The organism is Streptomyces sp. JLYT201 (assembly GCF_059448825.1).
The window spans coordinates 9,436,724-9,892,990 of record NZ_CM182551.1; the positions used below are offsets into that span (position 1 = coordinate 9,436,724).

407 protein-coding genes and 9 pseudogenes (2 of these 416 only partly in view) are annotated in these 456,267 nt (G+C 72.2%); 191 read left to right on the forward strand and 225 right to left on the reverse strand.

Translation table 11 applies throughout. The annotated features are described in order from the left end of the window. The 3 genes from lanKC (AC5WAM_RS39570) to AC5WAM_RS39580 all read right to left on the reverse strand — a co-directional run. Positions 1-213 carry the 5' end (the start) of a class III lanthionine synthetase LanKC gene (gene lanKC / locus AC5WAM_RS39570; RefSeq protein WP_495520620.1) on the reverse strand. The gene continues 2,400 nt to the left of window position 1, outside the view, so the window shows 213 of its 2,613 coding nt (coding positions 1-213); the start codon lies at positions 211-213; its stop codon lies off the left edge, out of view. 361 nt (positions 214-574) lie between these two features. After that, on the reverse strand, positions 575-3,163 hold the full coding sequence (gene lanKC / locus AC5WAM_RS39575) for a class III lanthionine synthetase LanKC (RefSeq protein WP_495523752.1): 2,589 nt from the start codon (positions 3,161-3,163) through the stop codon (positions 575-577). 283 nt (positions 3,164-3,446) lie between these two features. Beyond that, positions 3,447-4,517 (reverse strand): radical SAM protein, encoded by a 1,071-nt coding sequence (locus tag AC5WAM_RS39580; RefSeq protein ID WP_495520621.1) that lies wholly within the window; start codon positions 4,515-4,517, stop codon positions 3,447-3,449. Between the two features lie 415 nt (positions 4,518-4,932). On the opposite strand from AC5WAM_RS39580, the gene AC5WAM_RS39585 reads away from it, so the two are divergent. The 4 genes from AC5WAM_RS39585 (at position 4,933) to AC5WAM_RS39600 (ending at position 10,018) form a co-directional block, all read left to right on the forward strand. Beyond that, a complete protein-coding gene (locus tag AC5WAM_RS39585; protein WP_366792909.1) occupies positions 4,933-6,804 on the forward strand; it encodes a sensor histidine kinase in 1,872 nt (623 codons plus the stop codon). Further along, the gene (locus AC5WAM_RS39590) at positions 6,797-7,495 is read left to right on the forward strand and encodes a LuxR C-terminal-related transcriptional regulator (protein ID WP_366792910.1); all 699 of its coding nucleotides are present in this window, start codon (positions 6,797-6,799) and stop codon (positions 7,493-7,495) included. The genes AC5WAM_RS39585 and AC5WAM_RS39590 overlap by 8 nt, the downstream gene beginning before the upstream one ends. 77 nt (positions 7,496-7,572) lie before the next feature. Next, on the forward strand, positions 7,573-8,964 hold the full coding sequence (locus AC5WAM_RS39595) for an NADP-dependent succinic semialdehyde dehydrogenase (RefSeq protein WP_495520622.1): 1,392 nt from the start codon (positions 7,573-7,575) through the stop codon (positions 8,962-8,964). A 28-nt stretch (positions 8,965-8,992) separates the two neighbouring features. Next, positions 8,993-10,018 carry a PHP domain-containing protein gene (locus AC5WAM_RS39600; protein ID WP_495520623.1) on the forward strand — a complete coding sequence of 342 codons (1,026 nt, stop codon included), beginning with the start codon at positions 8,993-8,995 and terminating at the stop codon, positions 10,016-10,018. A gap of 27 nt (positions 10,019-10,045) precedes the next feature. On the opposite strand, the gene AC5WAM_RS39605 is transcribed toward AC5WAM_RS39600, so the two are convergent. Next, on the reverse strand, positions 10,046-10,432 hold the full coding sequence (locus AC5WAM_RS39605; RefSeq protein ID WP_366792913.1) for a hypothetical protein: 387 nt from the start codon (positions 10,430-10,432) through the stop codon (positions 10,046-10,048). 166 nt (positions 10,433-10,598) lie between these two features. On the opposite strand from AC5WAM_RS39605, the gene AC5WAM_RS39610 reads away from it, so the two are divergent. After that, positions 10,599-11,417, forward strand: a complete 819-nt coding sequence (locus tag AC5WAM_RS39610) for an AraC family transcriptional regulator (protein ID WP_495520624.1) — start codon at positions 10,599-10,601, stop codon at positions 11,415-11,417. Positions 11,418-11,534: 117 nt separating this feature from the next. Further along, on the forward strand, positions 11,535-12,989 hold the full coding sequence (locus AC5WAM_RS39615; RefSeq protein WP_495520625.1) for an L-lactate permease: 1,455 nt from the start codon (positions 11,535-11,537) through the stop codon (positions 12,987-12,989). A gap of 65 nt (positions 12,990-13,054) precedes the next feature. Here AC5WAM_RS39615 and AC5WAM_RS39620 read toward each other — a convergent pair whose 3' ends face one another. Then, positions 13,055-13,684, reverse strand: coding sequence for a LysE family translocator (locus tag AC5WAM_RS39620; RefSeq protein ID WP_172386583.1), 630 nt, complete (start codon positions 13,682-13,684; stop codon positions 13,055-13,057). A gap of 114 nt (positions 13,685-13,798) precedes the next feature. Here AC5WAM_RS39620 and AC5WAM_RS39625 point away from each other — a divergent pair, with 114 nt between their 5' ends. Next, entirely contained in the window at positions 13,799-14,251 is a 453-nt protein-coding gene (locus tag AC5WAM_RS39625) for an Lrp/AsnC family transcriptional regulator (RefSeq protein ID WP_366792916.1), read from the forward strand. 281 nt (positions 14,252-14,532) lie between these two features. After that, positions 14,533-14,670 (forward strand): hypothetical protein, encoded by a 138-nt coding sequence (locus tag AC5WAM_RS39630; protein WP_495520626.1) that lies wholly within the window; start codon positions 14,533-14,535, stop codon positions 14,668-14,670. A gap of 24 nt (positions 14,671-14,694) precedes the next feature. On the opposite strand, the gene AC5WAM_RS39635 is transcribed toward AC5WAM_RS39630, so the two are convergent. The 5 genes from AC5WAM_RS39635 to AC5WAM_RS39655 all read right to left on the reverse strand — a co-directional run bounded on the left by AC5WAM_RS39635 (position 14,695) and on the right by AC5WAM_RS39655 (position 21,622). Further along, positions 14,695-16,275: a S41 family peptidase gene (locus tag AC5WAM_RS39635; RefSeq protein WP_495520627.1), complete on the reverse strand. Its 1,581-nt coding sequence runs from the start codon at positions 16,273-16,275 to the stop codon at positions 14,695-14,697. Continuing rightward, positions 16,272-17,825 (reverse strand): amidohydrolase family protein, encoded by a 1,554-nt coding sequence (locus tag AC5WAM_RS39640; RefSeq protein ID WP_495520628.1) that lies wholly within the window; start codon positions 17,823-17,825, stop codon positions 16,272-16,274. The genes AC5WAM_RS39635 and AC5WAM_RS39640 overlap by 4 nt, the downstream gene beginning before the upstream one ends. After that, positions 17,825-18,586: a uracil-DNA glycosylase family protein gene (locus tag AC5WAM_RS39645; protein ID WP_495520629.1), complete on the reverse strand. Its 762-nt coding sequence runs from the start codon at positions 18,584-18,586 to the stop codon at positions 17,825-17,827. Before AC5WAM_RS39645 ends, AC5WAM_RS39640 begins: the two co-directional genes overlap by 1 nt. A gap of 271 nt (positions 18,587-18,857) precedes the next feature. Further along, on the reverse strand, positions 18,858-20,096 hold the full coding sequence (locus tag AC5WAM_RS39650; RefSeq protein ID WP_495520630.1) for an NAD(P)/FAD-dependent oxidoreductase: 1,239 nt from the start codon (positions 20,094-20,096) through the stop codon (positions 18,858-18,860). A gap of 509 nt (positions 20,097-20,605) precedes the next feature. Then, the gene (locus tag AC5WAM_RS39655; RefSeq protein WP_495520631.1) at positions 20,606-21,622 is read right to left on the reverse strand and encodes a metallophosphoesterase family protein; all 1,017 of its coding nucleotides are present in this window, start codon (positions 21,620-21,622) and stop codon (positions 20,606-20,608) included. A 344-nt stretch (positions 21,623-21,966) separates the two neighbouring features. On the opposite strand from AC5WAM_RS39655, the gene AC5WAM_RS39660 reads away from it, so the two are divergent. Next, positions 21,967-23,106 (forward strand): glycoside hydrolase family 113 protein, encoded by a 1,140-nt coding sequence (locus AC5WAM_RS39660; protein ID WP_366792922.1) that lies wholly within the window; start codon positions 21,967-21,969, stop codon positions 23,104-23,106. A 101-nt stretch (positions 23,107-23,207) separates the two neighbouring features. After that, positions 23,208-23,462: an EF-hand domain-containing protein gene (locus AC5WAM_RS39665; protein ID WP_366792923.1), complete on the forward strand. Its 255-nt coding sequence runs from the start codon at positions 23,208-23,210 to the stop codon at positions 23,460-23,462. 28 nt (positions 23,463-23,490) lie between these two features. On the opposite strand, the gene AC5WAM_RS39670 is transcribed toward AC5WAM_RS39665, so the two are convergent. Beyond that, entirely contained in the window at positions 23,491-24,015 is a 525-nt protein-coding gene (locus AC5WAM_RS39670) for a GNAT family N-acetyltransferase (protein ID WP_495520632.1), read from the reverse strand. A gap of 173 nt (positions 24,016-24,188) precedes the next feature. On the opposite strand from AC5WAM_RS39670, the gene AC5WAM_RS39675 reads away from it, so the two are divergent. Beyond that, positions 24,189-24,602, forward strand: a complete 414-nt coding sequence (locus AC5WAM_RS39675; protein WP_366792925.1) for a rodlin — start codon at positions 24,189-24,191, stop codon at positions 24,600-24,602. A 70-nt stretch (positions 24,603-24,672) separates the two neighbouring features. On the opposite strand, the gene AC5WAM_RS39680 is transcribed toward AC5WAM_RS39675, so the two are convergent. The 5 genes from AC5WAM_RS39680 to AC5WAM_RS39700 form a co-directional block, all read right to left on the reverse strand. Then, positions 24,673-25,782, reverse strand: a complete 1,110-nt coding sequence (locus AC5WAM_RS39680; RefSeq protein WP_495520633.1) for a hypothetical protein — start codon at positions 25,780-25,782, stop codon at positions 24,673-24,675. A 2-nt stretch (positions 25,783-25,784) separates the two neighbouring features. Further along, entirely contained in the window at positions 25,785-26,858 is a 1,074-nt protein-coding gene (locus tag AC5WAM_RS39685; RefSeq protein ID WP_495520634.1) for a beta propeller repeat protein, read from the reverse strand. Between the two features lie 123 nt (positions 26,859-26,981). Continuing rightward, positions 26,982-27,602, reverse strand: a complete 621-nt coding sequence (locus tag AC5WAM_RS39690) for an L-threonylcarbamoyladenylate synthase (protein ID WP_138957715.1) — start codon at positions 27,600-27,602, stop codon at positions 26,982-26,984. A 19-nt stretch (positions 27,603-27,621) separates the two neighbouring features. Then, on the reverse strand, positions 27,622-28,287 hold the full coding sequence (locus AC5WAM_RS39695; protein ID WP_366792928.1) for a response regulator: 666 nt from the start codon (positions 28,285-28,287) through the stop codon (positions 27,622-27,624). Beyond that, entirely contained in the window at positions 28,284-29,525 is a 1,242-nt protein-coding gene (locus AC5WAM_RS39700; RefSeq protein ID WP_495520635.1) for a sensor histidine kinase, read from the reverse strand. Before AC5WAM_RS39700 ends, AC5WAM_RS39695 begins: the two co-directional genes overlap by 4 nt. 130 nt (positions 29,526-29,655) lie before the next feature. Between AC5WAM_RS39700 and AC5WAM_RS39705 the strand changes: the two genes are divergently transcribed. Further along, on the forward strand, positions 29,656-30,564 hold the full coding sequence (locus AC5WAM_RS39705; RefSeq protein WP_495520636.1) for an SDR family NAD(P)-dependent oxidoreductase: 909 nt from the start codon (positions 29,656-29,658) through the stop codon (positions 30,562-30,564). A gap of 38 nt (positions 30,565-30,602) precedes the next feature. Here the strand turns inward: AC5WAM_RS39705 and AC5WAM_RS39710 are convergent, their stop codons facing one another. Next, on the reverse strand, positions 30,603-30,815 hold the full coding sequence (locus tag AC5WAM_RS39710; RefSeq protein ID WP_242714503.1) for a hypothetical protein: 213 nt from the start codon (positions 30,813-30,815) through the stop codon (positions 30,603-30,605). A 215-nt stretch (positions 30,816-31,030) separates the two neighbouring features. On the opposite strand from AC5WAM_RS39710, the gene AC5WAM_RS39715 reads away from it, so the two are divergent. From AC5WAM_RS39715 to AC5WAM_RS39730, 4 genes are all read left to right on the forward strand, one after another. Further along, positions 31,031-31,438, forward strand: a complete 408-nt coding sequence (locus tag AC5WAM_RS39715; protein ID WP_366792931.1) for an XRE family transcriptional regulator — start codon at positions 31,031-31,033, stop codon at positions 31,436-31,438. A gap of 152 nt (positions 31,439-31,590) precedes the next feature. Continuing rightward, entirely contained in the window at positions 31,591-31,854 is a 264-nt protein-coding gene (locus AC5WAM_RS39720) for a hypothetical protein (RefSeq protein ID WP_495520637.1), read from the forward strand. Positions 31,855-32,208: 354 nt separating this feature from the next. Continuing rightward, positions 32,209-33,699 carry an alpha/beta fold hydrolase gene (locus AC5WAM_RS39725; RefSeq protein ID WP_495520638.1) on the forward strand — a complete coding sequence of 497 codons (1,491 nt, stop codon included), beginning with the start codon at positions 32,209-32,211 and terminating at the stop codon, positions 33,697-33,699. A 166-nt stretch (positions 33,700-33,865) separates the two neighbouring features. Continuing rightward, on the forward strand, positions 33,866-35,095 hold the full coding sequence (locus tag AC5WAM_RS39730; protein ID WP_495520639.1) for a cytochrome P450 family protein: 1,230 nt from the start codon (positions 33,866-33,868) through the stop codon (positions 35,093-35,095). Positions 35,096-35,106: 11 nt separating this feature from the next. On the opposite strand, the gene AC5WAM_RS39735 is transcribed toward AC5WAM_RS39730, so the two are convergent. Both AC5WAM_RS39735 and AC5WAM_RS39740 read right to left on the reverse strand, forming a co-directional pair. After that, positions 35,107-35,700, reverse strand: coding sequence for a TerD family protein (locus tag AC5WAM_RS39735; RefSeq protein ID WP_495520640.1), 594 nt, complete (start codon positions 35,698-35,700; stop codon positions 35,107-35,109). Positions 35,701-35,741: 41 nt separating this feature from the next. Then, on the reverse strand, positions 35,742-36,377 hold the full coding sequence (locus AC5WAM_RS39740; protein ID WP_366792936.1) for a hypothetical protein: 636 nt from the start codon (positions 36,375-36,377) through the stop codon (positions 35,742-35,744). 346 nt (positions 36,378-36,723) lie between these two features. Between AC5WAM_RS39740 and AC5WAM_RS39745 the strand changes: the two genes are divergently transcribed. Next, on the forward strand, positions 36,724-37,128 hold the full coding sequence (locus tag AC5WAM_RS39745; protein WP_366792937.1) for a BlaI/MecI/CopY family transcriptional regulator: 405 nt from the start codon (positions 36,724-36,726) through the stop codon (positions 37,126-37,128). 6 nt (positions 37,129-37,134) lie between these two features. Further along, positions 37,135-38,070 (forward strand): M56 family metallopeptidase, encoded by a 936-nt coding sequence (locus tag AC5WAM_RS39750; RefSeq protein WP_366792938.1) that lies wholly within the window; start codon positions 37,135-37,137, stop codon positions 38,068-38,070. Between the two features lie 71 nt (positions 38,071-38,141). On the opposite strand, the gene AC5WAM_RS39755 is transcribed toward AC5WAM_RS39750, so the two are convergent. Then, a complete protein-coding gene (locus AC5WAM_RS39755) occupies positions 38,142-39,143 on the reverse strand; it encodes a sporulation protein (RefSeq protein ID WP_495520641.1) in 1,002 nt (333 codons plus the stop codon). Between the two features lie 175 nt (positions 39,144-39,318). On the opposite strand from AC5WAM_RS39755, the gene AC5WAM_RS39760 reads away from it, so the two are divergent. Then, positions 39,319-39,546 carry a hypothetical protein gene (locus AC5WAM_RS39760; RefSeq protein ID WP_366792940.1) on the forward strand — a complete coding sequence of 76 codons (228 nt, stop codon included), beginning with the start codon at positions 39,319-39,321 and terminating at the stop codon, positions 39,544-39,546. Positions 39,547-39,594: 48 nt separating this feature from the next. On the opposite strand, the gene AC5WAM_RS39765 is transcribed toward AC5WAM_RS39760, so the two are convergent. From AC5WAM_RS39765 to AC5WAM_RS39785, 5 genes are all read right to left on the reverse strand, one after another. Then, positions 39,595-40,038 carry a GNAT family N-acetyltransferase gene (locus tag AC5WAM_RS39765; RefSeq protein ID WP_495520642.1) on the reverse strand — a complete coding sequence of 148 codons (444 nt, stop codon included), beginning with the start codon at positions 40,036-40,038 and terminating at the stop codon, positions 39,595-39,597. Positions 40,039-40,189: 151 nt separating this feature from the next. Beyond that, complete coding sequence (locus AC5WAM_RS39770) at positions 40,190-41,209, reverse strand: hemolysin family protein (RefSeq protein WP_366792942.1); 1,020 nt, start codon at positions 41,207-41,209, stop codon at positions 40,190-40,192. Beyond that, positions 41,206-42,564 carry a hemolysin family protein gene (locus AC5WAM_RS39775; protein WP_495520643.1) on the reverse strand — a complete coding sequence of 453 codons (1,359 nt, stop codon included), beginning with the start codon at positions 42,562-42,564 and terminating at the stop codon, positions 41,206-41,208. Before AC5WAM_RS39775 ends, AC5WAM_RS39770 begins: the two co-directional genes overlap by 4 nt. 284 nt (positions 42,565-42,848) lie before the next feature. Next, on the reverse strand, positions 42,849-43,424 hold the full coding sequence (locus AC5WAM_RS39780) for a TerD family protein (protein ID WP_495520644.1): 576 nt from the start codon (positions 43,422-43,424) through the stop codon (positions 42,849-42,851). A 112-nt stretch (positions 43,425-43,536) separates the two neighbouring features. After that, positions 43,537-44,160: a hypothetical protein gene (locus AC5WAM_RS39785; protein WP_495520645.1), complete on the reverse strand. Its 624-nt coding sequence runs from the start codon at positions 44,158-44,160 to the stop codon at positions 43,537-43,539. Between the two features lie 445 nt (positions 44,161-44,605). Here AC5WAM_RS39785 and AC5WAM_RS39790 point away from each other — a divergent pair, with 445 nt between their 5' ends. Beyond that, positions 44,606-45,394 (forward strand): chymotrypsin family serine protease, encoded by a 789-nt coding sequence (locus AC5WAM_RS39790; protein WP_495520646.1) that lies wholly within the window; start codon positions 44,606-44,608, stop codon positions 45,392-45,394. Positions 45,395-45,422: 28 nt separating this feature from the next. Here the strand turns inward: AC5WAM_RS39790 and AC5WAM_RS39795 are convergent, their stop codons facing one another. The 4 genes from AC5WAM_RS39795 to AC5WAM_RS39810 all read right to left on the reverse strand — a co-directional run bounded on the left by AC5WAM_RS39795 (position 45,423) and on the right by AC5WAM_RS39810 (position 51,590). Next, a complete protein-coding gene (locus AC5WAM_RS39795) occupies positions 45,423-45,656 on the reverse strand; it encodes a hypothetical protein (RefSeq protein WP_495520647.1) in 234 nt (77 codons plus the stop codon). Continuing rightward, entirely contained in the window at positions 45,653-46,228 is a 576-nt protein-coding gene (locus tag AC5WAM_RS39800; RefSeq protein ID WP_495520648.1) for an RNA polymerase sigma factor, read from the reverse strand. Before AC5WAM_RS39800 ends, AC5WAM_RS39795 begins: the two co-directional genes overlap by 4 nt. A gap of 443 nt (positions 46,229-46,671) precedes the next feature. After that, complete coding sequence (locus AC5WAM_RS39805) at positions 46,672-48,819, reverse strand: endo-beta-N-acetylglucosaminidase (protein WP_495520649.1); 2,148 nt, start codon at positions 48,817-48,819, stop codon at positions 46,672-46,674. Positions 48,820-48,899: 80 nt separating this feature from the next. Next, positions 48,900-51,590: a tetratricopeptide repeat protein gene (locus AC5WAM_RS39810; protein WP_495520650.1), complete on the reverse strand. Its 2,691-nt coding sequence runs from the start codon at positions 51,588-51,590 to the stop codon at positions 48,900-48,902. A gap of 220 nt (positions 51,591-51,810) precedes the next feature. Here AC5WAM_RS39810 and AC5WAM_RS39815 point away from each other — a divergent pair, with 220 nt between their 5' ends. Continuing rightward, positions 51,811-51,993: a hypothetical protein gene (locus AC5WAM_RS39815; protein ID WP_495520651.1), complete on the forward strand. Its 183-nt coding sequence runs from the start codon at positions 51,811-51,813 to the stop codon at positions 51,991-51,993. Between the two features lie 51 nt (positions 51,994-52,044). On the opposite strand, the gene AC5WAM_RS39820 is transcribed toward AC5WAM_RS39815, so the two are convergent. Beyond that, positions 52,045-52,500, reverse strand: a complete 456-nt coding sequence (locus AC5WAM_RS39820; protein ID WP_495520652.1) for a GNAT family N-acetyltransferase — start codon at positions 52,498-52,500, stop codon at positions 52,045-52,047. A 226-nt stretch (positions 52,501-52,726) separates the two neighbouring features. On the opposite strand from AC5WAM_RS39820, the gene AC5WAM_RS39825 reads away from it, so the two are divergent. After that, entirely contained in the window at positions 52,727-53,860 is a 1,134-nt protein-coding gene (locus AC5WAM_RS39825; RefSeq protein WP_495520653.1) for an AraC-like ligand-binding domain-containing protein, read from the forward strand. A gap of 85 nt (positions 53,861-53,945) precedes the next feature. Here the strand turns inward: AC5WAM_RS39825 and AC5WAM_RS39830 are convergent, their stop codons facing one another. Beyond that, a complete protein-coding gene (locus AC5WAM_RS39830; protein WP_495520654.1) occupies positions 53,946-54,809 on the reverse strand; it encodes a LysR family transcriptional regulator in 864 nt (287 codons plus the stop codon). A 201-nt stretch (positions 54,810-55,010) separates the two neighbouring features. Between AC5WAM_RS39830 and AC5WAM_RS39835 the strand changes: the two genes are divergently transcribed. The 5 genes from AC5WAM_RS39835 to AC5WAM_RS39855 all read left to right on the forward strand — a co-directional run bounded on the left by AC5WAM_RS39835 (position 55,011) and on the right by AC5WAM_RS39855 (position 60,584). Next, positions 55,011-55,625, forward strand: a complete 615-nt coding sequence (locus AC5WAM_RS39835) for a short chain dehydrogenase (RefSeq protein WP_495523753.1) — start codon at positions 55,011-55,013, stop codon at positions 55,623-55,625. 255 nt (positions 55,626-55,880) lie between these two features. Further along, on the forward strand, positions 55,881-56,975 hold the full coding sequence (locus tag AC5WAM_RS39840; protein WP_495520655.1) for a winged helix DNA-binding domain-containing protein: 1,095 nt from the start codon (positions 55,881-55,883) through the stop codon (positions 56,973-56,975). A gap of 335 nt (positions 56,976-57,310) precedes the next feature. Then, positions 57,311-57,721 carry a cysteine/serine endopeptidase inhibitor gene (locus AC5WAM_RS39845; protein ID WP_495520656.1) on the forward strand — a complete coding sequence of 137 codons (411 nt, stop codon included), beginning with the start codon at positions 57,311-57,313 and terminating at the stop codon, positions 57,719-57,721. Positions 57,722-57,899: 178 nt separating this feature from the next. After that, positions 57,900-59,165 carry a threonine--tRNA ligase gene (gene thrS, locus AC5WAM_RS39850; RefSeq protein ID WP_495523754.1) on the forward strand — a complete coding sequence of 422 codons (1,266 nt, stop codon included), beginning with the start codon at positions 57,900-57,902 and terminating at the stop codon, positions 59,163-59,165. A 108-nt stretch (positions 59,166-59,273) separates the two neighbouring features. Beyond that, positions 59,274-60,584: a cytochrome P450 gene (locus AC5WAM_RS39855; RefSeq protein WP_495520657.1), complete on the forward strand. Its 1,311-nt coding sequence runs from the start codon at positions 59,274-59,276 to the stop codon at positions 60,582-60,584. A gap of 23 nt (positions 60,585-60,607) precedes the next feature. On the opposite strand, the gene AC5WAM_RS39860 is transcribed toward AC5WAM_RS39855, so the two are convergent. The 8 genes from AC5WAM_RS39860 to AC5WAM_RS39895 form a co-directional block, all read right to left on the reverse strand. Beyond that, the gene (locus tag AC5WAM_RS39860; protein WP_495520658.1) at positions 60,608-61,585 is read right to left on the reverse strand and encodes an SMP-30/gluconolactonase/LRE family protein; all 978 of its coding nucleotides are present in this window, start codon (positions 61,583-61,585) and stop codon (positions 60,608-60,610) included. A gap of 52 nt (positions 61,586-61,637) precedes the next feature. Continuing rightward, on the reverse strand, positions 61,638-62,849 hold the full coding sequence (locus AC5WAM_RS39865) for a serine hydrolase domain-containing protein (RefSeq protein ID WP_495520659.1): 1,212 nt from the start codon (positions 62,847-62,849) through the stop codon (positions 61,638-61,640). A 151-nt stretch (positions 62,850-63,000) separates the two neighbouring features. Further along, positions 63,001-63,579: a bestrophin-like domain gene (locus tag AC5WAM_RS39870; protein WP_495523755.1), complete on the reverse strand. Its 579-nt coding sequence runs from the start codon at positions 63,577-63,579 to the stop codon at positions 63,001-63,003. Between the two features lie 47 nt (positions 63,580-63,626). Further along, the gene (locus AC5WAM_RS39875) at positions 63,627-63,806 is read right to left on the reverse strand and encodes a hypothetical protein (protein WP_495520660.1); all 180 of its coding nucleotides are present in this window, start codon (positions 63,804-63,806) and stop codon (positions 63,627-63,629) included. A gap of 150 nt (positions 63,807-63,956) precedes the next feature. Further along, positions 63,957-65,000 carry a hypothetical protein gene (locus AC5WAM_RS39880; protein ID WP_366795642.1) on the reverse strand — a complete coding sequence of 348 codons (1,044 nt, stop codon included), beginning with the start codon at positions 64,998-65,000 and terminating at the stop codon, positions 63,957-63,959. Positions 65,001-65,131: 131 nt separating this feature from the next. Then, positions 65,132-65,566: an NUDIX hydrolase gene (locus tag AC5WAM_RS39885; protein WP_495520661.1), complete on the reverse strand. Its 435-nt coding sequence runs from the start codon at positions 65,564-65,566 to the stop codon at positions 65,132-65,134. 63 nt (positions 65,567-65,629) lie between these two features. Further along, on the reverse strand, positions 65,630-66,106 hold the full coding sequence (locus AC5WAM_RS39890; RefSeq protein WP_366795644.1) for a DUF5994 family protein: 477 nt from the start codon (positions 66,104-66,106) through the stop codon (positions 65,630-65,632). A gap of 368 nt (positions 66,107-66,474) precedes the next feature. After that, the gene (locus AC5WAM_RS39895; protein WP_495520662.1) at positions 66,475-67,821 is read right to left on the reverse strand and encodes a pyridoxal phosphate-dependent decarboxylase family protein; all 1,347 of its coding nucleotides are present in this window, start codon (positions 67,819-67,821) and stop codon (positions 66,475-66,477) included. A gap of 296 nt (positions 67,822-68,117) precedes the next feature. Between AC5WAM_RS39895 and AC5WAM_RS39900 the strand changes: the two genes are divergently transcribed. After that, a complete protein-coding gene (locus AC5WAM_RS39900) occupies positions 68,118-68,597 on the forward strand; it encodes a recombinase family protein (protein WP_495520663.1) in 480 nt (159 codons plus the stop codon). A gap of 476 nt (positions 68,598-69,073) precedes the next feature. Here the strand turns inward: AC5WAM_RS39900 and AC5WAM_RS39905 are convergent, their stop codons facing one another. The 3 genes from AC5WAM_RS39905 to AC5WAM_RS39915 form a co-directional block, all read right to left on the reverse strand. Continuing rightward, positions 69,074-69,631, reverse strand: a complete 558-nt coding sequence (locus AC5WAM_RS39905) for a winged helix-turn-helix domain-containing protein (protein ID WP_495520664.1) — start codon at positions 69,629-69,631, stop codon at positions 69,074-69,076. A gap of 375 nt (positions 69,632-70,006) precedes the next feature. Then, positions 70,007-70,333 carry a nuclear transport factor 2 family protein gene (locus AC5WAM_RS39910; protein ID WP_495520665.1) on the reverse strand — a complete coding sequence of 109 codons (327 nt, stop codon included), beginning with the start codon at positions 70,331-70,333 and terminating at the stop codon, positions 70,007-70,009. Positions 70,334-70,353: 20 nt separating this feature from the next. Beyond that, positions 70,354-71,541, reverse strand: a complete 1,188-nt coding sequence (locus AC5WAM_RS39915; protein ID WP_495520666.1) for a M20 metallopeptidase family protein — start codon at positions 71,539-71,541, stop codon at positions 70,354-70,356. A 150-nt stretch (positions 71,542-71,691) separates the two neighbouring features. Here AC5WAM_RS39915 and AC5WAM_RS39920 point away from each other — a divergent pair, with 150 nt between their 5' ends. The 5 genes from AC5WAM_RS39920 to AC5WAM_RS39940 all read left to right on the forward strand — a co-directional run bounded on the left by AC5WAM_RS39920 (position 71,692) and on the right by AC5WAM_RS39940 (position 77,066). Continuing rightward, positions 71,692-72,726: an Lrp/AsnC family transcriptional regulator gene (locus tag AC5WAM_RS39920; RefSeq protein ID WP_495520667.1), complete on the forward strand. Its 1,035-nt coding sequence runs from the start codon at positions 71,692-71,694 to the stop codon at positions 72,724-72,726. Positions 72,727-73,471: 745 nt separating this feature from the next. Next, positions 73,472-73,993, forward strand: a complete 522-nt coding sequence (locus AC5WAM_RS39925) for a sigma-70 family RNA polymerase sigma factor (RefSeq protein ID WP_495520668.1) — start codon at positions 73,472-73,474, stop codon at positions 73,991-73,993. Continuing rightward, a complete protein-coding gene (locus AC5WAM_RS39930; RefSeq protein WP_495520669.1) occupies positions 73,978-74,625 on the forward strand; it encodes a hypothetical protein in 648 nt (215 codons plus the stop codon). Before AC5WAM_RS39925 ends, AC5WAM_RS39930 begins: the two co-directional genes overlap by 16 nt. Before the next feature lie 271 nt (positions 74,626-74,896). Beyond that, entirely contained in the window at positions 74,897-76,318 is a 1,422-nt protein-coding gene (locus tag AC5WAM_RS39935; protein ID WP_495520670.1) for a beta-propeller fold lactonase family protein, read from the forward strand. A gap of 16 nt (positions 76,319-76,334) precedes the next feature. Continuing rightward, the gene (locus AC5WAM_RS39940; RefSeq protein WP_495520671.1) at positions 76,335-77,066 is read left to right on the forward strand and encodes a DUF1775 domain-containing protein; all 732 of its coding nucleotides are present in this window, start codon (positions 76,335-76,337) and stop codon (positions 77,064-77,066) included. Positions 77,067-77,552: 486 nt separating this feature from the next. Here the strand turns inward: AC5WAM_RS39940 and AC5WAM_RS39945 are convergent, their stop codons facing one another. Next, a complete protein-coding gene (locus AC5WAM_RS39945) occupies positions 77,553-78,347 on the reverse strand; it encodes a DeoR/GlpR family DNA-binding transcription regulator (protein WP_495520672.1) in 795 nt (264 codons plus the stop codon). 327 nt (positions 78,348-78,674) lie between these two features. On the opposite strand from AC5WAM_RS39945, the gene AC5WAM_RS39950 reads away from it, so the two are divergent. Beyond that, on the forward strand, positions 78,675-81,557 hold the full coding sequence (locus AC5WAM_RS39950) for an AfsR/SARP family transcriptional regulator (protein ID WP_495520673.1): 2,883 nt from the start codon (positions 78,675-78,677) through the stop codon (positions 81,555-81,557). A gap of 31 nt (positions 81,558-81,588) precedes the next feature. Here the strand turns inward: AC5WAM_RS39950 and AC5WAM_RS39955 are convergent, their stop codons facing one another. From AC5WAM_RS39955 to AC5WAM_RS39965, 3 genes are all read right to left on the reverse strand, one after another. Continuing rightward, positions 81,589-82,143: a flavin reductase family protein gene (locus AC5WAM_RS39955; RefSeq protein ID WP_366795647.1), complete on the reverse strand. Its 555-nt coding sequence runs from the start codon at positions 82,141-82,143 to the stop codon at positions 81,589-81,591. A 22-nt stretch (positions 82,144-82,165) separates the two neighbouring features. After that, entirely contained in the window at positions 82,166-83,329 is a 1,164-nt protein-coding gene (argJ, locus tag AC5WAM_RS39960) for a bifunctional glutamate N-acetyltransferase/amino-acid acetyltransferase ArgJ (RefSeq protein WP_495520674.1), read from the reverse strand. Between the two features lie 249 nt (positions 83,330-83,578). After that, positions 83,579-85,651 carry an ATP-binding protein gene (locus AC5WAM_RS39965; protein WP_495520675.1) on the reverse strand — a complete coding sequence of 691 codons (2,073 nt, stop codon included), beginning with the start codon at positions 85,649-85,651 and terminating at the stop codon, positions 83,579-83,581. Positions 85,652-86,308: 657 nt separating this feature from the next. Between AC5WAM_RS39965 and AC5WAM_RS39970 the strand changes: the two genes are divergently transcribed. From AC5WAM_RS39970 to cs1, 4 genes are all read left to right on the forward strand, one after another. Next, the gene (locus AC5WAM_RS39970) at positions 86,309-88,024 is read left to right on the forward strand and encodes a thiamine pyrophosphate-binding protein (RefSeq protein ID WP_366795650.1); all 1,716 of its coding nucleotides are present in this window, start codon (positions 86,309-86,311) and stop codon (positions 88,022-88,024) included. A gap of 3 nt (positions 88,025-88,027) precedes the next feature. Further along, positions 88,028-89,575, forward strand: a complete 1,548-nt coding sequence (locus AC5WAM_RS39975) for an asparagine synthase-related protein (RefSeq protein ID WP_495520676.1) — start codon at positions 88,028-88,030, stop codon at positions 89,573-89,575. A gap of 133 nt (positions 89,576-89,708) precedes the next feature. Continuing rightward, positions 89,709-90,659 (forward strand): agmatinase, encoded by a 951-nt coding sequence (speB, locus tag AC5WAM_RS39980; RefSeq protein WP_495520677.1) that lies wholly within the window; start codon positions 89,709-89,711, stop codon positions 90,657-90,659. Further along, complete coding sequence (gene cs1 / locus AC5WAM_RS39985) at positions 90,656-91,630, forward strand: clavaminate synthase Cs1 (protein WP_495520678.1); 975 nt, start codon at positions 90,656-90,658, stop codon at positions 91,628-91,630. Before speB ends, cs1 begins: the two co-directional genes overlap by 4 nt. 90 nt (positions 91,631-91,720) lie before the next feature. Here cs1 and AC5WAM_RS39990 read toward each other — a convergent pair whose 3' ends face one another. The 5 genes from AC5WAM_RS39990 to AC5WAM_RS40010 all read right to left on the reverse strand — a co-directional run bounded on the left by AC5WAM_RS39990 (position 91,721) and on the right by AC5WAM_RS40010 (position 97,233). After that, positions 91,721-92,860, reverse strand: coding sequence for an acyl-CoA dehydrogenase family protein (locus AC5WAM_RS39990; protein ID WP_366796307.1), 1,140 nt, complete (start codon positions 92,858-92,860; stop codon positions 91,721-91,723). Between the two features lie 34 nt (positions 92,861-92,894). After that, positions 92,895-93,902 (reverse strand): aldo/keto reductase, encoded by a 1,008-nt coding sequence (locus AC5WAM_RS39995; RefSeq protein WP_495520679.1) that lies wholly within the window; start codon positions 93,900-93,902, stop codon positions 92,895-92,897. Between the two features lie 16 nt (positions 93,903-93,918). After that, the gene (locus AC5WAM_RS40000; RefSeq protein WP_495520680.1) at positions 93,919-94,563 is read right to left on the reverse strand and encodes a nitroreductase family protein; all 645 of its coding nucleotides are present in this window, start codon (positions 94,561-94,563) and stop codon (positions 93,919-93,921) included. A gap of 84 nt (positions 94,564-94,647) precedes the next feature. After that, entirely contained in the window at positions 94,648-96,021 is a 1,374-nt protein-coding gene (locus AC5WAM_RS40005; RefSeq protein WP_495520681.1) for an aminotransferase family protein, read from the reverse strand. A gap of 873 nt (positions 96,022-96,894) precedes the next feature. Further along, entirely contained in the window at positions 96,895-97,233 is a 339-nt protein-coding gene (locus AC5WAM_RS40010; RefSeq protein ID WP_495520682.1) for a MerR family transcriptional regulator, read from the reverse strand. Positions 97,234-97,955: 722 nt separating this feature from the next. Here AC5WAM_RS40010 and AC5WAM_RS40015 point away from each other — a divergent pair. The 3 genes and pseudogenes from AC5WAM_RS40015 to AC5WAM_RS40025 all read left to right on the forward strand — a co-directional run bounded on the left by AC5WAM_RS40015 (position 97,956) and on the right by AC5WAM_RS40025 (position 99,716). Beyond that, entirely contained in the window at positions 97,956-98,225 is a 270-nt protein-coding gene (locus AC5WAM_RS40015) for a hypothetical protein (RefSeq protein ID WP_495520683.1), read from the forward strand. 325 nt (positions 98,226-98,550) lie between these two features. After that, positions 98,551-98,790: a hypothetical protein gene (locus tag AC5WAM_RS40020; RefSeq protein ID WP_366793378.1), complete on the forward strand. Its 240-nt coding sequence runs from the start codon at positions 98,551-98,553 to the stop codon at positions 98,788-98,790. A 380-nt stretch (positions 98,791-99,170) separates the two neighbouring features. Beyond that, positions 99,171-99,716, forward strand: a pseudogene (locus AC5WAM_RS40025) (aldo/keto reductase). Positions 99,717-99,770: 54 nt separating this feature from the next. Here AC5WAM_RS40025 and AC5WAM_RS40030 read toward each other — a convergent pair. Next, positions 99,771-100,889 (reverse strand): hypothetical protein, encoded by a 1,119-nt coding sequence (locus AC5WAM_RS40030; RefSeq protein ID WP_495520684.1) that lies wholly within the window; start codon positions 100,887-100,889, stop codon positions 99,771-99,773. Positions 100,890-101,058: 169 nt separating this feature from the next. On the opposite strand from AC5WAM_RS40030, the gene AC5WAM_RS40035 reads away from it, so the two are divergent. After that, the gene (locus tag AC5WAM_RS40035; protein ID WP_495520685.1) at positions 101,059-101,547 is read left to right on the forward strand and encodes a hypothetical protein; all 489 of its coding nucleotides are present in this window, start codon (positions 101,059-101,061) and stop codon (positions 101,545-101,547) included. Positions 101,548-101,710: 163 nt separating this feature from the next. Here the strand turns inward: AC5WAM_RS40035 and AC5WAM_RS40040 are convergent, their stop codons facing one another. Genes AC5WAM_RS40040 through uppS form a run of 3 tightly spaced genes read right to left on the reverse strand, consistent with a single transcriptional unit; the run spans position 101,711 to position 103,804 of the window. Beyond that, the gene (locus tag AC5WAM_RS40040) at positions 101,711-102,031 is read right to left on the reverse strand and encodes a histidine kinase dimerization/phosphoacceptor domain-containing protein (RefSeq protein ID WP_495520686.1); all 321 of its coding nucleotides are present in this window, start codon (positions 102,029-102,031) and stop codon (positions 101,711-101,713) included. Beyond that, positions 102,028-103,032, reverse strand: coding sequence for a terpene synthase family protein (locus tag AC5WAM_RS40045; RefSeq protein WP_495520687.1), 1,005 nt, complete (start codon positions 103,030-103,032; stop codon positions 102,028-102,030). Before AC5WAM_RS40045 ends, AC5WAM_RS40040 begins: the two co-directional genes overlap by 4 nt. Positions 103,033-103,057: 25 nt before the next feature. Further along, positions 103,058-103,804 (reverse strand): polyprenyl diphosphate synthase, encoded by a 747-nt coding sequence (uppS, locus tag AC5WAM_RS40050; protein ID WP_495520688.1) that lies wholly within the window; start codon positions 103,802-103,804, stop codon positions 103,058-103,060. A gap of 1,158 nt (positions 103,805-104,962) precedes the next feature. Here uppS and AC5WAM_RS40055 point away from each other — a divergent pair. From AC5WAM_RS40055 to AC5WAM_RS40065, 3 genes are all read left to right on the forward strand, one after another. After that, on the forward strand, positions 104,963-105,478 hold the full coding sequence (locus tag AC5WAM_RS40055; protein WP_366793385.1) for an RICIN domain-containing protein: 516 nt from the start codon (positions 104,963-104,965) through the stop codon (positions 105,476-105,478). Positions 105,479-106,430: 952 nt separating this feature from the next. Then, positions 106,431-107,234 carry a DUF6042 family protein gene (locus AC5WAM_RS40060; protein WP_495520689.1) on the forward strand — a complete coding sequence of 268 codons (804 nt, stop codon included), beginning with the start codon at positions 106,431-106,433 and terminating at the stop codon, positions 107,232-107,234. Beyond that, the gene (locus AC5WAM_RS40065; protein ID WP_495520690.1) at positions 107,227-107,793 is read left to right on the forward strand and encodes a P-loop NTPase family protein; all 567 of its coding nucleotides are present in this window, start codon (positions 107,227-107,229) and stop codon (positions 107,791-107,793) included. Before AC5WAM_RS40060 ends, AC5WAM_RS40065 begins: the two co-directional genes overlap by 8 nt. Positions 107,794-107,850: 57 nt before the next feature. Here AC5WAM_RS40065 and AC5WAM_RS40070 read toward each other — a convergent pair whose 3' ends face one another. Then, on the reverse strand, positions 107,851-108,135 hold the full coding sequence (locus AC5WAM_RS40070; RefSeq protein WP_495520691.1) for a hypothetical protein: 285 nt from the start codon (positions 108,133-108,135) through the stop codon (positions 107,851-107,853). 749 nt (positions 108,136-108,884) lie between these two features. Here AC5WAM_RS40070 and AC5WAM_RS40075 point away from each other — a divergent pair. Beyond that, positions 108,885-109,262, forward strand: coding sequence for a hypothetical protein (locus AC5WAM_RS40075; protein WP_495520692.1), 378 nt, complete (start codon positions 108,885-108,887; stop codon positions 109,260-109,262). A 203-nt stretch (positions 109,263-109,465) separates the two neighbouring features. On the opposite strand, the gene AC5WAM_RS40080 is transcribed toward AC5WAM_RS40075, so the two are convergent. The 3 genes from AC5WAM_RS40080 to AC5WAM_RS40090 all read right to left on the reverse strand — a co-directional run bounded on the left by AC5WAM_RS40080 (position 109,466) and on the right by AC5WAM_RS40090 (position 111,442). Then, entirely contained in the window at positions 109,466-109,981 is a 516-nt protein-coding gene (locus tag AC5WAM_RS40080) for a GNAT family N-acetyltransferase (protein WP_495520693.1), read from the reverse strand. 119 nt (positions 109,982-110,100) lie between these two features. After that, the gene (locus AC5WAM_RS40085; protein ID WP_495520694.1) at positions 110,101-110,817 is read right to left on the reverse strand and encodes an alpha/beta hydrolase; all 717 of its coding nucleotides are present in this window, start codon (positions 110,815-110,817) and stop codon (positions 110,101-110,103) included. A 163-nt stretch (positions 110,818-110,980) separates the two neighbouring features. Further along, positions 110,981-111,442, reverse strand: coding sequence for a nitroreductase family deazaflavin-dependent oxidoreductase (locus AC5WAM_RS40090; protein ID WP_495520695.1), 462 nt, complete (start codon positions 111,440-111,442; stop codon positions 110,981-110,983). Positions 111,443-111,682: 240 nt separating this feature from the next. Here AC5WAM_RS40090 and AC5WAM_RS40095 point away from each other — a divergent pair, with 240 nt between their 5' ends. Beyond that, entirely contained in the window at positions 111,683-112,648 is a 966-nt protein-coding gene (locus tag AC5WAM_RS40095) for a helix-turn-helix domain-containing protein (protein ID WP_495520696.1), read from the forward strand. 584 nt (positions 112,649-113,232) lie between these two features. On the opposite strand, the gene AC5WAM_RS40100 is transcribed toward AC5WAM_RS40095, so the two are convergent. From AC5WAM_RS40100 to AC5WAM_RS40120, 5 genes and pseudogenes are all read right to left on the reverse strand, one after another. After that, positions 113,233-113,376 (reverse strand): hypothetical protein, encoded by a 144-nt coding sequence (locus AC5WAM_RS40100; RefSeq protein ID WP_495520697.1) that lies wholly within the window; start codon positions 113,374-113,376, stop codon positions 113,233-113,235. 21 nt (positions 113,377-113,397) lie between these two features. Next, positions 113,398-113,838: a hypothetical protein gene (locus AC5WAM_RS40105; RefSeq protein WP_366793393.1), complete on the reverse strand. Its 441-nt coding sequence runs from the start codon at positions 113,836-113,838 to the stop codon at positions 113,398-113,400. 848 nt (positions 113,839-114,686) lie between these two features. Continuing rightward, entirely contained in the window at positions 114,687-115,130 is a 444-nt protein-coding gene (locus tag AC5WAM_RS40110; protein WP_495520698.1) for a winged helix-turn-helix domain-containing protein, read from the reverse strand. A 137-nt stretch (positions 115,131-115,267) separates the two neighbouring features. Next, positions 115,268-115,648: pseudogene (locus AC5WAM_RS40115) on the reverse strand (transposase); the annotation flags it as partial. A 220-nt stretch (positions 115,649-115,868) separates the two neighbouring features. Further along, positions 115,869-117,014 (reverse strand): serine hydrolase domain-containing protein, encoded by a 1,146-nt coding sequence (locus AC5WAM_RS40120; protein WP_495520699.1) that lies wholly within the window; start codon positions 117,012-117,014, stop codon positions 115,869-115,871. Positions 117,015-117,061: 47 nt separating this feature from the next. Here AC5WAM_RS40120 and AC5WAM_RS40125 point away from each other — a divergent pair, with 47 nt between their 5' ends. Beyond that, the gene (locus AC5WAM_RS40125; RefSeq protein ID WP_495520700.1) at positions 117,062-117,238 is read left to right on the forward strand and encodes a hypothetical protein; all 177 of its coding nucleotides are present in this window, start codon (positions 117,062-117,064) and stop codon (positions 117,236-117,238) included. Positions 117,239-117,250: 12 nt separating this feature from the next. Next, on the forward strand, positions 117,251-117,532 hold the full coding sequence (locus tag AC5WAM_RS40130) for a hypothetical protein (RefSeq protein WP_495520701.1): 282 nt from the start codon (positions 117,251-117,253) through the stop codon (positions 117,530-117,532). A 62-nt stretch (positions 117,533-117,594) separates the two neighbouring features. On the opposite strand, the gene AC5WAM_RS40135 is transcribed toward AC5WAM_RS40130, so the two are convergent. The 10 genes from AC5WAM_RS40135 to AC5WAM_RS40180 all read right to left on the reverse strand — a co-directional run bounded on the left by AC5WAM_RS40135 (position 117,595) and on the right by AC5WAM_RS40180 (position 128,933). Then, positions 117,595-118,419, reverse strand: a complete 825-nt coding sequence (locus AC5WAM_RS40135) for a thioesterase II family protein (RefSeq protein WP_495520702.1) — start codon at positions 118,417-118,419, stop codon at positions 117,595-117,597. Then, positions 118,416-119,696 (reverse strand): APC family permease, encoded by a 1,281-nt coding sequence (locus tag AC5WAM_RS40140; RefSeq protein ID WP_495520703.1) that lies wholly within the window; start codon positions 119,694-119,696, stop codon positions 118,416-118,418. Before AC5WAM_RS40140 ends, AC5WAM_RS40135 begins: the two co-directional genes overlap by 4 nt. Further along, on the reverse strand, positions 119,693-120,412 hold the full coding sequence (locus AC5WAM_RS40145) for a thioesterase II family protein (protein WP_495520704.1): 720 nt from the start codon (positions 120,410-120,412) through the stop codon (positions 119,693-119,695). The genes AC5WAM_RS40140 and AC5WAM_RS40145 overlap by 4 nt, the downstream gene beginning before the upstream one ends. Next, a complete protein-coding gene (locus tag AC5WAM_RS40150) occupies positions 120,409-121,641 on the reverse strand; it encodes a cytochrome P450 (RefSeq protein ID WP_495520705.1) in 1,233 nt (410 codons plus the stop codon). The genes AC5WAM_RS40145 and AC5WAM_RS40150 overlap by 4 nt, the downstream gene beginning before the upstream one ends. After that, a complete protein-coding gene (locus AC5WAM_RS40155; protein ID WP_366793402.1) occupies positions 121,628-121,861 on the reverse strand; it encodes an acyl carrier protein in 234 nt (77 codons plus the stop codon). The genes AC5WAM_RS40150 and AC5WAM_RS40155 overlap by 14 nt, the downstream gene beginning before the upstream one ends. After that, complete coding sequence (locus AC5WAM_RS40160; protein ID WP_495520706.1) at positions 121,858-123,279, reverse strand: AMP-binding protein; 1,422 nt, start codon at positions 123,277-123,279, stop codon at positions 121,858-121,860. Before AC5WAM_RS40160 ends, AC5WAM_RS40155 begins: the two co-directional genes overlap by 4 nt. Then, complete coding sequence (gene asnB, locus AC5WAM_RS40165; RefSeq protein ID WP_495520707.1) at positions 123,276-125,051, reverse strand: asparagine synthase (glutamine-hydrolyzing); 1,776 nt, start codon at positions 125,049-125,051, stop codon at positions 123,276-123,278. The genes AC5WAM_RS40160 and asnB (AC5WAM_RS40165) overlap by 4 nt, the downstream gene beginning before the upstream one ends. A 3-nt stretch (positions 125,052-125,054) precedes the next feature. Next, the gene (locus AC5WAM_RS40170) at positions 125,055-126,803 is read right to left on the reverse strand and encodes a non-ribosomal peptide synthetase (protein ID WP_495520708.1); all 1,749 of its coding nucleotides are present in this window, start codon (positions 126,801-126,803) and stop codon (positions 125,055-125,057) included. 1 nt (position 126,804) lies between these two features. Beyond that, a complete protein-coding gene (locus AC5WAM_RS40175; RefSeq protein WP_495520709.1) occupies positions 126,805-127,707 on the reverse strand; it encodes a fumarylacetoacetate hydrolase family protein in 903 nt (300 codons plus the stop codon). 212 nt (positions 127,708-127,919) lie between these two features. Then, complete coding sequence (locus tag AC5WAM_RS40180) at positions 127,920-128,933, reverse strand: hydroxymethylglutaryl-CoA lyase-like TIM-barrel protein (protein WP_495520710.1); 1,014 nt, start codon at positions 128,931-128,933, stop codon at positions 127,920-127,922. A gap of 826 nt (positions 128,934-129,759) precedes the next feature. Here AC5WAM_RS40180 and AC5WAM_RS40185 point away from each other — a divergent pair. The 3 genes from AC5WAM_RS40185 (at position 129,760) to AC5WAM_RS40195 (ending at position 132,546) form a co-directional block, all read left to right on the forward strand. Next, the gene (locus AC5WAM_RS40185; protein WP_495520711.1) at positions 129,760-129,885 is read left to right on the forward strand and encodes a hypothetical protein; all 126 of its coding nucleotides are present in this window, start codon (positions 129,760-129,762) and stop codon (positions 129,883-129,885) included. A 343-nt stretch (positions 129,886-130,228) separates the two neighbouring features. After that, positions 130,229-131,311 (forward strand): ferredoxin reductase, encoded by a 1,083-nt coding sequence (locus tag AC5WAM_RS40190; protein WP_495523756.1) that lies wholly within the window; start codon positions 130,229-130,231, stop codon positions 131,309-131,311. A 74-nt stretch (positions 131,312-131,385) separates the two neighbouring features. Continuing rightward, the gene (locus AC5WAM_RS40195; RefSeq protein WP_495520712.1) at positions 131,386-132,546 is read left to right on the forward strand and encodes a fatty acid desaturase family protein; all 1,161 of its coding nucleotides are present in this window, start codon (positions 131,386-131,388) and stop codon (positions 132,544-132,546) included. Here the strand turns inward: AC5WAM_RS40195 and AC5WAM_RS40200 are convergent. From AC5WAM_RS40200 to AC5WAM_RS40220, 5 genes are all read right to left on the reverse strand, one after another. Further along, on the reverse strand, positions 132,463-133,212 hold the full coding sequence (locus tag AC5WAM_RS40200; protein WP_495520713.1) for a GAF domain-containing protein: 750 nt from the start codon (positions 133,210-133,212) through the stop codon (positions 132,463-132,465). The genes AC5WAM_RS40195 and AC5WAM_RS40200 overlap by 84 nt on opposite strands. Next, positions 133,209-133,961 (reverse strand): ANTAR domain-containing protein, encoded by a 753-nt coding sequence (locus tag AC5WAM_RS40205; protein WP_495520714.1) that lies wholly within the window; start codon positions 133,959-133,961, stop codon positions 133,209-133,211. The genes AC5WAM_RS40200 and AC5WAM_RS40205 overlap by 4 nt, the downstream gene beginning before the upstream one ends. Positions 133,962-134,025: 64 nt before the next feature. After that, positions 134,026-134,445, reverse strand: a complete 420-nt coding sequence (locus AC5WAM_RS40210) for an STAS domain-containing protein (RefSeq protein ID WP_495520715.1) — start codon at positions 134,443-134,445, stop codon at positions 134,026-134,028. 140 nt (positions 134,446-134,585) lie between these two features. Then, on the reverse strand, positions 134,586-134,972 hold the full coding sequence (locus AC5WAM_RS40215; protein ID WP_495520716.1) for a DUF5994 family protein: 387 nt from the start codon (positions 134,970-134,972) through the stop codon (positions 134,586-134,588). A 102-nt stretch (positions 134,973-135,074) separates the two neighbouring features. After that, positions 135,075-135,398, reverse strand: coding sequence for a hypothetical protein (locus AC5WAM_RS40220; protein ID WP_495520717.1), 324 nt, complete (start codon positions 135,396-135,398; stop codon positions 135,075-135,077). Positions 135,399-135,758: 360 nt separating this feature from the next. On the opposite strand from AC5WAM_RS40220, the gene AC5WAM_RS40225 reads away from it, so the two are divergent. Beyond that, positions 135,759-136,145, forward strand: coding sequence for a DUF5994 family protein (locus AC5WAM_RS40225; RefSeq protein WP_495520718.1), 387 nt, complete (start codon positions 135,759-135,761; stop codon positions 136,143-136,145). A 10-nt stretch (positions 136,146-136,155) separates the two neighbouring features. On the opposite strand, the gene AC5WAM_RS40230 is transcribed toward AC5WAM_RS40225, so the two are convergent. From AC5WAM_RS40230 to AC5WAM_RS40240, 3 genes are all read right to left on the reverse strand, one after another. Next, the gene (locus AC5WAM_RS40230) at positions 136,156-138,483 is read right to left on the reverse strand and encodes a beta-galactosidase (protein ID WP_495520719.1); all 2,328 of its coding nucleotides are present in this window, start codon (positions 138,481-138,483) and stop codon (positions 136,156-136,158) included. 256 nt (positions 138,484-138,739) lie between these two features. Further along, positions 138,740-139,111 carry an STAS domain-containing protein gene (locus AC5WAM_RS40235; RefSeq protein ID WP_366793415.1) on the reverse strand — a complete coding sequence of 124 codons (372 nt, stop codon included), beginning with the start codon at positions 139,109-139,111 and terminating at the stop codon, positions 138,740-138,742. Between the two features lie 262 nt (positions 139,112-139,373). Next, complete coding sequence (locus AC5WAM_RS40240) at positions 139,374-140,648, reverse strand: dienelactone hydrolase family protein (RefSeq protein WP_495520720.1); 1,275 nt, start codon at positions 140,646-140,648, stop codon at positions 139,374-139,376. 185 nt (positions 140,649-140,833) lie between these two features. On the opposite strand from AC5WAM_RS40240, the gene AC5WAM_RS40245 reads away from it, so the two are divergent. The 3 genes from AC5WAM_RS40245 (at position 140,834) to AC5WAM_RS40255 (ending at position 143,136) form a co-directional block, all read left to right on the forward strand. Next, positions 140,834-141,457 (forward strand): TetR/AcrR family transcriptional regulator, encoded by a 624-nt coding sequence (locus AC5WAM_RS40245; protein WP_495520721.1) that lies wholly within the window; start codon positions 140,834-140,836, stop codon positions 141,455-141,457. After that, positions 141,454-142,305, forward strand: coding sequence for an alpha/beta fold hydrolase (locus tag AC5WAM_RS40250; protein ID WP_495520722.1), 852 nt, complete (start codon positions 141,454-141,456; stop codon positions 142,303-142,305). Before AC5WAM_RS40245 ends, AC5WAM_RS40250 begins: the two co-directional genes overlap by 4 nt. Before the next feature lie 75 nt (positions 142,306-142,380). Further along, on the forward strand, positions 142,381-143,136 hold the full coding sequence (locus AC5WAM_RS40255; RefSeq protein ID WP_366793419.1) for a uracil-DNA glycosylase: 756 nt from the start codon (positions 142,381-142,383) through the stop codon (positions 143,134-143,136). Between the two features lie 6 nt (positions 143,137-143,142). Here AC5WAM_RS40255 and AC5WAM_RS40260 read toward each other — a convergent pair whose 3' ends face one another. The 3 genes from AC5WAM_RS40260 to AC5WAM_RS40270 all read right to left on the reverse strand — a co-directional run bounded on the left by AC5WAM_RS40260 (position 143,143) and on the right by AC5WAM_RS40270 (position 146,629). Beyond that, positions 143,143-145,536, reverse strand: a complete 2,394-nt coding sequence (locus AC5WAM_RS40260) for an ATP-binding cassette domain-containing protein (protein WP_495520723.1) — start codon at positions 145,534-145,536, stop codon at positions 143,143-143,145. 148 nt (positions 145,537-145,684) lie between these two features. Further along, positions 145,685-146,098 (reverse strand): VOC family protein, encoded by a 414-nt coding sequence (locus tag AC5WAM_RS40265; protein ID WP_366793421.1) that lies wholly within the window; start codon positions 146,096-146,098, stop codon positions 145,685-145,687. Between the two features lie 9 nt (positions 146,099-146,107). Beyond that, positions 146,108-146,629 (reverse strand): helix-turn-helix transcriptional regulator, encoded by a 522-nt coding sequence (locus tag AC5WAM_RS40270; RefSeq protein ID WP_366793422.1) that lies wholly within the window; start codon positions 146,627-146,629, stop codon positions 146,108-146,110. 194 nt (positions 146,630-146,823) lie between these two features. Between AC5WAM_RS40270 and AC5WAM_RS40275 the strand changes: the two genes are divergently transcribed. The 20 genes from AC5WAM_RS40275 to AC5WAM_RS40370 all read left to right on the forward strand — a co-directional run bounded on the left by AC5WAM_RS40275 (position 146,824) and on the right by AC5WAM_RS40370 (position 170,418). Further along, on the forward strand, positions 146,824-147,486 hold the full coding sequence (locus AC5WAM_RS40275; RefSeq protein ID WP_242714449.1) for a hydrolase: 663 nt from the start codon (positions 146,824-146,826) through the stop codon (positions 147,484-147,486). Positions 147,487-147,491: 5 nt separating this feature from the next. Next, positions 147,492-148,013: a DoxX family protein gene (locus AC5WAM_RS40280; RefSeq protein WP_495520724.1), complete on the forward strand. Its 522-nt coding sequence runs from the start codon at positions 147,492-147,494 to the stop codon at positions 148,011-148,013. 85 nt (positions 148,014-148,098) lie between these two features. Then, positions 148,099-148,683 carry a Dps family protein gene (locus AC5WAM_RS40285; RefSeq protein WP_495520725.1) on the forward strand — a complete coding sequence of 195 codons (585 nt, stop codon included), beginning with the start codon at positions 148,099-148,101 and terminating at the stop codon, positions 148,681-148,683. Further along, positions 148,683-150,110: a dihydrolipoyl dehydrogenase family protein gene (locus AC5WAM_RS40290; RefSeq protein WP_495520726.1), complete on the forward strand. Its 1,428-nt coding sequence runs from the start codon at positions 148,683-148,685 to the stop codon at positions 150,108-150,110. Before AC5WAM_RS40285 ends, AC5WAM_RS40290 begins: the two co-directional genes overlap by 1 nt. Positions 150,111-150,184: 74 nt before the next feature. Continuing rightward, the gene (locus tag AC5WAM_RS40295; RefSeq protein WP_495520727.1) at positions 150,185-152,056 is read left to right on the forward strand and encodes an amidohydrolase; all 1,872 of its coding nucleotides are present in this window, start codon (positions 150,185-150,187) and stop codon (positions 152,054-152,056) included. 16 nt (positions 152,057-152,072) lie between these two features. Further along, on the forward strand, positions 152,073-152,876 hold the full coding sequence (locus AC5WAM_RS40300) for an acetate uptake transporter family protein (protein ID WP_495520728.1): 804 nt from the start codon (positions 152,073-152,075) through the stop codon (positions 152,874-152,876). A 61-nt stretch (positions 152,877-152,937) separates the two neighbouring features. Next, positions 152,938-153,663, forward strand: a complete 726-nt coding sequence (locus tag AC5WAM_RS40305) for an alpha/beta fold hydrolase (RefSeq protein WP_495520729.1) — start codon at positions 152,938-152,940, stop codon at positions 153,661-153,663. A gap of 165 nt (positions 153,664-153,828) precedes the next feature. Then, positions 153,829-155,157, forward strand: coding sequence for an ABC transporter substrate-binding protein (locus AC5WAM_RS40310; protein ID WP_495520730.1), 1,329 nt, complete (start codon positions 153,829-153,831; stop codon positions 155,155-155,157). Further along, positions 155,157-156,122, forward strand: coding sequence for a carbohydrate ABC transporter permease (locus tag AC5WAM_RS40315; protein WP_366793431.1), 966 nt, complete (start codon positions 155,157-155,159; stop codon positions 156,120-156,122). Before AC5WAM_RS40310 ends, AC5WAM_RS40315 begins: the two co-directional genes overlap by 1 nt. Next, the gene (locus AC5WAM_RS40320) at positions 156,119-157,006 is read left to right on the forward strand and encodes a carbohydrate ABC transporter permease (protein ID WP_366793432.1); all 888 of its coding nucleotides are present in this window, start codon (positions 156,119-156,121) and stop codon (positions 157,004-157,006) included. The genes AC5WAM_RS40315 and AC5WAM_RS40320 overlap by 4 nt, the downstream gene beginning before the upstream one ends. After that, complete coding sequence (locus tag AC5WAM_RS40325; RefSeq protein WP_495520731.1) at positions 157,003-159,741, forward strand: ATP-binding protein; 2,739 nt, start codon at positions 157,003-157,005, stop codon at positions 159,739-159,741. The genes AC5WAM_RS40320 and AC5WAM_RS40325 overlap by 4 nt, the downstream gene beginning before the upstream one ends. 135 nt (positions 159,742-159,876) lie before the next feature. Continuing rightward, positions 159,877-160,713, forward strand: a complete 837-nt coding sequence (locus AC5WAM_RS40330) for an alpha/beta fold hydrolase (RefSeq protein WP_495520732.1) — start codon at positions 159,877-159,879, stop codon at positions 160,711-160,713. A 98-nt stretch (positions 160,714-160,811) separates the two neighbouring features. Continuing rightward, entirely contained in the window at positions 160,812-161,975 is a 1,164-nt protein-coding gene (locus AC5WAM_RS40335; protein ID WP_495520733.1) for an LLM class flavin-dependent oxidoreductase, read from the forward strand. Beyond that, on the forward strand, positions 161,972-162,586 hold the full coding sequence (locus tag AC5WAM_RS40340) for an FMN reductase (RefSeq protein ID WP_495520734.1): 615 nt from the start codon (positions 161,972-161,974) through the stop codon (positions 162,584-162,586). The genes AC5WAM_RS40335 and AC5WAM_RS40340 overlap by 4 nt, the downstream gene beginning before the upstream one ends. A gap of 94 nt (positions 162,587-162,680) precedes the next feature. After that, positions 162,681-165,524 (forward strand): helix-turn-helix transcriptional regulator, encoded by a 2,844-nt coding sequence (locus tag AC5WAM_RS40345; protein ID WP_495520735.1) that lies wholly within the window; start codon positions 162,681-162,683, stop codon positions 165,522-165,524. A gap of 141 nt (positions 165,525-165,665) precedes the next feature. Beyond that, a complete protein-coding gene (locus AC5WAM_RS40350; RefSeq protein WP_366793439.1) occupies positions 165,666-166,913 on the forward strand; it encodes a PucR family transcriptional regulator in 1,248 nt (415 codons plus the stop codon). Between the two features lie 171 nt (positions 166,914-167,084). After that, complete coding sequence (locus AC5WAM_RS40355; protein ID WP_495520736.1) at positions 167,085-167,936, forward strand: alpha/beta fold hydrolase; 852 nt, start codon at positions 167,085-167,087, stop codon at positions 167,934-167,936. Positions 167,937-168,011: 75 nt separating this feature from the next. Beyond that, positions 168,012-168,878 carry a helix-turn-helix domain-containing protein gene (locus tag AC5WAM_RS40360; RefSeq protein WP_366793442.1) on the forward strand — a complete coding sequence of 289 codons (867 nt, stop codon included), beginning with the start codon at positions 168,012-168,014 and terminating at the stop codon, positions 168,876-168,878. 154 nt (positions 168,879-169,032) lie between these two features. Beyond that, positions 169,033-169,752: an alpha/beta fold hydrolase gene (locus AC5WAM_RS40365; protein WP_495520737.1), complete on the forward strand. Its 720-nt coding sequence runs from the start codon at positions 169,033-169,035 to the stop codon at positions 169,750-169,752. 45 nt (positions 169,753-169,797) lie between these two features. Further along, positions 169,798-170,418, forward strand: coding sequence for a DJ-1/PfpI family protein (locus tag AC5WAM_RS40370; protein ID WP_495520738.1), 621 nt, complete (start codon positions 169,798-169,800; stop codon positions 170,416-170,418). A 35-nt stretch (positions 170,419-170,453) separates the two neighbouring features. Here AC5WAM_RS40370 and AC5WAM_RS40375 read toward each other — a convergent pair whose 3' ends face one another. The 4 genes from AC5WAM_RS40375 to AC5WAM_RS40390 all read right to left on the reverse strand — a co-directional run bounded on the left by AC5WAM_RS40375 (position 170,454) and on the right by AC5WAM_RS40390 (position 171,963). After that, positions 170,454-170,720 (reverse strand): DUF4235 domain-containing protein, encoded by a 267-nt coding sequence (locus AC5WAM_RS40375; RefSeq protein ID WP_495520739.1) that lies wholly within the window; start codon positions 170,718-170,720, stop codon positions 170,454-170,456. A gap of 4 nt (positions 170,721-170,724) precedes the next feature. After that, entirely contained in the window at positions 170,725-171,204 is a 480-nt protein-coding gene (locus AC5WAM_RS40380; RefSeq protein WP_495520740.1) for a DUF3618 domain-containing protein, read from the reverse strand. Next, positions 171,201-171,629 (reverse strand): phage holin family protein, encoded by a 429-nt coding sequence (locus AC5WAM_RS40385; protein WP_495520741.1) that lies wholly within the window; start codon positions 171,627-171,629, stop codon positions 171,201-171,203. The genes AC5WAM_RS40380 and AC5WAM_RS40385 overlap by 4 nt, the downstream gene beginning before the upstream one ends. Before the next feature lie 130 nt (positions 171,630-171,759). Continuing rightward, complete coding sequence (locus AC5WAM_RS40390; protein WP_366793448.1) at positions 171,760-171,963, reverse strand: hypothetical protein; 204 nt, start codon at positions 171,961-171,963, stop codon at positions 171,760-171,762. Positions 171,964-172,199: 236 nt separating this feature from the next. Here AC5WAM_RS40390 and AC5WAM_RS40395 point away from each other — a divergent pair, with 236 nt between their 5' ends. Together AC5WAM_RS40395 and AC5WAM_RS40400 are read left to right on the forward strand one after the other, a co-directional pair. Further along, the gene (locus AC5WAM_RS40395; RefSeq protein WP_495520742.1) at positions 172,200-172,838 is read left to right on the forward strand and encodes a hypothetical protein; all 639 of its coding nucleotides are present in this window, start codon (positions 172,200-172,202) and stop codon (positions 172,836-172,838) included. 32 nt (positions 172,839-172,870) lie between these two features. After that, positions 172,871-173,053 (forward strand): CsbD family protein, encoded by a 183-nt coding sequence (locus AC5WAM_RS40400; RefSeq protein ID WP_366793449.1) that lies wholly within the window; start codon positions 172,871-172,873, stop codon positions 173,051-173,053. A 70-nt stretch (positions 173,054-173,123) separates the two neighbouring features. Here AC5WAM_RS40400 and AC5WAM_RS40405 read toward each other — a convergent pair whose 3' ends face one another. Both AC5WAM_RS40405 and AC5WAM_RS40410 read right to left on the reverse strand, forming a co-directional pair. Beyond that, on the reverse strand, positions 173,124-174,011 hold the full coding sequence (locus AC5WAM_RS40405) for an SDR family oxidoreductase (protein ID WP_366793450.1): 888 nt from the start codon (positions 174,009-174,011) through the stop codon (positions 173,124-173,126). Between the two features lie 95 nt (positions 174,012-174,106). Continuing rightward, positions 174,107-175,033, reverse strand: a complete 927-nt coding sequence (locus AC5WAM_RS40410; RefSeq protein WP_495520743.1) for an SDR family oxidoreductase — start codon at positions 175,031-175,033, stop codon at positions 174,107-174,109. 198 nt (positions 175,034-175,231) lie between these two features. Here AC5WAM_RS40410 and AC5WAM_RS40415 point away from each other — a divergent pair, with 198 nt between their 5' ends. The 3 genes from AC5WAM_RS40415 to AC5WAM_RS40425 all read left to right on the forward strand — a co-directional run bounded on the left by AC5WAM_RS40415 (position 175,232) and on the right by AC5WAM_RS40425 (position 176,760). Beyond that, a complete protein-coding gene (locus AC5WAM_RS40415; protein ID WP_172385875.1) occupies positions 175,232-175,459 on the forward strand; it encodes a DUF5133 domain-containing protein in 228 nt (75 codons plus the stop codon). A 285-nt stretch (positions 175,460-175,744) separates the two neighbouring features. Continuing rightward, a complete protein-coding gene (locus AC5WAM_RS40420) occupies positions 175,745-176,236 on the forward strand; it encodes a response regulator (RefSeq protein WP_495520744.1) in 492 nt (163 codons plus the stop codon). 110 nt (positions 176,237-176,346) lie between these two features. After that, positions 176,347-176,760: an ANTAR domain-containing protein gene (locus tag AC5WAM_RS40425; protein WP_495520745.1), complete on the forward strand. Its 414-nt coding sequence runs from the start codon at positions 176,347-176,349 to the stop codon at positions 176,758-176,760. 76 nt (positions 176,761-176,836) lie between these two features. Here the strand turns inward: AC5WAM_RS40425 and AC5WAM_RS40430 are convergent, their stop codons facing one another. The 11 genes and pseudogenes from AC5WAM_RS40430 to AC5WAM_RS40480 all read right to left on the reverse strand — a co-directional run bounded on the left by AC5WAM_RS40430 (position 176,837) and on the right by AC5WAM_RS40480 (position 188,107). Beyond that, on the reverse strand, positions 176,837-177,376 hold the full coding sequence (locus tag AC5WAM_RS40430) for a 5' nucleotidase, NT5C type (RefSeq protein WP_495520746.1): 540 nt from the start codon (positions 177,374-177,376) through the stop codon (positions 176,837-176,839). Then, entirely contained in the window at positions 177,373-178,185 is an 813-nt protein-coding gene (locus tag AC5WAM_RS40435; RefSeq protein ID WP_495520747.1) for an acetoacetate decarboxylase family protein, read from the reverse strand. The genes AC5WAM_RS40430 and AC5WAM_RS40435 overlap by 4 nt, the downstream gene beginning before the upstream one ends. After that, the gene (locus AC5WAM_RS40440; protein WP_495520748.1) at positions 178,182-179,360 is read right to left on the reverse strand and encodes an MFS transporter; all 1,179 of its coding nucleotides are present in this window, start codon (positions 179,358-179,360) and stop codon (positions 178,182-178,184) included. Before AC5WAM_RS40440 ends, AC5WAM_RS40435 begins: the two co-directional genes overlap by 4 nt. A gap of 11 nt (positions 179,361-179,371) precedes the next feature. Continuing rightward, positions 179,372-180,742, reverse strand: a complete 1,371-nt coding sequence (locus AC5WAM_RS40445; RefSeq protein WP_495520749.1) for a glycosyltransferase — start codon at positions 180,740-180,742, stop codon at positions 179,372-179,374. A gap of 34 nt (positions 180,743-180,776) precedes the next feature. After that, entirely contained in the window at positions 180,777-181,553 is a 777-nt protein-coding gene (locus AC5WAM_RS40450) for an L-iditol 2-dehydrogenase (RefSeq protein ID WP_495520750.1), read from the reverse strand. Positions 181,554-181,571: 18 nt separating this feature from the next. Next, complete coding sequence (locus AC5WAM_RS40455) at positions 181,572-183,593, reverse strand: FAD/NAD(P)-binding protein (RefSeq protein ID WP_495520751.1); 2,022 nt, start codon at positions 183,591-183,593, stop codon at positions 181,572-181,574. 174 nt (positions 183,594-183,767) lie between these two features. Then, positions 183,768-184,532, reverse strand: coding sequence for an NADase-type glycan-binding domain-containing protein (locus AC5WAM_RS40460; protein ID WP_495520752.1), 765 nt, complete (start codon positions 184,530-184,532; stop codon positions 183,768-183,770). After that, positions 184,529-184,852, reverse strand: a pseudogene (locus AC5WAM_RS40465) (DUF4255 domain-containing protein); the annotation flags it as partial. The pseudogene AC5WAM_RS40465 and the gene AC5WAM_RS40460, both read right to left, overlap by 4 nt. 193 nt (positions 184,853-185,045) lie before the next feature. Further along, positions 185,046-185,702 (reverse strand): helix-turn-helix transcriptional regulator, encoded by a 657-nt coding sequence (locus AC5WAM_RS40470; protein WP_495520753.1) that lies wholly within the window; start codon positions 185,700-185,702, stop codon positions 185,046-185,048. Between the two features lie 291 nt (positions 185,703-185,993). Continuing rightward, positions 185,994-186,740 carry an FG-GAP repeat domain-containing protein gene (locus AC5WAM_RS40475; RefSeq protein WP_495520754.1) on the reverse strand — a complete coding sequence of 249 codons (747 nt, stop codon included), beginning with the start codon at positions 186,738-186,740 and terminating at the stop codon, positions 185,994-185,996. A 362-nt stretch (positions 186,741-187,102) separates the two neighbouring features. Beyond that, positions 187,103-188,107: a YdcF family protein gene (locus AC5WAM_RS40480; protein ID WP_366793464.1), complete on the reverse strand. Its 1,005-nt coding sequence runs from the start codon at positions 188,105-188,107 to the stop codon at positions 187,103-187,105. A 232-nt stretch (positions 188,108-188,339) separates the two neighbouring features. Here AC5WAM_RS40480 and AC5WAM_RS40485 point away from each other — a divergent pair, with 232 nt between their 5' ends. The 4 genes from AC5WAM_RS40485 (at position 188,340) to AC5WAM_RS40500 (ending at position 192,472) form a co-directional block, all read left to right on the forward strand. Continuing rightward, positions 188,340-189,818 carry an MFS transporter gene (locus AC5WAM_RS40485; protein WP_495520755.1) on the forward strand — a complete coding sequence of 493 codons (1,479 nt, stop codon included), beginning with the start codon at positions 188,340-188,342 and terminating at the stop codon, positions 189,816-189,818. 144 nt (positions 189,819-189,962) lie between these two features. Beyond that, entirely contained in the window at positions 189,963-190,997 is a 1,035-nt protein-coding gene (locus AC5WAM_RS40490) for a sulfotransferase family protein (protein ID WP_495520756.1), read from the forward strand. A 126-nt stretch (positions 190,998-191,123) separates the two neighbouring features. Further along, entirely contained in the window at positions 191,124-191,591 is a 468-nt protein-coding gene (locus tag AC5WAM_RS40495) for a hypothetical protein (RefSeq protein ID WP_366793467.1), read from the forward strand. 80 nt (positions 191,592-191,671) lie between these two features. Beyond that, the gene (locus AC5WAM_RS40500; RefSeq protein ID WP_495520757.1) at positions 191,672-192,472 is read left to right on the forward strand and encodes a GNAT family N-acetyltransferase; all 801 of its coding nucleotides are present in this window, start codon (positions 191,672-191,674) and stop codon (positions 192,470-192,472) included. A gap of 103 nt (positions 192,473-192,575) precedes the next feature. On the opposite strand, the gene AC5WAM_RS40505 is transcribed toward AC5WAM_RS40500, so the two are convergent. After that, a complete protein-coding gene (locus AC5WAM_RS40505; RefSeq protein ID WP_495520758.1) occupies positions 192,576-193,748 on the reverse strand; it encodes a serine hydrolase domain-containing protein in 1,173 nt (390 codons plus the stop codon). Positions 193,749-193,971: 223 nt separating this feature from the next. Here AC5WAM_RS40505 and AC5WAM_RS40510 point away from each other — a divergent pair, with 223 nt between their 5' ends. Continuing rightward, positions 193,972-194,664 (forward strand): HalD/BesD family halogenase, encoded by a 693-nt coding sequence (locus tag AC5WAM_RS40510; RefSeq protein WP_495520759.1) that lies wholly within the window; start codon positions 193,972-193,974, stop codon positions 194,662-194,664. A gap of 37 nt (positions 194,665-194,701) precedes the next feature. Here the strand turns inward: AC5WAM_RS40510 and AC5WAM_RS40515 are convergent, their stop codons facing one another. Beyond that, the gene (locus AC5WAM_RS40515; RefSeq protein WP_495520760.1) at positions 194,702-195,505 is read right to left on the reverse strand and encodes a hypothetical protein; all 804 of its coding nucleotides are present in this window, start codon (positions 195,503-195,505) and stop codon (positions 194,702-194,704) included. 191 nt (positions 195,506-195,696) lie between these two features. Between AC5WAM_RS40515 and AC5WAM_RS40520 the strand changes: the two genes are divergently transcribed. Together AC5WAM_RS40520 and AC5WAM_RS40525 are read left to right on the forward strand one after the other, a co-directional pair. Further along, complete coding sequence (locus AC5WAM_RS40520) at positions 195,697-195,999, forward strand: hypothetical protein (protein ID WP_495520761.1); 303 nt, start codon at positions 195,697-195,699, stop codon at positions 195,997-195,999. A 591-nt stretch (positions 196,000-196,590) separates the two neighbouring features. Continuing rightward, positions 196,591-197,250, forward strand: coding sequence for a DUF1707 SHOCT-like domain-containing protein (locus AC5WAM_RS40525; RefSeq protein ID WP_495520762.1), 660 nt, complete (start codon positions 196,591-196,593; stop codon positions 197,248-197,250). A gap of 122 nt (positions 197,251-197,372) precedes the next feature. On the opposite strand, the gene AC5WAM_RS40530 is transcribed toward AC5WAM_RS40525, so the two are convergent. Further along, entirely contained in the window at positions 197,373-198,032 is a 660-nt protein-coding gene (locus tag AC5WAM_RS40530) for a DUF4360 domain-containing protein (protein WP_495520763.1), read from the reverse strand. A 422-nt stretch (positions 198,033-198,454) separates the two neighbouring features. On the opposite strand from AC5WAM_RS40530, the gene AC5WAM_RS40535 reads away from it, so the two are divergent. The 4 genes from AC5WAM_RS40535 (at position 198,455) to AC5WAM_RS40550 (ending at position 202,064) form a co-directional block, all read left to right on the forward strand. Further along, positions 198,455-199,258: a tRNA-dependent cyclodipeptide synthase gene (locus tag AC5WAM_RS40535; RefSeq protein WP_495520764.1), complete on the forward strand. Its 804-nt coding sequence runs from the start codon at positions 198,455-198,457 to the stop codon at positions 199,256-199,258. Between the two features lie 11 nt (positions 199,259-199,269). Continuing rightward, positions 199,270-199,785, forward strand: coding sequence for a DinB family protein (locus AC5WAM_RS40540; RefSeq protein WP_366793477.1), 516 nt, complete (start codon positions 199,270-199,272; stop codon positions 199,783-199,785). Between the two features lie 370 nt (positions 199,786-200,155). Then, positions 200,156-200,449 (forward strand): hypothetical protein, encoded by a 294-nt coding sequence (locus tag AC5WAM_RS40545; RefSeq protein ID WP_366793478.1) that lies wholly within the window; start codon positions 200,156-200,158, stop codon positions 200,447-200,449. Between the two features lie 151 nt (positions 200,450-200,600). Then, on the forward strand, positions 200,601-202,064 hold the full coding sequence (locus AC5WAM_RS40550) for a WGR domain-containing protein (protein ID WP_495520765.1): 1,464 nt from the start codon (positions 200,601-200,603) through the stop codon (positions 202,062-202,064). Positions 202,065-202,134: 70 nt separating this feature from the next. Here the strand turns inward: AC5WAM_RS40550 and AC5WAM_RS40555 are convergent, their stop codons facing one another. After that, on the reverse strand, positions 202,135-203,313 hold the full coding sequence (locus AC5WAM_RS40555; RefSeq protein WP_366791837.1) for an agmatine deiminase family protein: 1,179 nt from the start codon (positions 203,311-203,313) through the stop codon (positions 202,135-202,137). 326 nt (positions 203,314-203,639) lie between these two features. Here AC5WAM_RS40555 and AC5WAM_RS40560 point away from each other — a divergent pair, with 326 nt between their 5' ends. Together AC5WAM_RS40560 and AC5WAM_RS40565 are read left to right on the forward strand one after the other, a co-directional pair. After that, positions 203,640-204,221 (forward strand): TetR/AcrR family transcriptional regulator, encoded by a 582-nt coding sequence (locus tag AC5WAM_RS40560; RefSeq protein ID WP_366791836.1) that lies wholly within the window; start codon positions 203,640-203,642, stop codon positions 204,219-204,221. Between the two features lie 168 nt (positions 204,222-204,389). Continuing rightward, positions 204,390-205,070, forward strand: a complete 681-nt coding sequence (locus tag AC5WAM_RS40565) for a pyridoxamine 5'-phosphate oxidase family protein (RefSeq protein ID WP_495520766.1) — start codon at positions 204,390-204,392, stop codon at positions 205,068-205,070. 88 nt (positions 205,071-205,158) lie between these two features. Here AC5WAM_RS40565 and AC5WAM_RS40570 read toward each other — a convergent pair whose 3' ends face one another. The 3 genes from AC5WAM_RS40570 to AC5WAM_RS40580 form a co-directional block, all read right to left on the reverse strand. Continuing rightward, on the reverse strand, positions 205,159-206,289 hold the full coding sequence (locus AC5WAM_RS40570) for an NAD(P)/FAD-dependent oxidoreductase (protein ID WP_495520767.1): 1,131 nt from the start codon (positions 206,287-206,289) through the stop codon (positions 205,159-205,161). A 69-nt stretch (positions 206,290-206,358) separates the two neighbouring features. Then, positions 206,359-206,499 carry a hypothetical protein gene (locus tag AC5WAM_RS40575; protein ID WP_495520768.1) on the reverse strand — a complete coding sequence of 47 codons (141 nt, stop codon included), beginning with the start codon at positions 206,497-206,499 and terminating at the stop codon, positions 206,359-206,361. Positions 206,500-206,815: 316 nt separating this feature from the next. Further along, positions 206,816-206,959: a hypothetical protein gene (locus AC5WAM_RS40580; protein ID WP_171075609.1), complete on the reverse strand. Its 144-nt coding sequence runs from the start codon at positions 206,957-206,959 to the stop codon at positions 206,816-206,818. A 197-nt stretch (positions 206,960-207,156) separates the two neighbouring features. Between AC5WAM_RS40580 and AC5WAM_RS40585 the strand changes: the two genes are divergently transcribed. After that, positions 207,157-210,456, forward strand: a complete 3,300-nt coding sequence (locus AC5WAM_RS40585) for a lantibiotic dehydratase (RefSeq protein ID WP_495520769.1) — start codon at positions 207,157-207,159, stop codon at positions 210,454-210,456. Further along, positions 210,453-211,760 (forward strand): lanthionine synthetase C family protein, encoded by a 1,308-nt coding sequence (locus AC5WAM_RS40590; protein ID WP_495520770.1) that lies wholly within the window; start codon positions 210,453-210,455, stop codon positions 211,758-211,760. Before AC5WAM_RS40585 ends, AC5WAM_RS40590 begins: the two co-directional genes overlap by 4 nt. Before the next feature lie 46 nt (positions 211,761-211,806). On the opposite strand, the gene AC5WAM_RS40595 is transcribed toward AC5WAM_RS40590, so the two are convergent. Together AC5WAM_RS40595 and cynR are read right to left on the reverse strand one after the other, a co-directional pair. Further along, entirely contained in the window at positions 211,807-212,751 is a 945-nt protein-coding gene (locus tag AC5WAM_RS40595; RefSeq protein ID WP_495520771.1) for a PhzF family phenazine biosynthesis protein, read from the reverse strand. 31 nt (positions 212,752-212,782) lie between these two features. Continuing rightward, positions 212,783-213,676, reverse strand: coding sequence for a transcriptional regulator CynR (cynR, locus tag AC5WAM_RS40600; protein ID WP_495520772.1), 894 nt, complete (start codon positions 213,674-213,676; stop codon positions 212,783-212,785). Positions 213,677-213,800: 124 nt separating this feature from the next. Between cynR and AC5WAM_RS40605 the strand changes: the two genes are divergently transcribed. From AC5WAM_RS40605 to AC5WAM_RS40615, 3 genes are all read left to right on the forward strand, one after another. After that, positions 213,801-214,400 (forward strand): carbonic anhydrase, encoded by a 600-nt coding sequence (locus AC5WAM_RS40605; protein WP_366791828.1) that lies wholly within the window; start codon positions 213,801-213,803, stop codon positions 214,398-214,400. 107 nt (positions 214,401-214,507) lie between these two features. Then, entirely contained in the window at positions 214,508-214,978 is a 471-nt protein-coding gene (cynS, locus tag AC5WAM_RS40610; RefSeq protein ID WP_366791827.1) for a cyanase, read from the forward strand. A gap of 116 nt (positions 214,979-215,094) precedes the next feature. Then, positions 215,095-215,592 (forward strand): nucleoside deaminase, encoded by a 498-nt coding sequence (locus AC5WAM_RS40615; RefSeq protein WP_495520773.1) that lies wholly within the window; start codon positions 215,095-215,097, stop codon positions 215,590-215,592. A 30-nt stretch (positions 215,593-215,622) separates the two neighbouring features. On the opposite strand, the gene asnB (AC5WAM_RS40620) is transcribed toward AC5WAM_RS40615, so the two are convergent. The 6 genes from asnB (AC5WAM_RS40620) to AC5WAM_RS40645 form a co-directional block, all read right to left on the reverse strand. After that, entirely contained in the window at positions 215,623-217,452 is a 1,830-nt protein-coding gene (gene asnB, locus AC5WAM_RS40620; protein ID WP_495520774.1) for an asparagine synthase (glutamine-hydrolyzing), read from the reverse strand. A gap of 83 nt (positions 217,453-217,535) precedes the next feature. Further along, positions 217,536-218,636, reverse strand: coding sequence for a hypothetical protein (locus AC5WAM_RS40625; RefSeq protein ID WP_495520775.1), 1,101 nt, complete (start codon positions 218,634-218,636; stop codon positions 217,536-217,538). Continuing rightward, positions 218,633-219,883: a GNAT family N-acetyltransferase gene (locus tag AC5WAM_RS40630; RefSeq protein ID WP_495520776.1), complete on the reverse strand. Its 1,251-nt coding sequence runs from the start codon at positions 219,881-219,883 to the stop codon at positions 218,633-218,635. Before AC5WAM_RS40630 ends, AC5WAM_RS40625 begins: the two co-directional genes overlap by 4 nt. 9 nt (positions 219,884-219,892) lie before the next feature. Continuing rightward, a complete protein-coding gene (locus AC5WAM_RS40635; protein WP_495520777.1) occupies positions 219,893-221,275 on the reverse strand; it encodes a DUF6002 family protein in 1,383 nt (460 codons plus the stop codon). Beyond that, positions 221,272-221,709, reverse strand: a complete 438-nt coding sequence (panD, locus tag AC5WAM_RS40640) for an aspartate 1-decarboxylase (RefSeq protein ID WP_495520778.1) — start codon at positions 221,707-221,709, stop codon at positions 221,272-221,274. The genes AC5WAM_RS40635 and panD (AC5WAM_RS40640) overlap by 4 nt, the downstream gene beginning before the upstream one ends. Before the next feature lie 112 nt (positions 221,710-221,821). Then, positions 221,822-222,562: a TauD/TfdA family dioxygenase gene (locus AC5WAM_RS40645; protein WP_366791820.1), complete on the reverse strand. Its 741-nt coding sequence runs from the start codon at positions 222,560-222,562 to the stop codon at positions 221,822-221,824. A gap of 646 nt (positions 222,563-223,208) precedes the next feature. Between AC5WAM_RS40645 and AC5WAM_RS40650 the strand changes: the two genes are divergently transcribed. Further along, positions 223,209-224,420, forward strand: coding sequence for an MFS transporter (locus AC5WAM_RS40650; RefSeq protein ID WP_495520779.1), 1,212 nt, complete (start codon positions 223,209-223,211; stop codon positions 224,418-224,420). 223 nt (positions 224,421-224,643) lie between these two features. After that, a complete protein-coding gene (locus tag AC5WAM_RS40655; protein WP_495520780.1) occupies positions 224,644-225,861 on the forward strand; it encodes a serine hydrolase domain-containing protein in 1,218 nt (405 codons plus the stop codon). Between the two features lie 107 nt (positions 225,862-225,968). On the opposite strand, the gene AC5WAM_RS40660 is transcribed toward AC5WAM_RS40655, so the two are convergent. After that, positions 225,969-226,397 (reverse strand): cupin domain-containing protein, encoded by a 429-nt coding sequence (locus AC5WAM_RS40660; RefSeq protein ID WP_495520781.1) that lies wholly within the window; start codon positions 226,395-226,397, stop codon positions 225,969-225,971. 184 nt (positions 226,398-226,581) lie between these two features. On the opposite strand from AC5WAM_RS40660, the gene AC5WAM_RS40665 reads away from it, so the two are divergent. Further along, on the forward strand, positions 226,582-229,509 hold the full coding sequence (locus tag AC5WAM_RS40665) for an AfsR/SARP family transcriptional regulator (RefSeq protein ID WP_495520782.1): 2,928 nt from the start codon (positions 226,582-226,584) through the stop codon (positions 229,507-229,509). A gap of 25 nt (positions 229,510-229,534) precedes the next feature. Here AC5WAM_RS40665 and AC5WAM_RS40670 read toward each other — a convergent pair whose 3' ends face one another. Both AC5WAM_RS40670 and AC5WAM_RS40675 read right to left on the reverse strand, forming a co-directional pair. After that, complete coding sequence (locus AC5WAM_RS40670; RefSeq protein WP_495520783.1) at positions 229,535-229,936, reverse strand: hypothetical protein; 402 nt, start codon at positions 229,934-229,936, stop codon at positions 229,535-229,537. A 253-nt stretch (positions 229,937-230,189) separates the two neighbouring features. Next, positions 230,190-230,456: a hypothetical protein gene (locus AC5WAM_RS40675; protein ID WP_495520784.1), complete on the reverse strand. Its 267-nt coding sequence runs from the start codon at positions 230,454-230,456 to the stop codon at positions 230,190-230,192. A 109-nt stretch (positions 230,457-230,565) separates the two neighbouring features. Here AC5WAM_RS40675 and AC5WAM_RS40680 point away from each other — a divergent pair, with 109 nt between their 5' ends. From AC5WAM_RS40680 to AC5WAM_RS40700, 5 genes are all read left to right on the forward strand, one after another. Then, positions 230,566-230,727: a hypothetical protein gene (locus AC5WAM_RS40680; RefSeq protein WP_366791811.1), complete on the forward strand. Its 162-nt coding sequence runs from the start codon at positions 230,566-230,568 to the stop codon at positions 230,725-230,727. Between the two features lie 117 nt (positions 230,728-230,844). Then, on the forward strand, positions 230,845-231,183 hold the full coding sequence (locus AC5WAM_RS40685; RefSeq protein ID WP_495520785.1) for a PadR family transcriptional regulator: 339 nt from the start codon (positions 230,845-230,847) through the stop codon (positions 231,181-231,183). Beyond that, on the forward strand, positions 231,180-232,055 hold the full coding sequence (locus AC5WAM_RS40690) for a hypothetical protein (protein ID WP_495520786.1): 876 nt from the start codon (positions 231,180-231,182) through the stop codon (positions 232,053-232,055). Before AC5WAM_RS40685 ends, AC5WAM_RS40690 begins: the two co-directional genes overlap by 4 nt. 258 nt (positions 232,056-232,313) lie before the next feature. Further along, positions 232,314-233,234, forward strand: a complete 921-nt coding sequence (locus AC5WAM_RS40695; RefSeq protein ID WP_495520787.1) for a DUF4184 family protein — start codon at positions 232,314-232,316, stop codon at positions 233,232-233,234. A 582-nt stretch (positions 233,235-233,816) separates the two neighbouring features. Further along, a complete protein-coding gene (locus tag AC5WAM_RS40700; protein WP_495520788.1) occupies positions 233,817-234,872 on the forward strand; it encodes an SGNH/GDSL hydrolase family protein in 1,056 nt (351 codons plus the stop codon). A gap of 158 nt (positions 234,873-235,030) precedes the next feature. On the opposite strand, the gene AC5WAM_RS40705 is transcribed toward AC5WAM_RS40700, so the two are convergent. Continuing rightward, positions 235,031-236,224: an FAD-dependent monooxygenase gene (locus AC5WAM_RS40705; protein WP_495520789.1), complete on the reverse strand. Its 1,194-nt coding sequence runs from the start codon at positions 236,222-236,224 to the stop codon at positions 235,031-235,033. A gap of 117 nt (positions 236,225-236,341) precedes the next feature. Here AC5WAM_RS40705 and AC5WAM_RS40710 point away from each other — a divergent pair, with 117 nt between their 5' ends. The 10 genes from AC5WAM_RS40710 to AC5WAM_RS40755 all read left to right on the forward strand — a co-directional run bounded on the left by AC5WAM_RS40710 (position 236,342) and on the right by AC5WAM_RS40755 (position 246,605). Beyond that, positions 236,342-237,058 (forward strand): TetR/AcrR family transcriptional regulator, encoded by a 717-nt coding sequence (locus AC5WAM_RS40710; protein ID WP_495520790.1) that lies wholly within the window; start codon positions 236,342-236,344, stop codon positions 237,056-237,058. Positions 237,059-237,138: 80 nt separating this feature from the next. Next, positions 237,139-237,333 (forward strand): hypothetical protein, encoded by a 195-nt coding sequence (locus AC5WAM_RS40715; protein WP_495520791.1) that lies wholly within the window; start codon positions 237,139-237,141, stop codon positions 237,331-237,333. Positions 237,334-238,102: 769 nt separating this feature from the next. Then, a complete protein-coding gene (locus AC5WAM_RS40720) occupies positions 238,103-239,137 on the forward strand; it encodes an NAD-dependent epimerase/dehydratase family protein (protein WP_495520792.1) in 1,035 nt (344 codons plus the stop codon). An 89-nt stretch (positions 239,138-239,226) separates the two neighbouring features. Beyond that, on the forward strand, positions 239,227-240,039 hold the full coding sequence (locus tag AC5WAM_RS40725) for an MFS transporter (protein WP_495520793.1): 813 nt from the start codon (positions 239,227-239,229) through the stop codon (positions 240,037-240,039). 108 nt (positions 240,040-240,147) lie between these two features. After that, a complete protein-coding gene (locus AC5WAM_RS40730) occupies positions 240,148-240,537 on the forward strand; it encodes a hypothetical protein (protein ID WP_495520794.1) in 390 nt (129 codons plus the stop codon). Between the two features lie 170 nt (positions 240,538-240,707). Further along, complete coding sequence (locus tag AC5WAM_RS40735; RefSeq protein WP_495520795.1) at positions 240,708-241,205, forward strand: hypothetical protein; 498 nt, start codon at positions 240,708-240,710, stop codon at positions 241,203-241,205. 78 nt (positions 241,206-241,283) lie between these two features. Continuing rightward, the gene (locus AC5WAM_RS40740; RefSeq protein WP_495520796.1) at positions 241,284-242,111 is read left to right on the forward strand and encodes a hypothetical protein; all 828 of its coding nucleotides are present in this window, start codon (positions 241,284-241,286) and stop codon (positions 242,109-242,111) included. Between the two features lie 248 nt (positions 242,112-242,359). Continuing rightward, positions 242,360-244,579 carry an MMPL family transporter gene (locus AC5WAM_RS40745; protein ID WP_495520797.1) on the forward strand — a complete coding sequence of 740 codons (2,220 nt, stop codon included), beginning with the start codon at positions 242,360-242,362 and terminating at the stop codon, positions 244,577-244,579. Positions 244,580-244,587: 8 nt separating this feature from the next. Further along, positions 244,588-245,919, forward strand: coding sequence for a sensor histidine kinase (locus AC5WAM_RS40750; RefSeq protein ID WP_495520798.1), 1,332 nt, complete (start codon positions 244,588-244,590; stop codon positions 245,917-245,919). Continuing rightward, complete coding sequence (locus tag AC5WAM_RS40755) at positions 245,916-246,605, forward strand: response regulator transcription factor (RefSeq protein ID WP_495520799.1); 690 nt, start codon at positions 245,916-245,918, stop codon at positions 246,603-246,605. Before AC5WAM_RS40750 ends, AC5WAM_RS40755 begins: the two co-directional genes overlap by 4 nt. A 38-nt stretch (positions 246,606-246,643) precedes the next feature. Here the strand turns inward: AC5WAM_RS40755 and AC5WAM_RS40760 are convergent, their stop codons facing one another. Then, the gene (locus AC5WAM_RS40760) at positions 246,644-247,876 is read right to left on the reverse strand and encodes an FAD-dependent monooxygenase (protein WP_495520800.1); all 1,233 of its coding nucleotides are present in this window, start codon (positions 247,874-247,876) and stop codon (positions 246,644-246,646) included. After that, positions 247,873-249,234: an MFS transporter gene (locus AC5WAM_RS40765; RefSeq protein ID WP_495520801.1), complete on the reverse strand. Its 1,362-nt coding sequence runs from the start codon at positions 249,232-249,234 to the stop codon at positions 247,873-247,875. Before AC5WAM_RS40765 ends, AC5WAM_RS40760 begins: the two co-directional genes overlap by 4 nt. A 619-nt stretch (positions 249,235-249,853) precedes the next feature. Here AC5WAM_RS40765 and AC5WAM_RS40770 point away from each other — a divergent pair. Both AC5WAM_RS40770 and AC5WAM_RS40775 read left to right on the forward strand, forming a co-directional pair. Further along, the gene (locus tag AC5WAM_RS40770; protein ID WP_495520802.1) at positions 249,854-250,765 is read left to right on the forward strand and encodes an alpha/beta fold hydrolase; all 912 of its coding nucleotides are present in this window, start codon (positions 249,854-249,856) and stop codon (positions 250,763-250,765) included. 294 nt (positions 250,766-251,059) lie between these two features. Continuing rightward, positions 251,060-251,539, forward strand: a complete 480-nt coding sequence (locus AC5WAM_RS40775) for a hypothetical protein (RefSeq protein WP_495520803.1) — start codon at positions 251,060-251,062, stop codon at positions 251,537-251,539. Between the two features lie 34 nt (positions 251,540-251,573). On the opposite strand, the gene AC5WAM_RS40780 is transcribed toward AC5WAM_RS40775, so the two are convergent. From AC5WAM_RS40780 to AC5WAM_RS40800, 5 genes are all read right to left on the reverse strand, one after another. Then, positions 251,574-252,770 carry a cation:proton antiporter gene (locus AC5WAM_RS40780; RefSeq protein ID WP_495520804.1) on the reverse strand — a complete coding sequence of 399 codons (1,197 nt, stop codon included), beginning with the start codon at positions 252,768-252,770 and terminating at the stop codon, positions 251,574-251,576. A 160-nt stretch (positions 252,771-252,930) separates the two neighbouring features. Then, positions 252,931-257,223, reverse strand: a complete 4,293-nt coding sequence (locus tag AC5WAM_RS40785; RefSeq protein WP_495520805.1) for a CHAT domain-containing protein — start codon at positions 257,221-257,223, stop codon at positions 252,931-252,933. Continuing rightward, positions 257,220-258,095: a S1 family peptidase gene (locus AC5WAM_RS40790; protein WP_366791789.1), complete on the reverse strand. Its 876-nt coding sequence runs from the start codon at positions 258,093-258,095 to the stop codon at positions 257,220-257,222. The genes AC5WAM_RS40785 and AC5WAM_RS40790 overlap by 4 nt, the downstream gene beginning before the upstream one ends. Continuing rightward, complete coding sequence (locus AC5WAM_RS40795; protein ID WP_495520806.1) at positions 258,092-258,403, reverse strand: CU044_2847 family protein; 312 nt, start codon at positions 258,401-258,403, stop codon at positions 258,092-258,094. Before AC5WAM_RS40795 ends, AC5WAM_RS40790 begins: the two co-directional genes overlap by 4 nt. 516 nt (positions 258,404-258,919) lie before the next feature. Continuing rightward, positions 258,920-260,431 carry an MDR family MFS transporter gene (locus tag AC5WAM_RS40800; protein ID WP_495520807.1) on the reverse strand — a complete coding sequence of 504 codons (1,512 nt, stop codon included), beginning with the start codon at positions 260,429-260,431 and terminating at the stop codon, positions 258,920-258,922. Between the two features lie 160 nt (positions 260,432-260,591). Between AC5WAM_RS40800 and AC5WAM_RS40805 the strand changes: the two genes are divergently transcribed. After that, positions 260,592-261,197 carry a TetR/AcrR family transcriptional regulator gene (locus AC5WAM_RS40805; RefSeq protein WP_495520808.1) on the forward strand — a complete coding sequence of 202 codons (606 nt, stop codon included), beginning with the start codon at positions 260,592-260,594 and terminating at the stop codon, positions 261,195-261,197. Positions 261,198-261,278: 81 nt separating this feature from the next. Here AC5WAM_RS40805 and AC5WAM_RS40810 read toward each other — a convergent pair whose 3' ends face one another. Further along, complete coding sequence (locus tag AC5WAM_RS40810) at positions 261,279-268,802, reverse strand: SDR family NAD(P)-dependent oxidoreductase (RefSeq protein WP_495520809.1); 7,524 nt, start codon at positions 268,800-268,802, stop codon at positions 261,279-261,281. 601 nt (positions 268,803-269,403) lie between these two features. Beyond that, entirely contained in the window at positions 269,404-269,868 is a 465-nt protein-coding gene (locus AC5WAM_RS40815; protein ID WP_495520810.1) for a hypothetical protein, read from the reverse strand. 539 nt (positions 269,869-270,407) lie between these two features. Here AC5WAM_RS40815 and AC5WAM_RS40820 point away from each other — a divergent pair. Beyond that, entirely contained in the window at positions 270,408-274,562 is a 4,155-nt protein-coding gene (locus tag AC5WAM_RS40820; protein WP_495520811.1) for an FG-GAP repeat domain-containing protein, read from the forward strand. Positions 274,563-274,692: 130 nt separating this feature from the next. Here the strand turns inward: AC5WAM_RS40820 and AC5WAM_RS40825 are convergent, their stop codons facing one another. The 4 genes from AC5WAM_RS40825 to AC5WAM_RS40840 all read right to left on the reverse strand — a co-directional run bounded on the left by AC5WAM_RS40825 (position 274,693) and on the right by AC5WAM_RS40840 (position 277,118). Further along, complete coding sequence (locus AC5WAM_RS40825; RefSeq protein WP_495520812.1) at positions 274,693-275,067, reverse strand: toxin Doc; 375 nt, start codon at positions 275,065-275,067, stop codon at positions 274,693-274,695. After that, positions 275,067-275,306, reverse strand: a complete 240-nt coding sequence (locus AC5WAM_RS40830; protein ID WP_366791781.1) for a hypothetical protein — start codon at positions 275,304-275,306, stop codon at positions 275,067-275,069. Before AC5WAM_RS40830 ends, AC5WAM_RS40825 begins: the two co-directional genes overlap by 1 nt. A gap of 77 nt (positions 275,307-275,383) precedes the next feature. Further along, complete coding sequence (locus tag AC5WAM_RS40835; RefSeq protein ID WP_495520813.1) at positions 275,384-275,830, reverse strand: squalene/phytoene synthase family protein; 447 nt, start codon at positions 275,828-275,830, stop codon at positions 275,384-275,386. 451 nt (positions 275,831-276,281) lie between these two features. Further along, complete coding sequence (locus AC5WAM_RS40840) at positions 276,282-277,118, reverse strand: esterase/lipase family protein (protein WP_495520814.1); 837 nt, start codon at positions 277,116-277,118, stop codon at positions 276,282-276,284. A gap of 688 nt (positions 277,119-277,806) precedes the next feature. Here AC5WAM_RS40840 and AC5WAM_RS40845 point away from each other — a divergent pair. Further along, entirely contained in the window at positions 277,807-280,674 is a 2,868-nt protein-coding gene (locus AC5WAM_RS40845) for an NACHT domain-containing protein (RefSeq protein ID WP_495520815.1), read from the forward strand. A 98-nt stretch (positions 280,675-280,772) separates the two neighbouring features. Here AC5WAM_RS40845 and AC5WAM_RS40850 read toward each other — a convergent pair whose 3' ends face one another. From AC5WAM_RS40850 to AC5WAM_RS40860, 3 genes are all read right to left on the reverse strand, one after another. Continuing rightward, positions 280,773-282,302: an amino acid permease gene (locus AC5WAM_RS40850; protein ID WP_495520816.1), complete on the reverse strand. Its 1,530-nt coding sequence runs from the start codon at positions 282,300-282,302 to the stop codon at positions 280,773-280,775. 72 nt (positions 282,303-282,374) lie between these two features. After that, positions 282,375-283,301 carry a hypothetical protein gene (locus tag AC5WAM_RS40855; RefSeq protein ID WP_495520817.1) on the reverse strand — a complete coding sequence of 309 codons (927 nt, stop codon included), beginning with the start codon at positions 283,299-283,301 and terminating at the stop codon, positions 282,375-282,377. Positions 283,302-284,271: 970 nt separating this feature from the next. Next, complete coding sequence (locus AC5WAM_RS40860; protein WP_495520818.1) at positions 284,272-285,123, reverse strand: alpha/beta fold hydrolase; 852 nt, start codon at positions 285,121-285,123, stop codon at positions 284,272-284,274. A 103-nt stretch (positions 285,124-285,226) separates the two neighbouring features. Between AC5WAM_RS40860 and AC5WAM_RS40865 the strand changes: the two genes are divergently transcribed. The 3 genes and pseudogenes from AC5WAM_RS40865 to AC5WAM_RS40875 all read left to right on the forward strand — a co-directional run bounded on the left by AC5WAM_RS40865 (position 285,227) and on the right by AC5WAM_RS40875 (position 286,515). Continuing rightward, positions 285,227-285,640 carry a winged helix-turn-helix transcriptional regulator gene (locus AC5WAM_RS40865; protein ID WP_495520819.1) on the forward strand — a complete coding sequence of 138 codons (414 nt, stop codon included), beginning with the start codon at positions 285,227-285,229 and terminating at the stop codon, positions 285,638-285,640. A 24-nt stretch (positions 285,641-285,664) separates the two neighbouring features. Continuing rightward, a pseudogene (locus AC5WAM_RS40870) lies at positions 285,665-285,973 on the forward strand (transposase); the annotation flags it as partial. Then, positions 285,970-286,515: a GNAT family N-acetyltransferase gene (locus AC5WAM_RS40875; RefSeq protein WP_495520820.1), complete on the forward strand. Its 546-nt coding sequence runs from the start codon at positions 285,970-285,972 to the stop codon at positions 286,513-286,515. The pseudogene AC5WAM_RS40870 and the gene AC5WAM_RS40875, both read left to right, overlap by 4 nt. 107 nt (positions 286,516-286,622) lie before the next feature. On the opposite strand, the gene AC5WAM_RS40880 is transcribed toward AC5WAM_RS40875, so the two are convergent. The 4 genes from AC5WAM_RS40880 to AC5WAM_RS40895 all read right to left on the reverse strand — a co-directional run bounded on the left by AC5WAM_RS40880 (position 286,623) and on the right by AC5WAM_RS40895 (position 289,972). Beyond that, positions 286,623-287,021: a hypothetical protein gene (locus AC5WAM_RS40880; RefSeq protein ID WP_495520821.1), complete on the reverse strand. Its 399-nt coding sequence runs from the start codon at positions 287,019-287,021 to the stop codon at positions 286,623-286,625. A gap of 291 nt (positions 287,022-287,312) precedes the next feature. Then, positions 287,313-288,368, reverse strand: coding sequence for a hypothetical protein (locus AC5WAM_RS40885; RefSeq protein ID WP_495520822.1), 1,056 nt, complete (start codon positions 288,366-288,368; stop codon positions 287,313-287,315). 53 nt (positions 288,369-288,421) lie between these two features. Then, positions 288,422-288,568, reverse strand: coding sequence for a hypothetical protein (locus tag AC5WAM_RS40890; protein WP_366791772.1), 147 nt, complete (start codon positions 288,566-288,568; stop codon positions 288,422-288,424). A gap of 345 nt (positions 288,569-288,913) precedes the next feature. Continuing rightward, complete coding sequence (locus AC5WAM_RS40895; protein ID WP_495520823.1) at positions 288,914-289,972, reverse strand: DUF6461 domain-containing protein; 1,059 nt, start codon at positions 289,970-289,972, stop codon at positions 288,914-288,916. A gap of 350 nt (positions 289,973-290,322) precedes the next feature. Between AC5WAM_RS40895 and AC5WAM_RS40900 the strand changes: the two genes are divergently transcribed. After that, positions 290,323-290,712 (forward strand): hypothetical protein, encoded by a 390-nt coding sequence (locus AC5WAM_RS40900; RefSeq protein WP_495520824.1) that lies wholly within the window; start codon positions 290,323-290,325, stop codon positions 290,710-290,712. Between the two features lie 347 nt (positions 290,713-291,059). Here the strand turns inward: AC5WAM_RS40900 and AC5WAM_RS40905 are convergent, their stop codons facing one another. Next, entirely contained in the window at positions 291,060-291,263 is a 204-nt protein-coding gene (locus AC5WAM_RS40905; RefSeq protein WP_495520825.1) for a hypothetical protein, read from the reverse strand. A 220-nt stretch (positions 291,264-291,483) separates the two neighbouring features. Between AC5WAM_RS40905 and AC5WAM_RS40910 the strand changes: the two are divergent. Further along, positions 291,484-292,168: pseudogene (locus AC5WAM_RS40910) on the forward strand (winged helix-turn-helix domain-containing protein); the annotation flags it as partial. Positions 292,169-292,243: 75 nt separating this feature from the next. On the opposite strand, the gene AC5WAM_RS40915 reads toward AC5WAM_RS40910, so the two are convergent. Both AC5WAM_RS40915 and AC5WAM_RS40920 read right to left on the reverse strand, forming a co-directional pair. Beyond that, positions 292,244-292,567, reverse strand: a complete 324-nt coding sequence (locus tag AC5WAM_RS40915; protein WP_366791768.1) for a TfoX/Sxy family protein — start codon at positions 292,565-292,567, stop codon at positions 292,244-292,246. Positions 292,568-292,580: 13 nt separating this feature from the next. After that, positions 292,581-292,922: a VOC family protein gene (locus AC5WAM_RS40920; RefSeq protein ID WP_495520826.1), complete on the reverse strand. Its 342-nt coding sequence runs from the start codon at positions 292,920-292,922 to the stop codon at positions 292,581-292,583. A gap of 206 nt (positions 292,923-293,128) precedes the next feature. On the opposite strand from AC5WAM_RS40920, the gene AC5WAM_RS40925 reads away from it, so the two are divergent. The 3 genes from AC5WAM_RS40925 (at position 293,129) to AC5WAM_RS40935 (ending at position 295,986) form a co-directional block, all read left to right on the forward strand. Beyond that, on the forward strand, positions 293,129-294,160 hold the full coding sequence (locus AC5WAM_RS40925) for a helix-turn-helix transcriptional regulator (protein WP_495520827.1): 1,032 nt from the start codon (positions 293,129-293,131) through the stop codon (positions 294,158-294,160). A gap of 420 nt (positions 294,161-294,580) precedes the next feature. Further along, on the forward strand, positions 294,581-295,429 hold the full coding sequence (locus AC5WAM_RS40930) for an oxidoreductase (protein WP_495520828.1): 849 nt from the start codon (positions 294,581-294,583) through the stop codon (positions 295,427-295,429). A 158-nt stretch (positions 295,430-295,587) separates the two neighbouring features. Next, positions 295,588-295,986: a hypothetical protein gene (locus AC5WAM_RS40935; protein WP_495520829.1), complete on the forward strand. Its 399-nt coding sequence runs from the start codon at positions 295,588-295,590 to the stop codon at positions 295,984-295,986. A 171-nt stretch (positions 295,987-296,157) separates the two neighbouring features. Here the strand turns inward: AC5WAM_RS40935 and AC5WAM_RS40940 are convergent, their stop codons facing one another. From AC5WAM_RS40940 to fdh, 5 genes are read right to left on the reverse strand one after another with little or no spacing between them, the layout of a single operon-like run. After that, positions 296,158-297,117: a TIGR03557 family F420-dependent LLM class oxidoreductase gene (locus AC5WAM_RS40940; protein WP_495520830.1), complete on the reverse strand. Its 960-nt coding sequence runs from the start codon at positions 297,115-297,117 to the stop codon at positions 296,158-296,160. A gap of 22 nt (positions 297,118-297,139) precedes the next feature. Next, positions 297,140-297,700 carry a cysteine hydrolase family protein gene (locus tag AC5WAM_RS40945; RefSeq protein WP_495523757.1) on the reverse strand — a complete coding sequence of 187 codons (561 nt, stop codon included), beginning with the start codon at positions 297,698-297,700 and terminating at the stop codon, positions 297,140-297,142. Positions 297,701-297,708: 8 nt separating this feature from the next. Then, a complete protein-coding gene (nrfD, locus tag AC5WAM_RS40950; protein ID WP_495523758.1) occupies positions 297,709-298,614 on the reverse strand; it encodes an NrfD/PsrC family molybdoenzyme membrane anchor subunit in 906 nt (301 codons plus the stop codon). A gap of 56 nt (positions 298,615-298,670) precedes the next feature. Then, positions 298,671-299,627: a 4Fe-4S dicluster domain-containing protein gene (locus tag AC5WAM_RS40955; protein ID WP_495520831.1), complete on the reverse strand. Its 957-nt coding sequence runs from the start codon at positions 299,625-299,627 to the stop codon at positions 298,671-298,673. Then, on the reverse strand, positions 299,624-302,869 hold the full coding sequence (fdh, locus tag AC5WAM_RS40960) for a formate dehydrogenase (RefSeq protein ID WP_495520832.1): 3,246 nt from the start codon (positions 302,867-302,869) through the stop codon (positions 299,624-299,626). The genes AC5WAM_RS40955 and fdh overlap by 4 nt, the downstream gene beginning before the upstream one ends. A gap of 616 nt (positions 302,870-303,485) precedes the next feature. On the opposite strand from fdh, the gene AC5WAM_RS40965 reads away from it, so the two are divergent. From AC5WAM_RS40965 to AC5WAM_RS40990, 6 genes are all read left to right on the forward strand, one after another. Further along, positions 303,486-305,714: a tetratricopeptide repeat protein gene (locus AC5WAM_RS40965; protein ID WP_495520833.1), complete on the forward strand. Its 2,229-nt coding sequence runs from the start codon at positions 303,486-303,488 to the stop codon at positions 305,712-305,714. Positions 305,715-305,984: 270 nt separating this feature from the next. Then, positions 305,985-307,265: a hypothetical protein gene (locus tag AC5WAM_RS40970; RefSeq protein WP_495520834.1), complete on the forward strand. Its 1,281-nt coding sequence runs from the start codon at positions 305,985-305,987 to the stop codon at positions 307,263-307,265. Positions 307,266-307,545: 280 nt separating this feature from the next. Then, entirely contained in the window at positions 307,546-310,191 is a 2,646-nt protein-coding gene (gene lanL, locus AC5WAM_RS40975; protein ID WP_495520835.1) for a class IV lanthionine synthetase LanL, read from the forward strand. A 406-nt stretch (positions 310,192-310,597) separates the two neighbouring features. Further along, the gene (locus AC5WAM_RS40980; protein WP_495520836.1) at positions 310,598-312,262 is read left to right on the forward strand and encodes an ABC transporter transmembrane domain-containing protein; all 1,665 of its coding nucleotides are present in this window, start codon (positions 310,598-310,600) and stop codon (positions 312,260-312,262) included. Further along, the gene (locus AC5WAM_RS40985) at positions 312,259-314,010 is read left to right on the forward strand and encodes an ABC transporter ATP-binding protein (RefSeq protein WP_495520837.1); all 1,752 of its coding nucleotides are present in this window, start codon (positions 312,259-312,261) and stop codon (positions 314,008-314,010) included. The genes AC5WAM_RS40980 and AC5WAM_RS40985 overlap by 4 nt, the downstream gene beginning before the upstream one ends. Before the next feature lie 79 nt (positions 314,011-314,089). After that, positions 314,090-314,803: a class I SAM-dependent DNA methyltransferase gene (locus AC5WAM_RS40990; RefSeq protein WP_495520838.1), complete on the forward strand. Its 714-nt coding sequence runs from the start codon at positions 314,090-314,092 to the stop codon at positions 314,801-314,803. An 88-nt stretch (positions 314,804-314,891) separates the two neighbouring features. Here AC5WAM_RS40990 and AC5WAM_RS40995 read toward each other — a convergent pair whose 3' ends face one another. Further along, a complete protein-coding gene (locus tag AC5WAM_RS40995) occupies positions 314,892-315,989 on the reverse strand; it encodes a MerR family transcriptional regulator (RefSeq protein ID WP_495523759.1) in 1,098 nt (365 codons plus the stop codon). A gap of 184 nt (positions 315,990-316,173) precedes the next feature. On the opposite strand from AC5WAM_RS40995, the gene AC5WAM_RS41000 reads away from it, so the two are divergent. Beyond that, on the forward strand, positions 316,174-316,659 hold the full coding sequence (locus AC5WAM_RS41000) for a hypothetical protein (RefSeq protein ID WP_366791753.1): 486 nt from the start codon (positions 316,174-316,176) through the stop codon (positions 316,657-316,659). A gap of 56 nt (positions 316,660-316,715) precedes the next feature. Here the strand turns inward: AC5WAM_RS41000 and AC5WAM_RS41005 are convergent, their stop codons facing one another. The 3 genes from AC5WAM_RS41005 to AC5WAM_RS41015 all read right to left on the reverse strand — a co-directional run bounded on the left by AC5WAM_RS41005 (position 316,716) and on the right by AC5WAM_RS41015 (position 320,288). Next, positions 316,716-317,516 carry a GNAT family N-acetyltransferase gene (locus AC5WAM_RS41005; RefSeq protein WP_495520839.1) on the reverse strand — a complete coding sequence of 267 codons (801 nt, stop codon included), beginning with the start codon at positions 317,514-317,516 and terminating at the stop codon, positions 316,716-316,718. 119 nt (positions 317,517-317,635) lie between these two features. Further along, a complete protein-coding gene (locus tag AC5WAM_RS41010; protein ID WP_495520840.1) occupies positions 317,636-319,162 on the reverse strand; it encodes an amino acid permease in 1,527 nt (508 codons plus the stop codon). 109 nt (positions 319,163-319,271) lie between these two features. After that, a complete protein-coding gene (locus AC5WAM_RS41015) occupies positions 319,272-320,288 on the reverse strand; it encodes a hypothetical protein (protein ID WP_495520841.1) in 1,017 nt (338 codons plus the stop codon). 1,300 nt (positions 320,289-321,588) lie between these two features. Here AC5WAM_RS41015 and AC5WAM_RS41020 point away from each other — a divergent pair. Further along, positions 321,589-322,317, forward strand: a complete 729-nt coding sequence (locus AC5WAM_RS41020) for a dienelactone hydrolase family protein (protein WP_495520842.1) — start codon at positions 321,589-321,591, stop codon at positions 322,315-322,317. A gap of 270 nt (positions 322,318-322,587) precedes the next feature. Here the strand turns inward: AC5WAM_RS41020 and AC5WAM_RS41025 are convergent, their stop codons facing one another. The 7 genes from AC5WAM_RS41025 to AC5WAM_RS41055 form a co-directional block, all read right to left on the reverse strand. Then, the gene (locus tag AC5WAM_RS41025) at positions 322,588-323,073 is read right to left on the reverse strand and encodes a hypothetical protein (protein WP_495520843.1); all 486 of its coding nucleotides are present in this window, start codon (positions 323,071-323,073) and stop codon (positions 322,588-322,590) included. Continuing rightward, positions 323,066-323,272 carry a hypothetical protein gene (locus AC5WAM_RS41030; protein ID WP_495520844.1) on the reverse strand — a complete coding sequence of 69 codons (207 nt, stop codon included), beginning with the start codon at positions 323,270-323,272 and terminating at the stop codon, positions 323,066-323,068. Before AC5WAM_RS41030 ends, AC5WAM_RS41025 begins: the two co-directional genes overlap by 8 nt. Then, positions 323,269-323,739 (reverse strand): hypothetical protein, encoded by a 471-nt coding sequence (locus AC5WAM_RS41035; RefSeq protein ID WP_495520845.1) that lies wholly within the window; start codon positions 323,737-323,739, stop codon positions 323,269-323,271. The genes AC5WAM_RS41030 and AC5WAM_RS41035 overlap by 4 nt, the downstream gene beginning before the upstream one ends. 155 nt (positions 323,740-323,894) lie before the next feature. Next, a complete protein-coding gene (locus AC5WAM_RS41040) occupies positions 323,895-325,145 on the reverse strand; it encodes a helix-turn-helix domain-containing protein (RefSeq protein ID WP_495520846.1) in 1,251 nt (416 codons plus the stop codon). 1,124 nt (positions 325,146-326,269) lie between these two features. After that, the gene (locus AC5WAM_RS41045; protein ID WP_495520847.1) at positions 326,270-326,644 is read right to left on the reverse strand and encodes a fic family toxin-antitoxin system, toxin component; all 375 of its coding nucleotides are present in this window, start codon (positions 326,642-326,644) and stop codon (positions 326,270-326,272) included. Next, the gene (locus AC5WAM_RS41050; RefSeq protein ID WP_366791736.1) at positions 326,644-326,883 is read right to left on the reverse strand and encodes a hypothetical protein; all 240 of its coding nucleotides are present in this window, start codon (positions 326,881-326,883) and stop codon (positions 326,644-326,646) included. Before AC5WAM_RS41050 ends, AC5WAM_RS41045 begins: the two co-directional genes overlap by 1 nt. 121 nt (positions 326,884-327,004) lie before the next feature. Further along, positions 327,005-327,574 carry a TetR/AcrR family transcriptional regulator gene (locus AC5WAM_RS41055; protein ID WP_495520848.1) on the reverse strand — a complete coding sequence of 190 codons (570 nt, stop codon included), beginning with the start codon at positions 327,572-327,574 and terminating at the stop codon, positions 327,005-327,007. Positions 327,575-327,645: 71 nt separating this feature from the next. Between AC5WAM_RS41055 and AC5WAM_RS41060 the strand changes: the two genes are divergently transcribed. From AC5WAM_RS41060 to AC5WAM_RS41070, 3 genes are all read left to right on the forward strand, one after another. Beyond that, positions 327,646-328,539, forward strand: coding sequence for an NADP-dependent oxidoreductase (locus AC5WAM_RS41060; protein WP_495520849.1), 894 nt, complete (start codon positions 327,646-327,648; stop codon positions 328,537-328,539). Between the two features lie 251 nt (positions 328,540-328,790). After that, a complete protein-coding gene (locus tag AC5WAM_RS41065) occupies positions 328,791-329,915 on the forward strand; it encodes an FAD-dependent oxidoreductase (RefSeq protein ID WP_495520850.1) in 1,125 nt (374 codons plus the stop codon). Between the two features lie 87 nt (positions 329,916-330,002). After that, on the forward strand, positions 330,003-330,929 hold the full coding sequence (locus AC5WAM_RS41070; protein ID WP_495520851.1) for an NADP-dependent oxidoreductase: 927 nt from the start codon (positions 330,003-330,005) through the stop codon (positions 330,927-330,929). A 5-nt stretch (positions 330,930-330,934) separates the two neighbouring features. Here AC5WAM_RS41070 and AC5WAM_RS41075 read toward each other — a convergent pair whose 3' ends face one another. Then, positions 330,935-332,404: an FG-GAP-like repeat-containing protein gene (locus AC5WAM_RS41075; protein ID WP_495520852.1), complete on the reverse strand. Its 1,470-nt coding sequence runs from the start codon at positions 332,402-332,404 to the stop codon at positions 330,935-330,937. 554 nt (positions 332,405-332,958) lie between these two features. On the opposite strand from AC5WAM_RS41075, the gene AC5WAM_RS41080 reads away from it, so the two are divergent. Then, complete coding sequence (locus AC5WAM_RS41080) at positions 332,959-333,513, forward strand: hypothetical protein (protein WP_495520853.1); 555 nt, start codon at positions 332,959-332,961, stop codon at positions 333,511-333,513. 199 nt (positions 333,514-333,712) lie between these two features. Further along, positions 333,713-334,837: a hypothetical protein gene (locus tag AC5WAM_RS41085; protein ID WP_495523760.1), complete on the forward strand. Its 1,125-nt coding sequence runs from the start codon at positions 333,713-333,715 to the stop codon at positions 334,835-334,837. A 79-nt stretch (positions 334,838-334,916) separates the two neighbouring features. Here AC5WAM_RS41085 and AC5WAM_RS41090 read toward each other — a convergent pair whose 3' ends face one another. The 3 genes from AC5WAM_RS41090 to AC5WAM_RS41100 form a co-directional block, all read right to left on the reverse strand. Beyond that, the gene (locus tag AC5WAM_RS41090; protein WP_495520854.1) at positions 334,917-335,897 is read right to left on the reverse strand and encodes a helix-turn-helix transcriptional regulator; all 981 of its coding nucleotides are present in this window, start codon (positions 335,895-335,897) and stop codon (positions 334,917-334,919) included. A 103-nt stretch (positions 335,898-336,000) separates the two neighbouring features. After that, a complete protein-coding gene (locus AC5WAM_RS41095; protein ID WP_495520855.1) occupies positions 336,001-337,128 on the reverse strand; it encodes an FAD-dependent monooxygenase in 1,128 nt (375 codons plus the stop codon). Positions 337,129-337,411: 283 nt separating this feature from the next. Beyond that, entirely contained in the window at positions 337,412-337,918 is a 507-nt protein-coding gene (locus AC5WAM_RS41100; RefSeq protein WP_366791727.1) for a carboxymuconolactone decarboxylase family protein, read from the reverse strand. Positions 337,919-338,455: 537 nt separating this feature from the next. Between AC5WAM_RS41100 and AC5WAM_RS41105 the strand changes: the two genes are divergently transcribed. Further along, positions 338,456-339,472: a MerR family transcriptional regulator gene (locus AC5WAM_RS41105; protein ID WP_495520856.1), complete on the forward strand. Its 1,017-nt coding sequence runs from the start codon at positions 338,456-338,458 to the stop codon at positions 339,470-339,472. Positions 339,473-339,652: 180 nt separating this feature from the next. Next, on the forward strand, positions 339,653-340,792 hold the full coding sequence (locus AC5WAM_RS41110) for a serine hydrolase domain-containing protein (protein WP_495520857.1): 1,140 nt from the start codon (positions 339,653-339,655) through the stop codon (positions 340,790-340,792). Between the two features lie 119 nt (positions 340,793-340,911). Here the strand turns inward: AC5WAM_RS41110 and AC5WAM_RS41115 are convergent, their stop codons facing one another. Next, on the reverse strand, positions 340,912-344,817 hold the full coding sequence (locus tag AC5WAM_RS41115; RefSeq protein WP_495520858.1) for a Tc toxin subunit A-related protein: 3,906 nt from the start codon (positions 344,815-344,817) through the stop codon (positions 340,912-340,914). Positions 344,818-345,879: 1,062 nt separating this feature from the next. After that, complete coding sequence (locus tag AC5WAM_RS41120) at positions 345,880-347,004, reverse strand: serine hydrolase domain-containing protein (RefSeq protein ID WP_495520859.1); 1,125 nt, start codon at positions 347,002-347,004, stop codon at positions 345,880-345,882. A gap of 314 nt (positions 347,005-347,318) precedes the next feature. Here AC5WAM_RS41120 and AC5WAM_RS41125 point away from each other — a divergent pair, with 314 nt between their 5' ends. Next, positions 347,319-347,540: a hypothetical protein gene (locus tag AC5WAM_RS41125; protein ID WP_495520860.1), complete on the forward strand. Its 222-nt coding sequence runs from the start codon at positions 347,319-347,321 to the stop codon at positions 347,538-347,540. Between the two features lie 184 nt (positions 347,541-347,724). Here AC5WAM_RS41125 and AC5WAM_RS41130 read toward each other — a convergent pair whose 3' ends face one another. Continuing rightward, positions 347,725-348,705 carry an NAD(P)-dependent alcohol dehydrogenase gene (locus tag AC5WAM_RS41130; protein WP_495520861.1) on the reverse strand — a complete coding sequence of 327 codons (981 nt, stop codon included), beginning with the start codon at positions 348,703-348,705 and terminating at the stop codon, positions 347,725-347,727. A gap of 267 nt (positions 348,706-348,972) precedes the next feature. Here AC5WAM_RS41130 and AC5WAM_RS41135 point away from each other — a divergent pair, with 267 nt between their 5' ends. Then, complete coding sequence (locus tag AC5WAM_RS41135; RefSeq protein WP_495520862.1) at positions 348,973-351,933, forward strand: M14 family metallopeptidase; 2,961 nt, start codon at positions 348,973-348,975, stop codon at positions 351,931-351,933. 299 nt (positions 351,934-352,232) lie between these two features. Beyond that, positions 352,233-353,132, forward strand: a complete 900-nt coding sequence (locus tag AC5WAM_RS41140) for a LysR family transcriptional regulator (protein ID WP_366791719.1) — start codon at positions 352,233-352,235, stop codon at positions 353,130-353,132. 63 nt (positions 353,133-353,195) lie between these two features. Here the strand turns inward: AC5WAM_RS41140 and AC5WAM_RS41145 are convergent, their stop codons facing one another. After that, positions 353,196-353,816 (reverse strand): TetR/AcrR family transcriptional regulator, encoded by a 621-nt coding sequence (locus AC5WAM_RS41145; protein WP_495520863.1) that lies wholly within the window; start codon positions 353,814-353,816, stop codon positions 353,196-353,198. 104 nt (positions 353,817-353,920) lie between these two features. Here AC5WAM_RS41145 and AC5WAM_RS41150 point away from each other — a divergent pair, with 104 nt between their 5' ends. The 7 genes from AC5WAM_RS41150 (at position 353,921) to AC5WAM_RS41180 (ending at position 359,479) form a co-directional block, all read left to right on the forward strand. Further along, the gene (locus AC5WAM_RS41150; RefSeq protein WP_495520864.1) at positions 353,921-354,325 is read left to right on the forward strand and encodes a DUF998 domain-containing protein; all 405 of its coding nucleotides are present in this window, start codon (positions 353,921-353,923) and stop codon (positions 354,323-354,325) included. Continuing rightward, positions 354,322-354,594: a DUF998 domain-containing protein gene (locus AC5WAM_RS41155; protein WP_495520865.1), complete on the forward strand. Its 273-nt coding sequence runs from the start codon at positions 354,322-354,324 to the stop codon at positions 354,592-354,594. The genes AC5WAM_RS41150 and AC5WAM_RS41155 overlap by 4 nt, the downstream gene beginning before the upstream one ends. A 51-nt stretch (positions 354,595-354,645) precedes the next feature. Continuing rightward, a complete protein-coding gene (locus tag AC5WAM_RS41160) occupies positions 354,646-354,858 on the forward strand; it encodes a DUF4287 domain-containing protein (protein WP_366791716.1) in 213 nt (70 codons plus the stop codon). A gap of 200 nt (positions 354,859-355,058) precedes the next feature. Further along, positions 355,059-356,636, forward strand: coding sequence for an alpha/beta hydrolase (locus AC5WAM_RS41165; protein WP_495520866.1), 1,578 nt, complete (start codon positions 355,059-355,061; stop codon positions 356,634-356,636). Positions 356,637-356,853: 217 nt separating this feature from the next. Further along, entirely contained in the window at positions 356,854-358,527 is a 1,674-nt protein-coding gene (locus tag AC5WAM_RS41170) for an FAD-dependent oxidoreductase (RefSeq protein ID WP_495520867.1), read from the forward strand. A gap of 44 nt (positions 358,528-358,571) precedes the next feature. Further along, complete coding sequence (locus tag AC5WAM_RS41175) at positions 358,572-359,141, forward strand: rhodanese-like domain-containing protein (protein WP_495520868.1); 570 nt, start codon at positions 358,572-358,574, stop codon at positions 359,139-359,141. Between the two features lie 68 nt (positions 359,142-359,209). Continuing rightward, positions 359,210-359,479 (forward strand): metal-sensitive transcriptional regulator, encoded by a 270-nt coding sequence (locus tag AC5WAM_RS41180; protein ID WP_030671004.1) that lies wholly within the window; start codon positions 359,210-359,212, stop codon positions 359,477-359,479. Between the two features lie 278 nt (positions 359,480-359,757). On the opposite strand, the pseudogene AC5WAM_RS41185 reads toward AC5WAM_RS41180, so the two are convergent. The 23 genes and pseudogenes from AC5WAM_RS41185 to AC5WAM_RS41295 all read right to left on the reverse strand — a co-directional run. After that, positions 359,758-360,054 (reverse strand): annotated as a pseudogene (locus AC5WAM_RS41185) (transposase); the annotation flags it as partial. A gap of 181 nt (positions 360,055-360,235) precedes the next feature. Further along, positions 360,236-360,421: pseudogene (locus tag AC5WAM_RS41190) on the reverse strand (methyltransferase domain-containing protein); the annotation flags it as partial. Beyond that, positions 360,367-361,326, reverse strand: a complete 960-nt coding sequence (locus AC5WAM_RS41195; RefSeq protein WP_495520869.1) for an AurF N-oxygenase family protein — start codon at positions 361,324-361,326, stop codon at positions 360,367-360,369. The gene AC5WAM_RS41195 and the pseudogene AC5WAM_RS41190, both read right to left, overlap by 55 nt. Before the next feature lie 61 nt (positions 361,327-361,387). After that, positions 361,388-361,879: a peroxiredoxin gene (locus AC5WAM_RS41200; RefSeq protein WP_495520870.1), complete on the reverse strand. Its 492-nt coding sequence runs from the start codon at positions 361,877-361,879 to the stop codon at positions 361,388-361,390. Between the two features lie 61 nt (positions 361,880-361,940). Beyond that, the gene (locus tag AC5WAM_RS41205; protein WP_495520871.1) at positions 361,941-362,516 is read right to left on the reverse strand and encodes a flavin reductase family protein; all 576 of its coding nucleotides are present in this window, start codon (positions 362,514-362,516) and stop codon (positions 361,941-361,943) included. Beyond that, a complete protein-coding gene (locus AC5WAM_RS41210) occupies positions 362,513-362,998 on the reverse strand; it encodes a hypothetical protein (RefSeq protein ID WP_495520872.1) in 486 nt (161 codons plus the stop codon). Before AC5WAM_RS41210 ends, AC5WAM_RS41205 begins: the two co-directional genes overlap by 4 nt. Then, on the reverse strand, positions 362,998-363,489 hold the full coding sequence (locus tag AC5WAM_RS41215) for a type II toxin-antitoxin system RatA family toxin (RefSeq protein ID WP_495520873.1): 492 nt from the start codon (positions 363,487-363,489) through the stop codon (positions 362,998-363,000). Before AC5WAM_RS41215 ends, AC5WAM_RS41210 begins: the two co-directional genes overlap by 1 nt. Continuing rightward, positions 363,482-364,822: an aspartate aminotransferase family protein gene (locus AC5WAM_RS41220; RefSeq protein ID WP_495520874.1), complete on the reverse strand. Its 1,341-nt coding sequence runs from the start codon at positions 364,820-364,822 to the stop codon at positions 363,482-363,484. The genes AC5WAM_RS41215 and AC5WAM_RS41220 overlap by 8 nt, the downstream gene beginning before the upstream one ends. 14 nt (positions 364,823-364,836) lie before the next feature. Beyond that, positions 364,837-365,967 carry an acyl-CoA dehydrogenase family protein gene (locus AC5WAM_RS41225; protein WP_495520875.1) on the reverse strand — a complete coding sequence of 377 codons (1,131 nt, stop codon included), beginning with the start codon at positions 365,965-365,967 and terminating at the stop codon, positions 364,837-364,839. 93 nt (positions 365,968-366,060) lie between these two features. Next, on the reverse strand, positions 366,061-367,707 hold the full coding sequence (locus tag AC5WAM_RS41230) for an aldehyde dehydrogenase family protein (protein WP_495520876.1): 1,647 nt from the start codon (positions 367,705-367,707) through the stop codon (positions 366,061-366,063). A 64-nt stretch (positions 367,708-367,771) separates the two neighbouring features. Next, positions 367,772-369,595, reverse strand: coding sequence for an acyl-CoA dehydrogenase (locus AC5WAM_RS41235; protein ID WP_495520877.1), 1,824 nt, complete (start codon positions 369,593-369,595; stop codon positions 367,772-367,774). Then, positions 369,592-370,431 (reverse strand): alpha/beta hydrolase family protein, encoded by an 840-nt coding sequence (locus AC5WAM_RS41240; protein WP_495520878.1) that lies wholly within the window; start codon positions 370,429-370,431, stop codon positions 369,592-369,594. Before AC5WAM_RS41240 ends, AC5WAM_RS41235 begins: the two co-directional genes overlap by 4 nt. A gap of 44 nt (positions 370,432-370,475) precedes the next feature. Further along, a complete protein-coding gene (locus tag AC5WAM_RS41245) occupies positions 370,476-371,435 on the reverse strand; it encodes a ferritin family protein (protein WP_172387074.1) in 960 nt (319 codons plus the stop codon). Positions 371,436-371,510: 75 nt separating this feature from the next. Beyond that, on the reverse strand, positions 371,511-372,500 hold the full coding sequence (locus tag AC5WAM_RS41250) for a bifunctional lysylphosphatidylglycerol flippase/synthetase MprF (protein ID WP_495520879.1): 990 nt from the start codon (positions 372,498-372,500) through the stop codon (positions 371,511-371,513). Positions 372,501-372,703: 203 nt separating this feature from the next. Further along, the gene (locus AC5WAM_RS41255) at positions 372,704-373,726 is read right to left on the reverse strand and encodes a beta-ketoacyl-ACP synthase III (protein WP_495520880.1); all 1,023 of its coding nucleotides are present in this window, start codon (positions 373,724-373,726) and stop codon (positions 372,704-372,706) included. Continuing rightward, the gene (locus AC5WAM_RS41260; RefSeq protein ID WP_495520881.1) at positions 373,723-374,790 is read right to left on the reverse strand and encodes a fatty acid desaturase family protein; all 1,068 of its coding nucleotides are present in this window, start codon (positions 374,788-374,790) and stop codon (positions 373,723-373,725) included. The genes AC5WAM_RS41255 and AC5WAM_RS41260 overlap by 4 nt, the downstream gene beginning before the upstream one ends. 792 nt (positions 374,791-375,582) lie before the next feature. Continuing rightward, positions 375,583-376,136 (reverse strand): annotated as a pseudogene (locus AC5WAM_RS41265) (transposase); the annotation flags it as partial. Beyond that, positions 376,048-377,235, reverse strand: a complete 1,188-nt coding sequence (locus AC5WAM_RS41270; protein WP_495520882.1) for a tetratricopeptide repeat protein — start codon at positions 377,233-377,235, stop codon at positions 376,048-376,050. The pseudogene AC5WAM_RS41265 and the gene AC5WAM_RS41270, both read right to left, overlap by 89 nt. Further along, a complete protein-coding gene (locus AC5WAM_RS41275) occupies positions 377,235-378,653 on the reverse strand; it encodes an NsdA family TPR-like regulatory protein (RefSeq protein WP_495520883.1) in 1,419 nt (472 codons plus the stop codon). Before AC5WAM_RS41275 ends, AC5WAM_RS41270 begins: the two co-directional genes overlap by 1 nt. 705 nt (positions 378,654-379,358) lie before the next feature. Continuing rightward, positions 379,359-379,553 (reverse strand): hypothetical protein, encoded by a 195-nt coding sequence (locus AC5WAM_RS41280; RefSeq protein WP_495520884.1) that lies wholly within the window; start codon positions 379,551-379,553, stop codon positions 379,359-379,361. A 592-nt stretch (positions 379,554-380,145) separates the two neighbouring features. Then, positions 380,146-380,283, reverse strand: coding sequence for a hypothetical protein (locus AC5WAM_RS41285; RefSeq protein ID WP_495520885.1), 138 nt, complete (start codon positions 380,281-380,283; stop codon positions 380,146-380,148). Further along, positions 380,280-380,981 carry an ATP-binding protein gene (locus AC5WAM_RS41290; protein ID WP_495520886.1) on the reverse strand — a complete coding sequence of 234 codons (702 nt, stop codon included), beginning with the start codon at positions 380,979-380,981 and terminating at the stop codon, positions 380,280-380,282. Before AC5WAM_RS41290 ends, AC5WAM_RS41285 begins: the two co-directional genes overlap by 4 nt. Then, a complete protein-coding gene (locus tag AC5WAM_RS41295) occupies positions 380,954-381,763 on the reverse strand; it encodes a hypothetical protein (protein ID WP_495520887.1) in 810 nt (269 codons plus the stop codon). Before AC5WAM_RS41295 ends, AC5WAM_RS41290 begins: the two co-directional genes overlap by 28 nt. A gap of 212 nt (positions 381,764-381,975) precedes the next feature. On the opposite strand from AC5WAM_RS41295, the gene AC5WAM_RS41300 reads away from it, so the two are divergent. Beyond that, positions 381,976-382,776 carry an IS5 family transposase gene (locus AC5WAM_RS41300; protein WP_495520888.1) on the forward strand — a complete coding sequence of 267 codons (801 nt, stop codon included), beginning with the start codon at positions 381,976-381,978 and terminating at the stop codon, positions 382,774-382,776. 258 nt (positions 382,777-383,034) lie between these two features. After that, complete coding sequence (locus AC5WAM_RS41305; RefSeq protein WP_495520889.1) at positions 383,035-384,348, forward strand: alpha/beta hydrolase family protein; 1,314 nt, start codon at positions 383,035-383,037, stop codon at positions 384,346-384,348. 49 nt (positions 384,349-384,397) lie between these two features. On the opposite strand, the gene AC5WAM_RS41310 is transcribed toward AC5WAM_RS41305, so the two are convergent. From AC5WAM_RS41310 to AC5WAM_RS41320, 3 genes are all read right to left on the reverse strand, one after another. After that, complete coding sequence (locus AC5WAM_RS41310) at positions 384,398-385,183, reverse strand: bestrophin-like domain (protein ID WP_495520890.1); 786 nt, start codon at positions 385,181-385,183, stop codon at positions 384,398-384,400. Positions 385,184-385,463: 280 nt separating this feature from the next. After that, positions 385,464-385,727, reverse strand: a complete 264-nt coding sequence (locus AC5WAM_RS41315) for a hypothetical protein (RefSeq protein WP_495520891.1) — start codon at positions 385,725-385,727, stop codon at positions 385,464-385,466. Next, entirely contained in the window at positions 385,676-386,011 is a 336-nt protein-coding gene (locus AC5WAM_RS41320) for a putative immunity protein (protein ID WP_495523761.1), read from the reverse strand. Before AC5WAM_RS41320 ends, AC5WAM_RS41315 begins: the two co-directional genes overlap by 52 nt. Positions 386,012-386,185: 174 nt before the next feature. On the opposite strand from AC5WAM_RS41320, the gene AC5WAM_RS41325 reads away from it, so the two are divergent. Both AC5WAM_RS41325 and AC5WAM_RS41330 read left to right on the forward strand, forming a co-directional pair. After that, on the forward strand, positions 386,186-386,908 hold the full coding sequence (locus AC5WAM_RS41325) for a helix-turn-helix domain-containing protein (protein WP_495520892.1): 723 nt from the start codon (positions 386,186-386,188) through the stop codon (positions 386,906-386,908). Next, positions 386,905-388,623 (forward strand): helix-turn-helix domain-containing protein, encoded by a 1,719-nt coding sequence (locus AC5WAM_RS41330; RefSeq protein ID WP_495520893.1) that lies wholly within the window; start codon positions 386,905-386,907, stop codon positions 388,621-388,623. The genes AC5WAM_RS41325 and AC5WAM_RS41330 overlap by 4 nt, the downstream gene beginning before the upstream one ends. Before the next feature lie 90 nt (positions 388,624-388,713). Here AC5WAM_RS41330 and AC5WAM_RS41335 read toward each other — a convergent pair whose 3' ends face one another. Both AC5WAM_RS41335 and AC5WAM_RS41340 read right to left on the reverse strand, forming a co-directional pair. Further along, complete coding sequence (locus AC5WAM_RS41335; RefSeq protein WP_366795231.1) at positions 388,714-388,878, reverse strand: hypothetical protein; 165 nt, start codon at positions 388,876-388,878, stop codon at positions 388,714-388,716. A 155-nt stretch (positions 388,879-389,033) separates the two neighbouring features. Next, positions 389,034-389,378 (reverse strand): hypothetical protein, encoded by a 345-nt coding sequence (locus AC5WAM_RS41340; RefSeq protein ID WP_495520894.1) that lies wholly within the window; start codon positions 389,376-389,378, stop codon positions 389,034-389,036. Between the two features lie 203 nt (positions 389,379-389,581). On the opposite strand from AC5WAM_RS41340, the gene AC5WAM_RS41345 reads away from it, so the two are divergent. From AC5WAM_RS41345 to AC5WAM_RS41385, 9 genes and pseudogenes are all read left to right on the forward strand, one after another. Further along, positions 389,582-390,322: a class I SAM-dependent methyltransferase gene (locus AC5WAM_RS41345; protein WP_495520895.1), complete on the forward strand. Its 741-nt coding sequence runs from the start codon at positions 389,582-389,584 to the stop codon at positions 390,320-390,322. A gap of 50 nt (positions 390,323-390,372) precedes the next feature. After that, positions 390,373-391,317: an NADP-dependent oxidoreductase gene (locus tag AC5WAM_RS41350; RefSeq protein WP_495520896.1), complete on the forward strand. Its 945-nt coding sequence runs from the start codon at positions 390,373-390,375 to the stop codon at positions 391,315-391,317. A gap of 210 nt (positions 391,318-391,527) precedes the next feature. Continuing rightward, the gene (locus AC5WAM_RS41355) at positions 391,528-392,274 is read left to right on the forward strand and encodes a methyltransferase (RefSeq protein ID WP_495523762.1); all 747 of its coding nucleotides are present in this window, start codon (positions 391,528-391,530) and stop codon (positions 392,272-392,274) included. Next, a pseudogene (locus tag AC5WAM_RS41360) lies at positions 392,258-392,428 on the forward strand (CDGSH iron-sulfur domain-containing protein); the annotation flags it as partial. The gene AC5WAM_RS41355 and the pseudogene AC5WAM_RS41360, both read left to right, overlap by 17 nt. An 84-nt stretch (positions 392,429-392,512) precedes the next feature. Further along, on the forward strand, positions 392,513-393,613 hold the full coding sequence (locus AC5WAM_RS41365) for an iron-containing redox enzyme family protein (RefSeq protein WP_495523763.1): 1,101 nt from the start codon (positions 392,513-392,515) through the stop codon (positions 393,611-393,613). Between the two features lie 810 nt (positions 393,614-394,423). After that, a complete protein-coding gene (locus AC5WAM_RS41370; RefSeq protein ID WP_495520897.1) occupies positions 394,424-394,759 on the forward strand; it encodes a histone-like nucleoid-structuring protein Lsr2 in 336 nt (111 codons plus the stop codon). 192 nt (positions 394,760-394,951) lie between these two features. Next, positions 394,952-396,001 (forward strand): aldo/keto reductase, encoded by a 1,050-nt coding sequence (locus AC5WAM_RS41375; RefSeq protein ID WP_366795235.1) that lies wholly within the window; start codon positions 394,952-394,954, stop codon positions 395,999-396,001. A 140-nt stretch (positions 396,002-396,141) separates the two neighbouring features. Then, positions 396,142-397,845 (forward strand): amidohydrolase, encoded by a 1,704-nt coding sequence (locus AC5WAM_RS41380; RefSeq protein WP_495520898.1) that lies wholly within the window; start codon positions 396,142-396,144, stop codon positions 397,843-397,845. 31 nt (positions 397,846-397,876) lie between these two features. Continuing rightward, entirely contained in the window at positions 397,877-398,635 is a 759-nt protein-coding gene (locus tag AC5WAM_RS41385; protein WP_495520899.1) for a helix-turn-helix transcriptional regulator, read from the forward strand. A 48-nt stretch (positions 398,636-398,683) separates the two neighbouring features. Here the strand turns inward: AC5WAM_RS41385 and AC5WAM_RS41390 are convergent, their stop codons facing one another. Further along, on the reverse strand, positions 398,684-399,130 hold the full coding sequence (locus tag AC5WAM_RS41390; RefSeq protein ID WP_495520900.1) for a PPOX class F420-dependent oxidoreductase: 447 nt from the start codon (positions 399,128-399,130) through the stop codon (positions 398,684-398,686). A gap of 9 nt (positions 399,131-399,139) precedes the next feature. Continuing rightward, a complete protein-coding gene (locus AC5WAM_RS41395) occupies positions 399,140-399,712 on the reverse strand; it encodes a GNAT family N-acetyltransferase (RefSeq protein WP_495520901.1) in 573 nt (190 codons plus the stop codon). Between the two features lie 163 nt (positions 399,713-399,875). Here AC5WAM_RS41395 and AC5WAM_RS41400 point away from each other — a divergent pair, with 163 nt between their 5' ends. The 5 genes from AC5WAM_RS41400 (at position 399,876) to AC5WAM_RS41420 (ending at position 408,106) form a co-directional block, all read left to right on the forward strand. Next, positions 399,876-400,394, forward strand: a complete 519-nt coding sequence (locus AC5WAM_RS41400) for a lytic polysaccharide monooxygenase auxiliary activity family 9 protein (protein WP_172384182.1) — start codon at positions 399,876-399,878, stop codon at positions 400,392-400,394. A gap of 313 nt (positions 400,395-400,707) precedes the next feature. Next, positions 400,708-402,051 carry a TolB family protein gene (locus AC5WAM_RS41405; protein WP_495520902.1) on the forward strand — a complete coding sequence of 448 codons (1,344 nt, stop codon included), beginning with the start codon at positions 400,708-400,710 and terminating at the stop codon, positions 402,049-402,051. Positions 402,052-402,267: 216 nt separating this feature from the next. Further along, positions 402,268-403,248, forward strand: a complete 981-nt coding sequence (locus tag AC5WAM_RS41410; protein WP_495520903.1) for an ABC transporter permease — start codon at positions 402,268-402,270, stop codon at positions 403,246-403,248. After that, a complete protein-coding gene (locus AC5WAM_RS41415; protein WP_495520904.1) occupies positions 403,245-406,334 on the forward strand; it encodes a dipeptide ABC transporter ATP-binding protein in 3,090 nt (1,029 codons plus the stop codon). Before AC5WAM_RS41410 ends, AC5WAM_RS41415 begins: the two co-directional genes overlap by 4 nt. 92 nt (positions 406,335-406,426) lie before the next feature. After that, a complete protein-coding gene (locus AC5WAM_RS41420; RefSeq protein WP_495520905.1) occupies positions 406,427-408,106 on the forward strand; it encodes an ABC transporter family substrate-binding protein in 1,680 nt (559 codons plus the stop codon). 11 nt (positions 408,107-408,117) lie between these two features. Here AC5WAM_RS41420 and AC5WAM_RS41425 read toward each other — a convergent pair whose 3' ends face one another. From AC5WAM_RS41425 to AC5WAM_RS41435, 3 genes are all read right to left on the reverse strand, one after another. Beyond that, the gene (locus tag AC5WAM_RS41425; RefSeq protein ID WP_495520906.1) at positions 408,118-410,007 is read right to left on the reverse strand and encodes an AMP-dependent synthetase/ligase; all 1,890 of its coding nucleotides are present in this window, start codon (positions 410,005-410,007) and stop codon (positions 408,118-408,120) included. Beyond that, positions 410,004-410,621: a winged helix-turn-helix domain-containing protein gene (locus tag AC5WAM_RS41430; RefSeq protein ID WP_366795245.1), complete on the reverse strand. Its 618-nt coding sequence runs from the start codon at positions 410,619-410,621 to the stop codon at positions 410,004-410,006. The genes AC5WAM_RS41425 and AC5WAM_RS41430 overlap by 4 nt, the downstream gene beginning before the upstream one ends. A 130-nt stretch (positions 410,622-410,751) precedes the next feature. Next, positions 410,752-411,369, reverse strand: a complete 618-nt coding sequence (locus tag AC5WAM_RS41435) for an ATP-binding protein (protein ID WP_495520907.1) — start codon at positions 411,367-411,369, stop codon at positions 410,752-410,754. Between the two features lie 353 nt (positions 411,370-411,722). Here AC5WAM_RS41435 and AC5WAM_RS41440 point away from each other — a divergent pair, with 353 nt between their 5' ends. Continuing rightward, on the forward strand, positions 411,723-414,608 hold the full coding sequence (locus AC5WAM_RS41440) for an ATP-binding protein (protein ID WP_495520908.1): 2,886 nt from the start codon (positions 411,723-411,725) through the stop codon (positions 414,606-414,608). A gap of 110 nt (positions 414,609-414,718) precedes the next feature. On the opposite strand, the gene AC5WAM_RS41445 is transcribed toward AC5WAM_RS41440, so the two are convergent. The 12 genes from AC5WAM_RS41445 to AC5WAM_RS41500 form a co-directional block, all read right to left on the reverse strand. After that, a complete protein-coding gene (locus AC5WAM_RS41445; RefSeq protein WP_495520909.1) occupies positions 414,719-415,069 on the reverse strand; it encodes a hypothetical protein in 351 nt (116 codons plus the stop codon). Between the two features lie 223 nt (positions 415,070-415,292). Beyond that, entirely contained in the window at positions 415,293-415,628 is a 336-nt protein-coding gene (locus AC5WAM_RS41450; protein ID WP_495520910.1) for a hypothetical protein, read from the reverse strand. A 102-nt stretch (positions 415,629-415,730) separates the two neighbouring features. Then, positions 415,731-417,338, reverse strand: coding sequence for a DHA2 family efflux MFS transporter permease subunit (locus AC5WAM_RS41455; RefSeq protein ID WP_495520911.1), 1,608 nt, complete (start codon positions 417,336-417,338; stop codon positions 415,731-415,733). Positions 417,339-417,430: 92 nt separating this feature from the next. Then, on the reverse strand, positions 417,431-418,180 hold the full coding sequence (locus AC5WAM_RS41460) for an SDR family NAD(P)-dependent oxidoreductase (protein ID WP_495520912.1): 750 nt from the start codon (positions 418,178-418,180) through the stop codon (positions 417,431-417,433). Beyond that, positions 418,177-418,554, reverse strand: coding sequence for a holo-ACP synthase (locus AC5WAM_RS41465; RefSeq protein WP_495520913.1), 378 nt, complete (start codon positions 418,552-418,554; stop codon positions 418,177-418,179). Before AC5WAM_RS41465 ends, AC5WAM_RS41460 begins: the two co-directional genes overlap by 4 nt. Beyond that, positions 418,554-421,019 (reverse strand): beta-ketoacyl-[acyl-carrier-protein] synthase family protein, encoded by a 2,466-nt coding sequence (locus AC5WAM_RS41470; protein WP_495520914.1) that lies wholly within the window; start codon positions 421,017-421,019, stop codon positions 418,554-418,556. The genes AC5WAM_RS41465 and AC5WAM_RS41470 overlap by 1 nt, the downstream gene beginning before the upstream one ends. A 60-nt stretch (positions 421,020-421,079) precedes the next feature. Beyond that, complete coding sequence (locus tag AC5WAM_RS41475; protein WP_495520915.1) at positions 421,080-422,102, reverse strand: glycine cleavage T C-terminal barrel domain-containing protein; 1,023 nt, start codon at positions 422,100-422,102, stop codon at positions 421,080-421,082. Positions 422,103-422,277: 175 nt separating this feature from the next. Further along, complete coding sequence (gene fabZ / locus AC5WAM_RS41480) at positions 422,278-422,772, reverse strand: 3-hydroxyacyl-ACP dehydratase FabZ (protein ID WP_138957480.1); 495 nt, start codon at positions 422,770-422,772, stop codon at positions 422,278-422,280. Further along, complete coding sequence (locus AC5WAM_RS41485) at positions 422,769-423,056, reverse strand: acyl carrier protein (protein WP_366795255.1); 288 nt, start codon at positions 423,054-423,056, stop codon at positions 422,769-422,771. Before AC5WAM_RS41485 ends, fabZ begins: the two co-directional genes overlap by 4 nt. Positions 423,057-423,154: 98 nt before the next feature. After that, a complete protein-coding gene (locus AC5WAM_RS41490) occupies positions 423,155-423,901 on the reverse strand; it encodes an SDR family oxidoreductase (RefSeq protein WP_495520916.1) in 747 nt (248 codons plus the stop codon). A gap of 1 nt (position 423,902) precedes the next feature. Beyond that, positions 423,903-424,880, reverse strand: coding sequence for an ACP S-malonyltransferase (locus AC5WAM_RS41495; protein WP_495520917.1), 978 nt, complete (start codon positions 424,878-424,880; stop codon positions 423,903-423,905). Beyond that, positions 424,877-425,326 carry a 4'-phosphopantetheinyl transferase superfamily protein gene (locus tag AC5WAM_RS41500; protein ID WP_495520918.1) on the reverse strand — a complete coding sequence of 150 codons (450 nt, stop codon included), beginning with the start codon at positions 425,324-425,326 and terminating at the stop codon, positions 424,877-424,879. The genes AC5WAM_RS41495 and AC5WAM_RS41500 overlap by 4 nt, the downstream gene beginning before the upstream one ends. 351 nt (positions 425,327-425,677) lie before the next feature. Between AC5WAM_RS41500 and AC5WAM_RS41505 the strand changes: the two genes are divergently transcribed. From AC5WAM_RS41505 to AC5WAM_RS41560, 12 genes are all read left to right on the forward strand, one after another. Continuing rightward, positions 425,678-426,217 (forward strand): acyl-CoA thioesterase, encoded by a 540-nt coding sequence (locus tag AC5WAM_RS41505; protein ID WP_495520919.1) that lies wholly within the window; start codon positions 425,678-425,680, stop codon positions 426,215-426,217. Beyond that, positions 426,214-427,614 carry an FAD-binding oxidoreductase gene (locus tag AC5WAM_RS41510; RefSeq protein ID WP_495520920.1) on the forward strand — a complete coding sequence of 467 codons (1,401 nt, stop codon included), beginning with the start codon at positions 426,214-426,216 and terminating at the stop codon, positions 427,612-427,614. The genes AC5WAM_RS41505 and AC5WAM_RS41510 overlap by 4 nt, the downstream gene beginning before the upstream one ends. Next, the gene (locus AC5WAM_RS41515; protein WP_495520921.1) at positions 427,611-429,119 is read left to right on the forward strand and encodes a flavin-containing monooxygenase; all 1,509 of its coding nucleotides are present in this window, start codon (positions 427,611-427,613) and stop codon (positions 429,117-429,119) included. Before AC5WAM_RS41510 ends, AC5WAM_RS41515 begins: the two co-directional genes overlap by 4 nt. 40 nt (positions 429,120-429,159) lie before the next feature. Next, positions 429,160-430,125: an alpha/beta hydrolase gene (locus AC5WAM_RS41520; protein WP_495520922.1), complete on the forward strand. Its 966-nt coding sequence runs from the start codon at positions 429,160-429,162 to the stop codon at positions 430,123-430,125. Positions 430,126-430,135: 10 nt separating this feature from the next. Continuing rightward, positions 430,136-431,554: an aldehyde dehydrogenase family protein gene (locus tag AC5WAM_RS41525; RefSeq protein ID WP_495520923.1), complete on the forward strand. Its 1,419-nt coding sequence runs from the start codon at positions 430,136-430,138 to the stop codon at positions 431,552-431,554. Between the two features lie 80 nt (positions 431,555-431,634). After that, on the forward strand, positions 431,635-432,057 hold the full coding sequence (gene panD, locus AC5WAM_RS41530; RefSeq protein ID WP_366795264.1) for an aspartate 1-decarboxylase: 423 nt from the start codon (positions 431,635-431,637) through the stop codon (positions 432,055-432,057). Between the two features lie 67 nt (positions 432,058-432,124). Continuing rightward, positions 432,125-433,969, forward strand: coding sequence for an asparagine synthase (glutamine-hydrolyzing) (gene asnB / locus AC5WAM_RS41535; protein ID WP_495520924.1), 1,845 nt, complete (start codon positions 432,125-432,127; stop codon positions 433,967-433,969). A 435-nt stretch (positions 433,970-434,404) separates the two neighbouring features. Beyond that, the gene (locus AC5WAM_RS41540; RefSeq protein WP_495520925.1) at positions 434,405-436,264 is read left to right on the forward strand and encodes a sensor histidine kinase; all 1,860 of its coding nucleotides are present in this window, start codon (positions 434,405-434,407) and stop codon (positions 436,262-436,264) included. A 124-nt stretch (positions 436,265-436,388) separates the two neighbouring features. Next, on the forward strand, positions 436,389-436,808 hold the full coding sequence (locus AC5WAM_RS41545; protein ID WP_138957469.1) for a roadblock/LC7 domain-containing protein: 420 nt from the start codon (positions 436,389-436,391) through the stop codon (positions 436,806-436,808). Further along, entirely contained in the window at positions 436,805-437,161 is a 357-nt protein-coding gene (locus tag AC5WAM_RS41550; RefSeq protein ID WP_366794426.1) for a DUF742 domain-containing protein, read from the forward strand. The genes AC5WAM_RS41545 and AC5WAM_RS41550 overlap by 4 nt, the downstream gene beginning before the upstream one ends. Then, on the forward strand, positions 437,142-437,762 hold the full coding sequence (locus AC5WAM_RS41555) for a GTP-binding protein (RefSeq protein WP_242714143.1): 621 nt from the start codon (positions 437,142-437,144) through the stop codon (positions 437,760-437,762). Before AC5WAM_RS41550 ends, AC5WAM_RS41555 begins: the two co-directional genes overlap by 20 nt. Further along, on the forward strand, positions 437,759-439,024 hold the full coding sequence (locus AC5WAM_RS41560; RefSeq protein WP_366794425.1) for a cytochrome P450: 1,266 nt from the start codon (positions 437,759-437,761) through the stop codon (positions 439,022-439,024). The genes AC5WAM_RS41555 and AC5WAM_RS41560 overlap by 4 nt, the downstream gene beginning before the upstream one ends. A gap of 46 nt (positions 439,025-439,070) precedes the next feature. On the opposite strand, the gene AC5WAM_RS41565 is transcribed toward AC5WAM_RS41560, so the two are convergent. Then, on the reverse strand, positions 439,071-440,297 hold the full coding sequence (locus AC5WAM_RS41565; protein ID WP_495520926.1) for a cytochrome P450: 1,227 nt from the start codon (positions 440,295-440,297) through the stop codon (positions 439,071-439,073). Positions 440,298-440,409: 112 nt separating this feature from the next. Further along, complete coding sequence (locus AC5WAM_RS41570) at positions 440,410-440,865, reverse strand: winged helix-turn-helix transcriptional regulator (protein WP_366794423.1); 456 nt, start codon at positions 440,863-440,865, stop codon at positions 440,410-440,412. 126 nt (positions 440,866-440,991) lie between these two features. Between AC5WAM_RS41570 and AC5WAM_RS41575 the strand changes: the two genes are divergently transcribed. From AC5WAM_RS41575 to AC5WAM_RS41590, 4 genes are all read left to right on the forward strand, one after another. Then, positions 440,992-442,302, forward strand: a complete 1,311-nt coding sequence (locus AC5WAM_RS41575; RefSeq protein WP_495520927.1) for an MFS transporter — start codon at positions 440,992-440,994, stop codon at positions 442,300-442,302. A 33-nt stretch (positions 442,303-442,335) separates the two neighbouring features. After that, positions 442,336-442,788, forward strand: a complete 453-nt coding sequence (locus tag AC5WAM_RS41580) for an NUDIX hydrolase (protein WP_495520928.1) — start codon at positions 442,336-442,338, stop codon at positions 442,786-442,788. 161 nt (positions 442,789-442,949) lie between these two features. Further along, the gene (locus AC5WAM_RS41585) at positions 442,950-443,222 is read left to right on the forward strand and encodes a hypothetical protein (RefSeq protein WP_495520929.1); all 273 of its coding nucleotides are present in this window, start codon (positions 442,950-442,952) and stop codon (positions 443,220-443,222) included. A 292-nt stretch (positions 443,223-443,514) separates the two neighbouring features. Beyond that, complete coding sequence (locus tag AC5WAM_RS41590; RefSeq protein ID WP_495520930.1) at positions 443,515-444,597, forward strand: ArsR/SmtB family transcription factor; 1,083 nt, start codon at positions 443,515-443,517, stop codon at positions 444,595-444,597. On the opposite strand, the gene AC5WAM_RS41595 is transcribed toward AC5WAM_RS41590, so the two are convergent. The 4 genes from AC5WAM_RS41595 to AC5WAM_RS41610 all read right to left on the reverse strand — a co-directional run bounded on the left by AC5WAM_RS41595 (position 444,536) and on the right by AC5WAM_RS41610 (position 450,693). Further along, positions 444,536-446,206 (reverse strand): methyltransferase, encoded by a 1,671-nt coding sequence (locus AC5WAM_RS41595; protein ID WP_495520931.1) that lies wholly within the window; start codon positions 446,204-446,206, stop codon positions 444,536-444,538. The two genes, AC5WAM_RS41590 and AC5WAM_RS41595, sit on opposite strands and share 62 nt — an antisense overlap. Positions 446,207-446,340: 134 nt before the next feature. After that, positions 446,341-447,507 (reverse strand): 4-hydroxybenzoate 3-monooxygenase, encoded by a 1,167-nt coding sequence (locus AC5WAM_RS41600; protein WP_495523764.1) that lies wholly within the window; start codon positions 447,505-447,507, stop codon positions 446,341-446,343. Between the two features lie 150 nt (positions 447,508-447,657). Next, positions 447,658-448,428, reverse strand: a complete 771-nt coding sequence (locus AC5WAM_RS41605) for an alpha/beta fold hydrolase (protein ID WP_495520932.1) — start codon at positions 448,426-448,428, stop codon at positions 447,658-447,660. Positions 448,429-448,599: 171 nt separating this feature from the next. Further along, a complete protein-coding gene (locus AC5WAM_RS41610; RefSeq protein ID WP_495520933.1) occupies positions 448,600-450,693 on the reverse strand; it encodes an ATP-binding protein in 2,094 nt (697 codons plus the stop codon). Positions 450,694-451,138: 445 nt separating this feature from the next. On the opposite strand from AC5WAM_RS41610, the gene AC5WAM_RS41615 reads away from it, so the two are divergent. Continuing rightward, the gene (locus tag AC5WAM_RS41615; RefSeq protein ID WP_366794415.1) at positions 451,139-451,444 is read left to right on the forward strand and encodes a metalloregulator ArsR/SmtB family transcription factor; all 306 of its coding nucleotides are present in this window, start codon (positions 451,139-451,141) and stop codon (positions 451,442-451,444) included. 324 nt (positions 451,445-451,768) lie between these two features. Here AC5WAM_RS41615 and AC5WAM_RS41620 read toward each other — a convergent pair whose 3' ends face one another. The 6 genes from AC5WAM_RS41620 to AC5WAM_RS41645 form a co-directional block, all read right to left on the reverse strand. Further along, positions 451,769-452,386, reverse strand: coding sequence for an HdeD family acid-resistance protein (locus AC5WAM_RS41620; protein ID WP_366794414.1), 618 nt, complete (start codon positions 452,384-452,386; stop codon positions 451,769-451,771). A 393-nt stretch (positions 452,387-452,779) separates the two neighbouring features. Further along, a complete protein-coding gene (locus tag AC5WAM_RS41625; protein WP_138957429.1) occupies positions 452,780-453,130 on the reverse strand; it encodes an ArsR/SmtB family transcription factor in 351 nt (116 codons plus the stop codon). 392 nt (positions 453,131-453,522) lie between these two features. After that, positions 453,523-453,963, reverse strand: a complete 441-nt coding sequence (locus AC5WAM_RS41630) for an STAS domain-containing protein (RefSeq protein ID WP_366794431.1) — start codon at positions 453,961-453,963, stop codon at positions 453,523-453,525. A gap of 101 nt (positions 453,964-454,064) precedes the next feature. Continuing rightward, a complete protein-coding gene (locus AC5WAM_RS41635) occupies positions 454,065-454,484 on the reverse strand; it encodes an ATP-binding protein (protein WP_495520934.1) in 420 nt (139 codons plus the stop codon). Further along, positions 454,484-454,897, reverse strand: coding sequence for a pyridoxamine 5'-phosphate oxidase family protein (locus AC5WAM_RS41640; RefSeq protein WP_495520935.1), 414 nt, complete (start codon positions 454,895-454,897; stop codon positions 454,484-454,486). Before AC5WAM_RS41640 ends, AC5WAM_RS41635 begins: the two co-directional genes overlap by 1 nt. After that, positions 454,894-456,267 carry the 3' portion of a SulP family inorganic anion transporter gene (locus AC5WAM_RS41645; protein ID WP_495523765.1) on the reverse strand. Its footprint extends 288 nt past the window's final position, so 1,374 of the gene's 1,662 nt are visible here — the last part of the coding sequence; the start codon falls outside the window, past its right edge; its stop codon occupies positions 454,894-454,896. Before AC5WAM_RS41645 ends, AC5WAM_RS41640 begins: the two co-directional genes overlap by 4 nt.

The window sequence follows — 456,267 nt, forward strand, 5'->3', positions numbered from 1 at the left end:
CCGGTCCTCCGTGGCCGAGACGTGGATCTTCCAGCCCTGGCGGGGCAGCGCGGCGTCACGGGGGCGCAGATTGACCCAGCCGCCGCGCTCGGCGCGCAGCCAGCCCGCGGGCGGCGGGCTCGTGGTGCGGGCGAAGCGGCTCCCGGCGTCGTCGACGCGGTCGAGCGCGTCCACGAAGCAGGGGTCCGCGACGAGATGGCCCTGAGCGAGCATGGTGTGAGGTCTCCTGGTGCCGGTCCCGGTCGGTGGTCACGGCCTCCCGGCCGTGGGTGGCCACGGCCGGGAGGCGCCACGGAAGCGGACGGTGCGTCAGACGACGCCACGCGTGCTTTCGTAGCTGTTGGCGCAGGGCCACAGGGAGGGGGTCTCCTCCTCCAGCTCCTGCAGTTCGAGGATCTCCGCCATGTGCGTCACCTCCCTTCGTGCGGTTCTCGGTGGCGGTGAAGGGGCCGGGACGGGCGCGACGGGGCGGGTCAGCCCATGCCGACGGTGCTGTGGTAGCTGTTGGCGCAGGGCCACAGAGCGGGCGCCTCCTCCTCCAGCTCCTGCAGGTCGAGGATCTCCGACATCCGAATCACCTCCCCTCGTGGGCTCGTAGGTACGACGACCGCGGATCGAGGTACGGCAGGACGGGCCCGCCACCCCCGAACGCGGAGTCCAGGGCGAGCAGGACGCCCGCGGCACCGGTGGCCAGGTCGGCGGAGAGCCGCAGCATCCGGAAGCCCGGGAACGCCAGGTGGCCGCGGTAGGAGTGCGCGTACCAGGCCATCCGGCGCACCTGGGTGTGCAGGGCCTCGCGGTCCCCGGGGCCGTCGAGCGCGGCGAGCACCGCGATCGCGCCCGCCCGGCCGCGCAGCAGCCCGGCGTTGCGCACGTACAGCGCGCCGCAGGTGTGCCGGACGGCGGCGAGCAGCCCGGCCCTGCCCTCGTCGGGCCGGTGCCGGAGCAACGCCCGCAGGGGGAAGGCGAGTCCACAGCTGCCGCCGTGCAGGTACGGCAGGTGGTGCGTGCCGTCGAAGAGGGTGAGGGAGCCGTCGGCGGCGGTGCCGCAGCGGGCGGTGTCGAAGCCGAGGGCGCGCTCGGCAAGCCCCAGATAGCGGGTGACCCCGGTCTCCTCGTACAGGTGCAGGAAGAGCAGGGCGATCCCGGCGCCGCCGTGCAGCAGGCCGTACGGCGGGGGAGTGCCGGGCCGTGGCGCGGGCGGCCCCTGCGTGACGAGTCCGGCGAGGTCGACGGCGGTGCGCAGGGCCGCGTCGTGCAGCGCGGTGTCCCCGGTGACGCGGGCGAACCGCAGCTGGTTCAGGGCGATTCCGGCGCTGCCGCCCGCCAGGTCGGGGCGAAGCACGCGGGCTTCGAGGGGACGGGCCCGGTCGAGGACGGCGAGGGCGCGTTCGCGGTGGCCGAGCAGATCGAGGGTGAGGGCCACCCCGTGCAGCCCGTCGTACAGGCCGGGGCGCGGGTCAAGGTCGCGTTCGGCGGCGTCCGCCAGCCAGGTGGCGTACTCGGCGGGGACGGCCGCGCCCACCCGGTGCAGGGCGTACAGGACCCCGGCGGCGCCGTGGCCGAACGACGGTCCGCCGAGGGCGGCGGGTCCGAAGGGGGTGCCGGGGAAGAGCCGGTCCGTGCGCTCGGGCGTGGCCATCGCGTGCAGGCCCGCCACCAGGGAGTCGCGCAGGGCGGGCCAGTCGGGGCGGTCCGCGGCGAGCCGCCCGGCGTGGTCGTCGGCCTGCGGGTCCGCCGTCCGGGACAGGCGGGACAGGAGGGTGGCGCCGAAGCCCGGCGGGACGGGGTAGTGCTGGTCGACCGCCCGGGTGAGGACGCGCAGGGTCGCCAGGTCGCGGTGCGGCACCGGAAGCAGGAGCCACAGCCGCAGCACGTCGAGCAGATGGGCGGTGGCGGCCCGGCCGCGCAGCCCCGCCGGTGCCGTGAAGCCCTCCTCGCCGGTGGCCGGTGGCCGGTCGTCCATGAGGTCCGTCGCCGTGTCCAGGCGGGTGAGCACGACCCGGTCGTCCGGGCACAGGAGCACGTGCTCCGGGCTGAGTTCGCCCAGGCGGAACCCGCGATGCCGCAGCGCGTCCAGGGCGGCGGCGACCCGCCCGACGACGCCGAGGGCCCACTCCGCGTAGCCCGCGGCCTCCTTCTCCGCGCGGTCCTCGGTGGTCAGCGGGAAGGCGGCGGCCGCCGCCTCGGCCAGGCTCCGGCCCTCGGGCAGCTCGACGGCCAGGAAGTGGTGGCCCGCCCGGACGTGGTGGCGTACGACGCGAGGCACGCAATCGAGGCCGGAGAGCCGCTCCAGGACGGCCCGTTCGTGGGTGAGGCGGGCCACGGCGTCCGTGCCGTACGCGTCGAAGCCGGTGTGGGGCCGCGCCTCGTGCAGCAGGACGGGCCTGCCCGTGGCGGTGTCCGTGGCCCGGTAGGTGCCGCCGCCGGTGGTCAGGCGCAGTGCCCGCACGTCGCGGAAGGGGAAGGGGGCGTCGGGCGGGGCGTGCAGGGCCTTGAGGTCGGCGTGCAGCACCTCGGGCAGCGTGACCCAGTCCGGGCAGCGGAAGACCGGGCGGCGGTCCTCGGGCACGAGGGTGCCGTCGGGCCGTTCCAGGGCGGGCACCATGGTGTGCTCGTCGCCCGGGGCGGCCAGGTGCCCGGCGGCGGGACATCGCTGGTCCTGTGCGGCGCCGTAGCGCACGTACAGCGGACCCGAGCGGTGGCGCAGACAGCCCGGCACGTACGGTCCCGGAAGCGGTGCGAGCAGCGCGGTGAGGTCGGCGAGCGCGGCGGTGAGCACGGCCTCGTCCGCCGGGTGGAGGACCATCAGGTCGGCGCTGGTGAGGCGGTCGGCGCGGAGGTCGCCGAGCGCCCGGGCGGCGGCCGTCCCGCGGACGAGGTCCACGGCGATGTTCTGCCGCACGCAGTACTCCACGACGGTCTCCGCCGCGGGCTCCAGCCGGGGCAGCGTCACGGAGACGTGGATCCGCCAGCCCTGACCCGGCCGTCGGGCGGTCGGTGGGCGCAGCCGCGTCCACCATCCGGAATCCGAGCGTTCCCAGCCCCGGGGCAGGGGCCGCAGGGCCGCCGTGAGCCTTTCCGGAGTGTCGGCGAGGCGCTCCGGGAATTCGAACAAGACCGGGTCCGCGCGGTAGAAGCGGTCGTAGTCCTGGATTTTCATCACGGTGCGGCCTCTCCGGTCAGAACCGGGCAGAAAGAGATTCCGGGGAATCGGCGGGAGTGACGAGGGAAACGCGTGCGAGATTCGAACGAACGCCCCTCGGGCGGAAGTCGGCACGGCGTGCAGGGCGCCGGAGGAACGGTGGACAGAAAGCGGGCGGGCGTCGGCGGAAGGAAGGCCTACGGAATGAGGCGCCACGGAAAGGGCCGGGGCGCGAGCCGCTGCGGGTGCGCGCCGCCCGGTGTCGTCAGGCGGAGGGGCGGAACCCCGGCGACCCCGGTGACTATGGCCGCGCGACGGTCGCCGTGACGAACTCCGGAGGGCGCGTCCGCACCGAGCGCCGGTCGATGCGCGCGATGTCGTCTGCGGAACCGAAGCGGCGGTCCATCCGCCGGACGGCCTGTGCCCACGTTCCCATCGAGTCCACGGTGGACAGCGTCTCCACGACGAAGGGGTCCCGCAGCCGGGCCAGGGTGCGCTCCCACAGCACCGTCGCGGGCTCCTCCAGGAGGCTGCCGACCGTCCCCTCGTACACGGGGATCCCCCGCACCATGCCGTCCGGCTCCACCTGCATGACCTTGGTGTCGATGCCCTCGGCGACCCGCTCCGGCTTCATCACCAGATTGAGGTTGTCGGTGGTGAAGACGGCCACCGACGACGGCGCCAGCTCGCGCAGGCGGGCGCGGAACGCGGTGCTCGTGAGCCGGGCGACCTGGTCGTCGTCGAGGAGTTCGTGGACGCCGAACTCGGGGCGGCTGGCGAGGCCCTCCGGCACGGCGGCGTTGAAGCCCAGCGTGGTCAGGCGCGGGAAGCGGTGGGCGATGTCGCCCGCGATGTCCTCCAGCTGGCCGAAGTTGCTGCGGATCACCACGCAGTCGACACCGAAGCACAGCCGCCCCCGGTCGGCCGTGCTCCGCTCGGCCGCCACCTCGTCGAGCAGGGTGAGGGCCGCGAGCACCCGCTCGAAGGAGCCCTCGCGCCCCCGGATGCGGTCGTGCACCTCGGACGTCGCTCCGTCCAGGCTCACGATCACCTCGTCGAAGTGGTCGGCGAGCCGCTCGGCGAGGGCCCGGTTCATCACCCATCCGCTGGTGTTGACCGACAGCTTCACCCCGGCGGCGCGCAGCCGCCGCGCGACCTCGAACACGCCCCGGACGACGAGCGGTTCGCCTCCGGACAGGGCCACGACCCGGGGGTCGAGCGACGCCAGCGCGTCGGCGACCCGCAGCATGGCCTCCGGACCGAGCTGGCGCGAAGGCCGCCTCCCCGATTCCGAATAGCAGTGCGAGCAGCGCAAGGGGCAGGCGTACGTGGTGTCCCAGACGATGACTTCCGGACCGGAACAACGACTCATGACGGCCACCCGTTCTCTCATCCCTGCGGAGTGTCCTCGCGCGGTGCCGGACCCTTGGAATCCGCCTTCACGGCCCTCGGAATCCGCCCCTGCGATTCCCTTCGAGTGTTCTCGTGCGGGCCATTGCGGGGCACCCGGGCACCCTCCAAAATCCCTGGAGGTTTTCCGCCAGGCGCGGTCGGTGGATTACTTCTCTGGACGTCCGTCGTGACGGGCCCCGATAATGTCGCCCGTGGCAGGCAGAAGCGGGGGGATGCACCTCGTCGCCGCGTGCGGCGGAGCGTGCTTGCTCTGGGCAACGCTTATCGGGACAACGCAGCTGGACAACCGCTACGTTCTGCCTTGGATCCTGGGGTCCGTACTCCCGTGCTATTTCGCCGGTCTCTTCACCTGGTGGCACGCCCCGTCCAGCCCCGTGGCCCGGCGCCTGCTGCTGCTCGGCAGCTGGCTGTGCGTCTCCGTGGCCGTCCGCCACACCACCACGCTGGTGAGCCTCGAACTCGGCTGGTACCTGCGCCCCGAGGCGGCCGGCGTGCTGCTGCCGCTCGACCTCGCCCTGCAGGCCGCCAGCCAGCTCTGCCACCTGGTGGTGAGCATCCTCGTCGTCCGCCTGCTGGCCCTGCTGCCCGACGGCGGCTACCGCTTCGGCTACGAACGCCGCGTCCTGAACAGCCTCTGGGGCCTGCTCGCGCTGCCGGTCCTGCTGCCCCTCACCGGCCTGTCGGACCACACCGTCTACTACATCGTCTTCTACCACCCCGAGGCTTTCCTGCCCGGCGTCGGCGCCACCCTGCTCGTGCTGCGCTGTCTGCGCGCCCGGGCCGCGGGCCTGCGCGAGGTGGCCGCGCTGCTGCCGTTCGCCGCCGTGGCCGCCGTCCTCTTCCTGGGCCGCGGCTCGTCCCGGCTCTTCCGCGCCTGGCAGGGCGAACAGGGCGCCCTCTACCTCATCGGCTCCCTCCTCGGCGCCCTGCCCTACGTGTCGATCTCCGTGACCCTCCTCTACGCCGCCTTCCGCCACCGGCTGCTCGGAGTCGACATCGCGCTGCGCCGCTCCGCCGTCTACGGGTCCCTGTGGCTCATCATCAACAGCTGGTACGTCGGCATGGCCCTGACCCTCGGGCTCACCGCGGGCCTGGTCTTCCCGCTCGGCCTGTCCCTGCTGGTCGCCGTCGTCGTCACCGCCCTCTTCCAGCCGCTGCGCGCCCAGCTCAACGCCGTGCTGGAGCGCCGCGTCTTCGGCAAGCGCCTCAGCAGGTTCGAGCTCCTCGTCCAGTTCGGCACCACCCTGGAGCACGCCTACGACCTCGACCGGCTCGCCCCGCAGCTCGCCACCGGGCTGCGCGAAGGCCTCGGCCTGCGCTGGGTCCGGGTCCGGCTCGGCGGGCCCGGACCGCCCCTGGCAACCGCCGAAGCGGGCGAACCGCCGCCCGGCGAGCGGCCCCTGGTCAGCTTTCCGCTCCTGTACGGGGACGACGTCCTCGGCGCCATCGAGTACGGCCCCAAGGCCGAGGGCCCCTGCGCCCCCGAGGACCACGACATCGGCCAGACCCTCGCCCGGTCCGCCGCCCTCGCCGTGCACAACGTCCGCCTCGCAGCCGAGCTCTCCGCGCACGCCCGGGAGACCCAGCGCCAGGCCACCGAACTCGCCGCGTCCCGCGCCCGCATCGTGCACGCCCAGGACACCGAGCGCCGCCGCATCGAGCGCCGCCTGCACGACGGCATCCAGCAGGAACTCGTCGTGCTCGTCGCCAAACTCGCCCTCGCCCGCAACCGCCTGCACCGCGGCGGCGACATCGACGCCGCCCTCACCGAGATGCAGGACGACGCCTACCGCGTGATCGACGACCTGCGGGAGCTCGCCCACGGCATCCACCCGCCCGTCCTCACCGACCAGGGCCTGGTCGCCGCCGTGACCTCCTGCGCCCGCCGCATGCCCATCCCCGTCACCGTCCACAGCGAGGAGCCGCTGACCGGCGTGCGCTTCGCCCTCGACATCGAGGAGTCCGCCTTCTACCTCGTATCCGAAGCACTGACCAACGTCCTCAAGCACGCGGGCGCCGGACACGTGACCGTCCGCCTCACCCGCGCCGACGGCCGCCTCCAGGTCGAGGTCGCCGACGACGGCACCGGGTTCCCCACCGACACCACCCGCGGCTCCGGCCTCACCGGCATGCGCGACCGCACCGAGGCCGTGGGCGGCGAGCTCACCGTCACCAGCGGCGTCGGCACCGGCACCGTCATCCGCGCCCGACTCCCCGAACGCGAACGGGAGGAGGCCCGTGCCTGAGCCCTCGGACACCGCCCCGCTGCGCGTCGTCATCGCCGAGGACCACTACCTGGTGCGCGAGGGCACCCGGCGACTCCTGGAGGACACCGGCGAGGTGGACGTCCTCGCCGCCGTCGGGACCGCCACCGAGCTCCTCGACGCGGTCGCGCGGCTGCTCCCGGACGTCGTCATCGCCGACATCCGCATGCCGCCCGGCCACCACACCGAGGGCATCACCGCCGCCCACGCCATCCGCGCCGCCCACCCCGGCATCGGCGTCGTCGTGTTGTCCCAGCACGCCAACGAGAACTACGCCTTCGACCTCTTCCGGCGCGGCACCGACGGCCTGGCCTACCTCCTCAAGGAGCGCATCGGCGAGGTCGACGAGCTGCTGCGCGCCCTGCGGGAGGTGACCGCCGGGCGCTCCGTCGTCGACCCCCGCATCGTGGAGGTCCTCATAGGGAGCCACGCGCGGGCCGCCGACGCCCCCCTGTCGCACCTCACCCGCAGGGAGCTCGACGTCCTGCGACAGATGGCGGAGGGCAAGACCAACCGGGCGATCGCCGACTCCCTGACGCTCTCCGAGTCGACCATCGAGAAGCACGTGAACTCCACCTTCGCCAAGCTCGGCCTCGCGGAAGTACCACAGCTGCACCGCCGGGTCAGCGCCGTCCTCGCGTATCTGCGCCACACCCCGGCGGGCCCCGGCTGACCGGCCCGGCACTCCCGCGTTGCGCCCCGGCGGGCGACGCGGGAAGGTCGAGGAAGGCGGACGAGGAGGCCACAGACATGCCCATCGCAACGGTCAACCCGGCGACCGGCTGGACCGAGCTGACCTTCGAGCCCCTGAGCGGCGAGGAGATCGAGGCGCGGCTGAGCCGTGCCTCGGAGGCCTTCGAGCGCTACCGCACCACCGGCTTCGCCGAGCGCGCGGGACTGCTGCACCGCGCCGCCGACCTGCTCGACGCGGACACCCCTGACATCGCGCTCACCCTCACCTCCGAGATGGGCAAGCCCGTGAAGGCGGCCCGCGCGGAGGCCGCCAAATGCGCCAGGACCATGCGCTGGTACGCCGACCGCGCCGAGGCCCTGCTCGCCGACGAGCGGCCCGACGACGGCGACGTGCGCGACTCCGGCGCGTCCCGGGCCTTCGTCCGCTATCGCCCCTTGGGCGTGGTCCTCGCCGTGATGCCGTGGAACTTCCCGCTGTGGCAGGTGGTGCGGTTCGCCGCGCCCGCCCTCATGGCGGGCAACGTGGGGCTGCTCAAACACGCGTCGAACGTGCCGCAGACCGCCCTCTACCTGGAGGACCTCTTCCTCCGCGCGGGCTTCGACGCGGGTTGCTTCCAGACGCTCCTCGTCGGCTCCGACGCCATCGAGGGCATCCTGCGCGACCCGAGGGTGGCCGCCGCCACCCTCACCGGCAGCGAGGGAGCGGGCCGCTCCGTCGCCGCGATCGCCGGCGACGAGATCAAGAAGACGGTCCTCGAACTGGGCGGCAGCGACCCCTACGTCGTCCTGCCGTCGGCCGACGTCGAAGCGGCCGCCACCACCGCCGTCACCGCGCGGACGCAGAACGCGGGCCAGTCCTGCATCGCCGCCAAACGCTTCATCGTGCACACGGACGTGTACGACGCCTTCCTCGAGCGCTTCACCGCGGGCATGCGGGAGCTGACCGTCGGCGACCCCACGGACGAGAGCACCGACGTGGGCCCCCTCGCCAGCGAGCAGGGCCGCGACGACCTGGAGGAACTCGTCGACGACGCCGTGCGCCGGGGCGCCACCGCCGTCTGCGGCGGCGGGCGGCCCAAGGGCCTCGACCGGGGCTTCTACTACGAGCCGACCGTCCTGGTCGGCATCACCCCCGAGATGCGCGTCCACCGCGAGGAGACCTTCGGCCCGGTGGCCACGGTCTACCGGGTCGCGGACCTGGAGGAGGCCATCGCCGTGGCCAACGACACCTCGTTCGGCCTGAGCTCCAACGCCTGGACCACCGACCCGGCCGAACAGGAGCGCCTCGTACGCGACCTGCGGGCGGGCGGGGTCTACTTCAACGGCATGACCGCCTCGCACCCGGCCTTCCCCTTCGGCGGGGTCAAGCGCTCCGGATACGGCCGTGAGCTGTCGGGCCACGGCATCAAGGAGTTCTGCAACGCCACCACCGTGTGGCACGGGGCATGAGCGCCCCGAAGACCGGCAGGGGGCGGCCATGGAGCCCGTCGAGGCACTGAACCGCATCGCCTTCCTGCTCGAACGCGTCCACGCGCCCACCTACCGGGTCCGCGCCTTCCGCACCGCCGCGGCCGCCGTCGCCGCCCTGACGGCCCAGGAGCTCGACGAGCGGGTCCGCACGCACACCCTGGAAGCCCTCAAGGGCATCGGGCCCAAGACGGGCGCGGTGGTGCGCGAGGCGCTCGACGGCCAGGTGCCCGGCTACCTCGCCCGTCTGGAGGAGGAGGCCGAGCAGCCCCTGGTGACCGGCGGCGCCGAGCTGCGGTCCCTGCTGCGCGGCGACTGCCATCTGCACTCCGACTGGTCCGACGGCGGCAGCCCCATCGAGGAGATGGGCCGGGCCGCCGCCGCGCTCGGCCACGAGTGGGCCGTCCTCACCGACCACTCGCCCCGCCTGACCATCGCCCGCGGCCTGTCGCCCGAGCGGCTGCGCGAACAGCTGCGGGTGGTGGCCGCGCTCAACGAGACATGGGCCCCGTTCCGCCTGCTCACCGGCATCGAGTGCGACATCCTGGAGGACGGCGGCCTCGACCAGGAGCCCGAACTCCTCGCCCGCCTCGACGTCGTGGTCGTCTCCGTCCACTCCAAGCTGCGCATGGACGCGGCGGCGATGACCCGCCGCATGGTCAAGGCCGTGCGCAATCCGCACGCGGACGTCCTCGGCCACTGCACCGGCCGCCTCGTCACCGGCCGCGGCCGCCCGGAGTCCGCCTTCGACGCCGACGCGGTCTTCGCCGCCTGCGCCGAGTCCGGCACGGCCGTGGAGATCAACAGCAGGCCCGAGCGGAAGGACCCGCCCCGGAGGCTGCTGCGCCGCGCGGTCGACGCCGGGGTCCTGTTCGCCATCGACACCGACGCGCACGCGCCCGGCCAGCTCGACTGGCAGATCATCGGCTGCGCCCGCGCCGAGGAGTGCGGGGTACCGGCCGAACGCGTCGTCACCACCTGGAACGCCGAGGACCTGCTCGCGTGGACGAGCAGGTCCGGGCGGGGCCCGGCCTGAGCCGGGGTCTTCCGGGGCGCGGCGCGGTCAGTTCGTGAGGGTCACACAGGGCAGGCCGACGCTCTCGCCGCCGCGGAAGCCCTCCGCGCACAGCCGCGTGCCCGCGGGGAAGTGCCGCTGGGGGTAGGCCTGGTCCCGGTAGGTGCGGAACGCCGCGACGTCCTCCACCTTGGTGTGGGCGCTCCAGCCGTTGGTGGTCCACACGCGCGCGCTGATGCGGTGCGGCTGGTTGGTGTTGGTGACCGACACCTCGACGCGGCCCAGATAGGTCCCGGTGTCGTACGTCTCGATGCAGACCGAGTGGTTGCACCACTTGCCGTCGGCCACCGCCGAGGGGCCGGTGGCGACGACGCAGCCGAGGGCGGCGGCCAGCGCCCCGATCCCCGCGGCGATCTTCCTGGTGATGTCCGGCATGGTGAGCCACCCTCATGTGTCACGACGCCCGTGACCAGCCGCCACGGACTCCCGGGCGGACCAACGCGGCGCAAGATCATTGGTTACGGGATCCGCGCGAACCACCCCGGCGTCGACTGTGACCAGGGCCCTAGGCCGACGCGCGGCCGTCTGCGAGCATGCGCCGATGACCGAGGAAGGCGAACACGCACGGCTCTGGGCCGCGCCCGGCAGCGCGCAAGTGGAGCTGCTGTCGGCGCGGTTCGAGCGCTTCGCCTTCGACCGGCACAGCCACGAGGAGCTGTCCGTCGGCGTCATCGAGGAAGGCGCCGAGGGGCTGCACCTGGCCGGGGGCAAGGTCGTGGTCCCCGCGGGGCAGCTGGTGATCCTCAACCCCGGGCAGGTGCACACCGGTTTCGCCGCCGAGGAGTCCGGCTGGCGGTACCGCATGTTCTACTTCGACACCGCCATGGTCGACGAACTGGCCGAGGAACACCTGGGCGCGCGGGACGTCTGGTTCGCGCGGACGGCCGTGCCCGACCCCGAGCTGTTCGCCGCACTGCGCCGCGTGCACCGCGAACAGGAGCACGCCCACGACCCCCTCACCGCCGAGTCACTGCTGCTCGGCGCGCTGACCACGGTGCTGCGCCGGCACGCGAGCACCGGCCGGGCGACGGCCGCCGGGCCCCGGCGGGATCAGCGCCGGGGCCCGGACCTGGCGCGGCAGCTGCTCCACGACCGCTGGGCCGAGCCCGTCACGGTCGCGGAGCTGAGCGCTGCCGCGGACATGCCGCGCGCCTCCCTCATCGCCGCCTTCCGGCAGGCGTACGGGCTGCCCCCGCACGCCTACCTGCTGCGTCTGCGCGCCAACCGCGCCCGCCGCCTCCTCCTGACCGGGCAGCGCCCCGCCGAGGTGGCCGCCGTCACCGGCTTTGCCGACCAGGCCCATCTGACCCGCGTCTGCAAGCGCTACTTCGGTGTCACGCCGGGGGCCATCCGGCCGTGACGGTCAGCCGGGTCGACACCGGCACGACTTTCGTTCAAGACCCCTGTCGCGCATCGCGCCAGGCTGGCCCCGTCGGCAAGGAGAGACGGAAGGCGGCTGAACGAAATGGTGTGGGCGATGGCGGTGTCCCCGCTGGTCGTGGTCCTGGGGATGATCACGGGACTGCGCCGGGCGGCGCACTGGGCGGCGGTCGTGGGGGCGGTCCTCGCGGCCCTGCTGATCTGGTGGCTGCCGGACTTCACCCTGGCGGGCGACGCGGCCGCAGGGACGGCGGGAGGCGCGGGGCTGCTGGTGCTCAACGCCGCGGCCGTGATGCTCCCGGGCGTCTATCTGAGCCAGGTGCTCACCCGCCGCGCGGTGCACGAGGCGTTGCAGGAGTGGGTGCGCGGCCTTCCGCTGCCGGGGCCCGCGACGATCGCCCTCGTGGTGGCGGGCATCGCGCCCACGGTGGAGGCCCTCACCGGCTTCGGCGTCTCGCTGCTCGTCACCGTGCCGGTGCTGCTCGCCCTCGCGCCGCCCGCGACCGCGCTGCGGCAGGCCATGCTCGGCATGAACATCATGCCGTGGGGCACCCTCGGCCTCGCCACCGTCATCGGCGCCGCCCTCATCGGCACCGGCACGGCCGACCTCGGCACCGCCACGGCGGTCACGAGCGCCCTGGTCTTCCCCCTGGTGACCGCGTGGGCCGCGCTGCTCGCACGGCCGCGGCGACGGTTCCGTACCGCCGTGGTGGCCGCCGGCGCCGGCGGGGTGCTCGCGCTCGGGCTGCTCGCCCTGAACCGCCTCGGCGCGGTCCAGCCCGCGGGCGTCCTGGCCGGGCTCGTGACGACCGCCGCCGGGCTCGCGCTGTGCGCCGCCCGCCGCGGGCGGACCGGCTCCGGCGCCGCCGGGCGGCTGCTGCCGCCGCGCACGGTCCTGTCCGCGTACGGCCTGGTCCTCGGCGGCATCGCCCTGACGCGCGTCGCCAAGGCCCTGGGCGCGCCTCCCCTCGCCCTGCACGCGGGCGACGTGAGCTTCGCGCTGCTGAGCTCGCCGGGCCTGTCGCTGCTCGCCGCGGCCCTGATCCTGGACCGGGGCCGTCCGCACCGCCGGGACGCGCGCACCGCGCTGACCCGCGTCGGCAGGCCGCTGCTCGCCCTGACCGGGTTCGTCGCCCTGGGGCGGCTGATGGCGGACAGCGGCATGATCGGCGAGCTGGGCGCCGCGGTCGCCGGGGCGCCCCCGCTGGTCATCGCCCTGGCAGCGCCCGCGCTCGGCATGCTCAGCGGCTTCCTGACCGGCTCGAACGTCGGCGGCAACGCGCTGATGATGCCGCTTCAGGAGCGCCTCGCCCCGGACGGCGCGGGCCTCGACACCTGGTTCGCCGCCCTGCAGAACAGCGCGGCGGGGCACACCGTCTTCACCTCGCTTCCCATGATCATGCTGATCCTGGCGGTGGCGGGTGACCGGGCCAAGTCCGCGGGCGTCACCGAACGCGGCCTGCTGCGCTTCGGCCTGCGGGTGGCCGCCGCGGTGTACGCCGCCCTGGCCGTGACGGCGGTCGCCGTGGTGGTCGTCGGCGGGGCCGCCTGACCGGCCACGGGACCGTCGAGCCGGGGCCGGTCGCGCGCGGGCGCGCCTCGCCCCGGCTCAGGACGTCACCCGACGAACTGCCCCCCGAGGCGCTCCACCAGGAGGAACCCGCCGATGCCGATCATCATCGCGCCGCTGACCCGGGTGACCACCCGGGCCGCCGCGGGCCGGGCCTTGAGCACGGCCCCCGCCAGGACGCCGACCCCGAGGTAGACCACCGCGCAACTGGCCATGTGCAGCGTGCCGAGCAGCCCGCTCTGGACCGCGACGGGCCAGCCCGCCCCCGGGTGGATGAACTGCGGGAACAGCGAGAAGTACAGCAGCAGCGCCTTGGGGTTGAGGCCGCTGGTGCCGACCCCCTTCCACGCGATCTGCCAGCGGGACTCCGCCAGGGCCTCGGTGGCCGCCTGCGGGCTCGCCGGGCGGGCCAGGACGCCCCAGCCGAGCCAGATCAGATACGCGGCGCCGAGGACGGTCAGCGCCGTGAGCAACGCCCCGGAGCTGGCGACGATCACGACGAGGCCCGCCACCGCGAGCAGTGTGTACCCGGCGTACCCGGCCACGAGACCGGCCACCGCCGGGACCACCGACCGCTCGCGCAGCCCCGCCGAGATCGCGTACGCCCAGTCCGCGCCGGGTGTGCAGACCAGCAGCAGGTCGACCGCCAGGAACGCCGCCAACGTGCCCGTTTCCATGAAGAATCGTTTCCTCTCCCCTGTGTCGTACGAGAGGGAAGGCTAGGAGCTTTTCGGCCAAAGGTGTTTCCGTAATTGCTCCGGCACCCGGCATGGCGGGGGAGAATCTTGCGCATGGATGCCCTGGACCGGAAGATTCTTACCGAGCTGCAGCAGGACGGCAGGCTGACGGTGACGGAGCTGGCCGCTCGCGTGCGGCTGAGCGTCTCGCCCTGCCACCGGCGCGTGCGTGACCTGGAGAAGTCCGGAGCGATCCGCGGCTATCGCGCCGTGGTCGACCCGCCCGCGCTCGGCCTGAACTTCGAGGCCCTCGTGTTCGTCACCCTGCGCTGGGAGGACAGCGACACGGTCACCGCGTTCGAGGAGGGCGTGGCCGACGTTCCCCATGTCATCCAGGCCCAGCGCCTGTTCGGGGAGCCCGACTATCTGCTGCGCGTCGCCACCGCCGATCTGGCCGCCTACCAACAGCTGTACGACCAGCGGCTCGCCACCTTGCCGGGCGTCCAGCGCCTGACCTCCACCCTCGTCATGAAGCACGTGGTCGACGACCGCCCGCTGCCGCAGTAGGACTGCCCCGTCATCGGTATTGCCCCGCGCGGCCGGTGCAGAAGGAGGGTCGTGGAGGGACTTCTCCCCATGCGATGGACATGACCACCCCGACTCAGGGGGCGGTCAGGGGAATGTGCAAGGGCTTGCCCGGCCACGTCATCTGCCGTCGGTCAGCGGGCGGCAGCCCTCGCCCTCACCGCGCCCGAAGCCACCGTGGGACTGCACAGCCCCCACACCGACCAGGCCACCCTGCACCGCGCCGAGGTCCACCAGGCCACCGGAGTCATCGCCGCCCGCCAGTGCCTGCCCCTACGGACGCCCTGCTGCGGCTGCGCGCCTACGCCTTCAGCCACGAGCGCGACCTGCTCGACGTCGCACGGGCCGTCCTCGACGGCACCCTGCGCCACCTCGACAACGGCACCCCCGCCCAGGAGTGACCCCGCTGAGCGGGTGACGCCAGGTCAGCCGAGCAGCGCCGCGGCCGCCGCGAGGAGGTCCTGGTTGTGCCCGGTGACGTCGCGCTCGGTCAGCCGGTGCAGTTCGTCCGCCTCGACGCCGAGGTCCTCCAGCGGTACGTCGACGTTGCCGAGCGCCCGCGTGGCGCGCCGCAGCGCGACCCGGAACCCGGCGCCGCGCGGCAGCTCGCCGAGGATCTCGGGCAGCCACACGCGCAGCAGCTCGTGCGTCCACACGTTGGCGCCGCCCGCACCGGTGCGGTGCGCGGTGCCGAGGACCGGCCCGAGGCCGTTGTCCTGGAAACCGGCGGCGAAGATGTCGGCGGCCGAGTACGACAGCGCGTCGGTGATCAGGACCTTGGGACCGAAGTAGCGGGGCAGCCCCGCGGTGACCGCTTCCGGATCGGTGAGCGGAAAGGCCTGCGAGTACACCTCGCCGGTCTCCACGGCGGCGCGGATCGAGGGGGTCCAGACGCGGAACCCCGGGTTGGACCGGGCGAGGGCGAGCGCGGCCCGCGTGGTGGACAGCGAGAAGCTCACCGGCGCCACGGGACGCGGGCTCAGCACCTGCAAGGCGGACTCCGCGGCCGGAACGTGCCCTCCCGGATTGCCGCGAATGTCCACGATCAGGCCGCTTTCCGGTGCGCGGGCCGCGATCCGTGCCACCTCCTCGGCGAACGGCCGCGCCCCCGCGACGTTGAACGAGTAGACGCGCACGTATCCGTAGGAGCGGCCCCGGACGCGCACCGTCCGGTGGCGGACGACGCTGCGCAGGGCCCGCGCTGCCGAGCGCCGCGCCTGCGGCGGCGCGAACAGCGCGCGCTTGACCTGCCGCGCGGCCTCGCTCCCGACGTCGATGCCGAGGCCGGTGGCCAGCGTCGGCACGGGGTCCTGGGCGCGCCCGGCGTGCTGCTCGACGGCCCGCACCCGCCACGGGACGCGCGTCTCGCGGCGGCGGCCCCCGACGGTGCGGTACGTCAGGAGCACGCGGTGCTCGTCGGGCGGGGGACCGGTGCGCAGCGGGCGCAGCGTCAGGGACTCCAGGCCGCGTGCCAGGCGCGCGTCGAGGTGGGAGCCCGCCTGCGCGGCGGCGTTGCGCTCGACGGCGCGCTCGATCGGCACCCCGTTCCAGGCCTCCAGTTCGGCGCCGACGTCGAAGCCGGCGTGCACGAGGGACGGATCGATCTTGGAGACGATGTGGTGGGGCGTGCCGTCGGGGTCGGCGTAGCGCTCGACGAGGAAGCCGAGCGTGGCCACGTGGCCCCGGTAGGGGTCCGGCAGTTGATAGACGGTGTGCAGATCGCGCAGTCCCCGGAAGACGTCCGTGAGTTCGGCGTGGAACTGCAGCTCGCTGAGCGGCGCGAGGCGGCGCTCCAGGAGGCGGAGCCGCTGCACGGGGTCGGTGGCGTGCATCGCCCGCTTCAGCGGAAGGTGCACGTACAGCTCCTCAAGGAGCACGCGCGCGGCGGCCACCAGCCGGTAGCGGTCCGCTAGCGGCAGCGGGTCGGCCTCCACCCGCCGCATGAACTCCTCAAGACCGACCGAGTCCGGCAGGGTCCTGTCCGGTTCGGCGAGCGTCCGTCTCATGGGTAGTAGTCCGCGAGGTGCTGGAGCTCGGGCACACCGCTGCGCGCCACGGCGGCGAAGTAGGCGGCGTCGTGGGCCAGCGGGTCGAGGCGCGGGACGACCAGGTCCAGCGGGACCTCGCCCGCGGCGGCGAAGGCGCCCGTGTCGCCCTCCGGCATGTCCCCGAACAGGGCGAGGGGCGCGTCGGGGTCGTCGAGCGGACCGCCCCAGTCGGCGAGCGCGTCCTGCGCGGCGCGCCAGGCGGCCACAGGGTCCTGCCGGACCTTCTCCAGGGCCCGCCGGACCCCGGGCCAGTCGAGCGTGGCGTCGGCCCGGTGCGGGTCCCGCACCGCCACCCGCCGGGAGAGCCCGGCCACCGTGAGCGCGCTGGTGTCGCTCGCCCCCGTGGCGGCCATCAGCGCACGCGTGCCGTAGAAGGGACGGCCGCGCACCAGGACCAGGCGCACGTGCCGCTCGGTGGCGTCGATCAGATTGCGGTACGGGTCCGTGGCCGGGTCGTGGCGTTCGAGGACGAGCAGGTCCGCGGCGCTGCCGCGTTCCAGGCGGCCCACCTGTGGACCCCAGGCGGTCGCGAGGGCGTCGCCGGGGTTCGCGGTCACCATGTCGCACAGCTCGCGGTCGGTGAAGCGGCCGCCGAGTTCGTGGCGGTTGACGGAGTCGGCGACCTTCAGCTCGCCGAGGACGTTCTTGGTGCCCGAGGGCGACCAGTCGGAGCCGAGCGCGATGCGCAGCCCCTTCTTGTCGGCCTCCACCACGTCCGTCGTGGTGTGGTAGAGCCAGTAGTTGGAGAACGGCGACCACACGACGGTGGCCTTCTCCGCGGGGTTGATCGCGGTCACCGCGCTCTGCCACTTCTTGAAGTCGGCCGCGGTCAGGGCGGTGCCGTGCACGCCGATCAGGCCCGGCTTCAGACACGGTTCGAGGTCGTCGAACTCGCGGTGCACGATCGAGCCGGGCTTCCCCTCGGCGACGTGGTAGATCAGCAGCCGCGTGCCGTCGAGCCTCGGCGCCCTCTCCTCGCGCAGCTCGTCGGCGTCGAGCTGGAGCGCGGCGGTCATCACCATGTCGGCGCCCGCGGGCAGCTTCTCGTTGTCGATGGTCCGCAGCAGCCAGCCGTCGACGGGGCGGGTCGACAGCGGGGCGCCCTGGATGGCCGTGACCCCGCTGACCAGGGCCTTCACCTCGACGTACTTGAGCAGTGCCTCGGGTGCCGCCTGGCCGAGCACCTTGGCGGGCCAGGTCACCGACGTCGCGTAGTCGGGCGGGTGCTTCTCGCCGACCCAGCGGTCGTGGTGCAGATAGGGCACGCCGACCGCCTCCCACAGCGGGAGCGTGTTGTAGAGGAGGTGGTTGTGCAGGTCGATCAGGCCCGGCAGGATCAGCGCGCCCGTGTCGACGACCGGCGCGGCGGAGAAGCCCGCGGGCGGCGCCTGCCCGGCCTCCCGCACCGCGGCCAGACGGCCGTCGTCGCCGACGTACACGGCGCCCGGGTCGAGGATCCGGTGGTCGCTGTCGCAGGTGACCACGGTGCCGCGCAGGACGAGGGCCATCAGCCCGGCGCCTTCCAGAGCAGCGTGTGCTTGTCGTCGGGCGAGGGGCGGCTGACGGAGTTCGCCCCGCCCTGGGCGCGCACCCAAGCGTCGTCGCCGAGGAAGTCGGGGGCGCCGAAGGGCAGGTCACGCTGGGGGATCGCGCCGTAGTCGGACTCCAGGAACTCGGTGCCGTAGTTCGGCCCGGTGTTGTCGCCGTCCGGGTCCGGCGTCACCACCGACCGCAGCTGTGTGATGGCGCCGCGCCAGCCGTCGAGCAGGGCCGCCGGGTCGTGGCTGGAGGGGTGGGGCACTTCGGCGAGCGGCACCGGGGGCCGCGTCGGCCACAGCCGCACCGCCTCCTGGGCCATGAAGCCCATGGCGACGACGGCCTCCAGGGTCGGGTCCGTCGCCCGGTCGAAGACGGCGTTGCGCCACTGCGTCTGCGGCGGGTCGGCGAGCCGCTCCTTCATCGCGAGGGCCCGGCTCGGCTGGACCGCGTACGCCCACGCGTTGAGGCACACGTAGGAGCGGGTCAGGCCGAGCTTCGTGAGGAAGCCCTGGACGCGCTGGCCGGCGTTGCCGACGAGGCTGCGCCCGGCGATCCGCTCGGTGGGCCCGGGGTCCGAGGCCACGATCAGGACGCGCGCGGAGCCGTCGAGCCGCCCGCGGTAGAAGATCGGCCCCCAGTCGAACCAGAACGCGTCCTTGACGGGCGGCTCGGGCACTTGGGCCAGCAACTCGGCGAACTGGGCCGTGGGCCCGCGGTCGAACTCCGCCATGGGGCACCGCCTCCTCACCGGCCGGATGGTGCGCGCCCGTGAGCACACGGGCCCCTCGGCGGCGGGCCGGGGGCCCGGCGGCCGAAACCGGTGTCGGAATCAGTGGATCACTCCACCCCGGATGGCGCAAACGGTGGCATTTCGACCAGCGCGGGCCCCGGTTTCGGCTGCGGCCTCGCCCTCCCCGGGCCTCGATGGAGCGAGAGGACGGCCCTCGGCACGGAGGGGCACCGGAAGGGTGGCTGCCGGTGAGGCGCGGCAGCCGCCCGGCTCACCGGGCGCCGGCGGCGGCGCCCCGCTCGTCGAGGTCGCGGATCTCCCGCATCTCCTCCATGAGGTCGAGGAGCTCCGGCGTGAGGAACTCGTTGACCGGGCAGGCGCCGGAGAGCGCCGAGAAGTAGCGGTCGGAGAGCTCGCCGCTCGTGGCGGCCGCGCGCAGCAGGTCCAGGTGGTGGCCGGGCGGGTTCAGCTCGGCCGTCTTCAGCGTGCTCTTGTAGTCCGGGATGAGGGTCTCGGTGCGCCGGGCGGCGAACTCGTCGAGCGACTTCCGCAGTCGTTCGGGGTCCTGGAGGGTGTCACCGATCCGGTCCACCAGGAGCTGGGCCTGGATGAAGGCGTCGGTGATGCCGCGTGCCGTGATGGAGTCCTTGTGGTGGCTCGCGTCGCCGACGAGGGCCCAGCCGGGACCGGCCGCCCTGCGGAAGAAGTTGAGCTGGTTGCCGGTGCCGAAGAGGCGCTCCACCTGGGTGCCCGCGTCCATCTCCGCGCGCACCTCGGGCGCGGTGTGCCGCACGGTGTCGAGCAGGGCGGCGAGGCCGTCGCCCTTGACCTCGGCGAAGCGCGCCTGCGGGAAGTACGCCGCGACCAGCGTCGCGCCGTCGTTGGTGGGCACCGTGCCCACCCAGCTGCCGCGGGACTGATAGAGCCGGAAGCGCGTGGGCAGGCCCTCCCAGTAGCTGTAGTAGCAGCAGGTGAGCGTCGGGTCCTCGATCTCGTACGGCGCCTTGACCTTCGCCGCCACCGTGGAGCGCATGCCGTCGGCGCCGATGACCAGACGGGCGCGCTCGACCACCTCGCTCCCGTCGCTCGGCTTGAGCCGGACGCCCACGACCCGGTCGTCCTCGAAGACGAGGTCCGTGACCGAGCAGGTGTCGCGGTACTCCACGCCCGCGTCGACCGCGGCCTTCGCGAGGATCGTGTCGATGAGGAAGCGGCGCGGCGCGTACGACGCCTGCTGGCCCTCGACCGGCCAGGAGGAACCTTCGATGCGGACGCCCGCGTACGTGTAGGCGGCCCTGTCCAGCGGCGGACAGCCGGTGGCCACCACGTCCGGCAGCACGCCCCACTTGCTGAGGAGCGCGATGCCCGGCTGGTGGATGTACAGGGTCGACAGCGTCTCCTTGGGGAAGGCGCTGCGCTCGACCATGAGCACCCGGTACCCGGCGCGGGCGAGCAGCATCGCTGTCGGAGAGCCGGCGACCCGCGCCCCGACCACGATCACGTCGTACACGAAATACCTCCTCGTCGGGCACCGACTCGTCCGGCCGGGCTGTCCTGCGGAATGGCGCAATGGCGGAATGGCGAATGGGCGGTGCGGCGGGGCGCGTACGGCTCCCCGCGGAGATTTAAGCGGACGTCGCGGGGAGGGCCGAAACGCAATGGGACGGTCACCGAAAGCACCGCGTACGGAAAGGAATGATGGCCAACCATAGCCCCGCCCTCACCCATTCTTCGTCCAGCGCCGCCTTTTCGGCTCCGCGATCGACGTGCCGTTGTCCTGGCGACGAGACGGCCGTCCGGGCGCACCGCCGTACCGGCCGCGCGTGAGGGCAACTGCCACAGGTGCACGTGGAGTTGGGCGTGGTGCGGTCCCGGGCGGGAAGTGGACTCCCGTGTCTGGGGGTTGATCAGGTGTCGTGCCCCGATTCGGAATCCCGAAGGGGGCCCGCCCGGCCATTCGGAGAACGGCGCGCCCGACCGGCCGTCCGGAAATCGGGCGCGCCCCTGTGGGCGAAGGACTCAGCGGCTCAGCGGCACAGTGAACTGCTTCAGCCAGGTGCGGCGGGCGAAGTCGCGGGCCTTGATGACGACGGAGTTGCGGTGCACCTCGACCTGGAGGCCCTGGTTGAAGGAGCCCTCGACGGCGACCTCGCCGCCCTTGCCGTCGTCGCGGTAACCGGTCTGGATGGCCCCGGTGTTGACCACCGTGAACCCGTTGAGGTTGGCGGTGCCCGGCACGACCCGGCGCACCACCCAGTCGGACAGGTCGAGGTCCCAGTGGGTGTGCCCGGAGAAGAGGAACACGTCGGGGTGGCGGCCGAGCACGTTCAGCAGCCGGTCGGCCTGGAGGTAGTCGCTCGCGTAGAGCTTGTTGCGGGTGCCGGAGACCGTGTTGGGCAGCGGGTGGTGGGTGATGACCATGACGGGCTTGAGGCGCCGCGACCAGTGCCACAGCCGGTCCTCCAGCCAGGCGAACTGCGCGTCGCTGAGCCACACCTCGTCCCAGAGCTTGGGGTCGTGGAAGTGCGCGTACCGCTCGGTGCCGAGCGCGAGCACCGGGATGCCGCCGAAGGAGGTCTCCGCGTGCACCGAACCGCGCTTGGCGAACCGGTAGAAGCTGCGGAAGAGCGAGTCCTCGGTGGTGCCGTTGGGCCAGGTGTCCTGGGCGAGGGTGTCGGGGTCGCGCCACTTCGGCACGTAGAACTCGTGGTTGCCGATCGCCCAGGACATGCTGCGCGGGTGGGAGTGCCGCCGGAGTTCGGCGGTGACCTGCGCGTACTCGAAGTCGTAGCCGCGCGGCGTGATGTCTCCCGCCACGGCGAGGCCCGCGCTGCGCGGGTTGACGGCCGCCATGTCGTCCAGGGCGCGGCCGAAGTCGCTCAGGTCGCCCTGGATGTCGCTGATGACGTTGAACCGCACGGGGTCCCGGCCGAACCACCGCTCGGTGTGCGCGGCGGGGGCGGCGTAGGCCTGCGGGGCGAAGGCGGTGGTCGCCAGGGCGCCGCCGCTCGCGGTGAGAAGGGTTCTGCGGTCCATGCGTGGCTCCGTAGGTGGGTGGTGGAACGGTGAGGGGAGTGACGTACGGGGTGCGTCGTCGGTGAACATCACGGGGGCCGATGCCGTCCCTGCCACGCGCGGGGGGCATGTATGTGTATCGAGCATGAACATCTGACGGGCCGCCCGGCGCCGACCCGGCCCGGAAGTATCGGCCGACCCTCGGCTTGCGGCGGTCCCCGGGTCCGGGCGATGCCGACTTTGGTTACGGCGGACAGGACCGAAGCCCGATGGGCGGCGCGCCACCGACGGCGGAAGCTGGGGGCGATCCGACCGGGCAACGGTCCGACCGCGACGAAGGGGAGCACGTGAAGCGGAACGAGGGCATGACCAGAGGAAGGTTCCTCGTCGGCGCGGCAGCGGCGGCGGGCGCCGCCGCACTCGCGGGCCCGGCCCTGGCGGCACCGGCCGCGGCCGAGCCCCGCCCCGGCAGCGAGGCGACGGCCACCGCCCGGCGCGGACTGACGTACCGGGGCGTCATGTACGAGTGCGCCGACGGCGATTCGCCCCACACCAGTTGGAACCCCCGGCGGATGCGCGCCGACCTGCGGAGCATCAGGCGCGCGCTGCACGCGAACTCGGTCGTGGTCTACGGCACCGGCGTGGAACGCATGGCCGCCACGGCCGCGGAGGCGGCCGAGCAGGGACTGCACGTGTGGCTCCAGCCGCGCCTGGGCGACGTGCCCGAGCGCCAGATCCTCGACCACCTCGCCGAGACCGGCAGGCAGGCCGAACGGCTGCGCCGCCAGGGCGCCCGCGTGTACCTCAGCGTGGGCTGCGAGTTCGTCCTGTTCGTCCCCGGCATCGTGCCCGGGGACGACGCCCTGGAGCGGGTCGAGAACATGCTCAAGGGCAACTGGGACCCGAAGGAGGCGCAGCGCAAGCTGGACCGGCTCATCCCGCTGGCCGCGCGCACCGCGCGGCGCGTCTTCCACGGCCCGGTGACGTACGGAGGCGCGCACGAAGACGTCGTCGACTGGAGCCTGTTCGACATCGTCAGCGTCAACTACTACTCCTACTTCGCCGACCCGCGCGGCTACTACAAGGAGCTCGCCCCCTACCGGAAGTGGGGCAGGCCCGTGGCCATCACCGAGTTCGGCACCTGCACGTTCCGGGGTGCCCCGGAGGCGGGCGGCATGGGCTGGAACAGCATCGACTACAGCAAGCCCGAGCCGGAGGTGCGCAAGGGCCTGCGACGCAGCGAACGCGTCCAGGCGCGGTACCTGACGCAGGTCCTCGACGTGTTCGAGCGGATGAACCTGCACGCGGCGATGGCGTACGAGTTCGTGTCCCCGGAGATGCCGCACCGCCGTCAGCGGCGCTACGACCTGGACATGGCCAGCTACAGCCTCACCAAGGCCATCTGGAAGACCGAGGACGACCCGACGGCGCGCTGGCACTGGGAGCCCAAGGAGTCCTTCCACGCGGTGGCCGAGCACTACGCCCGGGCGGGCCGCGGCGCCTGAGACCCCGCGCGGGCGGGCGCAGGAACCGGCGCCGGGCGGCATACGTTGTCGTTCACGAGCAAGGCGGGCCGGGCTCGCCCGCCGACGAGGGAGATGACGCGATGAGTGAGAAGGCCCGGAAGCTGTTCGAGGCGCTGGACCTCGACCACAACGGGACCCTGACCCGCGAGGAGGTGATCACCGCCTTGCGGACCAAGGGCCCGTCCCTGGCCGCGTCCGGGGACCTGCCGTTCTGGGGGCTCGGGGACGCCGAGGACTCCTCGGCACTGTTCGACGCCGCCGATCAGAACGGGGACGCGGTGCTGACCCTTGAGGAGTTCTCGGCGGAGGTCGACCGCCGCTTCGGCTGGCGCTGAGAGCGGGCCCCGACGGCCCGGTCCCCGGTCAGAGGCGCTTGCGGTACCAGCGCTCGGCGTAGCTGTCGTCGTTGTGCGGCGCGGTCCGTTCGTAGCCGTTGCGCTCGTACAGCGACCAGGCCTCCGTCAGGTCGTCGCGGGTGTCGAGCAGCACGGCCCGGGCCCCGAGCGCCCGGGCCGCGTCCTCGGCGGCCGCGAGGAGGAGCGGGCCGCCGCCGGTGCCGCGGGCCTCCTTGCGCACGAAGAGCCGCTTGAGCTCGGCCGCCGGGCCCTGCGCGGCGTCGCCGCCGGCGAAGAGGCGTATCCCGGCCGTGCCCGCGGGCTCGCCCGCGTACCGGCCGAGGAGGAGCAGCCCCGAGGGCGGGGCGAGCGTGGCGTGGTCGTTCGCCGCGACGACCTCGCGCTCCAGCTCCTCGGGCGGGGTGTCCCGCCCTTCGTGCACCTGGTACCAGCGGTCGCTCATCTCCGTGTAGTACGCGCGCCACAGGGCGAGCGCGGCGGGAGAGTCGGCGGGTTCGGGGGAGAGGGTCCAGCCAGTCGTCATGGTGGTCATTGTCGGACGACGTGAGTCCTGCGCCGCACACGGGTCCGCCCGCTCGGCCGCTGGCGCGAGCCGCCGCCGCTGAGCCGTCCGAGGGAAGTCGAGCAACCCCTGCCCAGCACGGCAGTTACCCATGGTGCTCCTGGACAGGGGCTGAGCCACGGCTTATGAGAAGGGAAACCCTCGTGCTGAAGAAGGTTATGGCGGCGACCGCGGTCACCGCTTCCGCGGTGGGCATGGTCGGCGCGGTGGCGCCCGCCGCGAGCGCCATCGGCGACGACCACGGCACCACCTCGAAGAGCGGCAACGGCGCCTCGCAGGCGTTCGGCAACTCCGCCACGCACGGCGACATGAGCCTGCAGGGTTCGATCGTCCAGGGCTCGCTCAACAAGCCCTGCCTCGGCGTGCCCGTCAAGGTGAACGCCGGGGCGATCGTGGGCCTCCTGGTCCCGGTCGCGGTCCAGGACATCCCGATCCTGTCGGCGCCGCAGAACCAGCAGTGCGCCGAGAACTCGACCCAGGCCAAGGGCGACGAGCCGCTCTCGCACCTCGCGGACGACATCTCGGCCCTGTCCGGCAACGGCGCGGGCAACGGCTGACCCCACCCGCCCCCTGCCCCAGCGGGCCGCCGACCTTCCTCCCGGCGGCCCGCTGCGCTGTGCCTGCCGCTCAGCCGAACCGCTGGATGCGCGGGGCGAAGGTGCCCTCGGGGCCGCCGGCACGGCCGACCGACCACACCGTCGTCGTGCCGGGCACCGCCGCCAGGCGCAGCACCGCGGAGTCGCTCTCCCCGGCCACCGCCGGTTCGTCGTACTCGGTGAACGACCGGCCGTTCCAGGCGAGGAAGTCGGGCCCGGGGACGAACGGCGGATTGCTGCCCGGCGGGGCCCACTTCAGCGAGCGGACCACCGCCACCCAGCCCAGCTCGCCGGACGCGGTGGGGGCCAGCGAGTTGACCGCGCCGAAGTTGGTGGGCAGGGCGACCCGGTTCCACTTCTCCCCGTCGAAGCGGACCAGGAGCGGTGGGATCGGCTTGCCCGGCGGGCCGCCGATGAACCCGGCCGTGCCGCCCGCCCACACCTCCGTGGGCGAGACGGCCAGCACACTGCCCACGGCCGACCGCGGGAAGCCGTCCACGATCGTCTGCTGCCACTCCTTGCCGTTCCAGTGCGACACGGCCGCGGCGGAGTTGGTCGAGCCCGCGGCCCAGACGTCGTCGGCCGCCTTGATGTGCAGGCCGTATACGGATCCCGGCGGCACCGGCAGGTCCTGCCAGCCGTGCCCGTCGTGGCGCAGCAGGGCCTGCGCGCCGTCGCGCGTACCGATCAGCCAGGTCTCACCGGCTCCGGCGACGACCTCGGTGAGGACGACACCGCGGGGCGGGCGGCTCTCGGACCAGGCGGTGCCGTTGAAGCGGAGCAGACGGGCGCCGCCCGCCGTGTCGCGGCCGACCGCCCAGGCGGAGGTGGGCGCGGTCGCGGCGACGGACAGCAGCTCTCCCTGCCAGCGTGTTCCGGGCAGACCCTGGCGCTTCCACGCGGTCCCGTCCCAGCGCAGCAGCAGCGGGAAGCCCGGCGCCGAGCGGCCGACGGCGTCGGCGCCCACCGCCCACGCCCGGTCGGGGCCCAGTGCCACGGCCTCGTTCAGCGCGGCCTGCGGGCGCACCTGCGCGGGGACCGGAACGTGCTGCCAGGACGCGGTGTCCGCGGCGGCCGGGCTCAGGGGGGTGAGGAGGGCGAGGGCGACCGCGAGGGCCGCGACGAGCAGTCTGCGTGCCATGGTCAGTCTCCCCGCCGCTCGCTCATCAGATTCGGTTTCGAGCCGTAGATCTCGACGGTCCCCAGGGACAGCAGCGAGGTCCCGGCCCGCACCAGGGCCCGCGGATTGACGTCGATCGCGTTCGTGCGCTTCGGGCCGTAGGAGAAGGCGGTGCGGGAGCCGTCCACCCGCGCGTACTTCGACTGGAACGCGCGGTCGCTGCGCACCGGCAGCCACAGCGCGCCGTCCGGGCCGCGCACCATGCCCTCGGTGTAGGTGTCGCCCAGCGGCGGGTAGGTGGTGCGCCAGGCGTGTCCGTTGAAGGTCATCAGGTAGGTGCGGCCCACGCCGTCGGTGTACTGGCTGCCGCCGATCGTGGCCCGGCCGGACGGTTCGAGCAGCATCGTGTGCACGTTGCCGTTCGCCGGCAGGGGCACCTTCGCGTCCCGCCATGCCATGCCGTCCCAGTGCAGGACGGCCATCCCGCCGGTCCGCTTGTCCGCCCAGGCCCAGACGTCGTCGGCCGTACGGGCGGTGATTCCCATCAGGAACAGCACGTCGTCCGGGGCGGGCTGCGTGGTCCAGCCGGCGCCGTCGTAGTGCAGGACCTTCAGCCCGGTGGAGTCCTCACCGACCACCCACGCTCCGCCCGGCACCGCGGCGAAGTCCTGATAGGTCCACAGGGTCTGCGGCAGCGGCACGGCGCTCCAGGCTCCCGCCGCCGACCTGCGCAGGATCTCGCCCGTCCCCGCGCGGTTGTGGAAGATCCACACCTCGTCGCCGACGAACTGCACCTTGCCGAGCCAACCCGCTTCGCCCGCGCCGGGGAAGGTGGTGTCGCGACTCCACGCCGTGCCGTCCCACCGGTACAGCAGCGGCCGCAGCCCGTCGGCGGCGTGTTCGTAGGCCGTCGCCCACGCGTCGCGCGGTCCGCGGGCGGCGAGGTCCTTCACGGTCACCGGCGGGGCCGCCGCGGGCACCGGCAGCGCCGACCAGCCGGGTCGGACCGTCGTGTCCGGTGCCGCGGTGGCGATCGGCGACACCACCGCGGCACACGCGAGCACCAGGCAGACAACGACCGCACGGAGACCGCTCACCAGACCCCCCGAGAACGCAGAAGGCCGCACACGGTATGGGCATGTACCCGCCTGTGAATAGATGACATCCGGCCGAACACGGCCCCGGTCGGACGCCTGCCGCGCTGGGGGAGCCGCCCGGTGCTACTCGAAGCGCGCGGTGTCGCCCGCCCCCCGGCGCACGATCGTCGCCTCGCCGTCGGAGAAGTCGATCACGGTCGTCGGTTCCGTACCGCAGTCGCCCGAGTCGACGACCACGTCCACCTGGTGGTCGAGCCGCTCCTTGATCTCCCAGCCCTGGGTCAGCGGTTCCTCCTCGTCGGGAAGGAGCAGGGTGCTGGAGAGCAGCGGCTCGCCCAGCTCGGCGAGGAGGGCCTGGGTGACGGAGTGGTCGGGGATCCGGACCCCGACGGTCTTCTTCTTGGGGTGCAGCAGCTGGCGCGGCACCTCCTTCGTGGCGGGCAGGATGAAGGTGTAACTGCCCGGAGTGGCCGCCTTGATGGTGCGGAACACGTCGTTGTCGAGCCGTACGAACTGCCCCAGCTGGGCGAAGCTCTGACAGACGAGGGTGAAGTGGTGCCGGTCGTCGAGATTGCGGATCGTCCGGATCCGCGCGATGCCGTCGCGGCTTCCCAGCTGGCAGCCGAGGGCGTAGCAGGAGTCCGTCGGGTACGCGATGAGCGCACCGGAGCGGACGCCGTCCACCACGCTCGTGATGCTGCGCCGCTGGGGATTGTCCGGATGCACGTCGAAGTACCTGGCCATGGGCGCCGAGTCTAGGCGATCAGGGCGAAGGCGGGGCGGTGAGACCCGACTGGACCGCGAGCACCGCGAGCTGGATGCGGTTGGCGCGGCACGTCTTGGCCATCAGGTTCGCCACGTGCGTCTTGACGGTGGTCACGCCCAGGTGCAGCCGCTCGGCGATCTCCTTGTTGGCCAGGCCCTGCCCGAGCAGACCCAGGACCTGCCGCTCCCGCGCGGTGAGCCCGGCGGGGGACGCGGTGGCGCTCCGCTCGGCCGGTGGGCCTGTGGCGTCCAGGGCGCGCGCGACGATGCGGTCCAGGGCGGCCTGGCTGAAGGGTGCCTCCCCGCGCGCGGCGCGGCGCACGCCGTCCAGGAGTTGCGGGGGAGGGGTGTCCTTCACCAGGAAGCCGCAGGCACCGGCGGTGAGGGCCGGGTACAGGTGATCGTCGTCGTCGAACGTCGTCAGGGCGAGCACCCGGGTGGCGGGGCGGGCCGCGAGGACGCGCCGGGTGGCCGTGATGCCGTCGACTCCCGGCATGCGCAGGTCCATCAGGATCACGTCGGGGGCGAGGCTCTCGGCCAGGCGCACGGCGGCCTGGCCGGTGTCGGCCTCGCCGACGAGGTCGATGTCGTCGGGCTGTTCGAAGAGCATGCGCAGGCCCATGCGGACGAGCGGCTGGTCGTCGGCGACGAGGAGGCGGATCACGGCTGGGTCTCCCTCTGCGGGGTCTTCTCGGTGCGCGGTGCGTGCGGCGGCGCGGCGGGCAGTTCGGCGCGCAGGCGCCAGCCCCGTGCGGCGGGGCCTGCGGCCAGGCTGCCGCCCAGCAGGTCCACGCGTTCGCGCAGGCCGACGAGGCCGTGGCCGTGCGGTCCCGCGGCCGGGAGCTCGGGCCGCTGTGCCGCGCCGCCGTCGTCGTCGACGGTGACCTCGACGCCACCGTCCCGGTCCACGCGTACGGTCAGCTCCGCGTGCGCGTCCGCCCCGGCGTGCCGGGCTGCGTTGGCCAGGCCCTCCTGCGCCAGGCGCAGCACGGCCAGGCCGCGGGCGGTGTCGACGCGCGCGAGGCCCTCCTCGTCCACGGCGGCGCTGATCGTCAAGCCGGAGCGGGCGCTCTGCGTGACGACCGCCGCCACCGCGGTGGCCAGCGCCCCGGGGGTGAGCAGCGGCGGCGCGTCGGGCCCGACGCTGTCGGGGTCGCGCAACACCGCCACCAGGCGCCGCAGGTCGGCCATTGCCGCGGTGCCGCTCGCGTGCAGGTCGTCGAGTACGGCACCGACCCGCGGGTCGGCCGGGCCGCCCGCGTCCGCGCCCGGCAGGACGTGCCGGGCGACGCCCACCCGTACCACCATGGACGAGACGTGGTGGGCCACCAGGTCGTGCAACTCGCGAGCGATCGCGGCCCGTTCGGCGGCCCGCGCGGTGTGCACGCGCTGCTCGGCGCGCGCCTCCTCCTGCGCGAGGTGCTCGCGGGCCCGGCGGGCGGCCTCCCGGGTGGCCCGCACGTACGCGCCGAGCAGCAGCGGCACCCCGGCCACGACCCCCGTCTTGTAGAGCACCGAGGCCAGTTCGCCCGGCAGGTCCGTGACGCGGTTCGCGACGACCGCGCAGGCCAGTACGGAGGCCGCGACGACGGGCCGCCGCCCCGGGCACCGCACCGACACCTCGAACACGGCGATCGCGGCGAGGACCTTCAGCGTCGCGACCAGGTCCGTGCCGCAGGCGTGCGCGGCCACCAGCAGCCCCGCCTGGGCGACGGCCGCGCCGAACGGCCGTCGGACGCCGACGAGACACAGGACGAGCGCGACGGCGGCGAACAGCCAGTCCCGCGCCCGCGACGGCTGTTGGACCAGGAGGAGGGCGCCGAGCAGCGCCGCGCCCACCGCAAGGCCGCGCGGTGCCGCGTGCTTCCCGTCGAAGACCGGCTCTACCCAAGATCGGTTCACTGGGCACACGATAAGGCGGCCCGGCCCCGCCGGGGTCCTGCCGTGGGAGGAGGCGGCCTCCTCCCGATGGCCGCGGCACCGGCCGGTTGCCGGAAGCGAGCGGCACGGCCCCGCTGCCAGCGTGGCCCGCATGAACGCACAGAACACCACCCGACGCTCCCTGCTCGGCGGCGCGGCCGCCCTCGGCCTCGCCCCGCTGACCCTCGACGGCACCGCCCGCGCGGCGGCGCGCCCCCGGGCCCGCCGCCGCTTCGACGGCGCATCGGTCCTCATCACCGGCGCCACATCGGGCATCGGCGAGGCGACCGCGAAGGCCTTCGCCGCCGAAGGCGCACGCGTCGGCTTCTGCGGCCGCCGGGTCTCCCTGGGGCGCCGCGTGGAGCACGAGATCCGCGAGGCGGGCGGCGACGCGACGTACATGCGGGCCGACGTCCGCGAACCCGAGCAGGTGCGCGCCTTCGTGGACCGGATGGCCGACCGCCACGGCGGCATCGACATCGCCTTCAACAACGCGGGGATCGGCAGCGGCAAACCGCTCCACGAACTGACCCCGGCCGAGTGGGACGACGTGCAGTCCACCAATGTGCGCGGGGTGTTCCTCGCCCTCAAACACGAGGTCGAGCACATGCTCAAGGCCGGACGCGGCGTGATCGTGTGCACGTCGTCGTCGGCGGCCGAACAGGCGAGGCCCAACGGCGGCGCGTACACGGCCAGCAAGCGGGCCGTCCAGGGCATCGTGAAGTCCGCGGCCCTCGCCTACGGCCCCCACGGCATCCGGGTCAACGCGATCCTGCCCGGCACCACCGACACCGCCTTCGTCCGCCCGCCCGGCATCCCCGACGCGGACTGGGCGGCCTACAAGAAGGCCTTCGGCCCCCTCAACGTCGACGGCCTGGAGCGCATGGCCGAACCCCAGGAGATCGCCCGCGCCGTGCTCGCCCTGGCCTCGGACGACTTCCCGTACATGACCGGCGCCTCCGTGGCCGTGGACGGCGGGAGCACGGCGGGGCGGAAGATGGTGCGGCCCGCGGGGGCGTGAGCACCGCCGCGCAGGCGCACCGACCCGTCGGGCAGGCCCTAGTCGTGGTAGTCGTGAATGCGCCAGCCGACGCCGGGGAGTTCCTCGAAGAGCTTGGCCGCGACGAGCTCCTCGGCCTGGCGGCGCGGCGCCCGGGTGTCGACCACCTGTCTCAGCTCGCCCGGGGTGATGACGCCGTCGGCGAGGTTCTCCGCCGACCAGCAGACCGCTGAGACGTACAGACGGAAGGCCCCGTCGGACAGGAACCGCACCCTCCAGTTCCATGGGAACCGCGCATCGAATTGAGCCCACGGCATCGGCACTTCTTTCGTCGGCGTTGACTGCCCCTCGGATGTGCTCCTCTCGTATACAGGATGTCTACGCGAACACACAGAGCTTTCCGGATTCGCCCCCTGGCGCGGGGATGGCGTTTCCGCGTCTCACGGCATAGGCATGGGCAGGCCGACGAGCAGGCAGGATGAGCGTCATGGGCGAGCAGGAACGGATGGACTTCAACGACCTGGTGCGCGAGCGCCGGGCCGAGCTGGGCATCAGCCTCCGGGAGCTGGAGGCCCGGTCCGTGGATCCGGAGGCCGGTGAGCGGGCCCGGTTCGGATGGATCTCCAAGGTGGAGAAGGGGCGGTCGATCGACGCCCCGCCCCCGGCTCTGCTCCGCGCCCTGGCGGTGGGCCTCGCGCTGCCGCTGCGCGTGCTCCAGGAGGCCGCGGCGGCGCAGTTCCTCGGCATGACCTCGTACGTGTGGAGCGAGGACCGTACGACACGGGTACTGGCCGCGCACATCGAGGAGATGACGGACGCCGAGCGCAGGCAACTGGCCGACATCGCAGAGACGTTCGCCCGCAGGCGCGCGCGGAGCGAAGGCGCGCCGGGGTAGCACGGGGCGCTCGTGCGCGGCGATTCGCTCTGGCCCGCCCCAGGCCCGGTGTGGCACAGTCGGTGATCCGCCACCTGGGGGGCGCAGTCGGATACCAACCGCTCACGGCTGCGGCCGTGCGGCGGTGACGAGTGTGGCCGTGAGGGGCTGGGATGGCAGACGAGCACGCGCAGCGATCCGGTGAGCCGGGCGAGTCGGGTGAGCCGGGTGAGCCGTTGGCGGAGTTCGACATGGAGTTCGTGGACCAGCTGCCGGGCGGCAGGGTCGTGATCCCGGTGGAGAGCCGGGGCCGGTTCACCTGGCTGGTCGCGCGCGGACACGTCTCGGAGCAGGCGCGCCGGGAGTTCGTGCAGGAGATCCAGCACATCGTGGGCCGCGGGCTCTGGCGGCAGAACTGGCCGGCCGAGACGGACTAGGCCCTGCCCGGAGGCTCGCGTGCTGCCGCGCGGTGGGGCGGGTGGTGCCGTGTCGCGGGCCGTGCGGCGCGGCCCGGCGCGCCGGGCGCCGGCGCCCCGCAACGCACGTACGACGCGGACGCGTCGCGCGCCTACATCCCACAACGCACGTATGACGCGGGCGCGTCGCGCTGTGACACCCCACAACGCGCCGACAAGGCTGACGCCTCGCACGGTGACGGCCCACAACGCGCGGACAAGGCTGACGCCTCGCACGGTGACAGCCCACAACGCGCGGACAAGGCCGACGCGTTGTTACGTTCTCATCATGCGCGCATAGACGCCCCATCATGCGCACCCGTCACAGTGACGCGCATGAACACCCACTCACCCGCGAGACGGCGTGGCCTCACCGCGCTCCTCGCCCTGAGCGTCACCGCCGCCGTGGCCGCCACTGCCTCCCTGGCCCCGCCCGGCGCCGCCCTCGCACGGGCCGCGTCGGGCACCACGGTCCCTCCCTCGTCGATCAGTTGGGGCCCCTGCCCCCAGGAAAGCAATCCGCCCGGTCATCCGCCGAGCCCCAAGGCCCGGTGCGCGACCGTCAAGGTGCCGCTGGACTGGTCGAAGCCGAAGGGGAAGAAGATCGGGCTCTTCGTCGCCCGCTACCCGGCATCGAACCCCGCGCAGCGGATCGGCGTCCTGATGTCGAACCCGGGCGGCCCCGGCGCACCCGGCGCCGACGACGCGCTCTACGCGGACGAGCCGTACGACGGCTACGACCCCGCCATCCGCGAACGCTTCGACATGGTCGGCTTCGACCCGCGCGGCACCGGCCGCAGCGGAGGCGCCCGCTGCGACGAGTCGATCCTCGACAAGATCCCGGCCCGCCCCCGCGACGCGGCCGGGTTCGAGCGCCTTCGTACCCTCAACGGCCGCCTGGCGCAGAGCTGTCTGCGGCGCACGGGACCGCTCGTCGCCCACATGGACGGGGAGAGCGTGGCCCGCGACATGGACGCGATCCGCGCCGCCCTCGGCGAACGCAGGATCAGCTTCATCGGCCACTCGTACGGCACGTTCCTGGGCGAGCGCTATGCCCGGCTCTTCCCCGACAGGCTGCGCGCCCTGGCCCTGGACAGCGCGATGGACCCGGACCGGCCCAGCGCCGAGCGCACCCTCATGGACGGCAGCGTCTCCCTGAACAACACCCTGGAGCGGGTCGCGGCCTGGTGCGTGCGGAACGCCTCCTGCGCCCTCAAGGGCAAGGACCTCGCGGCCGTGACGGACAAGCTGTTCGCCCGCGCCGACGCGGGCACCCTCCGCGACCCGGGCAGAACGGGGCCGACCCGCAAGAAGGTCAGTGCCGACCAGCTGTCCGACTTCCTCAGCGCGGCACTCAGCGGCTGGAGCCCGGCGGAGACCGCACGCCAACTCGACGCGCTGCGCACCGGAAAGGGCAAGGTCAACTGGACCAGCGGCGGGGGTGACCCCGTCGCACGGCTCGTCCTGTGCCGGGACGAGGACTACCGGATCCGGGACTACGCCCACTACCGGGCGATCCGCGACCGCGTGGCGAAGGCCGCACCGCACGTCCGCTACAACGCCCAGGCCCTGGACTTCGTCCTCGCCTGCCAGGGCTGGACCGTCCCGCCCAAGCCCCGGCCGGCCCGGGCCGAGGGCGACCTGCCGCCGGTCCTGGTCGTCAACGCCACGGACGACATGGCGACACCCCTCGCCGGGGCGCGCCGCATGGCGCGGTCCTTCCCGAACGCGTCGCTGCACACGGTGGACACCGTCGGCCACTGGCTCTACCGCCTCCCCGAGCCCCGGCGCAGGATCGACGCCTACCTGCTCGGCCGCACGGACTGACCGGCCGTCACGTCCGCGTCGGCGGGGGCGAGGGCCGTGGTCGGCGGGTCGGACGCCGGGCGCCGGGCGCTTCCTCGGCCATCCTGGCCGGGGGAGCGGCGCCCCTGGCCCCGGGCGGCATAGCCTGGCGGTTTGCGCCTCGTTTCCGCCGCCGAAGGAGACCGGTATGACCGCTCAGCCGATCGTGCTCGACCCGACCGGAAACCAGCGTCACACCGAGGACCGGCGCCTGCGCGCGCACGGGCCCGCGGTCCGCGTGGACGTCCTCGGCGTGACGGCCTGGGCCGTCACCGACCCCGACCTGCTCAAGACGCTGCTCACCAGCCCCGACGTGTCCAAGAACGCCCGCGCGCACTGGCCCGCGTACGAGAGGACCGTGGCGACCTGGCCGCTGGCGCTGTGGATCGCGGTGGAGAACATGTTCACCGCCTACGGAGCCGACCACCGGCGGCTGCGGCGCATGATCGCCCCGGCCTTCAGCGCCCGCCGCGTCGCCGCGCTCGCTCCGGTCGTCGAGGACGTCGTCACCCGTCTCGTCGACGACCTGGCCGCCCGGGCGAAGGCGCCCGGCGGCGAGGTCGTCGACCTGCGCGAGCACCTCGCCTATCCGCTGCCGATCAGTGTCATCGGCCATCTGATGGGCGTCCCCGAAGCGCGGCGCCCCGCCTTCCGGGCCCTGGTCGACGGCGTCTTCGACACCACCCTCACCACGGAGGAGGCCACCGCCAACACCGCCCGCCTGTACGAGACGGTGGACGAGCTGATCGCCGCCAAGCGGGCCGCTCCCGGTGACGACATGACGTCCCTGCTCATCGACGTGCGCGACGACGAGGGCGACGGCAGCCGCCTGTCCGACAGCGAACTGCGCGACACCCTGACGCTGATGATCAGCGCCGGGTACGAGACCACCGTCAACGTCATCGACCAGGCCGTGACCGCGCTCCTGACCCGCCCCGGGCAGCTCGACCACGTCCGCGCGGGCCGCGCCGGGTGGAACGACGTCGTCGAGGAGACGCTGCGGCACGAACCGGCGGTCGCCCACCTGCCCCTGCGCTACGCCCTGACCGACATCCCCCTGCCCGGCGGCGGCACCATCGCGGCGGGCGAGGCGATCCTCGCCTCCTACGCGGCGGCCAACCGCCACCCCGACTGGCACGGCCCGAGCGCCGACGCCTTCGACGTCACCCGCGGCCTGAAGGACCACCTGGCCTTCGGGCACGGCGCGCACTTCTGCCTGGGCGCGCCGCTCGCACGCCTGGAGGTCACCACGGCGCTGCGCGCGCTCTTCGACCGCTTCCCCGCCATCGAACTCGCCGTCCCCGCCGAGGAGCTGCGGCCCCTGGACTCCTTCATCTCCAACGGCCACAAGGAGCTCCCCGTACGGCTGCGCGCCTGAGCCCCCGGGGCTCACAGGTGCTGCGCGACCGCCGGGAGGAGGTCCTGGAAGGTGCGCCCCGACGCGGGCTCGCCGATGGCCTTCAGCTGCCAGCCGGAGGGGGTGCGGTGGACCTTCGCCATGATCTGGGCGGTGTGGCCGCCGCCGCCGGTGAGGGTGTAGCGGGCCAGTTCACGGCCGGTCGACTCGTCGATCAGACGGCAGAAGGCGTTCGCCACCTCGGCGAACGTCTGCCCGGTGAAGGAGTTGACGGTGAACACGATCTGGTCGACGTGGGCGGGGACGCGGGCGAGGTCGACCAGGATCGCCTCGTCGTCACCGCCCTGACCCGCGCCGCCGACCAGGTTGTCGCCCGTGTGGCGCACGGAGCCGTCGTCGCTCACGAGGTGCTGGAAGAAGACCACGTCGACGGGCTGTCCCGCCGCGCTGAACAGCACCGCGGAGGCGTCGAGGTCGATCTCGCGGCTGCCGGTGAGCTTCGCCAGGAAGCCCTTGCGGGGCGCGGCCTGCCAGCCGAGCCCCATGCGGACGGCCGTGAGCGCGCCCCCGTCGGCCTTGTTCAGGCTGATCTGCTGGCCCTTGCTGAGATTCACGGGAGTGGACATGGAAGTGCCGCCTTTCGTCGATGCGGTGAGGGGGTACGGGGTCAGTCCGCGGGAGGCGGGCTGACGGTGAGCTGTCCGCGCAGGTAGGGGAGCAGACCACGGTCCAGGAGCGCCTGGTGCCAGGCGGCACGGGCCCGTTCCGCTGCCGGGTTGCGCACGGGCAGGGGGTGGCCGGACGGCGGCCGCGTGCGGTCGCGCGCCGCCGTGACCAGCAGGGCGCAGAGCCCGACGCCGGTGCTGACCGCCGCCACGAGAGCGCACACCCAGCCCGCGGTGACGAGCGTCGTCGCCGCCTGACTCCGGGGCGTGGCGAGGCGGAGCCCGTACCCGCAGAGCAGGAACACGGCGGCCGCGACCGCCGAGATCAGCGGGGTGAGCACGCCGAGGGCGGGCAGAAGGGCACCGGCGCCCCGGTCGGCCGGCGACGCCCCGGCGGGCGGGGCACCGGGCTCGGGCGGCGGCATCACGTCCGCGCGTGCGCGCAGATATGTCCGGTACTCGTCGGCGGCCGCGGCCGCGATCCCGTCCGCCTCGGCCAGCGCCCCGGCCCGGAGCCGCGCCGTGTCGGGCGCGACCGGGGACCGGGCGAGGGCGGTGCGGATCTCGGTGACGTCCAGGGCGAGAGCGAGGACCCACGCGAAGTCGGCCCGGTCCTCCGGGCGCAGACGAAGGGTCACACCGGTCTCCGGCGGGCCCGGCGGCAACGGCGCTCCCGGCGCCTCTCGTCGTGAGGCATCGCTGTCAGCCACAGGCCCCGAAGACCGGCGCGGAACCGCCTCCACACAGCGAAACTCCCATGCTCAACTCCCCAGTTGAATGGCCCGAGGACCGATGGGTCGGCCCCGGGAACAAGAATCTACAGCAATGTAGAAGCGCGGGTCGCTGCGGCATGCGACCCCCCACGACGGAATCCGGCCGGGACGGCCCGTTCGCCCCTCCGGCCGGTCAGTACGATGTGCGCGCGCCTCGGGAAGCGACGGGTACGGGTACGCATACGGGGCCCGGGGCCGAAGGGAGCTCAGCATGGCGGACGGCGGACGCGGTCGACCCGCGGCGCGACACCGGCGGCGCGGGCAGGGCGAGCTGGAACTGCTCGTCCTGTCCTCGCTCCGCGAGGCCGGGGAGGCGGTCAGCGCGGCCTGGGTCAAGGACCGCCTCGGCGGCGACCTCGCGTACACCACCGTGATCACGATCCTCACCCGGCTGCTCGCCAAGGGGGCGGTGACCAGGGAGCGCGCGGGCCGGTCGTTCGTGTGGACCCCCGCATCGGACGAGGCCGGGCTCGCCGCGCACAAGATGCGCAAGGTGCTCGACGGGGAGCAGGACCGCGAAGCGGTCCTCGCCAGCTTCGTCACGACCCTGTCGGCCGCGGACGAACGGGTGTTGCGGGACCTGCTGCGCGACGCCGAGACGGGGCGGGAAGACTGACGCCTGATGGGGGTCTTCATTTTTCTGCCGCTGGTGCTTCCGCTGACGGCCTGGCCGGTGGCGCGCCTCGCCGAGCAGCGGCTGCACCCGCGTCTCGCCACCCGGCTGCTCACCGGCGTGGCCGTGGTGATGGCGACCTGCAGCACGGTCAGCCTGGGCCTGCTGATGGTGGTGGGCACGGCGCAGCTGCCCGGCAACCCGCTGCCCGACGGCTGGTCGGATCCCGAGGTGCGCGAGGCCGTCCCCGGTGAGGAGGTCGTCGGCAAGCTGGCCATCCCGGTCCTCCTCGTGGTGGCCACGGGATGCGGACGCACCCTGTGGCGGCACCGCCGGGTGCGCCGCCGCGCCCACCGCGCGCTGACCGGCGCCCCCGGTGCGACCGTCGTGGTCCTGGACGACCGCGTTCCGTACGCGTACGCGCTGCCCGGCGGCAGGGCGCGCGACCGGATCGTGGTGTCCCGAGGCCTGCTGTCCTGCCTCCAGGCGCCGCAGCGCCGGGCCCTGTTCGCCCATGAACGGGCCCACCTCGCCGCCCGGCACCACCGGCATCTGCTCGCGGTGCAGCTGGCCGCCCGCGCCAACCCCTTCCTGCGCCCGCTGCGGACGACCGTCTCGTACACCACCGAGCGGTGGGCCGACGAGGAAGCCGCCCAAGCGGTGGGCGACCGCAGGTCCGTGGCGCTCGCCATCGGCAAGGCCGCGCTGGTCTCCAAGGGCGCCCCGGCCCCGACCCTCGCCGGGCTCGCCGCCCCGGGGCCGGTCCCGCGCCGGGTCGCGGCCCTGCTGCGCCCGGCGCCCACGGCCCGCAGCTGGCCCTCGGTCTTCACCTCCGTCGGGCTCGCCGCGTGGACGGCGGCGGTGGGGACGGTGGCCTCGGCCATGTCCTCGGCGAACTCGACGGTGACGATGGTGCTGATCCTGCACGCGGCCACGCCCCTGTGACAGGCGGGGCTACGCCGCCGGGGGAGGACCCGGCGCGGCCCCGCGCCGGGTCCTCCCCCGGCGGGCGCTCGTCACCCTTCCCCGTCCTCGTCCCCCTCGAAGAAGTCCCCGACCTCGTCCACGACTTCGGCCGCGACCATGCCGCCGACGACACCGACCGCCAGCCCGGCGGCTCCCGCGGCGACGACGGTGCCCATGCCCGGACCCGAGCGGTGCTGCGCGCCGTGGCCGTGGCCGTGGCCGCTGTCGTGGAAGCCACGGGAGGCGTGGGCGTCGTGGAAGGAGTGGCTCCCGTACGAGGCCCGGTGCTCGACGAGTTGCCGCACCCAGCCGTCCACGACCGCGTTCCAGTCCTGGTGCTCGACGCCGTCGTGGCCGACGGTGAAGCGGGTGACCGCGTCGTGCCCGGAGGTGAGGAACCCGCCGCGCTTGTCGGCCTCGAGGACCACCTCCATGCCGCCGGGGTGGGCGAGGAAGGTCACCTCGATCTCGTTGACCGCCTGGGCGTACTGCGGGGCGGGGGTCAGTTCGAGCTCCTGGTAGAAGGGGAGCTGCTGGCCGGTGCCGCCGATGTGACCCAGCTCCAGATCGGCGGACCTGAAGCCGAAGCCGAGCTGCCCGAACGCTTCGAGGACCGCCTCCTGGACCGGCAGCGGGCCCACGGCGAGCGCGTCCAGGTCGCCCTTGTCCTTGCCGCCCGCCACGGCCAGCTCGGTCCGCACGCCGAGCACGATGCCCAGGTTCTGGCCGTACAGCTCCGTGACGGGTGTCTCCCACGGCAGGGCCAGGGAGAAGGGCACGCTGTGGTGCTGCCCCTCGCCGAGCCGGAAGCCGCCTCCGACCGTGCTCCGGTCGAACACCACGAAGCCTTCGTGCTCCCCGCCCTCGTGCTCGGCCTCCACCCGGGCCACCAGCTCCAGCGTGATGTGCTCGATGTCGAAGTCCGCCTTGCCGCCCTGGAGGTGGACCTGCCCGCGCACCGGTCCGCCGGGCCGTGCCGCACCGGGCTCCAGCACCGTGTCCACCGAGGGGCCGCCCACGCCGAGCGAGCCGAGCAGTCGTTTGAACACCATCGCGGCGTTCACTCCTTCACCTGAGTACCTGTGAGTATCCGTCAGAAGCCCTGCTCTACAGGGCTGTAGAGAGAATACGCGCAGGCGGGGGTTTCGGTGGCTCTCGGCGCGGTACCTCGTGCAGACGTCCACCGGGGCGTACGAAGGTGCCGAGCCGTCGGAAGAGGAGCGTGACGTGACCGAGCGCAGGAACGAAACTCCGGGTGAGAGCGAGCAGCCCATTCCGCGAGACCTTCCCGATCAGCAGGCCGGTGCCGGAGACGATCCGCTGGAGGACGACCGGGATCACGTGGACCGCGAGGACGTGCCGAGCCCGGACGAGTCCGGGGCCCGGCGGAGCGGAGAGGAACGCTCCGACACCGTGCATCCGGAGCATCCCGACCCCGAGGAGTCGACGGGCTGACCGACGGCTACGGCTACGGCTCCCGAGCCCGTCTCCGGGGAAGGGGGTTCACCGCCACGCGCGGCGGAGCAGGCGCCACAGCCGTCGGCAGCGGCCTGTGAGGTGGGCGCAGGGAGGGGGTCGGGAGCAGAGTTCCACGCCGGTCTCCTCGGTCATGGCGCGGAAGAAGGCGCGTCCCTGGCGGGACTGCGTCGTCGTGCTCCAGCGGTAGCCGGGCGCCTGGGCGAGGGCGGTGTGGAGGGCCTGTCTGCCGAGCCCTTGGCGTTGCCAGGTCTCGTTGATCCAGATCTGTTGGACGCGGCCCGTGCGGCAGGTGTGGCAGAGGCGGAAGTCGACCTGGCCGATGAGGAGGCCCCGCTCCAGGTGCAGGGCGATGGTGGAGGGCGCGTGCGGGTCCGGGGGCGCCAGGGCCGTCAGCCGCACCGCCTCGCTGTCCTGTGTGGGGGCGCCGTGGCCGAGGGTGAGCCACGCGCTCAGCGGGTTGGCACGCACGAACCATCCTTCCCAGGCTCCCCGTTGAGCTACTGAGTCCCGGCATCGTGGCACACCTGCCCGCGCGCGGGCACCGGAATCCCGGGTGCGGTACTCCGTACGGGGACGGGCCGGAGTCGCGGTGTGCGCTGTGGCGCGTCGTCGTCGCCGGTCAGGGCGGCTTCGGCTGGAGGTAGCGGGCCAGCAGGTCGTCCAGGGTGACGAGGCCGGTCAGGCGGCCGGAGTCGTCGCAGACCACGGCCAGGGAGGCGCGCCGCTGGCGGAGCTGTTCGACCGCGTGGGCGAGCGTGGTGTCCGCCGACAGCTCGGGCAGCGGGCGGGCCAGCTCCCGTGCGCTGGTGCCCCGTCCCCGGGCCTGGGCGACGAGGGCGTCGCGCGCGTGCACGGAGCCGAGGACCCGGGCGCCGTCGCGCACGAGCAGCCGGGTCCGGTCGTGCGCGGAGGCGACGCGCAGCACGTCCTCGGGGGTCGCCGTGGCGTCGACGGCGGTGATGGCGGCGGCCGGGGTCTGGAGGTCGCCCACCGGGGTCAGCGGCTCGGTCAGGGAGCGGGTGATCAGCTCGGAGTCGTCGCGGCTGATCAGGCCGAGGCGCTGGGACTCCGCGACGAGGTGGGTGAGCTGCTCGCGGTTGTGCACGGACGTCAGCTCGTCGCGCGGCTCGACCCGGCACAGGCGCACCAGGGCGTTGCTGACCTTGTTCAGGATCCAGATGAGCGGGCGCACGGCCTTGACCGTCGTACGGAAGGCGGGGGTGAGCAGCATCGCGGAGCGCTCGGGGTGGGCGATGGCCCAGGATTTGGGTGCCATCTCGCCGATCACCATGTGCAGGAACACCACGATGATCATCGCGAGGGCGAAGGAGACGCCGTAGCTGACGCCGCTGGGCAGGCCGATGCGGTGCAGCAGCGGGTCGAGCTCGTGGGAGATGGCGGGTTTGGAGACGGAGCCGAGACCCAGGGTGCAGACGGTGATGCCGAGCTGTGCGCCCGCCAGCATGAGGGACAGCTCGCGCATTCCGGCGAGCACGGCCTGGGCTCCGCGCCGGCCTTCGGCGGCGGCCTTCTCCACGCGGTGGCGGCGGGCGGCGACGAGGGCGAACTCGGCGGCGACGAAGAATCCGCTGCCGATCAGCAGCAGCACGGTGACGAACAGCGCCATGGGGAAGCTCATGGGCGGGTCTCCTCGGGGCGGGCCTGTTCGTCGGTGCCCGTGGCGGGTGCGGGCCGCAGTTCCAGGCGCACGCGCTCGGGGACGTGCCGGTCCAGGGTGCGGACGTCGACGGCCACGGTGGCGCCGTCGGGCAGGGGCAGGGTGAGGTGGTCTCCGATGGCGGGGAACCGTCCGAGGCGGTCGACGACGAGACCGGCCACGGTGTCGTAGTCGTCCTCCTCGGGCAAATGGATGCCGGTGGCGTCGGCGACCTCGTCGAGCCGTCGGCCCGCGTCCACGAGCCAGCCGTGGCCGTCGCGGACGGCCACGCGCACCACGTGGTCGGTCTCGTCGGCGATGTCCCCGACGAGTTCCTCGGCGATGTCCTCGTACGTGACGATGCCCGCGACGCCGCCGTGCTCGTCGAGGACGACGGCGAACTCGTCGCCGCGCTCGCGCATCTGCCGTACGGCGTCGGGCAGTTCGAGGGTCTCCGGGAGCAGCAGGGCGGGGCGGGCGAGGGTGTGGGCGGTGGCTTCCGGGAGGCGGCCGGCGGGGGTCCGCATCAGCTCGCGCACGCCCAGGACACCGGTGACGTCGTCGGGGTGGTCGCCGAGCACCGGGTAGTTGGAGTGGCCGTGCCGGGCGATGAGTCCGATGGCCTCGGTGGCACCGGCGTCTTTGCGGACGAAGACGGCGTCGACGCGCGGTACCAGGACTTCGCCGAGGGTGCGCTCGGAGAAGTCCAGGGCGCGGTCGAGGAGGGCGGCGGTGTCCTCGGGCAGCTCGCCCCGCTCGTGGGATTCGCCGATGAGGTGGCCGAGCTCTTCGAGTGTGGCGCCATGGTGCAGCTCTTCGACGGGCTCGATGCCCACGCGGCGCAGCAGTCGGTTCGCGGCGCCGTCGAAGATCCGCACGATGGGGCCGACGACCTTCAGATAGGCGAGGGTGGAGGCGGCGAGGGACTTGGCGAGGCGCTCGGGGACGGCGAGGGCGAGGTTCTTCGGCGCGAGCTCGCCGAGGACCATCTGGATGACGGTGGCGAGCACGAAGGCGAGGGTGACGGAGATGCCGGTGACGGCGCCGTCAGGGATGCCGATGCCGGTCAGGAGCGGCTTGAGCAGGGCGGACACGGACGGCTCGGCGAGGAAGCCGACGATCAGGCCGGTCACGGTGATGCCGAGCTGTGCGCCCGACAGCATGAAGGAGAGCCGCTCGAGCACCTCCAGGGCGCGGGCGGCGCGGCGGTCGCCCGCCGCGGCCTCCCGGGCGAGTGCGAGCCGGTCCGCGGAGACGTATGCGAATTCCTGGGCGACGAAATAGCCGGTGCCCGCCGTCAGGACGAGGACGGCGAGCAGGCCCAGCGCGGCACTCATCGAACACCATCCCGCGGGGTGCCGCGGTCGGCCGGGGCGACCGGCTGGTGGGCGGCGGCCGAGGTGGGGCGGGATGGTCCGGGACAGTGCCCCGGGGGGGCCGTCGGCCTTGCGGACAAGGGGTGGCTCCTCGTGCTGGGGTGTGTGCCAGTGCAACGATTGTCATCGTGCCCGAGTTCCCCCGCCAGCTGCCGGCCGCTGGGGCCGCTGGGGCCGCCCACACGTGGACCGGCCCGCGCGGGGTGCGCGTGGGCCGGTCCGGGGTGTTGTGCTACGGCCTGGGGTCAGACGTTGACGCCGAAGTCCGAGGCGATGCCGCGCAGGCCGGAGGCGTAGCCCTGGCCGACGGCGCGGAACTTCCATTCGGTGCCGTGGCGGTAGAGCTCGCCGAAGACCATGGCGGTCTCGGTGGAGGCGTCCTCGGAGAGGTCGTAGCGGGCGATCTCCTGGTTGTCGGCCTGGTTGACGACGCGGATGAAGGCGTTGCGGACCTGGCCGAAGCTCTGGCCGCGGTTCTCGGCGTCGTGAATGGAGACCGGGAAGACGATCTTGGTGATGTCGGCCGGGACGGCGGCCAGGTTGACCTTGACGGCCTCGTCGTCGCCCTCGCCCTCGCCGGTGAGGTTGTCACCGGTGTGCTCGACGGAGCCGTCGGGGCTCGTGAGGTTGTTGTAGAAGACGAAGTGCTGGTCGGAGATCACCTTGCCGGAGTCGTCGCACAGCAGAGCCGATGCGTCGAGGTCGTAGTCGGTACCCGTCGTGGTCCGCACGTCCCAGCCGAGGCCGACCAGTACGGCGGTCAGACCGGGCGCCTCCTTGCTCAGCGAAACGTTGCCACCCTTGGACAGGGAAACACCCACTGCTCATCCTCCATCGCTTGTCGCGGCGCGCTGGTGTGCGTCGTCCTTCGGCAAGGACGCCGGTCGGCCCGCCGGGGTTGCGTCCCACCAGCAGGTATCGCACTTCGTCCGATTAGCCCGTGTCCTCGGGCCGCACCTCGGTCAGGCAGCCGAGGAGGAACGGCATGACACCCCGCTCCAGGAGGGCCATGTGCCAGGCGGCACGGGCCTGTTCGATGGTGCCGTCGGGGGTGCGCCGACCGGTGGCCGCCGGTCCCGGGTGCCGATGCCGCGCGCGGGCGGACAGTCGGGCGAGGTCCGGCAGGGCCGACCCCACGGCCACGGTCGCGGCGATGAGGCCCACGGTCATGAAGGCCTCCGGGAGGTACTGCCGTTCGGTGAAGGCGGCCAGGGCTAATCCGGTGAGGAGCAGCACCTCGGCGGTGACGGCCGAGAGCACCGGTACGAGCGTGGAGAGGAGCGCGGCGCCGCCGCCGGTCCGGCACGCCGCGCCGCCACAGCGCCTGCGGGGCCGGTGGGGAGCGGCCGCGGCCCGCGCCCGCAGGTAGCGGGAGTACTCCTCGTCCGCTTTCGCCAGGATCGCGCGGCGGGCCCCGCGGGCGCGCGTACGGAGCTGTACGGCGTTCGGGACGTGGTCGCTTCGGCCTGCCGCGTCCCTGAACTCGCGGGACCGCAGGGCCTGTTCGAGGGTGCGCTCAAGGGCGGCGGAGCTCTCCGACATCTCGGCGTGAGGCAATGGCTTCTTCCTTCGACGTGCCCGCGTCCGGCCCTCGGCGAAGGCGTCGCGCCGAGGGCTCCTTCCGGAGGGAGATCGCGAAGGAATCTACATCAGTGTAGAAGTGGTGAAGGGTCGGATCGCCGCTAATTCACCGTGATGAAGGGTCTGTCGGGGCCGTACGGGAACGTGTCGCGCCGGAGCTCGGGCGTGCGGGGGCCCAGTCTCCGCCCGCCGCGGCGGGGAGCCGGTCCGGGCCGCCGCCCGCGCGGGTGGCGGCCGCTGCACGCACCCCAGCGGCACCCCGTGCCACACCGCCGCGCGGGAGCCGGTCGTTCCGTGTGCCGCATCCGGCCAGCCGTGTGCTCCTGCTGTTCCTGTGAATTCCGGTGCTGTTGGCGTCCGTTGCCGAGTTCGGCAGAGCCATTCCCCTGTGGGGGCACAGCAGTGACCCGTGGAGGGGGACATGCACGGTGGCTTACGGCGCAAGGACGCGTTCCCGGCCCAGGTGAAGCGGCACGCGCCGAAGGCCGACCTCGGGCTCGTCGAGGTCAAGAGCGCGCCGTCGAGCCGTACGGAACTCCTCCGGCACATCAACCGCCTCAAGAGCCTCCGAACCAGGATGCCCTTCGAGATCCAGGGCATCGGGCACTCGGTGGACGGCACCTCGCCGGAGTCGCACTGCACGTCCGGCATCCCCGCGGTCAGCATCTGGGACGGCCGGCAGTGGCTGGTGACCGCGGGCCACTGCTACGCCCAGGGTGCCGATGTCCGCACCAACGGCGGTCGCTACGTGGGCGACGTCTGGCGGGTGCTCCCGCAGGCGGACGCCGCCTTCATCGAAGTACCGACGTACCGCAACACCTGGGACGGCCTCCACGCGACCGGCTACACGCGCTACCTCAACGGCGTACGCAGCAACATCGTCAACGACGAAGTCTGCCAGCTGGGTTACAACCCCAAGGTGGTCTGCGGCATCCGCGTGACGAACGTGGAGTTCGACCACGGCGGGGTCATCACGACGGTCGGAGTCCAGAAGGACGGCGCCACGGCCGCACGCGGCGGCGCCAGCGGCGGCCCCGTGATCACCATCCCCCCGACTCCCGCGAGCTCAACGGAATCGTCCGCGGAGGATGGACGGGATACCCGACCTGGGTCGTCTGGGTCGACGTCTGGGACATCTTCGACGCCTTCGCCGTCAAGCCCGACCCGTCCTGACCCGGGCGGTGCGGTCGCGGCGCCCGCACGCGGGTGATGCGAGTCCCGCGTGCGGGCGCCGGGGGTCAGGGGCGCTGTGTTTCCTGGGCCTGCCCCGCGGGGGCCTGCCGTGCTGTGCGGCGTTGGGTGCGCCTTGAGGTGCGTCGCAGGGGGTGCCGGAGGAAGATGTCCGCCAATCCCGAGTCCGGGTCGACGCGGGAGGACAACGCGGCCAGTACGCCGTCCTCGGCACGGGTGAGGAGCTCATCGAGCAGGGCGTCGTCGCTGGCGTACTCGTTGCCAGGGGTGTGGTCGGTCATCGCCGCTCCTTGGAGGCCAGGCCGAGGGAGTGCTTCAGCGCCGCTCGGGCGCGGGCGTAGTTCTGGCGGACCGCCGCCGGCGTGATCTCCAGTGCGCTGGCGATCTCTCCATGGGTGAAGCCGTCGAGGTGCCAGGCCATGACGTGTCGTTGCCGCGGGGGCAGTGAGGCCAAGGCGGTGTAGACGCGCTGTTCTTCCTCTCTGAGGGTGACGGCCTCGAACGGGGAGGAGTCGCCGGGCAGATCCGGCAACAGAGCGGTGGGGCGTTCCCGCCGTGTCGTCTGACGAAGGTAGCTGCGCGCTGAGACGGTGCGCAGCCAGGCGTGCGGCGCGGTGATCTCCGCCCAGCGCGGAAAGGCCTCGGTGAAGGCGGTGTGGACGGCGTCGGCTGCTTCGTGGGGAGTGGCGCCCAGCCGCATCACGAACCGGATCAGGGCCGTCACGTGCCGGTAGTAGAACAGCGCGAACTCGGCCCGGTTCCCCAGGAGTCGCGCTCCCTCGGTGGGCCGCCGCGGGGCGTGTTTGGGAACCCTCTTGGCCACCGTGTTGTCGACGGTCGTTGGCTCATCCACGGCTGCCGCCGGAGTGGGGTGTGCCGATCTCGATGGTGGTTTCCCGCCCCGCCAGGCGCTCTGTCATGCGGCTTCCTGCGGGGAGGCGCCGGGCTCGCTCGCTCGTGCCCTGCTGGTGCAGCCGGGTCAGTCGTACGACAGTGCGGCATCTGATCCACTGATGCAGAAGACGCACGGCCGCGCCGACCAGCGCAGCGAGCACACCGCTCAAAGCAAGTTCCCTCACGGCAAGGTCTCCATCCGTGCAGCCGATCCACGGTGCGCAGCACCCGATACACCAAGTAGTGCATCCAGGAGTGCTGAGCGTGACATCACCGGCTCGACTCATCGCGAGCACATGCCGGCCAGGGCTGCGGCCCGGCCGCCACTGACCCGCGGCCGCACGCGTACGTGCCCGGCGCGAGGCCCCCGCCTGTCGAGGCCTCGCGCCGGGCGCGTCACTGCTAGCCCCACGTCACCCGCGCGGTGGCCGGTGCTGAGCGGGTGCCGTCCGGGGACACGGCCACCAAGGCCAAGGTGGTGGTCGTCTCGGTGCCCTCGCGGGTCAGGGACTTGACGTAGTGGACGTCGTCGTAGACGCGGCCGAGGGGCTCCGGCGTGCCGTCGGCGCGCAGCCGCCACACGTCGTAGTACCAGACGCCCGAGTCCGCGAAGTCCCAGGCGAGGAAGGCCTCGGCCGTGGTGCGTGCCGCGTCCGGGTGGGCCTTCTCGACCGTGAAGCCGGTGGGCCGAGCGGGGGGCTGGGAAGGGCCTGCGGGGAGCAGGGCCAGCTCTCCGAGGTTGAGGCGGCACGCGTCCCCGGCCGGAGGCGAGACGCGCAGGTGCAGCGCCGCGACGGTCCGGCCCCGGAAGGCGTCCAGCGGCAGCGTGACCGTGGTCCAGCCGGAGGCCGCCGCGCGACCGGCAGCGAGCCACGACGTGCGGTCCGGGGCGTCCTCGAAGACGAGCCCCAGTTCGAGACCGCTGTCCTGGCCCGGCCGGTCGGTGCGGAACACCAGGCGGGCGCTCTCGCCGCCCGTGACGCGCAGCCCCGTCTTGAAGAGCCGGACGGTGGTGGCGCGGGCGGAGCCGCGCGCGGCCGAGATCAGGAGGGAGGAGCCGCCGTCGTACGCCGTCGTCGGGTCGTAGTCGACGGTGGCGGGGGTGCCGTCGCCCTCGCCGCGCACCCACCACTGCCAGGTGGGCAGCAGGTCCTGGGCCCCCGCGTTGTTCCACTCGCGGTCGGAGCGGCGCACTCCGTCGAGGAAGAACGCCCGGCCGTGCCCGGTGTTGAAGCGGGTGACGAAGGGGAAGGCGCCGATCACCGACCGCTCGGCGATGTAGTGCGCGACACCGTCCCACTTGCGGTGGTTGTCGGGGTCGTTGGGGCGGCCGTTGTCGGGCCAGGGGACGTACTCGGTCCTGCCGGTGCGGGTGGGATCCTCGTTGGGGCCCGACCAGTAGCGCCGCTCGCGCACGAAGGTGTTCTGCTGCTTGTCCGGGTCGCCGCGATCGGGGTTGTTCGCCCAGGCCATGTGCGTGCCGAACAGGGCCCAACTCGTCTGCGCGCGGCCGCCTTCGGGGAACACGAGCCGGGTGTCGTAGGGCGGGTTGAAGCCGTACTTCTCGTTCTCGGTGCCGAGGTACACCACGTCGTGGACCTTCATGCCGAGCCGCTTCGCGGTGGCGACCGACGCGGCCACCCGCGATACGTTCCAGGCGTAGTTGATGAAGATGCTGTTGTTGACGGGGGTGCCCTGGTGCCGCACCCAGGGGGCGTTGGCGTCGTTGAACTGGTTCTGGTAGGCGAGCTGACCGCTCGTGGTGAGCGAGTCGTACCACTGGAGGTGGAACCCCGCCGGGGCCTTGGCCCGCAGATACTTCAGGAACGCCATCAACCGCGTCGCGTCCGCGCTGGATATGGACGCCTCTTGATTGATGAAGTAGCCGTCGAACCCGAAGTAGTCGGCCATCTCCAGGAGCTTGTCGGCGACGGGGAACGAACCGTCGGAGCGCTGCTCCAGATAGGCGGAGAAGGACCCGTTCCGCGGCCAGAACCACCCCGCGAGCGACTTGACGCCGTTGCGGTGTGCGGCGTCGGTGTACGCGGGGTTGGGGAGGTTGATGAGGCCGTGCTCGGGGTCGGTCGTGGACGAGCCCGCCACCGGCATGCCGTGCCAGGAGCTGTACAGGTCGCTGTACTGCCAGAACCTCAGCAGCCTGCGCGCGTACTGGTCGTTGTGGCGGTAGGCCGTGAAGAAGGCGTTGTCGTAGTCGTAGGACATGTTCATGACCTGGGCCTCGGAGGCCAGGGCGGGGCGCGCCTGCGTCGCGGCGAAGGGGGCGATGCGGGAGGCGAGCGGCACCCGCGAGCGGAAGTACCGCGCGAACGGATCCGACGCGGGGGTCCAGGACTTGAGCCCGGCCGCGTTGTACCCGTGCATGTACGGCTGGTGGGGCGCGCGGGCCCGGCCCTCCTCGGCGGCGTACGCGACCCCGGCCGCCCCGGCGAGCGACACCGTCCCTGCCAGGCCCACGGTCACCCCCGCGGCGCCGAGCATCTTCAGGAAAGCGCGTCGCTCAACGGTCGCCGCCGTCGGTCTCTGTTCCATGGCCGTCTCTCCTTGCACCGCAGTGATGACAACGCTGTCAATGGTGTGTCCGGAGTTCCTATCGCAGGCTGCGGCGGACGTCAATCACAGGGTGGGGCGGGGTGGTTGGCCACGGGCGCGCGGACGGAGGCGGCTGGGGCGGGCCCAGGCGTCAGCGGCCATTCCCACGGGTCGCTCGCGGAGCCGTCGGCCGCCAGGCCGAACCGCAGATACGTCTCCTCCTCCGCACCCCGCAGCCGAGCCAGCGCGAGCACGGCTGAGGCCACGCGGACGTCACCGCTGTCGGCCGCCATGAGGTACAGCCGTTCGGCACGTGCACGATCGCCTGCCGCTTCCTGGAGCCGGGCCAGGCACAGCATGGCCTCGCTGTCGGCCTCGGCGTCGACGGCCTGCCGGTAGAGGGCCTCGGCGCCGGTGACGTCCCCGGCCGCTTCCCGCATGCGGGCCAGCTGGAGGAGCGCGGCGAGGTCCCCCGACTCCACGGCCGCCCGGAAGGACGACTCGGCCTTCGCCCGGTCGCCGGCCTTCTTCCACATGAAGGCGCGCAGGTACCAGGCCTGGTCGTCGCCCGCCGAAGCGGCGCGGAGATACAGCTGTTCCGCGCGCTGCGGCCGACCCGACTCGCCCAGCATGTGGGCCACGCCGAGCAACGCCGAGGTGTCGCCCTCCTCGGCGAACCGGCGCAGCTGCCGGTCCGCTTGCTCCTGCTGTCCGGTCTCCTCCCACAGGCACACGAGTTGGTGGAGCGCGTCCGTGTGCCCGGCGTCGGCGGCGCGCCGGTAGAGCTCGGCCGCCTGCTCCGGCGCGCCTTCGCGCCACCGTGACTGCGCCATGAAGATGAGCACGTCGGTGTGGCCCGACCGAAGGGCCCGTTCGTACGCGGCCCACGCCTTGGCGGGCTCACCCGCCCCGTCCCACATCAGGCCCGCGTAGGCGAGGGCGTCCTCGACTCCCGCTGCCGAGGCCCGCAGATAGAGCCCTTCGGCTTCCTCCCAGCACCACGCGTCCTCCCACAGGGCCGCCAGATGGAGGAGGCCGTCGGGGTTCCCGGCGTCGACGGCCAGGCGGTAGAGCCTCTGGGCCTCCTCCATGTCCAGGTTGTCCTCCCGCATCTGCCCGATGCGGATCAGGGCGTACGACTCCCCGGCGTCGGCCGCGGCGCCGTACAGCCGCACGGCGTGGGCGTACCGGGCCCGCCACCGGGCCGCGTCACCGAGGCGGAGCAGTTCTTCGGGGTGGGTGAGGTGCTCGTGCGCCGCGCGCCAGAAGGAGTCCGGCGGGCAGCGGAACCGGCGGGCGTGGCGGCCGTGGTGCTGGAGGTAGTCCGCGAGGCGCGCCGTGCCGGGCAGCCGTCCCATGCCGGTCGGGTGGGGGACGTCCTGCAAGGGGCTGGTGGTGTGCTTGACCAGGGTGCGGGCACGGGCCAGGGCCTGGCCGAACCAGTCGGGGCGGGCGGCGGCGCGCTCGGCGTCGGTGAGGTAGCCGACGGCCGCCGCCTCGAGGAAGGCGAGCGGGAGGGGGCCGACCCCGCCGAGCCGGTGGGCGTCCATGGCCGCGCTGATCAGCGCGCTGCCGTACGGGCCGTGGGGGCCCGCGGCCCGCTCGTAGTGGCGCACGAGGTCCGGGCCCGCGGCGAGCACCTGGGTCAGCTCGGCGGCACCGGCCGCCACGGCTTCGGCGAGCGAGGCGTCTTCGGCCGCGGCGGCCCGGGCCGCGTCCAGGTCCGTCGCGAACGTCCGTGGCAGGTCCACCCAGTGGGCCTGGGAGAGCAGGGCCCGGGCGTGGCGGTGGGCGTCCCCGGAGTGCGACACCGGGCGGGTGAGCGCCTCCGCGTGCTCGGGCCACAGCGTGGCGATGACGACGAGCGGGCCCTCGCCGTCGAGCCTGCGGAGCAGCGCGGCCGCCGCGGCTTCGCCCTGGGGGTCGGTGAGGTAGTGCTGGGCCTCGTTGAGCCACAGCACGGTCCGTGGCGGCAGCGCGTCCGCCGCGAGGGTGGCCAGGAGGCTGTCGGTGTCGGCGGGGAAGAGCAGGTCGAAGCCTTCCGGGACGGCCTCATGGAGGGCTTCGTAGGCGGTGCGGGTCTTTCCCGTGCACGACGGTCCCTGCACCACCACGAAGATCGGGGGAGCCCCGTCGGCGACGGCCGGGGCGAGGAGGCGCCGCAGCCGTGCGTCGTGCGGGCGGGGCACGTAACGGGGCAGGACGAATCGGCTGTCGTCGGCGCCCGGGCTGTTGATGTTGCCGTGGGCGTGGGCGTGGGCGTGGGCGTGGTCGGCGGCGGGGGCCGCGCTGCGGCCGGGGACGGGGGCGCGGCCGGGGATGGCCGGGTGGACGCCCAGCCGTCCTGCGGGCCACTGACGTACCGGGCGGGGCCGGTCCGCGAGGGCCGCCTGGCGGGCCCGCAGCCCGTCACGCTCCAGTGCGGCGCGCGCCCGCTGGCGCTCCGCCTCGAGGCGGGAACGCTCGTTGCGGTGCTCGCGCTCGGCTTCGAAGGCGGCGCGCCACCGCTGCTCATCGAGCAACTCGCCGACGGTGTCCGCCCCGAGGGCGTCGGCCCGCGTCGCGAGGAGTCCTCTGCGGGCGGCCTCCGTCCGGATCTCGTCGAGGACGGCGAGGAGCGGATCGACGCGCTGCGGAAGCTGCCGCCCGTCGAGCCACGCACCCGGTGTCCCGTGCGACACCCCGGCGGCTCGGGCGAGCCGACGGTCCGAGGGCTCGCCGTGGAGTCGGCCGCGCTTGAGCGCGCCGACCCGGCGCAACCGTGCGAACACGTCCTCCAACCGGCCCGCCTCATCCCGCCGTTGCCGTCACCGACCGGCCGGGCCGTCGCGAACAGCCACCACCGGATGCCCGAAGCCTAGGCTCCCCACCAGCGGGAGCGCAGCCGGGACGGCTGATTCCGCGCGGAGGGCAGCCGGACACGCCGTCGGACGCGCAGCGTGCTGCCGACCGCGCCCCGTCAGACGGGGGCGCCGACGGAAGGACCACCCGATGACCGCCACCCAACTCCTCGCGCTCCTGCTGGCCTTCTCCGCGGCGCTCCACTTCGGCGGCGCGGCCGCCCTGGCCGCCTGGCGCGGCGGCACGCCGGTGGCGCACGCCCTCCTCATCGGCGGCGGAGCCACCGGAAGCGCCTGCGCGCTGTACGTCAGCGCGGTGGCGGCCTACCGCTGACGGGCCGTCGGCGCCACGGGGTCCGCGACGCCTGCCGCAGGGGGCCGCGCTTCACGGAGCGGCGACGGCGAACCGCAGCTCGGGCCGCTCCCAGGTGACCTTCGGCAGCAGCGGAGCGACGGTTCCCACGCGCTCCGCTCCCAGGCGGCGGTAGAACGTCTCCGCCGGGGGGTGGGAGACGACGCGCACGTGGCTCAACCCGGCCGCCGCGGCCCGTTCCTTCATGTGCGCGACCAGAAGGCGTCCGACGCCCGACCCCTGCGCGGTGTCCGCGACGAACATCAGGTCCAGCTCCGGCGGTTCGAGCACCAGGGCGTAGAAGCCCAGGAGGTGCCCGGCCGGGTCGACGGCCGTGAACACCTCGTGCCGAGCGAGGTAGTCGGCGGTGACCCGGTAGCCCGACACCATGGGGGCGTACTGCCCCTGGTAGGCGCTTGAGCCCTGGACCAGGGCGGTCAGCGGCTCGGCGTCCTGCCCGGCCGCACGTCTGACGGTCGTCGACTGCATGCCCGCAGTATAGGAGTGAACAAGTGGGTTGGGTATTACAGATTCACTTCGAGGTGGCGCGCGGCCGCCCGTCTCTCCGCGAAAGCGCCGAGAACGTCCCCGGAGGGACGTGCACCCTGGCGTCGTATCGGCCAACGCGCCGGAGCGCCGCTTTGCGTCGGCGGGGGCCTTGACGAGACTGGGTGTACGCACGCGCGGTGACTGGTGACTTTCTCGGGGAGGACCAGTGAGCTTCTCGGCGCTCCACAGCAGTTGCGTACCGCCAGAGCACCGCTTCGACTGGTGGTGCGAACTGATCAGCCAGGACGTGGCACCCACCCGGATCACCAGCGAGCACACCCGTGACTTCACCGCGGGAGCGGGAGCCATCGGCCTCGGCGTCGTCCAGGTGACCACGCTGTCCTTCCCCGCGATCAGATCCGAGCGGACCCCCGCGCTCATCAGGAGGTCCGATCCCGACGTGTACGAGCTGACGCTCAACGCGGGCGGCGACATGTGGATCGCCCAGGCCCGCAACGAAGCCCGGATGAGGGCCGGTGACCTGGGGCTGTGGAACACCTCGCGGCCCTTCGACGCGCGCGGGCTGCGCGGGGCGGACGACGGGACGTCCCGGGCCGTCATGGTGCATCTGCCCAGGGCCGAACTGCCCTTCCCCGACGCCAGGACGGACCGGCTGCTGGCGAGCGCCACCGCGACGGACCGGGGCACGGCCGCGGTCTTCGCGCGGTTCCTGCGGCACTTGGTCGACGAGGCTCCGGCCATGACCGACCAGGAGCGGACGCGGCTCGGACCGGCCGTGTGGGAACTGGCCGTGGCCTACCTCGCCGACCGCCTCAACGCGCACGACCGCACGCCCCCCGAGGCCCGCACCCGGATGCTGCTGGCCCGCGTCGACGCCTTCATCGACGACAACCTGGCCGACCCCGCCCTGACTCCGCCCGCCGTCGCGGCCCGGCACCACATCTCCGTACGCACGCTCCACACCCTCTTCCGGGCGCGGGAGCGGACCGTGGCCGCCACGATCCACCACCGCCGCCTGGAACGCTGCCGCGCGGAGCTGGAGGACCCCGCCCTGCGCGACACGCCGGTCCACGTGATCGGCGCCCGCTCGGGCTTCCCCAGCCCGTCCGCCTTCAGCCGCGCCTTCGCCGCCGCGTACGGGCCCCGCCCGGGGAGTGGCGCCGGGCGGTGCTGGGGGCGCCAGGGCCGAGGGGGCCTGTCGGGCAGCGCCCGGGGTGTACCTGACGGAGCGGTGGTGTGTCGGTCCGGCCCTCAGGCCGCCTCGCCGGGAGGGTGCGTGCTACGGGCAAGCCGTACAGCTCGCCCTTCGCCGTTCACTGCGTGGTCGAGGACGGGCTGATCACCGGCTTCCACGTCTACGAGGACAGCCTGGCCATCGCCGAAGCCTGTACGCCCTGAGGGGCCTCGAACCCCTCGGGCACGGCTCAGGCGCTGACCACCTCCCGTACCGCCGCCAGGAACTCCTCCGTGCGGGGGTGCGTGGGGTGGGACGGGTGGGCGAGGTAGACCGTGGCGGCGGGGGCGTCGTCGATCGGGACGAAGCGCACCCCGGGGTGGCTGTGGCTCTCCGCCGTGCCCGCGGCGCCGACGCCGAACGCGCCGCCCGTCGCGATGAGGTTGAGCCACTCGTCGACGTTGCGCACCTCGACCGTGCGGTGCGGGCGCTGTGCCGGGGGCCAGAGGTCCACCGACGCGGTGCCGGTGTCCGGCCACAGGGCCAGCGGGAGGGCCGGGCCGGAGGTGAGCTCCGCCAGGCGCACCCGGTCCCGGGCCGCGAGCGGGTGGTCGTCGGGCAGGGCGGCCACCCGGTCCTCCGTGTACAGGGCCTCGGTGCGGATGCGCGGGTCGGCGGGCACGGTGCGCAGCACCGCCACGTCGGTGTCGCCGGTGGCCAGGCCCGCGGTGCTGTTGTCCTGCCGGACGACTTCGAGCGGCGCGTGCGGCTGCCCCCGTCGCCAGGAGCGCAGCAGCGGGACGGTCTGCTGCCCGAGGACCGCGCACGTGTAACCGAGCCGCAGCGGCCGGTCGACGGCCCGGGTGTCGGCGAGGGCCGCGTCGAGGTGGGCGAGGATGGCGCGCCCGTGCCCGAGGAGGGTCGCCCCGGCCGGGGTGAGGTCCAGCTGCCGGGAGGAGCGGTCGACGAGCCGGACCCCCACGCGGGCCTCCAACTGGGCGAGCGTGCGGGACAGGGCGGGCTGCGTCATGTGCAGCCGGGCGGCCGCGGCGGTGACGGTGCCCGCCTCGGCGATGGCGGTCAGGGCCTTGAGGTGACGCAGCTCCACATCCATGCGTACGAAGCATAGTCCCTGCCCAGACGGCATTTCCGGACGCGGAGCGCGATCCGTAGCGTCGGGTCCGCCGGGTGGTTCACCGTTCACCCGGCTTTTCCTGGGGGTGTTCCCCGGGGTCTCCCCGGATCGCCGGACCCGCGGATCGCCGGATCCACGGATCTGCGGATCTTGGATCTCGGGGGGATTCGTCTTCGAGGCATTGGATGGTGGACTGTGAGGATTCTTCTGGTCGGCGCGGGCGGCACGTTGGGCTCCGCGGTACGCGAGGCGCTCACCGGGCGCGGCCACGAGGTGATCGGCGTCGGCCGCACGGGCGGCGACCTGATCTGCGACGTCACCGATCCGGCGGCCGTGTCCCGGATGTACGCGCAGGCCGGTCCGCTGGACGCGGTGGCCGTCGCGGCGGGCGACGCCGTGTTCAAGCCGCTGGCCGAGCTGACGGCGGACGACGTCACGGCGACGTTCCGCGGCAAGGCCGTCGCCCAGCTGGAACTGGTCCGCCAGGGCGCCGGGCACGTGGCGGCGACCGGCTCGTTCACGCTGGTCAGTGGTGTCCTCACGGAGGAGCCGATCGTGGCGGGCGCCGCCGCGTCCGCGGCCAACGGCGCCGTCGAGGCCTTCGTACGCGCCGCCGCGATCGAGCTCCCGCCGCGGCGGATCAACGCGGTCAGCCCCACCGTGGCCGAGGAGTCCCTGGCCGCGTACGGGCCGTTCTTCGCGGGCATGGAGCCGGTCCCCGCGGCGCGCGTCGCGACGGCGTACGTCCGCGCGGTCGAAGGGGCGCAGACGGGACAGGTGTACCGGGTGCGGTAGGCGATGCGGAGGGTCCCGGCCCGCGTCCGGGCCGGGGCGCGCCGCGCCGCCTGCGTCGGGCGCGCGGAACGGAAGGCGTCACGCATTGCGGACGCGAACTGACCGCGACTCCTGGCACTGTGATCACCGACCGAAGGACGCGTGATCCAGAAGCGAGGACGAGTCAGTGAGGAAGAACCGACGAACCGGTGAGGGCGGACCAGTGTCGTCGTACCCGCACGGCTTTACCGGAAACCGGCGCCCGGAGGTGGCCCGGTGACCGTGCTCGACAACCGCGCGCTGGGGCGCGCGACGCTCGCCCGGCAACTGCTCCTCGACCGCGCCGGCCTACCGGCCCTCGACGCCGTCGCGCACCTCGGCGGACTCCAGGCACAGGAGCCGCAGGAGCCGTTCGTCGGACTCTGGTCGCGTCTGCGCGCCTTCGCGCCCAGGGAGCTGTCGGACCTGCTCGTCGAGCGGCGCGTGGTGCGCACGCACCTGATGCGCCGCACCGTCCACCTCGTCACCGCCGACGACGCCCTGGCCTGGCGGTCGCGCCACGATGCGATGCTGCGCCAGCGGGTGCTCGGAGTCTACCGCGGCGAGCTCGAAGAGGTGGACCTCGACGAACTCGCCGCGGCGGGCCGGGCGTTGATGGCCGACGGCGAACCCCGCACCATGGCCGAAATCACTCGGGCGCTCGCCGACCGCTGGCCGGACACGGCACCCCGCGCCCTGGGGGAGATGGTGATCGCCGCGCTCGTGCCCATGGTCCAGGTGCCGCCGCGCGGGCTGTGGCGCACCAAGGCGGGCGTGCGCAACCTCCCGCTCTCCACCTGGCTGGGGCGTGCTGCCGCGCCGCCGGCGCCCGCGGGCTCCGATCCGGTCGGTGAGGCGCTGGTACGCCGCTACCTCGCCGCCTTCGGCCCGGCCGCCACGGCCGACCTGCGCGCCTGGAGCGGCCTCGCGGGGCTGCCGGCCGCGGTCGCCGCCGTCCGCGGGGAACTGGTCGCCTTCCGCGACGAGCGCCGCCGGGAGCTGCTCGACCTCCCCGACGCGCCCCGACCGGACCCCGACACGCCCGCCCCGGTGCGCTTCCTGCCCGCGTTCGACAACGCGATCCTCGGCTACCAGGACCGCGGCCGGATCATCGACGACGACCACCGCGGCCTGTCCGTCGCCGGTGCCCGCGTCGTCCTGCTCGACGGCAGGGTCGCGGCGACCTGGACCGTGCGGGACGACACCGTGACGGTCACCCCGCTGCGCCGCGTCTCGCGGGCCGAGCGCGCCGCCGTCGACGACGAGGGCAGGACGCTGTCGGCGTTCCTCTCGGACGGGGCCTCCGAGCGCGTACGCATCGCGACGGACTGAGCGCTTCCCCTCGGCGGCCCGCTGACGCACCGCGCCCGCCGACCCGGCAGACCGCCCACCGCCCTCTGCCCCGACGGCCGCCTGCCCGCCACATCGAGCCGTTCGCCGATGCCCGTCGCGCGCGGCCGTGCCGCTCGGCCGACTTCCGCGCCGCGTCCGGGGCGGCACGTGTCAGCCGTGAGGCGCGTGGGTGGCAAGTTCCCCCGGGTTACGACAGGTTGAGGCCACCCGCGCCGACGGTGTCTTGTCCGCCCGGGCGCGGCCTCCGCATGCTCGCTCCTCGTGAAAGCGCCCTCGACAGGTGGGCGTTCGCAAGGAGAGTGGGGTGTCACATCATGAGGCTCAGTCGATGCGGCGGTGTCCTGGCCACCGCGGTGGTCGGTGTCGCGCTCAGCACCGGTCCCGCACGCGCCGACATACCCACAGGCCAGCCGATGTCCGGCAAGGCCACGTACTACGGCAACAAGGGCTACGGAGCCTGCGGCACCCGCCTCGACCCGACCGCGCAGGACCTGGTCGCCGTGCCCGCCGCCTGGTGGACCGGCCCGAACCCGAACAACGACCCGCTGTGCAGGGGCGTCGAGGTGCGGGTGACGTACCGGGGCAGGACGATCACCGTGCCGGTGCGGGACAAGTGCCCGTCCTGCGCCTCGACGCATATCGACCTCAGCGAGGCCGCGTTCCGCCGCCTCGCACCCCTGGAGGCCGGCGTGATCAACGGCCTCACCTGGAAGTTCGTACGGTAGACGGCGGCGGGGGCGCGGGTCCGCCCGGCGGACGGAAAACGCGGTGCGGGCGCCGAGGCGGCTTGCTACCGTCCCCCGCATGAAGCGCGCCGAGAAGACGACGACGCCGGAGAGCATCCCGGCGCGCTGACAGACGTCCTGATCCGAAGCCCCGGGGTGAGTGCCCCGGGGCTTCGTCCTGTGGTCACCCGCCCCTTCCGTCCGCGAGGAGACCGCCATGCCCGACCACCGCAGACTCGGCCGCGAGCTCGGCCTGTTCGACACCGACCCGCTCATCGGCGCGGGACTTCCGTACTGGCTGCCCGACGGCGCGGTCCTCCGGCACACCCTGGAGGAGTACATCCGCGACGCCGAGCGCCGCGCGGGCTACCGGCACGTGTACTCACCCGTGCTCGGCAAGCGCGAGCTGTACGAGACCTCCGGGCACTGGGCGCACTACAGCGACGACATGTTCCCGCCGATGGACCTCGGCGGCGAGCAGGTCGTGCTGCGTCCGAGCCTGTGCCCGCACCACGCGGTGATCTACCGGTCCCGCTCCCACAGCTACCGCGAACTGCCCCTGCGCATGGCGGAACTCGGCGGCATGTACCGCTCGGAACTCTCCGGCGTGCTCGGCGGACTGACCCGGGTGCGCGCCATCCAGCTCAACGACGCGCACGTCTTCTGCACCCTCGACCAGGTCGAGGAGGAGGCGCACGCGGCCCTGGACATGATCCGCCGGGCGTACGAGGCGCTCGGCATCACCCCGGCCCGCTTCCGCCTCTCCCTGCCCGGCGCCGGAGGCAAGTACGTGGCCGCCCCCGAGAAGTGGGAGCGCGCCACCGCCCTCCTGACCGGCGTACTCGACCGCTCCGGGCTCCCCTACGAAGCGGCGGACAGGGAAGCCGCGTTCTACGGACCCAAGATCGACGTCCAGGTCACCGACAGCGCGGGACGCGAGTCCACCCTGTCCACCGTGCAGGTCGACTTCCACCAGCCCGAGCAGTTCGACCTGCACTACGTCGGCGCGGACGGCGCCAAGCACCGCCCGGTCATGGTCCACCGCAGCATCATCGGCAGCGTCGAGCGGGCCGTCGCCCACCTCGTCGAGCAGCACGGCGGCGCCTTCCCCGCCTGGCTCGCGCCCACCCAGCTGGCGATCCTGCCCCTCACCGACGGCGAGATGCCGCACGCCCGGGCGTTCGCCGGGCGCTGCGCCGAACGGGGCCTGCGCGCCGAGGTGGTGGGCCCGGAGCACGGCAGCCTCGGCGCGCGCGTCCGCCGGGCCCGCCTCGTGCCCTACCAGGCCGTCATCGGCCCCAAGGAGGCCGCCGACGACCACGTCGCCCTGCGCCTGCGCGACGGACGACGCCTCGGCCCACGGCCGGACGGCGACGTGCTCACCCGTGTCGAGGCTGTCGTCCGGGCCCGGAGCAGCGACCTGTGGGACGAGGGGACTTCATGATTCCGGGGCACGGGCCGGTGGGCTGTCGCCCACCGCTCGTGCTCCCCTACAGTGCGTGAAGCCCGCACCCGCCCGTGTCGGCGTAAGCCGCTGAACAGGAGCAGCCACGTGGCCACCCACGCCCGCCCCGGCCCGTCCCCGACCGGCCGCCGGATCCCCGAGCTCGATCCCACCGCCGTCCGGGAGTGGCGGGCCCGGGGAGGGGAACTCGTCGACCTCTTCGCCCGGGCGCGCGAAGAGCTCGGCGGCGTCGCCGCGATCGGGCTCGGCCCGCGCCCGACCGTCCTGGTCACCGAGCCCCAGGCCGTACAGCACGTACTCGCGCTCCACCCCGACCGGTACGTGAAGCGCTCGCACCGCGCCCGGCTCCTGATCGGCGACGGCCTCCTGGCCGCGACGGGCGAGGCGTGGCAGCGGCAACGGCGGCTGCTCCAGGCTCAGTTCACCGGCCGTGGCATGCGCCGCTACGAGCAGCGGATCACCGAGGCCGCCCGGACCGCCGCCGCCCGCTGGGCCGCGTACGCCCGTACCGGCGAGGTCTTCGACGTCGGCGACGAGATGCGCCGCTTCGCCCTGGACACCATCTGGCGCTCCCTGACCGGGCACCCCCTGGACCCCGGCACGGAGCGCGAACTGACCTCCGTGCCCGCCGTGGTGGCCGCGCTGCCCAGCCTGCCCGCCGACGGCGCCGACCCCCAGGGGGCCGTCGCCGCCGACCTCGCCCGCATCGACGCCGTGGCGAGCCGCGCCATCGCCGCCGCCCGGGACGACGCGCCCGGCCCCGACGGGCCGGGCCTGCTGCACGTCCTGGTCGAGGCGGCGGGCACGCGCCCGGAGTACACCGACCGGCTGATCCGCGACGAGCTGGTCACCCTCCTCGTCGCCGGTCACGAGACCACCGCCACCACCCTGACCTGGCTCCACCTCCTGCTGGACCGCAACCCGGACGCGCGGGAGCAGGCCCTCGCCGCGGGCGCGGAGGGCTCTCCCGCGCGCCGGGAGGCCGTCCAGGCGCTCGTCCACGAGACGCTGCGCTTCTACCCCTCCGCCTGGATCCTGCCGCGCCGTGCCGCGCAAGCCGACGTCCTCGCCGGGTACGAGGTCGAGGCGGACACCGACGTACTGGTCTGCCCCTACCTCACCCACCGGGACCCCGGTCTCTGGCAGGACCCCGGGCGCTTCGACCCCGGGCGCTTCACCACCCCCGGACGGCGCCCCACCCACCCCGGCAGCTACTACCCCTTCGGCCTGGGGGCCCGGGCCTGCCTGGGCCTGCAGTTCGCCCTCCGGGAGTCGACCGCGCTCCTGGAACACCTGCTGCCCGGCCCCGTCCCGCGCTTCCACTCCGTCCCGGACAAGTCCGCGTACAGCATCACGGTCCGCCCCGACGGCCCGACCCTGGCGTCGCTGGCCGGGTAGCGCGCGGGGCCGGGCTCTCCCGGCTAGTGGACCCGGCGCACCGCCACCGCGTTGTACTCGGTCGTCGGCGTGGGCTCTTCACCGAAGCGGGAGTTGGGCAGATACAGCCGGTCGCCGAACGCGGCGACGGTGGTGGGGACGCGGAAGCGGGGGTCGGTGATCCGGGCGATCGCCGTGCCGCGCAGGCCCGTGGCGTCCAGGTGGAACACGTCCACGGCGTTCTGGATCTGCTGGACGACGTAGAGCGTGCGGCCGAGGAGGAGCGCGCCGTCGCCGTCGGGGAGCTTGCTGCCGCCGAGGTCGACGCGGCGGGCGTCGCCGCTGCGCACGTCGACGCGGTAGAGACTGCCGCCGTGGGCGTGGACGTTGATGACGAGCAGCCCGCGCCCGTCCGGAGTGCGCGCGAGGCCGTTGGTGGTGAAGCCCTCGGCCGGGGCCTCGATCCACTCCCCGCCCAGCGGCAGCGTCACCATGTCACGGGCGGCGGGCAACTCGCCCTTGGGGCCCAGGGGCAGGCCGTACAGCTGCTGCTGGGTGGAGTCGGTGAACCAGGCCGCCCGGGGCGTGAGGACGACGTCGTTGATGAGGCTGGCGGGCCTGCCGACCTCGTACGTGGCGAGGACGCGGCCGCTGCGGCCCGCCACGACGCGCAGTTGGCGCGAGCCGCCGCCGGCGATGAAGAGGCGGCCGCGTCTGTCGCTCTTGAGGCCGACGCTCATCGCGTCCGTGCCCGTGGCGATGGTCTCGCCGCGCCCGGTGGCGAGGCTCGCGCGGTACAGGTCCCCGCCGCCGAGCGAGCCGAACCAGGCGTACGGGCCGGGGCCGATGGCGATGCCCTCGGGCCGGAAGCCGTCCGGCAGCGGGAATTCCGTGGGCCAGGCGGCCCCCGCGGGCGCGGCGTCGGCCGCCGCCGCGAGCGGCCCGAGCGCGGCGAGCGCACCCAGGGCGGCGCCCGCGCCCAGAACCCTGCGACGTGAAGTACCGGAGACGTGCTCTGCCATGGCGTACGTCCTTCCGCGAGGGGATCGACCGGCTGCGGCGCGGTCGACGGGCTTACGGAACCACAACCGACGCCGCAGCGGTCGAGGACGGCGGAACGGTCCCGCAGAATTCCGCCAGGAGCAGATACCCGGCCGCGTCGCCGTCGCCGGCCCAGTCGGTGTTGAAGTTGGCCACCAGACGGTGCCGGCCGTCCCGGGTGGTGTAGGCCATGCTCTGAGAGCCGGGCAGGAAGCCGGTGTGGCCCCAGACGACCTTGCCGCAAGGGAGTTCGGCGCGGAAGATCCCGAGGCCGTCGTCCTGGCCGTCGCCGAAGTCGGGGGAGGGGACCGTGGTCGTCATCTCCTCCAGCTGGGCTCGGGGGAGGAGCCTTCCCCGCATCAGGGCGGCGAGGAAGCGGTCGAGGTCGGCGGTGCTGGAGATGACCTCCCCGGCGGACCAGCCCCAGGACGGGTTGAACTCGGTGATGTCGTGGACCTCGTGCCGCGGGTCGTCGGCGAACGTGGTGTACATGCGCCCGCTCGGCGCCGGAAGGCGGGAGCGGGTGCCGGGCAGGGTGGTGGCGTGCAGCCCGAGCGGCCCGAAGATCCGCCGCTCGGCCTCCGCCGCGTAGTCGTGGCCCGTCGCCCGCTCGACGACCATCGCGGCGAGGACGTACTCGGTGGTGGTGTAGCCCCAGCTCGTCCCGGGCGCGAAGTTCGGCGCGTGCCGCATGGCGAGCGCCACGAGCTGCTCGGGGCGCCAGGTGTCGTAGCGGTGGGCCAGATACTGCTTGCCCTGGAGGTGCAGGCCCGGGTCCTCGGTGTAGTCGTAGACGCCGCTGGTGTGGTTGAGGAGCTGTCGGAGGCTGATCCGGCGGCCGTCGTGTCCGTGGCCGCGCACCACGCCCGGCAGCCACTTCTCCACGGTGTCCGAAAGGCTCAGCCTGCCCTCCGCCTCCAGCTGGAGGAGGACGGTCGCGATGAACGTCTTGGAGATGCTGCCCACCCGGAACCGGTCGCCCGGCAGGGGCGGGCGCCGCGTGCTGAGGTCGGCGACCCCGCCGTTGCCGTGCCAGGTCCCCCGCGCGTCGTGCGCCTGTGCCAGGACGCCCGGGACTCCGCCCGCGACGGCGGCGTCCACGGCGGCCCGGGTCGGTACGTGCCCCCGGTCCGGTACGTCGGGTGCCGCCGCCCCCGCGGAGGAGGCGGCGAGTCCGATGGCCGTGACCATCGAGGCCGCCGTCACCAGGGCGGCCAGTGAGATCCGTACCGTGCGCATCGCCATGGGAACCTCCCTCTCGCCAGGAAGACTCATGCTGCCCGGGCGGGGGTTGGCACACCGGTACGGTGCACGCGGAGCAACTCGTCCGGGTGGAGGCCGACCGGCGCACCGGGAGAGGGCGCGCACGCGGGCGCGCGTGGTCCCGGCGGCCGGGTCAGGTCGTGGCGCGGCGGCGGTCGCCGTCGGCGCCGCAGGGCAGTTCGGCCGCGGTGTGGTTGATGAGGAAGTCCCGGTCGGCCTGGCGCTCGGCCTCGCTGATCGCGGTGGGCTCCACGTCGATGATGCCGCCGAAGGGCCGGTCGACGTCCCGGATGATGCACAGCGTCGTCGTCAGGAGTGCCGTGATCAGGGCGAGGGTGATCAGCTGGCCCCGGTTGTTCCTGCGCGGCAGACAGATGCCGAGGGCCACGACGGTCAGGGTCAGGGTCGCCAGGAGGAACCAGACGATGGCGCTGGGGATGCTGGCCGTGGCCTGGGTGAGGCGTTCCTCGCGTTCCTCCGACCGCTTGTTGTCCGCGGCGACCAGCATGCCGAACACCGGCTTGCCCTGTACCTCGCCGAAGGCGCGCCGGAAGTCGGTCGACCACACGCTCGGCGCGGCCGACCCCTTCCCGTCCGCCATCGCGGGCCACTCCTGGTGGCGGACGGCGCGCGCGTAGCAGACGGCGTCGGCCTGGACCCGGGCCCGCTGCGCCGCGGGCGCGTACTCCGCGCTCTCGACGAGCTGGTCCAGGGCACGGTCTCACCACGGGCGGCGACCTCGGCCTTCCCGTACGAGCCCTATGCGGTGACCAGGACGAACGCGAGCAGCAGCACCGTCAGCGTCAGGAGAGGCCCGACCAGGTCCTTCACCGCCATGCCCTCGTTGTCGTCGGCGGTGATCAGCCTGGGCCGCAGACAGCGGTTCGCCAGGAGTCCGGCGAGCAGGGCGAGAGCGGCGACGACGATGACGAGAACCACGGACGCGTACCTCGGGGACGACGGGCCCGGATGCCGGGGACGTCATGATCATGCCCAGGGCCGGAGGGCACGCGAACCGCGGCAGCGGGTGTCCCCACGAACGGGGTGCGCCGCTTGGGCCGAAGGGATCGGTGCTGCAGGGCCCCGGTGTCAGGGCAGGAGCACCTCGCAGGCGTTGAGCGCTCCCGTGCCGTCGGTGCCGGTCCAGAAGACGACCAGGCGGCTGCGCCCGCTGTCGACGTCGATCTGCACTTCCACGGCGGGGGCGGCGAGGCTGTTCTCGGGGAGCGTGTACACCGTGCCGATGGGGTCGCTCCCGGCCCGGACCGCCTCCAGGTCGACGGGGGCGATGTTGAGGCGTCCGGCGCCGTCGATGCCGGTCCAGGCGATGTAGAGCGAGTTGCCGTACGGCAGGAGACGGGACGGCTCGCAGATGCTCGACTGCGCCGACCGGGCCACCGTCGGCGACTCCGTCGTCGGCACGGGGGACCGGGTGAGCGCGAAGCACAGGGCGCCGTCGGCCGCGGTCCATGCCCACAGGGCGCCGGGCTCGTTGAGACCCCGGTTGCGGACCGGGCCCCGGGGGCTGCCCAGGAAGGGCAGGGGCAGCGCTTCGTCGAACGTCATGTCCCTGGCCTGGGCGAAGGCGACGCGGCCGTTCTCGTCGAGCACGTTGACCCGGTGGCGCTGGAGCCACGACAGGTCGGGGCCGCTCGTCGCGTTGAGCTGCCCGCTGCCCATCAGGGTCTGCCCGGTCATCTCGCCGGTCAGCCGCAGGTCGTCGGTGAGGGCGAAGTCACCGACGCGCACCAGGCGCCGCTGTTCGAGCCCGGTCCAGGCGAGGCGGGCGGTGCGTTGGGGCGACAGCTGCGGCAGGAAGACCGGGGCGTAGTCGGACGCCGCGCCCAGGATCGTCTTCTGCAGGGTCGATCCGGCGAACTGAAGCCGCGGGCCGATCACGTTGGCCAGGGTGATGTTGCGGCTGTTGCGGTTGCCGCGCCAGGCGAGGAGCGGGACGTTGTTCGGCTGGTACACGGTCGGCGCGGCCGTGCTCGTGGCGTCCCACCACGTCATCTTGTCCCGTACGCCGGCCGCTACGAGCCGCGCCCGCCCGCGGCGCGACGGTCGGCGCGGTGCGGGGGAGGGCGCCGCGGTGGCGGGTGCGGCCAGGGCGATCGGGCCCGCGGTCAGCACGGCGGCCCCCGCTCCTCTCAGCAGCGAGCGGCGGGACGGTGAGCGAGGTGTCACGAGGTTCCCCCGTTGTCTGGGTGGCGTGTGCACCCAGCATCTGCGGGGGTGGCACGGGGGACAAGGGAGTGTTCCGCTCAGCGGACCGCCGCGTCCAGGAGCCGGAGCGCGTCCACGGCCGCCGGTGACAGCGCGGAGGGCCGTAGCTCCGCCAGGGGTATCCAGCGTGCGGCGTCGGTCGAGCCGTCGGTCTCCGCGACCGTGGCGGCCCCCGCCTTCAAGGTGACGGCGTAGAAGAGCCCCACGAGGTGCCAGTCGACGCCCTGGCGCCGCACCGCGTACGAGCGGGCGTCCAGCAGCCTGGCGTCGAGGAGTTCACGCCCGGTCTCCTCCCGCAGCTCCCGGGCGAGCCCCTGCGCGGGCTGCTCGCCCGGGTCGATCCCGCCGCCGGGCAGGTGCCAGAGCCCCGGGGCGAAGACCGGTGAGGAGTCCGACAGGCGGGCCAGCAGCATCCGCCCGTCCTCCACCACCACGGCGTAGGCCGACACCCGGGTCTGCGGGGGAGCGTCCATGATTCCCTTTCCGAGGCCTTGCCCTGCCCACTCCTGCTCCGGCGTGCTGGGCCGGCGAGAACTCTAACTCCGGCCAGGATCGGCCGCGGGCACGTCGCGAGGAGGCATCCGGCTCCGCTCGGCTGCCACGAGCGCGCTCGCCGCGAGGCGGTTCGCGGGGTCGGACGCGGCGGTCATGAGCCGCGCGGCGGGGGTGGCGGCGGTGTCGGGCGGGACGACGAGCAGGTCCCAGCGGCGGAAGTTGTGGGAGAAGAGCCGGATCGTGTGCGGGTCGCACCCGGAGACGAGCCAGGCGGCCCGCACGGCGCGGCCGGAGACGCGGAGCTCGCAGGGCGCGGCCGACCAGGTCTCGCGATGGGCGGCGATACGGGTCACCCGCCCCTTCTCCAGGGCGAACGCGTCGACCAGGCCGGGAAGTTCGACGGCCAGGTCATCGGACCGCGGCCACCACGCGCCGCACACGGGTCCGGGCGGGAAGCTCGGCGGGCACAGAGCGAGACGGATGGGCTGGGGGTGGTCGCGGGCGTTGGGCGCGTCCATGGCGCGGTCCCTGTCCCCGGGCGGCCGTGGGGCGGCCCGGCATCGGCGTACCGCGGAAGCGGTGCCGGCGGAGCGGCACACGGTGAACTCCCGGTCGCCCCACGGTACTCCGCGCGGTCGGCGTCCCCGACATTGGCCGCTTGCCCAGCAGTCGGGCAGGGGCGACTCGAGCGCGGTCTCGCGCTGCTCCGTGCATCTCAGGCGGCGCTTGAAGAGTGCCACCAGTTGATCAAGCCGAGTCGGGAGTGCACCGACGGGAGCCATCAGCAGATCAGGCAGAGCCGGCCCCTTCTCGCGCGCCACCGAGCTCACCGGCGTTGACGACCTGGAGCGTGTCCGATGGGTCGGCTGGCCTTGTACACGAGTGATCACTCGACGGTGCATCGGGCAGGCGCTGCGCACTCGGCGTCGGCAGCGTGGAGTACTTCGTGAAGGAGTAGGTCGAGGTCGCTCTCGCGGGTGCGGTAGTTGCAGAGACAGGCGCGCAGGACCGTGCGGTCGTGGACGGTGACGGTGGCGAGGTAGGCGCGTGCGGCGGTCTGGACGTGGTGAGCGACGCGTGTGTGGAGGGTGTCGGGGTCGGGTGCGCCGGTGTCGGTGAGCCTGAAGCAGGCGACTGGCCAAGGGCCGCCGGCCAGGAGTTCCAGGCGGGGGCTCGCGGTGATCTTCTCGCGCAGGCGGGCGGCGAGGGTCAGGTAGTGCTGGAGGAGGGTGGTGACGCCGTCGCGTCCGAGGTGGTGCAGCGTGGCCCACAGGGCGAGGGCGCGGGTTCCGGGGCGGGTGAGTTCGATGGTGGCGTGGGAGAGCCAGGGGAGGGTGTCGGGTTCGCCGGGGGTGAGGTAGGAGGCGTTGTGGGCGAAGGCTGTGTGCAGGTGCTCGGAGTCCCTGACAAGGAGTGCGCCGCAGCCGACCGGCACACTGAGGGTCTTGTGCGGGTCCACGGTCATCGAGTCCACGTCGGCGACGCCCTGGTAGAGGGGTGCCAGCGCGGGCACCATGGCGCCGAGTCCGCCCCAGGCTCCGTCGGCGTGGTGCCACATCCCGGTGCTCCGGCACAAGGCAGTGACCGGTTCGATGGGGTCGATGGCCCCGGTGGCGGTGGTGCCCAGCGTGGTGACGGTGCAGAACGGCAGGAGTCCGGCGGCTTGGTCCGCGGTCACGACTGCGCGTAGCGCGGCGGGGTCCAGGCGGTGCTGTGCGTCGCTGGGGATGGGGCGTAGCCGGTGGGCGGGGATGCCGATGCAGGCTGCGGCCTTGGCCACGGACATGTGGGCCTGGGTGTTGTAGTAGAGGGTCAGGCGGGCGTGGTCACGGTCGTAGGCGGGGCCGTCACCGGAGCCGCGGCGGGTGAGGAACCAGGTGCGGGCGGTGGCCAGGGCCAGCAGGTTGGCCATGGAGCCGCCGCTGGTCAGGACCCCTCCGGTGGTGGCGGGGAGTCCGGCCAGGTCCGCGAGGATGCGCACGGTGCCGCGTTCCAAGTCCATGAGGGCGTTCTCACCCATGCCGCAGGTCGCGTTGACGGTGGCAGCGAGGAGTTCGGCCATCAGGCCGGCAGGGGCGGGTGGGGAGTTGATCCAGGCGAAGAAGGCGGGGTGTCCGTTTCCGGTGGGGAAAGGTGCGATCTCCTCGCGCACGAAGTCCAGGATCTGGCCCAGCTCACCTCCCGTACGGCCGAGCGAGGCGCCGCGGAGCCGGGCGCGCTGGCGTGCGGTCATGGGACGGCTCACCGGGGCTTGCGGAAGATGGCTCAGGTACTGGGAGACCCACTCCACTACCGCGGTGAGTTCTTCCCGCAGCACCTTGGGATGCACTGCCGGTGGCACTTCGTCCAGCGACGGCGTCGCTTCTCCAAGACGGGCCAGGGTGTGGTCGTGCGAGCGTCGGGACATGGCGGCGCGTCGAGCCTTTCGTCGTCAAAAGGCCCAGGTCAGCGCCGGGGCCATGAGCGTAACGAGCGCGACCGCTCGTCGTCACGCCGTACCTGAGACTTGCCCGGTGGGGCCAGCACTCAATGAGCTCCGCTGCTGACAGGACGCCCCGGAATCGAATAGCGTGCCGCGGCCGTACTGCCGGTACTGGCGAACCGGTCTGCAAGCGGATCTTCTCCGAGAAGATTTCCACCCGGATCAAGACCCGGCCCGAGCTGGAGAAGGCTCTCAAGCCGGCATACGACCTCAAGGAGGCGGCCCCCGGCCAGGAGGTCATTCTCACCGTCCACGACCTCAAGCGTCTGGCCCGCAACGCCGCCGAGCCGATGACCCTCTCCGGTCGGCTCCAGGCCGGTCATCTACGGCGAGCCGAACCGGCAGCTGACCGAATGGATCAGGACCTGGAACGTCGTCGAAGGCCCGGCACTCATCGGCCCGAAATCCCAGCTCGGATACCAGCCGTTTTGAGACCGCCCTACGTGCGCGTACGCGCGAGCAGCCGCAGGGCCGGGCCTGGAAACCCGGCGCCCGGCCTCCTGCTCGCCCTGGGCGCCCGGACCTAGCGTCGGCTCCGTGTCGACGGGCAGTTCGAGGTGGTCGTCGTCGGTGAAGGCGACGTTGGCCAGCGGTCCTCTGCGCAGGAGTGACCACACTCCCTCAACCGGGTTCAACTCCGGTGCATGGGAAGGTGGACGATAGTGAGCCAGTCATGGGCGTCGGCGTACTTGTGTAGCGCGGCGGCTCTGTGCGTGCTCAAGTCGTCCCAGACGAGCACGACGGGGGACCGAGCTGGATGTGCGCGCGCACAGCCAGGTCGCGGTAGCCGCACCAGGCGAAGCTCCTGCGTCCGGGGTGGTTGGAGGACGGGTTTCGCCTTGGCCGGAAGATCAGCCTCGAGGTCTCGCCGGGCTTGTAGCAGCACATGGCGGCGATCGAGTAGCGGCGCCAGGACCGGCCCCGGACCTGCACCACGGGCGTGTGACCGCGTTGGGTCCAGGTGCGGGCGAGGGACGGCGTCATGGCAGACCCGGCCTCGTCCTCAAAAATCCGGCCTCGTCCTCGAACACGAGGCAGGCCCCGAGCGCCGTCGCTGTGGTTCCACCAGCGGCCATACCTCCTTCTTCCACAGCTCGATGGCGCGCTCGTCTCGTTCCAGGACGCGACGGGCCGGGCACTGCCAGGACCAGCCGTGCCGATGCATGAGCCGCCACACGGCCGCCGACGAGCACGCGGCACCAAGGGTGTGGGCGATCAGTTCCCCGACCCGCTGGAGCGTCCACCGCCGGTCCTCCCAGCCGTGCGCGGCCGGCCCCCGCGCCGGCTCGGTCTCCAGGGCGGCGAACCGGCCATCGGTCACCTTGGGCAGCTTCGCCGGCTCCGACGAGGCAAGACCTCCCGTGCCGCCGTGCCGCCAGGCGTGCCGCCAGCGTTCCACCGACCGCTCACTCCCCTGCAGATCCTTCGCGATCGCCGTGCTCTTCTCACTCCGCTCGAACTGCTGACCGGCCGCAAACCGGATCCCCTCACACAACCGCTGCCGCTCCGGAGTCAGCCCTCCACCCTGCGCCGCACAGTTCCGACCTACCGCAAGGATCAAGGAACGTCACCACCCGACAACACCCCGAAGAGATCAGCGGAAGTCGGAGCCCGGCAAGGCGAGGGGGTGCCGGTCGAGCCGAGCGATGCGGACCTTCTCGCGCAGCCAGTGTGCGACACCAGCTTCCTCTCGGCTCTCGGAGCTCTCCCCTCGTCGTCAGGGGTTTGGCCAAGCAGACGGGGCGGGTCGTAGGGGTGCGGCGGTGGAGTTTCGCAGCGTGGACGTCTACCGCCGTCCGGCGAGGCAGAGGGAGGCTCGGGCACGGCAGTTGCCGGGGGAGGCCTCGTGGTCGTCGGTCGGGAGGCCGAGCCGGGGGCGCGAACACGGTGCGGAACAGCATCTGTTCGAGCTGCTTGCGTTCGCGCCGGGATGCCCTCAGCCCAGGAAGTCGACGCGGTTGATCAGTCCGTCACACACGCGGTACGCCACCAGCACCCGCACCGGCTCCTTGCCCAGTCCGTGGGCGACTTCGTGGTCGACCACCCAGTCCCCTTCGGCGAGACGCGCGACGATCTCGGCCCGGCATCGACGCTCGGCGAAGATTCCGGCGTACGTGTCGCGCAGGGCTCCGCGGCCCCTCAGCTCGCTGCCGTCACGGCGGTGGACCACGACGTCCTCGGCGTAGGCGGCGATGAAGGCGTTGATGTCGTGGGCGTTGTAGGCGGCGAGCTGCCGATCGACCGCCGTACGGGGTTCGGTCATGGTCGTGATCACTCCGTGGTTCAGGCTGTCAGCAGGCGGCGGGCGGCGAGTTCGGCGTAGAGCGCGGCGCCGTCGGCCAGGACCGCGTCGTCGAACTCCGCGTACGGGGAGTGGTTGGACGGCAGGTCCGCTGGGCGTATCCCCTTGGGGGCGGCGCCGAGCCAGGCGAACGAGCCCGGGACGGCGTCGAGTACGCGGGAGAAGTCCTCCGATCCGGTCACCGGGTTCGGCAGCGACCTGAAGCGCTCTTCGCCGAAGACCTCGCGCACGGTGTCCGCCAGGAAGTCGGTCTCGGCTCCGTCGGTCTCGGTCACCGGGTACTGGGGAACGTATGCCGCCTCGGCCCGCAGGCCATGGGCGGCCGCGATGCCGTGGACCAGTTCGACCGCGGCGTCGGCGACCCGGGCCTGTGCCGCTCCGGAGAAGGTGCGTACGGTCGCCTCGAAGAAAGCCGTCTCGGGGATCACGTTGTGCTGGGTCCCGGCATGGAAGCGCCCGACGGTGAGCACCACGGGGTCGAACACGTCGAAGCGGCGGGTCACCATGGTCTGCAGGGCGGTGACCATCTCGCAGGCCGTCGGGACGGGGTCCTTGGCGTGGTGCGGTGTCGCGCCGTGGCCGCCCGCGCCGTGGACGGTGACGTGCAGCGTGCCGGAAGCGGCGAGGATCGGGCCGCGCCGGGAGGTGAACTCCCCGTGCGTGAGGGCGGATGCGACGTGCAAGGCGTAGGCGGCGACCGGGCGTTGGCCCGCCGCGTCCAGAACGCCCTCGGTCAGCATGGCCCCGGCGCCGTCCCAGCCCTCCTCGCCGGGCTGGAACATGAAGAGCACGTCGCCGTGGAGCTGCTCCCGCCGCGCTGCCAGCAGCTGGGCGGCGCCGGCGAGCATGGCGGTGTGCAGATCGTGACCGCAGGCGTGCATGGCGCCGTTCTGCGACGCGTACGGCAGCGAGGTCTTCTCCGCGATGGGCAGCGCGTCCATGTCGCCGCGCAGCAGCACCACGGGACCCGGCCGGGCTCCGCGCAGGACCGCGGTGACCGAGCTCAGGCCGGAGCCCTGGCTCACCTCCAGCGGCAGTCCGTCCAGGGCCCTCAGCACCCGTTCCTGGGTGCGGGGCAGGTCGAGTGCGACCTCGGGGGTGCGGTGGAGGTCGTGGCGGAGCCTGATCAGGTCCGGGGCCAGCGCGAGGGCGTCGTTGTGGAAGGTCATGGATACCTCTCGCCGACGTGGTTGCGTCGGGATCTTGTGCTGGGTGAAGTCGTTCGGCGATTCTGAAGCTCCGAGCAGGAACTTCCTGCAAAATCGCAGGATTGCGCCGTGAAGGGATCAGTTGATGAAGGAATCCACCGGAGGTCGAGGGTGAGCGGCTCCGAGGTACAGGTGGACGAGCTGGACCTCGCGCTGGTGAACGCGCTCCAGTTGCGGCCCCGGGCGCCCTGGTCGCTGCTCGGCCAGGCCCTGGGGATCAGCCCGGTCACCGCCTCCCGCCGCTGGCGCCGTCTCTCGCAGGCCGGGATCGCCTGGGTGACCGCCTACGGGCTGCCCTCCCCCCAGGACCGCGGGTGCGTCGCCTTCCTCGACATCGACTGCGCGGCCGCCCGGTTCCGGCAGATCGCGGACGTGTTGGCGAACGACCCGCACGTGCTGACCATCGAGCACCTCGCCCAGGGCTGTGACCTCTTCGTCACCGCCGCCTTCACCGACCTGGCCCTGGTCTCCCGCTACGTCACCGAGCGACTCGGGATGCTGCCCGGGGTCACCTCCGTCCGGGTCCGCCTGGCGACCGCCTTCTACGCCGAGGGGGTCCGCTGGCGCCTTGACTCCCTGGACCCCGGACAGCGGCAGGAACTGCACGGCAGACCCCCGGCCGGCTACGCGGAACCGTCGCAAGTCCGCGAAGAGGACCGGGAACTGCTCATCCGACTGGGCGTCGACGGCCGCCTCAACCAGGCCGAACTGGCCGCCGCCACGGGCCTCAGCCCCTCCACGGTCCGCCGCCGCCTGGACCGGATCGCCGCCTGCGACACCATCCGCTTCCGCTGCGAGATCGCCACCCGCGACGCCGGACACCCGGTCCTCGCGTCCTACTGGGCCACTCTGCCCTCGGACCGTCTCGACGAAGTCGGCCCCCAACTCGCCCGGCTTCCCGAAGCCCGGCTGTGTACCGCCGTCACCGGCCCGCACAACCTTCTCTTCGCCCTCTGGCTGCGCTCGCTGGCCGATGGGCAACGACTGGAAGCGTCACTCGCCCGCAAGTACCCCGACCTCCACATCGCCGAACGCCGCGTCTCGCTGCGGTCCGTAAAGCGCATGGGGCGGGTCCTGGACGCGGACGGCCGCGCGGTGCGCGCGGTCCCCATGGACATCTGGCAGGACTGCGTCACCACAGCCTGATGGGCATGGGGCGTGCGGTGTCGGCGGCGATGCGGCCAACAGGAAACAGGATGCCGTCGGCTGACCCGTCCGCCGAGAAGGGCCTGGCTCAAGCCGGTGGATTCGCGGTAGGTGCGAAAACGGAACCCAGTCCCGGTCGCCGACGGCGACAAGCCGCGGGCGCCAGGGGCCAGGCACTTGGGAAGTCGCCCAGGACGCTGCGAGGGAAGCCGGGGTCGTCCAGCGCCGAGGCTCGGAAAGACGTGAGTTTGACGGCAGTGGACGGGACGCCGTAACCACCGGTGCGGACAATGGCGGGGAGTCCTGGGATATGCGCGGTGGGACGACTGGATCCGGCCCCCGGCCCCCGGCCGCCGAGCTCGACGGTCCGTCTCCGCGTGCGCGGATGGACGTCAACGCGGCGGACTCAGCGAAGTACGATCCGCTTCCGCGTCGGCGGGAAGAACCTGGGTGGCTGCTGTGCCAGGCCGCCCTGGGCAGCTTGTCCGTAGCGGCTTTCCGGCCAGGTTGGTCACCTTCCGGCGCGGCTGCCGCCGGTCGCGCGGCGGCTCCCGGCGCCACGGTCACGCCGCGTGACGCAGGTCACGCTCGACAGCGTCAACGCTGCTGCCTGCGCCCGCGTATCCCCTCGCGCAATCACGCATGGGGAGATCGGAGGATGCCGGATGGGCGTGTGGCAGGCCGGGAACGGCAGGCGTTCATAGTGGGCGTTCGCATGTGGCGCACACGGTGGAAGGCGGAGGGAGTGGCCTTCGACAGTGAGAAGGGCGTGCGGGCCGCCTATGCCGAGTACGGTGGCGAGCTTTTGGGTTTCGCGCACAACGCGCTCGGTGACCACCAGTTGGCCGAGGAGGTGGTCCAGGAGGTGTTCCTGCGGGCCTGGCGTGCCTCGGACTCCTTCGACGACAGCCGCGGATCCCCGCGGACCTGGCTGTATGCCATCGCCCGCAATGTGATCGTGGACGCCCGGCGGCGCCGGGGGTCTCGCCCGCCCGCGGCCCCTGCGGAGGAGACGGGGCGGGAGAGCGCGGATGCGGACGCCGACCCGTACGACCAACTGCTGGCACGGATAGAGCTGCGCGAGGCCCTGGACCGGCTGCGCCCCGAGCACCGGGAAGCAGTCATCGAGGTGTACTTCCTGGGCCGGAGCTGCGCCGATGTCGCCGGCGAACTCGGTATCCCGGCTTCCAGCGCTCGCAGTCGCCTGTACCACGGCATCCGCGCGTTGCGCGGCATCCTCGACGAGAACGGATGGCTGGCACCATGAACGACTTCTGCACCGCGATCCGCGAGGAGGTCACAGAACTCCTGCTCCTGGGCAGGCCGTTGCCCGCTCCGCTCGCCCGCCACGTTGCATCGTGCGAGGGATGCGCGCAGGAGACGGAAGGGGTGCGCCGGGTGGTCCGCACCTTCGAGCGGGCCGACTCCCTCCGTGTCCCGGCTGCCCTTCCCGAGCTCAGCAGGACCACCGCCGTTGACGCGGCACGGACGCGCAGGACGGTACGCCGCCGGGCGGTGATCGCCGTCGCGTCCGTGGCGTTGGCAGCCTGCGCGGCCTTCGCTGCCGTCATGGCGGCCACCGGCAACGACACCCGCACATCCGTCGCCGCCGTCCATGTCGCACAGGACGGCGAGATGATCGCACATCCCTGGGGCACCGAGATCCCGGTGTCGTTGTCCGGACTGCGGGCCGGCAGCACCTACCGGCTGATGACGGGCAACGCCAGTGGCGAGCGGGTGCAGGCCGGCAGCGTGCGGGCGAGCGGGCAGAGCGGAGTGCCGCTGCGCGTGCGCATGACCACGGCCATGAGCAAGGACGCCGTCGCCACGCTGTACGTCCAGGACGCGGACGGGCGCTTCGTGGCCCAGGCCCCCGCGGGACCGCGTCGCAGGACCTGACACGGGGCGGCACCCCCGCCTCGTCCCCGACCACCCCCTCATCACGGCCGGTTGCCTGCCGGCTGTTCCTTCAACGCGCCCATGAGTGCGCCATGTGTGGAGGTTTGTCATGTTTTTGATCAGAAGGATCGCCGGTGCCACGGCAATGCTGACCGGCATCGGTGCAACGGCACTCGGGGCGGTGAGCGCCTCTCAAGCCCAACCGTCGCACCAGGCCTCCGACCGGCACAGCGACGTGCGGACCACCGCGGTTGACGGAGCGTCAGCCGACGTGCCCCCATCGGGCCGTGACCGCGTGTACACCGCCGACCAGACCTCCAACACGGTCACGGTCATCGACCCGTCCACCAACAGGACGCTCGGCACGATCGCCCTCGGAGCCCAGCGCCTGGGCGCCACGCTCAGCCCGCAGTACACCGGCAAGGTAGGCGTGCACGGTCTGGCGTTCTCCCGTGACCACGAACGTCTCGGCGTGGTGAGCGTCACAAGCAGTACCGTCAACATCATCGACACGGCCACCAACAAGGTCGTCAACGAGACCGACGTCGGCCGTGCCGCGCACGAGGGCACTTTCACCGCGGACGGCGAACAGTTCTGGGTGGCCAACCGCGGACGCGACAGCGTCACGGTCGTCGACGCGGTGCGCGGAGGTGTCGTCACCGACATCAAGGTCGGCCCCGGCCCGTCCAAAGTGCTGCTCAGCCCCGACGGCAGGACGGCCTACGTCAACCACATCAGCGCGCCCGAGATCACCGCGGTCGACGTGCGCACCCACAAGGTCCGCTACACCATCAAGGGCCTCGGGGACGCCTTCTCCTCGGACGCGGCGATCACGCCCGACGGCACGCAGCTGTGGGCGTCGCACAAGCGCGCGGGCCTGACCAGCGTCGTCGATCTCAAGAACCGAAGGGTCACGGCCGTGCTGAAGACCGGGCCGGACACCAACCACCCCAACTTCGCCCGCACGAAGAGCGGCTCGTTCGCCTATCTGACCGTGGGCGGGCTCGACCAGACCCTCGTCTACCGCCGCACCCCGGGCCGCACACCGACGTTGGTGACCCGCATCCAGCACACCAAGCACGCACCGCACGGGATGTCGCCCAGCGGAGACGGCACCCGCATGTACGTGGGCATGGAGAAGTCCGACGCGGTCGACGTCATCGACACCACGACCAACAAGGTGACCGGCACGATAGGCGTCGGCCAGGAGCCCCAGGCCCTGGTGTACGTGCCCGACGCGGCGCCCGCCGGATCCGCGGCCAACCTCGGCCGCCAGGGCCTCGGCGACGCACCCCGCAACGTGCCCACCAAGCTGCCCGACGGAACGGCGGGCGAGCCCATGCGCCCCGGCAACAAGGGACGCCGCCTGGAAGCCACGGTCCGGACCGTCAGCGGACTCGACATGATCCAACTTCAGGCCCGCGATCTGCGACCGACCACCACCTACCAGGCGTACGCGGTCCAGAAGAACGGCAGCAGGACACGGCTGCTGTCCTTCACCACGGACTCCTCGGGCAACGCCGCCCAGGTCCTGGCCTTCGCCGACTTCACCGGCGAGAGCGTCGCCCTCACGTCCCAAGGCAGGGCCACCGCGCAGACCCTGGCCCGGATGTCGGACATGGCCGCCTCCCTGCACCACGGCTCGGACAGCACTGTCGAGGCTGCCGACCTCCTGTACTGCGACTGCTGCTGAAGGGCCGCACGCCACCATGACACGCACACCTCACATACGCCCCGGCCGACTGGCACACCGGATGATCGCGGTCCTGGCGACGGCCGCGGGAGCACTCCTTCTGTGCACGGGCACCGCATCGGCACACGTCCGGGTGTTCTCCGAGGGCGCCAAGGAGGGAAGCCCGGCCACCCTGCGGTTCCGCGTCCCTTCCGAGAAAGCGGACACCACCACCGTACGTGTGGACGTCACCCTCTCGACCGGGGTCACGTCCACCGGTGCGCCACCCCCCTCGGGATGGAAGGTCAAGGAAATCCCCGCCTCCGAGGGCGGAGCGACCCACATCGTGTGGACCGCCACGTCAGGCCACGAGCTCAAGCCCGACCAACGCCGCTACTTCGACGTACGGGTGGGGCCGCTTCCGAAGAAGGCGAGCATCGCCTTCGAGGTGGCCCAGACGTACTCGGACGGTACCGTGGCGAACTGGAACCAACTGCCGACGGCTGACAAGGAACCGGACTTCCCGGCACCCGTACTGGTCCTCGACGCCACTGCCGCCAAGGCAGGGCAAGCCCGAGAGGACATGACGCGGTCGACGCCGACGCGTACGGCCGCTCCGGCTCCCGCCGCGGCCGCCGGGAAAGAAGGGGTGGGCACGGCGCCATGGCTTCCATGGACCGCAGCGGGCGCCGCTGTCCTGGCCGTAGGCGCCGTGGTCGTGATGCGCCGCAGGGCTGCTCATGACGGAACCGAGCCGCTACAGCCGTGAAGAAGTGACCGGGCCGCCTCGCCGCGGAATCGCAGGGAAGGTGTCGCTGTTCCCCGGAGCCGTGGTCGCGGCCCCGGGGAGCAGAGCGATGGAAGCTCGAACGAGCTAGCGAGTGCTGCCCCGGACGATGGCCGGCAGGTCAGGACGCGGGACATGGCAGTCAGCCGCAGCGCGGGTCAGGCCACCGCCGGGACGGCACTGCCACCCTCACAGTCGTAGCGGCCGGCCACCGCCCGGAACCGTTTGCCTTGCTGACGCAGCGCTCGACCGCGCTGCGGCGCCGGTACCGGTCTTGCCGCGCGGTCGGCACGGCTGGAGTAGGCCTCGTCCCCGCCCGCCCGCCCGGTCCGGGCGGCGGTGCGGACGGCCGGGCCACTGGCAACGAACGCGCAGCGCCGCAAGCGCCGGCAGCGGCATCCACGATCGCCACCCGGCGGGCGCCACCGCCAGGGCGCCCAGGCTACGACCGATCCCGGGCCGACGCCGTCACACCCGCAGCACCTCCGGTCCGAGCAGCGCGTAGCGGCGGGCCTCGCTCTGCGGGAGTCGGATGCCGGTGACGACCGTCTCGAGGGCGCGCGCCTCGGCGAACCGACAGAGGCTCACCGCGCCGAACTTGGTGTGCACCCCGCAGAACACCCGCCGACGTGAGACGCGCACGGCCTGCCGCTTGACCTCGCTGACGGTCGGGTCGGGGGTGGTGAGGCCGTGCTCGCGGGAGACGCCGGTGGCACCCAGATACGCCAGGTCGACGGCGAACTCCGACAGCATCCGGGCCGCCCAGTGGTCGACGGTGGCCATCGTGCCGCTCCGGACCCGGCCGCCGAGGAGCAGGACCCGGACCCGGGGCCGGGCCGCCAGGGCCTGGGCGGCGGCGAGGGATGCCGTGATCACGGTCAGCGGACGGTCGTCGGGCAGTGCCTCAGCGACGAGCTGGAGGGTGTAGCCCTCGTCGACGAAGACCGTCCCGGCATCGCGCAGGAGCCCGGCGGCGGCCGCCGCGATCCGTGTCTTCTCCTCGATGTGCGTGCACGTGCGGGACTCGAGCGTCGTCTCGAATCCCGTGCTCTGCAGCGGGTACGCGCCCCCGTGCGTACGCCGCAGCAGACCGCGCCGCGCCAACCGGCTCAGATCGCGCCGCACCGTCTCCTTGGACACACCGAGGTCCGCGGCGATCGCGGTGACGTCGACGGATCCCGCCCGGCGGGCAGTGACCACGATGTGGCGGCGGCGCTCCTCGCCCTCCGTCACGGTCACGCGGCCTGTGGCTGTGCCGGTCATGTGCAGCCTCCCCGTGTCAGCTCCAGCATCGGTCACGGCCGGACCCGAACCCGTCCTGGTGCGTCGGCCGCCCGCCGCCCCCAGGCCTCACACCGGTACGGGGCGCGGGGCCACCTGGTGCGCACGACTGCCACGCGCAGACGGCGTTCCGGCCGCCGTGGTACCGCGATCGTAGAGGAGGCAGGGTGTCGAAAATGTGTCGAAAAGCCCTTGGCGGCAGCCGGGGCGCCGTCCGCGGCCGGACAGTCCGCCCAGGCCCGACTAAAGTTCGTGCCTATGCGGTTCACGGTGCTCGGACCAGTCAGGGCATGGCACGGCAGGACCGAGGTGACGCCGAGTCCCCCCAAGCAACGAGCCCTCCTCGCCCTGCTGTTGGTGCGCGCAGGCTCACCCGTGGGCCTGAGCGACGTGATCGACGTGCTGTGGCCGCAGGGACCGCCACGGAGCGCTCCCAACGTGGTGCGCCACCACGTGAGTTCGTTGCGGTGCCTGCTGAGCGCGGAGGCGAACGGCGGCGGAACCGTCCCGCTGACGCGCGGCTCCGGCGGCTACCGCCTCGACGTCGACGCCGACTGCCTGGACCTCCTGGTCTTCCGGCAGCTCGCGGAGCGGGCTCGGCAGGCCACGCGCGACGGCTCGCCACCGACCGCGACCGGCCTCTACGCCGATGCCCTCGCGCTGTGGCAGGGCCCGGTGGCCTGCGGCATCGCCGCGGAGGTGCGTACGCACCCGGTGTTCACGGCCGTGGACGAGGAATGCGTGAGCACGGTGCGCGCCGCCGCCGCGGTGGCCCTGGCGGCGGGGGCGTCGGACCGCGTCCTGGCCCCCCTGCGGCAGGCCGCCGCCGCGCACCCGTTGGACGAGTCCGTGCAGGCGCATCTGGTACTTGCGCTCTCCGCCACCGGACGCCAGGCCGAGGCGCTCGCCGCATACCGGGCGGTGCGGGAGCGGCTGGCCGAGGAGTTGGGCGTCGGTCCGGGCCCGGAGCTGACCGACGCCCAGCAGCGGGTGCTCGACCAGCACCCGGCCGCCGCGCGACAAGCCCCCGCGCATCCCGAAGCCACCGCCCGCCCCGCCCCGGACGCCGGCGACCCGCCGCGCACCCCGTCAACCGCCGCGCCGCCCGCGCCCCGCACCCCGTCGGCCGTCACACCGCGCCCGCCCCGCACCCCACGCGTCCGCCCCGCGCACCTCCCGGCCGACCTCCCGGTGTTCGCCGGACGCGACGACGACCTCACCCGCGCCGAGGCGCTGTCGACGCGGCGCGGCCCGCACGGCGCCACCGCCTCCCCGGCCCCGACGATCACCGTGATCGAGGGGATGGCCGGGGTCGGCAAGACCTCCCTGGCGGTGCACTGGGCCCATGGCGTCGCCTCCCGCTTCCCCGACGGCCAGTTGTACGCGGACCTGCGGGGCTTCGACCCGGCCGGGGCCGCCCTGGAGAGCGGCGAGATCCTGCGCGCCTTCCTGTACGGCCTGGGCGTGCATCCGCAGGACATGCCTGTCGGACTGGGCGCCCGAGCCGCGCTCTACCGACATCTGCTGGCGGACCGGCGCGTCCTGGTCCTGCTGGACAACGCCCGGGACTCCGCCCAGGTGCGCCCCCTGCTGCCCGGCGCATCCGGCTGTCACGTCATGGTGACGAGCCGCAACCGGCTCCAGGGCCTGATCGCCGCCGAAGGCGCCCGCTCGCTCGTCCTTGGCCCGCTGAGCGAGGCGGAGGCGCGCGAGGTCCTGTCCCGTCGTCTCGGCCCCCGGCGGATCGCGGCCGAGGCGGCGGCAGCCGAAGCCATCATCGCTCTCTGCGGCCGACTGCCCCTGGCACTCGCGATCGTGGCGGCCCGCGCCGGTTCGGGCCCCGGCTTCCCGCTGGCGTCGATCGCCGCCGAGCTGCGCGAGGGCCACGGCGGCCTGGACGCCTTCTCCGGCGACGAGGCCGACGTCCGCGCCGTCTTCTCCTGGTCGCACCGGTACCTGACCCCTGCGACCGCCCGTCTGTTCCGCCTCCTGTCGATCCACCCCGGCCCCGAGGTGTCCCGGCACGCCGCGGCGAGCCTGGCCGGCCTGGAGCCGCGCGAGGCACGCGCGGCGCTCGCCGACCTGACCCGCTCCCACCTCCTGACCGAACCCGCGCCAGGCCGCTACGCCTGCCACGACCTGCTGCGCGCCTACGCGGGCGAACGCGTCCGCGCCGAGGAGACCGAGCAAGGGCGCCGCGACGCCCTCGGGCGCCTCCTCGACCACGCCCTGCACACCGCGCAGACCGCCGTCGACCTCCTCTATCCACACCGCACCGAGCGCGAGCCCCCGCCCTCCCGCCACACCGGCGCCACGCCCGCGCCCCTCTCCGGGCGGGAGTCCGCGGTCGCCTGGCTCACCGCGGAGCTCCCGGCCCTGCTCGCCCTGGTCGAGTCCGCGGACACCGGCGGCTTCCTCACCCACGCCTGGCAACTGGCGCTCACCCTGGAGCTCTTCGCGGACCGCCGGGGCCTCAGGGACGAGCAGATCTCCCTCCAGCGCGCGGGTCTCGCCGCCGCCGAACGGCTGGGCGACCCGCTCGGGCGCGCCCACCTCCACCGCACTCTGGGCTTCGCCCTGCACCGTACGGGCGCGGACGCCGAGGCCCGCTCGCACCTGGGCCACGCCCTGTGCCTGTTCACCGCCCTCGACCACCGCGACGGCCAGGCCCGCACCCTGCGCAGCCTCGCCTTCCTCGCCAACAGCCGCGCCCGCCACGAGGAGGCCCTGGAGCACTACGCCCAGGCCTTGGCCCACTACCGGACGACAGCCAACGTCAGGGGCCAGGCCAACGTCCTCAACGAGATCGGCTGGACCCACATCCTGCGCGGCGACCACCAGGAGGCCCTCGCGCGGTGCGCCACAGCCGTCGCCCTGCACCAGGACACCGGGGACGCGGGCGGTGAGGCCGCCGCCTGGGACAGCATCGGCTACGCGCACCATCACCTGGGGCAGTACACGCACGCCCTGTCCTGCTACCGGCGGGCCCTCGTCCTCTACCGCGAGATCGGCGAGCGCACCCTCGAAGCCGAGAGCATCGGCCACGTCGGCGACACCCTGCACGCCCAAGGGGATCACCGAGCCGCCCGGGCGAGCTGGGAGCACGCGGCGGCCATCCTCGCCGAGTGGGGCCACCCCGACGCCGACCGCCTGCTGGAGAAGCTGCACGACGCGACCACGGGTCCCGCCTGAGCCGTCGCGCACGGAGGACGGGGGCGGGCCCCTAGACGGGCCCCAGAGCCTGGTCCCGGTGGGGCGGTCGCGGCGCGTAGGAGCCGTAGCGGCCGCCCAGGAAGACCATCGGGGGTCCCTGGCCCCCGACGCCCATCGCACGCACCAGACCCGTGACGAACCAGTGGTCGCCCGCCTCGGTCTGCGCGTGCACCGCGCAGTCGATCCAGGCGACGGCGTCGGGCAGGACGGGGCAGCCGGAGGGCGACCCGCGGTGGGAGACCTCCCAGCGGTGCGGCGACCTGGTGGCGAACGCCTCACACAGGTCCCGCTGTCCGGCGCCCAGCACGTTGACGCAGAACCGGCCCGCCGCCCGGATGCCCGGCCAGGTCGTCGACGTCCGCGCGGGCAGGAACCCGACCAGGGGCGGATCCAGGGACACCGAGGTGAACGTGCCGACGACCATCCCGAGCGGATCCGCTCCCGGACCTCCCGCGGGCGCGGTGACCAGGGCGACCCCGGTGGGGTAACGCCCCAGTATCGTGCGGAAGTCCGTCTCCCGGGCCCCGCCTGCGGATCCCGCGAGGGGATCGGAGTCGTACGTCATGACGTCACCGGGCCGACGGCAGTCAGGTCGAGTAGTCGGCGTTGAGCCGCACGTACCCCTCGGTGAGGTCACAGCCGTAGGCCGTGAACTCGCCGGGGGAGTGCCCGTCCACCCCGAGATCGACCCTCAGGACGACCTCGTCGTCCTTGAGGCGCTCCGCGACGCGCGCGAGCTGCTCCGGGCCGGGCCTTGCCGGGTACACCTCCTGGTCCCCGAAAGCGATCGTGACGCGCTCGGGCACGATGTCCAGGTCGTCCTGGCACTTGCCCACCGCCATGGCGACCCGGCCCCAGTTGGGGTCGGCGCCGTGTACCGCCGTCTTCACCAGCGGTGAGTTGACCACGGCCTTGGCCACCCGCTTGGCCTGCCCGGTGTCCCTGGCCCCGGTGACCCGCACCTGGATGAGCTTCGTGGCGCCCTCACCGTCGCGAGCGATGTCCTTCACCAGGGCGAGGGCGACGGCGTCCAGGGCCTCTTCGAACGCCACCAGGTCCACGGGACCCGCGAGCCCGTTGGCGAGGACGGCCGCCGTGTCGCTGGTGGACGTGTCGGTGTCGATGCTCAGCGCGTTGAACGTACGGTCCATGACGCGGCGGAAGACGTCGTCGAGCACGACCGGACCTACTTGCGCGTCGGTGCAGAAGAACGTGAGCAGCGTCGCCATGTCCGGTTCCATCATGCCCACCCCCTTGGCGATGCCGACCAGCGTCGCGTCGCCGCACCGCGCGCGGTGGACCTTGGGCCGGGTGTCGGTGGTCATGATGGCCGTGGCCGCCGCGTCGAAGTCCGCGCCGGGGAACGGCCACCGCAGGGACGCGACGTGGGAGCGCACACGTGGCATGGGGTAGCGGTGGCCGATCAGTCCGGTCGAGGCGATCAGTACGTCGTTCTCGTCCGCCCCGATCGACGCGGCCACACCGCGGCGGACCTCTTCGGCGTCCTGGTGTCCCTCGGCTCCGGTGGCGACGTTGGCGTTGCCGGAGAGGACGACGACGCCGCGGGCCGACCGGTCCGCGACCGCTTCCCGGCTGATCAGGACGCTGGGCCCGGCGAAGCGTGAACGGGTGAACACCGCGCTCACGGTCGCGGGCACCTCCGAGGCGATCACGGCGAAGTCCGGACCCGCCTCCTTGATGCCGACTCGGCCGTGGTGGACGCGGAAACCTTGCGGAGAAGAGGCGTGCATCGGACTGGAGTTCCCTTCCCGAGGAGCGGATGCCGACCGTTCCGTGCGCCGACGGCGGTCGCGGCCCGTGTCCCACGGAGCCTGCGGCACGAGCCGGTGGCGGGGCGCGGCGTGCCGCGTGCGCCACGTCCGCCGCCCGCGGAGCCACCGTGACACACACGGCTTGCCGATCGCTGCGCCGTTCGCTTGAACTACCTTGAACGGGCGACAGCTTGATCGGCGCGTCGCGCGGTGCCCGTCAGCGTCCGTCTAGTCGGCGGACGGCGTCCGCGCACCGTCGGCGGGGGACGCGACCGCACGCGCGTTCTCCACGTCGTACCGGACCGCTTCGCGCACCAGCGGGTGGACGAAGCGCAGCCGGTCCGCTCCGGCGGAGGCGAACTCCAGCAGTCCGCCGTGCACGGCCATGAGGAGAACGTCCGTGGGGACGCCTTCGCGGCGCAGCGCGGCCTCGACGGCGCGTAGCGCGCAGCCCTCCTCGCTGACCGCGCAGAGTTCGAGGGCGCGGCGGACTCCGGGAGGAAGGCCCGACAGGCGTTGCAGCACGACCCCGGCCAGCTCATGGGGGATCGCGGCGTCCAGGCCCGCGGAGAGCCCCTGCCGCCGCGCGTGCAGCAGATAGCCGAGGAAGAAGGGGTTGCCCGCGGTGCGCCGGTGGAGCCTGTCCAGGAGGTGTGGTGCGGGGGTCTCGCCCAGCGTCGACTCCACGAGCGAGCGGGTGGCCGGGAGGTCCAGGGGCTTGAGCGGGATCCGGCGTGCGTCGGGCGACTGGAGCATCACCGCCGCGGCGCGCCGCAGCGCGCCGTCGTGGGCGAGTCGGAAGGTGCGGGAGGTGACCGCCAGGAGGACGGGGGCGGTCCGCACCTGCTCGACGAGCAGCCGCAGCACGGCGAGCGACGGGGCGTCGGCCCGGTCCACGTCCTCGACGACGATGATCGTCGGCTCGCGGACGGTGCAGAGCAGCGTCTGGCACACCGCGTCATGCAGGGTGAACCGGGCGTCCCTGGTCAGCGGCTCCGGGAGCGGTCGCGGGTGCGGCAGGTCGCATCCGTCCGACGCGAGTTCGGGCAGCAGGCGGGCGACGCTGTGGCGCACCCAGCCGGGCAGTCGTCGCACCCGTTCGGGCCAGAGCCGGTTCAACCGGCGCAAGAGCGTCGTCCACGGCCAGTAGTCGGGCTTGTCCTCACTCTCCGAGCAGGAACTCCACACCACGTGTACGCCGTGCGGGACGGTCCCCGCGAGTTCGGACACCAGCCGTGTCTTACCGCTGCCGGCCTCTCCGACGACGAACGCCACCCGGCCGGAGGAGTGGAAGGCGCCCGTGGCGGCCTCCGACAGGGCCCGCACCTCCTCGTCCCGCCCGACGAGCACCGGTCGCGTGCCGCCGCACCCGCCCGGCCGCGCTCCCGCGTCGCGGCCCCGCCCGGGGCGGAGGCGGGGCGGCGGGATCATGATCCGGCCCGGTTCGGCGGCGGCCGGGGACCGGGGCGCGACCGCCGCGGCGGAACTGTGGCCGCCCACCGCGGCGGCAGTGGCCCCGGATGCGGAGGCGGTGGCCCCGGAGGCGGTGGCCATGGCGCCGGGCGCGCGGTCGAGGCAGCCGTCCTGCCGCAGGATCGCCGCGTGCAGCGCCGCCAGCTCCTTGCCGGGGTCGGCACCGATCTCGTCCGCGAGGGCGCGGCGCGTCCGCTCGTACGTGCGCAGGGCGTCCGCCTGCCTGCCGAGCCGGTACTGGGCGTGCATATAGAGCCCGATCAGCCGTTCGCGCAGCGGGTTCCGCCGCGCCTCCTGAGCCAGGGTGTGCAGCACGTCCTCCTCCCCGCCGAGCCCCAGCGCACACTGGGCCCACGCCTCCAGGGCGCTGAGCCGCAGCTGTTCGAGCCGGGCGGCTTCGTGCACGGCGAAGTCGTACGCGTTCAGCTCGTCGTACGGCGCTCCGTGCCAGCCGTCCAGGAGGGTGCTGAGCAGCCCGTGCGCCTCCTCGACGCGCCCTTCCTGCGCCAGCCGGACGCCGGCGCGCGCTGAGCGCTCGAAGCTGTGGACGTCGACGTGCTCCGGGTCGATCGCCAGCGCGTACCCCGGTTGCCGGTAGTGGAGTCGTGGCCGCGAGCCGTCGGGGAGCACACAGTCGGCGAGGAGCTTCCGGAGGCGGGAGACGTACGACTGCAGGGTCGCGTGGGCGGCCGCCGGGGGTGTGTCACCCCAGATCTGGGTGATGATCGAGTCGACTGACACCACGCTGCCCGCGCTGATCAGGAGCAGGGCGAGGACGGCCCGCTGGCGTGGCGGTCCCAGCTCCAGGGGCCGACCGTGGACGTGCACGGACAGACAGCCCAACGTGCCGATCGGTGGTGCTCCGGTCAGATCGCGTAGCCCGCCGCGGGGCTCACAACTCGTCGGCTTCACTGCGTCACCGGTCCTCTCTGCCTGGCGCGGCGGCCCGCCCCGCTCCGCCGGAACGGTCCTGGGCGTACCGGCGGTGACCGGGCCTCGTCGCGCGGCTGCTTCCCGCGCCTGCCCCGCGGTCGCGTGGAGCGCCGGGCAGCGGGCTCGCCCGGCGCCGACGGCACGCGCGGCGAGACAGCCGCGTGGTGCACTCCACGGCGCCGTCACTCCGCCGTCGACCACCTTCCCCCGACCACGGCGCCCGCCACTCGCCCGGACCTGGGCGCCTTGTGCCTGACCCTGACCGACTACCGGGTTCCGGTTGTCTGACCCGGCGGTCCCGGCGTCCGCCACCGGGTCGCGCGGCGACGGGTGACGTGTGCGGCCCGCCCGCACCATGGCACGCCGGACACACCGGTTCCCGGGGCACTCCGGGCACGTGCGGGAGCGGTGCAAGGGAACCGTCCACCCCCCTGCAAGCCGCAGTCGACACAGTGGCCCAGTGGCCGCCGAAGAGCCCCTCGGCTCCCGCCACTCCCGTGCCGGGATCACGACCGGCGCAGCCGCCATCCGCATCGACGGAGAGGAACCGCCATGTCCCGTGTGTCCACCGGCCCCCGCACCGCCCGGACCACAGCTCACGCCCTGCTGCGACGGCTCCACGACCACGGCGTACGCACCGTGTTCGGGGTGGTCGGCCGCGAGGCCGCGTCGATCCTCTTCGACGAGGCGGACGGCATCGACTTCGTGCTGACCCGGCACGAGTTCACCGCCGGCGTCGCGGCCGACGTACTGGCCCGCATCACCGGCCGGCCCCAGGCGTGCTGGGCCACGCTGGGCCCCGGCATGACCAACCTGGCCACGGGGGTCGCCACTTCCGTCCTCGACCGGTCGCCGGTCCTCGCGCTCGCCGCCCAGTCCGAGTCCCACGACCTCTTCCCCAACGACACGCACCAGTGCCTCGACTCGGTCTCCGTCATGGGCCCGATGACCAAGTACTGCGTGGAGCTCCGACGCCCCGACGACATCACCGACCTGGTGGACTCGGCGGTGAGCGCGGCGATGACCGAACCGGTCGGGCCCAGCTTCATCTCCCTGCCCGTCGACCTGCTCGGCAGCGAGGTCGACACCGCACGGCCGCACCCCGGGGCCAGGGTCCTGGCCAAGCCGGTCGGCGCGGTCGAGGACGGCTGGCGGGCCAGCGCGCTGCGGGCGGCCGAACTGATCGGGTCGGCGCGCCACCCCGTCCTGGTCGTCGGCGCTGCCGCGATCCGGTCCGGGGCCGTGCCCGCCGTCCGCGCCCTCGCCGAGCGGCTGAGGACGCCGGTCATCACCACGTACACCGCCAAGGGCGTGCTGCCGCACGGGCACGAGCTGGACTATGGCGCGGTCACCGGCTACATGGACGGCATCCTGGACTTCCCCGCCCTGGACACCCTCTTCGGCCCCGCGGACCTCATCCTCACCCTGGGCTACGACTACGCCGAGGACCTGCGCCCCTCGATGTGGCAGCGCGGGACGGACAAGACCACGGTCAGGGTCTCGCCCACGGCCAACCCCGTGCCGCGGGTCTACCGCCCGGACCTCGACGTCGTCACCGACGTACGGGAGTTCGTGGAGCTCCTCGACCAGCGCACCGCCGGACTCGCCGCGAAGACCCCGCACGACGTCTCGCCGCTGCGGGAGCGCATTGCGGAGTTCCTCGCCGATCCCCGCCGGTACGACGACGGCCTGCGCGTGCACCAGGTGATGGACTCCATGAACACCGTCATGGCGGAGACCGCCGAGGCTGGGGAAGGCACCATCGTCTCCGACATCGGGTTCTTCCGCCACTACGGCGTGCTCTTCGCCCGCGCCGACCAGCCCTACGGCTTCCTCACCTCCGCGGGCTGTTCCAGCTTCGGCTACGGCATCCCGGCGGCGATCGGCGCGCAGCTCGCCCGGCCCGGACAGCCGACCTTCCTCATCGCCGGTGACGGCGGCTTCCACTCCAACAGCGCCGACCTGGAGACCATCGCCCGGCTCAACCTGCCCATCGTCACCGTCGTCGTCAACAACGACGCCAACGGCCTGATCGAGCTGTACCAGAACATCGGCCACCACCGTTCCCACGAGCCCGCGGTGAGGTTCACAGGAGTCGACTTCACCACGCTCGCGCGCGCCAACGGAGTGGAGGCGGTCCGGGCCACCACCCGTGAGGAGTTGCTCGCGGCGCTGCGCAAGGGCGCGGGCCTCGGCCGGCCGTTCCTGGTCGAGGTACCGGTGAGCTACGACTTCCAGGCGGGCGGCTTCGCCGCCCTGACCATCTGAGCCATGGAGGCGACGCTTCCCGCCGCGACCGGTTTCCAGGCGGAGGTCCGTCTCGACGGCGGCGGCCCCCTCGCACCGGACTTCGCCTCCCGCGGCTCCCGGGCCCGGTGGCACGAGCGGACGGCCGACCGCGCGCTGCACGCCGTCCTCCTGCACTCCGGGGCACCCGACCAGGCGTGCGCCCGCCACCAGGACAGGACCCTGGTGTTCGCGGGAGAGCTGTACCACCAGGCCGAACTGCTCGGCCTTCTGCCCGGCCGCGCGCTGCCGGACGGCGACGCCGCCCTGGTCCTGGCCCTCTTCGACGTCTACGACGCCCACGTCTTCCGGCTCCTCAACGGGCGGTTCGCCGCGCTGCTCACGGACTCCCGGCGCGCCGTGCTCGCCACGGACCACGCCGGGTCGGTGCCCCTGTACGTCTCCGTCGCCCCCGGCCGGGTCCTGGCGGCGACGGAGGCGAAGGCGCTGCGGACCGCCCCTCGGGGGCGGCCCGTCCCGGCCCGACCGGTGCGCGGGCGGCTCGGCATCCACCAGGTCCCGGCCGGCACGGCCCTGGACATCGAGGTGGCCACCGGGAAGTGCGTCACCCACCGCACCTGGGCGCCGCCGTCGGCCCGCCGGGTCCTGCCGGAGGACGAAGCGGCCGGCGCCGTCCGCCGCACGCTGGAGCGCGCGGTGGCGGCTCGCACGGGTGCGGGCACGCCCCTGGTGGTGCTCTCGGGCGGCATCGACTCCTCTTCGGTCGCGGCGCTGGCCGCCCGTCGGGCGCCGGGACCCATCGACACGGTCTCCATGGGCACCGACGAGGCCGACGAGTTCCCGCAGGCACGCGTCGTCGCCCGGCACATCGGCTCCGCGCACCAGGAGATCACCATCCCGACCCCGGAGCTGCTGCGGCAACTGCCGTACGCGGTCTGGGCGGCGGAGTGCCTCGACCCGGACGTCGTCGAGTACCTGCTGCCGCTGACCGCGCTGTACCTGCGACTCGGCGGCACGGGAGCCGACGGCGCCGCCGGTCGGCGCGTGCTCACCGGGTACGGGGCCGACATCCCGCTCGGCGGTATGCACCGGGAGGGTCGGCTCCCCCACCTGGAGGAGGCGCTCTGCCGCGACATGAACACCTTCGACGGTCTGAACGAGATGACACCGACCCTCTCCGCGGTGGCCGGCCACTGGTCGACCCACCCCTACTGGGACCGCGACGTCCTCGACCTCCTCGTGTCGGTGGAGGCCGGGCTCAAGCACCGCCACGGGCGGGACAAGTGGGTATTGCGCGCCGCCATGAGCGGCGTCCTGCCGCACGAGGTCCTCGTCCGCCCCAAGCTCGGCGTGCACGAGGGGTCGGGCACCACGTCGTCGTTCACCCGGCTCCTCCAGGACGCCGGTGTCCCGCGGGACCGTGTGCGCCAGGCCAAACGGCTGGTCGTCAGGGAGATCTTCGACCAGGTCGTCGTCGGCGGACGGCACCCGGACGAGGTGGCCGTCGACGCGATCGCCCGCCTCGTCGCCGACCGGGAGCCGCGCGGCGGCGCCCGCCCGGTCCCGCGGTGACCGCGCACGCGATCGCAGCACCACCTCCAGTCACAGCACCACCTTCGACCGCAGCACCGCTTTCGATCGCGGCACCACCACGAACCGCCCCGCGACCGACCAGCACGTCGCTCAGGAAGGAAGGGACCGCACCGTGGACCGCATCGACACCACCGTCTCGCCGCGCTACGCGCAGATCCCCACGTTCATGCGCCTGCCGCACGACCCGGCACCGTACGGCAAGGACGTCGTGGTGATCGGCGCCCCTTATGACGGCGGCACCAGCTACCGGCCGGGCGCGCGCTTCGGCCCGCGCGCCGTACGCGGCGAGTCCGGGCTCATCCACGGCGTCGGCATCGACCGGGGGCCAGGCACCTTCGACCTCATCGACTGCGTCGACGCCGGTGACATCGACCTGACCCCGTTCAACATGCACATCGCCATGGCCACCGCCCAGGAGAGGCTGAGCGGCCTGCTCGCCGGCAACGCCGCCTTCCTCATGCTCGGCGGCGACCACTCGCTGACGCTTGCCGCGCTGCGTGCCGTCGCGGCCCGGCACGGGCCGGTCGCCGTCCTGCACCTGGACGCCCACTCCGACACCAACCCGGCCGTCTACGGCGGCGAGTACCACCACGGCACGCCCTTCCGGCACGCCATCGAGGAGAAGCTCGTCGATCCGCTGCGCACGGTGCAGATCGGCATCAGGGGCCACAACCCGCGGCCCGACTCGCTCGACTACGCCCGCGGGCACGGCGTCCGGATCGTCACCTCCGACGAGTTCTGCGCCCTGGGACCCGAGGACGCCGGGCGGCTGGTCCGCTCCCTCCTCGACGACGCACCCGTCTACGTGTCGGTGGACGTCGACGTCGTGGATCCGGCGTTCGCCCCGGGCACCGGCACCCCGGCCCCGGGCGGCCCCACCTCGCGCGAGGTGCTCGCCCTCCTGCGCCACATCGGCGCGCTGCGGCCGGTGGGCTTCGACGTGATGGAGGTCTCGCCGCCCTACGACCACGGCGGCATCACCTCCCTCCTCGCCTCCGAGATCGGCGCCGAGCTGCTCTTCCAGTACGCCCGCGCACACACCCGAGAGAGGACCTCCCCATGACCGAACTCGACTGTTCCCCGTACTCCGCGCGCCTGCTGGAGCTGGCCGCGCGGCTGCCCCGGGTTCCCCGCAGGGACCTCCACGGGTTCCTCGCCGCGGCGCGCACGGCCGCCGACGCGCTCCCCGCACCGCTGGCGGGGACGCTCGACGACTTCCGAGCCGACGGAAACCGGAACGGATACCTCCTGCTGCGGGGTCTGCCGGTGGAGGAGGACGACGCCCTGCCGCGCACCCCCGACAGCACGCCCGCGCCCGTGGACCGGCCGCTCCTGAACCAGGAGGCCATGCTCGCGATCGTCGGACGCCGCCTCGGCCTGCACACCGGCTACCGGGAACTGCGCTCCGCCACCGTGTACCACGACGTCTACCCGTCACCGGGCGCGCACTACCTCTCCTCCGAGACCTCCGAGACCCTGCTCGAGTTCCACACCGAGATGGCCTACCACGTGCGCCAGCCGAACTACGTGCTGCTCGCGTGCTCCCGGGCGGACCACGAGCGCACGGCGGCCACTCTCGTCGGCTCGATCCGCAAGGCGCTTCCCTTGCTGCCGGACGCCGTGCGCGACCGCCTCTTCGACCGGCCGCTGCCCTGCTGTGTGGACGTCGCCTTCCGCGGGGGCGCCGACGATCCCGGCGCCCTGGCGAACGTCAAGCCGCTCTACGGCGACCCGCGGGACCCGTTCCTCGGGTACGACCGCGAGTTGCTCGCCCCCCGGGACGCCGCCGACATCGAGGCCGTCACCGTCCTCTCCAAGGCCCTCGACGAGGTCCGCGAGGCCGTGTACCTGGTCCCGGGCGACCTGCTCGTCGTGGACAACTTCCGTACGACACACGCCCGTACCCCCTTCGTGCCGCGCTGGGACGGCAAGGACCGGTGGCTGCACCGGGTCTACATCCGCACCGCGCGCAACGGGCAGCTGTCGGGCGGGGAACGAGCCGGTGACGTGGTGGACTTCGTGCCGCGCCGCTGATCCGACGCGCGAGTGTGGGGGCGCCGGTGCCAGCGCCCCCACACTCGCGCGTCGGGCCGGGCTACGGCCGTGACGGCGTTGTCGGACTCACTACGAGAACAGCAGCGGCTTGCCCGTGTAGTAGTCGACGACCGCCTCGCTCATGCTCATCCGCGACGGGGGGTGGAAGACGACGGCCTGCGCGGCGGAGGCCAGGCAAGCGATCCTCGGCGAGGTGATGAAGGCCATCCCGCCCAGCATCTCGACCGCCTGGGAGACAGCCCGGGTGATGATGTCCTGCACGGAGAAGCGGGTGAACAGGGAGGCGGCGGCACAGTCGTTGCCGAGGTCACCGTCCATGATCCGGCGGGCCACCCCCTCCACCAGGGACGCCGCGGATTCGATGAGCAGACACAGCCGGGCGCGCTCCCCGGCCGATCCGCGCCGGTCGCGCAGGACGAGATCGACGAGCGCGCTGGCCACGCCGGTGTACGAGGCGGCCACGATCATCTGGAACCAGATCACACCGGCCTCGTTGAGCTCGTCGAGCTTCTCGGCGGCGTTCGCCGGGGCCCGCAGGACGTGCTCCGCCCGGGCGAACACATCGGTGAGGCGTACCTCGTGGCTCTCCGCTCCGGCCAGCGGGAACGTCGACCAGAACTCGTGCACGGAGATGCCCGGCGTATCGGAGGGGAGTACCAGGAGACCCATCCCGGTGTCGCCGTCGGGCGCGGGCAGCGCGACGCTCGCCGTGAGGAGGTCCATCGAACGCGAGAGGCTGCACGGTTTCTTGGAGCCGCTGACGAGGTAGCCGCCGGCTGTCTCGCGGGCCTCGACGGTGGGGGTGAGGATGCCGTGCCCGGAGCGCCCCTCCGCGTAGCCCGACGCGATGAGCGACCGGTTCTTCGCGACCACGTCGAGCACGGACGTGTGGATGCTGGTGCCGCTCTCGTAGAGCGGGCCGACGGAGAACAGCATGCCGACCGAGAAGTGGTGCATCGCGGTGGCCACCGCCAGCGACGGGGCGAGCGACGCCAGTGCGCGGATCACCCTGACGGCGTCGAGCGCGGAGGCGCCGATCCCGCCGTAGTCGCGGGGGACCAGGAGGTTGGTGCCGCCGTACTCCTTGAACAACGCGATGGCCGGGCTCGCCGGGGACTCCAGCTCGTCGAACGGCACATCGGCGAGGCGGTCGGCGAGGCCGGGCAGGAGCTCTTCGCAGACCTCGTGGTCGAGTTGCAGGAATCTCACGTTCTCGTTCCTCCGCTCGTGCCGGGGAGACGGCTCAGTTGTCGACGAGCCGCATCAGGAAGGGCGGGTACCGCTCGCCGTGGACGCCTGCGGCCGACACCGCGGTCTCCACGGTCCGCAGCTCCTCGGCGGTCAGTTCGACGAAGACGGCGCCCAGGTTCTCCGCCAGGTGGTCGCGGCGACTGGTGCCCGGGATGGGCACGACGTCGTCGCCCTGGTGGTGGAGCCAGGCCAGGGCGAGCTGGGCGACGGACAGGTCACGGCTCGCGGCCAGGGGCCTCAGCGCGTCCACGGCCGCTTGGTTGCGTGCGAGGTTGAGAGGCTCGAAGCGGGGCAGCGCATGCCGGAAGTCCGCCGACGGGCCGAGGTCGGCGGCCGAGGCGATCCGTCCGGTCAGCAGCCCGCGCCCCAGCGGGCACGACGCGATGACGCCGATGCCCAGTTCCCGGCAGACGGGCAGCACCTGGTCCTCGATGCCCCGGCTCCCCAGCGACCACTCACTCTGGACGGCGGTGACGGGGTGCACCGCGTGGGCGCGGCGGATGGTGTCGGCGGAGACCTCGGAGAGGCACAGATGGCGCACCTTGCCCTCCGTGACGAGCTCCGCCAGGGCGCCGACCGCCTCCTCCACCCGCTCGCCGGGAGCCGCCCAGTGCTTGACGTAGAAGTCGAGGTGGTCGACGCCCAGGCGGCGCAGCGAGGCGTGGCAGCGCTCCCGGATGTACGCCCGGTCGCCCCGTACGCCGAGGAACCTCCCGTCACGGTCGCGTTCCAGGCCGACTTTGGTGGAGATCAGCACGCCGTCCCGGCGGCCCGCGACCGCCTTCCCGAGCAGCCGCTCGCCTTCGCCGAGTCCCTGGACGTCCGCCGTGTCCAGCAAGGTGACGCCCCGGTCGAGGGCGTGCCGCACGGTGGCGATCGCCTCGGCGGGTTCAGCCGACGCGTAGAAGGAGGTCATGCTCAGGCAGCCGAGGCCCTGCGCGGGCAGTGTGAGTCCACCGAGTGTGCGAGTCGGCAGGGGTGATCCGTCGTCGTGCCTCATGGGTGGGTTCCTCCGCCTACCAGGTGTCCACGTGGAGCACCCGTTCGAGAGGCTGCCGTGCGGCGGGCCTGAATCGTGTGCCGAGGGAGAACGCCGTCGGGATGAGCGCCGCCTGGACGATGCCGTCCGGCAGGCCGAGCAGCTCCGCGATCTCCTTCTCGTACATCAGGTGCAGGGTGGTCCAGGCGGTCCCGAGCCGACGCGCCCGCGCGGCGAGCATGTAGCTCCACGCGGCTTGGATGATCGAACCCCACTTGCCTGCCTCGTTGTACTCGGGAGCGTCGTTCGCGTCGAGACAGGGGATGACGTGGACGGGCACCTCGGCCATGTGCTCGCCCAGATGGGCGACGCTGTCGCCCACGCGCCGCTGCACGGCGTGGCGTGCCGGGTCCTCGGGGAACAGCGACGCGCAGGTCCCCTCCGACCGCAGGTACTCCCGCACCGCACGCCGGTAGTAGCCGCCGATCGAGGCCCGCTGCCGTGCGTCCGTCACGACCATCCAGTGCCAGCTCTGCCGGTTGCTGCCCGTCGGGGCCTGAAGGGCGACACGGACACAGTCCTCGACGAGTTCCAGCGGGACCGGCCGGGTCAGGTCGAGCCGTTTGCGTACGGAGCGGGTGGTCGTGAGCAGTTCGTCCGGGGTGAGGTCCAAGGGCGTCATGGGGTGTTCCTCCGATCCGGGGGCGATGGGCGGACGGCGGGTCGGCCGTCTGCGGGGTCCAAGGGCCTCTGGGGGCCGACGGCCTCAGGGCCGGACCTGGCCGTCGGGGGCGACGCGGGCGAGGACCGAGTGGAGTCCGTCGGCCAGTTCGTCGGCCTCGGCCCGATTCAGCACCAGGGGCGGGTTGATCAGGAGGGACCGCGGGTTGCCACGCAGGATGATGCCGGCGTCCTCGCGCAGCGCCTGCGCCACGGGGGCCGTGCCGGTGGGCAGTTGCGTCCGTGTCGTCTTGTCCGCGACCAGCTCGATGCCCAGCATCAGACCGATCTGGCGCACCTCGCCGACGACAGGCAGCTCGGACAACGCGGCGAGCCTGTCGGCCAGGTGGCTCCCCATCGTCGTCGCGTTGTCGAGGAGCTTCTCGCGTTCGATGAGGTCCAGGTTGGCGAGCGCGACCGCACAGGCGGTGGGATGTCCGGTGTACGTGAAACCGATCGGGAATCCGTTGGCCGCGGTCACCGCGGACGCCACCTCCTCGGTGACGAGCACCGCGCCGTGCGGGACATAGCCGGAGGTGAGGCCCTTCGCCGTCACCAGCAGGTCCGGCCGCACCCCGAAGTGCTCGGCGGCGAACCAGTGCCCGGTCCGCCCGTACGCCGTGACCACCTCGTCGAAGATCAGCAGGATGCCGTGCGCGTCCAGCAGCTCGGCGACCCGGGGCCAGTAGTCCGGTGGGGGGACGACCGCGCCGCCGACGCTCATGACCGGCTCGCCGATCATGGCCGCGATCCGGTCCGGCCCGATCCGTTCGATGGTTTCCCGCAGTTCACGCAGGCAGAACTCGGTGGTGTCCTCGCCCTCGTACCCGACGCCCTGGTACGGGTCGGGGGCCGTCAGGTGGTGCACGTGCGGCAGCGAGGGGCCGAAGCCCTCGTGGTACACGGGCAGCCCCGAGACGCTTCCGGCGCCGTAGGCGATGCCGTGGTAGGCCGTCTTGCGCGACAGGATCCACGTCCGCTCGGGCTCTCCCCTGCGGTGGTGGAAGAACCGCGCCATGCGCAAGGCGATCTCATTGCCCTCCGCCCCGCCGCTGGTGAAGAAAACGCGGTCCAGACCGGTGGGGGCGAGGTCACCCAGCCGTACGGCCAGCTCGATCGCCTTGTCGTTGCTCATGGACTCCCAGAGGTGGAAGCACTCCAGGGTGCCCAGCTGGGCGGCGGCGGCCTTGACGATCTCACTCCGCCCGTGCCCCACCTGCATCATGCCGAGCACCGCCGCGGCGTCCAGGTACCGCCTGCCCGAGCTGTCGCGTACGTAGCACCCCTGCCCCTCGACCATCACGGTGCGCTCCGTGAGACCGCTCGGGAGGTTGGGGTGGATGAGCCGGTCACGGTCGGCACGGACCCATCGCGCCGTCCGGTCCGAGCCGGGAATCGGTGCTGGCGAGGATGTGGACATGAGGCAAGCTCCTTCGCGGATGGCCATCGGCACACCGGCGTCTGCGCGTGTCGCCGCCCCTGGAGGTGCACGGGGAGGGACGCGGCCTCGACGAGTGGTTGCCGGATCTCACGGGGAGACTCGCAGCCGGGGGTTGTGTCCGACTGGCACGGAACGCGAGCGAAGCGTCAAGCGAGCCGCAAGCCCTCAGCGACCGGGCCTGCGACACCGCACCGCTCGGGTCATCCGGACGACGGGGCACGCGAGCGACGCCGACCGTGCTGCTCCTGACGGGTCTCGGCCTGCCCACTCACGACACCGCTGCGGCGCCCTCGAACACCGGACCGCCCGCGCGCATTGCCTCCGACGTCGACGTACCCGCCGCCTGGTTCACTCCGGCATCGGGGCTGCATGCTGGCCTCCACCGCTAGGTGCGACTCCCCGCGCCCTGTGATCCGCAAATTCCGGAGGGACCGTCACCAGGGTCAGGAGGCGATCAGCCGTGCAGGAACGGAAGTTCCGTCCGGCGCGTGTCGCCCCTTGCCGCCGCCGCGCTCTCCCAGCTGCTGCCGCCGGGAGCGTGGTCACTCACCGCCGACAGGTGACGGCCGGGTGCGCAGCAGCTCGGGGACACGGCTGGTCTGTCCGAGCCAGGTGGCGCAGGTGGATCAGAGGCCGAGGACGGCCCGCGCATGCCTGCGGTGCTGGCGGTGTCCTCGCAGTGTCGTCGACGCAGCAGTCGTCGACCAGGAGCGGGAGCTCGTCCCTGAGGTCTCGTGATCTGGCCCGGACGGGCCCGTGCCGTTCGCGACCATCAGGTTATGGCGGCTTGCGCCAGCCCGTGTGGGCGATGGACAGGCTGTTGTGCCGGCAGGTGAGACCGCGTGTCGTCAGTCAGGCGGGCTTCGCCGACGTGCGGCCCTGGGCGCGCAGTTGCTCGTTGATGCGCTGGGCTTCTTCGAGTTGGTCTTCGAGGATGATGATGCGGCAGGCGGCCTCGATGGGGGTGCCCTGGTCGACGAGCTCGCGGGCACGGGCAGCGATGCGCAGCTGGTAGCGGGAGTAGCGGCGGTGGCCGCCTTCGGAGCGCAGCGGGGTGATCAGGCGGTGTTCGCCGAGGGCGCGGAGGAAGGCGGGAGTGGTGCCGAGTATCGCGGCGGCCCGGCCCATGGTGTAGGCGGGGTAGTCGTCGTCGTCGAGATTGTCGACGGGGCGGGAGCTGTCAGGGGGCATAGACCTCTTCTTTCAGGGGACGCGTCGGGGGGCCCGGGTGCCGTACGGCACCCGGGCCCCGAGCTTTCAACACCATCTACCGGCGAGCTGCGCCGGTCTACTTTGTCCGCAGGTTCCGCCTGGGAGCGGGGGGCTGCGGGGATCGCGGATGCGTGACCGGGGACCACCTTCCAATCCGGGGCCTGCGGTACCCGGGCGGATGTCTTCCTCGCCCGGGCGATCCTGATGGCGTCCTGCTCCTTACTGTCGGTTACTCGGATGCACTGCTGGATACTGCGGGTACTGCTCGCAGCCCCTGAGGACTGCGTCCTGCTCGACGTGCATGCGCGGCAGTTCATGTCTGCCGCGCCCTCAACGACTTCCTGAGTACAGCAAAAACTGTAGCCCTGCAGCGGGCCAATGTCTACTGTGGCCGTGACAGTTTTTCTCCAAGGCTGAGGCGCGGACTTCTGTCGCAGGCGCAGGGGAACAGTGACCTCCGGTGAGCGCCCGCCCCGTCCCGCGAGTGCACCGCCTCGCCCCGCAAAACCCCGTTGAGGCGGCGTCGGCTGGGAGGTGAGGCGCGCCCTCAAGGGCCACTCCTGTGCGCGGTGCCCTCGGCGGGCGCGTCGGTCAGGGGGGCGGGCCTCGTAGGCGACGGTGGTGGCCGGGCAGCTGCGGGGCGATGGCGGCCGTCGTCACAGGAGCGCCCACACTCCCCGGCCTGCGCCACCCAGCTGCGCGTGGTCGGTACCCGCATCGTCGCCGCGGCCGATGAGAGGCTCGGCACCGACGTAGGGCGCGCCGCGCCGGTCCTGCCCGTCGGTGCCGCGCCTGCGTCCCGGACGGCGCCGGAGGTCCCGGCCGCGGCACCGGACGCTCCGCAGGTGCCGGTGAAGGCCCGCGAGATGGGGTCGCCGGGCTTCCACCGGGCGCTCGCCGCGCACCAGGCCGCCGTGCGTCCAGGCCGGGGAGACCCGGCGATCGCGGCAGCGGTCCAGCGGCAGACGTAGGCGATGTGGGCGCTGAGCCTGTGGGCGTTCCCTGGGCGGGGGCGGCGACCGTCGGCCAGTCGGCCCCGATGGAGCAGGCTCGCATTGAGCGCCGCCGTCAGGCCGACGCCTCGCATGCGGCGGCCCTGCGGCGGGCCGTACGGAGCGTGCGGCAGGGGAGGCTGTGACGGTAGCGGCACTGCCGCGGCCGTCGGAGGTGCGGTCCGCGGCTTGATGGCGGGTGTGGGCCGCTCTGGCGTCGGGCTGGGCACCGGTTGGTGAGTCCGGGCGAGGTTTCCGCGCGCGTGCGCAGTGGCGTGTTCAGGGCGGCTTAATATCGTCGTTCGTGGCAGATATCTCCGATGACCTGATCGTGCTGGAACGTTCCGCCGAAGAAGAGCGCGCCAAACTCGCGGGCCTCGACGGCGAGGAGCGCGCTGCGCAGTGGCGCCGCTGGTACGACGCCTCGGTCACGTTCCAGGCGGCCGTCACGGCGTACGCCAAGGAGACCGGACAGCCCCGGCATGAGGTGGAGCAGACCGTGAAGAAAGCCGTCCGGCACAGCGACGAGGACCCGGCCGAGTAGAGCGCCGCGTCGAGAACCCGCCGCCACCGCGGCACCACCTGCATCCCCGCCAGCGCCGGCGTCAGCGTCGGATCCGCCCGGCGCGCGGCCCGCGCCACCGCCTGGTGTAACCCCGCCGCTCGGCCACCGTACGGGCCTCCGACACCTGCCGCGCCAGCACCGAGCGGGCGGGCGTGTTCGGTGAGGGGCAGTCGGCGGTTGCCGCGGCCGACGTCGTCGAGCATGGGGGGCCAGCCGGGCGACCCGAGTGGCGTGGACCGCCACGAGCGCGAGGCCGAGCCGTGCCGCCGGGGTGGTGGCCGCCGCGACGGAGTGCTCGACCTGCCCGGGGGGACTGGTCGCGGCACGCCGTACTCATTCAGCCCTACTGTCTGGGCACCATGACGTTCGGTTCCGTCGGCAACGCCGATCACGACGACTGCGGACGGATCGTCCACTAGGCCCTCGACGAGGGGATCACCTTCGCCGACACCGCCCACATGTGCTCGGCGGGGGAGTCGGAGACGGTCCTCGGCAAGGCGCTGAAGGGGAGGGGCGACGTCGTCGTCCTCGCCACTGAGGTGCACGGGGCCTCGGGGGTTCCTGACCGGCCGCTACCGCTGGGGCCGGGCGGTCGACCTGAGCACCGGCCGCCCCGCCCTGCACCGGGGCCGCTTCGACCCGGCGGCCACGCTGGCCGCCACGAAGCCCGACGTCGTCGGAGAACTCGTCGCCGTGGCCGAGGACCTGGGGTGCGCCCTGCCGGAGCTCGCGACGGCCTTCCGCTGGCCCGCCCCGCCGTCACCTTGGTCATCATCGGCCCGCGCACCAGAGAGCAGCTGCCGCCCGGGACCGACGTTCACTCGCCGGAAGGTGCTTGGACCCCGCCCTCCCTCGTCACCCCGGAGCTGCGTAGGCGCGCGGTCGCTTCCCGGTCCGCGGCATGAGACGGGCCCGGGTACGTTCGCCGACGTGCCGGGGCCCACCTCATGCCGCGGGGATCAGCGCCAGACCACGGGCAGCCTTCCTCGGCCCCACGTATCGACGTATCCGAGGACCTGGCCGGAGCGGTTGATGGCCAGGCCGCGGGCGGACCGGGTGTCCGAGGGGACCGACAGCTTCGTGGGCTGGCCGGTGGCGTCCCAGGTCACGGCGTTGACGCTGGAGGAACCGACGACCGTACCGGCGTCGTTGAGGGCGCTCGCCTGGACGTCCACGGTGCCGGTCACGGGCTGAAGGCGGACCATCTCGCCGCCCTCCCAGCGGACGGCGGCGCCGTTGACGCCGCCGAGGGCCACGTCGGTGGCGTTGACGTCCGTCACCGTGCTCTTGTGCCGCGCGCCGGGCAGGGGCGCGAAGGTGCCGCCGGGCGGGGCCAGGGCGGCCACCCAGTCCTCGCCGGTGCCGTTCGCGCCGACGGCGGTGCCGCGGTCGTTGACGTCGCGGAGCTCGGCGTAGGTGTAGTAGGGGTCGTCGGGGGACTTGAGCTTGGTGATGTTCCCGGACCGGTCCCAGCGCACGACGGTGCCTGGGGTCGACGTGGAGTTCATCCAGCCGTACGCGTTGCCCTGCTTGTCGACGAACAGCGCCTTGCTGTACCGCATGTTCGGTTCCACCGGGAGCAGTTCGGGCTGCCCCTGGCGGTTCCAGCGGACGGCGCGGCTCACCCAGCTGTCGCTGACCGTGCCGACCGAGACGCCGTCGTCGTTGAGGTCCTCCGCGACACCGGTGGCGTATCCGGCGGGCTCCGGCAACCGGCGCACCGCGCCCGCCGTCCCCCAGACGACCGGGTGCCACTGGTTGTCGGCGGCTGCGGCCTGGCCCGCGATGGAGCCGTCCGCGACGATCACCTTGGGGTCGGCGAGCGTCCCGCCTTCCAGCAGACCGAGCCGTGTCGGCGTGAGGTCGGGCTCCCACCGCACCGGGCGGTAGTGCCCGTTCCCGTCGCTGCTTGAGCCGACGACCTGACCGGCGTCGTTCATCAGGCTGGCGTAGGCACTCGTGTCGTTCGGCAGCGGCGGCAGCACCTGTGCCACCGGCCCCGCCGCCCGCGGTGCCGCGGCCGCCGGTCCGGCCGTCGTCACCGACGGCACCACGACTGCGGCGAGCGCCCCCGCCACCAGCCATGTCCTATGTCTCTTCACAAAAGTCCCCCCGTTACTCCGTACTTCCTCCACTTACACTCATCGTGGCACCAACACCCGCTCTTGAAACAGGCGTTGCACGGCCAACGGCATGATCATGGCGTGTTCCCGACCGTGCGGGGCGACGCGGCGGAGGACCGTCGAAGTGAGCTACGGCCTGAGGCTCTACCGGTTCGAGCACGGTGAGCCGGTCACACCGGACCTGGACCAGGTGCGGGCGGCCCTCGCGCCGTACGCCGCCGCGCCCGAGCGGGCGACCGGGCACGACACGGAGTTCTGGCTCCGTGCCGCCGACGGCAGCGAGGCCGGGGTCGAGGTCGGCGACCGCGTCATCGGTGTCGAGCGTCCGGGGGCCGGAGACGTGTGGTACGTCATCATCGACCTCGTAGACCTCGTAGACCTCGTAGACCTCGTAGACCTCGTAGACCTCGTGGACCGCGTCGGCATGGAGACCGACTGCGTTCTTCGTCCCGCGGATCACCCTCGCGTCCTTCGAGCGCGCCGCGGGCCCGTTCATCGCCCCGTTGTGCCGACGCGGTCACTCGCCCGGCGTGACCAGCCCCGGCTCGTAGGCCGCGATGACCGCCTTGGCGCACGTCGGGGTCGGTGTCGGTGTCGAAGCTCCGGCCCGTAGTCGAGGCGCACGGTCGCCCGGGCGCGGCCCGCGTGCTTGCGGACGTTGGTCAGCGACTCCTGGACGAGCCGGAACACGCTGGGGCCGAGGGTCGGGGCGAGCTCCCAGCGCTCGCCCTCGACGCGCAGCTCGGCGGGCACGGCCGCCTGGCAGGAGTCGGCGATCACGCGCGGCAGGTTGTCGATGCCCGACTGCGGCGGCGCCGTAAGCCCATCGCCGTCGGTGGGCAGCACATGCAGGAGCTGGCGCATCTCGCTGAGGGTGAGGCGGCCGAAGTCCTCAAGGGCTCCAAGGCGTCCTGGGCAAGGCCCGCGTCGTGGTGGAGCACCTTGTGCGCGCCGCCCGCCTTGAGCTGCAGCGCGGTGATGCGGTGGGCGACGACGTCGTGCAGCTCGCGGGCGATGCGGCGGCGACCCACGTCGCGGCAGTCGGCGCGAGGGGGCCGAGTATGGCTCTGTCGACGCGCAGTCGGGCAGCGGGTCACCTCTGTTGCTGCTCGAACAGGTCGGCGAGGTAGCGGGGCTTCCAGGTTTCGCGCTGGTGCGGGTCCTCGCCGTATCGGGGTGCCTGTTGGGTGTAGTGGTAGAGGCAGCCGATGACGTTGTGCATCGCGTCGGTGTAGCGCATCACCATGTCGACCTGCCCGGGCTCCAGGTTCATCCGCGCCAGGCGGACGGGCACGTCGCGGTAGCCGGTCGCACGGAATCGGCGCAGGGAGGAGTCCCGCAGCTTTTCGACGTGCGCCACGGTGTCCGCACGCGACAGGCCCAGTTCGCGCTCCAGGATGAGCACGCAGTTGCCGGGCTCGCCGGACGCTTCCTCCCAGCCGAACCCGTACAAGTCGTTGCAGTACATCGCGGTGTCCACGAACTCGCGGTGCAGGTCACGGTAGAAGCCGCAGGCCCACACCTGGGCGGGCAGTTCGTAGCCCCGGACCCGCTCGTCCACGTCCGCGATGCTGGCGGTGGCGGTCGACTTGCGCCGATAGGACAGGTACTGCTCCATGGTCGGCTGGGTGCACGTCGCGCGCAGGTGGAGTTCTTCGGTGGTGGTCTGGATGAACTCCCGCCAGTGCAGACCGGCTCGCGCACACCAGGCCGGTGACATGCCCGCGCGTTCGCGCTCCCACACGTCCCGGAAGCTGGTCACCAGGGGCGCCACCGGCCCGAGGTCGGGCGAGGGCGTGGGCATGAAGGTCTCCAGCAGCGCGCAACAGATCTGCCCGGCCGTGCGGTGGTCGCCGTCGTAGGGCGAGCCCGTGCCCAGGACATCGTCCAGGATGAGCATCCACGCCGCGATGTCGGTGGCGAGCGCCAGGTCGTCGGCGGACGCGTCCGGATACAGGGCGGCAGCCGTTTCGGCTGACAGCAGGCCAAGGAAGTGATCGACGCAGTGCTGAGACCGCAGAACGCCGTGCTCGCGCAGCCAGGCCACGTTCTCGGCGCGGGCCTGCGGGAGGCGGCTGTTGAGTCGGTTTCCGGTCACGGGAAAGGCGTCGGGGATCAAGAGGTCAGGTCCCATAACGGCGCTCACGCCTCTGATAGGACTCGATCGCTTCACGCAGCGTCTGCCGGGAGAAGTCAGGCCACAGCACCGGGGTGAAGAACAGCTCGGAGCGTGCGGCCTGCCAGTTCATGAATCCCGACAGCCGGTACTCGCCCGAGGTGCGGATGATCAGATCCGGATCCGGCTGCCCGCGGGTGGACAGGTGAGCGTTGGTGTTCTCCTCGGAGAGCAAGTCCCCGAACGCCGCCAGCCGGAGGTGGTCCTCCATCGCCCGCGTGAGCAGGTCCTTGACCGCGGCCACGATGTCGGCCCGGCCGTCGTAACCGACCGCCAGGTTCAGCCGCATTCCGTCAGCGCGCCGGGTGGCCGCGACCGCCTCTCGCAGCGCCGCGGCCAGCGGCGGTGTGAGCAGCCTGGTGTCGCCGAGGTGGCGGATCGGCCACCGCCCGGCGTCCGCCAGTTCGCCGATGACCTGCCCGAGGTGGGCGAAGAGCGGCTCCAGCTCCTCACGCCGCCGACTGAGGTTGTCCGCGGACAGCAGCCACAGCGTGACTGTCTCCAGCCCCTCGGCCTCGCACCAGCACATCACCTCAGGCACCTTGCCCAGGCCGACCCGGTGCCCCTCGGCCGCGGGCAGCCCGCGAGCCCTGGCCCAGCGGCGGTTGCCGTCGAGGATGAACGCGACATGCCGCGGGACCGGCAACGCTTCACCGGCGGCGCCGGAACGCATCAAGGAAGTCGGCTGCATCATCGGCCCGCACCCCTTCACAAGCTCAGCCGGTAGAAGGCAACACAGACAGAGGCCACAATGGCCGGAAGCTACGTCGCCACTACCGGTACACCCGTGCTATCTGTACGACCGTCGATGCCTGTGTGCCCACCCCTGTTGCCTTCACTGCTTCCACGGCGCAGCGCGAAGTGCCATAGGCGTCAGCAAAAGGCTCACACCCCCTCCAGACCATGCGCCTCCACGGCCCGCCTCACGTCGCGTGCGCCGTGCAGGCCCCTGCAGTCAACAGCCCTCGCCCACACCCCTGCGCCCGAGCCCGCACAACCCCTGGACCGGCAGGGCTACTTCGCCTCTGCCGCGTGGCTGCGCACGCTGTTCCAGGGGACATCCAGCTCGACGACGGACGCACCCCGCCCACCGGACCCGCGGCGGCCGACTTCACCTCGCGTCACCTCGGGGGAGGTCGACCCTGTCGAGCGGTGAGCGGTGACCCGCGGGGGTGGCGCAGACGGCGGCCCAGTCGATGAACGGGGCGAACCCCCGGAGCTCGATCTTGTGTTGGCGGATAGCGGGCCGGGCGTGCCCGGGGAGTCCGGGACCCGCGAAGCGTCTGCGATTTCGGTGAGGGGGGAGGGCCCGGGCGCGTTCAGCCGCCGCCTGGGCTGAACAGCGCAGCCGGGCGGCAGCTGCTGCGCGCCTGCGGCATCACCCGGACCGACGACGCCTCCGCCGGGGGAGCAGGGGCCGCCAGAGCCCCCATACAGATGCGTTAAGGGTCTGCCCAGCGCCGGGGAGGATGTGGACGGGTTGCAGCTGCTGGGTGCCGGAGCGCTATTGCAGGGCGGACGGGGGTGTCCCCGGGCGCGAGGTGTGAGTCGACGAGTGTCTGCTCACGGGCAGGAGGTGATCTGCTCGATGGTCTCGTCTTGGTGGTTGCAATTCGGAGTAGCGCCTGCCCCCGTGGAATCTCAAGGAGCGAGTGCCCTGGTGGGCGGCAGATCTCGTTGAGGCAACGCTTGACCTCCCGCCGGTGGTGACCTGGAGGGTAAGGGCGTCCGGCGGGCCGGAATGAGCCGATGCCGGCATGAGGGTGTCCCGCTGAGCGGAACAAAGCTTGTCGTTCGCCGAAGGCGCCGAGCACGCTGCTGCCCGACATGTTCCTGCGGTGAGGAGAGAGACATGCGCAGACCGAACCGGCGTGCGGGGTTACTGGGCTCAGTGGGGCTGTTGATCGGCAGCCTTGCCTTCACGACCTCGGCGTCAGCCGATCCGGCCCCCGAGAGCGCGAAGGCCGACCTCGGAGTTCCGATCGTGGCGATGAAGAGCAACAAGTGCCTCGAAGTGCGGGACGGCAATCGTGGCAACGGAGCGTTGGTGACGACGTGGGACTGCCACGGTGGCGCCCAGCAGCGCTGGAAATGGGTCAACGACCAGCTCGTCAGTGACCTGTCGGACAGTGGCCCGGCGAGGTGTCTGGACATCGTCGCGGCCAACCGTGACCGGGGCGCCGCAGTGAACATGTTCGACTGCCACGGCGACTGGCCGGCCCAGCAGTGGCGCATCGCGGGGAACCGGATCGTGAGCAAGCTGAGCGGCCTGTGCCTGGACCTGTCCGGCGGCAATCCTCACACGGGTGCGGTGGTCCAGATGTATGAGTGCAACAACAGCAGCGCTCAGGACTGGCGCATCGGCTGACAGGCGGATTTGGTTGCGGTTCGGCGAGCACGGTCGCCGAACCGCAAGCAGATGCCATCAGCCGCGCGCCGCGGCGAGGCGGCCACCGAGGGCTTCCCAAGGGCTCGAGGACGGCGCGGAGATGACGATTCCGCAGCACACGCAGCGTGGGCCGGTAGGTGTCGGGACGCAGTGACTGCCTTCCCATGATCGGGCACGGAGTGCCAACGCGGATCAGGGGCGGGCCGCGCGGTCGTGCCGTCCTGCCGACGGGAACGGGGAGTGTGTGATGGTCGTTGTTCCCCTGCTGGCATAGCTGCGGCAGCGGTCGGCGTGTGCTTGGGCTGTACTACGGCGTCGGCAAGGCCCGGCAGAGCGCGGCGCACCGGAAGGGGCCCGGCCGTACGCCCGTCCGGAGACGAACCAGAACGGTGAGGGGGACCGGCCCGCGGGCGAGACCGGTATCCCCGTCGCCGCGGCTCTCGCCGACGAGCCCCCCCCCGCAAAGGCCCCCGCATGAGCCAGCAGCTGCCCACCACATCCGCCGCCGAACTCGCCATCGCGCTCGCGGCCCCTTCACCGCGTCCGGCCGGCTCACACCCCCTCGGCACGGGCCTTACACCGCCGTGCCACGCCACCACTTCCTCCCCGACGTGGCCTGGGTGGCCCCGACACCGCCACCCCGGGCCCGGCTATGCCAACGCCCGTGCCCAGGACGCGCGTGGGTTCGCAACACCCGGCCTCGCCCGCGACGGGGCCTGGGGGGCGCGGTCGACTTCTCCGCGAGGCTCGACGCGTACACGGTCACGTGGTGGGGCCCACGCAACCTGTGGCGGCAGGCGGCGCTGTGCCTGCGGTGACCCGCCGGAGCGCGGCCCCCGACCGCCAGGCCTCGGTTAGGGCGTTCGCGAGAGCGCGCCGTGCCTCGCTGCGTACGCTGCGGGCATCGAGGTGTTTCGAGGAAGAGGTGCGGATGACTGAGAACCCGTCTGTGCCCGGCCCGCGCCGGGACCTGGCGATGCACGACGACTGGTTCGCATCGGGCTGGGAGCACGTCCTGCCCCGCCAGGGCTTTCCGCTGACCATGCTGATCGGGACCGCGTGCCGGCCCGGCTTCACCGGCTCACTGGACGACCTGCTGCAAGAGGTCTTCGGGGGCTACTGGGACATGATCGGCGGTGACCTCGACGGCCCGCTCACCTTCTTCTGGCCCGATGAGGAGTGGGACTACGAGGCCGCGCCAGAGGGCCCCGAGGCGTGTGGGGCGGCACGCTGGGAGCACTTCAGCGCCATGCTGACGACGGCTGGGTTCTCGGTGCCCACCACGGTGCGGGACCTGTCCGAACTCTTCCTGACGTGGGGTCTGGCCAGCCGCGAAGAGACGCCCGACGGCACCCGGTGGTCCATGCCCACCGCGCTCCCGCTGCCCGGCGACCTGCTGCCCCTGGACGCCGAACTCACCGAGCGCCTCGACGGGATCCGCTGGACCATGCGCACCGGCCCACTCGTCGACACCCTCATCAACCACTTGGCCGACGACTTGGGTGAACCGGAAGAGACCCTCACCTCCCTGGACCGCCTGGCGACAGCCACCGGCCAGGACGTCGACGACGTCCGGCTCGCGCTCGCGGAGCTCGTGGAGTCCGGCGACGCCCGCGTCCAGCGCGGCGAGGAGCCGGCCGACGCGGAGCGCCTGGAGGCACACCGCCGCTTCCGCCTGGTCATGGACTGGGAGCACTTCCACGAGCACCGCATCCAGCTGAGCATCGGTGACTGAGGCCGCGCACGGCGCCGCGGTGGGGACGAAGGACACGCGGCTGATCGTGGTCCGTGGCAACAGCGCCTCGGGCAAGTCCTCCGTCACGGCCGGCCTGCGCGAGCGGTTCGGCCGCAACCTCGCCATCGTCGGCCAGGACAACCTCCGCCGGACCGTGCTGCGCGAACGCGACCGGCCCGGCGGCGCGAACATCGGCCTGATCGACCTCACCGCCCGCTACGCCCTCGACCATGGCTTCCACGTCGTCGTCGAAGGCATCCTGTACGCCGACCGCTACGGCGCCATGCTCCAGGACCTGGTGCACGCCCACCGTGGCGTCTCGCGCTGCTACTACCTCGACGTGCCGTACGAGCAGACGCTGCTGCGCCACACGACCAAGCCGGATGCCGAGTACCTCAAGCACGTCACTCCCGGCCGCCTCAGCGACTGGTACCGGGAGAAGGACCTGCTCCCCGACGCCCTGGAGACCGTCATCGACGCGGGCAGCACCCTGGACGACACGGTCGCGCGGATCTTGCGCGAGAGCGGCCTGGACCAGGTACTCCCGATCGACCGCTGACATACCGTGAGGCCCGGCGGAGCAGGGCACAGCTCCGCCGGGCGTCCTCTCACCGGCTCAGACGGACCGGCGGACCCTTTTCTTCACCGTCATGGTGATGTCGGCCTGGTGATGTCCGCAGTCGGTGATGACCCGCTGTGCCTGCCGGTGCTGGTCGAACTGGGCGGGGCGCTGCGCGGAGACGTGGCGTCGGCCCTGCGGAAGGTCATAGCGACCGGTGCCTGGCGACAGGACCTGAGGGTCCGCCGGGAAGCAGCTCACTGGCGGGACGAGCCGCGCTTCGACGCCTTCTTGGAACAGGGCCTCGAACGGCGCCGTGACCGGGGCCCCAAACGTGAGCACCAGGAAGCGGCATTGCTGATGTTCCCCGAGACGCGGGCCGCCTTGTGCCGGGTGCGTGCAGCCCAGTGCCCCAGCACTGCCGTACTGAGACCGGCGCCTTCTCGGAGGACCGGCACACTGATGACTACCGGCAAGGGCTGTTCGGCTGGTATGCCGCGATCCAGCACGCGCACGCCTGCGTGGTGCGGGCGGCACGGTGGTTCAAGGACGCGGATTCTTCCGACCCCGGCACCCGCGGGAGTTCACCCAGTGGCTGGCCCGCACCGGATCACGGCGCGGTCGACGTCCGGCGTACGAGACGGCACCTGCTGTCCGGGAGGAGGCCGTACGGGAGATCCTCCTGATGATGTACTACGCCTGGAGCCCCCATACGTTCGCAGCCATTGACGCGGCCTTCCGCAAGGTGGAGGGGGAGCAGGCCTTCCACGCCTGGGGCGGCGGCTTCGAGCCCGCCGGCCGTTCCGAGGCCCAGGCCGCCGCCGAAGCCCTCGCCGACGTGCTGTCCCCGCAGGAGCGCCAGCACGTCCGGGATGCCGTCGCGGGTATCGAGCTCGAGGACGTGTGGCACCGCGACGTGGCTCTGGCGAAGGACAGCACCCTGCTGTGCACCAGCGACCGGCACCGCGCCCATGGCACCGGCACTGGCACCGGCTCCCGTTCCGGCGGGCGCGAGGACTGCGCCAGGGCCCGGGGCCGCGTGTTCGAAGAGGCTTCCCGGCCCTGGAGTGAGGACGCCGACCGTGAGGCCGATGCCGCCCGTCTCGCCCGGTTCCTGCTCGGGGGCCCGTACCGACCGGGTGAAAGCCCTCCTCACCACAGCCCGCGCAGCCGTCGCACGCGGCAGTGTCGAGGCGGCGCCGCAGGTCTGGCACGACAGTGCCGACGTGCTGCGGGAGGCCCGCGCAGCCGCCGGACTCGACCTCCACGCTGCCACGGGCCATCCGGACATCAAGCCCGCTACGCTCCAGCGCTTCGAACAGGCGGCGGGCAAGCCACCCGGGCGCCCGGTCTCTCTCGGCTACCTCCAACTCCTCACGCTGGCCTGCTCCCAGGCGGGCCACCCCCTTCCCGCCTGCATCCCGCAGGCCGTCTCAGAGCCGGTGATCGCACTGCCGACCACCCTGTAGGCCGCCTCCGCGCCCGCAGCCTGTCCCCGTCTCGTCCTGTGTGAGGAGTCCCAAGGCGGAGGACCACTTGCGGGCGGTGTTCGAGCGTGAGCGTGGCGCCGGGCCGTGTGGGCCTGCCCATGGCCGGGCCCTCGGCAAGCCTGGCCGTTGAACGAAAGGCCGCGGTCGTCGAGCCGGTCAGCACGCACCCGGTGCCGCTGGACTCAGAGCACGCGCTGGTAGCGGAGCTCCGTGAGTGTCACCTCGTCGTAGATGTCGTCTTGAGTAGCACCGTCGGCTTGATAGGCGGACTGCTCGTAGAAGCGCCGGGCTCGTTGATTGTCAGCGAGAACCCACAAGGCCGACGATTGGAAGCCCTGCTCCTTCATCTGCCCGTGAGCCTCCTCCAGGAGCCTCCGGCCGATGCCCTGGCCGATCAGATCGGGTGAGACGTACAGGGCGTAGACCTCACCGAACCGTCCCGGACCAGGCGCCTCACCTCGAAGCGGCCCGAAGCAGATCCACCCCACCGGGCCGTGGCCATCGAGCGCTACAAGATCCCGTGACTGTCGTCCGGGCTGGGATAGCCACTCTCGCCGTTGACCGGCATCACCCTGTACCGTCATGGCATCCAAATACGTCTGCGGCACGATACCTGCGTACGCCGCCTGCCACCCCCGGACTCGGATCGCCGACACGGCCTCGACATCGGCCGCAACCATCTCCCGTACGTGCACCATCGCGCCACCGTAGTGGCACAAGGGCCTCAGGATGAACTTCCTTGTCCCGCTGACGGTGCCGCCCCTGACGAGAGGAACTCCTGGCGAACGGTCTCCTCAGGCCGACGGCCGCCCGCGTGTCAGACCTCGATGGCGGCGGAGGCGATCCCACCCAGGAGGGCGGCCAGTTCGGCGGGCGCCGACAAGAAGGGAGAGTGGTCCGAGCTGAGCCGCTCGACGTGTGTGGCACGCGCGGCCATCACCTCCTGGAGAGCGGGCGCGATCGCCTGATCGCGTTCGCACAGGACATAGGTGGAGGGCACGGTCCGCCACGCCGCACGGGTCACCCGCTGCTGACACGAGCGCACGCTCTGCTCGACGAGCTGGGACACCGCGTGCTCGGCCTGGTCGTCGGGCAGATCCCCGTACAACGCCGTACGCGGGTCGTCGAAGAGGACAGGAGCGCTGCCGTACAGGTCTTCCTCCTCAGGCGTGGAAACCCCTGCGCCGTAAATGTCGTTGAGACTCTCACCTTCCTCCGGCATGTACGCCGTGAGGTAGACGAGGCGGACGACATGGGGATGGCCGACGACCGCCTGGGTGACCGGGACGCCCCCGTAGGAATGGGCGACAACGACCACAGGCCCCTCCATCTGCCGCAGCTGCGCGGCTATTTCGTCGGCGTCGGCATACATGCCGGCGGTCGGCGAGGGCTGCGGCCCCACGCTCGGCAGGTCGACAGCGCGGCACTGCCAGCCCCCGGCGGCCAGCGCGCCCCGCAACGGGGTCCAGCACGCGGGCCGGTGCCAGGAGCCATGGACGAGAAGGAAGGACGGGCGGACGGCGGAGGTGGACATGCTGCTTCTCCTCAGGGTCGATCCGGTGGGTGTGCGGGGGCCGCGCCGGCAGGGCGGCGCAGGGCAGGGGCCGGGCCCGTCTCGACCCGGCCCCTGTCGGCTGCCGCGGGCACCGACGACCGAGCGACCCGTCGAAGGCGGCGAGGCCCGGTCATGCGCCCGTTCAGTGATCGGTAAGCGGCTCGGCCAAGGGTTCCAGCACGAAGACAGGGATCACACGGTCGGTCCTCTTCTGGTACTCGGTGTACGGCGGATAGGCGACGACCGCGCGTTCCCACCACTCGGCCTTCTCGTCCCCGGTGACCTCCCGGGCCGACATGCCTTGGCGCACGCCCCCGTCCTGGAGCTCCACGCGGGGGTCGGAGGTGAGGTTGAAGTACCAGACGGGATGACGCGGGAAACCGCCCTTCGACGCCACGGCCACGTACCGCCCCTCGTGCTCCACCCGCATCACCGGAACCTTGCGGATCTTGCCGCTCTTCGCCCCGCGCATCGTGAGGATGACAACCGGCAGACCCGTGTCCCGGAGCGTGGTCCCACGCGTGCCACCCGAACTCTCGTACAGCTCGACCTGCTCACGCACCCACTGCTCCGGACTCGGCCCGTACTCACCCGCGAGCGGCATCCCGATCACCTCGTGATCACGTACGAACTGTGTGGTGCAGTACCCCACCAGTCTCGCTGGGAGCAGCTCCCGCCGCCGCGGCCGGTGCCTCCTCGCTTGGCCCTGCGCCCCTTCACTCCCGACCGGGCACGATAAGCACCTCGTCCGGCCCCGCCCGTCGCCCTTGCGGCGACTTCCGCCCCCGCCGAAACTCGGGCTGGCAGCCATCGAGGGGGACCCGTGGAGATAACCAACGCGCACTTGCCCGCATCAGACCGGTTCGGGTTCTGGGCCGGCCTGGTGTCGGACCAGCTGGCACGGATGCGGCTCACCAGTCCGATCGCGTCGCGGGACTTCGTCGCACACGCGTCGCTGACGCAGGCCGGCCCGGTGCGGGTGGCCTGGTTCCGCAGCCCTCCGGCACATCTGTTGCGGACCTGGGCGCACGTACGGGCGGACGATCCGGGCATGTATCAGCTGATGCTGGTCACCGGCGCCCCCCTGTGGATCGAGCAGCGCAGACAGGACTCGGGTCTCGTGCACGGGGCGTTGACCATGTTCGACCTGTCGGAGCCGTTTCGCGGCGAGGTCCCGGACCGGGGCCACGACACCGAAGTGATCATCGCGCAGATACCGCACCGCGCGCTGCCGCTGCCGGTGGACCGGGCACGCCGGGCCCTGGCCGTCCCGATGGCGGCATCCGGGGTGGGCGGGGTCCTGGCGGACCTGATGACGTCGATACGGGCGCACGGCGCGGACTGCGACCCCCAGGGCCTGGAACGCCTGGGGTGGATGACGGCCGACCTGGCAGGGGCGGTCATCGCCCGGCAGCTGGACGCCTCCAGGCACCTGCCGACGCAGACCCGGCAGGACGTCATGCGGGCACGGATCCTCAGCTTCATCGACGCGAACCTTGCCGACCCACAGCTCGGTCCGGCCGCGGTCGCGGGGTTCCACCATCTGTCACTGCGCGCTGTGCACGCGTTGTTCCAACAGCATGACGGGGGAACGGTGGCGGCGGTGATCCGGCGCAGGCGGCTGGAGCGCTGCCGGGAGGACCTGACTGACCCGCGCCTGGACGCGCTGCCGGTGGCCGCGATCGGCGCGCGCTGGGGCATGGGGCAGCCTCAGGGGTTCAGCAGGGCGTTCCGGACGATGTTCGGCGTGGCGCCGGGTGCGTACCGGCGAGCGGCACGGGCCGGTATGCAATCGCGCACCGAGAGGTGATCGCGACCGAGACCCCGCGCTTACGGTGCGGGACACAGAGGTGTGCCCGCCAACGACCGGCCCGCAAGCCGCTGTCTTCCGGGGCTGAACGTCAGGCGGCTCCCCCCCCCGGAGATGAGGGCGCACACGGGACCCGCGGCTGCACGGGCAGCCCGGGTCAGCCCCTCCCACACGCTCGACCTGTCCTTCAGCTCTCGAGATTCCGTGCATGGGCCGTGTTGTGGCTCGTGTCGGGGCCGAAGCCGTCCCGGACGGGGAGCTGTACAGGCTCTGGACGGCCGTCACCGACCCCCGCCAACGGGCCGGAAGCGCGCGGGGGACTGGCTCGCGAGGACGGCGTGAACGGTGACGCGCTGCGCAGGCCGGTGAACCCGGCACGTCCGACCGGGACGCGGCCGCCGGTGCCGGGACCGACGAAGGGCTGACCACCGTTACGACCGGACACCGCCCCGATGAGGACGCGCTGTTCCTGGACCGGCGCCGCTCCACCGATGTCACCCTGCGACTCCTGGACCGGCCAGGCGGCCGAGACCGAGGACCTGCTCCGCCCCTTCCAGCCGGTCCCGGCGCCCTGCTTCAGCGCCTCATTGCACGTTCCGGCAGTCCGGGTTGTCGCAGACGAACTGCGGTGGTTCGCCGGTGGGGTCGCCGTTCTCGTCGACGTCGACCGTGCCCCACATGGTGCCCCCGCACTTGACGCAGCCTTGTGTCTGTATGCCCTGCGGCACTGCGCACCTTCCCTGTTCGGGTCAGTGTGCGCGTGCCGCGATGGCCTGGTCCAGAAGGGCGATGGCGCTCTTACGCTGCTGCTCGCGGTTGTCGATGGCGTCGGGTGTGTCGTTCGTGGCGGCCACCCGCTTGCACCGGAGGCAGCGCCAGCGGTCGGCGCAGCCCTTGGCGGGAGCCTTCATCGGCACACGGCACTCGGGGCACTCCACGTGGACCTCTTCCGTTGTGCCGCAGGAGGCGCAGACCCAGTACGGCCCGTCGCCGTCGCGCTGCTGCCACATCGTCGACCGGCACTTGGGGCAGCCTTTGGTCCGGATGCCCAGGGTGCCCATCATGAGCGGCGGGTCCGGGGTGCTCTCGGCGTAGTGCAGGATCTGCTCGCGCAGCTGCGGGTTGCGGGTGTTGGCCATGCGCAGCAGGCGCGCGGCGCGGCTGCGGGCTTCCTCGGCGAACTCGGTCATCGTGGGGGGCAGGCTACCGGGTGCCGGGCACGGTGGGCGGCGGTTCTGTGGGGCGGTGCCCTGATGGGGGCTGGGCTCGGGCTGCCGGTCCGGCGGTCGCGGTCAGTTCGCGCACGCCGGGCGTGCGGGGGTGCCGGGCGCGCGGCTGGCGGACGTCCTTGCGGACGAGGGCCGTTTACGTTCCCGGCGGCGGTCTGTCGGTGTGGGCAGGTGGGGGCGACGCACCAGGACAGGACGTTCTAGGACGCGGGCCTGGTGGAGGGCGAAGCGGGCAGGGCGTCTGGGACAGAAGGGTGGCGGCGTCGGCCGCCAGTCGAACAGGCTGCTGATCGCCCCGGTGATGTCCCTGGCCACATCCCGCAGGGGCCCCGGCGCAGTCGGTAAGGGACGGGCATGCGCCGGGGCTGAGTTGACCTTGGCAGATGTCCATGGCCAGGGGAAGGGCGTACGGAGGGTCTCAGTGAAAGTCGGGGCCTTGGTCCCTGCACTTGCGGATCGATAGGGTCAATAGTCCTTGTGCGTGCTGGCCAACTAGGCCCTTGTCCGCTGCGGTTGCGAAATAGCCCGCCCTCAGGCCTGCTCGGGCCTGAGCACCACCTCGGTGTGAGTGGGCCTGGTGGTCGCCGCGACGCGAGTGCAGGGCGGTGATGCGGCGGGCAGGGCCGTGAGGTTCACAGAGTCCGCCGCTGCCCGCCACCCGCCCACTCCCGGTGACAGGCCGATGCCTGACGTTGCGTCGGCCGTGCTGCTGTACGGGGTGCCCGGGGAGGACGACCTCGTCCCGCCCCAGCGCTCCGGCGCCGGGTGCCTCTGGTGCCGGCACCGGCTGCGTCCCGGCAAGGGCATCATCAGCCGGGACCGTTCGCCGGGTTGTAACAGGTCAGGGCGGCGATGGAGAAACGGCGCTGGAAGCGTCTCCTCACCCGGACCACTGGCGTGCATCCGCGTCGGGCCCAGGTGCGAGAGGTGGGCGGTGTCAGCGAGAAGCCGGCCTCGTCCTCAAAGAGCAAGCAGGCGCCGAGCGGCCGCCGCGGAGCTTCCGCCTGCGGCCATGTGTCCTTCACCCAGCCGGTGGCCGTCGCCTCGTCACGCTCCACAGCGCGCCGGGCTGGGACCTGCTGGCTGAACCCGTGGCTTCGGAGCATCTCCATGATGGTCGACAGCGCGAGGAACTTGTGGAACCGGCGTTCGATCAGCGCCTTGACCCTCGCCATGCTGCCCTGCGCAGCGGCGAGCAGCACGACCGCCTCCATGCGGACGCTCTCGCTGAATGCCCGCCGTCCGTCGGTCAAGCCACCGCCTTGCGGATACCCCATGGCTCGGGCGTGCCGCAACGATCACCACTCGTCACCGCTCAACGACGGCACGCCTGAAGCTCAGTAACGGGAGTTCTCCTGCGGCCGCACGAGCGTCTCGCCACTGATGATCCTCCCTTCTTTCGGGACCCGGCAGCGTGCTGATGCGCCCGCACGGCCGTGGAGTCGATGTACTCGCTCGACCAGTCGATCTCCCTCGATCGCGTCCGGACGCTGCTGACAAATGCCGGCAGACGGTCTCAGGTGCCATCCGCCGACCAGCGGCGAAAGCGTTCGTACACGGTCTTCCACGACCCATGGCGCTCAGAAAGGTCCCGCCAGGTCGCCCCGGTCGACAGCGTCCACAAGATCCCGTACACGATCTGCCACCGGTCCCGGACCGGACGCCCCATCCGGGACCGCGGCAGCAACAGCTCGATCACAGCCCATGCCCGATCGGACAACTCATGACGACGCACCACGAGCTGCCCAACGAACCACGACTTTACGGACACGCCCGAATCCTTCGAGTCGACAGCCGACGGCAGCGCCTCGACGACGAAAGACAGGAAGCAGGGCCTGGTCGAAAGGTCGCGGAAGCCGTCGGGGAACCGTTCACGTGCGGTTGGTTCGGGCTGGGGCTCACTGATGGCGGAAAGGCGAAAGCCCGCGACGGTCACCTGCCAGGTGAAGAGAGGCCCTGCCACTCATGATCCTCTCGCGCCGGTTCCGTCATCACTCCCAGCCGCCAGGCTGAGAGGGGTTCAGTGATTTATAGGCGGCTCGTAGGAGCTTTTGACCACGGGGGTCGGTGAGGCCGAGGTGGGTCATCTGGTTCATTACATAGGCGATGGTCATGCGCGCGTTGAGGTCGTTGACGACCAGCGATCCTCCCCTTCCGCCCCAGTAGCAGGTGTGGTGGTTGGCTGTGCGGACCGGGGCGTTGTCTGAGCTGAGGGCGTAGCCGATACCGAAGCGTAGGGGGATACCGAGCACAAGATCGATGCCGTGGTGCTGCTCGTCGAACACTGCGCGGCGAGTGGCTTCGGAGAGGATGGACGACTGGGGGGTATGGCCGGAGGTGAGTACTGATTGGGCGGCGGCCACAGATCGTGCGTTGCCGTATCCTGCGGCGGCCGGGATCTCGGCGCGATGCCACTGAGTGCTCCAGGTGTCCTGAGCCGTCACGTACGCCCCGACAGGGATGGTTACCCGTGGGTTGGGCGCAGGCGCAGGCGCGGGCCCGGGTGCGGGGATGACCTCGGAGACACGGTGATCGTCTTCAGCGGCGAGGCCGATGTGGAAATCGGCGTCCAACGGGGCAGCGAGGTACTCGGCGAAGAACGTGCCGATTGACTGCTGGCAGATACGGCGAATCACCTCGCCGAGCAGGAATCCATGAGTGAAGCGATGGTAGCCGGATGCTGAGCCTGGTTCCCATCGGGGCGATTGGCGTGCCAGCAAGGTGGTGGATTTCTCCCAATCACACAGGTCGTCAAGCGTCATCGGCTGATCCCAGTCGGGGAGTCCGGCAGTGTGACTGAGCAGGTGCCGAATCTCGATGCGGTTCTTTCCTGCGGCGCCGAACTCGGGCCAGTACTTCGTGACCGGTGCGCACAGATCGAGTTCGTTACGGTCGGCGAGAACGAGGGCGCACAGTGCGGTCATTGTCTTCGTGGTGGACCACACATTAGTGATGGTGTCGCGCTGCCATGGTTTGGTGCGTTCTTGGTCGGCGCACCCACCCCAGAGATCGACGACAGGTTCGCCGTCGAGGTAGATCGCCACGGAGGCGCCGACGTCAGATCCGCTGCGCAGAGAGTCCGCGAAGGTCTCCCGCACCGCGCTGAACTGGTCGCTGCAGATGCCGTGTACTTCCATGTCGGACGAGGTCTCCGGTCTCAGTGTTTCTCCATTGACTGGCTCAGGTGAGACGCGGCGGTCTGTCCTCCCTCAAGAGTGCCGAGGACCGGGCCACGTTCCTGAGCCTCGTCAAGAACAAGTTCCGCAGCGAGCGCGAGATCGCCCGCGTCACCGGCAAGCCCTACCACAAGACCTTCCTAGACCTGCAACAGGGGTACCAACTTGCCGAGGCGGGCGGGTAGTTCCGCAAGGACGTGGAGCGCCTTTCGCCCAGCGACATCGGAAAGCTGGAGCAGATCTGCATCGGTGAGGAACTCGTCAAAGTCCGGATCTCGGCGACCAAGGTGAAGCTCTTCGCGGTCGTCCCCGGCGACCTCCCCGTCGCCCAGGCCAAACTCATCCACGACGAGTTGAAGGCGGACCACTTCCAGTACGTCGAGATCATCGGCGCGGACACCACCCGCGCGGAGCTGAACCAGATGGCCGGGCAACTGAAGGGCCTGGCCCAGCGCCTGGCGGAGGAGGAGGCTCCCTGACGCAAGCTGCCCCTGCCGGCGCAGGATTGTTCGGATCGACTTCCCTGAGAGGGCCATGGGCGTCAGGCGCCCGCCGTCTCCTGGATCCGTCGGAGCCAGGAGACGCATTCGGGGGAGTGCAGCAGGTCGGAGTGGCCGCCCGGGAAGGTGTGCCGGGTGAAGGGGCCGGTCGTGGCGTGCTGCCACCCGGCGATCGTCTCGTCCGTGGTCAGCGGGTCCTCGATGCCGCGTGCCGCCAGGACGGAGCAGCGCAGGGCGGGGGCCTTCGCGGGGGTGAACTGCCGTAACAGGCACAGGTCCTGGGCCGTCGTCTCGGCGACGACGGCGCGCCACTCGTCGGAGGGAGCGTCGGCCAGGACGCCGGGGTCGGCCCGGTCGAGGTAGGCCGCCGCCTCCGCAGGGTCGGCGGAGGCCCCCTCCGGCACCCGCAGCAGGCCGGGCCCGGCGGCCCCCACCGCCACCAGGGCGGCGACCTCGACGCCGGCTTCGCCCAGGTGGGCAGCGGTGGCGTAGGCAACGTACGCGCCGTAGCTGTGCCCGAACAGCAGGGGGCGTACGGCGGACCGGCGGGTGATCTGGTCGGCGCAGGCCCGCACCACCGTGTCGAAGGAGGCGGCCGGGGTCCCGAAGCCCCGGCCGGGCCGCCCCGGATAGCGCACCGGAAAGGACGGTACGCCCAGCGCCTGGGTGAGCGGACGGAACTCCGTTCCGAAGGAACCGGCGCCCGGGAAGAACACAGTGGTGCACGAGGCGTGGTCCCGGGAGGCCTCCGTGGGCCCGTGTCCCTCGTCATCCGTCTCGGCGTTCATCGAGGTGTGTCCCTCGTTGTCCGTCTCGCCGTTCATCAGTGCCCGTCCGTCGTCGCCTGTCCCTGTTGCAGCGCTCACCGGTCCGCTCCCTCATACTCGGGTTCCTTCCTCGACGGGCGGCGGGCGAGGGCCGCGGTCACCAACCAGACCGCGGCGAACAGCGCCCAGCACGCCCACATGGGCGGCCCGGCGAGCACGGTCACGGCGACCACCGTGACGGCGCACAGTGCGGTGACCACCTTGGGGGTGCCGCCGGGTCCGGCCAGCTTCGCGTAGGAGGCGGCGCCCAGGCCGTAGAGGACGAAGTAGATGCCTCCGGACAGGACGAAGAGCAGTTCGAACGACATGGCGCCGGTGGAGCCGAGGAGTGCGATCACGATCAGGACGGCGCCGACCACCAGCACGGACGTCACCGGGTTGCTGTCCCGGTCGCGCACCCGGGCCAGCGGGCCGGGCAGATAGCCGCTGCGTGCCATGCCGAACACCAGCCGGGACAGGGCCAGCACGGAGGCGCACACGTTCGCGACGATGGCGGCGGTGACCAGGGCCAGCGTCACCGGGCGGCCCAAGCCACCGAGGGAACGCTCCGCCAGGCGCAGCAGCGGGGCGTCGTCCAGGGCATCGTCGCCGGGGGACACCGCGCTGAACAGGCCGAGGAGGACCAGCCCGTACAGGGCCACCACGATGAGGTAGGAGGTGGCGAAGATGCGCGGGATGGCGTCGGGGCGCTTGTGTTCCTCGAAGGTGAAGGCCACGGTCTCCCAGCCGGTGAAGGCGACGTAGACGGCGGTGAGGACGCTGCCCAGTTCCCCCAGCGGTGGCATCGCGGTGCTCGGCGCGTGGACGCCGTGCTTGCCGAGCGCGAGCAGTGCGGTGCAGGTGACCAGCACGAACAGGCCGAGTACGAGGGCGACCTGCACCTTTCCTGACACGTTCGCGCCGAGGCACCCGATCAGGGCGGCGACGGCCAGGACGGTGACCGGGAAGATCCAGGCCAGGCTCGGCACGTCGGAGAACTGGGCGACGTAACGCCCGCCGGTGATGGCGGTGGCCGGGATGCCGGCCACCAGCGCGAGGGTGGCGAGGAGTCCGGAGGAGCGCCCCACGGGGCGGCCGAAGGCCACTTCGGAGTAGTGGGCCACCCCGGAGGCCGACGGGTGGCGGCGGCCCAGCCACGCGTAGCAGTACAGCAGCGGGACGACCGACACCGCGGCGACGGCCCAGGGCAGCCATGCGGAGCGGCCCAGTTCGTGGTAGCTCGTGCCGGGCAGGATCATCATGCCACTGCCCAGGATGGTGGACAGGGCGAGGAAGGTGCCGACGGTGCCGCCCAGCGACTTCTGCAGTCCGCTCACGCCGCCGCCTCCTCGGGGAGGGCCGCGCCGAGGGCACGGCCGAGGGCACCGGCCCGGGGCGCGTCCAGGCTGTGTCCGCCGGGGACGACCGTCAGGTGGAACGCGCCCGATACCCGGTGGGCCCAGGCGGCGCAGCGTTCGGGCGGGATGAACCGGTCGTCCCGGCCGCAGAGCACGTGCAGGTCGGTGAGGCGGGCCGCGGGGCCGATCCGTGCGGCGAGGCGGTCGGCCACCACGGCGTCGGCGCGCAGGCCGTGCGCGATCTCCGCCAGCATGTCCGTGTCGTCGAGTAACTCCCGGGGGAAGCCATCGTGGGCGAGTACCTGGGCGATCTCGGGGTCGGAGAGCTGTGACATCGTCGGTATGCGTCCTGAGGAGTCGGGGCAGGGGGTGCTGATGACAAGTACCCCGGTCGGCCGGGCACCCCTCATGTCGAGGGCCGGGTGCAGGCGGACGGCGGACAGTCCGCCCATGGAGTGTCCGGCGAGGACGATCCGGCGGGCGCCGCAGCGGTCCGCGGCAAGCCGGATCTCCTCGGCGGTCCGTTCCTGCCAACGGCCCGAGTCGAGGTCGGCCACGGAGTCGGCGTTCGGCAGGGCCAGCGGGGTCAGGCCGTGGCGGGCGGCGGCGTCCTTCACGAGGGTGAGGGTGGTGCCGCCGCCCCCGGCGGCCGGGAAGCAGACGCACAGGTCCTGACCGGCGGTGGCCTCGCTCATGTGCCGAATTCCTTGGCGTCGACCACTTCCACGTGCAGTTCGGTCAGGCCGAGCATGAAGTTCGAGCGCAGTCGGCGGGGCGGCGCGTGCACCGCGAACGCCTTGTCCCAGGCGGCCAGTTCCTCGATGAAGGTCTGGATCTCCAGGGTGGCCGCGGGGGCGCCGACGCAGCGGTGCACACCGGCCCCGAAGGCGATTTGTTTGTTGTTGCTGCGGTCGATCAGAAATTCGTCAGGGCGTTCGAAGGCCTCGGGGTCCCGGTTGGCCGCCATGTTCCACAGGGTGACGAAGCTGCCCGCGGGAACGACGTGCTCGCCGACCTGGAAGTCCTCCACCGCGAGGCGCTGTACGTAGCTGTTGGTCGAGGTCCAGCGCAGGAACTCCTGGGTGGCCACGTCGCAGCCGACGTCGCCGTCGGCCACCTTGCGCCACTGCTCGCGCTCCCCGTCGATGGTGTGCACGGTCAGGCTGGCGGTGTGCGGGGTGGTTTCGTTGCCGCCGACAGCGACGTTCAGACCGTTGAGCACGGCGACGTCGCGGGGCATCGATCCGTCGGCCACGCACTGGGCCAGGAAGCCGATCATGTCGTCGGCCTGCCCGGAGCCGAGCCGGTGACCGATCAGCTCGTCGATGAACTCGAGCACCTCCAGCTGGGCGTCGACGAGCGCGTCCAGCGGGGAGCTGCCCGCGTACACCTCGTCGCGGTAGCCGATCATCGTGCGCGTGGCTTCCAGGAGTTGGTGGGCGTCTCCGGGGCCGATGCCGAAGAGCACCTCCAGGACGCCCTTGGGCAGTTCCGGCGCCACGACGCTGCTGAAGTCGAGGCGGTCGCCCACCGACAGCTTGCCGAGGGCGTCGCGGATGTTGCGGCGCACCGTGCGGCCGACCCTGGCGAGCATCTCGCGGCTGAACCCGCTCGTCTTGATCGGCTTGCGGATGGTGGTGTGCGTCGGCTGGTCGGTGACGATGAGCATGCGGCCGGAGGCCGAGTCCTTCTGCGGCAGGTAGGAGCCGTCGACCATCGTTCCGTACGACGAGCTGAGCCGCTGGTGGTCCACGTAGGCCGCGTAGACGTCGGCGTACCGGGTCAGCGCGTAGAACTGGTAGCCGTCGGCGCGGCGGTGCACGGAGACGGGGTGGTCGGCGCGCAGGCCCGCCAGATAGGCCCACGGGTCGTCGTCGGCGAAGAACTCCGGCGAGTACAGCGGGCTGTCCTCAACGACCAGCATGGGTGCCTCCGATCAGGTCGGCTATGCGTGTCGGGGTGCGGCCCTCGAAGAAGACGTGGCCCGGGACCTTGATCCCGGTCCGTTCCTTCAGCAGGGCGCGGCACCGCAGCACGGCCAGGGAGTCGACTCCGGCGGTGAAGATGTCCGTGTCGTTGGCCAGGTCGCGGTTGAGCACCGTACGCACGCAGTCGGTGATGGCAGCTGGCGAGATGTCGGTCATGTCTCCTCGGCCTTGTCTGTCGTTCGGTAGTGGTCCATGAGGGTGGGGACGTCGACCTTGCCGCCGGCCCGGACGGGGTAGCGGTCCACCAGGCTGATCCCGATCGCGGACGAGAAGCCCTGGACGACGGTCTCGATCCGGGTGCGGGTGGCGGGGTCCTCGAGGGTGGTCGGGTCGGTCCGCACGAAGGCCACGGTGTGCCGTTCGTGCTGGACGACGCGGCAGTCCCGCACGCGGGGCAGGGCGGTGACCCGCTGCTCCAGGGCGGCGGTGTCGACCCGCATCCCGTTCACCTTGACCTCGCCGTCCAGCCGCCCGGTGAACACGAGGTCGCCGTCGCCGTCGGGGCGCACCAGGTCTCCGGTGCGGTACGACGGCCGGCCCGTCTCGTCGAGGAAGCGGTGCGCGAGGACACCGTCGTCGAGGTAGCCCAGGCAGACGAACGGGCCGCTGACGACCAGCTCGCGGGCGCCGGGCGGGCCGTCGTCCGCCCCGCGCAGGAACTGGCGGCACCCCTCCAGCGGCCGACCGATGGGAACGGCCGGGGCGGTGAGGTCCTCGGGCAGCCGGTAGTGGTGCGTGGCGAAGGTGGCCTCGGTCGGCCCGTACAGGTTGACGAAGGTGCGGCGCAGACCCGCCCGCCGGGCCTGCCGGTACGTCGACGCCCGGAACTGCTCGCCGCCGCTGAACAGCCAGGGGATGTCCGCGACGGCCTCGGGCAGGACCTCGACGACCGTGGCGAGGACCGCGGCCGGAAGGAGCAGACGACCGATGCCGTACGTCCGCGCGAGCTCGGGCCAGGCGAAGACGTCGTCGTTGACGTGGGGCAGGCACACCACTCTCCCGCCCGCCGCCACGGTGCGCCAGGTGTCGAACCACCAGCCGTCGTAGGTGGGAGTGGCGAAGCTGCCCGCCGTGAGCGGGCCGGGCCCGGGTACGTCCAGGTCGCGGCAGGCGAAGAGCGCCAGCAGGTTGCCGCGGCTGACGGCGACGGCCTTGCGGCCGCCGGTGCTGCCGGAGGTGTAGTTGACCGCCACGGCCTCGTCGGGGAGCGGTTCCGGGCGCGGTCGGTGGGACGGCCGTCCGACGGGCTCGACGGATGGGCGCGGGCCGGGCGTCACGGTGAGCGTGAGGTCGGGCCGTATGCGGGCGAACTCCGGCTCGGTGAGCGTGTAGTCGTCGGCGACGGCCACGGATCCCGCCCGCCAGGCGCCCAGCTGCCCCGCGAAGCAGCCGAGTTTGTGCCGGGAGCGGACGACGACCACACGGGCCGGGCCGTGCGCGCGCACGGCCGCCTCGACCGCCGCGGCGAGCCGTCCGACGTCCGCCCAGCTGTACTCGGTGCCGTCCTCGACCCACACGGCGGCCGGTGAGGACCACCGCGGGCCGTGCAGCAGCTCGTGCCAGGTGTCCGTCATGACCGCAGTCCCAACTCGTCGATGATCGCGCTGATGCTGATGAGGCTCAGCCGGACGTCCCACTTGTCGGGTGTGGCCTCGGCGCCGAGGACGTCCAGCGCGTCGGGGCGGAAGACGCCACTGGCGGCGACGAGGTCCTGCCAGCGCGCCAGGGTCCCCTCGTCGGCCGTGTCGGCGAGTCCGTACGCCGTGAAGCCTTGTTTGGCGCGGTGCAGGATCCGTTCGGGCACGATGCCGGCGTACGCCTCCTTCAGGCAGGCCTTGCCCTCGAAGTCGGCCATCTTCCGCTCGTCGGGGACGCCGAGTGCCAGGGAGACGACGGGGTTGGCCAGGAACGGGTAACGGCCCTCCACGGAGTTCGCCATGAGCATCATGTCGTCGTGGTCGCCGAGCAGGTGTCCGCTCAGCTGCACGTACACGTCGGCGATCGACCGCAGCCGCATCGGGGTCAGGGCGGCCGTCTCCCGGTCGTCGAAGGGGATCAGCCGGTCTCGCCAGTACTCCTTGCCGGGCAGGGCGTCGAGCGCCCGCGGGGCGAGGCACAGCTCCCTTCGGCGGGCCGTTCTGGTGGGGTCGCTCTCCCAGGCGAAGTCGGTCCTGCCCCACGCTTGTTCGTTCTCGGCGTGCCGCTCGGGCGGTGTGCGGCGGGCGCCGTCGAACGCGTAGGAGTCGTAGCCGAAGAACAGCTCGTCGGCGCCTTCTCCGGAGATCACGCCCTTGAGGCCGGTGAGCCGGACCTGGCGGGCGAGCATCAGGGCCGCGACGTTGTACGTCTCGCGCTGCGGATAGCAGCAGTGGCGCACCATGTCCTCGAACTCGGCGGCGACGTGGGCCGGGGCGCAGCGGATCTGGTGGTGCTCGCTGCCCACGGCGTCGGCGATCTCGCGCTGGAACCGCCCCTCGTCGAGGGTGACGTCGTCGAAGAGCACGGAGAACGTCCGGGTGGGCTTCTCCCGGGCCCGGGCCGCTTCGAGGACGAGCGTGCTGGAGTCGAAGCCGCCGCTGAGGTAGGCGCCGATCTCGACGTCCGCGCGCAGCCGGTCGGTCACCGACCGTCCCACGACTTCGCGGATCTCCTCCCCGGTGACGGGGCGGTCCGTCTCCTGGAAGTCCCCGTACCGCCAGTACCGCACGGTCTCGGGGGGACCGTCGCCGAAGCGGACCACGCAGCCCGGCGGTACGGCGCACACGTCCTCGACGAGGGTTCTGGGCGCGACGATGTTGCCGAGCGCCAGGTACTGGTCGACGGCGCCGAGGTCGAGCCGCCAGGCCCGCGGCACGCTCCGCACGAGCGACTTCAGCTCGGAGCAGAAGTGCACGTGGCTGCCGAGCACGGCGTAGAACAGCGGGCAGATGCCGAAGCGGTCGCGGCCCAGGTGGAGGCTGCCGTCGGCCCGGTCGTGGATGACGGTGGCGAACTGCCCGTCGATCCGGCTCAGGCCAGCGGGCCCGTAGCGGGCGAACAGCTCGGGCAGGACGGCGACGTCGACGCGGTTGTCGGGCGGGCCGCCGCCCAGCAGGGCGCGCAGCTCGGCGGCGTTGTAGACCTCGCCGTTGGTCAGGGCCACGTACCGGCCGCTGGGGTCCTCGGCCGGCTGCCAGCCGTCCTTCAGCGCGGTCATCCCGAGCCGGCCGAGCTTCGCGGAGAGCGTGGGTGTGTTCAGGGAGTAGGTCTCGTCCGGTCCGCGGTGGACCAGCCGGGCGTGCATCGCGGCGGCGACGGCCCGGTCCAGGGTCTTGTCCGGGGCGTAGGTTCCGCACAGGCCGCACATCCGTCACACGCTCCGTTCCCGCAGCTGGTCGGCGAGGGACCGCAGGTTCTCCGCGCGCAGCACGTCGCGGACACCGGCGTCGGTCCAGCCGAGCTTCTTCATGCCGGTGACCAGGACGACGGCCGATGCGGAGTCGCCGCCCAGCTCGAAGAAGTTGTCGTCGAGCCGTGCGTCCCGGACCCCGGTGAGCGTCCGCACCAGGTTCAGTACCTGCTCGTCGGGGGAGTCCGCGGGGGTGCGGTCACGCCGCCGCCGGGTGCGCAGGGCGGCCCGGTCGATCTTCCCGTTCGGGGTGCTGGGGAAGACGTCCACGCGTTCCAGCACGGAGGGGATCTTGTACGGGTCCAGGATGCCGTCCAGGTGGTGCCGCAGGGCGCGCGGGTCGGCCGTGCCCTGGTAGTAGCAGACCAGGGTGTCGGGGGTCGCGGGGGCGTCGTCGGCGTGGGTCTCGGCCACGACGACCGCCTCCCGTACGTCCCGGTGACGGCACACCGCCGTCTCGATCTCGCCGGGGTCGAGCCGGTAGCCGCGGACCTTCACCTGGCGGTCGAGGCGTTCCACGTAGGTGAGCCGTCCGTCGCGCAGTTCCACGACGTCGCCGGTGGCGTAGCCGTTTGTGCCGTCGGGGCCCTGGAGCGGGTCGAGCCCGTGCTCGGTGAGGTACCCGGCCGCCACGGAGGCTCCGGTGACGACGAGTTCGCCGCGCCGGACGCCGGCCCCGGTGGTGCCGGTCTCGACGTCGCGCAGGACGTACGCGCACGCGCCCACCGGCTCGCCCAGGGGCACCGCGTCACGGCAGCCGTCCGGGTCGAGGGCGTCGCTGAGCAGATTGCACACCGTGGTCTCGGTGAGGCCGTAGGCGTTGTGGAAGCTCGCCGCCTTCGACCAGGTGCGGACCGCGGCCGGGCGGCACGGGCCGCCTCCGTTGACGACGTGTTCCAGGCGCATTCCGTCGGTGGGTTCGGTGACCGTCAGGGCGAACGGCGTCGTCTTGAGGTGGGTGATGCCGAACCGTTCGAGGGTGTCCTGCAGGACGGGGCCCGGCGCGAGACGGTCCTCGTCCACCACGACGAGGCAGCCGCCGGCGCTGAGCGTCCACAGGATCTCGGTGAGGCAGCCGTCGAAGGTGAGCCGGGCGAACTGCAGGGTCCGGCTGCCGGGTCCGACGGACAGACGGGTGACGTGGTCGCGGACGACAGGGGCGAGCGGGGCGGCCCGGACGAGGACGCACTTGGGGGTGCCGGTGGACCCCGAGGTGTGGATCGCGTAGCCGATCTCGCCGTCGGCGAAGGGCAGCGGGCGGGGTGCGGGCGGGCCGTCCGCAGGGCGCCGGTGGGCCGCGGGCCCGGTGAACGGCGCGCGGTCGTCGGCGGTGCGCCAGGCGGCGGGCAGCGCGATGAGTTCCACGTCTCCGTCGTCGCCCGCGTCGCGGGCCAGCAGCCTGACACCCAGCAGGCGGGTCTTGGCGGTGTTGGTCGCGTCGCTGTCCCGCTGGTCGACGACGACGAACGGCCGCCGGGCCTTCAGGGCGCCGATCATGGCGACGATCGCCGCCGCGCTACGGGTGCCGAGCAGGGCCACCCATTCGTCGGGACGGGTCAACCGCCGCAGCCGGTGCGCGAACTCGTCGGTGCGTTCACCGAATTCCCGGTAGGTCATGGCGGACCGCGCGGTGCGCAGTGCCTCGTTGTCCGGGACGTCCCGGACAGCGCGGTCCATGCCGTCGAGCACGGACTCCTCTTCTGTTCGCACGTCACCCTCCTTCACTGTGGGATGCGGGGTACCGCTTGTCGTGGCGGCCCGTCGCCCGCTGGCGGACGGGGTGGGTCAGCGCGCCGACGTCCTGGACGACCGCCTCCACCGTGTCACCGGCGTGGATGACCGCCGCTCCGGGAGTGCCGGTGCAGATGACGGTGCCGGCGTCGAGGGTGCGTCCGGCGCTGAAGTACTCCACGAGGCGGTCGAGGCCGAACTTCATGTCGGCGGGGGTGGCGGCGGCGACCGTCTCCCTGTTGCGGACGGTGGCGATGCGCAGGGAGGTGAGGTCGTCGTCGCCGAACTCGTCCAGGGTGACCAGGACCGGGCCGACGCTGCAGAAGGTGTCGAACCCCTTGGCCCACGGGATGTGGCGCGGGTTCTCGCGGATGACGTCCTCGGCCGTCATGTCGAGGACGGCGGTGACGCCTCCCACGACGGAGCGCCAGTCGGCCCGCTCGACGTTCTTGCAGCTGGTCTTGATGACCAGGCCCAGTTCCGCTTCCGCGGTGACCCGCTGGGACTGCGCGGGCAGGTCGATGTGGTCGCCGTTGCCGATGAGGCAGTTGGCCGGGCGCAGGTAGGAGCCGGGGCCGGAGCGGGGCTGTTCGGACTCCAGGTCCTGCGAGTGGCGCCGGTAGTTGAGCCCGGCGCCCCAGATGTCGGCTCCCGGGTCGACGACGCTGGGGGCGAGGTCGGGGTCGGGCCGGACGGGGGTGAGGGCGGGCGCGTGCCGCTCCAGGGCGCCGGTCAGCTCCCGTGACGGGGCCTCGCCGAGGAGGTCGCTGATCCGGCTCACGCCGGCGTACCCGGGCACGTCCGACAGATCGAACCACTGGTCGCGGTGGTGTACGGCGATGCCGTATCCGGTGGCGGGCGTGCCGGTCCTGCTGATTCTCATGGTGATCTCCGTAGGTGGGCGGGCCTGGCGGCGGTCCGCCGGTCGGCAGGGGACGTTCTTCCGGGCCGGTGCAGCCCGGAGCGCCCCGAGCGGGGTGTGGGCACGTCTCCGCCCGGAGCGGGCCGAGCGTGCGGAGCCCGGCGGCCGGTGACGAGGCCGCGGACGGCCTCCGGGACCTCCCGCTGCGGCGGGATCCGGACGGATCAACAGATTCAGGCGCCGATCCTGCTGGCGGCGGCGCGGAAGTCGTCCTTGCGCGGACTGTGATCGGCGATCTTCACGGCCGTCTCCATGAGCCGCGCCGGGTCGGTGTCGTGCTCCTCGGCCAACTTCTCCACCAGCGGGAAGTAGCCCGAGTGGATGCCGATCACCGCGCCGAGGACCTGCATGGTGCGGTCCTCGGCGATGGGCCGCATGTTCTCCCGGCAGTACTCGGCGAGCCGGGCGAGTTCCTGGTAGTCGAAGAGGTCGGTGTCGAGGAGCTTGATGACACCGGCCAGCGACTCGATGGCGGCGTTTCCGGAGCCGCGGCCGATGCCGTCGAGGGTGGCGTCGACGATGGTGGCTCCCGCTTGCAGGGCGGTGATGCTGTTGATGTTGGCCATGCCGAGGTTGTCGTGCCCGTGGAAGCCGACCACCGGGACGTTCTCACGCACCGCGCTCACGTACGTCTGTACGTCGGCGGGGAGCATCGCGCCGTAGGAGTCGACGACGTAGACGCCCGCGATGTCGGGGCTCACCCCGTCGAGCAGGCCGACGAGCTCGCGGACCGGAGTCGCGCTGGACTTCATGAGGTTGAGGTACACCTGGCCGCACAGTTCGGTGGCGCGCCGTAGGTAGTCGAGGTGCTCGGGGACCCGCTCGGGCTCCATGCCGATCCGGATGAAGGACATCCCGCGATCGCTCATCTGCGCGATGGTGTCGAGGCGGGTGAACTCCGGCTGGGCGAACATGCCCCAGGGCTTGCGGGTGAGGGCGGAGCGGGCGATCTCGGCCCAGCGGAAGTGGCCTATGTTGCACGCTTTGATGCCGCTGCGCTCGGCCTCCAGGCCGATTCCGTGGCCCACCTCCACCTTGGCCACCGGAATGGTGTCAAGGCGGGTGAGCAGTTGCGTCGCGAATTCCTCGTCGAGCTGGAAGTCGACGGCGTAAGAACCGTCGCGCAGCGTGCAGTCGAGCAATTCGATGGCGGGCAATTCGTCGGGCCGGTCGTCCGCTAAGGACATGGCGATACTCCTTGTTTTTGGCAGCACGGATGACGTCTTCCCGTACGGGTGAAGAAAAAGGGATTCCGGTAATGGCGGAAACATGTGGGGAAGCGGTAGCCCCTTGTGCTGTGCCGTACGGGGATACGCGTTCCCAACCCCAGGTGCCGTAGACACAAGTAGAATCTTTGACCGAATAACACGCCTGGGGCGCCTCGGAACCCGCCGATGTCGATCACCGGGCCCGCAGGGTGTGAGGTGGCGGGATATCTACCACCCTCACTGCTCGGGGCAGGATCGTGATGTCGACGTTCCGGATCGCCACGAAGGCCGATCGAATGGGCCAGGGCGGGAGTTGCGGCGGCGCGGGCGCAGAGTTCCAGTCGACATGGCACGAAGTGCGCCGCCCCCCTTGACGGACGCGCCGGGAGGCTACTGCGCTTGTCGGCGTCTCACGGAGGACTCCGGCCTGCGGGCCGAGGTGGCCGGTCGGCAGACGGCGGGGGTGCGGACCGCGGTGCGCCGCTCGGTGTTCGGCAGCGCGGTGTTCACCGAGGAAGTCCGGGACGGCGATCAGCATGGCCGCTGCGGCGGCGCTGCGTGACCTGGGTGCATCCAGCGACCCCGCAGAGGCGGACGCAGGGCTGGTCGTACGCCGAGTTCTCCGCGATCAGCAGAGAGAATCCGGGACGCCGCGTGTCGAGACGCAGGCGCCACAGGAAGGCTCGGTGCAGCTGGTCCCATCCCCAGGGGGTGGTCCCGGAGTTGGCGGCGTACAGGGCGCCGAGCTCGGGAAGGTGGTCCGTGACCTGGCACCGGGTCGACGGGCGGCGTCACCGGCATCACCGTGGCCTCCCGGTCCGGCCTGCGGACCCTGGACGCGCTGCGGTTCTGGGGCTGGCCGGACGTCGCGCCCGCCTCCTACGGCGGCCCCCTGTTCGACCCGTGCCGCATACTCCTTCCCGGCCCGTGAGGGGCCGCGGTCGCTCAGTGGGGGCGTGGTCGGTCTAGGGCAGCATCACCATCTGGCCATCCTCCGGCCGTCCCGCCACGCCGCACCCTGGGCGTCGCTGCATCCCCGCTGGCAGGGGCGGTGCGACGGATGGCGCAAAGCTTCCCGGCGGCGGTGTGGGCCGCCGCGGGGTGTGCTTCGCTCGGCTCCGGCGGCCCGGCGACGACGGCGGGTCGTCGAGGTGCGGGTCCGGTCGTCGAGGTGCGGGCCCGACCGGATCGCAGACCCCCAGGGGAGGGGTACCGCCGTGTCCGTGAACTCCCGCTCGTCGCCGTTGTCCCTGCCGCCCGCCGTCGCCTCCCGGCTGGCCGCGTGGGCCGACGGACGGTCCGGGCGTCGCGCCCTGTCGGCCGCGTCCTGGCTGACCAGCCCGCTCTCGCCGGACGACTACCTCGGTCTGCTCGACCCGCTGTGGTCGGCGCGGCACCCCGCGGGCCGGGTCACCGCCGTGCTCCCGGAAGGCCCCGGGGCGGCCACTCTGGTGATCCGGCCGGGCCGGGGGTGGCGCGGGCACCTGGCCGGGCAGTACCTGCCGGTCGGCGTCGAGATCGACGGCGTACGGCACTGGCGTACGTACTCGATCACCTCACCGCCCGCCGACGCGGTCGCCATCACCGTGAAGGCGCAGCGGGGCGGCCGGGTCTCCCCGTACCTGGTCCACCGGACCGGGCCGGGCACCGTGCTCCGACTCGGCCCGGCACAGGGCGAGTTCGTCCTGCCGCGGCCGCTGCCCGAGCGGCTGCTGTTCGTCACGGCGGGCAGCGGCATCACCCCGGTCATGGGGATGCTGCGCACCCTGGCCGGCCGTCCCGGCCCCGTACCCCACACCGTGCTCCTGCACAGCGCGCCGTGGCCGGAGGAGTGCCTCTTCCGGGCCGAACTCGCGCTCCTGGAGACGCAGATGTCCTGGCTGACCGTCCAGCTGACGTACACGCGTACGGACGGTCGGCTCACCCCGGACCGCATCGCGGAGCTCTGCCCGGACTGGCGCCGACGGGATGCCTGGCTGTGCGGACCTTCCGGGCTGCTCGACGCCGCCGAGAGGAGCTGGGCGGCCCAGGGCGTACGGGAACGGCTGCGCGTGGAGCGCTTCCGGCTCGCACCCTTGCCGCCCCGGGGAGGCGCCGCCGCCAGCGCGCCGGTCCAGTTCGCTCGCAGCGGTGTGGAAGCGGACGCGGAGCCCTCCGTGCCCCTGCTGGAGGTCGGCGAGGCGGCGGGCGTGACGATGCCGTACGGATGCCGTCGCGGCATCTGCTTCGGCTGTCTCGCGCCGCTCGCCGCGGGGCGGGTGCGGGATCTGCGGACCGGTGAAGTGCACGGTGAACCAGGCGAGTTGATCCAGACCTGCGTCAACGCGGCCGCAGGCCCCCTCGCCCTCGATCTGTGACCCGGCCGGTTCCCCGAGGGGCTCCGGCCGACGAGCGGTCCCGCCGGACCGCACCACACCCCCAGGGAGACACCATGCCCACGACCGTCGCCTACCTCAGCGATCCCGCACCGGCGGCGCCGGACGCCGACCGCACCGAACAGCTGGGCCGCGAACTCGACCGGCTCCGCGCCGAGGTCGTCGCGGCACGCGGCGCGGACGACGCCCGGTACATCCGTACGGTGATCGCCGTGCAGCGAGGCTGTGAGGCGGGCGGCCGGGCCGCCCTCGCCGTGTCCCTCTTCCCGCCCGCCTGGATGGCGGGCACCGCGCTGCTCGCCGTCGCGAAGACACTGGAGAACATGGAGCTGGGCCACAACGTCCTGCACGGTCAGTGGGACTGGCTGGCCGACCCGGCGATCCACTCGACCACCTGGGAGTGGGACTTCGCCAGCCCCGCCGACGCCTGGAAGCACACCCACAACCACCTGCACCACACGTACACCAACGTCGTCGGTCGCGACCGCGACCTCGGCTACACGATCCTGCGCATGAGCCCGGACCAGCCCTGGCGGCCGCACCACGCGCTCCAGCCTTTCTACGCCGCGCTGCTCGCGCCCGTCTTCGAGTGGGGGATCGCCCTGTACGACCTGGAGGCCGACGCCGTGGCGCAGGGTCGCAAGAGCGTGCGCGCCTTCCTCCACGACGTGTCGGGCTTGGCGCGCAAGGCCGTGCGCCAGGCGGCCAAGGACTACGTCCTGTTCCCGCTCCTCGCGGGCCCTTCCGCGCTGCCCTGCCTCGTGGGGGCCCTCACCGCCAACACCGCCCGCAACATCTGGGCGCACACGGTCATCTTCTGCGGTCACTTCCCCGGCGAGGTGCGGACCTTCACGGAGGAGCGGCTCGTCGACGAGACCCGCGGCGAGTGGTACGTGCGGCAGATCCAGGGCTCGGCGAACATCGAGGGCGGCCCGCTCCTGCACGTCCTCACCGGCAACCTCAGCCACCAGATCGAACACCACCTCTACCCCGACCTGCCCAGCAACCGCTACGCCCAGCTCGCCCCGCGCGTGCGCGAGATCTGCGGCCGCTACGGACTGCCGTACGTCACCGGGCCGTTGTGGCGCCAGTACGCGTCGATGTGGGGCCGCGTGCTGCGCCACGCCCTGCCGTCACACGCGGGCCTCGGGAGCCGGGATGACGGAGGTGTCGAACGTGCCGTCGACGATGCGCCGGGCGAAGTCCGTCAGGCGTAGGTGGTGCGAGCGGGCGTACGAGCGGAACGCGATGAAGGCCTCGTCGACCGAGGTGTCCCAGCGCTCGGCGAGCACGCCCTTGACCTGCTCCACCAGGATCCGGCTGGTGAGCGCGGAGTTCAGCTGGGCGTTCTCCACGTGTGACTGCTCCAGCGTGCGCTGCTGGAGGATCGTGATGGTGGCCACGTCGGCGAGCGCCTGGGCCAGGGCGATGTCTTCCTCACCGAGTGGGTGCGCGGAGGTGTGGAACAGATTGAGGGCACCCACCACCCGGTCACGGAGCCGCAGGGGGATGGCGTGCGTGGCCACGAACCCGATCGCGCGGGCCCGTGGCGTGAAGCGGGGCCAGGCGGCGGCCGCCTCGGGAAGCCTGAGGTCGATGTTCGTGCGGGGCTCGCCCGCGTGGAAGCACTCCACGCAGGGACCCTGGTCGTGCTGCCGGGCGAACAGTTCCAGGAGGCGGGTGTGCTCGTCCGAGGCGGCGATGACCTGAAGTTCGCCGTGGGCGTCGGCGAGCAGGATCCCCGCGGCGGCTACGTCCAGGAGTTCCACACAGCGTGTCGAAAGGCGCTGTAGCAGGTCGAGTACGTCGAAGTCGTCGATGAGCGAGTCCGCGATCTCGACGAACACCCTCGCGAGCCGCTGTTCCCGGGCCATGCCGATCATCCCTCTCCACCGTCGGGCGAATGAGGCCCGTTCCTATCGTCGTCGAATCGCAGCCGTCGGGCCACGACGTCGTCTGCTACGTCACCGACAGGGCGCTCGCTGCCGAAGGCGAAGGCGCGCAGCCGCACCAGGGCCTCCACCATCGAGACGCCGAGTTGGACGCTGATCATTCCGGTCGCCTGGTGCACGACGGCACGGTGCAGCCCGGCGGTCGGCCACAACCGCCCGTCGTCACTCGTACTACTGGCATGCGTAGGACCCCTCCCGTTCATCAGGGCTGCCGTCAGGGCGGCGGACAGTGTGTTCGCGTCCAGGAGTTGCTGGTCGGTGAGGCCGCGCTCACCGTCGCACAGCAGGGTCAGTATCCCGAGCCGTGCGGCGCCCAGGCCGAGGGGGAAGCAGCACACTCCACGCACCCCGAGCCGCTGCGCCGCGGGCAGCAGCGCGGGCCAGCGGTCGGGGCGCACCTGGCTCAGGACCGGTTCCAGTACGGGCACCCCGGCGTGTGCGGCGTCGGGGCCCGGGCCCTCGCCGAGCGTGAACTGCAGTTCCTCGAACCGGAGGCTCAGCTGGGGGAAGGACCACAGGGGCTCCGGCGTGCGGGTGCCGTTCACGGTTGCCGAGGACTTGGGGAAGACGGACACGGTGACGCCCGCGACCCCCAGCGCGCGCGCACTGGTCTCCGCAGGATCGCTGTTGCTTCCGGGGTGCAACGATCGGAGCGCCTCGGCCATGCCGTCGCTGGTCACCGGTCTCCGTTCCGCGGAGGCCGGGACCTCCCCGTGCGGGACTCCCGGCGGTACTGACCGTACCTCACGCGTCACCGTTGTGAGCGGCCCGCCGGATCGGTCCGGGAAGGGCGGCCGTGTCTTGCCAGGCGTCCTGGGCGCTGGCGTACCCGGGGAACCGGTCGATGACGCCGCCGGCCCGGAAGACCAGCCGGGTCGCGGGGCGCGTGTAGACGAGCCGGACCCAGCCGTGCCGGGTCCGGCAATCGGCCCAGGTCTCGTTCAGCGGCCTGAGGACGCTTCCGTCCATGAAGGTCACCTCGGTGAGATCCACGATGAGACAGAGCCGCCCGGCACCGGCGCGGGCGAGACGCAGGTCGTGCGCCAGCGGCGACACGGTGGTCAGGTCCAGCTCGCCCCGGGCGCGGACGAGACGGCAGTCGTCGAACAGCTGGGGGAGGGCGGCCCGGTCGGCCGACTCCGAGGGATCGGGATGAGAGCTCATCCGTCCCATCTCCTCAGGAAGGTTGCTGCTTCGCGTTGCGCAGAGCCTCTGTTGCGCCGGGCTGCATGCACGGAGAGGGCCGGGTCCGGGGCGACCGTGTGGTGAGCGTACTGGAACACGGGGCGGCGCCGCCGGGACCGTCACTCTTTTGTGAAAGCTGCGGCCATCAGACGCGGTCCCTCCCTGGCGTCGGTCAGGTGCGGTACGACCAGCAGGTCCCAGCGCCCGGCTCCGGGGGCGAGCAGACAGGCCGTGGCGGGGGCGTGCACGGCGGAGTTTCCGTGCAGGTGGAGCACCTGCCCCGCGCAGAGCATCCGGCCGGGGAAGGCGGACCAGCTGGCGGTGCGCACGGTGACGTGGACGATCTGCGTCCAGGTGTGCGGCAGTGCGCGCAGCAGGCGCGGAAGCTCGGTGACGAGGTCGTCGCTGTGGGGCCACCAGACGCCGTCGATGCTGCGGGGACCACCTTCGGCGGGTGCCAGGCGCAGCCGGGTGAGGGAGCGGGGGTCGACGAGGGGGGCGGTCATGTTGATCTCCCTGGGAGGGCGGCGAGGCGGGGTGCTGTGCGGGCCGCGGCAGGGGGCGTTGACGTGCCTCGGGCCGGGGCCGGGTGCGTGGTGGCGGTCGGCTCAGGGGTGTGCCGTCTCGTCGGCATGGGTGCGGCGCGCCTGCGACCCGCTGTCGATCAGCCAGGTGTGCGGGGCCGGTGTCGTCGGGCGGGTCCGCAGGGTGTCGACCGTGAGGTGCAGCCGGACGCCGTCGCCCTCGCTGCCGGTGGGGTAGCTGCGGGGCTCGTCGCAGAGCAGGCGCTCGCGCAGGACCTGTGCCACCCGCCAGGCCGCTTCGGGGTCGTCGGCGACGATGCGGACCTGGACGCTGCCGTCGGCCATCGGGTGTGCGTCATCGCGGGTGCCCGGTGCGGGAAGCGGAGTGCGTACGGTGATCACCGGCATGGTGTCGACCTGTCCCCGAACCCGTAGGTGCTGAGCCCGGTGCTCTGGACCGAGAGGGCGACCGGCAGGGAAGGCGGTCGGGAAACGCTCCCAGTGGCTATGAGCCTACTCCTGCGGCCCGCCCCACCACGATCGCGCGCACGGACCGGCCGTACACGTCACGCTCCGTGTGCGCGATGACCAGGAGTAGGCTGGAAGAGCTGAGGTGTCCTCGCCGCTCAGCGGCCCCCGTGCGCGTGCCCGTCCGTGGTGGCCACTGCACCTGGGAGGTGTGCCATGCGTGACGATCCGGCCGGTCCTGTCGTTCCTCCGACGGAATCCGGAATCCAACAGACGTTTCCCGGCGCGGCCGTGCTCAGGATGGCGACGACATCCCGGCGCGACGGCACCTTCGACGGAGTGTGGTGGCCCAGGTCGCGGAATCTCGCCGCGCAACTGCCCGTCCTGATCCGCGCGTTGACCGACAGGCTCGGTACGGTCGCCCGGATCGGCCTGGACGCGGGGGCGTGGGACGCGCACCTCCACTCGGTGGCCGTCGATGGTCACCTGGTCCGTATCGACTGGTCCGAGGTCGACGACCACACCATGCTCGTCACCCGCGGCCACCAGGACATCTTCTCCTTCCTGATGCTCCCGTGGTACGCCGAGGAGCGGGCGGCCCACGCCGCCATGACCCTGGCCGTACAGGACGGCAACAGCGCGTCGGCCGCGGAGATCCTCGCCGCGACCGGTATCCCCGCCCGCTGACCCCCGGCGACTACAGCTCGTCGAGGTGCCAGTGCTGGCTGGTGTCGCCGGAGTCGTCCTGTTGGACGATCTTCGCGCCGTCCGCGGTGGAGTTGGCCGCGACGCCGAGGACCTTGCCGCTGTGGACGTTGACGAGTTTCACATAGCCGCCACCGGTGTCGGCCAGGCGCCACTGCTGGTTGGCGCCGCGCGTGGCGGGCCACTGGATGACGGGGGCGCCGGGGCTCGTGGACTCGCTGTGGACGTCGATGTGCTGTCCCGAAAGGGAGTTGGCGAACGTGGTGAGCCCGTGGGACAGGGTGGTGCGGCGCCACTGCTGGTTGGCCTTGCCGTGGCGGGGCCACTGGATGAGCTGCACGCCCTGGGCGGTCGACTCGTCGGGTACGTCGAGGGCCTTGCCGCTGCGCCGGTTGGTGAGGACGTAGGCGCTCTGGAGGGCGGCGGCGAAGCCGATGGGCTTCGGCGTCGTCCGGTGCAGGTCGAAGACGACGATCTCGTTGCGCCCGGTCCGCAGCCAGGGCGCGGGGCAGTACAGGCGCTGCTGCGGGCCCACGGACCAGTAGCGCCCGAGGTGGTGGCCGTTGACGAAGACCACGCCCTTGGTCCAGGCGGACATGTCCAGGTAAGTGTCGCCGGTCCTGTCGAGGCTGAGGGCGGCGCGGAAGAAGAGGCCGCCTCTGTCACGGTCGCTGATGGCCGGGCGCAGGGAGGCCACGAACTCCTCGTCGACGGGCAGCGAGTACGTCTGCCACCGGGTGAGCGGGCCGTCGAGCGCGCCGGCGTCGGACAGCGACACCTGCCCGGTGATGCCCTTGCGGTCGACGTAGTGCCCGAAGTTCACCCGGCCCAGACCCTCCACCAGGATGTCGAGCGTCGGGCTCGGGCCCGCGTCGCCGAGGGCGAGGCTGCTGCCGGTGGTGACCTTCAGCGGTCCGGCGTACGAGGGCCAGACCGCGACCCGGCTGAAGCCGCCCTGGTAGGCGCCGTCGAGGAACACCGTGGCGTAGTCGTGCACGCCGGTGACGTGCAGGGTCGCGCCGTCGTATCCGGACAGGGGGCGGCGGTAGAGGACGAAGCCCGCGTTCTGGCCGTAGGTCTCCATGGGCTGGGCGGTGACCGTCCGGGACGGGGGCAGCGCCTGGGGCAGGTTGTCCCACAATGAGGCGTACGCCTCGGGCGTCACCGGGCTCGGGGTGATGGTGGGGATGGCCGCCGGGAGTGGAGGCAGCGGCTTCTCCACGTAGCTGTCGATGAGGGAGCGGTACGCGGCGTAGCTCGCGGTCGGGCGGCCCTGCTCGGTGATCGCCGCGCTGTAGTCGTAGCTGGTGATGTCGGGTGTGTAACCGCTGCCGTCGTCCGCGGAGTTGGCTCCGGCCCAGTAGCCGAAGCTGGTGCCCCCGTGAATCATGTAGATGTTGAAGGACAGCTCGGACCGCATGAGGCCGTGCAGGATCGGGGACTTGTCCTTGCCGATGCCGCCGAATCCGCTGTCGCCCCACGCCGTGAACCATCCGGCCCAGGACTCGCCGATGAACGCGGGCACCGCGGGGAAGGTGCGGCGGCAGTCGGCGATGGCGGCGGCGTCCCCGTCGGACAGGCCGATGGCGCCGCCGGGCACGTTGGTGCGGTTGGCCTTGACCTGGGCCAGGCCGTCCTGGGTGTAGAAGGGCCCGGGGACGCCCGCGTCCAGCCAGGCCCTGCGGATCTCGTCGACGTACGTGGCGTCGTCGCCGAACGAGCCGTACTCGTTCTCGATCTGCACCATGAGGACGGGCCCGCCGCCCGCGACGAGCAGGGGCTTGACCACCGGCGCGATCTTGCTGATGTAGCGGCGGACGGCTGCCATGTAGTGCGGGTCGGCCGCGGCCCGTACGCGGATCTTGGCCGCCGGGTCCTTGAGGAGCCAGGCGGGCAGACCGCCGAGGTCCCACTCGGCGCACACGTACGGCCCGGGACGCAGCAGCACCCACATGCCCTCGGCCTGGCACAGCCGGACGAACGCGGCGAAGTCGCGCCGGTCGGTGGTCAGGTCGAAGACGCCGGGGCGCTCCTCCAGGTAGTTCCACATGAGGTACACGCCGATGGTGTTCAGGCCCATCGCCTTGGCCATCTGGATGCGGTGGCGCCAGTACCGCACGGGGATGCGGCACGGATGCAGTTCACCGCTGCGGATCTGGAAGGGCTCCTTGTCGAGCAGGAACTGGCTGCCGTCCGCGGAGAATCCGAACGTGTGGTCCGCGGCGGCCAGGGGGCTCCTGGGCGCCGCGTGACCCTCGGTGGCCCAGGTGGCGGCGAGCGGGGTGAGGGCGCTGATGATCAGGAAGTCGCGTCGATCCATGGGGCGCTCCAGGGGGTGAGGAGAAGTCTGGCCCGGCGAACGTGGAGTGACGTCAGCTGCCTGTCGGCAGTGTGGGATTACGGTAGAGCGTGTTCGAGTGTGTTGGAAGGGGTGCGGTAATGGTTGTATGCCGTACCGTCAGATTCCTTTGGGGCACGGGGAGTTGACGGGGCGCCGCCTCGACGGACGCTGCGCGCCTTCGGCCTGGGCGACCATGGCCCGGACGGCGACGGCCCGTACGTGCTCCGCTCGTGCCTCAGGGGGTGGTCGGCGGATCCTCGCATCGGCCCCCGCCCGGGCCCTCCGGGTCGCGGCGGTGGACCAGGACCTCGTCGACCCCCGTGATGTGGAGCACCCGGCGGACCGGCTTCGACGCCTCGATCACGGTGATGCGGCCGCCCGCGACGCGGCAGTGCCGGTGGTGCGCCGCCAGGGCGTTGATCCCCGACGAGTCGATGAAGGCGACGTCGGTCAGGTCCAGCTCCACGCGGCGGTGCAGCAGGGGCGCCAGGGCGGCCCGCAGGGAGGGCGCGCTGGCGATGTCCAGATCTCCGTGTACGCGTACCAAAGCGGGGTCGAACCCCGAAACGATGTCCACGCGCAGGGACGAGGGAGAGGCGGCGGCCATGGTGGTGCCTTCCGGAGATTCACGGCGGTGCCGGTCAAAGACCATGCATACGGTAGTGATACCCACCAGGTCCGAGCATTTCCTTGGCGCAGACGTACCGGAAAGGCGCAAGTGAAGGGGGCGAGCGGACGCGTGACTGAACTGTCTTCGAACGGCTTTCCGGTCGTTCGAAGGGTGAGCGACGGCGGGCCGCCGGTGGTGCCGCGCGTGCCGCGGCGCCGCTCGGGGTCTCCCGGGAGCGGGCGCCGCGGCCCCGTGTGCGTCAGATCCCGTCGTCAGGGCGCTTGTTGATCTTCAAGCTCTTGGGGATGGCGGGCAGCAGCCGCTGCTTCGACGCCACCTCGCGGACGGTGCGGGGATCGGTGAACGTCTCCTGGCGCGCGGAGCGGAAGGTGAGGGCCGGACCGCCCTTGCGCAGATTGCCGCCCTGGGGCGCGGGCCCGTCGAGGGCGGGGAGGCGGTAGGAGGGGGCCTTGCGCAGGGCCTGCTCCAGGAACGCGGCGGTGAGCTGCGCGGCCTGGGCGCGGGCGGCAGCCGGGGACGCGACCTTGGAGGCCTTGCAGGGGCCGATCCCGCCGCCCTTGTCGGTGGCGGCGAGATTGGTGTTGATCATCCGGTGGCCGGTCCCCGCGAGCAGTACGTCCGCCGCGACCTTCGTCGAGCGCGACTTCGCGAGCGCCTTCATCGTCGAGCGCCCCGCCTGCGGCTGGACGTCCTCGTCGCAGGCGCCCCGGATGTTGAGGACGGGCACCTTGTGCGGCGCGGGCTCGGCGTTCTCGGCGGGCTCGATGGCCACGGTGCCGAAGAGCCCCGCGCGCTGGGCCGCCTTGGGGGACAGGACGTAGCCGCCGCCCCGGCTGTGCCCGACGAGGCCGACGCGGGAGGTGTCGATGCGCCCCTTGACCCCGGGGAGCTTCAGGCCGTGGTCGACGCCCTTGTTGAGGTCGGAGAGGAGCCGCAGATGGGCGCTGACCAGATCGGTGTAGCCCTTGGTGGCGTCGGTCTCGCCGCCCCACCAGATCTCGGGGGACACGACGTCGATGGACACGGCGACGAAGCCCTTGCGCGTGAGCGCCTGCACGACGTGCGACAGGCCCGCGTTCTGGCGCAGGTAGTCCGGCCCGAGGCCGCGCTCCGGCTTACCGGGCTTGGCGCAGACCAGCGGCCAGTGGGTCTTGACGGGGTTGCGGGCGACGACGTCGGACGCGTCCTTCGTGGTCACGCAGTTGTGGTGCGTGCCGTGCAGCACCACGACGACCGGGTGGGGCCCCTTGCCCTTGGGCATCCCGAGCACGCCGTGGACCTGGGACGGATTGCCCGCCGTCCTGCCGCCGGTGATCTTGAGGAGTCCCGGGGCGAGGCGATAGCCGGTCAGGCTCGCCGCGGCGCCGGTGCTCGCGGCGGCGGCGGTCGGGCGCGGGGACGCGGGGGTGCCGGGAGCCGCCGCCCGGGCGGCGGCGGTGCCGCAGGTGAGCGTCAGGGCGAAGGCGGCGGAGGCGGCCGTGAGGTGCGCCGCCCGGCGGGTTGCAGTGGTCATGGCTGAGAGGACGGCGGAAAGGGAGGACGCGTTCCCCTTCTCGGGAGGCCACGCCACCGGAACTGGTCGCCCCGGCCAGGCCTCCGGTCCTGGTCAGCGGCATGGACCCGCGCGATGCTTGACCAGTCTTAGAGAGGTCTCTAAATTCAGGTCATTCTCCAACTCTCTGGAAGGGGCGTGCGCGGATGCTGCCGGTCGAAGGGGGACTGCGTGAGCGGCACAAGGCCCGGCGGCGGAGCCGGATCCTCGAGGCGACGCGCGAACTCCTCCGGGAAGGCGAGGAGTCGGTCATCAGCACCGAGCGGATCGCCGAGCGGGCGGAGGTCGCCCCGGCCACCGTGTACAACCTGATCGGCCCGCGCGAGAGGATCTGGGAGGCCCTCGCCGAGGGCTTCATGGACGAACTGGAGCACCGCCTGGCGGCAGCGGAGGACGTCGGCCCGAGAGAGGTCGTCCGCTCGACCGTCGAGCTGTTCGTGGAGGACCCGGTGGTGTCGCGGCGCATGGTGCGCGCCTGGGAGGCGAGCGGCCTCGTGTTCGCCCGCAGCCCGCTCGTCCAGCTCCGCCGGGCGCTGGCGGACGCCCGGGCGCGGGGCGTGCTGCGCGCCGACGTGGACACGGACGCGCTGGCCGCCGCCGTCGGCACCTCGTGCGTGGGCGCGCTGCACCAGTGGGTCGCCGCCCTGATCGACGACGACCGGTTCCTCGCGCGGGCCCTGTTCGCCCTGGACGTCGTGCTCGCCGCGGCGGCCGCCGACCCCCACCGCGACGCACTCCTGTCGCCGCTGCGGGCCGGGGGCGCGCGATGACGGCCGGAGCCCTGCCCCGGAGGTTCGTGGGCCGCGACGGGATCCGGCTCGCGGCCGACGTCTGGGGCGAGACGTCCGCGCCGCCCCTCCTGCTGCTGCACGGCGGCGGCCAGACACGGCACGCCTGGGACCGGACGGGACCCCGCCTCGCCGCGCTGGGCTGGCGAGTCGTCGCCCCCGACCTGCGCGGGCACGGCACCAGCGGGTGGTCGCCCGACGGCGACTACGACCTCGACCTGTTCGCCGACGACGTACGGGCGCTCGTCGCCGGGCTCGGCGCGCAGCCGGTGGTCGTCGGCGCCTCGCTCGGCGGCCTGAGCGCGCTGCTCGCCGCCGGAGAGGCGCCCGTGGCCGCGGTGCGCGCGCTGGTGCTCGTCGACGTCGCCCACCGGCCCGATCACCGAGGAGTACGCCGGATCATGGAGTTCGTGCGCGCCCGACCGGACGGGTTCGCCAGCGTCCGGGAAGCGGCCGAGGCGGTGTCCGCCCATCTGCCGCACCGCCCGCGCCCCGACGACCCCGACGGGCTGCTCAAGAACCTGCGGCGCCACGGCGACCGCTGGGTCTGGCACTGGGACCCCCGGATCCTCGACAGCTTCGAGGGCCGCACGGACCCGCCCGGCAGGGCGGAGCGCGTCCTTGCCGCCGCTCGCCGCGCCGATGTGCCGATCCTGCTCGTGCGCGGCGGGATCAGCGACGTGGTGGGCGAGGACATCGCCGAGGAGTTCCGCGCCGGGGTCCCGCTCGCGCGGCGCGTCGACGTGGCGGGCGCGGGGCACATGGTGGCGGGCGACCGGAACGACCACTTCGTCGATGCGATCGTCCCGTTCCTGGAGGGGCTCGCCTGACGGGAGGGGCCCGCCCGGGCCCGCCCGCGCCGGGACTACCGTGGAAGCCCACCCCTCCCGCGATCGGTGCACGGCATGGAACCTCTGGCTGAGCTGGACGCCCGCGTCACGGAGTGCGCGGCCTGCCCGCGCCTGGTCGCGTGGCGCGAGGAGGTCGGGCGGGTGAAGCGCGCCGCGTTCCAGGACTGGACGTACTGGGCCCGGCCGGTGCCCGGGTTCGGGCCGCCGGACGCCTCGCTGCTCGTCATCGGGCTCGCGCCCGCCGCGCACGGCGGCAACCGGACGGGCCGGATGTTCACCGGCGACCGCTCCGGCGACGTCCTGTACCGGGCGCTGTACGACCTGGGCCTCGCGTCCAGCCCACTGGCGGTGTCCCTGGACGACGGGCTGACGCTGCGCGGCGTACGGGTGACCTCACCGGTGCACTGCGCCCCGCCGGACAACAAGCCGACGCCGGGGGAGCGGGACACCTGCCGCCCCTGGCTCGTGCGGGAGCTGGAGCTGCTCGCGCCCCGGCTGCGGGCGGCGGTGGTCCTCGGCGCGTTCGGCTGGCAGGCGGCCCTGCCCGCGTTCGCGGCGGCGGGCTGGCGGGTGCCGAGGCCGCGCCCGCGCTTCGCGCACGGCGCCCGCGTCACCCTGGAGCGCGCCGCACCGCTCGCGGACGGCCCGGGCCCGGTCACCCTGTACGGCTGCTTCCACGTCAGCCAGCGCAACACGTTCACCGGTCGGCTGACCCCGGACATGCTCCGCGACGTCCTGCGGACAGCGGCGGGCGAGGCGTGCGTGCCGCCCTACGCACCGCCCGAGTCCCCGCCGTCCGCGCGCGGTTGACCGAGGTCAGGCGCCGACGTACGCCGCCAGGTGCGCACCGGTGAGCGTGGAGCGGGCGGCGACGAGCTCGGCGGGCGTGCCCTCGAAGACGACCCGGCCGCCGTCGTGCCCGGCGCCGGGGCCCAGGTCGATGATCCAGTCGGCGTGCGCCATGACCGCCTGGTGGTGCTCGACGACGATGACGGTCCTGCCGGAGTCGACGAGCCGGTCGAGCAGGCCGAGCAGCTGCTGGACGTCGGCGAGGTGCAGGCCCGCGGTCGGCTCGTCGAGCACGCAGATCACGCCGTCGCCGCCCTTGTCGGCCAGGTGCGCGGCCAGCTTGAGCCGCTGCCGCTCGCCGCCCGAGAGCGTGGTCAGCGGCTGGCCGAGGCTGATGTAGCCGAGCCCGACGTCGACGAGCCGCTGAAGGACCTTGTGCGCGGCCGGGGTGCGGGCCTCACCGGCACCGAAGAACTCCTCGGCCTCGGTCACCGACATCGCGAGCACCTCGCTGATGTCGCGGCCGCCGAAGCGGTACTCCAGGACCGAGGCGTCGAACCGCCTGCCCTCGCACTCCTCGCAGGTCGTGGAGACACCGGCCATCATCGCCAGGTCGGTGTAGATCACTCCGGCGCCGTTGCAGTGCGGGCAGGCGCCCTCGGAGTTGGCGCTGAAGAGCGCCGGCTTCACGTCGTTGGCCTTGGCGAACGCCTTGCGGATCGGGTCGAGAAGGCCGGTGTACGTCGCCGGGTTGCTGCGCCGCGAGCCCCGGATCGGGCTCTGGTCGACCGTCACCACGCCCTCGGCCGCCGGGATCGATCCGTGCACCAGCGAGCTCTTGCCCGACCCGGCGACACCCGTGACGACGGTGAGCACTCCGAGCGGGATGTCGACGTCGACGTCCTGGAGGTTGTGCGCGTTCGCGCCGCGGATCTTCAGCGCCCCGGTGGCCTCGCGCACCGTCTCCTTGAGAGCGGCCCGGTCGTCGAGGTGGCGCCCGGTGACGGTGCCGCCGGCGCGCAGGCCGTCGACGGTGCCCTCGAAGCAGACGGTGCCGCCCTGCGCACCCGCGCCCGGGCCGAGGTCGACGACGTGGTCGGCGATCGCGATGGTCTCCGGCTTGTGCTCCACGACGAGCACCGTGTTGCCCTTGTCCCGCAGCCGCAGGAGCAGCTTGTTCATCCGCTCGATGTCGTGCGGGTGCAGACCGATGGTGGGCTCGTCGAAGACGTACGTGGTGTCGGTGAGCGAGGAGCCGAGGTGGCGGATCATCTTGACGCGCTGCGCCTCGCCGCCCGAGAGCGTGCCCGAGGGCCGGTCGAGCGCCAAGTAGCCGAGACCGATCTCCACGAACGAGTCCAGGGACCGCTGGAGCGCCGTGAGCAGCGGCGCGACGGACGGCTCGTCGAGGCCGCGGACCCAGGAGGCCAGGTCGCGGATCTCCATCGCGCACACGTCGGCGATGGAGAGCTTCTTGATCTTCGACGACCTGGCGCCCTCGCTCAGCCGGGTGCCCGCGCACTCCGGGCAGGTGGTGAAGGCGACCGCCCGCTCCACGAAGGCGCGGACGTGGGGCTGCATCGACTCCTTGTCCTTGGCCAGGAACGACTTCTGGATCTTCGGGATCAGCCCTTCGTAGGTGAGGTTGACCCCGTTGACCTTGACCTTCGTCGGCTCGCCGTAGAGGAAGTCGCGCATCTCCTTCTTGGTGAACCTACGGATCGGCTTGTCCGGGTCCAGGAAGCCCGACTGGGCGTAGAGCCCCACGGTCCACACGTTGTCCGACTTCCAGCCGGGGATGGTGAACGCGCCCTCGGCGAGCGACTTGGAGTCGTCGTAGAGCTGGGTGAGGTCGATGTCGGAGACCGAGCCGCGGCCCTCGCAGTGCGTGCACATGCCGCCGGTGCGGTGATAGGTCGCCTTGACCGCCTTCTTGTTGCCGATCGCGATCGCGCCGCTGCTGCGGATCGACGCGGTGTTGAAGGAGTACGCGCTGGGCGGGCCGATGTGGGGCACGCCCAGTCTGCTGAAGAGGATCCGCAGCATCGCGTGGGCGTCAGTGACCGTGCCGACCGTGGAGCGCGGGTCGGAGCCCATCCGCTGCTGGTCGACGATGATCGCGGTAGTCAGGCCGTCGAGCACGTCGACCTCGGGCCGGGCCAGGGTCGGCATGAAGCCCTGTACGAAGGCGCTGTAGGTCTCGTTGATCATCCGCTGCGACTCGGCGGCGATCGTGTCGAACACCAGCGAGCTCTTGCCGGAGCCGGAGACCCCGGTGAACACGGTGAGCCGCCGCTTGGGCAGCTCGACGCTGACGTCCTTGAGGTTGTTCTCGCGCGCGCCGTGCACGCGGATCAGGTCGTGGCTGTCGGCGACGTGCGGTGCGGGCGACTGCGCCTGCGTCCCGGTGGCCTTGCTCATCGTGTCTCCTTGTGTGTGCGGGCCGTCCGCTCGTGTGTGCGGGCCGTCCGCGCGGCCTCCGCCCGTGTCGCCCGGCCTGATCCGATCGGTGGAGCCCCCCCCCGTGGCACTGGGCCGGGGCCCTGTCGCAGGGGGCTTCGGCGGGGTCCTACTGCTTGCGGGGCTGGTTGAAGCGGACCATGTTGCCCGCCGGGTCGCGGAAGGCGCAGTCGCGCACGCCGTAGGGCTGGTCCATGGGTTCCTGGAGCACGTCGGCGCCCGCGGCCCGCACGCGCTCGAAGGTCGCGTCGACGTCGTCCGTCGTGAAGATCACGCCGCGCAGCAGGCCCTTGGCGAGCAGTTCCGCCATCGCCCGCCGGTCGGCCGGAGCGGCGTTGGGGTCGGCGAGCGGCGGCTCCAGGACGATCTCCACGTCCTGCGCGGGCGACCCGACGGTCACCCAGCGCATCCCCTCGAAGGCGACGTCGTTGCGGACCTCCAGGCCGAGGACGTCGCGGTAGAAGGCGAGCGCCTGGTCGTGGTCGTCGACGGCGATGAAGCACTGCGAGAGCTTGATGTCCATGCCTCGACGCTACGAGGCGCCGGCCGAATCCGCTTCTCCGATCGTGACCGGTTTCCCGGCGGCCCGCGAGGAGCCGTTCCCGCCCGCTCCCCGGTCGTCGGTCCGCTCCCCGGACCGCTCCGGCGCCAGGGCCGGTTCCCCGTTCCTGACCGGCCGCGTGTGGACCTTGGCGACGCACGCAGGGATCCCGGCGCCCGCCCCGTGGTCCCGGGCCCGGTACGCGCTGGGGGACTCGCCGACCAGCTCGGTGAAGCGCGAGCTGAACGACCCGAGCGACGTACAGCCGACCGCGAAGCACACCTCGGTGACGCTCATGTCGCCGCGCCGCAGCAGCGCCTTCGCCCGCTCGACGCGACGGGTCATCAGGTAGTTGTACGGCGTCTCCCCGTAGGCGGCGCGGAAGCTGCGCGAGAAGTGGCCGGACGACATGAGGGCGACCTTCGCGAGCGCCGGGACGTCCAGCGGCCGCGCGTAGTCGCGGTCCATCACGTCCTTGGCGCGGCGCAGCCGCGCCAGGTCCTCCAGATTCATGGCCACAGCATCGCACGGGCCCCTGACCCGCCGCCCCGACCTGCGGGGCTCCGGGGCGTGCGGGTTGTGCGCTGCCGTGCCAACTCCTGGGCGCGGGACGAAAAGCCGGGCGTCCCGGCCGGTCGTAGCTTCCTGGGGTGCCGAGCCGCGGACGCGGTCGGCGCGCTACCGAACCGCCTGTGAAAGGACCCCCCATGTTCGACGTCACCAAGGTGCAGGCCGCCCCGAGCTCGGACCTCCTCACGCCCGACAACGCGGTCATGCTCTTCGTGGACCACCAGCCGCAGATGTTCTTCGGCACCGGGAGCGGCGACCGCTCCTCGATCATCAACAGCACCGTGGGCCTGGCCAAGGCGGCCCGGGCCTTCGACGTGCCGGTCGTCCTGACCACGGTCGCCGCCGAGTCCTTCTCCGGGCCCCTGCTGCCGCAGCTCGCCGAGGTGTTCCCCGGCCACGACGTCGTCGACCGCACCTCCATGAACGCCTGGGAGGACGAGGCGCTCGTGGCCGCGGTCAAGGCGACCGGACGCAAGAAGATCGTCCTGTCCGGCCTGTGGACCGAGGTCTGCCTGGTGCTGCCCGCGCTCTCCGCCCTGGAGCAGGGCTACGAGGTGTACGTCGTCTCCGACGCATCCGGCGGCGTCAGCCCGGCCGCCCACGAGCACGCGCTGCAGCGGATGGTGGCCGCCGGAGCGGTCCCGGTCACCTGGGTCCAGGTCCTCCTGGAGCTCCAGCGCGACTGGGCGCGCCAGGAGACCTACGGCGCGGTCATGGACATCGTCAAGGCCCACGCGGGCGCGTACGGCCTGGGCGTCGTGTACGCGCAGAGCATCCTCGGCGCGCACGCGGCGGGCTGACCGCCTTGGACACCGGCATCCTGCTCCTGCGCCTCCTCGCGGGCCTGCTCGTCGCGGGCCACGGGGTGCAGAAGATCAGCCCCTGCCTCGGCGGCAAGGGGCTGGCGGGCGGCACGGAGGAGTTCCGTGCCGACGGCTTCCGCGGCGGCGTCCTCACCGCCCTCGCGGCGGGCGGCGGCCAGATCGGATCGGGCCTGCTGCTCGCCGCGGGCCTGCTGACCCCGCTCGCCGCGACCGGGGCCATCGGGGTCATGACGGTCGCCCTCACCGTGAAGTGGCACAACGGCCTCTGGGTGCAGAACGACGGATACGAGTACCCGCTCGTCCTCATCGGCACCGCCGCCGCCCTCGCCGCCACCGGGCCCGGCGACTACTCCCTCGACGCGGCCGTCGGCCTCACGCCGTACCCGCTGTGGTGGGCGGCCCTCGCGCTCGCGGCCGGTCTCGGCAGCGGGCTGCTCACCCGGCTCGTCCTGCACCGCCCGGCCCCGGCGACGCCGCGGCCCGCCGCCCGCGCCGAGGGCTGAGCACGCCCCTCAGACCGGGCCCGGCCGCTCCGCGACCCCCGACCGGACGGCCGGGCCCTTCCGCCCTCTAGACCAGGAGCATTCGATGAACACCGCTACCACCTCGCCCCCGCACGGCGGCGGACAGCCGCTGCTGCACCAGAAGGGCCCCGAGACCCAGGCCTTCGGCACGCTCAAGCAGCTGCCGATCGGCCTCGGCCACGACACCCGCGGGTACGCCTGCCAGCGCCTGAACCGCGTACTCGCCGACACGCAGATCCTCTACTCCCTCTACAAGAAGCACCACTGGCTGATGCGCGGCGCGACCTTCTACTCGCTGCACCTCATGCTCGACCGGCACGCCGCGGCCCAACTGGCCCTCGTGGACGAGCTGGCCGAGCGGATCCAGAGCCTCGGCGGCGTCGCGGTCGGGGACCCGCGCCACGTCGCGGAGCTGACCTCGATCCCCCGGCCGCCGGACGGCGTGGAGCAGGTCCCCGTCATGCTGTCGCGGCTCCTCGACGCGCACGAGCGGATCCTCATCGACGCGCGGGACGCCGCCGCCCGGCTCTCCGCCGAGGGCGACGAGGGCGGCGCCGACCTGCTGGTCTCCGGCGTCATCCGCACCGGCGAGGCCCAGGTGTGGTTCCTGGCCGAACACCTCGTCGACACGCCGCTGGTGGGCGGCTGATGGAGGACACGTACGACGTCGTCGTGGTCGGCGGCGGCCCCGGCGGCGAGGTCGTCGCCGACCGGGCGGTCCGGGCGGGACTGACCGCCGCCGTCGTCGAGGCCGGGGCGGTCGGCGGCGAGTGCTCCTACCGCGCGTGCGTGCCGAGCAAGGCCCTGCTGCGGCCCGGCGCCGCCCGTCAGGCCGCGCTGTCGGTCGACGGGGCCCGGCAGTCGGTCACCGGGGCGCTCGACCCGGTACGCGTCCTGGCCCGCCGGGACCGCTTCACCGCCCGCGGCGACGACTCGGGCCAGGCCGACTGGCTGGCCGGGGCGGGCATCTCCCTCGTCCGCGGGCACGGACGGCTCGCGGGGGAGCGCCGGGTGGAGGTGACCGGCGCCGACGGCACGGTCCGCGCCCTGTGGGCCCGGCGCGCCGTCGTGCTCAGCCCCGGCACGGATCCCGCGCTGCCGCCGGTCGACGGCCTCGACCGGATCGGCGTGTGGACCAACCGGCAGGCCACGACGTCCGACGCGGTGCCCGAGCGGCTCGTCGTCATCGGCGGCGGAGTGGTGGCCTGCGAACTGGCCACCGCCTGGCGCTCCCTCGGCTCCGCCGTGACCCTGCTCGTCCGCGGCCCGTCCCTGCTGAGCGACTGGGAGCCGTGCGCGGGCGAGGAGGTCGCCCGGGGCCTGACCGCACTGGGCGTGACGCTGCGCTTCGAGGCCGCGGCCACCCGGGTCACCCGCGACGCGGCCACCCGCGCCGTGACGGTCGAGACCGACGACGGCACCGCCCTCGTCTGCGACGAGGTCCTCGTCGCCGTCGGCCGCCGCCCGCGCACCGACGACCTCGGCCTGCACACCGTCGGCCTCACGGCCGGTGCCTGGCTCCCGGTCGACGACACCTGCCGGGTCACCGCCGTGGACGGTGACTGGCTCTACGCGGTCGGCGACGTCAACCACCGTGCGCCGCTGACCCACATGGCCAAGTACCAGGCCCGCGCCTGCGCCGCGGCGATCGCCGAACGGGCCGCTGGCCGCCCCGCCGACACCGGGGGCTGGCAGGCCTGGGACGCGCGGGCCGGCCACGCCGCCGTCCCGCAGGCCGTCTTCACCCGCCCCGAGGTCGCGAGCGTCGGCCTCACGGAACGCGCGGCCCGCGCCGCGGGCCTGCCGATCCGCACGGTGGAGTACCGCGTCGAAGACGTCGCGGGCGCCGCGCTGTACGCCGACGACCACCGCGGCCGCGCCAAGCTCGTCGTCGACGAGAGCCGGGCCGTCGTCGTCGGCTGCACCCTCACCGGGCCGCTGGCGACCGAACTCATCCACACCGCCACCGTCGCCGTCGTCGCGGAAGTCCCCCTGGAGCGGCTGCGCCACGCCGTCCCCGCCTTCCCGACCGTGAGCGAGGTCTGGCTGCGGCTCCTTGAGGCGTACGGCCTCTGAGGCGCCCCGCCCACCCTCGGGGACGCGCCGCGCGCCCGCGCCCCACCCCGCACATCCGCAAAGGAGAACCCCCGATGCCGAAACCGCCGACCCCCGAACCCGCCGCCCCGCGCCAGGAACACGGGCGGGCCGACCTCCTCGTGCGCAACGCGAAGGTGTACACCGGCGACCCCGCACGCCCCGAGGCCCGCGCGGTCGCGATCCGCGACGGACGGATCGCGGCCCTCGGCGACGACCACGACCTCGCCCCTCTCGTCGGGCCGGGCACCAAGGTCGTCGACGCCCTCGGCCGCAGGGTGATCCCCGGCCTGAACGACTCGCACCTGCACGTCATCAGGGGCGGCCTGAACTACGTCCTGGAACTGCGCTGGGACGGCGTGCGCAGCCTCCGCCACGCCCTCGCCATGCTGCGCGAGCAGGCCGGCCGCACCCCCAAGGGGCAGTGGATCCGGGTCGTCGGCGGCTGGACCGCCGAACAGTTCGCCGAGCGCAGGATGCCGACCGTCGCCGAGCTGAACGCCGCCGCCCCCGACACACCGGTGTTCGTCCTGCACCTCTACCAGTCGGCCCTGCTGAACCGGGCCGCCGTACAGGCCGCCGGATTCACCCGCGCGACCCCCGACCCGCAGGGCGGACAGATCGTCAGGGGCCGCGACGGCGAGCCCAACGGCGTCCTCCTCGCCGCGCCGAGCGCCCTCATCCTCTACTCGACCCTGGCCAAGGCGCCCGCCCTGGACGAGGCCGACCGGAAGACCTCGACGCGGCACTTCCTGCGCGAGCTGAACCGCTTCGGTCTCACCTCCGCGGTCGACGCCGCGGGCGGCTTCCAGAACTTCCCCGACAACTACGCCACGGTCATGGACCTCGCCGCGTCGGGTGAGCTGTCCCTGCGGATCGCCTACCACCTGTTCCCGCAGACGGCCGGTCAGGAACTCGCCGACCTCAAGCGCTGGATCGAGACGGTCAAGCCCGGGGACGGGGACGAGTGGCTGCGCCTCAACGGCGCGGGCGAGAACCTGACCTGGGCCGCCGCCGACTTCGAGAACTTCACCGAACCCCGTCCCGCACTCGCCGAGGGATACGAGGCCGAGTTCGAGCACGCCGTGCGGCTGTTGATGGAGAACGGCTGGGGCTTCAGGCTGCACGCCACGTACGACGAGACGATCCGCCGCGACCTCGCGGTCTTCGAGAAGCTCGCCGCCGAGGGCCTCTTCCCCGGCGACAACCGCTGGCTCTTCGACCACGCGGAGACCGTGTCGGCCGACAGCCTGGACCGGATCGCGGCCCTCGGCGGCGCCCTGTCCGTGCAGAACCGCATGTCCTTCCAGGGCACCGCCTTCCGCGAGCGCTACGGCGCCGAGGCCGCCGCCCACACCCCGCCCGTCCGGGCCATGCTCGACCGGGGCCTGACCGTCGCCGCGGGCACGGACGCCACCCGCGTCTCCTCGTACAACCCGTGGGTGGCGCTCCACTGGCTGGTGACCGGGCGCACCGTCGGCGGCACCGCGCTCTATCCGGCCGGGAACCTGGTCGACAGGGAGACCGCGCTCGGCCTCTACACCCGCGGCGGCGCGCGCCTGACCGGTGAGCAGGACGTCAAGGGGATCCTGCGGGAGGGCTACTACGGCGACCTGGCGATCCTGTCCGACGACTACCTCACCGTGCCCGACGCCGTCATCCCCGACATCGAGGCCGTGCTCACCGTCGTCGGCGGCCGGGTGGTCTACGCGGCCGCGGAGTACGAGGGACTCGACGAGGCCGTCCCGCCGGTCAGCCCCGAGTGGAGCCCCGTGGCCCGCTTCGGCGGCTACCAGGCCGGTGCCCGGCAGGCGGCGCTCGTCGCCGAGGCCGCCGCCGAGTCCGAGGAGCACCGCCAGTGGCGGGTGGCCCGCGGCTCGGCCCCCGACACGCCGCCGTCGTTCCTCGACCCCTGCTTCGAGCACTGAACGAGAGATCTCCACGATGAGTACCGCTTCCTCCGCCCCCGCCGACAAGACCGGCGACGAGACCGCCGACAAGACCGCCGACGGGACTGACGAGGGGACCGCAGACGGGGCCGCCGACGGGCCGGAATGCCCGCCCAACGCTCCGCCGGGACGCCGCTTCGAGCCGGACCTGAGGCCGATGACCCGGATCAATCTGCGCCCCATCGCCTCACCCATGCCGCTGGGCTTCTTCACGGTGGCGATCGCCTCGGTGATGACGGGGTGCCTCCAGCTCGGCGTCTTCACGTCCGAGGCCCGGGGCGCCGTCGCCCTGTGCGTCCTGCCGGCCTTCGCGTTGCAGTTCCTGGTGAGCGTGCTGTCCTTCGGCGCCCGTGACGTGATCGCGGCGACGCTGATGGGCACGTTCGCGGGCAGCTGGCTGGCGTACGCCCTGGTCATGTTCAGCGGCGCGGCCGAGGGCCTGCGGGTCCTCGGCGTGTTCAACCTGGCGTTCCTCTGCTTCGGGGCGCTGATGACCGCCGTGACGCCGCCCAAGCGCGCGATGTGGCTGGTCCTGGTGGCGTCCCTGCCCCGCTGGGCGGCCACCGGACTGTCCGGCCTGACCGGCGCCGAGTGGCTCACGCGCACCTCCGGCGCCCTCGGCCTCCTGGTGGCGCTCGTCGCGATGTACGCGGCCTTCGCCCTGATGCTGGAGGACATGCGCGGCGAGGAGGTCCTGCCCATCGGCCGCAGCGGCCCCGCCCGTGCCGCCGTGACGGGCGACCTCACCGTCCAGCTCCGCAACCTCGAACGCCACGCGGGCGTGCGGCGCACCCTCTGAACGCGCCCGCCGCGCCCGCCACACCCCGCTCAACCCCACCCACGCACCCAGGAGTTCTCCCGTGCCCCGATCCACCGGCCCCACCGTCGTGCTGGTCCACGGCGCCTTCGCCGACGCCTCCAGCTACGCCCGCGTCATCCCCGAACTGACCGCCGCGGGCCTCGCGGTGCTCGCCCCCGCCGTGCCCAACCGCGGCCTGATCGACGACGCCGCGTACCTCGCCTCGGTGATACGCGCCGTCGAAGGACCCGTGATCCTGGTGGGGCACTCCTACGGCGGCGCCGTCATCACCCTCGCCGGGGCGGAGGACAACGTCCGCGCCCTCGTCTACCTCGCGGGCTACGCCCTGGAGGAGGGCGAGAGCCTGGGCGAGCTGCAGGGCCGCTTCCCCGACTCCGGCCTCGCCGACGCGCTCGTCCGCACGCCGTTCCCCGTGCCCGGCTCCACCGGGACGGGCACCGACGTCACGGTGGACCCCGAGCGGTTCCCCGCCCTCTTCGCCGCCGACGTCGAGCCCGCACTCGCCGCGGTGCTCGCCGTCTCGCAGCGCCCCCTGGCCGCGCGGGCCTTCACGGAGGCGGCCCCCGTCGCCGCGTGGCGGACCAAGCCGTCCTGGGGCCTGGTCGCCACCGCCGACCGGACCATCAACCCCGATGTCGAGCGCTACGGCTACGAGCGCGCGGGGATGACCACCGTCGAAGTCGACTCCTCGCACCTGGTCATGCTCGCCCGGCCCGACGCCGTGGCCGCCCTCATCCAGGAAGCCGTCCGGTCCACCACCCGCTGACCTGCGCCTCTGCCGTGGAACGCCCCCGCCGGCCCCACCTCCGCGTGGGGTCGGCACGGGCGCGCGGCCCCGGCGGGTCGAACGATTGGTCGATGGCGTCCGTGCGCTGATAACTTCTGCTCGCCCCCAGGAACGCTCGGGGGTGCGATCGGAGGAAGCACACCCATGAGGTTCGGCGCGAGGCTCGTGCTCGCCGTCATCGTCCTCGTAGCCACGGCCACCGCCTGCGGTGCCCCGCACGGCGGTTCCCGGCCTCGCGGGGGCGAGGACTGTGCGTCCTACGCCCGGTACGGCACCCACCCCGGCACCGAGGTCTCCGTCTACGCGTCGAACCAGGACCGGGAAGCGGACCTGTTCGAAGCGACCTGGGCGGACTTCGCGGCCTGCACGGGCATCGACGTCCGGTTCGAGGGCGACGGCGACTTCGAGGCCCAGATCCAGGTCAGGGTCGACGGCGGGAACGCCCCCGACGTGGCGTTCTTCCCGCAGCCCGGCCTGTTGGAGCGCTTCGCCCGCGCCGGGGACCTCAAGCCCGCGAGCCCCGAGGTCGCCTCCCTGGCCGAGCAGGGCTGGTCGAAGGACTGGAACGGCTACGCGACCGTGGACGGCACCCTCTACGGCACGCCGCTGGTCGCGAACGTGAAGTCGTACGTCTGGTACTCGCCGAAGTTCTTCCGGGACCGGGGGCTGAGCGTCCCGCGCACCTGGAAAGAGCTGATGGACGTGACCGAGAAGGTCGCGGCGACGGGCGTCAAGCCCTGGTGCGCGGGCGTCGAGTCCGGCGAGTCGACCGGCTGGCCCCTGACGGACTGGATCGAGGACGTCCTGCTGCGCCAGAGCGGACCCGACGTCTTCGACCGCTGGGTCACCCACGAGATCCCGTTCGACGACCCGCGCGTGATCAAGGCCATGGACACCGTGGGATCCCTCCTCAAGAACGACCGGTACGCCAACGGCGGCTACGGCCCGGCCCGCTCGATGGCCTCGATCGCCTACCAGGAGGGCGGCACCCCGATCGTCTCCGGCGACTGCGCGATGCACCGTCAGGCCTCGTTCTACGCCGAGCACTGGCCGAAGGGCACCGAGATCGGCCCGGACAAGGACGTGTTCGCCTTCCTCCTGCCGGGCCGGGAGCGGGCGAGCCGACCGGTCCTGGGCGGCGGCATGTTCGCCGCGGCGTTCTCCGACCGGCCCGAGGTCCGGGCCTTCCAGGAGTACCTGGCGACGGCGGACTTCGCGAACGCGCGGATGAAGAAGGGCCCGTTCGTGTCGGCCAACAAGGGCGTGGACCTCGCCAACGCCGCCAACCCGGTCGACGAGCTGTCGATCCGGCTGCTCCAGAACCCCAGGACGCAGTTCCGGTTCGACGGTTCGGACCTGATGCCCGCCTCGGTGGGCGCGGGCACGTTCTGGAAGGAAGCCGTCGACTGGATCGGCGGCAAGGACACCGAGCACGTCGCCGACGCCATCGAACGGTCCTGGCCGAGCCCCTGATGACGTTCGATCCCCTCGCTCAGCAACCCAAGCTCCTGTACCTCCTCCAAGGCCTCGGCGCGTTCGCGGCGGTGGTCGCCCTCCTCCTCGTGCTGCTGCACCGGGGGCCCGTACGGAGGCGGGGAGCGGCCTTCCTGCTGCTGGCCCCCGCCCTGCTGCTGCTCACCGCCGGCCTCCTCGTGCCCGGCCTGCGCACCGTGCTGCTCTCGTTCAAGGACGGCGCGGGGGAGCAGTGGGTCGGGCTCGACAACTACGTGTGGCTGGTCACCGACCCCGGGGCGCTGACCGTGCTGCGCAACACCCTGACCTGGGTGGTGCTCGTGCCCCTCCTGGTGACCGCGACCGGCCTGCTGTACGCGGCGGCCGTCGTACGGTCGCGGTACCGGGCGCTCGCCCTGGCCCTCGTCCTGCTGCCGATGGCGCTCTCGTTCGTCGGCGCGGGCCTCATCTGGAAGTTCGTCTACGCCTACCGGCCCGCCGAGGCGGACCAGATCGGGCTGCTCAACCAGCTCGTCGTGGCGTTCGGCGGCGAGCCGCGGCAGTGGCTCGTGGAATCCCCCTGGAACGTGCTGTTCCTCGTCGTGGCGATGGTGTGGGCCCAGACCGGCTTCGCGGCCGTGCTGCTCGCGGGCGCGATCAGGGCGGTCCCCGACGACGTGGTCGAGGCCGCCCGCCTCGACGGCGCGTCGCCCCGGCAGGTCTTCTGGCGCGTCACCGTGCCGCTGATCAGACCCACGCTGCTCGTCGTGGCCCTCGCCGAAGTGATCGGCACCTTCAAGGCCTTCGACATCGTCAGAACCATGACCGGCGGCCAGTTCGACACCGGTGTCATCGCCCACGAGATGTACGCCCAGTCCTTCCGCTACGGCCAGACAGGCCGCGGCGCGGCCCTCGCCGTGCTCCTCTTCGCCCTCGTGACCCCCGTCGTCGCCTACAAGGTGCGGGCCCAGCGGGGCGCGCGGTGAGCGGCGTACGGGAGCGGCTGTCCTCCCGTGCCTTCTCGCTGGCCGCCCTGGTGATCGCGGTCCTGTGGACGACACCGACCCTCGGCCTGTTCCTGTCCTCCGTGCGCCCCGAGGACGAGATCAAGACGACGGGCTGGTGGACCCTGTTCGGCGCGCCGCACGTCACCCTCGGCAACTACGCCGAGGTGCTGCTGGGCAGCGGCAACGCCTCGGGACGGCTCGCCGACCACCTGGTCAACTCCTTCGTCATCACCCTGCCCTCGGTCCTCTTCCCCCTGGTCCTGGCGTTCTTCGCCGCGTACGCGCTGGCGTGGATCGACTTCAGGGGGCGGGACGCGCTCGTCGTCGGCGTCTTCGCCCTCCAGGTCGTACCGCTCCAGATGGCGCTGGTCCCCCTGCTGAAGCTGTTCTCCCAGGGCTGGCTGTTCCTGCCCGCCTGGGACGCCACGGGACCGGCCAGGTTCAGCCACGTCTGGTTCGCCCACACCGCCTTCGCGCTGCCCTTCGCGGTGTTCCTGCTGCACAACTTCCTGGCCGGGCTGCCCCGCGAGCTGATCGAGGCCGCGCGGGTCGACGGCGCCTCGCACGCGACGCTGCTGCTCCGCGTCGTCCTGCCGCTGGCCCGGCCCGCCCTGCTCACCTACGCGATCATCCAGTTCATCTGGGTGTGGAACGACCTCCTGGTGGCGCTCACCCTGGCGGGCGGCACGGCCGAGACCGCGCCGGTGACGGTCCGGCTCGCGACCCTGGCCGGGACGCGGGGCGACGAGTGGCAGCGCCTCACGGCGGGAGCCTTCGTCTCGGCGTCGGTCCCGCTGCTCGTGTTCCTCGCCCTCCAGCGGTACGTCGCCCGGGGCCTGCTCGCGGGATCGGTCAAGGGATGACCGCGGCGGAGCCCGGCAGCCCGGGCCTGAGCAGGCCCGGGCTGCGCGGCAGGGAAGCCGAGCTGGCGCGGCTGCGCGCCCTGGTCGAGGCCGTGCGGGACGGCGAGGGCGGGGCGATGGCGCTGCTCCTGGGGGAGCCGGGCATCGGCAAGACCGTCCTCCTGGAGGAGACCGTCGCGCTCGCACGGGAACAGGGGTTCGTCGTCAGCCAGGGCCGCGCCGAGGAGCTGCACGAGCTGGCCCCGCTCGCCTCCCTGGCCTCGGGCCTGCTGCACGGCGACCCGCCGCTGCTGTCCGCCGAGGACTTCGCGCGCCTCGCGGGCCACCACGACCAGCGCGTCTGGCTCGTGGAACGCCTCGCCCAGCTGATCGAGGAGCGCTCGGCGGGCACGCCCGCGCTCATCGCGATCGACGACGTCCAGTGGGCCGACCCGCTGAGCCGTTTCGCCCTCAACGTCCTGCCGGCGCGTCTGTTCACCTCCCCGGTGCTGTGGTTGCTCGCGGGGCGGGAGGACCCGGACCTGCGCCGCGACGGGCCCTGCCTGACGACCGTCCCGCTGCGGCCGCTGACCGACGCGGCCCTCGCCGAGCTGGCCCGCGACGCGCTCGGCGACGACGTACCGCGGAAGGTCACCGAGCTGCTCGACGGATCGGGCGGCAACCCCTTCCTCGCCACCGAACTCCTGACGGGCATCGCGGCGTCGGGGACGGAGGGGCACGCGCCGCCGGAGCGCCTCGTCCTCGGCGTCCGCGGCAGGCTGGCCGCGCTGCGCCCGGGCACCCTGGACTTCCTGCGGATCGGCTCGGTCCTCGGGCGCGCCTTCCGCCTCGGCGACGCAGCCGCCCTGTGCGGGCGGCCCGCGACCACGCTCATCGGGGAGCTGGACGAGGCGATCGCCGCGGGGCTCATAGACGACGACGGCGAACGCCTCGTCTTCCGCCACGACCTGCTCCGCCAGGCCGTGTACGCCGATCTCGCCCCCTCGGCCCGCCGGGCCCTGCACCGGGAGGCGGCACGGCGGCTCGTCGCGGTCGGCCGCACCCCCGTCGACGCGGTCCCGCACCTGCTGAAGAGCGCCGAACCCGGCGACCACGAGGCGGCCCGGCTGCTCGGCAGGGCCGCCACGGACGTCCTCTCCGTCATGCCGGACCTCGCCGCCGACCTGGCGTTGCGCGCCCTGGAACTGATCCCGCCCCACGAGCCCATGGCGTTCGCCGCGGGGGAGCGGGCCATCACCGCGCTCACCCGCGCGGGCCGGTACGCCCGCGCCCGGGAGACCGGCGACGCGCTGCTGGCCCGCAGGCCGCCCCTGGACGTCTTCGCCCGGCTGCAGTCCGTGCTGGGCGACACCCTGTGGCACCTCGACGACGTCCACGAGCTGACCCGCCGCACGACGGCGGGCCTCGCCGTCGTCACCGACCCGGCGATCTCCGCCCGGCTGACCGCGCGCCAGGCACTCGCGCGGTCCCGCGGGCGCGACCTCGACGCCGCGCGGAGCACGGGCGAGCGGGCTCTGGCTCAGGCCGAGCGGGCGGACGACCGGGAGGCCCGCGTCGTCGCGCTGTGGGGCCTCGGCGAGATCGCCCTCAACGCGGGCGAGTGCGCCGCCGCCGTCGCGCACCACACGGCCCTGAGCGCGTTCGACGCGGCCTTCCTGCCCGAGGAGGTCGTCGCGCGGGTCCACCTCGACGACTTCGCCATGGCCCGGCAGCTCCTCGGCACGGCGGGCGACGCGCCCCTGCGCCCCGCGATGCTGATGTGGGCCCAGGGCACCCTGCACCTGGGCCTCGGCCGCCTCGACGACGCCGAGGCCGACTTCGTCACCGCCGAACGCCTGGAGGCGGACCTGCGCGTGCCCGGCAACCTGGTCAACATCCGGGTCAACCGGGGCCGCCTCGCGCTGCTGCGCGGTGACCGCGACGCCGCGCGGCACCACCTCGAAGTCGTCAGGGCCGCCATGGCCGAGCGGCCGAACACGGGCAACCACGCGGCCCACCAGTACCTGGAGGCCGTCCTCGCCGACGCCGCAGGGCACCACGCGGCAGCGGCCGAACGCATCCGGTCCGCCCAGCGCGACCACCCCTTCGTCCGGTGGCGGATCCTGCGCACGCGCTGCGTCGACGCCGTGCGGATCGCCCTGCGCGCCGGGGACAGGGCCCTGGCCGACGACCTGGCGGCCCAGGCTGCCGCACACGCCGCGCGCAACCCCGCCGTGCCCACCGCACAGGGCATCGCCGCCCACACGGCCGGACTGGTCGGCGGCGACACCGCGCTCCTGGAGCGGGCCGTCCGCGCCCTCCTGACCGGGCCCCGCCCCCTGCACCTCGCGGCGGCCTCCGCCGACCTGGGGCGCGCCCTCCTGCCCGCCGGTACCGCCGCCGCGATCCCCGCACTGACCAGGGCGTACGAGGTGTTCGTACAGACGGGCGCGGGGTTCGAGGCCGACCGGGTCCGGGCCGATCTGGACCGGGCCGTGACCCGCTCCGGCAGGCGCGCCGCGGCCCGGCCGCGGCCCAGCCAGGGCTGGGAGGCGCTCACCGCGTCGGAGCGCAAGGTCGCCCGTCTGATCGCGGCCGGGCACACCAACCGGTCGGCCGCCGCCGCCCTCTTCGTGTCACCGCACACGGTCAACACCCACCTGGCCTCTGTCTTCCGCAAGCTCTCGGTCACCTCCCGGGTCCAGCTGACCCGGCGCGTACCGGCGGAGGCCGATGGCCCGAGCGGCGACGGCTGACCCTGGCGAGTTCTGCGCCCACGGACAAGGCACGGTGCGTCCGGGGACAACGGGCGGCCCTGGACCGGCCATAGCGTGACGGTGTTCAGTGCCGCGACAGCGCGGACCAGCCGACACGAATCGAGGAAGCCACCCATGCCGTTCATCACCGTGGGCCAGGAGAACTCCACCGCCATCGACCTGTACTACGAGGACCACGGAACCGGGCAGCCCGTCGTCCTCATCCACGGCTTCCCGCTCGACGGCCACTCCTGGGAGCGCCAGAGCGCTGCCCTGCTCGCCGCCGGACACCGTGTGATCACGTACGACCGCCGCGGCTTCGGCCGGTCGTCCCAGCCGACGACCGGCTACGACTACGACACCTTCGCCGCCGACCTGAACACCGTGATGGAGACTCTCGACCTGCGGGACGCCGTCCTGGTCGGCTTCTCCATGGGCACCGGCGAGGTCGCCCGCTACGTGTCCGCGTACGGCTCCGGCCGCGTCGCCAAGGTCGCCTTCCTGGCCTCCCTGGAGCCCTGGCTCCTGAAGAACGACGACAACCCGGAGGGGGCCGCGCCCAAGGAGTTCTTCGACGGCGTGGTCGCCGCCGTCAAGGCCGACCGCTACGCCTACTACACGGCCTTCTTCAACGACTTCTACAACCTCGACGAGAACCTGGGCAGCCGCATCAGCGAGGAAGCGGTCCGCAACAGCTGGAACACCGCGGCGAGCGGCGGCGCCTTCGCCGCGTCCGCCGCCCCGGCGACCTGGTACACCGACTTCCGCGCCGACATCCCGGCCGTCGACGTGCCCGCGCTGATCCTGCACGGCACGGCCGACCGCATCCTGCCCGCCGAGAACACCGCGCGCCCCTTCCACCGGGCGCTGCCCGCCGCCGACTACGTCGAGATCGAAGGCGCCCCGCACGGCCTGCTGTGGACCCACGCGGAGGAGGTCAACACCGCGCTCCTCGCCTTCCTGGCGAAGTGACGCGGCGGAGGGCCGCCGGAATGTCCGGCGGCCCTCCGTGGCTTTCCCCCATGCACGACCGCACGATTCCAGACAGGTCCAGGAGAGCAGAGACACCCATGCAGTTCGGCATCTTCACCGTCGGGGACGTGACCCCCGACCCCACCGACGGCCATACTCCCTCGGAGCACGAGCGCATCAAGGCGATGATCGCCATCGCGCTCAAGGCCGAGGAGGTCGGCCTCGACGTCTTCGCGACCGGCGAGCACCACAACCCGCCGTTCGTCCCGTCGTCCCCGACCACCCTGCTCGGCTACGTCGCCGCCCGCACCGAGAAGCTGATCCTGTCCACGGCCACGACGCTGATCACCACCAACGACCCGGTGAAGATCGCGGAGGACTACGCGATGCTCCAGCACCTGGCCGACGGCCGGGTCGACCTCATGCTGGGGCGCGGCAACACCGGGCCGGTGTACCCGTGGTTCGGGCAGGACATCCGCCAGGGCATCAATCTGGCCAAGGAGAACTACGCTCTCCTTCGCCGGCTGTGGCGTGAGGACGTCGTGGACTGGGAGGGCACGTTCCGCACCCCCTTGCAGGCCTTCACGGCGACGCCCCGGCCCCTGGACGGCGTCGCGCCGTTCGTCTGGCACGGCTCCATCAGGTCCCCGGAGATCGCGGAGCAGGCAGCCTTCTACGGCGACGGCTTCTTCCACAACAACATCTTCTGGCCCGCCGACCACACCCGGCGCATGGTCCAGCTGTACCGACGCCGGTACGCCCACCACGGGCACGGCCGCCCCGAGGACGCGATCGTGGGCCTTGGCGGGCAGGTCTTCATGCGCAAGAACTCCCAGGACGCCGTACGGGAGTTCCGCCCCTACTTCGACAACGCGCCGGTGTACGGCCACGGCCCGTCCCTGGAAGACTTCACGGAGCAGACCCCGCTGACCGTGGGCTCGCCCCAGCAGGTCATCGACCGCACCCTGTCCTTCCGCGAGACGGTCGGCGACTACCAGCGCCAGCTCTTCCTGATGGACCACGCGGGGCTGCCCCTGAAGACCGTCCTGGAACAGCTCGACCTCCTCGGCGAGGAGGTCGTGCCCGTCCTGCGCAAGGAGTTCGCGAACGGACGCCCGGCCGGCGTGCCGGACGCGCCGACGCACGCCGCGCGGGTCGAAGCGGCTCGGGGCGATGCCGCGCAGGGCGATGCCGCCCAGGGCGATGGCGCGCAGGGTGACGGCACGCAGGGCGATGCCGCTCGGGGAGTGACCGCCTCGTGAAGCTGACCGCCGTTTCCGCGGGCCTGAGCACGCCCTCCTCCACCCGGCTGCTCGCGGACCGGCTCACCGAGTCGGTCCGCGAGGACCTCACCGCCCGGGGCCAGGACGTATCGATCGAGGTCGTGGAGTTGCGGGAGCTGGCCGGCGCGATCGCCGACCACCTCGTGACGGGCTTTCCCCCGGCGCGCCTCGCCGCCGCGATCGACGCGGTCACGGGCGCCGACGGACTCATCGCCGTCACGCCCGTGTTCACGGCGTCCTACAGCGGTCTCTTCAAGTCCTTCTTCGACGTGATCGACCCGGCCGCCCTCACGGGCAAGCCGGTCCTGATCGGGGCGACAGGCGGCACCGCCCGCCACTCCCTGGTCCTCGACCACGCGATGCGCCCGCTCTTCGCCTATATGCGCGCCACCGTCGTCCCCACCGCCGTGTACGCGGCGTCCGAGGACTGGGGGTCGGGCGGCGACGCGTACACCGAGGGGCTGCCCGCCCGCATCCGCAGGGCGGGCGGCGACCTCGCCGCGCTCATGGCCGCCCGTCCGGCCGCGGCCGAGGCCGACGACGACGTCACCGCCCTCGAACGGCAAGTGGCCGACCTGCGCTTCGACTGAGGCCGGACGGTCGTTCATACTGATCCGCCGTACCGTACGCGGATCACAGCCTCATCCCGTGCGGCCCCTGCCCGCGGAACGAGCGTGAACCGGATTGACCACATGGCCCTTTCCCGAGGACGAGGGCGGCGGACCACCGATCCGCGGCAGGGAGGCGGAGCTGGCGTTCATCGAGGAGCGGCTCGACGCGCTGGCCCGCGGGGAAGGCGGGGTCGTCCTCGTCGAAGGCCCTGCGGGCAGCGGCAAGTCCAGGGTCCTCGGGGAGGCGTCGGCCTCCGCGAGGCGGCGCGGGACGCGGGTGTTCCAGGGGGGAGCGGACCCCGAGGACCAGTTCGTGCCGCTCGGCCCGCTCCTCGACGGGCTGCTCACCGGGGCGGCGCCGCTCTCGGACGCCGCCCGGCTCCGTGACCTCGCCACGGTGCCGGGGCAGCGGTTCTGGCTCCTCCAGGAACTGGGCGACCGCCTGCGGGAGGCCGCGCGGACGGGCCCGCTCCTGATCGTCCTCGACGACCTCCAGTGGTGCGACGAACTGACGCTCCTCACCCTGCACACCCTCGCGGCCCGGCTCGCGTCGGACGCGATCCTGTGGCTGGTGGCCGTGTGCGGCGACAGCGTGCCGCCGCGCGTGCGCACCACCCTCGAACGGATCCACCGGGGCGGGGCCCGCGCCGTGGTCCTGGGGCCGCTGGAGGACCGGGCGGTCGCGCGGATCGCGGAGGACGTCCTGGGGGCGGCCCCGGGCCATGACGTGCTGCGCGTCGCCCGCCAGGCCGAGGGCGTGCCGCTGCTCCTGAGGGAACTGCTCGACGTGCTGCGGAACGAGGAGGTGGTGGCGATCGAGAACGGCACGGCCCGGCTCACCGCCGCATCCCTTCCCGCCCGGCCGCTGCCCTCGGTCGGGCGCCGCGTCGGCCTGCTGTCCGGCGCGGCCCGCGAACTCGTGGAGACAGCGGCCGCCGTGGGCCGTCCGGTGACCGTGAGCCTGCTGGCCGAGCTGCTCGGCAGCACACCGGCGGCGCTGATCACCCCGCTGCGCGAAGCCCTCGACACCGAGTGGCTCGCCGAAAGGGGCGACCGCCTGGAGTTCCGCAACGACCTGGTCCGCGCGTCGGTGGCGGCCGGACTTCCCCTTGCCGTACGCCGGTCCCTGCGCGGCAAGGCGGCGCGGGCGCTGCCGGACAGCGAGACGGCGGCGACCGCACACCCCGCGCCACCGACGACCGACCCGGAGCCCGCCGACCGCACCGATGCAGACCGGACGGACGTTGACAGGTCGGACGCCGACCGGCTGCGCACCGCCGCGGCCGACATCGCGGCCACCGCGCCCGGACCGGCCGCCGAACTCGCCCTCAGAGCGCTGGAGCTCACCGCTGCGGACGCCCCGGAGCGCCCACGGGTGATCGCCGAGGCGATCCCGCTGCTCTGGCAGACCGGGCAGGCGGCCCGGGCCCGCGAGCTGGGGACGTCGGCCCTGTCGGCAGGGGGCCTCGGACCGCGGGACGAGGCAGGGATACGCCTCGGTCTGGCCCGCCTGTCCACCCAGTACGACTTCTCCGAAGCGGTCCGGCAGGCCCGTGCGGGAGCGGCGCTGCCCGGCCTGCCGACGGACCTGCGGGCCCGGCTCCTCGCGCTGCTGTGCCTCGGCCTCGCGCTGTCGGGCGACAACGAGGCGGCCGAACAGGCCCTGCCCGAGGCGCGGGAGACCGCCGAAGCGGCCGGGGACCGCACCGCCCGGGCCACGGTGACGGTGGTCGCGTCGGCCGTCCGCTTCCGCCGGATGGACTGGAGCGAGGCCCTCCGCCTGGCGGAGCTGGCCACCGCCATGGGCGCGGCCGACTCCCTGTGGGTTCCGGAAGGGCTGTGGCAGAGCTTCGTGCTGAACGCGGCAGGCCGCTGTGACCAGGCGCTCGCCGTCACCGACGCCGCGCTGCGGCAGGCTCGGGAACAGGGCCGGACGGCCGCCACGCGCATGTGGCGGACGCACCGTGCCCGGCTCCTCCTGGACACCGGACGGCTGACGGACGCCCGGGCCGAGGCGGAGGCCGCCTCGGCGACGCCCGACGAGCCCGGCCCCGACCACCTCGCCGACGTCACGCGCCTGTACGCGCTGACCCGCGTCGCCGTCCACACGAACGACCAGCGGGCCGCACGACGGTACGCGGCCGACGCGCGGCGGATGCGCACCGACGGCGCGCCCCTCGTCCGCCGAGCCGGCGCCTGGGCACTGGCATTGCTGGCCGACTTCGACGGCCGCGCCGACGCAGCCGTACTCGCCGACGTGGTGAGCGCACTCGACGCGGAGCGGCCGTCCGAGGGCGGCCCGCTGGACCCCGCCGACGCCCCCGGCCTCGTCCGCGTCGCACTGCGGGCCGGGGCGCACGACGCGGCCCTGCGGGCGGTCGGCGCGGCCGAGCGCCGCGCCGCGCTCAACCCCGGCGTCACGCTCCTCGCCGCCACCGCCGCACACGCGCGCGGGCTGCTCGACAACGACCTCGACCACCTGGTGAGCGCGGTCCGCCTGTACGAGGACACCTCCCGGCCGCTGGCCCGCGCCTCCGCCCTGGAGGACACCGGGCGCAAGCTGGCGGCCACCCGCAGATCGGAAGCGGTGCCGTACCTGGACAACGCCCTCGGCCTCTACGTGCGAGCGGGCGCCGAGCGGGACGTGGCCCGGGTGCGCCGACGCCTGCGGGCCGCGGGCGTCCGCCGTCGGCCCGCACCGGCCGGACACCTCGCGCGGTGGCCCGAGCTGACCGCGTCCGAGCTGGGCGTGGCCCGGCTCGTCGCCCAAGGACTGACGAACCGACAGGTGGCCGAGCGGCTCGCCGTCTCGCCGCACACGGTGAGTTCGCATCTGCGCCGCGCCTTCACCAAGCTCGACCTCACCTCGCGCGCGGAGCTGACCCGCCTCGTCACGACCCGCGACAGCGGAGAGTAACCGCTTCGTATCCCCTGCTTGTGTCCTGTCCATGGACGGTTCGTGCGATGTGCCGACGGCATCGCTTCCTCAAAATGATCAAGAGCTGCGGAAAGGGAGCCACCCTCCGCAGCGAACCGATGGTCGAGAGAGGAACAGCGCATGACCGCAGGGCCCCAGCGAGCCCGTCCTGGCAGTGCGGAGCTCCAGGCGCTCGTCGACGAACTCGCGGAGAAGCTGGGACGGTCCGTCGCGGTCGACGATCCGCTGGTCCGCATGGTGTGCACGAGCCGCCACTTCGGTGACGAGGACCCGGTGCGGATCGGCACGCTCCTCCAGGGCCGCGCCGACAACGCGGCCGTCCGCCACGTGCTCGCCCAGGGCGTCGCCCGCTGGTCGAGGCCCGGTTTCATCGACGGCCGCGACGACCTCGGCATGCTGCCGCGCTACGTCGTGCCGCTGCGCGAGCGCGGGCACCTCCTCGGCCTGCTGATGGTGGTCGTGCCGGACCGGACGCTCGGCGAACAGGACACCGAGGCCATCGCCTGGGCCGCCGACCTCATGGCCGCCCAGCTGTATCTGGAACACCTCGCCGCCGACACCTGGAAGACCGACGAGCGGACCCTGGTCCTGGACCTGGTCGACTCCCACCTCGCCACGCGCACCGCCGCCCGTCGGCGCGCGCTGGAGCGCGGCCTGCTCGGGGAGGCGGAGCACGTCCTCGTCACCGTCGTGCGGCTGAGCCGCGGCACGGAGCCCGTACGGCAGTCCGAAGCGGCCCTGTGGGGGGCGTTGGAGGGCTTCCGGCAGACGCGTTCGGCGCAGGGCATCACCGCGATCGACCAGGAGCGGGCGATCCTGCTCCAGCTGCGCGACCGGCCGCCCCGGCCGACCGAGGTCGCCGCCCAGTCCGCCCGCATCCTGGAGGAGCTCACCACCTTCCTCGATCCGTCCACGGCCCCCGTGATCGGCGTCGGCGGCAGACACCCGGGCCTGCACGACGCCTGGACGTCGTACGAGCAGGCGCTCGTGGCGGCCCGCGCGGCGCGGCGGCTGCCCTCGCTCAAGGGCGTCGGCGACTGGGACCGGCTGGGGGAGTTCGCCGTGCTCCTCCAGCTTCCCGAGCACGCCCTGAACGACTCCCTCGTGCCGAAGCCGCTGCGCACCCTGACCGACGCCCACGGCGGCGAGCGGCTGCGGGACACCCTGCGGAGCTACCTCGAACACGCCGGGTCCATCCCCCGCACTGCGGACGCGCTGCGCCTGCACCGCACGTCGCTCTACTACCGGCTGCGCCAGATCCAGGAGATCACCGGACTCGACCTGGACGACGGTGCCCACCGCCTCACCCTGCACCTGGGGCTGCGGATCGAGGAACTCCTCGCCACGGGGGACGACGCGGCCGCGTGACCGGGCGTGATCCCGGCCTCCGCACGGCCGACGAGCGGTGCTTCGACAAAACGAGAATGATCTCCCGCCGGATTCCTACAGCACGCGGTAGTGGCGGCGCAGCGCCGCGTCCGAAGATGTGCGGGACGGCGACGGCATGCGGGCGAACCGCCTGTGACCAGGGAAGAGACCATGAAGGAACTGATCACGACGGACGGGGCGCGGCTCGCGTACCGGGACAGCGGCGGCGGGGGAGTGCCCCTGATCATGCTGCACGGCTGGGGGCAGACACAGGCGATGTTCCGCCATCAGCTCGCGGAGCTCGCGCCCGGCCGACGCGTCGTCACCGTCGATCTGCGCGGCCACGGCCTCTCCGGCAAGCCCCGGCACGGCTACCGCATCGCCCGCCTGGCCCGTGACGTGCTCGAACTCGTCGACCACCTCCGGCTGCCGCGCTTCGACGCGCTGGGCTGGTCCATGGGCGTCTCGGTCTGGTGGAGCTTCATCGACCAGTACGGGACCGGGCGGATGCGGCGCTTCGTCGCCGTCGACCAGCCCGCGGCCGTCGCCGCCGTGCCCTGGATGACGGAGCGGGAACGGCGCGACTGCGGCGCCATCTTCGACGTACCGGCACTGCTCGACCTGGGGGCCGCGCTCGCGGCGCCGGGAGGCGACGGGGTGCGGGCCGACTTCGTCCGCGGCATGTTCTCCGGCGAGCCCGACCCGGAGCTGCTCGCCTTCGTCGCCGGGCAGATCGCCGCGACGCCCGCGTACGCCGGTGTGCCGCTGCTGTTCGACCACTGCGCCCAGGACTGGCGGGACGTGCTCCCCAGGATCGACGTGCCGACCCTGGTGATCGGCTGCGAGGGAAGCCATGTGCACCCCGACTCGCAGCGGTTCGTCGCCGAGCGGATTCCCTACGCGCGGCTGCACGTCTTCGCCGCCGACGTGGCGAACTCGCACTTCCCCTTCCTGGAGAATCCGGCGGCCTTCAACGCCGTGGTGGAGGAGTTCCTGGCCGAGGAGGCGGGGCCGCGGCCCTGACCCGCCCTCCGCGATCCGCGGGTGCCCGCGCGAGCGCCCGCCCCACCACGAAGAACCGTACGGCTTGGAGTTCCCATGACGCAGCCAGTGATGTCACCCGTGCCCGAAGCGACGACGCGGCCCGCGGCCGCCGACGCCGAGTGGCTCGTGCGGATGCTCTCCGACATGCCCGGCGAGCAGGAGGGCAAGTTCCTCTACCTCGGCATGCACGTCCGCGGACCGGTGAGCAGCGTCCGCGAGGGAGCCAGGACGCTCCTGGAGCCGAACGACCTGGTCTTCTGCGACCCGGCCCGGCGCCATCTGCTGCGGTTCGGCGACGACTGCCAGATGGTCTTCTTCCGGATCCCCCAGTGCTACCTGGGCGTCTCGGAGGCCGAGCTCCACCAGGTGGTGGGAGTCCCCGTGCGCGGCGGCGAAGGGCTGGGGGCGCTGGTGTCGGACTTCCTGTCGGCGCTCGCCGCCGAGGCGGAGCTGCGCCGGACCACCATCGGGGACCGCCTCTCGCGTACGGCCGTGCACCTGCTGTCCGTCCTGGTCGTGGAGCTCCTGGAGACGGACGCGGCCGCGGGGGCCGCCCGCGGTGCGCGGGGCGGACAGGAGACGCTGGCCCGGATCCGGGCCTTCATCGAGGAGCACCTGATGGACCCGGACCTCTCCCCGGAGTCGATCGCGCGTGCCCACCACATCTCTGTCCGCTATCTGCACAAGCTCTTCCAGAACGACGGCACCACGGTGAGCCAGTGGGTGCGCCGCCGCAGACTGGAGTCCTGCCGGATCGAGTTGGGCCGGTCCCACCGGAGGTTCACCATGGCCGCGGTGGCCCACCGCTGGGGCTTCAGCAGCCCCTCGCACTTCAGCCGCGCGTTCCGGGGCGCGTACGGGATGTCTCCCAGCGAGTGGCAGTCACTGGCCACCTCCGCCTTCGCGCCGAAGGCGGCCTGAGCCCGGCGTGCGCTGTCGTGGCAGCGGCGGTGCGCCGCCGTGCCAGCGCCGCCGCCGCACCCGCCCTACCGTGGGCGACCAGCTGCACGGACCTCCTTCGTGGACCACGGCGTGACGCCCCGCACGTGTCCTGACACCGGGAAGAGAGCTGCCCATGACCACCCCCCTGCCCACCGTCGTCCTCGTGCACGGTGCCTTCGCCGACGCGGCGACCTGGATCGGCGTCATCTCGGAACTGCGGAGCCACGGCATCCCGGTCCTCGCCCCGCCGAACCCCCTGCGCGGCCTCGCGTCCGACGCCTCCTACGTCGCTTCCGTCGTCGCCCAGATCGACGGGCCCGTCGTCCTGGTCGGACACTCCTACGGCGGTGCGCTGATCACCGTGGCCGGTGCCGCGGAGAACGTCGTCGGGCTCGTCTACGTGGCCGCGTACGTGCCGCACGAGGACGAGAGCCTGGGGGAGTTGCAGGGGCGCTTCCCCGACTCGCTGCTGCCGGGCAGCCTGAAGGAGTGGACCTACCCCCTCGTCGACGGGGACAGCGCCGTCGAAGTCACCATCGACGAGGCGGCCTTCCCCGCCGTCTTCGCCGCGGACGTGGCCGTGGAGGTCACCAGGGTGTTGGCGGCGGCCCAACGCCCCCTCGCCGCCGCGGCCTTCGCCGAGACGGCCTCCGCGGCGGCCTGGCTGACGAAGCCGTCCTGGGCCCTGGTGGCGGGGGCCGACCGGGCGATCCACCCCGAGGTGCAGCGCTTCTGCGCACGGCGGGCCGGGGCCGTCGTCGTCGAACTCCCCGACGCCTCGCACGCCGTCGCCCTGTCCGCGCCCCGGCAGGTCGCCGAGCTGATCGGTGACGCGGTACGGGCGACGAGCTGAGCTGCCCCGACGGGGTCCGCGGGGCCGCTGGTTATGCTGCGGCGCATGGACATAGTGATCCCGCTCTTCGACGACTTCGAGCCGCTCGACGCGATCGGTCCGTACGAGATCCTCGCGTACGTGCCCGACGCCACCGTGCGGTTCGTCGCCGCCGAACCCGGCCCGGTGCAGGACACCCTGGGCTCCCTGCCCGTGCACGTCGCGACCCGGTACACCGAGGTGGAACACTGCGACGTCCTGCTGATCCCGGGCGGAGGCAGCGCCGGGGCCATGGCGCGGAGCCCCGAGTTCCTCGACTGGGTGCGCCGGATCCACACGGGCACCCGCTTCACCACCTCGGTCTGCACCGGCTCCCTGGTGCTCGGCGCGGCGGGCCTCCTGGACGGCCTGACCGCCACCACCCACTGGGACGCGGCCGCCCAACTGGAGGCGTACGGCGCCACGTACACCCCCGAGCGGGTCGTCCGGCACGACCGGGTGATCACCTCGGCGGGGGTCTCCTCCGGCATCGACATGGCCGTCCAGCTGGCCGCCCTGCTCGCCGACGAGGTGACCGCGCAGGCGATCCAGCTCTACACCGAGTACGATCCCCAACCGCCCTTCGACACCGGCTCGGTGGCCAAGGCCCCGGCCGAGGTGCTCGCCCGGGCCCGCACCCTGCGCTAGCCGGACCGCCCGCGCCGCCGCCGTCGGCGCCCGCGTCAGCCGGGCCAGGTACCGGTCAGGCGGCGCATGGCGGTGGCTCCCGCGCGGTCCACGGCCGCCTTGGACGCGGCGAAGATCGCCCCCTGCAAGGTGGCGGCGAGCAGCACCTGGCTCCAGGCGCGCTCCTCGTCGGTGGCGTCCGGGGCGTCCTCCTCACGGCCGATCACCTTCCAGGCCTGCTTGAAGAGCGCCCCGGCGACCATGCCGCTGACGGCGCCGAGCGCGAGGCCGACCGGCTTGTACGCGATCTTTGAGGCCTTCATCCGCTCATCCGTTCCGCCGGCGGTACGCCAGCCACACCAGGGCGGCCGCGCCACCTGCCGCCAGCAGCACCACGCGGTTGTTCCGGGCCGCCCGCGCGCCCCGGGCGGTCCCGGCCCGCAGGGGTTCGGGCGCCTTCTCCTCCCACACGCGTCCGGTACGGGCCGCCTGGGCGCGGGCCTGGACGGCCTTGTCCTTGACGGGGGCGGGAAGGTCGGGCAGCTTGTCCTGCGCCCGCGCGGCGGCGTCGGCGGCCTTGTCCTTGAGTTCCCTCGCCTTGACCGCGGCCTGCGCCTTGAGCTCGCCCGCCTTGGCGACGGTCTGGTCCTTGACCTCGGTGGCCTTCTCCTGGGCCCGGGCCTTGACATCGGCCTTGGCCGCGAGGGCCTCCACCGTCCCGGCGAGCTCGTGGCGGGTCCGCTCGACCTGGTCGCGCAGTTCCTGCGGGGACTCGGCGGGCTCGTCCTCGTGCGGCAGTCGGGTCATCGGTGCGCACTCTCCTTGATCTCGGCCACGTCGGCCTTCACGTTCTCGATCGTCTTCTCCGGCACGGGCGGCGCGGCCCGGGAGACCTCCTTCTTCCCCGTCACCGCCATCAGCGCGGCGACCAGGCCGAGCACGGCGCTCACGACGAGGGCCGCCGCCCACACCGGCAGCGGCACCGCGAGCGCGGCGATCGCGGTCGCCACCAGGGCCTGCAGCATCAGGAACCCGACGAGGCCCGCGCCGCCGAAGAGGCCGCCGCCCTTGCCGTACCGCTTGCCCTTCTCCTTCATCTCCGCCTGCGCCAGGCGCATCTCGCCCCGCACCAGCTCGGTCAGCTGATGGGACGCGCGCTGCACCAGCTCGCCCACCGGCTCCGCGGCCGACGGGTGCGGGGCCTGCCCGCCCTCGGGTCGCGTACGCGACACAGCGGTCACCTCCTGTCTTGAGCTGCCTTCCGGCCCGGTGCGCCACGGCGCCCGGCCACCCGTGGACGCGAGTACCCCGGATCGGCCGGATGCTGCCTGTGAGATCCGGCGAAGCGCCTCAAGGGCCCGCTCAGGCGGCGTCCCTGCGCGCGCGCCGCTCGGCGCGCCGACGGCGCCGCGGCAGTTCGCCGGTGCTGTGCACCAGGCGCAGGTGCCGCCCGCGCGCGTGGCGCGCCCTCGGCGCGTCGTCGAACAGGCGGCCCTCAAGGCGATCCATCGCGTACAGCAGTACTGCCAGGACCGGTAGCAGCAGAAGTGCGACGGCGATCACCACGTGGATCCCTCCCGGCAGGCGACACTCCTTCGGCGGGTGCCCGGCGCGGCGCCGGGCACCGGGCGGCGCATGTGAAGTTCTGGTGACTATCGGGCGCCCGACCCGTGCGCGTGTGCGACACCGCGACGACGGAGGCACCGCCCTGACCCGAGGTGCCCCCGGTCTGCCCTGCGAAGTGCCCCGACGGCCCCGCCCCCTCGGCGCCGGTGCACGGGACGATGGCTCCCTCCCAGGTCATGACCATCCAGCACCTCGCGGGCAACCAGGCGCTGATCGCCGAGGCCATCGGCTCCCCGAGCACCACGATTCCCGGCCCGCTGTTCAGCCACCTCAACAACAACTTCAGGGGTGTGCCCGAGAACGGGGTCCCGGACCTGCTGGAGTACATGATCGCCACGGCGAAGCGCCCCGCGCCGAAGCCGGACGCACCGAAGGACGAGAAGGGCAGGAGCGAGCGGGTCAACGCGCACTTCGGGGCGGCGGAGCGCCTGCACGAGGAGGAGACCGCGGGGCAGGGCAGCGGCGGCGGGGCCGGCACCGGCGGAGTGGTCGTCGCGCGGGTAGACGGCGAAGGGCTGCACGCGGAGCTGCGCGTCCTCGCGCACAACGGCGGCGTCACGCCCGAGCACCTCGGCGGCACGAAGCGGCCGCGCGCCACCTGCTTCAGCAAGCGCTACCCGGGCGGCTCGCCCAAGGGCGCTTACGCCCAGGCCGCGGGGCCGTCGTCGATCAGGTCGCGCAGCTGCGACCGGGCGGTGGCGCCCGGCTTGGGGAAGCGGCGGCAGAGGTGCGAGCGGACCGTGCGCGGGGGCGGGGAGAGCCTCTCGCGGAGGTCCGCCTCCGGATGCGCACGCCCCGTATCACCCCTAGCGTGACAGAGGTCCCCAACCCCACCAGAGGAGTGACCATGGGCGTCGACAAGGCCAAGGGCAAGGCCAAGGAAATGGTCGGCAAGGCCACCGGAAACGACCGCATGGAGGCCGAGGGCAAGACCGACCAGGCCAAGGCCAAGCTGCGGGAGGCCGCCGAGGAGGCGCGTGAGAAGGCCGAAGGCGTCCGCGACTCCCTCCGGAACCGCGACGACCGCTGACCGCGCGCTGGACGGCCGCCCCGCCCTCGCGGCGGGGCGGCTCGCGCGTGTTCGCCCGGTACGGCCCCGGCTACGGCAGCGGCGTTCCGCCGGTGGCGTTGAGGACCTCCGCGGTGATGAAGCTGGCCTGGTCCGAGGCGAGATAGACGTAGGCCGGTGCCATCTCGGCGGGCTGGGCCGGCCGGCCCAGCGGGGCCTGCTTGCCGAACTCCGCGGTGTCGGGCAGCGTCGCCGGGATGAGCGGGGTCCAGACCGGGCCCGGCGCCACGGCGTTCACCCTGACCCCCTTCTCCACGAGCATCTGGGCCAGGCCCTGGGTGAACGTGACGATGGCGCCCTTGGTCATCGCGTAGTCGAGCAGGTGGGGGCTCGGCTTGTACGCCTGGACGGACGTGGTGTTGATGATCGTGCTGCCGGGGCGCATATGGGGGACGGCCGCCCTGCACAGCCAGAACATCGCGTACAGGTTCGTACGGACGACCCGGTCGAACTGTTCCGTGGTGATCGCGGTGATGCCGTCCGGCTGCGACATCTGGTACGCGGCGTTGTTGACCAGGATGTCGATCCGCCCGAACTCGGCGACGGCGCGGGCGACCACCTGCTCGCACGAGGACTCCTCCCGGAGGTCGCACGACACGGGCACCGCGGTGCGGCCCGCTTCTTCGATGAGACGGACCGTCTCACGGGCTTCGTCGGCTTCCTCGGGCAGGTGGGTGAACAGGACGTCCGCGCCCTCCCGGGCGAAGGCCAGAGCCACCGCACGGCCGATTCCGGAGTCGCCGCCGGTCAACACGGCCTTGCGGTCCACGAGCCGGTCCGCGCCCCGGTAGGACTCCTCCCCGTGGTCGGGCGGCGGGTCCATGGGCCCGGTCCAGCCGGGCGGCTCCTGGTCCTGGTCGGGGAAGTCGGGCCGGGGGTGCTTGGTGGTGGGATCCTGGGGCTCCTCGGGGCCGGGCATCACGGACTCCTCTGCGTATGGATCTTGGGGGGGCTCCTTGGGTACCCCGCGGAGGGGGCGGGCACACCTCGCGTGCGCCACCTCAGGCACCCGCGTCAGCGCGTGTCCGTCAGGCCTCCGGTGACGGCGACGATCTCGCCGACGGTGAAGCTGGAGTCCGCGTCGGAGGCGAGATACACATAGGCCGGAGCGATCTCCTCCGGCTGTGCCACGCGTCCCATGGGAGCGGAGCTGCCGAGATGGGTGAGGTAGTCGTCGGGGAAGCGCTGTCCCGCCACGTTGAGCACCGTCCAGGTGGGGCCGGGGGAGACGACGTTGGCGCGGACGCCGCGCCGGGCGAGGTGGGAGGCGATGGACTTGGGGAAGGTCACCATGGCCGCCTTGGAGGCGGCGTAGTCCATCATCATGTCGCTGCCCTTGAGGGCCTCCTCGGACGCGGTGGCGATGACGGCGTCCCCGTGGGAGAGGTGCTCCAGGGAGGCCATCAGCAGGTGGAAGTACGCGTAGACATTGGTCTTGAAGACGCGGTCGAAGTCGGCGGCCGTCAGATCGGACAGGTCGTTCTGGCTGTTGAGGTAGGCCGCGTTGCTCACCAGGACGTTCAGCCCGCCGAGCTCGGCCACGGTGCGGTCGACCACGTCCTTGCAGAAGGCCGGATCGCACAGATCGCCCGGCAGGAGCAGACAGGAGCGCCCTTCGGCCTCGACCGCGGCCCGGGTCTCCTCGGCGTCGGGCTGCTCCTCGGGCAGGTAGACGATGGCCACGTCGGCGCCCTCGCGCGCGTACAGCACGGCGACCGAACGGCCGATGCCCGAATCGCCCCCGGTGATCAGGGCGACCTTCCCGGCGAGCTTGCCGGAGCCCCGGTAGTGCGGGGCGAGATACCGCGGCCTGACCTCCATCCTGGCTTCGAGGCCCGGGCGCTGCTGGCGCTGGAATCGGTAGGGAGGAGAGATCTCCGCCTCCTCCTGAGGCATGGCTGGGCGGTCGAGCCGCTCGCTGCCCGCCTGGTTCCTCTCCATCGTCACGGCCTCCACTCGGTTCGCCTGAACGGTCGGCGCCGCCGCGGTCCGGCGGCACGCACAGGCACCGCGTGTCCGACCCGCACGCGCTCAAACGACCTGTCTCCGTGATCGGAAGGCCGCGCGCATGGTGGTCGGGAGCCTGGGCATACGGGTCGCTGTGCGACCCGGGGAAGTCCGGTGACTAGGGAGGTTCTCATGCTCATGGCCCACCCCGCGATCCTGCGCGACCTCGTCGAGCAGTACGAGACGCTGCGGATCCTGCACGCCGAGGACGGCAGCCCGCAGGTCCGGCGGCGCATGGACGACGTCGCCTACACGCTGTGCGTGTCCACGGGCACCCGTGACGTCGACGCCGCCCTCATCGCGGCCCGCCACCGGCTGCCCGGCGCCCGGCCCGAGGACGACTCGCTGCTCGACGCGTGAGTCGGCTGCCGCGGTTTTCCCACGAGAGACCTGTGTGAGAGGACGCGCGCTGGCGACTCGTGCGGGACAGGGTTGGGGCAACAGCCCTGAGGTCCTTCGCCGCCACATGGCTGCGGTGGCGAGGGGCCGTGCCCGTCACGGACCGGGCCGTGGACATCCTCCGATCGTGAGACGAACCCCGGGAACGAGGCGCGGGGGCGGTGGACGACGCTAGGGTGTCGGCCTGGAAGATGGTCAGGCAGCGGCCACTTCGTGCTCTCGCGCGTCATCTGGAGAACATCGCTCATGAGGCTGCCGCCCGTGCCCCACACCCCGGTTTCGGAACCCGTCGCTCCGCATCGGTACTCGCCCTCCGACAGGGGGAGCGCGCCGCGGGACTCGTACGCGGTGCTGGTCGTCGACGACCACGAGGACAACCTCTTCGCCATGGAGCAGGTGCTCGTTCCCCTGGGACGCCCCGTCCTGCGCGCCACCAGCGGGGAGCAGGCACTGCGCACGGTGCTGCGCGAGAACGTCGCCGTCGTGCTCCTGGACCTGCTGATGCCCGGCCTCGACGGCCTGGGCGTGCTCGGGTATCTGCGCCGCCTCGACCAGACCCGGCAGCTGCCGGTGATCCTGATCACCGGGGTGGGGCGCAGCGACGAGCTGGCCGAGCGCGCCTTCCGCCTGGGAGCGGCAGGATTCCTGATCAAACCGATCAGTCCCTGGACCCTGTGCACGCACGTGGAGGCCCTCGCCGCCCTCTACACACAGATCCGGGAGCGCGAGGCGAGCTGACCGGCCGCTTGAGGATCACTCGACGTCGGACGGGGGTTGCACAGTCGTGCCGGGGCAAGCAGCCTGGAGGCGCACACGCACGCACGCCCTGCCCGGATCGGAGGCCCTCCATGACGTTCGCTGTTTCCCTCGGCGGGTCCGAGCCACCGCCCTCCTCGGGTGCGGACGAGGTGCGGGCCCTGGAGGAGGAAGCGGAGCGGCTGCGGCACGCGGCGCACGCGCACGCCCCGGTCGACCAGGCCATCGGCGTCGTCATCGGGGTGGGAGGGCTGAGCCCGCAAGAGGCGTGGGACGTGCTGCGGGAGGTCTCCATGCGGACCGACACGAAGCTCCGCGCGGTGGCCGAACAGCTCGTGGCATGGGCGCACACCGCCGAACTCCCCTCGGCCCTGCGCGCCGAACTCGGACGCCAGCTGGGCCTGCGGCGCCAGGAGGGCGCGCCCCGGCCGACCGCTCCGGTCGCGTCGGCCGCGGCAGCCGACCGAGGTGTCCCGCTCCCCGACCCGCGGGGCGGGGAGCGGTAGGCGGGCTCACTGCCGAACCCCCCAGGAGCGTAGTTGCCCGGAAGGCGGTAAGTCAGCCATACCGTGCGCGACTTCTTCAAGCGAAGTACCGGTGCACGTCCCGCCACGACGAGAGCCGGGGGAAGCGGTCCTCGGCCACGTTGTGGTGCGCGTCGAAGAGGAGGCCGCGCCCCGGGAAGACCTCCAGGTTGCGGGGGTTGTCGTCGATCAGGTAGTCCGCGTTGACGAACTGCTTGGAGCCGCAGAAGACATAGCCGCGGTCCGGTACGAAGGGGAAGGACTCCTGGAGCCACAGATACCGGTCGTGCAGGGACACGGGATGGTCCATCGCGGACGTGGCGAAGACGATCTCGAAGCGTTCGGCCAGGTCGCGGAGCACCCGGCGGGCGCCCGCCATCACGGGCACGTCCCGTGAGAACCCGGGCTCGTCGAGGCACGCCTCGACCTGGTCCCTGCGCTCGACGGGCACGGCGTCGCGGATCTGCCTGCCGTGGATGGCCGCGCGGGACAACGCCTCGCCGTAGTCGGCCTCGTACCGCCGCAGCCGCTTGGCGACCGTGTCGGCCGACACCTCGTCGAGGTCGACGGCGAGGACCTTCCTGCCCCGCGCCGTCATACGAGGCGCCTCTGGCCGCGGTTCTCGATGTTGCGCCGGAGCCGGCGCACGACGCACTCGCCGGGGCCGAGGACCGGCAGCCGCTCCAGCGCGTTGACCACGTTGTAGAAGGTCGGCAGCTGCTCCCACGACGACCTGACGAAGCGCACGCGGCCCGCCGCCGTCGCCTGCCGGTCGACCTCCACGCCGTCGACGGCGGGCGTGAGCACCGCGCCCGCGCGGTCGGGCCGCGATCCGGCGTCCACACCGGGGACGTAGGCGAAGTTGAGCACGCCCCCCTGTGGCGCCGACGCCGCGGGCTCGGGCCGCACCTCGGTGATGTGGTCGAACTCCAGCTCTGCGAAGGTGTGGCCGTCCCAGGACGCCGCGCAGCGGTGTGCGTCCCGCCCCTCGGGCCGGGACGTCAGATCGGCGAAGAGCTTGGCGTAGCCGAGCTCTTCGCGGCCCGTGATGATCGGGTCGGCCATGTTCTCCCAGACGACGGCGACGAAGGAGCCCGTCACCCTGTCCTCGCGGCCCTCGAAGCGGACCGGGAGCTTGACCGCGAAGGTGTCGTAGCCGCGCCCGGCCAGCCAGGGCACGTCGGTCAGTTCGGTGTACTCGATGGTGACGACGGGCTCGCCGTGCAGCGCGAAGCCGGGCGGAAGCAGCTCGGTGAGGGCCTCGGCCGTGGTCGGGAAGCGGAGCACGTACGAGGTGAGGGACGCCTCGCCGCCCCGGGGCGCGGAGCCCGGCAGCGCCTGACGCGGGCCGGGCAACGGCCCGAACGCGACCGGCATGCGATACGTGTGGCCGGGATCGAACTTCATCGCTCCGCCCCCTCGAGTGGACCGGCGACCGGCTCGTGCGCCGGGCCTGCCTGCCGCGACTGGCCCTTGAGCAGCAGCGCCAGCAGGCTGATCACCACGCCGACGACGACCACCGACGCCAGCGCGGCGCGCAGCCCGAGCAGGTCCGCCAGGAGGCCGACGAGGACCGGCCCCACGAGGAAGCTCGCGTATCCGGCGATCGCCACGGTGGAGCTCACCTCGCCGACCCGGTCGGGCCGCAGGTCCCCGGCGACCGAGAAGCCGATCGGCGCGATGCCGGACAGCAGGATTCCGACGAGGAAGAGCGCGGCCACCGCTTGCACCGGGCCCGGCGCGCACAGCGACCACACCATGGCGGCCGCCATCAGGAGCCCGCACGCGGCGATGGTCGTCAGCCGGTCGACGCGGCGGAGCACGGCGGACGTCAGGACGCGGCCGAGCCCCATCGCGCCGTGGAAGCTCGCGAGGCCGACGGAGCTGATGACGGCCAGGTCGCTGACCGTGTCCCGGACGTAGATCGCGGACCAGTTCTCCAGGATCCCCGAGCCGAGGAAGGAGACGCCGACGATCCCGGCGACCAGGAGGACGTCGGCCCCCAGCAGGACGCGGCGCTCCCGCGGTGCGGACGCGGGCGCCGACCGTGCCTCGGGCAGGTCGCGCCAGCGCGCCATGCACCACACGAACAGGGCGAGGACGACCGCGACCCCGAAGTAGCCGACGCGGAAGCCGAGTGACCGGTAGGCGCCGAAGCTCAGCGCGCCCGCCGCGGCGGAAAGGCTGAACGCCCCGTGCATGAAGGCGAGGACCTGCCGGCCCGAGCGCTGCTCGATGGCGATCGCCACCGCGTTGATCGCCACGTCGAAGGAGCCCTGGCAGCCGAGCAGCACGAGCACCAGCGGGACGAGCACGACGTACGAGCCCGTGCACCCCACGCCCACGAGGGCGACCGCCATGCCGGTCGCCCCCGCCATGAGCAGCCCCTTGGCGCCGAACCGGGCGATGAGGCGCCCGCCCATGAACATCGCCGGAAGCGCTCCGGCGAACCCGACGGTCAGACACAGGCCCAGTTCCAGGGGGGACATGTCCAGGTCGCGCACGAGGTCGGGGAGCGATGCCTGCCAGCTGCCGAGCGTGAAGCCGAACACGCAGAACAGGGCCGCGCACAGGCGGATCATGCTGATCTCCTTCACGCTTCGGAGGTGTCCCACCAGCCCAGGGAGGCCGAGAGGCCGGTCGACATGCTCGTCGCGAAGTCGATGACGCTGCCCTTGACGATGCCGCCGCCGTCGTCCGCCGCCCGCAGCATGGCCTCCGCCATCTCCCGCGCCCGCAGCGGGGCGAAGCCGAACGTCTTGGGCTGGTCCCTGAGGAGGTGGCGCATCGGCGGGATGTCGTGCCACGCGATGCTCACGTCCTCGTGGCCGAACGCGAGGGCCTCGATGAGCGTGAGCGGCCCCGCCTCGAAGCGCGAAGCGAACACGCAGATCTCCAGCGCCGGGCTGGCCAGGATCCGGAAGGGCAGCAGCGGCTCGAAGTGCTCGACGAAGGTGTAGCTGCCCGGCGGCAGTTCGCGCAGCTGCTCGTGCAGCGACGCCACGTACTCCGAGGCCGCGACCTCCTGGGGCGCGAGCAGCACCAGATGCCAGTCCTCGGCGTCGTCGCGCTCGCTCAGGAAGGCGCCGAACGCGGGGATGACCACGTCGAAGCCCTTCTGCGGCACGCACCGGCCCCAGGAGAAGACGAGCCGCTTGCCGCCCGGCACCGGCCCCAGGTCGGCCGCCGTCGCGGGGTCCGCGAGTTCGCCGAACCGCCGCGAGCGCACGTAGACCGCGTTCTGGAACGGCACCAGGTCCTTGTCGCGCCGGTCGTACTCGGTGAGCAGCACGTCGCGGTAGTAGGTGCCGACGAAGCCGATCCTGTCCCGGGTCGCGGTCCGCATCAGGGCGAAGCCCTCGTCCTCGTACGACGTCCTGTTGCGCGAGTTGGCGTCGAGGAAGACGCGGCCGAGCGTGTGCGTCATGTAGATCAGCTGCACGTTGGGCCAGGCCGCCAGGTGGGACCTGAGCGTGGCGAACATCGTGCCGTGCGCGAGGACGGTCACCTGCTTGCGGCCCTCGGCGAGCCGGCGGATCTCCGCGGCCGCGCTGTGGCACATCGAGCGCCAGCGGTCGACGTCGTCGAGCGACCAGACGCTCTTGAGGGAGGAGTTGTCCGCCACGTCGAACCACCGGAAGTCGCCGCGGTACCGGCCGCAGGCGGTGGCGACGTCGGTCACGATGTCGCTCGCGTAGTCGTCGGACGCCGGGTCGAGGCGCGGACTCAGCGCGTGCAGCGACCAGTTGTCGTGCCGCAGCTGGGGGGTCGACGCCACGATCTCGTCGATCGCCTCGAAGAACCAGTGGACGACACAGCCGATGCCGCACTTGAGCGAGGACAGGCCGTCGATGGAGACGACGACGAGCGCGGCGTCCGGCACCTCCTCCGCGTCGCCGTGCGCCGGACCGCCTCCGGCCGGTGCCTGGACCGCTGTGCTCCTGTCGTGCCCCGGTACCGCCATAACCGCCTCCGTCTCCTGCGGGCGCTCCCGCCCGTCAGCTCATCCAGTTGCCGCCGTCGACGTTGAGGGTCTGGGCGACGATGTAGTCCGCGTGGTGCGAGGCCAGGAACACGCCGGCGCCCACGAGGTCCTCGGCCCGGCCGATGCGCCCGAACGGCACGGCCTCGCCGACCAGTCGCTTCTTCTCGCCGAGCGGCCTGTTCTCGTACTTGGCGAAGAGCGCGTCGACGTTGTCCCAGGAGGTGTCGACCACGCCCGGCGAGATGCCGTTGACGTTGATGCCGTGCCGGATCAGGGCGAGGCCCGCGGACTGCGTGAGGCTGATGACCGCGGCCTTGCTCGCGCAGTACACCGCGACGAGCGGCTCGCCCCTGCGCCCGGCCTGGGACGCGATGTTGATGATCTTGCCGTGCACGCCGCGGTCGACCATGTCCTTGGCGACCGCCTGGAGGGTGAAGAGCAGGCCCTTCACATTGATGTCGAAGACCCGGTCGTACTCGGCCTCGGTGATCTCCAGGAGGGGCTGCATGTCGAAGACGCCCGCGTTGTTGACGAGGATGTCGATCCTGCCGAAGCGGGTGGACACCCGTTCCACCATGGCCTGCGCGGCGGCCGTGTCCGCGACGTCCCAGGCGAAGGCCGAGGCCCGCTCGCCCAGGTCCGCCGCGGTCTTCTCGGCCGCCACGGCGTCGACGTCGGCGATGGCGACGGTCGCGCCTTCCTCGACGTACCGCTGTGCGATCGCCCGGCCGATGCCCCGGGCCGCGCCGGTGACCACCGCCACCTTGTCGTTGAGGACCTTGCTTTCCACGACACACCTCCATGGGTTTCAGCGGGCAGAAGGAGAGGCCCCGTCCGGGTGCTGCGGGCCGAAGCAGTAGTCCATGTCGCGCGGCCCGAGGGGCGCGCCGTCCTCGGCGGGCAGGCCGGTCAGCTCGACCGTGTCCAGGGCGGCGCGGGCGATCGTGTCCGCGTCGCGGAAGAACTCGCCCCAGGGCCCCGGCCGGCCGATGCCGACCTGCATGAACCAGCGCGTGGACTCCGTCGGGATGCCGAGCACGTACATCCGGCGCTCCACCGAGCCGTCGGCCGCGATGGGGTGGTAGGGCGCGGTGGTGACGTCGATGCCGCCCGTGCGGAACGCCGGATCACCGGCGCACACGTGCGGGCGCCAGGCCCCCGCGTCCCGCTGCTTCTGGGCCAGCGGCCCCGGGTCCCGCTCGATGTCGGGCTGCGGGATGCGTGCGTCGATGACGTCCGAGCAGAAGACGCTGTAGCCGTCGACCAGCGGCGAATGGCCGACGAAGCCGTCGTCGTGCGCCGTGAACCGGGCCTGGGGCCCGAGGACTTCGAGCAGACCGCTGCGCATCAGCGCGATCAGCTGGCACGTCCGGACGGCGGAAGGACCGGTCGAGAGGAAGGCGAGCATCGGGCCGACGCGCTCCACGAAGTCCTTGTGGGACGCGGCCGTGAGACCTCCGAAGTCCACGGCGGCCCGCACCGTCGGCCGCACGTCCCGGAGCACCTCCATGGCGGCCTTGAGGGCGCCGTCGACCTCGCCGCGCATCGCCTCGTCCACGTCGCGCGCGAGGAGCCGTCCCAGCTCGCCGCGGAACGCGTCCTGGTCGGCGAAGGCACGTCCCCTGAAGGGATGGGCGAGCTCCTCCAGGGACAGCACCTCGGCGCAGCCGAGGTCGGCCGCTGTCCGCCGGAGCCTGTGCATCGCCTCGACGCCGGCGAACGGAAGGCTCGCGAGCTGCCGCTCCAGGACCGCGAACGACTCCGGGGCGAGGCGCCGCTGCCAGAAGGCGAGGTTCACCTCGGCCAGGAGCCAGGGCGAAACGTCCGCACGGAAGTCGAGCGGTCCCGCCGCCCGGAGGCGGGTGATCAGCTCGGGCGTGAAGAGGCGGGGCGCGTACCGGAAGTCGAAGGGCCGCTGCGCGGCGCCGCGCGTCGGGATGGGCAGCGCGCTGCGCGAACCGGCCACGATGAGGTCGGGCTCGTCCCCGCTCGGTACGTACACGCAGTCACGGCCCCGCCCGACGAAGCGGCCGCCGCGGCCGACCGTCAGCATGGCCACGACGTCGTGGAAGGTGAGGCCCAGCCCGCGGATGCCGATCACGCTGCCCGGGAGCACGCCCAGGCGGCCGGTGCCGTCGAAGGCGCGGGCGGGGGCGGGGGCGCGGCGCTGCCGCCGTTCCGGCGCGGTCCGCCCCGCGCGGTCCGGGCGCTCCGGCTGCTCGCGCGGATGGCCGCTGCAGACGGCGACCTGGTCGCAGGCGATCCTCCGGTCCCCGACGCGGAGTTCGAACCGTCCGCCGCGCTCGTCGATGCCGCTGACCAGGCCGGGAACGCGGACCAGGCGCAGGCCGTGCGGCAGGTTCGTCTCCACGACGTCGAGGACGAAGCGCAGATAGCGGCCGTAGAGGCTGCGGGGCGCGTACGCGTCGGGCCCGGGGAAGCGGGCGTCCACGCGCTGCCACCACTGGGCGAACGTCGGCCCGGCGCCGGGGCGCCAGGCGCCGTCGTCGGCGGGGCCCGAGAACATGGTGACCTCGCCGCAGCGGTTGTTCATGGAGAGCCACCGCGGCTGGCCCGAACGCCAGACCCGGCCGGAGCCGACCTCGTCCGCGTCGATGGCGTAGATCGTGAGGGGGCGCGCGGGCCGCTTGCCGAGCAGCCGCGCCCCCAGGCGTTCCAGGATGGAGATGCCGCGCGGGCCCGTGCCCACCACGGCGACCGCGTATTCGCTCCCGAGGCCGACCGGTGCGGGGGCCGGGCGTGCGGCCTGCGCCTGATGGGCCGTGAGCGGTGCGGGACCGAGAGGCCGGTCGTCCACCGGTACGCGCACGCTGACTCCAGGCACCGGAATCCCCCCTCAGGAAAGTGAGCAGTCATCGGCCCGGTGGCGCGTTCAGCATTCTGGGCGGACTCGGGGGCGGGCAAGGAAGCATGCTTCACCGTGGCAACTCGCCGAAGTCGTCACTCTCCGGCGACGGCCCGAGGGCGGAGGGGATTGCTCCGGTCAGGACCGGTCGCTGCCGGAGCGGCGGAAGAACTCGATCTCGGCGATGGCCACCTGCTTCTTGTCGGAGGCGGCGTGCGCCGACTCGATGGCGAAGCGGATCCGGGTGACCTCACCGGCGCGGAAGGCGCGGCGCTGGCCGCCCGCGCCCGGGTCCAGGGTGAGTTCGCGGGTCGCGGTCGAGCCGTCCTTCCTGGTGATGGTCGCCTCGACGCGGTGGGGCAGAGCCGACTCGCCGAGCTGGTCGGCGCGGGTCGACATGCCCGGCGTGATGATGACGTCGAGGAGGCGGCTCGGCCGGGCGAAGCTCACCTCGATCCACTCGTCCCGGCCCGACTGCGCGACCCCGGGACCCCACCAGGTGGTGTTGAGCGTGTCGAAGGCCAGCTTCGGGCCGTGCCCCTCGGAGGACCGCGAGGCGCGGATCCCGTCCGGCTCGACCGGGGCGCGCTTAGCGACGTGGTCACGCGTGGCCTGGACCCCGTCGGGGACGTTCACCGCGCCGAGGATGAGCAGCGGCAGCACGATGGCCGCGGCGACCCGGATGCCGACGTGGTCGAAGACGCGGCGGAGCCGGTGGCGGTCACCCGCCCACACGGGCGGTCCTTCGCCGCGCCCGGCTCCCTGCTGCGGCCCGGGGACGGGTACGCGCGGCCGCTCGGTGTCGGGCCGCCCCGGCAGGACCGGGGCCACGGACGGGTACGGGGGCCCGCCGGAGGGCGCACCGGTCGCCGCGCCGAAGGGAGCGGGCCCGGCGGCGCTCACGGCCGCTCCGTGCGGCTCCCCGCCGCCCGCTCGTGCGCGGCGCGGGCGGCCGCCACCTGGTGGAGCCGGTGGGTGCGCTCCGTGGAGGCGGGCGGCCTGCCGTCCATCCCGCTCACCCGGACCGTCGCGACCTCCGTGACCGGGGGTCCCGCCTCGTGGGCGGGGTGGGCCGGGAACGGCACCGTCACCGCGAGGTCCACGGAGGGCTTGAGTTCGCCGCCGAGGGCGGACCGGATGTAGGCGAGGGAGCGGGCCTCCGACGGGAAGGCCCCCACCGTCATCGGCACCGCGAGGCCGAGGCACCCGAGCGCGCCCTTGAGTACCTCGTCCACCTCATGAATCACTCTGCATCACTCTCGCGCTCCCGCCCGGCGTCCGTGCCCTGCCGACCGTTCGGGCCCGGCCCTCGATGGTGCTCCCCGTGCTCCCCGGATCGCAGGCACGGCGGGGACGGCGGGGACGGCGGCGGGGCAGCGCGGCTGCCCCCAGGGGTGGTGCCGGTGGCCCGACCGGTCAGATGTAGCCCTCGCGGAGCGCGTAGGCCACCGCGTGCGCCCGGTTGCGCAGGTGCAGCCGTGTGGTGAGGCCGTGCATGACGTTCTTGACGGTGCGTTCGGAGTACGACAGCTTCAGGGCGATCTCCGAGGTGTCGAGGCCCTCGGCGACGAGCCGTACGACGTCCACCTCGCGCTGGGTGAGCCCGAGGAAGCCGCCCGGCTGGTCGGCGCAGCCCCGATGCAGGCGTCCCACCTGGCTGATGAGCCGTCCCAGCAGGTCAGCGGGTAAGTCGCCACCTCCCTTGGCGGCGGTGAGTACGGCCTGCACGAGACGGCGGGCGGTGGCCTCGCGGCGCCAGACGATGGCGCCGACGCCGCACTCGATGACGTCCAGGAGCTCGTGCTCGCGGACCGTGCCCACGACGAGCACGGCGCGCGTGCCCTCGCTGCGCACGGTGCGGCGCAGCCGGGAGAGCGCGCCCTCGTCGAGCACGTCCTCGATGAGCAGGGCGACCGTGGCGGGACCGGAGTCCTCGGACAGTTCGATCTCCGGGTAGCGGCGCAGTTGGCTGAGGACTCCCTCGCGGCTGATCGGATCGGGGGCGGTGACGGTGATCCGGACCCGGTTCGGCTTCGGCGCGGAGGCCACGGGGGTCGGGGACGAGGCAGACAAGCGGAATCCTCAATTCTGCTACTGCGGCTGCTACTGCGGCTGCGGTGGTGCGCATCTCGCGGAGCGCGGCGGGCCGAGAGGGGGCGGGCCGAGAGAGGGGGGGCGGGACGCACCGGCGCAGCCCTCGCCCGCCGCGTCGCCCCACGGCACCGGGCGTGCCGGGCCGGGGCCCGCCCACATCGGCCGGGGCCGAGCCGAAGGGGCTTGCGGCCGGGGACCGCGCCCGGTCCCGAGCCCGGCCCCGGGGCCGGGCGCCGCCGGTGCCCGGAAGGCCGGCGGCGCCCGTGGGGGTCAGGAGCAGGGCTTGTAGAAGTGCTTCCAGCCGCTCTTGGGCATGGACGGCGGCTCGGCCGGGGTGCCCGTGGCGCCGTACCTCTGCTGCTGCTCGTAGTCGTACTTGCCCGGTCCGCTGCTGGCCTTCGTCAGGCGCACGTTCCGCTCCCAGACGCCGTCACCGGCGTTGCTGAGGAGCGCGAGGTCCGGGTACGCGTCGCCGCCGTAGTTGGCGACCCGGAGCTCCTTGACCTCAGTGGAGTCGCCGATGTCCAGGTGCCGGGTGCGCGTGGAGCTCAGGTTCGAGCGCTTGAGCGGCCCGGGACGGTAGTCCGCGACGCGGGCCGTCGCGGGGTCGTCCACGCCGGAGGGCTTGACGATGTTGACGACGATGTCCAGCTTGCCGTCGTTCTGGAAGTCGGCGACAGCGGCGGTCGCGACCTCTCCGGCGCGCGCGCCGACGAGCTTGCTGACGTTCTGCTTGCTGCCGAACGTGCCGTCGGCCTTGCCCCACTGGACGGTCATCCTGGTGCCGGTGTGGCCGGGGTTGCTGATCTTGTCCGCCCGGCCGTCGCCGTCGAGGTCGCCGAGCAGCGTCGTGGTGCCGGACAGACACGCGGCCGCTGCCCGAGCGGCCGCGCCCGACCGTCCCGCGTCGCCCGAACCCGACGACCCGGCTGCGCCGGCCTGGTGACCGGCGACCGTCAGGGTCAGGGCGACAGCCGCGACCGGCGCGGCGATCAGACGTGAGCGCTTGCGAAACATCTACGAACTCCTCAAGTCATTGCTGCTCTGTCGTGCTCTCGAACCGGGCTTCGCCCCGCGTCCCGTGCGGTGAGGAAGCCCGGCGCCGGACGCAGGGATCCGTCCGATGAGCACCTTTCGAGCATGTGCGCTTCCCCGCCTCGACCGCCAGGAATGCCGGGAAGTTGGGGACACTGGAACGCTAAAACAGGCCCTGACCTGGGGAAACGCAAGTCGCCTGGAACGCGGGTGTGGGACGCTTCGCGCCGCGCGAAGAACAGTGGAAGAACGGTTTCGAAAGCTTGCTGCACATCAGGCAACCCACCCTGTCCCGAGGCGCTCTCACTCTGTTTGAGGAAAGCGCCCACCGGGAGCGGCGGCCGTCAGCGCGTCGCCCACACGAGCACGCCCCCGACGACGAACAGCAGCAGGACGGCGGCGTTGGTCCGTCTGTAGGCGGCGAGCAGGGCGGTGAACTCGCGGATGGTCGCGTTCGGCCAGAAGTACGTGGCGGTGGGCGAGCCCACCACCTGCCCCCGGATTCCCATCCGCCGGGCGGTGAGGGCGGCGCGGAAGGCGTGGTAGTTGTTCGTGACGATGACGCACCGGTAGTCGGGGTTCGCCTTCTCCATGATCGCCTTGCTGAAGCGCAGGTTCTCCTCCGTGGTCGTCGACTTGTCCTCCCGCTCGATGAGGTCCTCGGGGAAGCCCCGGTCCGTCAGATAGGCAGCCATGGCGTGGGCCTCCGGCAGGTCCTCGTCGGGCCCCTGCCCGCCCGAGGTGATCACGGCGGGGGAGTTGCCGCGCCTGCTGAGCCGCGCGTGCACCTCCCGGGCCCGGTCGAGGCGGCTGGCGAGCAGGGGCGGAACGGTGGACCCGCCGATCAGGCCGGAGCCGAGCACGACCACGTAGTCGGCCTTGCGGCGGACGTAGAGGCGGCCATAGAGGAAGGAGTAGCCGACGAAGCACAGGAACAGGAACGAGAGGTAGCAGGTCAGGCCGAGGGCCGTCGCGCCCACGCCGAGCAGCACCGGCGTTCCCGCCACCGCCGCCGTGATCAGCAGGGCGATCACCGCGAGCACCGCCACCGCGGCCATGAGCGAGAACAGGTTGGTGAGGCTGCGGCCCTCCTTGCGCACCATCTGGAGGCCGTTGAGGAAGAGCAGACACGTGAGCAGCAGGATGCCGAGGGCCCCGACCGCGAGGAACGCCCCGGCGACGAGCGTCCCGGAGGCCGAACCGGACCTGATCAGCTCCGCGACCCAGGCGACGAGGGCACTGAGCGCGGTGAGGCCCAGGAGGACCGCGTTGCTGAACTTCCGGCGCTCACGCAGCACCCGCCAACAGAAGACCAGGAAGAGCAGCACAGCCGGCGCGTATACCCACACGCGCACAGCGTAGGCGGCCCGGTGCGAGCCGACGGCCGTTCCCGCACCACACCACCGCCACGGGCCCGGGAGGGCGGGACGGATGTCGTAGGTTGTCGCCTTTGTCCGTCGTACGGTCTGCGGGAACGTGTGCACAGGGACGCAGCGGGAACGCGGTGTTGCGCAGTGGACGGGGCGCTGCCCGGGGACACCGGACAGGAGCCGCCCGGCCGCGCGGACGAAGGAGGCGGCGATGGCGACGGACGACCCGGTGGACGCGCGGGCCGGCACGATCACGACTTCCGTGCCCGCGCGCCTCGACCGATTGCCGTGGTCGCGCTGGCACTGGACGGTCGTCATCGGGCTGGGCACCGTGTGGATCCTGGACGGCCTCGAGGTGACGGTCGTCGGCAGCATCGCGAGCCGCCTGTCGGAGGAGGGCAGCGGACTGCCCATCAGCGCGGCGGAGGTGACGGGCATCGCCGCGGCCCTGTACGTGGCGGGCGCCTGCTCGGGCGCGCTGTTCTTCGGCTGGCTCACCGACCGCTACGGCCGCAAGAAGCTCTTCCTGATCACCCTCGCCGTGTATCTGGCGGCGACGGCGCTGACCGCGGTGTCCTTCTCCAGCTGGTGGTTCTTCGCCTTCCGCTTCCTCACCGGCTTCGGCATCGGCGGCGAGTACGCGGCCATCAACTCCGCCGTCGACGAGCTCATTCCCTCCCGCTACCGGGGCCGCGTCGACCTCGTCATCAACGGCAGCTTCTGGCTGGGCGCGGTGGGCGGCGCCCTCCTCTCGGTGCTCGCGCTCGACACCGACCTCTTCGCGATGAACGTCGGCTGGCGGCTGACGTTCGCCCTCGGCGTCGTCCTCGGCCTGGTGATCCTGCTGGTGCGGCGGAACGTGCCGGAGAGCCCGCGCTGGCTGTTCCTGCACGGCCGCGGCGAGGAAGCGGAGGAACTGGTCACCGGCATCGAGGAGCGGATCACGGCCGAGAAGGGCCGCCCGCTCCCGGCACCCGAGGGCGAGATCACCGTCCATCCGCGTGCGAGCGTCGGCTTCGGCGTCATCGCCCGCACAGTCCTGTCCACCTACCGCAAGCGCGCCGCCCTCAGCTTCTCGCTGTTCATCGGCCAGGCCTTCCTGTACAACGCGATCACGTTCGGCTTCGGCACGATCCTCACCACGTTCTACGACGTGCCGAGCGGCTCGACGGGCTACTACTTCGCCGTGATGGCGGTCGGCAACTTCCTCGGGCCGCTGCTCCTGGGCCGCCTCTTCGACACGCTCGGCCGCCGCGTCATGATCTCCGGTACGTATGTGCTCTCCGGGCTGCTGCTCTTCGGCACCGCCTGGCTCTTCGACGGCGGACACCTCACCGCGAAGACCCTCACGGCCTGCTGGTGCGTGGTCCTCTTCTTCGCCTCCGCCGGGGCCAGTTCGGCCTATCTGACCGCGAGCGAGATCTTCCCGATGGAGACCCGCGCCATGGCCATCGCCTTCTTCTACGCCATCGGCACCGCGGCGGGCGGCATCAGCGGCCCCCTGCTCTTCTCGAAGCTGACCGAGACGGGCGTCATCGCGGACACGGCCCTCGCCTTCGGGATCGGCGCCGCCCTGATGACCCTGGCCGGCCTGGCGGCCGCGGCCCTGGCCGTCAACGCCGAACGGCGCTCCCTGGAGGACATCGCGGCCCCCTTGTCGACCACGGCCCCGCCGGGTGCGCGGAGCTGATCACCCCCGGCGCCCCGACGGCGGTCCCGGCCGCTCGGCGCGCCGCGTGCGCGACCCCGCCGGAGTGGGTGGACGAGCGCGGGGCGGGGGAGGATCACCGGCGGGCGGTGTCATCCAGTTCCCCATGCTCCCCGGAGAGTGACCGTGCGCACCTTGAGCTTCGTCATCGGTACCGGCCGCAGCGGCTCGACCGCGTTGTCCCGCATTCTCAACTCGCACCCGGACGTCCTCAGCCTCAACGAGTTCATGGCGTCCGTGGGCGACGCGGCCTTCCCCGAGGGGAAAGTGACCGGTGCGGAGTTCTGGCAGGCGCTGTTCCGGCCCGCTCCGCACTTCGAGCGGATGATCCGCAGCGGGGTGCCGCTGCCGGAGTTCCTCTACACGCGCCGCCCCGGGCGGTACGCGTCGGAGACCACCGGCATCCCCGCCCTCTCTTTGATGGTCCTGCCCCACCTCACCGACGACCCGGACGGCCTCCTCGACGAGCTCGGCGCGGCGGTGACCCCCTGGCCCGAGCGCACCGCCGCCGAACACCACGAGGCGCTGTTCGACCTGCTCTGCGCGCGCTTCGGACGCACCGCCGTCGTGGAGCGCTCCGGCTACTCGACCGGCTGGGCCCCCGTGCTGCGGGCCGCCTTCCCGCAGGCACGGTTCGTGCACATGTTCCGCGACGGCCCGGACTGCGCCCTGTCCATGAGCCGCCACACCGGATACCGCGCGATCTCCCTGCTGCGCGAGATCAAGGCGAGAGCTGGTGTCGAGGACTTCGCCGACCTGACCGAGGCACACGTACGCGCGCTGCCCGCGGACCTCGCGCCGCTGCTCGGGGACCGCTTCGAGGCCGCCCTCGTACGCGACCGGCACATCCCCCTGCGGACGTTCGGCAGCCTGTGGTCGGAACTCGTCACCGAGGGCGCGGAGTTCCTGGATCGGCTCCCCGCCGAGCAGCGGGCCACGCTCGCCTATGAGGACCTCCTCGACGCTCCCCGCGAAGAGCTGACCCGGCTGGCCGCGTTCGTCGGTGTCGCACCGCTCCCGCAGTGGCTGGACGGCGCCTGCGCGCTGCTCGACCACAGCCGGCGCGGCTCGGCCCGGGCGCTGACGGACGCGGAGTTCGACGAGCTGAGGGAGAGCTGCGCCGCGGGCACCCGTGTCCTGGCGGGGCACCGGGGCCGGTGAGCCGGACGCGCGATCGCCTTTTGTAGGGCGGTTCTCGGACAGCGGTGGAAGATCCCGTTGCCCCGCCCACGCCTGCGTGTGACGGTCGGCTGGCACGTTCAGCGGATCGAAACGAAGGAGCAAGTCATGAGCATGCAGCGGACCCGTCTGGTACCCGCCGTCGCGGCCCTGGTCGTCGGCGGCCTGCTGGCCACCGGCACGGCCTCGGTCGCGAGCGCGGCGGACACGACGGCACCAGGGTCGGTGACGGAGCAGCGCGTCCTGCTCGGTTCCCTGCCGCCCGAGGAGCAGGAGCAGCTGCGGCAGATCGCCGCCGCGATCTGGCCCGACCAGGCCGCGGGCTGGGACATGAACACCGACGTCGCCGACGTGCTGTCCCAGGCCACCGGCGAGATCCTGCGCTGTTCCGAGGCGTTCGCGCTCGTGCCCAGACCCCCGGCGTTCCTGCCGGGGCTCAGCTACCTGCGCAACTACTGGAAGCAGCTGCGCGACTACTTCCTCGTCGTCAAGGAGAACCGTACCTACCGCATCTGCGTCGTGAACGTGGCCCGGAACTACCGGACCGCCATGGAGATGGCCTCCATGGGCATCTGACCCGGCGTCGGGCGGAGCTCCTCGGCTCCACCGGTACCTTTCCAGCGCCACTGCACAAGCCACTACACAAGGGGTCAGGGATGACGGATCGTACGGAGTCGGTGGAGTCGATGGAGCAGCTCGCCACGGTGTGGCGCGCCATGGTGCTCGACTGCGACGCGGGCGCCGATGTGCGGGACCTCCCGGGCATCGCCGTCCGCTGGGCCGACAGCCGGTTCGCCTTCTGGAACTGCGTCACGCTGACCGAGGTCGACGCGGACCCCGCGCTGCTCGCGGAACGCCTGGGCCAGGCGGCGGGCATCATGCGCGCGAAGGAGCACCCCGGATTCCTGTGGCTCTTCGAGGACCTGCTCGGGGACGAGGCACGCGTGGGCCTGCGAACGGCAGCCGAGAAGGCGGGACTTGAGTACGCCTTCCCCGGCACCGGCATGGCCGGGGACCTGCTGCCCGTCCCGGACCCGTCCCACCCCGACCTGACGTTCGTCCGCGTGACCACGGACGAACAGCTGGAGGCGTACGCGGATCTGAACTCGCGCGCCTACGGGTTCCCGCTGGAGGACGGCCGCGCCGGGCTCGTGGGCTCCGCGCTGTGGAAGAGCGAGGTGCACGCCTACCTGGGCGTCCGGGACGGCGTACCGGTGACGTGCGCCGCGACGGTGGCGGCGCAGGGGCGGCTGTTCGTCGTGCTCGTCGCCACGGACCCCCAGTGGGAGCGCCGGGGCTACGGCGAGGCGGTGACGCGGAAGGCCCTGCACGAGGGCGCCCGTGCCACCGGCCTCACCCGCGCCACCCTGCACGCGACGGCGGCGGGGGCGCCTGTCTACCCCCGCATCGGCTTCAGGCCGAACTCGCCGATCCACTTCTACGGCGTGCGGGGCTGACCTCCGGTCCGCCCCGCACGCGCACTCAGCTGATCGCCCGCTCGTCCAGCGGGCGATCAGCTTCTCCTTGACGGGCGCCCGGCCCGTGTGGCGGAGCGGTCGGTCAGCCCTTCGGGCAGAACTCGGCCTCGAAGACGTCCTCGTAGGGCTTGCCGTCCTCCAGCCAGTCGCCGTTGAGGTGGAAGGTCAGGGTGTGCCTTCCGTCGGCCGTCGTCGCCGTGCTGGTCAGGGAGCCCCAGACGATGCCGTCGTGGCCGTAGACCTTCACGCCGCACGACAGGGTGCGGACGATGAGTCCGGCGCCGTAGTCGAAGAAAGTGCCCGTCTTGACCGTGTCCAGGAGCTCGCGCTGCTGGGCGGCAGGCAGCAGCTCACCCTTGAGCAGCGCGCTGTAGTAGCGGTTGAGGTCGCCCGTGGTGCTGATGATCTCGCCGGTCGCGCCCGACCACGCCGGGTTGTACTCCGTGGCGTCGTAGACCTCGGGCCCGGGGTTCGCCGCGTACAGCTTGGAGTACCCGACCGCGTACGGAGCGGGCATCTTGGGGTCGGTGCCGGGGAAGGTCGTCTCGCGCAGCTTCAGGCGCTTGACGATGCGCCGCTCGGCCTCGTGCGCGTAGGTGTTGCCCGTGACCTTCTCGATGACCATGCCCGCGAGCACGAAGTTGGTGTTCGAGTAGTTCCAGCCGGTGCCGGGCTCGAAGTCGGGCTTGTACGTGAGCGCGAGACCGACGATCTGCTGCGGCGTCCAGGCCTCGTAGCGGTGGGCGAGGAAGCCGGGACCGTTCATGTGCTCCCGCCACTCCGGCGTGGACACCATGTCGTGCACGCCGCTGGTGTGGTTGAGGAGTTGACGAATCGTCACCTTGGTGCCGTCGTAGCCGTTGCCCTTGAGGACGCCCGGCAGCCAGCGCTCGACGGAGTCGTCCAGGCTCAGCCTGCCCTCGGCCTCCAGCTGGAGGAGGACCACGGAGATGAACGACTTGGTGTTGCTGCCCGCCCGCAGGTGGTCCGCGGGGGTGCGCTTGCGCTTGGTCGCGGTGTCGGCGTAACCGGCGGACCCGAACCACTTGCCGCGCGGCCCGCTCACCTCGGCGGCCACGCCCGGCATCCCGGCCCGCTCGAGCGCGTCGAGGGCCTGCTGGGTCGCGCCGTGCCGGCCGACCTCCTCGGCCGCGCTGCCGGTGCCGGTGGCGCAGGTGAAGGCCATCGCGGCGCCGATCGCCACGGCCACACCGCGCAGAAAGGCCCGGTTCTTCCGCGTCGCACGCTTGGACATGCGTGTTCCCCCCAGGGTCAGTGAAGATCATTTGACGGGGGAAGTGTACGGGTGTGCGACGACGGGCGGGTGGCTGCGGGGACGGGGGCGATGGCGCCGGCCGTGGGTCCTTGGCGCACCGGGCGAGGTGTTTCCGGTCGTTCCCCCCGGCGTTCGGCGTGAACGGGGCCCCGCCGGGGGACGGTCCTGGCGTCCCGGACGCCCCGACCGTGAAAGAGCAGCCATGACCCGTCTGTTCCACGCCGATGCCCTCGCGCGCCAGCACGACACGGGCGCCGCACGCACCCGCTTCGCGACGGACGGCTACCTCCCGCTGCCCGGTCTGCTCACCGAGCACGGGCTCGCGGCCCTGCGCGCGGAGACACGGGCGCTCGAACGGCGGGCGCGGCGCCGGGACTTCGCCATGGCCTGCATGGACGGCTCGCCCCGCCGCATGACGACGCTGGGCGGCCACGTCATCGCCAGGGAGTCGCGGCTGATTCCCCGCCTCTACGCGGATCGGGAGCTGCTGGCCCTGGTGGAGGCGGTCGTCGGCGAGAAGCCGACCGCCGTGCCGGAAGCGCTGGAACGGCACGTCCTGAACATCCTCCACCGCCAGGACGACACCCACGGCGCACACACCGACGACTACCCCTACGCACTGGTCGTCTTCCCTGAAGCGCCGCAGGACCCCGCAGACGGCGGCCTGGTCGAGTTCGCTCCGCACACCGCTGCCCTGACCGCCACGACCGGCACGGGCACGCGCACGGCTCACCACGCGCCCGGCGACGCCTATCTGCTGCGCAGCGACACCACCGCCCACCGCGTCACGCCGCTGACCCGATCCGGCGTACGACGTACGGTCGTGAACTTCGCCTACGCCCGCCCGGACGCGGAAGTCCGCGCCACCCCGTCGGCCCACGAGCTGTACGGGTGAGACGGCCCAGCCGCGCCACGGCTTTCGACGCGTCCGGCTATGGCCGGTCCTGGTCGTCGGGCGGTGCCGCGCGGTCGTCGATGACGATGGTGACGGGCTGGTTGTCGGGGTGTGGTGTGGCGGCGAGGGAGCGCACGGTGGCGGCGACGCGCTCGTACAGGTGATGGGCGATGGCCGCGGTACCGGGATCGACCCCCGTGGCGTGCTGGGTGTCGCGGAGGCGCGTGAGGGTGGCGACGAGGCTGAGGCCGGACACGTCGACGGTCACGGTCCCGTGCTCTTCCTCGACGGCACCGGGGATGTGGAAGTGGCGGTCCTGCCCGGCGTGTTCCACGAGGAACGCCCAGGCGTCCCGGTGCACTTGGAGCCTGGCGGCGGAGATGCCAGCGGCCCTGCGGAGGAGGTCCGTGTGAGCGGCGCCGTTCTCGGCCTGACGATCGTTGCCGTTGCCGTTGCCGTTGCCGTTGCCGTTGCCGTAGTCCTCGTCCTCCTCGTCCTCGTCGGGCGCAGGCACGCGAGCGGACACGGGCGCGGACACGGCATGGGGCCGCTGTGCTGCGGGCCCCGCACGGTTGAGCTCGGTGAGGGCGGCGCGGATGGCGACGAGTTCGGTGTGGATCTGGGTGAGCGGATCGCGGACGGTGTCGTTGCCGCGATCGAGCCCGTCCCGGACGACGGACCGGATCTCGGCGAGCCCGGTCGTGATGGCGGCGTTGGCGTCCTGCCGGGCTTGGTCGACGGCGTGCTGCTGGCTGTCGACGCGCTGCCGCAACTCGCCGAGTTCACGCAGGATTCGCTGCAGCGGCTCGCTGTGGTCGGGCCCCTTGCTGAAGAACGGCATCCGCCCCCCTCTGCCTGGTGGGAAAGGGCAAGCGTCGCGAGGGGCGGACACGCCGACAAGCACGCGATCCGGCCAGGACCGGCGGCGGCCCTCGTTCGTTCGGGTGCGCGGTGCCGGGATCGCCTGTGCGAAGGGGGCTTTTGCGGTTGGCTGAGGGCGACTTGGCCGTAGCGGTGAGGAGGTGCGGGCCGATGGACGCGGAGTCGGATCGCAGGTTGGCGGCGCTGGCGCCGGAGATTTCCGGGGTGACCGCCGCGCTGATGCGGTCGGCGGCCGGAGCGGAGCCGCCGGAGCGGGTCCCCGCCGAGGCGTGGCGGGTGTCGGGGCGGGTCCTTGAGGAGCACGGCGTGGACGGCCTGCGCCTGCTGCTGATGTGCCTGACCGGGTGGGCCGTGGCGCAGACCGAGCGGGTGGCCATGCTGCAGGGCCGGTCGCTGGATGCCGTACTCGACGAGCTGGACGTCGCGCGGTACGAGATCCTCGACGACGACTGAGAAGGCCCGGGGCCCGTCCTGGGGGGCGAGAGCAGGGCCTGGGGCCCCGCGGCAGGGCCTGGGCGGACCGCGCCATGCCGCCAGGGCGCGCCTGCCGGTCGCGGTACGCGCGGTCGGGGTCCTCGCCCTTCGGTGGTGCCGCGTCCTTGTTCCGACCCCTTGCTGGGCCTGTTGTTCCTGGTGCCCGACGGCGTTGTACAGCGCACGCGCGATGTGCCGGAGGCTCTGTTCGTCCGGCTGGTGCTTCTAGTGACGCGGGTACCGGACGGTGATCTCGTCGCGGACCCGGCCCCACGACTTCTTCGGCTGCTCGCAGGTGTGCTGTCTGCCGATCTCGGCGATGGCTTTGGCGCGCTGCTCCCACGTGGTTCCGCCGCTCTCCGACGCCTTCCCTTTGCCCTTCTTGCCCGTGGCCCGGGCCGCGGCTGGGGCGCTGCCGGAGGGCGGGAGGGCCCGAGGGCAGACCGGCCGGTCCGGAGGCCTTCCGCTGACAGGGTCTGGCCGGGAACCATGTCGCGATATAGCGTTAGCCTTCGATGCGCGTGACCGCCGGTGTCGCGCGGAGACGTTCGACAGGACCAGGACGGAAGCATGTCGGGAGAGATCTCACCCACCGGGAAGTCCGCCGGGCCCGGCTCCTCGCCCGCGCTGCGTGCCTCGCACGCGGACCGCGACCGCGTGGTGGAGGTGCTGCGCGTCGCGGCGGGGGACGGCTTGCTGACGGCGGACGAGCTGGACGAGCGCCTCGAAGTCGCCCTGTCCGCGCGGACCCTGGGTGAACTGGCCGGGCTCACCACTGACCTGCCGCCCGCGCCGGCCGGCGCCGACGCGGCCGTGGTGGAGGCCAAGGACGTGGTGCGGTTCGAGCAGGTCCACAGCAGCGCGATCGAGCGCACGGGACGCTGGGTGGTGCCGCGGAAGCTGGAGCTCGCGGTCATGTACTGCGCCGTCACCCTGGACTTCACCGACGCGGTGATCACGCACGACACCCTGCGGATCGACGTAGGCATGACGGGCAAGACCCTCACGCTGATCACGCCGCCGGGCGTCGTGGTCGACACGGACGGGCTGCACCTGGTGCACAGCAAGGTCAAGCACCTTCAGGCACCGACGGATCCGGGAACGCCGGTCACGCTGCGGGTGGAGCTGGTCGGCCAGAAGGCGCACGGTCGCGTGGTGGTGCGGCCTCCGCGCCGGACGTTCGGACAGTGGCTGCTGCGCAGGCCCGCGTCCCTGCCCACGGGCGCGTGACGGCACACCGATGGGGCGGGAGGCCCGGCCCGCGGGCCGGGCCTCCCGCTCACCCTCGGCTCAGAGTTCGACGCCGAGCGGTCGTACGGGTACTGCTGCGCAGGTGCGCTCGGGGAAGCCGGCTACTTGCCCGGGCACGGCTTCCAGGCGAGCCGGTAGACGCTGCTGACCTTGGCGTCGGTCGAGTCCATGGTCATGAAGCTCGTCCTGCCGGGATCCGAGGACCCGAGCAGGACCCGCAGCTCGGTGTTGACGTTGAGGTTCCGCCTGGAGCCGCACGGCGCCCAGTCCAGGTCTTCCCACGGTTTCGAGTCGGTCGCTTGCCAGTTGTCGGCGTACGGGCCGCGCCATCGGTGACTCTCGGACGTGGTGTCGGGTGATCCCTGGAAGTAGTACGACGCCTTCTCGACGCCGTTGGCACCGGGCTGCAGGGAGGCGTAGCCGCGGTAGTCGACGCTGGCGATCGCGTAGGTGTAGTCCACCGGGGCGTGCACGATCAGGCTGAGCTGGCAGTTCTTGCGGAAGTCGACGGGATCGGACTGCTCTCCCGCACTGGCGAGGTAGTCGCTGTAGGTGACGGTGAACGCCGAGTTGTCCGGGGCGGCCGCCACGGCGACCGTGCCTTCCCGACAGCCTGATCCATTGACTGTGGCGACCTCGACCCGGATTCTCTCGGCGGGCGGTTGGGGAGTCGTGGGGACGTCTTGGGACGTGCTGGGTGGAGCCAGAGCCATGGCGAACAACGCAGTCAGCGCGCCGCTCGCGAAAAGTCCACCGGCCATGGTTTTCCTATCGCGTTGATGGAGCCTGGATCCTGAAGGTGACGTGAGCGGTTTCAGGAGCGGGGGCATGTGCCCACGAGGAAACAGGTGGGGCATGCCAAGCGGGCGGGCATGGGGGACGAGCGGGCCGCCCGCTGACTGAGGGCCTCAGGCGACACGAATGGTACGTACCAAGAGTGCGGGTGCCTAGGGGAAGTTCGGCCAAGTACGGCGCCGGGAGCGCCTTCAGATCCGTGGGCGTTCTGCCGGTGCGCGGCGGGGCGCAGGAGGCGTGGCGGCTGCTCCTGGTGGGGCTCTCGCGCCGCAGGTCGAGCCGGTCCGTCCGCCCGCACGGAACCCGCAGGCGTACGGGAGTACGTGATTCGAGGGGCACCGGCCCGGTACAGCCAGCGTGGCGGCCGTGCGGTGCTTAGGGTACGCGGGTGATCACCGACCGGAACGCGCCCTTCGGCGGCTGCGGCGAGCGCGGCGCCCGCGGAGGATTCATCGCCGAACCGCTCACCGCCCGCTGCCGCGGCCTCGCCGAGCTGGCCCAGCACGCCTGCGTGGGGATCAGCCCGTTCAACTCGTACTTCAAGCGGGCACGCGTCGTGGAACTCTGCCAGTGGGTGCTGCCCCGCTTCGAGCGGGTCCACTTCCACCTCCCCGACGGCCCCTCCCAGTACACCCTCACCGCTACGGGCATAGCGGCGGACAAGGCCAGAAGGCGGGCGCACGAGAACGGGCTGAAGATGCGCAACCGCATCCGCGACGGCCTCGTCCACGCCACCGGACCCGCCACTGGACTCGCCGCCGGGCACGCCACCGGACTGGCCATCGCGCAGATGGACACCGACCCGTTCCTGCTCGACTGGGAGCACCTGCGGGCGAACGCGGCCTTCCAGGAGCTGCACCGGCAGGCACGGCACTGGTTCGCCGCCGACCCGGCCTTCCGCGCCATGTGTCTGGACGCCTCGCGCCGCGTCCTCGCCCACCGCATGCCCGGCGAGCCGACCGAGGGGCAGGTCGAGGAGGCGGTGCGGTACTTCCTCGCCGACATCCCCCTGCTCATCGACACCCCGCGGATCGCGGGAGTGGAGACCTCGGTGTACGTCTACCACCGCACGACGCCGTTCGTGGCAGCCCTCTTCGCCCACCGCCTGCCCTGGTCGCCCAGTCCCCGCCAGGGCTATCTCGTCCTGCGCCCGGACGAAAACCGGGCGACAGCGGGGGCCCCGGAAAACTAGCGTCCCCGGGCATGACCTCTTCACTCGAACGTCCCCCCTTGCAGGCCGACGAACGCACCGCGCTCGTCGGCTGGCTGGATCTCCAGCGGCAGATCCTGCGCCGGAAGTGCGCGGGCCTGAGCGAGGCGGACGCGCACCGGTCCGTCCTGCCCACCTCGCCCGCGATGACGATGGCCGGGCTCATCCGCCATATGCGGTGGACCGAGCACACCTGGCTCGAGGTGCTCTTCCTGGGCGGCGACGAGACGCGGAACCCGTCCTTCGACGAGTCGGACGAGGACGCCGACTGGCGGACCGAAGGCATCCCGCTGGCACAGCTGCTCGCGGAGTACGAGGCCCAGTGCGCCCGGAGCAACGAGATCGTGGCCGCTGCCTCCCTGGACGACGTCGGCCGCCACCCCGGCTTCCGCTCCGGCGGCGCCAACCTCCGCTGGATGCTCGTCCACCTCGTGGAGGAGACCGGTCGGCACGCGGGCCACGCGGACATCGTGAGGGAACTGCTCGACGGGACGAAGGGGTACTACTAGGCGCGGGCCGCTCAGGCCGGTGGTGACCGCGGTTCGGGTGCGTAGCGCCCGAGGGCGTGGGTGATCCGGCGCAGCAGGGCGCGGAGTGCGTCCTGCTGCGCCGGGGCGAGCCCGGCGTCGGCGCGGTCGTCCCCGCGTGACCCGGCCGTCGCGACCCCGGTGACGGCGCGGCGTGCGCCCGGGGTGGCAGTCGGCTCACCAGGGGCGCGGGAACCCTCGGCGCGCCTCAGCTCCCTCGGTCCACCGCCCGCGATCCGTCGACGCCCGGACGGCGGTCGGGTACGCATGAGGGGGTCGCGCCGACCGGAGCGATCTCGCCGCGCGCCACGAGCGGGCGGCGGACCCAATGAACGGGCAGTGGGGGGACCACATGGCCATCATCGTCACCTTCGAAATCCCAGGCGTCGGACAGGAGCTCTACGACGCCGTCATCTCCCGCCTCACCGACGGCGGCGAGTTCACCTCGCTCGCCGACATTCCCGCACCCGGACTGATCTCCCACGTGGCCGGGCCGGTCGACGGCGGCTGGCGGGTCGTCGACGTGTGGGAGTCCGAGGAGGCGCTCGAGAACTTCTCGAAGATCCTCCAGCCGATCCTCGCCGACCTGGGCCACGCCGACGGCGAGCCGCAGATCATCCCGGCGCACAACGTCGTCACCAGCTGATCGCACCGCCCAGCGCTCCACCGCGGCCCGGCGCGCCCGCGCCGGGCCGTTCGCGTGCGCGCTCGGGGCCGATTGTCAGTGGCACCTCCTACGGTTCGAGCAGTGGGACCCGCCGGAACGGCCGTGGGTCCGCTCTGGGGAGGGGTCTGCCATGTCTGGGTCCGCCATGTCCGGTGCGCCGGAGTCGACGACGTATCTGGAGCTGTCGCAGGACGGCGGGGGCGCGCACAAGTTCTACGAGGTCACCGTCGCGGGCCAGTTGGTGACGGTGCGGTACGGGAGGATCGGCGCCGACGGACAGACGCAGAGCACGACGTTCGCCACGGCGGAGAAGGCCCGTGCCGCCGCCGCGAAGAAGGTGGGCGAGAAGGTCCGCAAGGGGTACGCCCCCGCGATCCCCGGACAGCGCGCCCCGCGTCCGGTGACGCGGCGCCAGGTGACCTCCGCCCCGTCCACCGCGCGGTCCGTGGCCCCCGTCCTGTGGCGCTTCCGCACCGGCTCCTCGGCGTTCGGCATCCACGTCGACGCCGACCACTGCTGGGTCGGCAACCAGTCGGGGGACGTCTACACCCTGGACCACGACGGCGGCGTCCTGGCCAGGTTCAGCCTGCCGGACGGCGTGAAGTGCCTGGTCGCCGACGACTTCTGGATCTACGCGGGCTGCGACGACGGCCGGGTGTACGACCTGTCGTCGAAGCTGCCCTTCGCCGCGTACGACATCGCGGCGGACGTCGACATCTTCTGGCTCGACATCCACGAGGGTTTGCTGAACGTGTCGGACCGCGAGGGCCGGCTCACGGTCATCGACCACGAGGACGAGCACCAGTGGGCCCGCCGCAGCGGGGGCGAGCACGCCTGGATGGTCCGCGCCGACGACCGGGCCGTCTACCACGGCCACTCCCGGGGCGTCACCGCCTACGCGCCCGACGGGGGCGGCGAGTTGTGGCACGCCTCCACCCGCGGCGGCGTCCTGTTCGGCTGGCAGGAGGACGAGGCCGTGTACGCGGGGACCGCGCACCGCGCCGTGCAGCGCCTGGCCAAGGCCACCGGCGCCGTCGAGGCCACGTACGCCTGCGACAGCGCGGTGTACTCCTGCGCGACCTCGCCCGGCGGCCGGTTCGTCTTCGCCGGTGACGCGGCCTCGTCCGTGTACTGCTTCGACCGGGACGGCACCCGGCTGTGGAAGCTCGGCACGGGCGGCGGCTCGGCCCTGTCCATGCAGTACCACGACGAGCGGCTGTACTTGGTGACCACGGACGGCTCACTGGTGTGCGTGGACGCGAGCGACGCGGCCGTCTCCGCCGCGGAGCAGGGCACGGTCCCGGTCGCCCGGGACGTCAAGCTGGCCGCCGCCGTGCCCACCTACGCGCCGGACAGCGCGGCGGCCGCGGTGACCACCGTCGCCCACGCCCCCGCCGGAGCGGTCGTCGTCGAGTGCGTGCAGGAGGGCGGCCGACTGCGCGTGCACGTGGTGTCCGAGGGCTACGACTCCTCCTGGAGGGTCCAGTTCCCGCGCGCGATGCGGGAGCCCGGGGCCCGCTACGCCGTGGCCGCCCTGCACGCGGCGGCGGGCGGGTTCTACCGCGTGCGCGGGGAGATCCAGCGGCTCCTGTGACCGGCCGGGCGCGGCGGGGACGCCTGTGCGGGCGTCCCCGCCGCGCCCGTGGGCCGAGGTCCCGGGGCCGTCAGTCGGCGGGCTTGCCCGGCTCGTCGTGGGTCGAGCAGTGGATGCCGCCCCCGCCGGAGGCGATGGTGTCGATGCGGACCGGCACGACGTCCCGCTTGGGGAAGTGGTCCTGGAGGATGCCGCGCGCACGGTCGTCGGCCTTCCGGTCGCCGAACTTCGGCATGAACACAGCGTCGTTGGCGATGTAGAAGTTGGCGTACGTCGACACGAAGTCGTCGCCCTCGCCCGTGATCCTGTCGAGGTCGGGCTGCGGCAGGTCGACGATCTCGAAGCGCCGCCCCCGGGCGTCGGTGGCCTTGCTCAGCACCGACCGCGCCTGGTCGGCGGAGCGCGACCAGGAGTCCGGGGGAGTGCCGGGGAACGCCTGGTCCAGCAGGACGACGCCGGGTGCCGTGAACCGGACGAGGCTGTCCACGTGCGCGTCCGTGATGTCCTCGCCGCGGACGCCCGCCAGCCAGATCACCTTCTCCAGGCCGAGGGTCTCGAGCAGCTCGTCCTCGATCTGGTCGCGGGACTTGCCGCGGTTGCGGTTGTCGTTGACGATCGAGCTCTCGGTGATGAGCAGGGTGCCCTCGCCGTCGGTCTCGAAGGAGCCGCCCTCGGCGACGAGCGGCGCCTTGACGCGGGGGATGTCGTACTCGCGCAGCAGGGTGCGTCCCACGCGGGCGTCGTTGGTGTGTTCCTGCTTGTCGCCCCAGCCGTTGAAGTTGAAGTCGACGCCGACGGTCTCGCCGTCCTCCTCCACGAAGACCGGGACGGTGTCGCGGGCCCACAGGTCGTCGACGGCGAGCGGGATGACCTCGACCTGCGAACCGCACGCCCGCTGCGCGGCCTTCTGCTGGTCGGGCCGCGCCATCATCACGACCGCCTCGTACTCCCCGACGGCCCGGGCGATCCGGGCGATGTCCTCGCGCACGTACGGCAGGTCCTCCTCCCAGACGGACGCGAGCGCGGGCCACGACATGAACGTGCGCGTGTGGCTCTCCCACTCCGCGCCGAAGCGGCGCCCGGCGTCCGTGGCCTTGGCCCGTTTGGTGCCGGCGCCGGTACCGGTGTCGGACCCCGTTCGTGAGGACTTGTCGGAGCCGCAGGCGGTGGTGGCGCCGAGGCCCAGCGCGCCGCCGATCGCGGCGAAGGCGCGCAGGGCCGCGCGACGGGAGGGGGAGAGGTGGGACACGGTGCGCTCCGATTCATGGACCGACGAGCTGTCCAGTGGTGGGGGACAGGCGACTGTGGCCCCACTGTGGACCTGACTGGATTTTCAGTCAAACTGGTGGGGCATTCTGTCCGAGTTTATGGTGATTCATGGCAGCGTGTGTCGCGGCTCGACGGCGAGCGCGGCCGGGTCGGTCCGGTCTCGACTGAAAAGTAAGTCAGTCCGGTGACTCTTGGCGCGAGTGAGTGGGTGCGTCTGTCCCCGCGGACGGCTGCGACTGCCGGTGAAGACGGTCCTGGCGGCCCGTGGGGCAGATGGTGACAGGTGTCCGGATAGGGTTCATGGTCATGGCGTCACGCAGTACTCAGATCCTGGAAGCGGCCGCACGGGTGATCGCCCGTCGCGGTGTTCGCGGGCTCCGCGTGGAGGAGCTCGCGGCCGAGGCCGGGGTCTCCACCGGCCTGATCTACTACCACTTCAAGGACCGCACGGGCATCCTGCGGCACACGCTGGAGTTCATCAACGAGCGGGCCGAGCGCTACACCGCCGCGCGCGCCGAGGGTGGCGCGCCGCTCACCCCCCGGGAGGAGCTGGACGAGGCGCTCCTCCTGGAGTTCCAGGACACCCCGGAGGTCCGGGAGAACAGCACCGCCTGGGGCGAGCTGCGGGCGAGCGCCGTCTTCGACCCGGCCCTGCGCGAGGACCTGGCCCGGGCGACCCTGGTCTGGGTGCAGGACGTGGCGGGGCTGCTCGGGCGGGTCCGGCCGCTGGAGCCGGCGGCCTCGCTCGCCGCCGCCGCGGAACGCCTCACGGCCCTGCTGGAGGGCCTGAGCATGCGCTGGCTGAGCGGCGGTCTGTCCCTTGAGCACGCGCGCGGCCTCGTCCGGGAAGCCGTCGACGCGGAACTGGCCCGCCTCGGCCGGCCGTGACGCGACCCGGTCCGCATCGCCGGTGCCGGAACGACGTGACTGCCGCGTGAAGGGATTCCGTTCCCCGTAAGGGGACTTGGTGCTGATTTCGTTGCGCTTGAGTGGTGTGGCGGCGGATATCGTAAGCCTACGACCCGTGCCGAACAGTGGCGTTGAGAAAGAGGCGACGTGACCGACGAACAACTGCCGCCCGTGCTCCCGAAGACGGCCCGTACCCGCCATCGCCGCCTGCGCGAGCAGGGAAGCCGCGAACGCGCCCTGCTGGACGCCGTCCTGGAAGCCGGATTCGTCTGCCATCTCGGTGTCGTCGTCGACGGCGTCCCGATGGTCGTGCCGACCGTCTACGGCAGTGACGGCCGGAATCTCTACTTCCATGGCTCCGTCGCCAGTCGCAGCCTGGTCGCCTCGCCCGAGGCGGCGGTGTGCGTGACCGTCACGCACGTGGACGGCCTGGTGCTCGCCCGCTCCGTGTTCGAGCACGGCGTGAACTACCGCAGCGCGATGGTCTACGGCGTCCCGCGCCTCGTCACGGACCCGCAGGAGAAGCTGGCGGGCCTGCGCCGCCTCACCGAGCAGGCGACGCCCGGGCAGTGGGACTACGCCCGCCGCCCCAACCGCAAGGAACTGGCGGCGACCGCGCTGCTCGCGCTCTCGCTGGAGGAGGCGTCGGTCAAGATACGCACCGGCGCGCCCGAGGACGGGGACGGGCCCGACGCCGCCCTCGGCATCTGGGCGGGCGTGCTGCCGCTGAACTCCACGTGGGGCGAGCCGGAAGCCGATCCCCTCCTGCCCGGCGGCATCGCGCCGCCCGCGCACATCGCGGCCCGCGGCAACACCCGGGCGGGATAGCGCGTCCCGGGCCTGGGGAGCAGCCGGGCCGTGCGCGGAGATCCGCGGGCGGCTGACGGCTGCTCCCGGCACGCGTCGGCTCAGGCCGTCACAGCTCGTGGGCTCCGGGAATGACGACGTACACATGCGCCGCCGCGTTCAGGATCTCCTCGGCGTCGTCGACCGGCGGATGGATCTTCTCCATGATCCACTGCTTCACGAGCTTCCCGTCGGCCCCGGTGGACTCGACCCGGCGGTCCCAGCCCCGGGTGAAGACCGCGCCCGCCCCGCCGAGGTCGATGTCGGTCACGTAGGGCCCGGGGGCGAAGTCGACGAGCGGCAGGCCGAGGAGGTCGGCGGCGGCGTTGTGGCCCGCCGTCCTTCCCAGCGGGACCGCGTACTGGCAGCTCTGCACGGTGACATGACCGGTGTCGAGCCGTGCGGCGGCCGTGTCGCCCGCAGCGAACACGTCGGGGGAGACCCGCAGCTGGGCGTCCACCTCCAGGCGGCCGAGCCGGTCCCGGGAGCCCTCGACGCACGCGGTGAGCGGGCCGGCCCGCAGCCCGGCGGTCCAGATCACCGCGTCCGCCTCGCTCAGGGTGTCGTCCGCCCACCGCACGGAGCCGTCCTTCACCTCGGTCACGGTGGTGCCGAGGCGCCGTTCCACGCCCAGCCGGTCGAGGGCCGCCTCGATCGCCGGGCGCGGCCCGTCACCGAGCTCCGGGCCGACGACGGTGCTGCGGTCCGCCAGGATCACCCGGCCCCGCCCGGCCAGCTCCGTGGCGACCTCCAGGCCGGTGAATCCCGCGCCGACGACCACGGCGGTGAAGCCGGTGCGGCCGCGCAGGCGTTTCCTGAGGGCGACGGCTCCGTCCAGGGTGTCGACGTCGAAGACGTGCTCCGCCCCCGGCAGTTGCGGACGGATCAGCTTGCTGCCCGTCGCGAGGACCAGCCGGTCGTAGGTGAGCACCTCGCCGTCGTCGGTGACGACACGGCGGCCCGCGGTGTCGATCTCCGTCACCGTGGCCTGGACGTGTTCGACTCCGACGGGCTCCAGGACCCGCTTCAGGGGCACCACCGCCCGCTCCGGCTCGGCCTCGTACAGACGCGGGCGCAACACCAGGTCCGTGGTGGGCGATACGAGGGTGATCCGCAGGTCGGCGTCGCCGCGCACCCGGGCGGCCGAGGCGGCGCTCCAGACGCCCGCGAAGCCGCCGCCGACGATCACGATGTGATGCATGCTCTCTCCTTGGTCCGGATCCCGCGAGGGGCCCGCCGATGGGTCCGCCAGGGAGACAACACAGCAGCGTCAGATGTGACAGGCGTGCGCGAGCTGCTCCGGATTGGCCACCCGGCAGACCGTCGCGGCCCGGCCGCCGACGCCGCCGACGTCGTCGAAGCAGTCGAAGCGGTCGATCCGGCGCGGCACGCCGTCGTGGTACGTCGCCAACGCCCGCTCGCCGCCCACTGCGACCGGCTCGGCTCCGGCGACCGACTCGTCGATCAGTACGGGCTCGGCGGCGCCCAGTTCCCGGGAGGAGCCTTGCCCAAAAGTGCACAGGGAAAATCCTGAAGCATGCGCAGGTTTATCCGCCACGGCGGCTCACGGGCCGATTCGGTAGGTGAATCCATGGGGTTATGCCCTATGTAAGGAAGGCATTATTTGCCGCCGGATTACTGAAAGCGCTGCCCGAAAGGGCAAATGCCGAGAGGCCGCTCCCGGTGGTGCGAGGCACCATCGGGACCGGCCCTCCATCCGGCCTGCGTCAGCAGATCGAGCAGGTCGTACAGGTGCGGAAGCAGGACTCCTCGCCCGAAATGGCACCTGCGGCGCTCTCGGACGCGACGTCCTGGATGGCGGTCTCGGTGAGGTCGATGTCGAAGAGGTCCTGCGTCATGTTCTCAGACATGGGAATTCCTTCCTCTGGAACCTGTCGAATCGCCGCCCTCCGGCGGCAGAATCGGAATCTAGGTACGGATAGCGGACGGAGTCAAGGGGTTCCGGGGCGGACGTGTCGGAGTTAGTGTGACGGCATTCCAGTGGAAGGCGGAGTGGAGAATTCCGCAGTCCGTTTCATGGTGCATCGAGTAAGGGGGCGCGGCCGGGATGCGGCGTGACCAGAGCGCGGGACCGGTGTTCCGCTGCGCGGACGGAGTGCTTCTGAGGGCGCCGCTCCTGGCCCGGCCGAGGGTCCGCGCGACCTGGCGGGACGGTGCGGCGGACCGGCCGGGCGAGACCGGCGCGGAGCCCGGTGAACTCCGCGCCCAGCTCGTGGAACTGCTCGCCGACGCGCGGTTCCGGGAGGCCTTGGAGGTCTCCAGCCCTTCGCTCGCCCGCACGGTCGACGCCGTCCTCACGGACGCGCCCGTAACCGCGTCCGATCTGCGCAAGGCCCATCGCGCCGTGACCCGCTACCTGCTCAGGGCCGCGTCCCGGCCCACCCCCTTCGGCCTGCTCGCGGGCGTCCTGTGGGGCTCCTTCGGCGAGGCCACCAAGGGGGAGCTCACCGGTGCCGGGCACAGGGCGGCACGGCCCGACGCCGGCTGGCTGGCCCGGCTGATCGCCGAGTGGGAACGGGACCCGGCCGTGCACCTGGGCCTGAGCGTGGTGGTGAACGGGCTGTGCTTCGTGCGCGGCGGCCGTCTGGTCCTGCCGTTCGCCCCGGCCGGGGCGGCGGGCGACCGGCCCACGTCCCGGACGCTCCGCTACACCCCGGTCGTGCGCGCCGTGGCCGAGGCGGCCGCCCGGCCCGTCCCCTGCGGCGACCTGATCCGGGAGGTCGAAGCGCGGTTCCCCGGAGCGCCCGAAGGAGCCGTCGCCGGTCTCGTCGCCCAGCTGATCGGCGCTGAGGTGCTCCTCACGGAGCTGCGCCCGCCCCTGGACGCCCCCGACCCGCTGGCCCACGTCGAGGCGCTGCTCCCGGCCGCCACGCCCGCCGCCCGGTGGATCGCCGCACTGCGCACGTCCTTGGACGACTACCGCCGCACCCCGCTGGGCGGGGGAAGGGAGGCCTGGCGCACGGCACTTGAGCTAGCGGGCGCCGGACCCGATGCGGCGACCGGACCCGACGCGGTGACTGGGCCGGACGCGGTGACTGGGCCGGACGCGGGGACCGTACCGGACGTGGCGACCGGACCCGACACGGCCACGGGACCCGACTCGGCCATGGGGCCCGACTCGGCCGCACCTCCCCGTGCGGCCTCGGGCTCCAGCGCGGCCGCGCGCCCCGCCCCACCCCCACCGCACCCGTCCGCCCCGGCCCACGCCGTCCAAGTCGACCTGCGTCTGGACGGCACCGCCGTGCTCTCGCGCTCGGTGGCCGAGGAGCTGGAGCGCGCCGCCGCCGCACTGTGGCGCCTCTCGCCCCCGGGGCCGGGCCGACTGACCGCGTACCACCAGGACTTCGTGGAGCGGTACGGCCTCGGGCGCCACGTGCCCGTCAAGGAGCTGCTCGACCCCGACGTCGGCCTCGGCGCCCCGGCCGGATACCGGCTGCCCCCGAGCCACCGCCCCGACCCCGGCCCCGCGCCGCTCGGCGCCGCACGGCAGCGCCTGCTCCTGGGGCTCGCTGCCGAGGCGCAGGCGCGCGGGGCGCGCGAGGTCGTCCTGGACGAGGAACGGCTGCGCGGCTTCGAGGCGGCCGACCGGGACGAGTCCGCCGACTCCGTACGGCCGTCCTCCCTCGAACTCGTCGTACAGATCGCGGCGGAGTCGGCCGCCGCGGTGGACCGGGGCGACTTCACGCTCGTACTCGTCGGCGCCGCCACCGCGTCCGGCGGCTTCACGGGCCGCTTCGCCCATCTCTTCCCGCCCGCGCAGACCGAGGAGATCCGGCACACGGCACGCGCCGCGCGCGAGACCGCCGCACGGCTGCCCGTCCAGGTCCACCACCAGGCGTCGCACCACCGGCACGCCAACGTCGCCCAGGTGCCGACCTGGCTGGACACGCGCCTGGCCATCGGCGTCCACCCCGGCCCGGCCGTGCCCGGCGTCACCGACCTCACGCTCGACGACATCGCCGTCGGCGCCGACTCCGAGGGCTTCCGGATCGTGTCCGCCGGACTGGGGCGCGAGCTGACCCCGTCGGCCCTGCACGTGCTCAACCGCGAACTGACCGCGCCCAACGCGGTGCGCTTCCTCATCGAGGCCGCGGCGTTCGGCCGCAAGCAGTGGCGGCTGTGGGAGTGGGGCGCGGCGGAGGACCTGCCGTTCCTGCCCGCCGTGCGCACCGGGCGCACCGTCCTCAGCCCGGCCCGCTGGCGCCTGGACGCGACCGGCCTGCCCCTCGACGAGTGGCGCGCCCTGTGGCACGTGCCCGACCACGTCCAGCTCACCATCGGCGACCACCGCATCCCCCTCAACCTCACCGTCCCCGCGCACCAGGAGATCCTGCGCCGCGAGTGCGAGCGGACCGGCGCGGCCGTCGTGCACGAGCTGCCCCTGGGCCAGGACACCGACAGCGGCTGGCTGCACGGCCCCGGCGGCGCCCACGAAGCGGAGGCCGTCGTGACGCTGACACCCTGCCTTCCGGAGCCCGCCGAGGCGCCCGCGCGCACCACGCGCCCGGTGATCCGGCGCGGCACCGGCGAGATCCCGCCCGGCGGCCCCTGGCTGTACGCGACGCTCTACACCTCCGCCGAACGCCAGGACGAGCTCCTGACCGGGCCGTTGCGCCGCTTCCTCGCCGACCTCGGCTCCCCGCCCGCGGAGCCGTCCGGCGTCGACCGCTGGTTCTTCATCCGCTACGCCGATCCGGACCCGCACCTGAGGCTGCGCCTGCACGGCGAACCGGCGCTGCTCAACGGCGTCGTCCTGCCTCGACTGCACGACCTGGTGAGGGAGTTGTCGCACGAAGGGCTCGCCCGGGGGCTGCGCCTCGACAGCTACGCCCCGGAGACCGAGCGCTACGGCGGTCCGACGCTGCTCGCCGGCGCCGAGGAGGTGTTCCACGCGGACAGCCAGCTGGTCCTGGAGCGGCTGGCGGCCCCGGCCGACGACCGGATCCTGTCCACCGCGTACGACGTGACCGAGCTGGTACGGGCCTTCCAGCGGGGCTACGGCGGCGACTGGCGGCACTGGCTGACCGGGACGTACCCCAAACGCGAGCAGCACCACAAGGCGTTCGCGGCCCGCAGGCGGGCGGCGCTCGCCAAAATCACCCCGGACGGCGTGCCGGACCCGGCGGCGCAGCCGTACCGCGCGGCGCCGGAACGCTTCGGACGCCTGGTCCGCGCCGAGGAGGAGCGCGGCGCACTGAGCGTCTCCCCGGACGCGGTGCTCGCCTCCCTCGTCCACATGCACTGCAACCGGCGTCTGGGCACGGACCGCACGGCCGAGGCGCAGACCCTGGCGGTGGCCCGCGGCGCGGTCCAGGCGCACCTCGACCGGGAAAGGGCCGGAGCATGACCGAGAACCCCGTCGCGCGCCTCGCGGAGCGCCTCGCCGACCCGGTCGCGCTTGCGGCCCGGGTGACCGCCGCCGAAACGCCCGAGTTGGCCGAGACCCGCTCCCTGTGGCACGGGCAGTCCCTCGCGGACGGCCACCCCGGAGTGGGGCTCCTCTTCGCGGCGCTGGCCCACGGCGAGCCCGCGTACGCCAAGGCCGCGCACGCCCATCTGTCGGCCGCGGTCACCGGCGTGCGCAGGCCCGCGCGGGAGGGCCTGTACGCGGGCCTGCCCGCGGTCGCCTTCGCTGCGCGGACCGCCGTGACCCGGCCCGGCGAGTACGCGGCGCTCCTCACCAAGCTGGACGCCCAAGTCGCCCTGCTGGCACGGCGCCTGGTGGCGGAGGACGCGCCCCGGACAGCCGCCGCGCGGGGCGGGGCCAGGATGGCCGGGTACGACGTGGTCGCCGGGCTCTCCGGCATCGGCCGGTTGCTCCTGGCGGCCGGGCCCGAGCACCGGGACACCACCGAGCTGGTCCTCGCCCACCTCGTCGCGCTCACCCGCCCGGTCACCGAACCGGGCGGAAGGACCGTGCCCGGCTGGTGGACCGGCGACCCGATCCTGTTCAGCGAGCCGGACGGGATCCCCGGCGGGCACTTCAACGCCGGCCTCGCCCACGGCATCCCCGGACCGCTCGCGCTGCTGTCCGTCGCCCACCGCGCGGGCGTACGCGTGCCGGGCCAGGAGCAGGCCATCCGCACCGTCGTCGAGTGGCTGCTGGCCCGCCGCAGCCCCGACGGCAACGGCTGGCCCAACATCGTCCCGCTGGACGCGGAGCTGACGGCCGCCTCCGGTGCCCGCCCCCGACTGGCCGAGGCCCGCACCGGCTGGTGCTACGGCACGCCCGGCGTCGCCCGCACCCTCCAACTGGCCGCACTGGCGCTGAAGGAGCCGGACTGGGACCGCCGGGCGGTCGCCGCCGTCGCCGCGGTCTGCGACCGGCCGGGCGGGGCCCGGGCCTTCACCGACCCCACGCTCTGCCACGGCCTGGCAGGGCTCACCACGATCGTCGCCCTGATGGCCCGCGAGCCGGGCGGGGCCGAACTGGCCTCGCGCGTACCGGACCTGACCGAGGCCCTGGCGCTCGCGGCCGACCCGGCGCACCCCTTCCTCTGGCCCGCCGCCGCACCCGGCGGTCCCGCCGTCGTGCACCGCCCCGGCTTCCTCGACGGCGCGGCGGGCGCCGCGCTGGCCCTGCACTGCGCGACGGAACCCGACGCCCCGCTCGGCGAACTACCCTGGCAGGCCGCGCTCTTGCTGTGCTGAGCCGCTGGCAGCGATCACCCTGGAAGCGCGGCGCGCAAGGCGTTGATCACCCCGGCCGAGGCGGTGGAGCGTCCAGCGGGCCGAGGACGAGCCTGCGATCGACCTGGGCCGTCCCGCCGACGTGGACGAGACGCCCGCGCGGGCCCGTCCTGCTGCCCGCGGTGATCGTGGCCAGGTGGCCGAGGGAATCGCCCATGTCGACCGCGACGCGGTCGATCCCGCGGGTCGCAAGGAGTGCGGCGAGGCACGCCGTGCTGTTGGCGTTCGCGATGTCTTCCGGGACGCCGATGGACGGGGCGAACAGGCGCGCGGCGGTGCGGCCGTCGGCGTGCGGCTCGCGGTAGACGTAACAGCCGAGCAGCCCCAACGCGTCACACGCGGCGCGCAGCCGGTCCGGATCCGGGGCCAGACCGGCCAGCGCCTCGCGGGAGCGGAGCGGGAGCAGCATCCGCGGCCGACCGAGGGCGGCGACGTACGCCTCGCCGGCGGCATCCGCGTCGAGGCCCAGGGCAGGCAGGACGAGGCCGAGTTCGGCGGGGTCGGCGGCGCGCAGCGTGACCGAGTCCGTCTCAAAGGCGGCCTCGACGAGCCCGCCCGGGTGGCGCGCCGCGCGGCCGGTGAACGTGGCTTGCGCGGTGCGGAGCACGGCTCGGTACTCCGCCGTGCCCGCGTGTTCCGCGAGGACGGCGAGCGCGGCGACCGTGCCGTGGCCGCACGCGGGCAGATCGCCCTCAGCGGTCGCGAACCGCAAGGACACAAGGGGGCGGCCGCCCTCGCGGCCCTCCGCGTGGCCCTCCTCACGTACGAACACGGCGTGGGACGTGCCGAGGAGGACCGGTATCCGCCGCCGCTCGGCCTCGGTGGCGGGCAACCCGTCGACCACGGCCGTGGGGCTCCCGCCGCGCCCGTCGCGCAGACACGCGTCGACGACGGCGACGGGCAGGCCGCGGCCGCTCGCGCGGAGACCTGCGGATCCTTCGGCAAGAGGCATGGTCCGTAGCGTAGACGGGACGGGAGCGACCCTATGTCAGGGCCTGCGCCCATGCGACGGCCCGTTCGGCGAAGGCACGGGCCGCGGCGCTCTGGTAGGTGCTTGCGCGGCGCAGGAGCGTGACCGTGCGGGAGGGGAGCGCGGGGGTGAGGGGGATGGGGGTGAGCTGGGTGTGGTCGTGGGCGATGGCGTCGGGCAGGACGGTGGCCAGCGGGGCGCGCGCCACGATCTCGGTGAGGGCGTTGATGGAGTTGGCCTCCAGCGCGATCCGCAGCCGCACGTGGTGGTCGGCGAAGTGCTGGTCGATGTGCCTGCGGGTGGCGAAGTCCCCGCTGAGCAACGCGAAATGACGCTCGCCGAGACCGGTGACGGGCAGGGGCCCGGGTGCGCCGATGTCGGGGTGGTGGGGGCCGACGACCAGGCTGAGTGCCTCGGTGAACAGGGCGGTGGCCTCGATGCCCGGGAGGTGGTCGCCGCTGAAGGCGATGCCGAGGTCGAGCCGGTCGGCCAGGAGGTCGGCCTCGATGCGGTCCTGGGTCATCTCGCGCACGTCCAGGGTGATGCCGCGGTGGTGGGTGTAGAAGCCGGCGACGAGCGGGCCGGTGAGATAGGCGGTGAAGGTGGGGGTGACGGCGAGGCGGAGGTGTCCGCGCGAGAGGTCCCGCACGTCGAGGACCGCACGCTCGCCCGCCGCGAGGTCGCGTAGCGCGCGCCGGGCGTAGTGGGCGTAGGTCGCCCCGGCGTCGGTCAGGCGCACGGTGCGGCCGGTCCGCTCCAGGAGCTGGACACCCACCGCCTTCTCCAGCTGCTTGATCTGCTGGGACAGGGTGGGCTGGGCGATGCGCAGCTCCTCGGCGGCGCGGGTGAAGTTGGCGTGCTCGGCGACCGCGAGCAAGTAGCGCAGATGACGCAGTTCCGGCTTCATGCACCCAACTATAGATGGAAGCAATAGCAGCTAGTGATAGCAGGTCTTGGACGCTATAGGTGCAGGTCGTGCACAGTGAATGACGTCGGCCCGACCGACAGAACGAACGAAGGGAGTCAGGGCCATGCGTCACCTCGCCCAGGGAATCGACCGGTTCCAGCGGGAGGCCTTCCCCGCCAGGGCCGGGCTCTTCGCCCACCTGGCCACCACCCACCAGCCCGGCACGCTGTTCATCGGCTGCTCCGACGCCCGCGTCGTCCCCGAGCTGATCACCCAGACCGACCCCGGCGAGCTGTTCGTCATCCGCACCGCCGGGAACCTCGTCCCCGCCCACACCCCCGGTGCCGACGGCGTCGCCGCCAGCATCGAGTACGCGGTCGCCGTCCTCGGCGTACGGGACATCGTCGTCTGCGGGCACTCCGCGTGCGGAGCCATGACGGCCCTCGCCGAAGGACACGACCTCAGCGGCGCCCCGGCCATCGCCGGATGGCTGCGCCACGCCGATGCCGCCCGGGCCCGTACGGCGGCCACCGACGACGGCCCCGGGACCGCCGCGCTGATCCGGGAGAACGTCGCCGCCCAGCTGGCGAACCTCGCCACCCACCCTTCGGTGGCCCGCGCCCTGGCCGAGGGCAGCGTACGGCTGCACGGCTGGGTCTTCGACATCCCCACCGGCACCGTCGAGGAGCTCACCGCCGACGCGCGCCCGGCCCTCGCCGCCTGACCCGCCTCTCCTTCCCCTCCCGGCCCGGCCCGACCGGCTCCCCGGGGCCCCTCCGCCCGATCCCCGCGACCATCAGGGGACGGGCCGTACGAAAGGAAACCCCTCTCATGGTGCACGCTCAGTTCGACAACAGCGCCCGTCAGCAGCTCGCGATCGCCGCGGTCGAGGCCAAGACCCGCCGTGACCTGTCCTGGCAGCAGATCGCCGAGGCCGCGGGCCTGTCCGTCGCGTTCGTCACCGCCGCCGTCCTCGGCCAGCACGCCCTGCCCGAGCCCGCCGCGAAGGCCGTCGCCGAACTGCTCGGCCTGGACGACGACGCGGCGCTGCTGCTGCAGACCATCCCCACCCGCGGCTCCATCCCCGGCTCCATCCCGACCGACCCGACGATCTACCGCTTCTACGAGATGCTCCAGGTCTACGGCACCACCCTCAAGGCCCTGGTCCACGAGGAGTTCGGCGACGGCATCATCTCCGCGATCAACTTCAAGCTGGACGTGAAGAAGGTCGCCGACCCCGAGGGCGGCGAGCGCGCGGTCATCACCCTGGACGGCAAGTACCTCCCGACCAAGCCCTTCTGAGACCCCGGGACACCGGGGCGGGCCGGACCACGACCCCGTCCGGCCCGCCCCGGCCCCCTCCGTCCACCCCGCTCGGAAACGGGCGCGGCAGCACCCACACCCTTCTGGAGAACTCCATGGACTTCGCACAGCGCACCATCGACATCGCCCGGCAGAACGTCGCCGAGGGCGGCCGCCCCTTCGCGACCGTCATCGTCAAGGACGGCGAGATCCTCGCCGAGTCCCCGAACCTGGTCGCCCAGACCAGCGATCCCACCGCCCACGCCGAGATCCTCGCCATCCGCGAGGCCTGCACGAAGCTGGGCACCGAACACCTGACCGGCACCACCGTCTACGTCCTGGCCCACCCCTGCCCCATGTGCCTGGGCTCGCTCTACTACTGCTCACCGGACGAGGTCGTCTTCCTCACCACCCGCGACGCCTACGAGCCCCACTACGTGGACGACCGCAAGTACTTCGAACTCGACACCTTCTACGCCGAGTTCGCCAAGCACTACACCGAGCGCCGCCTGCCGATGCGCCACGACGCGCGCGAGGACGCCACCGCGGTGTACCGGCTCTGGCAGGAGCGCAACGGCGGCGAGCGCCGCGTGGCCGGTGCCCCCACCGCCTGACCGGCCCGCCGCCCCGCGAGCGCGCTCTGCTCAGGCGAGAGCGACCCCGTACGTACGCATCCACGCGTCCACCTCCAGGATGGGCAGCACCAGATGGCTGGAGTTGAGCCAGGTCATCGTCTTCGAGCCGGTCCGGGTGAGGGCGTCGATGCGCTGGGGGTCGAAGACGCCGTGCAGGGGTGAGGACGGGTCGCTGAGGATCTTGTCGATGGAGCGCATGACGTCCGCGTTGTAGGCGGGGTCGTGGGTCCCCGGGTAGCCGCTCTTGGGCCGGTCCAGGGTCTCCTGCGGCAGCACGTCGGCGAAGGCCAGGCGCAGCAGGCTCTTCCACCGGCCGTCGGCGTTCTTCATGTCCCAGGGAACGTTCCACACGTACTCGATCAGCCGGTGGTCGCAGTACGGCACCCGCACCTCCAGGCCGACCGCCATGCTCATGCGGTCCTTGCGGTCCAGGAGGTAGGCGAGCGGACCCTTGAGGCTGTAGTACATGACCTCGCGCATGCGCGCGTTGAGCCCTTCCTCCCCGGGCAGCCGGGGCACCTCCGCCTTCAGGGTGAGGTAGCGGTCGTGCTCGGCGTCGGCGGGACGGACGCGGCGGTGCAGGTCGGGGGCGAAGGCGTCGGCCAGGCGCGGCGCGTCCCCCAGCCAGGGGAAGCGGTCGCGCCGGACGAGGCGTTCGTCGTGGTACCAGGGGTAGCCGCCGAAGACCTCGTCGGCGGCCTCGCCGGACAGCGCCACGGTCGACTCGCCGCGGATGGCCTTGAACAGCAGGTGCATCGACGTGTCGAACTGGCCGAGGGAGGGCAGGTCACGGGCGCGCCGGGCGGTCGGCAGGGCCGCGAGCACGTCGTCGGTGCGCAGGACGACGTTGTGGTGCCGGGTGCCGAGGTAGCGGGAGGCGAGCCGGGCGTACGGGGCGTCGCGCTCGGGCCGCAGCTCCGTCGGCTTGAAGTCCGTGTCGTCCCCGGCGAATTCCACGGCGAAGGTGTGCAGCGGCCCCTCGCCCGCGTCGCTCAGGCGCCGGTGGGCCAGGGCGGACATGATCGTGGAGTCCAGGCCGCCCGACAGCATCGCCGAGCGCGGCACGTCGGCGACGAGCTGCCGTTCGACGATGTCCTCCATGAGCTCCCGTACGGTGGCGACGGTCGTGGCGAGGTCGTCGCGGTGCTCGCGGCTGACCAGACGCCAGTACGGATACTCGTGTGCGCCGCTCCGGGAGAGACGCAGCACGTGTCCGGGCCGCAGCTCGCGCAGCCCGCGCAGCGGCGTCTCACCGGGCAGCGCGAGGCGGGCGTTGAAGAGGATGGGCAGGCTCTCCTCGTCGACGACGGGCCGGAAGAGGGGGTGGGTGAAGATGCCCTTGGGCTCGGAGGCGAAGAGGATGCCGCCCGGATACGCGAAGTAGTACAGCGGCTTGACGCCGACGCGGTCGCGGGCCAGGACGAGCTCCTCGCGCGAGGCGTCCCAGACGGCGAACGCGAACATGCCGTTGAACCGGTCCACGCAGGACGCGCCCCATTCGAGGTACGCGTGCAGCACGACCTCGGTGTCCGAGCGCGTGGCGAAGAGGTGACCGCGCTGCATGAGCTCGGTGCGCAGCTCGCGGAAGTTGTAGACCTCGCCGCTGTAGACGAGGACCACGGGCTCCCGGTGCGCGCCCGCAGCGGCGACGGCCGGCTGGGTGCCGCCCTCCAGGTCGATGATGGACAGGCGCCGGTGGCCGAGGGCCGTGTGCGGGCCGAGCCAGGTGCCGCTGTCGTCCGGGCCCCGCAGGGCCATGGTGTCCGTCATGCGCTGGAGGGTGGCCTGCTCCCGGCCGAGGTCGCGGGTGAAGTCGGTCCAGCCGACGATGCCGCACATGGGCGTCCTTTCCGCGCCCGCCGGTGCGGCGGACGCTGGGTGTCGGGCGGGCGTCCCCGGTACGGGGAGGGCCCCGGCCGGTGTCAGAGGGGGATCGCCACGGGCGCCTGCGGCAGCCCGCGCAGCTGGTCGCGGAGCGCGAGCTGGTGCGAGCGCAGCTCCTCGACGTCCCGCGCGGCGAAGGCCGCGGGCGCGTCGGGCCAGTGCTCGCGCAGCGCTCGCAGCGCCGTGGGGGTGAAGCGGGCCTCGCCGCGCCGGTTCACGGTGACGCCGTCGAGGCCGGACCACTGCTCGTTGCGGGCGACCGCCTGGCGTTCGGAGAGACCCGGCGGCAGCCGCAGCGCGATGCTGTGGCCGGTGAGGAGGACCGGATAGCCGCCGGGGAGTCCACCCGGAGCCGGGACGTGTGCCGCGCGGGGCGCGCGCGGGTGCGCGAGCGCGTCGACGACGGCGGCGCCCGCGACCGCGCCGATCTCGTTGAGGTCCGCGCGCGGGTGCCGACGGCCGCGCTCCAGGAGTTCGTACGTCGTGGTCAGGGGCTCGTCGTCGAGCCAGGCCCGGACCTCGTCGGCGGGTGTCGGCGGGCTGTGCAGCTGGGCGTGGTGGGCGAGCACCTTCAGCCGCGACTCGTCGCCGAGGAGCAGGTCGCGCCGGATCAGCCCGGCCAGCGTGGCGACGTTGCCGAGACCGCACCGCACCGGCAGCCCCGCCGCGTACAGGAGCGGGTTGACGGCGTCGGGGAAGCAGGCGTTGACCACCGCGGTACGGGAGCTCGCCTCGGCGCTCGCGGACGCGGCCCGCAGCGCCGTCGCCGCCTGCAGCGGCAGCGTCACCCCGAACCCGGCGGCCCGGACGAGCCCGGTCCAGGCGGAGGCGGGTCCCCGCGTCTCGGCGGGCGAGACGTCGGAGGTGCAGACCACCAGGACGTGCGGCTGGAGCCGGGCCAGGAGGGGCCGCAGATCGGCGCCGCCGCCGACGTCGAGGCGGTGGCAGCGGAACCGGACGGGCCGGTCGGCGATGACGGCGTGCGCCTGCGCGAGCCCGGCGAGGTTCCGGGCCCGGTCGTGGTCCCGGCTCACGAGGTGCACCTGGGTCGGCCCGCTCGCCCGCTGCGCGAGGGCCCGCACCAGGGCGCCCGCGAAGGCGCCGGTGCCGAGGACGACGACATCGTGCGGACGGTTCACGCAGAGCCTCCAGAGGGACTGGATCGCCGCAGGTCCGCCAGGAAGGTGTCCAGGTGGACCGTCTCCGGGGCGGCGAGGCCGGGGCAGCGCGCGCTCAGGTCGAAGCGGGGAGGGCGGTCGTCGTCGGTGAAGTACACCGGCGTGAGGGGGCCGCCGCGCGGGTCGATGCGCAGCAGGGGGTTGGCCACGAGGAAGTCGCGGACGGCGGGCGTGTCGCGCCGGGGGTAGATCCGCACGCGCTTGGTGGCGAAGTGGTTAGCGGGCAGCTCGGGCCGGGCGCCCAGCCTGCGTTTCCACTGGAAGATCCCCTTGCTGACGAACGCCTCGGTGCCGAAGAAGTCCACGCGCGGCACGCCGTGTTCACAGGCCCACCGCAGCAGATGGTGGTACAGCGCCTTGAACGCGCCGCTGCGGTAGTGCTCCTCGCCCCCGTCGAGGACCCCGAGGAGCCGGGTGGTGAGCGTGCGGCGGTCCTTCGACCAGTGGCACAGCGCCCCGGCCACCCGCGTCCCCGCCTCGTTGAGGAAGAACAGCGTGCCGCGCGGGAGCACGGCGTGCCGGACGACCTCGAACCGTTCGGTGCGGCTGCGCTCGCCGTGCCGGTGCCGCATGGTCGGCGTGTGCAGATGCTCGTAGAAGACCGCGAGGGCCCGCGGGGACGGGTCCTCCTCGAGGATCCAGCCGCGCTGCCGCTGGTCGCGCCGGAACTGCCACCGTTCCCGCTTGGAGATCAGCTGCTGGAGCTGTTCGTGGGAGTCCGGGACGTCCACGACGAGGTGCAGACGGAACGGCGCGGTGACGGTGCCGCGGTCGGGCAGTCGGCGCAGCCGGTGCTCCTCGGCTCCGACGACGAGGAGGTCGGCGTCCCCGGGGGCGCGCGGCGCGAGGTCGCGCCGGGTGACGGTGGCCGCCGTGCGGTGCGTCGTGGGCGATCCGAGCCGTGCCCGCTGCTGTTCCAGGAGTTGCAGGATGTTGGTGCGGCCGACGGGGAGGCCGGCGTAGGCGAGGGTCACGCCGTCGGCCGAGGTGTGGGAGACGAGCGCCGGTACGCCGCCGGGCAGACCGTCGGCAACGCGGCGGGCGGCGCGTCCGGCCGGGGACGGGGTGTTGTTCCACCAGTAGGCGAGCCTGGCCCGCAGGGGGCCGAGCTGACGCGGGGGCGCCGGGGCGGCCCCGCCGCCGGGCCGGGCGGCACCGGACGGCGTGGCCGCGACCGCGGGGCGCGCGGTGTCCTGCTGCGTGGTCATGGCGGGTCCTCAGCCGCTCGCCGCGGAGTGGACGAGGTCGCGCAGGTCCTCGTAACCGGTGACCGGACGCACGTGGTGGCTCTCGGACGGCCGGTAGTGGCCCGCGTGGTACGAACCGGAGCCGTGGACGAGCACCTCGGGCCCGTCGAGCAGACCGCGGTCGAGCGCGTTGAGGACGCCCGTCAGCGCCATCACCAGGGACCACTCGCGCAACTGCCGTGGATCGGCGGGCAGCTCGACGTCCACGGCGGCGAGCAGACGCCGCAGATACGGGTAGCGGTCCAGGCACTCCGTGAGGGAGACGACGATCCCGCCGCCGCCCTGGTGCCGGATGATCTCGTTCATGCGGGTCGACGTCGCGGGGGTGCGGGTGTAGAAGGTGGGGTCGAGCCGCTCGTCGGGCGCGAAGGCCCGCCGGGGGAAGCGCGGGTCCGTGTCCTGGGTGTAGACGCCGTCCTCGTACTGCCACGCGGGCCGGTAGTCGAAGGCGCCGCGGTGGTAACTGGCCACCATGTCGGCCGTGTCCAGGTGCTGGACCAGGAAGTACCGGGCTCCGGTGTCGGGCCAGGCGCGGCCGGTGTGCCGCTGCTGTCCGTAGAAGTGGCCCAGCAGTCCGAAGGCGCTGGAGACGGCGTGGGCGTGGACGCGCGGGACCGACGGCAGCCGGTCGCGTTCGAACAGGGCCCTCGCGGTGTCGGCCACGATGTAGTTGTCGAGGTCGAGGGTGTGCCACAGCCGTACGCCGTGCCGTGCGAACACCGCGTCGGCTTCCTGGTCGGCGACGGCGCGCGCCAGCTTCTTGACCTCGTCGGCGCCCGCGCTGTCGCGCACGGCGAGCGGGTTCCGCGCGCGCAGGACCTCGTCGTCGGTGAGGGGCGAACGCCACACCTTGTGGCACGAGTCGGCGGGGAGCACGCACACGATGCGCAGCTGCTCGGGGCCGGCCAGGGCGGTCTCGTGGGCCCGTCGCACCGCGTCGCGCAGTGCGGTGGCCTTGTTCGCGCTCGACGGCGTGATGATCATGACGGCTTCGCCGGTGCGCTGGATGTGGGCGACCGCACGAGCCACGATCATGAGGGAGGCGAGGGTCTTGGTGGTCCGGGTGTCCGGGTTGTGCATCAGGTTCAGCAGGGTCAGGCGGGCGTCGCCGTAGGTACCCAGCTCCGGGGCGCTGATCGCGGCCGGGGCGAGGAAGGCCTCCAGGGCGGGGCTCAGGGGCGGCAGGTCCCAGCCGGGGCTGAAGGCGTCCGTGCGGCTGGACCGCCGGGTGTGGTCGAGGGTGGCGGCGAGTTCGTCGTAGTACCGGACGAGGACGCGGCAGAGGTCGGTGCCCGCGCCGGTGGCCGAGGGCGTGGCCGCGCCGGCGGTCGGCCGGGAGTAGGCGGTCGTCATCGGACGGCTCCCCGCGTGAGCGTGTCGCCTCGCAGCAGCGGGGCGGCGGCCGGGGCGGTGGGCACGTGGGCGGGGTCGGCGCCGACGTCCAGCGGCCGGTTGTCCTCGTCGACGAACACGATGTGCGGCCGTAACCGCCGTGCCTCGTCCTCCGGCACGGTCTTGTAGGCGATGAGGATGACCAGGTCGCCCGGCGATATCAGCCGTGCCGCCGCGCCGTTGACGCCGACGACTCCGCTGCCGCGCTCGCCTTCGATGACGTACGTGCTGAGGCGGTTGCCGTTGTTGATGTCGACGACGTCCAGCTGTTCGCCCGGCAGCAGGTCGGCCGCGTCGATGAGGTCGCGGTCCAGCGTCAGGGAGCCGACGTAGTGGAGATCGGCCTGGGTCACGGTGGCTCGATGGATCTTGCTGTGCAGCATGGTGCGGTACACGGGATCTCCTTGGCAGGGGGAGCGGTGGTTCGAAGAGCGGGGCGCGGTGAAGCCGCGGGGAGGGGGAGAGCGCGAGTCGGCGGCGCGGGCCGCCGGACGGTGACGACCGCGTTCAGGCGGCGATCTGGATGCGCCGCAGATGACGACTGCGGTCGGTGAAGGCGTTGCGCGCGTGCAGCAGGCGCCAGTTGTCCCACACGAGCATGTCGCGCTCCGTGTAGTCGACGGCCACGTGCTCGCGGTCGAAGGCGGCGTGCCACCGCTGTTGCAGCTCGACGGCCGGATCGTCGTCGTCCCGGATCAGGTTGTTGCAGCTGAAGCGCACGATGAGTCCGCCATCGGTCTCCTCCAGGAGGGGGTGGCGGGTCTTGAGGTCGAGCCCGAGGCGCTGGACGCCTTCGGTGGTCTTCCAGTCGTAGGCGTCCGCCCGCAGGCGCTCGCGCTCCGCGGGGGTGAGGCTCTCGACCCAGGGCCTGGTGTCGGCGAGCGTGGTCTCGCCGCCCGGACCCTCGGCCGGGGTGACACACCACAGCGCGATGTAGCGCGGCGGGACGACGGCGAAGTCGTACCCTTCCGAATGCGGGGTCAGCGGCCGGGTGTTGCCCGCGTGGTAGACGTCGTCCATCCCGGGTTCGGGGCGTACGTCACCGACGACGGCACCGGTGTAGTTGGGGACGAAGCGGCCGAGCCGGCGGCAGAACCGCACCGGGTCGAACTCCTCGCGGACGTTACACATCAGGACGTAGCCGTGCTCGTCCATCAGCTGGTGGAACGTCTTCATGAGCAGTTCTTCGGTGAGCGGCTCACCATTGAAATCGACCTGGGAGAGAATGCTGATCGGAGAGTGTGCCATTTCTGCTCCGGTGAAAATGCGGGGCCGCGCACTGCATGGCACGCAGCCACGGGTGGGGGGATTGACAGGCGTCAGGACAGACCGGGAGAGAGCCTGATCGTCTCCTGTCAATTCTGTGCTGCGTCGCCACGATAGCGGCCTTTGCCGCGCGCCTGTCAAGGTGAATAGGTATTCTCGGCAAAGATGTGCAAGCAGTGATTTCGGAATCTGAAGTTCCATCAAATGTGCTGGTCAGGGCGGTACTTTAGCGCTGGCCGGGGCTTCGGAACACAAACGCAAAGTAGCGCTGTTTGCCTCGTGAAGTGCTGGGTACTCGCGCTCCGATATTTGTGGCCATCGCTGTGGCAACGTCTGCTTGCGACTGCTCCAGTCGCCACGAAAGGGAGGTCGGTAAGAAGTAGAAACGCGGCTCCTTCCAGGGCTTATGGCGCCCGTCGCGGTGCGAGCGTGGAGTGCGCTTTCTCTCGCTGTGCACCCACGGAGAAGAGCCGTACGCGCATCACAAGGCGTCGCATGCCGCATCGCGAGCAGTCATACGAACAGGACGAGGAGCCCTGTGCACAGGGCGTGGAGCTCTGCGCACAGGGTGAGGAAGGGGCGGCTGCAGTTGATCCAAAAACCCGCACGGGAGACCGGCGGTGACCGTGTGACCGTCCGCCGCATCCTGCTCAGCGAGGGGGTGACCGCGTTCGGGGACGGCCTGTGGTTCAGCATGTGGGCCGTCTATCTGACGACGATTCAGGGCGTGCCCGCCGCCTCCATGGGAGTGGCCATGGGCATCGGCGGCGGCATCGGCCTGCTCGTCGCCCTGCCGATCGGTACGCTCACCGACCGCCTCGGCGCCCGCGAGGTGCTGCTGACCGTCACCGTCCTGCGCGCGCTCTTCTCGCTGGCCTTCCTGGCCCTGCACAGCTTCTGGCCGCTGCTCGCGGCCGCCGCCCTGTTCACCTCCATGGAGACGGCCGCCAAGGGCACCAAGGTCGCCTTCGTGTACCTGCTGATGCCGGAGGGTGCGTGCATGCCGGTCCTCGCCCGCGCGCGCGTGGTGCAGCACCTGTCGTACGCGGCCGGGGCGGGCGCCGCCGCGTGGGTCCTTTCACGCTCGGCCGCGGGCCCGTACCACGCGGCGGTCGTCGTCAACAGCCTGACCTTCGCCGCCTCGGCGGCCGTCCTCGCCCGGCTGCCGCACGTCCCGCCCGCGCCCGCCGCCCGCCGCCCCGCCGGGACGGCGGCGCTCCGCAACCTGCCGTTCGTGGCCGTCATGAGCAGCACCGCCCTGCTGGCCCTGTGCTGGGCGCTGCTCTCCAGCGGGCTGCCGCTGTGGCTCAGGGACGACACCGCGGCCCCGGTGTGGATCGCGCCGCTGGCCGTGCTCGTCAGCTCGCTCCTGATCGCCCTGTTCCAGATCCGCGTGACCCGCAGCGGGGAGCGGCTCGTGGGCGCGGTCCGCTCCTCCCGGCGCGCCGGTCTCGCACTCGCGGGCTGCTGTCTCGTCTTCGCCGCGGCCACCTGGCCCACGAGCCCCCTGGTGGCCTGCCTGCTCGTCCTGGGCGGGCTGTGCCTGCACGTCGTCGGCGAGCTGTACTACGTCGCCGCCCGCTGGGGCCTCTCGCTCGCCCTCATGGCTCCCGGGGCCCAGGGCCAGTACCAGGCGGTCGCCGCCACCACGGAGGGGGCCGTCGTGGCGGTCGGCCCGGCCCTCGTCACCACGCTGGTCACCGGGGCCGACGGCGCGGGCTGGGGCGCTCTCGCCCTGGTCTTCCTGCTCTGTTGCCTTCCGGTGGCCCGGCTGTGCGGGCCTGCGGTGCGGAGGGCGGCGGGGGAGGCGGGGGGTGTGCGGGAGCGATCGGGGGCGTGAGGCCCGCGGCGGGCTGTCCGGGCGTGGCCCGGGGGCCGCGGTGCCCACGAGGGCATGGACGGGGCGGCCGTCGGCGCTGGGGACCGGGGTATCGCGGGCGTATGGAGAAGCGCATACACCACCGCAACAGCCTCACCCCTTGCATGGAGGCGCGGACCACAGCGGTCCGTGCCGCGGGCGTGGCGCCCCGGCTTTCGAAGGTGGTCTCGAGAAGGAGCGCCCCGTGCCCCGTGAGAACGTTCGCCCGCCGCTGAGGAGGGCCGGTCTGGCCGCCGGTGTCGCCATGCTGATGACGACCCAGGCCGGGCCTGCCACCGCCGCCCCGCTGCCCGCGTCCGCCCCGGCGCCTGCCACCGCGGCCCCGGCGCCGGACGGGAACGTGCAGAAGGCGATGGAGGAGCTGGCCGGGATTCCCGGGGTCGTGGGGGTCGTGGGCGGGGCCTACGTCGACGGGAGATCCGTCGGGCTGGGCAGCGCGGGCACCCGGCTCCTGAACGGAGAGGGCGGCAGGATCCCCGCGAACGCCCGCTTCCCGATCTGGTCACAGACGAAGCAGATGGTGGCCACCGTGGTGCTGCAACTGGTCGCGGAGGGCGAGTTGGGCGTGGACGACAAGCTCGGTGACCTGCTGCCGGAGGTGGTGGAGCGGGACCTGGTGACGCGGGCCGACGAGATCACCGTACGGCAGATGCTCCGGCACACCTCCGGCATTCCCGACTGGTACGCCGGTGAGCCCAACCCGGACGGGAGCGAGGGTGACCCCTCGTTCGACGTGTTCGACTTCACGACCCCCTACCGGCCCCTGGATCTGGTGAAGTGGAGCCGCGACCGGCCCCGGACCGGCGAGCCGGGCGAGAAGTGGGCCTACTCCAACACCAACTACACCCTCCTCGGCCTGATCATCGAGAGGTTGACCGGCCACGACCTGGCCGCCGAGCTGCGTTCGCGCCTGTTCGGCCCGCTCGAGATGACCAAGACCTACCTCAGGGTCAGGCCGCCGGAGGGCGTCAAGGGACCGCACGGCCACGGCTACTACCCCGACGCCGACGGCAGGCTGCGCGACGTGGACCGGTTCAACGCGAGCCTCACCGGCGCGGGGGCCGGAGGGGTGGTCTCCACCGCGCACGACGTCAGCGCCTTCAACCGGGCCTTCACCCAGGGGAAGTTGCTGCCGCCGGAACTCCAGCGAATCCTGACCGACCGGCTGCCCGCCGCCCCGCGCGCCCGGGGCGAAGACCGCGGCGGTTGCGGTGACGACTTCTTCATCACGGGCGGGCTGGCGCCCGGCTCCATCGCCATGACCTTCTACTCGGAGGACGGCCGTCGCCAGTTCGCGCTGTCCTTCACCCTGAGTGCCAAACCCAGCGCCGTGGAGCTCGATGTGAGCAAGGCCTTGGAGACCGTGTTCTGCTCGTCCTCCGCACCGGCACACGGTGGCTGACGAGGCACCGAACAGCGGCGCGAGTTGTGGCAAGAGAGGAGGTGCAGTTCGCGGCCTTGCGTGGTGCGCCCTAGAGGCCTGCTGCGAAAGGTGCTGGTCACTGGCCCTTACGAGGCCGCGGTGCTGGTCGCAGCACTGAGCGACTGGCTGTGATCAGCAGCAGCATCGTCCCCTTCGATCACCTTGTAGCCGGGGACGGAGGGCCAGCGGACCGTCAGCACCACGGACTCCTCCTCCGCGAACCAGGAGTGGTCGACGCCCCGGCCCCACACGACGTAGTCCCCCTGTCGGGCCAGGAGGACGCTGCGACCGGGCAGTTCCACCCGGAAGCGGCCACTGATGAGGACCAGCAGCGCGGTGCGCTCTTCACCGGTCACCCACTGAGCCCGCTCGTCGCCCTGCGGATGGACGCCCCATTTGATCTCCACGGCCTCGCTGTGCCGAGGATCGGCGGCGTCCCTGAAGTGCCCCAGCAGCCACCCCCGGTCCAGTGCCGCGTCCTTGCCCGCGTTGCCCACATACACGTTGTCGGTCATGGCTTGGGACCGTAGCAGCGACCCCATCGGACTCCACAGGGGCTATCGCCACTGCCGCAACCGACCGCAAGTGCCGCGGGATGGCTGGATGGCAGCTGGACGTGGATTCGAAACGCCTGCTTTGTTTATGTCCGTGCGCATCTGGACCTCTGCGGCGGGAGCCGCTCGGGTGGGGGTGGGGCGGATGCACGTGCAGATCTTGGGGCGTGTCCGCGCGTGGCGGGACGGTACCGAGATCGACCTCGGGCGCGCGAGGCAGCGCGGGTTCCTGGGGCTGCTGGCCCTGACGGTCAGACAGCCCTGGTCGCGGGCCGACCTGGTGGACGCGCTGTGGCGGGACAACCCCCCGGCGACCGCGGGGAACGTCATCCAGGGCTACGTCAAACACCTGCGTCGGCTCCTGGAGCCGGACCGCGTGCGGCGCACCCCGAGCGTGATCATTCCCGCGGTCGGCGACGGGTACGCGCTCCAGCTCGCGGACGGCAGCGTGGACCTGGCGCGGTTCCGCGGCCTGGTCGCCGTGGCCGACGAGGCGGCGCGTGACGGCGAACACCCCCGGTTGGTCAGGCTGCTCGGGGACGCCCTGCGGTTCTGGCAGGGCGCACCCCTGGCCGACGTGCCGGTCCTCGCCGACCACCCGAAGGTGGTCCGCCTGCTCGGCGAGCGCCGGACCGTGCTGGCTCGCTACGTGGACGCGTCGCTGGCCGCGGGCGCCACGGCCGAAGCGCTGCCGCTCCTGGAGGAGGAGGCGTGCTGCCACCCCTTCGACGAGGCCACGCAGGCGCGGCTGATCCGGGCGTACCAACTCGCCGGGCACCGCCGGAAGGCGTTCGCCGTCTACGAAACCGTCCGTCGTCGGCTCGCTGCCGAACTCGGCGTCGATCCCGGGCCCGAACTGGCCGCGGCACACGGTGCACTCCTGAGTCGGCGGGACGATGACGAGGGGACGGTGGCTCTTCGCCGCTCCGCGCCGGTCGAAGGGTTCGAGCGGGAGGCTGCCGGGGCCCGGGCGCGGACTCCCTCCGTGCCCGAAGTCCCCGCCCAGCTCCCCCCGGACCTGCCCGTCTTCGTGGGGCGCAGCAACGAGCTGGGGCAACTCGACGGCCTGCTCGACGACCTGGCGCCACGCGCCGGCACGGTGACGATCGTGATGATCACCGGTGCCGCGGGCGTGGGGAAGACCGCCCTCGCGGTGCACTGGGCCCACCGCCTGGCCGATCGGTTCCCGGACGGGCAGTTGTTCGTCGACCTCAGGGGATTCGCCCCGGGCGGGCCCGCGGTGACGTCGGCGGAAGCGGTGCGGGGGTTCCTGGACGCGTTCGCGGTGCCGCCGCAGCGCGTGCCGGTCAGTGTCGAGGCGCAGAGCGCGCTGTACCGCAGCCTGCTGTCCGGCCGTCGCGTGCTGGTGGTGTTGGACAACGCCGCACGCGCCGAGCAGGTCCGTCCCCTGTTGCCCGGTACGCCCGGCTGCCTGGTGCTGGTGACCAGCCGCAACCAGCTGCCGGGCCTGGTCGCAGCCGAGGGTGCGGCTCCGACCGTCCTCGACGTGCTGCCCGCCGCCGAGGCCAGGAAGCTGCTGGCCAGCCGGATCGGCCCGCGCCGGGTGGCGGCGGAACCGCGGGCGACCGACGAGCTCATCACCCGCTGCGCGGGGCTGCCGCTGGCCCTCGCCGTCGTCGCCGCCCGGGCGGCCACCCACCGTGGCTTCTCACTCGGCGCGCTCGCCGACGAACTGACCACCGCCCGCACCGCCCTTGACCTCTTCACCGGCGACGACCAGGCCACCGACGTACGGGCGGTGTTCTCCTGCTCGCACCGCACCCTCGACAGCGCGGCGGCCCGACTCTTCCGACTGCTGGGCCTGCACCCCGGGCCGGACATCACGCTGCCCGCGGCAGCGAGCCTGGCGGCCGTTCCGGAGTCCCAGGCACGCCGCCTGCTCGCCGGCCTGGCCCGGGTGAACCTGCTCACCGAGCACCTGCCCGGCCGGTTCGCCTGTCACGACCTGCTCCGTGCCTACGCCGTCGAGCTCGCCGAGGCCCACGAGCACCCGGCGGAGCGCGGCGCCGCGACGCGGCGGATTCTCGACCACTACCTGCACACGGCGTACCAGGCCGCGCAGCTGACGGATCCGCATCGCGACTCGGTGACGCTGCCCCGGGAGCAGATCGAGTCCGGGAGCACCCCGGAGCGCCTGACCGACCAGGACCACGCGGTGGCCTGGGTCGCCACCGAACAACAAGTGCTTCTGGCCGCCGTTCGGCTGGCCGCCGACACCGGCTGCGACGCCCATGCCTGGCGGCTGGCCTGGTGCCTGACAGACTTCCTCGACCTGCGAGGGCACTGGCAGCAGCAGTTCAGGATGCAGACGAGCGTGTTGGAGGCGGCACGCCGCCTCAACGACCCGGTAGGACTGGCCCACACCCACCGGATCCTCGGCCGGTGCTGCGCTCGACTGGGCCGGAACGCGGACTCGCGCCGCCACCTGGAGGCGGCACTCGCCCTGTTCCACGACGTCGGGGACCTCGTCGGCCAGGCTCATACGCACCGCCACCTGACGCTGCTCTTCTGCCGCCTGCACCGCTACCAGGAATGCCTGAACCACGCCCTGCTGGCCTTCGAGATGCTGCAGGCCGCGGACCACCGCGACGGGCAGGCCAGGGCCCTCAACATGATCGGCTGCGCGTACGCGGACCTGGGCGACCAACAACAGGCCCTGGTCTACTGCGGGCGCTCGCTCGACCTGGCCCAACAGCTCGGCGATCGCTACTGCACGGCCAACGCCCTGGACAGCCTCGGCTTCGCCTACGCCTGCCTCGGACAGCACCGGCGGGCGCTGGACCACTACGACCGAGCCCTGGAGCTGCACCGGGACGGGGACCGCTACTACGAGGCAGAGACCCTGACCCGGCTCGGCGACAGCCACCAGGCCCTGGGCGCCCTCCCCAATGCCCGCGACGCCTGGCACCGTGCACTCGCCATCCTCGACGACCTTGGCCACGACGGCGCGGAAGCGGTACGCACCCGGCTGCGGCGGCAACAGCCTCCTCGCCCGGTGCGCGACAGCGGTCGAGCCGGGCTCGCTGGGGAACCCGGTTCGACTCCGCACTGACGTGGCGCACTGGTCGGGGAGCGGCTCAGCTCACCGCTCGGACGCCTTCACTCAGCCGACGGCCCTGGGGGCACTGGGCCCGCACGAAGTAGTTACCCGGTCCGTGCGGGGCGCTGGTGTACGTGCCGCCGATCGAGCACTCGATCCAGAACACGATGGCACCGCTGCGCACCGTGCAGTTCCACGTCGCCGCGTTGTAGTAGCGGGTCGGCGGGTAGCAGTAGTAGCGGGCCAGTGCACCGGCCGGTGTCGGGACCGATGTGGACGCCGCGAGTGCGGCCTTGGCACTGGTTCGCTGCGCCTGCCAGACGTCGCCCTTCCCCGGTGAGGGCGTCGCCTGTGCTGAAGCCATCGTCGCGATGCCGACGACCATGGCGGCCAGGAACACCAGGCCCGCCCTCAACACCATGTGCATCTGTTTCACCATGAGCGACACTCCTTCGCCATCGTGGACGCGGATCGGACCGCGTGCGACGACGATGACAGCGTCGACTGGACCACCACTGACCGAGGAGTGACCGGCCGCTGAAACGACCGGCGGCCAGCTCCGGAGCCCACCGGGCCCGGGTCCGTGGAGTCGAACCCTCCCCGGGGAACGGCAGGCCCCGACCGGGTGTGGAGACAGCCCTCGAGTGCCGGGCGGCACCGCCTTGAGGGCAACGATCCGGCCCCGTCCCTGGTCAGGAGGGCTCGGTGAGAACCCACAACTCCCAGACTCCGGCGGGCCGACACTCGTAGGCGCGCACGCCGTTCTCCATGTACCACCGGCCGCGCTCATGACAGCGGTACTCCTCGGCCGGAGGGAAGTCCGCCACGTGGTGCCAGCCTGGCCCGGCTGCCGACGTGGACCGTACGGGCGTGGGTGCGGGCGCCGAGGCCACGGCAGGTGCGCCGTGGCTCGCCACCAGCAGCGACGCGGCCGCAGCCGCGAGGAGAACGCGCTTCATGGTTCGCATGGAACGCATCCTTCCGCAGCGGGCGGGCGCACATCGGCGCAGACCGCTCCGCCTTACCCGATTGGCCTAAAGGGTGATACGTGCAGCCTGACTGTGAGACATGACGCGGCTCTTGAGGGTGCGCCAGTCCCTCCAGATGCTCACCCGCGCCTCCCAGAACCGGAACAAGAAGCTGCGCGAGGTCGCCGCCGACCTCGTCAGCAAGGTCACCGGTGCTCCTCCTCCTCCGCCCCGACCACTGCGCCCGCGACCACCTTCTTGACTCGTGGCTCGCCGCGACCCCACCACGACCGGCAGCCGCCCGCCGACAGGCCACCCTCGGCTCCCGGCTGGCAGGCAGACCACCAGCATGGTCCGCAGGACGGAATACTCTGGTGCCATGAGTGAGCGAGGGATGCAGGAACTGGCACTGCTGCTGTTGACCGCGCTGGCGAACGCGCCCCGGCACGGGTACGCCATCGCCCAGGAGGTCAAGGCCATCACCGAAGGCCGGGTGGTGCCGCGCACCGGGGCGCTCTACGGAGCCCTGGACAGGCTGCTGAACGAGGGGCTGATCAAGGTGGACAGCGAAGAGGTGGTGGGCGGCCGGGCCCGCCGCACTTTCGCCCTCACGGACGGCGGCAGGCAGAGGCTGGCGGCCGAGGCGGAGCGGCTGGCCGCGACCGCCCAGGAGGTCAAGCGGCGGCTGGCGGCCGGCGGCGGGGCGGTGCCCGCGTGATCGACCGCGTGCTCCGCCTGTATCCGGCCGACTACCGGTTCGCGTACGGGGAGGAGATCGTCGATGTCCACCAGGAGATGACCGCGGACCTGCCGCGCGCGGCCCGGCTGCGTGCGGATGCCGACCTGGCCGCCCACGCCCTGCGGGTCCGCCTTCGGCTCGACTCGGCGTCGAGCGGCGGGCGCTTCTTCGCCGTGGCCGCCCCGTTCGCGCTGGCGGCCGCCGCGGTGGGCAACGGTCTGGTCCTCACCCGCTGGTACGCCGGGCTCGTCATCTCCCCGGCCCCGGCGTGGCTGCAGCTCACCCACATGGACTTCGCTGAAGCACTGCACCTGATCTGCTCGCTGGCGGTGTGCGTGGGCGCGATCGTCGCCCTGGCCGGGCGCTGGGTGCTCGGGGTGACGGCAGCCGTGGCCGGCCTGCTGGGAACGGCGGTGCAGGGGGCCATCGACGCGCCGCTGGTCCAAGGGGGGTGGATGACGTCCGCGGTGGCTCTGCTGACGGTTGCCGTGGTGCTCGCCTGCCCTGTGGACCGGCGGCCCGGCGAGGGGCTGTCGGCAGCGGCCGCGGCGGTGGCGGGCATCGGATGGTTCCCGGTCGTCGTCGCGGACACCGGGGCCTTCGGCGTGACCACGGACTACGGCGTCTGGCCGATGCTGGTCCTGGCCGTCGCGGGGGCCGCGCTCGCGCTGCGGCGGCGGTCCTCGGGAGCGCGGGAGATCGGCGCGATGGCCGTGGCGTCGGCACCGCTGACCGTCGCCGCCCTCGCCGGTGCCGGGCCAGACCTCCTGCCCCTGATCGGCGTGTTCCTCGTGCTGCCGCTCGCGGCCGCCCTCGGCACGTGTGCGCTAGCGGTACGCCGCAGGCACTGACTGGCTCTTCCCTCCGGGCCGCCCTCTCGTCGACGGACGGGAGGGCGGCTCCATGTGTGCCACCGGCTGCCGCCGACGAGCGGCGTCAGGGCGCTCCTTTGCCATAGTCCGTTGAAGTGAATACTCTTCTCTGCGTACTACAGGAGTACCACCGACGGACCGTCTGGCCGTGACGGCCGCGCGCCCTCGCTCCGCGACAGCCCCACAGCGCCACGCGGACGGGACGGTGCCCCTCCCGCAGAGCGAAGAGAGCTCACCTTGCCGTTCACCTTGTCCCACCCTGCCGCCGTCCTTCCGCTGCTGCGCCGACCGTTCGTCGCGTCGGCTCTGGTCGCGGGCGCCATGGCGCCCGACGTCCCCTACCTCCTGGGCGCCCTCGGTCTGACCGCGACCAGCTCCACGGACTGGCACGAGCCCCTCGTCAACGCCACGACCACGCACTCGCCCGGCTGGGGGCTGGGCGTCGACCTGCTCTTCACCCTCTGCCTGGTCGCCGCCTACCGGCTGCTGCGCCGACCGGTCACGGCCCTGCTCCCCGCCGGCCGCGCCCTGCCCGACCCTGAACGGACCGACGGTGCGCGGGGCACGTCGCGCCACGTGCTGTGGCTCCTGCTGTCGGCCCTCATCGGCATCGCCTCCCACCTGGTGTGGGACTCCTTCACCCACGGCGACGGGTTCTGGGTGACGCGTGTGGCGCTGCTGCGCGAGCCCGTCCTGGGAGGCCTGCCGCTCGCCCGGCTGCTCCAGTACGTGAGCACCGGCGTCGGCCTGGTGGCCATCGGCGCGCACCTCTGGCGCCACCGCAGCCGGGCGCGCACCGCGACCGGGGCCGACGGCACCAACCGCCTGAGTCCCGCCCTGCGTTGGAGCGTGCTGGCCGCGCTGGTCACCGCCACCCTGCTGGGCGGCGTCGCGCAGGCCCGCGACGACTTCGGCGCCCACCGCTACCAGACCGTCTACGACTACAGCCGCCCGATCACCCGCGACCTCGGCGGCGGCGCGACCGAGACCTCCTATCCCAGCAGGACGGTCAAGACCCCGTGGGGCACACTCGCCGAGGAGGTGCTGACACCCGCGGCCAAGACGGCGGGCGCCTCCTTCGCCGTCGCCCTGCTGCTGTACGGCGCCGCCTGGCACGCCCGGCGATACCGCGACCGGGCCGGTCAACGGACATCGTGACGCGCGGCTCCGGCCAGCCGCCGGGGGCGGGGGCCGGGCAGGACTTCGGGGGTCGGCGCTCAGCCGCGTACGCGCCCCGTCCGCTCCTCGCTCACCGCTGGCAGCCCGAGTGGCCCTCTCGCGTCGCTGGCGGCGCGTCCGGGCGCGCCGGTCCGTGCTGCTCGCTGAGAATCCCACCTGTGGCCCCCCGGGTCTGGGTTCCCGGCTCAGGCGGACTTCTGGCCAAGTGCGCGAAGGCAGCCGCGTCGGCCACGGAACTCGTCTTCGACGGACGCCCGTTTGTGCGGCAGGCGCGACCGTATGCCAGGCGCCTATGCCGCCTCGGCGCACGGCCGCGCCGTCGGGTTCGTGCGGCGAGCGGGCTAGCTTCTCCTCCTTCGGGTCAGGTTCACGTCCGGACTTGTCGGCCGCGCCTTCCCGGCACCCCTGCTGAACAGGGGAGATGGACACGGATGAAGGAGTTGTCCAAGAACGCCCGGTTGCAGGTCGCCACCCCTGGAACATCACATTCCGCGCATGAGTGAATGCGGAGCGTTCTGTTCCGGCCCCGCTTCTCGTGGGCCTCGACGAAAGGGCGCAGACATGCCTTCGGCCATGCGCAAGAAGACGACCACTCCACAGCAGACGACCACTCCGCAGGCGCGGCGGCTGGCCGCCGCGGCCGTCGCGCTGGGCGGCTGCCTCGCGCTCGCCGTTCCGGCGGGAACCGCCGCCGCGGCGCCCGCCGACCCGGTGCCGACCGTGTTCTTCGGCGACTCCTACACCGCCAACTTCGGCATCGCTCCTGTGAACCATATGGACGGCGAGAGGGGTTGGTGTTTCCAGGCCACGGAGAACTATCCCGCCGTCGCCGCCCGGCACCTGGCCGACAAGGGCATCACCCTCGACGTCCAGTCGGACGTCTCCTGCGGAGGCGCCCTCATCCACCACTTCTGGCAGGAGCAGCAACTGCCCTTCGGCGCCGGGACCGTTCCGGCGCAGCAGGACGCGCTCAAGGACGACACCCAGCTGGTCGTGGGCGGCGTGGGCGGCAACACGCTGGGCTTCACCAGCATCATCAAGCAGTGCTCCGCCAAGCTCCGCGAGCACGCCCTGCTGCCCGGAGAGCCCGTGGACGCGGACAAGCCGGCCGGTGAGTGCCGGGAGTTCTTCGCCTCGGAAGACGGAAAGGCATGGCTGGACGACCGGTTCCAGCAGGTAGAAGGGGACTTGGAGCAGATGCTCCTGCGGATGAGCTACTTCTCTCCTGGGGCCGAGCGCGTCCTGGTCGGCTATCCCAGGCTCGTGCCCAAGGACACCACCAAGTGCCTGACCGCGGCCCCCGGCCAGACGGAACGTCCGTTCGCCGACATCCCCCAGGACGCGCTGCCGGTCCTGGACCAGGTGCAGAAGCGGCTGGACGACGTCATGAAGAAGACCGCCGCCGATGACGGCGCCGACTTCGTGGACCTCTACGACCGCACCGGGAGCAACACCGCGTGTGACGGCGCCGACCGGGGCATCGGCGGCCTGCTGGAGAACTCCACGCTCGAACTCCTCGGCCAGCCCATCCCGTGGTACGCCCACCCCAACGAGAAGGGCCGTGACATCCAGGCCAGGCACGTGGCCACCAAGGTCGAACAGGTCCTCAACCGGTAAGGGGCCCAGCCCCTGTCGGCAACCGGCCCTGCACCCCTGCCCGCCCACCGGCCCGGTTCCCGTCGCCGCTCCTCAATGAAGCCCCAGGCCATCGGCCTGGGGCTTCGTCGTGCGGCTGCCTCCCGGGCCGGGCGCTACGAGCGACTCGGCCACCTCGCTCACCGGCCGACGCGGCTGTGGTCGACCTGATAGTCAGGCAGAGCCACAGTGCTGCTGACCCTTTCGCCCAGCTTGAGCATGCCGTTCAGGAGCAGGCGCCGGGACAGCAGGGTGTTGCGGAGGCGGATGCCGGTGAGGGTGGCGGGGGCGAGGAACTTTCCGGTGCGGTCGCCGCCGGTCCGGCAGCCCTCGGCGTACCCGCGGAGCCTGCTCTCGTAGCGGGCGAAGGCCGCCCGGTGATCGCCCTGGGCCCGCGCGAGTTCACCGGCCAGGACGTACGCCGCGACCACCGCGGTGCCCGTGCCCATGCCGCCGATGGCGGCCCCGCAGGCCGCGTCGCCGACGAGGCACACGCGCCCCGTGGACCAGGTGTTCACGTCCGCCCGGCTGATCGAGTCGAAGTACAGGTCGGGGGCCTGGTCCAGGGAGGCGAGCAGCCGGGGCACCTCCCAGTCGAGGCCGGAGAACGCGTCGTGGACGAGGCGCTTCTGCTGCTCGGTGTCGCGGCGGTCGTACGTCAGCTCCGGCGCGGCGAAGACGAAGAACGCCCCTGCCCGTGCGGGGTCCCGGTGGTCGGCGCCTGCCGAGGCGAGCCGCCCCGGCACGTTGTACCCGACGGACCCCCTGCTCAGGCCCAGGGTGTTGGGCAGCTGCCAGGTGGCCGTGTAGTACCCGAGGTGGCTGACGTGGTTCTCCTCGGGGCCGAAGGCGAGGCGGCGGACGGTGGAGTGCAGTCCGTCCGCGCCGATGACCAGGTCGAAGTCGCGCGAGATGCCGCTGTGGAAGACGGCCCGCACGCCGGAGGAAGTCTCGGTGAGGGCGGCGATCGAGTCGCCGAAGACGTACTCGGCGCAGGGGGCGCTGTGCTCGTGGAGCACGCGGGCCAGGTCTCCGCGCAGCACCTCTATCTCGCCACCGGCGAACTCGGCGGGCAGGTCGAGCAGCGTACGGCCGCGCTCGTCGACGAAGCGCATCGGACTGCCGCCGGTCTGGACGCAGCGCAGTGCGGGCAGCAGGCCCATGCGTTCGAGGACGGTCAGGTGCGCCTCGCCGCGGAAGTCCACGGCCTGACCGCCCTGGCGCAGGGCCGGGGCGACTTCGACGACGGTGGGCCGGAAGCCGTGGCGTCCCAGCCAGTAGGCCAGGGCCGGTCCTGCGACGCCCGCGCCGGAGATGAGGACGCTTCTGGTCATGGGTCGCCCCTCGCTCGAAAAACTGTGTCCTTGGGACACTGATACTTACTGTGTACTCTGGATACAGTTGACTGCGCAAGGTGGAGCAAGGCACGGCAAGGCGGGAAGGCGGCAGGCATGGGCGAGGGACACGCCGAGGTGGTGCGGCTGCTGTGGGGGCCGCACCCCAAGCCCGCGCGCGGGCCCAGGCCGACGCTCGACCTGGACCGCATCGCACGGGCCGGGGTCGAGATCGCCGACTCGGAGGGGCTGGCCGAGGTCTCCATGCAGCGGATCGCCGCGAAGCTGGGCGTGACCAAGATGGCGCTGTACCGGTACGTGCCGGGCAAGGCCGAGCTGGTCGCCCTGATGGTCGACGCCGCGATCGGGCCCTACCCGGCGGAGGAGGCGCGGCCCGGTGGCTGGCGCGAGCAACTGGAGGAGTGGGCCCGCCAGCTCCTCACGGTCTTTCGTGACCACACCTGGGCGCTGGACGCCACTGTCGGACCGCGGATCATGGGGCCTGGCGAGCTGTCCTGGCTGGAGCGCGCCGTATCCGCCCTGGACGGCACGGCGTTGAGCGGCGCCGAGCGGATGGACGCGGCCGTCCTGCTGGTCGGTCACGTGCGCGGCATCACCCAACAGGCCCGCGCGGCAGGCCCCGCAGGCAACCCCGAGGCCCAACTGGGCTCCCTCCTCGACGAGGTGATGCGGGAGCACGGCGAGTGGTTCCCGGCGCTCACCGCGGCCCTCACCTCAGCCGCCGGGTCCGGCGGGCAGGACCAGGCCTGGGAGTTCGGCCTGCGGCGGATCCTGGACGGCTTGGCCGTACTCATCGACGAGCGCGCGCGGTGACCGGGGCTCGACCCCACCCTTGCCGAGTCGCTGGGGGCGGGGCTGAGTCTGTGTTGCCAAGGCCGCTGCCGCCGTACCGCATGCCCGGGGCCGTACTCCTCACCCGGGTCCAGCGCGCGGAAGGCGGCACCGCCCTGGGCGTGGAGGCGACCGGTGTCGCCGCCGGCGCGGCGGGCATGGCGGTGGGGATCAGTGGCGCCGCCGCCCATGACGAGACGCTGCGGCTACAGGCCTGGACGGATGAAACGGGGCGGATCTTCACCAAGGGTGCCTGAGGGCAAGGCGTCCCAGGGAGCCGAGCGGCTGCACGCGGCGGACCGCGCGAGGGAGCCGAGCGGCTGCGCGCACCGGGCCATGCGAGGGAGTCGGCCCGCTGCGCACACCGGGCCAGGCGAGAGGGGCGACCCGCTGCGCACAACGGACCGCGCGACGGGGCCGACCGGCCGCGCACAACGGGCCGAACGGACCACGTCTCGCGCGCCTGAGGCCCCCGCCGCCCTGGCGAGGCCCCGGTGACGCGTCCGCAGAGCGCGTGACGATTCAGCCATCCGAGACGCTCCGGCCTCAGCCGCGCCAGGGGCTCCGGTACGCCTGAGCGGGGCAGTCGCTTCCTCCGGGGGTGTTTCTTCAGCCATCCTCCGTATGGCGCGGCGGAGTCCGTCCGGGCGGGGCGGCCACATCGGTCATCTTCTCCGGCGGCCTTGTTCCGGCGGCGAGACCACGTGTTCCACTGAAGTCAGGCGGGGAGTTTCCGCGTGGCTCCGCAGCACGACGTACGCCTTCCGCACCGCACGGCGATCCACACGCCTCATGCCGACGCACACCCATCTGCACCGGTGTGCGTCGAGGCGCACCGATCCGCATGACCCATTCGATCCGTACGATCCGCACTGATCCGTCCCGACCGGCCGCGTGCCGCGCGACGCTCCGCAGCAGGCCCGGACCGACCCGTCCGTCCGCTGCCGGTTCCCGCGCGCCGCGCCCCGGCGCGCCCCGGCTCGGGACTCCGGCGCGGTTCCGGACCCCACACACCTGGGAGCGATCTTGATCCACGCGTCAGACGTGTTCGGCGGCCTTCGAGGGCACGACGAAGTAGTGGTGACCGGAGGTGCCGGTTTCGTCGGTCGTCACCTGGCCACCGCCCTCAGTCGCCTCGGCAAGAAGGTCACCGTCGTCGATCACGCCGAACTCCCCGATGACGTCGCCGCGTTGCCCGGCGTGCGGCACGCCTGCGCCGACCTGCGCGACTACGGCGAGACCCTGCTCGCCCTGCAAGGAGCCGACGTCGTCTTCCACCTGGCGGGCAACGCCAGCGGCACCGTGTCGGTGGAGAAGCCCCGCCACGACTTCCACCCCAACGCCCTGGGCACCTGCAACGTGGGCAACGCCTGCCTCGAACTCGGCGCCCAGCGCCTGGTCTACCTCTCCTCCGCGGTCGTCTACGGCACCCCTCAGTGCACACCGATCGGCGAGGACCACCCCACGCGGCCGTTCCTGCCGTACGGCGCCTCCAAGCTCTCTGGTGAACTCATCCTGCGCAGCCTGCACCAGTCCGCCGGTCTGCCCGTCGTGATCGGGCGCTCCTTCGTCATCTACGGACCCGGCGAGGATCCGGCCCGAGCGGGCGGCGAGGTGTCGCAGTTCCTGCGCTGGCACCTCAACGAACTCCCGATCCCCGTCGTGGGGGACATCGACCGCAAGACGCGGGACTTCATCCACGTCGACGACATGTGCCGGGCCCTCGTCACCCTCGCCGACCGGGGACAGGACGGCGAGACCTACAACCTGGGCAGCGGCACCGAGGTGTCGATGCGCGAGCTGGCCGAGGCGGTCGGCCAGGCCACCGGGCGGCCCGCGCTCCTCGACGCCGACGACAGCAGCCTGGAGGACAGCTTCTCCCTCGTCGCCGACGTCTCCCGCCTGGCCGCCCTCGGCTTCAGCCCGGCGATCGACCTGGCGGCGGGCCTGTCCTCCCTGGCCGCCGCACTCGGCCTGCGCCCCCAACTCCCCACGGCCAAGGCGGTGTTCCGAAAGGAGCGGCCGGAGCGCAGGCGCCTGACGGAGGCCGCGGCATGCTAGCGCTCGACGCCATGGACGCCGCCACGCCCTGGCACTGGCCGATGCGGGCGGTGCAGGAACTGGAGGAGGCGTGAGGGACGTACACCTCCATGCCGTACGTCCTGGTCGCCAACTCCGCTACGGCCGCGCTGTACATGGCCACCGCGGGCGTCGAGCCGGGCGACGAAGTGATCGTCCCCGCCGACACCTTCCTGGCCTCGGCGTCGTGCGTGCTCCAGGTCAACGCGACCCCGGCATTCGCCGACACGGGCATCGACACGTTCACCCTCGACCCCGCACGGATCGAGGAGCGGACCACGCCCCGTACGCGCGATCATCGCTGTCGACCTGAACGGATTGCCCGCCGATACGACGTCTTGGCCGCCATCGCCGACCGCCACGGCCTGACCCCGTCCCGCCTGAGAGCGATGCGGCTCGCCGTGAGCGCGGTCTTCTTCGTCACGGGTGTCGCCTTCGCGACCTGGGCGGCCCGGGTGCCCGCGGTCCAGGAGCGGCTCGACCTCTCCGCGGGCGAACTGGCGGTGGCGCTGGTGGGCCTGAGCGGCGGCGCCTTCGTCGGCCTGCCGTTGGTGGGCGGCCTGGTGGCCCGGTACGGCAGCCGCGCGGTGCTCGGCGCCGGCATGGCCCTCTACCTGGCGGCGCTGACCGGGCTCGCCTTCGCCCCGGGGCTCGCCCTGCTCGAGCACCGGGCGCGCGTACGCCCGCTCGACCAGGACGCCCTGGGTGTTCATCGCCACGTCGACGGCGGTGTTGCCGAACGCGAACAGCGCGAGCACCGCCGTGAACCACGCCGGCACCCGAGCCGCGACGGGCGGAGCGTGCGGCGCAGGGCTCGGGGCCGCTCCTGGCGCTGCCCGGCCCCGGCCTGTGGATCCCCGGCCTCGTCGCGTTCTGCGCGCTGAATGGGGGAGGGGGGCCGTGAACGACTGGGGCGCGGTCTATCTGCACGAGGCCACGGGCGCGTCCGCGGGCCTGGCGGGCTCGGGCTTCGCCGTCCTCTCGGCCGCGGGATGGTCGTCGGACGGCTCTGCGCCGACCGCGTCCGCTCCCGCGTCGGTACGACCCGCTTCACGCTGGGCTGCGCGGCGGTCGCCGGGGCGGGCGCGCTCATCCCCGTCGCCTGGCCGACGGTCCACGCCGGGTTCCTCGGCTACGGCCTCCTCGGCCTGGGCATGGCCGCGGTCGTCCCCGTCGTCTTCAGCCACGCCGCCGGCCTCAACCCCGAACGCCCCGGCCCCTCCATCGCCGCCGTCTCCGCGGTCGGCTACGTCGGCTTCCTGGCCGGGCCGCCCCTCATCGGCGCCCTCACCGAATCCACCACCCTGCGCACCGCGATGCTGGTCCTCCCGGCGCTCATGGCCGCGATGGCGGTCCTCTCCACGCGGCTGCGGGGCCGCTGAACGCTCCAACCGGCGGCCCCAGGGAGGCGCGCCTCCGCATCACGGAGGGCATGGCTCCGATACGGGGGGACTGCCGTTCGTAGGCCCCGGACCAGGTGTTTAGACTGCGGCGCGTACGAACGTCGCGGCGAAGCGTGTCGCGACCGAACGACTCTTTGGGGGAACTCCACGTGCGTATCCGTACGGGGGCGGCTTCGGCTGCCCTGGCCACTCTGCTCGCTGTCGGTGCGGCCGTCCCGGCCCAGGCCGCCGGTTCCGACGCGCCGCTGTACCGCAGTGTCGCCTCCGCGCAGTCCGTCCGCGCAGGCTCCGGCATCGGGGCGTTCCAGACGCTGGGCGACAACGTCCACTTCTCGCACACGGTGCGGGGCCACATCAACGCGCACGGCTGGTGGAAGAACCTGAGCGGCCCGGCCCGGGGCGTCAAGGCCAAGGTCACCGTCTGGCTCCAGGTCAAGCGCGGGGGCGAGTGGAAGACCCTGGCCACGGACGTGAAGAACGTCTACTCCGGCGGCGGCAGCGGCAAGCGCGCGGCGGCCGCGTACAAGTGCACGTACAACGTGGGCCAGTACGACTTCCGCAGCGTCATCGACGTCGACCTGATCGGCTACCCGGACGACAACTACAAGAAGATCACCGCGACGCAGAGGCTCGGCTGCGGCCTGTGACCAAGGGCTGAGGCGGTGCCGGAAGATAATCTTCCGGCACCGTCCGCCGTTCTTTCCGCATCGAGGGAGTGCCCGCCTGTGTTTCCCCCCAGTGTCGTCGTCGGTCTGCACGGGACCCTGCAGCGGCATCCGTGGTTCGACCGGGTGGTCACGCGGGACGCCGACGCCGAGGGCTCCGTCGAGGAGGAGGTCCTCTTCCTGGCCGTCGAGCGGGCCGGTTCCTACGGCTGGCGGACCGTGGGCGGTCTGCTCCACGAGGACGGCGAGGTCACGGCCGAGCACGAGCCCACCGCGTGGGCTCACGAAGACGTCGGCGGTGACTGGACGCAGGACGGTGCGGTGCACCAGCTGGCGTGGCTGGGGGCAGGCGTCCACACCGAGCCGCCGCGTCCGGGGCTGCCCGTGCGACCGATCGCCCTGGTGCTGTCCGACACGCTGGCCCGCGTGGGCACGGTGACGTTCACGGGCCTGCACGCCCTGCTGCCGTTGCAGGCCACCGAGCGCGACACCGCCTTCCACCAGATCGAGCTGGCACCGTGGTTCGGCCTGGCCGACCCCGACGCCCGGCACGAGCTGCTGGTGACCGTCTCCTGCCGCCCCGGCGAGGGCGGAGCGGCCGAGTCCGACGCGGCGGCCCTGTGCGCGGCGGTGCGGGAGAAGGCCCAGGGGGCGGTGGACGTCTCCGCAACGGCGGCGGAGGGCGGCCTCGTGGGCCTCGCCCTCGATCTCGACCGGTCGACGCACACCCACGGGATGCACGAGGTGCTCCGGTTCGGCTGCGGCACGCGCGAGTGGTCGCCGGACGTCGCGGTGTGGCTGGTGGAGATGGTCGCCGAGGCGCTGCGGGAGGCGGGGCGAGCGGCGCCGACGGTCGTCACGGTGTCGCTGGCGGCCTTGCCCGCGTAGCCCGGGTCGGGGCGGACCGTGGTCCGGCCGACCGCGCGGGAGCGGACCGCGGCCCGGCCGCTCAACTCCAGGTCGGACCCCGCCCCGTAGTGCACACGCACCAGCCCCCCCCCGACCGCCTGATCCGCCTGCACCAGAGCAGGACGGCAGCCGGAGACGATGCCCCCCAAGGCGCCGCAGGCAAGTGTGGGAGGCGCGCCGATCGCGCGCGTTTCCCCCTTGTCTAGCGGTGTCTGGAGTGATCGAAGGTGGCGACATTTCTCTACCGGGTCGGACGGTGGGCCTTCCGGCGGCGTCGGCTCGTGGGCGGGCTCTGGCTGGCCGCCCTGGTGCTCGCCGGGCTCGCCGCCGCCGTCGCGCCGTCGGGGGAGGACGAGGACCTCTCCATGCCCGGCACCGAGTCGCAGCAGGCCTTCGACCTGCTCGACGAGCGCTTCCCGCAGAGCAACTCCCAAGGGGCCGAGGCCCGTCTGGTGTTCCGGGCCCCGGACGGGCAGCGCATGACGGCCAAGGAGAACAAGGCGGCCGTCGCGGACGCGCTCGACCTGCTGGACGGGGGCGACCAGGTGGCGTCGGCCACCGACCCCTACAAGACCGGTGCCGTCAGCAAGGACCGCACCATCGCGTACTCCACCATCACCTACACCGCGGCCGCCGTTGACCTGTCCGGGCCCACGAAGAGCGCTCTGGAAGGCGCCGCGAGCCAGGCCCGGGACGCGGGACTGACCGTGGAGATCGGCGGCTCGGCGCTGGAGTCGGAGGAGTCACCGGGCGGTACGACGGAGATCGTCGGCGTGGCGGTGGCGGCGGTGGTCCTCGTCCTCACCCTCGGCTCGCTGGTCGCGGCCGGCCTTTCGCTGCTCAGCGCCTTCACCGGCGTGGCCATCGCCTTCGGCCTGGTCTCCGCCCTCGCCGTGCCGCTGGGCCTGACCTCCACCGTCGCCGTCCTGGCGCTGATGCTGGGCCTCGCGGTCGGCATCGACTACGCGCTCTTCATCACCTCCCGCTACCGCGACGAACGCGCCCGGGGCAGCGAGCCGGAAGAGGCCGCGGGCCGGGCGGTGGGCACGGCCGGATCCGCCGTGGTCTTCGCCGGGGCGACCGTCTTCATCGCCCTGGTCGGCCTGGGGGTCGTCGGCATCCCCGAACTCACCCGGATGGGACTGGGCGGCGCGGGCGCCGTGGCCCTCGCCGTCCTCGTCGCGCTGACCCTGGTCCCCGCCCTGTTCGGGTTCTTCGGCCACCGGGTGCTGTCCCGCACCGTCCGCAAGGGCGCCCGCCCGGACAGCGGGTCCGCGGGTGTCGGCACCCGCTGGGCACGGTTCGTGCTGCGCCGCCCCGTGGCCGTCCTGGTGGTCTCCGTACTCGGTCTCGGCGCCGTTGCCCTCCCCACGCTCAGCCTCGAACTCGGGCTGCCCGGGGACGAGTCCAAGTCGGTGGAGACCACCCAGCGCCGCGCCTACGACCTCCTGTCGGAAGGCTTCGGCCCCGGCTTCAACGGCCCCCTGACCGTGGTCGTGGACACCTCGCACTCTGCGGAGCCCCGCGCCACCACGGACCTGGTCGCCGAGACCGTACGGGCCGTCGACGGGGTCGCGTCGGTCGGTGACCCGGTGCTCAGCCGGACCGAGGACACGGCCGTCCTCACGGCCGTCCCGCGGACCGCGCCGAACAGCGGCGAGACCAAGGACCTGGTGCAGGCGATCCGGAGCGCGGTCTCCGGCGTCGAGGCCGACACGGGCGCGGGCGTCCTGGTCACCGGCAGGACCGCACTGAACATCGACGTCTCCGAAGCCATGGCCGACGCCCTCGTCCCGTATCTGACCGTGGTCATCGGCCTGGCCGTGCTCCTGCTGACGGTGGTCTTCCGCTCGGTCCTGGTCCCGGTCAAGGCCGCGCTCGGCTTCCTGCTGTCGGTGGGGGCCGCGTTCGGCGTCGTCGTCGCCGTCTTCCAGTGGGGCTGGGCCGCGGACCTCATCGGCATCGAACAGACCGGACCGGTCATGTCGCTGATGCCGGTCCTCATCATCGGCATCGTGTTCGGTCTGGCCATGGACTACGAGGTCTTCCTGCTCACCCGCATGCGGGAGGCCTACGTCCACGGCGCGTCCCCCGGCGAGGCCGTCGTCACCGGCTTCCGGCACAGCGGCCGCGTGGTGGCCGCGGCGGCCATCATCATGATCAGTGTGTTCGCCGGGTTCATCGGCATGAGCAACCCGACCGTCCGGACGATGGGCGTCGGCCTGGCCTCCGCCGTCGCCTTCGACGCCTTCGTGGTCCGGATGGCCATCGCCCCCGCGGCCCTGGCGCTGCTCGGCCACCGCGCCTGGTGGCTGCCCCGTATCCTGAACCGCGTGCTGCCGAACGTGGACATCGAGGGCGAGAGGCTGAGCGGGCGCGCCCCGGCGTCCCCGACCGTGCCGGACGCGGCGGTGTCGCCGCTTCCCGTCGGCCGCCACCGGTACTAGAGCCGGTCATGACGAACTCAGGTGGCGGCGGCCCGCGTTCCCGCGGCACGTGGCGGCGGGAGACAGCGATCACGGCGACGGCGTTCGCGCTCTGTCTGCTCGGCGGCGTGCTCCACGTCGACGACACGGTGTCGGCGCCGCCCGCCGCCGCCTACGTCATCGCGGTGGTGTCCTGTGCCGTACTGCCGCTGCGGCACCGGGCACCGCTGGCCGCCCTGGCGGCCACGACCGCGAGCGGCATGCTGGTGCCGCCCCTGGGCCTCCTCCTGACGCCGCTCATCGTGGCCCCCGCCGTGATCGCCGCGTACACGTACGCGCTCACCGTGCGCACCGAACGGCGCGCGGGGAGCGCGGTGCTGCTCCTGTCCGCGCTCCTGCTCGTCGCGCCCACCCCCTTCTTCGAGAACCTCTCGGGGCAGGACGTGAGCAGGATGGGAGCGGTCGCGGCGTTCCCGGTGGTGGCGGGCGTACTCGGTCACTCGACGCGGAACCGGCGGGCCTACCTGGCGGCCGTGGAGGAGCGGGCCCGGCGGGCCGAGGAGACCCGGGACAGCGAGGCGCGGCACAGAGTGGCCGAGGAACGGGTGCGCATCGCCCGGGAGTTGCACGACCTCGTGGCCCACCAGATCACCCTGGCCAACGCGCAGGCCACGGTCGCCGCGCACCTCTTCGACGCCCGCCCCGAGCAGACCCGCACGAGCCTGCGCGAGCTCGTCGAGACCACCGGCCACGCGCTGGACGAACTGCGGGCCACGGTCGGCCTGTTGCGCCAGTCCGGGGACGCCGCCGCACCCGCCGAACCGGCACCCGGCCTGTCCGACCTGCCCGCGCTCCTCGACTCCTTCCGCCGCGCGGGCCTGGAGGTGTCGGTGCGCCACGACGGCACGGCCAGACCGCTGCCCCCGGGCGTGGACCTCACCGCCTACCGCATCGTCCAGGAGGCCCTGACCAACGTGACCAAACACGCCGCCGCGAGCAGCGCGCGGGTGTGCCTCGCCTGGCACCGCGACCGCCTCACCGTCACCGTCACCGACGACGGCGGAGGCGCCCGTACGGTACCGGCCGCGGCCACGGCACCCGGTGCGCCGACGGGATCGAGTACGCCGACGGCGGCGGGGCGCGCGCCCGGCTACGGCCTCATCGGCATGCGCGAACGCGCCACCGCGGTCGGGGGCCACCTCTCCGCGGGAAGGCGCCCGGAGGGCGGCTTCCTCGTCTCCGCCCAGCTGCCCCTCCCGCCCGCGAAGGACACTACGTCGACGTCGGCCGGAGCAACGCCCGCCGGGGGACGAACAGTTGACGGCCGTACGGGCCGCGGAAGGGCCGGGGACGCGCCATGACGCTCCGCGTGCTGCTCGCCGACGACCAGGCCCTGCTGCGCGGGGCCTTCCGGCTGCTGCTCGAATCCGCCGACGACATCACCGTGGTCGGCGAGGCCGCCGACGGCAGGGAGGCGGTGCGACTCACCCGGGAGCTGCGCCCCGACGTGGTGATCATGGACATCCGCATGCCCGAAGTGGACGGCCTCACCGCCACGTCGCAGATCTGCGCGGACCCGGAACTGCGGGCCAGCCGCATCCTGATCCTCACCACGTACGAGACCGACGCATACGTCGCGCAGGCGTTGCGCGCGGGGGCGGGCGGCTTCATCGGCAAGGGCATCGGGGCCGAGGACCTGCTGTCCGCCGTGCGGACGATCGCCGACGGCGAGACCCTCCTTTCGCCCGCCGCCACCCGCTCCCTGGTCGCCCGTTTCCTGGCCACACCGGACGACGCCCCGCCGCGTGACCCCGGACGGCTCGCCGTGCTCACCCCGCGCGAACGCGAGATGGTGGCCCTGGTCGCGACCGGTCTCTCCAACCAGGAGATCGCCGAGCAGATGTTCCTCAGTCCCTTCACGGTCCGCGCCCACGTGCAGCGCGCCATGACGAAGCTGGAGGCCCGCGACCGGGCACAGCTCGTCGTCATCGCCTACCGGACGGGCCTGGCCCGGGCGGCCCCTGACGGCGGCGCCGCTCCCGGCTAGGGCGGCGCCGCCTTCCTGTGCGCGAAGGGCCCCTCAGGTCACGACAGCGGGTCGAACGCGGGCAGCACGAGGGCCGAGTGGGCCGGTGGCGCCGTCGCCGAGGGCAGGGCGGCGAGGTTCCGCAGCCTGGTGTTGCGTTCCTCCAGGGCCCGTGCCGTGATGGGCAGGAGCGAGGCCGCGCCGTTGCCGACCAGCGCCTGATTCATGGTGACGTACGCACGCAGGTCGCGTTCGTACGCCGTGAAGGCAGCAGTGTGGTCCCCGTGCGCGGCAAGGGAGTGGGCGAGCACGTAGGCACCGGCCAGAGCGAGGCTCGAACCCTGGCCGGTGAGGAACGAGGGCGCGTACGCGGCATCGCCGACGAGCGCGACGCGGCCCCTTGACCAGTGCGGCATGCGGATCTGACCGGCCGTGTCGAAGAACAGGTCGGCCGCGTCACGCATCGCACTGACCATGCCGGGGACCTCCCACCCCGCGCCCGCGAAGACCGCGGCGGTCAGGTCCCGCTGGGCGTCGGGGTCGCGCAGGGCGTCCAGCGGCGGCTCCGGCCGGTGGAAGACCAGGAAGGCGTGCAGTTCGTCGCTGGACCCGACGGCGTAGAGGGCCGCGGCCCTGCCCGGGGTGTTCCACATCATGAGCTCGTGGGAGAGGCCGAAGGTGTTCGGCATGGTGAACGCGGCGAATCCGTAGCCGAGATAGTGGTGGAACTGTTCCTCCGGGCCGAACAGGGACTCCCGGGTCTTCGAATGCATGCCGTCGGCGCCGATCACCAGGTCGAACGTGCGCTGCCGCCCGCTGCGGAACGTCACGCCGACGCCGCCTCCGCGCTGGTCGAGGGTGTCGATGGCCTCGATGGAGTCGCCGAACAGGAACTCCACGTCGTCGCGGACCAGCGCGTGGAGAACCGCGGCCAGGTCCCCGCGCCGCACTTCGAGGTCCTGGCCCTCGACACTTCCGACGACGGCGTGCGGGCCGAGCGAGGTCACCTCGCTGCCGTCGGCGTTGAGGAAGGTGAAGCGGCGCGAGTCGATGTGCGCGTCCTGGAGCCGCGGCAGTATCCCCATCCGCCGGACCACCTCGATCGCGGTGCCACGGATGTCGATCGGATAGCCACCGTCGCGCAGGGCGCCCGCCTTCTCCACCACGGTGACCGCGCATCCGGAGCGGTGCAGCCAGTACGCGAGGGCGGGTCCGGCGATGCTGGCTCCGGAGATCAGGACGTTGCGCTTCGCGGCCGTACGCACGCGTGTCGAGGGACCGGTAGACGTCATGACTGGGTTCCTTTCCGGATTCTGGTGATTCGGACGACGAGCAGGGACAGGGCGGCGACGAGGCCGGAGACGGCGAAGCCCGTGACGAAGGCCGATTCGGCGGGCAGACCCGTCGTCGGGTCGGCCCCGGCGTCGAGGAGCGCGCCGCCGATCTGGACGCCCAGGGCGATTCCGATCACCCGGGTCACCACGAGCAGGCTGGTGGCGATGCCGGTGTCCTTGGCATCCACGGAGGTGGCGGCGCCCGCCAGCAGCGCCGTGGTGGCCACGCCCGCGGCGAACGCGGTCAGCGCCTTCGCGAGGACGAGCTGCCATGCCGCGCCGTGCAGCGCCGCCAGGGCGATCATCGTGGTCGCCGTGACGGCGGTGCCCGCGACGACCACGGCACGCGGACGGAAACGCCGCGTCGCGATTCCGCCGACCCAGTCGCTGACCGCCCCGGCGACGGCACCGGGCAGCAGGAACAGGCCGATGTCGGTCGTGGTGGCGCCGAAGCCGTACCCGTCGGAGGGTAGCGCGAACAGCTGAGGGAGCAGGAAGAGCACCATCCCGGAGCTGGTGGTGATGAGGAAGGTGAACACGCACGCGGTCCACATGGCGGGCCGTGCCAGCATGCGGAGATCGACCATCGGCGAGGCGGCCCGGCGCTCGACGGCGACCCATCCGGTCGCGAGGACGGCCACGGCCACTGCGAGGGCACCGACCGCGAGGGGCGGGAGGTCGCCGCCCGTCACCTGCACGAGCCCGATCATGAGCGTGAGCAACGTGCCGCTCAGCGAGACCGCACCGGGCCAGTCGATCCTGCTGTCCGCTCGGACCGGCTGATCGTGCGGCATGACCCGGGCCACGACCGCCGTCGCCGCGACGATCGCGATCGTAGGCAGCGCGAACATCCACTTCCAGGACAGGCCTTCCGCCACCGGCCCCGCGAACAGCGTCCCCACCATGCCGCCGCCCGTGAACAGCGCCATGACCAGGCCGATCGCCATCTGCGACGCCCCGGCCGAAAGATGTTTGCGCACCAGGACGAAGGACAGCGGCAGCGCACCCACCATGACGCCCTGCAGCACTTGCCCGAGCAACAGCACCGGCAGGTTCGGCGCCAGACTGGCCACCAGACCACCGGCCGAGACCACGGCCATCAGCCGGACTAGCACCCGCTTCCCGCCGTAGCGGTCACCGAGTTTGCCCGCGAGCGGCGCGACGACCGCGCCGGTGACGAGCAAGGTGTTGGCGACAAGGGCTCCTTCGGCCGGGCTGACTCCCAACTCCCGCTGGAGCAGCGGAAGGGCGGGGTCGAGGACGGACTGGAGCGCGCCGAGGGCGAGGGCCAGGACGCCGAGTGCGCCGATGGACAACCTGCCGACGCGCGCCGATCGCCCGCCCGGCGGGCCCGCTCGCTCGTCGTCCCCCGTGGGCTCGCCCCCGGCCCGACCCGTGACCTCGGCACGGCGGGCACCACTGACCGCGCTGCTCCATCGAGGGGCCGAACCGCGGGGCCGGTCAACCGAATCGGTCGACTCACCCGGCTCGGCCGCCCCCGCCGTATCGTCCGTACCGTCGAGAAAAGCCGCCACCTGTTGATCACTCCAAACGCCGCTCAGGCAAGGGGAAACGCATGGGATCCACGCGTTTCCACCCTCGCGTGCGGCGCCTCGCGGGACATCGTCTCCGGCCGCCGTCCTGCCTTGGTGCACGGGGACCAGTTCCTCGGGCGTTCTGGTGCTCGGGCACTACGGGGTGAGGCTTGAGCCGGAGTCCGGGAGCCGGGGCCGGGCGGTTCGCCGCTGCGAGGCGGCGGTCGAGCCCTCTACAACCTGCGCTACCGCCTCCTGCGTCTGTACTCCGTGTGCCTTCCTGCCCCCGTGTGCCTTCCTGCCCTCGGCAGGGCATGACTCAGCAAGCCCCGCCGCACAGAAGCGCACCGCCGCCACCCGCCCCGGAAAGCCGTACCGCCGCCGCATCGAGGAGACGTCCGTGCCCGAGATCCCCTGCACCCCCGTCGGCCTGCTGCGGCCGGACGGCGCCCGACTGGCCCTCTACCTGCGCGGGCCGCGCGACCCCGATCTGGTGCTCGTCCTGGCCCACGGCTGGCAGGCGACCTCTGCCATCTGGGACAAGACCGTGGCACAACTGGCCCGGCCCACCACCCTCGTCGTGCGCTACGACCAGCGCGGACACGGCCGCTCCACCACCGGTACCGCCCGGCCCGCGATGTCCCTGCTGGCCGACGACCTCCAGGCGGTCATCGCCGCCACCGCACCCGGGGACGTGCCGGTCGTCCTGGTCGGCCACTCCATGGGCGGCGCGGCGGCGCTCACTCTGGCAGCCGGTCGCCCCGGCCTGTTCGGGGACAAGGTCATCGCGGTGCTGCTGGCCGCCTCCAGCAGCGGCGGCCTCGACCTCGCCGCCGCAGGCCACCCACTTCCGACGCGCCTGATCGGACTGGCGCGCCACGTCATGGCCGGCATGTGCATCCGCGCCCCGGGCCTGGCGCTCCGGCTGCACAACCTCTGGCAGCCGAGGCTGAGCACGCAACCGCCCATGGATGTCGCCGCCCGGTGGTTCCAGGCACTGATGCGCCACGACGTCACCGAGCTGGAGGCCTTGCGGCGCATCCCCGTACACATCCTCGTCGGGGAGGACGACCCCACGATTCCGCCCGCCCACTCGCACCGCCTGGCCGAGCAGATCCCCAGCGCCCGGCTCCACGTCGTCCCGCGCGGCTGTCATCGTCTGCCCACCCGCCATGCGTCGTCCGTCGTCGCCGCGATCGAACTCACCTGCTCCGACGGGTTCCGCCAGTTCCACGAGGCCCTGTCGTCCCTGGACGAGTCCGTCGACACCGCGACCGGCCCGGGTCCGGCAAGCTGGTCGCCCAGTGCCTGAAGGGGTGGCCTCACCTGGGTCGTCCGACCGACGCTCCGTACGACGCCTGCTTCTTCCGCCTCACGTTCGTTTACGTGTCGGGGCAGGGGCACCGACAGCACCGAACAGGGCCGGTCTATGTGGGCCGCCACCGGGGCGTCCGAGCCCCACCAGGGCCCCCGGGGGATCAACGGCCTCGCGCGCACCGGCCCGAGCGCCTGAGCGGTCACGCCAGGAGTGCTGTGGCGGTGGCGGGGAGTGTGACCTAGCGTCGATGGCACCACTCGACATCATGAGCAGGAGGGCCGCTCGCGCATGGCTGTCCATCGGGTTGTCACTCTCGCCTTCCGCGATTCCGAGCAGTGCCGGGTCGCCTACGCCGATGCCCTGCGGCTGCCGGGGCTGCGCCAGGTCGCGGTCCTCGAACGCGCCACGGACGGCACGCTGGACGTCCCCCTCGGCGAGAACACGGAAGCGGGCGAGGCGACCGTCTGTGCCGGAGCGGTGGGCGGGCTGCTCGGCCTTGCCGCCGGTCCGCTGGGCGCGCTCCTCGGGGCCACGGCGGGCGCTGCGCTCGGCAGCACGCTGGAGGCGCAGCGCGAGGGGGAGGAGTACGCCGCGATGATCTTGCTCAGCGCGGACGTGGAGGACGGCACGAGCCTGCTCGTCCTGGACGTCAAGGAGGCGGCCGAGGGGCCGGTCGACGAGCTGGCGGCCCGCTACGGCACGACGGCCCGGCGCGAGGACGCGAAGGACTTCGTCGCCCGCGCCCGTACCGCGTGGAAGAACGCCTGATCCTGGCCCTGCCCGGTGTGCCGGCCCGGCGGCGTCACGGGGTCGGCCGCGGGGCGCGCGCGAACCTGCGGGCGACGGGCTCCTGCGTGATGCCGTGCAGCGCGACGCTCAGCAGGACCGTCGTACACATCACGTTGACGATGAAGGCGCTGTCGTCCGGCGGCAGCCGGATGGAGGCGAGCAGGGCGAAGACGATGGACGTGACGCCGCGCGAGCCGAGCCAGGCGATCGCCCGGCGTTCGGTGCGGGGCAGGTCAGTGCCCGCCAGCGAGGCCATCACGGGCACCGGGCGGGCCACGGTCAGGGCGAGCAGCCCGTACAGGACGACGCGCCCGGAGACGCCGTCGGCGAAGGCGTCGGTGGCCATTTTGCCCAGGGTGAACCACACGGCCAGGGCCATCAGCTCCGAGACCTCGTGCACGAGGCCGAGGTTGTCCCCGGCGATCGCGTGGGCGGTGGTGGCGTACCACAGGCCGGTGACGAAGGCCGCGACGAAGCCGTTGCCGCCCGCGGTGGTGGCGACGGCGTAGGCGAGGAACGGCAGGGCGAGGCTCGCCGTGCGCAGCGCGGCGGGACGGGCCCAGCCGTCGTCCCGCGCCCGCCGGACGAGCCAGGCGGCCCCCGCTCCCAGCAGGCTGCCGACGACGACGGCGAGGAGGGCGCCCTTGACGACGCTCCAGAGCAGCTCCGCGAACGTACTGCCGTGTGCGGTGGCCAGGTTCGCCACGCAGAACAGGAAGAGGGGGGAGATGAGGCCGTCGTTGAAGCCGCCCTCGATGTTCAGCGCGGCCCGCACCCGCAGCGGGACCCGCGCGTCGCGCAGGAATCCGGCGATCGGCGCGAGGTCGACGGGCATGACGACGAGCGCGGCCACCGCCAGGAGCCACCAGCTGGTGCCGGGGAAGACGAGGGCGCCGACGAGGGTGGCCAGGGCGACGGACGCGGGCAGCGCGATGCCGAGCAGCCGGCCTTCGCCGACGGACCTGCCGAGGCGTTCGTATTCGCGGGCCTCGGTGGCGTCCATGAACAGCATCACGGCCAGCACGATCTCGACGGCCACCTCGAAGCTGTGCGCCTCCAGGTCGAGCGGCACGGCCGGGTGCGGGCCGCGGGTGAGGACGATGCCCGCCACGACGAAGGCGATCGGCGCGGTGATGCTCCACCGGGCCAGCCGATGCGAGACGAGGGACCAGAGGAACAGCAGCGACAGCACAACGATGAAAGCCGGCACGACAACCCGCAGCAGAGGACGTGGGGGAACTCCCGTGAACAGGGATGACCAGTCTCGGCGCCGCGGCCCCGGGAGGGGGGATTGACACGCCCCGAATGCCCTGGGCGGCGAAGTCGCCAGCCGGTCGCCCCGTGGCGGGAGGGCTGCCGACGGCCCGCTGTCAGGGGCCGAAGCAGACGTATCCGGCCCAGTCCGCGGGGTTGTCCGCGCTCAGCTGTCTCGCCTCTTCCGCGAGGTCCGGACCCCAGCTGTCGGGCGGTCGGCGCTGCGGGTCGAGGAGCCACAGCTGGGCCCGCCGCAGTGCGGCGGCGGGGGTGGCGTCCTGGGCGACCAGGAAGTGGTGCACTAGGTGGAGGAACACCGACCGCGCCAGGTCGCGCAGGGGCCACAGGGGCGTGATCACTGCGCCCGCGCCCGCCCGGAGCAGGGCGGCGGCCAGATGCAGCGACGCCTCGGCGTCGGAGGTCAGGCCGTCGCCGTGGCAGTCGGTGACCAGCACGGCAGTGGGGGGACGGCCGCTGTGGCGAATGGCTTCGGCAACGGACGCCACGGCCAACGGGCCCTCGGGAAGCATGAGTTCGGCCCCTTGGAAGCCGACCGGGCCGGCGAGGAGCAGGACACCGCCGTCGCGCAGCCACAACAGCGCGTCCTTGGGATCGCGCGCGGCCGTCACCGGAGCCTGGGCGGACGGTGTCCCGCAACCGGGCGTGCGGGGGAGGGCCGCCGTGTCGCACAGCGCGCGGGCGGAGACGGCGTAGGAGAACTCCGCGGCCTCCAGGGCGTATGCGGCGCCACGGTCGGAGCGGTGCTGGGCGTGCTGGCGAGCCGCATGCCAGGGGACGGTGCTGAGGGCGCCCACCGGCACCAGGACGAGGCGGGGGCGCTGAGGCTGGAGCGCGGCGAGGAGCGGGGTCATGGCGGTGTGCGCCGCCCAGGTGAGCAGCTCGGCTCCGGGGGAGGCGTCGCGCGCGTACTCCACGAGGGGCTGGGCGTCCTCGGTGAGGCCGGGCAGAGGGACGGCGTGCACGCGGCCCGCCGCGGTGACCACGAGCGCGGTGCCGACGCTGGACTGCGTCGCCGGTACCAGGTACACCAGCGCGTCCTTGCCGGACGCGCGGAGGGCCCGGCCGATCTCGTCGGGCGTCGGCGGCGGGCCCTTGGGTGGGCCGGGCGTGGACAGCGCGCGCCAGAGATCGAGCAGGTGCAGCGCCTGGGTGAGTGCGCCGTCCTGGCAGCACCAGGCGGCGACCTCCCGGGCCGCGGACACGGCCCGGGCCACGGCGGCGTCGGGGGCGAGGGCGACGGCGTCGAAGTGGGGGACGGCGGCGTCGTGGTAGGGGGCTTCGCGTCCGTAGGCGGCCGTCGCCAGGGCGTGCACGGCTTCGAGCCCGGTGCGCAGGCTCGCCGCCCGGTCGTCGAGGTGCCGCGCTTCGCGCGTGCGGTAGGCGCGGGCCAGGGCGAGCATGATGCTGCCCGAGCCCTCCCGGCCGGACCTCCCCGAGCGGGCGGCCGCGCGCTCCAGGACGTCGATTCCGCTGTCCAGCCCGGCATCGCGCCGGGCTCTGTCGTACTGCGCCGTGGCGGCGGCGCATTGGGCGCTGCCCAGGTAGTAGGCGTAGCGCAGATAGCCGTCGTCATCGCTGTCCAGGGACGTATACGCCTCGCGGACGAGCGCCAGCCCTTCGGTGAACCGGCCCTCGTCGCCGCCGACCAGCAGGTTGACTCCGGCCTCGCCGAGCAGCCAGGTGCGCAGGGTGCCGGAGAGCCGGGCGGCGCCCCGACGGATCTGAGCCGGGGCCGGCGGAGCGATGAGGTGCGTGGTGGGCTCGTCGCCACGACGGCGGGCCAGGGAATCGCGGAGGAGACCGGCGCGGGTCAGGAGCATCCACGTCTCCAGGCGTGCGGGGTGGTCGTAGGCGAACGTGGTGTGGATGTCGGCCGCGGCGGCGAGGTGGTGGTCAGTACCGGCCAGGTCGCCCCGGCGCAGACACGACTGGGCCTGGAGCACGGCGTCCCGCGCGGCGCTCAGGCGGGCGTGGCCGGATTCCTCCCGTCCCGCGCCCCGTGACAGCGGGGCGGAGAGGCTCGCGGAGCCCCATGCCGCACGTGGCGCGGAGAGGTCCGGCCAGTTCGCCAACTCCGCGACCGAATAGGTCAGTTCGACGAGCACCGGTTCCTCGCCCGCGTCGTCGGTTCGGGCGCCGCGCCTCGCCCGGAGCCGGTCGAGGCGCAGTTGGTGCAGGAGGCCGATCGAGGCGTCACGCTCCTCCTGCCGCTCGTCGGGCCACGCTTGTACGGCCAGGTCGATGAGGGTGATCGCGTGCGCGAGCGTCGCGGGGTCGGAGCGGGCCTTCCCCTGGTGGTGAGCGAGCCGCCCGAGAGTGTCGAGGACATGAGGTGGCAGTCGCTCCAGGGAATCGGGCGCGGCCACGAGGAGGTCGCACGCCGGATCGGCCAGGGCGGCGTGGGTCGCGTCCTGCGTCTCGCGCCAGATCAGGGCGTGGGCGTACGTGGCGGCGGCGAGGGCTTGCCAGGTGCCCCCCGTCGCGGTGTCGCTGTACGTGGGTGTGGTCGGGCCGGTGGCCGCGGGGATGTCCGCCTCGCCGAGCAGGCGGTGGCGCTCCAGGTGGAGGCGGCCGAGCGTTTCGATGAGGTCGGCCGCCTCCGCTGTACGAGGCGACGCATGGGCCAACGCCGCTTCGTGGTGGCGCAGGGCCTGGTCGAGCAGGCCCGGCAGCCGGAGCTGCGGCCGCGCATCGGGGTGGTCGCGGCAGTGCTCGTAGCGCCGTTCGGAGCAGCGGGCGAGGAGCCGGGAGCCGAGCCCGCGCAGGCCGTCGCTGCCGTCGTCGTCCGCGGGCAGGGACGCCAGGCCGTCGGTGAGCAACTCCACTGCCTCGTCGAGGAGTCCGGCGCCGCCGCTGGTCTCGTGCCGCAGGAGCTTGCTGTACCCGTACAGAAGGCGCCACCGATGCCAGTGGGCCGTTTCTCCCGGAGTACGGAAGGCGACCTCGAAGGCTTCGGCGGCCGCGACGAGGTCGTGGGGCTTTCCGCCTCGGACGAAGTCCTGAAGGGCCAGCTCGCCGAGGCGACCCCACAGGACGGGGGCTCGGGGGGTGCGGGACGGAAGGGGGGCGAGGGCGTCGCGCACTTGGTCGCGGGCCAGGGCGAGTTCGGCGTCGGTGGGCTCGCCCGTGGGAGCCGGGGCGGGCGGGACGGACGGGGTGGGCGGGGTGGCTTTGTGGGCGTCGCCTCGGGCGTCCGGCTCCTCGGCGGTGGCTCCGGCACCGCCCGCGGTCCCGGCGGGCCGGGTGCTTGCGACGGCCCCTGGGGTGGAGGACCGGGTGTTTGCGACGGCCCCTGGGATGGCGGGCCTGGCACCCTCCGTGCGCCGCAGGTCCTCACGGGTGTCCCGCAGCAGTGCGCCTGCCCGCTCGCTCGCTGCCGCCATCAGCTCCTTGGCGTCGTCGATGCGCCGTGGGGACCCGGAGCCGGTCGCGGCATCGAACTGCGCCGCGGCCAGAGCGAGGGTCGCGGCGACCGCTTGCGGGTGCTCGGGGCCCATCAGCGCCGATGCCTTCTGGGCCGCGATGGCGAGTACGTCGGCGGCCCGCTCCAAGCGCTCCGTATCGCCCGCCGCGCGCGCGGACTCGGCGGAGGCGAGGGTGACGAGCGCGGACAGGGAGGCGGGGTGGTCGCTGCCGCGTGCGGCCGCCACGTCCCGCACCGCGTCCGCGAGTACGGGCAGCAGGGAGTCGGCCCTGTGGTGTTCACCCGTGGCGCGCGCCGCCGCCGTGCTCACGGCCAGCGCGAGCAGCCGTGCGTCGCGGCGTGATGCGGGGCCGTCCCCCGTGTGGAGTGCGTCGAGCATGTCGAGCGCCTGGGCGGCCTGCCGCTGCGCCGCGGCGAGGTCCCCGCGCCGCAAGGCGATACCGGCGGCGTTGGCGAGGGTGTGCGCCGCGAGCGCCGCGGTTTCGGGGCCGGTGTCCGGGAGGGGCACGTCCGAGGGGCGTACGTCCGAGGGGGGTGCCTCCGAGGGGGATGCGTCCGAGTGGTGTGGGTCCGACAGTGCCGGTGTCACGTCGTCCAGGAGGCGGGCCGCCGCCGTGAGCTGCCCGCGGCCGGCGAGGAGTGCGGCCAGCTGGTTGCGGGCCACGGCGTCCCGGCTGACCTCCACCGTGTGCTGGAGGATTCCGGCTGCCAGGTCGTCCAGGAGAGCCCCGGCGGCACCGTGTTGGCCGAGCGCGTCCAGGAGCGCGGTCAGCGCCGTGAGGTCCTGTGCGGCGGAGGCCGGGGCGAGAGCGGAGGCGGAGCGGCGCAGCCGGGACAGGCCGTCGAAGAGGCGGACCTGGGCTTCGCGGTCACCGCGCACGGCGGCCTGTGCCTGGGCCAGGACATGGCGCAGCAGGTACTCAGGGGGACGCGACCGCCGTGGGGACCGCCTTCCTTCCGTCATGGGGCACCGCCCTCGCCGAGCTCGGCCTGGATCTTCCGCTTCGCCACCATGAAGGTCAGTTCGGCGATCTGGGCCGGGTCCATCAGGCCCTGCCTGGACCACTCCTGGATGGTCTCCAGGAGCTCGTCGGCCTTGGCGGACAGGGGCCCCGCCACCTGGGCGGGCGCGAAGGCCGTCGGGGGCGGGGCGCTCGCGACGGAGGGCTCCGCGTCGCCGGGCGGGCGGAGCACGTCGATGAGGTGGGCGACGTCCAGGTAGTCGAAGCGTCGCATCGCCTCCGCGATGGTGGCGGCGAAGAGGACGTTGGCCGCCCGGTCGGCCGCGGTCCGCTCCGGCACCTGCTCCAGGAGGATGCCGACCACCACCGGATCCTGCTTGCCCCCGGCGGGCTCGGGGACGTGGCCGTCGCAGTGCGTCATGTCCTCGACCGGGCCGCCGGAATACCCCGAGTAGTCGCCGAGGAGCTGGTCCGCTGACAGCTGGAGCGCCTCGATGGTGCCGCCGCCCGCGCACAGATGGGCCGCGGCCCGGGTGTCGATGCGCCCGCTGAGCTCCACTTCGTCGGCGGCGGGGCGGTACGGGCCCCGCCAGCGGCCGCCGATCCGGGCGGGCCCCGACTTCGGGATCTGCGGGGTTGCGCGCTGCGGCGGCGCGATGCTGACGAGCGCCAGGTCCGCCTCCGCGTCCAGGCGGCTGACGCTGGCCTCCAGCCGTCGGCCGTCGGCGAGGACGACATCGACCGGTTCGTCGAGCCGCACGAGGCCGCGCAGGCAGTGCAGTGCCGTCAGCACGAGCCAGTTGGTCAGCAGGAAGCCGCCGCCGAGCCGCTGCTCGGCCCGGTGCAGATCCACCCAGTAGGATGCGCGGGTCACGGCACGTCCGAGGTCCGCTCCACGGTCAGGGTGACCTCGAAGGACGCTTCGGCGGAGGCCTTGGAGAGGATGACTCCGGCCTCGGCGGCGAGGGTGAGGCCGAAGGTGACCTGCATGCTGGAGACCCGCCAGCCGTCGCGCTCCGGCACCTGCGACAGCGACCGCTGCGCGATGGCCGAGGCCTGCACGATGGCCTCCTCGACCTCGGCGGCGCGGTCGTCGAGCGGCGACGTCGTCCGCGTCCTGCTGGCGATCTGCCGGTTCCCGCCCGCGTCGAGGGTGACGGTCTCGACTCTGACGTGGGTCATCGCTCTTCCTGCTTCCCCCGTGCCGTGCCCGGTGCTCGCTGCCTGCGAAGTACCGCCCGCGCAGCGGACGTTGAAGCGCAGCGTATCGATGGGCGAGCGCACGCGTCACGGCTTCGGCGATACGGCGGGCACGCCGGAGGGCCTCCCCTTGCCGCAGAGCTGGCCGAGGGACGTACGACCCTCTGAGGGGGGAAAGCCGGGGTGGGGCGCCTCGTGGGTTACGGGGCGCCCCACCCGTGCGCTGTGCGGCGGCTCGCGCGCGACCGACGCCATGCCCAGTGTGAGTCATGCGCGTGACCTGGTGCTGCACGGCAGAAGACCGTGGAGGGGGTCGGTCACGCTGTCTTGAGTGGGGTGCCGTCAGCTCCAGCGGTACGGTGGGCCGTGTTCGCTGCGTGTGCGGCGATCCTGCGACGTGACCAGGTCTACTCCGGGTATGGGGACGCGCCGGTGGCCGCAGCCACCACGGCGACGCGTACGGGGGGTTCGTAAACGCGGGGCCGACCGGAGCGCGGGTCAGGTGGTTGCTGCCGGTGCCTCGTCTGTCGCGTCGGCCTTCTGGGTGCTGGTCGGCGGGCCTGCCTTGCGGAGTGGGGTTTCGATGACGCGCAGCGCCGCGATGAACGCGGCCACGCACAGGATCGCTCCGGTGAGGAAGACCTGCTGAGTGCCGTGGGCAACCGCGTTCAGGTAGGCATCCGTGGCCTCTGTGGGCGGGTGGGGCTGGATGGCGCGGGTGAACAGGGAGCCGAAGACGGCGACGCCGAGGGATCCGCCCAGGGTGCGGAAGAGGGTGACCGCGCTCATGGCGGCGCCCATGTCACGCATGGCGACGCTGTTTTGGGCGATGGTGCCGGCCATCTGCTGGGTGAGGCCGAGTCCGATGCCGACAAGGACCATGTATGCGCAGGTCAGAGTGTGGGCTGTGGCGGTCCCCATGGTGGCGAGCAGCCCGAGGCCGACGGCGAGGAAGCCGGCACCCAGGATCGGGAAGATCTTGTATTTGCCGGTGGCGGACATGACCTTGCCTGCGATGGTGGAGACGATCACTACGGGGATCATCAGGGGCAGCATCAGAAGGCCGGAGTGGGTGGCCGAGGCGCCCTGAACGGTCTGCTGGAACAGCGGCAGGTAGAGGCCGACGCCGAACATGACGACGCCGGCGGCCAGGAGCAGGACGATGGCCAGCGGGAAGTTCCGGTGGCCGGTGAAGATCGTCAGCGGGAGCACGGGTTCTGCAGCCCGCTGCTCCGTGCGGACGAACAGGGCGAGCCCGAGTGCAGCGGTGGCGCCCAGGCCGAGGATCTGCCAGGAGCCCCAGGCGTAGGTGGTGCCCGCCCAGGTCGCGGCCAGCACGATGACACTGATGGTGACGGTCAGCAGGGCGATGCCCAGCCAGTCGATCCGCGCCTTGATGCGCCGGGTGGGCACGTGCAGCGTCCGCCACAGCCACACCAGGGTGAACAGGCCAAGGGGCAGGTTGATGTAGAAGGCCCAGCGCCAGCCCCAGTTTCCGGTGATGAGGCCGCCGACGAGCGGGCCGCCGATGGTGCCGATCGCCATGACGGACGCGGTCATGCCCTGGTACTTGCCGCGTTCGCGCGGCGGTACGAGAGCGGCGATGAGGGCGAATGCGCCCGCACCGATGCCGCCTGCGCCGATGCCCTGCAGCGCGCGGAAGGCGATCAGTTCGGTCATGGACCGGCTGGCGCCGCAGAGGGCGGAGCCGGCGAGGAACACGGCGATCGAGGCCAGGTACGTGGGCTTGCGGCCGAACAGGTCTCCGCACTTGCCCCAGATCGGGGTGGTGACGGCTGTGACCAGGGTGTAAGCGGTCACCACCCAGGAGATGTGCTCGAGGCCGCCGAGATCACCGACGATCGTGGGCATCGCGGTGCCGACGACCATGTTGTCGAGCATGGACAGCAGCATGGCGAGCATGACGCCGAGCAGTACCCAGCGGACGTTCCTGGGCATGCCTTCCGGGATCGTCGGAAGGGCGGCGGGGGATGCAGAAGATGTGGACATGGCGAATCACTCCCTCGGGGATGCGTAGCGAACGGGAAACGGGGAGGTCGACGGCCGGATCGGGCGCAACGCGGCGACCATTCCACAGAACCACAACAGCCCTAAGAGTGCAACAGCTCTACTTTTCGATTCGACTCGGATTCTGAGGTAGGGTGGAGGCATGGGAGCGACACCGATCCAGGAACCGCAGACACCGGGGCGCCGTGAACGCAAGAAGGCGGCCACCCGCAAGGCCATCGCCGACGCCGCGCTACACCTGTTCCTGGAACGGGGCTACGACCATGTGGGAATCCGCGAGATCGCCGACTCCGCCGACGTCTCGACCGCCACGCTCTTCAAGCACTTTCCGAGCAAGGAAGCGCTCGTCTTCGACATGGACGCCGACCGCGAGGCCGGCCTGCTCGACGCCGTCCACCAGCGCCCCGAAGGGCAGTCACTCCCGGCCGCACTCCGGGACTACGTACTGGCCGGAGCGGACACCTTCCGGGACGCGGAAATGGCACAGTTCCTCGAACTCGTCCGCTCGACCCCGGCGCTGAGCGAATACGCCCGCCGCATGTGGATGAGGCACGAGGGCGCACTCACCCAAGCCATCACTGAGGCAAGCGGCGCCCCGCCGGGAGACCCCACCTGTGCGGCACTGGCCCACTTCGCCCTCGAAACCGCCGCCTTGGCCCGCGCGAGCACCGATCCCCCAAGGGCCATCAAGAGCGCCTTCGACCTCCTGGAACACGGCTGGAACGCCACCCGTCAAGGTTCTGACTGACGGCAGGCCACCCCCACAGCCCGTCGTCCGCGACAACGCGGCAGCCTGGCCGGTCCCTCAACGAACTTGGACGGGGCAGCACTAGGAATCCGACTCTCTGCGGGCGCCGTTGGGAGCCATGAGCTGGGGGAGCAGGATGCGTGCCAGGTGGTCGGTGCCGGTGGCGTTGATGACCGCCACCGTGGCGAGTTCGCAGTTGAGGTTGCGGCGGATGGTGGTGGTGAGTTCGGTGGCGAGCAGGGAGTCGATGCCGAGGTTCTTGAGGGCGATGGACTGATCGATGCGTTCGGTGGGGGTGCGCAGAAGTCGTGCGAGGAGTTCGGTGAGGGTGTCGCGCACCAGGGTTTCGGCCTGGGGAGGGTCGAGTGCGGTGATCTGTTCGCGCAGGGTGTGGGAGCCGTCGGAGTTCTCGGGGACGGCCGCGAGGACATGGGCGTGGCGGGGGACGTCACCCGCGACGGTGGCGGTGCGCACCCGGTGCCAGTCGACGTGGGCGACGGCGGTGGCGACGTCGACGGTGGAGTGGGTGAGGAGCGCGAGGGACGCGAGGGCCGCGGCGGGGGCCAGCGGGGTGGTGATCTGTCGGCCCAGGTATTCGTCCGTGTAGGTGCGGGCGGCGTAACCCACCTCGGTGATGGCGCCCCAGCCGACGGCGAGGGCCGGCAGGCCGTCCTGGCGGCGGGCACGGGCCAGGGCTTCGGTGTAGACGTTGGCCGCGTTGTAGTTGGCCTGTCCGGGCCAGCCGAGCAGGGAGCTGGTGGAGCTGTAGAGGACGAAGAGGTCGAGGTCGTGGTGGCGGGTGAGGGCGTCCAGGAGATGCGCGCCCGTGGCCTTGGCGGGCAGCGCGGCGCGGAAGGCCGCGTCGGTGGAGTCCCTGAGGAGGGTGTCGTTGAGTTCCATCGCGGCGTGGACGACGCCGCGCAGCGGCAGGGGAGCGGAGTCGATGACGGTACGGAGGGCCGCGGGGTCGGTGACGTCGGCGGCGTGGACACTGACGTCGACGCCTTGGGCCCGCAGGTCGGTGAGGAGGGCGGCGGATTCGCGGGTGCTGTCGCCGCGGCGGCCGACGAGGGTGAGGTGCCTGGCGCCCAGGGTGGCGAGGTGGCGGGCGGTGGCGGCGCCGAAGCCGTTGAGGCCGCCGGTGATCAGGTAGGTGCCGTGGGGGTTCAGGCGGAGCGAGGCGGGCGCGGAGCGGACCGGCGGGCGTTCTTCGAGGGACAGGACGACCTTGCCGACGTGGCGGGAGCGCTGGAAGAGGGTGAACGCCTCCTGTAGCTGCGCCGCGGGATGGATGCTGTGCGGGAGGGGCCGGTAGGCGCCGCGGCGGACGAGATCGGTGACGGCCTCGGTGAGGCGCTGGGCCCGGAGCGGTGGACCCGCGACGATCTTGAGGATGTCGACGGCCAGATAGCTGCAGTTGGCGGCGAGGGCCTTGAGCAGCAGGCGGCTGTTGTCCTGGAAGCCGCGTTTGCCGAGCTCCACGAACCGGCCGCCGGGGCGCAGGAGTTCGAGGCTGCGGGCGGCGGCTTCGCCGGTCAGGGAGTTGACGACCACGTCGACTCCCTCGCCGCAGGTAAGACGGCGGACCTGCTCGGCGAAGTCCGGGCTGCGTGAGTCGAGGACGTGCGCGGCCCCCAGGTGGCGGAGCAGACGGCGTTTGGCGGGGGTGCCCGCCGTGGCGATGACCTGGGCACCGGCGTGCCGCGCGTGTTGCAGCACGGCCAGGCCGACGCCGCCCGCGCCGCCGTGGACCAGGACCGTCTCGCCCGCCTGGAGGTCCGCACGGTCGGTGAGGGCGTAGTGGACGGTGGCGAAGGCTATGGGGAGCGTCGCGGCTTCTGCGAAGCTCATGCCGTCGGGGATGTGGCCCGCCAGGTGGGCGGGTGTCGTCATCTGGGAGGCGATCGAGGCGGTGGTGAAGGCGAACACGCGGTCACCCGGGGCGAAGCCGGTCACCCCGGGGCCGACTCCGGTGACGGTGCCCGCGCACTCCAGACCCACGCGGTTGTGCTCGAAGCCGGGCGTGTCGGCGTCTTCGGTGATCAAGCCGGTGACGGTCATGACGTCGTGGTAGTTGAGCGCGGTGGCTTGCACAGCGATCGTGATCTGGCCGGGGCCAGGACCGGAGCCGGAGGCGCCTTCCGTGTCCTGGATCCACGACAGGGCCGCCGCCCCGCCGCCACGGTCGATGTGCAGGCGGTAGGGACCGCTGGCCGCAGCGGGAGCGGCGGGGAGCCGGGCCCTCGTCCGCGGGGCGAAGCAGCCACCGCGGGTCAGGACGAGTTCGTCCTCCGCCGTGTCCGCGTTGACGACGTGAGCCAGTCGCGCGGCGTCCTGGGCGGGATCGCCGCCGCGGTCCAGGGACACGCGCCGGATCCGCAGAGAAGGCTCTTCGTTCGCCAGACTGCGTGCCATGCCCCACACGGCCGCGTCCGAGGGCACGAGGGGGCGCTCAGGGGCGGGCAGGGCTCCGCTGGGCCGGGTGACGACGACGAGGGGCAGCGGGGCGGGGGAGGGATCGCGGTGCCGGGCGGCGACCAGATCCCGCAGCACGGCGGCCCGTCGGAGCATGGGATCGATGAGGTCCTGGTCCGGTGAGGGGACGAGCTCCCGGCCGGGTGAGGAAGGGCACGACGGTTCCCCGTACCGCGGTGGCGACTCGTCTGCCGCGGCGCCCGGGGCCGCTCCGTCAAGGAGTACGACGACACCGGACGAGCGCTCACCGTCCGACGACGGCCACTCCACACGCGAACTGTCGCTCGCGGAGACGACCGCCACGTCCGGGCCCCCGGGCCCCCGCAGGGACTCGACGAGCCGACCGGCCAGCTCCGCCTCAGGGCGCTCCGCGACGACGAGCCACCGCGGGGCGTCCTGACCGGCGGGTGCCGACGTGACAGGTGCCGTGTCAAGGGCGGTGCGGGTGGCGAGGATGACGCTGTCGTCGGCGTCGTCGACGTCGAGGTCCTGCGTGTCGTACGTGGCGTCGGTGAAGCCGCACTCGGCGAGCAGCGGCATCCACCGGTCGGCAGTCAGCAGGCAGCTTCGGGTGCGCAGGGGAGCGTCGGTGAACGTCCAGAAGCCGTCGAACCCGCCGAAGCACAGGTCGTCGAGGCGCGGGTCGCTCGCCTCCACGGCCAGCAGAGCTCCCCGGCTGCCGAGCAGCGAGGTCACGTGGTGGAGCGCCTGGGTGAGGCGTGGCGCGACGTGCAGGACGTTGGCGGCGATCACCAGGTCGAACTCGCCCTCGGCGAAGCCCTGGGCCACGGGGTCGGCCGTGATGTCCAGCGTGCGGTACTCCACGAAGTCGTAGACGGTGAAGCGCTCCTGGGCGCGGGTGAAGAACCCGGCCGACACGTCGGTGAAGACGTACCGGGTGCGCTCGGGGGGCAGCAGCGGGAGGAGGGACGCGGTGGTGCCTCCCGTGCCGCCGCCGACCTCCAGCACGTTGAGCGGCCGGTCGTCGGGCCAGCGCGCGAGGAACTCGCGCAGGTAGATCCCGGCGTTTCGCCGGGCCAGGCGGGAGGGGACCGTGGAGCTGTACACCTGCTCGATGAGGTCCCGGTCGGCGCCGTTGAACATGAGGTCCACCGCGTCGAGGTCACCGCGGAGCATGGGTGCCAGGTGGCTGCCGCACAGGGTGCCCAGGGTCAGGAAGGCCGCTTCGGCCGGGAAGTCGGACGTCATCTGCTGGAGGACGGCCGCGGGGCGCGGTGGCGCGACGAGCCGCCAGCGGGGATCCTCCGCGTCGTCGCCGAGGGCCGTCATGACGTCGGCGTCGCAGGCCATCCGGGCCAGCGAGCGGACCAGGAGTTCCCTGTCGGGCCGCAGCCCGGCTGCCAGCAGTCGGCCGAGGGTGAACTCGTCCTCGCCGGGCAGCATGTCCCGCACGGCCTGGGCGAAGAAGTGGCCGCTGAGTTCGCCGGTCCGGGCGGCCAGGCCGTTCTCCCCGCTGTCCCGCCACCCGCGCGGCAGGGCCTCCCGTTCGGCGCGGGTCGCCCGTGCCACGTCGGACGCCGCGATGGCCGGCGCGGGGACGGCGGCCAGCGGCACCGCGCGCAGCTCGGTGGTGTAGTGCTCCGTGGGTCGACGGCGCCGCTCGTCCAGGGCCTTCAGCCGTACCTCGGTCATCTCCAGGGCGACCGCGCCGTGGAGGTCGGTCACGGTGACGTCCACGATGCCTTCGTCGGATGTGACCGCCCGCGCCCGTACGTCGATGAGGCCGAGGGCGTCCGGGGTGTCCCAGCACCGGATGGCGCCGGCGGATACGGGCACGTAGATCCGGCCGTCGTCGGGCAGCAGCGCCAGCGCGGTCTGCAACGCGGCGTCCATGACGACCGGGTGGCCGTGAAAGGCGGGGGTGGCGGACGGCAGCGCGTACCGCGCCGCAGCAGCGTTGGCTGTTGCCCGCAGAGTGTGCAGGACCCGCAGGCGCGGGCCGTAGTCCAGGCCGGCGTCGGCACAGCGGGCGTAGTGGTCCTGGGCCGCCCGCTCCCCGGCGCCCGCCTCGGGCGGGTCCGAAGCCGTGTGGTCCAGGGGGCCGGGCCGGGGCCGCAGGAGGCGCCGGACCTGGGCGCGCGCGTGGGCCTGCCAGCTGGAACCGTCGCCGTCGGTGCTGCTGATCTGCGTCACACCGTCCTCGGGACTGAAGGCGGTGCGCAGCCGCACGTCCATCGCGTCGTCCTGCCAGGGAAGGGTCAGAGCCGTGTCGATGCGCAGGCCGAGGACCTCGACGGGCGCGCCGAACACCTCGGCGCCCGCGGCCAGTGCCACCTCGGCGAAGGCCATGCCGGGCATGACCACGCTCTCGCTGATCGTGTGGTCACCCGCCCACGCCACTCTCTCGGGCTCCAGGTCGCACTCCCAGCCGGGCTCGGGGCCCGGTATCCGCTCGCCCAGGAGCGGGTGCCCGGTGCTGCCGAGCGCAAGGCGTTCGTCCCACCAGTCGGGGGCTCCGTGCCAGTGCCGCTCGTGCTGCCAGGGGTAGGCAGGCAGGTCGACCACCCGGGCAGGCCGGGGGAACCACTCCTCCCACACGGCGTCGGCCCCGACGGCCAGCAGATGTGCGAGTGCGGTGTCGAGCGCGGCGGACCCGTCGCCGTCGCGGAGCAGCGTGGGGATGACGGCCGTCTGCCCCGGGGCCGCGGAGCACAGCCGGGTGAGATAACCCCGCAGGACGTGGTGAGGCCCGATCTCCACGAACGTGTCGCAGCCCGCGGCGAGCAACTCCTGCACGGCTGAGGCGAACCGCACCGGCTGCCGTACGTTGTCCCACCAGTAGTCGGCGACCAGCGTGCGGGTGTCGACGAGCCCGCCGGTCACGGTCGAGGCGAACGCCGTGTCCGTGGTGCGCGCCTCGACGCCTTGGAGGGCAGCGAGGAGACCGTCGCGGATGCCGTCCATCGCCGAGGTGTGGAACGCGTAGTCCAGGTCGAGCAGCCGGAAGAAGACGCCCTGTCGCGCGGCTTCGGCACCCAGTTCCTCCAGCACGGCCAGTGGGCCGCCGACGGTGAGGTCGCGATCGCTGTTGAACGCCGTGACCTCCAGGCGTCCTTCGTACGGGGCCAGCAGGCGGCGGGCCTGCTCGCCGCCTGCCCCGAGGGCCGCCATGCGGCCCAGGCCCGCGGTCGGCCCCTGCGCCCGGCTGCGCTCGGCGACGACGCGGCACGCCGTGGCCAGGTCGAGCGCGCCCGCGGCCCACGCCGCCGCGACCTCTCCGACGCTGTGCCCGACCACGGCCTCCGGCCTGAAGCCCCGCTCGGCCAGCATGCACACCGTGGCCACCTGCACGGTGAACAACAACGGCTGGGCGATCTCCGTCGCGGCCGGGCTCTCCGTCTTCGCCGCGCGCAGCTCCTGCTCCACCGACCAGCCGAGGGCGGGAGCCAGGAGCGCGTCCACCCGCGCCACGGCGGCGGCGAACACCGCGTCGCTGTCCAGCAGATCGGCGCCCATGCCCGCCCACTGAGCGCCGTTGCCGCTGAACGCGAACGCCACCTTGCCGCGCGGCACGCCCCGGGCGGTGGCTGCCGCCCGGGAGCCGGGTGAGCGCTCCGCGAGGGCCCGCAGCCGCTCGGCGGCCTGCCGGGCGGTGCCCGCAAGGACCACCGCGCGGTACGGGTGCCGCTCGCGGCGGAGGGCCGACGTGGCGGCGAGGTGGTAGAAGTCCCGCTCGTCCGAACCCTCCAGGTGCCGCACCATCCGATCCGACGCTTCGGTGAGGGCGTCGCGGGTGCGTGCCGAGACGACGACCGGTACGTCCCCGTGCCCGGTCGCCTCGGCAGGCGCGGGCGGGGCCGACGGCGGGGCCGCGAGGATGGCGTGGGCGTTGGACCCGCCCGCCCCGAAGGAGTTGACGCCGACCAGCGAGCGCGCGGTCACCTCAAGAGGGCGTGCGGCCAGGACGGGTTCGAGCCCCAGAGCGGTGAAGTCGATCGCCTTGCTGAGGGGAGTGGCGTGCAGGGAGGCGGGGATCGCTCCGTGGCGGAGTACGAGCATCGCCTTGAGCAGGCCCGCGATCCCGGAAGCGCCTTCGAGATGGCCCACGTTGGTCTTGATCGAGCCGATCGGCAGAGGATCGGCCGCCCCCCGCGAGCGGCCCATCGCCATCCCCAGCGCCCGGCACTCGATCGGATCCCCCACCGGAGTCCCCGTACCGTGGGTCTCCAGGTACACCACGTCGCCCGGATCGACGCCCGCACGGCGGTAGACCTGCTCCAGAAGGGACCGCTGCGCTCCCGCGTCCGGTACGGAAATGCCCGGCGTGTGGCCGTCGTTGTTGGTGGCGGTGCCGCGGATGAGCGCGTGAATGCGGTCACCGTCGCGCTGGGCGTCCGCAAGCCGCTTGAGCACCACCAGGCCGCCGCCCTCACCGCGCGCGTACCCGTCTGCGGCGGCGGAGAAGGTCTGTGAACGGCCTCGTCTGGACAGCATCGTGGCACGGGACGAGGCGACGAAGTCGGTCGGAGCCAGCAGCAGATTGGCGCCGCCGGCGACGGCCGTGCCCACTCGTCCGCGGTGCAGCGCTTCGCACGCCTCGTGCAGAGCCACCAGAGACGACGAGCACGCGGACTCCACCACCACACTCGGCCCGCGCAGATCGAAGTGGAAGGAGATGCGGTTGGCGGCGAAGGAGGTCATGATCCCCAGCGCGCTGTGGCTGTCCATCAGCTTGGGACGCATCGCCTGCAGCGTCGCGTAGCTGTGCCCTCCCACGGACACGAACACGCCGGTGTCCGTGCCCGCCAGCGAGCTGGTGACGGCACCCGCGTCGTCCAGGGCCTCCACCGCGAGCTCGAGGAGCAGTCGGTGCTGCGGGTCCATCTGGGCCGCTTCGCGCGGGGAAATCTGAAAGTAGTCGGCGTCGAAGCCCGCCACGTCCGCCAGGAACGCACCTGCCACCGTGTACGACTTACCGCTGCGACGAGGGTTGGCCGACACCCACCGCTCGGCGTCGAACCTGTCGGGCGGCGCCACACCGACCAGATCGCGCCCTTCCATCAGGGCGGTCCATAACTCGTCCAGACCATTGATCCCGCCCGGCAGGCGGCATGACGCGCCCACCACTGCTATCGGCTCGTCCAGCGTCACGAAAGGTCCACCCTCCACCACCGCCTCCTTTGAGCCAGAGCAGGTGCCATCGCAACAGAAGCTGCCCAAAGGGGCGGTTGATAGCCATGGGCCCAGAAGGATGGCGGAATTATTCGTAGCTGTGCGCTCTGTACACACTTCTGTTCGCGGCCATCCTGACAAATCCGTTCCGCCGCGGCCAGCGGCGGGCTGTCCTTGGGCAGGCCGATCCGGTTCACCAGGGAGGAAGACAGCCTTCGACGTCGGGGCCGAACTGGCGCGGCTGGGCGCGGGAATCGTCCACGGCTTCGGCGAGCGGGCGCGCGGGCTCACCCGATTCGAACGCAGTGAGCCCTGGTGGCGGCGCGTGCGGTGGCGGTTCGGCTCGACGAGCTGGGACGGGCCATGCGGAGCATCCATGACGGGAGCAAGGACACCGCAGGGGACATCGGCTCACTGTTCTACGAGCTCGCCCGTGTCGTATGGCCCGGCAGGCGGAGAGCCCACTGCCCGGACGGCGAGCAGCGAGCCCGAGCCCACTGAGCCAGACGTGCGGCGGCTCCTGCGCCCGGCCATGCTCGCCGACCTCCTCGCCGACGTACGACCGCACGGTGGCCTGGCCGTTGACGCGGCCGCCCGCCTAGGGATTGCAGTTGAGGACGATGCCCTCGTTGACGCGACACACGTCGTTTCCGGGGCCGCCGTCGACTTCGCCGTCGTTCAGCAGGACTTGGACCTCGTCGTCGCCCCCATTGCCGTGGATACGGCCGAGTTGGCCGTTGTAGGAGGCGATGACGTCGTCGTTGCCGTCGCCGGCCTGGACGAGGCCGGTGTTCTCCTCTTCAAGGCGGACGGTGTCCTGGCCGGTGCCGCCGTTGATGACTCCGGCGTGGTTGAAGGTGACGCGGATGGTGTCGTTCCCGTCGTGGCCGAAGATCACGTCTCCGGAGGCGAGCGTGTCGCACCGGATGTCGTCGTGCCCAGCTGTGCCGTAGATCTCGGGGCCTGGTCGGGGCCGGCCGTTGACGAAGCAGTTCGACGCCGCGGACTCCGCACCGGCGTGCGTTGCGTCCAGGGTGACGGCGGCGAGCGTGAGGGCGGCCATCAGGGTCGCCAGCCGAGCTGCCCACCGAGCGGATACGTTGAATCGGAGTGCGCTTGCATCAGCCATGGGCGACTTGTCCATGACCTCAGAGTCAAGTCGGCACGCCATTCTGGCGACGGTGCGGGATGCGAAATCACTCGTGCGTGTCGCTCATTCATCCTCTCGAGTGGCGCCGCGGCATGAGTCCACGCAGGGCAGCACCCGCGAGTTCCGCTCAGCGGACCGGAAGGTGTGCCATCGGCCTCGCCCAGGCATCCTGGGCAAGCCGTGACGGCAGGGGCGGCGGCGCCGGATGTGTCCGGGCGGGGGAGCGGACAGGGCTGGAGGGGCCGGGGCGCGGGGACGACGGGCGAGCAGGGCCGGACGGGGGTCGACCCTGCTCGGTCGGCGGGAGGCGCGGTCGCCGGGCAGCGGGGTCGACCCCGGTTTCCCAACACTCACCCACCCCCTCCGCCGAGCCCGGTTCCGTAGCAACCACCCGCTCCGCGTTCGAGCGCCGCACCGCCGTCCGGCCAACACATCGATCGGAGGAGCACGCGATGAGTACAACCAACCCTGGGGCGTCCGCGGACCTGGTCCCGCGGAAGCGCAACGTCGAGGTGCCCGCAGCTGATTGGGTCTATCTGCGGGACACCATCAAAGTGAACAGCACCCTGTTGCAGGAGATCCGCGCGGACAGACCGACCCCGGGCACGCGGCTGGTGCTGATCGCCCGTGAGATCACCCACGATCCCGGATACGTCCTGCCCCTCACCGGGTACCCCGTGCTGCTGGTCGCCGAGACCTACCGGGGCAACGGCGGGGGCGTCGACACCACCGGCCCCGCCGGTGCCGCCGGAGCGGTCGGCAGTGCCGGGGGCACCGGCGGCGGTTCGGGCGGCCGCGACGGCAAGCCCGGAGGCCCGGGCGGCAACGGCGCGCCAGGGGGCGCCGCCACCCCGATCACCCTGCTCGCGGCGCGGGCCGACAACGTACGGCTGATCGCGCGCGGCGGCACGGGAGGACCGGGCGGCACCGGCGGCCAAGGAGGCCAGGGCAAGGACGGCACCAAGCCGCCCAAGCCGGGGGAGGACGGCCGGGATCCCGGCTACGGCGGTCCGGGCGGACGCGGCGGAAACGGGGCGGTCGGCGGGCCGGGTGCCCAGATACGCGTGGAGACGGTCGAGCGCTCGGGCGTGCTGGTCGACGGCAAGGGAGGCGACGCCGGACCCGCGGGGCCGGGAGGCAGCGGAGGAGCGGGCGGAGGGGGGTACAACGGCCCCGGAGAGCCCGGGCGGGACGGTGCGGCGGGCCAGCCCGGACCGGCGGCGGGACCGAGCGTGGCTGCCGAGTTCCGCGCGCACACCGCCGACGCGTGGTGGGCCATGGTGCGCGAGGAGCTGGGCGCGGCGTACACCGAGGCCTGGGCGGAGTACCGGACGAGGGTCGGAGAGTTCCTGTTCCGCTGTTACGCACCGGGCCTGCCGGACAGGAACGACAACCGGATCACGGCCGGACACGAGTTCACCCAGGCGCTCGTGCTGCGGCCGGGGCATGCCCGCGCGGTGGAACTGTCCCAGTACCTCGCCACCAACCTGACCCCCCTGGGGGTGCCGTACGACGTGGATGTCGTTCCGAACTTCCCGGCACAGGAGCAGTTCGTCACCGCCTACGGCGAGCTGGTGGTGGGCGTGTACACCGCGGCGACGGACCTGCTGCTCTTCGCCAAGGGAGAGGCGCAGAAGATCCAGCTGGTCGAGTCCGACCTGAGCCACTTCAACGACATGAAGACGGTCCTGGACACCGAGCGAAGGGCGGCCAAGGCGGGAGTCGACGCCGCCAAGGGCCGGGCGGACATCCTCGACAAGCAGCTGCGCGAGGTCCAGGCCCAACTCGACGCGGTCCGCTCGAAGCTGGTGAGCGAGCGCCTGGAGTTCCCTCCCGGCAACGACCTGGGCGCGGTGATCGGCGCCGCGATCGTCATCGCCGCCGCCGTCTCCGCCCTCTACACCGGCGGTGCCACCGTCGTGGCCATGCTCGCCGCGGGTGACATGATCGCCAAGAGCGCCGCGTCCATGGAGGGCTTCGACACCGCCACCGGGAAGTACCGGGACGGCAGCTATCTGGTCAACTGGTTCGACTGGACCGCCGAAGGCCCCAAGCCGCGGCCCGGGGTCGACATCAAGACCTCCAAGCTCACCGACCTCGGTGACCAGGCCGCCGAGTTCATCAGCGCGTCCGGGACCTTGGTCCAGCTCTTCCAGGCCAAGGTCGACGGAAAGCTGGAGAACGAGGAGAAGAACCTGCTGGCCCGGCAGGTGGAGCTGGTCCGGGAGCGGGCGCTGCAGATGCTGGAGATCACCCATCAGCAACTGAACCTGGCCGTGGCCGACGCCAAGATCGCCGTCAACACGAATGACATCGCGCGGCTGACGAACCTGGAGGCGGGCTGGCAGCGTGACATCGCGCAGCTCATCGACATCTGCCGACGGATGATCACCCGCAACCAGCACTACATGGACCTGCTGACCGAGTACTGCTACTACGCCAACCGGACAGTGGACCTGTGGACCTTCAGCAGCCACACACCCGTGTTCACCTTCGACTACGGCTTCCTCCACCCGGATGACATCGAGAACGCCTTCCACCCGCTGGCCCGCGGCGACGACAGCCGTGTGAACGGCCTGCTGGAGAAGTACCAGAACTCCAAGAGGCAGCTGTTCGCGCTCATGGACCGGCGCAAGGAGTACGACTCGTACGGCCTGGACCAGGACGTCCACTACCTCCGCCTGACCGCTCCCGAGGTGCTGAACGCACTGAGGACCCACGGCACCGCCACCTTCACCGTTCCCCTCGACGCGTTCGTCGACCGCTTCGAGATGAAGACCGCCTACCTGCACGTCGGCCTGGTCGGTGCCACGGCTGCCAACCCCCGCATGACCGTCCTGGTCGAGCATCCGGGCACGGCCACCAACCGGTATCGCGACGGCTCCCCGCGCACGGCGACGGCGGGCCCGCGGACCAGCACGGTCCAGGCGACCTTCGACAGGAACGACCCCGGCAGGCCGATGACCGATCAGGCCTTCTACGGCCGCAGCCCCGTCACCACCTGGCGCATCACCATCGAGCGGTCCACAGCCCAGGAGGCCCAGCTCGACCTGACCGGCCTGAGCGCCGTCCACGTCACCCTCTGGTACTGGCACTTCCGCCGCCAGTCCTCCGGCCCGGCGCCCGCGCCCATGACCGTATGGGCGGACTTCGACGGTGACGGAGTCCTGGACGAGACGGTCTGGGAACCGGCGCGGGGACTCTGGCGCGTCCGGCGAACCTCGGGCGGCGAAGCCCTCACCGAGACCTGGGGGCAGGCCGGTGACGTTCCCGTACCCGCCGACTACGACGGCGACGGCAAGGCGGAACTGGCCGTGTTCGACCCCTCCAGCGGCAAGCTGTTCACCCGCCCCCTGCTGGGCGGCCGTGTGATGGCGTACCACTGGGCCACCGCCGATCACGTGCTGACAGCCGAGGAGCAGACCGGAGCGGAACGCCTGATCACCGCGCTGGAGGTGTGCGCCAGGCGACTGTCCGACACGCAGCGTGCCGCGGAAGCCGTCGAGCCGCAGCAAGCGGCGTGCCGCCTTCTGCGCCGCCTGGCCCGGCTCGATGCCCGCCACCTGCCCAAGACCATCGAGGCGCTGGTCCTCCTGACGCACTACCTCGCGGCAGCGGGCCGCTGGGAGGAGTCGGTGACCACCGGCGAGGAGGCCATCACGCTCGCCAGGCAGCTGGCCGCGGATCACCCGCAGGACGACGCGCTCGCCCACCGCGCCGCCGAGACCGTGATCGGGATCGCCGGACTCTGGTGGCAACGGCCCGACCTCCGGGCCAGAGCCGCCGACCTCACCCTTCAGGGCACCCTGACGGCCGGCGTGCTGGCGGCCAAGAACCCTGCCCACCGGCCCCGGTTCGCGGCCTGGGCCACCTCGCCGACCACACCGTTCCTCGTACACGTCGGCCGTATGGACGAGGCGTACCTGCTCGGATCGCAAGCCATCACCCTCTACCGCACGCTCGCCGCGGAGAAGCCGGATGACGACGAGCTGGCGTACCGCATCTCGTGGTCGTCCATCGACGTCGCTCTCCATCTGTGGAGTAAGCCCGAACTCCAGGCCAAGGCGACGGAGATCACCGTCTCCGCCATCGACAACCTCCGGACCCTTTGCAGAAGGAGTCCCACCTACCGCCGGCAGCTCGCCCAGTGGGCGGCTTCTCCGGCCGCGGCATTCCTCGCCCAATCCGGGCGTTGGGACGAAGCGGTGGCGGTGGGCGACGAGTCCATCAGCCTCTACCGCGTGCTCATCGCGGAGAACCCGGGTGACGAGGAGCTCGCCTACCGCATCTCCTGGGCATCGATCGACATCGCCCTCCACCTCTGGGGCAAGCCCGACCTCCAGGCCAAGGCAACCGACCTCGCCGTCACGGCCATCGACAATCTGCGGACCCTCAGCACGAAGAACCCCTCCTACCGCCCGCAACTGGCCGACTGGATCATGTCGCCCGTCTCGTCCTTCCTGCTCGGCACGGGCCAGAAGCAGCGCGCCATCGACCTGGTGAGGGAGGCCGTCGACCTCTACACCCAGCTCAACACTCAGGACCCCGTCACCTACGGACCCAAACTCGCCAACGCCAAGAAGACACTGGAGCAACTCGAGTCCTGATCACGCCAGGCACTGCGGCTGGCGTCGAACCCGTCCCAGCCGCAGCGAGGGGGCTCTCGCTGCGGCGAGCGCTTCAGCCCCGGCCGCCGGAGAACGGCAGCAGCCTTGGAGCCCGGGGGGGGGAGAGAGTTCAGAGCCGCCAGCCGCGGATGCGGTCGGCCGCATGGTACACGGTGGTCTTACGGCCCTGGATGTCACGGACCAGTTCGACGAGCGCGCCGTAGGGCGGGTCGATGCCTTCGCCGCAGGCGTGCATGTAGGAGACGGCGACCTGGCAGGCGTACAGGGAGTTGCGGTGCGGCAGGGGTTCGAGCCTGACCAGGGTGTGCAGCAGGGCCGCGGCGCGCCAGGCGGCGTCGGGCGGAGTGATGCCGGGGCGCGGGATGCGGGTCTTGTGGCGAGCCACTGCCGCGACGAGGGCGGAGTAGTCCGCGACGGTGACGTCCTCGGGCACGGACTGCTCCTGGACGTCGAGCAGCCAGGCGATGTCGATGTGGAGGACCATCAGGCGGCTTCGGTGCCCTGCGTGCGGGGCGACGGGGGCACCTCGTCGGGGAAGGCCTCGTCGAACTCGCCGCGGTGCTGCTCGCCCCAGGACACGGCGTACCGCACGAACTGCAGGCGCTGCCTCTCGCGCAGCGACAGGTCGTGGACGTACTGCTTGAGGGAGACGCCCGCGGCGGCCGCGGCGGCCCGCAGTTCCTCCATCTCCTCGTCGCTGTAGCTGATGTTCAAAGACGGCATGACCTCGATGGTACCTACTAGGTACCTTGATCGGAATCCCCCGTCCGCGACAGCTCGGCCCGCCTGCCGGGGGCGGGTCAGCTCCGGCGCCGGTACTCGCGGGCCAGCAGGCGCAGTGCCGCCGGGACGGAGGCGCGCGCCGACGAGCTCAGCAGCCGTGCTCCCTTGCGCCTGGCGGCGTCGGCCAAGTCGGTGGCGAAGTCGAGGCGCTGGCTGCCGTCGATGAACCGACGGCAGGCGCTGCGGTGGCCCACGTCGTCCGGGTCGGACACCAGCTCCTCCCACCGCTCGTAGGCGGCGGCGCGTTCCTCCACTGGCCCTTCCCGGTCGAGGATCGTGTCGGTGTGGTGCATGAAGACGGTCGTGGCGATCACGTGCGGCACGATGGGCTCGGGCAGCAGGCGGACCGCCAGGTACTGGTGGCGCCGGTAGCGCGCGACCACGCGGCGCAGGCGGGTGAAGTCCGCACGCAGCTGGGGACTGTCGATGCCCGCCGCGTCCAGCGTGGCCTTCCACGAAGTCATCGCACTCCTCAGCTTCCCGGACGGCGAGCGCCGACCGACGAACGATCAGTACCCCGAGGTGACCGTACGCGTTCCTGGCGGAACGGCAACAATCCCCACCCGCGCAGCGCCGCGCACCGGGTCGGTGCGCGGCGCCGCGGCCGACGCGCGGACGGCGGTGGGGCAGAGGCGTCGGCCGTGGCGCTGGTCTCCGCGCGGAGCGACGGCCTGAGCTACGCCGGCGAGTAGGTCGCGCGAAGCGAGAAGGGTGAGCTCAAGAGCCCTGGTGGCGGTCGTGCGGGGTACCGGTCGCGGCCAGTAAGGGGCGGTGACGTTTCGGTGATGCAGGCCAGGCGGCATGCCCGGCATGACCGATAACTCCCGCACAGCTTTGTCCGAGGTCATGCCCCTGCCTGGCGGCGGCGACCACACAGGGCCCCGCTTCTGCCTCACCTCCATTGAGGAGAGGGAATCAGAAGGCGGGCGCCCTCGGCACGCAAGGAGCCGCCGGGGCTGAGGGGTCCAGGGCCCGTTTGACCAGTCCGATCGCGCGTGGGCTGTACGACATGCTCAGATGGGCGGAGAGGTCGACGAAGCATCCTTCCTGCAAGGTGATGTTCTGGACTGTCGCTCCGGGGCCCGCCGTCATGAACGTGGTCTGCCAGGGGGTGGTGATCTCGTCGTACTTCGTGCCGATCACGGTGTACTCGACCCCGGGAACGGTGTCGCCGTTGGCGTTGAGCTCCTTGATGAAGTCGGATTTCACGTACTGCTGGATGCCCGCCTTCCCCAAGGGCTTCTCCCCGAGTCCGAGTATGTGGAGCTTGTCGGCGAGGGTCTCGATGCCGCTGATGGTGGTGCCGTGGTTGGTCGCGCCGAGTTGGACGACCTTCTTGACCTTGTTCTTCGAGGGGTCGCTCGGGTTCGCGCCGCCGTCGGCCTGGAGGTACCAGCGGGACAGGGTCCCGCCCTGGGAGTGGCCGACGAGGTCCACTTGGCCGGAGCCGCTGGCGGCGAGCACCTTGTCCACGAAGGCGGCCAGCTCCTTGGAGGACTTCTTGATGTCCCCGTAACCCTTGACGGTGGGGGCGAGAGCCACTCCGGCGTCGTCGGTGTCGCCGAAGTCGAGGGCGTAGACGCAGTAGCCCTGGGCCTTCAACTCGGGTGACATCCGCGCCCAGTTGTTGTAGCGGTTCTCGTAGGTGCCGTGCACCAGGACGACCGGACGCGGGTGGGCGGCGCTGGGGCGGCAGTTCCAGTCATTGGCGCCCGGCGGATCGATGTCGAGGCGGAGGATGGAATGGACCATGGCGGGAAGGAAGTTGTCCTGCTGCGGGCCGGTTTCCGCAGCCGCGGACGTGGAGGTAGCCAAGATTGTTGCCGCGGCGGCGGCACAGACGGCGGTGACGTATCTGGGTATGTGCAAGACGGCTCCTGGGAAGTGGGGAACTCGGGACAGGCGTGATGTTTCGCATGAGTGCCGACCGCGGAGGGAGCCTCGGGCGCCCTCCGCCGACGTTCCCGCGGGATGACACACCGTCAGGCCAGTTGCCCTGCTGCCGCCCGAGGCGATCTCACCCGGGAGCTTCTGGACCTGCTCGTCCTTCAGGTCGTTCAGCAGCGGCTCGTCGGCACTCAGCATGGCCGCGACGCTACCGACCCACCCGTGCCCACCACACCGTTTTCCCGGGATCAGCTCAGATCAGAGGCTGCCGTACGGTTGGTGCGGGACGAACCCGCTGCCGCGGAGCAGCTCTACGGCCCCGGCCTGGTGCTGCTCGGCTCGCTCGAACGGCTGGCCACGACTGCGTCACGACCCGGGCACCCTCCATGACCGGGGAGCGGCAGGGTCGTTGGGCCGGGCGTTCACGTAGAAGTGCACCGGCGAGCCCTGGGGCGGTCACCACAAGATCCTCGGGGCCCGCGCTATCGGGGCATACCTGACTGGCGTCCGCGGCGGTGTGAACGACGTCGAGCGAGGGCACATGAGGGGGCGCATGGAGAAGGACCCGGTGTCGTACAACGAGTTCTCGGGCACCGCGCACACGGTCATCCAAGCCCACACGATCCACGGCGGCATCCACTTCAACGACGGCCGCCGCCCGCTCACCAGCCGCTGGCTCGCAGGGAAGCTGGTGCTCGCTGGCTGCTGCTCGGTGGCGGTGGGCGTGGTGCTGTTCGCGGTCGCTGTCGACACCGGCAGCCAACGTGCTTCGGTGTCCGACCTGTTGCTCGGTTTCGTATGCGCGGTGCTCGTAATGTTCGGCGCCTGGCTGGCGCCCACCGCACTCGTACGTCACCGTCGGTCCCGGGTGCTGTGGGGCGACCGCTCCGAACTGGAGCTGAACGCGGCGGCCGACCGGCTCGCGGTGGCCGAACGCGAGCAACTGCTGCGTGCGGAGCGGCTGCGCCGGTTGCAGGATCCGGCGCCGATTCCCGTTCGCTGGAGCGCGGCCCCCGACGAGCTGACCGACCACTGGCAGAACATCACCGGCGGCGGGCCCGTCCCGCTCACCGGCCGGTTCGACGAGATCGCCGACGTCTTCGACCGGGTGCCGTCGGGGCGGCTCGTGGTCCTCGGCCCGGCGGGCACGGGAAAGTCGGTCCTCGTGGTGCGTCTCGCCCTCGACCTTCTCGAGCGCCGCAGGCCCGGCGAGAAGGTCCCGGTGATCCTGCCCCTCGCCTCATGGCGGCCGGATGCCGAACCGGACCTGTGGGAGTGGGCGGCCGACGCGCTCGGCCGTCGGCACGCGGGGCTGGGCACCGGGACCGCCTCCGCCCGCGACCTCTGCCGTGAGCTGCTGCGCACCGGCCGGCTGCTGCCGGTGCTCGACGGTTTCGATGAACTCCCCGAGGCCGTACGACCGCGTGCCTTGACCACGCTGAACGCCACCCTCGACCGGGCCGCCCAGGCCGTCCTCACCAGCCGTGCGACGGAGTACCGCGACGCCACGCGCGCGGGCCGCCCGCTCACCGGTGCGGCCGCCATCGGCATGCGGCCCCTCACCGTGGCCGACCTGACCGCCTACCTCCGGCGCACCACCCGGCCCCGGCCGGGGGACAGACGGCACGCAACAACCTCGTGGGACCACGTGCTCACCGCACCCGCCGACGACCCGCGACGCGCGGCGCGGACCCGCGTCCTCACCGAGGCCCTGGCCACCCCGCTGATGGCCGCGCTGGCCCGCAAGGCATACGGCGACACCGGCCGGGACCCGGAGGAATTGCTCGACCTCCGGCGCTTCAGCGACCGCGAGGCCATCGAGACCCACCTCCTCGCCCAGTTCGTCCCCGCCGCCTACGACCCCTCCCTCGCCGCCGCGAGCCCCGGTTGCCGCTGGAACGCCGAGGACGCCCACCGCTGGCTCGCGTTCCTCGCCGCGCACGCCAGGGACCTGGAAGCCGGGGAGGTGACCTGGTGGAGCCTGCCGCTCGCCGTGCCCTGGATCGTGCGCGGCGCCGGCGCGGCCGCAGCCATGGTGCTGGCCGTCGTGGCACTGGTGCCCGTCGGTGTCGCGCGGCCCTTCGAGGTGCCGTTCGGGCCCGCCACTGTCCCGCTGATCGCCCTGGTGGTGCCCTTCGCCGCCCTTGTCGTCAGCGACGCCGCCTCGGAGATCGCCGCGCCGCGGGCGCTCACGAAGCGCGGCTGGCTGCCGCCCTTCCTGCGCAGGACAGCCCTGCCCGTCCCCCTGTCGCTCGTCGTGACCCTCACCGCCCTGAACGACACCCGCACGCTCCTGTGGACGGCTTTCCACCTGGCCATCCCGCTGCTGCTGCTCGCGGGTGGCTCGGCCTTCCAGGACGTCGCCGACCGCTCCCTGGCACCAGGCCCCCGCGCCCTGCTGCGCGCGGACCGCCGGGTGACGCTGGCCCTCCCCGGCACCCGCGCCTTCACCGCACCCCGTCGGGCCGCCGCCGCGACCGTGTGCCTGCTCGCACCACTGACCCTCTTCCTGAACGAACACGCCCTCCCGGACGGGACGCAGCCGTCCGACTACGACGTTGTCACCGCCGGGGACTGGCTGCTGAGCTCCCTCAGTGCGGCAGCGGCACTCGTGCTGTACGGGATCGCCGTCTCGGCGTGGGGGCGGTTCACGGTCGCCAGGATCTGGTTGGCCGCGACCGGCCGACTGCCCTGGCGGACACTGGAGTTCCTGGAGGACGCCTGTGTGCGAGGTGTCCTCCGCCAGACCGGGGGTGTACTGCTCTTCCGGCACGGCAGGCTTCAGGACACACTGGCCCCGACCCGGCCTCCCGTCGCCCGTGTCGGCCGGATCCGTAAGCTCGTCATGATCCGCCATGCGGTCACCCTGACGCACTACGGGACAGCCCTCATGCTGCCCCTGATCCTGCCGGAACTGGTCAACACTCTCGCCACTCCGAACGACGAGCACTACCGGTCCCTTCCTCCCGCGTGTGCGCTGCTGAACTGGGATCTGGCCGCACGGCCGGTGCCCCGGCCGCAGCTCATCGAGTCGGCCCGGTACGACGACGAGACGCAGTCGACGTGCACCTGGCGTACTGATCACAAGGATCAAGGACCGTCCATCGAACTGGTCGTCACGAGGGAGTCAGCGGCCGCGGGGGAGAGCGCGGTGAAACAGGCCATCGCGTCCTTCCAGGACGCGGAGCGCGATGGCCGGGATCGTGGCGGGCGCAGGGAAGCGGTCGATCTCGGTGACGAGGCGGCCTGGTGGGGGTCCGGAAGCGATGGCCGGGTGATCGTGCGCCAGGACAACGTCTGCATCGACCTGCGAGTACACGGAGCGAGCGGCTCCTCGCGGGGCCCCGTCAGCACTGACGTGGCAGTGCTGGGCGAGATCGCCCAGGCAGTACTTGACCGAGGCCGAGTGGCGGCGCGCTGAAGGGACACGCCCTCACCGCTGGCCTGGTGCCCGACCGCAGCGCCGACCGCCGGCCCTCTGGGACGGCGTGGGGGCCGACGCGGACTCGGGCGTAGGCATCAAGGGTGACTCGCCTCCTGCTCGACCACGTGCACCTGGCGCGGGGCACGGTTGCGCGGGTGGTGCGGGTTGAGGAACCACTTCCGGGCCGAGACCAGCCACCAGGTGGCGCAGAAGGCGATGACGACGCCGACGGCGATGGGGGCGTAGTTGAAGGTCTTGGCGGTGACAGGGGAGGCCTGGGGGAGCATGAAGAGGACGGTGATGACCGCGACCCAGGCGACGGCGATGGTGCCGATGATGGTGGACCAGGAGCCGAGGTGCCAGGGGCCGCGTTCGAAGCGCTCGCCCTGGCGCAGGCGGAGGTAGGTGGGGATGACGTAGGCGATGTACAGGCCGATCGTCGCGATCGACGTCACTGCCGCGTACGCAGTGGAGTTCCACAGGTAGGGCAGGCCCAGGCAGAAGGCGCCGCCGGTGGCGAGCCAGACGGCGTTGGTGGGGGTGCGGGTGCCGGGGTGGAGCTTGTGCCAGATCCGGGAGAAGGGCAGGGCGCCGTCGCGGGAGAAGGCGTAGATCATGCGGGAGTTGGCGGTCACCGAGGCCATGCCGCAGAAGAGTTGCGCGACGATGATCACGACGAGGAGCCACTTGCCGGTGGCTGTGCCGAGGGCGTCCATGAGGATCTGGGCCGGGGGTACGCCGGTGTCGGAGTCCAGGGCGCCGTTGTAGGACTGGATGGCGTAGGTGAAGCCGAAGAGCAGGACGAACCCGGCGATCAGGGAGACCACGATGGAGCGGACGATGCCTTTGGGGCCTGCGGTGGCGGCGTCGATGGTCTCCTCGGTCATGTGGGCGGAGGCGTCGTAGCCGGTGAAGGTGTACTGGGCCATCAGCAGGCCGATGGCCACCACGTAGAGGCTGGAGGTGAAGCCGGTGTTGTTGACGAACTCGCCGAAGACGAAGCGGGTGGACTGGTGGTGGTCGGGGACGAGGACCAGGGCGCCGCAGATGAGCAGGACGCCGCCGATGTGCCACCAGATGGAGACCTCGTTGAGGAGGGCGACGATGCGCACGCCGAAGGTGTTGAGGATGCCGTGCAGGACGAGGATGGCGCCAAAGAGCGTGATGGTGTGCCCGGGGGTGGCTTCGTAGCCGAATTGCAGGTCGAGGAGGGCGTTGAGGAAGGTGGCGGCGCCGAAGTCGATGCCCGCGGTGACCGCGATCTGGCCGAGGGTGTTGAACCAGCCGGTGAACCACGCCCATGCCGCGGCGGTGCGGGGCGGGCCCATGCGGTGGGCCCAGAAGTACAGGCCCGCGCTCGTCGGGTAGGAGGAGCAGACCTCGGCCATGGACAGGCCGACGAACAGGGTCATCAGGCCGACGAACAGCCAGCCCCACATGATGACGGCGGGGCCGCCGGTGTTCATGCCGTAGCCGTAGAGCGTCATGCAGCCGGACAGGATCGAGATGATGGTGAAGGAGACGCCGAAGTTGGCACGGCCGGACATGGAGCGCGACAGCGTCTGCCGGTAGCCGAGCTGCTTGAGGCGCTCCTCGTCGGAGACGCGGGATACATCGAGAGGCACCGGGTGCCCTTCCCTTCCTGTACGAGTCGTGTGTGACACGTGGGTGATGGCGTGCGGGGAGCGGCTCTGCTCTCAGGGGCGCTTTCGCCGCCCAGGCGGGTTGTAGGCCCAGCTGCGGTGGCGCAGGAACAGCTCGCGGGCGCGGCCGCAGTAGGACCAGGGGACGTGCGTGGCGTACGGGCCGATCGCGTCGAAGACCTCGCGGGCCTCGTCGTGGCGGTTCGCGAACGACAGGGCGTGCGCCAGGTAGTTGGCGTCGTCGGCGAAGCAGGCGTGCGGCTGCGGCGTCCGGTGGCGCCACCAGCGCTCCAGTGCCTGCTCGGTCTGGGGGCAGTCGGCCCACGGGTGGATCACCAGGCCGTACGCGCCCTGGTTCTGCTCCTGCCGACAGCGGTGCGCCTCGGCAAGCACCACCAGCGGCAGGACCGCGAGGGGCAGGCCCTGGGGAGCGAGGGCCACCTGCTCCTCGGCCCACCACATGGCCTCGCCCTGGGCGCCGTGGTGGCGGGGGAAGAGGTAGGTGACGATCTCGTGGTGCGCCTCGCGGTTCCACGGGTCGCGTCGCTTGATCTCCGACCACACGTGGTTGAGGGTGTCGCGGTCGGGGGCGTGGGTGCGCAACAGCGCGAGCATGACGACCAGCGGCGCCACGTCCTGCGGCCACGCCTCCAGCCCGGCTCGGCAGGTGGCCCAGGCCTCTTCCATCTGGGTTCGGCCCTCGTCATGTCCCGCGATCATCGCGCGCAAGGCCTGCACGTTCGCGAGCAGGGCGAGGGCGTGCGGGGAGTGCGGCTCGGCCTCGGCCCAGGTGTCGGCGAACCTGAGGCGCGCTCCGGCCTCGGCGAGCACCTGAAGGCGGAAGATCCTCCGGTCCCAGTCCGCCCCGGTGGCGATGAGCACGTCCCGCGGCCCCTCCCACCGGCCCATCGAGGCGTCCTCGAGCACGTGCCGCAGCGCCTCGTCGTCCCGCGCCGGGTGCGAGTCAAGCTTGGCGGACACGGCTCGGCTTCCTGCGGGCGGCCAAAAGCCCTGCTCCGGGGCGGCCGGCCGCATCGCGGGGGAGTCGGATACGACGTCGGCCGGGGCCCCGGAGCAGGGGGCCGCGGGTGGTGTGCCCTCTCCGCCGCGCGCGGTGGGGCGGAGATTGTCCTGATGCCATCTGCGTCGTCCCCCTCATGGTCTGTGCCGCCGGTTCACGTGGCCAGTTACGAGTGACGTTGCTGTGCGTGCCGTACGAAGAGGCCTGCGTGCGGTGGCTCTTGGAGATCAAGGCGGTGCGTACGGGTGGTCGTGGCCCGTGGTGCAGACGCCCTGTGGTGCCGCGGCCCCGTGGTGCCGACGCCTGATGGCGCCGCGGTGCCGTGCTGCTCGCACCGGCACGTGCAGGCCCCGTTCCGCGGCGGTGGCGACCAGGTGCGCGCAGCCGTCATCGAGTCCGAGGAGGGTGGTGAACCCCGCCCGGTGCGCAGGGGGGCGCCGGTGCACCCATCATTACTCCCTCTTCTCCCTCTGGCCGCAAGGGGCGCGTGCGTACCAACTGAAAGTGAGGAAGCGGGGTTCGGCCATCCTCGTTAGTGCCGTGAGCCGGGGTGCACAGGGGCGTCGACGCCTTGGCTCCTGACGCACCGTCTGCTGACGGTTGATCAGGTAGTGTATCGCGAGGAACACGGCGCAGAGGGCTGGGAGTTGGCGCGTGTCAGGGGGCCTCGCAACCAGTGGTGGCATGGCGGATTTCCCGTGCGTTCTGTGGGAGTACGGCGGTGCGCCAGAGGCCTCCCGCCCCAGGCGCGACCTGCCTGCCTGCCTGCCGCGGGCGTGCGAATTCCCTCACTCACGTACGACGACACCCGGTGATCGTCGTACGGTGACTGGCCCACTGCCTACCGGGCCTCCCGTTGATGGGCAGCGCATGCTCAGCCCCACGCCACTGCGTGTCAGTCAGCTCATGTCGCCGCACTGTACGAGCTGGTCAGGCTGCTTTCGCGTTCTGTCCGGCCAGGAAGGGACGGAGCAGCTTGAGCAGGGCGTGGGGGCGGTGGAGCGGGATGATGTGGCCGCAGTCTTCGATGATGTGTCCGGTGAGGTCGTCGGTGACCGGGCGGAGTTGGCGTTCCAGCGCGGCGCCGACGGGCCGGGCGCCCAACGCCATCGTGGGTACCGTCAGGCGGGTGGTGGCGACGGCCTGGTCGATCTGTGCCGCGCTCCGGGGCAGCGCCCGGTAGTAGGAGAAGGCGCGGCTCAAGGCCTGGCGGCCGGTGTATGCGCGGACGAAGGCGTCCCGGAGGACGGGGCGCACCCCGTCGCCGAGCGTGCCGGCGTGCAGGAACCAGTCGACGTAGGCGGCCTCGTGGCCCTCCAGCACGGTCTCGGCGAGGCCGGGCGCGGCGGAATGGAAGCCGAACCACCACGGCGGCCCGTCGGCGAGGAAGTCCTCGGCGCCGGGCATTCTGCCCAGAAGGGACTCCATGACGACCAGGCGCCGGACGAGACCGGGGCGGCGCAGGGCGAGGAGGAAGGCCGGCGCGGCACCCGCGTCGATGCCCACCACCGCGGCCGAGGACACGCCGAGGGTGGTGAGGAGCGCCGCGGCGTCCTCGGCCAGGGTGCCCGCGTCGTACCCGGAGGCGGCCCGGCTGCTCGCGCCGAACCCGCGCAGGTCCGGCGCGATGACGCGGTAGCGGCCGGACAGGTCGGCCATGACATCCGTCCACAGCTCCCAGGTGTGCGGGAAGCCGTGCAGCAGCAGGACGGCCGGGCCCGATCCGGCGAGAGCGACGTTCAGTTCGACACCGTTGACGGGGACGCGCCGCAGCTCGGGCATGGAGAAGCTCCAGGTGTGTGGTGAGGAATGGTGACCAGGTCACGCTAGGGAACTATCCTGGGCCGTCCAAGGCGGCACTTTCCCTTCAGGCGGTGAGCCCCAAGTGACCACATCGAGGCCCGGCAGCCCCGGTCGGCGGCCCGGTGAGCGGGGTGATCTGCTGGATCCGTACTGCCCGACCCGCCAGTTGCTCGACCGCATCGGCACCAAGTGGACGTCGATGGCGGTCAAGGTGCTCGCCGAGGAGGCTCCGGGCGAGCTCCGTTTCGCGGAACTGCGGCGCCGCATCCCCGGCATCTCCCAGAAGATGCTGTCCGTCACCCTGCAGAGCCTGGTCCGTGACGGCCTGGCCGCGCGCCGAGTGGAACCCACCGTGCCACCTGCCGTCCACTACCGGCTCACCGAACTCGGCCTGTCCCTCGAAAGACCGCTCTCCGCCCTGCGGGTCTGGGCCGAGACACACATGGCGGAGATCGACCGAAACAACCAACTCGCCGACGAAACACCCCCCGACTAGGGCGCTCGGCCTCGCTTCCGTACCGGCGCGCCGTGGCGGGATGTTCTGGAGCGATGCGGCCCCTGGGCCCGGTCGTACGACCTGTTCCGTCGCTGGCAGCGGAACGGCACCTGGCAACGGATCTTCAACGAGCCGCAGGCCCGGGCGGACGCGAAGGGTCTCATCACCTGGGACCTCCCGAGGCCGAATGCCTGGAGGGTACCGTTCGCGCTCTGCCACTTGATCTGGGGCATCGGTTGGCGAAGATGCGGGCGAGTGCCCTTGGAAGCCGTGTGCGTGACTGCGTTAGCGTGCGCAGAGGTGGTGGAACATGAGGGGGGTGCCTGTTGGTGATCACGTGGCGGCGGGTCGTCGAGGGGGACTTTCCGCTCCTGGGCAGATGGCTGCGGCAGCCGCATGTGCGGCGTTGGTGGAACCACGAGACCACGGCGGAAGCGGTGGCCCGAGACTTCGGCCCCGCCGCCCGGGGCGAGGAGCCCTCGGAGGACTTCCTCGCGCTCCTCGACGGCCGTCCGGTCGGTCTGGTGCAGCGTTCACGCCTGCGCGACTACCCCGAGTACCTGACCGAGTTGGCGGCCGTCGTCCCCGTACCTGACGAGGCGGTGACCATCGATTACCTGATCGGCGCCCCCGAGCGGATCGGGCAGGGCATCGGGACGGCGATGATTCGCGCGGTGATCGAGCGAACCTGGGCCGAACACCCGGCGGCGCCGTGCGTTCTCGTCCCCGTGGTCGCGGCGAACCGCGCTTCGTGGAGGGCGCTGGAGAGGGCCGGGCTGCGCCGGGTCGGTACCGGGGACTTGAAGCCGGACAATCCGGTCGACGACTGGACTCACTACGTCTACCGCGCCGACAGGCCTGGGGCTGACAACTGACGTGTGCCGGGCCCCCGGTGCGCCTGGCGTGCATTCCCGTCCCTATCCGTAAACCGCCCGCGCCCGCACCCCCATCCGCGGCAGTCGGCACGCGGTGGCTGCCCGCGTCACGCTCTCCACGGCTGTCGCGCGGGCAGTGCGAGGGCGCTGAGGCTGGCGTCGACGATCTCCTCGGCGGTGAGTTCGCCGCCGTCCAGGTTCAGTTCTTCCACCACGTCCTGTCGTCCCGCCATGAGCCTGCTGGCTCGCCAGGTCCAGGAGAGGGCGGGTTCGTGCCAGGAGATGTTGAGGTAGGTGGTGGCGTCGACCTTCACGACCACTTGCGGGAAGAAGCCGTCCTCGACCGTGCATGTGATGGCCTGGCCGACGTGGTACCCGCGCTGGTGGAGAACCTCCGCGATGCCCCGGACCAGCGCGGCCAGACGGCCGTCGGCAGCGCAGGCTTCAGGGCTTGCCGGCTCCGGGCGTAACCGTTCGCGGGCGACGCCTGAGTTTTGCTTTTCCATGGGTGTTTCTCGCTCTCGCTTTCTACCGGAGATCCAAGGTGACGAGACGGCCGACGTGCGTGCCGGGCGGGTGCTCGCTGTGCCGCAGTACGCTCACGCTCCGCCTGGGCGGTACCTGGCAGGGCGCACCCGACTGGTCCGGCCACCGCCTCGCCGCCTGGAACTGAGCAGCCGGAGCCCGACGTTGCCGCGAAGCACGTTGCAGAGTGATCACCCGAGTCGTCGTGGTCGTACGCCCAACAAGACCAGACGTACGGTGAGGTAATGGATCGCTACGGTGAACATAGGCGGTCAGGAAGCGCCTTTGTGTGTCAGCTTCGGCCGATTCCGCTGAGTAGTGGCTGAGGTTGCCCACCGGACCCGGCAAGCCGCCGCCAGGTAACCGGGGGCCAAGCCCAGAAGCAGGCCATGGGACGCGTGGGCGGACGGATGCTCGTGGAGATGGGCCAGCATCAGCAGCACCGATGCGGCGCCCCGGTCGCCCTCGTTGGTGAAGCACGCGAGCGAGGGCTCAAGAGCCTGTCGACGCAGGGGATTCGCCTCAGCCAGGGAGTGGAGCGGGGCTGGGCCGCCGGGGTGGACGAATGCGAAGTCGGGCCGCTCCTGGCCCGGCCGCAGCCAGGGCAGCGCCGCCAGCCCTGGATGGTCCTCGGCGCGACAGCCCCCGGTGTGCGCGGAGGTGCGCCTTTTGCAGTGCGCGTACTGCCAGGTCTCGTCGATGACCAGGCCCGGCGCGGTGAGGGCTTCGCTGGTGACGACTACGGCGGCCGCGCCGTCGCTGACCGTCAGCTGGCGGGTGAGCGCGGCGGGAGTGGCGGAGTCGGAGTCGGCGGCGGACGGAGGCGGGTGGATCCCGGCCGCCACCACCAGGACGGACCTGCCCGCGCGGGCCATGTCCTCCGCCACGATCAGTGCGTGCACCGCTCCGGTGGTGGATAAGCCGGTCAGCGGCACGCGCGCGGTGGTGGACGGCAGGCCGAGGGCGAGCACCAAGTCGCCGTCGAGGAACGGGTCGTCCTCGGCGGGAGGCGGGTCCTGGACGACCACGAGCCCTCCCACGTCCTGCGCGGCCATCCCGGCGCGCTGCAACGCGTGGCGGCACGCCTGCTCCATCAGCGCGCGCAGGTCGCGGTGGTGGTCCTCCACGGCGTACGGCTCGGGCACTCGACCGTCGGGGCACGGGCGCACCCGTCTGCGGCGCCGCCCGGTCGCCGTGCGCGCCGCGGCGAGGAATTCCGGGTGTCCGGCGAGTTCGGGGCGGCACCGACGCAGGGCGGCGGCGAGGTCGTCGGTGGCGATGTCGTACGGCCCGTGCGCGATGCCGGGCGGGCTGACGTAGGTCTGCACGTGTTCTCCTGCTGCTCGCTGAAGCGATCGCCTGGCGCGGGCGCGCCGCCGGGCTATGTCGGCACAGCCGCGGGGAGGTGCTGCTCGTAGGTCCAGCGTGCGGCCTGTTCGGCGAGCTGGAGCACGTGCGGGGGCTTGCGGCCGTCGAGGTGAGCGTATGCGGCGCCGGTGACGATGACGACGCGTTCCGGCGCGTCCACGTCCGGTGTCCGGGTGGAAGCCGCGGGCCAGGATGCCGGAGGCGGACCGGCAGAAGGGCCGGCCCTTGGCGTGCCGCTCCTTGACGAGGTGTTCACGTTGGCCCAAGTAGCCTATATCAGGACGTACTTCAATAGGTGTGGGCACGCGGCCGAGGATCGGCACGACACGGGGGCGCGCGGCCTGCACGTGCCCCGCTGCGGGCGCTGCCACACGCTCGCGCAGGGACCGCTGCCGGCCGGTGCGACGGTCCCGCTGATGCTGATGCTGATGCCGATGCCGGGCCCGGCCCGGCCCGGGCGAGCCATGGGCCGCGAACCACGCCGACGCCGAGGCGTTGCCCGCGCTCAGCTCATCCGTCGCGCCGCGTCGTGCAGGTGGGCGAGCATCCAGAACTCCTGCACCCGTTCGCCGTCGCCGGTCATCGCTGTGGTGAGGGAGCTGAGGACGTCCGGGAGCCGGTCCGCGGGGGCCGGAAGGTGGGCGGCGACGCACCGTGCGAGGACGCCGAAGACGATGGCCTGCCGGAAGAGGCGGTGGGAGGGGCGCTCCCACTCGGGATCGAACTCCTTCGGCTCGCCGATCAGCAGCGCGCGGGCCTGGGGGAGCGCTTGGTCGTGCGCGGCGGTGAGCTCGTCGCGCAGCCGTTGCCGCGCGGCGGTCGGGAGGGTGTGCGCCGTGAGGGCCGCGGTGGCGAGGGGGTGATGGCGCAGGTCGGCGTGGGTGAGGGCCAGGTCGAGGGCGTGCCGACGCATCGGCCCCAGCAGCGCGGGCCCCAGGTCGGCCAGGTAGCCGGCGAAGGGCTCCCGTTTGAGCAGGGGTGAGTCGATGAGCCCCTGCCCCAGCAGATACTCCGGCACCGGCGTGATCTCCACGACATGGTGCGGGCCCCGTACCCAGGCGTCGTCGAAGCGCACGCCCGTCGCGCGCTCGACAGCCGCCAGGCCCTCGCCCCAGCCGTCACCGTCGGCCAGGTCCAGGCCCTCCAGCAGGGGGTTCCAGGCGTCGGGACGCGCCCCGAACGGGTCCTCGGGTACGACCATGTCGAGTGCGGACTGGACCAGTCCGTCTTCTGCCAGGCTCAGTCGGGACACGGCGTTGACGTTCCAGTAGGCGCTGGCGGTGCGGCCCAGACGGGAGAGCGGGCGCAGCACCTCCTCGCGGGAGCCTTGAAAGCCGTTGTTCTCTACGACGACGACTGTGGAGCCCGAGCGGGAGACCAGGATGCGGTTCGTGGCGTAGTGGTTGCGCAGGTCGTCCAGGCGCATGGGGCGGGCCTGTGCGGGGTCGCCGCCGAAGAGCCGGATCACGGCGTCCTCGTCGCCACCGCGCACGGCCGTGAAGGTGGCGGCCTCCGCGAGTCCTAAGCGGGTGAGGAGGCCGTCGAGGTGCTGGGGTGAGGTCATGAGGAGATTGTCGCCGCCACCACTGACAACGGCTCTGACGTGCAGCGACTCCGCCCATGAGTGACACTCTCGGGCTCGGGCCGAGGTCTTCGCCGACTGCGGCGCCTCCTGCAATGCCCTCGTCGGCGTCGGCGACATCACCGGCCACGGCAAGGCGGACCTGATCGCACGGGACACGTCCGGAAACCCGTACCACCTCGGCGGCAAGGGGAACTGAGAGGGCCTCTTCCGGCGGGCATGGTGAGGCTCCATTAGCCGGAGTGCCTGGACAGGAGGCACGAGGCCTGGCGACCACGGCGGAGGGCGCGGGCCGCTGGTGTCGCAGCGGTGGTTCGGACAGCATGCGGCGCATGGACTGGATGCCACTGCTCTCCACGCTGGCCGGTGCGGCGATCGGCATCGCCGCCACCCTGATCGCCGACCGCAACAGGTGGCGGCGCGAGGAAGCACGGTACGCACTCGAACTGCGGCGTGTCGTGTACACCGAGTACGCCTCCGCCCTCAAGGAGGCGGGTGAGGAGATACGGGCCGTCGCCCTGGGCGACCACAGATCCGGGTCGGCACGTGACGCGGCGGTGCGCGAGGCCTTCCGCGGAACCGGGTTGTACACGGCGAGCGAGCGGCTCTGGCTCGTGGGCCCGCCGCTCGTCGTCGCGGCCGGGAACGAGGCGTTCCACAGCCTGCGCCGCCTGCGCGACGCCTACGCCCGCGGGGTGGCGGTCGGCTCCGCCGAGGACTAGGCCTTCATCCGGCAGCGTCGCACGGCCATGGCGGAGATGCGTCGCCTCATGCGGGAGGACCTGGGGATCGGGCCCTTGGGGATCGAATGACCGGCGACCGGACTGGTGTCGCTGTCACGCGGAGAGCGCATCGGCAGTGCGGCACCTCCTGCGCCGCGCCTTCGTGTCTGGCTCCCCGGCGGGCTCCTTGCCTGGCCCCGCAGTGGGCTCGGCAGTGGGTGAGAAGGCCGCTGCCAGACGGCTCCCCGCCTGGTTCGACGAGGTCAAGGCGGGCATCTTCGTCCACTGGAACGCCGCCGCGCTCCTCGCCTTCGCCCCGAGCACGGTTGTGGTGTCCGCCTTGGGGGTCAGGCGGCGCGGGTGTAGCGGTCGGCCCGGCGGTCGGCGGCGGTCCCGGTGCGCTCGGCCGTCAGGCGGGCCTCCGCCTCTTCCCGGCCCAGCACCTGGCGGCCCGGCTTGGTGGCCTTGCGCGCTTCCCGTACGAGGCGGTGGCGGGCGGCCTCCTGGGCGAGCTCGGCGGCGCGGAACTGGTGGAGTTCGTAGTCGAACATCTTCTTCCCCCTGCGGTGCTGGTGTCTCGCTCTCTGCGATGACTCCACTTTCGCTTCCCAGGCCTGTGTGGGACATCGGGAAGGTTCCGCATCTTCCGGGGGTGGGGGGCCTTAGGCGTAAGGAGGTGCCTTACTGGCTCGACTAGAAGCCAGTTACTGAGTTTGTGGGCGTGATGTCGGAGGGGCTGACAGGTGGTGTCAGTCGCGGTACGCCGGAACCATGAGGTATCCGCAAGGTGGTGGCCTGACAGCCGAACGGCGGTCCTTTCGCGAAAGTGTCCGCCTGCAAGCGGCCGAGATGTTCGCGGCGGGTGATGACAACACGGTGGTGGCCAAACAGCTGCGGGTCAGTGTGCGTTCGGTGCAACGCTGGCGCCGCAGCTGGCAGGACGGCGGAGATGACGTCCTGCGATCGAAGGGCTCGGCGGCCCGGCCCAAGCTGAGCGAGAAGCTGTTCGGGGTGCTGGAGGAGGAACTCGCCAAGGGGCCCCTCGCGCACGGCTGGCCGGACCAGACGTGGACCCTGGAGCGGATCAAGGTGCTGATCGGGCGCCGGTTTCACAAGACCATCACCCTGTCGACCATTGCGCAGATGCTGCGGCGCCACGGCTGGAGCCATCAGGCCCGGCGAAGCGGGCCCTGGAGCGGGACGAGGAGAAGGTGACCGGCTGGGTGAAGGACACGTGGCCGCAGGTGGAAGCACCGCGGCGGCGCTCGGTGCCTTCATCGTCTTCGAAGACGAGGCCGGGTTCTCGATGACGCCGCCCACGTCGCGCACCTGGTCCAAGCGGGGACACACGCCCGTGGTCCGGGTGCGGGGCCGGTCCCAGCGCCGCTTCTCCGTTGCCGCCCTGGCCTGCTACAAACCCGGCGAACGAACACGTCTGATCTTCCGACCCAAACAGCCCACAGCCTCAGTAGCTGGCTGACCAGGCCTGCCCGTCAGCTCGCGCTGCGCGGATGAGCCGGGGGATGAGGCATCACTTGGGCGGGAGTTCGGCGGTGGCGTCCATGGCCCAGGCCAGCCAGTCGTCCAGGACGTCGTCGTCGAGGGTCTCCTCCGCCAGCAGGACCCAGCCTCGTTGTTCCTTGCCGCGGATCACCAGGGGCGTGGCGCCGGGGCGGGCCAGGGCCTCGTCGGTTCTTTCCTTGCCGACGCGCACCATGAGGCCTTCGTCGTACAGGTTGGCCAGTGCGTTGCCCTGGAGGAGGAAGGCCAGGCCACTGAACATCTTCTTCGCGACCACTCCCTCCGCCTCCAGTCGCTCCGTGATGCGTTCGGCGAGTACTTCGTCGTAGGACATGACTCATCCCTCCTCAGGCAGCCCGGAAGGGCCGACTGTGGTCATCGTTTCGGCTCGTCGCCGGTGCGGCCACCCGTAGCCCCACGGCCGGGAGAGCGGAGGCGCCCTCCCGCCTTCCGGATCGGGGAGCTGCACCGGGCCGGGGGCAGGCGTTGTGGCCGCCCGCGCCCTGGCCCTGGGGGAGCGGCTGGAGGAGCTCGTCCGGCTGGCCCTTTGGGCCCACGGTGACCCAGTGCACGCCCTGGCCGAACGGCACGTCCGTGCGCACCCGCAGGCCGAGGGCCTCGGTGAAGAAGGTCTTGGCCGACTTCTGGCCCAGGACCCAGACCACCGCCGTGTTCACTCCAGTGATCATGGTCTCTCCCGTTGAGTGAGGGCACGTTCGGCCGCCCACGCGGCGCGGCCGCGTTTCTGCGGTGTCCAGGCGCGAGCCCGACAGCCGCGATCTGCTCCCGGTGGCTGCTGCCGTCGGCGGAGGCAGTTCCTCGACGCTTGGGCGTTTTCGACGGTAGAGCCCTTTTAGGACAGTACATGTCACTAATGCCTGGCAGTCTGGAGAACATGTCCCAGGATCTGCCCGCCCGCATGCTGCGTCTGCTCTCCCTGCTCCAGACGCGCCGCACCTGGACCGGCGACGAACTCGCCGACCGCCTCGGCGTCACCCTGCGCACCATTCGCCGCGACATCGACCGGCTGCGCGGGCTCGGCTACCCGGTCCAGGGCACCACCGGCACCGCGGGCGGCTACCGCCTCACCTCCGGTGCCGACGTGCCGCCCCTGCTGCTCGATGACGACGAGGCCGTAGCCATCGCGGTCGCCCTGCGCACCGCCACCCGCGGTGTCGCCCGGATCGCGGAGACCGCGGTGCGCGCCCTGGCCAAACTGGAACAGGTGCTGCCCGTCCGGCTGCGTCACCAGGTCACCGCGATCCAGGCCGCCGCCGCCCCGCTCCCAGTGCCCTGGAGCACCGGCCCCACGGCCGATCCCACCGTCCTGGCCACCCTGGCCGCCGCCTGCCGCGACCACGAGATCGTCACCTTCACCTACCGCACCAGCGGCGGCGAGACCGGTCCACGTCGGGTGGAACCGCACGCGCTGGTCGCCGCCGACCCGGTCTGGTACTTCGTCGCCCACGACATCGACCGCGACGGGTGGCGCCTGTTCCGTGTGGACCGGCTCACCGACCCCGCTCCTACCGGCCACCGAGTCACGCCCCGCGAGCTGCCCAACCCGGACGCGGCCACGTACGTCGCCGCACGCCTGGCCGGCGCCCCCGCCCGCTACACCTTCCACGCCACCGTCCCCGCCGACGCCGAAACCGTGCGGGCCCGAACCTGGTCCCTGCCCGGCCGCGTCCAGCCCGTCGACGACCACACGAGCACCCTTGACCTCGCCGCCGACAATCCTCACCACATCGCGGAACAACTCCTCGGCATCGACCTGGGACCCGACGACACCATCCACGGCACCCTCGAACTCGCGCCCCATCTAGAACAGCTGGGGAATCGCTTGCTGCGTGCCGCCAACGCTCTCACCAAACAGGACGACCAGAGCAAACAGCGCGATGAGCCGGACGCCCGGCATGGGCCATAGCCGGAAGCCTCGCTCCGAGTGCAATTTTCGGGCCTCGGAATACGCGGTGCCGATCCCTTCGCGGAGACCGTGAGGAAATGCCACGCTCGTAAGATTTCGTGGCCCGGGCATAGATCCGGGACAGCGGAAGAAGCCGTGGTCAGTGGGCGCCCCCGTGCCACGAGCGGCGAGAACCAATACGGAGGGGACACTTCCACTAGGGTGCGCCCCGCGAGGGGCCCCAGCGCGTTCAGGCCACGCATGGCCGTCACGGGCGAGGCCTGGGTCCGTGGTCTGCCCGTCGTTCCACGGCTGATCCGCACCTGCGCTGACGCGTGCCGGGCCGTACCACCCGGAACATAAGGGCCCCGCCTTGAGCTTGCCGCCTCCCGCCGACAGCATGGGCACCCCGGATCCTCACGAGGCCGTCCTGGAGGGGCGATGGAGAAGCGGAACTGGCTCATCACCGGCGTCAGTACGGGCCTTGGGCGTGCCTTCGCCCAGGCCGCGCTGGCTGCCGGGCAGACCGTCGTCGGAACCGTCCGTTCGGAGAAGGACCTGCGGGCCTTCGAAGAGCTGAAGCCCGGGCATGCTCACGGCCGACTCCTGGACGTGACCGACGGCGACGCGGTCTCCAGGGTGGTCACGGAAGTGGAAGAGGGCGTCGGTCCCTTGGACGTCGTCATCGCCAACGCGGGGTTCGGCCTGGAGGGCACCTTCGAGGAGACCCCGCTGGCCGAGGTGCGGCGGCAGTTCGAGGTCAACGTGTTCGGGGCGATGGCCACCCTGCAGGCGGCGCTGCCCCACATGCGCCGACGCCGCCGCGGGCACCTGATGGCCGTCACCTCCATGGGCGGTCTCATGGCCGTGCCCGGCATGTCCGCCTACTGCGGCAGCAAGTTCGCGCTCGAAGGCGTCCTGGAGGCGCTGGGCAAGGAGGTCGCACAGTTCGGGATCCATGTGACGGCGATCGAGCCCGGGTCCTTCCGCACCGACTGGGCCGGACGGTCCATGACGCGCGCCGCGCGCACGATCGCGGACTACGACGAGCTGTTCAACCCCCTCCGTGCGGCGCGGCAGAGGGCCAGCGGGAACCAACTGGGCAATCCGGCCAAGGCCGGGGAAGCCGTCGTGCACATCGCGTCGGTCGAGCGGCCACCGGCCCACCTCCTCCTGGGCTCGGACGCACTGCGCCTGGTCACGGCCGCGCGCACGGCCGTGGACGAGGACATCCGCGCATGGGAGTCGCTCTCCCGTACGACCGACTTCGCCGAGGGCGCTCAGCTCTGACGCCCGGCCGCCAGGCCGTGAACAGCTGCCGCACCACCGAACGCAAGGGCGGCGGCCCGCACCCTGTTCCGCGGCGGGCCACGCGTCGCCCAGGACGTGCTCGTTGAGCGCCTCCCCGGAACACCCGCAGTGCCCGCTCATCCCTGGCTGCGGCAGCCGTGGGGCTGGCCATCGTGCTCGTGCTGGGGATCTTCGGCAGTGTCCAGGTGCTCACGGACGACGACTCGCCCCCTGATACCCGCGCCGAGGACATCCGCGCCACTCCGCCGTCGCAACGTTCCGTGCCCGGCGAGTCAGCCGCCCCTTCGACCGCGGCCTCGAAGGGCTCGCGCGAACAGGGGAGTCATGGTCGGGACGCCGCAGAGGTACTGTCGAAGGACCAGCTGGTGGCGGTGATTCCGGATGAGATCCGGAATCAGTACCCCAACTGGAGTGTCAGGCAGGCGCCCGCGATCACGGGTGATTGCCCGGGCGAGCCCTCCTCCTGCGGTGAGCTGAGGTACACGGCCGAGGCCGCCGCGCGAAAGGCGGAGGCGCTTCATCAGCGAACGGGGTGAGCACCGAGGGGAGGGCCTCAGGTCGGCCGATCTCCGCAGCCGCATGCACGCTGACCGCGACCTGGCTTTGGGCCCGCTTGCCCACCGCTCCGCGGAACAGCTGGGCCACCCCGACCAGTACCTGACGCAGCACTGCTAGTTGGTCGTGTGCGTGGGGTATACCGGACGCGTTCAGTTCGCGCGCAGCCCCGGCAGCACCTCGCTGCGGTAGAAGTCGAAGAAGCCCTGCTGCTCCGGGCCGATCTGGCCCACGTACACCTCGTCGAATCCGGCGTCGGCGTACGCGGAGAGGGCGCGGGCGTGTTCGTCCGCGGCGTCGCCGCAGACCGTGTCCTCGGCCACGGCCTCCCGGGTGACGAGGGTGGACGCCTGTTCGAAGTGCGCGGGGGTGGGAAGCACCTGCCCGAGCTCGCCGGGCAGGAACTGCGTGGGCCACATCCGGTGCACCGTCTTGACGGTCTCCTCCCGGTCGGTGCCCCAGCACACTTTGAGGCCGCCGAGGACCGGCTTGTGACCGCCTCCCGAACGGCGGAACTGGCCGACCAGCTCCTCGTCCGGCGTCATCGTGACGAACCCGTCGCCGATCCGCCCGGCCAGGGCGGCCGCCTTGGGGCCGAACCCCGACACATGGATCGGCACCGGCTCGTCGGGGACCGTGTACAAGCGGGCGTTCTCCACGGTGTAGTGACGGCCCCGGTGGGTGACTTCGTCACCGGTCAACAGGTTCCGGATGACCTGCACGGCTTCTTCGAGCATCTCCAGGCGGACGTCCGCGGCGGGCCACGCGTCGCCCAGGACGTGCTCGTTGAGCGCCTCCCCGGTGCCCACGCCGAAGCGGAAGCGGTTGTGGGTGATCACGCCCGCGGTCGCGGCGGCCTGGGCGTTCACCGCCGGATGCATCCGCACGGTGGGACAGGTCACGAACGTGGTCACGGGCAGCGACGTCACCTGGGCGAGCGCGCCGATCATGGTCCAGACGAAGGCGCTCTGGCCCTGCTCGTCGATCCACGGGTGGTAGTGGTCGGAGATGGCCAGGCAGTCGAAACCGGCCTGCTCCGCTGCCCGGGCCTGGTCGAGCAGCTGCGCGGGCGAGAACTCCTCGCTCGCCAGGAAGTATCCGTAACGCGTCATCATGTGCTCCTCATCTGACGGCTCACTCTTCTCCCGCGAACGTGACGTCCTGAGCGCGGACGACGCGCGCCCCCATGTTCGTGCGCATCATCTCCAGCGCGGCGTCGGCGAGTTCGGGATGGATCGACGCCACGGCGTCGGAGACGACCGTCACGTCCAGGTGCCGGATGTGGGCGTCGAGGGCCGAGTACAGCACGCACTGCTCGGTCACTTGACCGCACAGGACCACGTGGCGCACTCCCAGCTCCCACAGGAGATAGGACAGCGGCGTCTCGTAGAAGATCGAGTGCCGCGCCTTGACCACGAACAGCGCCTCGTCGTCCGGGACGATCGGCGCGACAAGGTCCGCGTGCGGACCGGACAGGGCCGCGTCGACGATTTCGCCGTGGTGGGAGCGCCACTGCCCGAAGTTGTCGTTGACGTACACCACCGGGGCGCCACCGGCCCGTGCCGCGGCGAGCAGGTCGGACACGACCGGCACGATCCTCCGCGCGGCGGGCAGGAGCCGCTCGGCGTCCTCGTGGTCGTACATGTTGATCATGTCGATCACGATCACGGCGGACGGCGCGTCGGTGCCCGGCATGGCGGTGGTCACGGTGCGCGCCGCTCCAGCCGGGCGCGCTGTGGCTCCAACGTGTACTTCGGGTCGCGGGCCGAGGCCATCCCGGCCTCGAACACCCCGAACCGCGTGCACGCGGAGCTCGCGAGCAGCGCCAGGCCGGAGGCGATCGCGACGGGCCGTCGACCGCCCGCGAGGGCGGCGCCCGCGGCCCCGGCGACCGTGAGCCCCCGCGCCGTCCGCAGCAGGACGCCCGCCCGGCCCCGCCGGTACGTCTCGGCGACGACGCCGAGACGCCGCTCGGCCGCCTTGAGGACCACGGTGTCCGCGAGCGCGGCGAGTCCGGCGGCGCGGCGTGCGGGGGCGTTCTCCCGCACGGGGCCCACGACGAGGGCCATACCGGCGGCAGCGGCCGCCCCCGACGCCGTGAAGAGGTAGGGCAGTTCGCGATGGGCGCCGTGCCACGCGGGCACCGCCGTGTCCGCGGCCAGGACGCCGGTGTACGCGGCGACGGCCGGCCCGAGCAGGGCAGCCGCCCCCGTGGCCACGGCCCCGGCCCCGGGCAGCCGCCGGGTGACGGCACTGGCCGCGGCCGCTCCCGCCGCCGGACCGTACGCGCTCAGCAGCCAGGAGCCCATGCTCATCGGCGAGGTGGGTTTGAAGACCCTGAGCATGTACGCGAAGCGGGCCGGACGGCCCAGGTCGTGGATGAGCGCGGCGACGGAGAGGGAGACACCGGCCAGCGAGGAGACCTTCAGCGCGGTCGCCGTGCACGGTCGCCCGGTGAGCTGGGCGGCCGCGGCGAACACGGAGCCCGCACCGGCCAGGCCGCCGAAGAAGAAGTACCCCGCGATGTCGGGAGCCGCCCACGAGGGCGCCTTGATGACGGGGCGGCCGTAATAGGAGTCATAGGAGTCGAACTCGGCCTCCGGCACCATGAGTTGTTCGCCACGGCGTCCTTGGCGGCGCCCGCCTACCGCGGGCCTCCCGGACGTCACGGCCGCCTCCTGCCGACGAGCGCGAACGCCGCCGCCACGCCGCCCAGGAGCGACAGCGCGGCCCCGGCCGCGTGCTTCCACATGGCGGGCAGGTCCCGGGTCGTGACCACGGGGTCCGGCGGCAGCCCGTACACCTCGGGCCGGTCCAGGAGCAGGAAGAACGCCCCGTCACCGCCCACGCCGTCAACGGGATCGTGTCCGTACAGGCGGGCTTCGTCCACGCCCGCCTCGTGCAGTTCGTCGACGCGCAGCGCGGCCCGCTCCCGCAGCTCGTCGAGCGGCCCGAACTGGATCGACTCGGTCGGGCAGGCCTTGGCGCACGCGGGCTCCTGGCCCGCGCCAAGGCGGTCGTAGCACAGGGTGCACTTGAAGGCGCGCCCGTCGTGGGGGCGCTGCTCGATGACGCCGTAGGGGCAGGCGGGCACGCAGTAGCCGCAGCCGTTGCAGATGTCCTCCTGGACCACCACCGTCCCGAACTCGGTGCGGAACAGCGAACCGGTCGGACACACATCGAGGCAGGCGGCGTGCGTGCAGTGCTTGCAGACGTCCGACGACATCAGCCAGCGCATGTCCGTGGAGGACGCCGCGCCGGAAGGTCCGGGGGATGCCGCCCCGGAAGACCCCAGGGATGGGGATGCCGCCCCGGAAGACCCCAGGGATGCCGCCCCGGAAGATCCGGGGGCGGCCGCCCCGAGAGGTCCAGGGGCGGGCCCCTTCGCGGAATCGGCCTCGACCAGAGGGAGCTGTGTGCGCCCCTGGGGCGCGGCCTGCTCGATGAATGCGACGTGCCGCCAGCTGGACGCGCCGAGCGCCTGCGTGTTGTCGTACGACATGCCGGTGAGGGACAGGCCGTCCTCGGGAAGGGCGTTCCACTCCTTGCACGCCACCTCGCAGGCCTTGCACCCGATGCACACGGACGTGTCGGTGAAGAATCCGACCCTTTCCTCGCTCATGTCCGGGGCTCCGTTCCGGTGGTGTCACTGATGCCCGCGCGACGGCGGTAGTCGGCGACCAGGCGCGGCAGCGCGGGCCCGCGGGGGCGGCGGCCGGGGCGGATGTCGGCCGTGAGCGCCTTGTCCTCCTGGATGTGCGCGTTGGGGTCGAGGGCCATGGCGACGAGTTCGTTGGCGGCGTCCCCGGTGACCACGCCGTTGGGACCCCAGTGGAAGGGCAGGCCGATCTGGTGGACGGTGCGGCCCTGGACCGTCAGCGGGCGCATGCGTTCGGTGACCAGGACGCGCGCCTCGATGGCGTTGCGGGCGGTGACGAGCGTCGCCCAGCCCCCGTGCTCCAGGCCGCGCTCGGCGGCGAGCGCGGGGGAGACCTCACAGAAGAACTCCGGCTGCAGCTCGGCCAGATACGGCGACCAACGGCTCATGCCACCGGCCGTGAAGTGCTCGGTCAGGCGGTGCGTGGTGACGACGTACGGGTAGACGTCCGCACCCGGAGCGCTGCCGCTGGGGTGGTAGCGGTTGCCGTCACGCGCCAGGAGCTGCCGCACCGGGGAGCGAGGCGTCCGTGGGTACAACGCGTTGTCGAAGGGGGAGTCCTGGGGCTCGTAGTGGGTGGGCAGGGGACCGTCCTCCAGGCCCGCGGGCGCGTAGAGCCAGCCCTTGCCGTCCGCCTGCATGATGAAGGGATCGTCGCCGCGCAGGGCGTCCGCGCCCGTGGCGCCCTCGTCCGGCACGTGACCGGGCGGGCGGTCCGGGACGAAGTCCGGGACGTCGTGGCCGGTCCACCGGCCGGCCTGCGGGTCCCACCACACGCAGGCCTTCCGCGCGCTCCACGGCGTGCCGTCGGGGGCGGCCGAGGCCCGGTTGTAGAGGATGCGGCGGTTGGCAGGCCAGGACCAGGCCCACTGCGCGGCCACCCAGTCCTGCTCGGACTGCGGCTTCTTGCGGGCCGCCTGGTTGACGCCGTCGGCGTACACCCCGCAGTAGATCCAGCAGCCGCAGCGCGTCGAGCCGTCGTCCCTCAGCTCCGTGTACGCGGACAGCGGAGCACCGTCCGGGCCGTGACCGTTGATCTCGGCGAGCACCGCGTCGGCGACGGGTTCGTCCAGCGGTCCATCGACGGGATAGTCCCAGGCGAGGTCGAGGACGGGACGGTCCATCGGATCGTCGGAACCGGCCAGTTTCTCCCGGATGCGGCGACCCAGGTGGTACGTGAACCACAGGTCGCTCCGGGCGTCGCCCTGGGGCTCCACGGCCGCGTGGTGCCACTGGACCCACCGGTTGGTGTTGGTGAAGGAGCCGGACTTCTCGGTGTGGGCCGCGGCCGGGAAGAAGAACACCTCCGTGCCGATGTCGCGCGTGCGCAGCTCGCCGCTCTCGATCTCCGGCCCGTTCTGCCACCAGGTGGCCGACTCGATGAGGGAGAAGTCACGGACCACGAGCCAGTCGAGCTCGGCCATGCCCAGGCGCTGCAAGCGGGTGTTGGCCGAGCCGACCGCCGGGTTCTCCCCCATCAGGAAGTAGCCCTTGCAGACGCCGTCGAGCTGGGCAAGGACCGTGTCGTAGGTCGAGTGCGAGCCGGTGATCCGGGGGAGGTGGTCGAAGCAGAAGTCGTTCTCGGCCCGCGCGGCGTCCCCGTAGTAGGCCTTCAGCAGGCTCACGAAGTACGCCCGCATGTCCGCCCAGAAGCCCTTCTCCGTGCGCGAGGACGCGATGAAGCGGTCGAGGTCCAGGTGCTGGTGGGCGTGGGGCATCGGCAGATAGCCGGGCAACAGGTTGAACAGGGTCGGGATGTCGCTGGACCCTTGGATGGAGGCGTGGCCGCGCAGCGCCTGGATCCCGCCGCCGGGCCGTCCGATGTTGCCGAGGAGGAGCTGGAGGATGCTCGCGGTGCGGATGTACTGCGACCCGGTGGTGTGCTGGGTCCAGCCGACCGCGTACACGAAACAACTGGTCCGGTCCGGTCCTGAGTTGGCGGTCAGCGCGTCACACACCCGCAGGAACGTCTCGCGCGGCACCCCGCACACGCTCTCCACCAGGTCGGGCGTATAGCGGGCGAAGTGGCGCCTGAGCACCTGGAACACGCAGCGCGGGTGCTGGAGCGTCGGGTCGCGGGGCGCGTCCGGCGCGGTACGGGCTCCGCCGGAGCCGTGGGTCTCCGCACCGCCCGCCGCGTGGACACGGTCGTGGTACTGCTCGTCGACCTCACCGGTCGGCTGCTGCACCTGTACGCCCTCGTACTGCCAGCTGTGCTGGTCGTAGTGGCGCTTGTCCTCATTGAGCCCGGAGAAGACGCCGTCCAGGTCCTCGGTGTCGCGGAAGTCCTCGCTCACCAGCGTGGCGGCGTTGGTGTAGTGCAGGACGTACTCGCGGAAGTACTTCTCCTCGGTCAGGACGTGGTTGATGATGCCGCCGAGGAAGGCGATGTCGCTGCCCGCCCGCAGCGGCACGTACAGATCGGCGAGCGCGCTCGTGCGCGTGTAGCGGGGGTCCACGTGGATGATCGTCGCGCCGCGGGCCTTGGCCTCCATCACCCACTGGAAGCCCACCGGATGGGCTTCGGCGTAGTTCGAGCCCTGGATGACGACGCAGTCGGAGTGCTGCTGGTCCTGCATGAAGGTGGTGGCGCCGCCGCGGCCGAAGGACGCGCCGAGACCGGCGACCGTGGAGCTGTGGCACACCCGGGCCTGGTTCTCCACCTGCACGACGCCGAGGCCGGTGAGGAGCTTCTTGATCAGGTAGTTCTCCTCGTTGTCGAGCGTGGCCCCGCCCAGGCTCGCGATGCCCATGGTGCGGGCCGTGCGCACGCCGTCCCGCTCCCACTCCCAGGTGGCGCGGCGGGTCGCGACGACTCGGTCGGCCACCATGTCCATGGCCGTGTCGAGGTCGAGGGGCTCCCACTCCGTGCCGTGGGGGCGCCGGTGGAGCACCTGGTGGCGGCGGGCCGCCCCCGTGGTCAGCTGCAGCGTCGCGGAGCCCTTCGGGCACAGTCGGCCGCGGCTCACGGGGGAGTCGGGGTCCCCTTCGATCTGCACGACCTTGTCGTCCTTGACGTACACCTGCTGGCCGCAGCCGACGCCGCAGTACGGGCAGATGGACTGGGTCACCCGCTCCGCCGTCTCGGTACGCGGCCGCAGCCGGGCGGTCCGCTGCGACACGGCTGCGCTGCCCCGGCCCGAACGGTCGTCCCCCGTCAGCTGCCGGTAGACGGGCCAGTCGCGGAATCGGTCGGTGACACCCATACGGACTCCCAGGAAGAGGCGGGCCGAGGACGGGTCAGTGCCGGGACGCCCGGGAATCTGGTCACAGCGCTCTCCATTCTTGGCCACGCCGAGCCGCTCCGCACGCTGTGGCCGCAGACGGGGTACCTGGCTGGGCGCGAGCGAAACGTGTCGGTGGGGGAGCGGGCTCGGGGTCCGTGGGGCCTGGGGCGTGCGGAGGCGGCGCGGTGAGGCTCCGGTGCCGGGGCTTTGGGGTACGTACCTGGCGCGGTGAAGCTCCGGAGCCGGGGCTTCGAGGCACGCGCCTGGTGCGGTGAAGATCCGGTGCCGGGGCTTCGAGGTGCGCATCTGGCGCGGTCGGCACCACCACGTCACTCTCGTCGCCGCCGCCCCAACCCTTCTCACCCTCCGATGGGCCCCCAAGCCCCGGCCGCGGCCTGAGTCCCTACCGGGGCCGCGACGCCCTGCGGGACATGCTGCGGTGCTGGACCGGGAGCTGCACGACCTGCGGCGGTGCCTTGGAGACCATCGGCGGCAACTTCCGTGTGCGCGGCGGGGCTTCGCCCAGGCACGCCTCCCCGCCCCTTCCGCGCCGCTACCCTGACTCGCGGGGGCGAATCCGATGACGCACGACGGCGTGACCGAAAACAGCAGGGAAGAGGCCGACCGCCGCCAGGTGCACAACGAGATCCGCGGCGGGACCTTCGGCACCAGCATCCAGATCGGGACACTGAACGGGCCGCTCCAGCTCGGCAGGGCCGCCGAGCAGGCACGGGCCCGGGCCGCCGTGCCCGCGGTCGTCCCCGTGGCCCAGGCCCTGCGCCACCCCTACCTGCTGGGCGTGCACCGCCCCATCAAGGAGGCCGAGGGAGGACTGCCCGCTTATGTGCCCCGCGCACACGACCGCGAACTCACCGCCCGGCTGACCACCGGTGACCCACCCGTAGCCGTACTGGTCGGCAAGTCCTGCACGGGCAAGTCCCGAGCCGCCTACGAAGCGGTACGTGCTTGCTACCCGACCTGGCACCTGGCCGCCCCCACCGGCGCCGAGAGCCTCCTGGCACTGCTGGACAGCGACACGATCACCCCCCGTACGGTCCTGTGGCTGGACAACCTGAACCTCCACCTCCTGGGCGAGGCCGGCGAACAGGCCGCCGAGCGCCTGCGCCACTTGCTGGCCCGACCCGGGCCCGTGGCCGTCATCGGCACCATGTGGCCCACTTTCTGGCACGGCATCCGCTCCACCGCTGACGGCGAGAACAGACACGCACAAGCACGCGCCCTGCTGCGCCTCGCGGCCCCGGCCATCGACGTGCCGGAGGCGTTCACGTCCGCCGACCTCACCCGTGCCGAGACTCTGGCCGTCTCCTCCGCCCCCCTGGCCGCGGCCCTGGACGCCCACTCCGACACCGGATGCCTCGCCCAAGTCCTCGCCGCGGGCCCTGAACTCGTCACTCGTTACCACAGCGCCGACGCCTCCACCCGCGCGGTGCTGACCGCCGCACTGGAGGCCTGGCGGCTGGGCTGGACCACGCACCTCCCGCACGAGATGCTCCGCGCCGCGGCCGCAGGCTACCTCCCGGACGGCACAGCACTGCCCGACGACTGGTTCGACCAGACCATCGCATACGCCACCGAACCCGTACTCGACGCGGTGGCCCCGCTCACCCGCGTACGGCTCACCGGTGGCCCGCCCACAGACGGCTACGCCGTAGCCGACTACCTCGCACAGGAGATCACGCTCGCCAAGCCGAACTGTGGTGGGCCGAGAGAGCTGTGGGACAGCGCCCTGGCCCACGCCCACTACGCCGATTCCGCCTCGTTCCAGGAGCTGATCACGAGCGCCGTGCAGCGCGGCCTGTACCGGTACGCCCTGCGACTGTGCGGCGCGGCTGCGTCGCGCGGGGACGCTCTCGCCCAGGTACGAGCACTCACCGTGCTGGGGCACATCGGTGAGGAACAGCTGGAGCGGTTCACCACCCGCCAGAAGTGGTTGCTGCGCCTCATATGGGGGTCGCCCTGGCTGTTGTACGCCGTCGGCTTCGCCGCCTTCAGCCGCCGGGCCGACCTTGAGCCTGGGCAACTGGTCGGCTCCGCCGCTGTCTTCGCCGCGGTACTCGGCGAGCTGCAGTACCGCACACGCGCGGACTCCCGCAGGCGGCTGGCGTTCATGCGCAGGAGGTCGGAAGTCGACCACCACAGAACGGCTGTCGCGAGGATGCGGGACGGCGATGTCGAGGCGACCCTCGCCTTGGCCTCGGACTATGTGGACAGGGCTGACTGCGGTGCCGCACTGGCCTGCCTGCGCCGCTTGGAGGTGCACGACTTTCGCGACGAGCCGGACGACGACCTGCCGCGCAGCCACTGGTACCCCCTCTTTGCTGAACTCCTGTCCCTCACCGGCCAGTACGACGAGGCCGAACGCCTGTTGCGGGCGGCGCTGGACCCGGGCTTTCCCTCGCTCAGGCAGGACATGACCGAATTCCGGGTCGACTGTACGGGCGCGTTGCTGGGCGTCCTTGCCGCTCAAGGCCGCACTCAAAAGATGGAGGAGATCCAGGAGCGGGCGCTGCGGGAGTTGCCGAGGGAAGCGGGCCATGACCTGGCCCACATCGCAGCGACGATCGCCGCCGGAGTGACCCCCACCAGCGGGCCGGCCACCGAGGACGCTCTCAGACGGGCCTGCGCACGCGGGGTGCGATGGTCGGTGCTGCGGCTCCTGCACCACCTGCGCCGGACCGGGCCGGCAGAGGAATTCGACCACGTACGCAGATTCGGCCTGGAGCCAGGGGGAGCGACCGCCGCCCCCTGGGGGCGCGAAGTACTCTCTCCCCAGGAAACACTGGCCGTGTTCGACGGGATATGACCACTCTGCCGAGGTGGGCGCCGGAAGGGCGGTCGCCGGCCGCGTCGGGTGCGGCGGCGCTGGTTGCCCCGACACAGCCGGAACCGGGGCCGACGTCCGTGTGCGGCAAGCCGAAGGAACCCTCGACAGCCCGCCGATGAAGGACTGTCTGCGCCGGGGGCGGAACAGTCCCTCCCCGCGGTGGCCAGTTCCGGCCTCACGCCGCTTCCCCTGTGGCCGCTACATTCACCTCCGACCAGGCATGTACACGACCAGGGGGAATGGGCAACGATGCGTTCCACAGGACCTGTCAGCCGCATCGGCAGATCGCGCACGGCAGTCACCGCTACGGCGGCCGTCTGGGCAGTCACCGCCATGGGCCTTGCCGCCTCACCGGCTGCCGCAGCACCCGCCGACACGACGTCCACCCGGCCCGGCGACACCTGTACGGCGGCCGACCTCGGCACACGTCACCCGTACATCAAGTCCACCGAAGTGTCCCCGACGATCACCCACTTCAAGGGCTGGTACGTCACCGAGGGCACCACCGGCAACCAGACCGTCACGACCAGCACCCAGACGACCATCACGGTCTCCGTCGGGCTCAACAACACCATCGAGGGCGGTTTCGCCACCGAGGCCCTCGGCAAGGCCGGCGTGAGCGTGGGCCTGAACGTCAAGGTCGAGTCCTCCTCCACCAGCAGCGAGTCGAACTCGGTCGCGTGGAACTTCAACCAGCCCGGCTACTACGGCGTCTACAAGGGCACCAAGAAGGTCACCGGCACCTACGGAAGCCTCAACTGCAACCGCGTCCAACAGGGCGACGGCAGCTGGGCGTTGAAGTGGGTCGAGGGGCCCGGCGGCGGCAGCTTCACCACCTACACCACCCTTGAGGAAGGCGCGGTGCGCTGCCAGGACCAGGTGCCCGCGGGCAGCATCATGGCCAAGGCGCAAACCCTCCTCGACTGCGGCTCGGCCGCCGCCAAGGCCGCACACCCGGCGGGCGCGGTGACGCCGACGGCGAAGCAGAAGCAGGACCGCCTCGTGCAGCAGCGCCAGTCTCTCGCCAGCGGCACGTCCGCCGCACAGCCCAAGGCCACCGGGCGTGGCGCGCGGGCCGCCCTCGACTGCCAGGCCGAGGTCTACAAGATCGCCGTACCCGGCAAGCCCCTGTCCTGGGGCGCACCGATCCTGGCGGCCGACGCCGTCCGGCTGCGACCCTCGTCGATCTTCAGCGCCCACCTGGACAACTGGCGCCTGTGCAACGTGACGGAGAGCAACGGCGTCATCGAGGCGACCCTGTGGAACTGGGGCATCGGCGGGTGCGCGACCATCGCCGGGCAGAACCCGGCCGCTGAACGAGCGGCCGTGACGACGGCTTCCTGCACGGAGGACGACCTCCAGCGGTTCTACATCTACCGCGACGTACCCGGTAGCTCGAAGGTCGGTGTGCAGAACAAGTACACCGGCTCCATGATGGGCCACGACCGGTACGCGGACGGGGAGTTCATACGCCAGTACTCCGGCGGCAGGCAGGACGGTACGGGTACGTACGCCCTGACCCGGGTCTGACACCCCACAGCCCGTGAGCGGCCCCGTACGTCAACCCCGGCTTCCCGGCTTCGTGCGGGGCTGCTCCGTGTCCCGTCCCTGCTCCGAGCCCGGACTCGGGTACCTGGGTGCGTCGCTCGGTCGTCATGCCCCGGCCCGCGCCCGGCTCTCACGCAGAGCCGCGCATCAGCCATTGACCCACTGTTCAACGGCTGTTGAGCAGTGATTGACAGCCATGCCGGACAGTCCTCCCACCGGTCGCCGCAGGGGTGGCCATCAGGTGAGAGGCAGGGGAACGGCGGTGGCGCAGACGCAAGAGGGCGGTCTCGTCGCGGTCCTGCGGGCCGAGTTGACGGCCGCTGCGGCGGCAGGGGCGTGGGAGACGCGGGAGGGTGACTTCTGGTACCACGTCGAGCCCGTGAACCACCGCTACCGGCTGCAGGGTTGGAAGCTCCACCTGTCCGCCGTGCCGGACAACGCCGAGGAAGTGCTGCGGCGTTCGGCGCGGGAACTGCTGCCGCTGGGCGTGCCGTTCAAGTTCATCGGCACGGCCGAACGGCTGCGCCGGTCACTCGCCCGCGACTACCAGCGAGCGGCCGGAGGGAAGTTCCTCACCGTCTACCCGGACAGCGACGCGCAGTGCGTGGACCTTGCCGAGGCGCTCCACCGGGCCACCGAAGGGCTTGAAGGACCGGCGATCCTGTCCGACCGGCGCTACCGCGAGGACAGCCTGGTGCACCACCGGTACGGCGGCTTCGCCGCCCTGCGGGAGCTGGACGACGACGGGCTCTGGCAGGACGTGCTCGTGGCGCCGGACGGCACCCTGACACCGGACGAGCGCAGCGCCTGGTTCGCGCCGCCGCCCTGGGCCACCGACCCCTTCGGTCCGCTCCCGCAGGAGCCCGCCGCGACAGGCGAGTTGCTGCTCGCCGGACGGTACCGGGTGACCGGGGCGGTCCGGCACTCCAACAAGGGCGGCGTCTACCGGGCCGAGGACCGGCAGGGCGGTGCGCCCGTAGTGATCAAACAGGGGCGGCCCTGGCTCGACGTGGAGGACGACGGGCGGGACGTACGGGATCTGCTGCGCAACGAGGCAGCCGTCCTGAAGCACCTGGCCCCCTCGGGCGCGGTGCCGCGCTTCGTGGAGACGTTCGATCTCGACGGGCACCTCTTCCTCGTGCAGGAGGAGATCGCCGGTACCAGTCTGCGGGACCTCGCGGCCCCCGTGGACGCCGCCGCCCGGCCGCCGCTGAGCCGCGACCAGGTCCTCCGGCACGCCCGGTCCCTCCTCGCCCTGGTGAGCTCCGTACACCGGGCAGGCGTGGTGATACGCGACCTGTCGCCCGCCAACGTCATCGTGCGGCCCGACGGGCGCATGGCCCTCATCGACCTGGAGGCCGCCGTACTGCCCGGCGGCACGCCGGGCCGACTCGCCACGCCCGGCTACGCCGCCCCCGAACAGCGCACCTCAGGTCCCGACCCGGCCGCCGACCGCTACAGCGTGGGCATGCTCCTCGCGCTGCTCTGCCTCCAGAGCGAGCCGCTGATGGCACCCGGTGGAGACGTGGGCACGTGGCTGCGGCAGGCCGCGCGAAACTTCCCCGTGTGCGGGGAACTCGACGCTGCCATAGCAGGGCTGACGCACCATCAGCCCGAGAGGCGGTGGGATCTCGCGAGAGCGCGCACCGTCGTCGCCGCGCTCTGCGCGGCCGCCGCGCCCCAGGCCGCCGCACGCCCCGTACTCGTGGACGCACAGCGGCTCGATCGCCTCGTAGAAGGGTCGCTCAGCCACCTCCTGTCCGGCATGACCCCGGACGGACCGGCCCTGTGGCCGATGAACCCGGCCGCCGGGAGCGCCGACCGGGGAACGCTCCAGTTCGGCGCCGCCGGAATCACCGGCACCCTCGTGCAGGCGGCGGCCCGTCCGGCCGAGGCGGGGCCGTGGGCCGCGGACCTGGCCGCCCGCCTCACCGACGGACTGCGGGAAGCGGCACGCTGGTACGACCGCAGGCTCGACGCGCGGCCCGGACGACGGATCCTGCCCGGCCTCTACGCGGGACACGCCGGGCTGTGCCTGGCCGCGTACGAAAGCGCGCTGCGCGTCGGCGACGAGGTGACCTGCCGCCGGGCCCTCGCCATGGCGCGCCGCCTGCCGGTGCGCTGGACCACCCCCGATGTCTTCCACGGCACCGCGGGCGCCGGGCTCGCCCTGCTGCGCCTGCACGAACTGAGTGCCGACCCCGAGCCCGCCGAGCGGGCACGCGCCTGCGCCGACGGCATCCTCGACGCCGCCCGCGAAGCCGACGGCGGCGGACTGTGGTGGCCGTCGGCGGCGGGCGACTCCACCGGCCCGTACTTCGGTTTCGCGCACGGCAGTGCCGGGATCGGCACGTTCCTGCTCGCGGCGGGCGCCGCGCACGCCGACCCGGCGTACACGGACGCCGCCCGCCGCTCCGGCGACCTGCTGGTGCGCGCGGCGGTGCGCGAGGACGGCGCGGCCTGGTGGGGCGAGGGGCCGCAGCGGGCCGACCGCCGCCTCGCGCACTGGTGCCACGGGGCGTCCGGCGTCGGCACGTTCCTGCTCCGCCTCTGGCGGGTGACGGGCCACGAGCCGTACCTCACCCTGGCCGAGGAGGCCGCCGTCGCCGTACGCCGGGCCGCACCGACAGCGCCGCTCGGCGCGTGCCACGGGATCAGCGGGGACGGGCAGTTCCTGCTCGACCTGTACGAGGTGCTCGGCCGGACGAGCCACCGCACCTGGGCCGGGGAACTCGCCGACGCGCTCGCCGCGCGGGCGGGCACGGCCGACGGACAGCCGGTGACGACGGGCGACTGCTGGGAGCGCCCGTACGCCGACCACGCGACCGGCACGGCGGGGGCGCTCTCGTTCCTGATCCGGCTGCGCCACGGCGGACCGCGTCCCTGGCTCCCGGCCACCCACCCCTGACCCACCCCTGATCCGCCCCTGATCCACCTGGCCAGGGGCCCCAGACCCGCCGTGCGCCGTCCGGCCGCGGTGGCACCGGTCTCCGCCGAGCGGCGGAGACCCCGACAAGAAGGAGAACCGGACATGACCGGCTCGCAGATGCTCGACGCCCTGAACCGCCTGCCCCAGGAGGAGACCGCCGCTGCCGCCTGCGGCAGCAACAACAGCCGCCCGCACACCATCTGATCCCGCTGATCCTGGGTCAGATCTGACGCGGGACCGGGGGTGCGGTGCCCTATCCCCCAGAGCGCCGCACCCTCCCCGCATCCTCCCCGCCCTCCGCACCGGTACCGGCAGGAGCGGAGGGCGGGGAGGAACACGAAAGGACACCGGCATGCGGATGCCCGGACCCCCGAGGGATCCGGCGGTGGGCAGGTTCCTGCTCCGGGTCGCCCTGTACGCGCCGTACCACCACGCGGGGTTCGCGGCGGCGGCCGTGCTCGGCACGGTCACCGCGCTGTGGATCCCCGCCGCGCTCGCCGACGCGCTCACCCTGTCGGACACCGGGGCCCGGGTGCTCCTCGGCGTCCTGCTCGCCGCGGACGTGGCGGCCACCGTCCTCGCCGGGTTCACCAAGAACTCCGCCGTCGCCCGCTGCACCGCCCGCCTGCGCAAGGAACTGGCACAGCGGCTGCTCGCGGCAGGTCCGGAGGCCACACGCCGTTACTCGGCGGGCGACCTGGCCGGGCGGTTCGTCGCGGCGGCGGAGGGCACCGCGGACGCCTGCTTCACCACGGTCACCCTCCTGGTGGGGGCCGCCACCTCCCTGGGAGCGCTGGCCGCCCTGCTGCTCATGGACGAGTGGCTCGCGCTGGTGTTCGCCGTCGCGATCCCCCTGACCGTACGGGAAATGCGGCGCACCGGCGCCGCCGCGAGCCATCACCACACCCGCTACCAGCAGGAACAGAGCACCCTCACAGGGCGCCTCTCGGCCGCCCTGACGGGCCTGCGCAGCATCCGGGCCACCGGCACCCAGCAGGCGGAGGCCGCCCGGATCCTGGCGCCACTGCCCGCCCTGACCGCGGCGGGCCGTGCCACCTGGCGCGTCGAGGGCGCGGCCGGCCGCCGTGCCGGGCTGCTCCAGGCCGCCGTGCTGGTCGCCGTCATGAGCGTGGTCACGTGGGACGTCGCGGCGGGCCGCCTCGCACCGCCGGACATGCTGACCGCCGCCGGGTACACGGCCCTGGCGCTGCGGATCACCGACCAGGTGTCGACGTCGGCGTACCTCGGCTACATCCACGCCAGCGCCCGGCGGGTGCGCGGCGTCCTGGACCTTCCGCCGCGGCCGCCGTCCCGGGCAGCCGCGCCTGCCCGCTCCGGTGACCTGGTGTTCCACCGCGTGCACGTACGCGACGACCACGACGAGGCCCTCCTGGACGGACTGGAGCTGACCGTGCCCGCGGGCCGCTCGCTCGCCGTCGTCGGGGCGGCCGGGCCCGCACTCGACGCGGTCGCGGCGCTTGCCGCGGGATTGCTGGTCCCGCACGGCGGGAGCGTGCGCGTCGGCGGTGAGCCGGTGCGGGCCGGAGATGTGGGATACGCCTTCGCGCGGCCGGTGTTGTTCGGCACGACACTGCGGGACGCCCTCGTCGCCGGGCGCCCCGAGGCCTCGGACGCCGAGGTGGAGCGGGCCCTGCGGACAGCCGGAGCGGCGGACTTCGTACACCGACTGCCGCACGGCTGCGCCACACCGTTGGACGCCCTGCCGCTGTCGGGCGGGGAACGGCAGCGCCTGGGCCTCACCCGTACGCTCGTCCACGACCGTCCGGTGGCGGTCCTCGACGACGCCACGTCCAGCCTGGACACCGTCACGGAGGCTCAGGTCGGCCGGGCGCTCGACGCGTCGATGCGGGGCCGCACCCGCCTGGTCGTCGCCCACCGGGCCGCCACCGCCGCCCGGGCCGACCTCGTGGCCTGGCTGGACGGCGGGCGGCTGCGGGTACTCGGCACGCACCGGCAGCTGTGCCGACTGCCGGAGTACCGCGCCCTGTTCACCACCCGGTCCACCGCCGACGAGAGGGCGGGCCGATGAACGTGCTGTACACGGACCTGCGCCGCCACCGACGGGCCGTCGTGCTGCTCCTGCTGTGGTCGGCCGTGGACAGCCTGCCCGCGCTGGCCGGTGGCTGGTGCGTCGCCAAGGCCCTGGACGAAGGGGCCCTCGCGCACCGGCCCGGCAGCGCCGCGGCCTGGCTGCTGGCGCTCGGCGGCGCGTACGTCCTGCGCGCCGCGGCCTCCTGGATCACCACCCGGCACCTCGCGGACGTCGTGGAGCCGCTGCGGGACGCGTGGCTCACGCGCATCGTGCACGCAGCCCTGGCCGACGGTGGCTCGGACGCGGCCGTGGCCAGGGTGGCCGGGCAGGCGGAGAGCGTCCGCCGACTCACCGGGACGCTCCTGCTGAGCCTGCGGGACGTGGTCCTGTCCCTGGCCGCCGCGGTCATCGGCCTCGCCGTCCTCGCGCCCCGGCTCGCGCTGCTCACCCTGGTCTGCGTGGCGGCCGCCCTCGCCCTGCTGGCCTGGCAGCTGAGACCGCTCGCCGCGATCCACCGGGACGCCGTGCGGGCGGGGGAGGCGCTCGCCGCGGAGACCGGGAGCACGGTACGGGCGCTGCGGGACATCGCGGCGTGCGACGCCGGGGCCCAGGCCCTCACGAGGATCGGCGCGGCGGCCGACCGGCAGGCCGCGCTGACCCGGGCGCTGGCGCGGGCGGGCGTGGGCCGGGGCGCGGCCGTCGCGGTCGGCGGCCATCTGCCGGTGGTCCTCATGCTGGCCGCGGCGCCCTCGCTCACCTCGGGCGGCACCCTGACGGCCGGGACCCTCGCGGGCGCCGCGACCTATCTGTACACCCAGGTCACCCCGCTGCTGCGGACCCTGGCGCAGACGGCCGCCTCGGTGGGGCTGCCCCTTGTGGTGACGGTACGACACCTGACCGGGGTCACCGGCCGCACCGCCGAGCCCGTGCCCGACGCGCCGACTCCTCCGCTCCCGTACGGACAGACCGGCCTGGAGCTCAGGGACGTGACCTTCGCCCACGGCCCTGCCTCCGAGCCGGTCATCGACAGGCTGTCGCTGTCCGTTCCCCCAGGACTGCACGTGGCCGTCGTCGGGCCGAGCGGAATCGGCAAGTCGACGCTCGCCGACGTCATGGCCGGACTGACCCCGCCGGACTCCGGTGAAGTCCTGCTGGGCGGCCGCCCGTTGGGGGGTCTCGCACCCGGCACCGTCCGCCGCACCATCGGCCTCGTACCTCAGGAGTCGTACGTCTTCGACGGCACCCTGCGCGAGAACCTCACCTGTCTGCGCCCGGACGGCGTGAGCGACGCGGAACTGGACCGATCGGTGGCGGCCCTCGGCGCCACCGCCCTGGTGACACGCACTGGCGGCTACGGCGCGCGGGTGGGCGACGGAGACCTCACCGCCGCCGAACGGCAACTCGTCACCCTGCTGCGCCTCTATCTCTCCCCGGCCCCGCTGATCATCCTGGACGAGGCGACCAGCGCGCTCGACCCGCTCGCCGAGGAGCAGGTGGAGCAGGCGTTCGCGAGACGGGAGGGGAGCCTGGTGGTGATCGCCCACCGGATGAGCTCGGCACTGCGCGCGGACCGGGTCGTCGTCCTGGACGGCATCCGCGCGACGCAGGGCACGCACGACGAACTCGTACGGTCCGTACCCACCTACGCGGACCTGGCAGGCCACTGGCCCGCGCGCGTCGGCGGTGATGCGGGGGCGGGCCGCTCCCCGCGACCGCGGAACTCCTCGCCGATCCCAGGGACATGACGCGCGCTCTCAGGCTACGACCCGTTCGGGCGGGGGCCTCGCCCTACCGGTGCGCGGCGCGCCCCGCTAGCGTCGCACGGTGGCCGACTCATACGCGGAACTCGCCCGGCACTACGACCTGATCATGACGTCGGGCTACTACGACTACGACGCCTACGCGCGCGAGTTGGCGGCGGGCATCGGCGATCGCCGGGACGTCCTTGAGCTGGGGGTGGGGACGGGGCTGGTGTGCGAGCGGCTGTTGGAACTCGCTCGTACAGGGCTGCGGCTCACCGGCATCGACCACACCCGGGGCATGCTGGCCCGGGCACGAGCACGGCTCGGCGACCGGGTGCGGCTCATCGACCAGGACGTCGTCAGCGCGGCGTGGGGACCCGCGTTCGACGTGGCCTACTCGGTCGGCGGGGTCTGGCTCTGGCTCGCCGGCCGGGACGGCGCCCACCTGGGCAGCCACCTTCTGCGGGACGACGAGAACGCCGCGGGGCTGGAACGTCTCGCCGCCGCTCTGCGGCCGGGCGGGCTGTTGCTGCTGTCCGTCCAGGAAGCACATCGTTCCTCGGAGCGGTCGCTGCCCGGTGGACTCCGCTATGTCCAGCACGTCCAGGACGGCGGCAACGGGCGGATCGTCAAGGACTACTTCGTCCTGCGGGACGACACCGTGCTGGCACACCAGCACTCCACCTACCGCGTGTTCCCTGAGGAGGAGGCCGGTCGGCTCCTGGAGCGGGCCGGGTTCCGGCCACTGCCCGGACCGGGCACGGGCGCGCTGTTCCGCCAGTACGTCCGTACGTGACCGGCCGGCTTCCCGTCCCGGCAGCGGCCGCCCCCCGACTCGCGGCACGTCGGCCGCCGCCCTCGACACGCCCGCGGCCGGTGGTCGTTCACGTCACGAGCAGCCGGAGGCCGAGATCTGCCGCGTCGAGGTCGGCGAGGTCGGCGTTCCGCTCGGCCCACCGGCCGGAACGCAGGTCGTCGCCGAGGCTTCGGACCGCCCGCCGCTCGGCCTCTGGCCCGACCTTCGTCCACACCGACACCGCACGGCGCACGTCCTCCTCCAGATACGCCTCCGGTCGGCGCCAGTACGCCTCGAACAGGCCGTCGGCGCAGTCCCAGGGGACGGGCACCGGCTCGGCGCGGGCACCGATCGCGTCGGCCATCGCGGCGAGCGAGGGGAACTCCGCGAGGACGGCGGCGAACTCGGGAAGGTAGTCGCGGGTGAGCCAGAACCGGTCCGGCCATCCGGGCTCGTCGGTGTCGAACGTCAGCACCACCACGCGGCGGGCCACGCGGCGCATCTCCCGCAGCCCCGCCATCGGGTCCCCCCAGTGGTGAACGGTGGACACGGCCATCGCGACGTCGAAGGACCGGTCCTCGAACGGCAGGTTCTCCGCGGCGGCGACCACGCACGGGGCCGAACCGGCGGGCCGCTGCTCCCGCATGACCGCCGAGGGCTCCACCGCGGTCACGTCGCGATCAGCGGGTTCGTAGGAGCCGGTGCCGGCCCCGACGTTCAGCACCGTCCGCGCGTCGCCCAGCGCGTCCCGGATCCGCTCGGCGATCCGCGGCTCGGTACGCCTCGTCGCGGTGTACGCGCCGCCGATCGTGTCGTACAGCCGTGCGCCCAGCATCTCCAGTTGCTCCTCCGGTGTCACCTTCAGTCCCTTCGCCCGTGTCGTGAGTTCCCTGTCGATGGCCGCCACCATGGCGTCGGCGCGATCGCGCCGCTCCACCAGCAGGCCGCGCAGCCGGCGCAGGCGCGCGACGGCGTCGGTGGACGGGTCGCCGACCAGTTCCGCGACCTCCCGCAGCCCGAAGCCCAGCCGCCGATAGGCCAGCACTTCCCTGAGCCGCTCCACGTCGCCCGCCGAATACGCCCGGTACCCGGCCGCGGTCCGTGCCGACGGCCGGACGAGCCCGATCTCGTCATAGTGATGCAGCGTGCGGACGCTCACGTCGGCCAGCTCGGCCACGCGCCCCACAGTCCAGTGATCTTTCACGGCACCGACTATGCGGCCTGACGTCACGTGAGGGTCAAGAGCCGTCTTCATGCGGCGTGGGAGCGCCCTGGGCGGGCTCCTGTCCGGGTGCTGGTCTTGTGCATCGGCTGCGAGCTGGTGACGGTGGGGTCATGCGGCCCGGGCGGGCCGCGTGGGGAGGGGCATCGTGAAGCACGATCTTGGCGAGCTCGGACGTGTGGGCCGTCTGCTGAGTGAGGTGCTCGGCCTGTTGGAGGGCGAGCGGCGGCGCTTGGAGGAGAGGTACGGGCCGAACCCTGGTGGGGACCACTCCGCGGGCAGCCCGATGCAGACGATGCACGGGATCAGGGATCTGTGCGAGGGCGTGCGCAGGGCACTGAAGGGCGTCGCCCTGGGCGTCGGGTACATCTCGCTGGGCCTGGACGCGGAGGCCGACCACGCGGTGCGGATGGTCCGCAAGGGCATGCTCGCCGTGCCGTCGGGCGTGGACCGGATGGCGCGCCCGCTGGGCGAGGACGTCGTACGCGCTCTGGAGAGTCTCCGTGACCTGGACGGCTTCTTCGACGGGGACCTCGCGCTCGAGGTGGACGTGGCTCTCGCGGCACCGCAGGCGACCTATCCGCCGGACGACTGGGCGGAGTACGACCGGCAGCGGCGCACCCGGCCCGACTGACGGACGGCCCGCCCCACCCGGGGCGGGCCTCGTCAACGCGGGCCGGTCCCTACGGCTCACTCCTTCAGGCTGTAGAAGTGCAAGGGGGAGTTCGGTGTGAAACCGATGCGCGGGTACACGGGAGCCCCGGCGACGGTCGCGTGCAGCGTGGCGCGGGTCAGCCCGGTGGCGCGGGCGCCCTCGTGCAGCGCCTTGCGCGTGACCGCCTCGCCGTAGCCCCTGCGCTGCCACTGCGGGTCGGTGGCGACGAAGGCGACGAACAGGCGCCCCTGCGCTTCGACCGTAGCGGCGCACGCCACCGGCACGTCCCCCCGCATGGCCAGGTAGGCGTACATCTCGCTCTTCCAGCGCGCGGAGCCGACCAGGCCGACGCGGGCTTCCTCCAAGGGCAGCCCGTAGGCGCGTGCTTGGAGGTCCGCGTAGGCCCGCAGGTGCTCGTCGGTGCGCACCCGCACGAACGTCAGGTCGGGGTGGACCGGGTCGGGGACGGGCAGCAGGTCTCCGGCCATTCCCGTGCCGGGGAAGGCGTACTCCAGGCCGGCCTGCTCGGCCGCCGTGGTCAGCGCGGCGCGCGCCTCGCCATCGAGGAGGTCCTCGAAGAGCCACAAGAAGCCCGGGTGCTTCTTCGCGCGCATGATGCCCGCCGCCTCGCCCAGGCGTCGTGCGGCGAGAGCGGCCCCTGTTCCGGGCTCGGTCAGGGTGACGCAGTTCCAGAACGCGAAACGGGAGTCGGCCCAGCGGACGGCGATGCCGGGGAGGTCGCGCACGTCCGCGTCCGCGGCGCGGTCGAGCACCATGGCACGCCAGGCGACGGCGAGCTGCTGTGCCGATTCGATGGACTCCGTGAGGCCGGTCACCGTACTCCCCTGGGGCGTTGAGGTCGTTGAGGACGTGGCGGCTTCGGGGCCGGGAGCGGATGGCTCCGGCGCCTCGGGGCCGCTGGGAACCGCACGCGCGGCTCGTGGTGTCGCTGCCATCAGATGATGCCTTCGAACTGCTTGTCCTCGGTGGGGGAGCTGGAGCGCGGCACGTGGTAGGCGCTGCGTCCGAAGCGCCGCCACAGGGCGGCGATGAGGAAGGCCACCACTACGGCCACGGGCGTGTAGTTGAAGGTGGTGGCGGTGATCGGGCTGCTCTGCGGCAGCAGGAACAGCACCGTGACCGCCCCCGCCCACACCACCGCCACCCAGCCGATCGGCCGGCTCCAGCGGCCCAGGTGCCACGGCCCCGGGGAGAAGCGGTCGCGGTGGAGCAGCCGCAGCAGCACCGGGATGGCGTAGGCCGAGGTGAATCCCACGACCGAGATGGCGGTCACCGCAGCGAAGGCCGTCGAGGAGTAGAGGGACGGCAGCGCGAGGACGAACGCCACGGCGACCGCGAGCCAGACCGCGTTGGCGGGGATGGCGGTGCGGCGGCTGACCTTCTTCCAGAGCGCCGATCCGGGCAGGGCGCCGTCCCGGGCGAAGGCGTAGATCATCCGGCTGGCGCTGGCGGTCACGGTGTAGCCGCACAGGAACTGGGCCACGATGATCACCAGGAGCAGGGCCTTGGCCGCGGCCATGCCGAGGGCGTCCAGCAGGATCTGCGCCACGGGCACGTCGGTCGGGCTGTTGAGGGTCGCGGCGTAGTCCTGGATGGCGAACAGCAGCGTCGCCAGGAGTATGCCGCCCGCGATCCAGGACACCGTCACCGAGCGGAAGATCCCGCGGGCCGCGGCGACGGAGGCGTGGTTGGTCTCCTCGCTCAGGTGGGCCGAGGTGTCGTAGCCCGCCAGGGCGAAGACCGGCAGCAGCATGCCCAGCAGGACCACGTACACCGGGGCGCTCCAGCCGGTGTTGTTGGTGAACTCGGAGAAGACGAAGCCGGCCGACTGGTGCTCGGAGGGCACGAGCGCGAGGGAGCCGATGATGACGACGGCCCCCGCCAGGTGCCACCACGCGCTCACGGACGTCAGGATGTTCATCAGCCGGGTGCCGAAGAGGTTCAGGGCCGCGTGCAGCGCGAGGATGACGGCGTACAGGGCGAGCAGGGAGCCCGGGGTCGGCGTGTAGTCGAACTGCAGGTTCATCCACGCGGCGGTGAACGTCGCGATGCCGTAGTCCTGGGCGGCGATGCCGCCGAGCAGGCCGAGCAGGTTGAGCCAGCCGGTGTACCAGCTCCACCGCTCGCCGCCGAGCTGGCGGGCCATGTAGTACAGGCCGCCGCTGGTGGGGTAGCGGGAGGTGATCTCCGCCAGGGCCGCGGCCAGGCACAGCACAAGCGGCCCGACAGCGAGCCATCCCCACATGATCACCGCGGGGCCGCCCGAGTTCAGGCCGTAGCCGAACAGGAGCAGGGTCCCCGACATGATCGAAATGACCGACAGGGAGGCGGAGAAGTTGCCGAACGCCCCCATCCGGCGGTGCAGTTGCTGGGTGTAGCCCAGCGACTGGAGGATGCGCGCGTCCTCGCCGTCGTCATGGACAGGGTTCGGCCGCTGGCGCCGTGCTCTTACCGAAGTCATGGGTTCTCCGCACAGGAAGGCTGAATGAGCTGAAGGAGGGCGTGCAGGCGGGGCGCTGACGGGCCGCCGACGGGGCGTGGCGGCGCCCGCCGCGGGGCCGGGCCGACGGTCATGGGTGTCTTCCCGGGGGCCGCGGGTGGGCTCTCAGGCAGGCGTCGCGGTCCTCCTCGAACGCCTTCTGCCACTGGTCCCTGGGGTACCGGGCGTCGTACTGCCACGGGGCGGGCGTGGCGAAGTCGCCGATGGCGTCGAACACTTCGGATGCCCACTGGGCGAAGCCGCCCCTCGCCAGCGCGTACGCGAGGTAGTTGAGGTCCAGCTGGGAACTGGTGGCCGGATCGCACGTCCGGAACCAGCCCTCGAACGCCTTCGTGATGGCTCGGGTGGTGTCCTCCCTGGTCCACAGGAGGTTCAGCGTGACCTCGGCACCCTTGTCCCGGCGCTCCCGGTGCTCCTGGACGCGGGCGTAGAGGGGCAGCAGGAGCAGGGGCGAGTCGGGCGGAGCGAAGGAGACCGCCCAGCGGGCGAAGTCCGTGGCGACCGCCTGGCGGCCCGCTGGACCCGGGTGTGCCTGGAGCGCCTGGGACATGCGGTGCCACGCCTCGCGGTTGAACGGATCCCGGCGGTGCACCTCCCCGAGGAGCCCCCATGGCCCGCGGGGCAGCAGGTACTCATGGGGCGGCGGAGCCGTGTGATGCTCCGGGTAGCGTCCCTGGGTGTCCGTTTCGGCCAGGGCCAGACGGCAGATCCAGGGCACGGAGTCGTCGGGATTTCCCTCGCCCGCCCTGTGGCACGCCTGCCGGGCGCGGTCTGCCAGCGTCTCCAGGTCCCGTGCCTGCCGGGAGTCATGCGCCTGGTGCCCGCGGTGGGCCTGCAACACCCGTTCGGTGGCGACCCTGGCGTACATCACCCGGGCGGCGAGGCTCTCCGGTTCCTCTTCCAGCCATAACTCCACGACGTTGTTCTGGGCCGCTACGACGCCGAGGACCTGCGTACGGGACGTCCACTGCGGCCAGGTGCCCGTCCGGGCCAGCACCTGCCGCATCTGCATCCAGTAGCCCGCCTGGATGTCCTGCACCGCCGTGTAGAGGTCCCGGTCACGGCCGGCCGGGTTCGAGCTCGCCATCAGCGCGCCTCCCGGCCGCGGCCGTGCGCCTTCGGCTGGCTCTCGTGGGTACGGCGTCCTGGCGGTAGGGCCTCCTTCACGTGGCAACCGGCCGGTTCGGACAGCGCTGCCGGAACGTGACGGCCCGCCCGACGGACAGCAGGCCGTCGGCTTCTCCGTGCGCGACCCGGTGGCCCGGCGCGCGGCCCGACCGCGCGGCGCTCGCTCTGCGGCGGCCCGCCGGGCAGCAGCCAGCGCTACGGTTCGCCGGTTGGTGTGAGCACGACACCGAATGGTGTGCGCTGGCGGCCATGGGCGGAGGGCTCCTCGGGCAGTTGGGGCGGGGTGACACGGCGGTGCGAGGACCGCGGGCTGGGCGGACGGACAGGGCGAGGACGGCTGTTGGCTCATCTCCCGCCCGACGGTTATCGCTCTTGGCTGGTAGCGACTGCCTGACAGGTACTTAAGTGCTTGGAGAGGCGCATGACCAGAGGATTCCAAAAAATGCCCGGCTGCTCAGCGGCAGGTTTCAGCCATTCCGTGAGCGAGCGTCACTATCAGTGACCGGCCCCGCCGACCGTGACCCCCAGAGGGCGGGCGGCCGCGGTACGGGAGCTCGCGCGCGTGTACTCGCAGGCACGGGAACGGGGCCGCTGCCTTCCGCGGAAGCGGTTGGGCCCCGCTGACCTGGGCATACACTGCTTTCGGCCCTGAATGCGACGTCCCGCACGCAAGGCGGCGGCGCCGGTCGGCGCGCCCCGCGGACGGGCGGCCGGGCAGGAGCGGGACCGGCCGCGCGGTCCACCGCCGCGATGCGCGACTGCTCACCATGAGCGCGCTGATGTTCATCGCGCATCCGCCAAGACTGGCTGGACAATGCTTGTTCGTCACCGATGGTGGGGGTCGGGCGGCGAGGAAACGGTCGCGCTCGATGTCACGAATGAGGCTCCCTGAGGTGCGCTTTGGTCGACATCTCGTGACGTGTGGTCAGAAAGACATGATCGCAACGGAATCCGAAGCGGGGGAGGGGGCGGGCCCGCAGTCATGCGTACGTGACCCACGCCGCTGCGATGTCTTTCGACCTCGGATCTCGAACACCGGGCAGGACACCATCACTGACCCGGGGATTCGCCGGACAGCGGACAGCCCTCGCACGATTCCGCGTTCCGTCAAGGGATGGAGACTCTGAGGCTCCCCGGCGCGGCAGCCGCCGATCTGTGCAGCCCCTGGGAGGAGCCGACCGAATACGTCGGAGACCTGCCTTCTGCCAACGGCAGAGCACCGACCCGACCGGAATCGAAGATCACTACAGTCCAGGCTCATGACGACGACGGTGACAACGCGCACGATCGAATACGCGGCCGACGGCCTGACGATGATCGGGCACCTCGCACTCCCGGCCGGTGTCGACCGCCGGCCCGCGGTCCTGGTCGGGCCCGAGGGGGTGGGGCTCAGCGACGTCGAGCGCCGCCGGGCCGACGCACTCGCCGAACTGGGGTACGTGGCGCTGGCCTTCGACCTCCACGGCGGGCGCTATCTGGGCGACCCTCAGGAGATGCTGGCCCGTTGCTTGCCGCTGCTCGCCGACCCCGACCGGATGCGAGGCATCGGCCACGCGGCGCTCGACGTGCTCCGCGCCGAGCCGCGGACCGACCCGGACCGGATCGCCGCCGTCGGCTACGGCACCGGGGGCGCGATCGCACTGGAACTCGGCCGCGACGGCGTCGACCTGCGCGCGATCGCGACAGTCAACGCACTGACCACGGGCCGACCAGGCGAGACGGCGCGCATTCACTGCCCGGTGTGGGCGGGGGTCGGGTCGGAAGACCCGATCATGCCGCCTGCGCAACGGGACGCATTCACCGCCGAGATGCAGGCCGCGGGCGTCGACTGGCGCCTGGTGGTCTACGGCGGCGCCTTGCACGCCTTCCACCATCCGCCGGTCGACCACACCGTGCGCCCCGGGGTCGGCTACCACCCGCAGCACGCGCAGCGGGCCTGGCGGGACCTCGTCGACCTGCTCGCCGAGTGCCTTCCCACAACGGAGTGACCTGGTCGGCGACCACGATCCCGGACCGCACACCAAGCCGTTCGACCGAGGCGTTTCGGCAGCGCGGGAGCGCGTGTGCCGGACACCGCCCGCTGCGCAGACCGAGCGCAGCCGGTTGTCGGCGGACTTGGGGGAACAGGCCCCTGAGGAAGCTCCGCCGGTCCTCCGGGGCATGAGTGGAAGAGCGGCTGAACGCGATCAGGGAACAGGACGGCGCCCCCGGCCAGATGACCGAGGGTGCTGCCAGCCGCACCCGCACGCCTGGGGGCGCTATTGGGGTGGGCTGCCCTGTGTCCCGGCTTGCTCCGGGAGGGTTGCGGGGCAGTCGCGCGCGTGGAGGTAGCCGAACATCGGCCAGGGCTCTTCTCGCCAGAAGTGCGGGCGGAGCGGCGCGCCCGGGGCGATGGAGCTCCGGCAGGCCGCGCAGCGTATTGCCGGGTGGCCTGCCCGTTCCCGCACGGCCAGATGCGCCGCGCCGAGGGCCCGGCCTTGTGCGCACGGGCCGAAGGGGCACCGGCGGCACGTGACCTCGTGGTCGTACCAGGTGAGGTAGGTCGTCAGGGAGTTCGTCCTGACCTCGCAGCAGAGCAGACAGCCATGCGGCCGGAAGGGACCGGGGCTGCCGAGGTCAATCCCTTCGCCGGGGTTGAACTCGTACTCGCACCAGACGCACGCGGCGCCGGACAGCTGCGCCGCGTCGAGCATGCCGATCTCGGGCAGGGCGGCGAGCAGTACCACCGGCTTGAGGTCAGCCATCCCGGCCTCCTGCGGCCGGGCCCGCGGGCGCGGTGGCCGTGCGGTCGCCCTCGATCCAGGCGGCGTGCAGCCGCGCACCTTCGGGGCAGTCGGCGAGGATGCCGAAGTGCCGGCGGGGGCAGGTGTCCAGGTGCTCGCGGTAGGCCTCGTACGGGCCCCTGGGTTCCTGGCTGTCCTCGCAGTCGCGGAGGCCGGTCATGGTCGGCCCACCGTTCGCAGCGGATCGGCCGTGGCGAGCAGCGTGCGCAGCGCCGTGACGTCACACAGGTTCCCGGGGTGCTCAGGCGGCACCACCCAGGTCATGAGGTAGGCGATGTGTCCCACGCGGGGGACGCCGAGGTACGTGCCGGTGCTCAGACGCGGCTCCGGGCCGGTCCATTCCGCCCCCGGGGTCACCAGGAAGTAGTACGCGCCCAGGGGGCTGCGCAGGTCCCGGATCACCGGGCCGCGCAGCCAGTTCCGCAGGGCCGCGGCCACCGTGGCGGGCTCGTCGCTGGCGACCGCGGCGTGCACCCGCCGGGCGGGCACACGTACCGCGTCGAAGCGTCGCCCGAGCGGAATCATCGCGACGTAGGCGTCCGTCCACTCGCGGCGGGCCTTGCTCGGCAGCGGGTGAGCCTGGGCCAGCCAGTCAGCGATCAGTCTGTTCTCCGCCTGCGTGTTCACCGGATTGCCTCCGGACGCGGGTCGGCCTCGGCCAGCCGCTGCGATACGGCTCTCTCTTGGGTGGCGTCCACGATCTGCCCCTGTCGTCGCTGATCAGGTGTAATGCGACGGTAGGGGCAATACGTGGGAGGCGAGGACCGGAATCCGGTCCCCTTCTATGCCGCCAAGATGCCCACATCGACGGCGAGCACCGAAGCCCGGCGGCGGCGCTCGGCCTGCTTCGATTCGACCTCTTCGAAGATGATCCGCCGCGCGTACCCGTTGTACGCGATCGTCTCCGGAGCCGAGCGGTAGGCCTTCTCCAGCGTGGCGATGGCGACGTCCGGCTGCCCGTCGAGCTGGAAGCCGCGCGCTTCTTCGATGCGGTGCCGGGCTCGGCGGGGCCGGGAGCGGATGACGCTCTCATCCGCTTTCGCGGCCTGGCGCACGGACTCTCCGCCCTGACGCAGCTCGACGGCGACCGTGACGGCGTGCGCCCCCATGATGGCGCGGGAGAACGACGTCACCGGGTGGTAGTAGTCGCGCGGCAGCTGCTCGGCCATCTTGTTGGCCTTGTCCCAGTGGCGCCACGCGGTGCCGGTCTCCCGGCGGCGAGCTGCGGTGTACCCGAGTTCGAACTCCAGCGCTCCGGCGATGGCGAGGACCTCGTGGGAGGCATCGGGCAGGAGCGGGGCCAGAAAGCGGATGGCTTCGGTGTTGACGGCGTCCGCCGCCTCGAAGTGGCGCGGGCCGCTGTCGCGGTGTGCCTGCGCCAGCAGCCACGCGGCGACGCCGATCGCGTGCGGGTCCTCCGACTCCTGAGCAGCGGTCATGCCGCGTTCAGCAACGCGCCACAACAGGCTGGAATCTGGCTGGTAGGCGGCGAAGAACTGGGCGAGGCAATAGGTCTCGGCCAGCAGTGCCTGAGCGGCTCGCCGGTCGGCCGCGGTTTCCGCGTGACGGGCCAGGACTTGACCGTCGCGGATGAGGTCCGGGAGCAGTCTGCCGATGACCTCGCGGTGGTTGGGCGCCTGGTGGCGCGCTTTCCACGCGGCGTGGAGGCGAGCTTCCAAGTGGGCGACGGGTGGGGGTTCCGCGCTGGACGCCAGCGCGAAGGAGTCGACCGCAGCTTTGACCGACGCGAGGCGGGGGTGGCCGGGGCCAATGAAGAGGTCAACGTGCATGTCTGGGTGGCCTGTCAGATCAGCGAGGTCTCGCACTCGAAGCGCTTCGGCGATGCGCATGACCATTTCCATGCCGGGCGCGTTCTGCTGCCCGTTCTCGATCTTCTTCAGGGTGTACGGCGAGATTCCCACCAGATCAGCCAGTTGGGACCGTGTCATGCCGCGCCGCTCGCGAAGGATCTGGGCACGTTGCCCGAAGCGCAGCGGGTCAGCGTAGGGGGCCGGGGTAGCATCTGAAGACATAGGCCTTGCCCTTCTCTGGACAGCTCACCACTTTCAGAGTAAGAGCAAGGCCGCTTCTGTGTCTGGGTTCAGTCTAGGCAGTACTCCAGGTACGCAATGAAGCCGCCCTGCCCGCATCAAGGCGGCGAGGGAGTCGCGCTCAGAGGGCAAGAAGAGCGATCAGGCCCAGTCGCGGCGCCGGCTATCCCGGTCAGTGCGTCGACGATCTCGGCGCTGAGCGCCGCGACGTTCTTCCCGCACCTCGCGCAGCTGCTTCGGTCCTGCTCGGTGCGCGTGGATCGCTCCACGAGCACGGCCAGTACCCCCTCGACCTCCGCGAAGCCCGTAGCGACCGTGCCACGGAGCCGCCCCAGCTCGACCGCAACGGACGCTTCCGGAACCGTCGTCAGGCCCCTTCATCAGGCTCGCGCTGTTCTTCGAGTCGATGGCGCGGGCCCGCGCCAGCGTGCCCTTGACGAGGGAGCCCGCCGCAGCGATGGCGGCCGCGGCCGCCTCTCCCAGAAGGAGGTGTGGAACATGTCCGCGGGCCCGGGCCCGGGCCCGGCCGCGATCGCGCCGCGGCGACGACGAAACGACGCGGCCACGCGCTCGGCGAGGTCACGTGCGAATGTGGCGCCGGTCTTTAAGACGGTGCCCAGGTCCGGGAAGTTGGGCTCGTTCATGGGCGGTTCCCTTCAGGGCCAGACGACGACGGCGAATCCGCGCGCATCGCCGAGCCGGGTGAGGGAGGCGCGCACAGGGCCGTTGGCCGCACCGGTGCTGCCAGGCGGCGTAAGCGCGCGCCTTGGCCGTGCCGAAGTGCCTGTCCAGGAGCGGCTTGGGAGGAGCCCGGCGTCGAGGGGCGCGGCCCCCGCCGTGCGCGTGCCCGCGTTCGTGACCGGGGTGTCGCCGGCTGCGGGTCACGGCGGGCTGCGGTGGCGAGCCTGGCCACCGACACCTTGGGCCGGCGTGCAGCACGTCGTCGCCGGAGCCCGCGTGGCTGGCGCGGGCCCTTGGCCAGCAGGGTGAGTGACGGGACTTGAACCCGGTATATGAGGCCCGAGGTTGAAAGACAAGCCGAGGGCTGGGTCCGTCGCGGCGGGCGGCCGCGTTCCAAGGAGGGCGGTCACGCGCCCGCGGAGGGGTCAGGCGGTGGGCCAGCTCCGCAGCAGCGCGGCGATCCTTGCCACGGAACAAGTGGGGTCCAGGAGCAGGTCCTTGAGGGCGACGGCGTGCTCGTGGGTGGGCTTGACGGTGATGCCCGCGGCCTCGAGGTACATGACGCCGGTGGCGGCGGCGACCGCGAGGTTGGAGCGCTCCAGCCAGCGGCAGCGGCCCAGGGTGTGGACCAGGGCGGCGGCCTTGGCGTACGGGCCGTCGTAGACGGGCTGTTCGAACAGTGCCGCCCGGTGGCGGGCGACCGCCGCGATGGGGACGCCGTAGTCGTCGGGGGCCGGATCGTTGGCTCCGGCGGCCTCCGTGACGTGCAGGATCCAGGAGACGTCGACGTGCAGCTCCATCAGACCGCGTGCGCTCCCCGGGATGCCTGCTGTGCCTGCTCGGCCTCGTCGAAGACGGCCTGGTGCTCGGCCAGGAATCCGGCAGCCGCGTCCACCGCCCGCGCGCGCAGACCGCTGGCGTCCTCCTGGACCAGCCGGGCCAGGTAGTCACCGATGCTCAAACCCAGGTCGGCGGCGCGCTTCTTGGCCAGGTCCGCGACGTCCTGGTCCACGCGTGCGCCCAGTTGTGTCTTCGCCATAGCACGCATGGTAACAGCTGTTACCTGGGTGTCGAGGGGCGCGAGGGCCGGTGCGCGGATCGGCGTGAGGGGTGGTGTGAGGGGCGGCGCACGGGTTCGCCCTTGGGGCTGCTCGTGGAGCTCACGCGACGTCCCAGGCCGCCTCGATCATCCGGAAGATCTCCTCCACGGCGGCCTCCGGGTCGGCCGCCTCGCGGGCCAGCGCGTAGGCCTCGGTCACGAACCTGGCGATCGTCCGGCAGGCGGTCGCGCTCTGGGGCAGGTCGGGGTCGGCGATGAGGGCCGCCGCCAGCGACTCCGCGTGGCGCAGGCGCATCGACTCCTCGTACTCCCGCAGGGCGCGTGACTCGTCGATCATGCGGTAGATCTCGGCGGTGCCGTCCGCCGTGCAGTGCCGGACCATGGCCTGGATCTCGCGGCGCAGGGCAGGGATGAGCGGCTCGTGCGGCGCGCGCCCCGTGACCGCCTGCGTGAGGTGCTGCCGGAAGTTGTCGTCCTGCTCGAACACCAGGGCCTCTTTCGAGGCGAAGTGGGAGAAGAGCGTGGTGACGGCCACGTCGGCCTCGGCGGCCACGTCGCGGATGCCCACCGCGTCGTACCCGCGTTCCAGGAAGAGCCGCAGGGCGGTGTCGGCGATCTTCTGGCGGGTCGCGGCCTTCTTGCGTTCACGGCGTCCGGTCGGCACGGTCATGCCGCTGACACTACCAAATTCAAAGGTGCATCCGTTTCTAAACACTAACCGTTAGTGTTACGGTCGGCGGCATGAAGAGAGTGAGCTTCGCCGAGTTCGGCGGTCCCGATGTTCTCCGTCTCGAAGATGCCGAGGAGCCCCACGCGGGCCCCGGCCGGATACGCGTCGCCGTGCGGGCGGCGGGTGTGAATCCCGTCGACTGGCGGATCCGTGAAGGCCAGTTCCAGCAGGTCCGCCCGATCGAGTTGCCCGCCGGGGTCGGGCAGGACGCCGCCGGGGTGGTGGACGAGGTCGGGGCGGGCGTCGACGGGGTCGAGGTCGGCGACCATGTGTTCGGGCGGGGTTCGAGCACCTATGCCGAGCTCGCCGTGCTCGCGGCCTGGGCCCCGGTGCCCGAGGGCCTGACCTTCGAAGAGGCCGCCGGGTATCCCTCCGTGGTGGAGACCGCGCTGCGCATCATCGGCCAGGCGGGGGTGCGGCCCGGGCAGACGCTGCTGGTCAGCGGAGCGTCCGGGGGAGTCGGCTCGGCGGTCCTGCAGATCGCCCGCGACCGGGGGATCACCGTGATCGGCACGGCCGGGGCCGCCAACCAGGACTACCTGCGGAGCCTGGGCGCCCTCGCCACGACGTACGGCGAGGGCTGGGTCGAGCGGGTGCGGGGACTCGGCCAGGTCGACGCGGCGCTCGACCTCGCGGGATCGGGCGTGATCCGCGAACTCGTCGAACTGACCGGGGACCCGGACAAGGTGGTCTCCATCGCCGACCGCGGCGCGCCGGACCTCGGCGTCCGGTTCTCCGGCGTGACCGGGGACGTCCCGCGAGCCCTCGTCGCCGCCGCCGACCTCATCTCCCGCGGAAAGCTCCACATCCCGGTCGAGAAGACGTACGTGCTCGCCGAGGCGGCGACGGCACACATCGACAGCCAGGCGGGTCATGCGCGCGGGCGCCGGGTCATCGTCGTCTGAGCCGCTCCCTGCCCGGTCCCGCGGCCGGGCGGGCCGCCTGCCCTCCTGCTCGGCCCCATGGCCGGGTGACCGCCTGACTTTGCGAGATCCTGCTCGGTCGCACGGCCGGGTAAGCCGCCTGCCCTCCTGTGACCCAGCCCGTCCGCCCGGCACCGGCAGACCCTCTCGCCCCTCCCGTTCCTGCCGGGCCCACCCGAGCGGGAGCGGATTCCGTGGCCTGCCCGACGGCATCGCGACACCCAAGGAGCCTCATGCGCACCCCTGTCACCATCATCGGCGCCGGACTCGGCGGCCTCTTACTGGCCCGCGTCCTGCACCTCCACGACATCCCGGTCACGGTCTACGAAGCGGACTCCTCTCCGGCGGCGCGTGCGCAGGGCGGGATGCTCGACATCCACGACCGCAACGGTCAACTCGCGCTCAAAGAAGCCGACCTGACGGACGAGTTCCGCGGCATCGTCCTGGAGGGCCGCCAGTCGCTCCGGCTCCTCGACCGCAGCGGCACCGTCCTGTTCGAGAAGGACGACGACGGCACGGGCAAAAGCCCCGAGGTGCAGCGCGGCGAACTGCGCCAACTCCTGCTGGACGCACTCCCGGACGGCACCGTCCGCTGGGGCCACAAGGCCACCGGCGTCCGCGCCCTCGCCGTGGGCCGCCACGAGGTGACCTTCGCCCAAGGCACCGCCGTCGTCACGGACCTGCTGGTCGGCGCGGACGGCGCATGGTCACGAGTCCGCCCCCTGCTCTCCGCCGCCACCCCCGCATACGTCGGCCGGTCCTTCGTGGAGACCCACCTGTACGACGCCGACACCCGCCACCCGGTCACCGCGCGAGCGGTCGGCGGCGGCACGCTCGTCGCGTTCGACCCGGCCGGGAACGGGACGTGGCTCGTGGCCCACCGCGAGAAGGGCGGGGCCCTCCACGCCTACATCACACTGACCAAGCCGCAGGACTGGTTCGCCACCCTCGACTTCACCGACACCGCCGCGGCCGCCGCGCGGATCGAGGAGGAGTACGACGGCTGGGCGCCTGAGCTGACCGCGCTCATCACCGCCAGCGACGTCGCGCCGGTCCTGCGCCCTCTCCACGCCCTGCCGGTCGGGCACCGCTGGGACCGCGTGCCCGGGGTGACCCTGCTCGGCGACGCCGCCCACCTCGCGGCCCCCAACGGCGAAGGCGCCAACCTCGCCATGCTCGACGGCGCCGAACTCGGCCGGGCGATTGCCGCACACCCCGACGACATCGAGACCGCCCTCGCCGAGTACGAGCGAGAGCTCTTTCCCCGCGGCGCGGCGGCCGCCACCGCGGTCGCCCACGACCCCACGCCGCAGGACATGATCAATTTCTTCACCGGCGGAGAGCGGGCGGGGATCTGACGGGACCGCAGATCTGACGGGGCGCCAGGAAAGGGGCCCCTGCGCGCTCTCCTCCCGAACCACTTTCGCCATCTACGGAGGTCGTCCGTGTTCGCTGTGCAATACCACCGCTACGGCGGTTCCGAAGTCCTCCGCGTCGAGGAGGCCGACGAGCCGCACGCCGGGCCGGGGCAGGTCCGCATCGCGGTGCGCGCCACCGGTGTCACCCCCGCCGACTGGCACCTGCGTACGGGGATGCTGCGGGGCATCGCCACCCTGGACTTCCCCCACATCCCCGGCATGGACGCCGCCGGAGTGGTCGACGAGGTGGGGGAGGGGGTGACCGGCACCGCCGTGGGGGACGAGGTCTTCGGCCTCGTGCCGGTCGTGGACCAGGGAGGCGCCGCGGCCCAGTACGCCGTCCTCGAGGCGTGGGCGCCCAAGCCCCGGTCGTGGTCCTTCGAGGAAGCGGGTGGCGCCGCGGGCAACATCGACACGGCGACGCGCGTCCTGGAGGCCCTGGGCGCCACCGAGGGCATGACGTTGCTGATCGAGGGAGCCGCCGGAGGCGTCGGCACCATCACCGCGCAACTCGCCCGGGCCCGCGGCCTCACCGTGATCGGCACCGCGAGCGAGGGCAACCACGCCTTCCTCGACCGGCTCGGCGTCGTTCCGGTCACCTACGGGGCAGGCCTCGCCGACCGCCTCGCCCCACTGACTCCCCACGGAGTCGACGTGGTGCTGGACGCGGCCGGCAAGGGCTCCCTCGCCGAACTGGTGGCCCTCGTCGGCGACCCGGACCGCGTGGTGACCATCGCGGACTTCGACGCCGACCGCCATGGTGTGCGGTTCTCCCGCTCCCCGGCGGGAGAGTCACCCGGCTGGGCGGGACTGCCGCTGGCGGCCGAGCTCGCCGATCGCGGCGGTCTCGCCGTCCCGCTGCACGCCGTGTTCCCGCTGAGGGAAACGGCCACGGCTCATGACGAGAGCGCCTCCGGCCACGCGCGCGGCAAGATCGTCATCACCGTGCCCTGACGGCCTCAGCGACTGCTCAGCGGCTTCCCGTACTTCTGCGCCGTGGAGAGGTACGGGAGGCCGAGCGTGCGGGGCGAGAAGGCCAGCGCGCCACCGGCCGCACCCCTGGGCAGGAGCCATGCGGCGCCCAGGGAGGCGTTCTCGCCGGGGGACCCGACCGTGACATCCGGAGCGCGGTCGCCGTCGTAGTCACCCGCGGCGACCGCCGCGCCAAAGGCGTCGCCCGCCTCCGCGACCCCCGGGACGCCGGACGTGTCCTGGTTCCAGGAGACGGACCTGGCGGCGCCGCCCGCGTCGAGCAAGCCCCGGGCGCCGCCGCGCAGCAGCCATGCGGCCCCCGCCCCCGCCTTGCTTCCGATGGCCTCACCGGGAGCACCCGCGATCAGGTCGTCACGGCCGTCGCGGTCGACGTCCGCGACGGCCAGGGCGGCACCGAAGCGGTCGCCGTCCTCGGCGACGCCCGGGACGCCCTCCGTGTCCTGGTTGAGGGTCTGGGCGCGGCTGCCGAAGGAGCCGCCCGCGCGGCTTCCGTAGTGGACGTGGATGCCGCCGCCCTTGGCGAGCCGCTCGGGGCCGCACGGGTCGTCGATGTTCTCGTCGGCGATCTCACGGCATTCGCCGAGCGCCAGGTCGTCGTGGCCGTCGCTGTCGAAGTCACCGGCGGCCAGGGCGGTCACACCGGCGTTGTCCGTGTTCCAGAAGTTGGCCATCTCCGACCGGTCGGCGTCCCACCTCCACAGGCGTACGTGGGACTGCGTGCTGGGCCGGCCAGCGGTCCAGTACGCCACGCCCAGGTCCGCCGTGCCGTCGCTGTCGAAGTCGCCGGTGGCCAGGACGGGGGCGCGGCCGCCCATGGGGGCGGCGACGACGGTGGTGACCATGCTGTCCTCACCCTGGATGACACGGGCGACGACCTTGTCCGTGCCGCCGACCACGATCGTCTTGTTGGCGCCGCCGGTCAGGTGGGCCGCCGCGACCGACTTGCCGTACGCGGCCGACGGCGACGGGCCGGTCAGGACCGTCGACCCCGGCCCCGGCCCGTTCCTCGAGCCGCCTACGACGATGACCGTACCCGCGTCCGTGCCGCGGTCGGTGACGTCCTCTCCCGGGGCGCCGGCGAGCAGTTCCGCGATGCCGTCACCGTTGAGGTCGGTCAGCGCCACGGACGCGCCGAAGCGGTCACCCGCCTCCGGGGTGCCGGGAACCTCGGGGGTGGCCTGGGTGACGCGGATGCTCCCGTGGGCACCGACGCCCCTCGGACCACCCCAGACGACGTTCACGTAACCGGCCTGGGCCCGGCCGCCGACGGTCCCGTCCGGGACGCCGACGGCGAGGTCCGCGTAGCCGTCGCCGTTGAAGTCACTCGTGGTGGCACGGGGCGCGGCAGCGGAGGCACCGGACGGGAGCACGAGCCCCGTGGTGACCGCGGCGGCGACTGCGATGGCGTACGTGAGGATGCGGCGGCTGTGTGGCACGGGGGCTCCCACTCGGTCGACGGGACGAGGACTATCCGGTCTGACTGCCGAGGGGCAGGGCTGGTTGTACGGAGTTCACCGGGGGTTGGGGCCGGGTTCATGGCGGGTGGGCGGAGCCCTGCCCGGGAGGCGCGGTCCCGATCGGAGGTTTCTTCGGGGCCGACGGCCCCGTCCCTTGCTGACCGGTGTTTGCAGCACCTTCGCCCGGGATATCGACAGCGTTCATCCGGGCGGAGAACGGGCTCTGCCCGGGGCCGCGCGGGCCCAGTGCCGGGGTTTGTCGTGCTGTTCGGGCATGTCGGCCCGGAGGTCGATGAGGGGCGGTCGGTCATCACCGGGCAGCTTCTTTGCAGTGGCGGGCACACGTAGTTGCCCTCGCCCGGTGTAGAAAGGTCCGCGCAGCCCGAGTTGGTGAACCCATCGGTCGCGACAAGGCTGCGAGTGCGCCGATGTGGGCTGTGGACGATCCGTGAAATGCCTCCGGCCGTACGGGCCGGAGTGAGCACGAGCATCGCAAGCGTCAAGAACGCTGTCCCTCACGATCGGAGTGATCCATGTTGTCACGCACGTCACGCATCGCTCTCGCCTGTTCGACCGCTTTGCTGTCGGCAGCTCTCGGAACCGCCACGGCGAACGCCGCCACGCCCCAGCCCGCGGACAACTGCGTGGTCAACGTCGAGAACGGCACGTCCCAGTGCTTCACGACGTTCCGGCAGGCCATCGCCGCGACCACGCACGGACGCATCACCGACGCCCCCTTATCCGCCAAGGACCTCGACCAGGCACTGGTCGAACGGCTCAGAGGATCCGTCAACACCCGCGGGGCGCAGGACGTACAGCTCGGCATCATCTACGAGCACTCGAACTACGGCGGAACGTCGGTCACCTACAGCGCCGGAAGCGGCTGCCAGAGCGGCAACGGCCGGGACTACACCACCGACATCTCGGGCGGCATGAACAACGCCACCAGCTCGCTGACCACGGTGTCCTGCTGGCTGGAGCTGTGGGACTCCCCCGGAACGGGCGGCACCCACCAGGAGTACCAGCAGTCGACCTCCTACGTCGGGGACGCGCTGAACGACCGGGCGTCGTCGATCGCCTTCCTGTAGCACCTCCCCCTCCGGTGCCCGGCCCTGTCTGTTCGCGGGGCCGGGCACCGGCCTTCGCGCGCCTCGCCGGCCGAGCCTTCGGGGGTACGGCCCGCGTGTTCCACCGCTCCTCGGGGTCTGTGGCGGTGCGGTGAAGCGGTGTGATGGAGTACGGGAACAAAGGTCCGAGGCGTGTGAGGGCGGGGAGGGCGCGGAGCGCATCGTGAGTGGGGACAGGAAGATATCGGACGAGGAGTGGGAGCGCTTCCTGCGGGACGCCGAGGCCGGGAGCGCGGGCGCACCGCAGGAGCCGTCGGCGCGAGCCAGGATGGTGGGGCGGCGCCTTCAGGAGGAGCCCGGCCCGCCGGACGGGTGGCGGACGCACGAGCCGCCCCCGCGGCGCGCGGGCGGCAAGGCCTGGTACGTGGTCGGGCTGCTGGTGGCGGCCGCCCTGCTGGTGGCGGCGCTGGCTTCGGGGCAGGTGTCCGGATGGTTCGGGAGCGACGGCGGGGACGGAGGGGACAAGCCCCTTGCCGCCGAGTCGGAACGCCCCGAAGGGCCACCCGCGCGGGAGGCGGAGCAACTGCCCACGGTGGACCGGCCGTTCAGGGGCTCTCCGGCGGCGCGGTGGAGCGACGGGGTGGCGGGGATCCACGTGCCGCAGGCGCGAGCCACCGGTTGGATGAGCAAGGACCAGGTCGCGCAGGCGCTCGCGCGCAGCCGGGACTTCCTCGCCCTGTCCAGCCTGGACGAGGACGTGCTGCGGGGGCAGCGGCCCAAGAAGGCCATCGCGCTGATCAACCCGCGCCAGCAGGACGTTCAGGACTACCTGTCCATCGCCTTCGCCACCCCCAGCCGGAAGAACGACCCCCTGCTGCTGTTCAGCCGCTTCCCGAAGGCCGAGGTGCGGCCCGCCGGTGACGTGGTGAAGACGCGTGGGCGGATCACCTTCCGGGAGGGGAAGCGCGGCGCCCTGGAGGTCGTCAGCGACGTCACCTACGTCTACCCGGTCGTACGCGCCGCGAAGGGAAGCGACCGGGCCGTGCAGGGAAGCGACGAGGTCGTGCGCACCATCGTGCGGAGGGAGGTGGTGATGAGCTGGGACAACCCGGCGAAGGTCATCACCGAGCCGGGCACGTTCTCCCTGGTGTCGTACAAGGCGGACTACACCAACGGAGGCTGTGACAACACCACCGGCTACTTCACCCCCAAGTTCGGCTCCGAGCGTGCCGCCCCCGGCGCCGAGGACGGCCCCGAGGTCGACCCGTACGACCGGAGCACGTCCATGGACGCCCGCATGCGGCAGGGCGCCGGGGCCGGGTGCGGTATCGCTACCCGGTCGTGACGGCGGTGTGGCCCGGCCGTCGGCCGGGCCACGGCCTTCACCCGGCTGTCAGCGGCGCTGCTCCCGCACGACCACGGCCCTACCTGCGGCGCGCGGTGTCGGAGGGCAGTTCGGCGAAGCGCGCGCGGTACTGGCCGGCGAAGCGGCCGAGGTGCGAGACCCCCCACCGGTAGGCGATCGTGCCGACGGGGTCGCTGGAGGTGAGGATGTCCTCCCGGATCCGGTCGAGCCGCAGATCGCGGACGTACGCCATGGGGGAGAGGCCGAGTCGGCCGCGGAACGCGGAGCTGAGGGTCCGCGGACTGCATCCCGCGGCGTCGGCGATGTCGTCGAGGCCGATGCGCTCGCTGAGGTTCGCTTCGATGAACGCGAGGGCCGCCCGCAGGGAGCGCGGGTAGCCGGGGCGCGGGCCGTCGTGCAGCTCGCCGGTGTGCGAGTGCGGCTGGGCCAGGAGCAGGGCGGTGACGAGGCAGCGCAGCTGGCCGCGCCGCAGCTCCGCGCGCTGGAACAAGGGGTCCTGCGAGTCCAGCTGTTCGAGCAGGGAGCGGACGAGGAGGCGCACGGCCCGGCCCTTGGGCTTGGCCAGGTCGAGGGCGAAGTCGAAGCGCACGGTGGACACCGGCGGATGTCCGGTCAGCGCGGCGAACTCCTGGTCGACCAGGGCGGCGTCGATCCGCAGGCCCAGGAACCGCGTCCTGCGGCCGTGCAGGGGGCGCAGTTCCTGGGTGTCTCCGGGGTTGGCGACTCCCGCCGTCGTCTCGTCGAGGGTTGCCCGCAGCGCGCCGCACGAGGCCGAGATGGCCCCGGAGACACCGATGTTGACGAAGTAGGAGCCGCGGGCATGACCCCTGGCCGTGGCGACCCGTACGTCGAGCGGCGAGGCGAAGTAGCCCACCGCGAAGTCGTGTGCGGCGACGCCGCGCAGTTCGTGCTCGCCGCCGCACAGCTCGCCCAGGGGCGACGCGGCGATCGAGCCGCCGAACAGACGGGTGGCGGCGTTGAGCAGGTCGGCGGGGTTCTGGGACCTGGTGATGAGGTGGTGGCGCAGCGGCGTCGGCACGATGGCGGGCCCCTTCCCTAAAGGCCCATTGTCGGCCATGGAGGTCGGTCGTCGGCTTCCTCCGAGGCGGGTGCGCAGAAGTTCCGAGCGGCCCTCCCCCTGGTCACGCGGGCTCGGCCATGAGCCGGTGGCAGGAGTCGGCCAGCGGATACGCCTCGCGGTGGCGCCGCGCCTGCTCCAGACCGGCGATCGCCACCGAGGTCTCCACGAGCGTCCGGCACCGCTGCGCGCGTCGCGCGACGAACGCCTGGAGCCCCAGGCCGACGGACTCGTGGCGCGTGAGTTCCCGGGCCAGTACGAGCCCGTCCTCGATGGCCAGGGCGGCCCCGCTGGCCATCTGCGGTGCGGGTGCGTGCGCGGCGTCCCCGATGACCACGCCGTTGCCCCGGTTCCAGGGGCCTTCCAGGAGCGCCGTGAGGACCGGGCGGCGCACCACCGCTGCCGATTCGGTCACCAGGGAGCGGATCTCCTCGACCCGCCCCGGGAACGCCTCCAGGAGTTGTCGCAGGCGCGGGGCGAGTTCGGCGTCGGGCAGGACGCTGCGCTCCACCCTGTTCTCCGTCAGGAACACGTACGCCTGTCGGTCCGAGAGGGGGACGAGTCCGGCTGTGTCGGCCTTCCCGGCGAACTGGTGGATCCCTGTGGCCCAGCGCGGGCGGGGCACCAGAGCCCGCCAGACCATCTGCCCGTGGAAGCCGAGCGAGGCTTCGAGCCCCAGCAGGCCCCGCACCGCCGAGCGGATCCCGTCCGCGCCCACCAGCAGCGCGACGTGCCGTACCGTCCCGTCGGACAGCCGTACGCGGACGAGGTCCCCATCGTGATCCACCGCGGCCACGGTCACCTCGTGGCGCACCACCACACCGCACCGCTCGGCTTCCGCGCGCAGGACGCGGTGGAGCACGGGGCGCGCGATACCCGCCATCGCCGGCCGTCGCGCACCGATGAGACACGGCAACCGGGCCTCACCCGCGGGCTCGCCGTGCACGTCCACGTGCGTGATCGTGCTCATGCCGTAGCCCTCGGCCGTGCACGCGTCCACGAGCCCCAACTCGTCGAGCGCCCGCAGCGAAGGGCCGGTCAGACACAGCCCCCAACCAGATGGAGCCTCCGGCGGGCCGACCTCGGCGACCTCCACCTGCCATCCGTCGCGCGCCAGAGCAGTGGCCGCCGTCAGACCGGCGATGCCCGCCCCTACGACCACGGCCGTCCGCACCCCGCGGTATCTGTCCATGTACGCCTCCAGAGCGCCGATTTCCACGAAACCGTAGGGCGCGTCGAGGCTCCGCCTTATCCGCATCGGGCAGCGGCCATCCGTCGGCGGCAAGCGGTCGTCCGCCGACGGCAAGCGGTCGTCCGAGGGGCGGCCGGGGCCGCATCTGCGCCATCTCGTCGGCGGACAGCCCTGGTCAGACACCTGTGCGGCGGCGGTCCCGACCACCGCCGCACAGGTGAGGCCGCCCCGGGCCCGGCTCAGGCGCCGGAATCCGAGCGCGTGAGCCGAGCCCTGTGGCGGGTCACTTCCACGGATCGGTGAACGAGCGCCCGGGCACCGGCTTCGCGATGAGCGCCACCGGAATGAAGAAGTTGACCTGCCCGATTACGAACATCAGCGTGGCGAGCGCCTTGGGCTCGTAGTGCGCGGCCACCTCCGCATACAGCTCGTCGGAGACCCGCTCACCGTCCGCGGACGGCTGGAGCGCCGCCTCCGTGAGGGCCAGCGCCGCCCGCTCGGCGGCGGTGAAGTACGGCGAGTCCTGCCAGGAGGCCACCGACGTGATCCGCTCCTCCGACTCCTCGGCCTTGCGCAGGAAGCCGGTGTGCAGAACGGTCAGATAGGTGCTGCCCACGATCTGGCCCGCACGCAGCTGCACCAGACCGATCGTGGAACGCGGCACCGAGCCGTTGCCGGTGACCTTGAACAGCGCGGCCGACACCGCCGCCAGCTCCGGGACGAGCTCCGCGGGGTCCTCGGACAGACGCGGCTCCATCGGGATCTCCGCCGTGATCGAACGTGTTCCCATCGTTATCTCCTTATGTCGTCTCAAGACCGTGCATCGTGCGGTCACTGCCATGACGGATGGCGGCGGGGAAATGTGACCGGGAGGAGCCTGCTTTTTCTGCCCGGCTTCGAAAACGGCCCTTCACCGGGTGCGGAGGTGGCCCGACTTGTCCGCTGCGACGGCCCGTCACCGGGACTTGCTGAGGCGTGAGGTCCTGGAGGCGGTGGTCGCGACCGTGCTCGGGTCCCGGCTGAGCCGTGGCCGGACGAGGCGGCAGCTGTCGGCCGGGCTCGCGCTCGGGGCGCCGCCTACTGCGGTCTGCCGCTCGCCTGGGCCGCCGCGCCCGCACTCGTGGTCTTCCTGGCCCTCCAGGTGTGCGCCGGAGCCCGCTGTTCCTCGGCGCTCGCTCGCGGCCGCCGCCTCGGTACGACGGGATGACGTTCAGCCAGCACCATTCGGCAGGCCGCCCTGCACCATTCGCCGGGCCACCTCGCACCACTCGCCGGGCCACCCCGCCCCGGTTGAGTCTCCCGTGGGGGGAGACACCAGGCTAGGGGCATGCACAGTGACACCCCATCCTCCCTCTACTCCATCGGAGAGCTGGCGCGCCGGACCGGTCTGACGGTGAAGGCGGTTCGGTTCTACTCCGACAAGGGACTCGTTCCGCCGACCGTCCGCAGCCCGGTGGGCTACCGGTTGTACGGCCCCGAGGCGCTCGCCCGTCTGGGCCTGGTCCGGACGCTGCGCGAGCTCGGGCTCGACCTGGCGACCGTGCGCAAGGTGCTGGACCACGAGGTGTCCCTCCCCGAAGTGGCCGAGGCGCACGCCGACGCCCTCGACGTACAGATCCAGGCCCTGCGGCTGCGCCGGGCGGTCCTGCGGGCCGTCGCACGGCACGGCCCCACCCCCATGGAGGCGGACCTCATGCACCGACTCGCCACGCTCTCCCGCGCCGAACAGCACCAGCTGGTGGCCGACTTCATCGACGCCGCCTTCGAGGACGGGGTCGCCAACCCGGAGTTCGCGAGCCTGATGCGGTCCGTCCTGCCGGAGCTTCCCGACGATCCCACCCCGGACCAGGTCGGAGCCTGGGCGGAACTCGCCGAGCTGTGCCGGAGCGCGGAGTTCAGGGCAGCGATACGACGCGTCGCCGAGGCCCAGGCGCAAGAGCCCTCTCCAGGCGCGGTCGGCGCCCTGCACGACGACCTCAATCGGGCGCTGCGCGAACGCGTCCTGGAGGCCGCGACCGTCGGCATCCTCCCGGCCTCCTTGTTGACCGCGCCGCTGACCGACTCGCTGAGCGACCTCTACGGGTACGCGTTCGAGCACGCGGGTGACGGCGACCTGCGCCGCTGGCTGCTCGCCCGCCTCCTCCTGACCGCCGACCCGCACGTCGAGCGGTACTGGCGCCTCCTGTCGACGGTCAACGGATGGCCCGCCTCACCGAGGCTGGCCCCTGTGTACACCTGGTTCACCGCCGCCGTGGCGGTGGCGCCGAACGGCTCTTCCTCGCCTCCGGGAGCACGCACGACGGGAAGGCCTGGGAGCTCCGTTCTCGCGCCCACAACGATGTGACACCGCGGCCGCTCGCGCAGGACCGTGTCGCGGGGGCGGAGTCTGAGGGGCGAACCAGGAGTCCGCTCCCAGGGTGGATCAGGGGCCGGTCAGGGTGATCACCGATGGACAACGGCGGCCGCCCTCAGCAGAGTTGATCTTACTGCTGAGGCACGTCACCGTTGCTCTGGAGGAACCTTGATGCGTAGACACCTCTCCCTCGCCGTGCTGGCCCTGGCCGCCGCTGTCACCGCGGGCCTGGCGGCGCCCGCGACCGCCGCCCAACGAGACCCCGTGCGCCAGAGGTTGGACACACTGCTGCACTCCGACCGCGCGCCCGGGGCGCTGGCGAGCGCCATGGACCGCAACGGGAAGCTCCGCAGCTACACCGCGGGTGTGGGGGACCGGGACACGCAAGCGAAGGTGCCCCGGGACGGCCAGGTGCGGATCGGCAGCGTCACCAAGACGTTCACCGCCGTGGTCGTGCTGCAACTGGTCCAGGAGGGCGAGATCGTCCTGGACGCCTCGGTCGAGAAATACCTGCCGGGCCTCGTGCGCGGAAAGGGGATCGACGGTCGGAAGGTCACGGTGCGTCAGCTCCTCCAGCACACCAGCGGACTTCCCGACTACGAGGACGACGTCACGAACGACATCCTTGAGCGCCGCTACCTCTCTCCCCGCGACGCCCTGGACGTCGCCCTCGGGCACGAAGCCGTCTTCACGCCCGGCACGCAGTGGGGATACAGCAGCACGAACTACCTGGTCGCCGGTCTCCTCGTGCAGAAGGTCACCGGACGGCCCCTCGCCGAAGAAGTCGACCGGCGCATCATCCGGCGCATCGGGCTGCGCCACACCTACTTCCCCGCCCCCGGCGAGACGGCCATCCGGGAACGCCATCCCCAGGGCTACCGCCAGGCAACCCCCAACGCGCCTCTGCGCGACGTCACCGACATCGACCCTTCCGCGTCTTGGGCGGGAGGCGCGATGGTCTCCACCCACTCCGACCTCAACCGCTTCTTCTCCGCGCTGCTCGACGGCGGCGAGCGGCTCCTGAAGAAGGACCAGCTCAAGGAGATGCGCACCACCGTCCCCATCGAAGACCCCAGCGTCCCCGCGGAGAAGCGCCGCTACCACGCCGGACTGGGGATCGTCAGCGTGAAGCTGCCCTCCTGCGGCAAGGTGGCCTGGGGCCACAGCGGCGCGATACCGGGCTACGGCACGTGGGCCGCGGCCACCGACGACGGCCGCGCCGCCAGCGTCTCGATGACCCTCGAACCGAAGAGCGGAGCAGCCGTGAAGCACCTCGAAGAAGCCATGGAGGCAGCCCTGTGCGACCGCTGACCGCCAGGCGGCGCGACAGCGGGCCGCCTCCGGGAAGAGGGCGACCCGCTGCGGATGCCAGGCGCCTACGGCCGTGTACGGGGTACTACGGCCTCACGGTGACTGCTGTGGGTGAGGGATCAGGTCGTGTACTCGATGCCGAGGACGATGTCCCGGATTTTGCTCAGGTTCGGGCCGAGGAGCCGGTTGAGGGTGAGGGTGAAGGTCTGGTCGGGGGAGCTGCCGATCAGGGCGTTGAGGGGGGACGGCGTTCCGCCGTGCAGGGGCGGACCGTTGGAACGAGCGGAATTGGACTCGAAGGTGAGGGAGATGTCGCGGTCGGATTTCTCGGCGCGGAGCACGGCCTTCAGCGGAGCGGTGTCGGGGCCGCAGAGCACCAGCAGCACATTGGCGATCTTCGCGGTGCTGACGGCGGGCAGCCCGAGCGCATGCGCGGGGAACTTGAGCTTGACGGGGCTGCCGGCGTCGGTGAGTTTCTGGAACTCCTCCGGGTCCAGCTGCCGCGCCGAGGCCAGGGCCAGGCCACCGCGGGCGGGTGCGGGGGCAGGCGGGGCGACGGCGGCTGAGTAGTGGGCGCGGGCGTCGATGGTGAGCATCACGTCGACGAGCCCCGCCAGGCCCTGAGGGTTGGCCCCGCTCGGCAGCTCCAGCTCCCAGACGGTGTCGACGCCGCTGCCCTCGAAGGTGAGCAGGGATTCGTCGGGGAGGCCGAAGACGTCCTTGTCGGTGCGGAGCCGGAATTCCGACACCGGCAGGGCGTCGGGCGGGCGCACGGAGGCGTGTGTGACGTTCGGATCGGCGGTGGAGATGGTGGACATCCCCAGGTTCCGCAGGATGCCGCGCGGCTGCCCGCGCAGCGCCTCATCGCTCACGGTGACGGTCACGGCCCGGATGCGGTAGCCGTACGTGCCGGGGTAGGCCAGGCGCAGCGGTGTCTCCTCGGTACGAAAGGTGCAGCGGCCGGTCGCCTTGAGTTCGGTGAAGCGGAGCGGGAAGTCGCGGGCCAGCGAGTAGGTGTGCTTGACCGGGACCGTGTGGCCCAGGCCGGCGAGCCGTACCGACTCGAGTTCGGACAGATCCAGTTGGAGTTGGTCGGCGCCGGTGACTCCCGCCGTGTCGCCGGGGAAGTAGTCGAGCTTGATCAGGCGCAACGCGCGGTCCTGCTCGTAGGCGAGGGCCCGCTCGGCGAGCCACGCGGTGCGCGATCCCAGTTCGAGGTAGCGGCGCAGGATCCTGCGGGACACCTGGGCGCAGGCCACCCAGAAGTCGATGTTGAGGGACCGTTCGGAGTGGAAGGCCAGCAAGGAGGCCGCCAGGGTCGCGTCGGCCTGGGCGATCTGGTTCTGGAGGGCGACGATGACCTGCTCGCGTTGCCGGCTGTCCAGCTGGGCCTGGGCCATCGGCAGGGTCTGCTGTGTGAGAGCGTTCAGGGCCGCCCGTCGGCCGTTGGCCTCGTTGGTCATGCTGTTCAGGGAGATGACCGATACGACGGTGGCGATGCCGAAGCCGGCCATGATGGAGCCGCTGGCACCGGCGCCGAGCATGCCGGTGCCCACCAGTTCCTTGCCGGTCACCTCGCTCACATAGCCCGCCGCGGTGGCCGACTTGGTGTCCTCGGGCAGCCCGAGTGCCATGTCCTTGACGTTGCCGATGAAGTCGCCCAGCTGCCCCAGGAAGCTGTCGTGGTCCTCGATCTCTTTCCGCTTCGCCGCGATGAGGTCGTTGACCTGCTGGACCTGGATGGCCGCGATCTGTGCGTTGTTGCCCGCGATCCGCGTCTGCTCGGCCGCCACCGCGGTCTGCAGCAGTGCCTTGTGGCGGAGGTTGAGCAGCTGCATTTCGTCAACGATGAGGTCCTCGATGCGGCCCATGACACGCAGCAGGTCACTCTCCGCGGACTTCGCCTGGCGCGCGTGCTCGCGGGCCGCGTCGGCGAGGGTGCGATAGCGCAGCAGGGGCACGACGTCCTGGCCGTAACCGAAGTAGTTGAGCCCGGCGGCGATCTGGTGCAGGCACAGGCGGGCGTGCTGGATCTGGGCGGTGCGCGCGGGGTTCTCCGCGGCCCGGCGGAAGCGCGGCGGTGGCGCGTCCCATGAGGGCAGGGTGGGCGGCCGCTCCCCATGCCGGAACAGGGCCGCCTTGTACAGCTCACGGGCCCGTGCGACGGCATCGGGTACGTCGCTGCGGTAGAGCTGGTCCGCCCATTCCAGGATGGCGCTGATCTGCCGCAGCTCGAAGTACGCCACGTCGACCGGATGCAGGGCCTCCTGGGGCGTTCGCGGACTGGGGAGGGTTGTGTAGGGAACGCTGCCGTGCTGGAACAGCATCGGCGCCGACGATTGGGGTCCTCTGAACTTCTTGAACGAGTACGGGTAGTCGCCGAGACCTCGGTAGACGCCCGTGGTCTCCAAGGTCGCGGTGCTGATCAGTGAGATGCGGTCGAGCGTGTCGGGATACATGAACGGCCTGGCGTACTGCCGCAGCGCCTCGGCGTAGTCGCTGAGAGCCACAGCGATGTCGCCGAGCAGAGAAGGGATCGCGATCAACTCGATCCTGGCGATCACTTCCGCCCGCTGCTTGCGGATGTCGGTATCGGGAGTGGACCGATCGCCCTTCCAGAACTCGAACACCTCATTGTCGTCATCGTCGACGCGGTCCTGCGGGATCGGATAGTCCAGATGGGTGTAGTACACCGCGCGGTTCTGGAAGTCTCTGAGGTCTGCCCACGTATCGACCTTCAGCTGCTTCCTGGCCTCCAGCGCCGCATCGCGTGACTCCTTCTCGTGGCTGGTGAGGAACCTGGCCCTCTCGATCAGGCTGCGCGCCTGCTGGTACTCGAGCCTGCCGAACGCCTTGCAGCCCTCCTGGAACGTCCACAGCATCAGGTAGTAGTTGACGTAGAGCCGCCAGCTCCGGTACCTGTCCTCGGGCAGCTGCTTGGCCTGGGGAAGGTCGAGCAGCCGCTGCGCGCGGTCGGGATTGACTCCCGTGCCGGTCGGCACACACCAGGTGACCTGGTACTGGTTCTCCGGTACGAAGGTGGCGTACTGGCGAACCCATTCCTCGTACTGCAGGTAGAACGGCGCCGCACCCTGAAAGGCCCGCTCGAAGATGGAGTTCGGGTCCACGCTCTGGAAGTCGTCCGCGAAGAACCCGCGAATGGTGGCGATGTTCTCCTCCACTTCGCTGGACAGGGCGCTGTCCGGCCGGGAGAGGTCGATCCGGTAGCGCAGTGCCAGTTCCGTGCCGCTCAGTTTGGAGAGCAGGATCAGCTGGTCGAGATACGTGCGGGCGGACTGACCCGGTGAGCGGGCCGGAATGGTGGCAGGGTCGATGCCACGGCCGTGTCCGGGACCAGTGGGTGCCACCAGTGCCCGGATCACGATCGGGATCAGGATCTCGTTGGCAGGGCGCCGTTGCAGCGAGACGGTGTGGAAGTCCTGGTGGAACCGTTCCGCGAGCCTGGTGTCATACACGTTCTCCCCGTCCACCCACAGATCGCGTAAGTAGTCCCGATAGCCGATCAGGAACTCGGGATCCGTGTCCCCGAGCACTCCCGTATCGCTCGCCTCGGTCTCCTTCGCGCCGCTCGCCGGGACAGGCGAATCCTTGTACCGGTCCTGCACCGCGGCCACGGCCGCGCCTGGTTCACCTGCTTCCACGTACTGGGGTGGCAGCGGCCAGTTCACCGCCTCCAGGGAGGCGAAGGAGTCCACCTTGGCCCGCAGTTCGGCCAGCGCCGACTCCGCTTCGTCCGCCACCGGACCTGGAGTGACGCTGTCGGCGGCCGCGCTCCGGACCTGGGCGGCGTACTCCTGGAACGCGCTCTCCGACCGCAGCTGCGCAAGCGGGGGCAGGACGGCCAGGGCGGCCAGCCTGCCGAGCGGATCGCAGAAGGCGGCCTCGAGAGCGGCGAGCACCGACTGGCGTGCGGACGCCTCCAGACCGCCGAAGGTGCCCTCTGCGCTGTCGTCGGACAAGGCGAGCGCCAGCTCGTCCAGGCGGCTCGGGCCACCCTGACGCATGTTCTCGCCGATCCTCTTCCATATGGTGGCGTCAACGTCTGTGTGCACCACGACGGATTCCTCCTCAAGGTCAGCCCGTCACGGCCAGAAACACGCCTCTTCGAGGTGTCCCAGCAGTGATGAGCAGTGATGGGTACGAAACACGGACGGGCGCTTCCGAGGCGCACGGGGAGGATGGGCGGCCAGGGCTGGGCCGGGTGCGTCCTGCCGTTGGTTCGCGGATAGCCGGTTGGACGACACCGGCCGCAACCGCCGACAGGCCGGCTCAGCGCCTGAAGGCGACGACGGCCGGGCAGCGCACGCGCCGGACATCGATGGCTGGTCTCTCGGCTGCTGTGTACCGTCCTGGACGGTAGGCGCGGGGTGGGTTTCAGAGCCGGAGGGGCGGTGCGACGCACCCCTGATCCCGGTTGCCACCCGGCCCACGCTCACGCCTGCGGCGGCCTGACTTCGCCTGAGTCTCCTGCTCTGCCACCGTTCCCCCTCGGTTCATCAACTCCGTCAACCCGTTACGACGCAGAAGCACGCCAACTATGCGGGTAGAGCGCGGAGAAGACGAACACCCGTTCCGCTCAACGGAACGAGCCGTGTAAAGCGCCCCCTGCCCATCGCTATGACAGGGGCAGGCGAGCAGCCGGCACTGCCGTGGGCATTCCAGAGAGGTGACCGTCCGGGATTCCCGAGAGGTGACCGTCCGGCAGTTCGGGCGCTTCCGGCGCGCAGCGTCAGGAGTTGCAGGCGGAGAGCGCTTCCAGTCCAGCCTGGCCGGGTCGAAGGGGAGGCGCTCGCAGGTGTCGGCGAACGAGATCGTGTTCGCCGACACGGGGGCACCCTCACGCTGCCGTTACCGGGCAAGCGAGAGGACCGGAGTCCGGCGGCACCGCCCTGACTGCCGCGGAAGGGATTCCAGCGCTCACAGAAATGTCCGGCAGCCCGTTTCCGCACCACGGGACAGAACGTGGTGCGGATGGGGCGGTCGGCGATGCGCGTGACGGTTTCGGCACGCGCGCCGGTTCGGGTCCCGTCGCCCGGTGCGGGGCGACGGCTTCGTCTCCGCGTGGTTCAGGAGGAGTCGGCGGCGCCCCCGCCCGGCCCGGGCTTGTCGAACAGGGCGCACAGCGTGGCGGACTGGAGTGCCTTGGAGGACTCGACCAGCTCGGGGAAGGCCTCCGGGAACTCGGCGAACGCCTCCGTGGAGATGAGGACGCTCGCGGTACGCCGGCCCGTGGCGTCTGTGAGGTTCGTGCTGAGGTAGCCGGGGATGCCGCCGTCGTGGGCCCACACCGTGCCGCACCCGGTGGTGGCGGTCTGGATGCCGAGGCCGTAGCCGGGCCCGTCCGGCTGGTCGGGGAAGATCGGCACGGTGGTGCGCATCTGCGCCAGCTGTGCGGCGGGCAGCAGCTTGCCGGACATCAACGCCGTGTAGAAGCGGTCCCAGTCATGGGCGGTGGACACCACCGCACCGGCCGCACCGCCCCACGAAGGGCTGTTGGCGGAGACATCCACGTGCTCCGGCCGGGGCACCCCGGCGTAGTTCCGGAACTCGGTCGGCACACCCGGCGGCATGTGCGCCGCATCGGGTTCGTAGCCGCGGGCGTGCGGGCCGCGCCAGGTCGAGTCCTCGGCGTAGTACGTGTGCCGCAGGCCGAGAGGCCGGGCGATCCGGTCACGGACCAGCTCCGCCAGGCCCCGGCCGGTGACCTTCTCCAGGACCGCGCCGACCGCGGCGTAGTTCGTGTTGCTGTAGGCCCACCGCGTGCCCGGAGGGAACAGCGGATCGTGCCGTACGCCCACGGCCAGCAGCTGCTCCGAGGTCCACCGCCTTTGGTCCTTGCCCAGGATGGAGGGCACGAGTTCCGGGTCCTCGGTGTAGTCGTGCAGGCCGCTGGTGTGGTTGAGCAGCATGCGCAGCGTGATCGCGTGGCCGTCCGGCACTTGGGCCGGCAGCCACTTGTCCACCGGGTCGGTCAGCGCGAGCTTGCCCTCGGCGGCCAGTTGCAGGACGAGGGTGGCCATCATGGTCTTGGTGTTGGAGCCCATCCGGAACTCGTCGCTCGGCTGGAGCCGGTGCTCGGAGCGGGCCCACGGCACCTGTTCGACGACCTCGATCGGCCGACCGCGGCCGTCGTCCACCCGCACCACCACACCGGGCGCCCCGGCAGCCACCACCTTTCGTGCCAACTTCACCAGCTGGTCGCGCTGTTGGGCTCTGGCATCCTTCCCGGATGCAGACGCGCCGTGCGCCGAAACGGTGCCGGTCGGCCCGGTCGCCGCCTGCCCCGGCTGCTCAAGGCCTATGCCTAGACCGGCCGCCGTCAGGACGGACACCGCCGCCACCAGGCGGAGGCGGTGTCTAAGAGTCCGGTGAACCGGGCGCGTTCGGATGGGCCTGCGTACGGGTAAGTGGTGCGACTTGGTCGTCATGCCGATCACCCTTGCGTACGGACGCCGTGCGCGTCACTGGAGCGCGCCGGACCTGTGGAGGTGGGGCTTGCCCCCGCATGAGCCACAGCGTGCCCTCGCCGCACCCGCAGCCGGAAAATGATCGGTCGCCGCCGGTACAGGGAGTCGAGAGCAGCTTCGCCCTCGTGCGCGAGGACCGGTTCGGACGCGTCGTGGTCGCCGGGGGTCCCTGGGCGGGGGAGCTGTGGCCGGAGGGCATGCTCGATGCTCCCGTGGGCCGCATCGGGGCGCGGATTCCGCCCTGGGCCCGTCCGGTCTGAGGGCGTCGAGGACTCGGCGTCCACCACGCCGTCGCGGACGTCCTCCCGGCCCGCCACGCGGTGGCGGAGCGACATCGCCTCGACTCCGAGCGGTTCGGCGACGGCCCACATGGTGAGCGCGTGTTCGGGGAAGTGAAACGCCTCAGGACTCACCCGCTGATGAAGCGGATGAATGAGTCGCCGGTCAGACCCCGGGCCCCACGATCAGGACGACCTTCCCCCGGGGATGCCCCCGCTCCTGGTGGCGGACGGCGGCCGGGGCCTCGGCCAGAGGAAAGACGCTGTCGACGACCGGAGTGAGGGCGCCGCTCTCGATCAGGGATGTGAGGGTCAGCAGGTCCGCCCGGCGTACGACGGCCAGCAGGCCGAGCAGATCGTGCCGTACGAAGCGGGTCAGCAGGGCCATCCGCAGCTGGGTGCCGGTGTCGCCGAACCATCGGCTTCCGTCCTCGCCGCCGATGCGCACGAGGGTGCCGCTCGGGGTGAGGACGCGGCGCAGCAGGGGCAGGGGCCGGTTCCCGGCGGCATCGAGGACGACGTCGTACCGGTGAGGGCCGTCGGTGATCTCCTGACGGGCGTGGTCGAGGACGGCCGCGGCACCCAAGGAGCGCACGAACTCGGCCGAGGCCCCGCCGCAGACCCCGACGACCTCCGCGCCGTGGGCGACGGCGAGCTGGACGGCGAAGCTGCCCACGCCGCCCGAGGCGCCGATGACCAGCACCTTCTGACCTGCCCGCAGGCCCGCCTTGGCGTGCAGGGCCTGGAGGGCGGTGACGCCGGAGACCGGGACGGCGGCGGCCTGCTCGAAGGTGACGTTCTCGGGCTTCGGGGCGATCCTCTCGGTCTTGGCGAGCGCGTACTCGGCGAAGGAGCCGTCAAGGTGCCCGTAGACCGCGTCGCCGGGGGCGAAGTCCGGCACTTTCGCGCCGACCGCTTCGACGCGTCCGGCGCCGTCCCAGCCCCGTACGGGATTCCTCGGCCCGCGCAGTCCGAAGACCGGACGGACCATCAGGGGCAGCCCGGTCATCACATGCCGGACGTCCGGGCCGACCCCGGCGGCGTACACGCGCACCAGCACCTCGCCCTCGGCGGGGGAGGGGCGGGCGATGTCCCGTACGTGAAGCGTGTCCGCGGAGCCGTAGACGTCCTGGACGATGGCCTGCACGGTGGATTCCCCCGGTCGAGGTGAGCGGGCACGGCTCCGGCGGGGCGCGGGCGGTGCACGCGCGCGTACGTGCGCGCCGGGGCGCGGCCCCGCAGCGGCCTCCCCAGCATCGCGCGAACGCGCGCCCCTGCCTAGGGAGTTGGGCCCATCGGCCCGCACTCGTACCGGCGGGAGCAGGAACCGGCCACCCACCCATTGACATGATCATGAAGCATGACGAGCCTGGCGTTCGCGCACAAACGTGCCGGACAACTGCAAGGGGGGCTCATGAGACGAAGAACCCGTGCGAGATCGATCCTCGCCGCCGGTGCCCTGCTCGTCGGCGGGGTGGCCGCCGCACCGCAGGCCCAGGCGAGCGGCCCGGCCGGGGCCTCGGCCGACGGCGACGCGGCGGCCGTGAAGGTCTATCAGGCCGAGGTCACCAAGAAGCAGATACCCATCGTGCTCAAGGCGGGCCAGGACGCCCACGAACTCGCCGGGCAGGTGCCCGAACGCGGCACCGGACGCGTCGAGCTCTATCTGACCGAAGCCCAGGCGAAGTCGATCGAACGCCAGGGTGTCGACCTCGAAGAGCACAAGATCTCCCAGGCCACCGAGAAGCGGCTCGCGGCCGCGGGCGACGGCGTCTACCGGCCCTACAGCGGCAAGGGCGGGCTCCAGGAGGAGATCGTCAAGACCGCGCAGGCCCACCCAGGCCTCACCAAGGTCGTCTCCATCGGCAAGACGCTCCGCGGCAAGGACATCCTCGCGCTCAAGCTCTCCAAGGGCGCGGCGAAGTCCAAGGACGGCTCCAAGCCGGCCACGCTGTACATGTCCAACCAGCACGCGCGCGAGTGGATCACCCCCGAGATGACCCGCCGCCTGATGCACCACTACCTCGACAACTACGGCAAGGACAAGCGCATCACCAAGCTCGTGAACTCCACCGAGCTGTGGTTCGTGCTCTCCGCCAACCCCGACGGCTACGACTTCACGCACGCCGCCGACGGCGACCGCCAGTGGCGCAAGAACCTCCGCGACATCGACGGCGACGGCAGGATCGCCGCGGGCGACGGCGTCGACCTCAACCGCAACTTCGCCTACAAGTGGGGTTACGACAACGAGGGTTCGTCCCCGAACGCGTCCTCGGAGACCTACCGCGGCGCCGGCCCGATGTCCGAGCCCGAGACGAAGGCGATCGACCGCTTCCAGAAGCGCATCGGCTTCACGTACGGGATCAACTACCACTCGGCGGCCGAACTGATCCTCTACGGGGTGGGCTGGCAGGTCGCCACCCCCACGCCCGACGACGTGCTCTACAAGGCCCTGGCCGGCACCCCCGAGAAGCCCGCGGTTCCCGGCTACCACCCGCAGGTCTCCTCCGAGCTGTACACCACCAACGGCGAGGCCGACGGACACGCGGGCAACGTCAACGGCATCGCGATGTTCACGCCGGAGATGTCCACCTGCCAGACCGCCTCGAACATCGACCCCAATGACGCCTGGAAGCCCCAGGACTGCGCGTCCGTCTTCACCTTCCCCGACGACGAGAAGCTGATCCAGCAGGAGTTCGCGAAGAACGTGCCCTTCGCGCTCGCCGTCGCCGAGTCCGCGCTCCACCCCGACCGCCCGGTCTCCGTCACCGGGACCGACGCCCCCGACTTCACCCCCGACTCCTTCACCACCTCCTACGCGCGCGGCGGTGACCAGGAAGTCGCCGTCACCGCCCGCAGGTCGGTGCGTGACAAGGAGCTGCGCTACCGCGTCAACGGCGGCCGCACGCAGACCGAGGAACTCGCGCGCTGGAAGGGCGGCGAGACCTACGGCGGTGAGGACGACCTGTACTTCGACCAGTACCGCGCCGAGGTCGAGGGCGCGCGCGTGGGCGACAAGGTGGAGGTGTGGTTCAGCGGCCGCGCCAAGAAGGGCCGCACCGACAGCGAGCACTTCACCTACACCGTCGCCGAACGCCCCAAGGCGAACACCCTCGTCGTCGCCGAGGAGGGCGCGAGCGCCACGCAGACCCAGAAGTACGTCGACGCCGTGCAGGCCAGTGGCCGTACGGCGGCGGTCTGGGACGTCGCCAAGCAGGGCACCCCGCACCCGCTGGGCGTCCTGTCGCACTTCCGCGCGGTGGTGCACTACACCGGCGACCCGGTGCCCGGCGCGCCCACCCAGCTGGCCCTGCGCGCCTACCTCAACGAGGGCGGCAAGCTCATCGAGTCCGGCGAGCGGACGGGCGGCAACGTCGACCTCGGCGACGCCCTCACCGACGACTTCGCGCAGTACTACCTGGGTGCCTACGAACGCCTGCCCGCGGCCGGAGTCCAGCGCTTCACCGGCAGCGGCGCCCTCGCCGGAGCCGACGGGCCGGTCGCGGCCGCCGAGGGCAACCCGCTGGACAAGGCGGGCCGCTTCACCGTCACCTCCGACAGCCTGCCCGCGCAGCAGTTCCCGCAGTTCAAGAGCGCGGCGGCGGGTGCTTACCCCGGCCTGACCAACCCCTACGCCCCGTACGCGGGCCAGGGCATGGCCTCCGCGACCCACTCAGACCGGGACTACAAGCGCCTCACCCACACCATCGACCTCACCGGTGTCACGGCCGCCGACCAGCCGCAGCTGCGCCTCGCGCTGAACTGGAACCTGGAGAACGGCTTCGACCACGGTCTGCTGGAGGCACACACTCCGGGCGCCGACGACTGGACCACCCTGGCGGACCGCAACGGCGGCTCGTCCAGCGCCGTGCCCGCCCAGTGCACGGCGGGCTTCTTCATCAACGCCCACCCGTTCCTGCGCCACTACCTCACCCGCGGCGCGACCAGCTGCACGGCCAGCGGCAGCAGCGGCAGCTGGAACAGCTTCACCGGCTCCTCCGGCGGCTGGAAGCAGACCGCCTTCGACCTCAGTGCCTACGCGGGCAAGAAGGTCGAGGTCTCCCTCAGCTCGGTCACCGACCCCTCCGACGGCGGGCGCGGCCTCTTCGCCGACAACGCCCAACTGGTCGTCGGCGGCACCGCGACCGAGACCGAGGGATTCGAGACCTCGCTCGGCACCTGGGCCGTCGCCCCGGCCCCGCCCGGAAGCGCCAACATCACCGGCGACTGGGCCCGCACCGGTGAGCTCTACCGGCCCCACGCCGCGGTCACCGCACGCGACAGCGTCCTGCTCGGCTTCGGATTCGAGCACGTCACCGAAGCCACCGACAGGGCGGCCCTGATGCGCGCCGCCCTGAACCACCTGCGCGACTGACATGACACCCGACGGCCGTAACTCGAGTCCGGGCCCACAGCCCTGACGGAGAGGAACGTCCAGGAAAAGCGCGACCCGCATGGCGTCGGCCTCCGGACCCGCAGGGGTCCGGAGGCCGATCCGTTGCCCCGTCGCCGCACCGGCGAGACCGCACGTCGCCTGCCGGAACTCGGCGTCCCCGGCGCACCGCTGTACTCCGGCGCGCTCCGGGACGAAATAACGGGGGAGCCCGGCCGCTTACCTCTAGCGATGACCACGGGGCGGATCGCGCTCCACCGCAAGGGAGGGGACGGGAGCCGATGAGCCTTCGTCAGTTCGAGTACGCCCTGGCCGTCGCCGAGGAGGGATCGGTGACGGCGGCGGCCGAGCTGCTGCGCGTCGCTCAGCCGTCGGTGTCCCAGCAGATCCGCGGCCTGGAACGGGAACTGGGCGTGACCCTGTTCACCCGCACGCCGACCGGCCTGGTGCCCACCGTGGTCGGCCGGGCGTTCCTGCGGGAGGCGGAGGTCGCCGTGAGCGCGGTGCGGCGGGCGCGGGCGACCGCCCGGGCCGGTGCCGACGAACTGGTGGGCGAACTGGCGGTGGCGGCGCAGATGGGCCTGGGCACGCGGCAGTTGCCCGGTGCCCTGAGCGCGCTGCGCCTGCGCTTCCCGCGCCTTGAGGTCACCGTCTTCGAGGAGCCGAACCCCGCCGAGCTGGAGCGCCTCGCGCGCGGGAGCGTCCTGGACCTCGCCCTGATGGCCGGGCCGTGCGGGGAAGGCCTGTACGAGGGCCACCACCTCGGGGACGAGGAGTTCGTCGTGGTCCTTCCCGCAGGGCATCCGCAGCTCGCCGCGGACCGGGTCGCGCTGCGCGAACTGGAAAGGGAGCCGTGGGTGCGGTTCGACCAGAGCAGCGCCCTCGACGGCGTACTGCGGGATGTGCTGCGCGACAACGACCTGACCCCGACCACCGTCGCCCGCGTGTCCCAGACGGCGACGGCCGTGCGCTGGGCCGCCCACGGTCTCGGGGTGACGCTCGTCCCGGCCTCGGCGGTGCCCCACGGGCACGAGCACCTCGTCCGGCCGGTGTGCCCGGTCGTGTCGCTGCCCGTCGTCGCCGCGGTCCGGCCCGGCGCGGGCCCGGCGGAGACGGCCCTGCTCGACCTCCTGCGGCTGGAGACCTGGCACAGAGCCGCCTTCTTCGCGCCGGTGTCCTGAGGGCCGGGCGCGGGTGGGTGCCGCCTCAGCAGAGGGGCGCCGCCTCGTCGGAGGGGCGCAGGCTCAGCGGTAGGCGCCGAGGAAGGCGGTGACGCCCGCGGCGGCGTAGCGGTCGAGTTCCTCCTGGGTGTGCTGCGGGCCGCCGTGGAACATGGCCTGATTCACGGGGATCCAGAGCAGCAGACCGGAGAAGTGGTGGGCGGCGAGCAGCGGGTCGTCGATCCGGAGCAGCCCCGCGTCGGTCAGGCGCTGGAAGGTGCCCGCCAGGGTGGCGAGGACCCGCTCGAAGCCCTGCTCGTACCAGGCCGCGCCGAGCTCGGGGAACGTGTCGGCGTTGGCGATGATCAGGCGGCGCAGCTGGAGGACCTGGGGCTGGGTCAGGGCGGTCAGGAACTGCCGGGCGAGGCGGGCGAGGTTCTCCTCGAGGCGGTCGGCGTCGGCCGGGATGTCGGCCACCAGGTCGATCATGGCGTCGGTCCGATGGGTGGTGGCCAGGACGATCTCGGCGAACAGCTTCTCCTTGTCGGCGAAGTGCTTGTAGACGGTCTGCTTGGAGACGGCCGCCAGCTTCGCGACGTCGTCCATGCTGGTGCCCGCGTACCCCTTGTCGACGAACACCTGCGTGGCGGCGTCCATGATCGCCCCGCGCTTACGGGCCGACCTGCTCTGCTCGGCCGCTTCCATCCCGGCTCCCTTCAGTACTGGACAGTCTAGTTCTGGCCCGACTACTGTAGCGCTCGCACCGCGAGGAGTACTGAACCGTCTAGTTCTAGTTGGGGGATCGCGCCATGACGCACACGATTGAAGCTCCCGTCGCCGCCACCACGGCGGCCGCACGGCCGACGGCCCGTGCCCTCCTGGCCGGAGCCGTCGTGGCCGGTCCGCTGTTCCTGGGCGCGGGCCTGATCCAGGGGCTCACGCGGGACGGCTTCGACTTCACCCGCAACGCGCTCAGCCAGCTGAGCCTCGGCGACCCGGGCTGGATCCAGGTGACCGGCTTCCTGCTGACGGGCATGCTGCTGATCGCCGGTGCCGTCGGCATGCGCCGCGTGTTGCGGGGCGGCCCCGGCGGGGTGTGGGCGCCCCGGCTGACCGCTGTCTTCGGCGCGTCGTTCCTGCTCTCCGCGGTCTTCGCCGCCGACCCCGGCGCCGGTTTCCCCGCGGGCGCCCTGACGCCCGTGCCACGTCCATGAGTTGGCACGGCACCCTGCACATGCTCAGCGGCATGGTGGGCTACCTCGCCCTGTGCGCGGCCTTCCTCGTGCTGGCCCGCCACTTCGCCGCTCGCGGACTCCGGGGGTGGGCCGTCGGCAGCCGTCTCGTCGCCGCCGCTGTCCTCGTCGGCTTCGCGGGCTCCGCCGCCACCGTCCTGGCCTTCACCGCCGGGGCCGGTCTGGGCCTGCTGGGCCTTGCCGCGGTCACCGCCCGCCTGGCCAGGGCATACGCCCCCGCCGGCCACTGACCCCTCAACTCGCTTACTCACCCACCAACCCACCAGAGACAGGACACGGCAATGGCCCAGACAGGCAACGGCCCGGCGAGCTACTTCCCCTCCATCGAGAAGAAGCACGGGCGCCCGATCGCGGACTGGATGGACCTCATCCGCAGCTCGCCGCTGACCAAGCACATGGAGCTCGTCACCTGGCTCAAGACCGAACACGGACTGGGTCACGGACACGCGAACGCGCTCGTCGCCCACGTGCGCGCCGAAGACGGCGGCAAGTAGGTCAACCCACCCGGGCCGATGGGCCTCCGGGCCCCGCGGCGGGGGGCGTTCGTGCTTCCCGCCCATGTCCGAACGGCCACCGCGGACTCCCTGCCGGGGTGCGGCGCGGTCGATGTGAGGCGGTGGGTAAAGTACAGCCGACTTTGCTCACCATTTACTCTCATTACCCTCACATGACCGAAATCGGCAGGAGTCGCAGAATGCCCCACCCCATACGCCCGCGTCGCGCCGCGGTGCTGGCCGCCGCCTCGCTGATCGCGATCCCCGCCCTCGCCGGCTGCGGCGGCGGGTCCGACGGCGCGGCCAAGGGCGAGCGGACGTCGACCGTGACCCCGTCCGCGGGGACCGGCGGGGGCAAGTCCGCGCTCCCTTCGGCTCTCACCGGCCAGCGCCTGTCCTGGAGCCCCTGCTCCGCGCCGTCCGCCGCCCAGGGCACCGCCGAAGCGCCCGGCGAGGCATGGCAGTGCGCCACCATGAAGGCGCCCCTCGACTACGCCGAGCCGAAGGGCGAGACCGTCGGCGTGGCCCTCATCCGCAAGAAGGCCACCGACTCCGACCGGCGCATCGGCTCCCTCGTCTACAACTTCGGCGGCCCCGGCGCCTCCGGCGTCGCCACCCTCCCGCAGGCGGCCGAGGACTACGCGAAGCTCAACGCCGCCTACGACCTGGTCAGTTTCGACCCGCGCGGCGTCGGCGACACCACGACCGTCAAGTGCCTGGACGACAAGACGCTCGACACCGACCCGGGCAGCGGGGACGTGCTCAAGGACGCCAGGCGGATCGCGCGGGCCTGCGAGAAGAACTCCGCCAAGGTGCTCCCGCACGTCGGCACCGCCACCACCGCGCACGACATGGACCTGATGCGCCAGGTGCTCGGCGACAAGAAGCTGCACTACTTCGGCATCTCCTACGGCACCGAACTCGGCGGGGTGTACGCGCACCTGTTCCCCAAGAACGTCGGCCGTACCGTCTTCGACGCAGTCGTCGACCCGAGCCAGGACCCGGTGCAGTCGGGTCTCGCCCAGGCGAAGGCCTTCCAGAAGTCGCTGGAGTCCGCCATGGCCTACTGTGCCAAGGAGTACACCGACAACTGCCCGACCGGTAAGAACGCCGCCGAGGGCAACCGGCGCATCAACGCCATGCTGGCCGAGCTCGACAAGAAGCCCGCGCCCACCGAGAGTGGCCGCAAGCTCACCAAGGAGCTCGCCCTGACCGGCATCGGCGCCACCCTGTACGCGGGCGAGGAGGGCTGGGAGGCCCTGACGCAGAGCCTGGGCGAGACGATGCAGGACGGCACCGGCGACAGCCTGCTGATGTTCGCCGACTCCTACAACGGCCGCGACGACAAGGGCCGTTACAGCAACATGCACGCCGCCAACACCGCGATCACCTGCGCCGACACCCGCAGCCGCCACACCCGGGCCGATGTGGACGACAAGCGCCCGGCCTTCGAGAAGGCCTCCCCGGTCTTCGGCCCGTCCATGGTGGAGGGCCTGCTCGGCTGCTCGCAGTGGCCGGTGCGCGGCGAGGCGGACAAGCCCGAGGTGGCCGCGCCCGGCGCCGACCCGATCGTGGTCGTCGGCAACACCGGCGACCCGGCCACGCCCGTCGAGGGCGCCCGGCGCATGGCCCGGCAGCTGGGCAAGGGCGTCGGCGTCACCCTGACCGTCGACGGTGAGGGTCACGGCACGTACGGCGAGAACCGCTGCGCCACCAAGGCGATCGACACGTTCCTGATCGACGGCAAGGCCCCGGCCGACGGCACCGTCTGCAAGTAGCCCCCGACGCCCACGCTCACGGCGCTCGCGTGGGCCTAGTGCCCTTTTCGCAGTCGGCTCGGCGGCCGTCGGGTCGAGGGTGGTCGAGAGGGTCGCGTTGTCGTCCGGGAATGAATCCGGGCCTCCGGTTCGTTGCAGAACACCAGTACAGATACCCCCACCCGTATTTTTGAATACCCACGGGGGTATGGTGAGAGTGATTGTGCCAGGAGGAAACATGAAGGTCGTCATCGTCGGTGGCGTCGCGGGCGGGATGTCGGCCGCGACGCGGCTGCGACGGCTGGAGGAGGACGCGGAGATCGTGGTCCTTGAGCGCGGGGCCCACGTCAGCTACGCCAACTGCGGACTGCCCTACTACCTGGGCGGTGTCATCGAGGAGCGCGACGCACTCCTGTTGCAGACGCCGGAGGCCCTGCGCGCCCGGTTCGGCCTCGACGTGCGGGTGCGCAGCGAGGCCGTCGCGATCGACCTCGCTGCCCGCACCGTACGCGTACGCGACCTCGACGGCGGCGCCGAGTACGAGGAGGCGTACGACCACCTCGTCCTCAGCCCCGGTGCCCGGCCTTTCGTGCCCGACCTGCCCGGCATCGAGCGGGCCCGCACCCTGCGGGACGTGGCCGACGTGGACCGCGTCGCCGCTGATCTCGACGCGGGCGCCCATACCGCCGTGGTGGTCGGGGCAGGCTTCATCGGTGTGGAGGCCGCGGAGAATCTGCGCGAGCGCGGGCTGACGGTGACGCTGGTCGAGCTGGCCGACCAGGTGCTGCCGCCGCTCGACGCGGAGATGGCCGCGCCGCTCACCACCGAGCTGCGCGCCCACGGCGTACGCGTCGAACTCGGCGCCCAGCCGGCCGCCCTGGGGCCGGACCAGGTCACGCTGGCCGACGGCCGCACCCTGGCCGCCGATCTGGTGGTCCTTGCGATCGGCGTACGGCCGGAGACGGCGCTGGCCCGGGCCGCGGGCCTGGCCGTCGGACCGCGCGGCGGCATCGCCGTCGACGCGTACCAGCGCACCAGCGACCCGCGGGTGTACGCGGTCGGCGACGCGGCGGAGAAGCGCGACGCGCTGACCGGTGAACCGGCCCTGGTCCCGCTGGCCAACCTGGCCAACCGCCACGGACGCCTTGTCGCCGACGTGATCGCCGGGCGGCCGGTGCGGGCCCGGGAAGCAGCCGGTACGGCCGTCGTGAAGGTCTTCGGCCGCACCGCCGCCGCCACCGGCTGGAACGAGAAGCGACTGCGTGCCGCAGGCCGTCCGTACCAGGCCGTGCACCTGCACCCCGGCTCCCACGCCGGCTACTACCCGGGGGCTTCCCCGATCGCCCTCAAGGTCCTGTACGACCCCGACGACCTGCGGATCCTGGGCGCCCAGGCGGTCGGCACGGAGGGCGTGGACAAGCGCGTCGACGTGATCGCCACCGCGATGGCGGGCGGTCTCACCGCCCCGGACCTGGCCGATCTGGAGCTCGCCTACGCCCCGCCCTACGGCTCGGCCAAGGACCCGGTGAACATGGCCGGGATGATCGCCGAGAACCTGGCCACCGGGACCGGCCGGGCGGTGCAGTGGCACGAACTGGACGCCGCGCTCGACGACGGTGCCGCCCTGATCGACGTCCGCACCGCGGCCGAGCACGCCCGCGGCTCGATCCCCGGCGCGCTCAACATCCCGGTCGACCAGCTGCGCGACCGGCTCGACGAGATCCCCGCCGGACGGCCGCTGATCGTCCACTGCCAGGTCGGACTGCGCGGCCACACCGCGGCCCGCCTCCTGACCCAGCTCACCGGCCGCCCCACCGCCAACCTCGACGGCGGCTACGCCACCTGGGCCGCCGCGCGGACCACCTGTCCGGACGCGGCCGACCCGGCCCACTCCGCTCCTCTCGCCGCCTGAGCCACGACCTCTCCGACCAGCCCCGGAACGAAGAAGGAACCCCTGTGAACACCTCTCTCACCCCGCCCCAGCTGGAATCCCGCATCGCCGACGGCGTCCTCGTCGTGGACGTCCGCTCCGCCTCCGAGTACGCCCAGGGCCACGTCCCCGGCGCCGTCAACGTCCCCCTCGACTCCGTACGCGAACTGCTGCCCGACCTGCGCGAGACGGCGCAACGCCGCGGACTGGCCGTCGTCTGCGCCTCAGGGGCCCGTTCCCGCACGGCCTGCGAACGACTGGGGCAAGCCGGGATCGACGCGGCCGAACTGTCGGGCGGCACCGAAGCCTGGCAGTCCGCCGGTCTGCCCCTGGCCGTCTCCGACCGGCCCGAGCAGCGCCAGGTCTGGGCGATGGACCGGCAGGTGCGCTTCGCCGCGGGCGCCCTCGTCCTGACCGGCCTCGCCGTGGGCCTGCGCGTCCCCCGCGCCCGGCTGCTGTCCGCCGGGATCGCCGCGGGCCTGGTCTACTCGGGCGTCAGCGGCACCTGCGGCATGGCCGCGGTCCTGGCCAAGCTGCCGCACAACCGGCCGCGCCCGCAGACCCTCGACGCGGCACGCGCGGGCCTGCACAGCTGATCCACCCCGGGCGGGCGGCACCGCGACCGCCGCCCGTCCACCCCTGCGACAGAACGGAAGCGGCCCTCATGACCGCCCACAACGAAGAGACGATGACCGCCGTCCTGAACCGGCTGCGCCGCGCCCAGGGACAGCTCTCCGGCGTCATCGCGATGATCGAGGCAGGCCGCGACTGCAAGGACGTGGTCACCCAGCTCGCCGCGGTCTCCCGCGCACTCGACCGGGCCGGATTCAAGATCATCGCAAGTGGGATGCGCGAGTGCCTCGCCGCCACGGACGGCGAGCGACCTCCGCTGACCGAGGAGGAACTGGAGAAGCTGTTCCTGAGCCTGGCCTGACGCTCCTGGGCGCCGGGCCTCGCCGGGGTGCGGGACCGTCGTACGTCACCAGCAGCGAGCGGGTGTGGCTCGACGCGGTGGGGATCCCCACCGCTGCTGTTATCGCGCAGCCCGAGGGCAGGCCCTGGGGCCGGAGCGGCACGGCCCACGGCCCGTCCGAGCGTTCTACCTCGACATCGCGCAATGGGCGGCCGAGGAATCGGCCCGCTGGGACTCACCCCACCACACCGCTCCCACAGACCGCTTGACGATCTATAGGAGCGTCCCCGGTGACAGCACTTGGCCATGCCTTCGGCGGTGCGTCGGGAGACGTACTCCTGGGTGCGCTGGTCGTACTTCATGCGGACCAGCACGATGGTGTGCAGGGCGTTGTCCGCTGCGCGGGCGCCGCCGCGGTTGACGCGGTGGCGTTTGGTGCGGCCGGAGGAGGCCGGGACCGGGGCGGCCCCGCAGAGCTGGGCGAAGGACGCTTCGGAGTGGAGCCGGTCGGGGTTGTCGCCCGCGCTCGTCAGCAGCTGGCCGGCGGTCTCGGGACCAACGCCGGGCAGCGCGACCAGCCTCGGGGCGGCCCGGGTTGACCACCGTGATCCGGTAGCCGCCCCACGTCGGCCACCCGAGGCCGGCGTAGCTGCGGTGCCCGCGCTGACCTCGCGCCATCATGAAGTCGGCCGCCCCGACGAAGGAGCCCGTCGCCCGCCCGTGCCCGTCGACGGTGAGGCGGGCGAGGCCGTCGCACTGGAAGGGGCTGTCGAGTGGGGCCACGATCCCGCCGCCTGGGCGGACCTGGTCGACCCAGGCCTGCGGGAGCCGGTGCACGGCGACGGTGGAGATGAGCCGGTCGTACCTTCGGGCAGGGCCCGGTTTCTGACGTGCTGCAGAGCGGCGGACTATCCGACTTTCACACGCGCCCCGGGCCGTGGCATCAAGCCCGAGCTGTACCACAGGCTGCGGGCCGCCGGGTTGTGGATGACGCCGACCTCTTCGAAGAAGGCGATGAGCCGTTTCATGGCGCTGTGGAGGACGTCCTGGCGGTGGGGGCAGCGGCGGGCCTCCTTGACAGCGGTGGCCGGGTCCAGGCCGATGGCGTGGTAGACGGAGGGGCTGATCAGTGTCCGGGCGACGACGCGTGCCATCTGCCCGGTGAGGAACTGAACGTAGGCGCGTTCGGCGACTGTTGCCTGTCGCATCTGACGGCGCAGCTCTTCGCGCGCGTACCGGACGTGGCGGGCTTCCTCGATGATGTGGATGCGTATCACGTTCCGCACGAGAGGCTGTACCCGCTCATCTTCGGCAGTCTTGCGTTCCAGCCAGTCCAGGAGTTCCTCGACGAGCAGGGCGGCGGCCAGTGCGGCGGGACTGGTGGCGAGGGTTTTGAGGAACCACCCCTGTGCACGGTCGCGCGGGCCGGCTCCGTAGACGGGCGTTTCGAGTTTGCGGACCAGGCGGCCGAACATCATGGAATGGCGGCATTCGTCGGCGATCTCGGTGTATGCGTACCGGACGTGATCGCTGGTACAGGGGAAGCCGTCGAGGTGCCGTAGCAGCAGGTGCATGAGGATCTGTTCGAACCAGATGCCCGAGCAGGTGATCGAGGCCCGTTCGTGGCGGGAGAGCTCCATGCGCTGCTCTTCGCTCATCCGCTCCCACAGGGGGGTGTTGTAGAGCGAGATCAGCTCAGGTGCGACGTACCATTTGCCGTCCTCGAACGGGGCTGTCCAGTCGAGTTCGGTGTCGGGGTCGGATGAGTGCCGCGCGGAGGCGACCAGGAGCCTCTGCGCGGTGGTTTCGCGGTCGCGTTCAAGGACGTGCCGGTTGCGGTGCGAGGTGGTGTGCCGCTGTGCATGCATGACGTCGCTGTCTCCGAAGGTACAGGTGTAGGACACTGCTGGGTGCGCGGCGCGCTCCCGGTCAGCGTGATCGGGTCTTGAGCAGGGAAAGCTGTGTCACGAGCGCGGCGACAGGCTGAAAGGTGGTTCCAAGGAGCGCAGTGTGCTGCCAGCTGAGACTTCCGGCGGCATCGATCACGAATACGGAGCGGCGCACGCCGATGAGCGGGGCAGTGACACCGAAGGAGCGGGCGACTGCCCGGTCGGTGTCGGCAAGGAGCGGCAGCGTGATCTTTTTGCTGCGCGCGAAATTCTCGTGGCTGTCGACATCCTGCGGGCTGATACCCCATACCTCGGCATCCAGAGTCGCGAACTGCTCGAGGTGGTTGGTGTAGGAACACATCTGGCGCGTGCACACGGGGGTGTCGTCGCCGGGATAGAAGGCCAAAACCAGGGGTCGGCCGCGGTGTGCGGACAGCGAGTAGGTCTGCCGCTCGAAATGGCCGTTCACGAGGCGCCCGCCAGGCAGGGTGAAGTCCGGCACTGGCGGGCGCGATGAGGTGTCCTTGGGCATTGGTGGTCCTTAGCGTCGAGAAGGGGCCAAGCGTCAAGCCGCAGAGGCGATATGCCGTGCGTCACCGATGGCAGGGCTGACGGCCGGGCCGGTGAGCGGAGGACTGGCAGGGGGGATCGCACGGCGGGGCCAGGAGCTGGCCGGCGCAGTGCAGGAGCGGTCTGCCTGTGCCGACGGCTGCGTCAAGAACGCGGGCCAGGACCAGGATGTGGTCGCCGACCGGGAGGCTCCGTTCGACCTGGCAGTCCAGCCAGCTTGCTGCGGCGCTCAGCAGCGGGGTACCGCCGACTGAGCGTCCGCCCCACACCGTGCTGGCGCCAGGGAAGCTGTCCGGTGCGTTTCTGTCGCGCCGCGCGAAATGCCTGGCCAGGCTGGACTGGTCGGCCGACAGGTGGTTGACGACGAAGGTGCGGGCATCAAGCAGCTCCGCCAAGGCCCTGCTGGTACGGCGCAGCGCGACGGAGACCAGGGGCGGGGTGACGGAGGCGAGCGTCACGGTGCTGACAGTGACTCCGCGTGGCCGTTTGAGATCACCGTGGCTGAGTACGGCTACGCCCGAGGTGAAGTGGGAGGTGAGGGGTGTCCGGGGCGTGGCGCGGGCCTCCGCCGACCAGGCGGGGCCGATGGGGGCGTTCATGCGGCTACCTCCGGCTGGCGGTGCTCTCCTGTGGCTTTCGAGGAGGTTTCGAGTGCCTTGCGCAGCCCTGTGTAGGCGGGGTGGGCCTTCGGCTCGAAACTGACCGCGAAGGGTTTGAGGAAGTTCCCGAGCAGGGCGCGGTCGCCGAACAAATGCAGGGGCACCACGAGGAGGGCCCACTCGAAGCCCAGCCACCATATCCAGGCCAGCACGACCAGCCCTTGGACGGCCAGGCTGTGCATGGTGTTGTAGAGGACGTAGTACACCTTGGGGACGTGCCGACCGGGTGTGCGGTGATAGGTGAGGAGGCCCGGCAGGTAGCCGATGACGTCGATGTAGGCGAACAGGATGATGGCGGGGATCCAGCGGACTTCGCTGATGTGGTCGATGAAGGCTGCGGCGGTGACGATGAGTCCCAGGCCGTACTCCAGCCGCAGGAGCCTGTAGGTGGTACGTGTCTCGAACAGATTGCGGGTGTCCATCAGTGCTGTCCTGCGAGGCTGGACAGCGTCGGTGCACCGGGCGCCTTGTCCTTGACGGATAGGACGGGGCCGAACAGGCCGTGGAGGATCTGCAGGATCGTCTCTTTCAGGACGCGTTCGGCGATCGGCTCCAGCACCCCGGCCAGACTGGGGATACCGAAGTCGAAGGTGCAGTCGAAGGTGACGGCACAGCCGTCGGCGTCGGCGGCCACGCTCCAGCTGCCGCTGAACTCGGCGAAGTCCCCTTCTGTCTGGCGGAAGGCGATGGTCAGTGCCTGGGGGTCAGTCTCGTCAGCTTCGGTCCAGCGCAGCACCCCGTTACGGAAAGCCACTTCCCACGTGGATCGGCTGGTGGCGTCCGACGTGCCGTAGACGCTGACATGGAGGACCGCGTCGGCCAAGCCTGGGTAGCGCTCGAAATCCTGGAGGTGGCTGAAGGCCGCTTCAGGAGTGAGGGCAGGGACGCGGACGGCAAGGTGCGCGCTACGCATAGGACGGGTTCCCTTCGGGGCGGGGGTTGTAGCGGTGGGCCAGGGCGCAGCACGCGCGGTCCATCGAGGTGTACAGGAAGTCGAGGTCGTTCTGGGTGAGGACTGCTGGCGGGGTGAGGCGCAGGACGGTTTGGGAGTTCAGTGAGTGGTTGGCGATGACGCCGTGTGCTGTCAGCTCCACGAGCAGATCGCCCACCAGGGCCGGGTCGGTGAACTCGATGCCCAGCAGCAGACCGCGGCCGCGGACCTCCGCGACGGCGCTGCCGAAGTGGCCGCTGACGATGCGGCGCAGCTCAGCGAGGAGTCCGGCGCCGATGGTGCAGGCGCGTTCGACGAGGTCGTCTTCCTTGATAGCTGCGATGGCACCGCGTGCGGCGGCCATCGCCAGAGGAGCGCCGGAGAACGTCGAGGTGTGCAGGTAAGGATCGCGGTCCAGGGGGGCGAAGGCCTCGGGTGTGGCGACCACGGCGGAGACGGGCACGACGGCGCCACTGAGGACTTTGCCGACCAGCAACGCGTCGGGGCGGACGACTTCGGTGTCCGCTCCCCACCACTCGCCCAGCCGGCCCAGACCCGTCTGGATCTCGTCGAAGACCAGGAAGGCGTTGTAGCGCCGGCACAGTTCCTCGACCGCGCTGAGATAACCGGCCGGGGGGATGATGACGCCTGCCTCGCCCTGCACGGGTTCGACGAAGACGCACGCCTGTCCTTCTCCCGCTGCGGCCAGGGCGCGCTCAAGGGCGGGGGCGTCGGCGTAGGGCACGTGGGTGACGGCGGGCAGCAGCGGGCGGAAGGGGTCCTGGAAGACGGACCGGCCGGTGAGGCTGAGCGCGCCCATGGTTTTGCCGTGGTAGCCGTTTTTCATGGCGATGAGCTGGGTCTTGCCGTTCAGGCGGGCCATCTTGATGGCGGCTTCGACGGCTTCGGTGCCTGAGCCGGCGAAGTGCACGCGTTCCATGCCTGCGGGGGCGACCGAGACCAGGGCGTCCGCGGCCAGCGCTACGTGCGGTTCCAGGAAGAGGCGGGTGGCGACAGGGTGGGTGTGGAGCTGTTCGGCCACATAGCGCATGACTGTGGGGTGGCGTGCTCCGGTCAGGAACACGCCGTAGCCGCCGCAGTTCAAAAAGCGCCGTCCGCTGCTCGTGGTGACCCAGGCGCCCTGGGATGCCACCTCGACGTGGCCGCCGAAGAGTTCGCCCAGCATTGCGCGGCCGCTGCTGAGCCGGGTCCGATACAGATGCGTGAGCGGTTCGGGGGAGAGGGCGGCACGGTGTGCGCGCAGGGTCGACGGGATGTCGGGGCCGCTGGTGGGGGCGGACTCGTCGGATGACATGGGGACGGCTCCTTTCACGACAGCCCGACAGGGCGCTTGGCGACGTAGTCGAGCAGGGGCTCGGTGAACGCGCTGCGGGAGGGAGGGTGGAAGGACAGAGCCGTGCAGGCCGCGGTCAGGTACGCCACGTCGGGGGACTTGATGAAGGCCATGCCGCCCAGCAGTTCGGCGGCCTTGCGGCTGGTGTCGCCGAGGATGTCCTGGACGGCGTAGCGGGCGATCAGGCTCTTGGTGAGTGCTGCGTCGTCGGCTTCACCGGCGATGATCATGCGTGCCACCGATTCCAGGAGGAGCGTGGCCGACTCCAGGCGGGTGAACAGCTGAGCCCGCTCGGTTGCCCCGCCGCGCTCGGCCTGCCAGACGCGTTCGGCCAGCGCGCTGGCGATGCCCAGGTAGGTGGCGCTGATGAGCAGCTCGAACCAGATCAGACCGACGGTCTGCAGTGAGCTGAGGCGCTCTTCCTCCAGTTCCGTGCGGACCAGGAGTTCGTCCTGGACGAAGACGTCGGTGACGCGGACTTCGTCGCTCTCCGCCCCGGCAAGGGCCCAACTGGACCAGAAGGGGTGAACGCTCAGGCCCTCGCTGTCGCGGGGGATGAGCGCCACCGCCAGGTCGCGGCCGCCGTCGTTGCGGGGTATGGCCACGCTCGCGGTCAGCATGTCCATGGAGCGGGACAGGCTGCACGGCTTCTTCGTCCCGTTCAGGACGTAGCCGCCCTCGCACGGCTTGGCCTTCATGGTGGGGCTGAAGATGCCCTGGCCGGGCTTGCCCTCGGAGAAGCCGGAGGCGATCAGTAGATGTTCCTCGGCCACCGTCTGAACGAAGATGGACGACAGGCCGCCCGGATCGCTGTCAGCGAGGTTGAACAGGGTGGCGGCGGAGAAGTGGTGCATGGTGGTCCCCACCGCCAGTGAAGGAGCCGCGCAGGCCAGAGCACGGGTGGTGGCAAGTGCCTGCAGCGGATCGGCTCCCAGGCCGCCGTACTGCTTGGGGATGACGAGGGCCGGCCCGTTGTGCCGGCGGAAGGCGTCGATGGCTGGGCTGTCACTGGACTCCAGCAAGGTCAGGGGCACGGTGCCCAGTTCCTTGAGCAGGCCGGGCAGAAACGTCTCGCATGTCTGCCGGGCATCATCGAGGGGACGCATGTCAGATCCTCACTTCCTTACATTGACCAGGGGGGGCGGGCAAAGGGGGGGGCAGGCGGCGGGCGGGCTGGGATGCCTGTGCCGCTCGGCTTGCTAGGTGCCGAAGACCGCGGCGCGCGGCCGGATCCCGTTGGCGATGCTGACGCCCTGCAGATGGGAGGTCCGCAGAATGGGGTAGTTGGCTTCGCCGAAGACACCGCCGGTCAGGCCCGTGCCCCCGTGCGAGGGCAGGAAAGGCAAGAAACCCAGGTGCGAGTCGTTGACCTTGAGCAGGCCGCCCTGGCGGATCTCCTCGACGAAGTGGGCGACCACGTCGGGGTCCTGCGCCCATACCGAGTTGCGCAGGCCGTAGGCGTTGCTGTTGACGAATGCCGTGAACTGCTCCAGCAGCACGGCGTCGGGGGCCGGGTCGGGCACGATCACCGGCAGGAGCGGGAAGAAGGTCTCATGACGCACCGCCTGCACCTCGCGGGCCTGGTCAAGTCCGTGGACCAGCACCACGGTCGGTTCCAGGAACATGCCCGCCGCGTCCCGGGTCTCATCCGCCTGCATGGCGTGCCCGCCGCACACCACTTCCGCACCCTTGCCCTTGGCGTCAGCGAGGCAGTCGAAGAACTTCTCGTTGCGCAGCACCGGAGAGAGCAGCACATCTTCCTCGCGCGCCAGACCGGGCCGGATGTGACCGATGTGGCGGACCAGGGTGTGCAACAGCTCGTCGGCAACGGCAGGATGGACCAGTACCTGGTTGGGCACCATGCACAGCTGGCCCGAGCCGAAGAAGCTCTCCGTCAGGGCCTCGGCGGCAAGTTCAAGGTCGGCGTCCTTCCACACCACCACGGCGTCGTTGCCCGCCAGTTCGAGGATCGGCTTCTTGCCGGCCTGAACGCACCGGTTTTGAAAATCCAGGCCCCGGTCGCTGTCGCCGAAGTAGAGCACGTCGTTGACCAGGGGACTCTTCAGCCAGGCATCCAGCATGGGTGCCGGCTCCCCGCACACGACGTTAAGTGTGCCGGGCGGGGCGCCGAGCTTGTCCAGGACCGGCCGTACCACCTCCCGCATCGCAAACATCACGCCCAGCGGGGCGCTGCGCGGTGCCCGCACCACCAGGGCATTGCCCGCCATCAGGGAGGTGGCGCCCAGCATGGCGCTGGACAGGGGCGCGTTGTGGGGGGGATTGAGGCAGACGACACCGTCCGCGCAGCGCCGCACGAGCAGGCGCCGGGAGCCGTGGGGGTATTCCTGGACCATCTGCGAGCGGTAGAAGCTGATGGTCTCGGGTGAGACGCCGTGGAGCATGCCGGAAACCTGCCATCGGGCCAGAGCGAGGGGGTGTCCCTCCTGGACCAGCACGTCGACGATGTCCGCGGCGTGGTCCGCAATACTGCGGTGCAGCAGCGCGCCCATCTCGTCGAGACGGACCTCCAGGGGGAATCGCGCCCACCGCGCCGCCGCATCAGAGGCGGCCTCCAGGGACTTTTGCACCGTGTCCCGGTCAGCCCGGGCCACCCGCCCCACCACGCTCGCGGGCAGCACATCGGGGATGACCTCGCCCCGTTCCAGCTTCCGCTTGAGCGTCAGGCTGCCGAACACGTCGTCCATGAGAGCGCCCGAATCCAGCACATAGACCCACCGGTCCCCCGGCACATCCTGTCCGCCGACGTAGGACGGGTACGACACCACCGGGGACGAGAAATCCTCGCCCGTTCCCGCCGATGGTGTGCGCTGAAGGTTTGCAGACATGACTGTTCACTCCTGGTACTTGTAGGCGTGTGGTTGAGCGTTCTGTCCTGTGACACCGAGTGGACTAGACCGGCGAACCGAACGGCTTGAGCGCATCGGCGCAGGCATAATCCGGGTGGCTCATCGGCGCACCCACAGCCTCGAAGGGCACGTCCAACGCCTCGCAGAGGCCGAGTGCGTGCGGAGCGACCTGCTGGCACAACTCGTCCAGGAGAGCGGGGATGTGCCGCACCTCCTGCGCGCTCAAAAGGCCCTCGCTGAGGTACCAGCCGTCATGAACGGCGACCTCCTCAAGGAAGTGGATCGCACACAACTGCTGCAGACAGCGCCGCAGGTCCGGATCGGTCACCGACTCCACCGACGCCTGCACCGACTCCGCTGCCAGCCGCGCCGCATGCGCCTCAGCAAGCTCCTCCGCCGGAGCCAGAAGGCTGTTCCAGAACGCGAAGAGATCTCCCTCATGCCCCGGCACCTCAGCCAGGGAACTCGCCAGCGCCTCGAACAGGCGGCGCTCGCGGGACCGGGCCAGCGCGCTCCACAGGGCCGGCTCGGTCAGGCTCCGGCCGACCGCCGGAACAACATCGTCGACCGGTGGCGTGTAGTCGCGTCCGACGAGCAGGGCATAGGCGGCGTCGAGCAGCAGGATCTGGTTGTCGGCCGCCGCCGCGTTGAAGGAGTGCGCGAGCACCTGGTAGTCCAGGAACCGGTTCTCACCGTAGAAGCCGTGCGCTCCGCACGCCGTGCGGCTGCGCGCCGTGACGCGTTCAGCGAGGCGGTCGACCAGCACCTTCATCAGGTAGGTCTGGCGCAGAGCCCCTTCGTCATGCTGCGCCGTGAGGGGAACCGCAGGCAGGTTCTTGGCGATGAAACCCGCCACATACCCGCCCGCCAGCGCGCTGAACAGGGCCCGCTGCTGATTGCGGTACCGGATCACCGGAAGATCGGCTGCCATCGGCCCGCTGGTGCGGCGCCGGTGAGCGTGCTGCACGGCCAGCGACGCGCTCGCCCGGGTGATGCCGGCCAGCGCCGTGATCGCGGACTCCCAGGAAAACCGCATGATGCTCACCGTGCGGCGCAAACGCTGATCCTGCTCGAGCGGATCGTGGAACTCGCCGCTTTCGCTCAGCGACGCGGAGTCGCTCAGCCAGCTGCTGAACGGAAGGCGGACGGCGTCGAAGGACACGCTCGCACAGTCCAGCGCCAGGGGCTGCGTAAGGGACTTGGGCACGATTCGCACTCCCGCAGCCGGTCCCTCTTGGTTGCGCAGACGGACAAGGAAGCAGAACTGACCGCGCTCCTTCCCGCCGGCGATCAGCTGCGCAGTGACGATGCAGAGCCTGCTGAGGCCGTCGACCCCGACATTCGAGGGGAACTTCATCGCCGCCGCATCGGGGGTGCTGAGCACGAACTGGCGGCTGGCTGGATCGTAGACCGCCTGGGTGCGCACGGCGATGTTGCTGTTGCCGCGTCCCGCCTCGGTCATGCACAACGCACCGATGGAGCGCAACGACGCCAGCTCCGCCAGGGGGCCGTCGAGATCATCACTTTCCCGGCCGAAGTCGAGCACCGCCCCCACGGTCGCGAAGTGGTGCAGGAACATCGCGTAGAACAAAGGCGGGTCCGCGAGAGCCGACCACTCAAGGACGGCCCGCAGACGGGTCCGGTCCTTGACCAGCGGACCTCGCGCTGCCAGCCCGTCGCTGATGTGCCGCATCCGCTGATAGGTCAGAGCGGCACGCTCGTGGGAGTTCACCCGTGCGGAGCGGTGAAAGATGTCCGCGGAGAAGATGCGGCGCAGCTGTTCACGGTGGAGGTCGTAGCCCTCGTCGCGGATGAGGCCGCGCAGGGTCGTCACAGCGGACGTGGTCATCGGGTGCGGGTGGTTCACGGTCGGATCACATCCGTCTCCATCCATGCGCGGACCTGCGCTGCGATCGCAACGCCATGACGCGTCCACCGGAAGTGGTCCAGTGAGCTGCCGTCGGGCGGGGCGTAATGGCTGCGCCTCAGGCGTGCGGCGGGCGCCTTCTCGCACAACCGGTCCACCGCTGTGGGCGGGGCTAGGCGGTCCCCTTCCACGGACAGGGCAAGGACCGGCGACGTCACCCGGGCCAGAAGCTGTTCGTAGTTCACGTCCGCACCGGATGGTGCGAATCGTCCCGTGCGGCCCAGACGGGCCCAGTCGCGCATCAGCAGAGCCGACTGGCGTCCTCCAAAGCCCAGCCGGTGCCCCGGCCAGTACCCCCACACGGAGGCGGCCGCCGCCACGCACTGGGTTCCCGCGAGCACGGCGAGGCGGCGGGAGCCGCGAAATCCTCGGTGATCGACAGAGCCTGCCGCCACCAGGGCGACGCCGCTGACCGCCTCGGGTGCCAACGATGCATGCAGGAGGGAGATCTGACCGCCGATGCTATGGCCCAGGGTGCACACCGGCAGGGCACCGAAACGGCGGCGCGCGGCCGCCACCGCCGCCGGCCAGTCACGCGAGGCGAGGTCGTGGTAGCCATAGCGGGTGGTGCGCCCGGCCGGGGGGCTGCTGTCGCCTTGGCCGCGCAGGTCCACCGCAAGGACCGCGATGCCGTGCGCACCCAACCCCCGGCAGAACCCGGCGTAGTAGGAAGCCGGCACACCCAGGGCCGGGAAGAGGACCAGTGTGGCCAGGGGCGGTCCTGCGGGCTGATAGGCGAAGCCGGCAAGGCGTGCTCCGCTGTGGTCCAGGGCCACGTGCACCGGCTCGGGCGGGCTGTGCGAAGGCCGCTTCGGAGCACTCACCGGGAGCCGTCCGCGAGCAGCATGTAGTCCAGCCGTGCCTGCTGGGTCTCGTGCGACCAGCGCTGCGCTGTCTCCAGGCGCTCCTGCGGATCGGTGTCCACGAGCCGACGCCCCGGCCATACCTCGTAACCCCCGATCAGCGCGGCGTGTTCGCTCAGACCCTCCTGGAAGAGCAGCTCGCGCCGCAGCAGCATGTCGACCATGGGCAAGCCCTTCCACAGTGCGCGGCCCGTGGCAACGAGTTCCGCCAGGCGCTCGCGCTCAGCGGGGTTGTCCGCGACGTGGCGGCGCACGATGGCGCTGCCCACGGCCAGATGCCGGATCTCGTCGATATTCGCTGCGCGTTCGACGAGTGCCGCCGCGGGGTCCCAGGGCCGCCACTTGCGCTCGCTGAGCTCGGCAGCAGGCGCAAGGACGCCCTCCACCAGGACGGTCAGGGTGACGACACCGCCGTAGAAGTCACCCTCGCCGCGGACGACGTCCAGGGCAAACCGTTCGAGCGGATCGAGGATGGCCTCGCTGTCGGCGCGTGCCACGCGCTCGATGGTGGCCGCCACGTCAGGGCCGTCGATACCCAGGCGCAGCAGGTGTTCCCGGAAGGCGCGGGCATGGCGTGCCTCGTCCACCAGCTGGGTGGAGAAGAACTCCAGGCTCGCGGTGTCGGGAGCGCGCGCGACGAGCTCTCCCAGCGCCCTGGCCGCCTTCTCCTCCGCGAGATACCGGAAGGAGAACTCGGTCACCAGCGCTTCGCGCAGCGCACCGGGAGCCAGGAGTGTGCGTGTCGGCGCGAGGTCGTACCGGTCATCCTCACGCAGCGTGCGCAGCATGCCGCCGGCGACGTGCTCAAGCCAGTACGGCAGATCACACTGCTCCGCGGTGAGCTCGATGGTACAAGCCCCCTCCAGCACGCCGGGAGCACTGTCGAGGTCAACTTCGGATGGGGCAGCGGTGGTCATCCGCCATCCTCCTTCGCTAGATGGGAACCGACTGCACAGACAGCCGGGCGGTGGTGGATCAAGCGCCGACAGCGGTCATACGGCGCGGGTGATCCGCAGGAGGTTCCATACGGACGGCACTGACGCGCCGCCCTCAAAGGCGAGGTACTCGGGCTCGATCACATGAGGGGCCCACTTCAGCTTGAATGCTTCCTGCGTCCGTGCCGGGTACAACGCCTGTCCCCGCTTGGCCAGCGTGGTGAGGGCGGAGTTGAGGACGCGGCTGGAACTGGACGGCTCGTGCCGGGGGTCCAGCCCTGCCAGGGGCGTCAGGCCCAGGTGCAGCCAAGGGGCACCCTCGTCCTGGAAGCGGAGCAGCGCGGTGAGGTTGAGCAGCTCCACGGTGCCCACGGGAGCGTCAGGGGCCCGGCGGGTGAGGTCGTAGAGCCAACCTGGCCGGCGTCCGTAGGCCGGGGAGTAGGTGAGGTAGGCAACGACCTTGCCGTGGTGCCGGGCAAGGAATGTGCGCCGGTAGCGCTCGCCCGCCCCGCCGCGTTCGCCGACCAGAAAATCGAGCTTCTTGACGTGGCGGCCCTTGTCACGCAGCCAGGCCACGTCGATGGCATCCAGCATCACCGTGGTGGCGGAGTCCGCTGAAGCCTCCTCGACCGTCACGCCCTCGCGGCGGGCTCGCGAGGTGTTCTGACGGATCTTGGCGAGGGCCTTGCCGCGCATGGTGAAGCACTGCAGGTCGATTGCGTAGGTACTGCCGAACTGGTTGACCGTGAAGCCGCGCGCCTCGTAGAGGCTCACGTCGTCCGTGCGGAGCTGGGCGACGGTCAGCGGCCGGCCGGGCCGGGGCAGGGCGTCGCGGAATTCGTCCAGGAGCGTGCCGCGGTGCTCTGGTGCGGCGAAGGGGCCGCCCAGTTGGACGGCTCGACGGCCGCGCATGCGGTAGGCGATGACCCCGGGGGCGCGGACACCTAGGTAGTGGTGGGTGCCGTGGTTCATTGCCAGGAAGGCGCTGGGGTGATCGGCGCAGTCACGCAGAAGTGCGCGCGGATCACGGGTGTTTGGGGCTGTCACCGGGCGTGCCCTGAGGTCGGCGTGGAGGAAGCGGAGGGCTGGGGCTGTGCCGCTGCGGGCTCAGGGGGAGGCCTGTGCGGGGTAGGGCTGGAGGGCTCGAGGCCGATCCACTGGGCCAGCAAGTCGGCCATCCGGTTGCGTACCGGGTTCATCTCAGGTTCCTTCACTGCAGGTGGTGGGCGGCGCCACGAGAGGGCGGGGGGTCAGCCGGGCGTGATGCGAGGCCAACGCAGTGCGCACGATCCCCAGGTGAGACCGCCGCCGAAGGCCGTCAACAGCACGCGTGTGCCTGGCCGCAGCTGGCCAGCGTCAACGGCGTGCGCCAGGGCGAGCGGAATGGAGGCACCCGCGGTGTTTCCGACACGGTCGATGTTGACCGCACAGCGCTCACGCGGCAGACGCAGCCGGTCGGCGACGGCATTCACGATGCGCAGGTTGGCCTGGTGAGCCACAAGCAGGTCCGGCTGGCTGTCGGGCCAGCCGGTCTGGTCGAGAACGGTCCGTGCGGAGCTGGCCATCGCTTCGGCTGCGGCGCGGAAGACCGCAGTGCCCTGCATACGGAAGTAGGGGTCGCTGGTCTGCGGCGCGCGGGGGGAGAAGGGCTGCCGGGACCCGCCTGAAGGCACCATGATCAAGTCGGCCCTGCTGCCGTCGCTTCCGAGGTCGAACGGTCCCAGCGCACCGTCCTCACCGGCAGCGCCTGCCCGCAGGACCACGGCGCCGGCTCCGTCCCCGAAGATCGCTCGAGTGGAGCGGTCCTCAGGGTCGAGGATGGCCGAATAGGTTTCGGCACCGATGACCAGGGCTGAGTGGGCCAGACCCGCCGAGATGAGCCCGGTCGCCGCGGCCAGGGCGTACAGGAATCCCGTGCACACGGCCGCGACGTCGAAGGCGGCAGCTGCCAGGCCCAGCCGGGAAGCCACCAGGGGAGCTGTGGCGGGGCAGGTGTGGTCGGGTGTGGTGGTGGCCAGGATGACAGCGTCCACTGACGATGTGCCGGCCGATTGCAGTGCACGTGCCGCTGCTTCGACCGCGAGATCCGAGGTTGCCATGGACGGGTCGGCGATGTGCCGTTGCCGTATCCCGGTGCGCACACGGATCCACTCGTCGGAGGTGTTCAGCTGCTGGGCCAGGTCGTCATTGGTGACCACCCCGGGCGGCAGCCACGTTCCGAGGCCGCACAGCACGGCAGTCCGGCCGCCAGAGGGGTTGTAGCGGGTATTCACCTCTCGCCCCCGCCTAACTCGGCGCTGCGCACCTCACTGGTCACTGCGGCGAGGTGGCGTGATATCTCCCCATAGGCAGTGGCCAGGGACACCTCGTGGTAGGACAGGCCGTGTGTCAGGCAGTAGTGCTTGACCAGGGGCTGAGCGCGGCGCAGGTGGGGGCGCGGCATCCCCGGGAACAGGTGGTGCTCGATCTGGTAGTTGAGGCCGCCATAGAGGAAGTCCGTCAGCACGCCCGGCCGAATGTTCCGGGAGGTCAGGACCTGCCGAGGCAGCCAGTCGGGCTCCTGCTCGCCGTCGCGTACCGCAAGCCCCTTGTGGTTCGGAGCGAAGATCAGCCCCAAATAGAGGCTGAACAATGCCTGGTGGACGAAGATGAAGGCGATCGCTTTGACCGGCGGAAGCACATAGAAGACGGCTGTGCCATAAGCTGCCAAGTGGACAGTGAGGAGCGACAGGTCGAGCACGCGGCGTTGCTTCAAATTTCCTTCGACGGCGGCCGCGAACCCCGAGAGGTGGACACGGAACCAGTCCATGAGGGGAAGAACGTACAGCAGCCATGACTGGTGCCGGATGACGAAGCGGGCGAACTTGCCGCTGCGGCTTTTGCTCTGGCTGGGGTGAAAGATGACCCGTCGCCGGACGACATCGGGATCTAAAGCGAGGTGGTTGGGGTGATTGTGGTGGCGCGTGTGGTGTCCCACCCACCAGCCGAAACTGATGCCGACCAGAAGATTGGCGTGAAAATAACCCATGGCCTGGGTCCGGCCCCGGGTCCGCCATACCTGGCGGTGCCCGATGTCGTGCATGACCAGGCCGGTCTGGCCGAACCAGAAGGCCAGGTAGACCGCCACTGCCAGCTGCCACCAGGCATTGCCCGCCCACGCGAAGGCAGTCCAGCCGGCAGCAAGGGCAAGGAAAGTGGAGGCGATCTTTATCCTGAAGTAGGCCCTGCTCCTGTCGAGCAGCCCTGCTGCCTTCACCAGCTCGGTGAGCTCGTTATGTGTGCCCCCGCCAGCCGTGCCCTGCGGTGCGGAAGGAGGTGAGGATTCAACCGATGTCATGCCGCTTCCTCTGTTTGTCCCCGGATATGACGGGTGGGAGCGTTGCGCCCTCGGTGAATGAATCTAGGGGCCCGCCAATATCTCCGTCCAGCCCATCTCCCCGTGCTTCGGAATGCTTTCCCGTGCTTCGGAGTGCTTCCGCCGCAGTTTTCATCGCTGAACGACCCGGCGGTGATAGCCTCCCGGGATTCCGGCGTTCCATCACGTCCTATTGCCCGGTACGTGGACAGTGAACTCCGCACCCTCACCGACGGCGAGGAATGCCATGGCACAAGACAGCGGCGCGGCCACCCGGACACGGTGGGACGGCGCGGCCATGCGAGCGCGGCATCGCCGACGTCATCGCGGTCCTCGCGCAGGACGCGAAACTCGCCTCACTGCTGACCCCGGCCAGCGGGAAACCTTAGGCGCGGTCGGGCCAGTCCCGACGAGCGGACGCCGTTGCAGCGGTGCAAGCAGGTCCGCTGGCCATCGACGGCACGCCGGTGCGGGGCTTGCGGACATGCAGTCATGCAGGGTGTGCCCAGGTGTTCAAGGACGTCACCGTGGCTGCCCGTCGGCGAAAAGGAGGGCCGGGAAGGGCGGTGGCCGGCCCCGGGCCGGGCGATGAGAAGACCTGCGAGCAGAGCGGGGACGGGCCGCCGACGAGAGCGCGCCCGCCGCGTTTGCTGCAGGCCATGCTCGACGCAGCACCAGAAGATTGCACGTCACCGCAGGAAGCAGGGCTGAGAGTCCCGGCAGAGCCGGGATTGCAGTCGTGCGTGCCTGGAGTTGTCCCGTATGCGAGCTGAGTCATCCGCTGAGGGCCATGCTGTGCAGGCGTGCATGGCCGAGCATGGCCAGGTGAACGCCGTTTCCCTTGAGCGGGCAGCCCCGCAGGACATTCCAGTTATTCAGTCGGGCCAGGGTGTGTTCAATACGCGCCCTGGCCCGACGGTGGACCGCGGTCTCGGCCTGCTGTTGCAGACGCAGATGCTCCTGACCTCGCCGTTTACGGTGCGGGATGAGTAGTGCAGTGCCCTGGTAGCCGCCGTCGACGATGGTGGGAACACCGCGGCACGCCCGGCCCACTCCTGGCTCGCTGAAGGCCGAGCAGTCGTTACGGCTGCCGGGCAGCGGGTCTCTGATCGCCACGACCAGGCGGCTGTTGGCGTCGATGACCACTTGGAGGTTCGTCGCGTAGCGATGGTTCTTGCCCCAGGCTGCGATGCTCCGGCCCCGGGCAGGCATCAGGGTGCCGTCGACGATGGACACGGCTCAGTCCTCGGGGCTGCCTTCGTTGCGTGAGCCGTCAGCAAGACGCAGTGGACTGCTCTGCTCGCGAAGGCGGACGGTGAACTCCCGTACGGTCACGGATTGTTGTCCTCGTGACAACGCACGACCCACGCGCGTGACCGCTTCGGTTGCGCGGGCGGAGCAGATCCCTTCCAGTAGATCCAGCGCTCGATGGGCGTAGATCACAGCCGCATCGATATGCCCCGCCCCCAGCTGTGCTGTTGCTGCCCGGCTGAAATAGATGGCGGCATCGCGCGGATACTGGTGAACGGGGAAACCCCCAGAGTCCAGGAGGCGGAAGTGGTTGATCGCCTCGCGTGGCTGTCCGAGCCGCAGCAATGCGGTGCCTGCGCAGATCTCGATCCAGGCATCAGTGACCCAATAGGTGAGAACCACCGGGTCGACTTCCGCTTCTGACTGCAGGGTGGTGCGCGCCTCGTCCAGGGCGCGCTGACAGGCAAAGGGATCACCCCGGTGCGCCTGGACGAGAGCACGGGCCACCTGCGTCAGCGCTGTGACGCGGGCGGCTCCTCCGGGGCGTGCAGCAACCTCGGCGGCCCGCAGCAAGGTAGCGACCTCTGAGGTCTGGCCTAGCTCACAGAGCTGCATGGCGAGCATGGTCTGCAGATATGCCTGCAGATAGCCGAAGTTGGCACTGGCAGCGGCCCTCAGGCCGAAGCGGTAGTAGGAGTCCGCGACGGAGTGCCGACCCGCGTCGAAGGACATCCAAGCACCTGCGGCGGCCGCATACGCTGCGAGCGTCTGCAGAGCCCTGGCGGTCGGCGGGTCAGCGGCCCGGTCCCGGGCCAGCAGATTGGAGATCATGGAGATCTCGCTCGCCGCTGTGCGGAGAAGACGTCCTGAGCCCATGCTGTCATCCAGCATGGCCAGGGAGGTGATTCTCGACTCGATCGCCTGCACGACAGAGGGCTCGAGGTGCCGTGCACGGTGTGCAGGTAACAGCGGATAATGCGCCGTTTCATGAGGCCCTGGAACGGCCGGACCGTACTGCTGACGACTCACGGCGGTCTTCCTCCAATGTCTTTCGCCATCGGGGGCCGCACCGCTCAGGGGCGGACGGCGTGTGAAGACACTAATCGGGCCTAGTGTCGGCAGGAGACGAACCGTCAGGGAAGGCACCCCTAAGCTCCTCGGGTCACTGGTGAGCATCAGAATGCTTCTGCGTGCGGTGCTGCACAGGTCTCAACCCCCTCCGCGATCCTGGCGAGGAGTGCTTGGACCGAGGGGACGGCCTGGTGAGAGGAGAACGTGCGGCGCAACTGGTGGAGGAGGTGAGTCGGCAGCACACTGAGCACCCCCATGGCGCGCTCCGCGCCGCGCACAGCCTCATCCGGGTTGCCCGCGGCCAGATGGGCCTTGGCCGCGTACAGCAGCTCACGAGCAGTGTGGCTGGGGCCTGCGGGGCTGACTGTCAGGGGCCCCTCGAGCAGTGAGGCGAAATGGGGAAGCGCCCGACGCGGCTCACCGAGGTGGAACCAGATCATGCCGGCTATTCCGTCCAGCCATCGCGGCGTGAGCCACCGGTTGGTGGCGAAGCGCATTGCTGGATCCGCCGCCGCAGGTGTGGCGCGGTAGGAGGCGAAGGCGGCCTCCAGAGCGCGGACAGCCGCCTTTTCACGGCCGAGCAGAGCCCAGGCCTGTGCCTCGCAGGCGGACCAGAGCGCGACCAGGTAAGGCGGAGGATCGGACACGATGTGGCGTGCCGACTCCACCAACTGGAGGGAATCCTCGGCACTGCCTACCTCGAGGTGCATGCTGGCGAGCGAGGTGGTGTAATAGGCCGCCATCTGGGCACAGCCGACCGTGGTACTCATCTGGATGCTGGTGACGTTGAATCTTTCCGCAGCAGCGCTGTCTCCGAAGGCTGCGGCGTGTTCGGCGCACAGCCCAGCTGCCCGGGCTGCCAGGTGGTGCAGGCGGACACCGGTCTCGCGGTCGTAGCCGGTGTCGTTGAGGAGTTCGGCCAGGAGCTGCAGTTCAGTCAGCGCGGCCTGTCGCAATAGGGGGGCGTCGAGCTGCTGCTGCATGTACTCCAGAGCCTCAACACGCGCCTCCAGGACGGCCGCTGTACGCTCATTCGTCACGATACGCCCCCCCGTTCTCTCTGGCGGCACGGGTGGGTGGCGAAGTGTCGTGCTGATCATCGTCGTGAGGGTGCTGAGGGATCTGCCGCGTAAAGTGAGGTATCGACGGGGCTGGCCATACGCTGATCGCACCGTCTCACTCAGGGCCGATGCCGTGCTCTGTGCAGTCCACTGCTGACCCGTGGATGGGGATTCGGCGATCGCTGTGTGAAGCCAGTGCGGCCAGCCCAGACGTTCAACGAGATCGCGCGGTACCTGATGGAGGTGCGCGATGGCGAACTGGGCGGTGAGTTCTGGTTCGACGCGGCCGGATTCCCACCGGGATATCTTCTCGCGCCTAGCCGCCATGTTGCCGAAGCCCAGAGCTACATGTGTCCTGGCTATGGCTTCCGCGTAGCGGGGGTGGGAAAACCCGGCCGACGCCCTGAGTACCTTCAGCGGATGGTGCACTGCCCGTTCACCCCTCAACACTTTAGTTCTCACGACTCCGTTCAACTGGCACCGTCACTCAAGGAATGCAATATATGCCCGATAGTAATCGCGCCTTGAGGGTTCATAAATGAAATTGCTGAGGAGGCGCAGCAGGGCACGGCTGGTCCGCACCATCAGGTGAGAACTCGCCACACGCATTTGTGACAGCGCGTGGACGCCCGGACAATGGAAGGAAACTACTCAAGAGAGACTGCACCCCCGACACCATCCCGCAGGCACACTACACCCGGACTGCCGTTCAGTACCGACCGTGGCGTAAGCGGGGTGTAAGCCCGGGGTGAGTGCCCGAACTCGTGCTTGTGGTTCCGCAGTTCACCGAGTGTCGGCCACGCCAGGGCGGACCGGCCCGGGCGCAAACACCCGGGTGCAAAACCGATCCGGTAGAAGAATTTTCCGGCCCTCGCGATTTCGGGCAGCGCACCCATTTTGCCCTACTGATCTGTGACGGAGTTGTAGTTCTGCAGTAGTGGGGTTGTTGTGGCCTGGCGTTCCGTGGGTGGGCTTGGGATTTTGGGCTGGGGCGGGCGTGCTGTGAGGGGCGGGGGACGGGCTTGGCGAGGGGTGTTCGGTTTGGATGTTCGGGGTGATGGTCTGGGGATTTGTAGTTGGGTGGGATTGATCTTGGGTTTGTTGTCGATGGAATGGTGCGTCGAGAGGTAGCAGCGGGGTGTAGTTGTGTATGCCCGTTGTTGCTGGTCAGCGGCGTGTGCGTGTGAGGTGCGCGGCCAGTGCATCGCTGGTGGTGGGGGCGAACCGGGAGAGTCCGAGGCGGTGCCCGATCGTGGTGAGGGTCTCGCGTGGATGCTGTGTCCGGTAACGGAGGAGTGCTGCGAGGGCGAGGGTGAGGACGGTGGTCTCGGGGTAGATCACGAGATCACGGGCCAAGAGCACGGCTGAAGCGTTTCCCACACGGTCCAAGTGCATGTTCAACACGATCAGTTGGTTCAGCCGGTGGTGCCACCGTTCGGGTCAGGTGCTGCTGCTGGTCGTACCAGCGGGTGGTGATCGCACGTGCCGTCATCCAGGCGTTTTTCCGCGGGGGTGTCGCAGCAGCCGTCTATGGGCGTGGTGGGCCGTGACCAGTTCGGGCACGGTCTTGGTGTGGACCGGGGCGTCGAGCCTGGGGTCGGGGGCTGCCTGGATGGGGCAGCCGGGGCAGGGCGTGGGTGAGATGCCTCATCGGGATGCGGCTCAGGATGGTGATGTGGTGGGGGGCTGCGGGGGAGAGGGCCAGTTCGGCTGTGGGCGGGGTGCCGTGTCCGTTCAGGGTGATGCTGCAGCCGTCGCGGAGTTGGGACAGCGTCAGCCGGTAGATCCCGGCGAGGCGCTTCAGGTAGGAGGCGGTCGCTTCGTACGGCAGGGGCCGTACCCGGAACACGCCCGCGGCCGGGGGTGGGATGTGGGCCCATGCCCCAGCTACGGGTGTGCTGCCTCGCGCAGTGTCGGGCGCGGCCTTCAAAGGGGGCTGCGAGAGCGTTCTGGTTCACCGGGAGCCGGATCCGGTCGGGACCCGGGGCCGGAGGTGCTGTTCGGCGAGGTGGTCCAGGCGGACGGCCTCGAGGGTGGCCCTGGTGATGCGTTCGGCGCCGTCCAGCAGAGTGGCCAGGGCCGCCTGCTTCACCAGACGCGCCAGGGACCCGGTCCGTCCGGCGGTGCGGACGTGCAGGTGCGGTGCCAGCCGCACCAGACTCCCGGACCGGTGGTGGCATAGGTCGAGTGCGTTCTCCAGTACCCGTACCAGGTCCTTGAACGGTTCGTGCTCACCGGCGCGGGCGGGGAAGGGATCGCAGTCGACGAGGCTGGCGCGTGCGGCGAGTTGCTCCCGCGTACCCTCGTGAACAACGGCGTGCTGGTGACGTCGATGCCCGCGTACACGAACGTCGCGCCGATCCGCTGGGTGAGGTCTTTGAGGAGATCGGCGCTCTGGGCGCCGGTGGTGGTGCGGGGGTTGAGCCGGTGGATCTCATCGATCATCACCAGCCGCACACCCACCTGCGTGTACGTGTGCCAAACGCTGTTGACGACCGGGACCTGGGAAATCCGGGCGGTGGCGGGGATGCCGAGGTAGCGGGCGAACTCCAGCGCGAGAGTCTTGGCACTGGCGGCGGGCGGCACCAGCACGTAGGTGACCGGGACCTGCCCGTCCGCGGCCGACTCGCCCTGGCGCCTCCTGTGGGCGAGGCGGCAGGCGCGTCCGACCTGGAGCAGCGCGGTGGTCTTCCCGGCCCCGGCGGGGCCGGTGACGATCAGGGACGGGCGTGCGGTGACCTGTTGGTGACGGCCCAGCAGCATCAGGTCGCGTACCTGTTTGGCCAGCATGTCGATCGCCGGGGTGCGTACGGTGACGAACTGCGAGTGGTAGGCCAGGCGTTCGGCCAGGCTGCGCGCGGGCCCAGTACGGCCATGATGTCCAGCCGGGTGGTGTCGATCTGCACCTGCTCCCCGGGCCGCAACACCACCGTCGCAGCGGGCCCCCGTCCCGGCGCGGTGGCCGTCCGCGCTTCGCATCCCAGCCGATCCGCCGGATCGGCCAGCACGCTCACCAGCCGGTAGAACGACGACCGTGACGGCATCTCCACCACCCCGCGCCCGTGCGTCTCCTCCAGGATCTGCCCGACCAGCACCTGCAGTCCCTTCATCGTTCCCGTCGACCGGCCCCGCTGCCGGCGCAACCCCTCCAGCCCCGCCACCACCCGCTCATCGGCATAACCCGTCAAAGACCGGCCACGCGAAGGCACCGTGCGCTTATCAACCAGCCCCCACAACCCCTGCTTGCGATGCACGAGCCGCATCTTCTGCACCGTCAAACGCGTCACCCGCGGAAACCCGAGCGCCGTCATCTCCTTCGCCTTGGCCTCCTCCAGCTGAGCCAGCGTCCACCGCCCGGGGTCGCACTCCTCCCGCATCACCTGCCCCTCCCGGCCACCCTCGGGATGCGGCCACCCGGTCTCCACCTCCCGAATGTGTGGCAGCCACGCCAACGCACGCTGCTGCTCCGCCACCGGCACCGTCTCGAACAAACCCCACTGCGGTACCGCATCCGCCGCCCGCGCACCCACCACCTCAAAGCCCGGATCGGCGAACAACCGGTTCAACAGCAACGACGTATCCGCGCCGCCCTCGTCCAGCAGAGATACCTGTAGCCCCCCGTAACGCGGCCACCTGAAACGTTCGCCCCTGGTAGACGACGTGCACGCCGACCTCCACCACCGGACGCCGGCCCCTCCCCCTTACTGACCGTTTCGCAATGAAGTTTGCTGTGAGCCTTGGGTTGGTTTCTGGGTCTGCCGGATGAGTTGGGTGGACTGACCTCGTGCCTGATGACTTGTGGGATCGGGTGGCTCCGTTGTTGCCTGCTCGTCCTCCGCGGCGAGCGCGGTATCCCGGACGGTTGCCTGCGGATGACCGGGCAGCCCTGCGCGGCATCGTGTACGTGCTGTGCAAGGGCGTGAGCTGGCGGGACCTGCCGGCCGAGCAGGTCGGCTGCAGCGGGGTGACCTCCTGGCGGAGGTCGCGGGACTGGACCGCGGCCGGATCTGGCCGCGGCGGCACGAGGTGCTGCTCGCGGAGCTGCGGGCGGCGGGCTTGCTGGACATGGACGACGCTGCAGTCGATGGCTCGCATGTCCGGGCTCTCAAAGGGGGGGCGCACACCGGACCTTCACCGGTCGGCCGGGCCCGGCCTGGCCCGGCCGGGCAGCAGACATCACCTGATCGTCGACCGGCACGGCATCCCGCCGGCCATCTCGCTGACCGGCGGGAACCGCCACGACGTCACCCAGCTGATGCCACTGCTGGACGCGATCCCCCGCATCCGCGGGGTGCGCGGGCGCCCGCGCCACCGGCCGGCCCGCCTGTTCGCCGACCGCGGCTACGACTACGACTGCTACCGCCCCCTGCGGGCCCGCGGCATCACCCCGAAGACCGCCCGCAAGGGCACCGCCCAGGGCCCCGGCCTGGGCCAGACCCGCTGGCTCGTCGAGCCGACCTTCGTATGGCTGCACCAGTTCAAGCGCCTCCGCATACGCTACGAGATATGCGCCAACCTCCACCTTGGCCTACTCCAACTCGCCTGCAGCATCATCTGCTTACGACGACTGCGGACATCATTTTGAAACAGTCAGTAAGGCGGCCCTGCCATGAGTCTGCCGCTGACCGCCACCTGTCCGTAGCTCTGACACCTTCCTAACAACTGCGCGTTAACCTGCGAAGTCCGTCCACAGTGAGCGGGGAAGCAGTCCCCAGTTCGTGGCCGGTCATACGCACAGTGAGACACCGATGGAAGATGCGTCGGGCATCCGCGGCGGCTCGTCGCGCCCGGAGTCGGCGGGCGGACCGATCCATCGGCGAGGACGTGAGAGGCAGGACCCCGCATGGCGGCGGAGACACACAGCACGAAGGCCTTCGGCGGACGAGTCGGTAGAGCGGCTCTGTGCGCGGGTGCCGCGGTGACCGTGCTCGGCGCGGTCATCTCCCACCCGGCCACGGCCAGCGGGGCCTCGCCCGGCGCCGGGTCCGGTTCGCCGTCGGTGGGCCGGGTGACGTACGACCTGGGGAATCAGGTGTTCGTGCCCGCGCCGCCGTACCGGGGGAAGAACGAGATCGCCGCGGTGGTGCACTATCCGAAGGGGCAGGGTGCCAAGGGCGTGGCCCCGGGCAGGCATCCGCTGATCGTCATGCAGCACGGCCTGTGGAACACCTGTGCCGACCGGGCCGCGCAGCAGCGGATGATGAAGGCCAGGAGGGCGCTGGCCGCGGCCGAGAAGGCCGGTGACAAGGCCGAAGCGGACAGGCAGCTCAAGATCATGGGCAAGATGGGCGACCGGTTGTCGGCGTGGCCGTGTCGGCCGGGCATCGCTCCGCTGCCGAGCAGTTCCGGCTACGACTACTTGGCCAAGGACCTGGCCCGGCAGGGCTTCGTGGTGGTCTCCATGGGAGCCAACGGGATCAACGCCACCAGCAGCGGTCAGGCCGACTCGGTGTACCAGGCACGCGCCGCCCTCATCAACAAGCACCTGGACCTGTGGCGGCAACTCGACGCGGGCAAGGGCCCTTTGAAGGGCAAGCTCAAGGACGCGAAGACCGGCCGGGTGAGCGCTGCCTCCTTCACCGAGCACGTGGATCTCGGACGGGTCGGCACCCTCGGGCACTCCATGGGCGGCGGTGGCGTCATGCAGCACGCCTCCGACAAGCGGCACGGCGACTGGCCCGCCGGGGTGAAGGTGAAGGCGGCGCTCGGCCTCGCCCCCACCGCCACCTGGGAGAACGAGCCCGTCACCAAGGTGCCGATGGCCGTACTGTGGGGGACCTGCGACCAGGTCAACACCGGTGAGTACGTCAAGTGGAACAAGGGCCGCAACAAGGCGCCGCTCCACGGCATCACCCTCACCGGCGGCAACCACAACTACTTCAACACCCAGTGGTCTCCCCGCAGCGGGCAGGTAGGCGGTGAGAACGACGCCGTTCCCGGGAAGCGGCCCGGCCGCTGCGTCGCCCAGGACGGCACCAGCCAGCAGCACAAGGGGCTCGACGAGACCACCCAGCGCAGGATCGCCACGGGTTACACCAGCGCCTTCTTCCGCCGCTACCTGATGAACGACACCTCTGCGCAGGCCCTCCTGACGGGCCGCAAGAAGCTGCCCCAGGTGCCGAACGTCGTGAAGGTCGAGTACGTGAAGCCGCACTGAGACCAACCCCCGCCGCCGCGTCGCACGCGCCGCCCTTGCTCGTGCGGGGTCACCAGAACTGCGCCAGGGGGCCCACCTTGTACGCCGCCGTGCCGACGCTGATGTTGCCCGCGAAGGGGTGGTCGAGGGCCACGACGAGCAGCAGGCTGAATCCGATGAGGGCGGCGACCGAGCCGACGAAGAGGAGCTGGACGCGGCGGCTGCTGATGCCGTAGAGGAAGGTCAGGGGGATGAAGGCCAACGCGCCGCCGTACACCAGGGTCTTCAGCAGCGCGGGCAGTTCCTGAGCGGCGATGGTCATGCGGGCGCGGCGCTGGGTGACCACCGCGTTGAGGTCGTCGGTCGCCTTGCGGTAGAAGGCCTTCTCCCGCTCCGTGCGCGGCTCGTACGTCTGGAGCGAGGTGAACAGGTCCCGCATCTGCTGCTGGGCGACGGAGTACCGGGGCTCGCCGGTGCGCATGAGGGGCCATTGCACGTCGACCACCTTGTGGGCGTAGGCGCCGACGGCCGCGTGGACGCGGTCGCGTTGGGCGGGTGGGAACACCTCGCTGTCCCAGGTGAGCTGGGCCAGGGAGGACGCCTCGTTCTGCACCACCGCGTCGGCGTCCTGCACCTGGGTCCACAGCGTCACGACGACGAACGCGAGGATGATGCCGTAGATGGCGCCGTACATGCCGAGGACGACGCCGACCATGTCGTTGTGCTCCCCGCCCGCCAGTTCCGGGTGCAGCCGGTGCGTCAGCGCGCTACCCGCCAGCGCCAGGACGACGACACCGCCGACGATCACAGCGGCGATCGCGGCGGTGGGCAGATTGTTCAGCAGCCACAGTTCCACAGGCCCCCCGCGGAGTCTCAAGCCGCGCCACTGACGCAACAAGTGAGCAAGCGCGCTCGTTTCAAGCACCCTCATTGGTCGTGCGTCAGCGCAGCGGCGGATATGCCTGGGACTCGCATGCGCCACTCGGAAGAGGGAAGCGGGGGCTTTGGCACGGCCCGGTTTGTCAGGACGGAGCGGCGGACGCGGCGTGCCACCGCTGCGCGATGTCCCCTCGCATCCGTCCCGCAGCAGTTCCTGGTGAACGCCCTGCCCTGCCGGAGAGCCACCGGCCCTGCGCTCAGCCCGGCGGGCGCGGGCGGTTTCCCGCCGGTGCCTCCGAGCGGGCAGCGGTACGCAGGGACGCGTCCAGCGTGCTCATCAGCTCTGCGACCCGGCTCCTGCCGGTCGGGGCGAGGGGGTACCGGTGGAGGACATCGATCAGTACCGGTGTCGCGCGCCGCCGTGTCCGCTCCAGGACGTCGAGGCCCGGGTCGGGATCGTCGGGCGCGGTCAACTCGGCGACGCGCGCCGCGCACGCGGCGGCGCGCAGGATGTGGCCCACCTGGGTGGCCTTCGCGAGCGGATGAAGGTACGCGGCTGCCGCCGCGTCACCTGCTGCGCGGGCGGCCAGACAAGCGGCCTCGTCGGCCGCCTCCTTCGCCGCACGATGCGCCGCCAGAGAGTTAACCGCTGGACCTTGGTCCTTCGGGCGCCGTTCGCGAACTCCCACGCGGCATCGACAGCCGCGCGGGGCCGCGGGTCGCCGGGATGGGCGTCCTCGTAGACGGAGAGGACCTCCTGCGCGCACTCCGCCGCGAAGCGCGCCACGACGCGCAGCTCATCCATGGTCAACTCGAAGTCACCGGCCGCGGTCGTCACGACGGAGATCCTGCCACGGGCGGCAGGTCCCACGGGGCGGCCGGTCCCACGGACGGCCAGACCCACGAGCGGTCGGCCCCACAGGCGGCGTGCGTCCCTCCGGCCGTTCGCGACCCGGGCCGGGGGAGACCCTGCGTGAGCATGGTGAAGCAATACACTGTGTCTTGCTTCACCACACTCGACCCGGAGGCCGAAGGCGTGCTGCCGTCCGTCGCCCTGACGACACCCCAGGCCCTGGCCGGCGCGTTCCTCAGCAGGACCGAGGCCGCCGCCGTGCTCCAGCTGTCGCCGAATACCGTCGGTAAGCTCCTGGCCAGCGGATTCCTGCCCGACCTCGCTGCCGCCCGGGTGCACGCCCTGGCCCGCGCCCCGCAGATCGGCGTCACGCGGGGGGAGCTGCCGGTGCTGCGCACGGGGCCCGCGGGGCCGCCGCCGCACGCGGACGACGACCGGGAGTTCATCGGCGACGCCCCGCACCTGACGGACGAACAGTTCCTCGAGGCCTCCCGTCAATGGTGGCGGTGCGAACCGGACAAGGTCATCGCCGCCGGAGTCCTGGCCGTGGCGGTCGCGGGCTGGGTCACCGGGGTCCTGGCCATCCGTGGCCGCGGCGGCACCCGGCACGGAGGGCGGGAGGTCCGGCACTCGTTCGAGGCGAGCGTCGCCGGGCGGACCACGGCCCTCGACGACCCCGGCGGCCTCCGCGTCCTGACCGCCGACCCCGCCCTGGCCGCACTCACGCGTACGCTGCTGGGCGCCCGGGTCCAGGAGGCGAGGTCGGGCGGCCCGATCGCCTACCTCAAGTCGCCCCCGCACCCCCGCGACGAGACGGCTTCCCCGCACCCCCACGGAGAGATGGCATGAGCGACTTCGACGCGATCGACGCGCTGCTCGCCTCGGCGGCCGAGCCCGCCCCGCTGCCGCCCGCCGAGCGACGCCGCGCGCTGCGCGAGGCGCTGGGCCTGTCCCGGGCACAGGTGGCCCGCGCGCTCGCGGTGAGCCCGTCCACGGTCGGCGGCTGGGAGGCGGGCCGCGACCCGAGCGGCGAGGTCCGCGGCAGGTACGCGTACTTCCTGGGCCAGGCCGAGGAGAAGGTCCAGGCCCGGCTGAGCGCCGCCGGGCCTGCTGAGCAGCCCACCGAGCAGGGCGGGCCGATCGCCGCAGCGGCCGAGCCGTCCGCTGCAGCGGCCGAGCCGCCCGTCGCGGCCGCCGAGGCCACCCCTTGCCCGACGCCTGCGGGCCCCACCACCCCAGCCCCGCAGGACGAACTCCCCGAGCCCCGGCCCTGCGTCCTGTGCGGCCGGCCCGCCCGCGACCAGGTCGAGGGCTACCCGCAGCACCTGGACGCCGCCGAGTGCGCGGCCCCCGCTCCCCAGGGCGAGGCCGACACGGCCACAGCCCCGGCGCGGCCTGCGCACACCGCGCCCTCGGGGCCCTCAACGGCCTCGGCGCGGCCTGCGCACACCGCACCGGCAGAGCCCTCAGCGGCCGAACCGGACCGCGCGCCCCCAGACCCCCCGGCCCCCGAGCCGGACAGCGCGCCCACCACGCCCACCCGCACCGTCCGCAGCCCGGGCCGGGGCGTGAAGGTCGTCCCCGTCGGCCGCCGCGCCCGGACCGCCGGGGCCACCTCCCCGGACCTGATCGCCGCGGCCGTGGCCGAGACCCTCGCGCAGCACCACGGCGACGTCGAGGCGGCCACCGCGGCCCTGATCAAGCGCGCCATCCCGGACGCGATGGCGCTCCTCGACCACACCCGTACCGGCGGCCGTTACGACATCGTCGCCCACCCCTGGATGCCCGACATCCTGCGCAGGCAGAGCGCACGTGGCGCCGACCGGATCTGGGAGGCGCGCCCCAAGTGGACCCGCCCCGAACTCCCCGCCGGGCAGCACGAGGTGACCGCCCTCGACATCAACGGCGCGTACCTGTCCGCGCTCAAGACCCATCTGCCGATCGGCCAGCTGGAACACTCCACGGGCACCGCCCACGACCGGCGCCGGGCCGGAGTCCACCTGATCACCCCGCCCGCCTGGGAGCACGACCACGTACTGCCCAACCCGCTCGGCAGCCGTGACGAGCCGGGCCCCCTGTGGGTGACCGAACCGACCCTGCGCCTGCTGCTGCGCCTGTCCGGACCGACGTACGGCCTGTGCGACCCGCCCGAGATCCACGAGTCGTTCACCTCCGGTGCCACGGAGGGGCTCCTGGAGAAGTTCCGCATCGCCCTGAAGGACGCCCGGGACCGGGCGATCGCTGAGGGCGACGAGGTGACGCTGGAGTACGTCAAGGCCATGTACTCCAAGTTCGTCTCGACGCTGGGGGAGTCGAACTACAACCGCGAGCTGTACCGCTCCGACTGGATGCACCTCATCCGCTCCCAGGCCTTCGCCAACCTCTGGATGAAGGCCCACAAGGCCTACGACGAGGGCCTGACGGTGGTCCGCGCGATGGGCACCGACGAACTCCACGTGATCGGCGACTGGCGCGCCGTCTTCGAGGAGGGCCGCGGAGTGACCCAGGTGAAGGTCAAGGACGCCTACACCCTCGGCGAGGACGCGGCCGTCGCCGCGCCCTGACCGCCCTCCGCGGCGAGGCGGACCCGCACCCGCCGCAGGGGGCGGGCCGCCGCGCCCTCCGCGCCACCCCGGGAATCGAGGTCTCCCGGACTACCCGGGCGTCCCGGAATCGCCGGGGTCCTGCCCGGGCGCCTTGGCGTCGTCCGACTCCGACGCCCTGGCCGCCTCCTTCTCGGCCCGCTCCTTCTCCGCGAGGGCCTTCTTGGCCTCTTCGTCCTGCCGGGCCTTGTCCCGGCCGTGCTCACGCTTGCCCATGACCAGTCCTTTCGTACGGGAACGCGTACGGGTAGACGACGGCGCACGATCGCGCCGTCCCTGCCATGTGCCCACATCCGGCCCGGCCAGGCCAGCGCAGAGGGCCGTCCGGTCGGTGGACCGCGCCGAGCGGCGGGGGCGATGCGGGGCGCGACTCAGCTCTCCGTGTCCGAAAACCCCTGTGCGAGGTCGCGATGCCGGTCCGCGGCCAGCCTCCCCTGGGCAGGGGTGATCGTGGACCCGGGCATGCGGCTCAGGCGTTCGACCTCCGCCGCGAGGCGCAGGTGTTCGCGGCGCGCGTGCGCACGGCAGGCGAGGCAGGTGACACGGTCCGGGCGGGCCGAGGTCATCGCGTACGGCACCCGCAGCCCGCAGCCCGTGGTGACGACGCTCGGCAGATCACCGGCCAGGCCGAACGTGGCTGCCATCATGGTGCGGGCGGCGGCGTCGCCCCGGCCCACCCGCGCCTCGACGTGGAGGTGCGGATCGCTGTCGCTCATGGAGCCTCCCAGCCTCGACGACGCACAGTCCCAGCGTGCTCCCGTTGTACGGGAGCCCGGGGCGGCACCCCGATCTTTGTGGCTTCCGCCAGTACGACGGCCCGTCAGAATCCGTAGAGACTGCCCATCAGAATGCGCCACGGTGTGCTCCTGGGATGGGGCTGTGGCCACAGGCATGTCGGAACGCAGGGGAGTGCGGTGCGATGAGCGTGCAACAGTACGACGAGATCGGTGAGGCGTTCGAGGGCTTCAAGGCCTTGCCGCTGGCGCGGTACGGGGAGACGCCCAGCTTCCTGGGCATGGTCGGGGACGTGCGCGGCAAGTCGGTCCTCGACCTGGCCTCCGGCACCGGCTTCTACAGCAGGGAGCTCAAGCGGCGCGGCGCCACGGAGGTGTTCGGCGTCGACATCTCCAGCGAAATGGTCGCCGCGGCCCAGGCGTTCGAGGAGCGCAAACCGCTGGGCGTGCGCTACGAAGTGGGTGACGTGGCCGAACTGCGGCCTCTGGGGCGGCTCTTCGACATAGCCCTCGGAGTGCAGCTGCTCAACTACGCCGAGGACATCGCCGCGATGGAACGGATGTGCCGCAACGTCCACCGCAGCCTCAAGCCCGGCGGCGACTTCTTCGTGTTCGCGCAGAACCCCGACTACCGCTTCGACGGACCGTCGTTGGCCAAGTACGGCTTCCTCTGCGAGGTGACCGGCGAGGAGATCGAGACCGGGCCGCGCGTCCGGGTCACGGCGCTCCTCGACCCGCCGATCTCGTTCGTCGGCGCCTGTCCGCGCCGCGAGGTCTACGAACAGTGCCTGCGGGCGGCCGGATTCAGCGAGGCGACCTGGGTGCCGGTGACGGTCTCGGAGGCGGGCGTGCGCGCGTTCGGGGCCGACTTCTGGGCGGACTGCCTCGCCAACCCGCCCTTGGAGATGCTGCGCTGCCGCGCCTGACGAACACCGCGTCGCGGAATCAAGGAAGGCCCTGCCCGGTTGCCGTTGCTGTGAGAGCCATAGGAGTCAACGCGTTCGGCGGCCCCGAGGTCCTGCGGGTGCTGGACCTTCCCGAACCGCAGGCAGGCCCCGGCGAGGTCCGCATCCGCGTACACGCGGCCGCCGTGAATCCGACGGACGTGCTGCTGCGCACCGGCGGTCACGCCGCCCGCATGGAGGGCGTGGAAGCGCCGTTCGTGCCCGGCATGGACGCCGCGGGCGTGATCGACCAGCTCGGGCCCGCAGCCGGTGACCGGCTCGCCGTCGGTCAACGCGTGATCGCCGTGGTGCCGTTCACCGGCCCCCGCGGCGGGGCCTACGCCGAGCAGGTCGTCGTGCCCGCCGCGGCGGTGGTGTCCGCGCCCCGCGGAGCGGACTTCGCCGAAGCGTCCACTCTGTTGATGAACGCGGCGACCGCCCGCCTCGCCCTGGACGTGCTGGCCGTGCCGAGCGGGGGGACCCTCGCGGTCACCGGCGCGGCGGGCGCCGTCGGCGCGTACGCGATCGAGCTGGCCAAAGCCGACGGGCTGACGGTCATCGCCGACGCCTCCCCGCGCGACACCGGCCTGGTGCGCGGCTTCGGAGCGGACCAAGTCGTGGCGCGGGGGCGGGACGTCGCCGCCCGGGTCCGCGCGGTGAGCCCCGACGGCGTCGCCGCGCTGCTCGACGGCTCCGCGCAGACCACCGAGGTCCTACCCGCGCTGGCCGATGGCGGAGCCCTGGCCGAACTGCGGGGCTGGGCCGGGCCCGCCGAGCGCGGCATCCGGGTGCACCCCGTGATGGTGTCGGACGTCATGCTCGACACCGACCTCCTGGACACGCTGCGTCGCCAGGCCGAGAAGGGCGTGCTCAGCATGCGCGTCGCCGAGGTCCTGCCCGCCGAGGAGGCGGCGCGGGCCCACCGCCTGCTGGAAGGGGGCGGCCTGCGGGGCCGGCTGGTGCTCGACCTCTCCTGAGCGAGCGCCGGGGCTCCCGGCCGTCGGGCGATTCGGGGCCGCTCGGGGTTCAGAGGCATTCCAGTGGGCACTCAGTGACACGACCGAGACGGCAAACAAATCCGCATAGTTCTCACTTAGTCACCATCTGTGAACGTTCTGGTGGTGAGCGGCGGAGAACCGGCGGATGGTGGGATAAGGCGCCCTCTCGTGGACACCGACCGACGGGAGATGCCGATGAGCGCAGAGACGCACCCGCAGCCCCTTGCCCATCCGTGCACGCAGCCGTTGCCCCGCACGCGCACGCCGTCGGGGGCCGCCCGGCTGGCCCGCCTCTTGGCGCTCCCGGGCGTCTACGCACCGCAGTACGACACCGACCTCCTGACCCGTTCCCTGCACCGTGAGGCCATCGACGAGGACACCGCGGTCCTGGACCTGGGCAGCGGCTCGGGAGCGCTCTCCGTCGCGGCGGCCGCGCTGGGCGCGCGGGTGACGGCCGTCGACATCTCGCGGCGGGCCGTGCTGGCCACCCGTCTGAACGCCTTGCGCAACGGGCTGCGCGTCACCGCGCACCGCGGCGACCTGGCCGACGCGTTCCCCGGCGCCTGCTGTGACCTCCTGGTCAGCAACCCGCCGTACGTGCCCGGTCCGTCCTCCGGTCTTCCCCGACGGGGGGCGGCGCGCGCGTGGGAGGCGGGAACCGAAGGCAGGGCGTTGGTGAACCGTGTCTGCGACGCGGCGCCCCGCGTACTGCGTCCCGGCGGCGCCCTGCTGATGGTGCACTCCGGGCTGTGCGGCGTCACGGCGACCCTCAGCCGGCTCGCCCGCCTCGGCATGGAGGCCGCGGTCATCGACCGGGCGTACGTCCCCTTCGGCCCTGTCCTGCGGTCCCGCCGCGCCTGGCTGTGCCGGGCGGGACTGCTCGGCGACTCCGAGACCAGGGAAGAGCTGGTGGTCATCCGTGCCGAACTCCGCTGAACACCCCCGCCGCGTCACCGTCGACCGCGAGGGCCCCCTCCTGGTGGAAGGGCCGGTGGAAGTGGTCGGCGACGACGGCACCGTGTGCGTCTCGAACCGCTTCCAGGCCGCGATCTGCACCTGCCGCCGCAGCCGTACGTCTCCCTGGTGCGACACCAGCCACCGCCGCCGGACCCGACCGGACACAGAGCGGGCCTCCGCCCCCGCGGCCGGGGACGCCGAAGAAGGGTCAGCCGTCATGCCCACCGCCCGTGCCGAGCCGCCGCGCGACCGTGCGCCCGAGGCCCCCTCCCACTCCCGAAGGGCCACGGAGGCCCCGGAGTCCCGCGGGCACAGCCCGCAGCTCCCGGCGGCCCGGGGCGAGGTGTCCGACGGCGTCATCGCCGCCCTGCGCGAGGACGGCGCCTCCGTGCCCCACGAAGCGGCGCGGCACGCCGACCCCTACGGCGACGACCTGCAACTCGCCCTCTACGTCCTGTACGAACTCCACTACCAGGGCTTCGCCGGAGTGGACGACGAGCGCGAGTGGGACCCGGACCTGCTGTCCCTGCGCCGCACGCTGGAACAGCGCTTCGTCCGGGCCCTGCGGGCCGACGCCGCCCGCCCCGGTGACGCGGCGGAGGCCCTCGACGCACTCCTGACCGAGCCCGCCGGATACGACGGGACGAGCGTCAGCCACCATCTCCAGCGCGACGGCGAGCTGTGGCACCTGAGGGAGTACGCCGCCCTGCGGTCCCTCTACCACCTCAAGGAAGCCGACCCGCACGCCTGGGTCATCCCTCGGCTGCACGGCCGCGCCAAGGCCGCGATGGTGGCCGTGGAGTTCGACGAGTTCGGTGCCGGACGGCCCGAGGACATCCACGCGCGGCTCTTCGCCGACCTCATGACCGACCTCGGCCTCGACACCTCCTACGGGCACTACCTCGACGCGGCGCCCGCCGAAGCCCTCGCCGTCGTCAACCTCATGTCCCTGTTCGGGCTCCACCGGGCCCTGCGCGGCGCACTGGTCGGGCACTTCGCGGCGGTGGAGGTCACCTCCTCGCCCGGCTCCCGGCGGCTGGCCGCCGCCCTGCGGCGCGTCGGCGCGGGCCCGGCGGCCCAGCGGTTCTACGACGAACACGTGGAGGCCGACGCCGTGCACGAGCAGGTGGTGCGGCGCGACGTCGTCGGGGGCCTGCTCGCCGCCGAGCCGGAGCTCGACGCCGACATCGCCTTCGGCGTCCACGCCACCGGTTTCGTCGAGGCCCGCTTGGCGGCCCACCTCCTGGCCGCCTGGCGAGAGGGGCGCAGCGCACTGCGCGTCCCCCTCCCTGCCGTGCTCCGACCGGCGCACGGCTGACCGGGGGCCGCCGCTGACGCGGCCGCGCGACAGGGCATTTCTCCCGAGGCTGCGGACGGGTACGTCCGCAGCCTCTTCCTGGCGTCGGGGACGCGTGGGGCGACGACGCCGACTCGCGAGTGACCACGAGACCGAACGGAAGCAACGGGCGCGTGCGCACCACGTGGTTCGATTCCACTAACGCCTGAGCCTTGCCCAAGGCACTCGGCGCACTTCCCGCGCATCTCAGGCAGCCAAGCCCGATGACGACCGCATCGACGACCCCGATGCGGCGCGATCAAACAGGCACGTTCGGTGATCGAGAAGAAGAGATCAAGGTGGAGAGATCCAGGGAAGCGATCGGGGCGATGACTTCAAGGCGATGAGAGCGGCGGGCTGAGAACGGGTGAATGGGAGATCGCCGCATCGCGGCCGCCGGTCGTACTTCATTGACATGGGAGAGTCGTGTTCTGTTCAGGTCCCGGACGACCTTGGTCGATCCGCGTATCCTCCTCGCCGGAAGGCGGCGAATGACGGCTGCTGGACGCCTGAGCGATTCCGTCGGACCGGCTTGTCCTGAAGATTGAGAGGCGTCGCGGTTCCACATCATGAGGATTACCGCTAGCGGACTCCGCATTCCTCTGAGATGATCCCCAAATGGATTGGGGGGTAGAGAAGTTGTATGCGGACGAAGGCGCCCCACGGCAGCGTGTGAAACTCGGACAAGCGCGCTGACTGGTCGGCGTGAGCGTCAGCGGATAGCGGCCACGACAAGCCCGGTGGCCGGTAGGCCGCCCCTCATCGGCGAACCCCTTTACGAAAGGCACAACCATGGCACAGCGCGTTGAAATCAAGCTGATTGACGACCTGGACGGCAAGACGGCCGACGAGACCGTGACGTTCGGCCTGGACGGCAAGGTGTACGAGATCGACCTCAGCACCAAGAACGCCGACAAGCTGCGCGGTCTCCTCGAGCCGTACCTGAAAGGCGGCCGCAAGACCGGTGGTAGCCGCAGCGTGAAGCAGCCCGCAGCCAAGGGCAAGAGCGCCGCCGGACAGGACACCGCCAAGATGCGCGCCTGGGCGAAGGAGAACGGTTTCGAGGTCAACGACCGCGGCCGCGTCCCGGCGAACATCCGCGAGGCCTACGAGAAGGCCGCCGCCTGATATCGGCCGCTCGGAGAGAACGCGAACCGTGCGGCCGCCGCGCACGGGTGAGCCGGAGCCCCGGCTCACCCCGACCGGCGGTCGCTGACGGCCGGGCCGCCCTGAGGGAGCCCAAGACCGTGCTTGCCCTGGAGCGCACTTGAACTCGTAAGGTCGCCGAGGTCCGAGAAGGCGATCTCCGAGGAGAGCGGCATGCGCTACCACGTTCTGGGCGGAACCGGCATAGAAGTCAGTTCGTACTGCCTGGGCACCATGATGTTCGGCTTCGTCGGCAACGCCGACCACGACGACTGCGTCCGGATCGTCCACACCGCCCTCGACGAGGGCATCAACTTCGTCGACACGGCCGACATGTACTCCGCAGGCGAGTCCGAGACGATCGTCGGCAAGGCCCTCAAGGACCGGCGCGACGACGTGGTCCTCGCGACCAAGGTCCACTTCCCGATGGGTGAGGGCCCGAACCGGGGCGGCAACTCCCGGCGCTGGATCGTCAAGGCGGTCGAGGACAGCCTGCGGCGCCTCGGCACGGACTGGATCGACCTCTACCAGGTGCACCGGCCCGACCACACCACCGACATCGAAGAGACGCTCTCCGCCCTCACCGACCTGGTGCGCCAGGGAAAGATCAGAGCGTTCGGCTGCTCCACGTTCCCCGCCGACCAGATCGTCGAGGCCCACCACGTCGCCGACCGCCGCGGGCTCCAGCGTTTCCGCACCGAGCAACCGCCCTACTCCCTCCTCGCCCGCGGCGTGGAGCGGCACGTCCTGCCCGTGGCGCAGCGCCTCGGCATGGGCGTCCTGACCTGGTCCCCGCTGGCCTCGGGATTCCTGACCGGGCGCTACCGCAAGGGCCGGGCCCTCGACCTGAGCAGCGGCCGCCCCACCCTGAACCCGGACCGCTTCGACCCGGCGGCGCCGCGCACCGCCGCCAAACTGGACGTCGTCGAGCAGCTCGTCGCCGTCGCGGACGAAGTCGGCTGCACGCTGCCCGAGCTGGCGATCGCCTTCCCGCTCGCGCACCCGGCGGTCACGTCGGTCATCATCGGCCCGCGCACGCCGCAACAGCTGCGCGACACCCTCAAGGGAGCGTCCGTGGTCCTGGACGACGCCGCCCTGGACCGCATCGACGAGATCGTGCCGCCCGGCACGGACGTCTACCACCCGGACGGCGCGTGGACGCCGCCGTCGCTCACCACCCCTGCCCTCCGGCGCCGCCCGGCCCACTCCAGGTCCGCCGACTGACACCGGCCCCGACCAGGCGGCCGCGCCGAGAGGGCGTATCGGTGGGATGACCGATGTGCGGGGGAGAGCGGCGCGGCCATAGTCCTCGGGAGATCGTTCCCGGGCGCTCGCAGCGCGCCCGGCACCCGAAAGGACCCTCTGTGGACACGTATGCCGACCTGGTGTTTCTCGACGGCCGAGTGGTCACGGTCGATGCGGAGTTCTCCATCGCCTCGGCCCTGGCCGTGACCGGCGGGGTCATCAGCGCCGTCGGCGAGCGGGACGACGTCGCCCCGCTCATCGGGCCCGACACCCGCGTCGTCGACCTGCGCGGGGCGACACTGCTCCCCGGAATCAACGATTCCCATCTGCACGGATGCGCCTTCGGCATGTCGACGCCGCCGCTCTCCGTCGAACTCGGCCACCCCGCCGTGTCCTGCCTCACGGACGTCGCCGACGCGGTACGCGAAGCCGTCGGGCGCACCCCCGCCGGGCAGTGGATCACCGGGCACGGCTGGGACCCGGGCTACCTCGACGAATGCGTCGCCGACCCGTCGCGGACGCCCTCGCGGCACGACCTGGACGCCGTGAGCCCCGACCACCCCGTCGTCCTGTACTCCTTCTCCGGCCACGCCACGTGGGTCAACTCCAAGGCCCTGGAGCGCATCGGGATCGACCGGGACACCGTCGCCCCGCCCGGCGGAGCCATCGTCACCGACGCCGCAGGGGAGCCCACCGGACTGCTCCACGAGGGCGCCCAGGCCCTGATCCAGAACGCGCTGCCGCCGCTCAGCCGCCAGGAGCGGACCGAGGCGATCCGGTCCGCCCTCGCCGCCCTCGCCCGGCTCGGCATCACCAGCTACACCGAGCCCGGACTCGGCCCCGGCGGCGACGGCATCATGCGCGGCGCCCTCGGCTCCCAGACCCTGGAGGTCTACCGGCAGCTCCTGGCCGACGGCGAACTGACCGCCCGCGTCGGCGTCCTGCTCCTGCCCACCGGAATGGCGAGCACTGCCGAGGAGTTCGCCCGCACCCTCACCGCCATCGGCGCGCAGGGGGACGCGGACCCGCGCCGCCTCGCGATCCACGGCGTCAAGGTCTTCGCCGACGGCGTCGTCCCCAACAAGACGTCCTGGATGCACGAGCCGTACGTCGGCGGCGGCTGCGGCTCCCTGTGCGTCGGCGGCGCCAGCGACACCGAGCGGACCGCCGAGATCGACGCCATCATCCGCCACGCCCACGTCGCCGGGCACCAGCTGGGCATCCACGTCACCGGCGACCGGGCCTGCGACACCGTCGCGGACGCCTTCGCCGCGGCCATGGCCGGACACCCGCGGTCCGACGCCCGCCACTACATCATCCACGGCGACTTCCTGACCGCGCACAGCATGGAGGTCCTTGCCGCGCACGACTTCGGGGTCAACATGAACCCCACCATCAAGTGGACCGTCGCCGACATGGAGGAGGACTTCGTCGGCGCCGAGCGCGCCGCGTACGCGTGGCCCTACCGCGATGCCATCGACGCGGGCGTGCGCGTCGCGAGCGGGTCCGACGCCCCCGTCACGCACCCGGACTGGCGCCAGGGCGTCGCCACCATGGTGCTGCGCGAGTCGAAGGCCGCAGGCCGGGTCAGCGGTCCCGAGCAGCGCATCGGCCTGGCCGAGGCCCTCCGTACGTACACGATCAACGCGGCCTGGCAGGACTTCGCCGACGACTGGAAGGGCTCCCTGGAGCCGGGCAAGGCCGCCGACCTGTGCGTGCTCGACGGGGACCTGCTCACCGCTGACCCCCACGACATCCCCGCGATGCCGGTCGTCCTCACCGTCATGGACGGGCAGGTCGTGCACGACACGCTTCGCGTTTGACGTATTCCAGACACATGATCATCCTTGGGGGATGGCAGCGCGGCGGAGCACGGCGGACATCCTGGACGCGGCCGTCCACGTCCGGGAGGCCGCCAGGAGCGCCGCGGCCGGCGCGAGCGGTCTCGACCCGGTCCTGACCGCGCTGTCCGAGGTGATGGAGTACGACCACGCCTCGCTGACCCGGTGGGATCCGCTCCACCGGCGCCACACCACCCTCGCCGGGAGCTACCCGGACGACGCCACGGCCTACATCGAGAACCGCCTCCACCGCGACCCGGTGTTCCCGGTGCTCCGCAGCCCGGAGCGGGGCGGCCTCTGGCTCAGGGACGTTCCCGCGCAGCTCCTGGCGGCGTCCCCCGGCTTCCAGGACGTGCTGTCCCCCCTCGGTATCGAGGACGGCGTGGCCCAGTGCCTGTTCGCCGCCGACGGCCGGTACGTCGGCATGCTGAACATCAGCACCCGCCGACCGCGACGCGCGCCCGACCCGGCGCGCGCCGTGGTCACCCTGCTCACGGAGTCCCTCGCCGCGGCCGTCGCCCCGCGGGCGGACCCGCCGCCCGCGAAGGCCCCCGCGGCCCCCGGACGGCCGGGGGGACTCTCGCCCCGCGAACTCCAGGTCCTCGCCGAGCTGACCACGGGCCGCACCAACCGCGAGATCGCCGAGCGGCTGTACGTCACGCCGCGCACCGTGGGCACCCACATCGAGCACATCCTCGCCAAGCTGGACCTGCCCAACCGCGCGGCGGCCGCGGCGCGCGCGGCGGCCTGGGGCATCGAAGCCTCCGGCTGACGCCCGGCCTGGCCGCAGCCGTGGAGCCCCCACCCCGCACGCCGCAGGTCAGGAAGCCGGGACAGGACCGCCGGGCCGGAAGCGCTCGACGCCGACGATGTGCCGGACCTTGGTGGGGCGCACGATCACCCCGACCCGCTCCTCGCCGGGCATGAGCCACTCGAAGCGTTCGCTGCCCAGGTACTTGCGCGCCAGCCGGTCCATCATCGCGTGGGCCTCCGCGCCCTCGACGAAGCGGTCCACCACGCCGCTGATCTGTACGCGGTCGAAGGGATCGGCGGCGTCCGCGTGGGAGAGGTAGACGCGGGGGTCGCGGCGCAGGTTCTCCTCCTTCACCCGGCCCACCGAGGTGTTGAACATCAGTTCGTCCTCTCCTTCCAGGTCCACCCACATGGGGCTGACCTGCGGTGCTCCATCGGCGAACACCGTGCCGACGTACCAGATGTGAGCGGCCCGGAGCCGAGCGCGTACGGAGTCGTTGAACGTTGCAGTCATCAGGGGAGGCTACCAATCATGATCATCGGGTCGCGGTGGCGGTGCGGGCCGCTCCAGGCGCCAGACGACGTTGATCCCGCTGCCGGAGGGGGCCGTGGGCAAAGGCCCCTGCTCGCGGCGGATTTCGGTGAAGCCCAGCCGGCGCGGTACGGCGGCACTTGAGGTGTTGGCGGCGTCGTGCGTGATCTCCAGGTACGCCACGTCCGGGAGGGCGAACATCTCGGCGACCACGGCTGCCGTCGCCCGCGTGGCGATGCCCCGGCCCGTGGCGGCCGGGTGCAGCCAGTACCCCATGAGCCGGCCCCGGGGCTCGGGGCCCCGGTAGGACTGGCACATGCCGATGGGCGTGCCGCTCCGGGCGACGGCGTAGTTGTACACGTCTCCGCTCGCCCACTTCGACGCGGCCCGCGCGAGGAAGGTCCGGGTGTGCTCCGCGCTGTGTGCCTCGACCCACGGTTCCCAGGGCCGCAGGTGCTCCACCGACTCCTCGATCAACGTGAACGCCCGCTCGAAGTCGCGCTGCCCCCGCCAGCGCCGCAGGACGAAGTCTCCGCAGTCGATGAGCTGTCTCGGTCGGACCATGGCGGCCATGGTCGTTCGCGGAACGGCCGCGTGCAAGGGCGGGCCGGGCGAGCCACATGTGCCTGCCGCGCCCCGGAACGCGTTCATGGCCACTTCCGTCCCGTGCTTCTTGACCGCGTATGGCCGCGCGCTATGGTCCGGACTAATGACGGAAGGAGTTGTCATGTTCGCGAAAAAGAGCCTGGCCGCCGCCCTCGTCCTGGGCCTCGCACCCCTGATCGCCGTGAGCCTCCCGGCCGCTCCGGCCCAGGCGCACGGCTGGGTGACCTCACCCGCCAGCCGACAGGACCAGTGCTTCAACGGGAGCGTGGAGTGCGGTCCCATCAAATGGGAGCCCGACGCGGTCGAAGGCCCCAAAGGCCTCAAGAGCTGCAGCGGCGGCAATGCCCAGTTCGCCGACCTGGACGACGACAGAAAGGGCTGGGCCGTCCACGGCGTCGCCAACTCGACCACGTTCACCTGGCGGTTGACCGCGCAGCACTCCACGACCACGTGGCAGTACTTCGTGGGTTCTCGGAAAGTCGCCGAGTTCGACCAGGGTGGCGCGCAGCCGCCCCAGTTTGTCCGCCATACCGTCAATTTCGGCAGTCTCCGGGGACCGCAGAAGGTCCTGGCCGTCTGGAACATCGCCGACACGGAGAATGCGTTCTACGCCTGCATCGACGTGAACATCCGCGGCTAGGCGGTTTCCCCGGGACCGGGCGGCGCCGACTGCCGAATCGGCGCCAATGGTTGCCCATTCCACGGGACTACGGCACAAAAGCCCGCCGTAACGCTTCTGCCACCTGATGCAACCGACGCATCCACACCGTGGAGGGCACGCGGCACATTGACCTCCTGGGCTTCACCGTGTTCGCTCGCCTACGGTGCGCGGGGCCGGGGACGAACTCCGCAGCGACGGATATCCGAGTGCCCGGGGTATCCGCCGCGGCCTTCGCCGGCCGACGCGCGCCCGGACAGCACACAGAGACGGCCGTCACCACAGGAGGAACCGGATGCCCGTTCATCAGCGCGTGACGGCTGTCGGCGCCGCGCTCACCGCCCTCTGCGCCATGGCCGCCCTTTCGCCGGGCGCCTCTGCCGCCCCCGCCGCCGCCCCGCACACCGAGCGGCTGAGCGTCGGCCCGACGGGCGCCCAGGGCAACGCGGCTTCCAGCGGGCCCGCCATCAGTGCCGACGGCCGCTACGTCGCCTTCGTCTCGGCGTCCCGCAACCTGGTCGCGCACGACACCAACGGCACCCCCGACGCCTTCGTCCGCGACCTGCGCACCGGGACCACGGAACGCGTCAGCGTCCGGAGCGACGGCAAGGCGAGCCACGGCGTCGTACGGGAGATCTCCCTGAGCCCCGACGGACGGTACGTGGTCTTCACCTCCACCGCCGACGACCTCGTCCGCGGTGACCCCAACGACCTCGATGACGTCTTCCTGCACGACCGTCGCACCGGCAGAACCGAACGGATCAGCCCCACCCGCGCCTCCTACGACGGGCTGCGCGGCCCCCTGACGTACGACCCGGTGGTCAGCGGCGACGGCCGGTACGTCGCGTACGCGTCGGGCGCCGAGGACCTCGTCGCGGGGGACGCGAACAAGCGGGACGACGTCTTCCTCTACGACCGCAAGAAGAGGACCACGGAGCTGGCGCAGCTCGGCAACGACGGCAAGCACGGCGAGGGCGACGCGTTCGGGCCCGCGTTCGCGGGCGACCTGGGCGGCCGCTATGTCGCCTTCACCTCGAACGCCTCCGGCCTGACCGACGTGGAGGACCACCTTTCCGCAACGGACGTCTTCCTGCGCGACCGCGAGAAGCACACCACGGAACTCATCTCCGTTCCGCACGGCTACAACCGCAAGACCCCGTCCTGGGGCGCCGCCCTCAGCGGGGACGCCCGCGCTGTGGCGTTCACCTCCACCTCCAGCGTGCTCCGCCCCGAGGGACCGGCCCCGAAGAGCGGGCACAACGTCTTCCTCTACGACCGCGAGGCCCAGCGCATGCGCCTGGTCAGCGCCGCCGCGGACGGCACACCGGCCGACGGCGACAGCGACGACGTCGCACTGAGCCGCACCGGCCGCTACGCGGTGTTCACCTCCGCCGCCACCAACCTCGACCCCGGCAACGACGGAGACAGCAGCACGGACGTCTTCCTGAAGGACATGCAGACCGGCGCGGTGACCCTCGTCAGCGTCGAGACCGACCTCGCCTCCGAGGACACCGCGCCGGGCCCGCGCACCGGCGTCACCGAGGACGGCAGCGCGGCGGTGTTCGACTCCCCGGCCGGGAACCTCGTCCCCGACGACACCAACAGCGCACCCGACGTGTTCCTGCGCCGTCTGCGCTGAACACACGTGCCCATGGCCGGAGTACGGGATCGGCGTACGGATGGGTCCCGAGGGGCGCCTGTTCCCCGGGCGTCCCCCTTACGGGTACGGATACTCAGCCCAGGGCCGCACGTGACGGACAGATAGCTACTCTTTTCGGTGCCCCGGCCCGTGAGCCGGTCCGAGGCAAGCGCCATTCGATCGTCCCAGACGGCATCGAATCGAGGGGCCTCGTCCGTGTTCCGCTGCTGCGCTCGCCGACTGACCGCCACTCTCTTCCTGGTCCTGGTGGCGGTCGGCTGCACCTACCTCCTCGCCGCACTGAGTCTGGACCCGAGAGCCACCTACGTCGACCGCAACCCGCCGCCGCCCCCGGCGGAGGTCCAAGCCGTCCTCGACGCCTACAACCTCAACCCCGACACCCCGGTCGTCGAACGGTTCGCGCGCTGGGCACAAGGGGTCGCCCACGGCGACCTGGGCCGCACCGTGTCCGGCGCACCGGTGGGCCCGGAATTCCTGCGTCGCGCGGCGACCAGTGCCCGGCTCGTGCTGATCGCCACCGTCATCGGGTCGGCCGGAGGGATCCTGCTGGGGTCCTGGAGCGCCTCGCTGCGGGGGGGCCGGAGGGGCCGGGCCCTGACCATGGCGGCCTTCACCGTCCTCGCCACTCCGGTCTTCGTCCTCGCCCTGGCCCTCCAGCTCTGGGCGCGGAACATCAACGACCTGGTGGGGAGCACCGTCTTCGAGTACACCGGTGAGTACGCGCCCGGGACCACGGGGACCTGGGACAGGCTGATCAGCAGAACCCAGCACGCGGTTCTCCCGGCCGCCACGCTGATCGCCTTCCAAGTCGCGCTCTTCAGCCTGTACCAGCGCCAGACGATGCTCGACGTGGTGCACGAGGACTTCGTGCGCACCGCCCGGGCCAAAGGCCTCTCCCGGCGCACGGCGCTGCGCAGGCACGCGCTGCCGGTGGCGGTCCTGCCGCTGCTGCCGCTGCTGACCTACAACGCGGTGTTGACGTTCACCGGAGCCGTCTTCATCGAGAAGATCTTCGGCTGGCACGGCATGGGCGAATGGCTCGTCGACTCCGTGCTCGCCCAGGACGTCAACGTCGTAGCGGCGGTCGGGCTCTTCACCGCGGTCCTGGTGCTCGTCGCGGGGCTCGTCGCCGACGTCCTGCACCTCGTTCTCGATCCGAGGAGCAGGACGCCATGAGCGTGTTCCCCGACCCCGGCGGCCTGCTGACGGCCGCTCAGGACGATCCTCTGGGCGGCGGGAGCACAAGCCGCGGAGCCGCCGGGGTGGTACGCGGGCTGGGACATCACCCGGCGGCACTCGTCGGCTCGGTGATGCTCGTCGGGCTCGCCGCACTGGCCTGCTGCGGACCCCTGTTCCAGCCCTGGGACCACCGCGATCTCGACCCGCTGGCCCTGCGCCGGCCTCCGGGCGGCAGCCACCCGTTCGGGACCGACGGCGCGGGAGCGGACGTCTTCGCCCTGGTCCTGCGCGGCACCCAGAGGTCGCTGGCCGTCGGTCTGCTCACCGCGCTCCTCTGTACGGCGATCGCGGTCGCCATCGGGACCGTCGCGGGCTACGCCGGCGGCTGGACGGACCGCGCCGCGCTCGGCTGCATCCAGTTGTTCCTGGTCCTGCCCGGGTTCCTGTTGGTCACGGCCCTGTCGCCGGTCGTCGAGGACACGACGTGGCTGCTCCTCGTGGTGTTCCTGGCGGCGTTCGGCTGGATGATCACTGGGCGGGCCGTCCGCACCGGCACGAGGTCGCTCAAGCAGCGCGACTTCGTGCGGGCGTCCCGCTACCTCGGAGTGCCCGGCCGGACAGTGATCCGCCGGCACGTCGTTCCCTCCCTGGCGTCCTTCCTCATCATCGACGCGACGCTCCAGTTCGGGTCCGCCGTGATCGCCGAAGCGGGACTCGCCTACCTGGGCTTCGGGGTGCACCCGCCGGAGGTGTCGCTCGGGGCCCTCATCGCCACGGGCACGCCCAACGCGCTGGCGTATCCCTGGCTCTTCTACTTCCCCGCAGGATATCTGCTGCTGTTGTGCCTGTCGCTGTTCCTGATCGGTGACGGCCTGCGCGACGCACTCGACCCGAGGTCGGTGGCGACACGCGGCCCGCGCGCCACCACGCGGCGTGCCCCGCCCGTCGCCGAAGCCCCGCCCGCGAGCGAGCCGACGCACACACACGGGCCACCGGTGCTGGAGGTGCGGGACCTGCACGTCTCCCTGCCGAGCTCCGGCGGGACCGTGCGCGCGGTGCGGGGCGTGTCCTTCGCGGTGCGCCCGGGCGAGGTCCTGGCCATCGTCGGTGAGTCAGGGGCAGGGAAGTCGGCCACGGCGGCAGCCGTCCTCGGCCTGCTCCCCGAACACGCCGAAGTCCGCGGCTCCGTGAGACTGCACGGACGAGAACTCCTGGCCCTGGACGAGGCGGGCCTGTGCCGCGTCCGTGGCAACGACCTGGCCGTCGTCTTCCAGGACTCCCTCTCCTCGCTGACCCCCGTGTACTCCGTCGGCAACCAGATCGTGGAGGCCCTGCGCGTACACCAGCGCCTGTCCCGGACAGCGGCGCGACGGCGGGCGATCGAGCTCCTGGACGCCGTGGACGTGCCCGACCCGGGGCGGCGGATCGACGCCTACCCGCACGAGCTCTCCGGCGGAATGCGCCAGCGCGTCGCCATCGCGATGGCCATCGCCAACGACCCGTCGGTGCTCGTGGCCGACGAACCCACGACCGCCCTGGACGTGACGACCCAGGCCCAGGTCCTGGACCTGATCGGCAAGGCCCGTACGGCCACCGGAGCAGCCGTCGTGATCATCACGCACGACCTGGCCGTGGTCGCGGGCCTCGCCGACCGGATCCACGTCATGTACGCGGGGCGTTTCGTCGAGGAAGGCACCGTGGACGACGTCTACGAGCGGCCCCGGATGCCGTACACGGTCGGTCTGCTCGGCGCGGTGCCCCGTCTGGAGGTCCGTCGGCGTGCGCTGACACCGATCGAGGGGAGTCCGCCGAGCGCCCTCCGCCTGCCCCAGGGGTGTGCTTTCGCGCCACGCTGTCCCCTGGCCGACGACGTCTGCCGCGAGGAGGAGCCCGCCCTGAAGATCCGCTACGGCGAGGGCCACCCCACCGCGTGCCTGCGCAGCGAAGAGGTCGGGCGCAAGCACGCGCGCGAACAGCGCCAGGGCACGGCCCGCACGGCGGTCGGCCCGGCATCCCTCACATCGGGTCCGGGAACGCCCTGGGAGGGCACGCCCCGCGCCGAGCGGCCCGTCGTGCTGCGGATGGAGGAGGTGGTGCGTCATTACCCGGGCCGCCGGTCGACATCGGGGTGGTCCAGGACGGCCCTGGTACGGGCCGTGGACGGCGTCAGCCTGGACATCAGGCAGGGCGAGACGCTCGCCCTCGTCGGCGAATCCGGCAGCGGCAAGACCACGCTGCTGAGACAGGTCGTGGAACCGCAGCCGCAGCGGAGGCACGCGACCGGCACCGTGCTGGTGGCCGGACAGGACAGCCGCCGAGCGGCGCCCGGCCTGCGGCGACGGCTGAGCCGTGAGGTGCAGATGGTGTTCCAGGACCCCGTCGCGTCCCTGGACCCGCGCATGACCGTCGACAGCATCCTCACCGAGCCGCTGCTCGCGCACGGCTGGACCCGCGAGGCGAGCGCCCGCCGGGCCGCCGGCCTGCTCGACCTGGTGGGCCTCGGCGCGGAGCACCGGGACCGCTACCCCGCACAGCTCTCCGGAGGTCAGGCCCAACGCGTCGGCATCGCACGGGCGTTGGCCCTGCGGCCGAAGCTGCTGCTGCTCGACGAGCCCGTCGCGGCGCTGGACGTCTCCGCGCAGGCGACCGTGCTCAACCTGCTGCACCGGCTGCGGGCGGAGCTGGGCCTCAGCTGCCTCCTGGTCACCCACGACCTCGCCGTGGCCGGTTACCTCGCCGACCGCGTCGCCGTCATGCACCGGGGACGCGTCGTCGAGACCGGTGCCGCCCACGCGGTCCTCGCCCGGCCCAGCCACCCCTACACCCAGGTCCTGCTGTCCGCGGTGCCCCGGCCCGAGCCGAGACGGGAGCGGGCCCGGACCCGCCTCCCGGTGGTGGCAGAGGAGCCGGGACCGGTGGACGTCCACGCGGGATGCCCCTTCCGCCGCCGCTGCCCCCGCTACGCCGACCTGCCGCCCGAGCAGCGAAGACGCTGCGAGGTCGAGGACCCGGTGCCCTCGGCGCAGGGAGAGGACCACACCGCGGCCTGTCACTTCGCCGGCCCTCGCGAGGGCCGGGGCTGAGGGCCACCAGCAGCAGCCGCCCACGTCGGAAGAGCCCGATTCGGCGCACAGGGGCGGGGATCGGTAGTCACCTCCACAGGAAGGCAGCCCCCATGCGCCCTTCTCGCACGGCAGTCACCTCGGTGCTCGCAGCCGCTGTCTGCGCCTCGCTCGTCAACGCGTGCGCGACCCGCCACGACAAGCCCCCGTCGGCGGGACCGGCCGCGAGCCAGGTCAACCGCGTCGACCGCGCCGACCTGAGGAAGGGAGGCGTACTCGACTGGCCGCTCGGCGTCATCCAGGACAACCTCAACGTCCGCCATCTCGACGGCGGGAACATCGACACGCGCCGCGTCATGGAGTCGATGATGCCCGTCCTCATGAAGAGCGACGACCGAGGCCGGGTGGCGCCGGACCCCGACTACCTCGTCTCCGCCGTGTCCCGTACGAAGGCGGGACGGCAGCGCGTCACCTACCGCATCAACGACGATGCGCGATGGAGCGACGGGACCCCGATCACCTACCAGGACTTCCTGGCGAACTGGCGCGCCCAGAACGGCAGGGACCCGGACTTCCACGCGGTGTCCCACACGGGCTACGACCTGATCGCGAAGGTGTCGAGGGGGCCCGGGGGAGACCGGGAGGTCACCGTCGACTTCGCCAGACCCTTCGGGGAGTGGCGCTCGCTGTTCACGCCCCTGTACCCGGCGTCCGTCATCCGCACGCCCCGCGGCTTCAACGACGGATTCAAGGGCAAGGCCCGCGTCACGGCCGGGCCGTTCAAGTTCGCCCAGCGCGACGAGACCGCGAAGACACTGACCGTGGTGCGCGACGAGAAGTGGTGGGGGGACACCCCGCTGCTCGACAAGATCGTATTCCGCGTGCTCGACCCGGCCGCGCACGCAGGGGCCTTCGCCAACGGAGAGGTCGACTTCTTCGACGTGGGGACGAAGGCCGCCGCCTACCGGTCCGCCCAGGACACGCCGCACGCGCGGATCCTCAGGGCCGGATCGGCGACCCACCACCAGCTGACGATGAACGGAAAGAGCCCCGTCCTGCGGGACGCCCGCGTGCGGAGGGCACTGGCGCGGGCCATCGACCGCCGGCGGATCGCGGAAGTCGCGCTCCAGGGAGTCGACTGGAACGCACAACCGCTCGGCAACCACTTCCTCCTGCCCCAGCAGGCCGGTTACCAGGACAACGCGGGCCGGATCGGCACCTACGACCCCGCGGCCGCCCGCGCGGCGCTTGCCTCGGCCGGGTGGCACCTCGACGGCACCGTCCGCGAGAAGGACGGCCGCAAGCTCGAACTGGACTACCTGGCCATGAGCGGCGACGCCGAAGCGCAGAACGAGGGGCGGGTCCTTCAGGCCATGCTCCGCACCGCAGGCGTCCGGCTGAAACTCACGCTCGTTCCGCTCAACGTGCTCTTCGAGCGCTACATCATCCCCGGCAACTTCGACCTGACGACAGTGAGTTGGACCATGAGGCCCTTCCCGGTGTCGGTCAACCGCAGCCTCTACGTGAAGCCCAAGGGGAAGGACATGCAGTTGAACTTCTCACGGACCGGGACATCGCGGATCGACGCGCTGCTCGACGAGGCGGCGACCGAGACGGACAAGCGGAAGGTCGTCGACGTCATCAACCGCGCCGATCGCCTGATCTGGCAGGAGGCGGCGGACATCCCTCTCTACCAGGATCCGGGAATCGTCGCGTCGAAGCCTTCGCTCGCCAACCTGGGTGCCCAAGGCTTCGCCTCCGTCGTCTATCAGGACATCGGCTTCACCAGGTGAGAGAGGGGACCTCACGGGTAGAGCGCTTCGAGGGAGGCACGGAAGCGTGTGTGCACCACGGGCCGCACGACCTTCATCGAAATGGTCAACTCGCCCTCGTCCAACGACAGATCGCGCTCAAGGACCATGATCGCCTGAGCTCGGTAGTAGTCCTGGAGGGTGGCGTTCGCCTCCGCGAGCGTCCGCTCCAGTTCCGCCAGCAGGACCGGCTCCCGCGTCAGCCGCGGGACGTCGGTGGGCAGGCTCCGCTCGGCCGCCCACTTCTGGGCGTATCGCTCGTCGAGCGTCAGGAGGACCACGAGATGAGGCTTCCCTTCCCCATAGGCGACCGCATGGGAGATCAGCGGGTGCCTGCGCAAGGCGCTCTCCAGGGGATGCGGTGTCACGGCCACCCCGTGGGAGAGCTGGATCAGCTCCTTCTTGCGTCCGGTGAGCGTCAGATATCCGTGCGCGTCGATGCTGCCGAGGTCGCCGGTGTGCAGCCAGCCGTCGCGCACGCTGCCGAACGCGTCCTCGTGATAACCCCAGTAGCCGCTGAAGACGTTGGCGCCCCGGATCAGGACCTCCCCGTCGGGCGCCGTGGCGACCTCGACGCCGGGCAGGGGCCTGCCCACGGTCCCGAGGCGGTAGGCGTCGGGGGTGTTGGTGGTGGCCACCGCCGCCGTCTCCGTCATCCCGTAGCACTCGACGAGGGGGACCCCGCAGCCGAGGAAGAACGAGAGGATCTCCAGGGACACCGGCGCGCCCGATACCGTCGCCCGCCGCAGCGCGCCCCCGAAGTGCCCGCGGACCTCGGCGAACAGCGTCTCCTCCATTGCCTCGAACCACTCCTGGAGGCGGGGCGGCAGGGTCTCCCCGCGCCGGACGCGCTCGCGTGCGTCCAGGCCTGCCCGTGCCGCTTCCAGGGCCAGGGACGCGTCCGCCTCGGACCAGGTGGCGAGGACCGAGCTGTAGATCTGCTCCAGCGCCAGGGGGACCAGCGGCAGGATCTGCGGGCGGGCGGCGCGGATCTCGTCCACCAGGCTGTCGTCGGGGCCGCCGCGGCGGAAGGCGAGCGTGTACCGCGACCACCAGGCCAGGACCTGCATGAGCATCGCGATGGTGTGCGGCCCCGTGACGACGAAGATCGTGCCGTTGCTGTGGTCACGGGCGGCCCCGGGGCGGTGCGGCGGCCGGGGGTGCGCCCGCAGGACGCTGACGTAGTTGCCGTGGGTGAGGGCACAGCCCTTCTTGGGGCCCGTGGTGCCCGAGGTGTAGATGATGGCCAGCAGGTCCTCGGCCCGGACCGCGTCCGAGAGCCGCCGCAGCTCCGCCGCGCCGACCTCGGCCCGCCCCCGGGACCGGAGTTCGCCCAGGCTCACCGTGCGCGCCGGGTGCTCCGCGGGACCGGGGTCCGAGGCCTCGGCGGGGGCGTCCATCAGCACGGCGTGACGCAGCCCGGGCAGGCGGTCCCAGGCGGCCTCGACCTTCGCCAGCTGCGCCGCGTTCTCGCACACCACCACGCGGGCGCCGCAGTCACCGAGCACGTGGACGATCTCCTCGGGGACGGTCGAGGGCAGCAGGGACACCACGACGAGGCCCGAGGTCGCGGCGGCCATGAGCGTCGTCGTCCACTCGGGCCGCAGCCCGCTGAGCACCGCCACGCGATCGCCCGGCGCGAGGCCCAGGGACAGCAGACCGCGCGCCGTGCCCTCGCTGTCGCTCCAGGCCTCGGCGAAGGTCAGGTGACACCCGTCGCCGACGGAGTCGCGCCAGCGCAGCGCCGCCGCGTCGGGCCACAGCGCCGCGTTCCGGCGGGCCAGGTGGGCGAGCGTCTCACCGGGGTCGGTCGGACTGTCCCAGCCGTCGCCGTGGACCAGCCGGCCGTAGCTCGCGATCGGGGTGTCGCCGTCGGCGTTCATACCGCTCCTTCGTCGAGCTCGGCGTGGAGCAGGTAGCCCCGCTGCCGCACCGTGCTGATGATCAAGCCGAGTGGGGCGACCCGGCGGCGCGTGCGCAGGATCCTGACGTCGAGCGCGTTGCGCCGGCCGTTCTCGTCGTCGGGCCACAGCCGGGCGGCCAGCTCTTCGCGGCTGACCACGGATCCGTAGGACTCGGCGAGCGGGCGCGCGATCTCCGCCTCGCCCGCGGCCAGCGGCAGGTGCCGCCCGGCGAAGCGCAGCACGTCCTGCGCGTCGATCACCGGTTTGCGCAGCGAGGCCCTGGCCCGCAAGGTGTCGCAGCGCACCTGTAGTTCCCTCTCGTCGACCGGGAGGCGTGCCCAGTCCTCCATCGGGTCCACGGTCGTGGGCGGCTGCTCCCCGGGGAGCACCAGGAGGAGCCGGGGCACCTTGCGCAGCCGCAGCTCGTGGACCACGGCGGCCTGCTCCGGCCAGCGCAGCGTCGGAATGCCGCCGGTCGCGCGGTGGAGGCTCCGACGTCCTGTCGCAGCGGGGGACACGGCCTGCGGCGCCTGCCGTGTCGGCTCCGCCGGGCGGCCGGGGTGCGGGGGAAGCGGTGCGGGAAAGCGGATCATGTATGCGTCTTCCTGTGGCGCTGGGGACGTGTGCTCTTCGTGAGGCCTCGTCGCCCGGCCGAGCGCCCCTGAGGAAGGGCGCCGGGCATGGAGGGCCTGGGCGTCGCCGCCCTCGATGGCCGGGCCCGCCTCAGCGGGGCCCGGAACCGGCCGGGTCCAACAGGAACCACGTCCTGGTCCCCCTCCGGGTCCGGTTGCAGCCCCACGCGGAGGCCATCGCCTCCACCAGGAGCAGCCCCCGGCCGCTCTCCGCGAGTTCGTCCACGGGGGAGCCGGTGACGGTGGGAGTGCCCTTGGACCCCGAGTCGTCGACCGTGACGATGAGCGAGGCGTCTGTCTGCCGGACGCTGACCTCGACCGTCTCCTCGGTCCGGGAACCCGTCGACGCGTGCTTGACGGCGTTGGACAGCAGCTCGCAGAACAGGAGCTCCACGGTGTCCGCCTGGTCGCCCCAGCCCCACTCGATCACGGAGCGGCGCACCCGGTGGCGGGCGCCGGGCACCGCGTCGGCGGCAGCCGGCAGCCGGAGCCGCAGGGCGCGGAAGCCCCCCGGCCGTCGCGTTCGGCGATCTCGCTGGTAGTGCCGGTCGGTACGGCCGTCCTCGGCGTGCGGCGCCGGATCCGGCGGGGCGGCCACCGGCGGCTCCGCGCCGAGCGGGTGCCGGGCCTGCCCGGTCTCGGTGCGGGCGCTGAGCACGGGCCTGGTCTCCAGTGCCACGGTGCTGCGGTTGTCGAAGAACGGAGTCATCTTGTCTCCTCGGTCCGCTGAGCGGAGCTGTGCGGGATCGCGCCTGTCGACACCCAGAGGACCGCGCGGATAGATGCGCATTCAATGCGGGGCACCACCTATTGCGTGGTGTCGAGCACGGATTACGTGGTGCGGAGCAGGGATGGGGGTGATCTCGTGTGCCGATCCGCCGGGCGCTCGGGGCGCGTCGGGCCGCCCGTTCCACGCTTCGCGCGCCCCCGGCGCCCGGCCGGACGGAGGGGGCCGCGCTGGCTAAACTGGCTGTCTGGCCTGGTGTTTCGGGGAGGCCGTTCACACCCTGCAGAGGACGAGAACCGGTGGCTCAGGCGGTGACTTCCGCGGACATCTCGGGGATGCGAAGAGACGGCTTCACCCTGGTCGGCCGCGAGCGCGAGCTCGAAGACCTCGTCACCTCGCTGCGCAGCCTGCCCTCGGTGGTCATGATCGAAGGCGAGGCAGGCTCAGGGAAGTCCCGCCTCGTCCGTGAAGCGGAACTGCTGCTGACGGCCTCCGGTACGCAGGTCGCGACGGGGCTCTGCTATCCGCTGCGCGAGCCGTTCCCGTACGGCCCCGTCCTCCAGGCCGTCGGCAAGGCGGCGGAGCACCTGCCCCGGAACTGCCTGCTGCCCCCCGAAACCGGCACGCTGGCCGCCTATCTGCCGGACCTGGCCCCGCACCTCGACGACTCCCGGCAGGCGACCTCGGCGATGCCCGAGCGCCTCCGGCTCGTCCTGGGCATCCGCGCCGTGCTGCGCGCGGTCGAGCCGGTGGTGCTGGTCATCGAGGACATGCACTGGGCGGACGAGGCCACGCGCGAACTGCTCTTCCTCATCGCCCGGGAACCCCCCGGCGGCCTCGGCCTCGTCCTCACCTACCGCGCGGAGGACCTGCCGCCCACCGAGCCCGTCCTGGGCAACGCCTACCGGCGGCCGATCGGTGTGTCGGGCGGCGAGATCCGGCTCCAGCCGCTCAGCGCGCGCGAGGTCACGGCCCTGGCCTCGGACGTCGTGGGACGAGTGGCGGGCCACACCCTGGGCCGGGTGCTGCACCGGCGCAGCGCCGGACTCCCCCTGGTGGTGGAGGAGGACCTGCTCACCCTCCTGGACCGGCGCAAGCGGAGCACCTCGCAGGACGCCGCCCAAGGGCTCGAACAGGAAGTGGAGTTCCTGGGCCGGTCACCGGCACCGCGCTCCCTGCGGGAGGCCGTCCACGAGCGGCTGGCCGAGCTGCCGGCGCCCGCCGCCCGCCTCGTGGAGGCCGCGGCCGTCCTCGCGGTCCCCGCGGCGCAGGACGTCCTCGCGGAGGTCGCGGGACTGGAGGCCGAGCAGGCCACCGCCGCGCTCACCCAAGCCCTGCACCGCTCCCTCCTGCACGAGTCGGAACCCGCCAAGTACGCCTTCCGGCACGTGCTCGCGCAGCAAGCCGTCTACGGAGACCTTCCCGGCCCGCAGCGGATCCACCTGCACCAGCGGGCCCACGGCGTGCTGCGCGGACAGCGGCGGCCCGCGCTCGTCCAGATCGCCCACCACACCAAAGCGCTGGGGGACAAGCAGGCGTGGCTGCGCGAGGCGGAGGCCGCGGCCCGCGAAGCCGTCGCCATGGGGGACGACGGCATCGCCTCCCAACTCCTGCACGGCATCCTCGGCGAGGACGGCGTGCGACCCGAGGTGCGGTCGCGCGCCGCGCTCGCCCTCAGCGACATCGCGCACAAATTCACGCGCTTCGCGCACCACCTGGCCATCATGCGACGGCTCGTGGACGACACCACCCTGCCCGTCCAGACCCGTGGTCGCGTGCGGCTCACGCTCGCCGCGGTCCTCGTGAACCACGCGGGCGACAAGGCCGCGTACCGCGAGCTGATGAAGGCGGTGGAGGAGCTCGGACCGTGGCCCTCGCTCGCCGCGTCCGGCATGCTCAACGCGATCTTCTACGAGCGTACGCAGACCGCCGCGGAGCTCGATCAATGGGTGGCACGGGCCGAGAGCGCCCTTCAGGGCTGCCAGGACGAGGCCCGGATGGCCGAACTGGAAGGCGCGAAGCTGTTCTTGATGTCCCGCAAGGGCGACGCCCGCCTGTGGGATCTGGTCGACGCCCTGCCGCGGTCCGCCCCGCACCCCGAGACGCGAAGACAGCGACTCATCGCCCTGTACAACGTCGGGTCGAATGCGTTGAACCGGGGGGAGGACGCGCGTGCGGCCGCGGTGCTGCACGAGGCCGCGCGGCTGACGGCCGACGGCGTCAACCCCTCCCTGGAGTGCTTCGCCCGGACCCAGCTGCTGCGGTGCGACTGGTTCGCCGGAGCCTGGTCGGGCCTCGAAGAGCGCCTCGACGAGCTGAACACGACCTGCCCGGACATGGCGATCGCGCAGCGGGAACGGGCCCTGATCGGCGGGAGCCTCGCGGTCTGCAAGGGGCAGTGGGGCACGGCGATGGAGCATCTGGAGTTCGCCCGCCGCGCAGGCGAGCGCATCGGCGGGACCGTGTGCTCCCTGCACGCCGCGGCCGCGACCGCCGAGGTCCACCTCGCCCGCGACGAGCCCGACAAGGCGTGGGAAACCCTCGGGCCCGCGCTCCGCCTGCTGCGGTCCGCCGGCATCTGGTACAAGCCGCTGGGCACGGTCCAGGCGGCGGTCCGCGCGGGCCTGGCGACCGGTCGCCGTGCCGAGGCGCAGGACCTGGTCGCCGAAGCCCTGGCGGCGCGGGGCGGCAACGTCGCGCCGGCTGCGGACGCCGAACTCTGCGTCGCCCGCGGCGTACTGGAGCAGAGCACCGAACCCGCGAGCGCGGCCCGGTGGTTCCAGCAGGCCCGCGACAGGTGGCGGACCATCGGCAGGCCCTACTTCGCCGCCCGGGCCGCCGAACTGCTCGCGCTGTGCCACAGCGGCCCAGGAGCACAGGCGGAACCCGCTTCCCTCGACGAAGCGCTCGACACCTACAGCAGGCTCGGGGCCACCGCCGACCTCGCCCGGTGCCGGCACGCCTTGCGGCAGGCGGGTGCGAAGCGCCCCGCCACACCGGGGAGGCGCGGCTATGGGGAGGGCCTCTCGCCCCGGGAGGTCGAGGTGGCCCGGCTCCTCGCCGAAGGCGCCAGCAACCGCGACATCGCCCAGGCGCTCTGCCTCTCGGTGCGCACGGTCGAGCACCACGTCGCCCGGACCTTGAAGAAGCTGCGGGTCGTCAACCGCGCCGAGGTGTCCCGGGCCCTCGACGCCCACCTCGGCGACGGCCCGCCCCGGTGAACGCGCAGGCCACCGTGGTGGTCCGGCGCGGCGGAGCAGGAAGGGCGCGGGCACACGTGAGCCTCTGCCGGAGCCTTCTCCGGCAGAGGCCGCATCCGATCAGGTAGCCGCTACGCCCGGGCGTAGATCCGCTTGGCGTACCACTCGCCGTTGGCAAACGTGGCCTCCACCCGTGCGTTGACGTCCACGCGCATGGGGCCGTAGTACTCGGCGCCGTAGCGGAGTCTGAAGCGCATCTGCCCCTTCTGCTTGGCGAGTTCGAGGTAGTCGTCCTTGAAGGCGGTGATCCTGCCGAAGAACACCGTGGCTCGGGCCGGGTCGGCGGCCGGGGCACTCACGGTCTGCGGGGGCCGCGGGTCCGCCGGAGCGGCCTGTGCCGTCGAAGCGAAGGCACCCACGGTGCCGGCCAGGCCGATGACGACTGACGCCAGCTTGACCATGAGGTTCCGGGATCTGTTCATGCTGCACTCCTCGATGTCGGTGTCGGATGCCCCCGCGGGAAATCGAGTGGGGATCCGGGCGGTGATCTGACATCCCGAACGATATTCTCCCTCCGTTTCGTTGAAGGATTTCCTTTCGCTGTTCTTGCGATGATTCGGAATTGATTTCCGGAGCGGGCCGTGGGAAAGAAGAACCGCCCGGGGTCCGCTGGCGCGGATCCCGGGCGGGTGGTGGGATTCGGGGTTACCAGGTGACGATCACCTTGGCGGTGTAGACCCCGTCCGCGAGGATCGCCGTGACGTCGGCCTGGGCGCCGACCTTCAGGTGGCCGATCCAGTAGGCGTCACCGGTGAGCTGCACGGTCACGACCGTCCCGCCCGTGGCGACCTTGACGTGGTCGTCCGCCACGGCCGTGAGCTTGCCCTGGAGGTGCACGTACTGCTCCTGGGCGGCGGCGCCGGTCTGCGGGGAGCGCGTCTGCGGGACCGCCTGCGCGGGGCCCGCGACGGCGACGCCGACCGCACCCACGAGGGTGGCGGAGCAGAGGAACCGGGCGATCTTGCTGGAGGCGTTCAGCATGGAAGTCCTTCTTTCTCTATCTGCTTCGAAATGTGCCGCGAAATGTGCTGTGGAACGTGCTGGGGATTTCTCGGCAGGGCCTTTCTTTTGCCCTCGGTCAGATTAGGAGCTCTTTGAGGGCTGAGGGCTTTTCTTTCCCTTTCCTTGCGGTGGTATTCGGAGAGGGGATTCGAGGTGCAGGCGCCTACTGAGCACGTAGCAGAGCAGCAGGACGCCGACGGGAAGCGCCATCGTGGTGCGCCAGGCGCTGATGAACGTCTGGTGGAAGACGGCGTCGGCGAAGTCGCCGAAGAGGCCCGCCTCGCGTGGGGACAGGCCGGCCGGAGCCGGTGGCCGCGCGAGGCTGTCGCCGGAGAGGCGGAGCAGGGAGTCGGTGAAGGGCGCACGCAGCCGGGACGGCAGGTCCCTTGCCGTGGCATGGGCGTGCGTCGGCAGGTCGGCGGAGAGCCGCAGGCGCAGCAGGGCCCCGACGCCGACCCCGCCCAGGACACCACCGATCTGCCGCGCGGTGTTGAGGACCCCCGACGCGCCGGACGCCAGGGAAGGGGGCACGCTCTGAAAGGCGATGGTCGTTACCGGGGCGAGGGTGCAGCCGAGGCCCGCGTCGGCGATGAGCATCGGCGGGAGCAACTGCCACGCGCTCACGCCGGGTCGGGCGCACAGGACGGTGAGGGCCAGTCCCGCCGCGTAGACGAGTACGCCGATCCCGAGCAGCCGAACCGTGCGCGCGCCGTGGCTCCACCTGCCCACCACGACGGCGACGACACCGACGGCGAGGGCGGAGGGAGCGGTGATCGTGGCGGCGGCGAGCGGGTCGTTGCCCAGGATGCTCTGGAGGTAGAGCAGCAGCGGCAGGGCGGTGCCGACCACGGCGAAGTGGACACCGGCACCGATGACCGCCACCCTCACGAAGGCGCGGCACTGATACAGGGCCCGCGGCACCAAGGGCTCGCCCCGGGTGAGCCGTTGCTGCACGACGAGGCAGACCAGCAGGACGGCGCCGACGCCCACCCAGGTCCCGGCGGCCACCGACGCCGTGCCGCCGGGGCGGCCGTACTCCAACAGCCCGTAACAGAAGGTTGCAAGACCGGCCGTTACCAGGAGCGTGCCAGTGACGTCCCAGCCGTGCGGGACGCACGGGCGGTGGTCCGGCACGACCACGGCCGCCAGGACGAAGGCGACGCAGCCCAGCGGCACATGGGCCAGGAAGATCCACTCCCAGCCCGCCCACGCGATCAGGCCCCCGCCCGCGAGGGGCCCCGCCACGGCCGAGAGCCCGATCACACCGCCCCACACGCCGAACGCCGTGCCCCGGAGCCTGGGAGGGAAGAGCACGGTGATGAACGCGCTGGTCTGCGGCGTCAGAAGGGCCGCACCCAGGCCCTGCACCACGCGCAGGGCGATCAACTCGCGGATGCTGTCGGCCGCAGCACACCCGCCCGCCGCGATCGTGAAGAGCGCGAGGCCCGCCAGATACAGCCGCTTGGGACCGAAGCGGTCACCCAGCCGCCCGCCGGTGATCAGCAGCGCCGCATAGGTCAGGACATAGGCGTTCACCACCCACAGCGCCTCACCGAGGCCCGCCCCGAACTCGCCGATCATGACGGGGACTGCGGCGTTGACCATCGTCGTATCCATGACGATCGCGAAGAAGCCGGTGCACAGCACCGCGAGGATCGACCACGGCCGGCGAAAAGACGCAGGGGGCATGAGCGCTACGGCCCTTCATGAGTGCGGTACGGCTGGTCGGGAGCGCCGGGGCCTCGCCCGATGGGCCGGCGCGGCGTCGCGTCGGGCAGGCCCTAGCGGGCGGTGTAGCCGCCGTCGACGACGAGTTCGGCGCCCGTGACGTAGGAGGCCGCGGGCGACGCCAGGAAGCCGACCGCCGCCGCGACCTCCTCCGGACGGGCGGCACGGCACAGCGGTGTCGCGGCCACGGCCCGCTGCACGACCGTGGCCGGGGCGGAGCTCGTCATGGAGGTGGCGACCATGCCGGGGTAGACGGCGTTCACCCGGATCCCGCCGGGAGCGAGCTCGACGGCCGCGGCGGTCGTCATGGACCGGACGGCGCCCTTGGCCGCGTGATACGCGAACGAGGCGCCCGAGCCCACGAGGGCGTACACCGAAGCGACGTTGACGATCGCGCCGCCACCCGCGGAACGCAGACACGGCGCCACGGCCTTCATGCCGAGGAACGTGCCGCGCTGACAGACGCGGACCACGCAGGCCCACTCCTGCTCGCTCGTGCCCTCCAACGGCTGGTGCCCCAGGGCTCCGGCGTTGTTGACCAGTACGGTGAGGCGACCGAAGCGGCGCCGGGCCAGCCTGGTCGCCCGGTCCCACGCCTCGGGCTCGGTGACGTCGAGGCCGCAGCCCAGCGCGCGGCCGGGCCCGCCCGAGCCGTTGAGGTCGCGCGCGGCCCGGCGGCAGGCCTCGCCGTCCAGGTCGGTCACCAGCACGCCCATGCCGCGCGCGAGGAAGTGCTCGGTGACGGCCCGGCCGATGCCGCCCAGCGCACCCGTGACGAGGGCGACCTGGCTTCCCCCGGTCATCGCGCACCCGCCTTCGGGGCGGGCAGCCAGGCGAGCGCCGCGGCGTGGCCCCTGGCGTGCGTCAAGGAGACGCGGGGGTGTGGCAGGCCCGCGCCGCGCAGCAGGTGTGCGGCGGCGCCGCCCAGCCGGAGCACGGGCCCGGAACCGGGCGCCCGGAGCACTTCGAGCGCCCGGCAGAGCTGGGGGTCGGCGGGAAGGCCCAGGAGCGACGCGACGGCGGCCTTCGCTGCTTTGCGCGCCGCCAGGTGCTCGTGCGCGCGCTGGAAGCCGTGGCTGAAGGAGATCTCTTCGGCGGTGAGCCAGTCGCGCCAGGACGCGTCGCCCGGATCGGGGATCCGCGCCGGTGAGAGCAGGACGAGGGCGGGAGCCGCCATCACCCCACCGCCGTCCGGGGCGTCGCCGCCGGGCCGGTGTACGGCGCGAGGACGAGGGAGGCGTACGTACCGCCCCAGTTGGCGGCCGTGACCAGGCAGGCCCGGCCCGCCTCGGCGTCGGCCCGGAGGTACGTGGTCACCTTCTCCGGCGTGGACGGCGGCGGGACGTCGGGACTCCAGCCGGTGCGTACGGTCTCGACGGCGCAGACCGCGGACATCAGCGAGGTGGTGCTGTGCACGTGCCCCACGTACGGGCTGAGATTGCTCAGCCGCACCTGTCCGGGCCGCCACATCCGGCTCACGGCGGCGGCCTCGGCGGCGTCGATGGCGGCGGTGCCGCGCGCGTCGCCGTACACGGTGCCGATGTCGTCCGCGGCCGTGCCGGCGTGGTCGAGGGCGCGGGTGAAGCTTTCGGCCCAGGCCGCGCCGGAGGGGTCGTTCCCGGCGACGCGGTAGGCGTCCGAGGTCATCGCGTGGCCCTTGACCTCGGCGAGGATCGTCGCCCCGCGCCGCAGGGCGTGCTCCAGCGACTCCACGACCAGCGCGGCGCCGCCCGCGCCCAGGACGGTGCCGCCCGCGGGGGCGGCGTAGGGACGGACGGTGTCGTCGGAGAGCAGGCCCAGGCGGTCGAAGCCGCAGTGGAGCAGGGGAGTCAGCTCGTCCGCGGCGACCGCGAGCATGACGTCGGCCTCACCGCGCCGCACCAGGTCGGCGGCGTAGGCCAGGCCGCTGAGACCGGAGACGCAGCCGGTGGCCAGGGTGGACAGCGGGCCGCGGATCTGCAGGGCGAGACAGGCGTGCCCGGCCGCCGCGTTCATGACCGAGTTGGGGAACAGCCGGGGGTTGACCCGGTGCGGGCCCACGGTGCCGATGGTCTCGCTGAGCTGGGCGACGGTCTGCATGGGCCCGCTGAAGGTGCCGAAGACCATGCCGATGCGCTCCGCGTCGGCCTTCGTGATCCGCAGACCGGCGTCGCGTACGGCGAGACGGCTGGCGGCGAGGGTGAGCAGGCCTATCTGGTCGAGGCGGCGCGCGTAGGCCGGGTCCACATGGCGTCGGCACTCGGCGCTGTCGAGTTCCGCGGCCCGGCCCGTGCGGGACAGGGACACATCGGTCAGACGGGCGGCCCCGACGGCGCTGGTCCCCGCGCGCAGCGCGTCGAGGAAGGCCTGGCGGCCGCTGCCCAGCGCGGTGACGGGACCGGCGCCGGTGATGACCACGCGGTGGTCGGGCACGTCGCCGCAGGGCGCCGGGCGACGGCCCAGGACGAGGGAGCAGTTGTTGCCGCCGAAGGCGAAGGAGTTGGAGACGACGACGTCCAGAGCCTGCGGACGGGCGTGGTTGGCGACGAGGTCGCGCGCGGTGCCGGCCGGCTCCGCGACGTTGACGGTGGGCGGCAGGACCCCGTCGCGCAGCGCCAGGACGCAGGTGGCCGCCTCCATGGCTCCGGCGGCCCCGAGCATGTGCCCCACCTGGGACTTGGTGCTGCTCATGGGCGCCGGGGCCGCGGGCGCGAAGAGGTCGGCCACCGCCTTGGTCTCGGCCTTGTCGTTGGTCGGAGTGCCCGTGCCGTGGCCGTTGACGTAGTCCACGTCCTCGGGAGCCAGCGAGGCCTGGGCGAGGCTGCGGCGCATGGCGCGGTAGGCGCCGTTCCCGGCCGGGTCGGGGGCCGTGGCGTGGTAGGCGTCGCTGGTGGTCGCGTAGCCGAGGACGTGGCCGAGGACGGTGGCGCCGCGGTCCTGGGCGAGGGACTCCGCCTCCAGGACGAGGAAGGCGGACCCCTCGCCGAGACTGGTGCCCGTGCTGCGCGAATAGGGGGCGCAGGGCTCGGTGTCGAGGGCGTTGAGGCTGTCGAATCCGGCGAGGGAGAGGATGTCGAGCACGTCCACACCACCGGCGATCATGATGTCCGCGCGCCCTTCGCGGATGGCGTCCACCGCGTAGCCGATCGCGTTGGACCCGGCGGCGCAGGCGTTGGAGAGCACCACCTTGGGGCCCCTGAGCTGGAAGGCCACGCTGATGGCGTCCGCCGAGGTGTACAGCGGGTAGCTGGTGAGCCGGTGCCGCCCGGCCGCGCCGGGGCCGTCCTTGAGGATGTCCCAGTGGAACCGCTCGCCGTGTTCCAGGCCGCCGACGGAGGTGCCGACCGCCACGCCCACCCGGTACGAGTCGTGGTCGGCCAGGCTCAGGCGCGCGCCCTCGACGGCCTCCTGCACGGCGGCCAGGGCGAGGCGCGTCGCGCGGTCGGGACGCATGCCGACGCGCCGCACCCCGGCGGGCACCGACCGCACCTCGCCCGCGTAGCGGCAGCTGAGGCTGGACACGTCGAGGCGCTCGGTCTTGCCGATGCCGTGGGCACCGCTCTGTACGGCCTGCCAGACCTGCTCCGCGCCGGTGCCGAGCGCGCAGCTGATGCCGATTCCGGTGACGGCGACGCTCTGTGCGCGCCGTGTGCTGGAGCTCATGGTTTCTCCTGTTCGCTGCGGCCACTGCCGTGGCCGGGGTGAGCCGCGTACTTGAGGGGCTCAGTCGAGCGCGACGCCGAGGCTGGTGGCCGTCAGGAAGGGCGCGGACACGGTGCGCACCACGGCGCCGGTCCCCGCGAGGCGGAACTCCTGGCCCGAGGCGGCCACCCCGGGGTCCACGGCGGCGGTGCCGATGAAGCGGCCGAGCCGCGGGGACCACACGCAGTGCGTCACGGTGCCCACCTCGGCGTCCTCGACCGCGACCGGGGTGCCTCGGCCGGGCGCCGCGTCCAGGTCGGGTGCCGCGGTCCAGCACACGGGGGAGCGGTGCTCGTGCGGGCGCCTGTTGTCGAGGGCCTCGCGTCCCACGTGGTCCTGATCGGGGTCGAGCATCCACTGCAGGCCCACGTCGAAGGGGGTCACCGGGCCGCCGGTGTGCTCGTGCTCGTGGCTGGCGAAGCGGACCTCCATCCGGCAGACGTCGACCGCCTGCCTGCCGCACTCCACCGCGCCCTGCGCGCCGAGCTCCGCGCGCAGCGTCGCCGCGTGCGGGGCGGGGACGAAGAACTTGTAGCCGTACTCGCCGGTGACACCGGTCCGCGAGAGCGTCACCGCGTTCCCCGCCCACTGGACGCCGACGCAACTGCGGTACGACAGCGAGGCGATGGGGAAGTCGAGGTACGCCTGCGCGATCTTGAACGAGGAGGGTCCTTCGATGCCGAGGACCGTGCACCGCGCACTGATGTCCTCGATGGTCACGCCGGGGCGCTCCGCGGCGGCCGCCAGCAGATGGGCGGTGGCGGCGCGGGCCTGGTCCGGCCAGATCTCCACGAGGTAGTCGGTGCCCCGGCAGTGGATGAGCGCCTCGGCGACGATGGTGCCGTCCTCGCGCAGGAGCAGCGACGAGGTGCTCTGGCCCTCGAGCAGGAAGTCGACGCCGCGCGTCCCGACCCGCCCCAGGTAGGCCGTCGCCTCGGGCCCGGTGACGGCCAGCAGGCCTGCGCCTTCGTAGTCGACGAGACCGACCCCCTCGCGCAGGGCCGTGTACTCCTCATCGGTGCTGGTGTGGTGGTGAGTTGTCATGGTGGCGTCTCCAGGATGGCTCGACAGATGCGGTCGGTACGGAAGGAGAAGTCGTACGGAAGTCCGTACGGAAGTCCGTACGGGAGTCGGTACGGAACTCGGTACGGGAGTCAGTACGGAACTCGGTACGGAAGGGGGAAGAGGCGCGGCGTGGCGGGAGGGCGCCGCGGCGGTGTCAGGGGGCGAGTTCGGTGACGGCCAGACGTGCGGTCATCACCAACTCCCGGCCCACCGCCGCCTGGCCCGTGACCGAGATCAGACCGCCGAGGCGGGGACCGCTGTGCGCGCGTACGGTCACCTGGTCGCCGGGGAGAACGGGTTTGAGGAACTTGGCCTGACGGATCTCGGCGAGGTAGCCCACCCGGTCGGCCACGTCCCCCACGAGGTCTCCCGTCGCCGACCGGGCGGCGGCGCTGCCGTAGATGACCGCGGCGAGTTGCGCCACGCACTCGACCAGGAGGACTCCCGGGTAGAGCATGCGGCCGGGGAAGTGACCGGCCAGGACGGCGTCGGAGGCGGTGACGTTCTTGACGGCCTCCGCGCTCGTGCCGGGTTCGAGCGCCGTGACGCGGTCAAGGAGGAAGAAGGGGTAGCGGTGCGGCAGCAGCCGGGCGATGTCGTCGGCGCCGAGCACCGCGTCGCGGGGCGGCAGGGGGAGCGGCCCGGTCATGCGCGGGCGCCTTCGATGTGGTCGACCAGCCGGTTGAGCGACAGCAGGCTGTGGGTGTCGTCGTCGGTGACGGTCACGCCGAAGGTGTCCTCCACGGCCATGGCCAGTTCGAGGGTGTCGATGGAGTCGAGTTCCAGGCCGCGGCCGAACAGCGGCTGGTCGTCGCCGATGGCACGCGGGTCGACGTTCAGGGCGAGCCGTTCGACCAGCAGCGTCTTGACCTGTGCGCACAGGTCCTGCCGGGCGGCCGCTCGGCGGGTCGCCTCGTCGAGTGTCATCACCATGGTGTTCTCCCTTGGAGTGGTGGGTGAGGGGCGGGGTGGGTCGCGGGGCGGGCGCCCTCGCGAGGGACGCACGGCGGGGCGTGAACCGCCGCGCGGCGCTAGCAGATGAGGCCGCCGTCGACGACGACGGAGGACCCGGTGACGTACGCGGCCGCGTCACTGAGCAGGAACCGCACTGCGGACGCGACCTCTTGGGGCTGACCGATGCGGCCGAGCGGCACGTGCCGCAGGTTCTCCGCGAGCCGGTCCGAAGGGATCTGCCGCGTCATCGACGTGTCGATGAAGCCGGGCACCACGCAGTTCACGCGGACGCCGTAGGAGCCGAGTTCCTTGGCGAGGGCCTGCGTCAGGGCGACGGTGCCGGCCTTGGCCGCCGCGTAGTTGGCCTGGCCCACCGGAGGGCGTACGGCACTCGTCGAGCTCACGGTGACGATGGAGCCGGTGCGGCGCTGCGCCATGAGGCGGGCGGCGGCGCGCGTGCACAGGAAGGCGCCCGTGAGGTTGGTGTCGATGACCTTGCGCCACTTGGCCTCGCCCATCATGAGCGCGTAGCCGTCCTGGGTGATGCCCGCGTTGTTGACGAAGGCGTCGAGACGGCCGTGGTCGTGCCTGATGGCACGGAACATGTCCTCGACGGCGGCGCTGTCGGCGATGTCGGCCTGGAGGAGCCGGGCCTGGGGCTGGATCGCCCGGACCCGGGCCAGGGCCTCTTGGGCCTGCTCGGGCTTTCCGCGGTGGTTCATGAGCACCGTGGCGCCGTCGCGTGCCAGTTCGACGGCCACGGCGAGTCCGATGCCGCGGGTGGCTCCGGTGACCAGGGCGACGCGCCCTTGGAGATCGCTCACGTCACTGCTCCTTGCTGGAGGGGGGTACGGCGCTGCGGGCGTTCACCGGCCCGGGCGGCGAGGGCGTCCGACGCAGCGCGTCCCCGGTCGTCAGGTGCTGTGCCGTGCGGGCCATCTCGCGGGCCAGGCCGTGCAGGACGCGTCCCGGCCCCGCTTCGACGTAGGTGTCCACGCCGCAGTCGGCCAGGGTGCGCATGACGTCCCGCCAGCGCACCGGGGAGACGATCTGCGCCAGGAGGTCCTGGCGGTAGGCCTCGACGTCGGTGACGCGCAGACCGGTGGTGCTGGAGACGAACGGGACGGCGGGCGGGGCCAGCGCCACGTCGGCGAGGTGCTCGGTGAGCCGCTGATGGGCGCTGTCCATGAGCGGCGAGTGGTACGCGCCGCCGACGGGCAGCAGCCGGGCCCGCAGGGCACCGGCGGCCCGCGCGGCGGCGACGACGCCCTCGACCGCGGTCCGGCTTCCGGCCACCACCACCTGGCGCGGCGAGTTCCAGTTGGCCACGACCGCGACCTCGCCGTCGACCGAGGCGGCGTGGCACAGCCCTTGCACCCGCTGCGGCGCGAGGCCGACGATCGCGGCCATGGCGCCGCTGCGGGCGGCGGCCGCGGCCGCCATCGCCCTGCCGCGGCGGGCGACCAGGGACAGCGCGGTCTCCTGGTCGATGCAGCCGCACGCCACCAGCGCCGTGTACTCGCCCAGGCTGTGGCCGGCGACCACGGCGGGCCGCCAGCCGTGCCCGCGCAGCTGCTCAAGGGCGGCGAGGGACCAGGTGAGGACCAGTACTTGAGCCACTTCGGGGTCGGCGAGCGCCGAGGTGTCGGCGCGCTTCATCAGGGCACGCACCGGCAGCCCGGTGACGTCCTCCGCCCGGCTGCCCAGGGCGTCGGCCCGGCGCCCCCACCGCTCCATCTCGTAGCCCATGCCGGGGAACTGGCTCCCCTGTCCGGGAAAGACGAAGGCCACGGTCGGGCTCATGCGCGGGGCCCCGTGTCCTGAGTCGCCGCCCAGGCGAGAGCCATGCCGGACCCCAGGGGCGTCGACGCCCCGACCACGTCGAGCCGCTCGGCCCGGGCCCACTCGCCCAGGGGGCCGCTCAGTCGCACGGTCCAGGGCTCCTTGTCGTGGCCGTCGGCGGGGATCTCGACGTGGATGTCCGCGAGGCGCGCGGTGGGCGGCAGGCCGCCCACCGCCTTGACGACGCTCTCCTTCACACCGAAGAGGTGGCCGAGGATCTCCACGAAGCCCCGCTCCGCGGTGGCGAGTTCCCGCGCGGCGCACCGTTCCCGGGGTGCGAAGTACCGCCGCGCAAGCCCCTCGCCGCACCGTGTGAGGGCGAGCTCCCAGCGGCGCAGGTCCACCAGATCCACACCCGCTGAATGAAGGGCCGCCGGGATCCGCCCGGCGGCGTGAGGAATGTTCATGGCTTGGTCTCCGCCCGTTCGGAAGGGAGGCGATTTCGGAGAAGAAAGAGGGCCCCGCACGGAAAGGACTCCGGATTCTTCAAGGAATCCGGATTCTTCGGGGCGGCTTCTCCGGACGTCCCGAAGTTAAGGTCGGCGCCGATCGCCTGTCAACGAAGCCACAAGATCTCCGTCAGGCTCCGGAGGGCCGTGTGCGGCCGCCGAAAGATTCGCGCAATTCAAGAAACGAAGGGGAAAGGTTCGGGGCCCGCGGGGTCTTCCTGCGTTTGTCTGGCGGCGGACGGCGCAGGGCTCACCGCTGCGTCACGGCCCCGAGGTGCGGAAGTGCCTCAGGAGAGGAGCGAGGAGACCATGCCACGTCTCGTGCAGTCGGCCACCCACATCATGCGTGACGTCAGCGTGGCGGCCGCGGCGCGCGTCCGCTGGGGGGAGTGCGACCTTCAGGGGCACGCCTACTACGCCAGTTACATTCCCTGGTTCGACCTCGGCCGCGAGAGGTTCGCCCTGGACGTGGGCGCCGACTACCGCAAGTACCAGATCGCGACCACCGATCTGCACGTCCGTTACCACCAGCCCGCCAAGTACCTCGACGAGTTGGTGATCAGGACGTGGGCGGCCGCGCCCGGCACCCTCACGTATTACTACGAGATCTACCGGAAGAACGGCGGGCAGCTCCTCGCCGAGGCGCGCACCATCCATGCGTTCGTCGACGCGGAGCGCGGGGTCCTGACCAAAATTCCCGACGACATGCACCACGCCTTCGTGGAATTCCTGGAGAGCTACCGAAAGCGGAAGAACGGCCCGGCCCCGGCTGCGGGAACGGACTCGCGCTCCGCATCCGCAGAGCACGTGTCGGTGGGTTCGCCTCGAAAGTCTGGAGAGACGTCATGAAGGACGGTGCGCTCGACCGACTGCGCGGCAAGCTGCTGGGCGAGGTGGTGGGACCGCGGGACGCCGGGTACGACTCGGCACGCCGCGTCTACAACGCCATGATCGACAAGCGTCCCGCGGTCATCGCCCGGTGCCTGGGGACCGCGGACGTGATCACCGCGGTGCGCTTCGCCCGGGAAGAGGGGCTGCTGATCGCCGTGCGGGGCGGCGGACACAGCGTCGCGGGGCACGCGCTGTGCGACGACGGGCTCGTCATCGACCTGTCCCTGATGCGCGGTGTGCACGTCGACCCAGAGCGCCGCACCGCGCGCGTACAGGGCGGAGCGCTGCTGGGCGACGTGGACCGCGAGACGCAGCTGCACGGCCTGGCGATTCCGACGGGACAGATGTCGGAGACCGGCATCGCCGGGCTCACCCTCAACGGCGGCGTGGGCATGATGCTCCACAAGTACGGTCTGACCTGCGACAACCTCCTGTCCGCCGATGTGGTCACCGTCGACGGCGAGCTGGTGACCGCCAGCGCCGACAGCCACGAGGAGCTCTTCTGGGCGCTGCGCGGAGGCGGCGGAAACTTCGGCGTGGTCACCTCCTTCGAGTTCCGGGCGCACCCGGTCGGGCCGATGATGCTGGCCGGTTTCCTCGCCCACCCCGTCGAACGGGCCGAGGAAGTCCTCACGTTCCTGCGGGACTTCAGCGCGACCAGCCCCGCGCACCTGAGCGCGGACGTGCTGTTCATCCACGCCCCCGAGGCGGACTTCGTGCCCGAGGAGTTCCAGGGCATGCCGATGGTGACCCTGTTCGTGCGCTACTTCGGCCCGATGGGGGACGCCTGGCGGAGCGTGCAGCCCCTGCGGGACTTCGGCAGCCCGCTGTACGACAGCCTCGGCCCGATGCCGTTGGTGGCCGTGCAGTCGATGCTGGACACCTTCACCCCCGCAGGCAATCTGCACTACTGGACCAGTGAGTTCCTGCCCGGCTTCGGGGCGGAGCAGATCGCGGCCGTCGCGGCCATCGGCAGCGACCTGCCGTCGTCCCTCACCACGATCAACGTCCACCCCTTCGACACGGCCGCCACGGACGTCCCCGCGGATGCCACCGCGTTCGCACACCGCGAGGACAGCTGGCTGATCCATGTGCTCTGCCAGTGGCAGGACCCCGCCGAATCGGACCGCTGCCGCGCGTGGGTCAAGAAGGCGAGCGCCCAGCTCAAGGCCTTCGGCCACGGCAACACCTACCTCAACACCACGTCGGAGGACGACGAGACGGACCGCGTGCGCGCCTTCTGGGACGAGCCCCGCCTCGCGCGCCTTGCCCGGGTCAAGGCGGCGTACGACCCGGACAACGTGCTGCGGTTCAACCACAACATCGCACCCGCCCCACGCAGGACCTCGCCGTGAACCGCGGCCACCGCGCCCGCCGTGCTCGGCGCCACGGCCGTCCGGTCCAGGTGGTCATCGTCGGAGCGGGCATCAGTGGCCTCGGCCTGGGCATGGCCCTCAAGCGGGCGGGCCACCACGACTTCACGATCCTGGAGCGGGCCGACGACATCGGCGGGGTGTGGCGCGACAACACCTACCCCGGCGCCGCCTGCGACATCCCGGCCCCGCTGTACTCCTACTCGTTCGCGCCGCACGCCTGGTCCCAACGCTACGCCGGACAGCAGGAGATCCTGGACTATCTGCGCGAATGCGCGGACGCCCACCAGCTGCGCGGGCATCTGCGCCTGGGGACCGAGGTCCGCTCGGCCCAGTTCGACGAGCGCACCCGACGCTGGCGGCTGCGCACCCGGACCGGTGAGATCCACGAGGCGGACGTCCTGGTGCCGGCCTGCGGCCAGCTGAGCCGCCCCGCCGCGCCCCGACTGCCCGGCACCGAGCGCTTCGCGGGGCGGATCGTGCACTCGGCGCGCTGGGACCACGGCCTCGACCTGGCCCACCGCAGGGTCGCGGTGATCGGCACCGGCGCGAGCGCCCTGCAGATCGTGCCCCAGGTGGCGCGGCAGGCGGCGCACCTGACGGTGTTCCAGCGCTCCGCCCCCTACGTGGTGCCCCGCTGGCAACGCGCCTACCGCCCCGGGCCGGGTGCCCGCGGCCGGCTCGGCGCGAAGGCGGCACGGCTCGGGTGGTGGCTGTTCAACGAGCTGACCGTGCCCGGCTTGACCCGGCGGTGGCGGACCCGGGGATTCACCGCCTTCGGCTGCGCGGCCCAACTGCGCCGGCAGGTCCACGACCCCGCGCTCCGCGAGCGCCTCACCCCGCGCGACGAGGTGGGCTGCAAGCGGATCGGGATCTCCAGCGACTACTACCCCGTCTTCAACGAACCCCACGTCGAGCTCGTCACCGACCCCGTCGCGGACCTCACCGAGGACGCGATCCGCACCGAGAACGGCCGTGAGCATCCGGTCGACGTCATCATCCAGGCCACCGGCTTCACGGCCACGGACTTCCTCGCGTCGCTGCACATCACCGGCCGCGAGGGGCGCGCGCTCGCCGACCACTGGCGCGACGGGGCCAGGGCGTACTTGGGGATGACCGTGCCCGGCTTCCCCAACATGTTCGTCCTGTACGGACCGCACACCAACGTCGGCGCCGGGAGCGTCGTCTACATGGTCGAGAGCCAGATCCGCTACGTCCTCGACGCGCTGCGCGTCATCGGCCGGGGCGCCCGTCCGCTGCTCGACGTGCGCGCCGATGCCGAGGACGTCTTCACGGCGGAGATGCGCCGCCGCCTGCGGACCACCGTCTGGTCGACCTGCCGCAACTGGTACCGGGGCAAGAACGCCTTCGTCACCACCAACTGGCCCGGCCAGACGGCCGAGTACCGCCGCCGCACCCGCCGGGTGAACCTGGCCCACTACCGGCCCGCCGGCCCTGCGGACCACACCCACGCGTCGCGGACCTGAAGCCGTCCGCGCCCCCTCTGACGTCACCGTAGGAGTCCCCATGCCCTTGCACCCGCAAGCCGCGGCGTTCCTGGAGCACCTCTCCCAGCTGCGCATGCCCCCTCTGGAATCGGTCGGCGTGCCCGCGGTCCGCGAGCTGATGGGCGGCCTGCGCCAGGTCCAGGGCGAGCCCGAGCCGGTCGCGGCGATCACCGAGACCCGTGTGCCGGGTCCGGCGGGATCGCTGCCGGTGCGCGTCTACCAGCCTTCCGCGCGCCCCGGCCCCCGTCCGCTGATGGTGTTCTTCCACGGCGGCGGCTGGATCGCCGGAGACGTGGAGCTGGTGGACAGGCCACTGCGGAAGCTGGCCAACGCGTGCGGCGCGGTCGTGGCCAGCGTGGAGTACCGGCGCGCCCCGGAGACCCAGTTCCCAGGACCCGCCGAGGACGCGTACGCCGCGATCGCCGCCCTGGCGGAGCGGGCGGAGGACCTCGGTGCCGATCCCGCGCGCCTCGTGGTCGCGGGGGAGAGCGCGGGAGGCAACCTGGCAGCGGCGGCCTGTCTGATGTCCAGGGACCGCGGCGGGCCCGCGATCGCCGCGCAGCTGCTGATCTGCCCGAGTCTCGCTCCGGAGGCGGACTCGCCCTTCGTCTCCTACCGGCGGTACGCCACGGGGTACCTCAACACCCGTGCCGCCATGGCCCACTTCTGGGACCTCTACCTCGCCTCCCCGCAGGACGCGGCCCATCCGTACGCCGCGCCGCTGCTCGCCGAGGAGCACACGGGGCTTCCCCCCGCGCTCATCCTGGTCGCGGAGTACGACCCGCTGCGGGACGAGGCAACGGCCTACGGCCACTACCTGCGCACCAGCGGTGTCCCCGGCGCCGTCCGACGCTACGACGGCGCCCTGCACGTCTTCTTCCTGATGTGCGAGTCGGCCGCCGCGGCCCGGGCGCGGGCCGACATCACCGCGTGGCTGCACGACCGCTTCCCCGCCGAGGGCGTGGCCCCGAGCCGTGCCAGCTGAGGAGATACACATGCCCGCCTACGACCGTCTGTACATCGACGGGGCCTGGGTGCCGTCCCACCACACCGGCTCGCTCACCGTCGTCGACCCCACGACGGAGGAGCCGCTGGCCTGCGTGCCCGACGCCACCGAGCGGGACGTCGACGCCGCCGTGCGCGCGGCACGCGCCGCCGCCGACGGGTGGGCGGCCACGCCCGTGGCGGAGCGGGCCGGGTTTCTGCACACCATCGCCGCGGAGCTCGGCCGCCGCGCGGAGGCCCTGGCCCGTCTGATCACCCAGGACGTCGGAACCCCGCTGTCCTTCTCCCGGGCCGTACAGGTCACGTTGCCCGTCAACAGCTTCCACCACGCCGCCCGTACGGCCCTGGAGTACCCCTTCGAGCGGCAGCAGGGACCCTCACGGCTCCTCCGCGAGCCGTACGGGGTGGTCGCGGCCATCACCCCGTGGAACTACCCGGTCCACCAGGCGGCGGCGAAGGTCGCCTACGCGCTGGCCGCGGGCAACACCGTGGTCCTCAAGCCCAGCGAGGTCGCGCCCCTGAGCGTCTGGGAGCTGACCGACGTCATCGCCTCCGCGGGGCTGCCCCCCGGGGTGTTCAACCTCGTCAGCGGCAGCGGACCGCAGGCGGGCGAGGCCCTGGCGGGCCACCCCGGAGTCGACGTGGTGTCCCTCACCGGCTCCACGCGCACCGGCCGCAGGGTCAGCGCCCTGGCCGCGCGGACCCTGAAGAAGGTCGCGCTCGAACTCGGCGGCAAGAGCCCCGCGGTCATGCTCGCCGACGCCGACCCGGCCCGCGTCGTGCCCGCCGTCATGGCGTCGGCCTTCCTCAACAACGGCCAGACCTGCTCCGCCCTCACCCGCCTGATCGTGCCCCGCCCCGCCCTAGCCGAGGTGGAGGAACTGGCCCGCCACACGGCCTCCGGCTGGGCTCCGGGAGACCCCAAGGACGAGCGGACGCGGCTGGGGCCGCTGGCGTCCGCCGCGCAACTCCAGCGGGTGCGGCGCCACATCACCGACGCCCGGGCCGCCGGAGCCGTCCTCGTCACCGGGGGAGAGGATCCGCCCGCCGACCTGCCCCGGGGATTCTTCGTGCAACCCACCGTGCTGTCGCGGGTCTCCCCGGACATGGCCCTGCACCACGACGAGGTGTTCGGCCCCGTCCTGGCCATCGAGGCGTACGACACCGAGGAAGAGGCCCTGCGGATCGCCAACGACACCGTGTACGGCCTGGCCGCAGCCGTGTGGTCGGCCGACGAGCACCGCGCCTTCGCGATGGCCCGCGCACTGCGCGCCGGACAGGTGCAGGTCAACGGAGCGCCCTTCGACCCCAACGCCCCCTTCGGCGGCTACAAGCAGTCGGGAAACGGCCGGGAGGGCGGCACCGCGGGCCTTGAGGAGTTCCTGGAGACCAAGGCCGTACAGAGCTGATCCACCGCACACCCCCGGGCGGCCTCCCCGCGCCGGAACACCGTACGGGACCGGACCACCGTTCGAGAAAGGCAGACGCCATGCACTACCGCACCCTGTTCAAGTCCAAGGTCCATCGGGCAACCGTCACTCAGGCCGATCTGCACTACGTCGGATCGCTGACCCTGGACCGCGATCTGATGGACGCGGCCGACCTGCTGCCCGGGGAGAAGGTCGACATCGTCGACATCAACAACGGCAGCCGCCTGTCCACCTACATCATCGAAGGCCCGCGCGGCACCGGCGTCGTCGGCATCAACGGCGCGGCGGCCCGGCTGATCAGCCCCGGCGACCTCGTGATCATCATCGCCTACGCCCACGTCCCCGACGAGGACGCGGCCCGCTTCGCGCCCAAGGTCGTCCACGTCGACCACGACAACAAGATCTGCGCACTGGGGTCCGACCCGGCCGAGCCGCCTCCCGGCAGCGACGCCATGCGGGGCGACCACGTCTTCGTCGACTGATGACCGCGCCTCCGCCGTCCGGTACGGGTCCCGGAGCCACCGCCGAACGACGACACGGGGAGACCTGATGTGCGGCATCGCGGGATGGGTCGCGTTCGACGCCGACCTCACCCACCAGGAAGAGACCGTCCTCGCCATGACCCGGTCGCTGCGCGCCAGGGGCCCCGACGCCTCGGGCACCTGGACCGGCCGGCATGCCGCGCTCGGGCACCAGCGCCTGGCGGTCATCGACCTCGACGGAGGCGCGCAGCCGATGACCGCGGCGACGCCGGACGGACCCGTGGTCATGACCTACAGCGGAGAGGTCTACAACTTCGTCGCCCTACGGCAGGAGCTGCGCGGCCGCGGTCACCACTTCCGCACCGTCGGCGACACCGAAGTGGTCCTGCGGGCCTACCTGGAGTGGGGGGACCGCCTCGTCGAGCACCTGAGGGGCATGTACGCCTTCGGGGTCTGGGACGGCCGCACCGAGCGCCTCCTCCTGGTCCGTGACCGTCTGGGCATCAAGCCCCTCTACTACTACCGCACGCCGCACGGCGTCCTGTTCGGCTCCGAGCCCAAAGCCCTCCTCGCGCATCCGTCGGTCGAGGCCGCCGTCGACCACGATGGTCTGCGCGAGATCTTCCTCGGTGTGAAGACGCCGGGCGCGGCCATCTGGCGCGGGATGCGGGAACTGCGCCCCGCCTCCCTCCTGACGCTCGACCGCCGCGGCGTACGCGAGCGCGCGTACTGGAGCCTGACCGCCAGGCCCCACACCGAGGACCCGGACGCGACCACCGCGCACGTCGGGGAACTCCTCAGCGGCTCGGTGCGCGAGCAGCTCGTCGCGGACGTGCCGCGCTGCCTGCTCCTGTCCGGAGGGCTGGATTCGAGCGCGATCGCCGGATTCGCGGCCGACACGTTGAGCGGGCACGGAGAGCGGCTGCGCACCTTCTCCGTGGACTTCCAGGGACACACCGACCACTTCACGCCCGACCACCACAACGTCAGCCCCGACGCCCCCCACGTCCGCGAGGTCGTCAAGCACCTCGACACCGATCACACCGACATCGTCCTGGACGCGGGCGACCTCGCGGGGCCCGCCGTGCGCCGCGCCGCCGTCCGCGCCCGGGACCTCCCCGTCGGCCGCGGCGACATGGACCACTCCCTGCTCCAGCTCTTCACCGCGATACGCGAGCAGTCCACCGTCGCGCTGTCCGGAGAGGGCGCCGACGAGATGTTCGGCGGCTACTGGTGGTTCCACGACACCGCCCTGAGGGAGACCGCGGGGTTCCCCTGGCTGACGGCCGCGCTCGGCCAGACACGGCAGGAGCGCGCCTTCCTGCCCCAGGACCTGGCGCCAGCCCTCGACCTGCCCGGGTACGCGGCGTACCGCTACCGCGAAGCCCTCGCCGCGACCCCGGCGCTCGACGGCGAGAGCCCCGCGCAACGCCGGTCGCGCGAACTGCTGCATCTGCACCTCACCCGCAGCCTCACCGGCATGCTGGAGCGCAAGGACCGGCTCAGCATGGCCGTGGGACTGGAAGTGCGGGTGCCGTTCTGCGACCACCGCATCGCGGAGTACGCCTTCAACGTCCCCTGGTCCCTGCACACCGCGCGGAACAGGGAGAAGAGCGTGCTGCGCGCCGCGGCACGCCACGTCGTGCCCGACGGTGTGCTCATGCGGCGGAAGAGCCCCTACCCGATGACGCAGGACCGGCAGTACGTCACCGCGCTCCAGAGGCAGGTGCGCGACGTCCTGGCGGACCCGGACCACCAGGTCTTCGCCCTGTTCGACAGAGCGGCGGCCGCCCGCGCCGCGCAGGTCGACTCCACCGGCCATCCGCGCCCCCAGGCGCTCCGGGCGGCACTGGAGAAGTTCCTCGACCTCCACACCTGGATCGACCTCTACGGACCGCGGCTGCTGCTCTGACGGTGCGAGGCAGCGGGTGGGCGCGTGCGGCGCCGGGGTCGCGAGCGGTCGCACGCGCCACACCCCTACGTGGCTGAAAATAGTCGTTCGCTGTCCGGACTTGAGCGGGGGTGTTCTTCTGTCAGGCGCAGGGGAGGGGCATCTGACGGAGTGCAGAAACGTTCGACTCAAGGGGGCGGGTGCGGCTCGCGCGCCGAAACCGGGCGGCGGGCCCTTTAACACATGCCCAGCGCCGCAGGCTGCATTCACGACGAACGCCGCCAGGCGGAGGCTCCAGTTCAGGGTGCTTGCCACAGCCACACGATCTTGCGATTAGCATGGCCCTGCGCAGCCGTCGGAGGGCCGCGGGCCCGATGCGGGCCTCCTTCGCGACGGCACCGATGTGAGGGCGGGCCGACAGCCTGCATCCCCGTGCCGAGACCGAGGGGTCACGGAATGACTTTGTCCGCTGATGGGCGTCCGTCCGGCATAGCCGGCACTCCGCGAACGACGTCCTCGCTACCGCTGCTCCTGCTCGGGGCGGCCGCCGTGGCGGGAGCCGCGGCGGCGGGGCTCGCGCCGTCGGCCGCCCGCGGCTGGGTGGCCGCCGTGGCCGTGGTCGGCTGGCTGCTGCTCGCCGTCGTCGTCTGGACGGGGCGCGCGGGCGCGGCCCGGCTGCGGGCGCACGCCGCGCAGCTGGAGAGCCAGCTGACCGCCGCCCAGACGCAGTTGGGCGCCCGGGGCGCCGAAGTGATCCACATGGCGCAGGTGACCCTGCCGACCGTGGCGCGGTCCCTGCGCGACGGCGCGGGCCCGCAGGACGCCCTGCACCAGACCCGGCCCCCGGCCGAACCGGCGTACCGCGAGCTCCTGAACGTCTGCGTCACCCTCCTCGCCGACGCCGAGGGGCGCGCCGCGGGCGCGGCCGCCGCCCAGCACCACACGGCCGGTGACCTGACCCGGGTGACCGACGACGTACGGCTGCTCGGCACCGAGACCCTGCCCGCGGTCGTCGGCGCGCTGCGCGGTGGCGCCTCGGTGGACCGCGTCCTCGCGAGCGTGACCTGGCCCGCCGACCCCGCCCTGCGCGACCTGACCGAGGCCGCCGTGCGGGAACTCGCCCTGAGCGAGCGGCGCGCGGCCGCCGCCCAGGCCGCGAGCGCGAAGGCGCTGAGCCGGGTGCAGGCCAAGTCCGTCAGCATGCTCGCCGACCTGCGCGAGATGCAGGACCGCCACGGCGAGGACGTCTTCGGGGACCTGCTCAGGCTCGACCACAGCACGTCCCAGCTCGGCCTGATGACCGACCGGCTCGCGCTCCTGATGGGCGGCCGCTCCAGCCGCGCCTGGAACAAGCCCATCGTCATGGAGAGCATCCTGCGCGGCGCCGTCGGACGCATCGCCGCCTATCAGCGCGTACGGCTGCACAGCTCCACCAAGGCCGCCGTGGTCGGCTTCGCCGCCGAAGGCGTCATGCACCTGCTGGCCGAACTGATGGACAACGCCGCGAACTTCTCGCCGCCCACCGACGAGGTCCACGTCTACGTCGAGGAGTCGCGCACCGGCGTCGTCGTCACGATCGAGGACAGCGGCCTGCGCATGTCCGAGGCGGCGCTGCGCCGTGCCAAGGAGTCCGTGTCCGGACAGGCCGCCGACCTCGCGCTGCTCCAGGGCACCCGGCTCGGCCTCGCCGTCGTCGGCCGACTGGCCGTCAAGTACGGCGTCAGCGTGAACTTCCGCCCCTCCTCGCGCGGCGGCACCGGCGTCGTCATCCTGCTGCCCCCGCAGCTGGTGGCGCAGCAGCCCCAGCCGGACAGCGCCCGCACGGCGGCGGCCCCTGCGATCGAGGCGCCCGCCACCGAGGCCCCGGCCCTTCCGGCGCCCGGGCAGACCGTCGCGCCGGAGACCACCGAGGCGGGCCGTTCCGCGCCCCTGCCGTCGACGCCCGCTCCGGCGGCCCCGGTGTGGCCGGTGCCCCCGGGGCAGGGCCCCGCGGACGGCCCCGAAGCCCCCGGCGCCACCCAGGCCACCCCCGGCGGCCTGCCCGTGCGGCGGCCCGGCCGCACGATGGCCGCCGCGCACGCCGAGACCGAACGGCGCACCGCCGAACGGCACCCCGGTGATCGGCACTCCAGCGAGCGGCAGGACGCCCAGCACACCGGCCCCGACGCCGAGCGGACCGGCGCGAGCAGCGCCTCGCTCGACGAACGGCATCGCTCCGGGCAGAGCATCGGGGACCGGTTCGGCGCGTTCCACCGCGCCCGCCGGGCCGCCGCCGACGACACGGCTGAGAACCCACAGCCGCCGCGGGCCGAGTAGCCGCCCGCCCCCTCGCGGACCGGCCCGCCCCGTGGGACCGCAAGGACCGCTTCTCGACCCCCGCCCCGCACACCGAAAGGGAGGCACGGGCGTTCGCACCCTCCGGTGACGGCCCCGACACACGATGACGACCACCGACAACAGCCTGAACTGGCTCCTGGAGAGCCTGCTCGACGGCACCCCCGGCACCCGGCACGCCCTCGTCCTCTCCCGGGACGGCCTGAAGCTGTGCTGGAGCCCCGGCCTGACGCTGGACCAGGCGGACCAGCTCTCCGCGATCTGCTCCGGCATGCAGGCGCTCGCCCAGGGCGCGTCGATGGAGTTCGGGGACGGCACGGGCGGCGTACGGCACTCCATGACGGAGTTCCACGGCGGCCTGCTGTTCGTCGTGGAGGCGGGCCAGGGCGCGCACCTCGCCGTGATAGCCGACGAGGACGCCGACCCCGGCGTGGTGGGCAACCAGATGTCCCAGCTCGTGGCGCAGATCGGGGACCACCTGAGCGCCGAGCCGCGCGGCCAGGGCCTCACGAACCCCGCGTCATGACCCGGCGGCCCGTCGACGTGGGCGACCCGGACCGGCTGTACACCATCACCGGTGGGCGCAGCCGGTCCGACGGCGGCGCGTTCGACCTGGTGACGCTCATCGTGGCCGAGTGCGAACCGACGGCAGGCCAGCAGTCGGAGCACGCGCGCATCCTGGACCTGTGCCGCCACCCGACGGCCGTCGTCGAGATCGCCGCCGAGCTGTCGCTGCCCGTCACGGTCGTCCGCATCCTCCTGGAGGACCTCCAGGACACCGGCCGCATCACGGCCCGACACCCGCGCGTGGCGGCGTCCGCCGCGCTGCCCGATTCCGCTCTTCTCACGGAGGTGCTCCATGGGCTCCGCAACCTCTGAGCTGCCGCCCGAGGCCCGGACACCGCTGCGCGACACGGCCGAGTCCGGTCTGAAGATCGTCGTGGTGGGCGGCTTCGGGGTCGGCAAGACGACCCTGGTCCGCTCGGTCAGCGAGATCCGCCCCCTCAACACCGAGGAGGTGATGACGCGGGCGGGCGAGGACGTCGACCAGGTGCCGACCGAGTCGGCCAAGACCACCACCACCGTGGCCTTCGACTTCGGCCGCATCAGCCTCAACGACCGCCTGGTGCTCTATCTGTTCGGCGCGCCCGGCCAGAAGCGCTTCTGGTTCCTGTGGGACCGCCTCTTCTCCGGCACGCTCGGAGCGGTGGTGCTCGTCGACACCCGCAGGATGGACGACTCCTGGTACGCCATCGACCGGCTCGAACACCACGGCACGCCCTTCGTCGTCGCCGTGAACCGCTTCGACGGCGAGCACGCCTACCACTCCCTGGACGAGATCCGCACCGCCCTCGCACTGCCCGCGCACGTTCCCCTGGTCGACTGCGACGCCCGGGTCCGCTCGTCCGGCAAGAACGTGCTCATCACCCTCGTCGACCACCTCCACCACCTGGCACGGGAACGGGAACTGACAGCATGACCGAAGCCACCGGACCGGCGGCGCCCGGCACTCCGCCGCCCGGCTGCCCCGCACACAGTGACGCGGTGCCCCTCAGCGGCCTGGAGTACCAGCAGACGCCCTTCGAGCTCTACCGCGACCTGCGCGGCCGGTACGGCTCCGTGGCCCCCGTCCTCCTCGACGGTGACGTGCCCGCCTGGCTGGTCCTCGGCTACTCCGAGGTCAGCTACGTCACCGCGCACGACGAGCTGTTCGCCCGCGACTCGCGGCGCTGGAACCAGTGGGACCGGATCCCCGCCGACTGGCCGCTGCTGCCCTTCGTCGGCTACCAGCCGTCCGTCCTGTTCACCGAGGGCGCCGAGCACCGGCAGCGGGCCGGTGTGATCACCGAGGCCCTTGAGGGCGTCGACCAGTTCGAACTCGGCCGGGAGTGCGTCCACATCGCCGACCAGCTGATCGCCTCCTTCTCCGGGCGCGGCACCGCCGAGCTGATGAGCGCCTACACCCACCCGCTCGCCATGCGCGCCGCCGTGCACATGGTCGGCATGCCGCCGGGCACCGCCGACACCGAGGGCCTCGTCGAGGACCTGCGCATGTCCCTCGACACCGCCGAGGGCGACGACCCGGTCGCCGCGTACGGGCGGGTGGGCGAGCGCGTGCACCGGCTGGTCAAGGAGCGGCGCGAGCGGCCCGCGGCCGACGTCACCTCACGGATGCTGGAGCATCCGGCCGGGCTCTCCGACGAGGAGGTCGTCCAGGACCTGATCTCGGTGATCGCCGCCGCCCAGCAGCCCACCGCCAACTGGATCTGCAACACCCTGCGGCTGCTCCTGACCGACGAGCGGTTCGCCCTGAACGTCTCCGGCGGTCGCCTCAGCGTCGGCCAGGCCCTGAACGAGGTGCTCTGGCTCGACACCCCCACGCAGAACTTCATCGGGCGCTGGGCGGTGCGCGACACCCAGCTGGGCGGCCGTCAGATCCGCGCGGGCGACTGCCTGGTCCTCGGCCTCGCCGCGGCCAACTCCGACCCGCAGCTGTGGCCCGGCGCCCACGTCGGCTCGGAGAACTCCGCGCACCTGTCCTTCAGCAACGGCGAGCACCGCTGCCCCTATCCGGCTCCGCTGCTCGCCGACGTCATCGCCCGTACGGCCGTCGAGACGCTCCTGGAGCGGCTGCCGGACCTGGTCCTCGGCGTCGACCCGGCGGCGCTGACCTGGCGTCCTTCGGTGTGGATGCGCGGACTGACGGCCCTGCCCGTCCAGTTCACGCCGGTGGCCCAGTAGCGCCGGCGTTCCGCCCGCCGGGGCGGAACGCCGACGTGCGTCTTCCTCAGCGCGCCACCGGGGTGAAGACCACCGGCAGCGCCCGCGGCCCCCGGGTGAAGACGCCGTGCTCCTCGGGGGCGAAGCCGTCCGCGAAGCGCAGGTCGGGCAGGGCGTCGAGGAGGTCGTTGACGCCGGTCTCGACCTCCGCGCGGGCCAGCAGCGCGCCCACGCAGAAGTGCCGGCCGAGGGCGAAGGCGAGGTGGTCGGCCGCCGCCGAGAAGGCGGTCGTGGTGGTGAGGTCGTCCCGGAAGAGGTCGAAGCGGTCCGGGTCGGCGTAGCGCTCCCCGTCGCGGTTGGCCGAGCCGATCAGACAGGTGATCGTCGCCCCGGCCGGAACGGTGCCACCGGCGAGCTCCACCTCCGCCGCGGTCTGCCGCATGATCATGTGGACCGGCGGGCTGTGGCGGAGCGTCTCGGCGAACGCCCGGTCGATCAGGGACCGGTCGGCGCGCACCGCGGCGAGCTGGTCGGGGTGCGCGAGGAGGTTCGCGAAGATGCTCGCGATCGCCTTGTCCGTGGTCTCGCCGCCCGCCGCGAGGAGCAGGCTGCAGAACGCCTTGATGTCCTCGTCGCTCATGCGGACGCCGTCGACCTCCGCGGCGCACAGCCGGGACAGCAGATCGTCCCCGGGCGCCTCGCGCCGCCGCTGGATGACGGGCAGCATGTACGCGGCGAACTCCGCACGGGTGCGCTCACCGGCGGCCGTCACCTCGGGGTCGCCCGCGAGGTTGCCGAGGAAGGCGATCACGTTCGTGTACCAGCCGTGGAACCGGGCGTGGTCCGCCTTGTCCAGGCCGAGCATGTCCGCGATCACGTTGACGGGGAAGCGGGTCGCGTACTGTGCCACGAGGTCCGCCGAGCCGCGGTCCCTGAAGGCGTCCACGAGGTCGCGGGAGTTGCGGCGGATGACCGGCAGGAAGGTGTCCTGGAGCTCCCTGCCCCGGAAGGCCGGGGCGACCAGGGCCCGGCGCACCGCGTGCTCGCGCCCGCTGAGCTGGAGGATCGTCCGGCCGTGCACGGGCTCCAGCTGCCAGTCGTAGTTGTCGGTGGTGAACACCGACTCCTTGTCCTTGAAGACGCGTGCCACGTCCTCGTAGCGCGAGACGACATAGCTCTTGGTGGGCTCGTGCCACAGGAGCGGTGCGTGCTTCCGCAGCGCGCGGTAGACGGGGTAGGGGTCGGCGGCGAACTCGGCCGAGAGGATGTCCGGTATGGACTGAGCAGTGGACACGGGGCTCCTTAGGGAACAACTGCGTGGCGGGGCCACCCTATTGATCAAGAAAAGGAACCGACAGGGTGCGCGGGGCGGGATTTCCCCCGCAGGCGCCCTCGTGAGCCGAACCTCACCGCGTGGGGGAGACCTTGTGGACCGTGGTGTCGTCGGGGTCCAGCCGCCGTCCGTCCGCGGCCAGCACTTCGAGCGGGCGCAGACGGCGCTCCTGCCGACGGTCGACGAGCTGTGAGTGCGGCTCGTCCGGGGCGAAGAAGTTCTGCTCGCCCCACTGCCGGAGCGCCACGATGACGGGGAAGAGGGCCTTGCCCTTCGGAGTCAGGACGTACTCGCGGTAGGCGCTGCCGTCCGACGCGGGGACGGAGGCGAGGACGCCCCCGGCGACCAGGGTGCGCAGCCGCGCGGTCAGGATGTTCTTCGCCACGCCGAGGCTGCGCTGGAACTCCCCGAAGCGCCTGCTCCCGTCGAAGGCGTCCCGCACGATCAGCAGGGACCACCAGTCGCCGATCGCGTCCACGGACCGGGCGACGGGACATTCGCTGTCGTCGAAACGCGTCCTGGTCACCATGGTGTCCCTCGCTCTCACACGGTCTCGTCCACGCCCATGCTGGTTGCAACATGCTACCAAGAGGGCCTACCGTCGCCGTCATCGTTAGTTGGTGGCAAGATGAAACCAGATTGCGGAGGGGTTGCCATGCCCGGAAACGGTGAGGCCGTGACGCGAGGAACCGGGGCGCGAGGCGGCGAGGCCGCCGGGGAAGGGCCCGCCGGGGACGGGCGCGTGGGCGAGGAGGGGGTCCCGTTCGCCCTGACCCGGGGCGTCGTCATCCTCTTCGCCATCGCCTGCGGGGCCGCCGTGGCCAACGTCTACTTCTCCCAGCCGCTCCTGGTGACCATCGGCGAGGACCTCGCGATGAGCCCGGCCCTCGTCGGCAGCGTGGTCACCCTCACGCACGTCGGATACGGCCTGGGCCTCTTCCTCCTCGTACCGCTGGGCGACATGGCGGACCGCAGAAGGCTCATCGTGGCCCAACTGCTGCTCCTCGTGGTGGCGCTGACCGTGGTGGCCGTCGCCCCCACGGCGGCGCTGCTCCTCGGGGGCATGGCCGCGACCGGGCTGCTCGCCGTGGTCACGCAGACGCTCGTGGCCTTCGCGGCCTCCCTGGCACCCGCCACCGGGCGCGGCCGGGTCGTCGGCCTGGTCACCAGCGGCGTGGTCACCGGCATCCTGCTCGCCCGCACCGCCTCCGGCCTCATCGCCGACCTCGCGGGCTGGCGCGCCGTCTACCTCGCCTCGGCGGCGCTCACCGCCCTGCTCGCCGTCGTCCTGTACCGCGTCCTGCCGCGCCACGGCGCCGCCACGCCGACCACCCTGCGCTACGGACAGCTCCTGCGCTCCACGGTCACCCTGTTCGTACGGGAACCGCTGCTGCGCCTGCGCGCCCTGTTCTGCCTGCTGATCTTCGCCTCCTTCAGCACGCTGTGGAGCAGCGTCGCGCTCCCGCTCAGCGAGGCCCCGTACTCCCTGTCCCACAGCGAGATCGGGGCGTTCGGCCTCATCGGCGTCGTCGGCGCCCTGGCGGCGACCGTGGCGGGCCGCCTGGGCGACCGCGGCCGCTCCCGGCAGACCACCGGCACAGCCCTGGCCCTGCTCGCCGCCTCCTGGCTGCCCCTGGCCTTCACCCGCAGCTCCCTCTGGGCCCTGGCCGCCGGAGTGATCCTCCTCGACCTCGCCGTCCAGGCGGTCCACGTCACCAACCAGACCCTGATCTACGCCCTGCACCCGGATGCGGGCAGCCGCCTCATCGGGGGATACATGGTCTTCTACTCGATAGGCAGCGCCACGGGCGCCATCGCCGCGACCTCCCTCTACGAGGCGGCGGGCTGGGGCGCCGTCTGCGTCCTGGGCGCCGCGTTCAGCGGCCTCGGTCTCGTGGCGTGGGCCTTCACCGGGGACGCCTCGCCGGGACCGGCGACCGGGGCGACGTCTGATCGAGCACGATAGGGACCATCGGCGACACGATCGCGGGAGGACTCGGTGGGGCAGCCCCAGAACGACGTCATGCTCATCCTCAGGCGCGGGGACACCGTCCTCCTGGCCAGACGGGACAACACGGGATACGCGGACGGGCTGCTCAACCTCCCTTCCGGCAAGGTCGACCCGGGGGAGGACCCCTGTGGCGCGATCGTGCGCGAGGCGCGGGAGGAGATCGGCGTCCAGCTCGACCGCGCGGCGCTGCGCCTCGCGCACGTGATGTTCTTCCGCAGCCCTGAAGGGCGTGACCGCGTGGGCTGGTTCTTCGCCGTCGAGCAGGACTTCGCCGGCTCGGTCGTCAACGCCGAACCCCACAAGTGCAGCGAACTCGTCTGGGCCCCTGTCGACCCGCTCCCCAAGGACACCGTCCGGTACAACGCACTCGGCATCCAGCACTGTCTGAAGGGCGAGCCGCACTCCCTCCACACGGACGACTGGGAAGCGACGACCTGGTAGCGCCCGGCCCCGGCCAGGGGCCGCGGCCGCCTGCCGACACCGGCACGACTCCGGGAGGGCTTCGAGCGCGGGCTCCTGCCAAGGCGCGGCGGCCGTAGGGCTCCTGCCGCGGGACCGCGACCGGCTGTCACCGGGCGGGCCCCGTAGGGGAGAATCCCCGGGTGACCACGCCTTCCTCCCGCGACCGCGCGCTGGGGCGCGGTGTCTTCGCGCTCATTCCCCAGGCCGGCGACTCCGTGTCCGCGGCGGACCGGGCCGGTGCCGCGCTCGCCGCACTGCGGACGGTGCCGGTGCACGTCGGCGTACTCCAGGCCGCTGTGATCCTGCTCGAAGAGGCCGAGCACTCCGACCAGGACGCGGTCCGCGCGGCGACGACCGCCTCGACCGTGGCCCTGCTCAAGGCGGCGCTGGCCCAGGCCGCGGACGACCACTGAGAGCAGCGGGTGCAAAGGGTCCGGCTGACACCGCGCGGCGGCGCCGACCGGGCCCTCCCCCCTGTACGTGAGCCAGTCTTGCCACCGCCCCGTCCGCCGCTCAAAGCCCTTCGAGACACATCGAATTTGGACATTCCGCAAGCCTGGGCAGAGCTCTTTGGCCAGATGGGCTGCACACCCGTCCCGGTGGGTGCCGCGCCGGTTAGCGTGATCACGCGGCTCGGCCGACGACGGCCGAGCCGACCGTCGCCGAGCGCGCGCCCCGCCCCGCCGAGCGCCTGGAGACACGACGGTGCTACGCATCCACCTCACCGCCGACGACCTGTCCCGGGTGCGCGTCGCGGACCGCCCCGACCCCCTCGCCGAGACCGTCCTGAGCCTGCCGCTGCTCCAGGCCGAGGGGCCCGACCTGGCGGCGACTGCGGCCCTGTCGGGCTGGCGCGAGCGCACCCGGCGCGCCCTGCGGCCCGAGATGGGACTCCTGTTCGACCTGGCGCCCGCGGGCGTCGGCGAGTACGTCCCCGAGGTGTTCACGCACGCCGCCACCGGCAGCCTCACGGACAGCCTGGACCACACCTGGTCGCTGCCGGGCGGCCAGTGGGCCGCCGACTGGCGCGCCACCCGGCTGCTACGGCCCCACGCGCCGCGCTGGATCCACGAACTGCACCACGGGGACCGCACCTGGGCGGCACTCGTCTGCCGTGAGCTGCGCTCCTACTACGCCCTCGCGGTGGCGCCCTACTGGTCGCAGCTCCTCGCGTGCGCCCACAACGACCGCGCCCAGCGGGCCCTGACCGCCGTCGACAAGGGCGTCGAGGGGCTGCTCGGCACCCTGCACCCCGAGATCTCCTGGAGCCAGGGCGTCCTGAGCGTGCCCTGCGACGTGGACACCGACCTGGACCTGGGCGGCCGCGGCCTGTTGCTCGTCCCGACGTTCTTCTGCCCGAGGCCGCTCGTACTGGTCGACAACGCCGAGCCCGAGCGCCCCTTCGTCCTGCGCTACCCGCTCGCGCGCTCCCTCCTCGACTGCGCCTCCGTGGTGACGGGTGAGACGCAGGCGGCCGAGGGCGGCCTGCGCGCTCTCCTCGGCGCCACCCGGGCCCGGACCCTCCAGGAGGTGCAGAGCCCGGTCGGCACCGTCGAGCTGGCCCGGCGCATCGGCACCTCCGCCGCGACGGCCAGCCACCACGCCTCGGTGCTGCGGGCCGCCGGGCTGCTCACCACCCGCCGGGAGGGTCCGGGGGTCAGGCACGCCCTGACCCCGCTCGGCCGCGCCCTGCTGGACGCGGGGCCCGCCGCCGAGCGGCCAGACCTCACTTGTGGGCGTGCAGAACGTGGCCGTCCAGCGGCAGCGGCCGGTGCCCGGCCAGGGTGAGGCCCGCGTCGGCCAGCAGTCGGCCGTAGTGGTCGGCGGTGCGCTCGCGGCCCCCGACGTTGCACCGCATGTGGAGGTCCCAGGCGGTGGCGAGGGAGGGCGAGTTGTCGGTGGGCAGCAGGCGCTCGACGATGAGCAGGTCGGCGTCGGCGGGCATGGCACGGGCGCAGTGCCGCAGGATGTCGCGGCACCGCTCGTCGTCCCAGTCGTGCAGCACGCGACAGAGGAGATAGACGTCCGCGCCCGCCGGTACGTCCGCGAAGTCCCCCGCCACGTACGTGCACCGGGTGGCGCCGAGGCGACGGCGGGCGGCCGCGACGACGTGCGGGCGTTCGAGCAGCACGGCGTCGAGCCCCGGATGCGCGGCGAGGATGCGGCTGAGCAGCTCGCCGTTGCCGCCCGCGATGTCGACCACGGTGGCTCCCCGTGGCTTGCGGGCCGCCGCGGTGAGTACCGGATGGGTGGGGAGCGGCTCGAACATGCGCCAGTTCGCGGCCATGGACTGGTCGAAGAGCTCGGCGAGGTGGGGGTCGGCGGCGAAGTGGTCGAAGTGGTGGGCGCCGAAGAGGTATTCGAAGGCGACCTGCCCGGTGCGCACCGTGTGCGCGAGGGCGGCGAAGGACTGGTAGAACGGTCCGCCGTACAAGAGGGCCAGGGGCCGCATCGAGCCCGGGCCCTCCGTGCGCAGGAGCGCGCCGAGGGCGGTGAGCCGGAAGCCCCCGGGAGCGTCCTCGGCGACGACGCCGAGCGAGGCGAGGTAGCGCAGGAGCACCGTGAGGCTGTCCGGGTCCGCCGCCACTTTGTTCGCCAGGGCCCCGGCGTCGACGGCGCGGTCGGTCTCCATCGCGTCGGGCACCCGCAGCTGGGCGGCGGTGGCCAGGGCCTGCGTGGTCCAAGCGCCGGTGAGTAGCCGCAGCAGCGCCTCAGGTGGCTGCTGGTGGTGGAAATCTGCCAGGTGCGCGGCGAGTTGGCAGCGGTGGTCGCCGGGGGCGTACAGCTCGATGCGGCGGTAACCGGCCCGGGAGGCGGTGGGCGCGGCGAAGTAGAAGACCGTGCCGTTCTCGTGCGGGTTGTACCCGCCGCCGTCCGGGAGCGCCCCGTGGAAGGCGAAGGACGCGCGCAGTCCACGCAGCACCAGCGGGTCGGGGGCCTGTACTTCGAAGGCGACGTGGGCCTCGTCGTGCCGGGCGAGTTCGTGCGCCGCGATCTCCTCCAGGTCCGAGCCCGGCGGCACGGTCAGGGCGAACACCTCGACCGTGCGGCGCTGCCCGTCGCGGCCGAGCACCACCGGGCGCAGGATGCGCACGTCGAGGTCGTCGGCCGTGCGACGGTGACGCAGCGCCAGGCGTTCGCGCACGACCACGCTCGGCTGGGGCGGTGCCGGGGCGACCAGGCCGCACTCGGCCAGCGTTGCCTCCAGCGCCGGCGCGTGGACGGGGAAGACGAGCAGCGCGGCGTGCGCGAAGCGGCACCGCTCCACCAGCGCGCGCAGTTCCGGGCCGTCGAGCCCGGGCAGCAGGAGCGGCAGGAGGGACTCGCTGTCCTGCTGGGTGACAAAGTCGACCGTCGCGCGCAGGCGCGAGGTGTCGTCCGACAACGCCGTGATCAACGGGGCGTCCTCATTCCGGGGAGAGCCGAGGTGGGAGATCCGAGGGGGAGCGGCCTGAGGGGAGAGCGGTCTCAGGCGGAGGTGGTGTCAGGTGGCGGTGGTGTCAGGCGGGGGATGGCCGAAGGCGGGGTGTCTCACACGCCGACGTAGCGCTCGGCGAACCAGTCCTGCTGGCTGCGCGAGGTGCGCAGCGAGGCCATGCGGGAGCGCCGCGTGCGGTTGAGGAAGCGGGACGCGTCGTCCCTGCCGGGGGCGCTGTGCAGCAGCTCGATCATCCAGTGCGAGAACTCCTGCGCGCTCCAGATGCGGGCGAGGCAGCGGGCCGAGTAGTTCTCGACGCCGGTGGGGTCCTTGCGGGTGAGGTCGTCGATGAGGGCGTGCGCGAGGAGTTCGGCCTCCAGGACCGCGAGGTTCGCCCCCTTGGCGGCGGACGGACTGATCAGGCTCGCGGCGTCACCTGCCAGGAACAGCGCGCCGTACCGAAGGGGTTCGAGGACGTCCGACTCCAGGTCGATGGCGCTGCGCTGCACGATCTGGCCGCGGCGCAGCGGACCGTACTCCTTGGCCCCCATGCGCAGGTCCAGCTCGTCCCAGATCCGCTCGTCCGACCAGGAGTCGGCCGGGGTGCCGCGCTCGCACTGGAGGTAGTAGCGCGTGATGGCGGAGGTGCGTGCCATGTGTCCGGCGAAACCCCGCTCGTGGACCGCGTAGCCGACGGCGTCGAGGCTGGGGGGTGCCTCGGCGAGCAGGCCCAGCCAGGTCACGCCGTGATCGCGGTGGAAGCGGCGGACCGAGTGGTCCGGGAGCGAGCGCCGCGCGGCCCCGTGCCGGCCGTCACATCCGGCGACGTACCGCGCCCGCCACCGCCCGGGCCGCCCGTCCGCCGACCGCACGCTCACCGACGGCTCCTCGCCGTCCGCGTCCCGTACGGCCACCGCTTCCGTGCCGAAGCTGATCCGGCCACCGGCCGCCAGGTAGTGCGACAACAGGTCGCCCACCAGCTCCTGTTGGGGATAGACGGTGTGTGCTTCCCCGCGGCCGAGGCCGCTGTAGTCCAACTGGAACCGGCCGTCCGCGGTACGGAACTCGCATGTGCTGTGGGTGTGCCCGCGCCGGAGCAGCCCTTCGGCCAACCCGTGCCGGTCAAGGATCCGTACGGTGTTGGCCGCGAGGAATCCCGCCCGGGCCCGCGCGTGGAGGTGCTCGAGCTCGGCCCGCTCCAGCACGACGCAGTCGACGCCGTGCGCGAGCAGCAGATTGGCGAGAACCAGTCCCGCTGGACCGGCACCGAGTATCACCACGTCGGCCGAGCCGTCGACGGTGGGCATGTGCTGATGTTCTGTCACGGGGCAGATCTTATGCATGGAAATCTCTGCCTCTGACCGAAGTATCACCCGGTCGTGGCACTGACCTGGTGGGACCTGACCGGTGGGGCGCGTGCGGAAGCGCCTTTACGCCGGTGGCAGTTGAGTGAGGAACGTACGTACGGCTGCGGCGAACGCGTCGGGGGCGTCGCACTGCACGACGTGCCCGGCCGGAAGCTCGACCAGGTGGGCCCGGCCGGCCCGGCGGGCGAGCATGTCCCGGGCGTGGTCCCGCGTCAGGACGGGGCTGTCCGCTCCCCGGATCAGCAGGGTCGGGCAGGTCACGGCGTCCCAGTCGTCCCAGTAGGAGCCGGTGAGGGCTTGACTGGACAGCACGGTGTCCTCGATGTCGAACGAATATCCCCATCCGGTCTCGGAGGAGCGGAAGGCGCACGCGAGGTAGGGCGCCATCGGGCCGAGAGCCGTGGCCAGGGCCTCGCGTGACGGTTGGCCGAGAGGCAGCTGTGTGGCCATCGACCAGTCGGCGTCCACCACCGCGCCGACGTCCGCGACGATCAGGGCGGTGACCTGGTCCGCGTGCCGGGCGGCGTACTGATAGGCGTTCACGCCGCCCAGGGAGTGGCCGAGGACCGGCACCGGCCCGAGTCCCAGATGGCGATGGAAGGCCTCGACGTCGGCGACGTAGTCGGCCCTGCGATAGCTCTCGGCGCGGTCGGACTCGCCGTGTCCGCGCTGGTCCAGGGCGATGACGCGCCACTCCGGCGCCAGCGCTTCGGCCAGCGGGGCGAAAATCGACGCCTCGTTGTAGTGCCCGTGAAGTGCCAGCAGCGGACGGCCTGAACCACCGGAGTCCAGGAAGGACAACTGCTGCTTCCCTGCTGTGAAGTACCTCCGCATGCCTCGGATGCTAGCGCCGACGCCTGTGGGCGGTGGCCGCGTAACGCCCTTGCCCGGCCCGCCGCCCGGCCCAGGCCGGGCGGCGCCCGCGGTCCTTGGTGTCGAGGCGCTGAACAGTCGCTCTGCGGGGACGGACTCGGAGGCCGTGGACGGTCCGTGGCGGACACCGCGTCAAGGAGGCGGGGCGGCGGGGGCGAGGAGGCGGGCGATGCCGGTGTTCGGGTCGATGGAACGACCGGCGTCGAAGGCCCGCTCGTAGGCGCCCTGTCCGAGGGCTTCGCGGGTCTGGCGTTCGCAGACTTGGTGGGCTGCCACCATCGCGGGGATGCCCGCCTGGGGCTGGCCGAGTGTCTCCCACAGCTGTGCGGCCAGGCCGAGCAGCCACGCGGCGTCCCCGCTCCGACCCGTGGCGATGGCGGAGCGGGCCAGCGACTCCAGGGCGTGGGCGGTGCCCACGCCGTCGCGCAGCCGGTGCTTGACCAGCAGCGCGGCCCGGGCGTGCTCATGGGCTTCCGGGAACCGGCCCAGGGCCAGCTCGGCCTGGGCGCGGACGAAATCGCTCCAGGCGCACATGCTGCGCTCACCGCTGCGCTCGCCCGCGGCGCTCAGCTCGTCCAGCCGGACGACGGCCTCTTCGAAGCGGCCCGCGGCGACGAGCGAGTGGGTGAGGAGGACCAGGGCCGCCAGGGGGATCAGGGTGAGTGGTTGCTCGCGCCAGTCCGGGGTGAGCAGGGCCTCGGCCTGGGCCACCGTCTGTTCCAGGTCGCCGCGTAGCGCCGACACCCGCAGGGCGGTGGAGGCCGCGTACGTCCGCTCCGTGTCGCCGAGGTGGGCGGCCAGGGCGGCGCACTCGGCGGCCCGCTCCTCAAGGGCGGGCAGGTCGCCCAGATAGAGCAGCAGGAGACCGCAGGCGTACAGGGCCTTCACTCGGGCCGGGGAGGGAGCGGTGTCGGCGGCCAGTGCCTGGTCCAGGTAGTGCCGGCCCTCCTTGACGAACCCGCATTCCTGCCAGAAGAACCACAACACTCCGGTCATCTCCAGCGCGACGTGGCCTTCGCGCTCGGTCAGGCAGTACTCCAGCGCGGCGCGCAGGTTGTCGTACTCGGCCGTCATCCGGTCGTACCAGGCGAACTGGTGCGGCCCGATCCAAGCGGCGTCGCCCCGGCGGGCCAGGGCCAGGTAGTAGTCCCGGTGGCGGCGGCGCAGCGTTTCCTCCTCGCCGAGGCCGCGCAGCCAGTGGGTCCCGTACTCGCGGATGGTGTCCAGCATCCGGTAGCGCTCGCCGACTCCGGTGGGCTCCCAGATCAGGATCGACTTCTCCACCAGCGCGTGCAGGAGGCCGGGGACCTGCTCACCGGAGACCAGTTCATCGGCGCCCACCCGGCGGGCCGCCTCGGTGTCGAAGGTGCCGGCGAAGACCGAAAGGCGGGCCCAGAGCAGGCGTTCGGCGGGGGTGCACAGCTGGTGGCTCCAGCCGATCGCGGTGCGCAGGGCCTGGTGCCAGGGCGGGTCGGCGTCCAAGTCCGCGCCCTCGGTGTCGCCGAGGGTGGCGTACCGGTCCTCCAGACGCTGGTTCAGCTCGGCCACGGGAAATTCGCGCAGCCGCGCGGCGGCCAGTTCCAGGGCCAGCGGCAGGCCCTCCAAGCGGCGGCACAGGGCGGCCAGTTCGGCGCGATTGGCGTCGGTGACGGCGAATCCGGGCACGGCCTGCGCGGCCCGGTCGACCAGCAGCACCACCGCGTCCGCCGCCTCGCCCGCGTCGGCCCCGGGGACCGGAAGGGGATCGAGGCCGAGTACCTCCTCGGCGTGCAACCGGAGCGGGCGGCGGCTGGTGGTCAGGATCCGCAGCGCCGGTGCGACGGAGAGCAGCGTCGCCGCCACCTCCCGGCACTCCTCCACCAGATGCTCGCAGGTGTCCCACACCAGCAGCATCTCCCGCCCGGCCAGGTAATCGGCGATCACCTCCAGCATCGGCCGGGTGGTCTGGTCGGCCAGCGGCAGCGCCTCGGCGATCGCATACGGCAACGCCCCCCACGGGGCGGTGAGCGGGGACAGCTCCACCCACCACACACCGTCCGCGAAGCGCGGCTGCAGCTCGGCCGCCACCCGCCGGGCCAGCCGTGTCTTGCCCACACCCCCGACCCCGGTCAGGGTCACCAGCCGCGACCGCCCACACAGCCCGACCGCCTCCGCGACCTCCGTCCGCCGCCCGACCAGGCGGCTGTCCTCCTCCGGCAGATTGCCCGCCCGTCGCTCCGCCGCCATGGCTGCCCCTTCTTCGATCCCGCCGCGGTTCCCCGCGCGCGGTGACCTCGGTGCTACCAACAGGTCGGTCCCGCCCGCAGCGTTTCGGCAGCAATACCCACCGTCGGTCACCCGGAAGCGAAAGAGGGCGTGCGCCGTGTTGACCGTGGGATCCGGAGGTGATCCGTGCTCGTCCCGGAGGAGGCGTGCGGACGGCGGAGCAGGCAGGAGGTCTCGGTCGACTCAGTGCGGGACGGGGCGACCTCCGCGCAGTGCAGGACGGGGTGGGGCGACCTCCGCCCGACCTCGGCCAAGTATCGCCTGGTTGGAAGGTTGCAGTTCATCGCCGTAGTAACTGCGGGGGTACGATTGCTTAGACTTGCATAGTTCTGCAATTCGTTAGTTTCGTTGGGTGTTAAGTGCTGGAGGGGGTGGCTTTGGTGTGAACGCGCTTGCTCAGAATCGTGTGCCGGATTCGCTGTACGAGGCGCAGGCGGAGTTGTTCCAGGTGCTGGGGCACCCGGTGCGCATCCGCGTGCTGGAGGTGCTGCAGGGCGGGCCCATACCGGTGCGGGAGCTGTTGGCCGCTCTCGAGTTGGAGATCGAGCTTGCGGAGTTGTCGCAGCATCTGACGGTGTTGCTCGGCTGCGGGGTCGTTGCGGTGAATCGCAGGGGAGCAACAGCGGTGTACGAGGCCGTGGGCGGGGACGTGGCGGAGCTGCTCGCGGTGGCGCGCCGAGTCTCGGCGGTGCGCCTGTCGGGGGTGTGGTGAAAGCCTGATAGCCGCAGTTCAGAGGAGTGCGAGCGGAACCCCAGGGCCCTCATCCGGTGCTCTGCTCGATGGAGTCCGCCAGGTGGCAGACCAGGCGCCGGATGCAGAGGTGCTGAGGCGGCGCCAGTCGGAGTCGTCTACGTCAACCTGGGTGTGCCCGCCCCTGCTGCCGGTGTCAGAGGGATGCCCATGGCTCCCAGATCTTCGACGGCGCTCGCGCCCGCCACCAGGGCCGGGGGACGAACGGGCGCCGCGGTCATGGCCAGATCGACCTCGGCGTGCCCGTCCCGGAGTCATGTCGACCCCGCCGTGCCCGTCGCGCAGTCAGGCGACGGCGGTTGCGTGCCGCCTGGAGCCGCCGGCCGAGCGCACCAGGCTCCGCAGGGTGAACGCGTGGATCACCTCGGTCAGGCCGACCGCGATCAGCCAGATGCCGGTGAAGACCGCCAGGGTGACGATGGAGCCGATGGGCCAGGAGAGGACGATGATGCCGCCCGCGGCCGCCAGCAGGCCCAGGAACACGCCCCAGCCGCTGTGCATCTCGGCGGCCGTCACCGCGGTGGCGATGCCGTACATCAGGAAGCCGATGCCGATCCACAGGCTCAGCAGGAGTACCGAGTTGTGCAGCGAGTTCCGGAAGCACAGCACGCCCAGCGTGATCGACAGCGCGCCGGTGACGACGAGCAGGACGCGCATCCCGGCGCTGACGAAGGCGCCGAACGCGGCCACGATCTCCATCACTCCGCTGATCAGCAGGTAGATGCCGAACAGGACGCCCAGCACCAGCAGCGTCCGGCCCGGCCACACCAACGCGACCACGCCGATCGCGATCGCGGCGAAGCCCATCAGCATGAGGGCCTGCCACGCGACCTTGCCCAGTCGCTCCAGAGGGTTACCAGCGCCGCCCCGGTGGGGGCGACCCACTTCACCTATGTGTTCCATATGACCCATTATGGGCGAATTATCGATAAGTGCCGAGTCGCCCTTGCTGGCGGGCTGTATGGCCGGTCCCGCCTTGCCCGCCAGGGCCGACTGGATGGAAATCGGCGACGACCCGACGTCACGCTCCCTTGGGCGACACGAACTCGCACAGTTCTGCCCGGTGCGCCCTGTAGTAGGCCTTGCTCATGTTCCCGTCCGGCGCCGTGCGAGCGGGATCGGCGCGGAATGCGGTGGGGCACCGCGAGACGTACGTGGTCGCTTCGTGGTGCTGCCGGGCGGTGGCCGCCCGCCGCTCCACTTGCGGGGCAGTGCGACGGGTGCCTTGCCCTCCTTGCGGCGCGGGCAGTCCTGGCGCGAGTCGAGCACCGGGCGGCCCGCTGGGCAAAGGGCTGGTTACGACGGCGGTTCTGTTTCCGCCGCGGCGGTCTGCAGGTCGGCGAGCAGCCCGGCCTGACTGGCCAGCACCCCCGACAGGATGGTGCGTGCCACCTTCAGCAGCTCCGCGACATGCGGACTCGTCAGCGAGTAGTAGACGGTCGAGCCTTCCTTGCGGGTCACGACCAGATTCGCGCGCCGCAGCACGGCCAACTGCTGGGAGAGATGTGCCGGCTCGACGCCCACCTCCGGCAGCATCTCCGCGACTGCGTGCTCACGCACGCTCAGTAGCTCAAGCACCCTGATCCGCACGGGGTGCCCGAGCGTCTTGAAGAACTCCGCCTTGAGTTGGTACAGCGGCCTGCTCACCGAACCGGCCTCCCGTCCTGCCCGCAGGCGACCGGCTGGCCGAGCCGTCCCCGTGAGTGCTCTGCGCATCGCTTCCGCCCAGAAATCATCAGCATGGGACCATCCTGGCCCCTGACCACCGGAATGATGACCTCAAGAATTGCTGACATTAGCAAGTCGGAAGGCGGAGGGAGCGGGATCCTGAGTGCGTATGGCGCGGACAGCCCGTACTCAACCGTCCTGGCCCGGACGGCCTCGCGTGAGCCGCCTGGCCGTTGGCAGGACCCACTCGTGGGGCACCGCGAGTTCACCGCGCCGGTGGTCGGCCCGGCAGGTCAGCACCCTGTTCGGTGCGTGTTCGGGAGGGGGCGGCTTGGCGGAGTCGGTGACTGCGCCCGGCCTGCTGCCCGTGCTCAGCCGGACCAGCCGCCGGTGCGCCACTCCTGCCGCTGCTCCTCCGGCCTGCCGGTCACTGCCTGCCGCTGCTCGTCCGGTTCGCCGGTCGCCGTCTGCCGCTGCGTCCGGTGCGCGGCCAGCGCTGCCGTCAGGTCGCAGTGGACGGGGACGGGCGGGCAGTCGCCGACCGGGACCAGAGAGCCGTCGGCGGGGATGGCCGCCAGTTCCAGTCGGCGCCCGTGCTCCGCGAGGCGACGTGCTGCCTCGGCCAGGGCGAGCTGACCTTGGACGGACCAGCCGCGCAGCTCTGTGCAGTCGACGATGACCGGCCCCGTGCCGCGGGCGAGCACCCAGCCGACTGCGCCGGTGAAACGGTGGGAGGCTTCCTGGCCGAGGTGGCCGGAGACGGACAGGACGGCGAGGTCCGGCTCGACGGTGTAGCGCCACTCGATGGTCATGGTCGTCATCAACTGCCTTTCATGCGCTGCCGCGTGTGCGGGTGAGGTGTGCGGGTGACGTGTGTGGATCACGGGTCACGGGTACGGGCCACGGGCACGGATCACAGGGGCAGGGTGATCCAGATGCTCTTGCCGCCTCCGTCGGCGTCCTGGCGCACGACTGCCGTTCCCGCCAGGGAGAGGGTGAGTTCGACGACGGTGGCCAGGCCGCTGCTGCGGTCGCCGGTGCCCGCGCCGTGCAGGGCGGGCTGGTAGGGGTGGCGGTCGTGGACGGCGAAGGCGAAGGTGTCCTTGGCGGCCGCGTAGACAACGGTGACGTGGGGAGAGGCCGCGGCGGCGTGCCGCACGGCGTTGGTGACCAGTTCGCTGAGGATCAGCAGAGCCGGGTCGACAGCCGGGTGGTGGCGGCTGATGCCCCATTCGTGCAGGACCTGCTCGGCCGTCTCCCGGGCTACCCGCACCGCGGACGGCATGGTGGGCATGGTCAGTACGTGTCGATGGGGCAGCACCAACCGGGCCATCACGCCTCCACGCGGCCGAGCCGGAACCCGCTCACCGTCTGCGGGTTGAGGCGCAGGAGCGTGTCGTGCGGGCCGTGCGTCCAGCCGGGCAGGGTGCGCCGATAGTGGGCCAGCTCGTCGGGGTCGGAGACGAACGCGAAGCGGCCGCTGACACTCACGCTCCAGCCGGTGCCGAGCGCGGTGCGGATCTCCTCCACGTGATACGTCACCGTGGCGCCGACGGGCAGCGCCGGTCGTGGCACGGGTGCGCGGACCACCAGGTGCCCGTACTCCAGCACATGAGCCGCCGGGCGCAGGACCGGGGTGCCGTTGCGGACGTGGACCAGGCGGCCGGTGCGGCTTCCCTCCAGCAAGTAGAGGGCCTCGGCACCGGAGACCTCGACCAGACGACGCGGGGCGGGAGCTGTGCTCATCGGACGGATCCCTCACGAGTGGAGCGGTCGGTGCGGGCGTTCTGGGCGGGGACGGCGGGCAGCACCCCGGCGCGCTCCAGGCAGGCGCGGGCACCGGCGAGAGCCTCGTGGGCGGTCGCGTACGCGTGGCCCTCGTGTCGCAGCAGGTCCAGGGCACCCACCGCCTTCAGGACCTGCTGGTGCTCGGAGCGGATCCCGGAGGCCAGCACGACGATGCCGCGCCGGTTCAGCGTCCGCACCGCGTCCTTGAGCGCGAGGGCGCCCGTGGCATCCATCGTGGACACCCTCGACATGCGCAGGATGACCACGCGTACGTCGGCCCCCTGGTGCAGGTCGTGCACGAGGCGGTGCGCGGCGGCGAAGAACAGCGGCCCGTCGATGCGATAGGCGACGACGTGCTCGGCCAGCAGCGTGTCCTCCTCGGCACAGCGCTCTGCCCGCTCCAGCGGTACTGGGGCCATGCGCGCCTGGCAGGCCACGGCACGCAGCGCGAGGATGCCCGCGACGGCGAGGCCGATGACGACCGCGTACACCAGGTCGAGCGCGAGCGTGGCGGCGGCGGTCAGGACGAGGATCAGGGCATCGGAGCGGGTCGCCTTCGCCATCGCCTTCAGCGAGACGACGTCGACCATGCGCAGAGCCGTCGCGATCAGCACCCCGGCCAGCGCCGCGAGCGGGATCTTCGACACCAGCGGGGCGGCAGCGAACACGATCACGGCCAGGACGGCGGCATGGGTGAGCGCGGCCAGCCGTGAGGCGGCGCCGCAGCGGACATTGACCGCGGTCCGGGCGATGGCGCCGGTCGCAGGCACGCCGCCGAACAGCGGGGCGGCCATGTTGGCAACCCCTTGCCCGAACAGCTCCTTGTCCGGGTCGTGCCGGGGGCCGTCCGTCATGCCGTCGGCGACCGACGCGGACAGCAACGACTCCAGAGCCGCCAGGGCGGCGACCGCGACCGCGGGCGCGAGAAGCGAGCCCAGCGCCGACCCATCGAGGAAGTCCAGCGACGGGGCGGGCAGACCGGACGGCAGCTCCCCGATGGGCCTGGCCCCGTCCAGGCCGAAAAGCTGCGCGACCAGCGTCGCGCTGACGACAGCGAGGATCGAGAAGGGGATCGTGGGCCGCAGGCGCGCCCCGGCCAGCATGACCGTGGCCACCGCTGCGGCAAGGGCAACGGCCGTCCAGTTCGGCGTCTTGGCGAACGCCTCAAGCGCCCGCCAGGCCACCACCAGTACCCGGTCGCCTTCCGGCGCGGCCACGCCCAGCGCGTTCGGGACCTGCTGCAGGCCGATCACACACGCGATGCCGAGGGTGAAGCCCTCCACCACGGGCGCGGGCACGTACCTCATGTACTTTCCGGCCCGCAGCAG

Bases quoted from the DNA above. Each gene is read 5' to 3' on its own strand.
- lanKC (WP_495523752.1), bottom strand. From the start codon at position 3,163: ATGAAAATCCAGGACTACGACCGCTTCTACCGCGCGGACCCGGTCTTG.
- AC5WAM_RS39580 (WP_495520621.1), bottom strand. From the start codon at position 4,517: ATGAGTCGTTGTTCCGGTCCGGAAGTCATCGTCTGGGACACCACGTAC.
- AC5WAM_RS39595 (WP_495520622.1), top strand. From the start codon at position 7,573: ATGCCCATCGCAACGGTCAACCCGGCGACCGGCTGGACCGAGCTGACC.
- AC5WAM_RS39600 (WP_495520623.1), top strand. From the start codon at position 8,993: ATGGAGCCCGTCGAGGCACTGAACCGCATCGCCTTCCTGCTCGAACGC.
- AC5WAM_RS39605 (WP_366792913.1), bottom strand. From the start codon at position 10,432: ATGCCGGACATCACCAGGAAGATCGCCGCGGGGATCGGGGCGCTGGCC.
- AC5WAM_RS39610 (WP_495520624.1), top strand. From the start codon at position 10,599: ATGACCGAGGAAGGCGAACACGCACGGCTCTGGGCCGCGCCCGGCAGC.
- AC5WAM_RS39615 (WP_495520625.1), top strand. From the start codon at position 11,535: ATGGCGGTGTCCCCGCTGGTCGTGGTCCTGGGGATGATCACGGGACTG.
- AC5WAM_RS39620 (WP_172386583.1), bottom strand. From the start codon at position 13,684: ATGGAAACGGGCACGTTGGCGGCGTTCCTGGCGGTCGACCTGCTGCTG.
- AC5WAM_RS39625 (WP_366792916.1), top strand. From the start codon at position 13,799: ATGGATGCCCTGGACCGGAAGATTCTTACCGAGCTGCAGCAGGACGGC.
- AC5WAM_RS39635 (WP_495520627.1), bottom strand. From the start codon at position 16,275: ATGAGACGGACGCTCGCCGAACCGGACAGGACCCTGCCGGACTCGGTC.
- AC5WAM_RS39640 (WP_495520628.1), bottom strand. From the start codon at position 17,825: ATGGCCCTCGTCCTGCGCGGCACCGTGGTCACCTGCGACAGCGACCAC.
- AC5WAM_RS39645 (WP_495520629.1), bottom strand. From the start codon at position 18,586: ATGGCGGAGTTCGACCGCGGGCCCACGGCCCAGTTCGCCGAGTTGCTG.
- AC5WAM_RS39655 (WP_495520631.1), bottom strand. From the start codon at position 21,622: ATGGACCGCAGAACCCTTCTCACCGCGAGCGGCGGCGCCCTGGCGACC.
- AC5WAM_RS39660 (WP_366792922.1), top strand. From the start codon at position 21,967: ATGACCAGAGGAAGGTTCCTCGTCGGCGCGGCAGCGGCGGCGGGCGCC.
- AC5WAM_RS39665 (WP_366792923.1), top strand. From the start codon at position 23,208: ATGAGTGAGAAGGCCCGGAAGCTGTTCGAGGCGCTGGACCTCGACCAC.
- AC5WAM_RS39670 (WP_495520632.1), bottom strand. From the start codon at position 24,015: ATGACCACCATGACGACTGGCTGGACCCTCTCCCCCGAACCCGCCGAC.
- AC5WAM_RS39680 (WP_495520633.1), bottom strand. From the start codon at position 25,782: ATGGCACGCAGACTGCTCGTCGCGGCCCTCGCGGTCGCCCTCGCCCTC.
- AC5WAM_RS39690 (WP_138957715.1), bottom strand. From the start codon at position 27,602: ATGGCCAGGTACTTCGACGTGCATCCGGACAATCCCCAGCGGCGCAGC.
- AC5WAM_RS39705 (WP_495520636.1), top strand. From the start codon at position 29,656: ATGAACGCACAGAACACCACCCGACGCTCCCTGCTCGGCGGCGCGGCC.
- AC5WAM_RS39715 (WP_366792931.1), top strand. From the start codon at position 31,031: ATGGGCGAGCAGGAACGGATGGACTTCAACGACCTGGTGCGCGAGCGC.
- AC5WAM_RS39720 (WP_495520637.1), top strand. From the start codon at position 31,591: ATGGCAGACGAGCACGCGCAGCGATCCGGTGAGCCGGGCGAGTCGGGT.
- AC5WAM_RS39725 (WP_495520638.1), top strand. From the start codon at position 32,209: ATGAACACCCACTCACCCGCGAGACGGCGTGGCCTCACCGCGCTCCTC.
- AC5WAM_RS39730 (WP_495520639.1), top strand. From the start codon at position 33,866: ATGACCGCTCAGCCGATCGTGCTCGACCCGACCGGAAACCAGCGTCAC.
- AC5WAM_RS39735 (WP_495520640.1), bottom strand. From the start codon at position 35,700: ATGTCCACTCCCGTGAATCTCAGCAAGGGCCAGCAGATCAGCCTGAAC.
- AC5WAM_RS39745 (WP_366792937.1), top strand. From the start codon at position 36,724: ATGGCGGACGGCGGACGCGGTCGACCCGCGGCGCGACACCGGCGGCGC.
- AC5WAM_RS39750 (WP_366792938.1), top strand. From the start codon at position 37,135: ATGGGGGTCTTCATTTTTCTGCCGCTGGTGCTTCCGCTGACGGCCTGG.
- AC5WAM_RS39755 (WP_495520641.1), bottom strand. From the start codon at position 39,143: ATGGTGTTCAAACGACTGCTCGGCTCGCTCGGCGTGGGCGGCCCCTCG.
- AC5WAM_RS39770 (WP_366792942.1), bottom strand. From the start codon at position 41,209: ATGAGCTTCCCCATGGCGCTGTTCGTCACCGTGCTGCTGCTGATCGGC.
- AC5WAM_RS39775 (WP_495520643.1), bottom strand. From the start codon at position 42,564: ATGAGTGCCGCGCTGGGCCTGCTCGCCGTCCTCGTCCTGACGGCGGGC.
- AC5WAM_RS39790 (WP_495520646.1), top strand. From the start codon at position 44,606: ATGCACGGTGGCTTACGGCGCAAGGACGCGTTCCCGGCCCAGGTGAAG.
- AC5WAM_RS39795 (WP_495520647.1), bottom strand. From the start codon at position 45,656: ATGACCGACCACACCCCTGGCAACGAGTACGCCAGCGACGACGCCCTG.
- AC5WAM_RS39805 (WP_495520649.1), bottom strand. From the start codon at position 48,819: ATGGAACAGAGACCGACGGCGGCGACCGTTGAGCGACGCGCTTTCCTG.
- AC5WAM_RS39815 (WP_495520651.1), top strand. From the start codon at position 51,811: ATGACCGCCACCCAACTCCTCGCGCTCCTGCTGGCCTTCTCCGCGGCG.
- AC5WAM_RS39820 (WP_495520652.1), bottom strand. From the start codon at position 52,500: ATGCAGTCGACGACCGTCAGACGTGCGGCCGGGCAGGACGCCGAGCCG.
- AC5WAM_RS39830 (WP_495520654.1), bottom strand. From the start codon at position 54,809: ATGGATGTGGAGCTGCGTCACCTCAAGGCCCTGACCGCCATCGCCGAG.
- AC5WAM_RS39845 (WP_495520656.1), top strand. From the start codon at position 57,311: ATGAGGCTCAGTCGATGCGGCGGTGTCCTGGCCACCGCGGTGGTCGGT.
- AC5WAM_RS39860 (WP_495520658.1), bottom strand. From the start codon at position 61,585: ATGGCAGAGCACGTCTCCGGTACTTCACGTCGCAGGGTTCTGGGCGCG.
- AC5WAM_RS39865 (WP_495520659.1), bottom strand. From the start codon at position 62,849: ATGGCGATGCGCACGGTACGGATCTCACTGGCCGCCCTGGTGACGGCG.
- AC5WAM_RS39885 (WP_495520661.1), bottom strand. From the start codon at position 65,566: ATGGACGCTCCCCCGCAGACCCGGGTGTCGGCCTACGCCGTGGTGGTG.
- AC5WAM_RS39890 (WP_366795644.1), bottom strand. From the start codon at position 66,106: ATGGACGCGCCCAACGCCCGCGACCACCCCCAGCCCATCCGTCTCGCT.
- AC5WAM_RS39895 (WP_495520662.1), bottom strand. From the start codon at position 67,821: ATGACCGCACGCCAGCGCGCCCGGCTCCGCGGCGCCTCGCTCGGCCGT.
- AC5WAM_RS39900 (WP_495520663.1), top strand. From the start codon at position 68,118: ATGAGCTCCGCTGCTGACAGGACGCCCCGGAATCGAATAGCGTGCCGC.
- AC5WAM_RS39910 (WP_495520665.1), bottom strand. From the start codon at position 70,333: ATGACCGAACCCCGTACGGCGGTCGATCGGCAGCTCGCCGCCTACAAC.
- AC5WAM_RS39915 (WP_495520666.1), bottom strand. From the start codon at position 71,541: ATGACCTTCCACAACGACGCCCTCGCGCTGGCCCCGGACCTGATCAGG.
- AC5WAM_RS39930 (WP_495520669.1), top strand. From the start codon at position 73,978: ATGGCTGGCACCATGAACGACTTCTGCACCGCGATCCGCGAGGAGGTC.
- AC5WAM_RS39940 (WP_495520671.1), top strand. From the start codon at position 76,335: ATGACACGCACACCTCACATACGCCCCGGCCGACTGGCACACCGGATG.
- AC5WAM_RS39945 (WP_495520672.1), bottom strand. From the start codon at position 78,347: ATGACCGGCACAGCCACAGGCCGCGTGACCGTGACGGAGGGCGAGGAG.
- AC5WAM_RS39955 (WP_366795647.1), bottom strand. From the start codon at position 82,143: ATGACGTACGACTCCGATCCCCTCGCGGGATCCGCAGGCGGGGCCCGG.
- argJ (WP_495520674.1), bottom strand. From the start codon at position 83,329: ATGCACGCCTCTTCTCCGCAAGGTTTCCGCGTCCACCACGGCCGAGTC.
- AC5WAM_RS39970 (WP_366795650.1), top strand. From the start codon at position 86,309: ATGTCCCGTGTGTCCACCGGCCCCCGCACCGCCCGGACCACAGCTCAC.
- AC5WAM_RS39975 (WP_495520676.1), top strand. From the start codon at position 88,028: ATGGAGGCGACGCTTCCCGCCGCGACCGGTTTCCAGGCGGAGGTCCGT.
- cs1 (WP_495520678.1), top strand. From the start codon at position 90,656: ATGACCGAACTCGACTGTTCCCCGTACTCCGCGCGCCTGCTGGAGCTG.
- AC5WAM_RS39995 (WP_495520679.1), bottom strand. From the start codon at position 93,902: ATGAGGCACGACGACGGATCACCCCTGCCGACTCGCACACTCGGTGGA.
- AC5WAM_RS40000 (WP_495520680.1), bottom strand. From the start codon at position 94,563: ATGACGCCCTTGGACCTCACCCCGGACGAACTGCTCACGACCACCCGC.
- AC5WAM_RS40005 (WP_495520681.1), bottom strand. From the start codon at position 96,021: ATGTCCACATCCTCGCCAGCACCGATTCCCGGCTCGGACCGGACGGCG.
- AC5WAM_RS40010 (WP_495520682.1), bottom strand. From the start codon at position 97,233: ATGCCCCCTGACAGCTCCCGCCCCGTCGACAATCTCGACGACGACGAC.
- uppS (WP_495520688.1), bottom strand. From the start codon at position 103,804: ATGATGCAGCCGACTTCCTTGATGCGTTCCGGCGCCGCCGGTGAAGCG.
- AC5WAM_RS40055 (WP_366793385.1), top strand. From the start codon at position 104,963: ATGCGCAGACCGAACCGGCGTGCGGGGTTACTGGGCTCAGTGGGGCTG.
- AC5WAM_RS40060 (WP_495520689.1), top strand. From the start codon at position 106,431: ATGACTGAGAACCCGTCTGTGCCCGGCCCGCGCCGGGACCTGGCGATG.
- AC5WAM_RS40075 (WP_495520692.1), top strand. From the start codon at position 108,885: ATGCCGCCCGTCTCGCCCGGTTCCTGCTCGGGGGCCCGTACCGACCGG.
- AC5WAM_RS40080 (WP_495520693.1), bottom strand. From the start codon at position 109,981: ATGGTGCACGTACGGGAGATGGTTGCGGCCGATGTCGAGGCCGTGTCG.
- AC5WAM_RS40085 (WP_495520694.1), bottom strand. From the start codon at position 110,817: ATGTCCACCTCCGCCGTCCGCCCGTCCTTCCTTCTCGTCCATGGCTCC.
- AC5WAM_RS40090 (WP_495520695.1), bottom strand. From the start codon at position 111,442: ATGCCGCTCGCGGGTGAGTACGGGCCGAGTCCGGAGCAGTGGGTGCGT.
- AC5WAM_RS40105 (WP_366793393.1), bottom strand. From the start codon at position 113,838: ATGACCGAGTTCGCCGAGGAAGCCCGCAGCCGCGCCGCGCGCCTGCTG.
- AC5WAM_RS40120 (WP_495520699.1), bottom strand. From the start codon at position 117,014: ATGGAAGTACACGGCATCTGCAGCGACCAGTTCAGCGCGGTGCGGGAG.
- AC5WAM_RS40145 (WP_495520704.1), bottom strand. From the start codon at position 120,412: ATGAGCGAGGCCACCGCCGGTCAGGACCTGTGCGTCTGCTTCCCGGCC.
- AC5WAM_RS40150 (WP_495520705.1), bottom strand. From the start codon at position 121,641: ATGCTGGTCGTTGAGGACAGCCCGCTGTACTCGCCGGAGTTCTTCGCC.
- AC5WAM_RS40155 (WP_366793402.1), bottom strand. From the start codon at position 121,861: ATGACCGACATCTCGCCAGCTGCCATCACCGACTGCGTGCGTACGGTG.
- AC5WAM_RS40160 (WP_495520706.1), bottom strand. From the start codon at position 123,279: ATGACGGACACCTGGCACGAGCTGCTGCACGGCCCGCGGTGGTCCTCA.
- asnB (WP_495520707.1), bottom strand. From the start codon at position 125,051: ATGTGCGGCCTGTGCGGAACCTACGCCCCGGACAAGACCCTGGACCGG.
- AC5WAM_RS40175 (WP_495520709.1), bottom strand. From the start codon at position 127,707: ATGAGAATCAGCAGGACCGGCACGCCCGCCACCGGATACGGCATCGCC.
- AC5WAM_RS40180 (WP_495520710.1), bottom strand. From the start codon at position 128,933: ATGTCCTTAGCGGACGACCGGCCCGACGAATTGCCCGCCATCGAATTG.
- AC5WAM_RS40195 (WP_495520712.1), top strand. From the start codon at position 131,386: ATGCCCACGACCGTCGCCTACCTCAGCGATCCCGCACCGGCGGCGCCG.
- AC5WAM_RS40200 (WP_495520713.1), bottom strand. From the start codon at position 133,212: ATGATCGGCATGGCCCGGGAACAGCGGCTCGCGAGGGTGTTCGTCGAG.
- AC5WAM_RS40210 (WP_495520715.1), bottom strand. From the start codon at position 134,445: ATGAGCTCTCATCCCGATCCCTCGGAGTCGGCCGACCGGGCCGCCCTC.
- AC5WAM_RS40215 (WP_495520716.1), bottom strand. From the start codon at position 134,972: ATGACCGCCCCCCTCGTCGACCCCCGCTCCCTCACCCGGCTGCGCCTG.
- AC5WAM_RS40220 (WP_495520717.1), bottom strand. From the start codon at position 135,398: ATGCCGGTGATCACCGTACGCACTCCGCTTCCCGCACCGGGCACCCGC.
- AC5WAM_RS40225 (WP_495520718.1), top strand. From the start codon at position 135,759: ATGGCGACGACATCCCGGCGCGACGGCACCTTCGACGGAGTGTGGTGG.
- AC5WAM_RS40230 (WP_495520719.1), bottom strand. From the start codon at position 138,483: ATGGATCGACGCGACTTCCTGATCATCAGCGCCCTCACCCCGCTCGCC.
- AC5WAM_RS40235 (WP_366793415.1), bottom strand. From the start codon at position 139,111: ATGGCCGCCGCCTCTCCCTCGTCCCTGCGCGTGGACATCGTTTCGGGG.
- AC5WAM_RS40240 (WP_495520720.1), bottom strand. From the start codon at position 140,648: ATGACCACTGCAACCCGCCGGGCGGCGCACCTCACGGCCGCCTCCGCC.
- AC5WAM_RS40245 (WP_495520721.1), top strand. From the start codon at position 140,834: ATGCTGCCGGTCGAAGGGGGACTGCGTGAGCGGCACAAGGCCCGGCGG.
- AC5WAM_RS40250 (WP_495520722.1), top strand. From the start codon at position 141,454: ATGACGGCCGGAGCCCTGCCCCGGAGGTTCGTGGGCCGCGACGGGATC.
- AC5WAM_RS40255 (WP_366793419.1), top strand. From the start codon at position 142,381: ATGGAACCTCTGGCTGAGCTGGACGCCCGCGTCACGGAGTGCGCGGCC.
- AC5WAM_RS40260 (WP_495520723.1), bottom strand. From the start codon at position 145,536: ATGAGCAAGGCCACCGGGACGCAGGCGCAGTCGCCCGCACCGCACGTC.
- AC5WAM_RS40265 (WP_366793421.1), bottom strand. From the start codon at position 146,098: ATGGACATCAAGCTCTCGCAGTGCTTCATCGCCGTCGACGACCACGAC.
- AC5WAM_RS40270 (WP_366793422.1), bottom strand. From the start codon at position 146,629: ATGAATCTGGAGGACCTGGCGCGGCTGCGCCGCGCCAAGGACGTGATG.
- AC5WAM_RS40275 (WP_242714449.1), top strand. From the start codon at position 146,824: ATGTTCGACGTCACCAAGGTGCAGGCCGCCCCGAGCTCGGACCTCCTC.
- AC5WAM_RS40285 (WP_495520725.1), top strand. From the start codon at position 148,099: ATGAACACCGCTACCACCTCGCCCCCGCACGGCGGCGGACAGCCGCTG.
- AC5WAM_RS40290 (WP_495520726.1), top strand. From the start codon at position 148,683: ATGGAGGACACGTACGACGTCGTCGTGGTCGGCGGCGGCCCCGGCGGC.
- AC5WAM_RS40295 (WP_495520727.1), top strand. From the start codon at position 150,185: ATGCCGAAACCGCCGACCCCCGAACCCGCCGCCCCGCGCCAGGAACAC.
- AC5WAM_RS40300 (WP_495520728.1), top strand. From the start codon at position 152,073: ATGAGTACCGCTTCCTCCGCCCCCGCCGACAAGACCGGCGACGAGACC.
- AC5WAM_RS40310 (WP_495520730.1), top strand. From the start codon at position 153,829: ATGAGGTTCGGCGCGAGGCTCGTGCTCGCCGTCATCGTCCTCGTAGCC.
- AC5WAM_RS40315 (WP_366793431.1), top strand. From the start codon at position 155,157: ATGACGTTCGATCCCCTCGCTCAGCAACCCAAGCTCCTGTACCTCCTC.
- AC5WAM_RS40325 (WP_495520731.1), top strand. From the start codon at position 157,003: ATGACCGCGGCGGAGCCCGGCAGCCCGGGCCTGAGCAGGCCCGGGCTG.
- AC5WAM_RS40330 (WP_495520732.1), top strand. From the start codon at position 159,877: ATGCCGTTCATCACCGTGGGCCAGGAGAACTCCACCGCCATCGACCTG.
- AC5WAM_RS40335 (WP_495520733.1), top strand. From the start codon at position 160,812: ATGCAGTTCGGCATCTTCACCGTCGGGGACGTGACCCCCGACCCCACC.
- AC5WAM_RS40350 (WP_366793439.1), top strand. From the start codon at position 165,666: ATGACCGCAGGGCCCCAGCGAGCCCGTCCTGGCAGTGCGGAGCTCCAG.
- AC5WAM_RS40355 (WP_495520736.1), top strand. From the start codon at position 167,085: ATGAAGGAACTGATCACGACGGACGGGGCGCGGCTCGCGTACCGGGAC.
- AC5WAM_RS40360 (WP_366793442.1), top strand. From the start codon at position 168,012: ATGACGCAGCCAGTGATGTCACCCGTGCCCGAAGCGACGACGCGGCCC.
- AC5WAM_RS40365 (WP_495520737.1), top strand. From the start codon at position 169,033: ATGACCACCCCCCTGCCCACCGTCGTCCTCGTGCACGGTGCCTTCGCC.
- AC5WAM_RS40370 (WP_495520738.1), top strand. From the start codon at position 169,798: ATGGACATAGTGATCCCGCTCTTCGACGACTTCGAGCCGCTCGACGCG.
- AC5WAM_RS40375 (WP_495520739.1), bottom strand. From the start codon at position 170,720: ATGAAGGCCTCAAAGATCGCGTACAAGCCGGTCGGCCTCGCGCTCGGC.
- AC5WAM_RS40380 (WP_495520740.1), bottom strand. From the start codon at position 171,204: ATGACCCGACTGCCGCACGAGGACGAGCCCGCCGAGTCCCCGCAGGAA.
- AC5WAM_RS40395 (WP_495520742.1), top strand. From the start codon at position 172,200: ATGACCATCCAGCACCTCGCGGGCAACCAGGCGCTGATCGCCGAGGCC.
- AC5WAM_RS40400 (WP_366793449.1), top strand. From the start codon at position 172,871: ATGGGCGTCGACAAGGCCAAGGGCAAGGCCAAGGAAATGGTCGGCAAG.
- AC5WAM_RS40405 (WP_366793450.1), bottom strand. From the start codon at position 174,011: ATGCCCGGCCCCGAGGAGCCCCAGGATCCCACCACCAAGCACCCCCGG.
- AC5WAM_RS40410 (WP_495520743.1), bottom strand. From the start codon at position 175,033: ATGGAGAGGAACCAGGCGGGCAGCGAGCGGCTCGACCGCCCAGCCATG.
- AC5WAM_RS40415 (WP_172385875.1), top strand. From the start codon at position 175,232: ATGCTCATGGCCCACCCCGCGATCCTGCGCGACCTCGTCGAGCAGTAC.
- AC5WAM_RS40420 (WP_495520744.1), top strand. From the start codon at position 175,745: ATGAGGCTGCCGCCCGTGCCCCACACCCCGGTTTCGGAACCCGTCGCT.
- AC5WAM_RS40425 (WP_495520745.1), top strand. From the start codon at position 176,347: ATGACGTTCGCTGTTTCCCTCGGCGGGTCCGAGCCACCGCCCTCCTCG.
- AC5WAM_RS40430 (WP_495520746.1), bottom strand. From the start codon at position 177,376: ATGACGGCGCGGGGCAGGAAGGTCCTCGCCGTCGACCTCGACGAGGTG.
- AC5WAM_RS40435 (WP_495520747.1), bottom strand. From the start codon at position 178,185: ATGAAGTTCGATCCCGGCCACACGTATCGCATGCCGGTCGCGTTCGGG.
- AC5WAM_RS40440 (WP_495520748.1), bottom strand. From the start codon at position 179,360: ATGATCCGCCTGTGCGCGGCCCTGTTCTGCGTGTTCGGCTTCACGCTC.
- AC5WAM_RS40445 (WP_495520749.1), bottom strand. From the start codon at position 180,742: ATGGCGGTACCGGGGCACGACAGGAGCACAGCGGTCCAGGCACCGGCC.
- AC5WAM_RS40475 (WP_495520754.1), bottom strand. From the start codon at position 186,740: ATGTTTCGCAAGCGCTCACGTCTGATCGCCGCGCCGGTCGCGGCTGTC.
- AC5WAM_RS40485 (WP_495520755.1), top strand. From the start codon at position 188,340: ATGGCGACGGACGACCCGGTGGACGCGCGGGCCGGCACGATCACGACT.
- AC5WAM_RS40495 (WP_366793467.1), top strand. From the start codon at position 191,124: ATGAGCATGCAGCGGACCCGTCTGGTACCCGCCGTCGCGGCCCTGGTC.
- AC5WAM_RS40500 (WP_495520757.1), top strand. From the start codon at position 191,672: ATGACGGATCGTACGGAGTCGGTGGAGTCGATGGAGCAGCTCGCCACG.
- AC5WAM_RS40505 (WP_495520758.1), bottom strand. From the start codon at position 193,748: ATGTCCAAGCGTGCGACGCGGAAGAACCGGGCCTTTCTGCGCGGTGTG.
- AC5WAM_RS40510 (WP_495520759.1), top strand. From the start codon at position 193,972: ATGACCCGTCTGTTCCACGCCGATGCCCTCGCGCGCCAGCACGACACG.
- AC5WAM_RS40515 (WP_495520760.1), bottom strand. From the start codon at position 195,505: ATGCCGTTCTTCAGCAAGGGGCCCGACCACAGCGAGCCGCTGCAGCGA.
- AC5WAM_RS40520 (WP_495520761.1), top strand. From the start codon at position 195,697: ATGGACGCGGAGTCGGATCGCAGGTTGGCGGCGCTGGCGCCGGAGATT.
- AC5WAM_RS40525 (WP_495520762.1), top strand. From the start codon at position 196,591: ATGTCGGGAGAGATCTCACCCACCGGGAAGTCCGCCGGGCCCGGCTCC.
- AC5WAM_RS40530 (WP_495520763.1), bottom strand. From the start codon at position 198,032: ATGGCCGGTGGACTTTTCGCGAGCGGCGCGCTGACTGCGTTGTTCGCC.
- AC5WAM_RS40540 (WP_366793477.1), top strand. From the start codon at position 199,270: ATGACCTCTTCACTCGAACGTCCCCCCTTGCAGGCCGACGAACGCACC.
- AC5WAM_RS40545 (WP_366793478.1), top strand. From the start codon at position 200,156: ATGGCCATCATCGTCACCTTCGAAATCCCAGGCGTCGGACAGGAGCTC.
- AC5WAM_RS40550 (WP_495520765.1), top strand. From the start codon at position 200,601: ATGTCTGGGTCCGCCATGTCCGGTGCGCCGGAGTCGACGACGTATCTG.
- AC5WAM_RS40560 (WP_366791836.1), top strand. From the start codon at position 203,640: ATGGCGTCACGCAGTACTCAGATCCTGGAAGCGGCCGCACGGGTGATC.
- AC5WAM_RS40570 (WP_495520767.1), bottom strand. From the start codon at position 206,289: ATGCATCACATCGTGATCGTCGGCGGCGGCTTCGCGGGCGTCTGGAGC.
- AC5WAM_RS40580 (WP_171075609.1), bottom strand. From the start codon at position 206,959: ATGTCTGAGAACATGACGCAGGACCTCTTCGACATCGACCTCACCGAG.
- AC5WAM_RS40585 (WP_495520769.1), top strand. From the start codon at position 207,157: ATGCGGCGTGACCAGAGCGCGGGACCGGTGTTCCGCTGCGCGGACGGA.
- AC5WAM_RS40590 (WP_495520770.1), top strand. From the start codon at position 210,453: ATGACCGAGAACCCCGTCGCGCGCCTCGCGGAGCGCCTCGCCGACCCG.
- AC5WAM_RS40595 (WP_495520771.1), bottom strand. From the start codon at position 212,751: ATGCCTCTTGCCGAAGGATCCGCAGGTCTCCGCGCGAGCGGCCGCGGC.
- cynR (WP_495520772.1), bottom strand. From the start codon at position 213,676: ATGAAGCCGGAACTGCGTCATCTGCGCTACTTGCTCGCGGTCGCCGAG.
- AC5WAM_RS40605 (WP_366791828.1), top strand. From the start codon at position 213,801: ATGCGTCACCTCGCCCAGGGAATCGACCGGTTCCAGCGGGAGGCCTTC.
- cynS (WP_366791827.1), top strand. From the start codon at position 214,508: ATGGTGCACGCTCAGTTCGACAACAGCGCCCGTCAGCAGCTCGCGATC.
- AC5WAM_RS40615 (WP_495520773.1), top strand. From the start codon at position 215,095: ATGGACTTCGCACAGCGCACCATCGACATCGCCCGGCAGAACGTCGCC.
- asnB (WP_495520774.1), bottom strand. From the start codon at position 217,452: ATGTGCGGCATCGTCGGCTGGACCGACTTCACCCGCGACCTCGGCCGG.
- AC5WAM_RS40630 (WP_495520776.1), bottom strand. From the start codon at position 219,883: ATGACCACGCAGCAGGACACCGCGCGCCCCGCGGTCGCGGCCACGCCG.
- AC5WAM_RS40635 (WP_495520777.1), bottom strand. From the start codon at position 221,275: ATGACGACCGCCTACTCCCGGCCGACCGCCGGCGCGGCCACGCCCTCG.
- AC5WAM_RS40645 (WP_366791820.1), bottom strand. From the start codon at position 222,562: ATGGCACACTCTCCGATCAGCATTCTCTCCCAGGTCGATTTCAATGGT.
- AC5WAM_RS40660 (WP_495520781.1), bottom strand. From the start codon at position 226,397: ATGACCGACAACGTGTATGTGGGCAACGCGGGCAAGGACGCGGCACTG.
- AC5WAM_RS40665 (WP_495520782.1), top strand. From the start codon at position 226,582: ATGCACGTGCAGATCTTGGGGCGTGTCCGCGCGTGGCGGGACGGTACC.
- AC5WAM_RS40670 (WP_495520783.1), bottom strand. From the start codon at position 229,936: ATGGTGAAACAGATGCACATGGTGTTGAGGGCGGGCCTGGTGTTCCTG.
- AC5WAM_RS40675 (WP_495520784.1), bottom strand. From the start codon at position 230,456: ATGAAGCGCGTTCTCCTCGCGGCTGCGGCCGCGTCGCTGCTGGTGGCG.
- AC5WAM_RS40680 (WP_366791811.1), top strand. From the start codon at position 230,566: ATGACGCGGCTCTTGAGGGTGCGCCAGTCCCTCCAGATGCTCACCCGC.
- AC5WAM_RS40685 (WP_495520785.1), top strand. From the start codon at position 230,845: ATGAGTGAGCGAGGGATGCAGGAACTGGCACTGCTGCTGTTGACCGCG.
- AC5WAM_RS40700 (WP_495520788.1), top strand. From the start codon at position 233,817: ATGCCTTCGGCCATGCGCAAGAAGACGACCACTCCACAGCAGACGACC.
- AC5WAM_RS40705 (WP_495520789.1), bottom strand. From the start codon at position 236,224: ATGACCAGAAGCGTCCTCATCTCCGGCGCGGGCGTCGCAGGACCGGCC.
- AC5WAM_RS40710 (WP_495520790.1), top strand. From the start codon at position 236,342: ATGGGCGAGGGACACGCCGAGGTGGTGCGGCTGCTGTGGGGGCCGCAC.
- AC5WAM_RS40715 (WP_495520791.1), top strand. From the start codon at position 237,139: ATGCCCGGGGCCGTACTCCTCACCCGGGTCCAGCGCGCGGAAGGCGGC.
- AC5WAM_RS40725 (WP_495520793.1), top strand. From the start codon at position 239,227: ATGCCGTACGTCCTGGTCGCCAACTCCGCTACGGCCGCGCTGTACATG.
- AC5WAM_RS40730 (WP_495520794.1), top strand. From the start codon at position 240,148: ATGGTCGTCGGACGGCTCTGCGCCGACCGCGTCCGCTCCCGCGTCGGT.
- AC5WAM_RS40750 (WP_495520798.1), top strand. From the start codon at position 244,588: ATGACGAACTCAGGTGGCGGCGGCCCGCGTTCCCGCGGCACGTGGCGG.
- AC5WAM_RS40755 (WP_495520799.1), top strand. From the start codon at position 245,916: ATGACGCTCCGCGTGCTGCTCGCCGACGACCAGGCCCTGCTGCGCGGG.
- AC5WAM_RS40760 (WP_495520800.1), bottom strand. From the start codon at position 247,876: ATGACGTCTACCGGTCCCTCGACACGCGTGCGTACGGCCGCGAAGCGC.
- AC5WAM_RS40775 (WP_495520803.1), top strand. From the start codon at position 251,060: ATGGCTGTCCATCGGGTTGTCACTCTCGCCTTCCGCGATTCCGAGCAG.
- AC5WAM_RS40785 (WP_495520805.1), bottom strand. From the start codon at position 257,223: ATGACGGAAGGAAGGCGGTCCCCACGGCGGTCGCGTCCCCCTGAGTAC.
- AC5WAM_RS40795 (WP_495520806.1), bottom strand. From the start codon at position 258,403: ATGACCCACGTCAGAGTCGAGACCGTCACCCTCGACGCGGGCGGGAAC.
- AC5WAM_RS40800 (WP_495520807.1), bottom strand. From the start codon at position 260,431: ATGTCCACATCTTCTGCATCCCCCGCCGCCCTTCCGACGATCCCGGAA.
- AC5WAM_RS40805 (WP_495520808.1), top strand. From the start codon at position 260,592: ATGGGAGCGACACCGATCCAGGAACCGCAGACACCGGGGCGCCGTGAA.
- AC5WAM_RS40815 (WP_495520810.1), bottom strand. From the start codon at position 269,868: ATGGCCGCCCTCACGCTCGCCGCCGTCACCCTGGACGCAACGCACGCC.
- AC5WAM_RS40820 (WP_495520811.1), top strand. From the start codon at position 270,408: ATGAGTACAACCAACCCTGGGGCGTCCGCGGACCTGGTCCCGCGGAAG.
- AC5WAM_RS40825 (WP_495520812.1), bottom strand. From the start codon at position 275,067: ATGGTCCTCCACATCGACATCGCCTGGCTGCTCGACGTCCAGGAGCAG.
- AC5WAM_RS40830 (WP_366791781.1), bottom strand. From the start codon at position 275,306: ATGCCGTCTTTGAACATCAGCTACAGCGACGAGGAGATGGAGGAACTG.
- AC5WAM_RS40835 (WP_495520813.1), bottom strand. From the start codon at position 275,830: ATGACTTCGTGGAAGGCCACGCTGGACGCGGCGGGCATCGACAGTCCC.
- AC5WAM_RS40840 (WP_495520814.1), bottom strand. From the start codon at position 277,118: ATGGTCCATTCCATCCTCCGCCTCGACATCGATCCGCCGGGCGCCAAT.
- AC5WAM_RS40845 (WP_495520815.1), top strand. From the start codon at position 277,807: ATGGAGAAGGACCCGGTGTCGTACAACGAGTTCTCGGGCACCGCGCAC.
- AC5WAM_RS40860 (WP_495520818.1), bottom strand. From the start codon at position 285,123: ATGCCCGAGCTGCGGCGCGTCCCCGTCAACGGTGTCGAACTGAACGTC.
- AC5WAM_RS40880 (WP_495520821.1), bottom strand. From the start codon at position 287,021: ATGGAAAAGCAAAACTCAGGCGTCGCCCGCGAACGGTTACGCCCGGAG.
- AC5WAM_RS40895 (WP_495520823.1), bottom strand. From the start codon at position 289,972: ATGACCTCACCCCAGCACCTCGACGGCCTCCTCACCCGCTTAGGACTC.
- AC5WAM_RS40900 (WP_495520824.1), top strand. From the start codon at position 290,323: ATGGACTGGATGCCACTGCTCTCCACGCTGGCCGGTGCGGCGATCGGC.
- AC5WAM_RS40905 (WP_495520825.1), bottom strand. From the start codon at position 291,263: ATGTTCGACTACGAACTCCACCAGTTCCGCGCCGCCGAGCTCGCCCAG.
- AC5WAM_RS40915 (WP_366791768.1), bottom strand. From the start codon at position 292,567: ATGTCCTACGACGAAGTACTCGCCGAACGCATCACGGAGCGACTGGAG.
- AC5WAM_RS40920 (WP_495520826.1), bottom strand. From the start codon at position 292,922: ATGATCACTGGAGTGAACACGGCGGTGGTCTGGGTCCTGGGCCAGAAG.
- AC5WAM_RS40925 (WP_495520827.1), top strand. From the start codon at position 293,129: ATGTCCCAGGATCTGCCCGCCCGCATGCTGCGTCTGCTCTCCCTGCTC.
- AC5WAM_RS40930 (WP_495520828.1), top strand. From the start codon at position 294,581: ATGGAGAAGCGGAACTGGCTCATCACCGGCGTCAGTACGGGCCTTGGG.
- AC5WAM_RS40940 (WP_495520830.1), bottom strand. From the start codon at position 297,117: ATGACGCGTTACGGATACTTCCTGGCGAGCGAGGAGTTCTCGCCCGCG.
- AC5WAM_RS40945 (WP_495523757.1), bottom strand. From the start codon at position 297,700: ATGCCGGGCACCGACGCGCCGTCCGCCGTGATCGTGATCGACATGATC.
- nrfD (WP_495523758.1), bottom strand. From the start codon at position 298,614: ATGGTGCCGGAGGCCGAGTTCGACTCCTATGACTCCTATTACGGCCGC.
- AC5WAM_RS40955 (WP_495520831.1), bottom strand. From the start codon at position 299,627: ATGAGCGAGGAAAGGGTCGGATTCTTCACCGACACGTCCGTGTGCATC.
- fdh (WP_495520832.1), bottom strand. From the start codon at position 302,869: ATGGGTGTCACCGACCGATTCCGCGACTGGCCCGTCTACCGGCAGCTG.
- AC5WAM_RS40970 (WP_495520834.1), top strand. From the start codon at position 305,985: ATGCGTTCCACAGGACCTGTCAGCCGCATCGGCAGATCGCGCACGGCA.
- AC5WAM_RS40985 (WP_495520837.1), top strand. From the start codon at position 312,259: ATGAACGTGCTGTACACGGACCTGCGCCGCCACCGACGGGCCGTCGTG.
- AC5WAM_RS41010 (WP_495520840.1), bottom strand. From the start codon at position 319,162: ATGACTTCGGTAAGAGCACGGCGCCAGCGGCCGAACCCTGTCCATGAC.
- AC5WAM_RS41015 (WP_495520841.1), bottom strand. From the start codon at position 320,288: ATGGCGAGCTCGAACCCGGCCGGCCGTGACCGGGACCTCTACACGGCG.
- AC5WAM_RS41020 (WP_495520842.1), top strand. From the start codon at position 321,589: ATGACGACGACGGTGACAACGCGCACGATCGAATACGCGGCCGACGGC.
- AC5WAM_RS41025 (WP_495520843.1), bottom strand. From the start codon at position 323,073: ATGGCTGACCTCAAGCCGGTGGTACTGCTCGCCGCCCTGCCCGAGATC.
- AC5WAM_RS41030 (WP_495520844.1), bottom strand. From the start codon at position 323,272: ATGACCGGCCTCCGCGACTGCGAGGACAGCCAGGAACCCAGGGGCCCG.
- AC5WAM_RS41040 (WP_495520846.1), bottom strand. From the start codon at position 325,145: ATGTCTTCAGATGCTACCCCGGCCCCCTACGCTGACCCGCTGCGCTTC.
- AC5WAM_RS41045 (WP_495520847.1), bottom strand. From the start codon at position 326,644: ATGGAGCTGCACGTCGACGTCTCCTGGATCCTGCACGTCACGGAGGCC.
- AC5WAM_RS41050 (WP_366791736.1), bottom strand. From the start codon at position 326,883: ATGGCGAAGACACAACTGGGCGCACGCGTGGACCAGGACGTCGCGGAC.
- AC5WAM_RS41055 (WP_495520848.1), bottom strand. From the start codon at position 327,574: ATGACCGTGCCGACCGGACGCCGTGAACGCAAGAAGGCCGCGACCCGC.
- AC5WAM_RS41060 (WP_495520849.1), top strand. From the start codon at position 327,646: ATGAAGAGAGTGAGCTTCGCCGAGTTCGGCGGTCCCGATGTTCTCCGT.
- AC5WAM_RS41065 (WP_495520850.1), top strand. From the start codon at position 328,791: ATGCGCACCCCTGTCACCATCATCGGCGCCGGACTCGGCGGCCTCTTA.
- AC5WAM_RS41080 (WP_495520853.1), top strand. From the start codon at position 332,959: ATGTTGTCACGCACGTCACGCATCGCTCTCGCCTGTTCGACCGCTTTG.
- AC5WAM_RS41095 (WP_495520855.1), bottom strand. From the start codon at position 337,128: ATGGACAGATACCGCGGGGTGCGGACGGCCGTGGTCGTAGGGGCGGGC.
- AC5WAM_RS41100 (WP_366791727.1), bottom strand. From the start codon at position 337,918: ATGGGAACACGTTCGATCACGGCGGAGATCCCGATGGAGCCGCGTCTG.
- AC5WAM_RS41105 (WP_495520856.1), top strand. From the start codon at position 338,456: ATGCACAGTGACACCCCATCCTCCCTCTACTCCATCGGAGAGCTGGCG.
- AC5WAM_RS41110 (WP_495520857.1), top strand. From the start codon at position 339,653: ATGCGTAGACACCTCTCCCTCGCCGTGCTGGCCCTGGCCGCCGCTGTC.
- AC5WAM_RS41115 (WP_495520858.1), bottom strand. From the start codon at position 344,817: ATGCGTCAGGGTGGCCCGAGCCGCCTGGACGAGCTGGCGCTCGCCTTG.
- AC5WAM_RS41125 (WP_495520860.1), top strand. From the start codon at position 347,319: ATGAGCCACAGCGTGCCCTCGCCGCACCCGCAGCCGGAAAATGATCGG.
- AC5WAM_RS41135 (WP_495520862.1), top strand. From the start codon at position 348,973: ATGAGACGAAGAACCCGTGCGAGATCGATCCTCGCCGCCGGTGCCCTG.
- AC5WAM_RS41140 (WP_366791719.1), top strand. From the start codon at position 352,233: ATGAGCCTTCGTCAGTTCGAGTACGCCCTGGCCGTCGCCGAGGAGGGA.
- AC5WAM_RS41145 (WP_495520863.1), bottom strand. From the start codon at position 353,816: ATGGAAGCGGCCGAGCAGAGCAGGTCGGCCCGTAAGCGCGGGGCGATC.
- AC5WAM_RS41150 (WP_495520864.1), top strand. From the start codon at position 353,921: ATGACGCACACGATTGAAGCTCCCGTCGCCGCCACCACGGCGGCCGCA.
- AC5WAM_RS41155 (WP_495520865.1), top strand. From the start codon at position 354,322: ATGAGTTGGCACGGCACCCTGCACATGCTCAGCGGCATGGTGGGCTAC.
- AC5WAM_RS41160 (WP_366791716.1), top strand. From the start codon at position 354,646: ATGGCCCAGACAGGCAACGGCCCGGCGAGCTACTTCCCCTCCATCGAG.
- AC5WAM_RS41165 (WP_495520866.1), top strand. From the start codon at position 355,059: ATGCCCCACCCCATACGCCCGCGTCGCGCCGCGGTGCTGGCCGCCGCC.
- AC5WAM_RS41170 (WP_495520867.1), top strand. From the start codon at position 356,854: ATGAAGGTCGTCATCGTCGGTGGCGTCGCGGGCGGGATGTCGGCCGCG.
- AC5WAM_RS41180 (WP_030671004.1), top strand. From the start codon at position 359,210: ATGACCGCCCACAACGAAGAGACGATGACCGCCGTCCTGAACCGGCTG.
- AC5WAM_RS41195 (WP_495520869.1), bottom strand. From the start codon at position 361,326: ATGCATGCACAGCGGCACACCACCTCGCACCGCAACCGGCACGTCCTT.
- AC5WAM_RS41200 (WP_495520870.1), bottom strand. From the start codon at position 361,879: ATGCCCAAGGACACCTCATCGCGCCCGCCAGTGCCGGACTTCACCCTG.
- AC5WAM_RS41205 (WP_495520871.1), bottom strand. From the start codon at position 362,516: ATGAACGCCCCCATCGGCCCCGCCTGGTCGGCGGAGGCCCGCGCCACG.
- AC5WAM_RS41210 (WP_495520872.1), bottom strand. From the start codon at position 362,998: ATGGACACCCGCAATCTGTTCGAGACACGTACCACCTACAGGCTCCTG.
- AC5WAM_RS41215 (WP_495520873.1), bottom strand. From the start codon at position 363,489: ATGCGTAGCGCGCACCTTGCCGTCCGCGTCCCTGCCCTCACTCCTGAA.
- AC5WAM_RS41220 (WP_495520874.1), bottom strand. From the start codon at position 364,822: ATGTCATCCGACGAGTCCGCCCCCACCAGCGGCCCCGACATCCCGTCG.
- AC5WAM_RS41225 (WP_495520875.1), bottom strand. From the start codon at position 365,967: ATGCGTCCCCTCGATGATGCCCGGCAGACATGCGAGACGTTTCTGCCC.
- AC5WAM_RS41230 (WP_495520876.1), bottom strand. From the start codon at position 367,707: ATGTCTGCAAACCTTCAGCGCACACCATCGGCGGGAACGGGCGAGGAT.
- AC5WAM_RS41245 (WP_172387074.1), bottom strand. From the start codon at position 371,435: ATGACCACCGCTGCCCCATCCGAAGTTGACCTCGACAGTGCTCCCGGC.
- AC5WAM_RS41260 (WP_495520881.1), bottom strand. From the start codon at position 374,790: ATGACATCGGTTGAATCCTCACCTCCTTCCGCACCGCAGGGCACGGCT.
- AC5WAM_RS41270 (WP_495520882.1), bottom strand. From the start codon at position 377,235: ATGCTCACCAGTGACCCGAGGAGCTTAGGGGTGCCTTCCCTGACGGTT.
- AC5WAM_RS41290 (WP_495520886.1), bottom strand. From the start codon at position 380,981: ATGCTGGCCAAACAGGTACGCGACCTGATGCTGCTGGGCCGTCACCAA.
- AC5WAM_RS41305 (WP_495520889.1), top strand. From the start codon at position 383,035: ATGGCGGCGGAGACACACAGCACGAAGGCCTTCGGCGGACGAGTCGGT.
- AC5WAM_RS41320 (WP_495523761.1), bottom strand. From the start codon at position 386,011: ATGGATGAGCTGCGCGTCGTGGCGCGCTTCGCGGCGGAGTGCGCGCAG.
- AC5WAM_RS41325 (WP_495520892.1), top strand. From the start codon at position 386,186: ATGGTGAAGCAATACACTGTGTCTTGCTTCACCACACTCGACCCGGAG.
- AC5WAM_RS41330 (WP_495520893.1), top strand. From the start codon at position 386,905: ATGAGCGACTTCGACGCGATCGACGCGCTGCTCGCCTCGGCGGCCGAG.
- AC5WAM_RS41335 (WP_366795231.1), bottom strand. From the start codon at position 388,878: ATGGGCAAGCGTGAGCACGGCCGGGACAAGGCCCGGCAGGACGAAGAG.
- AC5WAM_RS41340 (WP_495520894.1), bottom strand. From the start codon at position 389,378: ATGAGCGACAGCGATCCGCACCTCCACGTCGAGGCGCGGGTGGGCCGG.
- AC5WAM_RS41345 (WP_495520895.1), top strand. From the start codon at position 389,582: ATGAGCGTGCAACAGTACGACGAGATCGGTGAGGCGTTCGAGGGCTTC.
- AC5WAM_RS41355 (WP_495523762.1), top strand. From the start codon at position 391,528: ATGCCGATGAGCGCAGAGACGCACCCGCAGCCCCTTGCCCATCCGTGC.
- AC5WAM_RS41365 (WP_495523763.1), top strand. From the start codon at position 392,513: ATGCCCACCGCCCGTGCCGAGCCGCCGCGCGACCGTGCGCCCGAGGCC.
- AC5WAM_RS41370 (WP_495520897.1), top strand. From the start codon at position 394,424: ATGGCACAGCGCGTTGAAATCAAGCTGATTGACGACCTGGACGGCAAG.
- AC5WAM_RS41375 (WP_366795235.1), top strand. From the start codon at position 394,952: ATGCGCTACCACGTTCTGGGCGGAACCGGCATAGAAGTCAGTTCGTAC.
- AC5WAM_RS41385 (WP_495520899.1), top strand. From the start codon at position 397,877: ATGGCAGCGCGGCGGAGCACGGCGGACATCCTGGACGCGGCCGTCCAC.
- AC5WAM_RS41390 (WP_495520900.1), bottom strand. From the start codon at position 399,130: ATGACTGCAACGTTCAACGACTCCGTACGCGCTCGGCTCCGGGCCGCT.
- AC5WAM_RS41395 (WP_495520901.1), bottom strand. From the start codon at position 399,712: ATGGTCCGACCGAGACAGCTCATCGACTGCGGAGACTTCGTCCTGCGG.
- AC5WAM_RS41400 (WP_172384182.1), top strand. From the start codon at position 399,876: ATGTTCGCGAAAAAGAGCCTGGCCGCCGCCCTCGTCCTGGGCCTCGCA.
- AC5WAM_RS41405 (WP_495520902.1), top strand. From the start codon at position 400,708: ATGCCCGTTCATCAGCGCGTGACGGCTGTCGGCGCCGCGCTCACCGCC.
- AC5WAM_RS41415 (WP_495520904.1), top strand. From the start codon at position 403,245: ATGAGCGTGTTCCCCGACCCCGGCGGCCTGCTGACGGCCGCTCAGGAC.
- AC5WAM_RS41420 (WP_495520905.1), top strand. From the start codon at position 406,427: ATGCGCCCTTCTCGCACGGCAGTCACCTCGGTGCTCGCAGCCGCTGTC.
- AC5WAM_RS41425 (WP_495520906.1), bottom strand. From the start codon at position 410,007: ATGAACGCCGACGGCGACACCCCGATCGCGAGCTACGGCCGGCTGGTC.
- AC5WAM_RS41430 (WP_366795245.1), bottom strand. From the start codon at position 410,621: ATGATCCGCTTTCCCGCACCGCTTCCCCCGCACCCCGGCCGCCCGGCG.
- AC5WAM_RS41435 (WP_495520907.1), bottom strand. From the start codon at position 411,369: ATGACTCCGTTCTTCGACAACCGCAGCACCGTGGCACTGGAGACCAGG.
- AC5WAM_RS41440 (WP_495520908.1), top strand. From the start codon at position 411,723: ATGCGAAGAGACGGCTTCACCCTGGTCGGCCGCGAGCGCGAGCTCGAA.
- AC5WAM_RS41445 (WP_495520909.1), bottom strand. From the start codon at position 415,069: ATGAACAGATCCCGGAACCTCATGGTCAAGCTGGCGTCAGTCGTCATC.
- AC5WAM_RS41450 (WP_495520910.1), bottom strand. From the start codon at position 415,628: ATGCTGAACGCCTCCAGCAAGATCGCCCGGTTCCTCTGCTCCGCCACC.
- AC5WAM_RS41455 (WP_495520911.1), bottom strand. From the start codon at position 417,338: ATGCCCCCTGCGTCTTTTCGCCGGCCGTGGTCGATCCTCGCGGTGCTG.
- AC5WAM_RS41460 (WP_495520912.1), bottom strand. From the start codon at position 418,180: ATGACCGGGGGAAGCCAGGTCGCCCTCGTCACGGGTGCGCTGGGCGGC.
- AC5WAM_RS41465 (WP_495520913.1), bottom strand. From the start codon at position 418,554: ATGGCGGCTCCCGCCCTCGTCCTGCTCTCACCGGCGCGGATCCCCGAT.
- AC5WAM_RS41470 (WP_495520914.1), bottom strand. From the start codon at position 421,019: ATGAGCTCCAGCACACGGCGCGCACAGAGCGTCGCCGTCACCGGAATC.
- AC5WAM_RS41475 (WP_495520915.1), bottom strand. From the start codon at position 422,102: ATGACAACTCACCACCACACCAGCACCGATGAGGAGTACACGGCCCTG.
- fabZ (WP_138957480.1), bottom strand. From the start codon at position 422,772: ATGACCGGGCCGCTCCCCCTGCCGCCCCGCGACGCGGTGCTCGGCGCC.
- AC5WAM_RS41485 (WP_366795255.1), bottom strand. From the start codon at position 423,056: ATGGTGATGACACTCGACGAGGCGACCCGCCGAGCGGCCGCCCGGCAG.
- AC5WAM_RS41495 (WP_495520917.1), bottom strand. From the start codon at position 424,880: ATGAGCCCGACCGTGGCCTTCGTCTTTCCCGGACAGGGGAGCCAGTTC.
- AC5WAM_RS41500 (WP_495520918.1), bottom strand. From the start codon at position 425,326: ATGAACATTCCTCACGCCGCCGGGCGGATCCCGGCGGCCCTTCATTCA.
- AC5WAM_RS41505 (WP_495520919.1), top strand. From the start codon at position 425,678: ATGCCACGTCTCGTGCAGTCGGCCACCCACATCATGCGTGACGTCAGC.
- AC5WAM_RS41510 (WP_495520920.1), top strand. From the start codon at position 426,214: ATGAAGGACGGTGCGCTCGACCGACTGCGCGGCAAGCTGCTGGGCGAG.
- AC5WAM_RS41520 (WP_495520922.1), top strand. From the start codon at position 429,160: ATGCCCTTGCACCCGCAAGCCGCGGCGTTCCTGGAGCACCTCTCCCAG.
- AC5WAM_RS41525 (WP_495520923.1), top strand. From the start codon at position 430,136: ATGCCCGCCTACGACCGTCTGTACATCGACGGGGCCTGGGTGCCGTCC.
- panD (WP_366795264.1), top strand. From the start codon at position 431,635: ATGCACTACCGCACCCTGTTCAAGTCCAAGGTCCATCGGGCAACCGTC.
- asnB (WP_495520924.1), top strand. From the start codon at position 432,125: ATGTGCGGCATCGCGGGATGGGTCGCGTTCGACGCCGACCTCACCCAC.
- AC5WAM_RS41540 (WP_495520925.1), top strand. From the start codon at position 434,405: ATGACTTTGTCCGCTGATGGGCGTCCGTCCGGCATAGCCGGCACTCCG.
- AC5WAM_RS41545 (WP_138957469.1), top strand. From the start codon at position 436,389: ATGACGACCACCGACAACAGCCTGAACTGGCTCCTGGAGAGCCTGCTC.
- AC5WAM_RS41550 (WP_366794426.1), top strand. From the start codon at position 436,805: ATGACCCGGCGGCCCGTCGACGTGGGCGACCCGGACCGGCTGTACACC.
- AC5WAM_RS41555 (WP_242714143.1), top strand. From the start codon at position 437,142: ATGGGCTCCGCAACCTCTGAGCTGCCGCCCGAGGCCCGGACACCGCTG.
- AC5WAM_RS41560 (WP_366794425.1), top strand. From the start codon at position 437,759: ATGACCGAAGCCACCGGACCGGCGGCGCCCGGCACTCCGCCGCCCGGC.
- AC5WAM_RS41570 (WP_366794423.1), bottom strand. From the start codon at position 440,865: ATGGTGACCAGGACGCGTTTCGACGACAGCGAATGTCCCGTCGCCCGG.
- AC5WAM_RS41575 (WP_495520927.1), top strand. From the start codon at position 440,992: ATGCCCGGAAACGGTGAGGCCGTGACGCGAGGAACCGGGGCGCGAGGC.
- AC5WAM_RS41605 (WP_495520932.1), bottom strand. From the start codon at position 448,428: ATGCGGAGGTACTTCACAGCAGGGAAGCAGCAGTTGTCCTTCCTGGAC.
- AC5WAM_RS41610 (WP_495520933.1), bottom strand. From the start codon at position 450,693: ATGGCGGCGGAGCGACGGGCGGGCAATCTGCCGGAGGAGGACAGCCGC.
- AC5WAM_RS41620 (WP_366794414.1), bottom strand. From the start codon at position 452,386: ATGGAACACATAGGTGAAGTGGGTCGCCCCCACCGGGGCGGCGCTGGT.
- AC5WAM_RS41630 (WP_366794431.1), bottom strand. From the start codon at position 453,963: ATGACCATCGAGTGGCGCTACACCGTCGAGCCGGACCTCGCCGTCCTG.
- AC5WAM_RS41635 (WP_495520934.1), bottom strand. From the start codon at position 454,484: ATGGCCCGGTTGGTGCTGCCCCATCGACACGTACTGACCATGCCCACC.
- AC5WAM_RS41640 (WP_495520935.1), bottom strand. From the start codon at position 454,897: ATGAGCACAGCTCCCGCCCCGCGTCGTCTGGTCGAGGTCTCCGGTGCC.